Source organism: Pseudomonas sp. GOM7, assembly GCF_026723825.1.
GTDB lineage: Bacteria > Pseudomonadota > Gammaproteobacteria > Pseudomonadales > Pseudomonadaceae > Aquipseudomonas.
The window spans coordinates 2,097,884-2,549,418 of record NZ_CP113519.1; the positions used below are offsets into that span (position 1 = coordinate 2,097,884).

General features: G+C 63.8%; 405 protein-coding genes, 12 tRNA genes, 1 other RNA gene, 7 pseudogenes and 1 riboswitch (2 of these 426 running past the window's edge). Of the genes and pseudogenes, 238 read left to right on the top strand and 187 right to left on the bottom strand.

The annotated features are described in order from the left end of the window. On the bottom strand, positions 1-948 hold the 5' portion of the coding sequence (purM, locus tag OU800_RS09505; protein ID WP_268183221.1) for a phosphoribosylformylglycinamidine cyclo-ligase. Its footprint begins 111 nt before the window's first position; 948 of the gene's 1,059 nt are visible here — the first part of the coding sequence; it begins with the start codon at positions 946-948; its stop codon lies off the left edge, out of view. 244 nt (positions 949-1,192) lie between these two features. Between purM and OU800_RS09510 the strand changes: the two genes are divergently transcribed. The 3 genes from OU800_RS09510 to hda all read left to right on the top strand — a co-directional run bounded on the left by OU800_RS09510 (position 1,193) and on the right by hda (position 4,119). Then, on the top strand, positions 1,193-2,260 hold the full coding sequence (locus tag OU800_RS09510; protein ID WP_268183224.1) for a DUF2066 domain-containing protein: 1,068 nt from the start codon (positions 1,193-1,195) through the stop codon (positions 2,258-2,260). Between the two features lie 66 nt (positions 2,261-2,326). Next, the gene (locus tag OU800_RS09515) at positions 2,327-3,418 is read left to right on the top strand and encodes an AI-2E family transporter (RefSeq protein WP_268183225.1); all 1,092 of its coding nucleotides are present in this window, start codon (positions 2,327-2,329) and stop codon (positions 3,416-3,418) included. Continuing rightward, positions 3,415-4,119 (top strand): DnaA regulatory inactivator Hda, encoded by a 705-nt coding sequence (gene hda, locus OU800_RS09520; protein WP_268183226.1) that lies wholly within the window; start codon positions 3,415-3,417, stop codon positions 4,117-4,119. The genes OU800_RS09515 and hda overlap by 4 nt, the downstream gene beginning before the upstream one ends. A gap of 162 nt (positions 4,120-4,281) precedes the next feature. On the opposite strand, the gene OU800_RS09525 is transcribed toward hda, so the two are convergent. The 3 genes from OU800_RS09525 to arsC are packed head-to-tail and all read right to left on the bottom strand — an operon-like array spanning position 4,282 to position 5,637. After that, positions 4,282-4,689 carry a DUF2069 domain-containing protein gene (locus OU800_RS09525; RefSeq protein ID WP_268183228.1) on the bottom strand — a complete coding sequence of 136 codons (408 nt, stop codon included), beginning with the start codon at positions 4,687-4,689 and terminating at the stop codon, positions 4,282-4,284. A gap of 1 nt (position 4,690) precedes the next feature. Then, a complete protein-coding gene (gene wrbA / locus OU800_RS09530) occupies positions 4,691-5,287 on the bottom strand; it encodes an NAD(P)H:quinone oxidoreductase (RefSeq protein WP_268183231.1) in 597 nt (198 codons plus the stop codon). Further along, positions 5,284-5,637, bottom strand: a complete 354-nt coding sequence (gene arsC / locus OU800_RS09535) for an arsenate reductase (glutaredoxin) (RefSeq protein ID WP_268183233.1) — start codon at positions 5,635-5,637, stop codon at positions 5,284-5,286. Before arsC ends, wrbA begins: the two co-directional genes overlap by 4 nt. 200 nt (positions 5,638-5,837) lie before the next feature. On the opposite strand from arsC, the gene OU800_RS09540 reads away from it, so the two are divergent. Continuing rightward, a complete protein-coding gene (locus OU800_RS09540; protein ID WP_268183235.1) occupies positions 5,838-7,076 on the top strand; it encodes a virulence factor BrkB family protein in 1,239 nt (412 codons plus the stop codon). Here OU800_RS09540 and OU800_RS09545 read toward each other — a convergent pair. Beyond that, on the bottom strand, positions 7,073-8,479 hold the full coding sequence (locus tag OU800_RS09545; RefSeq protein WP_268183237.1) for a PilZ domain-containing protein: 1,407 nt from the start codon (positions 8,477-8,479) through the stop codon (positions 7,073-7,075). The two genes, OU800_RS09540 and OU800_RS09545, sit on opposite strands and share 4 nt — an antisense overlap. A 30-nt stretch (positions 8,480-8,509) precedes the next feature. On the opposite strand from OU800_RS09545, the gene OU800_RS09550 reads away from it, so the two are divergent. Further along, positions 8,510-8,977, top strand: coding sequence for a TlpA disulfide reductase family protein (locus OU800_RS09550; protein ID WP_268183238.1), 468 nt, complete (start codon positions 8,510-8,512; stop codon positions 8,975-8,977). A 4-nt stretch (positions 8,978-8,981) separates the two neighbouring features. Here the strand turns inward: OU800_RS09550 and OU800_RS09555 are convergent, their stop codons facing one another. The 5 genes from OU800_RS09555 to napE form a co-directional block, all read right to left on the bottom strand. Then, complete coding sequence (locus tag OU800_RS09555) at positions 8,982-9,578, bottom strand: cytochrome c3 family protein (protein ID WP_268183241.1); 597 nt, start codon at positions 9,576-9,578, stop codon at positions 8,982-8,984. A gap of 154 nt (positions 9,579-9,732) precedes the next feature. Next, positions 9,733-10,218, bottom strand: a complete 486-nt coding sequence (locus OU800_RS09560) for a nitrate reductase cytochrome c-type subunit (RefSeq protein ID WP_268183243.1) — start codon at positions 10,216-10,218, stop codon at positions 9,733-9,735. Between the two features lie 11 nt (positions 10,219-10,229). Next, positions 10,230-12,734, bottom strand: a complete 2,505-nt coding sequence (gene napA, locus OU800_RS09565) for a nitrate reductase catalytic subunit NapA (protein WP_268183245.1) — start codon at positions 12,732-12,734, stop codon at positions 10,230-10,232. Next, the gene (locus OU800_RS09570; protein WP_268183247.1) at positions 12,731-12,991 is read right to left on the bottom strand and encodes a chaperone NapD; all 261 of its coding nucleotides are present in this window, start codon (positions 12,989-12,991) and stop codon (positions 12,731-12,733) included. Before OU800_RS09570 ends, napA begins: the two co-directional genes overlap by 4 nt. A 29-nt stretch (positions 12,992-13,020) precedes the next feature. Then, positions 13,021-13,188 (bottom strand): periplasmic nitrate reductase, NapE protein, encoded by a 168-nt coding sequence (napE, locus tag OU800_RS09575; RefSeq protein WP_268183249.1) that lies wholly within the window; start codon positions 13,186-13,188, stop codon positions 13,021-13,023. Positions 13,189-13,403: 215 nt separating this feature from the next. Here napE and OU800_RS09580 point away from each other — a divergent pair, with 215 nt between their 5' ends. The 5 genes from OU800_RS09580 to OU800_RS09600 all read left to right on the top strand — a co-directional run bounded on the left by OU800_RS09580 (position 13,404) and on the right by OU800_RS09600 (position 19,702). Next, positions 13,404-14,576 carry an MFS transporter gene (locus OU800_RS09580; protein WP_268183251.1) on the top strand — a complete coding sequence of 391 codons (1,173 nt, stop codon included), beginning with the start codon at positions 13,404-13,406 and terminating at the stop codon, positions 14,574-14,576. A gap of 112 nt (positions 14,577-14,688) precedes the next feature. After that, positions 14,689-15,294, top strand: a complete 606-nt coding sequence (locus OU800_RS09585) for an outer membrane beta-barrel protein (protein WP_268183253.1) — start codon at positions 14,689-14,691, stop codon at positions 15,292-15,294. A 73-nt stretch (positions 15,295-15,367) separates the two neighbouring features. After that, positions 15,368-16,045 carry a response regulator transcription factor gene (locus OU800_RS09590; RefSeq protein WP_268183255.1) on the top strand — a complete coding sequence of 226 codons (678 nt, stop codon included), beginning with the start codon at positions 15,368-15,370 and terminating at the stop codon, positions 16,043-16,045. Next, the gene (locus tag OU800_RS09595) at positions 16,042-17,427 is read left to right on the top strand and encodes an ATP-binding protein (protein ID WP_277372145.1); all 1,386 of its coding nucleotides are present in this window, start codon (positions 16,042-16,044) and stop codon (positions 17,425-17,427) included. Before OU800_RS09590 ends, OU800_RS09595 begins: the two co-directional genes overlap by 4 nt. A 79-nt stretch (positions 17,428-17,506) precedes the next feature. Next, a complete protein-coding gene (locus OU800_RS09600; RefSeq protein ID WP_268183258.1) occupies positions 17,507-19,702 on the top strand; it encodes an OsmC domain/YcaO domain-containing protein in 2,196 nt (731 codons plus the stop codon). Positions 19,703-19,705: 3 nt separating this feature from the next. On the opposite strand, the gene OU800_RS09605 is transcribed toward OU800_RS09600, so the two are convergent. Next, positions 19,706-20,701 (bottom strand): AraC family transcriptional regulator, encoded by a 996-nt coding sequence (locus OU800_RS09605; RefSeq protein WP_268183260.1) that lies wholly within the window; start codon positions 20,699-20,701, stop codon positions 19,706-19,708. A 329-nt stretch (positions 20,702-21,030) separates the two neighbouring features. Here OU800_RS09605 and OU800_RS09610 point away from each other — a divergent pair, with 329 nt between their 5' ends. The 23 genes from OU800_RS09610 (at position 21,031) to OU800_RS09720 (ending at position 46,430) form a co-directional block, all read left to right on the top strand. Continuing rightward, positions 21,031-22,362 (top strand): dicarboxylate/amino acid:cation symporter, encoded by a 1,332-nt coding sequence (locus OU800_RS09610; RefSeq protein ID WP_268183262.1) that lies wholly within the window; start codon positions 21,031-21,033, stop codon positions 22,360-22,362. A 990-nt stretch (positions 22,363-23,352) separates the two neighbouring features. Further along, a complete protein-coding gene (locus tag OU800_RS09615; RefSeq protein WP_268183264.1) occupies positions 23,353-24,492 on the top strand; it encodes an acyl-CoA dehydrogenase family protein in 1,140 nt (379 codons plus the stop codon). Positions 24,493-24,566: 74 nt separating this feature from the next. Next, complete coding sequence (locus OU800_RS09620; RefSeq protein ID WP_268183266.1) at positions 24,567-25,748, top strand: CaiB/BaiF CoA transferase family protein; 1,182 nt, start codon at positions 24,567-24,569, stop codon at positions 25,746-25,748. A 730-nt stretch (positions 25,749-26,478) separates the two neighbouring features. After that, on the top strand, positions 26,479-27,252 hold the full coding sequence (locus tag OU800_RS09625; RefSeq protein ID WP_268183267.1) for an ABC transporter substrate-binding protein: 774 nt from the start codon (positions 26,479-26,481) through the stop codon (positions 27,250-27,252). Positions 27,253-27,403: 151 nt separating this feature from the next. Then, complete coding sequence (locus OU800_RS09630) at positions 27,404-28,093, top strand: ABC transporter permease (protein WP_268183269.1); 690 nt, start codon at positions 27,404-27,406, stop codon at positions 28,091-28,093. Continuing rightward, positions 28,090-28,788 (top strand): ABC transporter permease, encoded by a 699-nt coding sequence (locus tag OU800_RS09635; RefSeq protein WP_268183270.1) that lies wholly within the window; start codon positions 28,090-28,092, stop codon positions 28,786-28,788. Before OU800_RS09630 ends, OU800_RS09635 begins: the two co-directional genes overlap by 4 nt. Before the next feature lie 28 nt (positions 28,789-28,816). Continuing rightward, complete coding sequence (locus tag OU800_RS09640) at positions 28,817-29,581, top strand: ABC transporter ATP-binding protein (protein ID WP_268183273.1); 765 nt, start codon at positions 28,817-28,819, stop codon at positions 29,579-29,581. Between the two features lie 54 nt (positions 29,582-29,635). Then, positions 29,636-30,616 (top strand): transcriptional regulator ArgR, encoded by a 981-nt coding sequence (argR, locus tag OU800_RS09645; RefSeq protein WP_268183274.1) that lies wholly within the window; start codon positions 29,636-29,638, stop codon positions 30,614-30,616. A 1,385-nt stretch (positions 30,617-32,001) separates the two neighbouring features. Next, entirely contained in the window at positions 32,002-33,222 is a 1,221-nt protein-coding gene (locus tag OU800_RS09650; RefSeq protein ID WP_268183276.1) for an aspartate aminotransferase family protein, read from the top strand. A gap of 88 nt (positions 33,223-33,310) precedes the next feature. Then, positions 33,311-34,327 carry an arginine/ornithine succinyltransferase subunit alpha gene (aruF, locus tag OU800_RS09655; protein WP_268183278.1) on the top strand — a complete coding sequence of 339 codons (1,017 nt, stop codon included), beginning with the start codon at positions 33,311-33,313 and terminating at the stop codon, positions 34,325-34,327. Between the two features lie 97 nt (positions 34,328-34,424). Next, complete coding sequence (astA, locus tag OU800_RS09660) at positions 34,425-35,441, top strand: arginine N-succinyltransferase (RefSeq protein ID WP_268183280.1); 1,017 nt, start codon at positions 34,425-34,427, stop codon at positions 35,439-35,441. A 59-nt stretch (positions 35,442-35,500) separates the two neighbouring features. Next, complete coding sequence (gene astD, locus OU800_RS09665; RefSeq protein ID WP_268183283.1) at positions 35,501-36,964, top strand: succinylglutamate-semialdehyde dehydrogenase; 1,464 nt, start codon at positions 35,501-35,503, stop codon at positions 36,962-36,964. Next, positions 36,964-38,310: an N-succinylarginine dihydrolase gene (gene astB, locus OU800_RS09670; protein WP_268183284.1), complete on the top strand. Its 1,347-nt coding sequence runs from the start codon at positions 36,964-36,966 to the stop codon at positions 38,308-38,310. Before astD ends, astB begins: the two co-directional genes overlap by 1 nt. A 79-nt stretch (positions 38,311-38,389) precedes the next feature. Further along, the gene (locus tag OU800_RS09675) at positions 38,390-38,662 is read left to right on the top strand and encodes a topoisomerase II (RefSeq protein ID WP_268183286.1); all 273 of its coding nucleotides are present in this window, start codon (positions 38,390-38,392) and stop codon (positions 38,660-38,662) included. 74 nt (positions 38,663-38,736) lie between these two features. Continuing rightward, entirely contained in the window at positions 38,737-39,750 is a 1,014-nt protein-coding gene (gene astE / locus OU800_RS09680) for a succinylglutamate desuccinylase (protein WP_268183288.1), read from the top strand. Between the two features lie 153 nt (positions 39,751-39,903). Next, positions 39,904-40,908: a low-specificity L-threonine aldolase gene (gene ltaE / locus OU800_RS09685; protein WP_268183289.1), complete on the top strand. Its 1,005-nt coding sequence runs from the start codon at positions 39,904-39,906 to the stop codon at positions 40,906-40,908. A 259-nt stretch (positions 40,909-41,167) separates the two neighbouring features. Further along, a complete protein-coding gene (gene alaS / locus OU800_RS09690; protein WP_268183290.1) occupies positions 41,168-43,792 on the top strand; it encodes an alanine--tRNA ligase in 2,625 nt (874 codons plus the stop codon). A gap of 207 nt (positions 43,793-43,999) precedes the next feature. Then, complete coding sequence (locus OU800_RS09695; protein ID WP_268183293.1) at positions 44,000-45,238, top strand: aspartate kinase; 1,239 nt, start codon at positions 44,000-44,002, stop codon at positions 45,236-45,238. Positions 45,239-45,427: 189 nt separating this feature from the next. Continuing rightward, positions 45,428-45,613, top strand: a complete 186-nt coding sequence (csrA, locus tag OU800_RS09700; RefSeq protein ID WP_003244478.1) for a carbon storage regulator CsrA — start codon at positions 45,428-45,430, stop codon at positions 45,611-45,613. Between the two features lie 61 nt (positions 45,614-45,674). After that, a tRNA-Ser gene (locus tag OU800_RS09705) sits at positions 45,675-45,765 on the top strand. A gap of 211 nt (positions 45,766-45,976) precedes the next feature. Beyond that, positions 45,977-46,053: transfer RNA gene (locus OU800_RS09710), tRNA-Arg, on the top strand. A gap of 110 nt (positions 46,054-46,163) precedes the next feature. After that, positions 46,164-46,240 (top strand) — tRNA-Arg (locus OU800_RS09715). A gap of 113 nt (positions 46,241-46,353) precedes the next feature. Beyond that, a tRNA-Arg gene (locus OU800_RS09720) sits at positions 46,354-46,430 on the top strand. A gap of 45 nt (positions 46,431-46,475) precedes the next feature. Here OU800_RS09720 and OU800_RS09725 read toward each other — a convergent pair. Continuing rightward, positions 46,476-46,964 (bottom strand): DUF4124 domain-containing protein, encoded by a 489-nt coding sequence (locus OU800_RS09725; protein ID WP_268183295.1) that lies wholly within the window; start codon positions 46,962-46,964, stop codon positions 46,476-46,478. Between the two features lie 323 nt (positions 46,965-47,287). Between OU800_RS09725 and mgtE the strand changes: the two genes are divergently transcribed. After that, entirely contained in the window at positions 47,288-48,730 is a 1,443-nt protein-coding gene (mgtE, locus tag OU800_RS09730; RefSeq protein ID WP_268183297.1) for a magnesium transporter, read from the top strand. Here the strand turns inward: mgtE and OU800_RS09735 are convergent, their stop codons facing one another. The 3 genes from OU800_RS09735 to OU800_RS09745 are packed head-to-tail and all read right to left on the bottom strand — an operon-like array spanning position 48,731 to position 50,285. After that, positions 48,731-49,192, bottom strand: coding sequence for a nuclear transport factor 2 family protein (locus tag OU800_RS09735; RefSeq protein ID WP_268183299.1), 462 nt, complete (start codon positions 49,190-49,192; stop codon positions 48,731-48,733). It abuts the gene before it with no gap. Positions 49,193-49,221: 29 nt separating this feature from the next. Continuing rightward, positions 49,222-49,551 carry an Atu4866 domain-containing protein gene (locus OU800_RS09740; RefSeq protein WP_268183301.1) on the bottom strand — a complete coding sequence of 110 codons (330 nt, stop codon included), beginning with the start codon at positions 49,549-49,551 and terminating at the stop codon, positions 49,222-49,224. Between the two features lie 11 nt (positions 49,552-49,562). Then, positions 49,563-50,285 carry an SDR family oxidoreductase gene (locus OU800_RS09745; protein ID WP_268183302.1) on the bottom strand — a complete coding sequence of 241 codons (723 nt, stop codon included), beginning with the start codon at positions 50,283-50,285 and terminating at the stop codon, positions 49,563-49,565. A gap of 176 nt (positions 50,286-50,461) precedes the next feature. Between OU800_RS09745 and OU800_RS09750 the strand changes: the two genes are divergently transcribed. From OU800_RS09750 to OU800_RS09765, 4 genes are all read left to right on the top strand, one after another. Then, complete coding sequence (locus OU800_RS09750) at positions 50,462-51,358, top strand: AraC family transcriptional regulator N-terminal domain-containing protein (protein WP_442964770.1); 897 nt, start codon at positions 50,462-50,464, stop codon at positions 51,356-51,358. A 176-nt stretch (positions 51,359-51,534) separates the two neighbouring features. Continuing rightward, the gene (locus OU800_RS09755) at positions 51,535-51,792 is read left to right on the top strand and encodes an OadG family protein (RefSeq protein WP_268184261.1); all 258 of its coding nucleotides are present in this window, start codon (positions 51,535-51,537) and stop codon (positions 51,790-51,792) included. A 24-nt stretch (positions 51,793-51,816) separates the two neighbouring features. Further along, positions 51,817-53,601: a sodium-extruding oxaloacetate decarboxylase subunit alpha gene (gene oadA / locus OU800_RS09760; protein WP_268183307.1), complete on the top strand. Its 1,785-nt coding sequence runs from the start codon at positions 51,817-51,819 to the stop codon at positions 53,599-53,601. A 10-nt stretch (positions 53,602-53,611) separates the two neighbouring features. Next, positions 53,612-54,748 (top strand): sodium ion-translocating decarboxylase subunit beta, encoded by a 1,137-nt coding sequence (locus OU800_RS09765; RefSeq protein ID WP_268183310.1) that lies wholly within the window; start codon positions 53,612-53,614, stop codon positions 54,746-54,748. 63 nt (positions 54,749-54,811) lie between these two features. On the opposite strand, the gene OU800_RS09770 is transcribed toward OU800_RS09765, so the two are convergent. Then, complete coding sequence (locus OU800_RS09770; RefSeq protein ID WP_268183312.1) at positions 54,812-55,129, bottom strand: Arc family DNA-binding protein; 318 nt, start codon at positions 55,127-55,129, stop codon at positions 54,812-54,814. A gap of 397 nt (positions 55,130-55,526) precedes the next feature. On the opposite strand from OU800_RS09770, the gene phnC reads away from it, so the two are divergent. The 13 genes from phnC to phnP all read left to right on the top strand — a co-directional run bounded on the left by phnC (position 55,527) and on the right by phnP (position 66,337). Beyond that, positions 55,527-56,351, top strand: a complete 825-nt coding sequence (gene phnC / locus OU800_RS09775; RefSeq protein WP_268183315.1) for a phosphonate ABC transporter ATP-binding protein — start codon at positions 55,527-55,529, stop codon at positions 56,349-56,351. A 53-nt stretch (positions 56,352-56,404) separates the two neighbouring features. Then, positions 56,405-57,406, top strand: a complete 1,002-nt coding sequence (gene phnD / locus OU800_RS09780; RefSeq protein ID WP_268183316.1) for a phosphonate ABC transporter substrate-binding protein — start codon at positions 56,405-56,407, stop codon at positions 57,404-57,406. Positions 57,407-57,469: 63 nt separating this feature from the next. Then, on the top strand, positions 57,470-58,258 hold the full coding sequence (phnE, locus tag OU800_RS09785; RefSeq protein WP_268183318.1) for a phosphonate ABC transporter, permease protein PhnE: 789 nt from the start codon (positions 57,470-57,472) through the stop codon (positions 58,256-58,258). A 183-nt stretch (positions 58,259-58,441) separates the two neighbouring features. After that, positions 58,442-59,140: a phosphonate metabolism transcriptional regulator PhnF gene (phnF, locus tag OU800_RS09790; protein WP_277372123.1), complete on the top strand. Its 699-nt coding sequence runs from the start codon at positions 58,442-58,444 to the stop codon at positions 59,138-59,140. 11 nt (positions 59,141-59,151) lie between these two features. After that, positions 59,152-59,601: a phosphonate C-P lyase system protein PhnG gene (gene phnG, locus OU800_RS09795; RefSeq protein ID WP_268183320.1), complete on the top strand. Its 450-nt coding sequence runs from the start codon at positions 59,152-59,154 to the stop codon at positions 59,599-59,601. Continuing rightward, positions 59,601-60,212, top strand: a complete 612-nt coding sequence (phnH, locus tag OU800_RS09800) for a phosphonate C-P lyase system protein PhnH (protein WP_268183323.1) — start codon at positions 59,601-59,603, stop codon at positions 60,210-60,212. The genes phnG and phnH overlap by 1 nt, the downstream gene beginning before the upstream one ends. Then, a complete protein-coding gene (locus OU800_RS09805; protein ID WP_268183324.1) occupies positions 60,212-61,288 on the top strand; it encodes a carbon-phosphorus lyase complex subunit PhnI in 1,077 nt (358 codons plus the stop codon). The genes phnH and OU800_RS09805 overlap by 1 nt, the downstream gene beginning before the upstream one ends. Further along, the gene (locus tag OU800_RS09810) at positions 61,288-62,157 is read left to right on the top strand and encodes an alpha-D-ribose 1-methylphosphonate 5-phosphate C-P-lyase PhnJ (protein WP_268183325.1); all 870 of its coding nucleotides are present in this window, start codon (positions 61,288-61,290) and stop codon (positions 62,155-62,157) included. Before OU800_RS09805 ends, OU800_RS09810 begins: the two co-directional genes overlap by 1 nt. Next, positions 62,154-62,963 (top strand): phosphonate C-P lyase system protein PhnK, encoded by an 810-nt coding sequence (gene phnK, locus OU800_RS09815; protein ID WP_268183327.1) that lies wholly within the window; start codon positions 62,154-62,156, stop codon positions 62,961-62,963. The genes OU800_RS09810 and phnK overlap by 4 nt, the downstream gene beginning before the upstream one ends. A 126-nt stretch (positions 62,964-63,089) precedes the next feature. Next, positions 63,090-63,806, top strand: coding sequence for a phosphonate C-P lyase system protein PhnL (gene phnL, locus OU800_RS09820; protein ID WP_268183329.1), 717 nt, complete (start codon positions 63,090-63,092; stop codon positions 63,804-63,806). Next, positions 63,796-64,941 carry an alpha-D-ribose 1-methylphosphonate 5-triphosphate diphosphatase gene (locus tag OU800_RS09825; RefSeq protein ID WP_268183331.1) on the top strand — a complete coding sequence of 382 codons (1,146 nt, stop codon included), beginning with the start codon at positions 63,796-63,798 and terminating at the stop codon, positions 64,939-64,941. Before phnL ends, OU800_RS09825 begins: the two co-directional genes overlap by 11 nt. Further along, on the top strand, positions 64,941-65,597 hold the full coding sequence (phnN, locus tag OU800_RS09830; protein WP_268183333.1) for a phosphonate metabolism protein/1,5-bisphosphokinase (PRPP-forming) PhnN: 657 nt from the start codon (positions 64,941-64,943) through the stop codon (positions 65,595-65,597). The genes OU800_RS09825 and phnN overlap by 1 nt, the downstream gene beginning before the upstream one ends. Next, entirely contained in the window at positions 65,588-66,337 is a 750-nt protein-coding gene (gene phnP / locus OU800_RS09835; protein ID WP_268183336.1) for a phosphonate metabolism protein PhnP, read from the top strand. Before phnN ends, phnP begins: the two co-directional genes overlap by 10 nt. A 55-nt stretch (positions 66,338-66,392) precedes the next feature. On the opposite strand, the gene OU800_RS09840 is transcribed toward phnP, so the two are convergent. The 3 genes from OU800_RS09840 to OU800_RS09850 form a co-directional block, all read right to left on the bottom strand. Then, positions 66,393-67,010, bottom strand: coding sequence for an NAD(P)H-dependent oxidoreductase (locus OU800_RS09840; protein ID WP_268183339.1), 618 nt, complete (start codon positions 67,008-67,010; stop codon positions 66,393-66,395). Continuing rightward, positions 67,003-68,397: a class II fumarate hydratase gene (locus tag OU800_RS09845; RefSeq protein ID WP_268183341.1), complete on the bottom strand. Its 1,395-nt coding sequence runs from the start codon at positions 68,395-68,397 to the stop codon at positions 67,003-67,005. Before OU800_RS09845 ends, OU800_RS09840 begins: the two co-directional genes overlap by 8 nt. Positions 68,398-68,469: 72 nt before the next feature. Next, a complete protein-coding gene (locus OU800_RS09850; RefSeq protein ID WP_268183343.1) occupies positions 68,470-69,480 on the bottom strand; it encodes a DUF2804 domain-containing protein in 1,011 nt (336 codons plus the stop codon). 313 nt (positions 69,481-69,793) lie between these two features. On the opposite strand from OU800_RS09850, the gene OU800_RS09855 reads away from it, so the two are divergent. The 5 genes from OU800_RS09855 (at position 69,794) to OU800_RS09875 (ending at position 74,257) form a co-directional block, all read left to right on the top strand. Next, entirely contained in the window at positions 69,794-70,234 is a 441-nt protein-coding gene (locus tag OU800_RS09855) for a DUF2059 domain-containing protein (protein ID WP_442964771.1), read from the top strand. 2 nt (positions 70,235-70,236) lie between these two features. Beyond that, the gene (locus tag OU800_RS09860) at positions 70,237-70,530 is read left to right on the top strand and encodes a BolA family protein (RefSeq protein ID WP_268183345.1); all 294 of its coding nucleotides are present in this window, start codon (positions 70,237-70,239) and stop codon (positions 70,528-70,530) included. Between the two features lie 379 nt (positions 70,531-70,909). Next, complete coding sequence (gene trhO, locus OU800_RS09865; RefSeq protein ID WP_268183347.1) at positions 70,910-71,848, top strand: oxygen-dependent tRNA uridine(34) hydroxylase TrhO; 939 nt, start codon at positions 70,910-70,912, stop codon at positions 71,846-71,848. 2 nt (positions 71,849-71,850) lie between these two features. Further along, positions 71,851-72,483 (top strand): DsbA family protein, encoded by a 633-nt coding sequence (locus tag OU800_RS09870; RefSeq protein WP_268183349.1) that lies wholly within the window; start codon positions 71,851-71,853, stop codon positions 72,481-72,483. Next, entirely contained in the window at positions 72,476-74,257 is a 1,782-nt protein-coding gene (locus tag OU800_RS09875) for an ABC transporter ATP-binding protein (protein WP_268183352.1), read from the top strand. Before OU800_RS09870 ends, OU800_RS09875 begins: the two co-directional genes overlap by 8 nt. Before the next feature lie 100 nt (positions 74,258-74,357). On the opposite strand, the gene OU800_RS09880 is transcribed toward OU800_RS09875, so the two are convergent. After that, on the bottom strand, positions 74,358-75,233 hold the full coding sequence (locus tag OU800_RS09880; protein WP_268183354.1) for a LysR family transcriptional regulator: 876 nt from the start codon (positions 75,231-75,233) through the stop codon (positions 74,358-74,360). Positions 75,234-75,327: 94 nt separating this feature from the next. On the opposite strand from OU800_RS09880, the gene OU800_RS09885 reads away from it, so the two are divergent. The 9 genes and pseudogenes from OU800_RS09885 (at position 75,328) to OU800_RS24320 (ending at position 84,579) form a co-directional block, all read left to right on the top strand. Beyond that, positions 75,328-76,065 (top strand): CTP synthase C-terminal region-related (seleno)protein, encoded by a 738-nt coding sequence (locus OU800_RS09885; protein ID WP_268183355.1) that lies wholly within the window; start codon positions 75,328-75,330, stop codon positions 76,063-76,065. After that, positions 76,062-76,388: an antibiotic biosynthesis monooxygenase family protein gene (locus OU800_RS09890; protein WP_268183356.1), complete on the top strand. Its 327-nt coding sequence runs from the start codon at positions 76,062-76,064 to the stop codon at positions 76,386-76,388. Before OU800_RS09885 ends, OU800_RS09890 begins: the two co-directional genes overlap by 4 nt. Positions 76,389-76,622: 234 nt before the next feature. Continuing rightward, a complete protein-coding gene (gene hppD, locus OU800_RS09895; protein ID WP_268183358.1) occupies positions 76,623-77,705 on the top strand; it encodes a 4-hydroxyphenylpyruvate dioxygenase in 1,083 nt (360 codons plus the stop codon). Positions 77,706-77,709: 4 nt separating this feature from the next. Further along, on the top strand, positions 77,710-78,849 hold the full coding sequence (locus OU800_RS09900) for a homogentisate 1,2-dioxygenase (protein ID WP_268183360.1): 1,140 nt from the start codon (positions 77,710-77,712) through the stop codon (positions 78,847-78,849). A gap of 218 nt (positions 78,850-79,067) precedes the next feature. Continuing rightward, on the top strand, positions 79,068-80,051 hold the full coding sequence (locus OU800_RS09905) for a fumarylacetoacetate hydrolase family protein (protein WP_268183362.1): 984 nt from the start codon (positions 79,068-79,070) through the stop codon (positions 80,049-80,051). 87 nt (positions 80,052-80,138) lie between these two features. Further along, on the top strand, positions 80,139-80,789 hold the full coding sequence (maiA, locus tag OU800_RS09910; protein ID WP_268183363.1) for a maleylacetoacetate isomerase: 651 nt from the start codon (positions 80,139-80,141) through the stop codon (positions 80,787-80,789). 91 nt (positions 80,790-80,880) lie between these two features. Then, a complete protein-coding gene (locus OU800_RS09915) occupies positions 80,881-82,341 on the top strand; it encodes a sodium-dependent transporter (protein ID WP_268183364.1) in 1,461 nt (486 codons plus the stop codon). Positions 82,342-83,535: 1,194 nt separating this feature from the next. Continuing rightward, positions 83,536-83,673, top strand: a pseudogene (locus OU800_RS24315) (hypothetical protein); the annotation flags it as partial. Positions 83,674-83,874: 201 nt separating this feature from the next. Continuing rightward, on the top strand, positions 83,875-84,579 hold the full coding sequence (locus tag OU800_RS24320; RefSeq protein WP_442964772.1) for a methyl-accepting chemotaxis protein: 705 nt from the start codon (positions 83,875-83,877) through the stop codon (positions 84,577-84,579). A 3-nt stretch (positions 84,580-84,582) separates the two neighbouring features. On the opposite strand, the gene OU800_RS09925 is transcribed toward OU800_RS24320, so the two are convergent. The 11 genes and pseudogenes from OU800_RS09925 to acnA form a co-directional block, all read right to left on the bottom strand. Next, complete coding sequence (locus OU800_RS09925) at positions 84,583-85,356, bottom strand: SDR family oxidoreductase (RefSeq protein WP_268183367.1); 774 nt, start codon at positions 85,354-85,356, stop codon at positions 84,583-84,585. A 149-nt stretch (positions 85,357-85,505) separates the two neighbouring features. Further along, positions 85,506-86,207, bottom strand: a complete 702-nt coding sequence (tsaA, locus tag OU800_RS09930; protein WP_268183369.1) for a tRNA (N6-threonylcarbamoyladenosine(37)-N6)-methyltransferase TrmO — start codon at positions 86,205-86,207, stop codon at positions 85,506-85,508. Continuing rightward, positions 86,204-86,395 (bottom strand): hypothetical protein, encoded by a 192-nt coding sequence (locus tag OU800_RS09935; protein ID WP_268183371.1) that lies wholly within the window; start codon positions 86,393-86,395, stop codon positions 86,204-86,206. The genes tsaA and OU800_RS09935 overlap by 4 nt, the downstream gene beginning before the upstream one ends. Positions 86,396-86,441: 46 nt before the next feature. Beyond that, positions 86,442-87,152, bottom strand: a complete 711-nt coding sequence (locus OU800_RS09940; protein ID WP_268183373.1) for an RNA pseudouridine synthase — start codon at positions 87,150-87,152, stop codon at positions 86,442-86,444. Positions 87,153-87,253: 101 nt separating this feature from the next. Further along, positions 87,254-88,576: a 30S ribosomal protein S12 methylthiotransferase RimO gene (gene rimO / locus OU800_RS09945; protein WP_268183375.1), complete on the bottom strand. Its 1,323-nt coding sequence runs from the start codon at positions 88,574-88,576 to the stop codon at positions 87,254-87,256. 147 nt (positions 88,577-88,723) lie between these two features. Next, a complete protein-coding gene (locus OU800_RS09950) occupies positions 88,724-89,623 on the bottom strand; it encodes an alpha/beta hydrolase (protein ID WP_268183377.1) in 900 nt (299 codons plus the stop codon). A 330-nt stretch (positions 89,624-89,953) separates the two neighbouring features. Then, positions 89,954-90,457: a hypothetical protein gene (locus OU800_RS09955; RefSeq protein WP_268183380.1), complete on the bottom strand. Its 504-nt coding sequence runs from the start codon at positions 90,455-90,457 to the stop codon at positions 89,954-89,956. A gap of 72 nt (positions 90,458-90,529) precedes the next feature. Then, positions 90,530-90,859 (bottom strand): hypothetical protein, encoded by a 330-nt coding sequence (locus OU800_RS09960; RefSeq protein WP_268183381.1) that lies wholly within the window; start codon positions 90,857-90,859, stop codon positions 90,530-90,532. A 290-nt stretch (positions 90,860-91,149) separates the two neighbouring features. Beyond that, entirely contained in the window at positions 91,150-92,256 is a 1,107-nt protein-coding gene (locus OU800_RS09965) for a methyl-accepting chemotaxis protein (RefSeq protein ID WP_442964773.1), read from the bottom strand. 183 nt (positions 92,257-92,439) lie between these two features. Continuing rightward, positions 92,440-92,715: pseudogene (locus OU800_RS24325) on the bottom strand (PAS domain-containing protein); the annotation flags it as partial. A 185-nt stretch (positions 92,716-92,900) separates the two neighbouring features. Further along, the gene (gene acnA, locus OU800_RS09970; protein ID WP_268183384.1) at positions 92,901-95,642 is read right to left on the bottom strand and encodes an aconitate hydratase AcnA; all 2,742 of its coding nucleotides are present in this window, start codon (positions 95,640-95,642) and stop codon (positions 92,901-92,903) included. 190 nt (positions 95,643-95,832) lie between these two features. On the opposite strand from acnA, the gene rlmM reads away from it, so the two are divergent. Continuing rightward, positions 95,833-96,888: a 23S rRNA (cytidine(2498)-2'-O)-methyltransferase RlmM gene (rlmM, locus tag OU800_RS09975; protein WP_268183387.1), complete on the top strand. Its 1,056-nt coding sequence runs from the start codon at positions 95,833-95,835 to the stop codon at positions 96,886-96,888. Positions 96,889-97,190: 302 nt separating this feature from the next. Next, positions 97,191-97,442: a sulfurtransferase TusA gene (gene tusA, locus OU800_RS09980; protein ID WP_442964746.1), complete on the top strand. Its 252-nt coding sequence runs from the start codon at positions 97,191-97,193 to the stop codon at positions 97,440-97,442. Between the two features lie 101 nt (positions 97,443-97,543). Here tusA and OU800_RS09985 read toward each other — a convergent pair whose 3' ends face one another. Then, a complete protein-coding gene (locus OU800_RS09985) occupies positions 97,544-98,638 on the bottom strand; it encodes a DUF3080 domain-containing protein (protein ID WP_268183388.1) in 1,095 nt (364 codons plus the stop codon). A gap of 8 nt (positions 98,639-98,646) precedes the next feature. Further along, a complete protein-coding gene (locus tag OU800_RS09990) occupies positions 98,647-100,020 on the bottom strand; it encodes an MATE family efflux transporter (protein ID WP_268183390.1) in 1,374 nt (457 codons plus the stop codon). Between the two features lie 125 nt (positions 100,021-100,145). Here OU800_RS09990 and pdxB point away from each other — a divergent pair, with 125 nt between their 5' ends. The 3 genes from pdxB to OU800_RS10005 all read left to right on the top strand — a co-directional run bounded on the left by pdxB (position 100,146) and on the right by OU800_RS10005 (position 103,272). Continuing rightward, the gene (gene pdxB / locus OU800_RS09995) at positions 100,146-101,276 is read left to right on the top strand and encodes a 4-phosphoerythronate dehydrogenase PdxB (RefSeq protein ID WP_268183391.1); all 1,131 of its coding nucleotides are present in this window, start codon (positions 100,146-100,148) and stop codon (positions 101,274-101,276) included. Between the two features lie 986 nt (positions 101,277-102,262). Beyond that, positions 102,263-102,748 carry a glutathione peroxidase gene (locus tag OU800_RS10000; RefSeq protein WP_268183393.1) on the top strand — a complete coding sequence of 162 codons (486 nt, stop codon included), beginning with the start codon at positions 102,263-102,265 and terminating at the stop codon, positions 102,746-102,748. Beyond that, entirely contained in the window at positions 102,745-103,272 is a 528-nt protein-coding gene (locus OU800_RS10005; protein WP_330221407.1) for a MarR family winged helix-turn-helix transcriptional regulator, read from the top strand. Before OU800_RS10000 ends, OU800_RS10005 begins: the two co-directional genes overlap by 4 nt. Here OU800_RS10005 and OU800_RS10010 read toward each other — a convergent pair. After that, complete coding sequence (locus OU800_RS10010; protein ID WP_268183395.1) at positions 103,206-105,515, bottom strand: hybrid sensor histidine kinase/response regulator; 2,310 nt, start codon at positions 105,513-105,515, stop codon at positions 103,206-103,208. The two genes, OU800_RS10005 and OU800_RS10010, sit on opposite strands and share 67 nt — an antisense overlap. Positions 105,516-105,615: 100 nt before the next feature. Between OU800_RS10010 and OU800_RS10015 the strand changes: the two genes are divergently transcribed. After that, positions 105,616-106,506, top strand: a complete 891-nt coding sequence (locus OU800_RS10015) for an ATP-binding protein (RefSeq protein WP_268183398.1) — start codon at positions 105,616-105,618, stop codon at positions 106,504-106,506. Next, complete coding sequence (locus tag OU800_RS10020; RefSeq protein ID WP_268183401.1) at positions 106,503-106,985, top strand: GAF domain-containing protein; 483 nt, start codon at positions 106,503-106,505, stop codon at positions 106,983-106,985. Before OU800_RS10015 ends, OU800_RS10020 begins: the two co-directional genes overlap by 4 nt. 35 nt (positions 106,986-107,020) lie before the next feature. Here OU800_RS10020 and OU800_RS10025 read toward each other — a convergent pair whose 3' ends face one another. Continuing rightward, positions 107,021-107,686, bottom strand: coding sequence for a glutathione S-transferase family protein (locus OU800_RS10025; RefSeq protein ID WP_268183403.1), 666 nt, complete (start codon positions 107,684-107,686; stop codon positions 107,021-107,023). Between the two features lie 68 nt (positions 107,687-107,754). Beyond that, positions 107,755-108,519 (bottom strand): hypothetical protein, encoded by a 765-nt coding sequence (locus OU800_RS10030; protein ID WP_268183406.1) that lies wholly within the window; start codon positions 108,517-108,519, stop codon positions 107,755-107,757. Between the two features lie 221 nt (positions 108,520-108,740). Here OU800_RS10030 and OU800_RS10035 point away from each other — a divergent pair. The 4 genes from OU800_RS10035 (at position 108,741) to OU800_RS10050 (ending at position 109,120) form a co-directional block, all read left to right on the top strand. Beyond that, a tRNA-Glu gene (locus tag OU800_RS10035) sits at positions 108,741-108,816 on the top strand. 15 nt (positions 108,817-108,831) lie between these two features. Then, positions 108,832-108,907: transfer RNA gene (locus OU800_RS10040), tRNA-Gly, on the top strand. Between the two features lie 46 nt (positions 108,908-108,953). Further along, positions 108,954-109,029, top strand: a tRNA-Glu gene (locus OU800_RS10045). 15 nt (positions 109,030-109,044) lie between these two features. Further along, positions 109,045-109,120 (top strand) — tRNA-Gly (locus OU800_RS10050). A gap of 55 nt (positions 109,121-109,175) precedes the next feature. On the opposite strand, the gene OU800_RS10055 is transcribed toward OU800_RS10050, so the two are convergent. The 20 genes from OU800_RS10055 to OU800_RS10150 all read right to left on the bottom strand — a co-directional run bounded on the left by OU800_RS10055 (position 109,176) and on the right by OU800_RS10150 (position 128,231). Next, positions 109,176-109,466, bottom strand: coding sequence for a cyd operon YbgE family protein (locus OU800_RS10055; RefSeq protein WP_268183408.1), 291 nt, complete (start codon positions 109,464-109,466; stop codon positions 109,176-109,178). Beyond that, positions 109,459-109,572, bottom strand: coding sequence for a cytochrome bd-I oxidase subunit CydX (cydX, locus tag OU800_RS10060; protein WP_268183410.1), 114 nt, complete (start codon positions 109,570-109,572; stop codon positions 109,459-109,461). The genes OU800_RS10055 and cydX overlap by 8 nt, the downstream gene beginning before the upstream one ends. A gap of 11 nt (positions 109,573-109,583) precedes the next feature. Next, complete coding sequence (gene cydB / locus OU800_RS10065; RefSeq protein ID WP_268183411.1) at positions 109,584-110,723, bottom strand: cytochrome d ubiquinol oxidase subunit II; 1,140 nt, start codon at positions 110,721-110,723, stop codon at positions 109,584-109,586. 10 nt (positions 110,724-110,733) lie between these two features. Further along, entirely contained in the window at positions 110,734-112,299 is a 1,566-nt protein-coding gene (locus OU800_RS10070; RefSeq protein WP_268183412.1) for a cytochrome ubiquinol oxidase subunit I, read from the bottom strand. After that, entirely contained in the window at positions 112,296-112,511 is a 216-nt protein-coding gene (gene cydP, locus OU800_RS10075) for a cytochrome oxidase putative small subunit CydP (RefSeq protein ID WP_268183413.1), read from the bottom strand. Before cydP ends, OU800_RS10070 begins: the two co-directional genes overlap by 4 nt. 161 nt (positions 112,512-112,672) lie before the next feature. Continuing rightward, positions 112,673-113,053 carry a rhodanese-like domain-containing protein gene (locus tag OU800_RS10080; protein ID WP_268183415.1) on the bottom strand — a complete coding sequence of 127 codons (381 nt, stop codon included), beginning with the start codon at positions 113,051-113,053 and terminating at the stop codon, positions 112,673-112,675. Continuing rightward, complete coding sequence (locus OU800_RS10085; protein ID WP_268183416.1) at positions 113,037-114,797, bottom strand: SulP family inorganic anion transporter; 1,761 nt, start codon at positions 114,795-114,797, stop codon at positions 113,037-113,039. The genes OU800_RS10080 and OU800_RS10085 overlap by 17 nt, the downstream gene beginning before the upstream one ends. Beyond that, the gene (locus OU800_RS10090) at positions 114,794-116,533 is read right to left on the bottom strand and encodes a bifunctional protein tyrosine phosphatase family protein/NAD(P)/FAD-dependent oxidoreductase (RefSeq protein ID WP_268183418.1); all 1,740 of its coding nucleotides are present in this window, start codon (positions 116,531-116,533) and stop codon (positions 114,794-114,796) included. Before OU800_RS10090 ends, OU800_RS10085 begins: the two co-directional genes overlap by 4 nt. A 10-nt stretch (positions 116,534-116,543) precedes the next feature. Continuing rightward, complete coding sequence (locus OU800_RS10095; protein ID WP_268183420.1) at positions 116,544-117,407, bottom strand: MBL fold metallo-hydrolase; 864 nt, start codon at positions 117,405-117,407, stop codon at positions 116,544-116,546. A 203-nt stretch (positions 117,408-117,610) separates the two neighbouring features. Then, positions 117,611-118,207 carry a cytochrome b/b6 domain-containing protein gene (locus OU800_RS10100; protein ID WP_268183422.1) on the bottom strand — a complete coding sequence of 199 codons (597 nt, stop codon included), beginning with the start codon at positions 118,205-118,207 and terminating at the stop codon, positions 117,611-117,613. 1 nt (position 118,208) lies between these two features. Then, complete coding sequence (locus OU800_RS10105) at positions 118,209-119,792, bottom strand: tetrathionate reductase family octaheme c-type cytochrome (RefSeq protein WP_268183425.1); 1,584 nt, start codon at positions 119,790-119,792, stop codon at positions 118,209-118,211. A 51-nt stretch (positions 119,793-119,843) separates the two neighbouring features. After that, positions 119,844-121,058 carry a TsoY family (seleno)protein gene (locus OU800_RS10110; RefSeq protein ID WP_268183427.1) on the bottom strand — a complete coding sequence of 405 codons (1,215 nt, stop codon included), beginning with the start codon at positions 121,056-121,058 and terminating at the stop codon, positions 119,844-119,846. A 23-nt stretch (positions 121,059-121,081) separates the two neighbouring features. Further along, positions 121,082-122,062: an SLAC1 anion channel family protein gene (locus OU800_RS10115; RefSeq protein ID WP_268183429.1), complete on the bottom strand. Its 981-nt coding sequence runs from the start codon at positions 122,060-122,062 to the stop codon at positions 121,082-121,084. Positions 122,063-122,141: 79 nt separating this feature from the next. Further along, on the bottom strand, positions 122,142-122,786 hold the full coding sequence (locus OU800_RS10120) for a peroxiredoxin (protein WP_268183430.1): 645 nt from the start codon (positions 122,784-122,786) through the stop codon (positions 122,142-122,144). A 387-nt stretch (positions 122,787-123,173) separates the two neighbouring features. Continuing rightward, positions 123,174-123,458: a metal-sensing transcriptional repressor gene (locus OU800_RS10125; RefSeq protein ID WP_268183432.1), complete on the bottom strand. Its 285-nt coding sequence runs from the start codon at positions 123,456-123,458 to the stop codon at positions 123,174-123,176. Next, a complete protein-coding gene (locus OU800_RS10130) occupies positions 123,455-124,003 on the bottom strand; it encodes a Tll0287-like domain-containing protein (RefSeq protein ID WP_268183434.1) in 549 nt (182 codons plus the stop codon). The genes OU800_RS10125 and OU800_RS10130 overlap by 4 nt, the downstream gene beginning before the upstream one ends. 96 nt (positions 124,004-124,099) lie before the next feature. Beyond that, entirely contained in the window at positions 124,100-124,507 is a 408-nt protein-coding gene (locus OU800_RS10135) for a PA2817 family protein (RefSeq protein ID WP_268183436.1), read from the bottom strand. 68 nt (positions 124,508-124,575) lie between these two features. Continuing rightward, complete coding sequence (locus tag OU800_RS10140) at positions 124,576-124,974, bottom strand: META domain-containing protein (RefSeq protein ID WP_268183438.1); 399 nt, start codon at positions 124,972-124,974, stop codon at positions 124,576-124,578. A 5-nt stretch (positions 124,975-124,979) separates the two neighbouring features. Beyond that, a complete protein-coding gene (locus OU800_RS10145; RefSeq protein WP_268183439.1) occupies positions 124,980-125,411 on the bottom strand; it encodes a hypothetical protein in 432 nt (143 codons plus the stop codon). 27 nt (positions 125,412-125,438) lie between these two features. After that, a complete protein-coding gene (locus OU800_RS10150; RefSeq protein ID WP_268183441.1) occupies positions 125,439-128,231 on the bottom strand; it encodes a response regulator in 2,793 nt (930 codons plus the stop codon). Between the two features lie 121 nt (positions 128,232-128,352). Between OU800_RS10150 and OU800_RS10155 the strand changes: the two genes are divergently transcribed. From OU800_RS10155 to OU800_RS10200, 10 genes are all read left to right on the top strand, one after another. Next, complete coding sequence (locus OU800_RS10155; RefSeq protein ID WP_277372077.1) at positions 128,353-129,063, top strand: response regulator transcription factor; 711 nt, start codon at positions 128,353-128,355, stop codon at positions 129,061-129,063. After that, positions 129,060-130,397 (top strand): sensor histidine kinase, encoded by a 1,338-nt coding sequence (locus OU800_RS10160; RefSeq protein WP_268183443.1) that lies wholly within the window; start codon positions 129,060-129,062, stop codon positions 130,395-130,397. Before OU800_RS10155 ends, OU800_RS10160 begins: the two co-directional genes overlap by 4 nt. Before the next feature lie 320 nt (positions 130,398-130,717). Further along, on the top strand, positions 130,718-132,802 hold the full coding sequence (locus OU800_RS10165; RefSeq protein ID WP_268183444.1) for a TonB-dependent receptor domain-containing protein: 2,085 nt from the start codon (positions 130,718-130,720) through the stop codon (positions 132,800-132,802). A 154-nt stretch (positions 132,803-132,956) separates the two neighbouring features. Then, positions 132,957-133,862, top strand: coding sequence for a cysteine synthase CysM (cysM, locus tag OU800_RS10170; RefSeq protein ID WP_268183445.1), 906 nt, complete (start codon positions 132,957-132,959; stop codon positions 133,860-133,862). Continuing rightward, complete coding sequence (rlmD, locus tag OU800_RS10175; protein WP_268183447.1) at positions 133,862-135,214, top strand: 23S rRNA (uracil(1939)-C(5))-methyltransferase RlmD; 1,353 nt, start codon at positions 133,862-133,864, stop codon at positions 135,212-135,214. The genes cysM and rlmD overlap by 1 nt, the downstream gene beginning before the upstream one ends. A 124-nt stretch (positions 135,215-135,338) precedes the next feature. Beyond that, positions 135,339-137,582: a GTP diphosphokinase gene (gene relA / locus OU800_RS10180; RefSeq protein ID WP_268183449.1), complete on the top strand. Its 2,244-nt coding sequence runs from the start codon at positions 135,339-135,341 to the stop codon at positions 137,580-137,582. An 89-nt stretch (positions 137,583-137,671) separates the two neighbouring features. Beyond that, positions 137,672-138,502 (top strand): nucleoside triphosphate pyrophosphohydrolase, encoded by an 831-nt coding sequence (gene mazG / locus OU800_RS10185; RefSeq protein WP_268183450.1) that lies wholly within the window; start codon positions 137,672-137,674, stop codon positions 138,500-138,502. Between the two features lie 176 nt (positions 138,503-138,678). Next, positions 138,679-139,218, top strand: a complete 540-nt coding sequence (locus OU800_RS10190; protein WP_268183451.1) for a DUF2058 domain-containing protein — start codon at positions 138,679-138,681, stop codon at positions 139,216-139,218. A 94-nt stretch (positions 139,219-139,312) separates the two neighbouring features. Then, on the top strand, positions 139,313-140,452 hold the full coding sequence (locus tag OU800_RS10195; RefSeq protein WP_268183452.1) for a DUF5610 domain-containing protein: 1,140 nt from the start codon (positions 139,313-139,315) through the stop codon (positions 140,450-140,452). Between the two features lie 48 nt (positions 140,453-140,500). Continuing rightward, positions 140,501-140,737, top strand: a complete 237-nt coding sequence (locus tag OU800_RS10200) for a glutaredoxin family protein (RefSeq protein ID WP_268183454.1) — start codon at positions 140,501-140,503, stop codon at positions 140,735-140,737. 934 nt (positions 140,738-141,671) lie between these two features. On the opposite strand, the gene OU800_RS10205 is transcribed toward OU800_RS10200, so the two are convergent. From OU800_RS10205 to mobA, 3 genes are all read right to left on the bottom strand, one after another. Further along, positions 141,672-141,748: transfer RNA gene (locus OU800_RS10205), tRNA-Pro, on the bottom strand. Positions 141,749-141,870: 122 nt separating this feature from the next. Beyond that, the gene (locus tag OU800_RS10210; protein ID WP_268183456.1) at positions 141,871-142,092 is read right to left on the bottom strand and encodes a YgdI/YgdR family lipoprotein; all 222 of its coding nucleotides are present in this window, start codon (positions 142,090-142,092) and stop codon (positions 141,871-141,873) included. 83 nt (positions 142,093-142,175) lie between these two features. Continuing rightward, the gene (gene mobA / locus OU800_RS10215; protein ID WP_268183459.1) at positions 142,176-142,757 is read right to left on the bottom strand and encodes a molybdenum cofactor guanylyltransferase MobA; all 582 of its coding nucleotides are present in this window, start codon (positions 142,755-142,757) and stop codon (positions 142,176-142,178) included. A 65-nt stretch (positions 142,758-142,822) separates the two neighbouring features. On the opposite strand from mobA, the gene moaB reads away from it, so the two are divergent. From moaB to OU800_RS10240, 5 genes are all read left to right on the top strand, one after another. Beyond that, positions 142,823-143,362 carry a molybdenum cofactor biosynthesis protein B gene (gene moaB / locus OU800_RS10220; protein WP_268183461.1) on the top strand — a complete coding sequence of 180 codons (540 nt, stop codon included), beginning with the start codon at positions 142,823-142,825 and terminating at the stop codon, positions 143,360-143,362. Then, complete coding sequence (locus OU800_RS10225) at positions 143,359-144,573, top strand: molybdopterin molybdotransferase MoeA (protein ID WP_268183463.1); 1,215 nt, start codon at positions 143,359-143,361, stop codon at positions 144,571-144,573. The genes moaB and OU800_RS10225 overlap by 4 nt, the downstream gene beginning before the upstream one ends. After that, complete coding sequence (locus OU800_RS10230) at positions 144,573-145,352, top strand: NAD-dependent deacylase (protein WP_268183464.1); 780 nt, start codon at positions 144,573-144,575, stop codon at positions 145,350-145,352. The genes OU800_RS10225 and OU800_RS10230 overlap by 1 nt, the downstream gene beginning before the upstream one ends. Before the next feature lie 57 nt (positions 145,353-145,409). Continuing rightward, positions 145,410-146,036: a C40 family peptidase gene (locus OU800_RS10235; RefSeq protein WP_268183467.1), complete on the top strand. Its 627-nt coding sequence runs from the start codon at positions 145,410-145,412 to the stop codon at positions 146,034-146,036. Positions 146,037-146,120: 84 nt separating this feature from the next. After that, positions 146,121-146,645 (top strand): C40 family peptidase, encoded by a 525-nt coding sequence (locus tag OU800_RS10240; RefSeq protein WP_268183468.1) that lies wholly within the window; start codon positions 146,121-146,123, stop codon positions 146,643-146,645. Between the two features lie 13 nt (positions 146,646-146,658). On the opposite strand, the gene OU800_RS10245 is transcribed toward OU800_RS10240, so the two are convergent. Further along, positions 146,659-148,371: a sensor domain-containing diguanylate cyclase gene (locus tag OU800_RS10245; RefSeq protein ID WP_268183471.1), complete on the bottom strand. Its 1,713-nt coding sequence runs from the start codon at positions 148,369-148,371 to the stop codon at positions 146,659-146,661. 382 nt (positions 148,372-148,753) lie between these two features. On the opposite strand from OU800_RS10245, the gene OU800_RS10250 reads away from it, so the two are divergent. The 16 genes from OU800_RS10250 to OU800_RS10325 all read left to right on the top strand — a co-directional run bounded on the left by OU800_RS10250 (position 148,754) and on the right by OU800_RS10325 (position 161,791). Beyond that, positions 148,754-149,422, top strand: a complete 669-nt coding sequence (locus OU800_RS10250; protein WP_268183473.1) for a CsgG/HfaB family protein — start codon at positions 148,754-148,756, stop codon at positions 149,420-149,422. 52 nt (positions 149,423-149,474) lie between these two features. Further along, positions 149,475-149,795: a DUF4810 domain-containing protein gene (locus tag OU800_RS10255; protein WP_442964747.1), complete on the top strand. Its 321-nt coding sequence runs from the start codon at positions 149,475-149,477 to the stop codon at positions 149,793-149,795. Then, complete coding sequence (locus tag OU800_RS10260; protein WP_268183476.1) at positions 149,792-150,463, top strand: DUF799 domain-containing protein; 672 nt, start codon at positions 149,792-149,794, stop codon at positions 150,461-150,463. Before OU800_RS10255 ends, OU800_RS10260 begins: the two co-directional genes overlap by 4 nt. A 35-nt stretch (positions 150,464-150,498) precedes the next feature. Continuing rightward, a riboswitch (cobalamin riboswitch) is annotated at positions 150,499-150,708 on the top strand. A 197-nt stretch (positions 150,709-150,905) separates the two neighbouring features. After that, positions 150,906-151,517, top strand: a complete 612-nt coding sequence (cobO, locus tag OU800_RS10265; protein ID WP_268183478.1) for a cob(I)yrinic acid a,c-diamide adenosyltransferase — start codon at positions 150,906-150,908, stop codon at positions 151,515-151,517. After that, on the top strand, positions 151,517-152,809 hold the full coding sequence (locus OU800_RS10270; protein ID WP_268183480.1) for a cobyrinate a,c-diamide synthase: 1,293 nt from the start codon (positions 151,517-151,519) through the stop codon (positions 152,807-152,809). The genes cobO and OU800_RS10270 overlap by 1 nt, the downstream gene beginning before the upstream one ends. Continuing rightward, on the top strand, positions 152,806-153,459 hold the full coding sequence (gene bluB, locus OU800_RS10275) for a 5,6-dimethylbenzimidazole synthase (RefSeq protein ID WP_268183482.1): 654 nt from the start codon (positions 152,806-152,808) through the stop codon (positions 153,457-153,459). Before OU800_RS10270 ends, bluB begins: the two co-directional genes overlap by 4 nt. A gap of 3 nt (positions 153,460-153,462) precedes the next feature. Then, positions 153,463-154,371: an adenosylcobinamide-phosphate synthase CbiB gene (cbiB, locus tag OU800_RS10280; RefSeq protein ID WP_268183485.1), complete on the top strand. Its 909-nt coding sequence runs from the start codon at positions 153,463-153,465 to the stop codon at positions 154,369-154,371. Continuing rightward, on the top strand, positions 154,364-155,374 hold the full coding sequence (gene cobD, locus OU800_RS10285) for a threonine-phosphate decarboxylase CobD (protein ID WP_268183487.1): 1,011 nt from the start codon (positions 154,364-154,366) through the stop codon (positions 155,372-155,374). Before cbiB ends, cobD begins: the two co-directional genes overlap by 8 nt. Then, complete coding sequence (locus OU800_RS10290) at positions 155,374-156,825, top strand: cobyric acid synthase (RefSeq protein ID WP_268183488.1); 1,452 nt, start codon at positions 155,374-155,376, stop codon at positions 156,823-156,825. Before cobD ends, OU800_RS10290 begins: the two co-directional genes overlap by 1 nt. A gap of 51 nt (positions 156,826-156,876) precedes the next feature. Next, positions 156,877-157,398, top strand: coding sequence for a bifunctional adenosylcobinamide kinase/adenosylcobinamide-phosphate guanylyltransferase (cobU, locus tag OU800_RS10295; RefSeq protein WP_268183489.1), 522 nt, complete (start codon positions 156,877-156,879; stop codon positions 157,396-157,398). After that, positions 157,395-158,450, top strand: a complete 1,056-nt coding sequence (gene cobT, locus OU800_RS10300; protein ID WP_268183490.1) for a nicotinate-nucleotide--dimethylbenzimidazole phosphoribosyltransferase — start codon at positions 157,395-157,397, stop codon at positions 158,448-158,450. Before cobU ends, cobT begins: the two co-directional genes overlap by 4 nt. After that, a complete protein-coding gene (cobC, locus tag OU800_RS10305; RefSeq protein ID WP_268184269.1) occupies positions 158,447-159,022 on the top strand; it encodes an alpha-ribazole phosphatase family protein in 576 nt (191 codons plus the stop codon). Before cobT ends, cobC begins: the two co-directional genes overlap by 4 nt. After that, positions 159,019-159,756, top strand: coding sequence for an adenosylcobinamide-GDP ribazoletransferase (locus tag OU800_RS10310; protein WP_268183492.1), 738 nt, complete (start codon positions 159,019-159,021; stop codon positions 159,754-159,756). Before cobC ends, OU800_RS10310 begins: the two co-directional genes overlap by 4 nt. Before the next feature lie 93 nt (positions 159,757-159,849). Then, positions 159,850-161,055, top strand: a complete 1,206-nt coding sequence (locus OU800_RS10315; RefSeq protein ID WP_268183493.1) for an MFS transporter — start codon at positions 159,850-159,852, stop codon at positions 161,053-161,055. Further along, entirely contained in the window at positions 161,052-161,177 is a 126-nt protein-coding gene (locus OU800_RS10320) for a hypothetical protein (protein WP_268183495.1), read from the top strand. The genes OU800_RS10315 and OU800_RS10320 overlap by 4 nt, the downstream gene beginning before the upstream one ends. 62 nt (positions 161,178-161,239) lie before the next feature. Continuing rightward, positions 161,240-161,791: a glutathione peroxidase gene (locus OU800_RS10325; RefSeq protein ID WP_268183497.1), complete on the top strand. Its 552-nt coding sequence runs from the start codon at positions 161,240-161,242 to the stop codon at positions 161,789-161,791. Positions 161,792-162,704: 913 nt separating this feature from the next. On the opposite strand, the gene OU800_RS10330 is transcribed toward OU800_RS10325, so the two are convergent. Together OU800_RS10330 and OU800_RS10335 are read right to left on the bottom strand one after the other, a co-directional pair. Then, positions 162,705-163,967: an OmpP1/FadL family transporter gene (locus tag OU800_RS10330; RefSeq protein ID WP_268183499.1), complete on the bottom strand. Its 1,263-nt coding sequence runs from the start codon at positions 163,965-163,967 to the stop codon at positions 162,705-162,707. A 276-nt stretch (positions 163,968-164,243) separates the two neighbouring features. Then, entirely contained in the window at positions 164,244-165,098 is an 855-nt protein-coding gene (locus OU800_RS10335; protein ID WP_268183501.1) for a sulfurtransferase, read from the bottom strand. 298 nt (positions 165,099-165,396) lie between these two features. On the opposite strand from OU800_RS10335, the gene gdhA reads away from it, so the two are divergent. Further along, on the top strand, positions 165,397-166,734 hold the full coding sequence (gene gdhA, locus OU800_RS10340) for an NADP-specific glutamate dehydrogenase (protein ID WP_268183502.1): 1,338 nt from the start codon (positions 165,397-165,399) through the stop codon (positions 166,732-166,734). A gap of 63 nt (positions 166,735-166,797) precedes the next feature. Here the strand turns inward: gdhA and OU800_RS10345 are convergent, their stop codons facing one another. Beyond that, complete coding sequence (locus OU800_RS10345) at positions 166,798-167,862, bottom strand: SMP-30/gluconolactonase/LRE family protein (RefSeq protein WP_442964748.1); 1,065 nt, start codon at positions 167,860-167,862, stop codon at positions 166,798-166,800. Between the two features lie 127 nt (positions 167,863-167,989). Here OU800_RS10345 and rnd point away from each other — a divergent pair, with 127 nt between their 5' ends. The 5 genes from rnd (at position 167,990) to OU800_RS10370 (ending at position 172,210) form a co-directional block, all read left to right on the top strand. Then, the gene (gene rnd / locus OU800_RS10350; protein ID WP_268183504.1) at positions 167,990-169,123 is read left to right on the top strand and encodes a ribonuclease D; all 1,134 of its coding nucleotides are present in this window, start codon (positions 167,990-167,992) and stop codon (positions 169,121-169,123) included. Further along, entirely contained in the window at positions 169,120-169,413 is a 294-nt protein-coding gene (locus tag OU800_RS10355) for a YcgL domain-containing protein (RefSeq protein WP_072424636.1), read from the top strand. The genes rnd and OU800_RS10355 overlap by 4 nt, the downstream gene beginning before the upstream one ends. Before the next feature lie 3 nt (positions 169,414-169,416). Beyond that, complete coding sequence (locus OU800_RS10360) at positions 169,417-170,349, top strand: D-2-hydroxyacid dehydrogenase (protein ID WP_268183506.1); 933 nt, start codon at positions 169,417-169,419, stop codon at positions 170,347-170,349. 75 nt (positions 170,350-170,424) lie between these two features. Next, positions 170,425-170,874, top strand: a complete 450-nt coding sequence (locus OU800_RS10365) for a YcgN family cysteine cluster protein (protein WP_268183507.1) — start codon at positions 170,425-170,427, stop codon at positions 170,872-170,874. Positions 170,875-170,977: 103 nt separating this feature from the next. Further along, positions 170,978-172,210, top strand: coding sequence for a hypothetical protein (locus OU800_RS10370; protein ID WP_268183509.1), 1,233 nt, complete (start codon positions 170,978-170,980; stop codon positions 172,208-172,210). Between the two features lie 144 nt (positions 172,211-172,354). Here OU800_RS10370 and OU800_RS10375 read toward each other — a convergent pair whose 3' ends face one another. The 4 genes and pseudogenes from OU800_RS10375 to OU800_RS10385 all read right to left on the bottom strand — a co-directional run bounded on the left by OU800_RS10375 (position 172,355) and on the right by OU800_RS10385 (position 176,910). Beyond that, positions 172,355-172,720 carry a YajD family HNH nuclease gene (locus tag OU800_RS10375; RefSeq protein WP_268183510.1) on the bottom strand — a complete coding sequence of 122 codons (366 nt, stop codon included), beginning with the start codon at positions 172,718-172,720 and terminating at the stop codon, positions 172,355-172,357. Between the two features lie 414 nt (positions 172,721-173,134). Then, on the bottom strand, positions 173,135-174,157 hold the full coding sequence (locus tag OU800_RS24330) for a methyl-accepting chemotaxis protein (RefSeq protein WP_442964774.1): 1,023 nt from the start codon (positions 174,155-174,157) through the stop codon (positions 173,135-173,137). Positions 174,158-174,271: 114 nt separating this feature from the next. Further along, positions 174,272-174,757 (bottom strand): annotated as a pseudogene (locus OU800_RS24335) (MCP four helix bundle domain-containing protein); the annotation flags it as partial. Positions 174,758-174,867: 110 nt separating this feature from the next. Continuing rightward, the gene (locus OU800_RS10385; protein ID WP_268183515.1) at positions 174,868-176,910 is read right to left on the bottom strand and encodes a S9 family peptidase; all 2,043 of its coding nucleotides are present in this window, start codon (positions 176,908-176,910) and stop codon (positions 174,868-174,870) included. A 90-nt stretch (positions 176,911-177,000) separates the two neighbouring features. On the opposite strand from OU800_RS10385, the gene OU800_RS10390 reads away from it, so the two are divergent. The 5 genes from OU800_RS10390 (at position 177,001) to OU800_RS10410 (ending at position 180,635) form a co-directional block, all read left to right on the top strand. Continuing rightward, positions 177,001-177,468, top strand: coding sequence for an MFS transporter (locus OU800_RS10390; RefSeq protein ID WP_268183518.1), 468 nt, complete (start codon positions 177,001-177,003; stop codon positions 177,466-177,468). A gap of 68 nt (positions 177,469-177,536) precedes the next feature. Next, positions 177,537-177,983: an HIT family protein gene (locus OU800_RS10395; protein WP_268183521.1), complete on the top strand. Its 447-nt coding sequence runs from the start codon at positions 177,537-177,539 to the stop codon at positions 177,981-177,983. Between the two features lie 3 nt (positions 177,984-177,986). Next, on the top strand, positions 177,987-178,760 hold the full coding sequence (locus OU800_RS10400; RefSeq protein ID WP_268183524.1) for a class II glutamine amidotransferase: 774 nt from the start codon (positions 177,987-177,989) through the stop codon (positions 178,758-178,760). A 195-nt stretch (positions 178,761-178,955) separates the two neighbouring features. Further along, positions 178,956-179,480 (top strand): DUF2937 family protein, encoded by a 525-nt coding sequence (locus tag OU800_RS10405; protein ID WP_268183526.1) that lies wholly within the window; start codon positions 178,956-178,958, stop codon positions 179,478-179,480. A gap of 96 nt (positions 179,481-179,576) precedes the next feature. Then, positions 179,577-180,635, top strand: a complete 1,059-nt coding sequence (locus OU800_RS10410; protein ID WP_268183528.1) for a DUF2167 domain-containing protein — start codon at positions 179,577-179,579, stop codon at positions 180,633-180,635. Between the two features lie 288 nt (positions 180,636-180,923). On the opposite strand, the gene OU800_RS10415 is transcribed toward OU800_RS10410, so the two are convergent. The 3 genes from OU800_RS10415 to OU800_RS10425 all read right to left on the bottom strand — a co-directional run bounded on the left by OU800_RS10415 (position 180,924) and on the right by OU800_RS10425 (position 184,300). After that, on the bottom strand, positions 180,924-182,102 hold the full coding sequence (locus OU800_RS10415) for a vWA domain-containing protein (RefSeq protein ID WP_268183531.1): 1,179 nt from the start codon (positions 182,100-182,102) through the stop codon (positions 180,924-180,926). Positions 182,103-182,245: 143 nt separating this feature from the next. After that, the gene (locus tag OU800_RS10420) at positions 182,246-183,091 is read right to left on the bottom strand and encodes an AAA family ATPase (RefSeq protein WP_268183532.1); all 846 of its coding nucleotides are present in this window, start codon (positions 183,089-183,091) and stop codon (positions 182,246-182,248) included. Positions 183,092-183,217: 126 nt separating this feature from the next. Then, positions 183,218-184,300 carry a DUF748 domain-containing protein gene (locus OU800_RS10425; RefSeq protein ID WP_268183534.1) on the bottom strand — a complete coding sequence of 361 codons (1,083 nt, stop codon included), beginning with the start codon at positions 184,298-184,300 and terminating at the stop codon, positions 183,218-183,220. Between the two features lie 126 nt (positions 184,301-184,426). Between OU800_RS10425 and cysK the strand changes: the two genes are divergently transcribed. Continuing rightward, a complete protein-coding gene (cysK, locus tag OU800_RS10430; protein ID WP_268183535.1) occupies positions 184,427-185,398 on the top strand; it encodes a cysteine synthase A in 972 nt (323 codons plus the stop codon). 355 nt (positions 185,399-185,753) lie between these two features. On the opposite strand, the gene OU800_RS10435 is transcribed toward cysK, so the two are convergent. After that, the gene (locus tag OU800_RS10435) at positions 185,754-186,644 is read right to left on the bottom strand and encodes a DMT family transporter (protein ID WP_268183536.1); all 891 of its coding nucleotides are present in this window, start codon (positions 186,642-186,644) and stop codon (positions 185,754-185,756) included. Between the two features lie 176 nt (positions 186,645-186,820). Here OU800_RS10435 and aceK point away from each other — a divergent pair, with 176 nt between their 5' ends. Beyond that, complete coding sequence (aceK, locus tag OU800_RS10440) at positions 186,821-188,539, top strand: bifunctional isocitrate dehydrogenase kinase/phosphatase (protein WP_268183538.1); 1,719 nt, start codon at positions 186,821-186,823, stop codon at positions 188,537-188,539. Positions 188,540-188,627: 88 nt separating this feature from the next. Then, entirely contained in the window at positions 188,628-188,759 is a 132-nt protein-coding gene (locus OU800_RS10445) for a PA1414 family protein (protein WP_268183540.1), read from the top strand. A 6-nt stretch (positions 188,760-188,765) separates the two neighbouring features. On the opposite strand, the gene OU800_RS10450 is transcribed toward OU800_RS10445, so the two are convergent. The 5 genes from OU800_RS10450 to speB form a co-directional block, all read right to left on the bottom strand. Then, positions 188,766-189,497, bottom strand: a complete 732-nt coding sequence (locus OU800_RS10450; protein ID WP_268183542.1) for an MBL fold metallo-hydrolase — start codon at positions 189,495-189,497, stop codon at positions 188,766-188,768. Between the two features lie 89 nt (positions 189,498-189,586). Further along, on the bottom strand, positions 189,587-190,927 hold the full coding sequence (locus OU800_RS10455) for a purine-cytosine permease family protein (RefSeq protein WP_268183544.1): 1,341 nt from the start codon (positions 190,925-190,927) through the stop codon (positions 189,587-189,589). Between the two features lie 178 nt (positions 190,928-191,105). Beyond that, the gene (locus OU800_RS10460; protein WP_268183546.1) at positions 191,106-192,707 is read right to left on the bottom strand and encodes a 5-guanidino-2-oxopentanoate decarboxylase; all 1,602 of its coding nucleotides are present in this window, start codon (positions 192,705-192,707) and stop codon (positions 191,106-191,108) included. A 103-nt stretch (positions 192,708-192,810) separates the two neighbouring features. Beyond that, entirely contained in the window at positions 192,811-194,193 is a 1,383-nt protein-coding gene (locus OU800_RS10465; RefSeq protein WP_268183547.1) for a sodium:solute symporter, read from the bottom strand. Between the two features lie 93 nt (positions 194,194-194,286). Continuing rightward, positions 194,287-195,246 carry an agmatinase gene (speB, locus tag OU800_RS10470; RefSeq protein ID WP_268183549.1) on the bottom strand — a complete coding sequence of 320 codons (960 nt, stop codon included), beginning with the start codon at positions 195,244-195,246 and terminating at the stop codon, positions 194,287-194,289. A gap of 239 nt (positions 195,247-195,485) precedes the next feature. Between speB and OU800_RS10475 the strand changes: the two genes are divergently transcribed. From OU800_RS10475 to OU800_RS10485, 4 genes and pseudogenes are all read left to right on the top strand, one after another. Next, entirely contained in the window at positions 195,486-196,385 is a 900-nt protein-coding gene (locus OU800_RS10475) for a LysR family transcriptional regulator (protein ID WP_268183551.1), read from the top strand. 207 nt (positions 196,386-196,592) lie between these two features. Beyond that, positions 196,593-196,796: pseudogene (locus OU800_RS24340) on the top strand (PAS domain-containing protein); the annotation flags it as partial. A 264-nt stretch (positions 196,797-197,060) separates the two neighbouring features. Continuing rightward, the gene (locus OU800_RS10480; protein WP_442964775.1) at positions 197,061-198,083 is read left to right on the top strand and encodes a methyl-accepting chemotaxis protein; all 1,023 of its coding nucleotides are present in this window, start codon (positions 197,061-197,063) and stop codon (positions 198,081-198,083) included. 86 nt (positions 198,084-198,169) lie between these two features. Beyond that, positions 198,170-198,766 carry a tRNA-uridine aminocarboxypropyltransferase gene (locus OU800_RS10485; RefSeq protein WP_268183555.1) on the top strand — a complete coding sequence of 199 codons (597 nt, stop codon included), beginning with the start codon at positions 198,170-198,172 and terminating at the stop codon, positions 198,764-198,766. A 9-nt stretch (positions 198,767-198,775) separates the two neighbouring features. On the opposite strand, the gene OU800_RS10490 is transcribed toward OU800_RS10485, so the two are convergent. The 5 genes from OU800_RS10490 to OU800_RS10510 all read right to left on the bottom strand — a co-directional run bounded on the left by OU800_RS10490 (position 198,776) and on the right by OU800_RS10510 (position 202,504). Further along, positions 198,776-199,144: a glutathione S-transferase N-terminal domain-containing protein gene (locus OU800_RS10490; protein WP_268183558.1), complete on the bottom strand. Its 369-nt coding sequence runs from the start codon at positions 199,142-199,144 to the stop codon at positions 198,776-198,778. A gap of 56 nt (positions 199,145-199,200) precedes the next feature. Then, a complete protein-coding gene (folE, locus tag OU800_RS10495) occupies positions 199,201-199,746 on the bottom strand; it encodes a GTP cyclohydrolase I FolE (protein ID WP_268183559.1) in 546 nt (181 codons plus the stop codon). Between the two features lie 64 nt (positions 199,747-199,810). Then, on the bottom strand, positions 199,811-200,371 hold the full coding sequence (locus tag OU800_RS10500) for a Smr/MutS family protein (RefSeq protein ID WP_268183562.1): 561 nt from the start codon (positions 200,369-200,371) through the stop codon (positions 199,811-199,813). Between the two features lie 946 nt (positions 200,372-201,317). After that, positions 201,318-201,638: a hypothetical protein gene (locus OU800_RS10505; RefSeq protein WP_268183564.1), complete on the bottom strand. Its 321-nt coding sequence runs from the start codon at positions 201,636-201,638 to the stop codon at positions 201,318-201,320. Between the two features lie 269 nt (positions 201,639-201,907). Next, entirely contained in the window at positions 201,908-202,504 is a 597-nt protein-coding gene (locus OU800_RS10510) for a cysteine hydrolase family protein (RefSeq protein WP_268183566.1), read from the bottom strand. A gap of 153 nt (positions 202,505-202,657) precedes the next feature. Here OU800_RS10510 and OU800_RS10515 point away from each other — a divergent pair, with 153 nt between their 5' ends. Both OU800_RS10515 and prmB read left to right on the top strand, forming a co-directional pair. After that, positions 202,658-202,783 carry a hypothetical protein gene (locus OU800_RS10515; RefSeq protein WP_268183568.1) on the top strand — a complete coding sequence of 42 codons (126 nt, stop codon included), beginning with the start codon at positions 202,658-202,660 and terminating at the stop codon, positions 202,781-202,783. 60 nt (positions 202,784-202,843) lie between these two features. Next, a complete protein-coding gene (gene prmB, locus OU800_RS10520; protein WP_268183570.1) occupies positions 202,844-203,764 on the top strand; it encodes a 50S ribosomal protein L3 N(5)-glutamine methyltransferase in 921 nt (306 codons plus the stop codon). Between the two features lie 184 nt (positions 203,765-203,948). Here prmB and OU800_RS10525 read toward each other — a convergent pair whose 3' ends face one another. Then, positions 203,949-204,746, bottom strand: a complete 798-nt coding sequence (locus OU800_RS10525; protein ID WP_268183572.1) for a hypothetical protein — start codon at positions 204,744-204,746, stop codon at positions 203,949-203,951. Between the two features lie 34 nt (positions 204,747-204,780). Further along, on the bottom strand, positions 204,781-205,773 hold the full coding sequence (locus OU800_RS10530; protein ID WP_268183574.1) for an alpha/beta hydrolase: 993 nt from the start codon (positions 205,771-205,773) through the stop codon (positions 204,781-204,783). 124 nt (positions 205,774-205,897) lie between these two features. Between OU800_RS10530 and aroC the strand changes: the two genes are divergently transcribed. From aroC to OU800_RS10555, 5 genes are all read left to right on the top strand, one after another. Further along, positions 205,898-206,989, top strand: a complete 1,092-nt coding sequence (gene aroC, locus OU800_RS10535) for a chorismate synthase (protein WP_268183576.1) — start codon at positions 205,898-205,900, stop codon at positions 206,987-206,989. 80 nt (positions 206,990-207,069) lie between these two features. Then, positions 207,070-208,221 carry an MFS transporter gene (locus OU800_RS10540; RefSeq protein WP_268183578.1) on the top strand — a complete coding sequence of 384 codons (1,152 nt, stop codon included), beginning with the start codon at positions 207,070-207,072 and terminating at the stop codon, positions 208,219-208,221. A 16-nt stretch (positions 208,222-208,237) separates the two neighbouring features. Next, positions 208,238-208,777 (top strand): acireductone dioxygenase, encoded by a 540-nt coding sequence (locus OU800_RS10545; RefSeq protein WP_268183580.1) that lies wholly within the window; start codon positions 208,238-208,240, stop codon positions 208,775-208,777. Positions 208,778-208,840: 63 nt separating this feature from the next. Then, positions 208,841-209,032, top strand: coding sequence for a PLDc N-terminal domain-containing protein (locus OU800_RS10550; protein WP_268183583.1), 192 nt, complete (start codon positions 208,841-208,843; stop codon positions 209,030-209,032). Next, a complete protein-coding gene (locus OU800_RS10555) occupies positions 209,029-209,583 on the top strand; it encodes a histidine phosphatase family protein (RefSeq protein ID WP_268183586.1) in 555 nt (184 codons plus the stop codon). Before OU800_RS10550 ends, OU800_RS10555 begins: the two co-directional genes overlap by 4 nt. On the opposite strand, the gene guaD is transcribed toward OU800_RS10555, so the two are convergent. The 6 genes from guaD to OU800_RS10585 form a co-directional block, all read right to left on the bottom strand. Then, the gene (gene guaD / locus OU800_RS10560; RefSeq protein ID WP_268183588.1) at positions 209,580-210,884 is read right to left on the bottom strand and encodes a guanine deaminase; all 1,305 of its coding nucleotides are present in this window, start codon (positions 210,882-210,884) and stop codon (positions 209,580-209,582) included. The two genes, OU800_RS10555 and guaD, sit on opposite strands and share 4 nt — an antisense overlap. A gap of 119 nt (positions 210,885-211,003) precedes the next feature. Next, a complete protein-coding gene (gene xdhC / locus OU800_RS10565) occupies positions 211,004-211,834 on the bottom strand; it encodes a xanthine dehydrogenase accessory protein XdhC (RefSeq protein WP_268183589.1) in 831 nt (276 codons plus the stop codon). Positions 211,835-211,868: 34 nt separating this feature from the next. Beyond that, positions 211,869-214,262: a xanthine dehydrogenase molybdopterin binding subunit gene (gene xdhB / locus OU800_RS10570; RefSeq protein ID WP_268183590.1), complete on the bottom strand. Its 2,394-nt coding sequence runs from the start codon at positions 214,260-214,262 to the stop codon at positions 211,869-211,871. After that, positions 214,255-215,694: a xanthine dehydrogenase small subunit gene (gene xdhA, locus OU800_RS10575; RefSeq protein WP_268183592.1), complete on the bottom strand. Its 1,440-nt coding sequence runs from the start codon at positions 215,692-215,694 to the stop codon at positions 214,255-214,257. The genes xdhB and xdhA overlap by 8 nt, the downstream gene beginning before the upstream one ends. A 668-nt stretch (positions 215,695-216,362) precedes the next feature. Then, positions 216,363-217,337: an IS110 family transposase gene (locus OU800_RS10580; RefSeq protein ID WP_268179870.1), complete on the bottom strand. Its 975-nt coding sequence runs from the start codon at positions 217,335-217,337 to the stop codon at positions 216,363-216,365. A 764-nt stretch (positions 217,338-218,101) separates the two neighbouring features. Further along, the gene (locus tag OU800_RS10585; protein WP_268183595.1) at positions 218,102-219,241 is read right to left on the bottom strand and encodes an alkane 1-monooxygenase; all 1,140 of its coding nucleotides are present in this window, start codon (positions 219,239-219,241) and stop codon (positions 218,102-218,104) included. Positions 219,242-219,547: 306 nt separating this feature from the next. On the opposite strand from OU800_RS10585, the gene OU800_RS10590 reads away from it, so the two are divergent. The 4 genes from OU800_RS10590 to ligA all read left to right on the top strand — a co-directional run bounded on the left by OU800_RS10590 (position 219,548) and on the right by ligA (position 227,155). Beyond that, the gene (locus tag OU800_RS10590) at positions 219,548-220,207 is read left to right on the top strand and encodes a GntR family transcriptional regulator (RefSeq protein WP_268183597.1); all 660 of its coding nucleotides are present in this window, start codon (positions 219,548-219,550) and stop codon (positions 220,205-220,207) included. 6 nt (positions 220,208-220,213) lie between these two features. Continuing rightward, positions 220,214-223,702 (top strand): chromosome segregation protein SMC, encoded by a 3,489-nt coding sequence (gene smc / locus OU800_RS10595; RefSeq protein ID WP_268183599.1) that lies wholly within the window; start codon positions 220,214-220,216, stop codon positions 223,700-223,702. 170 nt (positions 223,703-223,872) lie between these two features. Then, entirely contained in the window at positions 223,873-224,694 is an 822-nt protein-coding gene (gene zipA / locus OU800_RS10600) for a cell division protein ZipA (RefSeq protein ID WP_268183601.1), read from the top strand. Positions 224,695-224,794: 100 nt separating this feature from the next. After that, entirely contained in the window at positions 224,795-227,155 is a 2,361-nt protein-coding gene (gene ligA / locus OU800_RS10605) for an NAD-dependent DNA ligase LigA (protein WP_268183603.1), read from the top strand. Positions 227,156-227,376: 221 nt separating this feature from the next. Here ligA and OU800_RS10610 read toward each other — a convergent pair whose 3' ends face one another. Then, positions 227,377-227,787 carry a YbaN family protein gene (locus tag OU800_RS10610; RefSeq protein WP_268183605.1) on the bottom strand — a complete coding sequence of 137 codons (411 nt, stop codon included), beginning with the start codon at positions 227,785-227,787 and terminating at the stop codon, positions 227,377-227,379. A 16-nt stretch (positions 227,788-227,803) separates the two neighbouring features. After that, positions 227,804-228,388 (bottom strand): YecA family protein, encoded by a 585-nt coding sequence (locus OU800_RS10615; RefSeq protein ID WP_268183607.1) that lies wholly within the window; start codon positions 228,386-228,388, stop codon positions 227,804-227,806. 151 nt (positions 228,389-228,539) lie between these two features. Between OU800_RS10615 and recQ the strand changes: the two genes are divergently transcribed. From recQ to OU800_RS10635, 4 genes are all read left to right on the top strand, one after another. Beyond that, positions 228,540-230,678 carry a DNA helicase RecQ gene (gene recQ, locus OU800_RS10620; protein WP_268183609.1) on the top strand — a complete coding sequence of 713 codons (2,139 nt, stop codon included), beginning with the start codon at positions 228,540-228,542 and terminating at the stop codon, positions 230,676-230,678. Positions 230,679-230,739: 61 nt separating this feature from the next. Continuing rightward, the gene (locus tag OU800_RS10625) at positions 230,740-231,900 is read left to right on the top strand and encodes a diguanylate cyclase domain-containing protein (RefSeq protein WP_442964749.1); all 1,161 of its coding nucleotides are present in this window, start codon (positions 230,740-230,742) and stop codon (positions 231,898-231,900) included. Positions 231,901-232,010: 110 nt separating this feature from the next. Next, positions 232,011-232,445, top strand: a complete 435-nt coding sequence (locus OU800_RS10630) for a MarR family transcriptional regulator (RefSeq protein WP_268183611.1) — start codon at positions 232,011-232,013, stop codon at positions 232,443-232,445. A gap of 305 nt (positions 232,446-232,750) precedes the next feature. Then, positions 232,751-234,916 (top strand): FimV/HubP family polar landmark protein, encoded by a 2,166-nt coding sequence (locus OU800_RS10635; RefSeq protein ID WP_268183613.1) that lies wholly within the window; start codon positions 232,751-232,753, stop codon positions 234,914-234,916. Between the two features lie 988 nt (positions 234,917-235,904). Here the strand turns inward: OU800_RS10635 and OU800_RS10640 are convergent. Next, positions 235,905-238,091, bottom strand: coding sequence for a patatin-like phospholipase family protein (locus OU800_RS10640; protein ID WP_268183615.1), 2,187 nt, complete (start codon positions 238,089-238,091; stop codon positions 235,905-235,907). A gap of 71 nt (positions 238,092-238,162) precedes the next feature. Here OU800_RS10640 and OU800_RS10645 point away from each other — a divergent pair, with 71 nt between their 5' ends. Further along, positions 238,163-238,453 (top strand): SelT/SelW/SelH family protein, encoded by a 291-nt coding sequence (locus OU800_RS10645; protein WP_268183617.1) that lies wholly within the window; start codon positions 238,163-238,165, stop codon positions 238,451-238,453. 20 nt (positions 238,454-238,473) lie between these two features. Here the strand turns inward: OU800_RS10645 and OU800_RS10650 are convergent, their stop codons facing one another. From OU800_RS10650 to OU800_RS10665, 4 genes are read right to left on the bottom strand one after another with little or no spacing between them, the layout of a single operon-like run. Then, positions 238,474-239,085 carry a hypothetical protein gene (locus tag OU800_RS10650; protein WP_268183619.1) on the bottom strand — a complete coding sequence of 204 codons (612 nt, stop codon included), beginning with the start codon at positions 239,083-239,085 and terminating at the stop codon, positions 238,474-238,476. Between the two features lie 2 nt (positions 239,086-239,087). Beyond that, positions 239,088-240,554, bottom strand: coding sequence for an aspartate aminotransferase family protein (locus OU800_RS10655; protein ID WP_268183620.1), 1,467 nt, complete (start codon positions 240,552-240,554; stop codon positions 239,088-239,090). A gap of 15 nt (positions 240,555-240,569) precedes the next feature. After that, positions 240,570-241,199 (bottom strand): class II aldolase/adducin family protein, encoded by a 630-nt coding sequence (locus OU800_RS10660; protein ID WP_268183621.1) that lies wholly within the window; start codon positions 241,197-241,199, stop codon positions 240,570-240,572. Then, positions 241,189-242,781 carry a xylulokinase gene (locus tag OU800_RS10665; RefSeq protein ID WP_268183622.1) on the bottom strand — a complete coding sequence of 531 codons (1,593 nt, stop codon included), beginning with the start codon at positions 242,779-242,781 and terminating at the stop codon, positions 241,189-241,191. Before OU800_RS10665 ends, OU800_RS10660 begins: the two co-directional genes overlap by 11 nt. 89 nt (positions 242,782-242,870) lie before the next feature. Between OU800_RS10665 and OU800_RS10670 the strand changes: the two genes are divergently transcribed. The 5 genes from OU800_RS10670 (at position 242,871) to OU800_RS10690 (ending at position 248,664) form a co-directional block, all read left to right on the top strand. Further along, the gene (locus tag OU800_RS10670) at positions 242,871-243,539 is read left to right on the top strand and encodes a TetR/AcrR family transcriptional regulator (RefSeq protein WP_268183623.1); all 669 of its coding nucleotides are present in this window, start codon (positions 242,871-242,873) and stop codon (positions 243,537-243,539) included. A gap of 87 nt (positions 243,540-243,626) precedes the next feature. Then, complete coding sequence (locus tag OU800_RS10675; protein ID WP_268183626.1) at positions 243,627-245,435, top strand: DUF1302 domain-containing protein; 1,809 nt, start codon at positions 243,627-243,629, stop codon at positions 245,433-245,435. Positions 245,436-245,450: 15 nt separating this feature from the next. Beyond that, positions 245,451-246,812, top strand: a complete 1,362-nt coding sequence (locus tag OU800_RS10680) for a DUF1329 domain-containing protein (RefSeq protein WP_268183629.1) — start codon at positions 245,451-245,453, stop codon at positions 246,810-246,812. Positions 246,813-247,060: 248 nt separating this feature from the next. Continuing rightward, positions 247,061-248,176: an extracellular solute-binding protein gene (locus OU800_RS10685; protein ID WP_268183632.1), complete on the top strand. Its 1,116-nt coding sequence runs from the start codon at positions 247,061-247,063 to the stop codon at positions 248,174-248,176. Next, the gene (locus OU800_RS10690; protein WP_268183633.1) at positions 248,173-248,664 is read left to right on the top strand and encodes a DUF3237 domain-containing protein; all 492 of its coding nucleotides are present in this window, start codon (positions 248,173-248,175) and stop codon (positions 248,662-248,664) included. The genes OU800_RS10685 and OU800_RS10690 overlap by 4 nt, the downstream gene beginning before the upstream one ends. 999 nt (positions 248,665-249,663) lie before the next feature. On the opposite strand, the gene OU800_RS10695 is transcribed toward OU800_RS10690, so the two are convergent. Next, the gene (locus tag OU800_RS10695) at positions 249,664-250,278 is read right to left on the bottom strand and encodes a TetR/AcrR family transcriptional regulator (RefSeq protein WP_268183634.1); all 615 of its coding nucleotides are present in this window, start codon (positions 250,276-250,278) and stop codon (positions 249,664-249,666) included. A gap of 152 nt (positions 250,279-250,430) precedes the next feature. Between OU800_RS10695 and OU800_RS10700 the strand changes: the two genes are divergently transcribed. From OU800_RS10700 to OU800_RS10730, 7 genes are all read left to right on the top strand, one after another. Next, entirely contained in the window at positions 250,431-251,702 is a 1,272-nt protein-coding gene (locus OU800_RS10700; protein WP_442964750.1) for a serine hydrolase domain-containing protein, read from the top strand. Between the two features lie 135 nt (positions 251,703-251,837). Next, positions 251,838-253,166, top strand: a complete 1,329-nt coding sequence (locus OU800_RS10705) for an alginate export family protein (RefSeq protein WP_268183636.1) — start codon at positions 251,838-251,840, stop codon at positions 253,164-253,166. Between the two features lie 29 nt (positions 253,167-253,195). Next, positions 253,196-254,284 (top strand): polyamine ABC transporter substrate-binding protein, encoded by a 1,089-nt coding sequence (locus OU800_RS10710; RefSeq protein ID WP_268184277.1) that lies wholly within the window; start codon positions 253,196-253,198, stop codon positions 254,282-254,284. Positions 254,285-254,345: 61 nt separating this feature from the next. Then, positions 254,346-255,296, top strand: a complete 951-nt coding sequence (locus OU800_RS10715; protein ID WP_268183638.1) for an aldo/keto reductase — start codon at positions 254,346-254,348, stop codon at positions 255,294-255,296. Positions 255,297-255,513: 217 nt separating this feature from the next. Next, positions 255,514-256,698, top strand: a complete 1,185-nt coding sequence (locus OU800_RS10720; protein ID WP_268183639.1) for an MFS transporter — start codon at positions 255,514-255,516, stop codon at positions 256,696-256,698. A 102-nt stretch (positions 256,699-256,800) separates the two neighbouring features. After that, entirely contained in the window at positions 256,801-259,179 is a 2,379-nt protein-coding gene (pqqF, locus tag OU800_RS10725; protein ID WP_268183641.1) for a pyrroloquinoline quinone biosynthesis protein PqqF, read from the top strand. A 277-nt stretch (positions 259,180-259,456) separates the two neighbouring features. Next, a complete protein-coding gene (locus tag OU800_RS10730; protein ID WP_268183644.1) occupies positions 259,457-260,641 on the top strand; it encodes a porin in 1,185 nt (394 codons plus the stop codon). Positions 260,642-260,697: 56 nt separating this feature from the next. Here OU800_RS10730 and OU800_RS10735 read toward each other — a convergent pair whose 3' ends face one another. From OU800_RS10735 to OU800_RS10765, 7 genes are all read right to left on the bottom strand, one after another. Continuing rightward, positions 260,698-261,522, bottom strand: a complete 825-nt coding sequence (locus tag OU800_RS10735) for an SDR family oxidoreductase (RefSeq protein ID WP_268183646.1) — start codon at positions 261,520-261,522, stop codon at positions 260,698-260,700. 93 nt (positions 261,523-261,615) lie between these two features. Further along, on the bottom strand, positions 261,616-263,601 hold the full coding sequence (locus OU800_RS10740; protein ID WP_268183648.1) for an acetyl/propionyl/methylcrotonyl-CoA carboxylase subunit alpha: 1,986 nt from the start codon (positions 263,599-263,601) through the stop codon (positions 261,616-261,618). Positions 263,602-263,750: 149 nt separating this feature from the next. Beyond that, a complete protein-coding gene (gene atuE / locus OU800_RS10745; RefSeq protein WP_268183649.1) occupies positions 263,751-264,548 on the bottom strand; it encodes an isohexenylglutaconyl-CoA hydratase in 798 nt (265 codons plus the stop codon). Between the two features lie 55 nt (positions 264,549-264,603). Beyond that, entirely contained in the window at positions 264,604-265,764 is a 1,161-nt protein-coding gene (atuD, locus tag OU800_RS10750; protein ID WP_268183651.1) for a citronellyl-CoA dehydrogenase, read from the bottom strand. Between the two features lie 48 nt (positions 265,765-265,812). Further along, positions 265,813-267,429, bottom strand: coding sequence for a geranyl-CoA carboxylase subunit beta (gene atuC, locus OU800_RS10755; protein WP_268183654.1), 1,617 nt, complete (start codon positions 267,427-267,429; stop codon positions 265,813-265,815). 4 nt (positions 267,430-267,433) lie between these two features. Next, positions 267,434-268,303 carry an SDR family oxidoreductase gene (locus OU800_RS10760; RefSeq protein ID WP_268183656.1) on the bottom strand — a complete coding sequence of 290 codons (870 nt, stop codon included), beginning with the start codon at positions 268,301-268,303 and terminating at the stop codon, positions 267,434-267,436. A 79-nt stretch (positions 268,304-268,382) separates the two neighbouring features. Next, entirely contained in the window at positions 268,383-270,200 is a 1,818-nt protein-coding gene (locus OU800_RS10765; protein ID WP_268183657.1) for an acyclic terpene utilization AtuA family protein, read from the bottom strand. A gap of 220 nt (positions 270,201-270,420) precedes the next feature. On the opposite strand from OU800_RS10765, the gene OU800_RS10770 reads away from it, so the two are divergent. From OU800_RS10770 to OU800_RS10780, 3 genes are all read left to right on the top strand, one after another. Next, positions 270,421-271,044 carry a TetR/AcrR family transcriptional regulator gene (locus OU800_RS10770; protein WP_268183659.1) on the top strand — a complete coding sequence of 208 codons (624 nt, stop codon included), beginning with the start codon at positions 270,421-270,423 and terminating at the stop codon, positions 271,042-271,044. A 235-nt stretch (positions 271,045-271,279) separates the two neighbouring features. Then, on the top strand, positions 271,280-272,062 hold the full coding sequence (locus OU800_RS10775; RefSeq protein WP_268183660.1) for a substrate-binding periplasmic protein: 783 nt from the start codon (positions 271,280-271,282) through the stop codon (positions 272,060-272,062). Between the two features lie 73 nt (positions 272,063-272,135). Continuing rightward, positions 272,136-272,954, top strand: a complete 819-nt coding sequence (locus OU800_RS10780; RefSeq protein ID WP_268183662.1) for a substrate-binding periplasmic protein — start codon at positions 272,136-272,138, stop codon at positions 272,952-272,954. Here the strand turns inward: OU800_RS10780 and OU800_RS10785 are convergent. Beyond that, on the bottom strand, positions 272,905-273,663 hold the full coding sequence (locus tag OU800_RS10785; RefSeq protein WP_268184279.1) for a CPBP family intramembrane glutamic endopeptidase: 759 nt from the start codon (positions 273,661-273,663) through the stop codon (positions 272,905-272,907). The genes OU800_RS10780 and OU800_RS10785 overlap by 50 nt on opposite strands. Before the next feature lie 26 nt (positions 273,664-273,689). Beyond that, entirely contained in the window at positions 273,690-273,857 is a 168-nt protein-coding gene (locus tag OU800_RS10790; protein ID WP_268183664.1) for a DUF2897 family protein, read from the bottom strand. A 143-nt stretch (positions 273,858-274,000) separates the two neighbouring features. Between OU800_RS10790 and OU800_RS10795 the strand changes: the two genes are divergently transcribed. The 4 genes from OU800_RS10795 (at position 274,001) to OU800_RS10810 (ending at position 277,912) form a co-directional block, all read left to right on the top strand. Further along, entirely contained in the window at positions 274,001-275,305 is a 1,305-nt protein-coding gene (locus OU800_RS10795; protein WP_268183666.1) for an ATP-binding protein, read from the top strand. Between the two features lies 1 nt (position 275,306). Then, on the top strand, positions 275,307-276,221 hold the full coding sequence (locus OU800_RS10800; RefSeq protein ID WP_268183668.1) for a response regulator: 915 nt from the start codon (positions 275,307-275,309) through the stop codon (positions 276,219-276,221). Between the two features lie 108 nt (positions 276,222-276,329). Continuing rightward, a complete protein-coding gene (gene pyrF, locus OU800_RS10805) occupies positions 276,330-277,031 on the top strand; it encodes an orotidine-5'-phosphate decarboxylase (RefSeq protein WP_268183669.1) in 702 nt (233 codons plus the stop codon). A gap of 119 nt (positions 277,032-277,150) precedes the next feature. After that, positions 277,151-277,912 (top strand): SDR family oxidoreductase, encoded by a 762-nt coding sequence (locus OU800_RS10810; RefSeq protein WP_268183672.1) that lies wholly within the window; start codon positions 277,151-277,153, stop codon positions 277,910-277,912. 59 nt (positions 277,913-277,971) lie between these two features. On the opposite strand, the gene OU800_RS10815 is transcribed toward OU800_RS10810, so the two are convergent. Next, positions 277,972-279,168 (bottom strand): benzoate/H(+) symporter BenE family transporter, encoded by a 1,197-nt coding sequence (locus OU800_RS10815; RefSeq protein WP_268183674.1) that lies wholly within the window; start codon positions 279,166-279,168, stop codon positions 277,972-277,974. Then, positions 279,168-279,779 (bottom strand): LysE family translocator, encoded by a 612-nt coding sequence (locus OU800_RS10820; RefSeq protein ID WP_268183675.1) that lies wholly within the window; start codon positions 279,777-279,779, stop codon positions 279,168-279,170. Before OU800_RS10820 ends, OU800_RS10815 begins: the two co-directional genes overlap by 1 nt. Positions 279,780-279,921: 142 nt before the next feature. Here OU800_RS10820 and OU800_RS10825 point away from each other — a divergent pair, with 142 nt between their 5' ends. Beyond that, positions 279,922-280,557, top strand: coding sequence for a hypothetical protein (locus OU800_RS10825; protein WP_268183677.1), 636 nt, complete (start codon positions 279,922-279,924; stop codon positions 280,555-280,557). Positions 280,558-280,569: 12 nt separating this feature from the next. Here the strand turns inward: OU800_RS10825 and OU800_RS10830 are convergent, their stop codons facing one another. Next, entirely contained in the window at positions 280,570-280,998 is a 429-nt protein-coding gene (locus tag OU800_RS10830) for a MarR family transcriptional regulator (RefSeq protein ID WP_442964751.1), read from the bottom strand. A gap of 166 nt (positions 280,999-281,164) precedes the next feature. Between OU800_RS10830 and OU800_RS10835 the strand changes: the two genes are divergently transcribed. The 8 genes from OU800_RS10835 to OU800_RS10870 all read left to right on the top strand — a co-directional run bounded on the left by OU800_RS10835 (position 281,165) and on the right by OU800_RS10870 (position 287,618). Beyond that, positions 281,165-282,322: an aminotransferase-like domain-containing protein gene (locus OU800_RS10835; protein WP_268183680.1), complete on the top strand. Its 1,158-nt coding sequence runs from the start codon at positions 281,165-281,167 to the stop codon at positions 282,320-282,322. Positions 282,323-282,453: 131 nt separating this feature from the next. Then, positions 282,454-283,056, top strand: a complete 603-nt coding sequence (locus OU800_RS10840; RefSeq protein WP_268183682.1) for a glutathione S-transferase family protein — start codon at positions 282,454-282,456, stop codon at positions 283,054-283,056. A gap of 98 nt (positions 283,057-283,154) precedes the next feature. Beyond that, positions 283,155-283,556 carry a hypothetical protein gene (locus tag OU800_RS10845; protein WP_268183683.1) on the top strand — a complete coding sequence of 134 codons (402 nt, stop codon included), beginning with the start codon at positions 283,155-283,157 and terminating at the stop codon, positions 283,554-283,556. A 74-nt stretch (positions 283,557-283,630) separates the two neighbouring features. Continuing rightward, a complete protein-coding gene (locus OU800_RS10850; RefSeq protein ID WP_268183685.1) occupies positions 283,631-283,930 on the top strand; it encodes a hypothetical protein in 300 nt (99 codons plus the stop codon). Then, complete coding sequence (locus tag OU800_RS10855) at positions 283,917-285,317, top strand: TolC family protein (RefSeq protein ID WP_268183688.1); 1,401 nt, start codon at positions 283,917-283,919, stop codon at positions 285,315-285,317. Before OU800_RS10850 ends, OU800_RS10855 begins: the two co-directional genes overlap by 14 nt. Positions 285,318-285,333: 16 nt before the next feature. Next, on the top strand, positions 285,334-286,746 hold the full coding sequence (locus OU800_RS10860; RefSeq protein ID WP_268183690.1) for a multicopper oxidase family protein: 1,413 nt from the start codon (positions 285,334-285,336) through the stop codon (positions 286,744-286,746). A 57-nt stretch (positions 286,747-286,803) separates the two neighbouring features. After that, positions 286,804-287,304, top strand: coding sequence for a cupredoxin domain-containing protein (locus tag OU800_RS10865; RefSeq protein ID WP_268183692.1), 501 nt, complete (start codon positions 286,804-286,806; stop codon positions 287,302-287,304). A 20-nt stretch (positions 287,305-287,324) separates the two neighbouring features. Further along, positions 287,325-287,618 (top strand): copper-binding protein, encoded by a 294-nt coding sequence (locus OU800_RS10870; RefSeq protein ID WP_268183693.1) that lies wholly within the window; start codon positions 287,325-287,327, stop codon positions 287,616-287,618. Between the two features lie 49 nt (positions 287,619-287,667). Here the strand turns inward: OU800_RS10870 and OU800_RS10875 are convergent, their stop codons facing one another. After that, positions 287,668-287,946, bottom strand: a complete 279-nt coding sequence (locus OU800_RS10875; protein WP_268183695.1) for an HU family DNA-binding protein — start codon at positions 287,944-287,946, stop codon at positions 287,668-287,670. Between the two features lie 349 nt (positions 287,947-288,295). On the opposite strand from OU800_RS10875, the pseudogene OU800_RS24345 reads away from it, so the two are divergent. From OU800_RS24345 to ffs, 3 genes and pseudogenes are all read left to right on the top strand, one after another. After that, a pseudogene (locus tag OU800_RS24345) lies at positions 288,296-288,685 on the top strand (methyl-accepting chemotaxis protein); the annotation flags it as partial. Between the two features lie 171 nt (positions 288,686-288,856). Continuing rightward, a pseudogene (locus OU800_RS24350) lies at positions 288,857-289,834 on the top strand (methyl-accepting chemotaxis protein); the annotation flags it as partial. Positions 289,835-289,938: 104 nt separating this feature from the next. Continuing rightward, positions 289,939-290,035, top strand: an RNA gene (gene ffs, locus OU800_RS10885) — signal recognition particle sRNA small type. Positions 290,036-291,035: 1,000 nt separating this feature from the next. On the opposite strand, the gene OU800_RS10890 is transcribed toward ffs, so the two are convergent. The 4 genes from OU800_RS10890 to OU800_RS10905 all read right to left on the bottom strand — a co-directional run bounded on the left by OU800_RS10890 (position 291,036) and on the right by OU800_RS10905 (position 295,521). Next, the gene (locus tag OU800_RS10890) at positions 291,036-292,385 is read right to left on the bottom strand and encodes an IS110 family transposase (protein WP_268183698.1); all 1,350 of its coding nucleotides are present in this window, start codon (positions 292,383-292,385) and stop codon (positions 291,036-291,038) included. A gap of 277 nt (positions 292,386-292,662) precedes the next feature. Next, a complete protein-coding gene (locus tag OU800_RS10895; protein ID WP_268184281.1) occupies positions 292,663-293,619 on the bottom strand; it encodes a fumarylacetoacetate hydrolase family protein in 957 nt (318 codons plus the stop codon). Between the two features lie 154 nt (positions 293,620-293,773). Next, positions 293,774-294,865: a VOC family protein gene (locus OU800_RS10900; protein ID WP_268183700.1), complete on the bottom strand. Its 1,092-nt coding sequence runs from the start codon at positions 294,863-294,865 to the stop codon at positions 293,774-293,776. A gap of 77 nt (positions 294,866-294,942) precedes the next feature. Beyond that, positions 294,943-295,521 (bottom strand): TetR/AcrR family transcriptional regulator, encoded by a 579-nt coding sequence (locus tag OU800_RS10905; protein ID WP_442964776.1) that lies wholly within the window; start codon positions 295,519-295,521, stop codon positions 294,943-294,945. A 520-nt stretch (positions 295,522-296,041) separates the two neighbouring features. Here OU800_RS10905 and OU800_RS10910 point away from each other — a divergent pair. Continuing rightward, on the top strand, positions 296,042-297,274 hold the full coding sequence (locus OU800_RS10910; protein ID WP_268183704.1) for an NADH:flavin oxidoreductase/NADH oxidase family protein: 1,233 nt from the start codon (positions 296,042-296,044) through the stop codon (positions 297,272-297,274). Positions 297,275-297,276: 2 nt separating this feature from the next. Here OU800_RS10910 and OU800_RS10915 read toward each other — a convergent pair whose 3' ends face one another. After that, entirely contained in the window at positions 297,277-297,927 is a 651-nt protein-coding gene (locus OU800_RS10915) for a TetR/AcrR family transcriptional regulator (RefSeq protein WP_268183705.1), read from the bottom strand. 57 nt (positions 297,928-297,984) lie between these two features. Beyond that, complete coding sequence (locus OU800_RS10920; protein WP_268183708.1) at positions 297,985-299,574, bottom strand: bifunctional 3-(3-hydroxy-phenyl)propionate/3-hydroxycinnamic acid hydroxylase; 1,590 nt, start codon at positions 299,572-299,574, stop codon at positions 297,985-297,987. A 136-nt stretch (positions 299,575-299,710) separates the two neighbouring features. Here OU800_RS10920 and OU800_RS10925 point away from each other — a divergent pair, with 136 nt between their 5' ends. Beyond that, positions 299,711-300,685 carry a phytanoyl-CoA dioxygenase family protein gene (locus OU800_RS10925; RefSeq protein WP_268183710.1) on the top strand — a complete coding sequence of 325 codons (975 nt, stop codon included), beginning with the start codon at positions 299,711-299,713 and terminating at the stop codon, positions 300,683-300,685. A gap of 81 nt (positions 300,686-300,766) precedes the next feature. On the opposite strand, the gene OU800_RS10930 is transcribed toward OU800_RS10925, so the two are convergent. Both OU800_RS10930 and OU800_RS10935 read right to left on the bottom strand, forming a co-directional pair. Further along, complete coding sequence (locus tag OU800_RS10930) at positions 300,767-301,054, bottom strand: DUF3509 domain-containing protein (RefSeq protein WP_268183711.1); 288 nt, start codon at positions 301,052-301,054, stop codon at positions 300,767-300,769. A 53-nt stretch (positions 301,055-301,107) separates the two neighbouring features. Further along, positions 301,108-301,329 carry a hypothetical protein gene (locus tag OU800_RS10935; protein WP_268183713.1) on the bottom strand — a complete coding sequence of 74 codons (222 nt, stop codon included), beginning with the start codon at positions 301,327-301,329 and terminating at the stop codon, positions 301,108-301,110. A 475-nt stretch (positions 301,330-301,804) separates the two neighbouring features. Here OU800_RS10935 and dnaX point away from each other — a divergent pair, with 475 nt between their 5' ends. The 6 genes and pseudogenes from dnaX to OU800_RS10965 all read left to right on the top strand — a co-directional run. Beyond that, positions 301,805-303,904, top strand: a complete 2,100-nt coding sequence (gene dnaX, locus OU800_RS10940) for a DNA polymerase III subunit gamma/tau (protein ID WP_268183714.1) — start codon at positions 301,805-301,807, stop codon at positions 303,902-303,904. A 24-nt stretch (positions 303,905-303,928) separates the two neighbouring features. After that, positions 303,929-304,255 (top strand): YbaB/EbfC family nucleoid-associated protein, encoded by a 327-nt coding sequence (locus tag OU800_RS10945; RefSeq protein WP_003240957.1) that lies wholly within the window; start codon positions 303,929-303,931, stop codon positions 304,253-304,255. A 238-nt stretch (positions 304,256-304,493) separates the two neighbouring features. Then, positions 304,494-305,093 (top strand): recombination mediator RecR, encoded by a 600-nt coding sequence (gene recR / locus OU800_RS10950; RefSeq protein ID WP_268183718.1) that lies wholly within the window; start codon positions 304,494-304,496, stop codon positions 305,091-305,093. 66 nt (positions 305,094-305,159) lie between these two features. Further along, positions 305,160-305,702 (top strand): eCIS core domain-containing protein, encoded by a 543-nt coding sequence (locus OU800_RS10955; protein WP_442964777.1) that lies wholly within the window; start codon positions 305,160-305,162, stop codon positions 305,700-305,702. A 66-nt stretch (positions 305,703-305,768) separates the two neighbouring features. Beyond that, positions 305,769-306,917 (top strand): acyl-CoA dehydrogenase family protein, encoded by a 1,149-nt coding sequence (locus OU800_RS10960; RefSeq protein WP_268183723.1) that lies wholly within the window; start codon positions 305,769-305,771, stop codon positions 306,915-306,917. 108 nt (positions 306,918-307,025) lie between these two features. After that, positions 307,026-307,133: pseudogene (locus OU800_RS10965) on the top strand (acyl-CoA dehydrogenase family protein); the annotation flags it as partial. A 32-nt stretch (positions 307,134-307,165) separates the two neighbouring features. Here OU800_RS10965 and OU800_RS10970 read toward each other — a convergent pair. Further along, complete coding sequence (locus OU800_RS10970) at positions 307,166-308,113, bottom strand: AraC family transcriptional regulator (RefSeq protein ID WP_268183724.1); 948 nt, start codon at positions 308,111-308,113, stop codon at positions 307,166-307,168. Between the two features lie 174 nt (positions 308,114-308,287). Continuing rightward, on the bottom strand, positions 308,288-308,614 hold the full coding sequence (locus OU800_RS10975) for a hypothetical protein (RefSeq protein WP_268183726.1): 327 nt from the start codon (positions 308,612-308,614) through the stop codon (positions 308,288-308,290). On the opposite strand from OU800_RS10975, the gene OU800_RS10980 reads away from it, so the two are divergent. The 5 genes from OU800_RS10980 to OU800_RS11000 all read left to right on the top strand — a co-directional run bounded on the left by OU800_RS10980 (position 308,600) and on the right by OU800_RS11000 (position 313,650). Beyond that, positions 308,600-308,899, top strand: coding sequence for an antibiotic biosynthesis monooxygenase (locus tag OU800_RS10980; protein WP_268183728.1), 300 nt, complete (start codon positions 308,600-308,602; stop codon positions 308,897-308,899). The genes OU800_RS10975 and OU800_RS10980 overlap by 15 nt on opposite strands. Before the next feature lie 111 nt (positions 308,900-309,010). Further along, the gene (locus OU800_RS10985; RefSeq protein ID WP_268183731.1) at positions 309,011-310,300 is read left to right on the top strand and encodes an NAD(P)/FAD-dependent oxidoreductase; all 1,290 of its coding nucleotides are present in this window, start codon (positions 309,011-309,013) and stop codon (positions 310,298-310,300) included. 16 nt (positions 310,301-310,316) lie between these two features. Further along, the gene (locus tag OU800_RS10990) at positions 310,317-310,874 is read left to right on the top strand and encodes a helix-turn-helix domain-containing protein (protein ID WP_268183733.1); all 558 of its coding nucleotides are present in this window, start codon (positions 310,317-310,319) and stop codon (positions 310,872-310,874) included. Positions 310,875-310,900: 26 nt separating this feature from the next. After that, positions 310,901-312,247, top strand: coding sequence for a glutamine synthetase family protein (locus tag OU800_RS10995; protein ID WP_268183735.1), 1,347 nt, complete (start codon positions 310,901-310,903; stop codon positions 312,245-312,247). 23 nt (positions 312,248-312,270) lie between these two features. Further along, positions 312,271-313,650, top strand: a complete 1,380-nt coding sequence (locus OU800_RS11000; RefSeq protein WP_268183737.1) for an aspartate aminotransferase family protein — start codon at positions 312,271-312,273, stop codon at positions 313,648-313,650. A 133-nt stretch (positions 313,651-313,783) separates the two neighbouring features. Here the strand turns inward: OU800_RS11000 and OU800_RS11005 are convergent, their stop codons facing one another. The 5 genes from OU800_RS11005 to OU800_RS11025 all read right to left on the bottom strand — a co-directional run bounded on the left by OU800_RS11005 (position 313,784) and on the right by OU800_RS11025 (position 317,074). Beyond that, entirely contained in the window at positions 313,784-314,800 is a 1,017-nt protein-coding gene (locus OU800_RS11005; RefSeq protein ID WP_268183739.1) for an alpha/beta hydrolase, read from the bottom strand. A gap of 49 nt (positions 314,801-314,849) precedes the next feature. Continuing rightward, on the bottom strand, positions 314,850-315,275 hold the full coding sequence (locus OU800_RS11010) for an organic hydroperoxide resistance protein (RefSeq protein ID WP_268183741.1): 426 nt from the start codon (positions 315,273-315,275) through the stop codon (positions 314,850-314,852). A 267-nt stretch (positions 315,276-315,542) separates the two neighbouring features. Then, on the bottom strand, positions 315,543-315,995 hold the full coding sequence (locus OU800_RS11015) for a MarR family winged helix-turn-helix transcriptional regulator (RefSeq protein WP_268183743.1): 453 nt from the start codon (positions 315,993-315,995) through the stop codon (positions 315,543-315,545). Between the two features lie 94 nt (positions 315,996-316,089). Then, positions 316,090-316,380 (bottom strand): I78 family peptidase inhibitor, encoded by a 291-nt coding sequence (locus OU800_RS11020; RefSeq protein WP_268184283.1) that lies wholly within the window; start codon positions 316,378-316,380, stop codon positions 316,090-316,092. 43 nt (positions 316,381-316,423) lie between these two features. After that, entirely contained in the window at positions 316,424-317,074 is a 651-nt protein-coding gene (locus OU800_RS11025) for a YceH family protein (RefSeq protein ID WP_268183744.1), read from the bottom strand. Positions 317,075-317,245: 171 nt separating this feature from the next. On the opposite strand from OU800_RS11025, the gene OU800_RS11030 reads away from it, so the two are divergent. Next, positions 317,246-317,839, top strand: a complete 594-nt coding sequence (locus OU800_RS11030; RefSeq protein WP_268183746.1) for a 2-hydroxychromene-2-carboxylate isomerase — start codon at positions 317,246-317,248, stop codon at positions 317,837-317,839. Between the two features lie 47 nt (positions 317,840-317,886). Then, positions 317,887-318,102 (top strand): DUF3820 family protein, encoded by a 216-nt coding sequence (locus OU800_RS11035; protein ID WP_268183748.1) that lies wholly within the window; start codon positions 317,887-317,889, stop codon positions 318,100-318,102. Positions 318,103-318,245: 143 nt separating this feature from the next. On the opposite strand, the gene OU800_RS11040 is transcribed toward OU800_RS11035, so the two are convergent. Together OU800_RS11040 and acnB are read right to left on the bottom strand one after the other, a co-directional pair. Continuing rightward, positions 318,246-318,494: a hypothetical protein gene (locus OU800_RS11040; RefSeq protein ID WP_268183750.1), complete on the bottom strand. Its 249-nt coding sequence runs from the start codon at positions 318,492-318,494 to the stop codon at positions 318,246-318,248. 478 nt (positions 318,495-318,972) lie between these two features. Beyond that, positions 318,973-321,573, bottom strand: coding sequence for a bifunctional aconitate hydratase 2/2-methylisocitrate dehydratase (gene acnB, locus OU800_RS11045; RefSeq protein ID WP_268183753.1), 2,601 nt, complete (start codon positions 321,571-321,573; stop codon positions 318,973-318,975). A 405-nt stretch (positions 321,574-321,978) separates the two neighbouring features. On the opposite strand from acnB, the gene OU800_RS11050 reads away from it, so the two are divergent. Beyond that, complete coding sequence (locus tag OU800_RS11050; protein WP_268183755.1) at positions 321,979-322,455, top strand: DUF1289 domain-containing protein; 477 nt, start codon at positions 321,979-321,981, stop codon at positions 322,453-322,455. Between the two features lie 109 nt (positions 322,456-322,564). Here the strand turns inward: OU800_RS11050 and OU800_RS11055 are convergent, their stop codons facing one another. After that, on the bottom strand, positions 322,565-323,428 hold the full coding sequence (locus tag OU800_RS11055) for a universal stress protein (RefSeq protein ID WP_268183756.1): 864 nt from the start codon (positions 323,426-323,428) through the stop codon (positions 322,565-322,567). 157 nt (positions 323,429-323,585) lie between these two features. Here OU800_RS11055 and OU800_RS11060 point away from each other — a divergent pair, with 157 nt between their 5' ends. Beyond that, positions 323,586-324,263, top strand: a complete 678-nt coding sequence (locus OU800_RS11060) for a tRNA-(ms[2]io[6]A)-hydroxylase (RefSeq protein ID WP_268183759.1) — start codon at positions 323,586-323,588, stop codon at positions 324,261-324,263. Between the two features lie 189 nt (positions 324,264-324,452). Here OU800_RS11060 and lpxH read toward each other — a convergent pair whose 3' ends face one another. Together lpxH and OU800_RS11070 are read right to left on the bottom strand one after the other, a co-directional pair. Further along, positions 324,453-325,181 carry a UDP-2,3-diacylglucosamine diphosphatase gene (gene lpxH, locus OU800_RS11065; protein ID WP_268183761.1) on the bottom strand — a complete coding sequence of 243 codons (729 nt, stop codon included), beginning with the start codon at positions 325,179-325,181 and terminating at the stop codon, positions 324,453-324,455. A gap of 149 nt (positions 325,182-325,330) precedes the next feature. After that, positions 325,331-325,822, bottom strand: coding sequence for a peptidylprolyl isomerase (locus OU800_RS11070; RefSeq protein ID WP_161865408.1), 492 nt, complete (start codon positions 325,820-325,822; stop codon positions 325,331-325,333). Between the two features lie 158 nt (positions 325,823-325,980). Here OU800_RS11070 and OU800_RS11075 point away from each other — a divergent pair, with 158 nt between their 5' ends. Together OU800_RS11075 and cysS are read left to right on the top strand one after the other, a co-directional pair. Continuing rightward, positions 325,981-327,645: a glutamine--tRNA ligase/YqeY domain fusion protein gene (locus OU800_RS11075; RefSeq protein ID WP_268183762.1), complete on the top strand. Its 1,665-nt coding sequence runs from the start codon at positions 325,981-325,983 to the stop codon at positions 327,643-327,645. After that, positions 327,645-329,030, top strand: coding sequence for a cysteine--tRNA ligase (gene cysS, locus OU800_RS11080; protein ID WP_268183764.1), 1,386 nt, complete (start codon positions 327,645-327,647; stop codon positions 329,028-329,030). Before OU800_RS11075 ends, cysS begins: the two co-directional genes overlap by 1 nt. A gap of 186 nt (positions 329,031-329,216) precedes the next feature. Here the strand turns inward: cysS and blaPRC are convergent, their stop codons facing one another. Beyond that, entirely contained in the window at positions 329,217-330,356 is a 1,140-nt protein-coding gene (gene blaPRC / locus OU800_RS11085; protein ID WP_268183765.1) for a PRC family class C beta-lactamase, read from the bottom strand. Between the two features lie 93 nt (positions 330,357-330,449). Beyond that, positions 330,450-332,285, bottom strand: coding sequence for a sigma-54-dependent Fis family transcriptional regulator (locus OU800_RS11090; protein WP_268183768.1), 1,836 nt, complete (start codon positions 332,283-332,285; stop codon positions 330,450-330,452). 260 nt (positions 332,286-332,545) lie between these two features. On the opposite strand from OU800_RS11090, the gene OU800_RS11095 reads away from it, so the two are divergent. The 6 genes from OU800_RS11095 to OU800_RS11120 are packed head-to-tail and all read left to right on the top strand — an operon-like array spanning position 332,546 to position 338,485. After that, positions 332,546-333,640 carry an ABC transporter ATP-binding protein gene (locus OU800_RS11095; RefSeq protein ID WP_268183770.1) on the top strand — a complete coding sequence of 365 codons (1,095 nt, stop codon included), beginning with the start codon at positions 332,546-332,548 and terminating at the stop codon, positions 333,638-333,640. Beyond that, complete coding sequence (locus tag OU800_RS11100) at positions 333,640-334,737, top strand: ABC transporter ATP-binding protein (protein ID WP_268183773.1); 1,098 nt, start codon at positions 333,640-333,642, stop codon at positions 334,735-334,737. Before OU800_RS11095 ends, OU800_RS11100 begins: the two co-directional genes overlap by 1 nt. Then, a complete protein-coding gene (locus tag OU800_RS11105) occupies positions 334,734-335,597 on the top strand; it encodes a carbohydrate ABC transporter permease (protein WP_268183774.1) in 864 nt (287 codons plus the stop codon). Before OU800_RS11100 ends, OU800_RS11105 begins: the two co-directional genes overlap by 4 nt. Before the next feature lie 8 nt (positions 335,598-335,605). Next, on the top strand, positions 335,606-336,406 hold the full coding sequence (locus tag OU800_RS11110; protein ID WP_268183775.1) for a carbohydrate ABC transporter permease: 801 nt from the start codon (positions 335,606-335,608) through the stop codon (positions 336,404-336,406). A 12-nt stretch (positions 336,407-336,418) separates the two neighbouring features. Continuing rightward, positions 336,419-336,691, top strand: a complete 273-nt coding sequence (locus OU800_RS11115) for a DUF2160 domain-containing protein (protein ID WP_268183777.1) — start codon at positions 336,419-336,421, stop codon at positions 336,689-336,691. A 51-nt stretch (positions 336,692-336,742) separates the two neighbouring features. Continuing rightward, positions 336,743-338,485: an ABC transporter substrate-binding protein gene (locus tag OU800_RS11120; protein WP_268183779.1), complete on the top strand. Its 1,743-nt coding sequence runs from the start codon at positions 336,743-336,745 to the stop codon at positions 338,483-338,485. Positions 338,486-338,545: 60 nt separating this feature from the next. Here the strand turns inward: OU800_RS11120 and folD are convergent, their stop codons facing one another. Continuing rightward, positions 338,546-339,400 carry a bifunctional methylenetetrahydrofolate dehydrogenase/methenyltetrahydrofolate cyclohydrolase FolD gene (folD, locus tag OU800_RS11125; protein ID WP_268183781.1) on the bottom strand — a complete coding sequence of 285 codons (855 nt, stop codon included), beginning with the start codon at positions 339,398-339,400 and terminating at the stop codon, positions 338,546-338,548. Between the two features lie 270 nt (positions 339,401-339,670). Here folD and OU800_RS11130 point away from each other — a divergent pair. The 9 genes from OU800_RS11130 (at position 339,671) to OU800_RS11170 (ending at position 348,551) form a co-directional block, all read left to right on the top strand. Next, positions 339,671-339,747: transfer RNA gene (locus tag OU800_RS11130), tRNA-Arg, on the top strand. A 37-nt stretch (positions 339,748-339,784) separates the two neighbouring features. Beyond that, positions 339,785-339,860 (top strand) — tRNA-His (locus tag OU800_RS11135). Between the two features lie 55 nt (positions 339,861-339,915). After that, positions 339,916-340,000, top strand: a tRNA-Leu gene (locus OU800_RS11140). 125 nt (positions 340,001-340,125) lie between these two features. Then, on the top strand, positions 340,126-341,436 hold the full coding sequence (gene tig / locus OU800_RS11145; protein ID WP_268183784.1) for a trigger factor: 1,311 nt from the start codon (positions 340,126-340,128) through the stop codon (positions 341,434-341,436). Positions 341,437-341,530: 94 nt separating this feature from the next. After that, the gene (gene clpP / locus OU800_RS11150; protein WP_268183785.1) at positions 341,531-342,172 is read left to right on the top strand and encodes an ATP-dependent Clp endopeptidase proteolytic subunit ClpP; all 642 of its coding nucleotides are present in this window, start codon (positions 341,531-341,533) and stop codon (positions 342,170-342,172) included. Between the two features lie 107 nt (positions 342,173-342,279). Further along, a complete protein-coding gene (gene clpX / locus OU800_RS11155) occupies positions 342,280-343,560 on the top strand; it encodes an ATP-dependent Clp protease ATP-binding subunit ClpX (RefSeq protein ID WP_268183787.1) in 1,281 nt (426 codons plus the stop codon). A gap of 150 nt (positions 343,561-343,710) precedes the next feature. Beyond that, the gene (gene lon / locus OU800_RS11160) at positions 343,711-346,107 is read left to right on the top strand and encodes an endopeptidase La (protein ID WP_268183789.1); all 2,397 of its coding nucleotides are present in this window, start codon (positions 343,711-343,713) and stop codon (positions 346,105-346,107) included. A gap of 135 nt (positions 346,108-346,242) precedes the next feature. Next, on the top strand, positions 346,243-346,515 hold the full coding sequence (gene hupB / locus OU800_RS11165; protein WP_003282502.1) for a nucleoid-associated protein HU-beta: 273 nt from the start codon (positions 346,243-346,245) through the stop codon (positions 346,513-346,515). Positions 346,516-346,703: 188 nt separating this feature from the next. Further along, positions 346,704-348,551 (top strand): SurA N-terminal domain-containing protein, encoded by a 1,848-nt coding sequence (locus OU800_RS11170; protein ID WP_268183791.1) that lies wholly within the window; start codon positions 346,704-346,706, stop codon positions 348,549-348,551. Positions 348,552-348,648: 97 nt separating this feature from the next. On the opposite strand, the gene fabI is transcribed toward OU800_RS11170, so the two are convergent. Genes fabI through OU800_RS11200 form a run of 6 tightly spaced genes read right to left on the bottom strand, consistent with a single transcriptional unit; the run spans position 348,649 to position 357,160 of the window. Continuing rightward, a complete protein-coding gene (gene fabI, locus OU800_RS11175; protein WP_268183792.1) occupies positions 348,649-349,443 on the bottom strand; it encodes an enoyl-ACP reductase FabI in 795 nt (264 codons plus the stop codon). Between the two features lie 28 nt (positions 349,444-349,471). Then, complete coding sequence (locus tag OU800_RS11180; RefSeq protein WP_268183794.1) at positions 349,472-351,085, bottom strand: ABC transporter ATP-binding protein; 1,614 nt, start codon at positions 351,083-351,085, stop codon at positions 349,472-349,474. A 1-nt stretch (position 351,086) separates the two neighbouring features. Next, positions 351,087-352,106, bottom strand: coding sequence for an ABC transporter permease (locus tag OU800_RS11185; RefSeq protein ID WP_268183796.1), 1,020 nt, complete (start codon positions 352,104-352,106; stop codon positions 351,087-351,089). A gap of 2 nt (positions 352,107-352,108) precedes the next feature. Continuing rightward, positions 352,109-353,194: a microcin C ABC transporter permease YejB gene (locus OU800_RS11190; RefSeq protein ID WP_268183797.1), complete on the bottom strand. Its 1,086-nt coding sequence runs from the start codon at positions 353,192-353,194 to the stop codon at positions 352,109-352,111. Position 353,195: 1 nt separating this feature from the next. Then, positions 353,196-355,334 (bottom strand): extracellular solute-binding protein, encoded by a 2,139-nt coding sequence (locus tag OU800_RS11195; protein WP_268183798.1) that lies wholly within the window; start codon positions 355,332-355,334, stop codon positions 353,196-353,198. Further along, positions 355,331-357,160: an extracellular solute-binding protein gene (locus tag OU800_RS11200; protein ID WP_268183800.1), complete on the bottom strand. Its 1,830-nt coding sequence runs from the start codon at positions 357,158-357,160 to the stop codon at positions 355,331-355,333. Before OU800_RS11200 ends, OU800_RS11195 begins: the two co-directional genes overlap by 4 nt. 126 nt (positions 357,161-357,286) lie before the next feature. Between OU800_RS11200 and OU800_RS11205 the strand changes: the two genes are divergently transcribed. After that, complete coding sequence (locus OU800_RS11205; protein WP_442964752.1) at positions 357,287-358,777, top strand: HDOD domain-containing protein; 1,491 nt, start codon at positions 357,287-357,289, stop codon at positions 358,775-358,777. A 3-nt stretch (positions 358,778-358,780) separates the two neighbouring features. Here the strand turns inward: OU800_RS11205 and OU800_RS11210 are convergent, their stop codons facing one another. Together OU800_RS11210 and gloB are read right to left on the bottom strand one after the other, a co-directional pair. Continuing rightward, positions 358,781-360,373: a lytic transglycosylase domain-containing protein gene (locus tag OU800_RS11210; RefSeq protein WP_268183803.1), complete on the bottom strand. Its 1,593-nt coding sequence runs from the start codon at positions 360,371-360,373 to the stop codon at positions 358,781-358,783. 368 nt (positions 360,374-360,741) lie between these two features. Beyond that, positions 360,742-361,515 (bottom strand): hydroxyacylglutathione hydrolase, encoded by a 774-nt coding sequence (gloB, locus tag OU800_RS11215; protein WP_268184285.1) that lies wholly within the window; start codon positions 361,513-361,515, stop codon positions 360,742-360,744. 106 nt (positions 361,516-361,621) lie between these two features. Between gloB and OU800_RS11220 the strand changes: the two genes are divergently transcribed. The 7 genes from OU800_RS11220 to nudC all read left to right on the top strand — a co-directional run bounded on the left by OU800_RS11220 (position 361,622) and on the right by nudC (position 369,698). Further along, the gene (locus OU800_RS11220) at positions 361,622-362,380 is read left to right on the top strand and encodes a class I SAM-dependent methyltransferase (protein WP_268183805.1); all 759 of its coding nucleotides are present in this window, start codon (positions 361,622-361,624) and stop codon (positions 362,378-362,380) included. Positions 362,381-362,422: 42 nt separating this feature from the next. Next, positions 362,423-362,872: a ribonuclease HI gene (gene rnhA, locus OU800_RS11225; protein ID WP_268183808.1), complete on the top strand. Its 450-nt coding sequence runs from the start codon at positions 362,423-362,425 to the stop codon at positions 362,870-362,872. A 100-nt stretch (positions 362,873-362,972) separates the two neighbouring features. After that, complete coding sequence (gene dnaQ, locus OU800_RS11230; protein ID WP_268184287.1) at positions 362,973-363,704, top strand: DNA polymerase III subunit epsilon; 732 nt, start codon at positions 362,973-362,975, stop codon at positions 363,702-363,704. A gap of 183 nt (positions 363,705-363,887) precedes the next feature. Further along, positions 363,888-366,131, top strand: a complete 2,244-nt coding sequence (locus OU800_RS11235) for an Orn/Lys/Arg decarboxylase N-terminal domain-containing protein (RefSeq protein ID WP_268183810.1) — start codon at positions 363,888-363,890, stop codon at positions 366,129-366,131. Between the two features lie 202 nt (positions 366,132-366,333). Beyond that, positions 366,334-367,146 (top strand): crotonase/enoyl-CoA hydratase family protein, encoded by an 813-nt coding sequence (locus tag OU800_RS11240; RefSeq protein ID WP_268183812.1) that lies wholly within the window; start codon positions 366,334-366,336, stop codon positions 367,144-367,146. 46 nt (positions 367,147-367,192) lie between these two features. Then, complete coding sequence (locus OU800_RS11245; RefSeq protein WP_268183813.1) at positions 367,193-368,872, top strand: ferrous iron transporter B; 1,680 nt, start codon at positions 367,193-367,195, stop codon at positions 368,870-368,872. Between the two features lies 1 nt (position 368,873). Beyond that, positions 368,874-369,698, top strand: coding sequence for an NAD(+) diphosphatase (nudC, locus tag OU800_RS11250; RefSeq protein ID WP_268183815.1), 825 nt, complete (start codon positions 368,874-368,876; stop codon positions 369,696-369,698). 30 nt (positions 369,699-369,728) lie between these two features. On the opposite strand, the gene OU800_RS11255 is transcribed toward nudC, so the two are convergent. Further along, positions 369,729-370,508 carry a TSUP family transporter gene (locus OU800_RS11255; protein ID WP_268183817.1) on the bottom strand — a complete coding sequence of 260 codons (780 nt, stop codon included), beginning with the start codon at positions 370,506-370,508 and terminating at the stop codon, positions 369,729-369,731. Between the two features lie 101 nt (positions 370,509-370,609). Between OU800_RS11255 and OU800_RS11260 the strand changes: the two genes are divergently transcribed. Next, positions 370,610-371,257, top strand: a complete 648-nt coding sequence (locus tag OU800_RS11260) for a hypothetical protein (protein ID WP_268183818.1) — start codon at positions 370,610-370,612, stop codon at positions 371,255-371,257. A 413-nt stretch (positions 371,258-371,670) separates the two neighbouring features. Here OU800_RS11260 and OU800_RS11265 read toward each other — a convergent pair whose 3' ends face one another. The 4 genes from OU800_RS11265 to OU800_RS11280 form a co-directional block, all read right to left on the bottom strand. After that, positions 371,671-372,438: an SDR family oxidoreductase gene (locus OU800_RS11265; protein ID WP_268183819.1), complete on the bottom strand. Its 768-nt coding sequence runs from the start codon at positions 372,436-372,438 to the stop codon at positions 371,671-371,673. Positions 372,439-372,454: 16 nt separating this feature from the next. Continuing rightward, on the bottom strand, positions 372,455-373,522 hold the full coding sequence (locus tag OU800_RS11270; protein WP_268183821.1) for a phosphotransferase family protein: 1,068 nt from the start codon (positions 373,520-373,522) through the stop codon (positions 372,455-372,457). A 457-nt stretch (positions 373,523-373,979) separates the two neighbouring features. Next, positions 373,980-374,291 carry an SCP2 sterol-binding domain-containing protein gene (locus OU800_RS11275; RefSeq protein ID WP_268183822.1) on the bottom strand — a complete coding sequence of 104 codons (312 nt, stop codon included), beginning with the start codon at positions 374,289-374,291 and terminating at the stop codon, positions 373,980-373,982. A gap of 57 nt (positions 374,292-374,348) precedes the next feature. Next, positions 374,349-375,047: a histidine phosphatase family protein gene (locus OU800_RS11280; protein ID WP_268183823.1), complete on the bottom strand. Its 699-nt coding sequence runs from the start codon at positions 375,045-375,047 to the stop codon at positions 374,349-374,351. A 219-nt stretch (positions 375,048-375,266) separates the two neighbouring features. On the opposite strand from OU800_RS11280, the gene sohB reads away from it, so the two are divergent. Next, entirely contained in the window at positions 375,267-376,286 is a 1,020-nt protein-coding gene (gene sohB, locus OU800_RS11285) for a protease SohB (protein ID WP_268183824.1), read from the top strand. 30 nt (positions 376,287-376,316) lie between these two features. Further along, positions 376,317-377,306: a YhdH/YhfP family quinone oxidoreductase gene (locus tag OU800_RS11290; protein WP_268183826.1), complete on the top strand. Its 990-nt coding sequence runs from the start codon at positions 376,317-376,319 to the stop codon at positions 377,304-377,306. A 64-nt stretch (positions 377,307-377,370) separates the two neighbouring features. On the opposite strand, the gene OU800_RS11295 is transcribed toward OU800_RS11290, so the two are convergent. Then, on the bottom strand, positions 377,371-377,868 hold the full coding sequence (locus OU800_RS11295; RefSeq protein ID WP_268183829.1) for a DUF934 domain-containing protein: 498 nt from the start codon (positions 377,866-377,868) through the stop codon (positions 377,371-377,373). Next, on the bottom strand, positions 377,852-379,510 hold the full coding sequence (locus OU800_RS11300) for a nitrite/sulfite reductase (RefSeq protein WP_268183831.1): 1,659 nt from the start codon (positions 379,508-379,510) through the stop codon (positions 377,852-377,854). Before OU800_RS11300 ends, OU800_RS11295 begins: the two co-directional genes overlap by 17 nt. Positions 379,511-380,001: 491 nt before the next feature. Between OU800_RS11300 and OU800_RS11305 the strand changes: the two genes are divergently transcribed. Further along, complete coding sequence (locus OU800_RS11305; protein WP_268183833.1) at positions 380,002-381,033, top strand: ABC transporter substrate-binding protein; 1,032 nt, start codon at positions 380,002-380,004, stop codon at positions 381,031-381,033. On the opposite strand, the gene OU800_RS11310 is transcribed toward OU800_RS11305, so the two are convergent. Continuing rightward, the gene (locus tag OU800_RS11310) at positions 381,034-381,261 is read right to left on the bottom strand and encodes a DUF2970 domain-containing protein (RefSeq protein ID WP_268183834.1); all 228 of its coding nucleotides are present in this window, start codon (positions 381,259-381,261) and stop codon (positions 381,034-381,036) included. Positions 381,262-381,411: 150 nt separating this feature from the next. On the opposite strand from OU800_RS11310, the gene OU800_RS11315 reads away from it, so the two are divergent. Then, positions 381,412-382,818, top strand: a complete 1,407-nt coding sequence (locus tag OU800_RS11315; RefSeq protein ID WP_268183837.1) for an NAD(P)/FAD-dependent oxidoreductase — start codon at positions 381,412-381,414, stop codon at positions 382,816-382,818. A 19-nt stretch (positions 382,819-382,837) separates the two neighbouring features. Here OU800_RS11315 and OU800_RS11320 read toward each other — a convergent pair whose 3' ends face one another. The 3 genes from OU800_RS11320 to OU800_RS11330 are packed head-to-tail and all read right to left on the bottom strand — an operon-like array spanning position 382,838 to position 385,862. Beyond that, positions 382,838-383,734 (bottom strand): alpha/beta hydrolase, encoded by an 897-nt coding sequence (locus OU800_RS11320; RefSeq protein ID WP_268183839.1) that lies wholly within the window; start codon positions 383,732-383,734, stop codon positions 382,838-382,840. A gap of 28 nt (positions 383,735-383,762) precedes the next feature. Then, positions 383,763-384,821: an RNA methyltransferase gene (locus OU800_RS11325; protein ID WP_268183842.1), complete on the bottom strand. Its 1,059-nt coding sequence runs from the start codon at positions 384,819-384,821 to the stop codon at positions 383,763-383,765. A gap of 15 nt (positions 384,822-384,836) precedes the next feature. Beyond that, the gene (locus OU800_RS11330) at positions 384,837-385,862 is read right to left on the bottom strand and encodes a DUF5924 family protein (protein ID WP_268183844.1); all 1,026 of its coding nucleotides are present in this window, start codon (positions 385,860-385,862) and stop codon (positions 384,837-384,839) included. A 140-nt stretch (positions 385,863-386,002) separates the two neighbouring features. Between OU800_RS11330 and OU800_RS11335 the strand changes: the two genes are divergently transcribed. Both OU800_RS11335 and OU800_RS24355 read left to right on the top strand, forming a co-directional pair. After that, positions 386,003-386,302, top strand: a complete 300-nt coding sequence (locus tag OU800_RS11335) for a DUF1883 domain-containing protein (RefSeq protein ID WP_268183847.1) — start codon at positions 386,003-386,005, stop codon at positions 386,300-386,302. A 77-nt stretch (positions 386,303-386,379) separates the two neighbouring features. Beyond that, positions 386,380-386,466 carry a hypothetical protein gene (locus OU800_RS24355; RefSeq protein WP_442443143.1) on the top strand — a complete coding sequence of 29 codons (87 nt, stop codon included), beginning with the start codon at positions 386,380-386,382 and terminating at the stop codon, positions 386,464-386,466. 41 nt (positions 386,467-386,507) lie between these two features. On the opposite strand, the gene osmE is transcribed toward OU800_RS24355, so the two are convergent. After that, positions 386,508-386,840: an osmotically-inducible lipoprotein OsmE gene (osmE, locus tag OU800_RS11345; RefSeq protein ID WP_268183851.1), complete on the bottom strand. Its 333-nt coding sequence runs from the start codon at positions 386,838-386,840 to the stop codon at positions 386,508-386,510. Between the two features lie 113 nt (positions 386,841-386,953). Beyond that, positions 386,954-390,676, bottom strand: coding sequence for a methionine synthase (gene metH, locus OU800_RS11350; protein ID WP_268183853.1), 3,723 nt, complete (start codon positions 390,674-390,676; stop codon positions 386,954-386,956). A 292-nt stretch (positions 390,677-390,968) separates the two neighbouring features. On the opposite strand from metH, the gene OU800_RS11355 reads away from it, so the two are divergent. From OU800_RS11355 to nfuA, 3 genes are all read left to right on the top strand, one after another. Further along, positions 390,969-393,248: a fatty acid cis/trans isomerase gene (locus tag OU800_RS11355; protein ID WP_268183854.1), complete on the top strand. Its 2,280-nt coding sequence runs from the start codon at positions 390,969-390,971 to the stop codon at positions 393,246-393,248. A 293-nt stretch (positions 393,249-393,541) separates the two neighbouring features. After that, on the top strand, positions 393,542-394,561 hold the full coding sequence (locus OU800_RS11360) for an acyltransferase family protein (RefSeq protein ID WP_268183855.1): 1,020 nt from the start codon (positions 393,542-393,544) through the stop codon (positions 394,559-394,561). A 70-nt stretch (positions 394,562-394,631) separates the two neighbouring features. Beyond that, positions 394,632-395,216, top strand: a complete 585-nt coding sequence (gene nfuA / locus OU800_RS11365) for a Fe-S biogenesis protein NfuA (RefSeq protein ID WP_268183856.1) — start codon at positions 394,632-394,634, stop codon at positions 395,214-395,216. 565 nt (positions 395,217-395,781) lie between these two features. Here the strand turns inward: nfuA and OU800_RS11370 are convergent. The 6 genes from OU800_RS11370 to OU800_RS11395 form a co-directional block, all read right to left on the bottom strand. Further along, positions 395,782-396,291, bottom strand: a complete 510-nt coding sequence (locus OU800_RS11370) for an HPP family protein (protein ID WP_268183858.1) — start codon at positions 396,289-396,291, stop codon at positions 395,782-395,784. Then, the gene (locus tag OU800_RS11375) at positions 396,285-396,521 is read right to left on the bottom strand and encodes a DUF1272 domain-containing protein (RefSeq protein WP_268183861.1); all 237 of its coding nucleotides are present in this window, start codon (positions 396,519-396,521) and stop codon (positions 396,285-396,287) included. The genes OU800_RS11370 and OU800_RS11375 overlap by 7 nt, the downstream gene beginning before the upstream one ends. After that, on the bottom strand, positions 396,514-397,536 hold the full coding sequence (locus tag OU800_RS11380; protein WP_268183863.1) for a GlxA family transcriptional regulator: 1,023 nt from the start codon (positions 397,534-397,536) through the stop codon (positions 396,514-396,516). The genes OU800_RS11375 and OU800_RS11380 overlap by 8 nt, the downstream gene beginning before the upstream one ends. A gap of 127 nt (positions 397,537-397,663) precedes the next feature. Continuing rightward, the gene (locus OU800_RS11385) at positions 397,664-397,936 is read right to left on the bottom strand and encodes a hypothetical protein (RefSeq protein ID WP_268183866.1); all 273 of its coding nucleotides are present in this window, start codon (positions 397,934-397,936) and stop codon (positions 397,664-397,666) included. A 205-nt stretch (positions 397,937-398,141) separates the two neighbouring features. Next, positions 398,142-399,305, bottom strand: coding sequence for a catalase family protein (locus OU800_RS11390; protein WP_268183869.1), 1,164 nt, complete (start codon positions 399,303-399,305; stop codon positions 398,142-398,144). Between the two features lie 26 nt (positions 399,306-399,331). Continuing rightward, the gene (locus OU800_RS11395) at positions 399,332-401,206 is read right to left on the bottom strand and encodes a di-heme-cytochrome C peroxidase (protein ID WP_268183871.1); all 1,875 of its coding nucleotides are present in this window, start codon (positions 401,204-401,206) and stop codon (positions 399,332-399,334) included. A gap of 182 nt (positions 401,207-401,388) precedes the next feature. Between OU800_RS11395 and OU800_RS11400 the strand changes: the two genes are divergently transcribed. Then, positions 401,389-401,853 carry a DUF3429 domain-containing protein gene (locus OU800_RS11400; protein WP_268183873.1) on the top strand — a complete coding sequence of 155 codons (465 nt, stop codon included), beginning with the start codon at positions 401,389-401,391 and terminating at the stop codon, positions 401,851-401,853. Here the strand turns inward: OU800_RS11400 and OU800_RS11405 are convergent. Both OU800_RS11405 and pnuC read right to left on the bottom strand, forming a co-directional pair. Beyond that, positions 401,824-402,372 (bottom strand): AAA family ATPase, encoded by a 549-nt coding sequence (locus OU800_RS11405; protein ID WP_268183875.1) that lies wholly within the window; start codon positions 402,370-402,372, stop codon positions 401,824-401,826. The two genes, OU800_RS11400 and OU800_RS11405, sit on opposite strands and share 30 nt — an antisense overlap. After that, the gene (gene pnuC / locus OU800_RS11410) at positions 402,369-402,938 is read right to left on the bottom strand and encodes a nicotinamide riboside transporter PnuC (RefSeq protein ID WP_268183877.1); all 570 of its coding nucleotides are present in this window, start codon (positions 402,936-402,938) and stop codon (positions 402,369-402,371) included. The genes OU800_RS11405 and pnuC overlap by 4 nt, the downstream gene beginning before the upstream one ends. A gap of 335 nt (positions 402,939-403,273) precedes the next feature. Between pnuC and OU800_RS11415 the strand changes: the two genes are divergently transcribed. The 3 genes from OU800_RS11415 (at position 403,274) to OU800_RS11425 (ending at position 405,773) form a co-directional block, all read left to right on the top strand. Then, complete coding sequence (locus OU800_RS11415; protein ID WP_268183880.1) at positions 403,274-404,104, top strand: undecaprenyl-diphosphate phosphatase; 831 nt, start codon at positions 403,274-403,276, stop codon at positions 404,102-404,104. Further along, positions 404,101-404,823 carry a DUF1294 domain-containing protein gene (locus OU800_RS11420; protein WP_268183881.1) on the top strand — a complete coding sequence of 241 codons (723 nt, stop codon included), beginning with the start codon at positions 404,101-404,103 and terminating at the stop codon, positions 404,821-404,823. The genes OU800_RS11415 and OU800_RS11420 overlap by 4 nt, the downstream gene beginning before the upstream one ends. A gap of 197 nt (positions 404,824-405,020) precedes the next feature. Further along, positions 405,021-405,773, top strand: coding sequence for a hypothetical protein (locus tag OU800_RS11425; protein WP_268183883.1), 753 nt, complete (start codon positions 405,021-405,023; stop codon positions 405,771-405,773). On the opposite strand, the gene OU800_RS11430 is transcribed toward OU800_RS11425, so the two are convergent. Further along, positions 405,768-406,115, bottom strand: a complete 348-nt coding sequence (locus OU800_RS11430; protein ID WP_268183885.1) for an MmcQ/YjbR family DNA-binding protein — start codon at positions 406,113-406,115, stop codon at positions 405,768-405,770. The two genes, OU800_RS11425 and OU800_RS11430, sit on opposite strands and share 6 nt — an antisense overlap. A gap of 41 nt (positions 406,116-406,156) precedes the next feature. Continuing rightward, positions 406,157-406,972 carry a helix-turn-helix domain-containing protein gene (locus tag OU800_RS11435; protein ID WP_268183886.1) on the bottom strand — a complete coding sequence of 272 codons (816 nt, stop codon included), beginning with the start codon at positions 406,970-406,972 and terminating at the stop codon, positions 406,157-406,159. Between the two features lie 108 nt (positions 406,973-407,080). Between OU800_RS11435 and OU800_RS11440 the strand changes: the two genes are divergently transcribed. Both OU800_RS11440 and OU800_RS11445 read left to right on the top strand, forming a co-directional pair. Next, complete coding sequence (locus tag OU800_RS11440) at positions 407,081-407,407, top strand: DUF2834 domain-containing protein (RefSeq protein ID WP_268183889.1); 327 nt, start codon at positions 407,081-407,083, stop codon at positions 407,405-407,407. A gap of 132 nt (positions 407,408-407,539) precedes the next feature. After that, positions 407,540-409,390 carry a sensor domain-containing diguanylate cyclase gene (locus OU800_RS11445; RefSeq protein ID WP_268183891.1) on the top strand — a complete coding sequence of 617 codons (1,851 nt, stop codon included), beginning with the start codon at positions 407,540-407,542 and terminating at the stop codon, positions 409,388-409,390. 264 nt (positions 409,391-409,654) lie between these two features. Here OU800_RS11445 and OU800_RS11450 read toward each other — a convergent pair whose 3' ends face one another. From OU800_RS11450 to OU800_RS11475, 6 genes are all read right to left on the bottom strand, one after another. Beyond that, entirely contained in the window at positions 409,655-411,043 is a 1,389-nt protein-coding gene (locus OU800_RS11450) for an efflux transporter outer membrane subunit (RefSeq protein ID WP_268183893.1), read from the bottom strand. Further along, positions 411,040-414,219 (bottom strand): efflux RND transporter permease subunit, encoded by a 3,180-nt coding sequence (locus tag OU800_RS11455; protein WP_268183894.1) that lies wholly within the window; start codon positions 414,217-414,219, stop codon positions 411,040-411,042. Before OU800_RS11455 ends, OU800_RS11450 begins: the two co-directional genes overlap by 4 nt. Before the next feature lie 29 nt (positions 414,220-414,248). Next, on the bottom strand, positions 414,249-415,487 hold the full coding sequence (gene mexE, locus OU800_RS11460) for a multidrug efflux RND transporter periplasmic adaptor subunit MexE (RefSeq protein ID WP_268183896.1): 1,239 nt from the start codon (positions 415,485-415,487) through the stop codon (positions 414,249-414,251). Between the two features lie 162 nt (positions 415,488-415,649). Continuing rightward, entirely contained in the window at positions 415,650-416,567 is a 918-nt protein-coding gene (yddG, locus tag OU800_RS11465; protein ID WP_268183898.1) for an aromatic amino acid exporter YddG, read from the bottom strand. A 164-nt stretch (positions 416,568-416,731) separates the two neighbouring features. After that, the gene (locus tag OU800_RS11470; RefSeq protein ID WP_268183900.1) at positions 416,732-417,511 is read right to left on the bottom strand and encodes an AraC family transcriptional regulator; all 780 of its coding nucleotides are present in this window, start codon (positions 417,509-417,511) and stop codon (positions 416,732-416,734) included. Between the two features lie 70 nt (positions 417,512-417,581). Beyond that, positions 417,582-418,496, bottom strand: a complete 915-nt coding sequence (locus tag OU800_RS11475) for a LysR family transcriptional regulator (protein WP_268183901.1) — start codon at positions 418,494-418,496, stop codon at positions 417,582-417,584. Positions 418,497-418,714: 218 nt separating this feature from the next. Here OU800_RS11475 and OU800_RS11480 point away from each other — a divergent pair, with 218 nt between their 5' ends. From OU800_RS11480 to OU800_RS11490, 3 genes are all read left to right on the top strand, one after another. Continuing rightward, positions 418,715-419,737: a zinc-dependent alcohol dehydrogenase family protein gene (locus OU800_RS11480; protein ID WP_268183903.1), complete on the top strand. Its 1,023-nt coding sequence runs from the start codon at positions 418,715-418,717 to the stop codon at positions 419,735-419,737. 86 nt (positions 419,738-419,823) lie between these two features. Beyond that, positions 419,824-420,717, top strand: a complete 894-nt coding sequence (locus OU800_RS11485; protein ID WP_268183904.1) for a chemotaxis protein CheV — start codon at positions 419,824-419,826, stop codon at positions 420,715-420,717. 156 nt (positions 420,718-420,873) lie between these two features. After that, complete coding sequence (locus OU800_RS11490; protein ID WP_268183906.1) at positions 420,874-421,398, top strand: hypothetical protein; 525 nt, start codon at positions 420,874-420,876, stop codon at positions 421,396-421,398. Positions 421,399-421,517: 119 nt separating this feature from the next. On the opposite strand, the gene OU800_RS11495 is transcribed toward OU800_RS11490, so the two are convergent. Beyond that, a complete protein-coding gene (locus OU800_RS11495; RefSeq protein WP_268183908.1) occupies positions 421,518-422,834 on the bottom strand; it encodes an alkaline phosphatase D family protein in 1,317 nt (438 codons plus the stop codon). 337 nt (positions 422,835-423,171) lie between these two features. After that, entirely contained in the window at positions 423,172-424,377 is a 1,206-nt protein-coding gene (locus OU800_RS11500; RefSeq protein WP_268183910.1) for an NAD(P)/FAD-dependent oxidoreductase, read from the bottom strand. A 123-nt stretch (positions 424,378-424,500) separates the two neighbouring features. On the opposite strand from OU800_RS11500, the gene pdxR reads away from it, so the two are divergent. Beyond that, the gene (gene pdxR, locus OU800_RS11505; protein ID WP_268183912.1) at positions 424,501-426,000 is read left to right on the top strand and encodes a MocR-like pyridoxine biosynthesis transcription factor PdxR; all 1,500 of its coding nucleotides are present in this window, start codon (positions 424,501-424,503) and stop codon (positions 425,998-426,000) included. Between the two features lie 415 nt (positions 426,001-426,415). Here pdxR and hhe read toward each other — a convergent pair whose 3' ends face one another. Beyond that, positions 426,416-432,145 (bottom strand): DUF4011 domain-containing anti-phage protein Hhe, encoded by a 5,730-nt coding sequence (hhe, locus tag OU800_RS11510; RefSeq protein ID WP_268183914.1) that lies wholly within the window; start codon positions 432,143-432,145, stop codon positions 426,416-426,418. A 353-nt stretch (positions 432,146-432,498) separates the two neighbouring features. On the opposite strand from hhe, the gene OU800_RS11515 reads away from it, so the two are divergent. Beyond that, positions 432,499-432,891: a DUF4280 domain-containing protein gene (locus OU800_RS11515; RefSeq protein ID WP_268183917.1), complete on the top strand. Its 393-nt coding sequence runs from the start codon at positions 432,499-432,501 to the stop codon at positions 432,889-432,891. 30 nt (positions 432,892-432,921) lie between these two features. Here OU800_RS11515 and OU800_RS11520 read toward each other — a convergent pair whose 3' ends face one another. From OU800_RS11520 to OU800_RS11530, 3 genes are all read right to left on the bottom strand, one after another. Further along, positions 432,922-433,617: an RES family NAD+ phosphorylase gene (locus OU800_RS11520; protein ID WP_268183919.1), complete on the bottom strand. Its 696-nt coding sequence runs from the start codon at positions 433,615-433,617 to the stop codon at positions 432,922-432,924. Then, a complete protein-coding gene (locus tag OU800_RS11525) occupies positions 433,617-434,024 on the bottom strand; it encodes an antitoxin Xre-like helix-turn-helix domain-containing protein (RefSeq protein ID WP_268183921.1) in 408 nt (135 codons plus the stop codon). Before OU800_RS11525 ends, OU800_RS11520 begins: the two co-directional genes overlap by 1 nt. 114 nt (positions 434,025-434,138) lie before the next feature. Next, positions 434,139-435,011: a DUF72 domain-containing protein gene (locus OU800_RS11530; protein WP_268183923.1), complete on the bottom strand. Its 873-nt coding sequence runs from the start codon at positions 435,009-435,011 to the stop codon at positions 434,139-434,141. 186 nt (positions 435,012-435,197) lie between these two features. Here OU800_RS11530 and OU800_RS11535 point away from each other — a divergent pair, with 186 nt between their 5' ends. From OU800_RS11535 to ligD, 3 genes are all read left to right on the top strand, one after another. Further along, positions 435,198-435,422 carry a PLD nuclease N-terminal domain-containing protein gene (locus OU800_RS11535; protein WP_268183925.1) on the top strand — a complete coding sequence of 75 codons (225 nt, stop codon included), beginning with the start codon at positions 435,198-435,200 and terminating at the stop codon, positions 435,420-435,422. A gap of 100 nt (positions 435,423-435,522) precedes the next feature. Next, on the top strand, positions 435,523-436,383 hold the full coding sequence (ku, locus tag OU800_RS11540; RefSeq protein ID WP_268183927.1) for a non-homologous end joining protein Ku: 861 nt from the start codon (positions 435,523-435,525) through the stop codon (positions 436,381-436,383). Between the two features lie 15 nt (positions 436,384-436,398). After that, complete coding sequence (ligD, locus tag OU800_RS11545; protein ID WP_268183929.1) at positions 436,399-438,912, top strand: DNA ligase D; 2,514 nt, start codon at positions 436,399-436,401, stop codon at positions 438,910-438,912. Between the two features lie 95 nt (positions 438,913-439,007). On the opposite strand, the gene OU800_RS11550 is transcribed toward ligD, so the two are convergent. The 11 genes from OU800_RS11550 to tssC form a co-directional block, all read right to left on the bottom strand. Next, positions 439,008-439,550: a toxin-antitoxin system YwqK family antitoxin gene (locus OU800_RS11550; RefSeq protein ID WP_268183931.1), complete on the bottom strand. Its 543-nt coding sequence runs from the start codon at positions 439,548-439,550 to the stop codon at positions 439,008-439,010. Positions 439,551-439,557: 7 nt separating this feature from the next. Then, a complete protein-coding gene (gene tssI, locus OU800_RS11555) occupies positions 439,558-441,555 on the bottom strand; it encodes a type VI secretion system Vgr family protein (protein WP_268183933.1) in 1,998 nt (665 codons plus the stop codon). Between the two features lie 2 nt (positions 441,556-441,557). After that, positions 441,558-442,571, bottom strand: coding sequence for a hypothetical protein (locus tag OU800_RS11560; protein WP_268183935.1), 1,014 nt, complete (start codon positions 442,569-442,571; stop codon positions 441,558-441,560). Between the two features lie 139 nt (positions 442,572-442,710). Next, positions 442,711-443,373 (bottom strand): endonuclease/exonuclease/phosphatase family protein, encoded by a 663-nt coding sequence (locus OU800_RS11565; RefSeq protein ID WP_268183937.1) that lies wholly within the window; start codon positions 443,371-443,373, stop codon positions 442,711-442,713. A 211-nt stretch (positions 443,374-443,584) separates the two neighbouring features. Then, positions 443,585-444,520: a hypothetical protein gene (locus OU800_RS11570; RefSeq protein ID WP_268183939.1), complete on the bottom strand. Its 936-nt coding sequence runs from the start codon at positions 444,518-444,520 to the stop codon at positions 443,585-443,587. An 83-nt stretch (positions 444,521-444,603) separates the two neighbouring features. Next, entirely contained in the window at positions 444,604-447,153 is a 2,550-nt protein-coding gene (tssH, locus tag OU800_RS11575; RefSeq protein ID WP_268183941.1) for a type VI secretion system ATPase TssH, read from the bottom strand. Continuing rightward, positions 447,153-448,172: a type VI secretion system baseplate subunit TssG gene (gene tssG, locus OU800_RS11580; protein WP_268183944.1), complete on the bottom strand. Its 1,020-nt coding sequence runs from the start codon at positions 448,170-448,172 to the stop codon at positions 447,153-447,155. The genes tssH and tssG overlap by 1 nt, the downstream gene beginning before the upstream one ends. Beyond that, positions 448,136-449,923, bottom strand: coding sequence for a type VI secretion system baseplate subunit TssF (tssF, locus tag OU800_RS11585; protein ID WP_268183947.1), 1,788 nt, complete (start codon positions 449,921-449,923; stop codon positions 448,136-448,138). The genes tssG and tssF overlap by 37 nt, the downstream gene beginning before the upstream one ends. Further along, entirely contained in the window at positions 449,907-450,332 is a 426-nt protein-coding gene (tssE, locus tag OU800_RS11590) for a type VI secretion system baseplate subunit TssE (RefSeq protein WP_268183949.1), read from the bottom strand. The genes tssF and tssE overlap by 17 nt, the downstream gene beginning before the upstream one ends. A gap of 12 nt (positions 450,333-450,344) precedes the next feature. Continuing rightward, complete coding sequence (locus OU800_RS11595; protein WP_268183951.1) at positions 450,345-450,842, bottom strand: Hcp family type VI secretion system effector; 498 nt, start codon at positions 450,840-450,842, stop codon at positions 450,345-450,347. A gap of 83 nt (positions 450,843-450,925) precedes the next feature. Beyond that, on the bottom strand, positions 450,926-451,535 hold the 3' portion of the coding sequence (tssC, locus tag OU800_RS11600; protein WP_268183953.1) for a type VI secretion system contractile sheath large subunit. 869 nt of this gene lie beyond the right edge of the window; only the last 610 of its 1,479 coding nucleotides appear in the window; its start codon lies beyond the right edge, outside the window — the gene reads right to left on this strand; the stop codon is at positions 450,926-450,928.

Sequence of the window (451,535 nt, forward strand, 5' to 3'; positions counted from 1 at the left end):
TGCTTCGACCTGATCCTGCGCCACGCAGATGACCATGCCGACGCCGCAGTTGAGCACGCGGTGCATCTCGTGCTCGTCGACGTTGCCCTGCTCCTGCAGCCAGTCGAACACCGCTGGGCGAGTCCAGCTAGCCACGTCGATCACCGCCTGGGCGCCTTCCGGCAGCACGCGCGGAATGTTGTCCAGCAGGCCGCCGCCAGTGATGTGGGCCATGGCCTTGACCGCGCCAGTGTCCTTGATCAGCTTGAGCAGCGGCTTGACGTAGATACGGGTCGGGGCCATCAACAGGTCGGCCAGGGCCTTGCCGCCCAGTTGCACCTGCTCGATGTCGGCACCGGAGACTTCGATGATCTTGCGGATCAGCGAGTAGCCGTTGGAGTGCGGGCCGGAGGAGGGCAGGGCGATCAGGGCGTCGCCAGTGACCACCTTGGAACCGTCGATGATCTCGCTCTTTTCCACCACGCCGACGCAGAAGCCGGCCAGGTCGTAGTCCTCGCCTTCGTACATGCCGGGCATTTCGGCGGTTTCACCACCGACCAGGGAGCAGCCAGCCAGTTCGCAGCCGGCGCCGATGCCGGTGACCACGGTGGCGGCCACGTCGACGTTGAGCTTGCCGGTGGCGTAGTAATCGAGGAAGAACAGCGGCTCGGCGCCACAGACCACCAGGTCGTTGACGCACATGGCCACCAGGTCCTGGCCGATGCTGTCGTGCTTGTTCAGGTTCAGCGCCAGGCGCAGCTTGGTGCCGACGCCGTCGGTGCCGGACACCAGTACCGGCTGCTTGTAACCGGCCGGGATCTCGCACAGGGCGCCGAAGCCACCCAGGCCACCCATGACTTCCGGACGGGCAGTGCGCTTGGCCACGCCTTTGATGCGTTCGACCAGGGCCTCACCGGCATCGATGTCGACGCCTGCGTCCTTGTAGCTGATGGAGGGTTGCTTGCTCATAGATCCGGGCCTTTGAATGGGGAGTTCGGGTAGCGCCGACGTGGCGCAGGCTCATGCTGAGGAGCCCGGCGCGCCTACCGGCTGGCGAAGGCGCGCGATTTTATCAGGCTTGCCCGGTAGCGGCCACTCACGCGCGTGCGCTTCGTCGCGCCTTGCATCGCCGGTTGCCCGGCCGCTGGCGGCTGTTTAAGGTATAGGCCCTCTGCACGGCCTTGCGCCGTCGTTCCTTCTGCGAGAGCCCACCATGCGTCCGTTCCTTCGCCCGCTGCTGTTTTGCCTGTCGTTGCTCTGCCTGCCCGCCTGGGCGGCCCCGGTCAGTGGCCTCTATCAGGTGCGTGAACCGGTTGCCGACCAGGAATCCGGCAGTCGCGACGAGGCCATGCAGCGTGCCTTGCAGACCCTGGTGCAACGCCTGACCGGCGATACCCAGGCGATACAGAATCCGGCCCTGGACGGGCTGCGCAAGGATCCGCAACAGATCGTCAGCCAGTTCGGCTACGAGGGTGATGCGCTGCTGGTGGATTTCGACCCGGCCAGCACCGAGCGTCTGTTGCGTGGTGCCGGACTGCCGCTGTGGGGTGCCAATCGCCCATTGATCCTGACCTGGTGGCTCAGCGACAGCAACGAGGAAAGCCAGCTAATTGGCGAGAGCCAGGCCGATGCCGGGCTGTTGCGCAATGCCGCGCAGCACCGTGGCCTGCCGGTGCGCCTACCCCTGGCCGATCTCAGTGAGCAACTGGTGGCCACTGCGGAGAATTTTGCCGCCAATGACCCGCAGGCCCTGCGCGATGCCTCCGAGCGCTATGGCGCCGATGCGCTGCTGGCGGTGGTCGCCCGTCAGGCCGATGGCAAGTGGCAGGCACAATGGCGCCTGTGGCTGGGCGATGAGCGTGAGCAGGGCAGTGCCGAGGCTGCCGATCAGGCAACATTGGCCGATGCGGTGATGCTGGCGGTCAATCAGCGCCTGGCGCCGCGTTTCGTGGTCAAGCCGGGGGCGGCGCAGAGCCTGACGCTGGTGCTCGAGGGCGCTGACCTGAGCCGCTTCGCTGCCGTCGAGCGCCTGCTCGAGCCCTTCGCGCCGCGCCTGCTGGCCGTCGACGGCAAGCGCCTGACCTATCAGGTCAACGCCAGTGCCGAGCAGTTGCGTGCGCAGTTGGCCCTGGGGCAGTTGCAGGAAATGCCGGCCCCTGCACCTAATGCTGAAACGGCAGCCAATAATGAGGCGCCTGCTGCTTCCGGCGATGCCCAGGCTGCCAGTGGGCCGGCGCCAGCGCAGCCTGCAGCGTCCAACGCCCTGTATTTCCGTTGGTAAACTGCAACGCTGCGGCCAACCAGGCCGCAGTGTGCACCTGGCATTGCGCAAACCGAGGAAGCGAGCATGACCGACTCCAATCGCTGGCTATGGATGGCTGGGCTGTTTCTGCTCGGCTGGTTGCTGTACCTGCTTCACCCGATTCTTTCGCCCTTTCTGGTGGGCATCTTGCTGGCCTATCTGGGTGACCCCCTGGTAGACCGCCTGGAGCGCCATCGCCTGTCGCGCACTGGCGGTGTGGTGGTGGTCTTCGCCTTGTTCTCCCTGGCCTTGCTGATCCTGTTGCTGGTACTGGTACCGATGCTCGGCCGGCAACTGGTGAGCCTGTATCAACTGATGCCGCAAATGCTCGACTGGCTGCAGGGCACGGCCTTGCCCTGGTCGCAGTCGCACCTGGGCCTGAACCACGATCTGCTGCAGCTCGACCAGCTCAAGCAGGTGTTTTCCGACAATCTCGGCAAGACCACCGACGTGCTCAGAACGGTGCTGGCGCAGGCCACGTCTTCCAGCCTGGCGCTGTTGGCCTGGCTGGGTAACCTGTTGTTGATTCCGGTGGTCAGCTTCTACCTGATGCGCGACTGGGATCTGCTGGTCGAGCGCATGCGCCGCCTGCTGCCCCGTCAGCGCGAAGGGCTGGTGGTCAAGCTGGTGGGCGAATGTCACGAGGTGCTTGGCGCCTTCCTGCGCGGGCAGTTGCTGGTGATGCTGGCGCTGAGCGTCATCTATGCCGTCGGCCTGATGTTGGTGGGGCTGGAGCTGGGCCTGCTGATCGGTCTGTTGGCTGGCCTGGCGAGCATCGTGCCGTACATGGGCTTCATCGTCGGCATCGGCGCGGCGCTGGTGGCGGCGCTGTTCCAGTTCGGTCTCGACCCCTATCCGCTGCTGGGCATCGGTGCGGTGTTTATGGTCGGGCAGATGCTCGAAGGCATGCTGCTGACCCCGCTGCTGGTGGGCGATCGTATCGGCCTGCACCCGGTGGCGGTAATCTTCGCCATCCTCGCTGGCGGTCAGCTGTTCGGCTTTACCGGCGTGCTGCTGGCCCTGCCAGTGGCGGCGGTGATCATGGTGCTGCTGCGCCATGCTCATGATTTGTATAAACTTTCCGGCCTTTACGGAGAGTCCAACAGCGGTTCCGATGAGCCGCCGAGCCCTGCATGAAACCTATCCAGCTACCTCTGGGGGTGCGTCTGCGCGACGACGCTACCTTCGCCAACTACTACCCCGGTGCCAACGCCGCAGCGCTCGGTTATGTCGAGCGCCTGTGCGAGGCCGATGCCGGCTGGACGGAAAGCCTGATCTACCTCTGGGGCGCCGAAGGTGTCGGCCGCAGCCACCTGCTGCAGGCGGCCTGCCTGCGTTTCGAGCAGCGTGGCGAGGCTGTGGTGTACCTGCCGTTGGGTGAGGTGGTGCAGCACGGCCCGGAACTGCTCGACAATCTGGAGCAGTGCGAGCTGGTCTGCCTCGACGATCTGGACGCGATTGCCGGGCGCAGTGATTGGGAAGAGGGTCTGTTCCACCTGTTCAACCGCCTGCGTGACAGTGGCCGACGTCTGCTGCTGGCCGGCACCATGTCGCCGCGCGAATTGCCGATCCAGTTGCCCGACCTCAAGTCGCGGCTGACCCTGGCGCTGGTGTTCCAGTTGCACGAGCTGTCCGACGAAGACAAGTTGCGCGCCCTGCAACTGCGTGCTTCGCGCCGTGGCCTGCAGATGAGCGACGAGGTTGGGCGCTTCATCCTCACCCGTGGCGAGCGCGGCATGAGCGCGCTGTTCGAGCTGCTCGAACGCCTCGACCAGGCCTCGCTGCAAGCCCAGCGCAAGCTGACCATTCCCTTTCTCAAGGAAACCCTGGGCTGGTAGGAGGCGAGCTGCAAGCCGCAAGCTACAAGCAAGAGCGTAGCCCGGATGCAATCCGGGAGGCTTCCCGCACCATCCCCGGATTTCATCCGGGCTACGGGCCTGCAAAACGCAAGTCAGAGGGGGTGAGCGCTCCTTCTTGTGGCTTGGAGCTTGAAGCTGCTTTTATTCCCCTGCCAATTTGCGGTCGTACTGGAAGCGCCAGCGGGTGTAGAGCAGGGCGCAGCAGAACAGGTTGAAGCTGATCAGCGCCTCCAGTACGCCGAACAGGGCGCGTTGCGGGTCAATGGCGGCAAGCACGCCCTGGATGAAGTAGATGTTGACCACGAAGCAGGTCCAGGCATGCGCGCGAGCGCTGCCCATGATCAGACCGGGTGCCAGCAGGGCCAGGGGGATTAGCTGGATGGCCAGCACCACGCCGATGCGAGCGCCATGGAGGTCGGCGAAGGCCAGGTTCCAGACCAGCAGCAGGGCCACCAGAGTGACGAAGCTGAACAGGCTCAGGGCGCGGCTCAGCTTCATGCGTGGTTCCAGCCATTGCAGGTTGGGCAGAGGTTTCTTGGCGCGGGCCACGTCAGTTCTCCAGCTTCTGCGCAAGGCGCGCCAGGCGGCTGCCGAGGGCGCGGCAGAGAGCAGTTTCCTGTTCGTCCAGGCCGCGTTTGCCGTCGCCGCCGGCATGGTGGCTGGGCCCATAGGGCGTGCCGCCGCCCTGGGTCTGCAGCAGGGCCGATTCGCTGTAGGGCAGGCCGCACAGCAGCATGCCGTGGTGCAGCAACGGCAGCATCATCGACAGCAGGGTGCTCTCCTGGCCGCCGTGCAGGCTGGCGGTGGAGGTGAACACGCCAGCCGGCTTGCCCACCAGTTCGCCGGTCAGCCACAGGTTGCTGGTGCCGTCGAGGAAGTACTTCAGCGGCGCGGCCATGTTGCCGAAGCGGGTCGGGCTGCCCAGGGCCAGGCCGGCACAGTTCTTCAGGTCGTCCAGGCTGACGTAGGGGGCGCCTGCCTCGGGCACGGCTGGCGCTACGGCTTCGCATTCGCTGGACACCGCCGGCACCGTGCGCAGGCGGGCTTCCAGGCCGGCCAGTTCGACGCCACGGGCGATCTGCGTGGCCATCTGGGCGGTGGCACCGTGGCGGCTGTAGTAGAGCACCAGAATGTAGGGCGTGCTCATGCCAGCAGCTCCAATACCTTTTCCGGCGGCCGGCCGATCACCGCCTTGTCGCCGGCGACCAGAATCGGGCGTTCGATCAGTTTCGGCTGCTGCACCATGGCCTCGATCAGTTGCGCGTCGCTCAGGCTGGTATCGGCCAGGCCCAGAGCCTTGTACTCGTCCTCGCCACTGCGCAGTAGCTGGCGGGCACTGATGCCCAGCTTGCCGAGCAGGTCGCGCAGTTCGGCTGCGCTCGGCGGGGTTTCCAGGTAGCGCACGACTTTCGGTTGCAGGCCGCGGGCTTCGAGCAGTTCCAGCGCGCCGCGGGATTTCGAGCAGCGCGGGTTGTGATAGAGCGTCAGGTCGGTCATGGTGAGCTGTATTCGTCTTCAGGTGGCCGCTATTCTAACCGCCTCCGGCATGGATAGGCGAAACCCCCTGCATGAGGCCGTGCGACCTTTTCACGCGGCCGGTGGTCTGTTCAGATTCAGCGTTCAGGCAATCGGCCTGCCCGGGCGCCCAGGCAATCCAAGCGGCGACGAGCCGAGCAATGCAGCTTTGAGGAGAGGGCATGCGCTATCGACTGCGCGATTGGTGGGAGTTCTGGCGTGGCCTGTTGCAGCGCTTCTTCGAGGATCGTGGCACCAGCAGCGCGGCGGCCTTGACCTATACCACCCTGTTCGCCGTGGTGCCGATGATGACCGTGACCTTTGCCATGCTCTCGGCGGTACCGGCCTTCCAGGGCGTGGGCGAAGAGATCCAGTCCTTCATCTTCCACAACTTCGTGCCCTCCACCGGCGAGACGGTGCAGGAGTACCTGCGTGAGTTCACCGGCCAGGCCAAGCAACTGACCTGGATCGGCGTGGTGTTGCTGGCGGTCACAGCCTTCCTCATGTTGGTGACCATCGAGAAGACCTTCAATGCCATCTGGCGCGTGCGTCAGCCACGCCGTGGCATGTCCAGCTTCCTGCTGTACTGGGCGATCCTCAGTCTCGGGCCGATCCTGCTCGGTGCCGGGTTCGCCATCAGCACCTACATCACGTCGTTGTCGCTGATCTCCGGCCCGGATGCGGTGCTCGGTGCCAAGACCCTGCTGCGCTTCATGCCGCTGCTGTCGAGCGTGGCGGCCTTCACCCTGCTCTATGCTGCCGTGCCCAACACCCGTGTTCCGGTGCGCCATGCCCTGCTGGGCGGGGTGTTCGCCGCCGTGCTGTTCGAGATCGCCAAGGCCCTGTTCGGCCTCTACGTGCGGCTGTTTCCCGGTTATCAACTGATCTATGGCGCCTTCGCCACGGTGCCGCTGTTCTTGCTGTGGATCTATCTGTCGTGGCTGATCGTGCTGCTGGGCGCCGAGCTGGTGTGCAGCCTGTCGCTGCCCAAGCAATGGCGCCGCCGCCCCTTGCCGCGCATGTTGGTATTGCTGGGCATCCTGCGCCTGCTGCTGGCGCGCCAGCAGCATGGTCAGGCGCTGCACTATCGGGGCCTGCAAGGGGCGGGCTGGCGCATGCCTGAGGACGAGTGGAGCGAGGTGATGGATTTTCTCGAGCAGGAGCAACTGGCCTGCCGTGCCAGTGGTGGTGGTTGGGTGCTGTGTCGTGACCTGCATTATTTCAGCCTGCAGCAACTGCTGACGCGCAGCCCCTGGCCGTTGCCGAACCTGCAGCAGTTGCCGCAACAGCTCGAGGAGCCCTGGTTCCCGGCCATGCGCCAGGCGCTGGAAACCCTGCAGGCGCAGCAGGATGAGCTGTTCGCAAGCAACCTGGCGGACTGGCTATTGGCGCGACCATCCGAGCCGCGGGCCTCGGCTTAATTCAGATGCAGGGGGTGACGCGCCACGTTGGTGGTCGCCAGGTTGCTCGCAGGTAGCTGCACGATGGCCTGGTTGTGCACGTTGGCCAGTTGCAGCCAGAGGTGCTCGCCCTCGACGAACTGCCCCAGCGCCAGCCACAGGCCGTGATGCCAGCCGGAGCCGGGAGCTGGCGTGCTCTGCAGGACGCCAGGGTGCGTCTGCGCGCTGGGTGCGCGACGCAGCCAGACCGGCCGTGGCAGACCCTTGAGGTAGCGCATGCCCAGGTGCAGACCTTCGCCATTGACATGGCGCCAGCGTACCAGGGCCAGAGTCGGCGTGGTTTCGGTGAGCAGCAGCACCAATTGCCCGACCACCATCTGCAGGCCCTCGTTGGCGTTGCACAGCAGACGTGCGCCGCCGGCACCGGCGTCGAGTAGATGGGCCGTAGTGCGCGGCGGCCGTTGCTCAAGCAGGTGTGCATGGATGGCGGCCAGGCCGATCACCAGGCTGCACTGACCGTCCAGTTCGGCACGGGCGTGACGGCGTTGGCGCTGCCCCAGCCAGTGGGGTTGCACGCGTTCGAGCAGCTCATGCTCCTGCGCGCTCTGCAGGGGTGCGGGTTCCTGCAGGGCGACCAGCAGGGCACCCAGCTCGAGGCGGCGCAGCGTTTGCGTCGGCCCTTGCGGACGTTGCTCGAAGCCCAGGCAGGGTTTGCCGATGCTGAGATCCAGCAGCGCCCCTTCGCTGTCGTCGTCTTCGTCCCAGGGCTGCAGGCGCGCCAGCTCGGCATAGGGCGACAGGGCGGCGAACAGGGTCAGGCATTCACCTTCGGCCAGTTGGAAGGGGTCGCTCAGCGCCAGCAGCAGGCACTGTTGGTACAGGCCGCGCAGGCTGCTGGCCGGCCGGGGCTGGAAGGCAGCGGCGATGGGTTCGTCCAGACACTGCTGGTGTTCGCCGATCCAGTACAGCAGGTGGCTGTCGCGCCACAGTGAGTCTGGCGGCTGCTGGTAGAGCTGGTAGCTGCGCAACAGGTGCTGGGCGAGATAGTGCTGTGCCATGTACAGGCACCAGGCCAGGTGGGGCAGGGACGGCTGGCGGCCCTGGAGAATCTGCAGCAACAGGCGCTTGAAGCCGATCGCCAGTTCGTTGCACAGGCGCAGGAGCAGCGCGCTGGGTGGGCCGGCAGCGTCGCTCAGGGCAGCGTAATGGCGGAACTCATCGCTGAAGTTTTGCAGCGCACGTTGTCTTTCCAGTAAGGTCAGCGCGCTGCGGTTGAGGTTGAACAGCAGGCTCAGTAGCTGTTGCAGTGCGTTGCCCAGATCCTGCCGGCGCGCGCTGGCGAGCTGTCCGACCAGATCCGCCGGCACGACGCCGTGCTCTTCGCGCAGTTCTGGTACTTCCAGGCGCAGGGTGTCCAGCGTCATATCAACACCGGGTAGACGAGGATCGAGTGCATGGGCTTACAGCTCCGCAATGCGGTAGTAGGGATTTTGGCCGGTCTGCTGCTGGTTGGTTGCAGCGAGGATTTCGGCCTCGATCAGCATGGGCAGAAGGTACCGGCTGAGCGTCTGGATGGCCAGTGGCTGGTCATCAATTATTGGGCCGAATGGTGCGCGCCGTGCCGCACCGAAATTCCCCAGCTCAATGCGCTGTCCAAGGCGCTCGAGACACAGTCGGCGAAAGTCATCGGGGTCAACTTCGATGGCTTGCAGGGCGAGGATCTCAAGCGTGCCGCCGATGCCTTCGATATCCAGTTCACCGTGCTGGCACAGGATCCGGCGCCGCGTTTCGCCTTGCCGCACAATGATGTGCTGCCGGTGACCTATATCGTCGATGATCAGGGCAAGCTGCGTGAGCGCCTGGTGGGCGAGCAGACCTCGGCTGGCCTGCAGACGCATCTGCAGCGCCTGCGCGGCCAATAGGCTCCTACCAGCCCGGCACGCCGCTCATGTCCGGCAGATGGTGAGCAATGCCCTTGTGACAATCGATGCAGGTGGCTTCACCGCTGGCCAATGCACTGGAGTGCATCTGTCGGGCGCGCGGGCTCTGCTTGGTGAAGTCCATGTAGTCGAAGTTGTGGCAGTTGCGGCATTCCAGCGAGTCGTTGGCCTTGAGCCTGGCCCACTCGTGCTCGGCCAGTTCGCGGCGTTTTGCCAGGAACTTGTCGCGGCTGTCGATGGTGCCGAAGATCTTGCCCCAGACCTCCTTGGAAGCCTGCATCTTGCGCGCGATCTTGTCCGTCCACTGGTGCGGTACATGGCAGTCCGGGCAGGTGGCGCGCACCCCGGAGCGGTTGCTGTAGTGAATGGTGTCCTGCAGCTCCACATAGACGTTGTCGCGCATCTCATGGCAGGAGATGCAGAATTGCTCGGTGTTGGTGGCCTCCAGCGCGGTGTTGAAGCCGCCCCAGAAGATGATCCCGGCGATGAAACCGCCGAGTGTGAGAAAGCCCAGGCTGTAATGCACGCTCGGGCGACGCAGGATGCCCCAGTATTCCTTGAGCAGGGTAATTAACGACTTCATTGGGCCTCCTCACGGCTTGTGAATAAATCTACTGCGCTCGGCATCTCGCATTTCGGCTGTGCTCGCAATGCTCATGTATTTCAATACACTCCGCTTGCTGCGCGCAGGCGAAACGCGATCTGCCTTCGCTCGCGACGATTTCTTCATAAGCCTCTCAGGGTTTCGCCGTGCCGGCTGCTTCGTCTTCGAGCAGGTGGTCGATATTGCGGAAGCTGTTGCCGACCAGGGGTTTGACCTCCTGCTGGGTGACATGGCACTGGGTGCAGAAGTAGCGCCGCGGTGAAACCGCCGCCAGGGCCTGGCCGTCACGGTCCATGTAATGGGTAATGCTGATCATCGGCGCCTGGCTGCGGGCACTGCCGGCCCGGCTGTGACAGGTCAGGCACTTGTTGCCGTTGGCGTCCACCTGGTAGCCGCGAATGCTGTGCGGGATGGTCGGTGGCTGTTCCGGGTAGTTGCGCTCGCGGCGCAGGTCTTTGTTCTCTTCGTTGCCCAGCACCGGTGCCGGTAGTGTCTGACTGAGGGTGCCGCCGGGGCGGCGACCGTCCGGCGCCGGGGCGTCGAGTGGGTAATTGAGCTCACCGGCGATGGCCAGGCCGAAGGCGGCGAGCAGTAGCAGGGGCAGGAAACGCAGGCTCATGACGGCTCTCCTCAGGCCAGGCTGACCAGTTCGATCTTCACCGCACACTTCTTGTAATCGGTCTGCTTGGAGATCGGATCGGTGGCGTCCAGGGTGACCTTGTTGATCAGCTTGTTGGCGTCGAAGAAGGGCACGAAGACCAGGCCGCGTGGCGGCTTGTTGCGCCCACGGGTTTCGATGCGGGCGCGGATCTCGCCGCGTCGGCTGATCACCCTGACCTCGCTGCCGCGCCGCGCCTTGAGCGCCTTGGCGTCGTCCGGATGCATGTACACCAGGGCATCAGGCACCGCGCCGTGCAGTTCTTCGACACGCTGGGTCATGCTGCCGGTGTGCCAGTGCTCCAGTACGCGGCCGGTGCTGAGCCAGAACGGGAAGTCGGCATCCGGCGCCTCGGCTGGCGGCTCGTAGGGCAGGGCGAAGATCAGCGCGCGCTTGTCCGGGTAACCGTAGAACTGTACACCGCTGCCTTTTTCCACGTAGGGGTCGAGCCCTTCGCGGTAGCGCCAGCGCGTCTCCTTGCCATCGACCACCGGCCAGCGCAGGCCGCGCTCGGCGTGATAGCGGTCGAAGGGCGCCAGGTCATGGCCATGGCCGCGGCCGAACTGAGCGTATTCCTCGAACAGCCCTTTCTGCAGGTAGAAGCCGAATGCTTCGGCCTCGTCGTTGGCGTAACCGGCCTCGATCTGCTCGCTGGGGAACTGGTCGACCTGGCCATTGGCGAACAGCACTTGGTAGAGCGTCTTGCCCTTGTAGTCCGGGGCCTTGGCCAGCAGCTCGGCGGGCCAGATCTCGTCGGTGGTGAAGCGCTTGGAGAATTCCACCAGTTGCCAGAGGTCGGACTTGGCCTCGCCCGGCGCCTTCACCAACTGGTGCCAGAACTGCGTGCGGCGCTCGGCGTTGCCGTAGGCGCCTTCCTTCTCCACCCACATGGCGCTGGGTAGGATCAGGTCGGCGGCCTGGGCCGAGACGGTGGGATAGACGTCGGAGACGATGACGAAAGCCTGCGGGTTGCGCCAGCCCGGCAGCACTTCCTGCATCACATTAGGGCCGGCCTGCATGTTGTTGCTGACCTGCGTCCAGTAGACCTTGAGCACGCCGTCCTTGAGCTTGCGGCTCTGCTCCACGGCATGAAAGCCCGGTTTTTCCTGAATGGTGCCGGGCGGCAGCTTCCAGATCTTCTCGGCGGTTTCGCGGTGTTTGGGATTGGCCACCAGCAGATCGGCGGGCAGGCGGTGGGAGAAGGTGCCCACCTCGCGTGCGGTGCCGCAGGCCGAGGGTTGGCCGGTCAGCGAGAAGGGGCTGTTGCCCGGCTCGCTGATCTTGCCGGTGAGCAGGTGGATGTTATAGATCAGGTTGTTGGCCCAGACGCCTCGTGTGTGCTGGTTGAAACCCATGGTCCAGAATGACACCACCTTGCGCTTGGGGTCGGCGTACAGTTCGGCCAGGGCCTTGAGGCGCTCGGGCGCCACGCCGCTTTCCTTGGCGGTGCGCTCCAGGGTGTAGGGCTTGACGAAGGCGGCGAACTGCTCGAAGGACATGTCTTCCCAGGTGTTGGCCTTGGCCGCGTTCTTGGCCTGCATTTCCAGCGGGTTGTCGGCGCGCAGGCCGTAGCCGATGTCGTCAGCGCCGCGGGCGAACTTGGTGTGCTTGCCGACGAACTCCTTGTTCACCGCGCCACTTTCGATGATGTGGTTGGCGATGTAGTTGAGGATCAGCAGATCGGTCTGCGGTTTGAATACCAGCGGGATGTCGGCCAGATCGAAGCTGCGGTGCTCGAAGGTGGAAAGCACGGCGACCTTGGTGTTCGGATGGCTGAGGCGGCGATCGGTGACCCGGCTCCAGAGGATCGGGTGCATCTCGGCCATGTTCGAGCCCCACAGCACAAAGGCATCGGCGGCCTCGATGTCGTCGTAGCAACCCATCGGCTCGTCCATGCCGAAGGTGCGCATGAAGCCCATCACCGCTGAGGCCATGCAGTGCCGCGCGTTGGGGTCGATGTTGTTGCTGCGCAGGCCGGCCTTCATTAGCTTGTTGGCGGCATAGCCTTCCCACACCGTCCACTGGCCGGAGCCGAACATGCCGACGGCCTCCGGGCCGTGTTCGGCGATGGCCTGCTTGATCTTCTGCGCCATGATGTCGAAGGCCTGATCCCAGCTCACCGGCTGGAATTCACCCTGCTTGTCGTACACACCGTTCTTCATGCGCAGCAGCGGCTGGGTGAGGCGGTCGATCCCGTACATGATCTTCGACAGGAAGTAGCCCTTGACGCAGTTCAGGCCGCGGTTGACCTCGGCCTTGACGTCGCCATGGGTGGCCACCACGCGGTTGTCGCGGGTGGCCACCATCACGCTGCAGCCGGTGCCGCAGAAGCGGCAGGGCGCCTTGTTCCAGTCCAGGCGGGTCATGTCCGCCTCGGTGATCAGGTTGCTGGCAGTGCTGACGAACGGCAGGCCGGCCGCCGCTGCGGCAATGGCAGCGGCGTTGGCTTTGGCGAATTCACGGCGGGTTAGCTTCATTCTGAGTCTCCTTCTGGCTCGAGGAGTTCGTGGTAAACCAGGGCTGCATTGAGCACGCCCGGCAACGCGTTGATCTGTTCGATATGCGCGAGGATGTGGCGCTCGTGCTCGGTCTCCAGCACCACCACCAGCTTGCCCTGAGGGCTTTCCTGGTGCAGTTCGACGCCGTCGAGCTGGCGCAGGTTGGCCTTCACCGCGCCAAGCAGTTCGGGGCGTACGTGTACCAGCAGGCTGGCGATATGCAGGGGGGCGGCCATGTTCCGTGGCTCCGTCTGGTGAGGAACGATCAGGTGGGTGGGCCAGGCGGCCCCAGCAGCATCTGCATGAACCAGATGATGAATCCGTAGCCGCCGACCAAGGCGACCGAAAGAAGGGGGAACAGGCAGACGACGAGAAAGATGAACAGGCGGGTTTCCTTGCCTTTCGTGGCTTGGCTCTCAGGCGTGCTATCCATTCGCTTGGCTCCAGTGCGTTCCCTATCTCAGGCTAGACCCTAGCCTTAGTAAGGGCAAAGTCCGTTGAGCTGGATCAAGGGAGGGGAGATCAGGCCAGGTGCATGAGGGCGCGTTCGGAATTATCGATAGCGTGCTAATATTCTTACGCATTCCATTCATTAGGCGGCGTCGATTCAGCGCGCACCCGCATCATGCTTCGTGAGTTTTTTCGTTCATGTCTACTGCCCATCTGACTCGTGGCAGCGCGGCTTACCGGCGCGCCACTCTGGCGCTGTTCTGCGCCGGTTTCGCCACCTTCGCCATGCTCTACTGCGTTCAACCCTTGCTGCCATTGCTGGCCGCGCACTTTCGCGTGTCGGCAGCCAGCAGCAGCCTGGCACTGTCGCTGACGACCCTCAGCCTGGCGCTGTGCCTGCTGGTCTCCGGTGCGTTGGCCGAGAGCTGGGGGCGCAAGCCGGTAATGGTGGCGGCGCTGGGCCTGGCGGCGTTGCTGGGGATCGCCTGCGCGCTGGTGGAGCAGTGGCACAGCCTGCTGATCCTGCGCGCGCTGCTGGGGCTGGCACTGAGCGGTCTGCCGGCGTTGGCCATGGCCTATGTCGGTGAGGAGTTCGACCCGCAGTCCCTGCCCGCGGCAATGGGCCTGTACATCGGTGGCACGGCCCTGGGCGGCTTGCTCGGCCGTCTGCTGGCCGGTCTGCTCAGTGATATCGGCGGCTGGCCCTGGGCGCTGGGCGGTATCGCCGGGCTGGGCCTGTTGGCGCTGGGCCTGTTCGTCTGGTTGCTGCCGCCATCGCGGCATTTCACCGCGCAGCCACTGTCGCCCCGTGGCTTGCTGCGCAACTTCGCCCTGCACCTGGGCAATCCGCGTCTGCGGCGGTTGTTCGCCCTGGCGTTCCTGCTGATGGGCGGCTTTGTCGCGCTGTTCAACTACGTAGGCTTTCGCCTGGCCGGCGCGCCCTTCAATCTTTCGGCGACGGTGATCGGCCTGCTGTTCGTGGTCTATCTGCTGGGTATCTTCAGCGCCGGTTGGGCCGGGCGGCTGGTGCCGCGCTTCGGCGCGCGCCAGGTGATGCTCGGCAGCATCGCCCTGATGCTGCTGGGCGTGGCGCTGTGCGCGACGCCCTGGCTGAGTGCGGCCGTGGCCGGGCTGGCGCTGTTCACCCTGGGGTTCTTCGCTGCCCATGCGGTGGCCAGCGGACAGGTCGGTGTCCATGCGCAGGGGGCCAAGGCGCAGGCTTCGGCGCTGTACCTGTGCGCTTATTACCTGGGGTCGAGCCTGGTGGGGTATCTGGGTGGTTATGTCTGGGAGCATGCCGGTTGGCTGGCATTGCTGGCCGTTCTCGCCTCCCTGTTTCTGCTGGCAGCGGCTCTGGTGCGACGTTTATAGGTCGTTCGCTGCCCATTCAGTGCAGGTTCAAGGAGGGTTCAGCAGGGATTCAGTAGTCTTCGCACAGACTCGTTGGCGAGTTGATCGCAACTGCAACGAGAGGAACGATTCGATGAAAGTCATACTGAACCGTATCGCACTGACCACTTGCCTGGCGCTGGGCGCTACCGCTGCCAAGGCCGATGACAATTTCCTCGGCCTGACCTGGGGGCAGACCGACAACAACATCCAGAAGTCCAATGCGCTGAATGCCAACCTGGACGACCCCAAGCTCGACAAGGTGATCGATGGCACCGGCACCTGGGGCGTGCGTATTGGCCAGCAGCAGGGCGATGGTCGCTACTACCTCAGCTACGAGAATTTTTCCGATAGCCATAGTGGCTACAAGCTGCGCCAGCAGAACCTGCTGGGAAGCTACGACCTGTTCTTGCCGCTGGGTGACAACGGCACCAAGCTGTTCGGCGGCCTGAGCGGCGGGTTGGTCAAGCTGGAACAGGAGAGCCGGGGCTTCTCCCGTGACAGCGATATCGGCCTGGCAGCCGGTTTGCAAGCGGGTGTGGTGCAGGAACTGGGCAGCAATACGTCGATCGAAGGCGGATATCGTTATCTGCGTACCAATGCCAGCACCGAGATGGCGCCGCATGGTGCGGGCAAGGCCGGTTCGCTGGATCTGCACAGCAGCTCGCAGTTCTACCTCGGTGCCAACTACGCCTTCTGACGGCGGACTGCGATTCACGGGCCGGGCGTATACCCGGCCTTCGTATAACTGAAAAGAGGAGGGAACACGGATCATGAAATTGTTGGTGGTGGAGGATGAGGCCCTGTTGCGTCACCACCTGTTCACTCGTCTCAGTGAAAACGGCCATGTGGTCGATGCCGTGCGTACCGCCGAGGAGGCCTTGTACCGCGCGGACAACTTCAATCACGACCTGGCCCTGGTTGATCTCGGCCTGCCGGGCATGAGTGGCATCGACCTGATTCGCCAGTTGCGCAGCCAGGACAAGCACTTCCCGATCCTTATCCTCACCGCGCGCGGCAACTGGCAGGACAAGGTGGAAGGTCTGTCCTGTGGTGCCGACGATTATCTGGTCAAACCCTTCCAGTTCGAGGAGCTGGAAGCGCGCCTGAACGCCTTGCTGCGGCGCTCGTCGGGGTTCACCAAGTCGACCATCGAAACCGGCGATCTGGTGCTGGATCTCAACCGCAAGCAGGCCACGGTCGGTGAGCAATCGTTGCAACTGACGGCCTACGAATACCGCATCCTCGAATACCTGATGCTCCATCACCAGCAGGTGATCGCCAAGGAACGCCTGATGGAACAGCTCTATCCCGGCGACGAGGAACGTGACCCGAACGTCATCGAGGTGCTTGTCGGGCGGCTGCGGCGCAAGCTCGAGACAGCATTGGAGAGCAAACCGATCGAGACTGTGCGCGGCCAGGGGTACATGTTCAACGAGCGCTGCAAGTGAGGCACGCTCGCATCATCCTGCGCCGTCTGCGTGCCCGTCTCGGTTCGCTGCGCCTGCGCCTGATGCTCGGCACGGCGGCTCTGGCGGTGCTGTTCATGCTGCTGTTGCTGCCGGTGCTGCAGGGGGTGTTTCTCAGCGCCCTGGAGCAGACCGTGGAAAAGCGTCTGGCCTCCGATGCCGCCGCACTGATCTCGGCCGCGCGCATCGAGGACGGCCAGTTGCATATGCCGGACAAGATGCCAGACGAGGAATTCGACAACCTCGACTCGCATCTGCTGGGCTTCATCTTCGATCGCGACGGCAATCTGATCTGGCGCTCGCGCTCTTCCCTGTACGAGCTGGTGCGTTACCTGCCGCGCTATGATGGGCATGGTCATGAGTTCGTGCGTATCCACGACGACCACAACGGCCAGGAGTATTTCGTCTACGACATCGAAGTGGATCTGCTGCGCGGCGATGAAACGGCGCTGAGTATCGTCACCATGCAGCCGACGCGCGAGTACCAGAGTCTGTTCGATGGCTTCGCCTGGAAGTTGCGTCTGTGGCTGGGCCTGGCCCTGATGGTGTTGCTGGGGCTGCTGTGGTTCGGTCTGACCTGGGGCTTCCGTAGTCTGCGCGGCCTCAGTGACGAACTCGATGGCGTCGAGGCCGGTACCCGTCAGCGCCTGAGCGATGAGCATCCGCGCGAACTGCTGCGCCTGACCAGCTCCCTCAACCGCCTGCTCGACAGCGAACGGCGTCAGCGCGAACGCTACCGTGACTCTCTGGAGGATCTTGCCCATAGCCTGAAAACGCCCCTCAGCGTGTTGCAAGGCATCGGCGAGACGCTCACCGCGCAGCCGGAGAACCGCGAGCAGGCGCAACTGATGCAGGCGCAGATCGAACGCATGAGCCAGCAGGTCGGCTATCAGTTGCAGCGCGCCAGCCTGCGCCGCAGTGGCCTGGTGCGTCATCGCGAGCAGGTCTGGCCGCTGCTCGACGGCCTGTGTCGCTCGCTCGCCAAGGTGTATCGCGACAAGCAGGTCGAGGCCACCCTCGACGTGCCCGAGCACAGCCAGATCACCATGGAGCGTGGAGCATTGATGGAGCTGCTCGGCAATCTGCTGGAGAACGCCTACCGGCTCTGCCTGCATCAGGTGCGGGTACGCCTGGAGCCACTGGCGGACGGTTGTCTGCTGACCATCGAAGATGATGGCCCTGGCGTGCCAGCCGACCAGCGCGCACGCGTGTTGCAGCGTGGCGAGCGCCTGGATGTGCAGAATCCGGGGCAGGGCATCGGCCTGGCGGTGGTCGAGGACATCGTCGAAAGCTACGACGGCGAACTGAGCCTGGAGGATTCCGAACTCGGCGGGGCCTGCTTCCGCGTGCGTCTGTACGACTGAAGCCGCGGGGCGAGACATCCGGGGCAAAACCCGGATAATGGCGGGCTGATCGTCCCACCCGCTATTCTGGTAAGCCCCCATGGAAATCAAGGTCAACTTTCTCGACAACCTTCGACTTGAAGCCAAGTTCGATGACTTCACCGTGGTGGCCGACCAACCCATCCGCTACAAGGGCGACGGCTCGGCGCCGGGGCCGTTCGACTACTTCCTGGCCTCCTCGGCGTTGTGCGCGGCGTACTTCGTCAAGCTGTACTGCCAGACGCGCGACATCCCCACCGAGCACATCCGCCTGTCGCAGAACAACATCGTCGACCCGGAGAACCGCTACGCGCAGATCTTCAAGATCCAGGTCGAGCTGCCGGCGGACATTTCCGAGAAGGATCGCTTAGGGATTCTGCGCTCCATCGACCGCTGCACCGTGAAGAAGGTGGTGCAACAGGGCCCCGAGTTCATCATCGAGGAGGTGGAGAACCTCGACGCCGACGCCCAGGCGCTGCTGATGCCGGTAGCCGATACCACCACTTACATTGCCGGCAAGGATCTGCCGCTGGAACAGACCATCGCCAACATGTCGGGCATCCTCGCCGAGCTGGGGATGAAGATCGAGATCGCCTCCTGGCGCAACATCGTGCCCAACGTCTGGTCGCTGCATATCCGCGACGCGCAGTCGAATCTGTGCTTCACCAATGGCAAGGGCGCGACCAAGGAGGCCGCGCTGGCCTCGGCTCTGGGCGAGTTCATCGAGCGGTTGAACTGCAACTTCTTCTACAACGACCAGTTCTGGGGCGAGGACATCGCCAATGCCGCGTTCGTCCACTACCCCAACGAGCGCTGGTTCAAGCCGGGGCCGAAGGATGCGCTGCCCGAGGAAATTCTCGACGAGCACTGCCGAGCCATCTACAACCCGGACGGCGAGCTGCGCGGCTCGCACCTGTACGACACCAACTCCGGCAACACCCTGCGCGGCATCTGCTCGCTGCCGTTCGTGCGCCAGAGCGATGGCGAGACGGTGTATTTCCCCTCCAACCTGATCGAAAATCTGTATCTCTCCAACGGCATGAGCGCCGGCAATACCCTGGCCGAGGCCCAGGTGCAGTGCCTGTCGGAAATCTTCGAGCGAGCGGTCAAGCGCGAGATCCTCGAGAACGAGCTGTGCCTGCCGGACGTGCCGCAGGCCGTACTGGCCAAGTACCCGGCCATCCTCGCCGGCATCCAGGGCCTGGAGGAGCAAGGCTTCCCGGTGCTGGTGAAGGACGCTTCGCTCGGCGGCGAATTCCCGGTGATGTGCGTGACCCTGATGAACCCGCGCACCGGCGGCGTGTTCGCTTCCTTCGGCGCGCACCCGAGCTTCGAGGTGGCGCTGGAGCGCAGCCTTACCGAGCTGCTGCAGGGGCGCAGCTTCGAGGGCCTCAACGACCTGCCGCAACCCACCTTCGACAGCCTGGCGCTGACCGAGCCGAACAACTTCGTCGAGCACTTCATCGATTCCAGCGGTGTGGTGTCCTGGCGCTTCTTCGGCGCCACACCGGACTTCGAGTTCGTCGAATGGGACTTCTCCGGCGAGGGGGCCGACTCCAACGAGCAGGAAGCCGCGACCCTGTTCGGCATCCTTGAAGCGATGGGCAAGGAAGTCTACGTGGCCACCTATGACGACCTCGGCGCCAACGCTTGCCGCATCCTGGTGCCGGGTTACTCGGAGATCTACCCGGTCGAGGACCTGATCTGGGACAACACCAACAAGGCGCTGCTGTTCCGCAAGGACATCCTCAACCTGCACGCCCTGAGCGACCGCGAGCTGAAGTCGCTGCTGCGTAACCTGAACAACACCGAGGTCGATGACTACACCGACATCACCACGCTGATCGGCGTCGAGTTCGACGACAACACGGTCTGGGGCCAGCTCACCATCCTCGAGCTGAAGCTGTTGATCAACCTGGCGCTGAAGAAATACGACGACGCCAAGGAGCTGGTCGAGGCCTTCCTGCAGTACAACGACAACACCGTCGAGCGCGGCCTGTTCTATCAGGCGGTCAACGCCGTGCTGGAGATTCAGCTGGACGACGAGCTGGAGTTGGCCAACTACGAGCACAACCTGCGGCGCATGTTCGGCAACGAGCGCATGGACGCGGTGATCGGCTCGGTGGACGGCAGCGTGCGCTTCCATGGCCTGACCCCGACCAGCATGCAGCTCGAAGGCCTGGACAAGCACCTGCGCCTGATCGATAGCTACAAGAAACTGCACGCGGCCCGTGCGCGCGCGGCAGGTTTGAGCTGATCGCTACTGGGCGGCCCGGTAGGCGCCGGGCGTCAGTCCCGTCCATTTCTTGAAGGCGCGGTGGAACGCCGAGGGTTCGGAAAAACCGAGCTGCTCGGCGATGATCTCGATGGTCATTTCGTTGCGACCCAGGTAATAGATGGCCAGATCGCGGCGCAGATGATCCTTGAGCTCCTGAAAGCTGCTGCCTTCCTCACGCAGATGCCGGCGCAGGGTCTGCGGGCTGGTGTGCAACTGCTGGGCGACCCGCTCCAGATCCGGCCAGGTGCGGCAATCGCGGCCGAGCAGACGGCGGATCTGGCTGATCAGGCTGGCGCCACCATCGGGGCGGGCCAGCAGGTCGGCGGGGGAGTGCAGGAGAAACTGCTTGAGGGTGCGCTCGTCCTGTAGCAGGGGCATGTCCAGGTAGCGGGCATGAAACAGCAGGCTGTTGCCCCCAGCGGCAAAGCGCCGGGGGCAGGGGAACAGCAGGTCGTACTCGGCGGCATGGGCCGGCTCCGCATGGGCGAAGGTGGCTTCTTCCAGGCGGATGCGCTGGCCGATCAACCAACTGCCCAGGCGGTGCCAGATCACCAGCAGGCTTTCCAGCAGGAAGTGATCCGGATCCCACAGCGCGCTGTCGTCCACGCTCAGGCGCGCCCAGTCGCCCTCACGCTGCAGACGAATGCGTGGTGCTTCGGGAAACAGGCCATAGAACAGCACGCCGCGGTTCAGCGCCTTTTCCAGCGTGCGGCAATGGATGATGGCGTGCCCCATCATGGCAAAGGTGCCGCGCTTGCTCGGCAGCCTGCCGAAGCCCAGGTACTCGTCGTCGAGGGCTTCCCAGAGCAACTGCACCAGGCGGGCGAACTGTTCGGGGGCGATACGCGCGCGCGGCTGCTGGAGGATTGCCGACTGGATGCCGGCCTGGCGCAGCAGGTCGTCGCAGGGCTGGCCATGACGCTGCGCTCCGCGCAAAGCGGCCTGGACGAAGTGGCTGGCGATGGTGCGTTCGCGCATGGAGGGTTCAGCCTTTTTGCTGGCGATGGTAGCCAGTCCCGCGCCTGCTGAACAAGCACGCCGAGCGGTGGGATATCCGCCAGGCTGGTGCAGGGCGCGTGCGGGAAACCGCCAGGCGTATCCTTGCGTTAGCAGAGTTTATGCTTCTCAACTCATTGAAATTGAAGGTTTTTAATATTTTGTAACCTGTGGCATGGCGTTTGCGATGGCTGCGTACAAGGGCGCGCGAGGCGCACCTGGACAATAAATCCCTCCAGAAGGAGGGGCATCGTTTATGCAAAGCCCCCTGGCGTGTTGCGGATGCTGCCATGGGGCGTCGAGGTATTGCCATGATCACTGCCGTCAACCGTCAACCCTTCTACAAGGTGCTCTACGTACAGGTGCTGTTTGCCATCGCCGTGGGTATCTTGCTCGGCCACTTCTATCCGGAAACCGGTGTTGCGTTGAAGCCGCTCGGCGACGGTTTCGTCAAACTGATCAAAATGGTCATTGCCCCCATCATCTTCTGCACCGTGGTCAGCGGCATCGCTGGTATGCAGGACATGAAGGCGGTCGGCCGTACCGGCGGCTATGCGTTGATGTACTTCGAGGTGGTGTCCACCATCGCTCTGATGGTGGGGTTGTTGGTGGTCAACATCGCTCAGCCGGGCGCCGGCATGCATGTCGACCCGAGCACCCTGGACGCCAGCAAGATCGCTGCCTTCGCCACGGCGGGCGAGCAGCAGAGCACCATCGGCTTTTTGCTCAACGTCATCCCCAACACCGTGGTCGGCGCCTTCGCCAATGGCGACATCCTCCAGGTACTGTTCTTCTCCGTGCTCTTCGCCTTCGCTCTGCAGCGCATGGGGGATTTCGGCAAGCCGGTGCTGGAGTTCATCGACCGCATCGCCCACGTCATGTTCGGCATCATCAACATGATCATGAAGCTGGCGCCGCTCGGTGCCTTCGGCGCCATGGCCTTCACCATCGGTCAGTACGGCGTGGGTTCGCTGGTGCAACTGGGGCAGTTGATGATGTGCTTCTACATCACCTGCCTGTTCTTCGTGCTGGTGGTGCTGGGCGGCATCGCCCGGGCCCATGGCTTCAGCATCCTGCGCTTCATCCGTTATATCCGCGAGGAACTGATGATCGTGCTCGGTACTTCGTCCTCCGAGTCGGCGCTGCCGCGCATGCTGAGCAAGATGGAAAAGCTCGGGGCGAACAAGTCGGTGGTCGGCCTGGTGATTCCCACCGGCTACTCCTTCAACCTCGACGGCACCTCCATCTACCTGACCATGGCCGCGGTGTTCATCGCCCAGGCCACCGACACGCCGATGGACATCACCCACCAGATCACCCTGCTGCTGGTACTGCTGGTGGCCTCCAAGGGTGCGGCTGGGGTGACCGGCAGCGGTTTCATCGTGCTCGCCGCCACCCTGTCTGCCGTCGGCCACCTGCCGGTCGCCGGCCTGGCGCTGATCCTCGGCATCGACCGCTTCATGTCCGAAGCCCGGGCCCTGACCAACCTGGTGGGCAATGGCGTGGCCACCATCGTGGTCGCCAAGTGGTGCAAGGAGCTGGATGAGGACACGCTGCAGCGTGAGCTGGCATCCGATGGCAGGCCCGATATGGTCGAGGCACCTGCCGTACCGGCAGCTCCGGCCAATCGCGAGCTGGCTTGACCTTCTTGAGGTGTCACCCTCGGCCCGCCTTTATGGCGGGCTTTTTGAGGGGCTTCGGGTAGGTCTGAGGGCTTGATACCGGACTGGCAATACGGTGTGAGTGCTCGGTGGTTTTCGGTGTTCAAGCTGCTTATAGGTGTTTAGCTGACGTCTCTCGTTTCGCCCTCCCGGGCGAGTCACTTTGCGGGCAAAGTAACCAAAACCCTCCGCCCGATCATCCGGCCCTCGCTGCGCGAGGGTTCGCTCACTCCATCGCCGCTCCAGAGGCCCGCCACGGTGGGCCATCCCTGGCCCATCGCGGCTCTCGCGACATCCATGTCGCTCGACCTCTTCCACGACGATTCCGCTCACCCTCCTGGGCGGGCTCTGCACGCGCCTGAACCTGCGGTAACCCAGAATTAGCGTGGAGTGCTTGAACATGGGTCAGCCTTAGGGCTGACCTGAATGCCGGCTGAAAGCCGGCAAGCTATTCAAGCGAATGAAAGTGCGCGAATGAAAGTTTTGGTTTAACCCGGCGGCCACATCATGGCTCCACTGCTACCAGAGCACGCCGGGCATGCCCGGAGCCAATATACGCTCAGGCGCGCTAACTCCCCCTTCAGGAGGCCGAACGTAGGCATTGCGCAGGGGGCATGCCGCGAGAGGCGTAATGGGCCAGGGATGGCCCATGTACGCCGACCCCGGAGCGGTGCCGGAGTGAGGGAAGTCGAGCGAAGCGAGACCCGGATGGCGGGGGTGCGTTTCTTTTGCTTACTTTTCTTTGCGCAGCTCAAAGAAAAGTGAGTCGCCCGAGGGGGCGAAACAAGGAGTTTCTGAACACACCGAAGCGGCGTTCAGAACACCAGTAAGCCAACACACAAACTTGCCAGTCCGGTATCACCAGCTACTTTGACCGAATGAGTCAACCGCACCTGAGCGCATGGGTCATTGAGCGGCATGCGGCGGCACACCTAACCTTCGCGCAATAACAAGCAGCGGAGGATCCGCCCCATGCAGCGCAACCATTTCGACACCGAGCACAATCTGTTCCGCGATGCCTTCGCGACGTTCCTCGACAAGGAGGTGGTGCCGCATCAGGAGGAGTGGGAGGCCGCCGGCGTGGTCGACCGCAGCGTGTGGCGCAAGGCCGGCGAGATGGGGTTTCTGCTGCCCTGGGCGGACGAGCAGTACGGCGGCGCCGGGCTCAAGGATTTTCGCTACGAGCAGATCATGTGCGAGGAGCTGGCGCGGATCAACGAGCCTGGCTTCATGATCCCGCTGCACTCGGCCCTGTGCGGCCCCTATATCGCCGAGTACGGCAACGCCGAGCAGAAGGCGCGTCTCATGCCGGGCATCGTCAGCGGCGAGACCATTCTCGCCGTGGCGATGACCGAGCCGTCTGCCGGCTCCGACCTGGCGGGCATGCGCACCACTGCGGTGGACAAGGGCGATCATTGGCTGCTCAACGGCTCCAAGGTATTCATCTCCAACGGCTACCTGGCCGACCTGGTGATAGTCGCGGCCAAGACCGACCCGGCCAACAAGCACGCCATGGGCCTGTTCCTGGTGGAGCGTGGCATGCCTGGCTTCGAGCGCGGCAAGAAGCTGAAGAAGCTCGGCATGCACAGCCAGGACACTGCCGAACTGTTCTTCAGCGAGGTCAAGGTGCCCAAGGAGAATCTGCTGGGCGATGCCAAGGGCGGCTTCTTCTACCTGATGAACATGCTCGCTCAGGAGCGCCTGACCAACGCCTGCGGTGCAGTGGCTGGGGCTGAGGTGGCCCTGCAGACCACCATTGATTACGTCAGGGAACGCCAGGCCTTCGGGCGCCCGGTGGCGCATTTTCAGAACACCCGCTTCAAACTGGCGGAAATGCGCACCCAGGTCGACGTGGCGCAGGTCTTCACCGACCGCTGCGTGCTGGATCACAACCAGAAGAAACTCACCCCGGAAGTTGCCGCAGAGGCCAAACTCTTCACCACCGAGCTGCTCGGCAAGGTGGTAGACGAGGGCGTGCAACTGCATGGCGGCTGGGGCTACATGTGGGAGTACCCGATCTGCAAGATGTACGCGAACGCGCGCATTCAGCGCATCTTCGCCGGCACCTCGGAGATCATGAAGGAGATCATCAGCCGCGGTATGAAGCTGTAGGGTTCCACAGCCCGGTGTTGCTGGAGTTCGCGCGGCGCTATCGGTTACATCACACTCAGGAAACGGGAATCGCCATGTCCGGCCCACTGTCTTCGCTGAAAATCCTCGACTTCTCCACCCTGTTGCCGGGGCCGTTCGCCTCCTTGCTGCTGGCGGACATGGGCGCCGAGGTGCTGCGCGTGGAGTCGCCCACGCGCATGGATCTGGTGCGGGTGCTGCCGCCGCACGAGGGCGGCACCTCCACCAGCCATGCCTACCTCAATCGCAACAAGCGCAGCATCGCCCTCGACCTCAAGCGGCCCGAGGCGGTGGAGCTGGTCAAGAGGCTGGTGGGCGAGTACGACATCCTGCTCGAACAGTTCCGCCCTGGCGTGATGGATAGGCTGGGGCTGGGCTACGAGGCGCTCAAGGCGATCAACCCACGGCTGATCTACGTCTCCATTACCGGCTATGGGCAGACCGGGCCGTACCGCGAGCGCGCCGGGCACGACATCAACTACCTGGCGCTGTCCGGCATCGCCAGCTACACCGGGCGCCGCGACAGCGGCCCACTGCCGCTTGGCGTGCAACTGGCGGATCTCGCCGGCGGCTCCCTGCATGGGGTGATCGGCCTGCTCGCCGCCGTGGTGCAGCGCCAGGCCACGGGCAAGGGACAGCAGGTGGACGTGAGCATGACCGACTGCGCTTTCAGCCTGCACGGCATGGCCGGTGCTGGTTACCTGGGGGCGGGAGTGGAGCCGGCCATGGAGAATCAGCCGCTCAATGGCGGCAGCTTCTACGATTACTACCGCACCCGTGACGGCCGCTGGTTCGCCGTGGGTAGCCTGGAGCCGCAGTTCATGCAGGCCTTCTGTCAGGCCATCGGGCGGCCGGAGCTGGCGGCTCGTGGGTTGTCGCAGAAGCCGGAGGATCAGCAGGCGCTCAAGCGTGAGATCGCGATCGAGTTCGAGAAGCGTGATTTTGCCGAGTGGGGCCAGGTGTTCGCCACGCTAGATGCCTGTGTCGAACCCATGTTGCCGCTCTCCGAGGCGCTGGAGCATCCGCAGATCCGCGCCCGTGAACTGGTGACCGAGGTGCCGCGCGAGGGGCTGCCGGCGCAGGCGCAACTGGCCTGCCCGCTGAAGTTCTCCGAGGGCCTGCCACCACCACGGCATGTCGGCACGGCGCTTGGCGCGCACACCGAGCAGGTACTGGCCGAACTGGGTTTCGATGCCGAAGGTGTGGCCAGATTGCGTGACGCAGGGGTGTTTGGCTAGCAGGCTGTTGAAAAGCTACCTGCGTTGGCAATACTGCGTTAAAAACAGCCTCGCGTGCGAGCCCAGGCTAGGCGCCCCCGTCAAAAATGCTCATTTACAACACGTAAACCCGAGTGCGGACCCAGTGCTTCTTGACTCACTGCGTTCACCCTTCGGGTCAGCCTTCGGCTGTTACTCCCGCTGGTCGTTGCGGCTGTTTTTGCGGGGCCGCCATCGGTATTGCACTGCCTGCCTCGGCTCGGGCTTCCTGCTTCGCTCTACCTCCTGCATCCATGCAGTCGTCGCCTACGTTTTTCAACGGCCTGCTGGGGGCTGTTGCTAGCTGCCGGGTAACACCCTGCACCGGACTGGGCGTTTCGGGAACGCAATTGCCCTGATTCGGTGCGCCTGCTGGCCGCCGTGATGGCTCACTCTTCAGCGCAAGCCCCGAAATAGAGAGGGTGGCGATTTCATGGCCTGGGTCTTGCTTTGAAGATTCGTTTGGATTTTTTCTGTTGATCACTGCTTTTTCTGTCTGTCAATATCTCTCGCCTGTGCATCCTGCGCTTCTGTAATTAGTTGTCGCATTGAAGAAATATCCCCTCAATGCCTGCCGCTAGAATGCCGCACACCCAGCCAAGGCCCCTTGTCGTCCACCCTGCACGACAGCGCAGCACTGCCTTCTATCACCCATAAAAGGCCCGGGCCCCTCACTGCCATCGATGCCATACCCAAATTCGAGGAGCAAAGAATGAAGAAGATCGCACTGCTCGGCGCCTTGGCGCTGTCCCTGTTGTCGCCCCTGGCCATGGCCGAGAAGCCGCTGCGCATCGGCATCGAGGCGGCCTATCCGCCCTTCGCCTTCAAGACCCCCGATGGCCAGATCGCCGGCTTCGACTACGACATCGGCAACGCCCTGTGCGAGGAGATGAAGGTCAAGTGCCAATGGATCGAGCAGGAGTTCGACGGCCTGATCCCGGCGCTCAAGGTGCGCAAGTTCGACGCCGTGCTGTCGTCCATGTCGATCACCGAGGATCGCAAGAAGTCCGTGGATTTCACCGGCAAGTACTACGCCACGCCGGCCAAGCTGGCGATGAAGGCCGGCACCGAGCTGAAGGATCCGCTGGTCGACCTCAAGGGCAAGAAGATCGGCGTGCAGCGCTCCTCGGTGTATGACCGCTACGCCACCGACGTCTTCGCCCCGGCCGGTGCCGAAGTGGTGCGCTACAGCTCGCAGAACGAAGTCTTCCTCGACCTGCAGGCCGGTCGCCTGGATGCCACCCTGGCCGACTCGGTGAACATCGACGACGGCTTCCTCAAGACCGACGCCGGCAAGGGCTTCGCCTTCGTCGGCCCCGACTTCACCGATGTGAAGTACTTCGGCGAAGGGCAGGGCATCGCCGTGCGCAAGGGCGACAAGGCCCTGCTCGACAAGCTCAACGCGGCCATCGCGGCGATCCGCGCCAACGGCACCTACAAGCAGGTGCAGGACAAGTACTTCGACTTCGACGTATACGGCGAATAAGCCTAACCTGCAGACAGCACGGCTTGCCGCAAGCCGTGCCGTTTTTCTGGGCCATCTCACCAGATGGCCCTTGTGGTGAGCCTGGCCGCCACCGCTGACCTTTCCACTGTGCTCCCTGGCGCCCTTGCGGTGCCTGACGAGGTATTCGCGCATGCTTCAAGGCTATGGCTCGACCATTCTCGATGGCGCCTGGCTCACGCTGCTGCTGGCGCTGACGTCCATGGCGCTGGCCATCTTTCTCGGCCTGATCGGCGCGGCGTGCCGCCTGTCATCCATCAGGTGGTTGGCCTTGCTCGGTGAAACCTATGCCACGGTGATCCGTGGCATTCCCGATCTGGTACTGATCCTGCTGATCTTCTATGGCGGCCAGAGCCTGGTGAACAGCGTGGCGCCGATGGTTGGCTACGATGAGTACATCGACATCAACCCCTTCGTCGCTGGCGTGTTCACCATGGGTTTCATCTTCGGCGCCTACCTGTCGGAAACCTTCCGTGGCGCCTTCATGGCCATTCCCAAGGGGCAGGGCGAGGCCGGCGCTGCCTATGGCATGAGCGGGGTGCAGGTGTTCTTTCGCATCCTCGTGCCGCAGATGATCCGCTTCGCCATCCCCGGCTTCACCAACAACTGGCTGGTGCTGACCAAGGCCACCGCGCTGATTTCCGTGGTCGGCCTGCAGGACATGATGTTCAAGGCCAAGAGTGCCGCTGACGCCACCCGCGAACCCTTCACCTTCTACCTGGCGGTGGCCGGCCTGTACCTGCTGCTGACCAGCGTGTCGCTGCTGGCCCTGCGCCTGCTGGAGAAACGCTACTCGGTGGGCACCAAGGTGGCCGAACTATGATCTTCGATTATCAGATGATCTGGGAAAACCTGCCGCTGTATTTCAGCGGTGTACTGGTGACCCTCAAGCTGCTGGGCATTTCCCTGAGCGTCGGCCTGGCGCTGGCTCTGCCGCTGGCTCTGATGCGGGTGTCGCAGTCGCCCTGGGTGAACTTCCCGGCCTGGCTCTACACCTACGTGATCCGCGGCACGCCGATGCTGGTGCAGCTATTCCTGATCTACTACGGTCTGGCGCAGTTCGAGTTCATCCGCGATAGCTTTCTCTGGCCGTATTTCTCCAGCGCCACTTTCTGTGCCTGCCTGGCCTTCGCCATCAATACCAGCGCCTACACGGCGGAAATTCTTGCCGGCAGCCTCAAGGCCACGCCGCCAGGCGAGATCGAGGCGGCCAAGGCCATGGGCATGTCGCGCGCCAAGCTCTATCGCCGCATTCTCCTGCCGTCTGCGCTGCGCCGCGCGCTGCCGCAGTACAGCAACGAGGTGATCATGATGCTGCACACCACCTCGCTGGCCTCCATCGTCACTCTGGTGGACATCACCGGCGCGGCGCGCACGGTCTACTCGCAGTACTACATGCCGTTCGAGGCCTTCATTACCGCCGGCCTGTTCTACCTGGTGCTGACCTTCACCCTGGTGCGCCTGTTCAAGCGGGCCGAGCGCCGCTGGCTGGCCTACATGGCCCCGCGCAAGGCCTGATGCCATGTCGATTCAAGAGAACCCGAACATGTACAAACTCGAAGTCCAGGACCTGCACAAGCGCTACGGCAGCCATGAGGTGATCAAGGGCGTGTCGATGGCGGCCAAGGCCGGCGACGTCATCAGCATCATCGGTTCCAGCGGCTCGGGCAAGAGCACCTTCCTGCGCTGCCTGAACCTGCTGGAGCAGCCGCATGCCGGCAAGATCCTGCTCAACGGTGAAGAATTGAAGCTGGTGCCGGCCAAGGACGGTTCGCTGCGTGCCGCCGATGCCAAGCAACTGCAGCGCATGCGCGCGCGCCTGGCCATGGTGTTCCAGCACTTCAACCTGTGGTCGCACATGAGCGCCCTGGCGAACGTGATGGAGGCGCCGGTGCACGTGCTCGGCATGAACAAGGCCGAGGCCCGCGACAAGGCCGAGCATTACCTGAACAAGGTGGGCGTGGCCCATCGCAAGGACGCCTACCCGGCGCACATGAGCGGCGGCGAGCAGCAGCGTGTGGCCATTGCCCGTGCCCTGGCCATGGAACCGGAGGTGATGCTGTTCGACGAGCCGACTTCGGCGCTCGACCCGGAGCTGGTCGGCGAGGTGCTCAGGGTGATGCAGGATCTGGCCAGCGAAGGCCGCACCATGGTGGTGGTGACCCACGAGATGGGTTTTGCCCGCGAGGTGTCGAACCAGTTGCTGTTCCTGCATCAGGGCCTGGTGGAAGAGCGTGGCTGCCCGCGTGAAGTGCTGGCCAATCCACAATCCGAACGGCTCAAGCAGTTCCTTTCCGGTAGTCTCAAATAATAAGAAGCTAGACTGCGCACTTACGGGTGCGTTGAGCCCATTGAATAGACACTAATGACCCCCCATCGAATCGGCTTTTTATACTGGCCCGGCACCAAGGCCCTGACCCTGTCCCTGGCCGAGGAAGCCCTGCGCGTGGCGCAGCGGGTACACCCCGAGGTGCTCTACGAGCTGGTATTCCTGCAGGCCGAGCCGTCGATGGCGGGGGATTGGCGCCTGCCGGGCGAGCCATGGGCCGGGCACATGGATGGCCTGCACAAGTTGTTTCTGCTCGCCGATGCGCCGCCGGCTCAGGTATCGGCGCCGCTGGCTGCCGCGCTCAAGCAGCAGGTGCGTAGTGGCTGCGTCATTGGCGGGTTGTCGGCGGGGGTCTATCCGCTGGCCCAGCTTGGTTTGCTCGACGGCTACCGCGCGGCGGTGCACTGGCGCTGGCAGGACGACTTCGCCGAACGCTTCCCCAGGGTCATCGCCACCAGCCATCTGTTCGACTGGGATCGTGACCGCCTCACCGCCTGTGGTGGCTTGGCGGTGCTCGACCTGCTGCTGGCGGTGCTGGCGCGTGACCACGGTGCCGAACTGGCCGGCGCGGTGAGTGAGGAGCTGGTGGTCGAGCGCATCCGCGAGGGCGGTGAGCGTCAGCGCATCCCATTGCAGAATCGTCTGGGTTCCAGCCATCCCAAGCTGACCCAGGCGGTGCTGCTGATGGAGGCCAATATCGAGGAGCCGCTGACCACCGACGAGATCGCCCAGCACGTCTGCGTGTCACGTCGGCAACTGGAGCGCATCTTCAAGCAGTACCTCAACCGCGTGCCCAGCCAGTACTACCTGGAGCTGCGCCTGAACAAGGCGCGACAACTGCTGATGCAGACCAGCAAGTCGATCATCCAGATCGGTTTGTCCTGTGGATTTTCCTCGGGGCCGCATTTCTCCAGCGCCTACCGTAACTTCTTCGGCGCCACGCCGCGTGACGACCGTAACCAACGGCGCAGCAACAGCCCCTTCGAGCTCAGCTCGACGCCGGTCGAGCGGGGCTGATCCGTCCTCTGCTCGCGAAGCTGCGGTGTTCCCTCGGTTCGCGAGCGGGCAACCGGATGAAATCCTGACGTTCATTTAAGGCACTTCCTTGAAACCTCGTGCCAGGTCTTGAGCTGCTTGCTTGATACCGGACTGGCAATACTGTGTTAGTTGTTCTGTGTCTGTTCCGGGTTGCCGCGTTTTTGTTGATGTTTTTGGTTTCGCCCTCCCGGGCGAGTCACTTTTGACGGGCAAAAGTAACCAAAACCCTCCGCCCGGTCATCCGGCCCTGGCTTCGCCAGGGTTCGCTCACTCCATCGCCGTTCCAGAGGCCCGCCGCGAAGGGCCGTCCCTGGCCCATCGCGGCTTTCGCGACATCCATGTCGCTCAACCTCTTCCACGACGATTCCGTTCGCCCTCCTGGGCGGGCTCTGCACGCGCCTGAACCCGAGGTAACCCAGAATTAGCGTGGAGTGTTTGAACATGGGTCAGCCTTAGGGCTGACCTTAATGTCGGCTGCAAGCCGGCAAGCTGTTCACTGCATGAAACTGCGCGAATGAAAGTATTGGTTTAATTCGACAGCCAAATCTCGGCTCCATAGCTACCAGAACACGCCGGGCATGCCCGGAACCAATGTACGTTCAGGCGCGCAAATGCCCCCTTCAGGAGGCCGAACGCAGGCATTGCGCAGGGGGCGAGCGGCATGGATGCCGCGAGATACCGATGGCGGCCCCGCGTAATGGGCCAGGGATGGCCCATGTACGCCGACCCCGGAGCGATGCCGGAGTGAGGGAAGTCGAGCGAAGCATGACGGGGACGCCTAGTTCCGGATGGCGGGGGGCGTTTCTTTTGCTTACTTTTCTTTGCGCTGGGCGGCAATCCGAGTTCAAAGAAAAGTGAGTCGCCCGAGGGGGCGAAACAAGGAGTTTCTGAACACACCGAAGCGGCGTTCAGAACACCAGTAAGCCAACACACAAACTTGCCAGTCCAGTATCAAAACTGATCTCCCCCCGAAACTCCGCGAAGAACCTTTTGGGCGATCACTGCCCAGACCCATCACGACTCAGGACGCTGACGCGTTCAAGGCCCGCCATTCATTAGCCGGCAATGGCCGCACCGCTTGAATGAACCGCATTAGGATGAAATCGCGTCAATAGGCCGGTCAGCCTGCGCAGATTTTTCCCCGGCCCCTGCACCGCAGCGCTTAACTGCGTTTACACTGCGCCTTTCCGACGTTTTCTGTCGCTTTGACGAAAACCCGCGGGAAACCTGGGGTGGCGCTGTAAGAACATGTCGCATGAGCACAAGGCCGACCCCGAATCAGCCCCTACAATCCTTGGCATTCCCTGTCGTTACGGGCCTTCTGGCTGCCCGGGCGGCCGGTATTTCTCATCAGGAGAGCTTCGATGTCCGTTCAGCACGATGCGGTGCAACGCGCCGATTTCGACCAGTTCATGGTCCCCAACTACGCCCCTGCTGCCTTCGTCCCGGTGCGCGGCCTGGGGTCGCGAGTCTGGGATCAGAGCGGTCGCGAGCTGATCGACTTCGCCGGCGGCATCGCCGTCAACGTGCTCGGCCACTGCCACCCGGCGCTGGTAGCAGCCTTGACCGAGCAGGCCAAGACCCTGTGGCACATCTCCAACGTGTTCACCAACGAGCCGACCCTGCGCCTGGGCAAGAAGCTGGTGGAGGCCACCTTCGCCGAGCGCGTGTTCTTCTGCAACTCCGGCGCCGAGGCCAACGAGGCCGCATTCAAGCTGGCCCGGCGTGTCGCCCATGACCGCTTTGGGCCGGAAAAGCACGAGATCATCGCCGCCACCAACAGCTTCCACGGGCGCACCCTGTTCACCGTCAGCGTCGGCGGCCAGCCGAAGTATTCCGACGGTTTCGGGCCGAAGATCCAGGGCATCACCCATGTTCCTTACAATGATCTGGAGGCGCTGAAGGCGGCCATCTCCGACAAGACCTGCGCCGTGGTGCTGGAGCCGATCCAGGGCGAGGGCGGGGTGCTGCCGGCGGACAAGGCTTATCTGGAAGGTGCCCGCGCGCTGTGCAATGCGCACGATGCGCTGCTGGTGTTCGACGAGGTGCAGAGCGGCATGGGTCGCAGCGGCGAACTATTCGCCTACATGCATTACGGCGTGGTGCCGGACATCCTCTCCAGCGCCAAGAGCCTGGGCGGCGGTTTCCCCATCGCGGCGATGCTTACCACCACCGAACTGGCCAAGCATTTCTCCCCTGGCACCCATGGCACCACCTACGGCGGCAACCCGCTGGCCTGCGCCGTGGGCGAGGCGGTGCTGGACATCGTCAATACCCGCGAGACGCTCGATGGCGTCAAGGCCAGGAGCGCGCGTTTCAAGAGCCGCCTGGAGGCCCTCGGCCAGCAGTACGGCCTGTTCGAGCAGGTGCGCGGCATGGGCCTGCTGCTCGGTTGCGTGCTCAATGACAAGTGGAAGGGGCAGGCCAAGCAGGTGCTCGATGCCGCCACGGCCGAAGGCCTGATGGTGCTGCAGGCTGGCCCGGACGTGGTGCGTTTCGCCCCGAGTCTGGTGGTCGAGGACGTCGATATCGAAGAAGGCCTGGCTCGTTTCGAGCGCGCGCTGAGCAAGCTGACGGCGGCCTGAGTAGCCCCAGGCATGGGCTCGAGCCGCACAGCCGCGGCTTGGGCCCGTGTCGCCGCCTTACCGATTCCCTGTTGAGAAGGAGTGCCCCATGCTGGTGATGCGCCCCGCGCAAATGGCGGATCTGGCCGAGGTGCAGCGGCTGGCTGCCGACAGCCCGGTCGGGGTCACCTCGTTGCCGGACGATGCCGGACGCCTGGGTGACAAGATCGGCGCGTCGGAGTCATCCTTCGCTGCCGAGGTCAGCTTCAATGGTGAGGAAACCTATTTCTTCGTCCTCGAAGATACCGTCAGTGGGCGCCTGGTCGGCTGCTCGGGCATCGTCGCCTCGGCCGGTTATTCCGAGCCGTTCTACAGCTTTCGCAACGAAACCTTCGTGCACCACTCCCGCGAGCTGAAGATCCACAACAAGATCCACGTGCTCTCGCTGTGCCACGACCTCACCGGCAACAGCCTGCTCACCAGCTTCTATGTCGAGCGCTCGCTGGTGTCCACGGCGTTCGCCGAGCTCAACTCCCGTGGCCGCCTACTGTTCATGGCCAGCCACCCCGAGCGCTTCGCCGACGCGGTGGTGGTGGAGATCGTCGGCCACAGCGACGAGCATGGCGAGTCGCCGTTCTGGGACGCCGTGGGACGCAACTTCTTCGACATGAGTTATGCCGAGGCCGAGCGCTTGTGCGGTTTGCGCAGTCGCACCTTCCTCGCCGAGCTGATGCCGCATTACCCCATCTACGTGCCACTGTTGCCGGACGCGGCGCAGGAGGCCATGGGCCAGGTGCACCCGCGGGCGCAGATCACCTTCGACATCCTCATGCGTGATGGCTTCGAGACCGACCACTACATCGATATCTTCGACGGCGGGCCGACCCTGCATGCGCGCACCTCGGGTATCCGCAGCATCGCCCAGAGCCGCCTGGTGCCGGTGCTCATCGGCGAGGGCGCGCAGGCTGGCCGGCAGTACCTGGTGAGCAATGGCCAGTTGCAGGATTTTCGCGCCATCGTCGCCACGCTGGACTGGGTGCCGGGCAAACCCGTGACCCTCAGCGCCGAAGCCGCCGAAGTGCTGAGCGTGGGCGAGGGCGGCAGCGTGCGTTTGGTGGCGGTTTGAATCGAAGCGGCAAGCCCCAAACTCCAAGCGGCAAGCCAGCCTGGCTTCTGACTTGTAGCTTGTCGCTTGAAGCTAATAGCTTGATCCGGAGGATCCAATGATCGTTCGTCCCGTGCGCAGTGCCGATTTGCCGGCTCTGATCGACCTGGCACGCAGTACCGGCGCCGGCCTGACCACCTTGCCGGCCAATGAGGCGCGTCTGGCGCAGCGTGTCGTCTGGGCGGAAAAGACCTTCCGTGGCGAGGCCGAGCGTGCCGACGCCGATTACCTGTTCGTGCTCGAGGACGATGCCGGCCAGGTGCTCGGCATCTCTGCCGTGGCGGGCGCCGTGGGCCTGCGCGAGCCCTGGTACAACTACCGCGTCGGTCTGACCGTCAACGCCTCGCAGGCGCTGAACATCCATCGGCAGATTCCGACCCTGTTCATGGCCAACGATCTGACTGGCAACAGCGAGCTGTGCTCCCTGTTCCTGCATGCTGATCACCGTACCGGGCTCAATGGCCGCCTGCTGTCCAAGGCGCGCTTTCTGTTCATCGCCGAGTTCCGCGAGTTGTTCAGCGACAAGGTGATCGCCGAGATGCGCGGCATGTCCGACGAGCACGGCCGTTCACCGTTCTGGGAAAGCCTGGGGCGGCACTTCTTCAAGATGGAGTTCTCCCAGGCCGACTACCTCACTGGCGTTGGCAACAAGGCCTTCATCGCTGAGCTGATGCCCAAGTTCCCGCTCTATACCTGCTTCCTCTCGGCGGAGGCGCGCGCGGTGATCGGCCGTGTGCACCCCGATACCGAGCCGGCGCTGACCATGCTCAAGGCCGAGGGCTTCAGCTATCAGGGTTATGTCGACATCTTCGATGCCGGGCCGGCCATCGAGGCGGAAACCGCGAAGATTCGCGCCGTACGTGACAGCCAGCAACTGGTGCTGGCCATCGGCACGCCGGGTGACGACGCAGTGCCCTATCTGGTGCACAACCGCAAGGGCTACGACTGCCGCATCACCGTCGGCCCGGCGCGGGTGGCCGCCGGTACCCTGGTGGTGGCGCCATTGACTGCCAAGCGCCTGCGCATGTCCGCCGGCGACCTGGTACGTGCCGTGCCGCTGGCAGCCGGCGGCTGAAAGAGACTGTACCGGGCCGGTCAGCCTGCCGGCCGTGAATGCGTGGAGTGAAAAATACAATGAGCACTCACTATATCGCCGGCCAGTGGCTGGCGGGGCTTGGCGAGCCGCTGCAGTCGCTCGACCCGTTCAGCCAGGCCGTGCTCTGGCAGGGGCACGGCGCCACGACCGAACAGGTCGATGCCGCTGTGACGGCTGCGCGCCAGGCCTTTCCGGCCTGGGCCGGGCAGTCGCTGGACGCCCGTATCGCCATGCTCGAGCGCTTCGCCGTGCAGCTCAAGGATCAGGTCGAGTCCCTGGCGCAGGCCATCGGCGAAGAAACCGGCAAGCCGCTGTGGGAAGCGGCCACCGAGGTCAGCAGCATGATCGGCAAGGTAGCCATCTCCATCCAGGGTTATCGCGAACGCACCGGCGAGAAACGCGGGCAGGTGGCCGACGCCAGCAGCGTGCTGCGGCACAAACCTCATGGCGTAGTGGCGGTGTTCGGCCCCTACAATTTTCCGGGGCATCTGCCCAATGGCCATATCGTGCCGGCGCTGCTGGCCGGCAACTGCGTGCTGTTCAAGCCCAGCGAGCTGACCCCGAAGGTGGCCGAGCTGACGGTCAAGTGCTGGATTGCGGCGGGGCTGCCGGCGGGCGTGCTCAATCTGCTGCAGGGCGGGCGTGACACCGGCATCGCCCTGGCCGGTCATGATGGCATCGATGGGCTGTTCTTCACCGGCTCCAGCCGTACCGGCAACCTGTTGCATGCGCAGTTCGCCGGGCGCCCGGAGAAGATCCTGGCGCTGGAGATGGGTGGCAACAATCCCTTGATCGTCGATCAGGTGGCCGATGTCGAGGCCGCTGTCTATACCATCGTGCAATCGGCCTTCATCAGCGCCGGCCAGCGCTGTACCTGCGCGCGGCGCCTGCTGGTGCCCGCAGGAGAGTGGGGCGATGCCCTGCTGGCGCGCCTGGTGCAGGTGGCCGGGCAGCTTGGCGTCGGCCGTTTCGATGCGCAACCGGCACCTTTCATGGGAACGGTGATTTCCCTGCAGGCCGCCGCGCAGTTGTTGCAGGCGCAGCGGGAGCTGCTGGCCGGTGGCGCCACGGCGCTGCTGGCGATGACCCAGCCGCAGGCCGATGCGGCGCTGCTCACACCCGGCATCCTCGATGTCACGGCGCTGGCCGAGCGTCCGGACGCGGAATTCTTCGGCCCGTTGCTGCAGGTGATCCGCTACAGCGATTTCGAGGCCGCCCTCGCCGAGGCCAACGCCACCGCCTATGGTCTGGCTGCTGGGCTGCTGTCCGATTCGCGGGCGCGCTTCGAGCGCTTCTGGCTGCACAGCCGCGCCGGCATCGTCAACTGGAACAAGCCGCTCACCGGCGCCGCCAGCAGCTCGCCGTTCGGCGGCATCGGCGCCTCCGGCAACCATCGCCCCAGCGCTTACTACGCCGCGGACTATTGCGCCTATCCGGTGGCCTCGCTGGAAAGCGAAAGCCTGGCGCTGCCTGCGACCTTGAGTCCAGGAGTGAGCCTCTGATGCCTGCCTATGAGATGAACCTCGACGGTCTGGTCGGGCCGACCCACAACTACGGTGGGCTGTCCTACGGTAACGTCGCCTCGCAAAGCAACGGCCAGGCGGCCTCCAACCCCAAGGAAGCCGCCAAGCAGGGCCTGGCGAAGATGAAGGCGCTGATGGACATGGGCTTCAAGCAGGGCGTGCTGGCCCCGCAGGAGCGCCCGGCCGTCGCCGAACTGCGCCGTTTGGGCTTCAGCGGCAGTGATGTCGAAGTGATCCAGCGCGCCGCACGCGAGGCCATGCCGTTGCTGGTGGCGAGTTGCTCGGCCTCGAGCATGTGGACGGCCAATGCCTGTACCGTCAGCCCCAGTGCCGACACCGCCGATGGCCGCGTGCACTTCACCGCCGCCAACCTCAATTGCAAGTTCCACCGCTCGATCGAGCACCCCACCACCAGCCGCGTGCTGCAGGCCATGTTCGCCGACGAGGCGCACTTCGCCCATCACCCGGCGCTGCCGGCGGTGGCGCAGTTCGGCGACGAAGGCGCGGCCAACCACACGCGCTTCTGCAAGGATTATGGCGCTGCCGGCGTGGAGTTCTTCGTCTACGGGCGCAGCGCCTTCGACACCCGCTACCCGGCACCGGCCCGTTACCCGGCGCGGCAGACCCTGGAGGCCAGCCAGGCGGTGGCACGCCTGCATGGCTTGAGCGAGGCGGGGGTGGTCTACGCTCAGCAGAATCCGGCAGTGATCGATCAGGGCGTGTTCCACAACGACGTGATCGCCGTGGGCAACGGTGAGGTGCTGTTCTATCACCAGGACGCCTTTCTCCACAGCAACCAGGTGCTGGCCGAACTGAGCGACAAGCTGGCCCGACGCGGTGGCAACCTCCAGGCGGTGTGTGTGCCGACTGCGGCGGTCAGCGTGCAGGATGCGGTTTGCTCGTATCTGTTCAACAGCCAACTCCTGACTCGCGCCGATGGCAGCATGCTGCTGGTGGTACCGGAGGAGTGCCGTCACAACGCCAGCGTCTGGCGCTACCTCGAACAGCTCACCGTCAGTGGCGGGCCGATCCGCGAGGTGCGTGTGTTCGACCTCAAGCAGAGTATGCAGAACGGTGGCGGCCCGGCCTGCCTGCGTCTGCGTGTGGCGCTGAACGAAGCTGAGCTGGCGGCGGTCAATCCGGGTGTGGTGATGACGGCTGGGCTGCACGAGCGCCTGGTGGCTTGGGTCGACAGGCACTACCGTGACCGCCTGAGCGAAGCCGACCTGGCCGACCCACAACTGCTGTACGAATGCCGCACGGCATTGGATGAACTGACGCAGATCCTTAAACTGGGCTCGGTCTATCCTTTCCAATTGAACTGAATTAGCGACAAGCTCCAAGCCTCAAGCTGCAAGTGTCAGCTTGTCTTGCAGCTTGAAGCTTGTAACTAGGAGCTGTTTCATGTCCCTGCAACTGATTCTCGAAGATACCGACGGCACTCAGCTAGAAACCTCCTGCACCCGCTTCGCCGTGGTCTGGCAGGGCAAGGAGGTATGGATTCAGGCCGTTGGCGATCAGTTGCTGATCGGTGTCGACGTCGAGGAGGGCGATACCGAGTACGCCAACCTGCTGCTGCGCCCGCAGGCCACCAATCTGGTCAGCCTGCAGCTGGAAATGGAGGCGGTCGATGCCGGTGACGACGATCACGTGCATGGTCCGGACTGCAATCACTGATCGAGCCTGGTAGGGGCGAGCGAAAACGCTTGTTCGCTCGCGCCTACAAGAATGCTGCGAACCAAGGAGTCGCCATGCTTGCCCTCGGCAAACTGCTTGAACTGACCCTGGCCGGCCATGAGCCGTCGGCGAAGATTCAACTGACACCCGACGGCACGCGCCTGCGATGGCTGGACGAAGGTGCGCTGGAGGTCACTCCGCCAGCTGCCCGTGACACTGGCCTCGACCTGCTGCTGTCGGCCGGCATCCACGGTAACGAAACCGCGCCTATCGAGCTGCTCGACCGTCTGCTGCGTGGCATCGCGCGCAACGAGTTGCATCCGGCGGCACGCATGCTTTTCCTGTTCGGTAACCCCGAGGCCATGCGCCGCGGCGAGCGCTACGTGGAACAGGACATCAACCGCCTGTTCAGTGGTCATCACGAACAGGCCAGCGGCTTCGAGGCGATTCGTGCCTGCGACCTGGAGCATCTGGCTGCCACCTTCTTCGGCAAGGCAACGGGGCGCATGCGGCTGCACTACGACCTGCACACCGCCATGCGTGGCTCGAAGATCGAGCAGTTCGCCCTCTATCCCTGGCAGGAGGGTCGCGCTCATTCCCGTCGCGAGCTGCAGCGCCTGCGCGCCGCCGGGATCGAGGCGGTGCTGCTGCAGAACAAGGCATCGAGTACCTTCAGCGCCTACACCTATGCGCAGCTCGGTGCCGAGGCCTTTACCCTGGAGCTGGGCAAGGCGCGCGCCTTCGGGCAGAACCAGCGGATCAACCTCGGGCTGCTGGAAGGCGCTCTGCACGACTTGATCGAGGGGCGTGAAATGACGAGCGACGGGACGAGCCTCGATGGCCTGCAACTGTTCGCCGTATCGCGCGAGATCATCAAACACAGCGACAGCTTCCAGTTGCACCTGCCGGCGGACATCGAGAACTTCACTGAGCTGGAGCCCGGGTATCTCCTGGCCGAAGACATCGCCGGCACGCGCTGGGTGGTGCAGGGGGAGGGCGAGCGCATCATCTTCCCCAATCCCAAGGTCAGGAACGGCCTGCGCGCCGGCATCCTCATCGTTCCCGACGATGGCGCCGGCGTGCTGTAGCCCGGATGCAATCCGGGGATGGCCGGCACATTTTCCCCGGATTGCATCCGGGCTACGGTGTCGGCCAGTTGCTTTATCGCACAACTGTATCTTTCACTGTCCGGGCAGCCTCTTTAGCATGGGCTTTTTCGCCAGAAGCCGGGAATGCCTGCCATGCATCTGATCGACCTGCGTAGCGATACCGTCACCCAGCCCACCGCCGCCATGCGCGAGGCCATGCTCACCGCCGAACTGGGTGACGATGTGTATGGCGAGGATCCTACCGTCAACCGCCTGGAAAGCTGGCTGGCCAAGGAACTGGGCTTTGCCGCGGCACTGTTCGTGCCCACCGGCACCATGAGCAACCTGCTGGGCCTGATGGCGCACTGCGAGCGCGGTGACGAATACATCGTCGGCCAGCAGGCGCACACCTACAAATACGAGGGCGGTGGCGCCGCCGTGCTCGGTTCCATCCAGCCGCAGCCGATCGACGCCGAAGACGATGGCTCGCTGGATCTGGCCAAGGTGGAGGCGGCGATCAAGCAGGACGACTTCCATTTCGCCCGCACCCGCCTGCTGACACTGGAAAACACCATGCAGGGCAAGGTGTTGCCGCTCGACTATCTGGCCGCCGCGCGCGAGCTGACTCGTCGACGTGGCCTGAGTCTGCATCTGGATGGCGCGCGCCTGTTCAATGCGGCAGTCAAGCTGCAGGTGCCGGCACGCCAGATCACCCAGTATTTCGACTCCGTGTCGGTATGCCTGTCCAAGGGGCTCGGTGCGCCGGTCGGCTCGGTGCTCTGTGGCAGCGAAGAGTTGATCGCCAAGGCCCGGCGCCTGCGCAAGATGGTCGGCGGCGGCATGCGCCAGGCGGGCCTGCTGGCGGCAGCCGGGCTCTATGCCTTGGAACACCAGGTCGAGCGCCTGGCCGAGGATCATGCCAAGGCCGCGCACCTGGGCGAAGCACTGCGCGAGCTGGACTACAGTGTCGAGCCGGTGCAGACCAACATGGTCTACGTGCAGCTTGGCGAGCGGGCCGCGCGGATCAAGGCCTTCATGGCTGAGCGCCGCATCGCCGTCGTCGCCGCACCGCGCCTGCGCCTGATCACCCACTTGGATGTCGGTGCCGAAGGTATCGAGCGGGTGATCGAGGCCTTCGCCGCTTTCCGTGACCATTGAGCAAGAAAGGGACGGTTCATAGCTGTCGCCTATCAACAGGGCACTAGCCGCGGGCGACAGGGCCGATATAATGCGTCCCTTTGCAGACTGCGTGATAACCGTTGCGCCCGGTCATGCTGCGTTGGGAATCGGCTCGGAATGCTCATTCACAGGCTGTGAATTCTGCCTCCTCGCTGCCTTCTGCCTTGGCTGACCTTCGCTCGCTAGGTTGTCACTTCGCCGGCTCTGCCGTAGCCGCCTGATTCCGTGGATATCCCCTATGAAAAGCGCAGAAATCCGTGAAGCCTTCCTGAGCTTCTTCGAAGAAAAAGGGCACACCCGTGTCGCTTCCAGCTCGTTGATTCCGGCGAACGACCCGACCCTGCTGTTCACCAACGCAGGCATGAACCAGTTCAAGGACTGCTTCCTGGGCCTGGAAAAGCGCGCCTACACCCGCGCTACCACCAGCCAGAAGTGCGTGCGTGCCGGCGGCAAGCACAACGACCTGGAAAACGTCGGCTACACCGCGCGCCACCACACCTTCTTCGAGATGCTGGGCAACTTCAGCTTCGGCGACTATTTCAAGCGCGATGCCATCCATTACGCCTGGGAATTCCTCACCTCCGAGAAGTGGCTGAACCTGCCCAAGGAAAAGCTCTGGGTCACCGTCTATGCCACCGATGACGAGGCCTACGACATCTGGACCAAGGAAGTCGGCATCCCCACCGAGCGCATGATCCGCATCGGTGACAACAAGGGGGCGCCCTATGCCTCCGACAACTTCTGGGCCATGGGTGATACCGGCCCGTGCGGCCCGTGCACCGAGATCTTCTTCGACCACGGCGAGCACATCTGGGGCGGCCCACCCGGCAGCCCGGAAGAGGACGGCGACCGCTACATCGAGATCTGGAACAACGTCTTCATGCAGTTCAACCGCACTGCGGACGGCGTACTGCACCCGCTGCCGGCGCCGAGTGTGGACACCGGCATGGGCCTGGAGCGCATCAGCGCCGTGCTGCAGCACGTCAACTCGAACTATGAGATCGACCTGTTCCAGAACCTGCTGGCCGCTTCGGCCAAGGCCATTGGCTGCACCAACGAAGGCCAGGCCTCGCTGAAAGTGGTCGCCGACCACATTCGTTCCTGCAGCTTCCTGATCGCCGACGGCGTGACCCCGTCCAACGAAGGCCGTGGCTACGTGCTGCGCCGCATCGTGCGGCGTGCCTGCCGTCACGGCAACAAGCTGGGCGCCAAGGGCAGCTTCTTCTACCAGATCGTCGCTGCCCTGGTGGCCGAGATGGGTGACGCCTTCCCCGAACTCAAACAGCAACAGGCGCATATCGAGCGCGTGCTGAAGACCGAGGAAGAACAGTTCGCCAAGACCCTGGAACAGGGCCTGAAGATCCTCGAGCAGGATCTGGCCGAGCTCAAGGGCACTGTCATTCCTGGCGACGTCGTGTTCAAGCTGTACGACACCTATGGCTTCCCGGTCGACCTGACTGCCGACATCGCCCGCGAGCGCGAGCTGTCGGTGGACGAAGAAGGCTTCGAGCGCGAGATGGAAGCGCAGCGCGAGCGCGCCCGTTCCGCCAGCGCCTTCGGCATGGATTACAACGCGCTGGTCAAGGTCGACGCCGACACCCGCTTCCTCGGCTACGAAGGCACCAGCGGCAGCGGCAAGATCATCGCCCTGTTCAAGGCCGGCAGCGCCGTGGACAGCCTCGCCGAAGGCGAGGAGGGCGTGGTGGTGCTGGATCAGACCCCGTTCTACGCCGAATCCGGTGGCCAGATCGGCGACTGCGGCTATCTGGAAGGAGCCGGCGTGCGCTTCGACGTGCGTGACACCACCAAGGCTGGCGGCGCCTTCCTGCACCACGGTGTGGTGGCCAAGGGCGGCCTGAGTGTTGGCACCAGCGTCAAGGCCGAGGTCGATGCCGAGGTGCGCCAGGCCACGGCGCTGAACCACTCGGCCACTCACCTGCTGCACGAAGCCCTGCGCCAGGTGCTGGGCGAGCACGTGCAGCAGAAGGGCTCGCTGGTCAATAGCCAGCGCCTGCGCTTCGACTTCAGTCACTTCGAGGCGATCAAGCCCGAACAGATCAAGCAGCTCGAGGACATCGTCAATCGCGTGGTGCGCGAGAACACCGCGGTGGAAACCGAGATCACCGATATCGAGACCGCCAAGGCCAAGGGTGCCATGGCGCTGTTCGGCGAGAAGTATGGCGATCAGGTGCGCGTGCTGAGCATGGGCGGCGATTTCTCCGTCGAGCTGTGCGGCGGTACCCACGTGGCCCGCACTGGCGACATCGGTCTGTTCAAGATCGTCAGCGAAGGCGGTGTGGCAGCCGGCGTGCGTCGTATCGAGGCGGTCACCGGTGCAGCCGCGCTGGCTTACCTCAATGGCGCAGAAGAGCAGCTCAAGGAAGCCGCCTCTCTGGTCAAAGGCAGCCGCGACAACGTGCTGGACAAGCTCTCGGCGCTGATTGAGCGCAATCGTCAGCTAGAAAAGGAGCTGGAGCAGCTCAAGGCCAAGGCCGCCAGCGCAGCCGGTAACGATCTGGCCGCATCGGCCGTGGACGTCAAGGGCACCAAGGTGCTGGCTGCGCGTCTCGATGGCCTGGATGGCAAGGCGCTGCTGGCACTGGTCGACCAGCTCAAGAACAAGCTGGGCAGCGCGGTGATCCTGCTCGGCGGCGTGTTCGAGGAAAAGGTTGTGCTGGTCGCTGGCGTGACCCAGGATCTGACCTCCAGGCTCAAGGCGGGTGACCTGATGCGCCAGGCAGCAGCAGCCGTGGGCGGCAAGGGCGGTGGTCGTCCGGACATGGCTCAGGGCGGCGGCGTCGACGCTGGCAAGCTGGACGAGGCGCTGTCCTTGGCGGCTGCTCTGGTCGAACAGGCCTCGTGACCCGGGATGCCTGCGTCCTGACATGGCTTGGTGCGGGCGCGAATTTCATCAATGAGTTCGCTCCTGTACAGGCATCGGCGAGTTAACGTGGGTATCGTCTTGCAAGTAGCGTGAAAGCGAGGCCAGCAGTGCGTCCGGCAGGCCTTGGCAGTGTGACCCGATGCGGGTTTAATGGGCGCCCTTCGAGGAATCAGGCGGCTTTTTGAAATGGCTTTGATCGTACAGAAGTTTGGGGGCACCTCCGTCGGCACCGTCGAGCGTATCCAGCAGGTGGCCGAGAAGGTAAAGAAGTTCCGCGAGAAAGGTGACGACATCGTCGTCGTGGTGTCCGCCATGAGTGGCGAGACCAACCGTCTGATCGATCTTGCCAAGCAGATCACCGACGGCGAGCCGGTACCGCGTGAGCTGGATGTGATGGTGTCCACCGGTGAGCAGGTGACCATCGCCCTGCTGGCCATGGCGCTGATCAAGCGCGGAGTGCCGGCGGTGTCCTACACCGGCAACCAGGTGCGCATCCTCACCGACAGCGCCTACAACAAGGCGCGTATTCTGCAGATCGATGATCAGAAGATTCGTACCGACCTCAAGGCCGGGCGTGTCGTCGTCGTCGCCGGCTTCCAGGGCGTCGACGAGCACGGCAGCATCACCACCCTGGGGCGTGGCGGTTCCGACACCACCGGCGTGGCCCTGGCGGCGGCGTTGAAGGCCGATGAGTGCCAGATCTACACCGATGTCGATGGCGTCTACACCACCGACCCGCGCGTGGTGCCCAAGGCCCAGCGTCTGGAGAAGATCACCTTCGAGGAAATGCTGGAAATGGCCAGCCTCGGCTCCAAGGTGCTGCAGATCCGCTCGGTGGAATTCGCCGGCAAGTACAATGTCCCGCTGCGCGTCCTGCACAGCTTCCAGGAGGGGCCGGGCACCCTCATTACCCTTGATGAAGAGGAATCCATGGAACAGCCGATCATTTCCGGCATCGCTTTCAATCGCGACGAAGCCAAGCTGACCATCCGTGGGGTACCGGATATCCCCGGCATCGCCTTCAAGATTCTCGGCCCGATCAGCGCCGCCAACATCGAAGTGGACATGATCGTGCAGAACGTTTCGCACGATAACACCACCGACTTCACCTTCACCGTGCACCGCAACGACTACAACAACGCCCTGAGCGTGTTGCAGAAGACCGCTGACGAACTGGGCGCCCGTGAAGTGGTGGGGGACACCAATATCGCCAAGGTGTCCATCGTCGGTGTCGGCATGCGCTCCCATGCCGGTGTCGCCAGCCGCATGTTCGAGGCCCTGGCCAAGGAGACCATCAACATCCAGATGATCTCCACCTCCGAGATCAAGGTATCCGTGGTCATCGAGGAAAAATACCTGGAACTGGCCGTGCGTGCCCTGCACACGGCTTTCGAGCTCGACGCCCCGGCTCGACAGGGTGACTGATGCATCGATCCGAAAGGCGCGGCTGGTTCCGCGCCTTTCGTCTTTTTGACTGGTACGCGGGAACTTTATTTCTACGCGAGCTGGTCAATACTTGGGTAGACGCTTGCTGGCTTGAATGAGCAGGAAGCCGACACCATTTTTCTTTTTGCAGACGTGTTGTCCTGAAATGTAATTCGTGAGGAGAAAGGAATGCTGATTCTGACTCGCCGGGTTGGAGAGACCCTGATGGTTGGTGATGATGTGACTGTCACCGTGTTGGGTGTGAAAGGTAACCAGGTGCGCATTGGTGTCAATGCGCCGAAAGAGGTTGCCGTGCACCGTGAGGAAATCTACCAACGCATCCAGAAAGAGAAGGGTGACGAACCAAGCCACTAATTTTTCTACAAATTTTTGTTTGCAAACGGGGAAAACATGGTTATCATGCGCCCCGTGTTGCGGAGAGGTGGCCGAGTGGCCGAAGGCGCTCCCCTGCTAAGGGAGTACACCTCAAAAGGGTGTCGGGGGTTCGAATCCCCCCTTCTCCGCCATTATTCAGCGAGCCGGGCGGTTGCCAGGCTGGCGAATCAACCAGAGGTGATCTGGTATAAAAGCACCAAAGATCTCGCGAAAGCGTAGCGAGCGAAGGGTAGGCGAGGCGAAAGCGAGCGAAGAAGCGCAGTTTAGTTTTCTAAATGAGCATTCTGAGTTCGGTTTCAACGAAGCATAACCAAGCGCAGTAGCTTTCGAGTGATCTGTAACGGACTCATAGCTCAGCTGGATAGAGTACTCGGCTACGAACCGAGCGGTCGGAGGTTCGAATCCTCCTGAGTCCGCCATATTCAAATGGCTTGCATCGCTGCAAGCCATTTTGTTTCAACCAGTGGTGATCTGGCCTAAAACCACCATCAAGGTCGCATGAAAGCGTAGCTTTCGAGTGATCTTCAACGGACTCATAGCTCAGCTGGATAGAGTACTCGGCTACGAACCGAGCGGTCGGAGGTTCGAATCCTCCTGAGTCCGCCATATTCAATGGCGTTGCAGCGATGCAAGCCATTTTGCTTCAACCAGTGGTGGTCTGGTCTAAAAACACCATAAAGGTCGCATGAAAGCTTGTTGGCATTCGGGTGATCTTTAATGGACTCATAGCTCAGCTGGATAGAGTACTCGGCTACGAACCGAGCGGTCGGAGGTTCGAATCCTCCTGAGTCCGCCATACCCAAAAGGGCCTGCATCACTGCAGGCCCTTTTTCTTTGTGTGCTATTTCTTCACGCAGCCAGACGCGTCGAAGTTGACCTGCTGGCGGTTGCCGCGCTTGTCATCGTAGTGATAACGCTGCCTGCCGTTATGGCGGGTGATCCTGTCCGGCTTGCCCAGGCTGCTTTCCACATCGGCCAGACTCATGCCTGGGCGAACCTCCTTGCGGATGATCGCCTGGCGTTTTTCACGGCTTGTCAGCAGATTGCCGCAGCCGTCGTCCTGTTGGCCGACTGTCACCACCTCCGGTGAATTGGCATGTTTGCGTCCGGAGTGACGAGAGGGATCTGCCAGTGGAATCGCCTTGCCGCTGCTGGGAGTGAGGTTTTGCGCCTCCTGCAGGTGCTGTTGCTGGTCGCTCTCGCAGCCATGGAGGGTGAAGGTGACATGGCCGCCGGCGTCCACGCAGCGGAACACGCTGGTCGCCGAGCTGTCTTGAATAGGGGAGAGAAGCGCAGCGGCCAGTAGCGCTGCAAGGTGCGATCCGCGCATGAGTCGTCCTCCGTGACGTTTACCTGTTTCAGCCTAAACCGTTTTTTCGCTCTTACCAAGGTGTCCTGGCGGAGGTGGCCGGCGTCGCATAGCCAAGTTTTCATGCGAGATCGAAGTTTGTAGCGCAAGCAATTGTTCTTGCCGCGCTTTTGTCACGTACAAAGCTGTTTTGCGGTGTTATCATTTGCCGTGTCAGCCCCGCCGGGGCTTGTGGAATACCACCATGGACTTACCCAGTAGTTACTCAATACTCCCCTCGAACAATCGTGTAAGACCTGATTGATCCCCTTTGGCGTGCCCGCCAACTGGGGGTGGAGCGCGCCATGACCGAAGTAGAAGCCAAGAAGCCGCAAGAGAGCCTGCAGGATCGCCTGGCCCAGGTGATCGAACTGCTGCATCGGCACAAGCTGGTGGAAGACCTGACCCATCGTCAGGAAGGCCAGCACAGAGACCGGGTCGAGAGCCTGGTACACCGGCAGAATCTCGCCGAGCTGCAACGCAAGCTCGACGATGTGCACCCCGCCGACATCGCCCACATCCTCGAAGCCTTGCCGCTGGACGACCGTCTGACCGTCTGGCAACTGGTCAAGGCCGAGCGCGACGGCGACATCCTGCTGGAAGTGTCCGACGCGGTGCGCGAAACCCTGATCGCCGACATGGACGATCACGAGATTCTTGCGGCCGCCAAGGACATGGATGCCGATGAACTGGCCGATCTGGCGCCGGAACTGCCGCGCGACGTCGTTCACGAACTGATGGAGACGCTCGATGCCCAGCAGCGCGAGCGCGTGCGTTCGGCCCTGTCCTACGAAGAGGATCAGGTAGGCGCGCTGATGGACTTCGAGATGGTCACCATCCGCGAGGACGTCAGCCTGGAAGTGGTGCTGCGCTACCTGCGCCGCCTCAAGGAGCTGCCAGGGCATACCGACAAGCTGTTCGTGGTCGACTACGACGGTGTGCTCAAGGGCGTGTTGCCGATCAAGCGGCTGCTGGTCAACGATCCGGAGAAGCAGGTCGGCGAGGTGATGGCCGACGATCCGGTGAGTTTCCATCCCGACGAGGACGGCTACGACGCGGCCCAGGCTTTCGAGCGTTATGACCTGATTTCCGCTCCCGTGGTGGACAAGAACGGCAAGCTGATCGGCCGTCTGACCATCGATGAGATGGTCGACCTGATCCGTGAGGAAAGCGAAAGCGAAGTGCTGAACATGGCCGGTCTGCGTGAGGAGGAGGACATCTTCGCCTCGGTGTGGAAGTCGGTGCGTAACCGTTGGGCGTGGCTGGCGATCAACCTGGTCACGGCTTTCGTTGCTTCGCGGGTAATCGGTCTGTTCGAGGGCTCGATCGAGAAGCTGGTGGCGCTGGCGGCGCTGATGCCCATCGTCGCCGGTATCGGTGGCAACTCCGGCAACCAGACCATCACCATGATCGTCCGCGCCATGGCACTGGATCAGGTCAGCACCGGCAATACCAAACGCCTGCTGCGCAAGGAATTGGGGGTGTCCCTGATCAACGGCATTCTCTGGGGTGGGGTGATCGGCGCCGTTGCCTATGGCCTCTACGGTAGCTGGTCGCTGGGTGTGGTGATGACCGCAGCGATGACCCTCAACCTGCTGCTGGCGGCGCTGATGGGAGTGCTGATCCCCATGACCCTGGCGCGCCTGGGGCGCGACCCGGCCATGGGGGCCAGCGTGATGATCACCGCCATGACTGACAGCGGCGGCTTCTTCATTTTCCTCGGATTGGCCACGATCTTCCTGTTGTAATCAGTTCATCAGCTCGACCAGCCGCCAGGTATCGAGAAAGGCCGTGACCCGTGTGATCCGGCCATTTTCCAACTGCATGTGCCAGGAGTAGCTGTTCTCGTAGCGGCTGCCGTCCTTGGCGGTCGCCTGGCCATCCCAGTGTACGACCACGTAAGGCCCTTGCGCCACGATCTGGCGGACGGTGGGCACGATGGGCGTGGCCAGTTTGTCAGTGATGGGTTTGACTGCATCTTCCATGAACGCCTCTCGCGTGGGGTAAGTCCCGGAGTACGGGCTGCTGCCGGCCACGACCCAGACGGCATCATCGGCCAGCAACTGGAAGATGCCGCCTTGACCTGCGCGCCAATCATCGAAGGCTTTCTGAATCAGGGCCTGATTGGCCGCGGTGTTGTCAGTTGCCCAGGCCGGGAGGCAGAGGGATGCGCTCAGTAGCAATACGGCGATGATCTTGTGCATGTTCATGGGCTTTTTTCCTTGGCTGACGGATAACGTTATTCGTCAATTGGGTTGCTTTTGCGGCGCAGTACCATGCCGCCGTGGTAGAGCACGTCGTTGATGAATTCACCATCGGCGGTAAAACCGGTGTCGTCGAAGTAGTCGATATGGTTGCCGATGACACGGTAGTTGCCCTGGTAGGCGCTTTCGCGATTGCCGCGTGCCTCGTCATAACGGCCATTGGCCAACAGCTCATGGCGGACATGACCGTCGTCTGTTACCCACATGCCTACGTAAGGATGCGGGTTCTCGGATTGCGCCATTGCCGCGCTGGGTAGCAAGGCACTGCTGATTAGCAGTGTCGCGACGGTGTTCTTCGCTGACATGGTGTTCTCCATCAATGGGGGCTGGCGGTGGGGCGCACGATGACTTCGCTGACGTCGACGTCGTCGGGCTGTTCGACTGCATAGGCCACCGCGCGGGCAATGGCGTCCGGGGTGATGGCGATACGGCGGAAAGCCTTCATCGCATCGCGGGCACTGGCGTCGGTGATGCTGTCGGCCAGCTCGGACTCGACCACGCCGGGGCAGATGGTGGTGACGCGGATGCGCTCGCTCTCCTGGCGCAGGCCCTCGGATATGGCCCAGACCGCGTACTTTGTGGCGCAGTACACCGCAGCAGTGGGGGATACGGCGTGTGCACCGATGGAGGCAATGTTGATCACCTGGCCGTGCCCGCGTGCTTCCATGCCCGGCAGCACGGCGGCGATGCCATGCAGCACGCCCCGTACATTGACGTCGAGCATGCGGTTCCACTCGTCCACCTTCAGCGCGTTGAGCGGTGATAGCGGCATGATCCCGGCGTTGTTGACGATGACGTCGACAGGGCCGTGGTGGGCCTCGGCATATTCGACGAAGGCCTGCATGTCATCCAACTGGCTGACGTCGAGAGCTCGGCAGGACGCCCTCAGACCTTGTGCCTGCAGCTCTTGCACGAGTATCTGCAGGCGTTCGATGCGTCGGGCGCCGAGTACCACCTGATGGCCCAGGCTGGCGAGGTGTCTGGCAATGGCTTCGCCGATGCCGCTGCTGGCGCCGGTGATGAGGATGACTTTGCTCATGTCGGTCTCCGTTGCGTTATGGAGCCTTCATGCTAGGCAGGGGTAGGGCGTCTGCTAAGTCTCGTTACTCTTTCGATATTGCCTATTCCTATTGAGCGCTCTCTACAATGTGCCGGTATTCATCACGAGCGAGTGTCTGAGGCATGCATGCGAGTTCCGAGAGCATGAAGCAGCGCATGGTCGAGTTGATGCTGCGCCTGGCCCCGGAGGAGGGCTATACCGCGGCGCAGCTCGATGGCGTCACCTACATGCGTTCCGACCGGCCGCTACCGGTGACGCCGGCGTTGTACGAGCCGAGCATCGTGATCGTGATTCAAGGGCGCAAGCGCGGGCTGCACGACGGCAATCTCTACGTCTACGATGCGCAGCACTATCTGGTGCTGGCGCTGCCTTTGCCGTTCTCCATCGAAACCGAGGCGACTGCCGAGGAGCCCATGCTGGGGGTGGCGCTCCGGGTCGATCCGCTGCTGGTGGCCGAACTGGTGATGGATCTGGACGAGCCCCCGTCCAATACGCCGGCAATGCTGTATTCCAGCCCGATGGATGCACGCCTGAGCGACGCGACACTGCGCCTGCTGGAGGCGTTGGCCGACCCGGATGAGGTGCGTCTGCTCGGGCCATCGATCGTGCGCGAGATCGTCTTTCGCGTGCTGCAGGGCGAGCAGGGTAGTGGTCTGCGCGCGACCTTGGCACAGAACAGCCATTTTGGCCGCATCGCGCGCGTTCTGCAGCGCATTCACCGCGATTATCAGGAATCGCTCGATGTGCCTGCGCTGGCCGAAATCGCCAGCATGAGCGTGCCGGCCTTTCATGTGCATTTCAAGGCGATGACCAGTCGCTCGCCGCTGCAGTACCTCAAGGCCATACGCTTGCATCAGGCGCGCCTGCTGATGATTCGCAGCGACATGAGCGCGATCAGTGCGGCGCAGCGCGTTGGCTATGAGAGCCCGTCGCAGTTCAGTCGTGAGTTCAAGCGTCTGTTCGGGCGCACGCCTGGTGATGAAACGCGCCATTTCAAACAGCTTCTCGCCCTGGCGCCAGCGGTCGATACCACAGTGCGCTCGGTCTCCTGAGCGCCGCCATAGAGCCTGCCTCCTTCTTGGGTAGTGGACACTACGCAGACCTCTCTGGCGTTTGCTTCAAACGCTCGTTTCAGGCTAAGGTTCGGCAGCTTTGCCCAGGCGCTGACCCTGGGTGCTCCTGATCAATAATGAATGCAGCCACCAAGCTGCTGGCCAAAGGAGCCAAGATGACCCCCAGTGAACTGTTGCTCGAGGGTGTCGAACTCATGCTGTTCGGCATGGGTTTCGTGTTCGTCTTTCTGATCATGCTGGTCGTGGTGGTCAGCCTGATGTCACGCCTTATCGCGACCTTCGCGTCGCCCGCCGCCAATCCCGCCGCTGCTTCTGCAGTGCCCAGTGCCCGGCCGGCCAATCCTGTGCCGGACGCGGACACGCTGGCCGCCATCCAATCCGCCATTGCCCAGCACCGCGCCCGTCGTGGTTGATTCAGGTACAGAGGGAGCACCTGTATGACTGCCGTAAAACAAGCACTCGGCATTACCGATGTGGTGTTACGTGACGCCCATCAGTCGATCCTGGCGACGCGTCTGCGTCTGGAGGACATGCTGCCGATCGCGCCCAAGCTCGATCAGGTTGGCTTCTGGTCGGTGGAGTCCTGGGGGGGCGCCACCTTCGATGCCTGCATTCGTTACCTGGGTGAAGACCCCTGGCAGCGTATCCGTGAGCTGAAGAAGGCCATGCCCAACACCCGCCAGCAGATGCTGCTGCGTGGGCAGAACCTGCTGGGCTACCGCCACTACGCCGATGATGTGGTGGAAAAATTCGTCGAGCGCGCGGCCATCAATGGCGTTGACGTGTTCCGCGTGTTCGATGCGATGAACGATCCGCGCAACCTGCAAACCGCGCTCAAGGCCGTCAAACAGCAGGGCAAGCATGCCCAGGGCACCATCTCCTACACCACCAGCCCGGTGCATACCCTCGAGATGTGGGTCGACCTGGCCAAGCAGATCGAGGACATGGGCGCCGACTCGGTGGCCATCAAAGACATGGCCGGCATCCTCACCCCTTACACCGCGTTCGAGCTGGTCTCGCGCCTGAAGGCCAGCCTGGCTATCCCGATTCATATGCAGTGCCACGCCACGGCGGGGCTGTCCTCGGTGGCCATCCTCAAGGCGGTGGAGGCGGGTATCGACAATGTCGACACCGCCATCTCCTCGTTGTCGATGACCTACGGCCACTCGCCCACCGAGTCGGTGGTGGCCATGTTCCAGGGCACCGACCGCGACACCGGACTCAACCTGGAGCTGCTGGAAGAAATCGCCGCGTACTTTCGCGAGGTGCGCAAGAAGTACGCGAAGTTTGAGGGCAACCTCAAGGGCGTCGACTCGCGCATCCTGGTTGCCCAGGTGCCGGGCGGTATGCTCACCAACATGGAAAGCCAGCTCAAGGAGCAGGGCGCCCAGGACAAGTTCGACCAGGTGCTGGCCGAGATTCCGCGCGTGCGCGAAGACCTGGGGTTCATCCCGCTGGTCACACCCACCTCGCAGATCGTCGGCACCCAGGCGGTGATCAACGTGCTTACCGGCGAGCGCTATAAGTCCATCACCAAGGAAACCGCCGGCGTGCTCAAGGGCGAGTACGGCGCCGCTCCGGCAGCCTTCAATGCTGAGCTGCAGGCCCGCGTGCTCGATGGTGCCGAGGCCATCACCTGCCGCCCGGCCGACCTGCTGGACGCCGAGATGGACAAGCTCACCGCCGAGCTCGGGGGCATCGCCCGGGAGAAGGGCATCAAGCTCGCCGCTGACGAGATCGACGACGTGCTGACCTACGCACTGTTCCCGCAGATCGGCCTGAAGTTCCTCGAGAACCGTGGCAATCCGGCGGCCTTCGAGCCGGCGCCCACCGGCCAGGAAGCACCTGCCCGCGAGGCTGGCAAGCCGGAGGTTTATACCGTCGAGGTCAATGGCAAGTCCTTCGTCGTGCAGGTCAATGAAGGTGGCGATATCGAGGGCATCAAGCCTATCGGTGCTGCTTCGAGCGCCGCGCCCGCGGCGGCCGCGGTCGCGGTCGCGGCCGGTGGCGGTGAGCCGCAGGCGGCGCCGCTGGCCGGCAATATCTTCAAGGTGCTGGTGCAGCCAGGCCAGGCCGTGGAGGAGGGGCAACTGGTGATCATCCTCGAGGCGATGAAGATGGAAACCGAGATCCGTGCCTTCAAGGCCGGCACCATCGGTGCCGTCAACGTCAAGGTCGGTGATGCGGTGGCAGTGGGCGACAGCCTGCTGACCATCGGCTGAGGGGCGCATCATGGACAAGCTGCTCAAGCTCTGGCAGAGCACCGGTCTGTATCACCTGGAGCCGGGCCAGGCCTTCATGATCGCGGTGTGCATGCTGCTGATCTACCTGGCCATCAGGAAGGGCTTCGAGCCTCTGCTGTTGATCCCCATCGGCTTCGGCGGCCTGCTGTCGAACATCCCGGTGGCCAACATGGCCGAAGGGGCGGGTTTCCTGCACCTGATCTACGAAGTGGGGCTGCCCACCAGCATCTTCCCGCTGCTGATCTTCCTTGGCGTTGGGGCCATGACTGACTTCGGCCCGATGCTCGCCAACCCCAAGACTTTGTTGCTCGGCGCCGCTGCGCAGTTCGGCATCTTCGGTACGCTGCTCGGCGCCCTGGCGATCACCGCGCTGGGCATTCCCGGTATGGAGTTCACGCTCAAGGAGGCGGCGTCCATCGCCATCATCGGCGGGGCCGACGGGCCGACCTCGATCTTCGTCACCTCCAAGTTGGCGCCACACCTGCTCGGCCCCATCGCCGTTGCCGCCTATGCCTACATGGCGCTGGTGCCACTGCTGCAACCGCCGATCATGCGGGCGCTGACTACCAAGGAGGAACGCGCCATCGTCATGCAACAACTGCGTCCGGTGGGGCAGACCGAGAAGATCGTCTTCCCCATCGTGCTGTGTATCCTCATCGGTCTGCTGCTGCCCGATGCCGCGCCGCTGATCGGTATGTTCGCCCTCGGCAACCTGTTGCGCGAGGCCGGGGTGGTCGAGCGTCTGGCCGATACTTCGCGCAACGCGCTGATCAATATCGTCACCATCTTTCTCGGCCTGACCGTGGGCTCGAAGCTGTCGGCAGAAGCCTTCCTGCAGCTCAAGACCCTGGGCATCCTGTTGCTGGGCATGCTGGCGTTCTGCGCCGGTACGGCGGCTGGGGTGCTGATGGCCAAGCTGATGAACCTGTTCAGCAGCAACAAGGTCAACCCGCTGATCGGCTCGGCGGGCGTGTCGGCGGTGCCGATGGCGGCGCGGGTGTCGAACAAGGTAGGGTTGGAGGCCAATCCGCAGAACTTCCTGCTGATGCACGCCATGGGGCCGAACGTGGCCGGGGTGATCGGCTCGGCGGTGGCGGCGGGGGTGCTGCTCAGTTTCGTCGGCTGACAGGCTTCTTGCAGGCAATAAAAAACCGGCTTTGAAAGCCGGTTTTTTCATGGCTCGTCCGCTTCAGGCTTCCTCGCTGGCCATTTCCGCGTCATGAGCGATCAGGGCGACCAATGCGGTCTGCTGGCGGCGCGATAACTGACGGAAGCGCTGCAGCAGTTCGCGTTCATGCAACGACAGTTCTGGGCTGTCGATGCTCAGGTTGAGATCATCACTCAAGGCACCTTCCTGCAGCATGCTCTGCTCCAGGCGGGCAATGATTTCCGAGTTCATGCTGCGGTGATGGTTGCGTGCTACGTCAGCGATGCGCTCACGCATACCATCAGGCAAGCGAACGACGAATTTGTCAGCCGTGCGGCTGGAGTAGGTAGCCTGTTTCATAGGGCGCTTACATTACCGGTTAGTTCAAGAAGCGATACTGGCAGTCAGTGTCGAGATTGTCACCGGATTCGACTGTCTTTGACACTAGCCGTTCAACCTGTATCGCGTTGTGCGTCTTTATGACCCAAGGGTCACCTGAACAGTTCCTTGACGCCAATTGCATGACGATTGTGGGCCAGGTAAAGGCTTTATGCCAGCACCGATTGTCAGAAATGAGCAGTGCTCAGCATAACCATGTCGCTTTGACGCGCTGCAGAGCAAAACGTTCAAGTCTCCCGTCATTCAATGGTCACCTTCGGTTCACTGGTCTGACATAGCTTACGCCTACCTTGGTCTACACCAGTGGGCGGTCGAGTGCTGCCCATCACATTTATCGACGATTGTGAGGCCAGGGCACATGAGCGCAGCGATTCGAGTCGAGCATCTGAACAAGACCTTCGGGCGCAAACATGCCTTGTTCGATCTGGCCCTGTCGGTACAGCCGGGGGAAATGGTGGCACTGATCGGTGCGTCCGGCTCGGGCAAGTCGACCCTGCTGCGGCATCTGGCTGGCCTGACGCGTGGGGATGCCGGTCGTATCGAGGTGCTCGGACGCCTGCTGCAGAGTGAGGGGCGGCTCAGTGGTGAGGTGCGCCGCCAGCGTGCCGACATCGGCTACATCTTTCAGCAGTTCAATCTGGTGGGGCGCCTCAGCGTGCTGCAGAACGTGTTGCTCGGCGGTCTCGGGCGCATGCCGCGCTGGCGTGGCAGCCTGGGCCTGTTCAACTCGCAGGAGAAGCAGCGCGCCATGCAGGCGCTGGAGCGGGTTGGCCTGGCCCAGTTTGCCGCTCAGCGCGCGTCGACCCTGTCCGGTGGTCAGCAGCAACGGGTGGCCATCGCTCGTGCACTGTGTCAGCAAGCCGAGGTGATTCTTGCCGATGAGCCGATCGCCTCGCTCGATCCGGAGTCGGCGCGCAAGGTCATGGAGATTCTCGCCGACATCAACCGCCGTGACGGCAAGACCGTGGTGGTGACCCTGCATCAGGTGGATTACGCCGTGCGCTATTGCCCGCGTGCAGTGGCACTCAAGGATGGGCGCATCCATTTCGATGGCTCCACCGCCGACTTCAACCCCGAGTTCCTCAACGACCTCTACGGCGGCGACCTCGATATCGACCTGCTGCTGCCGCAAGGGCGGCGCCCTCGTGCCGTTGCGCGCCCGCTGGTGCTGGCCAAGGCCTGACGCCGCCACCTAATCCGAACCAACCCCGCCAACCCGCAACAGGAGTGTGCTCCATGTTCAAACGCATCGGCCAGGTGCTGGCTGCCTCTGTGCTCGTCACCGGTTCCCTGCTGGGCTCGGCCCAGGCAGCCGAGGAACTCAACTTCGGCATCATCTCCACCGAGTCCTCGCAGAATCTCAAGACGATGTGGGATCCCTTCCTGGCCGACATGAGCAAGCAGACCGGGATCAAGATCAACGCCTTCTTCGCCCCCGATTATGCCGGGATCATCCAGGGCATGCGCTTCGACAAGGTGGACGTGGCCTGGTACGGCAACAAGGCGGCAATGGAAGCGGTGGATCGTGCTGGCGGCGAGATCTTCGCCCAGACCGTGGCGGCCAACGGCGCCCAGGGTTACTACAGCCTGCTGGTGGCGCACAAGGACAGCCCGATCAACTCGGTCGAGGACATGCTCAAGAATGCCGCCAACCTGACCTTCGCCAACGGTGACCCGAACTCCACCTCCGGCTATCTGGTACCGGGCTATTACGTGTTCGCCAAGAACAACGTCGACGCCAACAAGATCTTCAAGCGTTCGCTCAATGGCAGCCACGAGGTCAATGCCCTGTCGGTGGCCAACAAGCAGGTCGACGTCGGCACCTTCAACAGCGAAGGCATGGAGCGACTGGAGGTGACCGCGCCGGACAAGGCTGCGCAACTCAAGGTGATCTGGAAATCGCCGCTGATTCCGTCGGATCCCATCGTCTGGCGCAAGAACCTGCCGCAGGAAACCCGCGACAAGCTGCGCAACTTCTTCATGACCTACGGCGCCACGCCGGAACAGAAGAAGGTGCTGGCCGGTTTGCAATGGGGCCAGTTCAAGGCTTCGGACAACGACCAATTACTGCCGATCCGCCAGCTCGAGTTGTTCAAGAAGCGCACCGAAGTGGCCAACAACACCACGCTCAAGGACGCCGACAAGCAGGCCCAGCTCAAGGAACTGGATGCCGAGCTGGCCAAGTTGCAGCAACGCATGGCCGAACTGGAGCAAAGCACTGGCGCCAGCGCCGGCTGATTTCGAGAGCCGCCATGCTCTTGGCAGGGCGGCTCGTTCCGACGGCGTCATCGAGACTTACCCATGACCACTCTGACCACCGCCACCCCGGTCGATAGCAAGCGTAGCTGGCTGCAACTGGTCGGCTGGGGGCTGTTTTTCGCCGTGCTCGCCTGGTCCTGGCAGGGCGCGGAAATGAACCCGCTGGCCCTGCTGCGCGATGGCGGCAACATGGCCACCTTCGCCGCCGACTTCTTCCCGCCGGACTTCAGCGACTGGCGGCATTATCTCAAGGAAATGGTGACCACCGTGCAGATCGCCCTGTGGGGCACGGTGCTGGCCATTCTCTGCGCCATCCCGCTGGGCATCCTCTGCTCGGAGAACATCGTGCCCTGGTGGGTGTACCAGCCGGTACGGCGGGTGATGGATGCCTGCCGTTCGATCAACGAAATGGTCTTCGCCATGCTCTTCGTCGTCGCGGTCGGGCTGGGGCCCTTCGCCGGCGTGCTAGCGCTGTTCATCAGTACCACCGGAGTGCTGGCCAAGCTCTTTGCCGAAGCGGTGGAGGCCATCGATCCGGGGCCGGTGGAAGGGGTACGTGCTACTGGCGCCAGCGCCCTGCAGGAGGTGATCTTCGGCGTCATCCCGCAGGTGCTGCCGCTGTGGATCTCCTACTCGCTGTACCGCTTCGAGTCCAACGTGCGTTCGGCCACCGTGGTCGGCATGGTCGGTGCCGGCGGCATCGGGGTGATTCTCTGGGAAGCCATTCGCGGCTTCCAGTTTGGTCAGACCTGCGCCTTGCTGATCGTGATCATCCTGGTGGTGAGCGCCATCGACATCCTGTCACAACGACTGCGCAAACTCTTTATCTGAGAGGACGGGGGCGCCTGCGCACATCGTGTGAAAACGTAGCGAGCGAAGGTCAGGCAAGGCAAAAAGCGGCGAAGAAGCGCAGTTTACGAGCTGTAAATGAGCATTCTGAGCCGTTTTTTAACGCAGCATGGCCGAGCGCAGCAGTTTTCACACACTGTGCGGGTGCTTTTTTAGAGCATTGACATGTCTAGACAAGATCAGCCCTTGTACCGCGAACTGGCCGCCGTGCTTCGCGAAGAAGTGCAGTGCATGAGCCCGGGCGATTACCTGCCGGGTGAGGTGCAACTGGCTGCGCGCTTTTGCGTCAATCGCCACACCCTGCGCCGCGCGGTGGACGAGCTGGTACTCGAAGGCCATTTGCTGCGGCGCCAGGGCAAGGGCACCCAGGTGCTGGCCAGGCCCTTGTTGTATCCGGTCGAGGCGGGCAGTGCCTTCAGTCAGTCGCTGTCGGCGCTGGGCTATCGCGTCGAGGCGCAGTTGCTCGAGCGCCTGAAACGCACGGCCAGCAGCGAGGAGTGCCGCCACCTGCAACTGCCCGATGGCAGCGAGCTGATCGAACTGGCCACCCTGCGCCTGCTCGACGGCCAGCCGCTGAGCCTGATCCGCCATCGTTTCTGCGCCAGCCTGGCGCCCTTGCTGGCTGACTACCAAGGCGGCTCGCTGCGCCAGTACCTGGCCGCGCGCGACCTGCCCCTGGTGCGTACCTTCAGCCTGATCGGCGCGCGCCTGCCCAGCCGTGACGAGGCCGCGCACCTGCTGATGCCGCGCCATGCGCCGCTGCTCAGCGTGCTGACCCTGTCCCGTGATTCCCATGGCCGGGCGGTTGAGCTGGCGCAGTCCAGCAGCCGCGCCGACCGCTTCCAGTACCAGGTTGCGACCTGATGGAGACCCGCATGAAGCAATCCGACCCGAACATCGCCGCGCGCCAGCGCTGGATGGGCGTGCTGGCCCGTGCCGGCGACGCCCTGGATGCCCACGAGGCGGCGCTCAAGGACAGCGCCTACCAACTGATCCGCGCGCCCGAGGTGGGCATGACCCTGGTGCGCGGACGCATGGGCGGCACCGGCAGCGCCTTCAACCTCGGCGAGATGGCCGTGACCCGCTGCGTGGTGCGCCTGGCCGATGGCCGTACCGGCTACAGCTACCTGGCTGGCCGCGACAAGCGCCGCGCCGAACTGGCCGCCCTGGCCGACGCCCATCTGCAGGGCAGCGACCAGGCGCGCTGGCTGCATGACCTGATCGAACCCCTGGCCCGCCAGCAGCGTGAACGACGCCTGGCTCGGGCCGCCCGCAGCGCCACCACCCAGGTGGAGTTCTTCACCCTGGTCAGAGGAGAGGATTGATGACTACGCCGCACGGCTCGCACTGGCTGCAACCGGCTTTCGACGACCCGGTGCTGGATGCCCAGGTCAGCTTTCGCGCTGCCCTCGGTGCCCTGGCCGAACCGGGCTTGCCGCGTGCCATGGATCGCGCCCATGCCTTGGGTGAGCTGGCCCCGGCCACCTATGGTCTGTGCCTGGCCTTTCTCGATAGCGACACGCCGCTATGGCTGGCGCCGCGCTTCGACACGCCGCTGATCCGCGCCAACCTGGCTTTCCACTGTGGTTGCCCGATCGTCGCCGAGCGCGAGATCGCCCTGTTCGCGCTGCTCGACGAAACTGAGCTGGCCGACCTGTCGGACTTCGACAACGGCAGCGAGCGCTACCCGGATCAGTCCTGCACGCTGCTGATTCAGCTACACGACCTGCGTGCCGGCTCGGCGCTGCGCTGGCGCGGCCCGGGTATCAAGGATGTGCGCAGCGTCAACCTGCCGTTGCCAGCCACCTTCTGGCGCCAGCGCGAGATGCGCAGCGCCTTTCCCCGTGGCCTGGACTGCTTCTTCGCCGCTGCCGGCGAAGTCATCGGCCTGCCGCGCAGCACCCGCGTGCTGCTGGAAACCGAGGAGGCTGCCTGATGTATGTCGCCGTCAAGGGTGGCGAACGCGCCATCGACAATGCCCATCGATTGCTGGCCAGCCGTCGCCGTGGTGATACCGCCATCGCCGAGCTGGGCGTGGAGCAAATCCGTCAGCAGCTACCGCTGGCCGTGGCCCGGGTGATGAGCGAGGGCTCGCTGTACGACGAACAGCTAGCCGCGCTGGCCATCAAGCAGGCCGCCGGTGACCTGATGGAGGCCATCTTCCTCCTGCGTGCTTACCGCACCACGCTGCCGCGCTTCGGCGCCAGCGAACCGCTGGACAGCACGAACATGCAGGTGGAACGACGCATTTCCGCCACCTTCAAGGACTTGCCCGGTGGCCAGGTGCTCGGCCCGACCTTCGACTACACCCACCGCCTGCTGGACTTCGCCCTGCTGGCCGAAGGCGACTATCCGGCGCCGGAAGCGGCTGTCGTCGATGAGCCCAATCCGTGTCCGCGCGTGCTGGATTTTCTTGCCGACGAAGGCCTGATGGCCCGTGAGGTGGATGACGGCGCGCCGGTGCCGGATATCACCCGCGAGCCGCTGGCCTTTCCCGCCAGCCGCGCCGAGCGCCTGCAGGCACTGGCCCGTGGCGACGAAGGGTTTCTCCTGGCGCTGGGCTATTCCACCCAGCGCGGTTACGGACGTAACCACCCCTTCGCCGGGGAAATCCGCATCGGCACCGTCGAGGTGTGGATGACCCCCGCCGAGCTGGGCTTCGCCGTGCCGCTGGGCGACATCGAGGTGACCGAGTGCGAGATGGTCAACCAGTTCGTCGGTGAGACTGCCGAGCAGGCGCAGTTCACCCGCGGCTACGGCCTGGCCTTCGGTTATGCCGAGCGCAAGGCCATGGGCATGGCCCTGGTCGACCGCGCGCTGCGTGCCGGCGAGTACGGCGAAGAGGTGCAGGGCCCGGCGCAGGAGGAGGAATTCGTGCTGATGCACTGCGACAACGTCGAGGCCGCCGGCTTCGTCTCGCACCTGAAATTGCCGCACTACGTCGACTTCCAGGCCGAACTGGAACTGATCCGCAAGCTGCGCCGCCAGGCGCCGGCAGAGGAGAACCGCTGATGAACCTTTCCATCGCAAGCGGCGCCCGCGAGGCGTCGGCCTACAACTTCGCCTACCTGGACGAGCAGACCAAACGCATGATCCGTCGCGGCCTGCTCAAGGCCGTGGCCATCCCCGGTTACCAGGTGCCTTTCGGTGGCCGCGAGATGCCGCTGCCCTATGGTTGGGGCACTGGCGGCATGCAACTGACCGCCGCCATTCTCGGCGCGGACGACGTGCTCAAGGTGATCGACCAGGGCGCCGACGACACCACCAACGCCGTGTCGATCCGCCGTTTCTTCGCCCGTACTGCCGGTGTGGCCACCACCGAGCGCACGGTGGACGCCAGCGTCATCCAGACCCGCCACCGCATCCCGGAAACGCCGCTCGCCGCTGGACAGATCATGGTCTACCAGGTGCCCATCCCCGAGCCGCTGCGCTTCATCGAGCCGTCCGAGAGCGAGACGCGCACCATGCACGCGCTGGAAGACTACGGTGTGATGCACGTGAAGCTGTACGAGGACATCGCCACCTTCGGCCATATCGCCACCGCCTACGCCTACCCGGTGACGGTGGACGAGCGCTACGTGATGGATCCATCGCCGATTCCCAAGTTCGACAACCCCAAGCTGGACATGAGCCCGGCGCTGATGCTGTTCGGCGCCGGCCGCGAGAAGCGCCTCTACGCGGTACCGCCCTACACCCGCGTGGTCAGCCTGGACTTCGAGGATCACCCCTTCGCCGTGCAGCGCTGGGACGAGTGCTGCGCCTTCTGTGGCAGTACGGAATCCTTCCTCGACGAGCTGATCGTCGACGACGCCGGCAGCAAGCGCTACGTCTGCTCCGACACCGACTACTGCCGCCAGCGCAGCGAGGAGAACCTGCAATGAGCGCCGCCGAACGTCTGCAACCTGTCGAGCAAACGCCTGAGCCGCTGTTCTCGGTAAGCGACCTGACCCGCCTGTACGGCCCGGACAAGGGCTGCCAGGGGGTGAGCTTCGACCTCTATCCCGGCGAAGTGCTGGGTATCGTCGGCGAGTCCGGTTCGGGCAAGTCCACCTTGCTCGGCCTGCTCTCCGGGCGCTGCCCGCCGGATCGCGGCACGGTGAGCTACCGCAGCCGCGACGGCCAGTGGCTCGACCTGTACAGCGCCAGCGAGGCCGAGCGGCGCACCCTGCTGCGTACTGAGTGGGGCTTCGTCGAGCAGAACCCGCGCGACGGCCTGCGCATGGCGGTATCGGCCGGCGCCAACATCGGCGAGCGGCTGATGGCCCAGGGCGTGCGTCACTACGGCGAACTGCGCGCCGCCGGGCTGCACTGGCTGGATCAGGTGGAAATCGACCTGGCGCGCATCGACGACCTGCCGCGTACCTTCTCCGGTGGCATGCAGCAGCGCCTGCAGATCGCCCGCAACCTGGTCTCCGCGCCGCGTCTGGTGTTCATGGACGAGCCGACCGGCGGGCTGGATGTCTCCGTGCAGGCGCGTCTGCTCGACCTGCTGCGCGGCCTGGTGCGCGAGCTGGATCTGGCGGTGGTGATCGTCACCCATGACCTGGCGGTGGCGCGCCTGTTGGCCGACCGGCTGATGGTGATGCGCCGCTCGCGCGTGGTGGAGGAGGGGCTGACCGACCAGGTTCTCGACGACCCGCAGCACCCGTATTCGCAGCTTCTGGTGTCGTCGGTGTTGCAGCCCTGATGACGCCCCGCAATCGCCAACCCGTAGCCCGGATGCAATCCGGGAAAGCCGTGCCAGCCATCCCCGGATTGCATCCGGGCTACGACCAATAGCAACAGCTCGCTCCTACGAGGCAGAGAGGATCGAATGAACAACCTGATCGAGGTCAGTGGCCTCAGCAAGACCTTCACCCTGCACCAGCAGAACGGTGTTGTCCTGCAGGTGCTGCGCGACCTGAACTTCGCCGTGCGCGGCGGTGAGTGCTTGGTGCTGGCCGGCCAGTCCGGTGCCGGCAAGTCGACCCTGCTGCGCACGTTGTACGGCAACTACCTGGCCAGCAGCGGCAGCATCCGCATCCTGCATGAGGGGTGCCCGGTGGAGCTGGTCGGCGCGCAGCCGCGCCGGGTGCTGGAGGTGCGTCGGCAGAGCCTGGGGTACGTCAGCCAGTTCCTGCGGGTGATTCCGCGTGTCTCGACCCTTGACGTGGTGATGGAGCCGGCGCTGGCGCGTGGCTGGGCGCGCAGCGACGCCGAGGCTCGGGCCAAGGCGCTGCTGACGCGGCTGAACATTCCCGAGGCGTTGTGGCAACTGGCACCGGGCACCTTCTCGGGTGGCGAGCAGCAGCGCGTCAATATCGCTCGCGGCTTCATGGTGGAGTGGCCGGTGCTGCTGCTCGACGAGCCCACCGCCTCGCTGGACGAGGCCAACCGCCAGGTGGTGCTGGAGCTGATCGATGAAGCCAAGGTGGCCGGCAGCGCGCTGGTCGGCATCTTCCACGATCGCACGGCCCGCGAGGCGGTGGCCGACCGCTACCTCGACATGAGCGCTTTTGCAGCGCAACCGGAGTATGTCTATGTCGTCTGAACAGATTCTCGGCAATGCTCGCATCGTCACGGCTGACCGTGAGTTTCTCGGCACCCTGTTGCTGCGCGATGGCCTGATCGCGGCGGTGGATGAAGGCACCAGCCGTCTGCCGCAGGTTCAGGATCTCGGCGGTGACTACCTGTTGCCAGGGCTGGTGGAGCTGCACACCGACAACCTGGAAAAGCACATGAGCCCCAGGCCGGGTGTGGACTGGCCGTCGGCCTCGGCGGTGCTGACCCACGATGCGCAGATCGTTGCCGCCGGCATCACCACGGTGTTCGATGCGCTGTCCATTGGTGACATCAACCCACGCGGCAAGCGCATGCAGCAACTGCCGTCGATGATCGAGGCCATCGCCGCCAGCGAGGCGGCTGGGCAGACCCGCGCCGAGCACCGCCTGCACCTGCGTTGCGAGCTGTGCCACCCCGATGCCCTGGCCGTCTATCGCGACCTGGTGGAGCACCCGCTGGTGGCGCTGGTGTCGGTGATGGATCACTCACCCGGCCAGCGCCAGTTCGCCAGGCTGGAGAAGTACCGCGAGTACTACATGGGCAAGTACCACCTGAGCCCGGCGGAGATGGAGGACTTCATCCAGGAGCAGATCGCCAACTCGCGCCAGTACAGCGACCGCCAGCGCCAGGCCATAGTCGAAGACTGCCACGCCCGCGGTATCTCGGTGGCCAGCCACGACGACGCGACCCTGGCTCATGTGCAGGAGTCGGCCGGCTTCGGCATGGCCATCGCCGAATTCCCTACCACCCTGGAAGCCGCGCAGGCCAGCCACGAGCTGGGCCTGAAGGTGCTGATGGGTGCGCCGAACCTGGTGCGCGGCGGCTCGCACTCGGGCAATATCGCTGCCGCCGAGCTGGCCCGGCATGGTGTGCTGGACATCCTTTCCAGCGATTACTACCCGGCCAGCCTGCTGCATGCGGCCTGGCTGCTCGCCGGCCAGGACAACGACTATGATTTACCAGCGGCCATCGCCACCGTGAGCCGCGCACCGGCCAGGGCGGCAGGTATGGATGATCGCGGCGAGATCCGCGTCGGCCTGCGCGCCGACCTGATCCAGGCCAGGGTGCATGGTGAGCAGCCGGTGATCCAGCAGGTGTGGCGGCAAGCACGAAGGGTGTTCTGATGCGGGGCAGGTTGATCTATCTGATGGGGCCTTCAGGCTCGGGCAAGGACAGCCTGTTGCTGGCGGCGCGGGCGCCGTTGGAGGCGCGTGGCTGCCGTTTCGCCCGGCGGGTGATCACCCGCAGTGCCGAGGCTGTGGGCGAGGATGCCGTAGGTGTCACTCGCGCCGAGTTCCAGCGCCTGGAGGGCGAGGGCGCCTTCGCCCTGAGCTGGCAGGCCAACGGCCTGGCCTATGGTATCCCGCGGGAGATCGACGATTGGTTGGACGCCGGGCATGACGTGCTGATCAATGGCTCGCGCGGCCATCTCGACACGGCCCGTCGGCGCTACCCGAAGCTGCTGGCCATCGTGCTGCAGGTCGATGAGGCAGTATTACGCCAGCGTCTGCTGACCCGTGGCCGGGAGACACCGGAGCAGATCGAGGCACGCCTGGCGCGCAGCCGTGAATTGCAGGCTGGCACTGCTTTCTCCCCTCGCCCGCTTGCGGGAGACGACTGCAGGGATGCAGGAGGTAGAGCGACGCAGGAGGCCAAAGCCGAGGGGCCGGGGGAGAGGGTGGGTCAGGCCGGCACCATCATCCTCGACAACTCCGGCCCCCTCGAGGACACCCTCAGCCGTCTGCTGCACCTGCTCGACGAGAACCGCCGGTGCGCCTGACCCTGTTGGGCACCGGTGATGCCCGCCAGGTGCCCGTTTACAACTGCGACTGCCCGGCCTGCACGGCGGCCCGCGTGCAGCCGGCGCGACGCCGTGGCCCGTGCTGTGCGCTGATCGAATGCGGCACACAGCGCTGGCTGCTCGATAGCGGCCTGACCGACCTCACCGAGCGCTTCGTGCCGCACAGCCTCAGCGGCATCCTGCAGACCCACTACCACGCCGACCACGCCCAGGGCCTGCTGCACCTGCGCTGGGGTCAGGGTCTGGTGATCCCGGTGCATGGGCCGTATGACCCCGAAGGCCTGGCCGATCTGTACAAGCACCCCGGCATCCTCGACTTCAGCCAGCCCTTCGCCGCCTTCGAGTGCCGCCAGCTAGGCGAACTGAGCGTCACCGCGCTGCCGCTGAACCATTCCAAACCGACTTTCGGCTATCTGTTGGAGGGGCAGGGCAGGCGCATCGCCTACCTCACCGATACGGTCGGCGTGCCCGAGGCCAGTTGTCTGGTACTGGAGCGCGTGCCGCTGGATCTGCTGGTACTCGACTGCTCCACCGCACCGCAGCCGGTGGCGCCGCGCAACCACAACGACCTGACCCGCGCGCTGGAGGTCATCCAGCGCCTGCAGCCGACACAGGCGGTGCTGACCCATATCGGTCACAGTTTCGATGCCTGGCTGCTGGCGCATCCCGACGCCTTGCCGGAAGGCGTCAGCCTGGCCCGTGACGGTTTGCTGCTGTAGCCCGGATGCAATCCGGGAACAACGTTCGAGGAAGCATTCCCGGATTGCATCCGGGCTACGCCTTGCTGCCCAGTGTTTCGGCCTTGCGCAACCAGGCCTGGCGCTGCTCCTCGCTGGCCGGGCGCACCGGGGCGAACTCCGCCAGGCGCCGCGTCCTGATGCCGCAGAAACCGAGAATGGTGCGCACCATCTGTCGATGCGCCGGGGCGCCGTAGACCCAGCGGAAGTACCAGGGTGGCGTGTCCAAGGTCACCAGCAGATCGGCGCTGCGGCCGCTGAGCAGCTTGTCCCAGAGTTGTGAGCGGTTGCGGTACTTGAAGGCGAAGCCGGGTAGGAACACGCGGTCGAAGAAGCCCTTGAGCAAGGCCGGCACGCCACCCCACCACACCGGGTAGACGAACACCAGATGCTCGGCCCAGTGGATCAGGCGCTGGGCCTCCAGCAGGTCGGGTTCCAGGGGCTGGCTCTGTGCGTAGCCGTCATGCAGGATCGGGTCGAATTGCAGCTCGCCCAGGCGCAGTTGCCGCACCACATGGCCCTTGCTGCGCGCGCCCTGGCTGTAGGCCTCGGCCAGGGCGTGACACAGGCTGTTCTGCTTGGGTGTGCCGAGAATCAGCAGAATGCGCTTGCCATCACCCTCCAGCGGCGTTGCGCCGCTCTTGCCCTCACTCATGCCGCCCGGCTCCGAGCATGTCCTGTGGTCGTACCCATTGTTCAAATTCCTCTTCGTTGAGGTAGCCGAGCTGTAGTGCCGCCTGGCGCAGGGTACTGCCCTCGGCATAGGCCTTCTTGGCGATTTCCGCGGCCTTGTCGTAACCGATGTGCGGGTTGAGCGCGGTCACCAGCATCAGGCCGTTTTCCAGGTGCGCAGCCATCTTCGCAGCGTCTGGCTGCAGGTCGGCCACGCAGTGCTGCTGGAAGTTGCGGCAGCCATCGGCGAGCAGTCGGATCGACTGCAGCAGGTTATGGATGATCACCGGCTTGAACACGTTGAGCTGCAGGTGGCCCTGGCTGGCGGCGAAACCGATGGTGGCATCGTTGCCCAGCACCTGGCAGGCCAGCATCGACAGCGCCTCGCACTGGGTCGGGTTGACCTTGCCGGGCATGATCGAGCTGCCCGGCTCGTTGGCCGGCAGGCGTACCTCGGCGAAGCCGGCACGCGGCCCGGAGCCGAGCAGGCGCAGGTCGTTGGCCAGTTTCATCAGGGCCACGGCCAGGGTTTTCAGTGCGCCGGAGAGCTGCACCAGCGGCTCGTGGCCGGACAGTGCGGCGAACTTGTTCGCTGCGCTGGTCAGCGGCAGGCCGGTGAGCGCGGCCAGCTCGGCGGCGATGGCTTCGGCGAAACCGGCCGGGGCATTGAGGCCGGTGCCCACGGCGGTGCCACCCTGGGCCAGTTCGCAGACGGCGGGCAGGGCGGCACGAATGGCCGCTTCGGCATGGCCGAGCTGGGCGACGAAGGCGGACAGTTCCTGGCCGAAGGTGATCGGCGTGGCGTCCATCATGTGCGTGCGCCCGGTCTTGACCAGGTTGGCATGGCGCTGCGCCTGTTCCTGCAGGCCATCGCGCAGCTCCGCCAGTGCCGGCAGCAGGCAATGGCGTACACCCTGTGCGGCGGCGATGTGCATGGCGGTGGGGAAGCAGTCGTTGGAACTCTGCGCACGGTTGACGTGATCGTTGGGGTGCACCGGGCTCTTGCCGCCACGCTGGCCGCCGGCCAGCTCGTTGGCGCGACCGGCGATCACCTCGTTGACGTTCATGTTGCTCTGCGTGCCGCTGCCGGTCTGCCAGACCACCAGGGGGAACTGCGCGTCATGCTGGCCCTCGAGCACTTCGTCGGCGGCCTGCTCGATCAGCCGGGCGATATCTGCGGGCAGTTCACCGCTGCGGCTGTTGACCCGTGCGGCGGCCTTCTTGATCAGCGCCAGGGCGTGCAGCACGGCCAGCGGCATGCGCTCGGCGCCGATGGCGAAGTTGATCAGCGAGCGCTGGGTCTGCGCGCCCCAGTAGACGTCGGTGGGGACTTCGATGGGGCCGATGCTGTCGGTTTCGGTACGGCTCATGGCGTTCTCCTGGCTGTAGCAAGGTTGCTGGCAGTTTAGGTCGCGCCGTTGCGCACTGGTTCCACGCGTGCGTTACCAGCGGGCGTGAGTTTCGCCGAGCCAGCCCAGGGCGCCATCGACCGGCACGCGCTCGCCTTGTGGGCCGCGCAATAAGCCCTCGTAGTAGCCGAACCATTGCTGGGTGTCGGCATGGAAGGGGCCGAACCTGGGACGGGCGCGGTGTAACTGACGGGGCGTGAAGCTCAGATCCACCCGGCCATCGTCACTGTGTAACTGCCAGGGGGCCAGGGTGGTGGGCGCTGACTGGCTGATATGCAGCGGACTGTCCAGCGGCGACAGCTCGCCACCGAACCACAGGGCGTTCTCCGACAAGCCGCTGTACTCCAGCCAGCCCGCGCCGAAGTTGCCGGCGATACCGCCCGGCGCAGCGAAGGTGGCGCGCTGCCAGTAGCTGTTGAAGGGCCAGACGCCACGGCCAAAGTCGAGAGCGGCGAAGCTCTGGCCCGGCGTGCAGGCATAGTGACGCTGCCCCAGTTGCACACTACCGAGCGTCGGCATGCCGAGCTGCCGGCTACAGGCATGGAAGCCGCCATGGGCCAACGGGGTGACCAGGTTGAGCGACTCCAGGTGTGCCGGGCGCTGGATGTCCAGCGCCACTTGCAGCGCATGGCCGCCGATATCCGGGGCCGTAGCTGTCAGGCGCAGGCGGCCGGGGTGCTCATCGATGCGCAGTTGCAGCCGCGAATGCAGGAAGACATGACTTTCCTGGGGCAGGTCGGGCAGGTGGCAGCCCAGGCCGAAGGGGCGCAACTGGGTGTGGGCCACCGCCAGCCCACTTTCCAGGTCGAGGAAGTAGAGGGCGCCATAGCCGATGTAGTCGAGATCGGCCAGGGTCAGCGAGAGCATCCACTGCGGGTTGGTGATGCACCAGTGGTTCCAGCGCTTGCGTCGCCCGGGATGGCCGTGCAGCGCGCAATGCACTTGAGGCCGCGGTGACAGGCCGATGGCATCGGACAGCAAGCGGCCCTTGCGATCGCACAGGGGCTGGGGGGTGAAGGCTACGGGGGCGGCGAAACTGTTCATCGAGCACGTCCATGTGTGTGCGGGTCGGCAAGTGATTGCCGGATGGGGTCATTCGGTCAGATACCGAGCATGCCGATAACGCTTGAGCATGGGCAAGTGCTGGCAATTTGGCAATCGATCAATGGAGTACGCCAGTGCACGAAATCACTGTGCGCCGTTTCACAACCCTTATCGCTTGAGGGAAAACCGAGTTGGGCACAAAATGCCGTCACCACAGTCTATTCAGACTCATTCACCACAGTCGGAGCCTTTCATGCCCCGTTTCCACCAGTTGTGCGCCGCCTTCCTGCTCGCTGCCGGCTCGTCCCTGGCCATGGCCGATGCGGCCAGCCATGCCGCCGATGCCGAGCGTTTTCTCAAGCTGGCGCATGCCGACAAGCTGACCGTGCCGGTGTATGCCCAGGTACAGCAGATGTTCGCCCAGCGTTTCGCCCAGGCGCCGGATGGCAAGAAGGCGGTGCTGGAGAGCTACCAGGCCAAGGCCAATGCCGCGCTGGACAAGGCGGTCGGTTGGGACAAGCTGAAGCCGGACATGATCAAGCTCTACACCAGCAACTTCAGCGAGCAGGAACTCAAGGATCTGATCACCTTCTACCAGTCGCCACTGGGCCAGAAAGTGCTGCAGAAGATGCCGACCCTGACCGCGCAATCGGCGCAGATCACCCAGGGCAAGCTGGAGGCGGCCGTTCCTGAGGTGAACAAGCTGCTGGCGGACATGAGCAAAGATCTCGGTATCAAGCAACCCGCGGAGTGACGATGTCCAAGCAAGCCCTGATCGAGCAGGCCCTGGCCGCGCTGCAACCCGAGCACCTGCAGGTGCTGGACGAGAGCCACATGCACAGCCGCGGCCTGGAAACCCACTACAAGGCAGTGATCGTCAGCCCGGTATTCGCTGGCCTGAATGCGGTCAAGCGCCACCAGAAGGCCTATGCCACGGTGGGAGAGCTGATGAGCCAGATCCATGCCCTGGCGCTGCATACCTACACCCCCGAGGAGTGGGCGGCACAGGGCGTGGCACCGGCTTCGCCGACCTGCCGCGGCGGCCATTGATGTAGCCCGGATGCAATCCGGGGAAGTCCGGCGCCAGTTCCCGGATTGCATCCGGGCTACGTGACAGGCTGTCGCGTCTTGTCGCCGAGCTACCCCAGGCGGTTCGCTGCTTTGCTACAATCCCCCCGCGCCGGCTCAAGCCGGCGCTTTTATTTAGACTCTCGATCTAGCGAGCTAGAGCCATGCAAGGCGAAAACAGGCGAGGAAGCGCAGTGTACTTTGTACATGAGCATTACTCGTTTCACTCGCCCTTCGGGCCGTCCTCCGGACGTTCAGTGACTTGTCACTGTCCGAGCCTGTTTTTAACGCAGCAAGGCCGACGCGTAGCTGATCGAGACCCAGTCCGCCCTTTACGTGGGTGACTACTGAGAGACTATTCATGACCGACAAGATCGTCGTCGCGGCGCTGTACAAGTTCGTCTCCCTGCCGGACTATCAGGCGTTGCGCGAGCCTCTGCTGCAAACCCTCATCGACCATGGCATCAAGGGCACTCTGCTGCTCGCCGAGGAGGGCATCAATGGCACCGTTTCCGGCACCCGTGCGGGTATCGATGCGCTGCTCGCCTGGTTCCGCCAGGATGAGCGCCTGGCCGATATCGACCACAAGGAATCCTATTGCGATGAACAGCCGTTCTATCGCACCAAGGTCAAGCTGAAGAAGGAAATCGTCACCCTCGGCGTGCCGGGTGTCGATCCTAATCAGCGTGTCGGCACATACGTCGAGCCGCAGGACTGGAACGCCCTGATCAGCGATCCCGAGGTGCTATTGATCGACACGCGCAACGACTACGAGGTGGCCATTGGCACCTTCGAGGGCGCCATCGACCCCAAGACCAAGTCGTTCCGCGAGTTTCCCGAGTACATCAAGGCCCACTTCGACCCGAGCAAGCACAAGAAGGTGGCGATGTTCTGCACCGGCGGCATCCGCTGCGAAAAGGCCTCCAGCTACATGCTTGGAGAGGGCTTCGAGGAGGTCTATCACCTCAAGGGCGGCATCCTCAAGTACCTGGAGGAAGTGCCGCAGGAGCAGACCAAGTGGCGTGGCGATTGTTTCGTCTTCGACAACCGTGTGACCGTGCGCCACGACCTCTCCGAAGGCGACTACGATCAATGCCATGCCTGTCGCAACCCGATTTCCGTGGAAGACCGCCAGTCCGAGTTCTACAGCCCCGGCGTGAGCTGCCCGCACTGCCGGGATTCGCTGCCGGAGAAGACCCGCGAGAGCGCCCGTGAGCGGCAGAAGCAGATCGAACTGGCCCGTGCGCGCAACCAGCCGCATCCCATCGGCCGCGACCCCCGCCAACTGAACGAGGTGTGACCATGGCCAGCCGCCTGCTCTACGTGATGGATCCGATGTGCTCCTGGTGCTGGGGCTTCGCTCCGGTGGTCGAGGCGCTGGCCGAGCAGGCGGCGGCGGCCGGCGTGCCGCTGCAGATCGTGGTGGGTGGCCTGCGTCGCGATCAGGTGGCGGTCGATGCCGCTGCCAGGGTGCGTTACCTGGGCTACTGGCAGGCGGTCAACGCCAGTACCGGGCAGTTGTTCGACTTCGAGCGTGGCCTGCCGGAGGGACTGGTGTACGACACCGAGCCGGCCTGCCGCGCTCTGGTCACCGCGCGCAGCCTCGATGCCTCCAGCGCCTGGAGCCTGCTCAAGCTGATCCAGCAGGCCTTCTACACCGAGGGGGCCGATGTCACCCAGGCCAGCGTGCTGGCGCAACTGGCCGAGCGGGCCGGTATTCCGCGTATCGAATTCGCTGAGGCCTTCGACAGCCTGGCCATGCGCGAGGCCACCGCCGCGGACTTCACCTGGGTGCAGGATCTGGGCATCGCCGGCTTTCCCACCCTGTTGGCCGAGCGTGACGGCCAACTGGCGCTGCTGACCAATGGCTATCAGCCGCTCGAGGCGCTGGCACCGCTACTGGGGCGTTGGCTGGAGCGTGCTGCCAATGCCTGATCGGTTGAGCTGGGCAGAAGTCCGTCGCCTGGCCCTGCGTCACAAGAAAGCGCTGATCCTGGCCAATCTGGTGGCCGTACTGGCCACCCTGTGCAGCGTGCCGATTCCTCTGCTGTTGCCCTTGCTGGTGGACGAAGTGCTGCTCAAGGATGGCGACGCGGCGCTCAAGGTGATGGACAATTTCCTGCCGGCCGACTGGGAAACGGCAGCCGGCTATATCGGCCTGATGCTGTTTTTGACCTTGCTGTTACGCGGCTCGGCGCTGATCTTCAACGTATTGCAGGCGCGCCTGTTCGCCAGGCTGTCGAAGGACATCGTCTACCGCATTCGCATGCGCCTGATCGAGCGCCTCAAGCGCATTTCCCTCGGCGAATACGAAAGCCTCGGTGGCGGCACCGTGACCACCCACCTGGTTACCGATCTGGATACCCTGGACAAGTTCGTCGGCGAGACCCTGAGCCGCTTCCTGGTGGCCATGCTGACGCTGGTCGGCACCTCGGCCATTCTCATCTGGATGCACTGGAAGCTGGCGCTGCTGATTCTCTTGTTCAACCCGCTGGTGATCTACGCCACGGTGCAACTGGGCAAGCGCGTCAAGCATCTGAAGAAGCTGGAGAACGACAGCACCGGGCGCTTCACCCAGGCGCTGACCGAGACCCTCGATGCCATTCAGGAGGTGCGCGCCAGCAACCGCCAGGGGCATTTTCTCGGCCGCCTCGGTGCACGTGCGCGGGAGGTGCGCGACTACGCCGTGGCCTCGCAATGGAAGAGCGATGCCTCCAACCGCGCCAGCGGCCTGCTGTTCCAGTTCGGCATCGACGTGTTCCGCGCCGCGGCGATGCTCACCGTACTGTTCTCCGATCTGTCCATCGGGCAGATGCTCGCGGTGTTCAGCTACCTGTGGTTCATGATCGGCCCGGTGGAGCAACTGCTCAACCTGCAGTACGCCTTCTACGCCGCCGCTGGCGCGCTGACGCGCATCAACGAGCTGCTGGCGCGCCAGGACGAACCGCAGTACGCCGGGCGTGTCGACCCCTTCAAGGGGCGCGACACTGTGGGCATCGAGATCCAGGGGCTGACCTTCGCCTATGACGACGAGCCGGTGCTCGATCGCCTCGACCTGTCCATCGCGCCGGGCGAGAAGGTGGCCATAGTCGGCGCTTCCGGTGGCGGCAAGAGTACCCTGGTGCAGTTGCTGCTAGGGCTTTACACGGCCCAGGCCGGCACCATCCGCTTCGGCGGCAGCAGCCAGGAGGAGATCGGCCTGGACCGCGTGCGCGACAACGTCGCGGTGGTGCTGCAGCACCCGGCGCTGTTCAACGATACGGTGCGCGCCAATCTGTGCATGGGCCGCGAGCGCAGCGACGAGGCCTGCTGGCAGGCGCTGCGCATCGCCCAGCTATACGACACCATCGCGCTGCTGCCGCAGGGCCTGGACAGCGTGGTCGGGCGCAGTGGTGTGCGTTTGTCCGGTGGCCAGCGTCAGCGCCTGGCCATCGCCCGTATGGTGTTGGCCGAGCCCAAGGTGGTGATTCTCGACGAGGCCACCTCGGCGCTGGACGCTGCCACCGAGTACGCCCTGCATGAGGCTCTGGGGCGCTTTCTCGACGGGCGCACCACCCTGATCATCGCCCACCGCCTGAGCGCGGTGAAACAGGCCGACCGCGTGCTGGTATTCGATGGCGGCAGCATTGCCGAAGATGGCGACCACCAGCAACTGATCGCCGAAGGCGGCCTGTACGCCAAGCTCTACGGGCATTTGCAGCAGGGCTAGGGTGCGCTATGCGCACCGCCGCGATAAAGGTTGTTGGTGGCGTAGCCCGGATGCAATCCGGGAAGCGCCTCGCCACACCATTTCCCGGATTGCATCCGGGCTACCTGGCAGGCCTGTCCTGGCTCATCAAGGCTTCGCTCAATTCCTCGAACAGCGTCTGCACCGAGCGCAGGGCGCGGCAGTCGGGGCGAGTCAGCAGCCATAGTTCGGTGTCGCAGCCGGCCAGCGGCGCGCTGAGCGCCCGCAGGTCGGGTTGGCTGCGCAGGACGAAGTCGGGCAGGGCGGCCACGCCGAGCCCGGCGCGGGCCAGTTGCGCCACGGCGTACATGCTGCTGCAGCGGTAACTGGGGGTGACACTCGGCATCTCGCGTTGGCGCCAGAGCACTGTGGCGTGATCCGGCATCGATTCGTCCGGGGCGATCCAGCTCTGTCGCGGTAGGTCGCTGCGATCCTGGCCGTCGTCGCGCGCGCAGACCAGGTAGGACACCCTGGCCAGGCGCCGGCCGACCAGGTGTTCCGGCGGCTGATTGGTCAGGCGCAGGGCCAGGTCGGCATCACGCCGGCTGAGGTTGGCGAAGTCGTTGGAGGTCACCAGCTCCAGCGACAATGCCGGGTAGCTGGGCATGAAGCGCGCCAGTGCCGGCAGCAGCAGACTGCTCAACACCGCGTCGGTACAGGTCAGGCGCACCGTACCGCTGACCACCTGTTTGCCCAGCTCCAGGGCCACGCGCGCAGCCTCCAGCGCTTGTTCGGCACGCTCGGCCTGCTCGGCCAGGGCGCGTGCGGCTTCGCTTGGCTCGTAGCCGCGCCGGCTCTTCTCGAACAAGGCTACCCCCAGCGCCGCCTCCAGGCGGCGCACGGCGCGGAACACGGTGGAAACGTCCACCTGCAGCAGTTCGGCGGCCCGCGCCAGGGAGCGGCCACGCACCAGAGCGAGTACCAGTGAAAGGTCGGCGTGGTCGATCTGATATTGCATGAGTGCAAGCTCTACTTGCCTATTCGCCAATTATCATTGCGTTAGCGCCATCTTATAGTGCCAGGCAGACCGCCATGCAAGAGGGCCAGCAACCATGTACAGCAAATGTCGAGTCAAGGTCGCCCTGGTGGGTGACTACAATACGGCGATCACTGCGCACCGCGCCATTCCCGAGGCTCTGGATCTGGCCAGCGAGGCGCTGGGCGTGGCGGTCGAATACCACTGGCTGGGCACCGAGCGCATTCTCGATGACGCGAGCTTGCTGGCCTACGATGGCATCTGGTGCGTACCGGGCAGCCCCTATGCCGCCACCGAAGGCGCGTTGCGCGCTATCCGCTTCGCCCGCGAGCAGGGCGTGCCATTTCTCGGCACCTGTGGCGGCTTCCAGCACGCGCTGCTGGAGTATGCGCGTAACCGCCTGGGTTGGACGGATGCCGAGCACGCCGAGTTGTCACCACAGGCACAGACTCCGCTGATCGCGCCGCTGGCCTGTGCTCTGCAGGACGTCAGTGAGCGTGTGCACCTGGTATCGGGCTCGCGTATCGCCGAGCTGTATGGCGTACGCGAGATCAGCGAGCAGTACCTGTGCCGTTATGGCCTCGATGATGCTTTCGTCGAGCCGTTGATGGTCCAGGCGTTGAAGGCCTCCGGGCACGATGAGGCCGGTGCCGTGCGTGCCATCGAACTTGAGGATCATCCCTTCTTCATCGCCACCCTGTTCCAGCCTGAACGCGCTGCTCTGGAAGGGCGCTTACCGCCGCTGGTCGCAGGCCTGGTCGGCGCTTGCGCGGTGCAGTCGGTGCACGAGGCGCAGCAGGACGCGGTGGCATGATCGCCGCGACGCCGCAGCCGCCTTACTACGTGGTGATCTTCACCTCGGTACGCACCGAGGTGGACGCCGCCTACGCCGAAGCGGCGCAGCGCATGCTGGAGCTGGCCGCGCAGCAGCCTGGGTTTCTGGGTGTGGAGTCGGCGCGCAGCGACGGCCTGGGTATCACCCTGTCCTATTGGCAGAGCGAGGAGGCCATCCTTGCCTGGCGCGAGCATGCCGAGCACAGCGCCGTGCGCGAACGCGGGCGGGCCGAATGGTATGCCGCCTGTACAACCCGTGTGGCCAAGGTGGAGCGAGCCTACGGTTTTCAGCGCTCGGTGTGAGAGCAAGCGGCAAGGGTATCAACCAGGGTGTAAGGAAATATTTACGAATGCCGGGGTTTTGCATGCCAAGCGCTTGGCCTTGCAGGCTGTGTAAGGAAAATTTGCCACTTCTGCAGCGAATCCCTGCGCCCAGGTGTCGCACCCCATCTTGAGAGCGGCTCTGCGCTCGGTTGTCATGAGGTTGTCCGCAACGCATTCGTGCGCTTGCCATAACAATGACAATCAGGAGGCGAGATGAACGCCGTGGCCAAGATCGAGCAGCACAACCCCATCGGAACCGACGGTTTCGAGTTCGTCGAATTTACCGCACCGAGCGCCGAAGGCATCGAGCAACTGCGCCAGTTGTTCACCGCCATGGGTTTCACCGAAACCGCCAAGCACCGCTCGAAAGAGGTGTGGCTGTTCCAGCAGAACGATATCAATATCGTGCTCAACGGCAGCCCCAGCGGGCACGTGCGTGCCTTCGGCGAGAAGCATGGCCCCAGCGCCTGCGCCATGGCCTTCCGGGTCAGGAACGCCGCCCAGGCCGCCGCCTACGTCGAACAACAGGGCGCTACTCTGGTGGGCAGCCACGCCAACTTCGGCGAGCTGAACATCCCGTGTGTCGAAGGCATCGGCGGCTCCCTGCTGTATCTGGTCGACCGCTATGGCGACAAGAGCATCTACGACGTCGACTTCGAGTACATCGAAGGCCGCAGCCCCAATGACAATGCCGTCGGCCTGCAGTGCATCGACCACCTGACCCACAACGTGCGCCGCGGGCAGATGGACGTCTGGTCGGGCTTCTACGAGCGCATCGCCAATTTTCGCGAGATCCGCTACTTCGATATCGAAGGCAAGCTCACCGGCCTGTTCTCCCGCGCCATGACCGCGCCGTGCGGCAAGATCCGCATCCCGATCAACGAGTCGGCCGATGACAAATCGCAGATCGAGGAATTCATCCGCGAATACCACGGCGAGGGTATCCAGCACATCGCCCTGTCCACCGACGACATCTACGCCACCGTGCGTCAGTTGCGCGCCAACGGCGTGGACTTCATGACCACCCCGGACACCTACTACGAGAAGGTCGACAGCCGTGTTGCCGGCCATGGCGAGCCGCTCGATCAACTGCGTGAACTGAACATCCTGATCGATGGTGCGCCGGGCGATGACGGCATCCTGCTGCAGATCTTCACCAATACGGTGATCGGCCCGATCTTCTTCGAGATCATCCAGCGCAAGGGCAACCAGGGCTTTGGCGAGGGCAACTTCAAGGCCCTGTTTGAATCCATCGAGGAAGACCAACTGCGTCGCGGTGTGATCTCCGAGGAGTGATGCCATGAGCCGTCAATGGATCCGCTTTCCCCTGCGTGAAGGCGAGTGCTCGCGCCAGGCGCACTGCGACCTGCCGCTGGGCACCTACGAGCGCGAAATGGGCCGCGAGGGTTTCTTCGGCCCCACCGCGCATCTTCACCACAAGCATCCGCCCACCGGCTGGATCGACTGGGAAGGCCCGCTGCGCCCGCATGCCTTCAACTTCAACGACATCCCCAGCGAGCGCGACTGCCCGCTGGCGGCGCCGCTGACCTTGCACAATGCCGACGTCAAGCTGCGCGTCTGGCGCACCCATGGCGCCATGCGCCATCTGGTGCGCAATGCCGATGGCGACGAGCTGCTGTTCGTCCACGAGGGGGCAGGGCACCTGTACTGCGATTTCGGTCATCTGGAATACCGCGACGGCGACTACCTGCTGATCCCGCGCGGCACCGCCTGGCGTATCGAGGCCAGCACACCGAGCTATTTCCTGCTGATCGAGAACTCAGACGGTGCCTACCAGTTGCCGGACAAGGGCCTGCTCGGCCCACAGGCGATCTTCGACCTGGCAGTGCTGGAGCATCCGCACATCGATGACGCCTTCAAGGCGCAGCAGGACGAAAACACCTGGCAGATCCGAATCAAGCGGCGCGGCCAGATCAGCACCGTGACCTACCCCTACAACCCGCTGGACGTGGTTGGCTGGCACGGCGACAACACCGTGGTGCGCCTGAACTGGCGCGACATTCGCCCGCTGATCAGCCATCGCTACCACCTGCCGCCGTCGGTGCACACCACCTTCGTCGCCAATGGCTTCGTGGTCTGCACCTTCACCCCGCGCCCGGTGGAATCCGACCCCGGCGCGCTCAAGGTGCCGTTCTTCCACAACAACGATGACTACGACGAAGTGCTGTTCTACCACCGCGGCAACTTCTTCAGCCGCGACAACATCGAGCAGGGCATGGTCACCCTGCATCCGTGCGGCTTCCCCCATGGGCCGCACCCCAAGGCGCTGAAGAAGAGCCAGGAGGATCCAGCCACCTTCATCGACGAGGTGGCTGTGATGATCGACACCCGGCGCGCCCTGGAAGTGAGCGATGCCGCTGCTGCGGTGGACGTGGCCGAGTACGTCAACTCCTGGCGCGCGCCGGGTACACAAGCTTAAGGGCGGGCACCAATAGTCCCCTCTCCCCCTCGGGGAGAGGGTTAGGGAGAGGGGGCTGGCAATACACCCTCTCCCCCGGCCCCCGCTTTGCGCCCCAGCCCTTCGCAGAGCTCAGGGCGCTACAGCGGGCGAAGCAGTGCTTCGCTTTTTCCGCTTCCGCCCCACAAGTGGGAGAGGGGAGAACAGCCCGCACCCGAACAGACGAATAGGTAGAAACCATGAAACTCGCATCACTGAATCAAGGCCGCGATGGCGTGCTGATTGTCGTGTCCCGCGATCTGACCCGCGCCGTGTGCGTGCCGCAGATCGCTTTCACCCTGCAGGCCGCGCTGGACGACTGGGCCGTCACCCGGCCGAAACTGGAGGCGATCTACCAGCGCCTCAACGACGGTCTGCTCGATGACGCCTTCGCTTTCGACCAAACGACCTGTCACAGCCCCTTGCCGCGTGCCTATCACTGGGCTGACGGCAGTGCCTACGTCAACCACGTCGAGCTGGTGCGCAAGGCGCGCGGCGCCGAGATGCCGGAATCCTTCTGGCATGACCCGCTGATGTACCAGGGCGGCGCCGATGCCTTTATCCCGCCGCACGCCCCGATCCGCCTGGCCGACGAGGCCTGGGGCATCGACCTGGAGGCAGAGCTGGCGGTGATCACCGACGACGTGCCCATGGGCGCCACGCCAGCCGAAGCGGCCGGTCATATACGCCTGCTGATGCTGGTCAACGACGTGTCGCTGCGCAACCTGATCCCCGGCGAACTGGCCAAGGGCTTCGGCTTCTACCAGAGCAAGCCATCGTCGAGCTTTTCGCCGCTGGCCATCACCCCGGACGAACTGGGCGAGAGCTGGAAGGATGGCAAGGTGCACCGGCCACTGGTGTCGCATATCAACGGCGAATTGTTCGGCCAGCCGGATGCCGGCGTGGACATGACCTTCAATTTCCCGACCCTGGTGGCCCACGCCGCCAAGACCCGGCCGCTGGGCGCTGGCAGCATCATCGGTTCTGGCACCGTTTCCAACTACGACCGCAGCGCCGGCTCCTCCTGCCTGGCGGAAAAACGCATGCTGGAGATCGTCGAGCAGGGCGAGGCGAAGACGCCATTCCTCAAGTTCGGCGACCGGGTGCGTATCGAGATGTTCGACGCGGCTGGCCAGAGCCTGTTCGGTTCCATCGATCAGGTGGTGGAACGCTATGAGCCATAAGCTGCAAGCCACAAGCTGCAAGCGGTGTGCGCACAGGCTTTTGCTTGAGGCTTGTCGCTTGCAGCTTGCCGCTGGAGGCACAGCCTCATGCTGAAACTCTATGGCTACTGGCGCTCCAGCGCCGCCTACCGGGTGCGTATCGCCCTGAACCTCAAGGGCCTGGCTTACCAGCAGGTGCCGGTGCATCTGGTCAAGGATGGTGGGCAGCAGCACGGCGCCGACTACCGCGCGCTGAACCCGCAGCAGTTGCTGCCGCTGCTGGTGGACGAAGAAAACGGCGGCGTGCGCATCCCCCAGTCGCTGGCGATCCTCGAATACCTGGAAGAAATCTTCCCGGTGCCGGCGCTATTGCCGGCCGACCCGGCCGAGCGTGCCCAGGTGCGGGCGCTGGCACTGCATATCGCCTGCGATGTGCATCCGCTGAACAATCTGCGCGTGCTGCAGTACCTGGCCAGCGAACTGGGCGCCTCCGACGAGGCGAAGAACGCCTGGTACCGCCATTGGGTCGCGCTCGGTCTGGCTGCGGTGGAGGAGGGCCTGGCCGCATTCGACGGGCGCCTGTCGCTCGGTCAGCGACCTGGATATCTGGAAGCCTGCTTGATTCCGCAACTGTATAATGCGCGGCGTTTTAACTGTGACCTTGCCGCGTACCCACGCATCGTCGCCATGGCGGCGCGCTGTGAACCCCTGGAGGCCTTCCGACTGGCCGCGCCGGAGGTGCAAGCCGACGCCCAGTGACACCCCCGGCTTTCATCCAAGCCTTGCATTCCGCTGCGCCACGAGCGCGGCGGGTTCGATTCCGTCACAGATAAAAACAAGCAGGTGACGCATGACCCGTGAAAAACCCAAGAACCTCTGGCTCTCGCGCTGGGGCTTCATCCTCGCTGCAACCGGCTCGGCCGTCGGCCTGGGCAATATCTGGAAATTCCCCTATATCACTGGCGAGTACGGTGGCGGCGCCTTCGTGCTGATGTACCTGGCGTGCATCCTGGCCATCGGTATTCCGGTGATGATGACCGAGATCGCCGTCGGCCGCCGTGGTCGCGGCAGCCCCATCGACGCCATCGGCCGCGTGGTTCGCGAGAACGGCGGCAACCCGGCGTGGAAGGCAGTGGGCGGCATGGCCATGCTCGCCGGTTTCATGATCCTGTGCTTCTACGTGGTCGTCGCCGGCTGGGCCTTCGCTTACACCTGGAAGATGCTCGACGGTTCGCTGACAGCCACCAGCGTCGAGGCGCTTGGCGGGGTGTTCGAGGCGCACAACGCCAACCCCTGGCAACTGGGTGGCTGGAGCGTGTTGGTGGCGCTGCTGACCCTGTGGATCGTGGCCAAGGGTGTGCAGAAGGGCATCGAGAACGCTGTGCGCTGGATGATGCCGGGGTTGGCGCTGATGCTCGTGGCGCTGGTCGGTTATGCCCTGAGCAGTGGCAGCTTCGATGCCGGTTTCGCCTTCCTCTTTCACTTCGACGCCTCGAAGATCACCGGCGAGGCGCTGCTGGCGGCGTTGGGCCATGCCTTCTTCACCCTCAGCCTGGCTTCCGGTGCCATCCTCACCTATGGCTCCTACATTCCCGATGGCCAGTCCATCGCCCGTACCACCTTCATGGTGGCCATCTGTGACACCCTGGTGGCGTTGCTGGCTGGCCTGGCGATCTTCCCGATCATCTTCGCCAACGGCATGAGCCCCAGTGCCGGGCCGGGGCTGATCTTCATGAGCCTGCCGCTGGCCTTCCAGCAGATGCCCTTCGGCACGGTGTTCGGCGTGCTGTTCTTCGCCATGGTGTCGATCGCCGCGCTCACTTCGGCGATCTCGATGATCGAAGCCACCGTGGCCTACCTGAACGAGAAGCACGGCATCAGCCGTCTACGCGCGGCCATCGGTGCAGGCGCGGTGCTGCTGGTGATCAGCCTGCTGGCGATGCTCTCGTTCAACCTGATGGCGGGCTGGACGCCGCTGGGCAAGAATTTCTTCGACTGGCTGGATTACCTGACCTCGCGCTGGATGATGCCGCTGGGTGGCATTTTCATGGTGGTGCTGGCCGGCTATGCACTGCGCAGCGAGATCATGCGTGACGAGCTGAACCTGCCACCGGCTGGCTATGCCTTGTGGTTGTTCATGGTGCGCTACGTCAGCCCGGTGCTGATTCTGGTGGTGTTCCTGCACGCCCTGGGCTGGCTGCTGTTCGACCCGGTGGCGCAGTGGTACTGGATCGCCGGCGCCATCGGCCTGCTGGCAATTGCCGGTGAGCTGACCAGCCCTCGAGTACTGAGCAATCTGGCCAGCCGCTGAGTGGCAGAAGGTGAGAACACAGAGCGCAGCTTCGGCTGCGCTTTTTTTTGCGCTCCGTAACTATCTTGACGGCGGAAAACCGCCAGGCGCTGGTGAGCCGTGAGCGAATTGTTGCCGGTGGGCAGTGCTGGGCAGGTGCGAGGCCATCGTCGACTCATGCGTGCTGAGTTGCTGCCGATATCCAAATGACGGGCATCCCTCATGTCTGGCGCAAGGCTTGCTTTGGCAAACCTTTGGCCTCCTCGACGAGGCCTCACCAGAATAAAAAGAGTCTTGGAGTTTTTTATGTTAGAGCCTGCCGTTCGCCTGTTGGCCAATCTTTCCGTTGGCAAGAAACTGATCTGTGGCTTTGGCCTGGTACTGCTGCTTACCGCTGCCATGACGGGTATCGGTTTTCTCGCCGTGCAGGCCGTGCTGCAAGGGCATCATCAGGTCGGGCAATTGGCCGAAGTGAACATCGAGGTGCTCGAGGCGCGCCGGTTGGAGCGCAATTTCGCCATCGAGCCGACTGCCGAGAATGCCGAGCGCGTGCGCAAGAGCCTGAGCGTGGTGAAGGACTCGCTGGAGCACCTGATACAGTCGAAGACCCTGGACGGTACACGCGTGCAGACCATGCAGCAGGCGGTCGACGAGTACATGCAGCAGTTCGACAGCTATGTCGATCTGCAGGGCAAGGCCCGAGCGGCGCGTGCCGACATGCGCAGTGCGGCGGGCGAGGCCCGCGATCAGTTCGAGACCATCGAACTGGGCATGTACGATGCCGTGCGCGAGTTGCGCCTGCAGGGCGACAACCTGCGTGGCAGCGACCCCCTGACCCTGGCCGAAACCGCCTCCGGCCTGAGCAAGCGCATGCTCGATCTGCGCAGCCAGGAAAGCCTGTACATCATCGACGGCTCGGCCGAGGCGCTGGAGGAGTGGAACTACCTCAGCGAAGACCTGCAGAACGTGGCGCGTAGCCTGATGGTCTGGCTCGACGACGAGCAGAAGGCGTCGATCGAAGCGGCCTTGCAGGCGCTGACCACCTATCAGCGCTCTTTCCTCTACTACCAGCAATTGCGGGCGCAGAACAAGGCCACCGAAGACGCCATGATCGAGCGTGCCCGTTCGGTCATCGGCCTGGCCGAGGCTGCACAGGCCAGCGCCGAGGAGAGCATGCAGGGCGACAGTCGCCAAGCCCAGTTGATGCTCGGTGGCATGGGCATCGCTGCCGTGGTGCTGGGCCTGTGTGCGGCCTTGCTGATCACCCGTTTGATCGTCGTGCCGCTGCGCCAGACCGTGGGTTTCGCCGAGCGCATCGCCGCGGGCGACCTCAGCCAGGATATCCCGCAGAACCGGCGCGACGAGCTAGGCCAATTGCTCGCTGCCATGCAGGGCATGACCAGCAGCTTGCGTACCCTGGTCGGGCGCATCGGGGGTGGTGTCGGGCAGATCGCCGCCGCTGCCGAGCAACTCTCTTCCATCACCGCGCAGACCAGCGCTGGGGTGCAGACGCAGAAGCTGGAAACCGAGCAGACCGCCACCGCCATGCATCAGATGGCAGCGACCGTGCAGGAGGTGGCGCATAACGCCGAGATGGCCTCGCATGCAGCGAAGGAGGCCGACCGCGAAGCGCAGCAGGGCAACGAGGTAGTGCAGCAGGCGGTGGATCAGGTGCACAGCCTGGCGACCGAGGTGGAGCAATCAGCCGAGGCCATTGCCGCCCTGGATCAGGAGAGCAGCCGCATCAGCAGCGTACTCGAGGTGATTCGCGGTGTGGCCGAGCAGACCAATCTGCTGGCACTCAACGCCGCCATCGAGGCGGCGCGTGCCGGTGAACAGGGGCGCGGTTTCGCCGTAGTCGCCGACGAGGTGCGAGCCCTGGCCAAGCGTGCCCAGGACAGCACCGAGGAAATCGAAACCCTGATCGGCAGCCTGCAGCGCATGGCCAAGGGCGCCGTGCAGCAGATGGAGAGCAGCCGTAGCCTGACCCAGCGTACCGTGGCCCTGGCCGGCCAAGCCGGTGAGGCACTGGCGCGCATCACCCAGTCGGTCAGCACCATCGAACAGATGAACCAGCAGATTGCCGCCGCTGCCGAGGAGCAGAGCGCGGTAGCCGAAACCATCAACGAGAGCGTGACCCGCGTGCGCGACATCGGCGAACAGAGTGCGACGGCCACCGAGCAGACCGCCGTTTCCAGTGCTGAGCTGGCGCGCCTGGGGGTGGAGTTGCAGGGACTGGTGCGGCAATTCCGCACCTGATCTTCAGCCCAGGTGGAAGCCGCCGTCGATGGGGATGATCGCGCCGGTCATGTAGGCACCGGCGCTGCCTGCCAGGCTCAGCGCCAGTGCGGCCATTTCCTCTTCGCGGCCCCAGCGCTGCATCGGGATCAGCGCTGTATCGGCGGCCAGGGCCGCTTCGTCCTCGGCGATGAAGCGGGTCATCTTGCTGGGAAAGCGCCCCGGCGCGATCACATTGACGTTGATGTGCTCGCTCACCAGCTCCTTGGCCAGCATGCGCGACAACTGATGCAGGGCCGCCTTGCTCGGGCCATAGGCATAGGCGTGCTCGCCCATGGCGCTGATGCCCGCCACCGAACCGATATTGATCACTCGCGCCGGTCGCTCTGCCGAGCCGGCCTTGCGCAGCAGCGGCAGCAGTTGCTGGATGCAGCCGAACACCGAGGTGACGTTGAGCTGCATGACTTTCTCGAAGCCCTTGGCCGGGTAGCTTTCCAGCGGTGCGCCCCAGGTGGTACCGGCGTTGTTGACCAGGATATCCAGGCGCTCGATGCGCTCGCCCAGTTCTCTGGCCAGGGCGTGCACGCCTTCCTCGCTGGCCAGATTGGCAGCCAGGCCGGTACAGCGGCCGAGCGCAGAGAGCTCGGCGGCGGTCTGCGCGCAGGCTTCGCCGTCGCGGGCGCAGACATAGACATGGGCGCCAGCCTCGACGAAGGCCTTGGCGATCATCAGGCCGATACCGCGGGTGCCGCCGGTGACCAGGGCCGTGCGCCCGGCAAGGGAGAAGTAAGGATGCATGGAAAGGCCTCATGAGCGATTGAGACCTTCACCCTAGAGCCTGGCTGCCGAGAAAGCAGGCATCATTGCCGGGCGAAATGACGCCTCATGCGTTTTGCCTTGTCGCAGCTAAAGCCCCTCCCGCGTAATCGGCGCCCTGTGGGAGGGCTTCAGCCGCGACTTGCCACTTGCACATCCAGCACGCGAATGCGCTCCGGCTCGGGGTAGTGCCAGTGCACGTCCAGATCCCAGAAACGTGCACCGTAGCGGCGCTCTGGCTGCGGCTGTTGATAGGCCGGGCGCGGATCCTGCGCCAGGCATTGCTCGATCAGTGCCACCAGCGGTTCGTCCAGGCGCTGGCCATGGCCATGGGCAGCTTCCAGCGCCTCGGCCTGCCACTCCACCGCGATCAGTGGCGGTGGGGCGCCGGCCATGTCGTTACGAGCCTCGGCCACGGCATCGGCATAGGGCACGTAAGGCTTGATATCCAGCACCGGCGTGCCGTCGAGCAGGTCGATGCCGGACAGGTGCAGGCGGCCAGGCTCTACCTTGTCCAGGCGCACCACCGACTGGCCGATGCCGTTGGGGCGGTGGGTGGCGCGAGTGCTGAACACCCCCACCGACTGGTTACCGCCCAGGCGCGGTGGGCGCACCTTCAGGCGTGGCTTGTCTTCCAGGGCCTGGTGAAAGAGAAACAGCAGCCAGACATGGCTGACCTGTTCCAGCCCCTGCACGGCGTCGCCCTGGTCGAAGGGCGGCAACAGCTCCAGCACGCCTCGGGCAGCGGGTGCCAGGTGCGGCTGGCGGGGAATGGCGAACTTTTCCTTGAAGCAGGAGCGGACGATGCCCACCGCACTGACGCTGTGCTTCATCGTGGCACGAGCATCTTGCAGCCGGCATCGCGGAAGGGGCCGGTGAAACGGATCCAGCCTTCGCCGGGGCTGACCTGGGCGCAGGTCAGGTGGCCGTCGCTCTTGCTCTGCCACAGATAGAAGGGCGCCGACCCGGCAAGGCTGGGCAGGCTCAGGGCGAGCAGGGCGGTCAGAAGCAAAGTGCGCATGGTGACGTTCTCCTGTATGTGAGCATTGAACCCTAACACGGGTGTCTCAGAAGCGTTCCTTCTCTCCCAGATAGCGCCACTGCCCGGCCGGTAGCTTGGCCATGGGCACGCCGCCGATGCGGATACGCTTGATCGCCTTGATTTGCAGGCCCAGCGCCTTGCAGATCTGCTGCAGCAGGTCGGGTGCCGGGTTCTTCAGGGCAAAGCGCAGGCGCTGCTCGCTCTGCCAACTGGCCTTGCAGGGCGGGAACTGCGTGCCCTTGTGGATCAGGCCCTTCTTCAGCCGTTCAAAGGTGCTGGCCGGCACTTCGCCGCTGACATCCACCAGATATTCCTGCTCCAGCTTGGCGCCATCCTCGCGTAGCTTGCGCTGGGCCCGCCAGTCCTGGCTGAGCACCACCAGGCCGCTGGCGCCGCTCTGCAACGGCAGGCTCTGTTCCTGGCGCAGGAAGTGGCCGTGCAGGATGCGCTGGGCATGCGGGTCCTCTTCCCAGTGGTTCTCGCGCACCAGCAGATGCTGCAATTGCGCGGCACTGGTACCCGCTGAGCAGTGCACCAGCAGCGTCACCGCCTCTACCGGTTCAAGCGTGGCATCGGGATGCAGCTCAACGCACTGATCCTCGACCTTGAATTGCGGCGCCTCGACCACCTGACCCTCCACCGTGACCCAGCCGCCGGTGATGTACAGATCAGCCTCGCGCCGTGAACAGCCGAAGAGTTCGATGACGCGTTTGGACAGGCGGGTGGGTTCGCTCATGGTGGCGCTCGATAAAAAGAAGGTCATTGTACCGGCAAGGCGTTGGGGGGCCGTAAAGAAAAAGCCCCGCACGCTGCGGGGCTCTTGATGTGGGGGCGGGCTTAGACCAGTTCGCCCCACATATCGTACTCGTCGGCATCGACGATGCGCACACGCACCTTGTCACCCGCTTTCACTGCGGTAGAGTCGATGAACACGCTGCCGTCGATCTCCGGGGCATCGGCCCAGGAACGCGCCACGGCGCCTTCGTCATCCACTTCGTCGACCAGCACGTCCATCTCCAGGCCGATCTTGGCCTGCAGGCGCGCCGAGCTGATGGCCTGCTGGTGCGCCATGAAGCGCTCCCAGCGCTGCTGCTTGATTTCGTCTGGCACGGGCTCCAGGCCCAGGTCGTTGGCCGGCGCGCCTTCGACCGGGGAATACTGGAAGCAGCCGACGCGATCGAGCTGCGCCTCGGTCAGCCAGTCCAGCAGGTACTGGAAGTCCTCTTCGGTTTCGCCGGGGAAGCCAACGATGAAGGTGGAGCGAATGGTCAGCTCGGGGCAGATCTCGCGCCACTTCTTGATGCGCGCCAGGGTCTTGTCCTCGAAAGCCGGACGCTTCATCGACTTGAGCACTTTCGGGCTGGCGTGCTGGAAGGGGATGTCCAGGTAGGGCAGCAGCTTGCCGGCGGCCATCAGCGGGATCACGTCATCGACGTTGGGGTAGGGGTAGACATAGTGCAGGCGTACCCATACACCCATGGACGACAGCGCCTCGCACAGCTCGAGCATGCGCGTCTTCACCGGCTGGCCGTTCCAGAAGTCCAGCTTGTACTTCATGTCCACGCCATAGGCGCTGGTGTCCTGGCTGATCACCAGCAGCTCTTTGACGCCGGCCTTGACCAGGCGCTCGGCCTCGCTGAGCACGTCGCCCACCGGGCGGCTGACCAGCTTGCCGCGCATGGACGGAATGATGCAGAAGCTGCAGCTATGGTTGCAGCCTTCGGAAATCTTCAGGTAAGCATAGTGGCGCGGGGTGAGCTTGATACCCTGCGGCGGCACCAGATCGATCAGCGGGTTGTGTTCGGCCTTCGGCGGGATGACTTCGTGCACTGCACTGACCACCTGCTCGTACTGCTGCGGGCCGGTGACGGCCAGCACGCTGGGGTGCACGTCGCGGATGCTGTCTTCGGCCACGCCCATGCAGCCGGTGACGATCACCTTGCCGTTCTCGGCCAGGGCTTCACCGATGGCATCCAGCGACTCGGCCTTGGCGCTGTCGATGAAACCACAGGTATTGACTACCACCACGTCGGCATCCTGGTAGGTCGGCACGATCTCGTAACCTTCCATGCGCAGTTGGGTCAGGATGCGTTCGGAGTCGACCGTTGCCTTCGGGCAACCGAGGGAGACGAAACCGACTTTCGGGGTGGCGCTGGACATGCGGGCTAACCTCTAGCGGGCGCCTGGCTGGCGCCTCTGATCAAAAAGTGCGCAATTCTAGCGGCGCCTTCGTGGCTTTTCCAGAGGTTGTTGGTGCTTTTACCGAGAGCCTGCTCGGTCAGAGCAGGGCCCATCCCAGGTGAGTGCTCACCCCAGCGGAATGACGCGCCGCAGAAACTCGAGCTGATCCTCGATTATGTGCTCGAACGCACTGCCGAGGTAGATATCGAAATGGCCGTAGTCATAGCGCCGGATTTCCTTGCGCGGCGTGTGCTGGGCATGCTTCAGGGTGGCTCTGGCCGGGGCGACGCTGTCTTGGTTGCATACCTGAAACAGCACAGGAGCCTGGATTCTTTTCGTGGCTCGGCCCGGGTAATAACGAATGATATCCAGGGCGAAGCGTGCGGCCGCGAAGTTGTTGACCGTACCGCCTTCGGGCACGAGGCCATGGTAGCCGTCGAAGGCATCGGGCGCGGTCATCAGTGCCGTTTCCCCTGGGCGCCCGGCGATCTTGACCATCCTTGGCTTGGCCCCGAACAGTGCGCCAAGCCGATCTTGCAGGGCCAAGGCGGTAAGTTTCACGGAGGTTATCGGGCTGATCGCAAGGCTCGACGAGAGGCCGTCACTGAACGGGCCCTGAGAAATGACGGCGGCTATCCCGGCATCATCGGCCGCGACACGCAGCACATGGCCGCCGCTGAACGAGGTGCCCCAGAGGATGACCCTATCGGCGTCCGTGTCGTCCAGGCTGCGAGCGTAGGCAATAGCTGCTTTCCAGTCCTCCAGTTGCTGGCCAATGTCGATCAGTTGCCGGGGCAGGCCATCGCTGTCGCCGAAATGGCGGTAGTCGAAGGTCAGGCAGGCATAGCCGGCAGCCGCGAAGCGTTCGGCATAGGCGGGCAGGCGCATGTCGCGGGTGCCGCCCAGGCCGTGTGCCATGACGATGATCGGAAACGGCCCGTCCCCTCGTGGGCGATGGAAGCTGGCCGTGCAGCTTTCGCCGCCAGAGGTGAAGTGAAGGATTCGTGGGGCTGTGTCTTCGGTCATCGTCAGGGTTTCCGGCTGGAGCCACGGATAAGCCTGGGTTCATGACCTGCAGGCAGGCATCGCTTATAGATCACTTAATCAGACTGACGGAACCGACTTTCAGGTTGGTACTGAGTGTGACAGTCGTCTGAAGGCCGCTCTCAGAAGGCAACTTCAGCACCGTAGGATGGGTAGAGCAACGCGAAACCCATTGAATCATCCCCGGGTTTCGCTGTGCTCTACCCAGGCTACTTGCTCGCTCAGTGTCTGGTCCGTACATAGGGATGCCTAACGTTTGGTTAAAAGGCGGGCTTTAGCCTGAGCGAACGGATGGAACCAATTGCTGGAGGTTTACTTGAAAAAATCATTATTTGGTGTTGTTGTTATTTTGATTGAGTTGTTTGGGCTGGCCTTTATTTCTGTAATTACGGGGGCGCCGCTGTGACAGTCGCTCTCAAAGCTTCCGGTATAGATGGGGTTGTTATTTTTGATTATTTTTACCGATGCTGTTGCTTGGGCTCCACAGCGACCTAATATATTGGTGTTTCCAGGTTGGCCGGAGATAATTACTACATATATTCCATCGGAAAGCTTACAGCTTCGCTCAATGCTTTTAATGCCTGTAACATAGGTGCCTTTGGTGTCGTCCTGTATTTCTAGCAGACTCCACGGATTCCACTCGTTTTCACCCGCCTTGGCGAGTAGAGCTTCACCGTCTTCATTGTAAGCGCCAAGATAAGAGAGCAGCAGAGCATCTGCGGCTTGATTACATTCATATCGAGCAAGCGTATGGAACCAGTCAGCTAGTGCGGGTGAAGTAATAAAAAGTGTCATGAGTAGTATGAGGTAACGCATTATTCTCGTAGGCCTCCAACCGTTTGGTTAAGGGGCGGGCCTTAACCCGTCCCAGTGAGCGAGGCGCTATTGTTAGAGGCTTTTCTCAAGCTCGCCATTCATTCTGTATTCAACACCATCTTCAAGCCATTTTCCTGATATTGCCAAGAATGGATCTTCAAGTTTTATTAATACTTCAATATGGCTTTCGTAAGCCTCGTACCCTTCATATTGGAACTTGCCTAGTCCTGAGTATTTTTGAGGCGAACGCTCGTTGACAATGCAGTGTCCTGTAAATTTACAACCGTCTTTTATACCTGAAAAATCGAAGCTGATTTTCCTTTCTGAGATAACGCAGCGAGGAATTTGATATATCCAAGGATTAGCTTCATTGGCGACATCAATTTCTCCGCTGAATTTCATGGGGTAATCCTCTAACTATAAATAGACACCAAGTGGTGCATAACCTGCATCTGGTTTTTTGGATAACCTTCCTGGCCATTCTCGGAGTCTTTCTCTAGTTCGCGGGAGTCAGCGAGGCGGTGGGGTGTTTGGCAGGTTATACACCATGTCAGATAACTGCTGGCAAGTGGCAATTACGCGAAGGCCGGGACGGTTCGGAAGGGAGTAGGGAAGATCGCGAGCAAGCTCGCTCCTACAAAGCAGGGCGGGGAGCGGGGAAGGCACAGCGGTTAGTCGCTGCGCCTCTTGTTTCAGCGATTGAACCGCTCCACCAGCGCATACTGCCCCTGCGCCGTGCCAGTCAGGGCCTGGCTGAGTTCGGCGGTGCTTTGCGCTTCGCCGGCGGTCTGGTCGGCTAGCTGGGCAATGGTGGTGATGTTCTGGTTGATCTCATCGGCCACGGCGCTCTGCTCTTCGGCGGCGGCGGCGATCTGGTTGGCCATGTCGGTGATATTGGCCACGGCGTCGCTGATGCCGGCCAGGGCCTGGTCGGCCTTCAGTACGCGTTCCACGCCTTCCTCAGCCTGCTTGCGGCCAATTTCCATGGTCATCACCGCTTCTTCGGCGGTGCGTTGCAACTTGGCGATCAGGCCGTGAATCTGGCCGGTGGATTCGGCGGTGCGCTGGGCCAGCGAGCGTACTTCGTCGGCTACCACGGCGAAGCCACGGCCCATCTCACCGGCGCGGGCGGCTTCGATGGCAGCGTTGAGGGCGAGCAGGTTGGTCTGGTCGGCGATGCCTTTGATCACATCGACCACGCTGCCGATCTCGTTGCTGTCCTGGGCCAGGCGGGTGACGGTTTCGCCGGTGTCGCCCACCGATTGCGACAGGCGCTGGATGGCTTCGCGGGCCTGCTCGGCGATGGTGCGGCCTTCGCCGGTCAGGCGGTTGGCTTCCTGGGTGGCGATGGCGGCGCGGGCGACGTTACTGGCCACTTCCAGGGTGGTGGCGGCCATTTCGTTGACGGCGGTGGCGACCTGCTCGGTTTCGTGGCGCTGACGTTCCAGGCCTGCAGAGCTGTTGTGCGCCAGCCTGTCGGCCTCACTGGCTTGCTGGTTGAGTTGTTCGGCGGTGTCCTGCAGGCGGGTGAGGCAGGTTTTCAGCCGTGCATCCTGGCTGAGCATGGCCATTTCCAAACGCGCTTCGGCACCCCGGCTGTCGGTGTACATCCGCGCGATCAGCGGGTCGGAGGTGGTCTGCTCGGCGATACGCAACAGGCGCTTGATGCCTCGGGTCTGCCAGGCGATGCCGGCCAGGCCCAGCGGCACGGACAGGCAGGCGGCGAGAATGAAGCCCCAGTTGCTGCCCATCCAGTGGCCGATGAGGAAGCCGATCTGGCTGACCAGGATGAAGGGCATCCAGGCCTGGACGATGGGCAGCCACTGATTGCTGGCCGGAATGGCCGATTTGCCGGCGTTGATCCGGGCGTACAGCGTTTCGGCTCGGCGTACCTGCTCGGCGCTCGGCTTGACTCGCACGGACTCGTAGCCGACTACCTTGTCCCCTTCGGTGATGGGGGTGACGTAGGCATTGACCCAGTAATGGTCGCCGCTCTTGCAGCGATTCTTGACGATGCCCATCCACGGGCGACCGCTCTTGAGGGTTGTCCACATATGGTCGAACACGGCAGGCGGCACGTCCGGGTGGCGCACGATGTTGTGCGGTGCACGCTGCAGCTCGTCACGGGAGAAGCCGCTGATCTCGACGAAGGCGTCGTTGCAATAGGTGATCTGGCCTTTGAGGTCGGTGGTGGAGATCAGGCGTTGCTGGGCGGGAAAGGTCTTTTCGCGCTGGGTGACCGGCTGATTGTTACGCATGGGCAAGTGTCCGTCATCGTTATGCCTCTCTGAGTCGGCCGGCGAGCGGCGAAGTTGAGGGCAGGATCCATTTTTACCGAGTGTAATCGGTTTTCGATGACGTCACATTTTTGTCGCGACCGCAGCCAGTCTGGCTGCGACGGAGAGGGCAGAGCCCTGCCACGCGAGGTGGCAGGGCGGGTGCGTCAGTTGCCGATCATCTGCCGCAGCACGTAATGCAGGATGCCGCCGGCCTTGAAGTATTGAACTTCGTTGAGGGTGTCGATGCGGCACAGCACTTCGACCTTCTCCTGTTGGCCATCTTCGCGGGTGACGATCAGGGTCAGTGGCATCTGCGGGCGCAGTTCCACGCCTTCCAGCCCCTCGATGGCCAGCACTTCCTTGCCGGTCAGTTTCAGGCTGTTGCGGTCGGTGCCGGGCTTGAACTGCAGTGGCAGCACGCCCATGCCCACTAGGTTGGAGCGGTGGATGCGCTCGAAGCTTTCGGCGATCACCGCCTTGACCCCCAGCAGGTTGGTGCCCTTGGCCGCCCAGTCGCGGCTGGAGCCGGTGCCGTATTCCTTGCCGGCGATGATCACCAACGGCGTGCCTTCGGCCTGGTAGCGCATGGCGGCGTCATAAATCGCCAGTTTCTCGCCGCTCGGTACGTGCAGGGTGTTGCCGCCTTCTTCGCCGCCGAGCATCTCGTTGCGGATGCGGATATTGGCGAAGGTGCCGCGCATCATCACTTCATGGTTGCCGCGGCGTGAACCGTAGGAGTTGAAGTCGGCCTTGTCCACGCCATGCTCGCTGAGGTAACGCCCGGCCGGGCTGTCGGCCTTGATATTGCCGGCTGGCGAGATGTGGTCGGTGGTTACCGAGTCGCCGAGCAGGGCGAGGATGCGCGCCTGGCGGATATCGGTGATGCGCGGCGGGTCGCCGGCGATGTTCTCGAAGAACGGCGGATGCTGGATGTAGGTGGAGTCGCCCTGCCAGGCATAGGTATCGGCCTTGGGCACGGCGATGGCCTGCCATTTCTCGTCGCCGGCGAAGACTTCGGCGTATTCCTTGCGGAACATGGCGGTGTCGACCTTGGCGATGGCCTCGGTGATCTCGGCCTGGGTCGGCCAGATGTCCTTGAGGTACACCGGCTGGCCATCCTTGCCGGTGCCGAGGGCATCCTGGGTCAGGTCGAGGCGCACGCTGCCGGCCAGGGCATAGGCCACCACCAGGGGCGGCGAGGCCAGCCAGTTGGTTTTCACCAGCGGGTGCACGCGGCCCTCGAAGTTGCGGTTACCGGAGAGCACCGAGGCGACGGTCAGGTCGGCCTGGGTGATGGCTTTCTCGATCGGCTCACGCAGTGGCCCGGAGTTGCCGATGCAGGTGGTGCAGCCGTAGCCCACCAGGTCGAAGCCGAGTTTTTCCAGATAGGGCGTCAGGCCGGCGGCGTCGAAGTATTCGGTGACCACCTTGGAGCCGGGTGCCAGTGAGCTCTTGACCCAGGGCTGGCGTTGCAGGCCTTTTTCCACCGCCTTTTTGGCCAGCAGGCCGGCGGCCATCATCACGCTGGGGTTGGAGGTGTTGGTGCAGGAGGTGATGGCGGCGATCACCACGGCACCATCTTGCAGGCGATGGGTGTGGCCTTCGTCTTCGTAGTCGATGCCGCCGCTCTGTTTGTCGCCACCCACGGCGGTGCCGCCACCGCCTTCACTTAGCATGCGGCCTTCTTCTTTGGCCGCCGGTTTGAGCTGCAGGCCGACGAAGTCGTCGAAGGCCTGGTGAACCTGACCCAGCGAGACGCGATCCTGCGGGCGTTTCGGCCCGGCCAGGCTGGCTTCGACGCTGCCCAGGTCCAGGCTCAGGCTGTCGCTGAACAGCGGCTCGGCGCCGGCTTCGCGCCACAGGCCCTGGGCCTTGCTGTAGGCCTCGACCAGTTGCACGGTGGCTTCCGGGCGGCCGGACAGGCGCAGGTAGCCGAGGGTGATCTCGTCTACCGGGAAGAAGCCGCAGGTGGCACCGTATTCCGGCGCCATGTTGGCGATGGTGGCGCGGTCGGCCAGCGGCAGGTCGGCCAGGCCGTCACCGTAGAACTCGACGAATTTGCCCACCACGCCCTTCTTGCGCAGCATCTGGGTGACGGTGAGCACCAGGTCGGTGGCGGTGATGCCTTCCTTGAGCTTGCCGCTGAGCTTGAAGCCAATGACTTCGGGAATCAGCATCGACACCGGCTGGCCGAGCATGGCCGCTTCCGCCTCGATGCCGCCGACGCCCCAGCCGAGTACGCCGAGGCCGTTGATCATGGTGGTGTGCGAGTCGGTGCCGACCAGAGTGTCGGGGAAGGCGAGGGTGATGCCGTCTTCCTCCTTGGTCCACACGGTGCGCGCCAGGTATTCGAGGTTGACCTGGTGGCAGATGCCGGTGCCCGGCGGTACCACGCTGAAGTTGTCGAAGGCGTGCTGGCCCCAGCGCAGGAAGGCGTAGCGCTCGCCGTTGCGCTGCATTTCCAGTTCGACGTTGTCGTGGAAGGCACTGGAGGAGGCGTAGCGGTCGACCATCACCGAGTGGTCGATGACCAGATCCACCGGCGACAGCGGGTTGATGCGCTGCGGGTCGCCACCGGCCTTGGCCATGGCGTCGCGCATGGCGGCCAGGTCGACCACCGCCGGCACGCCGGTGAAGTCCTGCATCAGCACGCGGGCCGGGCGGTACTGGATCTCGCGGTCGGAGGCGCGCTTTTCCAGCCAGTCGACCATGGCCTGCAGATCCTGGCCGGTCACGGTTTCGCCGTCTTCGTTGCGCAGCAGGTTTTCCAGCAGCACCTTGAGCGACTTGGGCAGGCGGTCGATGTTGCCGAGGCGCTGGGCGGCTTCGGGCAGGCTGAAATAGTGGTAGGTGGTGTCGCCGATCTTCAGTTCGCGGCGGCAGTTCAGGCTATCGAGGGAGGGCATTGCACGTCTCCTTAGGCCCACACGGTAAGGGCCGTGGTCGGTGGCTGTAAGGCTCAAGCGAGCCTGGCAACCTTATCCTTTCACTGTGCGTCAGCATCGTCACGAGCGTGCTGGCACATAGTCACTGGACAGGTTAGCAGGCTCTAGGTTCCCGCCTCGGGTATCATGAGCGGCCCAAGGAGTCCGTTCGATGAATACCCTGTTTCTGCATTGCCGCCCCGGTTTCGAGGGCGAGGTGTGCGCCGAGATGGCCGACCTCGCCGCGCAACTGGAGGTTGCCGGCTATCCCAAGAGCAAACCCGGCAGCGCCTGCGCCGAGTTCGTCTGCAGCGAGGCCGATGGCGCCGAGCGCTTGATGCGTCAGACCCGTTTCCATCGCCTGATCTTCCCGCGGCAGTGGGCGCGCGGTGCCTTCGTCAGCCTGCCGGACAGCGATCGCATCAGTGTTTTGCTCGAAGCCCTGGCCGACTATCCGGTGTGTGGCAGCCTGTGGCTGGAGGTGCTCGACAGCAACGAAGGCAAGGAGCTGTCGACCTTCTGCAAGAAGTTCGAGGCGCCGCTGCGCAAGGCACTGATCAAGGCCGGCAAGCTGGTGGAGGATGCGCAGAAGCCGCGCCTGCTGCTGACCTTCAAGAGTGGCCGCGAGGTGTTCGCCGGCATCGCCGAGGCCGGTAACGGCGCGATGTGGCCGATGGGCATTCCCCGCCTGAAGTTCCCGCGCGAGGCACCCAGCCGCTCCACCCTCAAACTGGAGGAAGCCTGGCACCATTTCATTCCGCGTGAGCAGTGGGATCAGCGCTTGGCGCCGGGCATGACCGCCGTGGATCTGGGCGCCGCCCCAGGTGGCTGGACCTGGCAACTGGTCAATCGGGAAATCCGTGTGACCGCCGTGGACAACGGGCCCATGGCGGAAAGCCTGATGTATTCCGGCTTCGTGGTGCATCAGCGCGCCGATGGCTTCACTTTCCGCCCGCGCCATCCGGTGCACTGGATGGTCTGCGATATCGTCGAGAAGCCGGCGCGCACTGCCGCGCTGATCGAAACCTGGCTGGGGGAGGGGTTGTGCCGCGAGGCGGTGGTCAACCTCAAGCTGCCGATGAAGCAGCGATACGCCGAGGTCAGACGCCTGCTCAGCCGCATCGAGGCGGGGTTGGCCGAGCGCGGTCTGAAGGTCAGCATCGGGTGCAAGCAGCTCTATCACGACCGCGAGGAAGTGACCTGCCATTTGCGTCGGCTCGGTAAGTGATAGCAGGCTGTTGAAAAACTACCTCGGCTTTGGCTTCCTGCGTCCCTCTACCTCCTGCATCCATGCAGTCGTCGCCTACGTTTTTCAACGGCCTGATAGGCCGGGCGCGGACAATGTCCGGCCCGGGCTCCCGCTTCGCGCCGGGCTCCGCCCGACGCTGGCGTGCGCACCGTCCTGGCCCGCTGGAGCGCAGGCAGCTTGCCGTAGATGCCTGGGCCGCGCTGCCCATCCAAGGTTGTGCGTGCAAGATGACCGGCGAGGCCGCTTTGCGCGACAATGCGCGTCCGTTCGTGGAGCCTCTTATGTCCGATGTCCTGACCTTCAACCATGATGACCTGCTCGATGCCAGCGGCCTGAACTGCCCCGAGCCGGTGATGATGCTGCACAACAAGGTGCGCGACCTGGCCCCCGGTGGCCTGCTCAAGGTGATCGCCACCGACCCCTCCACCCGCCGCGACATTCCCAAGTTCTGCGTGTTTCTCGGTCACGAGCTGCTTGGCCAGGCCGAGGAAGATGGCAGCTACCTGTACTGGATTCGCAAGAAGGCCGATTAGCCTGGATCTCCGCATGTAGGGTGCGCCGTGCGCACCATTGCTGTGTCTTGCTCGATCTTTCCTGGTCTGTGGCCGTTGGTGCGCGCGGCGCACCCTACGCTTTAAACCCCGCGACTCCATCCCGCTTGCCCAGGTGCCAGCCCACAGCTATTGAGCAGTGTCTGCCAGGCCTTGACGTGGCGCGCCGTGGCTGCGCGGAACGCCTGCCATAACGAATCCTGCGCGCCGGCCAGGCGCTGCAGATAGTCGTCGGTGGCGGGCGGGATGCCTTCTATGGCCTGTAATTGCAGCAGTGCCGCCTGCCAGTGCTGACCGCGCTGATCCACCAGAGCCAGGTAGGGCTGGAGGCCGCCGGCATAGAACTTGACGAAGATGTTCTGCAGGATGCGCCCACGTGGTGTCGGCCGCCCCTGGGGGCAGGCCGGCCGTTGCGCCTGGCGCTGCTCCAGCAGGTCGCTGCCGCTATCCAGGCTATGGCGCAGGCTGGCCAGGCTGGTGATCAGTTGTCCGCCCTGTTCGCTGGCGTAGAGGGCGAAGAACAGCGGTTCCAGCTTCGTGGCGTTGGGCGGCAACCGTTCGGGCAGGCCAGCGCCGATGCTTGCCAGTTGCTGCAGAGCGTCGAGGGCGGCGCTGTCCTCGTTCAGGTTCGCGGGCAGGGCCTGGTCGGCGAAACGCAGATAGTGCTCGAACTCCGGGCTGCCGTTGAGCGCGTTCCAGAACACGGCGGGCAGTTGCTGGCGTTTCTCAGTAGCCAACTGCTGCAGGGTGGTCTTGAGCGTGGCATCTGCCGGCAGGGCCGGCAGACAGGCGTCGATGGCGCGCAGCAGGTCGCCTTCGTAGCCCAGGCGCTGGCTGGGCACCAGTTGCTTGCCGAGGCTGCTGTTGCGCTGGCTGATCAATTGCTGCAGGTGCGGGCAGTGGTGGGCGTCGATCAGCAGATCGAGCAAGCCGATACGTATTTCCGGTAACTCGAGCAGGCGTTGGCGCCGTGGCGGCAGGCGGTACTGGCTCAGGCTGCTCGGCTCGAAGGCGCTGAAGCCGTCGCCCTGCAGCGCGGTATCGAGGCGTTGCAGGTAGTCGCGTTGCAGCGCCAGGCTGTCGTCGCCCGGCGTGCAGGCATTCAGCAGAAGGAGGCAGAGCAGCAGGAGAAGGCGTGTCATCACGGCAGTGTAGGCGCCGCTGGCGCTGTCCTCCATCCCTGCGCTCAGCGCGCGCGGCGGATGCGTTTGCGTGCGCTGCGCGCCAGGCGGATGCTGAGCATCAGGGCTGCGCCGGTCAGGCCCACCACCAAGCCTTGCCACAGGCCGCTCGGGCCACTGGGCTCGCCCAGCCAGTCGGACAACCCCAGCGCATAGCCCACCGGCAGACCGATGCCCCAGTAGGCGAACAGGGTCAGCAGCATGGTGATGCGCGTGTCCTGGTAGCCGCGCAGGGCGCCAGCGGCCGTGACCTGGATGGCGTCGGAGAACTGGAACAGCGCCGAGTAGACGATCAGCGTCGCGGCCACCGCGATCACTGCCTTGTCCGGGGTGTAGATCTGCGCGATCTGTTCGCGCAGGAGGAATATCAGGCTGGCTGACAGGCAGGCGTAGGCCAGGGCCGCGCCCATGCTCACCCCGGCGGCGAAGCGCGCCTCGCGCGGCTGGCCACGGCCCAGCGCCTGGCCCACGCGCACGGTGGCGGCCATGGCCAGGGAGTAGGGGATCATGAACACCATGGAGCTGAAATTCAGCGCGATCTGGTGGCCCGCCACCACGGTGGCGCCGAGGCCGCCGATGAGCAGGGCGATCACCGCAAAGATGCTCGACTCGGCGAACACCGCCACGCCAATGGGGACTCCGATGGCCAGCAGACGCTGGATTACGTTCCACTTTGGCCAGTCGAAATGGGCGAACAGCTCACTGGCGCGGTAGTAGGGCGCCCATTTCACCCAGGTCATCAGGCCGAGTAGCATGAAGATCATTACCAGCGCCGTGGCCCAGCCGCAGCCGACGCCGCCCATGGCCGGCAGGCCGAACTTGCCGTAGATGAAGATATAGTTGGCCGGGATGTTCAGCAGCAGGCCGAGAATGCCCAGCACCATGCTTGGCCGGGTGTGGCCCAGGCCATCGCTGTAGCAGCGCAACACGTGGTACAGCGCCACCGCCGGAAAGCCGCAGGCCACCGCACGTAGATAGCCCATGGTCGGGGCGATCAGCAGCGGGTCGACATCCATGACGCGCAGGATGAATTCGCCGTTCCACAGCAAGGCTGCAGCGCTGACGCCCACGGCCAGAGCCAGCCACAGTGCCTGGCGTACCAGCGGGCCGATGGCTGCCTCCTCACCGGCGCCGAAGCGCTGCGCCACCTTGGGCGTGGTGGCCAGAAGGATGCCGGTCATCAGCAGGAACACCGGCACCCAGATCGAGTTGCCCAGCGCCACGGCGGCCAGATCCTCCGGGCTGACGCGCCCGGCCATGAGAGTGTCGACGAAACCCATGGCGGTATGGGCCAACTGGGCGATGATGATGGGGGTGGCCAGGACGAGCAGGCTGCGCAGTTCCGTGCGCACGCGCCCCAGGCGGTTTTCGCTGGGCATTTCGTGTCTTCGAGAGGAGGCGGAAAACCGCGTAGTCTACGCCTTGACGCATTGGTCAGGAAAGTGCCGCTGCCATGTGCCTGCTGCCCTGGCATACAATGCCGGCTCAGCCCTGGAGCCGCCCCATGCAGATAGTCGCCGACGAAAACATTCCCCTGCTCGATGAGTTCTTTGCCGGCTTCGGCGACATCCGCCGTCTGCCGGGTCGCGCCATCACCGCGCAGGACGTGTGTGACGCCGATCTGTTGCTGGTGCGTTCGGTCACCCGCGTCGATCGGGCGCTGCTGGCCAGCAGTCGGGTGCGCTTCGTCGGTACCTGCACCATCGGCACCGATCATCTGGATCTCGAGTACTTCGCCCAGGCTGGCATCGCCTGGAGCAGTGCGCCGGGCTGCAACGCCCGTGGCGTGGTGGATTACGTGCTGAGCAGCGTGCTGACCCTGGCCGAGCGCGAAGGCGTCGATCCGGCCTCGCGGGTCTATGGTGTGGTGGGCGCCGGGCAGGTCGGTGGGCGGTTGGTCGAGCTGCTGCAGGGGCTGGGCTGGCAGGTGCGGGTGTGCGACCCGCCGCGCCAGGCCGACGAGGGCGGTGATTTCGTCAGCCTGGAAACCATCATCGCCGAGTGCGATGTGATCAGCCTGCACACGCCGCTGGATGCCTCGACGCGGCATCTGTTCGATACGGCGCGCCTGGCTGCACTTAAACCTGGCGCCTGGCTGATCAACGCCAGCCGTGGCGCGGTGGTGGACAACGCCGCCTTGCGCGCGCTGCTGCCGCAGCGCCCTGACCTCAAGGTCGTGCTGGATGTCTGGGAAGGCGAGCCACAGGTCGATGTCGAGCTGGCCGCGCTGTGCCAGTTGGCCACGCCGCATATCGCCGGTTACAGCCTGGACGGCAAGCTGCGTGGCACGGCGCAGATCTACCAGGCTTGCTGCCGGACGCTCGGCGTACCCGAGCAGGTGCGCCTGAACGACCTGTTGCCGACGCCCTGGCTGAGCGAGATCACCCTAAATGGCAGCGCCGATCCGACCTGGGTGCTGGCCAGCCTGTGCCGCGCGGTGTACGACCCGCGCCGTGACGACGCGGATTTTCGCCGTAGCCTGGTGGGTGGTGCCGAAGCGCGGCGGGCGGCCTTCGACCGGCTGCGCAAGCATTACCCGATGCGGCGTGAGATCGATGGTTTGCGGGTGAGGGTTCAGGGGGATTCAGGCCAGTTGGCCGCTTTGGTGCGAGCCCTGGGGGGCACGCTGGCCTGAGCTGCTCGGTCATTTGGTGTTCGTGACTAAGGTGCAGGTTTAGGGCGTTCGTTATCCGTAGGTTCTTTGGGGAGTCTCACGGAGATCGGCTCTAATACCGGGCTGGCAAGTTTGTGTGTTGGCTTGTGTTGGTGTTCTGGACGCCGCTTTGGGTGTCTTCAGATATTCCGTGTTTCGCCCCCTCGGGCGACTCACTTTTCTTTGAAGTGCGCAAAGAAAAGCAAAAGAAACGCACCCCCGCCATCCGGCCCCGGCTGCGCCGGGGTTCGTTCGCTCCATCGCCGCTCCGAGGGTCGGCTTACAAGGGCCGTCCCTGGCCCTTTAAGCCTCTCGCGGCATCCATGCCGCTCGCCCCTCTACGCAACGATTCCACTCACCCTCCTGAAGGGGGCATTCGCGCGCCTGAACGTAAAGGCATGCCATGGTCTAGTCGGCGTGTTCTAGTGGCTGTGAAATCGCCACTGAGTCGTCGAGTTAAACCAAAACTTTCATTTGCGCAGTTTCATCTATGTAGCTGCCGCCCTGGTCAGCCCTAAGGCTGACCCTGTGCTCAAACACTCCGCACTGCTTCTGGTTTACCTTGGGTTCAGGCGCGTGCAGAGCCCGCCCAGGAGGGCGAACGGAATCGTCGTGGAAGAGGTTGAGCGGCATGGATGCCGCGAGAGCCGCGATGGGCCATGGATGGCCCACCGCGGCGGGCCTCTGGAGCGGCGATGGAGCGAGCGAACCCTCGCGCAGCGAGGGCCGGATGACCGGGCGGAGGTTTTGGTTACTTTTGCCCCAAAAGTGACTCGCCCGGGAGGGCGAAACCAAAAACATCAGCAAAAACGCGGCAATTCGGAACAAACACCCGAACAACCAGCAAGCCAACACAAACTTACCAGTCCAGCATCAAATTCATCCTCCTTTTCAGTAATTGAATTGCGCGCAATCAAATTGCTCGCTACCTTACTCCAATCTCCCACCTGTTTAAGGACGACTCCCCCATGAGCGATGCACTTCTCGATATCCCCGTCACCACCATCAAGGGCGAGCAGAAAACCCTCGCCGATCTCGGGGGCAAGGCGCTGCTGGTGGTCAACACCGCCAGCAAATGTGGTTTCACCCCCCAGTACAAGGGGCTCGAGACCCTCTGGCAGCAGTACAAGGACAAGGGCCTGGTAGTGCTCGGCTTTCCCTGCAACCAGTTCGGCAAGCAGGAGCCGGGCGACGAGGGGGCGATCAGCGAGTTCTGCGAGCTGAACTTCGGTGTCAGCTTCCCACTGTTCAAGAAGATCGACGTCAATGGCAGCGATGCCCACCCGCTGTTCGTGCAGCTCAAGAAGCGTGCACCAGGCCTGCTCGGCAGCCAGGGCATCAAGTGGAACTTCACCAAGTTCCTGATTGGCCGCGATGGCCAGGTGGTCAAGCGTTTTGCCCCGACCACCAAGCCCGAGGAGCTGGGCGCCGAGATCGAAGCTCTATTGCAATGATCAGTTCGACCGAGACCGGGCTGAGCCTGGACGACCAGTTGTGCTTCAAGCTGTATGCCGCCTCGCGGGCGGTGATCCGGGGTTACAAGCCGATGCTCGATGCCCTGGGCCTGACTTACCCCCAGTACCTGGCCATGCTGGTGCTCTGGGAATGGCAGGCGCGACCGCCTGCACAGCCGACGCTCAAGGCCCTGGGCCAACGTTTGCAACTGGACTCGGGCACCTTGACGCCTTTGCTCAAGCGCCTGGAGCAGAGCGGCCTGGTGTTGCGCCGCCGCGCCGCGCAGGACGAGCGTGAGGTGCATCTGGCGCTGAGCGAGCGGGGTGTGGCGCTGCAGGCGCAGGTGCTGCCGCTCAAGGAACAGTTGTTGTGCCGTTTCGCGGAAGACGAGTTGGCCGAACTGGAGGGCTTGCGTCAGCGCCTGGATAGGCTGCTGGTGCGTCTTGACCCACCGGTTCAGGCCGGCAGCCAAGCTTCCAGCAGCGCCGCCAGTTCCTCGCGGCGGAAGGGTTTGGCCAGGTAATCGTTCATACCGGCGGCGCGACAGCGCTCGCGTTCGTCGGACAGGGCGTTGGCGGTCAGGGCGATGATCGGCAGCTCCGGCCAGCGGCCATTGAGGCGGATGCGGCGGGTGGTTTCGTAGCCATCCATCACCGGCATGTTGCAGTCCATCAGCACCAGATCGATGGGCTCCTGCTCCAGTCGCTCCAGGGCTTCGCCGCCATGGGCAGCGACCAGTACTTCGCAGCCGAGCTTGGCCAGCATGCCTTTGGCCACCATCTGATTGACGGGGTTGTCTTCCACCAGCAGCACGCGCGCGCTGCGCTGTGTTGTGCCGGCCTCGCGCAGTGCGAGCTGGGCTTCCTGAGGTTCGTGCTGGAGCTGATGACGCAAGGCCTGGCGCAGGCCATCGCGAGCCAGCGGGCGGGCGATCTGTTGCAAGGGGGCCAGGCTGGCGGCCTGTTGCTGTGGCAGGAAGTTGCCGTAAGCCGTGACCAGGAGAATCGGCGTGGTAATGGCCGGGCGTATGCCCAGCAGGCACTCCGGGCAGTCGCTGATCAGCAGATCGGCCTGGACGCCGAGCAGGCTGGCGTCGGTGTCCAGGCGCCGATAATCGAGGCCCCAGGCCGGCAGCCAGCGTTCGAGCATTTGATGCAGGCCGCTGCTGCTGGGGGTCATCGCCACGATCTGGCCTTGCAGTTGTGGCGCCGGTAACGCCTCGCTCTGGGTCGGCAGGGGTAGCAGGGCGCAGAATTCGCTGCCGAAACCTTCCTTCGAGTTCAGGCTCAGGTTGCCTTGCATGGCTTCGCACAGGCGTCGGGTCAGGGCCAGGCCCAGGCCGGTACCGCCGAACTCGCGGGTGATGCCGACCGTGGCCTGGGCAAAAGGCTGGAAGATGCGCGCCTGTGCTTCTTCCGAGATACCAATACCGGTGTCGCGCACGCAGATGTTGATACCGGTGTCGGTACGTTCCACACGTACATCGACGCGGCCGAAACGGGTGAATTTCAGTGCATTGGACAACAGGTTGCTGACGATCTGTCGTACCCGGGTCGGGTCACCGAGCACCTGTGTGGGCAGGTGTGGGTCGATCAGGCAGGTCAGCTCCACGGCGGCCGCGGCGTTCTGCGACAGCAGGCTGGCGGTTTCTTCCACCAGCAGACCGAGGTCGAAGGGAATCTGCTCCAGCTCCAACTGGCCGGCCTCGAACTTGGACAGATCGAGAATATCGTTGAGCAACTCCACCAACACCTTGCCGGAATCGTGGGCGATGCTCAGTTGCTGGTGCTGTTCGCTGCTCAATGGTCCATCCAGAGCAAGGGCGAGCATGCCCAGCAGACCATTGAGCGGTGTGCGGATCTCGTGGCTCATGTTGGCCAGGAAGGCCGAACGCGCCTGTGCCATGTTCAGGGCGGTGGTGCGTGCCTGCTCCAGCTCCTGGTTGGACTGGCTGAGGCGGGCGTTGGCCGCCTTGAGCTCGGCGGTGCGGGCCGAGACGATATTCTCCAGCTCACTCAGGTATTGGTTCAGTTGGTCTTCGGCAGCGCGTCTCTGCTCGATTTCCTGGGTCAGGCTGGACAGGTGGCGGTTGGTCACCTCCACCAGCGTGCCGATCTCGTCGTGTTCGTGACCGCTGGGGCAGGGCACTGGGCGGGCTTGGGCATCCTGCGGATTACGCAGACTGAGGGCGCGGATGACGTTGATCAGGGGCTTGGTCAGCATGAAGTAAAACAGTACCAGCAGGATCAGCGACAACAGCAGGCTGCGAGCGAAGCCGGTGAGCAGGGTGAGCAGGGAGCGGTCGAGGAAGTGGCTGCCGAAGGCGTAGGTGTCCACCTCCAGGCGCAACACGCCGAGCGGTTCGTGCGGCGAGTGGGCGACGTACAGCGAATCCTGGAATTCACGCTGGGCGCCGAACAGGCTGTCGCTGAGTACCCGGTAACGGCTTTCCCGCCGTGGCCGGCTGGCGCTGGCCAGTACCAGGCCGCTGTTGTCGATCAGGGAGGCATGAACCACCGCGGGTGAGCGCAGCAGTCCCAGCACCAGCTCCTGAGCCAGCTCGGCATCGATGTTGTAGGCGATACGGGCCGCCGGGTTATGGCTGATTTCCAGCAGCGCATGAATCTCGCGGTTGATGGAGGCCTCTTCGCTGGCATAATCGATCGCCACCTGAATGATGCTGAGCAGGGTGCCGAGGATGAACGCGACCAATACGGTCAGGCCGGCTTGCTTGAACGAGAGGCGATGGGTGAGCGAAATATCCATGAAGGCCCGCATGTTCCTTGATCCTTGGCGGCAAGCATAGCTGATTGCAGAGCTGGATCGGCAGCGCGTTCTGTGAGCGCTGATTAATGAGGAGTAGATGGTGGATTCTCGATTGCAGAGCTTTCTGACGCGGGCCGAGCAGGTGTTGGAACGGCTCGAACCCCTGTTGCCCGCCTTGCGCCCGCAAGTGGATTGGCATCACTGCATGGCGGCACGTTGGCAGCGCGATGGGCGTAGCGGTTATCTACAACCTTTGCAGGTCAGTCTCGATCTGTCGTTGAGCGATCTGCTCGGCGTCGATGCGCAGCGTGAGCAACTGGCGCGCAACACCCGGCAGTTCGTCGACGCCTTGCCGGCCAACCACGCCTTGCTGTGGGGCGCCCGTGGTACGGGCAAGTCGTCGCTGGTCAGGGCGCTACTGGCCGAGTACGCGTCCGCTGGCCTGCGTCTGATCGAGATCGAACGCGACCATCTGGCCGACCTGCCGCGCGTGATGGAACTGCTGGCGGATCTGCCGCAGCGTTTCGTGCTGTTCTGCGATGATCTGTCCTTCGAGGCGGGCGAGGGTGACTACCGGGTGCTCAAGAGCGTGCTCGACGGCTCACTGGAGCAGGCGCCGGACAACGTGCTGCTGTACGCCACCTCCAACCGCCGTCATCTGGTGCCCGAGCGCCAGAGCGACAACGACAACTGGAAGATGGTCGATGGCGAGCTGCATCCCAGCGAAGCGGTGGAGGACAAGATCGCTTTGTCGGATCGCTTCGGCCTGTGGCTGTCGTTCTATCCCTTCAGCCAGGAGCATTACCTACTCGTGGTACGGCACTGGGTCACGGTGCAGGCGCGTGCCGTAGGCTTGCGCTGGGAGTGGGACGAGGCCCTGGAAAAAGCCGCCATTCGCTGGGCGCTGGGGCGCGGCAATCGCAATGGCCGCTGCGCCTATCAATTCGCCCGCCACTGGGTCGGGCTGCAACTGCTGGAGCAACGAGCATGATCGATCTTTCCCAGGCCGGCGCGGGGAGGCAGGGCTATGACCTGCTCTGCGCACAACTGCAGGCGTTGCTCAGTGGCGAGCATGATTTCATCGCCAATGCCGCACAGTTCTCCGCGTTTCTCTTCCACGAACTGACGGATCTGAACTGGGCAGGTTTGTACCTGGTCAAGGGCGGGGAACTGGTCTTGGGGCCGTTCCAAGGCAAGGTGGCCTGTGTGCGCATTCCCTTCGGCCGTGGCGTGTGTGGTGCCGCAGCGGCCACTCTGCAGACGCAGCGGGTGGAGGATGTGCACGCCTTTGCCGGGCACATCGCTTGCGACAGCGCCTCGAACAGCGAGCTGGTGGTGCCGCTGCTCAAGGACGGGCGCCTGATCGGCGTGCTCGATCTGGACAGCCCGCTCACCGGGCGTTTCAGCGCTGACGATCAAGCCGGTATCGAGGCCCTGGCGGCGATCTTCCTGGCCGCCAGCGACTGCTGAGGGCGAGCGCGCAGGGCACCTGCGCGCTAGGGTTATCAGCGGCGAATGCCAAGCTTCTCCAGGGTGCGCAGCTCGCGCGGCAGCAGTTGCTGCACGCTGGCGCGGGCCTTGATGCGGGCATAGTGCGCGGCCAGGTTTGGCCAGCGTGCGGTGTCCAGGGTTTCGCCGCCATGCTCCATGTTGATCAACTGGCAGGCGAGGGCCAGATCGGCCATCGTCAGCGTCTCGCCGAGGAAGAAGGGGCCTTCGCCCAAGGTGGCTTCGAGGTAGTCGAAGTGCTTCGGTAGCGCGCTCTTGAGCGTATGCTGCACCTGCTCTTCATCGCAGCCCTGGCCCATGCTGACCTTGAGCACGCGATTGCGGAACACGCTGAAGGTGCACAGCGGCGCTAGTTCATAGTCCGCGTACTTTTCCAGCCAGCGCACCTGGGCACGTTGTTCGGCACCTTCGCCGTACAGAGCCTGGCGTTCGGGGTAACCTTCTTCGAGGTACTGGCAGATGACGCTGGAGTCGGCGAGATTGAGTTCGCCATCGCGGAAGGCTGGAATCCGCCCCAGGGGGTTGAGCTCCCGATACCAGGCGGGTTGATCACCGAACGGCATGATCACCTCCAGATCGTACTCCAGGCCTTTTTCCAGCAGACACAGGCAGAGTTTGCGTACGAACGGGGACAGGGGGGCGCCGTAAACGGTCATGCTCATGGTGATGGGGCCTCGTCAGGGATGATGGCTCGGGGCGCAGGGGCTGCTGCGCCAGTGGCGGGTAGGGTTCAGTCGTAGATGTTCTTCTTCTTCCAGTCTTCTTCCAGACCCTTGAGTCCTTCGGTCAGTTCGCTGGGTTCGTCCTCGGCCGGCGGCGGATTGTCCAGCACCATGGCATTGGCGCGCGCCAGTTGTTCCTCGAAGCGCTTGAGCTGGGTCTGGTACAGCGCCGGTTCCGGCTGTTTGCGTAGGTATTGCACGGCGCGCTCGAAGGCCAGGCGGGCCTGGCCGGGGCGGCCCTGTTGCAGTGCGCTCTGACCCAGGTTGTTGAAGCATTCGATATAGACCTGCACCAGCATCTGGCGAATCTGCCGCATCCATTGCTTGCCGTCGTTCACCGGGATCAGGTTGATTTGCACCGCTCCGGTGATCAGCGCCTGGAGGTTTTCCAGCACGTAGCGCACTTCCTTGGCCTTGGCTTCATTGAGAATGGGCTGGGGCGGGTTCTTCACGGCAATCGATTCGCCCTGAACGGCCAGCGCGCGCAAGGCGTCGATCTCGCCAGCGAGGTTGGCATTGTGCTTGTCCACGGACTGCAGGCGCTCGCTGAGCTGGAGTTGCAGTTGGCACAGCAGCAGCTTCAGGCGCGGGCTCATCAACTGGCCGGGGATGCGTTCGGAAACGTCCTGGCAGCGGCGGATGCGGTCGATGAGATCGGCGCGTTGACGGGCTTTGTCCAGCTTGCTTTTCTCGACGGCATGATTGATGTAAGCAATGATCATCAACAAGGCGATACCGATGACGATAAGCAGGGTTATCACGAGCGGGGACAAGGTATGAACCTCTTGGCAACTGGCGTTTCGCCCGAGTGTAGTGGCTTGTCTGCACGGCTCCTAGCGCTATGTCTAATTCTTGGTTGAAGTCTTTGATTTTAAAAATTTTTTAGAGAGTGGTTGACGGCCCTGCAAAGGCTCCATAGAATGCGCGCCACTTCCAGCGCAATGCCAGAAACAGAGCGAAGGAAGCCGGAAAGTTGCTTGATGTTCCGGGGTGTGTCCCCTTCGTCTAGTGGCCTAGGACACCGCCCTTTCACGGCGGTAACAGGGGTTCGAGTCCCCTAGGGGACGCCACTTTCAAGCTGTAATGCGGGAATAGCTCAGTTGGTAGAGCACGACCTTGCCAAGGTCGGGGTCGCGAGTTCGAGTCTCGTTTCCCGCTCCAGATTTTAGAAGCGCTGCTTCGGCAGGGTTTCAAACCAAGTTCCAAGGTCCCCTTCGTCTAGTGGCCTAGGACACCGCCCTTTCACGGCGGTAACAGGGGTTCGAGTCCCCTAGGGGACGCCACTTTCAAGTTGTACTGCGGGAATAGCTCAGTTGGTAGAGCACGACCTTGCCAAGGTCGGGGTCGCGAGTTCGAGTCTCGTTTCCCGCTCCAAATAAACGAAAACGCCGCTCAATCGAGCGGCGTTTTCGTTTCTGCCGTTTGCCTTTCAGGCGGCCTGCGCCAGATACAGCAGGGCATAGCCCAGCCCGCACAAGCCCCAGCCCAGCCAGGGCGAGAACAGAGCGCGCCACAGCCAGTGGCGCGGGGTGAAGCCGACGCCGTGGATGAAGGCGCAGGATACGCCCCACATCACCAGCATCAGCAACGAATGGCTGTAGCGCCCCTGGCTATCGAGCATGGCGCCGGGGTGGATCATCAGCAGCAGTGCCAGCGGCGTGGCCAGCAGCCAGGAGAGCGCGCGCAATGGCGAACGCTCGCTCAGGGCGGTGTCACTCATGCTCGCTCTCGGTGTCGAGGTTCTGCGTGGTTTCCAGCCACAGCGCGTTGATGATGCCGAAGCTGCAGGCCAGCAGCACGCCAAGAATCCAGGTGAAGTACCACATCGCGTTTCTCCTCAATACAGGCCGTGGGGGTTGGCTTCGATGCTGCTGTCGTTCAACTTGCCCCACATGCGGATATAGCTCCACAGGGTGTAGAGCAGGATCAGCGGCACGAAGAGGCAGGCGACGACGAACATGATGCCCAGGGTCTTGTGGCTCGATACCGCGTCCCACACCGTCAGACTGGAGGCAGCATCGAGGCTGGACGGGAAGACGAAGGGGAACAGGGCGAAGCCGGCGGTGCAGATGGCGCCGACTATCATCAGGCTGCTGCCGAGGAAGGCCAGGCCGGCGCGGCGTCCGCTACTGGCAAGAATCGCCAGCAGTGCGCCGAGTACGCCGAGCACCGGTGCCGTCATGGTCACTGGGTAGTGGCTGTAGTTGCCGAGCCAGCCGGCGTTGTCGGCCAGTACCTGCTTGTTCAGCGGGTTGAGCGCAGCCCCTGCATCCACGGCGCCGATCAGGCTCATGCCTTTAATACCCAGTGTCAGCCAACTGCCGGCCAGCAGGAAACCGATCAGGAACACCAGGGCACTGAGGTAGGTGGCCTGGCGTGAACGCGCGGCCAGATCCCCTTCGGTGCGTAGCATCAGCCAGGCGCCGCCATGGGCGCAGAGCATGCTCAGGCTGACCACGCCGCAGAGCAGGGCGAAGGGGTTGAGCAGGGCGAAGAAGGAGCCGTGGTAGGTCGAACGCATCATGTCGTCGAGCTGGAACGGCAAGCCGAGGAACAGGTTGCCGAAGGCCACGCCGAACACCAGTGCCGGTACCGCGCCGCCGACGAACAGCGCCCAGTCCCAGGCGCTACGCCAGCGTGGGTCGCTGACCTTGCTGCGGTAGTCGAAGCCCACCGGGCGGCAGAACAGGGCGAACAGCACCAGCAGCATGGCCCAGTACAGGCCGGAGAAGGCCACCGCGTAGACCATCGGCCAGGCGGCGAACAGCGCGCCACCAGCGGTGATGAACCACACCTGGTTGCCGTCCCAGTGCGGGGCGATGGTGTTGATGGCGACGCGGCGCTCGTTGTCGGTCTTGCCGACGAAGGGCATCAGCGCCATGGCGCCCATGTCGAAGCCATCGGTGAGGGCGAAGCCGATCAGCAGCACGCCGATCAGCACCCACCAGACGAGTTTCAGGGTTTCGTAGTCGAACATGGCGAAGTCCTCAGGCGTGGGCCGGCTGCTGTTGCTCGAAGTGGTAGCGTCCGCTGTGCAGGCTCGACGGGCCGAGGCGGGCGAACTTGATCATCAGGTACATCTCCACCACCAGCAGCAGGCTGTAGAAGGCGATCAGTGCGGTCAGCGAGCCCCAGATATCGCCAGCCGACAGGCTGGAGGTGGACAGGTGTGTCGGCAGCACCTCACCGATGGACCAGGGCTGGCGGCCATGTTCGGCCACGTACCAGCCGGTCTGCGCGGCGATCCAGGGCAGCGGCAGGCTCCACAAGGCCCACTTGAGCAGCCAGGGTTTGCTTTCCTCGTTCTTCTTCGCCGAAGCCCAGAAGGCGCAGACGAACAGGGCCAGCATGAGGAAGCCACTGGCGACCATGATGCGGAAGGTCCAGAACAGGCTGAACACGTCGGGAATGGTATCCAGCGCGGCCTGCTTGATCTGCTCCTCGCTGGCATCGACCACGTTCGCCGTGTACTTCTTCAGCAGCAGGCCATAGCCCAGGTCGTTTTTCACGGCGTTGAAGGCGGCGAGGGTCTCGGCCGACTTGTCGCCGCCGCGCAGTTGCTCCAGCAACGCATAGGCTTGCATGCCATTGCGGATACGCGCCTCGTGCTCGATGAGCAGATCCTTGATGCCCTTGACCTCTTCATCCAGCGAGCGGGTGGCGATCAGGCCCAGCGCGTAGGGAATCTTCACCGCGTAGTCGGTGCGCTGCTGCTCCTGGTTGGGCAGGCCGAACAGGGTGAAGCCAGCCGGTGCCGGGTGGGTGTCCCACTCGGCCTCGATGGCCGCCAGTTTGGTCTTCTGCACGTCGCCGATCTCGTAGCCGGACTCGTCCCCCAGGACGATCACCGAGAGGATCGAGGCCAGGCCGAAGGCCGAGGCGATGGCGAAGGAACGGCGGGCGAAGCCCAGGTCGCGCTTCTTCAGCAAGTAGTAGCTGGAGATGGCCAGGATGAAGATCGAGCCGGTGACGTAGCCCGCCGCCACGGTATGTACGAACTTGACCTGGGCCACCGGGTTGAACAGCAGGGCGCCGAAATCGGTCAGCTCCATGCGCATGGTCTCGAAGTTGAACTCGGCGCCTACCGGGTTCTGCATCCAGCCGTTGGCGATGAGGATCCACAGCGCCGAGAGGTTCGAGCCGATCGCCACCAACCAGGTCACGCTCAGGTGTTGCAGCTTGCTCAGGCGATCCCAGCCGAAGAAGAACAGGCCGATGAAGGTGGACTCGAGGAAGAAGGCCATCAGCCCCTCGATGGCCAGCGGCGCGCCGAAGATGTCACCCACGTAATGGCTGTAGTAGGCCCAGTTGGTGCCGAACTGGAACTCCATGGTCAGCCCGGTGGTGACGCCGAGGGCGAAGTTGATGCCGAACAGCTTGCCCCAGAACTTGACCATGTCCTTATAGACCTGTTTGCCGGTCATCACGTAGACCGACTCCATGATCGCCAGGAGGAAGGACAGGCCCAGGGTCAAGGGGACGAAGATGAAGTGATACATCGCTGTCATGGCGAACTGCAGGCGTGACAGGTCGACGACTGATTCCGAGATCATCTCGGTTTCTCCTCGGTGGGTAGTGAAGATGGACTGGCGGGTTGGCCGAACAGGTGAAGCTCGACGCGCTGCTGACCATCTTTCGGCACGGTTGGCTCGGTGAACCAGATGGCCTTGATACCCAGCAGCAGGGTCAGCTTGATCAGCAGGATCACGGTGATCTCGCGGATCAGCGGGATTCGCCAGGGAGAGGTAGGTGCGCGCTCGGACATCTCGACGCTCCAGGTTTGCCGGCGCTGACTCGGGGGCACCGGCAGAGTGGGTGTGTCCTAATGTTACTGGGTACTCATGGGGGTATGTAGGTGCAGAAATTGATGCAGGTCAGAACAATGGCAATTAGCCGGAAGATTCCTGCATCCAGGCGCCATGGGACTCAGTCGAAGGTTGGCAGCGTGGGGGTGAGCAACTCCCGACCGGCTGCTTGCCAGGCCTCGATGCCACCGGCCAGGGAAAGCACGTTGCGGTAACCCATTTCCCGTAGCGCGTCGGCAGCCAGGGCCGAGCGGCCACTGTTCTTGCAATAGAGCACGAGCTTGAGATCACGATTCGACAGTTGTGGATCGTTGCTCAGCTTGAACTCCAGCAGCCCGCGGAGAATGTTGACGGCCCCGGGAATGTGCGCGGCGCTGTATTCGTCCGCTTCACGCACGTCGATCAGCAGGTCGGCGTTGCGGATGGCCGCTGCGGCCTGTTGCAGATCGACTTCAGCGATACGGGCCTTGGCGGCGAGCACCAAATCATGAGCGCTTTTCATGGGGATTTCCTTGCAGGGGCTGTGGTTGAGAGCAGGGCGCTGGAGCGAGCTGCCTGAGTGCCTCGAACTGGCTGATGAACACCTGGCCGCCGAAGGTCTGCAGGAAGTCGGAGCGGCGCAACTGATCCATCACCGGGCCCTTGACCTCGGACAGATGCAGTTGCACACCGGCTGCATGCAGGCGCTCGGCTATGGTTTGCAGCGAATCCAGGGCGCTGGCATCGATCAGGTTGACCCCCGAGCACATCAGCACCAGGTGGCGCACCTGCGGCCGGTTGGCAACCAGCTCGCCGATGCGCTCTTCCAGGTAACGGGCATTGGGGAAGTACAGGCTTTCGTCGACGCGCAGCGACAGCACGCTGGGTGACTCGATCACGGCGAAGCGCTCGACGTTGCGAAAGTGCTCGCTGCCTGGCACCTGGCCGACCACGGCGATATGCGGCTGGCTGGTGCGCCAGAGAAACAGCAGCAGCGACAGGCCGACGCCGAGCAGGATGCCGGCCTCGACGCCGATCAGCAGCACGCCGAGCAGCGTGGCGATCTGCGCGGCGCCGTCCTGGGGTGAATAGCGCCAGGTATGCCGGAGTGACTTGAGGTCGACCAGGCTGAGCACGGCGACGATGATGGTGGCGGCCAGCACGGCTTGTGGCAGGTCGTGCAGCAGCGGGGTCAGCAGCAATACGCTGAGGCCGATGCCCAGGGCGGTGAATACCCCGGCCATGGGCGTCTGCGCGCCGGCATCATAGTTGACCACCGAGCGGGCGAAGCCACCGGTGACCGGAAAGCCACCGCTGAACGCCGCGCTGATGTTCGCCGCGCCGAGGCCGAGCAGTTCGTTGTCCGGCCCGATGCGTTGGCGACGCTTGGCGGCCAGGGTCTGGCCGACCGATACCGATTCGACGAACCCCACCAGGCTGATCAGCAGCGCCGCCGGCAGCAGTTGCATGGCCAGGTCGAAATCCAGCATGGGCAGGGTCAGTCCAGGCAGGCCCTGGGGCACCACACCGACTACCTTGACCCCGGCTTGCTCCAGTTGCAGCAGGGCGACAGCGGCAATGGCCACGATGATCGCCAGCACCGGCCCGGCCTTGGCCAGGTTGCCCGCCAGTTGTGGCGACAGGCCAAAGCCTTGCAGCAAGGGCTTGAGCCGGGCTCTGGCCCACCACAGCCAGGCAAGGCTGAGGGCGCCGATAAGCAGGGTCGGCCCGTGTGTCTGTGGCAACGCCTGGAAGAGCTGTGGCAGCAGGTGCGGCAGGTTCTCCCCGGACGCCGAGACGCCGAGCAGGTGCTTGAGCTGGCCAACGGCGATGAGAATGCCCGAGGCGCTGATGAAACCGGACACCACCGGGTGGCTGAGAAAGTTGGCGAGAAAGCCCAGGCGCAGCATGGCCATGGCCGTCAGCAGCAGGCCGCTGAGCAGGGCCAGGAGCATGGCGGCGCCGACGTATTGCGCACTGCCCGCGGGGAACAGCGGGGCGAGGGCGGCGGCGGTCATCAGCGACACCACCGCCACCGGGCCCACCGCCAGGGTGCGACTGGAACCGAACAGGGCATAGGCCAGCAGCGGCAGGATGCTGGCATACAGGCCGGTCACCGGCGGCAGGCCGGCCAGCATGGCGTAGGCCAGGCTCTGAGGAATCAGCATCAGGGTGACGATCAGCGCGGCGAGGCCATCCTGTGCCGCGCTGCTGCGATCATAGCGTCGCCCCCAGTCCAGGCAGGGCAGCCAGTGACTCAATTTCATTTCTGCTCCTTGCCGAAATCGCAGGCTGCAGGGGCTTCGACCGCCAGTGGCTGGTGGGGCAGGCGCTTGGGCTCGGCCAGCCATTCACGGCCACGCAGCATCAGGTCGAAGTAGATGCTCGGCATCATCCGCACCTTGAGATCCCAGGCCAGGCGCCGTGGCACCGCCGGATCCAGCGGAAAGGTGGGCAGCAGCTTGCCGCCATAGCCGAACTCGGCCAGCACCACCTTGCCTCGTTCGACGGTCAGGGGGCAGGAGCCATAACCATCGTAGATCGCTTGCGGGCCCTTGCCGGCCAACACGGCGAGGACATTCTCGGCCACTACCGGGGCCTGCTTGCGCACCGCTGCGGCAGTCTTGGCGTTAGGGGCGGCGCACACGTCGCCGAGGCTGAAGACGTTGCCGAAGCGCGGGTGGCGCAGGGTTTCGTGATCGGCCTCGACCCAGCCGTCGGCGCCGCCCAGGGGGCTCTGACGGATGAACTCCGGCGGTCGTTGTGGGGGCACGGCGTGAAGCATGTCGAAGGCTTCTTCGATGGTCTTGCTTGCGCCGCTGGCATCGGTCTGCTTGAACCAGGCGCGCTGCGCCGGGCCATCGACGGCGATCAGGTTGGTGTTGAAGTTGAGCTGTGCGCCATAGCGTTCGACATACTGCATCAGCGGCGGCACGAAGGTGGGCACGCCGAACAGCACGGCACCGGCCGAACAGAACTCGACATCGATCTGCGGCAGCACGCCTTGCTTCAGCCACCAGTCGCAGGACAGGTAGAGGGCTTTCTGCGGTGCGCCGGCGCATTTGATCGGCATGGGCGGCTGGGTGAACAGCGCGCGGCCCTTGCGCAGGTTCTGCACCAGTTGCCAGGTGTAGGGCGCCAGCTCGAACTGATAATTGGACGTTACGCCATGTTTGCCGAGGCTTTCCTTGAGGCCTTCGACGCCGTCCCAGTGCAGGCTCAGACCGGGGCATACGATCAGGGCGCGGTAGTTGATCCGGTTGCCATCTTCCAGCACCACGCGCTGCTGCTCCGGCTCGAAGCCGGCCACGGCCGCGCGAATCCAGTGTGCGCCGTGGGGGATGCAGCGCGCCATCGGCCGTTCGGTGCGGGCACGGTCGAAGACGCCGGCGCCCACCAGTGTCCAGCCCGGCTGGTAATAGTGCTGATCGCGAGGTTCGATCACCGCGATGCGCAGTTCGGCGTTGCGCTTGAGTAGGCTGGCGGTTACCGCGCAACCAGCCGCGCCACCGCCGACCACCACCACATCGTAGCGCTGGGTTGGTGTGCTGCTGGTGGCCGGCTGAACGGTTGGCGCCTGCTGCCAGCGCTGCTCCAGGCGCGGCAGCAGGCCAACGAGGTCGTAACCCTGCTCGTGGGCAGTGCTGAGCAATACCACGGGGTCAAGGTGATGTGCCTCGCTCAGCGCCCAGAGACTGGTGGAGCGTGTGCCGGTACGGCAGAACGCCAGCAGCGGGCCCCTTGCCTGGTCGAGCAGGTTGCTGAAGGCATCCACGTCTGCGTCGCTGATCTGCCCGGAAACCACCGGCAGGTAGTAGTACTCCAGGCCGCTGGCCTGGGCGGCGGCGGCCATCTCTTCCGAGCTGGGCTGGCCTTCCCCCTCGCCGTCGGGGCGATTGTTGATCACGCTGCGAAAACCGGCGGCGGCCAGTGTGCCCATGTCTGCCGGTTGTAACTGCGCGGCCACTGCGATGAATGGCGTCAGGCGCTTGAGCGAGTCCATGGCGATGACCTCAGAGCACGTCGAGGGGAATCTTCAGGTAGCGGGTGCCGTTGTCTTCGGCCGGTGGCAGTTGCCCTGCGCGCATGTTGACCTGCACCGAGGGCAGGATCAGGGTCGGCATGCCCAGGGTGGCGTCGCGTTCATGGCGCATGGCGACGAAGCTCGCTTCATCGATGCCCTGGTGCACGTGCACGTTGTGCGCGCGCTCCTCTGCCACCGTGGTCTGGTAGCGGAAGTCGTCGCGGCCTGGTGCCTTGTAGTCATGGCACATGAACAGGCGGGTTTCGTCGGGCAGGGCGAAGAGCTTCTGGATCGACTGGAACAGGACATGAGCATCGCCGCCCGGGAAGTCGCAGCGCGCGGTGCCGTAGTCGGGCATGAACAGGGTGTCGCCAACGAAACCGGCGTCGCCGATCAGGTAGGTCATACAGGCTGGGGTATGGCCGGGGGTGTGAATGGCGCTGGCGTGCAGCTCGCCAATGCGGAAGGTATCGCCATCGTGGAACAGATGATCGAACTGGCTGCCGTCGGTGGCGAATTCGCTGCCGGCGTTGAACAGTTTGCCGAAGGTGTTCTGAACCACGGTGATGTGCTCACCGATACCCAGCTTGCCGCCCAGTTCGCGCTTGAGGTAAGGCGCGGCGGACAGGTGATCGGCATGTACGTGAGTTTCCAGCAGCCACTCGACGTGCAGGCCGCGTTGCTTGACGAAGGCGACGATGCGCTCGGCGCTGGTGTGCGAGGTGCGCCCGGAGGCCGGGTCGTAATCCAGCACCGAGTCGACGATGGCGCAGTGCTGCGTGGCAGGATCGATGACGACGTAGCTGTAGGTGTAAGTGGCAGGATCGAAGAATTCGACGACATCGGGGCGCATGATCAATCTCCTCTCATATACCCGTGGGAGTATTCAATTAAGATTTAGCTTAACTGTATTTTTTGTTCTATGCATAGATTTATATGGAATATACGGCGAGCACGTTGCACGCACTCGCCATATGCGTGGCGTGCGGAGCTGGTGGCTGTCTGATCATCGCGTCGAGGCTTCATTGGCGGCTGCGTCATGTGCGTGAGAGGCGGCTAGTGCGGCTCCTCCCAGCCGCTGAGCATCGCGCGGATATGTGCCAGCGGCGTGTGCCCAGTGGTGGTCAGGTAGATATGCACGATCAGGAAGATCAGCATCATGAAGGCCGCTAAAGTATGCGTCAGGGCTACCTGTTCCAGGCCCAGCCAGTCAGGCAGGTAGGGTTTTACGCTGCCCCAGAACAGGTAAAGCAGACCGCTGGCCCAGATCAGTGGGTTGATCAACAGCAGTACGCCCAGGTAGGCGATGCGCTGCAAGGGGTTGTGCTTGCGTTCGCGGGTCACCTTGTAAGGGTGCGGTGCCCCGGTGAAGATGCCGTGCGCATAATAGAGCGCCACCCTTTGGATATTGGCCAGGGTCGGGATGTACTGCCGCCACTGGCCGGTGGTGAAGTGCCAGAAGATGGCGAATACCCACAGGGTGATCAGCAGCCAGGCGGCGATTTCATGCACCTCTACCGCGCTACGAAAGTCGAGCAGGGCATGGCTGCCGTGGATGGCGAAGCCGCTGAACAGCAAGGTGATGATCAGCAGGGCCTGCGACCAGTGCCAGAAGCGCTCGAAGCGGGTGAACAGATAGAGACGCTCGCTCATCTCAGGATCTCCTTCTGCGCTGGTAGGCGGCGATGCGCAGCGCACCGTGGAGCGACACGCCAAGCAAGGCGAGGCCTGCAAGGCTGAAGCCGAGGGTATCGAGCAGCACATGGCGATCCTTGCCTGGCAGCCAGATGCCCGGCACGGCGGCCAGGCGTGCCTGGCGGGAGTGGCACTGCACGCAATCGAGTGCCTGCTCCTTGGGCGCGACCATATGGGTGATGGGCCACAGCATGCGGGTATCGACGAAGCCGAAATGACCGCTGTAGGGCGAGCCTGTGGCATCGGCGCCGGCCTGCAGCGCCTTGGCCCAGTCGAAGTTGTACCAGAAGGCCGTATCGTCGGGCACGGCAATATGGGGTACCAACAGGGTATTGAGTACCTGATCGTAGGGCTGGCGACTGTGGAAGGTCTTCACTGGCCAGATGCGCGAATCCGCTGCGCCGGGCGTGCCATGGAAGACGTTGATCGGCACGCGCTCGCTCGGGTCGATTCGGCTATCCGGCTGCACATAGGTGACCGTGCCATCGAACCAGACATAGTCGGGCACCAGGTTCTCGCCGAGGACGAAGTCGCCCTTGCGGCTGTCGTAGATCAGGTGGCCATTGGCGTCCCAGGTCTGGAATGGTTTGCCGGCGCCATCCAGCTTGCCGGCAGTGGACCAGTCCCAGGCCATCTTGGTCGGCACACCGCCACGGGCGAAGGTTGGAATGTGGCAGCTCTGGCAGGCCAGAGTGCGGCTGTGGTCGTTGAGCCGCCCGGCATGCAGTAGGGTGCCTTGATGCGGGCGCTCGCCGTGGCAGGCCTGGCAGGTGGACGGGTTGCGGGTGCTGCGTTCGCCACGCAGGAGCGCTGCGTGCGGATCGGTGGCGGTCACGCTGATGCGGCTGCCGGCGATCTGGTGCTGATCGGACACATGGCAGGTGGAGCAACTGAAGTCGGGGCCGGCCCGGCTCATGTGCACGTCCAGGCTGCGTGGCGGGTCGTTCAGTGAGGAGTCGAGATCACCGTGCTTGACGCCGTCGCCGCCACCGCCGTAGTAGTGGCAGGCACCGCAGCTCTGGCGTGAGGTGGCGCCGATGTTGCGTGCCACGATGGCCAGATCCACCGGATCGACGAATGTTCCCGAGCCTGGGGACGTCTCGCTGCGAACCAGGGGCGGATGGCCGGCCAGGCCCGCGAGCTTCAGGTAATTGCCGGTGTTGTGGCAGGCCAGGCAGTCGACCTTGCTCTGGTCGCTGAAGTCGAAACTTGCATCCTGCCAGCCGTAGCCGACGTGGCAGGACTGGCAGAACGCCTCGTTGGAGCGATCACCGATGCAGAAGCCGTTGATCATGGTCTTCTTGCCCAGGCGCTGGCCGGTGTCCGGGTTGATGTAGTCCCAGGTCCAGTGACGGCTGGCCATCACCTGCTTGGCCGCCTCGGTGTGGCAGCCGAGGCAGGCACGGGTGACGTCCTCACCGCTGGCGAATGGCCCCTGCAGCTCCTTGAAGCGGCCATGGTCGGCGGTGGCGGCCAGCGCCGGGCCGGGCAGCAGCAGAAGCAGGCAGATGAACCCAGCGCTTGCCCGCCGTGAACCGTTCATAAGCACCTCCCGCTCTCGGTTGTCAATGTGCCCTTGGCCTGTGTCGCCGGATCAGCTGTCGATACCGGCAATGTGCACCTCGCGGCGCAGTAACAGGCTCCAGGTCAGGCGCAGCAACCCTGCCAGGGTCAGCGCCTGGATGCTCGCCAGGATCAGGATGCCGAGCCAGTAAGGTGCGCCGAATGGCTCGATCAGCCCGCCTTTGACCCAGACCAGATGCCACCAGAACATGCCCATCACGAAGAGCGCCACACCGGGGCAGATCAGGCCGAAGCTGATCGGGTTGCGTTCGTCGCCGCTGAGGTGGCTGCGCAGATAGCCATTGAGCTGCATGACCCGGTAGCCGACCAGCATCACGCCGAGTTGCAACATGAATATCCCGGTCAGCACGACGAAGATCGTGCCGCTACTCGCACCGCCGGAAAAATGATGACTGAGGCCGTGCTGCAGGCGCAGCCATTCAATGCCGAGCAAGGTCAGGATTGGTACCAGCATCCAGATGCTGGGCGTCGCTTTGGGCTGCAGGCCGTGCGTCATCATTGCGCCGATGCCGGTTACCAGGACGACGCCGCCGATCACCAGCGACAGCACCAGAAACAGGATCGACAACGTCGCCGCCAGCACCGATAGCAGTTTCACCTGGGACATGCCTGCCGGGGCGGCAAAGCCCACCGAGAGCATGGCGAAGGTAAACACGGCCAGCAGTGCGGACAGATGGTTGTGCTCTTCGCTGCGATGACCGCCGCTCACCAGCATATGGTTCAGGTAGCGGCCATAGATTCGCAACGCACTCCAGGCGATGGCGGCGAAGGCAAGCAGAGCCAGAGGAAACAGGTATTCGACCTGCGGCCACAGGCCAGGCACGAACAGCGCACCGAGGGCGAAGCAGACGTTCACCGTCATCGCCAGGGTCAGCGGCACCGCCATCAATTGCACTTCGGCTGGTGACTGGCGCAAGGCTGCCAGCCCCTCCTGGCTGGCTGCAGCGCGATACTCGCGGATATTCCAGGCCAGCAACAGCACATGCAGCAGCGCCATGGCGAGCACGCCAGCGCTGGCGATCAGCAGTATCGCTCTCATCGATGCAGGGTTGGCGCCAGCGCTCTGCCAGGCGGCCTGCAGGTGTTCCCAGGTCGGCATGGGGCTGCCCGCGTGGGGCACCATCCACATCAGGTACATGAAGAACGAGATCGACAACCCTCCGGCGCCAAGGGCGGACAACCAGTAGCTGGGGTGGTAGGGAACATCGCCGCTTCGCTGGAACATGTCGCACCTCCTTCATCCCGGGTTCATTCGGGTAGGCAAAGTTCGCCTCTGAACGCTGCCAGCGCCGTTTTCCCGCTCAGCAGGGCAACCACGCCGGTCAGCAGGATCAGCAGTGTCCACCCGAGCCCTTCGTAGAAGACCAGGCCGCTGCGCTGCGCCATCTCGAAAGTGGCCAGGGTCAGCGCGGCCAGCGGAAAGGAGTAGGCCCAGGCGGAGATGAAGAAGGGCACGCGGAAGAAGCGCACGGCGTTGCTCGCCAGCAGCAGGCCGAGGAACAGCGCGGTGAAGTAGAGGATGCGGGCGAAGGCATCCAGGCTGTCGGTCAGCGCCAGATAGGCGAGGAACCCCACCGAGGGCGGTGCCAGAAGAATGAACAGCGTTGGGGTCAGGCGGATGGGCAGGGGTTCGTGGAAGAACAGCCGGTACAGCACGATGGTCAGCAGCACCAGCCAGAACACCAGGCCGATGCTGAAGAAGAACCAGCTAATGTCGAGCGGCGCGAAGCCTGCGCCGGCCACCGGAACCAGGATGTTGCCCACCACCGGGATGAACCAGGCCGGATTGGCGTGGTTGATCTGGAAGTGGGCATGGTGGATCCAGCCGCTCATGGCCAGCAGGGTGAATACGAGGTGCAGTGCGGCGCCCACGCTCCATAACCAGGTCGCCAGGGTGGGCGCGGCATGTGCCCAGGCGATGGCGAGCAGGAGCAGGCCGATGGAGATGGCCGGGAAGAAATTCTGCTTGAGCGGATGGGCGCGCTCGGCCATTACCGCTGCGCGATGACGCAACAGCTTGGTGAGGTAGATCAGCAGCAGGAAGGCGAACAAGGCCGTGCCCAGCCCGCGCAGGCCGCCGCCGATCTGCTCCGGCACCAGCCCCGTCTGGGCGGCCTTGAGCCAGGCGATGGCCAGGCCGGCCATGCCCATCACACTGGCGAACAGTGCCACCGGAAAGTGGGCGAGCCGATGGGGCGCGGCGCTCTGATGATCGATACTGGTATCCACGCGAATCTCTGCTTCCAGGCGCCATTGGTGATGGTTCCCCCACGCCGGGCCTGGGCAGGCGTGAGGGCACCAAGTCGCTTCAGAGCGTTCTGGTGGAAAAGTACCAATCGGTGGTGTCGTAGCCTTCCGACGCACGCTTTTCGGCATCCTCGGCGGTCTTCGGCGGCGGTACGATCACTGGCTGACCCAGGCACCAGTTTTCTGGTGTGGCCACACCGTGGGCGTCGGAGGTCTGCAGGGCTTCGAGCAGGCGGACGAACTCGTCGATGCTGCGGCCGTTGCTCATCGGGTAATAGACCATGGCGCGCAGGATGCCATTGGGGTCGATGAAGAAGGTCGCGCGTACCGCCTGGGTATCGGCGGCACCTGGGTGCACCATGCCGTAGGCACTGGCCACCTTCATGGAGATGTCTTCGATGATGGGGAAGGGGATCTCGACGCCGAACTTCTCCTTGATGTTGCGCATCCAGGCCAGGTGGGAGAACAGGCTGTCGATGGAGAGGCCGAGCAGTTCGCAGTTCATCGAGGCGAACCTGGGGGCGGCCTGGGCGAAGCCGATGAATTCGGTGGTGCAAACCGGAGTGAAATCGGCGGGGTGAGAGAACAGGATCAGCCACCTGCCACGGTAGTCTTCGAGCGAGCGCTCGCCCGAGGTGGTGCGCGCCGTGAAGGCCGGGGCCGGTTCGTTCAGGCGCGGGAAGTTGATCTGCGGCGCGTTTTCCATCGTTTCTTACCTCTGCATCGTGTCCAGAACATCGAATGGAACCTCTGTAAGCACGCAAGCAGCGGGTTGCCGACGTTATGAAAACCGGGAGGGTGAGTTGCCCTGGCGAGCTTCGGCGTCGATCGAAATGAGGTCGGCACTGTTCAGGTCGGAGGAACCGAGAGCGGCGCGCACTACTACTCATCACTTTTTATACCCCTGGGGGTATTTTGTTGGGTATGAGCTTAACTGTATTCAGGGCGTCGCTGGTAGATCGATATGGAATAGCCGTACTGAGCGTCTTGTGCCAATGCCATAAGCGAAGGACGGGCTCGGATCATGGCAGAAATCTGCATGCTTTCAGCGCTGCGTCTTTGTCGAGGCGTGTGTTCCACGGTGGGTTGGCTATCAGGTGTACTTGGTGAAGATTTCGCGCACGCGTTGCAGGGAGTCTTCGGGGTTCTGCTCAGGGTCGAGCATGGCCTCTTCGATCAGGCAGGTCAGCATCAGGCGGTAGGACTTGTCCAGTGCGCTGCGTGCCGCCGAGAACTGCTGGGCGATGGCGGCGCAATCCTCGCCACGTTTGATCATCGCCTGGATGCCTCTGATCTGGCCCTCTACCCGGGCCAGACGTTTGAGCATCGCTTGCTGCTGTTCGAGCATGCGGGCGCGCAGATCGGTATTGTCCGTCATGGTGTTTCCTGTGCAATGGGGCGACTGAGGGTGAAAGCGCCGCGCAGTTCGCCAAGCTGATAGCCGCGGGCCTGATCCTGCGGATAGTACTGGTCAATGGTCGCTTGCACCTCTGCTTTGATCGCCGTGCCGTGGCAGGCCAGGCACGGTTCGCCCACTGCGATGGCCTGCATGTAGCGGTACTGGCCGTCGACCTCTTCGCCATGGCGTAGTTCTTTTATCGGCGTGCCGGCCTTGGCCGCGCTGGCGAAGCGTTCGAGCACGGTTCGCTCCCAGGCATCAGGTGCGTTGTCTGGATTGCGTACCTTGAGCGAGGTACGGCCCACCTGCCAGGCGTGCTGACTGTGCTCGCTGGCAATCTGCGGCGCCAGTGCCTGGCAGGCCTGCACGGCGGCTGTTGGCCCACCGTCGGCGATGGCCTGGCGCACGGTGCCCAGCAACTGTTCGGCGAATGGCGGGATCTGCGCGGCCGCTTCGTCTTGCCAAGGCGTGGCAGCCTGTGCGGCGGTGCAGGTGAGCAGGGCGGTGAGCAGGAGCGGGCGCATGATCGAACCTCATAAATACTGGTGGGAGTATTTATGCATGAAATGCATCGGCTGTCATCGCTTGTGGCTGCGACATTCTGACCCTAGGGGCTGAGCTCAGTGCTTGGCGCCGTCGGTGGGCAGGGCCAGCAGTCGCTTTTCCTGGTTCCAGTCGAAGGGTTCGTCGTTCTGTTCGGCCTCGAAACGGCGCTCGTCGAGAGCCTGGTACAGGGCAATCTCGTCGTCTGGCATGAAATGCAGGCAGTCACCGCCGAAGAACCACAGCAGGTCGCGTGGCACCAGGTGGGCGATCTGCGGGTAGCGGTGGAAGACCTGGCTGAGCAGATCCTGGCCCAGGTACTGGCTGGACACCGGGTCACGCGGCAATTCGGCGAGCAGTTCATCGTAACGCTCGAGGAACAGGGCGTGGCTGTCATCGAGCACCTGTTCGGCTTCGCCCAGGGCGACGAGGATGTCGCGCAGGTGCTTGAGCAGGGCGAGGTGATGGTCGAGATGGCTGGCCATGGCGGGAATTCCTGAAGGGCAAAACGGGCGCAGGAGTATAGAGAGCCTGGCGCCCGCCCGCTATTGGATCATTGCGCCGACAGGCGGATCGGTTTGCCTTCGTTGGGCCACAGTTGCAGTTGGCCGAGGGCGTTGAAGTCCCAGCGGCGCACCTGGCTGAGCGCATCGAGGAAGCGCCGTTCCTGTTCCATCAGGGCTGGCGCGCATAGCTTGCGTGTACTGCCTGGAGTATCGAAGCGGATGGCATCGTCCTGCAGGCTGTAGCCGGCGAACCAGTGGTTGCAGCCAGCATTGCCATGGGCACGGCCATCGGCGGCGAAGGTGATGGTCAGGTGGCTGCGGTCGATCAGGGGGCGGGCGCCGATCCACTCCACGCTGTAGCTGTGTTCGGTCTGCAGGTGCGGGGCATCGCTGGCGCAGCCGACCAGGGTGGCTGCGAGCAGGGCAAGGGGTAGAGCGGGTTGCATGTGAGTCACTTCTCCTGGCAGGTGGGGCAAAGATGGCGTTGGTCGTCCTGGCGCCAGCCCAGCTCTGCGATGCGGGCCTGGGCGGCTGGCGTCTGCGCGGCCTTGCCGAGGGCGGCATCGACGGCGAACTCGAAGTCCAGGCGCTTGCCGCAGGCGTCGCAGTCGACCTGCCAGCTATGGATGGCCAACTCCTTGAACTGCGGTCCTTTGCATACCGCCAGCCACTGGCCGGGTGGGTTGATCAGATGGCGAACCTTCTCCACGGTCAGGCGCATGTGCAGGTCGCGGCTGCCCTTGAGGGTGACCAGCAGAACGTCGTCGGCCTGGATCGAGCCACCGTTGCCGGTGACCTGGTAGCGCCCGGGTGCCAGGGCGCGGCATTCGGTGAGGGTGTGTTGCGGGTTGAGCAGGGTGTAACGGAAATCGTGTTCGGCCATGGGTCCTCCGGATCAGCCGGCATGCTATCACGCGCCGGCTGGCGTCTCACCGCGTGGCGTGCCATCTGGCATCGCCGCCGCGACTTCGCTGAGGCGGGCGATGGCAGCGTCCAGCTCGTCCAGGGCGAGCTGAGCTTCGGGGTCATCCTGTTTGAGCAGGGTTTCGCTGCGTTGGCAGGCTGCGCGCAGTTGCGGTACGCCGCAGTAACGGGTGGCACCGTGCAGGCGGTGCACTCGTTCGATCAGTGCGGTGCGTTCGCCGGCCGCGCGTGCCTGGGCGATGGCCTGACGGTCGCCTGGCAGGCCGGCGAGCAGCATGCTCAGCATGTCGGCCGCCAGGTCGGCCTTGCCGGCTGCCAGGCGCAAGCCCTCTTCGGCATCCAGCACTTTCGGTTGCTGGGTCGGCGAGGGTAGCGACTCGGGCGCCTTGCTCAGGTTCTGGTTGCGCAGTGACAGCCCAGTCCACTTGAGCACCACCTGGGATAGCTGACGTTCGCTGATGGGCTTGGTCAGGTAGTCGTCCATGCCGCTTTGCAGCAGGCTGCGTTTCTCGTTGGCCAGGGCGTGGGCGGTAAGGGCGATGATGGGGGTCGGCGGCTGACTGTGAGTGGTTTCCCACTGGCGGATCGCCTCGGTGGTCTGGCGGCCGTCCATGCCGGGCATCTGCACGTCCATGAAGACCAGGTCGAAGCTCCTGTGCTGGAGGGTTTCCAGCGCGGCATGGCCGCTGTCCACGGCGCATACCTGGGCGCCGAGGTGCTCGAGCAGGGTCTGCACCAGCAGCAGGTTGGCCGGGTTGTCGTCGACGCACAGCACATGGGGCTGGCGGCTGCTGCCGGGGCTGGAGATGCTTTCGTTGATCTGCCGTTGCGGGCAGAGCATGTCCATCAGGGTCTTGTGCAGTTGCCGGGTGCGTGGCGGCTTGGCCTGCAATTGCCTGTGGGCATCGGGCAGGGCGTCGTGGTATTGCCCCAGCTCGGTGGTGGGGCATAGCACCAGGGCCTTGCAGCCAAGCTGTTCGAGGTCGTGGATGTGCCCGGCCAGTTTGCCTGGGGCGACCTGTGCGATGGTCAGGCCCAGTACCGCCAGGCAGATCGGCTGTTCGCGCTGCTGCTGGCTGGTCACAGCGTCGAGCAGGCTGTCCAGGTTGCCGAAGCTTTCTACCTCCAGGCCGCAGTCTTCCAGTTGATGGGCCAGGGCCTGACGCGCCAGCTCGTGCTCTTCCAGCACGGCCACGCGGCGTCCTTGCAGCGGCGCGCGCGGCAGGTCGTCAGCGTCGTCACGGGCTTTGGGCAGGCTCAGGGTGACCCAGAATTCCGAGCCTTCGCCCGGGGTGCTGTCGACCCCGATTTCGCCGCCCATCTGCTCGATCAGGCGTTTGGAGATGACCAGGCCGAGGCCGGTGCCGCCGGTTTGTCGGCTCAGCGAGTTGTCGGCCTGGCTGAAAGCCTGGAACAGCGAGCGCAGGTCTTCATCGGAGAGGCCGATGCCGGTGTCCATCACGCTGATGCGCAATTGTGCGCTGTCCGGGCTTTCGTCCTCGACCATGGCGCGGATGACGATGGTGCCCTCGTGGGTGAACTTGATCGCGTTGCTCACCAGGTTGGTCAGCACCTGCTTGAGCCGCAGCGGGTCGCCGCGCAGCGCCAGCGGGGTGTCGCGGTAGATCAGGCTGACCAGCTCCAGACGCTTTTCGTGGGCGGCCGGGGCGAGGATGGTGAGGGTATCCTGCAGCAGGTCGCGCAGGTTGAAGGGGATGGATTCGAGCACCAGCTTGCCGGCCTCGATCTTGGAGAAGTCGAGTACCTCGTTGATGATGCCCAGCAGGCTGTCGGCGGATTTTTCGATGGTCGACAGGTAGTCCTGCTGGCGTGGGCTGAGTTCGCTCTTCTGCAACAGGTTGGTGAAGCCGAGGATGCCATTGAGCGGAGTGCGGATCTCATGGCTCATGTTGGCGAGGAATTCGGACTTGATCCGGCTGGCTTCCAGAGCCTCCTTGCGCGCGAAGTCCAGCTCGATGTTCTGGATCTCGATGGTTTCCAGGTTCTGCCGCACGTCTTCGGTGGCTTGCTCGATGCTGTGCTGCAGCTCTTCCTGGGCGTTCTGCAGGGATTCGGCCATGCGGTTGATGCCTGAGGCCAGCTCATCCATCTCGTGGCTGCCCAAAGGTGGCAGGCGAGTTTCCAGATGGCCGTCCTTGAGCTGGGCGACCCCGGCCTTGATGGCCAGCAGCGGCTCGTTGATGCTGCGGCTCATGCGCAGGGCGAGCAGGGCGGTGACGGCGAGGCCACCGACGATCAGCAGCAGGCTGGCGAACAGGCTGCGATAGCCGCTGAGCAGGGTGCCCTGGTGCGACAGTTCCAGCTCCACCCAGCCGAGCAATTGCACGTTGCGGCTTTCATCGGGCTCGCGGTTGAGTTCCAGGTAGCGGTCGTAGACCGGCAGCAAAAAGCGCGTGGCATCCTGGCCGGTGAGACGGCTGAGGCCGGTTTCGTTGGCCGGCGCCGGGTTGAGCATGCTCGGCCCGGCATGGGCCAGGGGTGTGCGCTGCGGTGTGAGAAAGCCGACGGCGCGTACATCCGGGTGCTCCAGAGCCTGGCGAGCGATGCGTTCGAGCTTCTGCGCATCCTGTTGCTCCAGCGCCGGGGCGGCCAGGGGCGCCAGGTGTTCCACCAGCATCTCGCCGCGCTGCTGTAGCTGAGCCTGCAGGCCGGATAGCTGCACCCAGGTGAAATAGCTGCCCAGCACCAGAGCCAGCAGGCTGGTGGGGAGCAGGGTGAGCAGCAGCACGCGGCCCTTGATGCCTAGATCCTTGAACACGGGGTTCCTCCTTCTTCACATGCGCGCAGTGTAGCGATTCAGCGCGGTGGAATCTGTAGATGAGCGCTGCTGCGTTAGCGGTTAGAATGGTTCTCATTAGTACCCGCCTGGTTTTCTCATCATGATGATCCCATCCACCACTCCGGCTCGTATTCTGGCGGTCGAGGACGACCCCCTGCTTGCCAGCCATTTGCATGCTCACCTGAGCGGTCGCGGTTTCGCGGTGACCTTGAGCCATGATGGCGACGAGGGCTTGCAAATGGCCGAACGCGAAGACTTCGACCTGATCCTGATGGACATTCTGCTGCCCGGCATCGACGGCCTCGAGGCTCTGCAGCGTTTGCGCCAGCGGCGCAGCGTGCCGGTGCTGCTGATGTCAGCGCTGGGCGACGAGCAGAACCGCATCGCCGGTTTCAGTCAGGGCGCCGACGATTACCTGCCCAAACCCTTCAGCCTGGGTGAGCTGAGCGTGCGGGTGGAGGCCATCCTGCGTCGCGTCGCCTACGAGCGGCGTGAGCAATTGCCGAGCGGCGAAGAGGGTGATCTGCAGTTCGACGAGAGCCGCAGCGACGTGCTTCATGGCGCCCGTTGGGTCGGTTTGACGCCCAGCGAATACCGAGTGCTGGAGCTGCTCTGGCGGCATCGCGACGAGGTCTTGAGCAAGGCTTTCCTCTATCAGCAGGCCCTGCGCCGCGCCTACTCGCAGCATGACCGCAGCCTGGACATGCACGTCAGCCACATCCGCCGCAAGTTGCTGGCCGCCGGCTATGCTGCGGCGCGGGTGGAGACGGTCTGGGGCAAGGGCTACATGCTGGTGCAGGTGGGCGCTTGAGACTGCCCCACCGGCATTCGCTGCTGTGGCGCCTGACGGGGGCGCTGGCATTGTTCTGCCTGCTGTTGGCCAGCCTGTATGTCGACCTCGGGCGTCTGCTGCTGGAGGCATCCTCCTATCTGACTCCATCGACTCGGCAGGTGATGCGTGGCTACGCCCAGCAGGCCGAAACGGCCTGGCGCCAGGACGGTGCCCCTGGTGTCGATGCCTTCCTGCAGCGGCTGCAAGCACAGGAGTCGGTCTGGGCGGTGGTGGTGGATGCCGACAAGGCCTCGCTGTCCTCGACGCCGCTGACGCAGGAGGAGCGTCAGCGTCTGGACTTCGTGCGCAGCCTGGACTTCTCCGTGGGGCGCCCGGGTGGAACGCCCACTTTCCATATCCCTTTCAGCGACGGCCAGGGGCGCCTGGTGCTGGAGCTACCCAGGCACCTCGATCCGCGACGCTACAGCGATTTGTGGAACCTGTTGTTGCAGCGCGTGCTGCCGGCGCTGCTGGCGGTGCTGTTCGGCCTGGTGCTGTACCGCGTGCTGATTGCCCCCCTGGCCAGTCTGCAGCGCCAGGCGGCAGCCCTGAGCGCCGGTGATCTTTCGGCGCGTCTGGGGTCGAGGATGAAGCGGCGACGCGATGAACTCGGCGAGCTGGCGCGTACCTTCGATCACATGGCCGAACGCCTGGAAGGGACTGTGGCTTTCCAGCGCCAACTGTTGCGGGATCTCTCCCACGAACTGCGCACGCCGCTGGCTCGCTTGCGCGTGGCCGGCGAGGGCGAGCAGGACGCCGAGGCCCTGCGCCAGCGCCTGGCGCGTGAAGTGCAGGAGATGGAAAAACTGGTCGGCGACGCACTGGAGCTGGTCTGGCTGGACACCGAAAGGCCCAGCCTGCCGCTGGAGGAGGTGGACGTCGTCCGGCTGTGGGACGTGTTGCGGGAAAACGCCGGCTTCGAGACCGGCTGGCCCGTCGAGCGCATGCCCTGCGACCTGCCGGCCGACTGCCGGGTGCTGGGCCATCTCAACGGCCTGGCGCAAGCCCTGGAAAACATCCTGCGTAATGCCATTCGGCATTCGCCACCAGGCGGCGTGGTGCGCCTGGCCGGCCGGCGCGAGGGCGGGCAATGGCTGCTATGGATCGAAGACCAGGGCCCAGGTGTGGCAGAAGGCGAGCTGGAAACCATCTTCCGCCCCTTCACTCGGCTCAGCGCGGCGCGCCCGGGCGGTGATGGCTTCGGTCTGGGCCTGGCCATCGCACGCAGCATGATCGCGACCCAGGGCGGCGAGCTGTGGGCGGAGAATGCCGCGCCTGGTTTGCGGCTCAGGCTGCGCCTGCAAAGTGTATAGATCGTAAATTCGATTTACTCTCAAATGACAATAAATACTATTTGCGCCTGACCCGAGAGGGCTGGCAGCACGTGGTACTCCTTTTCGCCGGATGCGCATTGGCGATGGGCCTTTGACCATCGGCGAAGCTGCCACGGCCCTCTCGCTCCATCTCGGCTATCGCCTACAAGTGTTTCCGCCGGTTGCGGCGGGCATGGCGCCAGGGCTTCGAGATGGGTCAGCCAGCGTAGCCAAGGTCCACGGGGAGTGCAGGGTGCCAATGCCTGTGCAGGACGGCCGCTGGCAACACGCCGACCATTCGATCACAGGGAGCCATCCACATGTCACTCATCCCGCGACGCCTCGCTGCAGCGCCTCGGCCTGGTTTCAACAAGAGCGCACTGGCGGTCACGCTGGCCTCACTGGCCTGTGCGGCAGGAGCCAACGAGGCATCCGAGCAACTGCAGCTTGGCACGCTGGTGGTCAGTGCCACCGGCTTCGAGCAGAGCGTCAAGGACGCCCCGGCGACCATCACCGTCATCTCCGCCGAAGAATTGCAGAAGCGCTCGTACACCGATGTCACCGACGCGCTGAAGAACGTCGCCGGGGTGCAGGTGGCAGGTGGCGGTGTGGAGCGCTCGATCCAGATCCGTGGCATGACCGCCGGCTACACCTTGCTGCTCATCGACGGGCGACCGCTGCAGGGCAACGATGCTTTCGGCCTCAATGGCACCCAGGCCGGCACGCCGATCAACTTCCTGCCGCCGATCGAGGCGATCGAGCGCATCGAAGTCATCCGCGGCCCGGCTTCGTCGCTGTACGGCTCCGATGCCATGGGCGGGGTGGTCAACATCATCACCAAGAAGATTCGCAACGAGTTCGCCGGTAGTGTCACCACCGAATACAGCATGGCCGATGGCGCCAACCAGGTGAACGAGGACGGCTACCAGACCAGCGCCTACCTCAATGCGCCGCTGATCGAGGACGTGCTGGCGTTGCAGCTCAACGGCTCCTTCCTGCATCAGGACGAAAGTCACTTCCAGGGCGGCGACGACAGCGCAGCTTCCGATCCGCGTTACAGAAGAAGCAACCTGGGCGGCAAGCTGGGCTGGAACATCGACGAGCAGAACCTGGTCACCCTCAACTACAACGAGGCGCTGCAGCGCCGCTGGGCCCATCCAGGCAAGAGCCTCGCAGCGGCCGAAGAGCCCAGCTTCAACGAATCCATCCTCAAGACTTACGCCATCACCCACGAGGGGCGTTACGACAACCTGCTGCTGGACAGTTACGTCAACTACGACAGCTCGGAGAACCCCACTCGGGTCAATGCCAATACCGGCAATGGCATCGAATTCAAGGTGCTGACCGCCAATACCCAGGCGACCTACTTCCTCGGCGACCATGCCCTGACCGGCGGCCTGACTCACAAGTACGAAGAACTCACGGACGGCGCCAGCAGCGGCCTGCGCCCGCCGGTGGTGGCGGTTGCCGACGCGGTGGTGGAGATGGAACGCTACCAGAACTCGCTCTTCTTCGAGGACAACTGGAGCCTGACCGACGACCTGGCGCTGACCCTCAGCGCCCGCTACGACGACAACGAAGCGTTCGGCAGCCAGGTCAGCCCCAAGGCCTATGCCGTCTACCACCTGAACCAGAACTTCACCCTCAAGGGGGGCGTGACCTCCGGCTACAAGGCGCCCAGTTTGCGTCAGGCTGCCACCGACTTCGGTTCCAGCTCCCGCGGCGGGGTGATCATCGGCAACCCCGAGTTGACCCCGGAAACCAGTCTCAATCGCGAGATCGGCATTGGCTACGAGAACTTCGACCTGGGCATCAACAGCACCCTGACCCTCTACCAGACCGATTTCAAGGACAAGATCAATCGCACCGGCCGCATCTGTGCGCAGAACCAGCCCTGCGTGTACAACGGCGCCACCTACCCGGCGCATCAGTACGGCTATACCGCCTACGAGAACGTGGATGAAGCGCAGCTCCAGGGCGTCGAGTTCACTCTGGATTACCAGATCCTCGACAACCTGATGTATCGCCACAGCTACACCTACACCAGCACCGAGCAGAAGTCTGGCCAGTACAAGGGCGAGCCGCTCAACGACATGGCCAAGCACATGTTCAACGCCTCGTTGGACTGGCAGGCGACGCAGCAGTTGAACCTCTGGACGCAACTCAACTACCGCGGCGAGACCTCCGGCCGCTGGCAGACCGGCACCAGCGGTGCGTCCAGCAACGGTGTGACCTACCCGTCCTACACCTTCGTCGACGTCGGCCTGGTGTACAAACCGACTCGCGACCTCAGCCTCAAGTTCGGCGTGTACAACCTCAGCAACAAGGCAGTCACCACCGAGGACGACTACGCCTACAACCTCGATGGCAGGCGCTACGTCTTTGGCCTGACGCAGAACTTCTGAGCGCCAGCCCGGGTCATGGCCACCCGGCGCCTGCCGGGTGGCCATGTCGTCGCGTCGTGGTCGCTTCAAGGCTTGCAACCGATCATGGCGTGATGAAGCGACGGGTTCGGCGTATCATGACTGCCCTTCGCGTCAGTCTGGATTCGAGCGACCCATGACCCTGCAATTCCCCACCATTGCCGACTGCATCGGCAACACCCCGCTGGTTCGTCTGCAACGCCTGGGCGGTGACACCAGTAACACCCTGTTGGTCAAGCTGGAAGGCAACAACCCGGCTGGCTCGGTCAAGGATCGCCCGGCGCTGTCGATGATCAACCGCGCTGAACTGCGTGGCGACATCCGCCCCGGCGACACCCTGATCGAAGCCACCAGCGGCAACACCGGCATCGCCCTGGCCATGGCGGCGGCGATCAAGGGCTACAAGATGATCCTGATCATGCCCGACAACTCCACCGCCGAGCGCAAGTGGGCGATGACCGCCTATGGCGCCGAGCTGATCCTGGTCAGCAAGGAAGAGGGCATGGAAGGCGCCCGCGACCTGGCCGAGCGCCTGCAGGCCGAAGGCCGCGGCAAGGTGCTCGACCAGTTCGCCAACGGCGACAACCCCGAGGCCCACTACAGCGGCACCGGCCCGGAGATCTGGCGCCAGACCGGCGGCAGCATCACCCATTTCATCAGCTCCATGGGCACCACCGGCACCATCATGGGCACCTCGCGCTACCTCAAGGAGCAGAACCCGGCCATCCAGATCGTCGGCCTGCAGCCGCAGGAGGGCGCGGCCATTCCCGGCATTCGTCGCTGGCCGCAGGAGTACCTGCCGAAGATCTACCAGGCCGAGCGTGTCGATCAGGTGGTGGACATGGGCCAGGACGAGGCCGAGCGGGTCATGCGCCGTCTGGCGCGGGAGGAGGGCATTTTCTGTGGCGTGTCGTCCGGCGGTTCGGTGGCGGCCATGCTGCGCCTGTCGCAGCAAGTGGAGAACGCGGTGATGGTGGCGATCATCTGCGACCGTGGCGACCGTTACCTGTCCACCGGCGTCTACCAAGATCCGGCGCCCTGATGGCCAGGCGCAATTCGGGCCTGCGCTTCCAACCCAGTGGTGGCAGTCGCGCGCAGGCACTGCCGGTGGGCAAGAAGCAGCCACTGCAGATCGAGCGGCAGGCCGGCGATGGCCGGGGCATTGCCTTCGAGGGCGGGCGCACCTGGTTCGTCAGCGGCGCCCTGGCAGGTGAGCGGGTCGAGGCGCGCGTGCTGTCCGCGCGCAGCCAGACGGTGGAAGCGCGTGCCGAACGTATCCTGCAGGCCAGTCCGCAGCGGCGTGCGCCGCTCTGTGCCCATGCCGGACGCTGTGGCGGCTGCACCTTGCAACATATGCCGCATGGCGACCAGCTTGCGCTCAAACAACGCACCCTGAGCGAGCAACTGAGCCGCCTGGGCGGCGTGCAGCCCGATGACTGGGCGGCGCCGTTGGTCGGCCCCGAGCTGGCCTACCGGCGCCGAGCACGCATCGCCGTGCGCTGGGATGCCCAGGCGCGTCACCTGCAGGTGGGCTTTCGCGCCGAGGCCAGCCAGGAGATCGTCGATATCCAGCACTGCCCGGTGCTGGTACAGCCCTTGCAGACCCTCCTCGAAGCGTTACCGGATTTGCTGCGACAGTTGAGCAAACCCCAGGCGCTGGGCCATGTCGAGCTGTTCAGCGGTACGCAACAGGCGCTGTTGCTGCGCCATACGGCGGCATTGAGCACGGACGACCTGGCTTTGTTGCGCGAATTCTGCGCGGCGCAGCAGGTGCAGCTCTGGTTGCAGGGCGAGGGTGCGCCACAGGCCGATGATCCGGCGCAAGCCCTGGGCTTCGCCTTGCCGCGCTGGCAACTGGAACTGGCTTATCGGCCGGGGGATTTCGTCCAGGTCAATGCCATGATCAACGAGGCGATGGTGGCGCAGGCGCTAGACTGGTTGAACGTGCAGCCCGGCGAGCGGGTGCTGGATCTGTTCTGTGGCCTGGGCAACTTCGCCTTGCCCCTGGCCCAGGCGGGTGCCGAGGTGGTGGCGGTGGAGGGTGTCGAGGCGATGGTCGAGCGCGCTGCAACCAATGCCGCGCGGCAAGGTCTGGAGCAGGTGCGATTTTTCTGTGCCGATCTGGCTCGCCCCCTGGCTGAGGCGGCCTGGGCCGATGATGGCTTCGATGCCATCCTGCTCGATCCGCCGCGTGATGGGGCACTGGAAGTGGTACGAGGTATTTCGGCCTTGGCGGCCAGGCGTCTGGTCTATGTATCCTGCAACCCGACCACCCTGGCGCGTGATGCCGCCGAGCTGGTCAGGCAGGGCTATCGCCTGCGCCGTGCCGGCATCCTCGACATGTTCCCGCAGACGGCGCATGTCGAAGCCATGGCGCTGTTCGAGAAGGGGTAGCGGCACGTCAGGTGCCACGAGACTGCGCAGGACGTGCACTCTTTCAGTCAAACCGACCGGCTCGGAGAAGGCCGGCGACTATTCGGTGTTGTGTAGGCGCACCGTAGGGAAGGTAGGTAAGAAGATGGTTCAGGTCAGAGCGCACCAGCCGATCAACGATGACGGCAGCATCAACCTCGACGCCTGGGTGGCGAACGTGGTTCGTATCGACCCGGCGCTCGATGCCCAGGCGCTGAAGGAGGCTTGCGAGTTCGTTCGCGAGGTCGAGCAGCAGGCCAATGCCGGCCAGCATCATTGGAGCGAGGGCGCGTCGATCTTCAGCGCCGGCCTCGACATCGCGGAAATCCTCGCCGATCTCAAGCTCGACCAGGACTCGCTGGTCGCCGCAGTGATCTATCGCGGGGTGCGTGAGGAACGTATTCCCCTGGCCCTGGTGCAGCAGCGCTTCGGCGCAGTGGTGGCCAAGCTGATCGAGGGCGTGCTGCGCATGGCGGCGATCAGCGCCAGCATCAACCCGCGCGAGTCGGTGGTGCTGGGCTCGCAGACCCAGGTGGAGAACCTGCGCAAGATGCTCGTGGCCATGGTCGATGACGTGCGCGTAGCGCTGATCAAGCTGGCCGAGCGCACCTGCGCCATACGTGCGGTCAAGGAGGCCGACGAGGACAAGCGCCAGCGCGTGGCGCGCGAGGTGTTCGATATCTACGCGCCGCTGGCCCACCGCCTGGGCATCGGTCATATCAAGTGGGAGCTGGAAGACCTGTCCTTCCGCTATCTGGAGCCGGAACAGTACAAGCAGATCGCCAAACTGCTGCACGAACGCCGCCTCGATCGCGAGCAGTACATCAACGATGCCATGGCCCATCTGCGCCAGGAATTGGAAGCTACCGGGATCAAGGCCGACATCAGCGGCCGGGCGAAACACATCTATTCGATCTGGCGCAAGATGCAGCGCAAGGGCCTGCAGTTCAGCCAGATCTACGATGTGCGTGCGGTGCGCGTGCTGGTGCCGGAGGTGCGCGACTGTTACACCACCCTGGGTATCGTGCACACCCTGTGGCGGCACATTCCCAAGGAGTTCGACGACTACATCGCCAACCCCAAGGAAAACGGCTACCGCTCGCTGCACACCGCCGTGCTCGGCCCGGAAGGCAAGGTGCTGGAGGTGCAGATCCGTACCACTGCCATGCACGAGGAGGCCGAGCTGGGCGTTTGCGCGCACTGGCGCTACAAGGGCACCGATGTCAAATCCGGCTCCAACCACTATGAAGAGAAGATCTCCTGGCTGCGTCAGGTCATCGAGTGGCACGAGGAACTGGGCGATATCGGCGGCCTGGCTGAACAGCTACGCGTGGATATCGAGCCGGATCGGGTTTACGTCTTTACTCCCGACGGTCACGCCATCGACCTGCCCAAGGGCGCCACGCCGCTGGACTTCGCCTACCGTGTGCACACCGAGATCGGCCATGGCTGCCGCGGCGCCAAGATCAACGGGCGCATCGTACCGCTGACTTACAGCCTGCAGACCGGCGAGCAGGTGGAGATCATCACCAACAAGCAGGGCTCGCCGAGCCGCGACTGGCTCAACCCCAACCTGGGCTATGTCACCACCAGCCGTGCGCGGGCGAAGATCGTGCATTGGTTCAAGCTGCAGGATCGCGACCAGAACGTCGCCGCCGGCAAGCAGTTGCTCGAGCGCGAACTGGCGCGCCTGGCCCTGCCCAGCGTGGACTTCGACAAGCTGGCGGAAAAGGCCAACCTGAAGACCGCCGAGGATCTGTTCGCCGCCCTCGGTGCCGGCGACGTGCGCCTGGCCCATGCGGTCAACCTGGCGCAGCAACTGGCCGAGCCGGATCGTGGCAACGAGCAACTGGAACTGATCCCACGCAAGGCCCTGGGCTACCGCCCGGGCAAGCGTGGCGACATCCAGATCCAGGGTGTCGGCAACCTGCTGACGCAGATGGCCGGCTGCTGCCAGCCGCTGCCGGGCGACCCCATCGTCGGCTACATCACCCTCGGCCGTGGCGTCACCATCCACCGCCAGGACTGCCCCACCGTGCTGCAGCAGGCCGGGCGCGAGCCGGAACGGATTATCCAGGTGAGCTGGGGGCCGGTGCCGGTGCAGACCTACCCGGTGGAAATCGCCATCAAGGCCTACGACCGTTCCGGTCTGCTACGCGACGTCACCCAGGTGCTGCTCAACGAGCGGCTCAACGTGCTGGCGGTCAACACCCGTTCGGACAAGAACGACAACACCGCGACCATGTCCATCACCGTGGAGATTCCCGGTCTGGACGCGCTCGGGCGCCTGCTCGCGCGTATCAGCCAGCTCCCCAATATCATCGAGGCGCGTCGCCAGCGTGCCAATTGAGCGGCAAGCTTCAAGCCGCAAGCTGCAAGAAAGTGCATGAGCTTTTAACTTGCAGCTTGAGGCTTGCCGCTTGCAGCCCAGGAGCTCTTATGTACCTACTCGACGATCTGCTGCACCTGATGGCGCGCCTGCGTGATCCGCAGCATGGCTGCCCGTGGGATCTCAAGCAGAACTACGCGAGCATCGTGCCCTACACCCTCGAAGAGGCCTATGAAGTCGCCGATGCCATTGAGCGCAGCGATTTCGAGCACCTGCCGGGCGAGCTGGGCGACCTGTTGTTCCAGGTGGTGTACTACAGTCAGTTGGCGCGGGAGGAGGGGCGTTTCGACTTCGCCCAGGTGGTCGATGGCATCACCCGCAAGCTGGTGCGTCGCCACCCCCATGTATTCCCCGATGGCGACCTGTATGGCGCGCCGGATGCCGCCAAGCTGGAAGAAGCCGCGATCAAACAGCGCTGGGAAGAGCTGAAGGCCGAGGAGCGTGCCGAGAAGGCCGCCGCCCCCGAGCAGCTTTCCCTGCTCGATGACGTGCCTACCGCACTGCCGGCCCTGAGCCGCGCCGCCAAGCTGCAGAAGCGTGCCGCCCAGGTCGGCTTCGACTGGCCCGAAGCCCTGCCGGTGGTGGACAAGGTGCGCGAAGAGCTGGACGAAGTGCTCGAAGCCATGAGCGAGAACGACGCCGAGGCGGTGGCCGAGGAGATCGGCGATTTGCTGTTCGTCGTGACCAATCTGGCGCGTCACCTCAAGGTCGACCCCGAATCCGCCTTGCGCGCCGCCAACGCCAAGTTCGAGCGGCGCTTCCGCTTCATCGAACACAGCATGCGGGAGGCCGGGCGCAGCATGGAAGGCTGCTCGCTGGAGGAGCTGGACGTGCTCTGGGGGGAGGCGAAGAAACTGGAAAAGCAGGCGCCCGGCCATTGAGCTGGTAGCCCGGATGCAATCCAGGAACCATGGCGCCATGTATTTCCCGGATTGCATCCGGGCTACGGCTTGGCTTCCGTGCTGGAGCCCTGGCCTCTTAGCCCTTATGCTGGGCATCTTTCATGGTGGCGCCACTGGCGCTGCCCGGTCTGAATCAAGTGTGGGATCGTTAAGCTATGGGTCTTTCCCTGCGCGACCAGCTACTCAAAGCCGGTCTGGTCAATGAAAAACAGGCCAAACAGGCCGGCAAGCAGCAACAGAAACAACAGCGTCTGGCCAAGAAAGGCCAGGCCGAAGTGGATGATTCAACCCGCCAGGCCGCTCTGCAGGCCCAGGCGGAAAAGGCCGCGCGTGATCAGGAGCTGAACCGCCAGCAACAGGAAAAGGCCGAGCAGAAGGCCCGTGCCGCGCAGGTCAAACAACTGATCGAGCGCTCGCGCCTGCCCAAACTGCAGGGCGAGGATTACTACAACTTCGTCGACGACAAGAAGGTCAAGCGCCTGGCCGTCAACGCGATGATGCGCAACAAGCTGTCCAACGGCTGGCTGGCCATCGTCCGTCATGGTGGCGGCTACGAGGTGATTCCGCGTGAGGCGGCGCTGAAAATCCAGGAGCGTGACCCGTCGCGCATCGTCCTGCTCAATACCCATGTCGAAGCGCCGGATGCCGACGATCCTTACGCCGCGTATCAGATTCCCGATGACCTGATGTGGTGATGGCCGGTGGCTAGCGACCATTCGTCGTGCCGGGCTAAAGTCTGCGCCGAGCATGCCGTTAGCCTCGGCATATCCTCTGCCTGAGTACATCGCCATGAACCCGCTGGCTTCGCTCAACTCCTCCGCCTCACGTCTCGGTCAGCTCAACCAGGGGGCTGCGCGCTCGGCCAGTACCGACGCCCAGGCCACGCTGGCCAACCGTCTGGCTGACAAGCTCGGCCTGCAATCCGGCGCGCTGGGCGGCAAGCGCGAGGACTTCACCCCCGAGAAGGTGGCCGGGCGTGTGCTCGGCTTCATCGAGCAGCGCCTGCAGAGCGAGGCCGCAGCTGGTGCTGACCCGGCCAAGCTGGAGAAGCTGCTCGGGCAGGCGCGCGAAGGCGTGGAGAAGGGCTTCGCCGAGGCGCGCAAGATTCTCGACGGCATGGGTGCCCTGACCGGCCAGGTGGCCAGTGATGTCGACGACACCTACAAGCGCATCCAGGATGGCCTGGGCGACCTCGACAAGCGTTTCGCGGGTGGTGCCACTGCGGCTACGCCTGAATCTTTCGTGGTAGCCGGGCAGAGCCAGCGCTTCGCTGCCCAGGCGCAGACCTTCGACCTGCAGGTGACCACCCGTGACGGCGACAAGCTGCGCGTCTCGGTGGCGCAGGCCTCGGCGAACTGGTCGAAGAGCAGCTTCGCCGCCGCCGGCGATGGCAAGGGTTCTGCCCTGGTTGCCAGCAAGGAATCCGGCAGCCTGCAGATCGGTGGTTGGCAGGTGGAGGTGGACGGCGAGCTGGATGACGACGAGGTCAAGGCGCTGGAGAAGCTGTTCGGCCAGGTGCAGGAGCTTTCCGACAAGTTCTATGCCGGCGATCTGTCCGGTGCCTTCGATCGTGCCATGGCTTTGAACATGGACGGTGAGCAACTGGCGTCCATGTCCCTGCACCTGACCCAGACCACGGTGCGCCAGGCGTCCGATGCCTACGGTGCGGTGGCCGGGCAGGGCGCCAGCGCCACTAATACCGACTTGCAGGAGTACGCCAAGGGCCTGCTCGATGCCCTGCGCAGTGCCGGGGATCTGAGCAAGGACGCCGGTGGCCTGCTCAAGGATCTGCTCAAGGGCGGTTTCTCCCTCGACGAGCGCTTCGATGCGCCGCGCCTGGAAAAGGCCGACAACCTCAATCGCAGCCTGATCGACGGCTTGCAGTCGCTGCTGGCCGCTCAGCCGGACAAGGGCGCCGACGCGAGCTGATCGACGTCGATGCTAAACTTCGCACCTTGCTGATAGTGAGGTGCGCTCATGACGCCTGAATGCCAATTGTTCGGAACCCTGGGCTGCCACCTGTGCGAGGTGGCCGAGGCCTTGCTGATGCCGTTCGTCGAGCATGGTCTGTTGGTCGAACTCATCGACATCGCCGAGGATGAGGCGATGGTCGAGCGTTATGGATTACGCATTCCCGTGCTGCGTCGTGAGGACACGGGCGCCGAGCTGGACTGGCCCTTCGATGCCGAACAGGTGGTGGTCTTTCTGAGCTGACACCTTTGGAGCGTCTTTGTGGGAGTCGGTTTTGATATCGGGCTGGCAATACGGTGTTGGTTGTTCTTGTGCCAGTTCTTACGCTTGTTCCGAATTGCCGCGTTTTTGCTGACGTTTTGGGTTTCGCCCTCCCGGGCGAGTCACTTTTGCGGGCAAAAGTAACCAAAACCCTCCGCCCGGTCATCCGGCCCTCGCTGCGCGAGGGTTCGCTCACTCCATCGCCGTTCCAGAGGCCCGCCACGGTGGGCCATCCCTGGCCCATCGTGGCTCTCGCGACATCCATGTCGCTCAACCTCTTCCACGACGATTGCGTTCGCCCTCCTGGGCGGGCTCTGCACGCGCCTGAACCTGCGGTAACCCAGAACTAGCGTGGAGTGCTTGAACATGGGGCAGCCATAGGGCTGACCGGCATGCCGGCTGCAAGCCGGCAAACTGAAACTATGCGAATGAAAGTTTTGGTTTAACTCGACGACCCAGTCGCGACTTCACAGTTACCCGAACACGCCGGTCATGCCCGGAATAACTGTACGTTCAGGCGCGCTAACTCCCCCTTCAGGAGGCCGAGCGTAGGCATTGCGCAGGGGGCGAGCGGCATGGATGCCGCGAGATACCGATGGCGGCCCCGCTTAAAGGGCCAGGGATGGCCCTTGTAAGCCGACCCCGGAGCGGTGCCGGAGTGAGGGAAGTCGAGCGCAGCGAGACCCGGATGGCGGGGGTGCGTTTCTTTTGCTTACTTTTCTTTGCGCAGTTCAAAGAAAAGTGAGTCGCCCGAGGGGGCGAAACAAGGAATCCCCCGCAAACACCGCAGCGGCGTCCAGAACACCCAACAAGCCACCAAACCAACACACAAACTTGCCAGTCCGGTATCAAACCAGCCGTGCCCCATAAACCGCAGGCAATAAAAAACCCGCCGATTAAGGCGGGTTTTTCGATTTGGTCGGAGAGACAGGATTCGAACCTGCGACCTTCTCGTCCCGAACGAGACGCGCTACCAAGCTGCGCTACACTCCGAATGTGGTCGGTATTCTACCGAAAAACTTTTACCGCACAAGGGGTTAGCCTGAAAATTTTCTACGCGCCTACCTGACGATGCCTCTCGGTGTCGGGCCTGCGTGGCAGGCCCTGTACCTGGATCAGAGTTCCTTGACGGTGCGCACCTGATCCTTGTTGATCGTCGCGCGTTTGCCGTCGAGTTGCTCGAATTCGTAGAAGCCGGTTTCGTCGTCGTAGTCGGGGGTGTCCACGGTCTGGATTTCGCGACCGTCGTTGAGGGTGATCACCGAGGGCGTGGAGCAGCCAGCGAGTGTGGCGAGTCCGAGAGCGAGGAACAGGGCGGGGAGGGTCCGTTGAGTCATGTTTTGTCTCCTTGGATCATACGGGTGCTTACCCGGCTTCAGACGTGGCAAAACCATCCAAGTTCCCAGCATAGCCGAGCTTTTCAAAGACTTTCGAGCATCTCGGGCGTGTTGACATTGGCCAGTCTGGGGTCGCCCACAGGGCAGTCGAACGCCACTGCCGCGTGTTGCATGAACCAGCGCTGCGGGCTGCGCTGGCCCTCGTGCCAGGCCTGTTCGAGGTCGCCCTTGAGACGGGTCGGCAGCAGGCACAGCAAGGGCTCCCAGTACTGCCCCTGGCGCACCACCACCGGATGCTCGCCGGCGCGCGCCAGCAAGCCATCGAGCAGGGCACGATCCACCAGCGGCGCATCGCAGGGCAGCACCAGAAGCTGGGAGTGGTGTGCGCTGGCCAGCCCGGCGCGGATGCCGGCCAGCGGGCCCTGGTAATCACTGTCGTCATCCGTGACCAGGCGGTCTGCGTAGGCGGCGTAGGCGTCCAGGTTGCGGTTGCAGGAGATGATCAGGTCATCGCTGAGCGGGCGCACCTTTTCGTGCATCCAGGCGATCAGGGGGCGACCCTGCCAATGCAGCAGGCCCTTGTCGCGCCCGCCCATGCGCTGTCCGCGTCCGCCGGCCAGCAACAGTACCGAGCACTTCGGGGGGGCAGGGTGTGGCAGGGGCATGGGCAGTCTCGTCGTGGTGGGCTGTGATATAACACTGGCCATTGTCTACCAATTGGAAGCCTGCCATGAAGCACAAAGCGGATGCGCTATTCGTGCCGTTGAACATCGCCGTCCTCACCGTCAGCGATACCCGCACTCTGGAAACCGATACTTCGGGGCAATTGCTGGTCGAGCGCCTGAGCGGGGCCGGGCACAACCTGGCCGACCGTGCCCTGCTCAAGGACGATCTTTACAAGATACGCGCCAAGGTGGCGACCTGGATCGCCGAGGATCAGGTGCAGGTGGTGCTGATCACCGGCGGCACCGGCTTCACCGGGCGTGACAGCACACCCGAGGCTGTGGCCTGCCTGCTGGACAAGCAGGTCGATGGTTTCGGCGAACTGTTCCGCCAGATTTCCCTGGCCGATATCGGCACCTCGACCGTGCAATCGCGCGCACTGGCCGGCATGGCCAATGGCACCCTGGTGTGCTGCCTGCCGGGTTCGACCAATGCCTGCCGTACCGCCTGGGACGGCATTCTTGCCGAGCAACTGGATGCGCGTCATCGCCCCTGCAACTTCGTGCCGCACCTGAAGGCGGCGGCTGCCTGCGAGAGCCGTGGATGAAAGGTGGTGATCAACCCGGGCTGATGCCGCTGGAGGTCGCGCAGGCGCGTTTGTTGAAGTTGGCCGCGGAAACGGCAGTGCCTGAGATCGAGTCGCTGCCGCTGCAGCAGGTCGATGGCCGTGTGCTCGCCACGGCGTTGGTCGCCGGCCTCGACCTGCCGCCCTGGGCCAACAGTGCCATGGACGGTTATGCCCTGCGCCTGGCCGACTGGCAGGGCGAGGCGCTGCCGGTCAGTCAGCGCATCCAGGCAGGCTGCGCGCCCGAAGCGCTGGTACCCGGCACCTGTGCGCGGATCTTCACCGGTGCGCCCTTGCCGGCTGGCGCCGATACCGTGGAGATGCAGGAAAACGTCGAGCTGGACGAGGCCGGGCGTGTGCGTTTCCTGCAGGCCCTGCGTTCGGGTCAGAACGTGCGGCCGCAGGGGCAGGAAACCCGTGTCGGTGACTGCGTACTGCCGGCTGGCACTCGCCTGGGGCCGGTGGAGTTGGGCCTGGCTGCTTCCCTCGGGGTCGCCACGCTTGAAGTACGGCGGCGCCTGAAGGTGGCCGTGCTGTCCACCGGAGACGAACTGGTCGAGCCGGGCCAGCCGCTTGGGCCGGGGCAGATCTACAACAGTAACCGCCGCCTGCTGATCGCCTGGCTGCAGCGCCTGGGCTGCGAGGTGGTCGATGGCGGCATCCTGCCCGACGACCTGGCTCTGACGCGCCAGGCGCTGGCAGACCTGGCCCAGGTCGATCTGATTCTGTCGACCGGCGGCGTCTCGGTCGGGGAGGCTGACTATCTGGGTGTGGCCCTGCGCGAGGCGGGTGAGCTGACGCTGTGGAAGCTGGCGATCAAGCCGGGCAAGCCGCTGACCTTCGGCCACTACCAGGGCGTGCCGGTGATCGGCCTGCCGGGCAACCCGGCCTCGACCCTGGTGACCTTCGGCCTGCTGGCGCGGCCTTACCTGTTACGGCGCATGGGCGCGCAGCGGGTCGAGCCGCTGGCGTTCGAGATGCCGGCCGGTTTCGTCTGGAACAAGGCAGGCAAGCGCCGTGAGTACCTGCGCGCGCGTATCGAGGCGGGCCGTGTGGTGCCCTATGCCAACCAGAGCTCTGGTGTGCTGCTCAGTGCGGCCTGGGCCGAAGGCCTGGCCGAGGTGCTGGAGGGGCGAACCCTGGGCGAGGGTGATCGCCTGCGTTTCATTCCCCTCAGCGAGATCCTGAGCTGATGGAATCTGCATTGTTGCGCGTGGCCGAGGCTCTCATGGCGGCCCGTCGCGTGCTGTTCGTGACCGGCGCCGGGCTCTCGGCCGATTCCGGCTTGCCCACCTATCGCGGTCTGGGTGGCTTGTATAACGGTCAAACCGATGAGGGCCTACCCATCGAAGCGGCGCTGTCCGGCCCGATGCTGCAGCGCGACCCAGCGTTGTGCTGGAAATACCTGGCCGAGCTTGGGCGCGCCTGCCTGGGTGCTGCGCCCAATGCCGGGCATTTCGCCATTGCCGAGCTGCAGCGACGGATACCGGAATGTTGGGTGCTGACGCAGAACATCGATGGTTACCATCGCCAGGCCGGCAGCCCGACAGAGCGCCTGATCGAGATTCATGGCGAGATGGCGCCGCTGTACTGTCTGTCCTGCGGCGCGGAGGATGCTGAACTGCTGGCGCATCTGCAGCGCCCCTTGCCGCCGCGTTGCGAGCAGTGTGGGGGTGTGCTGCGCCCGCCGGTGGTGCTGTTCGAGGAGATGCTGCCGGAGTCGGCCATTGGCACCCTGTACGCCGAGCTGCGCCAGGGCTTCGACGTGGTACTCAGCGTGGGCACCAGCTCCAGCTTTCCTTATATAGTCGAGCCGGTGTTGCGTACGCGCGAGCGCGGCGGGCTGACGGTGGAGGTCAATCCGACCGTCACTTATCTCAGTGGTAGGGTGGATATTCGTCTGGTTGGGCGGGCCTTAGATGTGCTGCCGAAACTACTGGGTCACATTTGCAGCGATAGAATTTGCAAATAGCCGCGATAGGAGGCATAGTCGCCCACTAATCCAGTTTCCATCGACACGGTCGTGCCCATGCTAAAACGCTTCGCACCCCTCGTGCCCCTTGCACTCACGGTCTTTCTCGCTGCCTGCGCCGGCCATCAGCCGCAGTCGCATGACCGCGATACGCTCGCCTCTCAGGCGAGTCTCCCGTCTCGTCCGGTCATGCACCTGGACGAGGAAATCAGCGACGCAGAAGCCGCTGCCAGCCTCAACGAAAAACCCTACGAAATGCCGCAGCTGGCCGATAGCCTGCTCGAACTCGGGCGTTCGCTGATCGGTACGCGTTACCGTTATGGCGGCACTTCGGTGCAGTCAGGCTTCGATTGCAGTGGTTTCGTCGGCTATCTGTTCCGCGAAGAGCTGGGCATGCAACTGCCGCGCTCGACCCGTGACCTTATCAAGCTGGATGCGCCGAAGGTGGCGCGCTCCGAGCTGGAGCCGGGTGATCTGATCCTGTTCAACGATCGCGGTCGTGGCCGTGTCAGCCATGCCGGCATCTATATCGGCGACGATCAGTTCATCCATTCCAGCAGCCGCCGCAGTGGGGGTGTGCGCATCGACAGCCTCGACGACAGCTACTGGAACCGCAGCTACCTGCAAGCCAAGCGCGTACTCGCCCTGGCACCCCAGGAAGGGGCGTCCAGACAGCATCCCTGACGCCCCTGGCGCAGCCTCCGGGGTTGCGCCGTTCGTCGCGAGCCGGCAGAGTAGGGCGCACTCAGGCTCTGGATCGTCTCGTCAATGCCCGCCACCACCCGCATCGCCCTGTTCGCTCTCCTTGCCTTGCTGGGTGCCTGCAGCAGCCAGGCGCCCGTCCCCCAGCCCGTGTACACGCCCGCGCCCGTCCTCGGCAACGCCCAGGGCGGCGCCGACGACGTGCTGTTCCGGGCCCTGGGCCTGGTTGGCACGCCGTACCGCTATGGCGGCAACACGCCGGATGGCGGTTTCGATTGCAGCGGCCTGATCGGCTATGTGTACCGCGACGCCGCCGGAATCAGCCTGCCACGCTCGACCCGCGAACTCAGCGCCATGCGCACGCCCAGCGTCGGGCGTAATGCGCTGCGCAGCGGTGATCTGCTGTTCTTTGCCACCAATGGCGGCGGTGTCGTCAGTCATGCCGGTATCTACGTCGGCGAGGGGCGCTTCGTGCATGCGCCATCCACGGGCGGCACCGTGCGCCTGGACAGCCTCGACAATCGCTACTGGAACAAGACCTATCTGAGCGCCAAGCGCGTGATCACGCCTGAGCTGGCGCACAATCCCTGAGGTCGGCGGCCCGTCATTGATGCTCGATGCGGTTGCGCCCGGCGTGCTTGGCGCGGTAGAGCGCCAGGTCACTGCGTGTCAGCGCGGCTTCTGCCGTGCGATCCTCCCCGCTTAGTGTCGCCACGCCGATGCTGGTGGTCAGCAGGATGCGCTGTTCCCCTTGCAGCAAGGGTATATGCAGCAACTCCTGCTGGATACGCTGGGCGAAATGCAGGGCATCGTCGAGGTTGGCGTCGTTGAGCAGCACGGTGAACTCCTCGCCGCCGATACGGCCGGCGATATCGCCCTTGCGCAGGTGCTTGCGCAGTATCTCGGTGAAATGGCGCAGGGCCTGATCGCCGACCGCATGGCCCCAGGTGTCGTTGATCCGCTTGAAATGATCGAGGTCGAACATCAGCAGTGCGGCTTGCCGCGCGAGTGAGCGACGCAGGCGCGCCAGTTCGGCGTCCAGTTGGCGAATGAAGTGGCGACGGTTGGCCAGTTGGGTCAGCGAGTCGGTGGTGGCCAGCAGGTTCAGTTCGGCTTCGATGTTCTTGCGTGCGGTGATGTCGGTGACGAAACCGTGCCAGAGTACGCTGCCATCGGCCTGTGGCGTGGGCCGGGCAGCACCCATGCGCCAGGCGATTTCACCGCTGCTGCGACGAATGCGGTATTCCAGGTGCCAGGGGCTGAGCGCCTGGGACGCCTTGCTCAATGACTTCAGATAGAGGGTCAGGTCGTCCGGATGGATCAGTGCCTGCACCTTGTCCGGCGCTGCGCATAGCTCGGCAGGCGATAGCCCGTAGATTTCCTGCGCGCCGGCGCTGACATAGGTGAAGTGACCATTGCCTGTGGTCTGCGCATGGTACTGGAAGACCATGCCGGGGATTTCGTTGCTCAGCGCGCTCATCATTTCGGCGCTTTGTTGCAGGCGTTCTGCCAGACCACGCAGGGCGCTGATATCGGTGGTGGTGCCGATCATGCGCAGAGGCGTGCCGTCGGCGTCGCGTTCGACCACCTTGCCACAACTACGCACCCAGCCGTAGTGACCGTCGCGATGGCGGATGCGATGTTCCACTTCGTACTTGGCGCTACGCTGCTGCAGATGATCGGCGATGGCGTGTTGCACGCCCGGCAGGTCTTCGGGGTGGACGCGGGCATAGCTGTCCTGGATGTCGTCGCCGATCTCGTCGTCCGCGTAGCCGAGCAGGGCCTTCCAGCGCGTCGAGTAGTGAATCCTGCCGCTGCGCAGGTCGCGATCCCAGATGCCTGTGTCGCTGCCGTCGATGGCCAGGCTCATGCGCTGTTCACTCAGGCGCAAGCTGTGCAGCTCCAGGCTCTGCGCCAGCAGATTTTCCAGGCTGGCCTGGAGATCCGCCAGGCAGGCGTCGTCCAGATTGCGGGGTGGTTGGCGATGGAGCAGACAAAGCAGGGCCTGGTCACCCAGCAGCGGAAGTAGGGTAAGGCTCCGCAGCCCGTGTGCGATTTGCAGTGAATGCCAGTCGGAGGCTGCTGGCAGCTCGCTGAGAGCGAGGTTGCGTCTGGTAGCTGGCCAGGCATCGAGGCTCAGGCGGATATTGCCGTCAACGGCCTGGCCGACGCAGGCGCTGATCCGCTCTTGAGCGGGCGGCCCTTCGAGGAGCAGGACGCTGTCTGCGCCGGTCTGGGCGCAGGCCAGGCGTAACAGCGGCAGGCAGACCTGGGCGAAAGGGCGTGGCCGCGATTCGGGTGTATCGGGGGACGGCATGGGCTTCACGCTCCTGAGATAAATCGTGCTCTGTTCGCCCTTGGGGCGATCTGCAACCAGATGCGTGTCGTGAAACAGTTTAGGGTCTGTTGCTGCATCGTGCCATCGCGGCATCGGGCCTGGCCTGGCCGGGCAGGCCATCGCGGGCATCTGATCGATTTCGTGAACTGCGTCATATGAGATGCTGGCAAAGTGCCTGCCGCCTGTTTAGAATCGCTGCGCTTGCAGGATGCACTCCCCTGGGTTTCGTCGTAAGCCCCCAGCCATGGAAGACTCGATGTTGCATGCCCTCGTTCCAACACACTCTCAACCCTTTTCCCTTCGCCAGCCCTGGTCAGTCGGCATTCGCCGAAAAGGCCGTTTTTCTTTGCATGAGGTTCGTATGAACAAGCCCCTTATCGGCAGCTTTGCGGCGCTGCTGATGTTGCTCGGCGGTTGCGCCACGGAGCAGTCGCGTACCCTGGAGGTCGCCAAGGTGAATACCGCCCAGGTGTCCTACGCCGGGCCTCGCAGCCCGATTTCCGTCGGCAAGTTCGACAATCGCTCCAGCTACATGCGCGGTATCTTCACTGACAGCGTCGACCGTCTCGGTGGGCAGGCCAAGACCATCCTGATCACTCACCTGCAACAGTCCAACCGCTTCAATGTGCTCGACCGCGACAACCTGGCCGAGCTGCAGCAGGAATCCGGTTTTTCCAAGCAGGCGCAGCAGGTACGTGGCGCCAACTACGTGGTCACCGGTGATGTCACCGAGTTCGGCCGCAAGGAAGTCGGCGATCACCAGTTGTTCGGCATTCTCGGCCGTGGCAAGCAGCAGATCGCCTACGCCAAGGTCAACCTCAACATCGTCGACGTGAAGACCTCCGAAGTGGTGTTCTCCTCCCAGGGCGCGGGTGAATACAGCCTGTCCAACCGCGAGATCGTCGGTTTCGGCGGTACCGCCAGCTACGACTCCACCCTCAATGGCAAGGTGCTCGACCTGGCCATCCGCGAGGCGGTGAACAAACTGGTCAATGGCGTCGACACCGGCGCATGGAATCCAACCAAGTAAAAGGAACTTAGCAAGCATGACAATCGCACGCAGATTGGCCGTTTTCTCCGGGATGTTAGTACTCGGCGTGCTGGGTGGCTGTGCCAGTGGCCCGCAGCCCCTGTATTACTGGGATGGTTACCAGCAGCAGGTCTACCAACGCTTCGACAACCAGAGCAGCACCGAGGAGCAGATCGCCGCGCTGGAAGCCAGCGTGCAAAAAGCGCGCGCTGCCGACCGCACACTGCCGCCGGGCTTCCATGCCCATCTGGGCATGCTCTATGCCGATGTCGGCAAGCTCGACCAGGTGCGCCAGGAGTTCGAGACCGAGAAGGCGCTGTACCCCGAGTCCGCCACTTACATGGACTTTCTGATGCGGAAATTCGACCAATGAAGACGATCTTTTCCCTCGCTGCTCTGAAAACCGCCGCGCTGCTGGCCTGCCTGGCTATCCTCGGCGGCTGCGCGGCGCCCAAGGCCTACGACTACAGCGCTTTCCTGGAGAGCAAGCCGGCGTCGATCCTGGTGCTGCCGCCGGTGAACCAGTCGCCGGACGTCAAGGCCTCCTACAGCTTCTATTCGCAGGTTACCCTGCCGCTGAGCGAAGCCGGTTACTACGTGATGCCGGTGGCGGTGGTGGACGAAACCTTCAAGCAGAACGGCCTGATGAATGCCGAGGAGATCCGCCAGGCCTCGCCGCAGAAGCTGCGTGAGATCTTCGGCGCCGACAGTGTGCTGTATCTGGATGTCACCGAATACGGCAGCAGCTACAAGGTCATCACCAGTGAGGTGGCGGTGACCGCCACGGCCAAGCTGGTGGATCTGCGCAACGGCAAGCTGCTCTGGGAAGGCACTGCGCGTGCCAGCAGTGCCGAACAGCAGCAGAACAACGGCGGTGGCCTGGTCGGTATGCTGGTGGTGGCGTTGATCGATCAGGTGGTCAACACCCTGAGTGATCGCGGCCATGAAATCGCCGGTATCACCAGCTTCCGCCTGCTTTCCAGCAACATGCACAACGGCATCCTGCCGGGGCCACGTGCGCGCCCGGATGCGGCGCACTGAACCGAGCGTTGACGCACGGGGCGCGCTGCCTCTAACCTGCGCGCCTTGCTTCAGGTGCCCCGCGCCGTCATCGATGATGGCGCCGGGGTGAAACAGGGAAGCCGGTACGCAAGCCGGCGCTGCCCCCGCAACGGTAGGTGAGTCGCACGCCGCATCAGGCCACTGTGCTAGGCACGGGAAGGCGCGGCGCCGAGCCATTGGCCTCGCTCACGAGCCCGGAGACCGGCCTGTCGCAGTTTCACGGCATCGCGGAGGGCGTTGACCGGCTTGTGCCCCTGCCTGTGCGGGGCATTCGTGCTTTTGCCTCCGTCTGCTGCCAGCCATGAAATGCCCGGATCAGTGATGGAGTGTTCGCCCTTGCCAGCTTTCCTGATCTTTTCCTCGCCGCGCCGCCCTTCGTTCGGCTGGGGCGAGGCGGGCGCCTGACCTCGAGGAGCACAGCATGAGCGAGTCGGCCGAACGCGATGCCCGCCACAAGGCGCGCATGCAGCGCAAGAAAGCCCTGATCGACGAGAAGATCGCCCAGGCCCAGGACGAATACGGCCTGCTGCTGGTGCACAGCGGCAACGGCAAGGGCAAGAGCAGCAGTGCCTTCGGCATGGTCGCGCGCGCCCTCGGCCATGGCCTCAAAGTCGGCGTGGTGCAGTTCATCAAGGGCGCGGCCAGCACTGGCGAAGAGGCCTTCTTCCGGCGTTTTCCCGAAGAGGTCAGCTACCACGTGATGGGCGAGGGCTTCACCTGGGAAACCCAGGATCGCCAGCGCGATATCGCCAAGGCGCAGCAGGCCTGGGCCGTGGCCCGTGAGCTACTGAACGATGAGGCCATCGGCCTGGTGGTGCTCGACGAGCTGAACATCGCCCTCAAACACGGTTACCTGGAACTGGACGCGGTGCTGGCCGATATCGAGGCGCGGCCGCTGTTGCAGCATGTGGTGGTGACCGGGCGCGGCGCCTTGCCGGGCATGATCGAGGCAGCCGACACGGTGACCGACATGAGCCTGGTCAAGCATGCGTTCAAGGCTGGGGTGAAGGCGCAGAAGGGTATCGAATACTGATGAGTGCGCGTCACTGCCCGGCCCTGTTGATCGCCGCGCCGGCGTCCGGCCAGGGCAAGACCACCGTGACCGCCGCTCTGGCGCGCCTGCACAGGCGCCAGGGGCGACGGGTGCGGGTGTTCAAGTGCGGCCCGGACTTTCTCGACCCGATGATCCACGCCCGCGCCAGCGGCGCGCCGGTGTACCAGCTCGACCTGGCCATGGTCGGTGAGGCGGAGAGCCGACGCCTGTTGTGGCAGGCGGCCGGCGAGGCCGACCTCATCCTCATCGAAGGCGTGATGGGCCTGTTCGACGGCAAGCCCTCGGCGGCCGACCTGGCGCGGCACTTCGGCGTGCCGGTGCTGGGGGTGATCGACGGCGCGGCCATGGCTCAGACCTTCGGCGCCCTGGCCCATGGTCTGGCCACCTTCCAGCCCGATCTGCCCTTTGCCGGGGTGCTCGGCAACCGGGTGGCCAGCAGCCGCCATGGCGATATCCTGCGCGATGCCTTGCCTGCCAGCATCCGCTGGTTCGGTGCATTGCCACGCAGCGCCGCGGTGGAGCTGCCCAGCCGCCACCTGGGGTTGGTGCAGGCGGCCGAGCTGGCCGACCTGGATGCCCGCCTGGACGCCGCCGCCGATGCCCTTGCGGCCAGCGCCGATGTCGATCTGCCGGCTCCGGTGCGTTTTGCCGCGCCGCGCCTGGATGAGCCGGCCGCGCTGCTGGCCGGGGTGCGGATCGGGGTGGCGCGCGATGCCGCCTTCGCCTTCCTCTATCAGGCCAATCTCGATCTGCTGCAGGCCCTCGGCGCCGAACTGCATTACTTCTCGCCGCTGGCCGACAGCGGGCTGCCGGCCGTGGACAGCCTCTACCTGCCCGGTGGCTACCCCGAGTTGTACCTGGCCGAGCTGGAAGGCAACCAGGCCATGGCCGAGGCGATCCGCGCCCATCACCAGGCCGGTAAGCCATTGCTGGCGGAATGCGGCGGCATGCTCTACCTGCTCGATGAACTGCGCGACAAGCAGGGCGCCAGCGGCCGGATGCTCGGTCTGCTCAGCGGCAGCGCGGCGCTGCAGCCCCGGCTGACCGCCCTGGCGTTGCAGGAAGTGACGCTGCCGGAAGGCAAGCTGCGCGGGCACAGCTATCATCATTCGCGGCTGGAAAGTTCCCTGGCGCCCCTTGCCCTGGGCCGATGCCCGAATGGCAAGCCGGTGGCTGAGGCGGTGTATCGCCTGGGGCGGCTGACCGCCAGCTATATCCATTTCTACCTACCGTCGAACCCGGAGGCAGCCGCCGCGCTGTTACAGCCATGACCGATCAGGCCTTCTCGCCCGAGGAACGCGCGGCGGTGTACCGCGCCATCGCCGAACGCCGCGATATGCGCCACTTCGCTGGAGGGCAGGTGCCCGCCGAGGTGCTGGCGCGCCTGCTGGAGGCCGCGCATCACGCCCCCAGTGTGGGGCTGATGCAGCCCTGGCGCTTCATGCGCATCAGCGATCGCCACCTGCGTGAAGAGATCCATGCCCTGGTGGAGGCCGAGCGGGTGCAAACCGCCGAGGCTCTGGGCGAGCGCAGTGACGAATTCATGCAGCTCAAGGTCGAGGGCATTCGCGACTGCGCCGAACTGCTCGCCGTGGCGCTGATGGATGGTCGCGAAGCCCATGTCTTCGGCCGGCGCACCCTGCCGGAAATGGACATGGCCTCGGTGGCCTGCGCCATCCAGAACCTGTGGCTGGCGGCGCGCGCCGAAGGCCTGGGGCTGGGCTGGGTGTCGCTGTTCGATCCCGAGGCACTGGCCGCGCTGCTGGGCATGCCGCCTGGCAGCAAGCCGGTGGCCTTGCTCTGCCTGGGGCCGGTGCATGCCTTCTACCAGAAACCGATGCTGGTAGAGGAGGGCTGGGCCACGCCCAGGCCGCTGGCCGATTTGCTGTTCGAGAACCGTTGGGGCGTACGGAGTGAGTGAGCGATGAGTCTGGCGCTGATCACCTGTGCCGGTGTGGCCCTGGATGCCGCCCTGGGTGAGCCCAGGCGTGGCCACCCGCTGGTGGCCTTCGGGCGTCTGGCCGAGCGCCTGGAGCAGCGCTTCAACCCGGCTGGCGGCGGCTGGCGCAGCCATGGCGTGAGCGCCTGGTGCCTGGCCGTGCTGCCGCTGACCCTGCTGACCTGGCTGCTGACTCAGGTCAGCTCGCTGAGCTGGGCGGTGGAGATTCTCGCCCTGTACTTCGCCCTGGGGCTGCGCAGCCTGTACGAACACGCGCAGCCGGTGGCCCAGGCGCTGCGCCTGGGCGATCTGCCGCTGGCGCGCGAGCGTGTCGGCTGGATGGTCAGCCGCAACACTGCCGAGCTGGATGCCTCCGGCGTGGCTCGTGCCGGCACCGAGTCGGTATTGGAAAACGGCTCCGATGCGGTGTTCGCCGCCTTGTTCTGGTTCGTCGCCGCTGGCGCACCGGGGGTGGTGCTGTACCGCTTGAGCAATACCCTGGACGCCATGTGGGGCTATCGCAACGAGCGCTTCGAGCGCTTCGGCTGGGCCGCGGCGAAGATCGACGATGCCCTCAATTATCTGCCGGCGCGTCTGGTGGCGCTGACCTATGCACTGCTCGGGCGAACCGCCCTGGCCCTGCGTTGCTGGCAGCGCCAGGCGCCGTTGTGGGACAGCCCCAATGCCGGCCCGGTCATGGCGGCGGGTGCCGGCAGCCTGGGGGTGAGCCTGGGCGGCGCGGCGGAATATCACGGCGAGGTGCACCAGCGTCCGCAACTGGGTGAAGGTCCGGCGCCACGAGCGCGGGATATCGAACGGGCAATGAATCTGGTGATCGGCGGTGTGGCGCTGTGGCTGGTCTGTCTGCTGCTCTGGGAGGTCTGGATTGCTTGAACATGGAGGGCGGCTGCGTGCCGCGGCGCAGCGTTACGGCATCGCCCTGGAGGATTGGTTGGATCTGTCCACCGGCGTCGCCCCCTATGGCTGGACGCTGCCCACGGTGCCTGCCGAGGCCTGGGCACGGCTGCCGGAAGTCGAGGATGGCCTGGAGGCGGCGGCGCGCGATTACTACGGCGCCGCCAGCCTGCTGCCGGTAGCCGGCTCGCAGGCCGCCATCCAGGCCCTGCCGCGTCTGCGCAAGCCCTGCAACGTGGGCATTGTCGCCCCGACCTATGCCGAACATGAGGCGGCCTGGCGCAACGAGGGACATCGCGTGTTGACCCTCAGCGAAGGCGCCGTGCCGCGTGCGCTGCCGCAGCTCGACGTGCTGCTGCTGGTCAACCCGAACAACCCGACCGGGCGCCTGGTCGAGTCCCTGCGTCTGCTCGACTGGCATGACCAACTGGCCGAACGGGGCGGTTGGCTGGTGGTGGATGAAGCCTTCATGGATTGCGCACCCGAGCACAGTCTGGCTGCCTACAGCGACATGCCGGGGTTGATCGTACTGCGTTCGTTCGGCAAGTTCTTCGGCCTGGCGGGGCTGCGCCTGGGCTTTGTCCTCGCCGCGCAGGCCCTGCTCGACGAACTGCAGGTGCTGCTCGGCCCCTGGGCCGTCAGTGGCCCGGCACGGCATGTCGCGCGCCACCTGCTGGTCGATGGCGAGGGCCAGCACCGCCAGCGTCAGCGCCTGTCGGCCGACGGCGCACGCCTGGCCACCTTGCTGCGCAACAATGGCCTGCCGCCCAGTGGCGGTTCGGCGCTGTTCCAGTTCTGTTGCACGCGACGCGCGATACCCTGCGCCGAGCTGCTGGCGCGGCGTGGCATTCTCGTGCGGCTGTTCGCCGAACTGGACAGTCTGCGCTTCGGCTTGCCTGCCGACGAGGTCGGCTGGCAGCGCCTGGAGCAGGGCCTGCAGGCCTGCGCGCCGATCCTGGCGAGTATCGAGGAGGCGACCTGATGCCCACTCTGATGGTGCAGGGCACCACCTCGGACGCCGGCAAGAGCACCCTGGTGACGGCTCTGTGCCGCTGGCTGCGGCGCCAGGGCGTGCCGGTTGCACCCTTCAAGCCCCAGAACATGGCACTCAACTCGGCAGTGACCGCCGAGGGTGGTGAGATCGGTCGTGCTCAGGCGGTGCAGGCGCAGGCCGCCGGGCTGGCGCCGCATACCGACATGAACCCGGTGCTGCTCAAGCCCAACAGCGAGATGGGCGCCCAGGTGATCATCCACGGCCGCGCCATCGGCAACATGCAGGCGTTGAGCTATCACGGCTACAAGCCGGTGGCCATGGCAGCGGTGCTGGAATCCCACGCGCGTCTGCTGGAGCGTTACGGTCTGGTAGTGGTGGAGGGCGCCGGCTCACCGGCGGAGATCAATCTGCGCGCTGGCGATATCGCCAATATGGGCTTCGCCGAGGCGGTGGACTGCCCGGTGATCCTGATTGCCGATATCGACAAGGGCGGTGTGTTCGCCCATCTGGTGGGCACCCTGGAGCTGCTTAGCCCCAGCGAGCGGGCGCGCGTCCATGGCTTCGTGATCAACCGTTTCCGGGGCGATATCGCCCTGCTCGAGCCAGGGCTGGAGTGGCTGGAGCAGCACACCGGCAAGCCGGTGCTCGGCGTGTTGCCGTACCTGATGGATTTTCACCTGGAAGCCGAGGACGCCGTCGACACCCGCCAGCAGGCCAAGGACGCCAAGGCCCTGCGCGTGGTGGTGCCAGTGCTGCCGCGCATCAGTAACCATACCGATTTCGACCCGCTGCGCCTGCATCCGCAGGTGCAGTTGAGTTTCGTCAGGGCGGGGCAGAGCATGCCGCCGGCCGATCTGCTCATCCTGCCTGGCTCCAAGAGCGTGCGTGCCGATCTGGCGCACTTGCGCGAGCAGGGCTGGGACAAGGCCATCGCCCGCCACCTGCGTTACGGCGGCAAGCTGCTGGGGATCTGCGGCGGTTTGCAGATGCTCGGCCGGCAGATTCATGATCCGCACGGCCTGGAAGGCGCTGCCGGCAGCAGCGAGGGCCTTGGCCTGCTGGATTTCACCACGCTGCTGGAGCCGGAGAAGCAACTGCGCAACGTGCGTGGCCGGCTCTGCCTGGAACAGGCTGAGGTGAGTGGCTACGAGATTCACGCCGGGGTCAGCCGCGGGCCTGGTCTCAATGGTGCCGTGCAGCTCGAGGATGGGCGCAGCGATGGTGGCCTGAGCGCCGACGGCCAGGTGTTCGGCACCTACCTGCACGGTCTGTTCGAGCAGCCTTCGGCATGCGCCGCGCTGCTGCGCTGGGCCGGTCTCGATGAGGTGCAACAGGTGGATTACCAGGCCCTGCGTGAACGGGATATCGAGCGCCTGGCCGACCAGGTGGAGCTACACCTGGATACCGACAGGCTCAGGGTGCTTTGTGGCATCGGGTAGGGTGCGCCAGAGCGATTGAATGGTGCGCACAGCGCACCCTACGGAGTGAATATGCTTGAACTGATCCTCGGCGGAGCCCGATCCGGCAAGAGCCGGCTGGCCGAGAAACTGGCCGCTGAGTCGGGGCTGGCGGTGGTCTACATCGCCACCAGCCAGCCGCTCGACGGCGAAATGAATGCTCGCGTCGCTCAACACCGGGCCCGGCGCCCGGCGCACTGGGGGCTGGTGGAAGAACCACTGGCGCTGGCTCGCGTGCTGCGCGAGCAGGCCGCGACAGGGCGTTGCCTGCTGGTGGACTGCCTGACCCTGTGGCTGACCAATCTGCTGGTGCTGGACGACGGCCAGCGCCTGGAAGCCGAACGTGAGGCGCTGCTTGCCTGTGTCAGCGAGTTGCCAGGGCGTATTCTGCTGGTCAGCAACGAGACCGGTCTGGGCGTGGTACCACTGGGTGAATTGACCCGCCGTTATGTCGATGAGGCCGGCTGGTTGCACCAGGCCCTGGCCGAGCGCAGCCAGCGCGTACTGTTCACCGTCGCCGGCCTGCCCATGCTGCTCAAGGGAGACAGCCTATGAAGTTGCAATGGTGGCAAGGGCCTTGCCAACCACTGGATCACGTCGCCCGCAACAAGGCCGAAGCGCGCCAGCGGCAATTGACCAAACCGGCGGGCTCCCTGGGCTGCCTGGAACATCTGGCCGTGCAACTGGCTGCGCTGCAGGGGCGCGAACGACCGAGCCTGGAGTCGCTGAGCATCACCGTGTTCGCCGGCGATCATGGCGTGGTGGCCGAGGGCGTTTCCGCCTATCCGCAAGCGGTGACTGGGCAGATGCTGGCCAACTTCGTCAGCGGCGGGGCGGCGATCAGCGTGCTGGCGCGTGCCCTGGATGCGCGCCTGGAGCTGATCGACCTGGGCACCGCCGAACCCTTGCCGCCGATGCCGGGGGTGCGCCACCTGCATGTCGGCGCCGGTACGCAGAACTTCCTGCATGGCCCGGCGATGACCCTGGCCCAGGTGCTGATCTGCCTGGCGGCCGGGCGCAACAGCGTGCAGCGTGCTCGTGCCGCCGAGTGCGACTTGTTCATCGGTGGCGAAATGGGGATCGGCAATACCACGGCAGCCACGGCACTGGCCTGCTGGTTGCTGGATTGCCCCGCCAACGATCTGGTGGGGCCGGGAACCGGTCTGGATGCCGCCGGTATGGCGCACAAGGCGCGCGTCATCGAGGCGGCGCTGAACCTGCATGGCGAACGCATCGACACGCCTCTGGAGGCGCTGATCCATCTGGGCGGCTTCGAGATCGCGGCGCTGACGGGCGCATACCTGGCGGCGGCTCAGGAGGGCGTGGCGATTCTGGTCGATGGCTTCATCTGCAGCGTCGCCGCCTTGCTGGCGGTACGCATGAACCCGGCCTGTCGCGACTGGTTGCTGTTCGCCCATCATGGCGCCGAGCCGGGCCATGTGCGAGTGTTGCAGGCATTGCAGGCACAACCGCTGCTGGAGCTGGGCCTGCGTCTGGGCGAGGGCAGTGGCGCAGCACTGGCCGTGCCGCTGCTGCGCATGGCCTGTCGTCTGCATGCACAGATGGCCACCTTTGCTGAAGCGGCCGTGGCGCAGAGGCCCGTCTGATGCTGCATCTGGAACTCTTGCGGCACGGCGAAACCGAGCAGGGCGGTGGCCTGCGTGGCAGCCTGGACGATGCCCTGACCGAGCAGGGCTGGGCGCAACTGCGTAGCGCCTTGCAGGGCGCCGGCCCCTGGCAGCGCCTGATCAGCTCGCCGCTGCAGCGTTGCGCGCGTTTCGCCGAGGAAGTGGCGGCGGCGCATGGCCTGCCGCTGCATTACGAGCCCGCTCTGCAGGAGCTGCATTTCGGTGACTGGGAGGGGCGTAGCGCCGCCTCGCTGATGGACACCGATGCCGAAGCCCTGGGGCGTTTCTGGGCTGACCCCTACGCCTTCACGCCGCCCAATGGCGAGCCCCTGCTGGCGTTCGAGGCGCGTGTGCTCGCCGCCGTGCAGCGTCTGCAGCAGGCCCATGACGGCGAACGCCTGCTGCTGATCACCCATGGCGGGGTGATGCGCCTGTTGTTGGCGCGTGCGCGCGGCCTGCCACGGCAGGATCTTTTGCAGGTCAACGTCGGCTATGCCCAGCGCTTTCGCCTGCAGCTCGAGGCCGATGGCCGACTGACGGAGCTGCCATGACGGCCTTGTTGATTGCCGTGCAGTTTCTTACCCGCCTACCGGTCACCCTGCCGGGCATGCCGAGCCCGGAACAGATGGGGCGCTCGTTGCTCTGGTATCCCACGGTCGGGCTGCTGCTCGGTGCGCTGCTGTGGGCGGCGCACCTGCTGCTGGGCCAGGTGCCTGAGGTGTTGCAGGCGGCGATCATTCTGACCTTGTGGGTGGGGCTCAGCGGTGGGCTGCATCTGGATGGCCTGGCCGACACGGCCGATGCCTGGGTCGGTGGTTTCGGCGATCGTGAGCGCACCCTGAGCATCATGAAGGATCCGCGCAGCGGCCCCATCGCCATCGTCGTGCTGGTGCTGCTGCTCTTGCTCAAGTTCGCTGCGCTATCGACGCTGCTGCAAGCCGGGCAGGGCCTCTACCTGCTGCTGCTGCCCTGGGTGGGGCGCAGCCTGCTGCCGTTGCTGCTGGCGAGCACGCCTTACGTGCGCGCCGGAGGCCTGGGCCAGGCGCTGGTCGAGTATCTGCCGCGCCGGCAACTGCCCTGGGTGCTGGGTGGGCATGCCTTGGCCATGCTGCTGCTGGGCTGGAGTGCGGCCATTGGCCTGGGCATGGCGCTGCTGCTGTTTCTCTGGTTGCGACGGGCCCTGTTGCAGCGTCTGGGCGGCACTACCGGCGATACCGCGGGTGCGCTGGTGGAGTTGGCCGAATCCGTGGTGTTGTTGACCTTGGCGCTCTACTGGAGCGCTTGAGAACATCTGTATCGGTGCAGTCCTCGGCAACTGTATTTGCCCTGCAAGGGGGCGCCAAGCTATATCTGCCCGTTGATTCCGGAGAACACGACAATGACCCATACCTGGCGTTCATCCACCTGGCTGCTGCTCGGCGCTTCGCTGATTCTCGCGCTGTCGCTCGGCACCCGCCATGGCTTCGGCCTGTTCCTGCCGCCGATGAGCGCCGAGTTCGGCTGGGGGCGTGAAGTGTTCGCCTTCGCCATCGCCCTGCAGAACCTCGTCTGGGGCTTGGCGCAACCTGTCACCGGGGCACTGGCCGACCGCTTCGGCGCGCGCAAGGCGATCATCGTCGGTGGCGTGCTCTATGTCCTCGGGCTGTTGTGCATGGGCATGGCCAACTCGCCGCTGTCCCTGTCGCTGAGTGCCGGCCTGCTGATCGGCATAGGCCTGTCCGGTACCTCGTTCTCGGTGATTCTCGGTGTGGTCGGCCGCGCCGTGCCGGTGGAGAAGCGCAGCATGGCCATGGGCATCGCTGCGGCGGCTGGCTCCTTCGGTCAGTTTGCCATGCTGCCGGGCTCGCTCGGGCTGATCGGCTGGCTGGGCTGGTCGTCGGCGCTGCTGGCGCTAGGGCTGCTGGTGGCGCTGATCCTGCCGTTGGCGGCGATGATCAATGAGGCGCCCGCGCCAGTCAGTAACCTGCCGCAGCAGACCTTGCTCGAAGCCCTGCGCGAGGCGGCTGGGCACTCCGGCTTCTGGCTGCTGGCGCTGGGCTTTTTCGTTTGCGGTTTCCAGGTGGTGTTCGTCGCCGTGCACCTGCCAGCCTATCTGGTCGATCATCATCTGCCGGCCATCACCGGCACCACGGTGCTGGCGCTGGTGGGGCTGTTCAATATCTTCGGCACCTACTTCGCCGGCTGGCTCGGCGGGCGCATGGCCAAACCGCGTCTGCTCAGCGCCCTGTATCTGCTGCGTGGGGTGGTGATCAGCCTGTTTCTGCTGGCGCCGCTGACGCAATGGAGCGCCTACCTGTTCGGTATCGCCATGGGCCTGCTGTGGCTGTCCACCGTGCCGCTGACCAACGGCACGGTGGCCACGCTGTTCGGCGTGCGCAACCTGTCCATGCTCGGTGGCATAGTCTTCCTGTTCCATCAGCTTGGCTCCTTCCTCGGCGGCTGGCTGGGCGGCTACCTGTATGACCACACCGGCAGCTACGACCTGGTATGGCAGATCGCCGTCGGCCTGAGCCTGATGGCCGCCGCGCTCAACTGGCCGGTGCGCGAGGTACCGGTTGCGCGTCTGCAGGGGGCGCCGGCGTGAAACGCCAGGCGTTGACCCTCGCTGCGCTGGCAACGGGTCTCGGCCTGCTGCTGGCGCTGGCCTGGTGGGGCTGGCATCAGGGTGGGCTGGCACTGCTGCAACTGGGTGTCGGTATCTGTTAGTTGCCGGGATGGTGAGCTGCGAGTAGCGTGGCGAGATGCTGCCATCGTTTGAGGTCACTGCCATGTCGTTTCGCCGTTTTGCCTGCTCCCTGTTGTTGTCTTGCCTGGCACTGCCGGCGCTGGCCAGCGAATGCCCGACCCTGCTCCAGGGGGAACTGCCCAAACTGCGCGCCAAGGGCGAGAGCATCGAACTCTGCCAATTCGCCGGCAAGCCGCTGGTGGTGGTCAACACGGCCAGCTTCTGCGGATTCACGCCGCAGTTCAAAGGGCTCGAGGCGCTGTACCAGCGTTACAAGGATCAGGGGTTGGAGGTGCTTGGAGTGCCCTCCGACGATTTCCGCCAGGAGTCGGCTGACAGCAAGGAGACGGCCACCGTCTGCTACGTCAATTACGGCGTGACCTTCGCCATGACCGAGCCGCAGCCTGTTTCGGGCGACGATGCCATTCCCCTGTTCAAGGGCCTGGCCGAGCAGAGCCGCGTGCCGCGCTGGAACTTCTTCAAGTACGTGGTCGACCGCCAGGGCAAGGTGGTGGCGAGCTTCTCCAGCCTGACCAAGCCGGATGATCCGGACTTGATCAAGGCGGTGGAGCAGGCGATTGCCAGCCGGCCTTGAGTTTGTTTTAGGCGGTTGGAGTGAGCTTGATACTGGGCTGGCAGGTTTGTGTTGGCTCGTGTTGGTTCGTTGGGTGTTTTGGACGCCGCTTCGGTGTTTGCTGGGACTTCTTGTTTCGCCCCCTCGGGCGACTCACTTTTCTTTGAACTGCGCAAAGAAAAGTAAGCAAAAGAAACGCACCCCCGCCATCCGGCCCCGGCTGCGCCGGGGTTCGTTCGCTCCATCGCTGCTCCGAGGGTCGGCTTACAAGGGCCATCCCTGGCCCTTTAAGCCTCTCGCGGCATCCATGCCGCTCGCCCCTCTACGCAACGATTCCACTCACCCTCCTGAAGGGGGCAATTCGCGCGCCTGAACGTACAGGCATGCCATGTCGGCGTGTTCTAGTGGCTGTGAAATCGCCACTGAGTCGTCGAGTTAAACCAAAACTTTCATTCGCGTAGTTTCAGTTTGCCGGCTTGCGGCCGGCATCCCGGTCAGCCCTAAGGCTGACCTCATGTTCAAGCACTCCGCACTACTTCTGGGTTACCTCGCGTTCAGGCGCGTGCAGAGCCCGCCCAGGAGGGCGAACGCAATCGTCGTGGAAGAGGTCGAGCGACATGGATGTCGCGAGAGCCGCGATGGGCCAGGGATGGCCCACCGTGGCGGGCCTCTGGAACGGCGATGGAGTGAGCGAACCCTGGCGAAGCCAGGGCCGGATGACCGGGCGGAGGGTTTTGGTTACTTTTGCCCGTCAAAAGTGACTCGCCCGGGAGGGCGAAACCAAAAACATCAACAAAAACGCGGCAATCCGGAACAAGCACCCGAACAAGCAACAAGCACTTACACAAACTTGCAGTCCGGTATCAAACCCGGCCGCACCCGAAAAAACAAAAAGAAGGCCCGCATTGCACGGGCCTTCGCGTTCGAGCGGCTATCAGAACCTGTAGGTCAACGACGCCCCCAGGCCATGAGCGCTGTTCTTGTAGCTGGCGTTGTAGCTGCCACGGCTGGCGCTGCTGCGGTTGACGTCCACCGGCTCTTCCTTCAGGTAGGAATAGGCCACATCGATGGTCATGTCCGCGTTCGGGCTCCAGCCGGCGCCCAGGCTGAAGATGCGCCGGTCACCGGAGGGTACGCGCGGCGAGCGGTCGGTGTTGTTGATTGGAGATTGATCCACGGCGATACCGGTACGCAGCGTCCACTGCGGGTTGACCTTGTAGGCCAGGCCGATGGCGTGTGCCCAGGTATCGTGCCAGTTCTGTTCCTCGACTATGGTGTTGAGGTTGGCCGGCAGGGTGCTGGCTTCGTTGCGCACGCGGATTTCCTTGAAGCGGCTCCAGCGTGTCCAGGTGCTGCCGGCGTAGAGCGTCCAGGCGTCGTCGAGCTGGTGGGTGATGGACATGTCCACCGACTCGGGGGTGGTGAGGTCGAGGTTGGCGTCGTACTTGCCGGCGATGCCGAGCAGGGCGGGCGCTTCCACCTTGGTGTCACCCTCGAGCTCGTACTTGACCCGCGAACGGTAAGTCACGCCGACCCGTGTGCGTGGGCTGAATTCGTAGAGCACACCGGCGTTGAAGCCGACGGCGGTGTCGTCGCCCTTGACCTTGACCTTGCCATCGCCCAGCGGGGTGAACAGCGACGAAGTCAGTTCACCCTCGATATGGTTGAAGGTGGGACCGAAGCCGACCGATAGCTGATCGTTGAAACGATAGCTGAGGGTGGGCTGCACGGTGATCACTCGCACATAGCTCTTGTCCGACTGGTAACGGCCCTGAAAGCCGCTCTCGTAATCGGTCATCAGGCCGAAAGGCGCGTAGACGCCCAGGCCGAAGGCGACCTTGTCGTCCAGCGGCTTGACGTAGTAGCCCATGGGCACACCGGTGTTCGGCACCATGTCACCATCGTTGCTGCCATTGATGGCCCCGCCCAGGGGATTTCTACCGCTGGCATCGCTGATATCGCTCTTGGCGTGGATAACGGCGGCACCGAAGTTGATCTCGTCGCGTTTGATGCGGGCCATGCCGGCCGGGTTGCCGAAGACCGTGCTGGCATCGCCGGCTGCCGATGAGCGGCCGGCGAAGGCGGTACCCATGGAGCTGATGCTCTGTTCGTTGAGCGCGAAGCCAGAGGCGAAGCTCTGGCCGGAGATGGCTGCCAGGGCAAGGGTCAGGCTGGTCTTGAGCAGGTGCTTGTTCATTGTCGATTCCTGTGCGAGAGGATAAGGCAGACGTAGGGTCTGATCCCGTTTCGTCGCGAGCCGCGTTGTCGTGCCAAGGGGCGCCATAGCTGGGCGGCGCTCCGTAAGGCACGGCAAGAACGAAATGGGAACGAACCCCAACCTTCGGCTGACTGTCGACGGACAGGAGAAGTTCCCCCAATAGAGCGCTTGCCGCCCTGACCGGAGCCCCGTCGCGAGGGGTGTATCAGGGCAGAAAGGGCGAGATGGGCTGATTCGCAGCCAGAACCGAAGACGTCAGTCGCCGGTGGCCACGGGGCGTTGCGGGTCGGTGATCCATTCGCTCCAGGAGCCGGCATAGAGTGGCGCCAGGGGATAGCCAGCCAGGCTCATGGCGAACAGGTTGTGACAGGCCGTGACCCCGGAGCCACAGTAGGCCACCAGCCTCTCGAGCGGGCGCTCGCCGCGCAGGGCGTCGAAACGCGCGCGCAACTGTTCGCGGGGCAGGAAGCGGCCATCGCTGCCGAGGTTATCGGTGAAAGCCGCGCATTGCGCACCGGGAATATGCCCGGCCACTGGGTCGAGTGGCTCGACCTCGCCACGAAAGCGTGGCAAGGCGCGGGCATCGAGCAGGGTGAGGTCGGCGTCGTGCAGGCGCCGCGCCAGTTGCTCGGCGCTCAGCAGCAGGCTGGGGTCAGGCTGCGCGGCGAAATCGCCGGGCGCGTTCTCCGCACGTTCCGTGGTCAGGGCCTGGCCGGCTTCGCGCCAGGCCTTGAGGCCTCCATCGAGCAGGTAAATGCCGTCACGTTTGCCCAGCCACAGCAGCAGCCACCAGGCGCGGGCAGCGAAGGCGCCGGCGCCGTCGTCGTAGAGCACCACCTGGCTATCGGCGCGCAGGCCGCAGAGGCGCAGGCGTTCTACCAGAGTGCTGGGATCGGGCAGGGGATGGCGGCCAGTGACGCCTTTGATCACCGGGGCGGAAAGATCCTGCTCCAGGTCGAGGAAATGGGCGCCGGGAATGTGCCCGTCCAGGTAACTGCGGCGGCCATAGGTGGGGTCTTCGAGGGCGAAGCGGCAGTCCAGCAGTACCAGGTCGGGGGCGTGCAGGCGCGAGGCCAGCGCTTGTGGTTCGATCAATTGAGCGAGGGACATGAGCGAGTCCTCTGGTCGATGTCTGTTCTGGGCATCATACCGTCAAGTCGAAGTCGAGTACCTTCTTGGTCGGTTTCGCAATGCCCGCAAAAGATGGTCAGGTGTGCCCTTTTTTGGATCTTTGTAGTGTTTATATGGTGCGAGAGAATTCTTTTAATCCATTGTTTTTAGAACATTAGCGACGCCTTTTTAGCTGAATGCACCAAAAAGATTCATCAAAGCGACATTTTGGTCTGTTTTGGTGCCTTGCTGCCTGCTAGAGTGCCGGCACTTTTTCCGCGTGGCGTCGAGGTGCCGCATGTCGTTGTCCGTCGATTCTTTCCTGTCGCGCCTCAAGCAGCGCGACCCCGATCAGCCCGAGTTCCATCAGGCCGTGGAAGAGGTGGTGCGCAGCCTGTGGCCCTTCCTCGACGCCAATCCGCGTTACCGCGAAGCCGGCATCCTCGAACGCATGGTCGAGCCCGAGCGCGCCATTCTGTTCCGCGTGCCCTGGGTCGACGACCGTGGCCAGGTACAGGTCAATCGCGGCTATCGAATTCAGATGAGCAGCGCCATCGGCCCGTACAAGGGCGGTCTGCGTTTCCACCCCTCGGTGAACCTCGGGGTGCTCAAATTCCTCGCCTTCGAGCAGGTGTTCAAGAATTCCCTGACCTCGTTGCCCATGGGTGGCGGCAAAGGCGGTGCGGACTTCGATCCCAAGGGCAGGAGCGAAGGCGAGGTGATGCGCTTCTGCCAATCGTTCATGACCGAACTGTATCGCCATATCGGTGCCGATCTGGACGTGCCGGCCGGTGACATCGGTGTCGGTGGCCGCGAGATTGGCTACCTGTTCGGCCAGTACAAGCGCCTGTCCAATCAGTTCACCTCGGTGCTGACCGGCAAGGGGCTGAGCTATGGCGGTAGCCTGATCCGCCCGGAAGCCACCGGTTATGGCTGCGTGTACTTCGCCCAGGAAATGCTCAAGCGCATCGCTCAGGACTTCGAGGGCAAGCGTGTAGCCATTTCCGGTTCCGGCAACGTCGCCCAGTACGCGGCGCAGAAGGTCATGGAGCTGGGCGGGCGGGTGATCTCGCTGTCTGACTCCGAGGGCACCTTGTATGCCGAGGGCGGCCTCAGCGACGAGCAGTGGCAGTACCTGATGGAGTTGAAGAACGTGCGTCGCGGCCGCCTGCGCGAGATGGCCGAGCACTTCGGCCTGCAGTTCCTCGCCGGGCAGCGCCCCTGGGGCTTGGCCTGCGATATCGCCTTGCCCTGTGCGACGCAGAACGAACTGGATGGCGATGACGCTCGCGCATTGCTGAAGAACGGCTGCATCTGCGTGGCCGAGGGCGCCAACATGCCCTCGACCCTGGAAGCGGTGGATCTGTTCGTCGAGGCCGGCATCTGCTACGCGCCGGGCAAGGCGTCCAACGCCGGAGGCGTGGCCACCAGCGGCCTGGAAATGAGCCAGAACGCCATGCGCCTGCACTGGAGCGCCGGAGAGGTGGACGAACGCCTGCATGGCATCATGCAGAACATCCATCATGCCTGCGTGCACCATGGCGAGGAGAATGGCCGCATCAACTACGTCAAGGGTGCCAACATCGCCGGCTTCGTCAAGGTCGCTGATGCCATGCTGGCGCAGGGCGTGGTCTGAGGCGCGAGCTGGCGATAAAGGAAAGCCCCGGTTTTCACACGGTCTGTTTTCCGGGGCTTTTCGTCAGTGCAGTTCGAGCCGGCCGATGCGGTCGTTGTCCAGACTGCCGAAGTACAGATAATCCCCGACCGGTTTGACCGAGGTGATCAGGCGCAGGTGGCTGCCGCTGGTGTCGTGCAGGCTGCGCAGGATCTCGCCCTGTTCGTTGAGCGCGATGACCAGGCCATAGTCGAGCGGCTTGGGCCACAGGAAGCGCGGCAGCTTGGCGATCTGCGCCTTGAGCCAGGGGTGGCGATGCAGGAAGTCGGCATCGGCCTTGCGCGGCGAGGGCAGGGCGACCCAGAAGGTGCCCTTGCGATCACCCTGCAGGTTGTCCGGCAGGCCCGGCAGGTTGTCGATGAAGATGTCGTGCTGGCCGGCCTTGTCGCCCTTGAGCCAGTAACGGGTGATGCGGTAGCGGTAGGTCTCGTTGACCAGCACGAAGTCTTCGGCTGCCGACAGCGCCACGCCGTTGGCGAAGTACAGATCCTTGAGCAGCACGCGGGTCTGTCCCGTGGCCGGATCGTAGGCCAGCAGGCGGCCATGGGGGCGGGCTTCGAGCAGATCGAGCAGGTAGTCGGGCTGCTGGAAGCGTGAGGAGGCATCGCTGAAGTAGATGGTGCCGTCGCTGGCGATGTCCAGATCATCGGTGAAGGCGAAAGGCAGGCCGTCGGCCTCGGTGCTGAGCACCTTGATCTTGCCAGCCTTGTCCACGCTCAGCAGGCCCTTGTAGGCGTCGGCGACGATCAGCTTGCCGTCTGCATCGAAGTCCATGCCCAGGGGGCGGCCGCCAGTGTCGGCGAAGGTTTCCACACTGTCGTCCGCCAGCACCCGGACGATGCGCCCGTCCTGCAGGCCGGCATAGACGCGCCCTTCGGCGTCGACGGCGGTGTCTTCCGGGCCGTGGATCTTGCCGCGGGCCAGCAGTTCGGCCTTCATCAGGGTGTCGTTGGGTTCCAGTAGGCCGGTCATGGCCGGCGCGGGCGCGGCGTCCCAAGGCAGCGGGTCGATCGGGCTGGGGGTAATGGCCAGGTAACCGGCGGCAGCGGCCAGTAGTACGACCACCAGGGCAAGCAGTTTCTTCAGCATCGTCGTTCTTCCATGTCAGGAGGCGTTGCGCGGCACAGATTACACAGTTCGCGGGCGCGGCGGCAGCTCGCTGCCCGTCGACGCGCGCAGGCTATATACTGCGCGCCACTGTTCATGGGAGCGCCGCGTGGCTAACGATATTCACTGGATCCGCGACAACGCCAGCCTGGCCAAGCTCTGCGCCGCCTGGCAGACCTTGCCCTTCATCGCGCTGGACACCGAGTTCATGCGCGTCGACACCTTCTACCCCCTCGCCGGCCTGGTGCAGGTCAGTGGCGGCGATGGTGCCTGGCTGATCGATCCGCTGTGCATCGAAGATTGGAGCCCCTTCGCTGCTCTGTTGCGCGCGCCGAATGTGGTCAAGGTGCTGCATTCCTGCAGCGAGGATCTGGAGGTCTTCCTGCGCCTGACCGGTAGCCTGCCGGCACCGCTGTTCGACACACAGGTCGCGGCCGGTTATCTCAATCTGGGTTTTTCCATGGGCTATTCGCGCCTGGTGCTGCGCTTGCTCGACATCGAGCTGCCCAAGGGCGAGACTCGTTCCGACTGGCTGCAGCGCCCGTTGTCCGAGCTGCAGGTGCGCTACGCCGCCGAAGACGTGTCGCATCTGGTGGAGGTGTATCGCGAGTTGATGGCCCGCCTGGCGCCGCAGAAGGTGGAATGGATTCTCGAAGACGGCGCTGAACTGGTGGCCAACCTGGGCCGCGAGATCGACCCCGACGAGGCCTGGCGCGAGGCCAAGCTGGCCTGGAAACTGTCGCGTCAGCAGCAGGCCGTGCTGCGTGCCCTATGTGCCTGGCGCGAGCGCCAGGCACGAGCGCGCAACCAGCCGCGCAACCGTGTGCTGCGCGAGCATTCGCTGTGGCCGCTGGCACGCACTCAGCCGGACAACCTGGTGGCGCTGGCACGCATCGAGGACATGCATCCGAAAACCGTGCGCCAGGATGGCGAAACCCTGTTGGCGCTGATCCGCGAGGCGGCCGCGCTGCCCCCCGAGCAATGGCCCGAGGCGCTGCCCGAGCCACTGCCGGTGGAGGCCTCTGCCCTGTTGAAGAAACTGCGCGCCGTCGGCCAGCGTGAGGGCGAACGCCTGGACATCGCCCCCGAGCTGATGCTGCGCAAGAAAAGCCTGGAGGCGCTGCTGAAAAGTGGCTATCCCAATGGCCCGTACCAATTGCCCGATTCCCTGCGCGGCTGGCGCCGGGAGTTGATGGGGCAGGCACTCCTGGAGTGTCTGGCCGACGAAGGAGAATCCGCGTGAAACGCATCTGTTCCATCTACAAGAGCCCGCGCAAGAACGAGATGTACCTCTACGTGCTCAAGGCCGAGGCTCTGACCCGCGTGCCCGAAGGTCTGCTGGCGGTATTCGGCCCACCTGCGCACGCCTTCGACCTGGTGCTCAGCCCGGAGCGCCAATTGGCCCGCGAGGACATCGCCCAGGTGCTGGAGAATCTCGACAAGCAGGGGTACCACCTGCAGATGCCACCGCCCGAGGAGGAATACATTCAGCACCTGCCGGACGAACTGCTGCGCCGCAATGACCCGGTCTGAACCATGCGTCTATTGATCGCCGAAGCGAAGCACGCCCGTTATGCCGAGTGCATTCGTGCGGCACAGCCAACGCTAGAATTGTTCGCCAGTGATGAGCCCGAGGCGTTGGCCGCCGCTGCGGGGGATTGCCCGCTGTGGCTGGGCGAGCCTTCGCTGCTGGCACCGCTGTTGCGCCAGGGCCTGCGCCCGCGCTGGCTGCAGTCGACCTGGGCCGGCATCACGCCGCTGTTGGCCAGTGACTTGCCGCGCGATTATCGCTTGAGCCGGGCGGTGGGCATCTTTGGCCAGGTCATGGCCGAGTACGTCCTTGGCCACCTTTTGGCTCACGAGCGACGCCTGTTCGAGCGCCAGCAGGCACAACGCGAGCAGCGCTGGGCGCCGATGCTGCCGCGCAGCCTGGCGGGGCGGCGGGTGCTGATCGTCGGGTGCGGCGACATTGGCCAGGCCGTCGCGGGCTTTCTCGCGCCTTTCGGCGTGGAGTTGCGTGGCGTCGCCAGTGCGGCGCGCGAGCAGGTGCCCTTCGCCGAGGTCGCGGCCCTGTCCGAGCTGCCACGCCTGGTGGGCTGGGCCGATTACCTGGTCAACCTGCTGCCGGATACTCCGGCCACGCACGACCTCTACGATGCCGAGTTGTTGGCAGGCGTTCGCCCCGGGGCAGTGCTGATCAACGCTGGCCGGGGCAGCGCGGTGGTGGAGGCCGATCTGCTGGCAGTCTTGCAGCAAGAGCGTCTGGCCGCTGCGGTGATCGATGTCTGCCGTGAGGAGCCGCTGCCGCCTGGGCATCCGTTCTGGACTGCGCCGAACCTGCTGCTGACCGGGCACAGCGCCGCGCCCACCGACCCGCTGCTGATGAGCAGGCTGTTTCTCGACAACCTGGCGCTTTGGCAGGCCGGTGAGCCGTTGCGCGGCGAGGTGGATTTCGCGCGCGGTTACTGATCTGGCGGCCCTTGGCCTGTGACGGGGCAGGGGCTAGACTGCCGCGTTTTTAGCGCTCGAATTCCTACGCTCGCCATGGCCACAACCACCGTACCTTTCTGGAAACGCAAGACCCTCGCTCAGCTCGACACAGGCGAGTGGGAGTCGCTGTGCGACGGCTGTGGCCTGTGCTGCCTGCAGAAGCTCGAGGATGAGGACGACGGCGCCGTCTACTACACGCGTATCGCCTGCAAGCTGCTGGATCTGCAGAGCTGCCGTTGCTGCGACTATCCCAACCGTTTCAAGCATGTGCCGGACTGCATCCAGCTCACGCCGGCGCAGGCCGACCAGTTCAAGTGGCTGCCGCCCACCTGTGCCTATCGCCTGGTCAGCGAGGGCAAGGATCTGCCACGCTGGCATCACCTGGTCTGTGGCGATCCCGAGGCGGTGCATGCCGAGCGCATTTCCCAGGCCGGGCGCATGCTTGGCGAGCATGAGGTGGCCGAGGAGGATTGGGAAGAACATCTGATTTTTCGCGCTGGTTGATTAATCCCAGACCTCATGGCAACTCTGTCCGCCGCCCCACGGAATTGGCGCGTGGCGCGGCTGTCTCAAGACCAACTGCCCCTTCGTGCATCAGGAGTCCTGCATGCTGTCTTCGTCTCGTTTGCCGCTGTATTCGTCCCTGTTGTTGAGCCTCAGCCTGCCCACCTGGGCGGCGACGCAGAAAGTCGACCTGGATTATCGAGTGCGTTTCCTGCCGGATAGCGATCAGGCCGAGGTCAGTATCACGGTGGAGAAGGGCGAGCGCATTCGCAGTCTGGATTTCAACCTGGGCAAACAGGGGCGTTACAGCGATTTCAAGGCCGATGGTCAGTGGGCGCAAGAGGCCGGGCGGGGCAAATGGCAGCCGGCCAAGGGCAAGAGCACCCTGAGCTATCGTGTGCTGGTCGACCACCAGCGCAAGCCAGGGCGTTATGACGCACGCATGACCAAGGACTGGGCCCTGCTGCGCGGTGACGATCTGGTGCCGCCGGCGGCGCTCGATCAGGTGGACAAGACCGAGCTGGTGGCGCGTCTGCAGTTCGAGTTGCCCAAGGGCTGGACGAGCGTCGAGACCGGCTGGTCGCGCATCGGCAAGAACCGCTTCCGCATCGATAACCCGCAGCGCAAGTTCGACCGCCCTACCGGCTGGATGCTCGCTGGCAAGCTGGGCACGCGGCGTACCCGTCTGGGCGATACCGAGGTGGCGATCTCCGCGCCGGTGGGCGAGGGCATGCACCGGATGGACATCATGACCTTCCTCACCTTCGTTTGGCCGCAGATACAGCAGGTGTTCCCGCGCGACCCCGACAAGCTGCTGATCGTCGGCGCTGGCGAGCCGATGTGGCGCGGCGGCCTGTCTGCCTCCAACTCTTACTACATGCATGCTGATCGTCCACTGGTCAGCGAGAACGGCACCAGCTCCCTGGTACATGAGCTGGTGCACGTGTTCGGGCGTATCTACGGCCGTGATCGCAGCGACTGGATCGCCGAGGGCCTGGCCGAGTACTACTCCATCGAGCTGGTGCGTCGCGCTGGGGGTATCAGTGAGGAGCGCTACCAGAAGATCCGCGAGCAACTGATCCGCTGGAGCAAGCCGGTCACCAGTTTGCGCACCGACAATGCCAGCGGGCCAGTGACGGCGCGTGCCGTGCTGCTGTTGCAGGAGCTGGATCGTGAGATTCGCCAGAAGACCAAGGACAAGGGCAATCTCTCCCTGGATGACGTCACCCGTGGCCTGATGCGCCTGGACAAGGTCAGCACCAAGGACTTCGTCGAAATCACCGAGAACGTCATCGGTGGCCCGTCGAAGACCCTGGATACGCGGCTGCTGAAGTAAGGGGGCCTTACGGCCGCTGCGGGGGCATTCTGTGCAGCTCAGCTATTTGAGGGCTCGGTCGGTAGGAGCGGATTTATCCGCGAAATGGGCTTGCAACGCGCCGGCAAGCATCGCGAATGAATTCGCTGCTACGGGATGATGCTCTCAGCCTTGCTCGTTCTCCGACTTGCCCAGCAGCGCCGCCAGGCCCGCCAACCCCTTGTGCGTGACCTTGCTGCCGGAGCCGGCGCTGGCAGTTTCTTCCTTCTGGTAATGCAGATCGACCTGGCGCTGGTGCTCGTTGTCGTGGCAGTACAGACACAGCAGCTCCCAGTTGGAGCCGTCTTCCGGGTTGTTGTCGTGATTGTGGTCACGGTGGTGCACGGTCAGCTCGCTCAGGCGCTTGCCGCTGAATTCACGGCCACAGCGGCCACAGATGTGCGGGTACATGCGCAGGGCCTTCTCGCGGTAGCTGGTTTCGCGGCGCTGCTGGGCTTCGGCGAGGATCTTGTCGAGCTTGCTGGTGGTCATGGGATGGTCTGCTTGAACGTTCGGGAGCTTAGATTGCCAGAATAGAACGAAAGCCCTTCCTGAAGGAGGCCCGCCGTGATCTTTCGTGTGCTCGTGATCGGTATGCTGCTCGGCACTGCTGTGGCCCAGGCCCAGGAGCCCATACGCATTCCCCCTGCCACACCGGCCCCTGGCTCACCTGGCACTGCCACGCCGCAACCATACGGCCAGCCCGGCGTCCCAATGCCGAACCGTCGCCATGATACGGCGCCATTGCTGCCACCCCCTGTTGGCCAGCCCTTGCCAGGTGGCATGCCCCAACGCGAAGCGGATAAGCCCATCCCGCAGCTTGAGCAACAGTTGCGACGCAACGGCCAGGGAGCGCGAGACAGGCTACCTGCGCGTCCCCTGCAGAACTAGAGGATACGGCTGGGTTTACAGGCTGAAGCGCCGCACCACACCATGCAGGCGTTGCGCCATGCTTTGCAGGCCATGGATCGCTTGTACGATGCTCCCTTGCGCAGCCGAGTTCTCTTCGACGATCTGCGCCACCTGCTCGACATTCTGAGCCACCTGCTCGCTGGCCGCTCGTTGTTCCTGCAAGGCGCTGGCGATCGTTCTGATGGCACCCAGGGAGTCGGCCAGCGCTCGGCGGATCTCGCCCATGTTGGCAGCGCAGCGTTCGACCAGTTGCAAGCCGTTATCGACGCGCATGCAGGTCAGCCCCATGCTACCGCTGGCCTGGCGCACGCCGCTTTGAATCGCCTCCACCAGGCTGACGATCTCTGTGGTCGATTGGGCTGTGCGGCCGGCCAGGTTGCGCACTTCATCGGCCACGACGGCGAAGCCACGGCCCTGCTCGCCAGCCCTGGCTGCCTCGATGGCGGCATTGAGCGCGAGCAGGTTGGTCTGCTCGGCAATGCCGCGGATCACATCGACGATGGCACTGATGTTGCCGGACTGTGCAGCTAACTGCTCGATGTCCGTGGCGCATTGGCCGACCAGTGTCGCCACCTGACGAATCTCGTCGATGGTCTGTGCGGTAACCTTGAGACCATCGCCGGCGAGCGCTTCGGCATGTTGGGCGCTGTCATGGGTGTGCTGAGCCTGCTCGGCGATGTGGTTGATGCTGACCGACAACTCTTCCATGGTCGCGGCCATGGCCGCTGCCGTGTCGCTCTGCACGTTGGCGCTGTTGAGTACCTGTTCCGAAGAAGCGGCAAGCTGCAGTGTGGCGGACTCGATCTGTTCCGAGGCACTGCCGATATCGCCGACCACCTCACGAAGGTTGTGGCGCATGGCCCGTACGGATTTCATTACGCCGCTTCGGGTGTTTTGCTCGCTCGGGTTGGCGTCCAGGCGTCCGTTGGCGATGCGCGCGCTGATCGCTTCCAGCTCGGTCGGTTCGGCGCCCAGTTGACGGCCAAGCAGGCGGCTGAAGTAGAGGGCGTGAGTCATGCCGAGCAGCAGAGCGAGCACCAGCAGGGCGATGCTCTGCTTCAGGTTGTGCGCATAGGTCGCTTCGCCGATCTGGTATTGCCGTTTGGCTTCCACCAGTTGCACTTCGATCAGCTCGGAGAACTTTGCCGAGAGCGGGTCGATCAGGGGGTACAGCTCCGTGCGAGCGAATTGCTCGAGGGCGTCCTTGTCACCGCGTTGCAGGATGTTCTGCAAGCGCTCCAGCGGCCCCTGGGCCTTGGCCATCAGCGGTTTTATCTCACCGATCAGTTGCTGTTCCTTGTCGATCAGCTCGGTGCCAAGGTAGGCCTGCCAGACTTTGTCGATGCCTTGCTGGGCCTCTTCGATCAGGCGGCGGGCAGCGTCGTGGCTGAGCTCTCCGCTACGAGCCTTGTGGGTGGCATCGACGATATTGACGGCATATAGGTCGGCAATGATCTTGAGGTCGCGTAGCGGTACCACACGGTCAAGGTAAACGGTTTGAAGCCCTTTATCGGTCGTTTTCAGCGCATGCAGACCGAGCAGGCCCAGAACCAGTAACGCACACAACAAGGTACCTGACAGCAAGAGCAGGTGAGTGCGGATTTTCCAGTTGTTCATGACGCGGTAATCCTCAACGGCAGGCCGGGAAGTGCGCACGATCAGTCGCCGCGCGCTTGATATGAGCCTAGGAGAGATTTGCGTACACGACGAAAAAGTTGATCGGCAGGTCAGTCCTTGTGGCAGTGCAGTACCTTGAGCAGAAAAGCATACTCCAGCGCTACGTCCCTGATGCCTTGATAACGCCCGCTCATGCCACCATGGCCTGCGCCGAGGTCGGTCTTGAGCAGCAGCAGATTGTCGTCAGTCTTGTCACGGCGTAGCTTGGCCACCCACTTGGCTGCCTCCCAGTACTGCACGCGACTGTCGTTGTAGCCGGCCACGGCGAGAATCGCCGGATAAGACTGGGTGCCTACGTTTTCGTAGGGTGCATAGGCCTTGATTCGCGCGTGCACCGCGGGTTGGTTGGGATCGCCCCATTCGTCGTACTCGGTCACCGTCAGCGGCAGATCCGGGTTGAGCATGGTATTGAGCACGTCGACGAAGGGCACCTCGGCGATGGCGGCAGCGAACAGCTCCGGGCGCTGATTGAGCACCGCGCCGATCAGCAGGCCACCGGCGCTGCCGCCACTGATCGCCAGTTGCGCGGAGGTGGTCAGGCCCTCGGCGATCAGGCATTCGGCGCAGGCAATGAAGTCGTCGAAGCTGTTCTGCTTGTGTTCCAGCTTGCCGGCGTGGTACCAGGCTTCGCCCATCTCGCCGCCGCCGCGCACATGGGCGATGGCGAAGATGAAGCCACGCTCCAGCAGGCTCAGGCGGGCATGGGAGAACCAGGGGTCGAGGCTTTCGCCATAGGCGCCGTAGCCGTAGAGGTAGAGTGGGGCAGGTTGGCCAGCGGCGAACACCTCGCGGCGCGCCACCAGGCTGATGGGCACCTGCGTGCCGTCGGCGGCCGTGGCCCACAGACGCCGGCTTGCGTAGGCGTCGGCATCGAAGGGGCCTTCCACCGGCGTCTGCTTGAGCACCTGCTGCGCGCCCGTGGCCAGCTCTAGCTGGCGGATCTGCGCGGGGCGGTTCAGCGCCTCGTAGCGCAGACGGATCACCGGGCTGTGAAATTCCAGGCTGTCCTGCACGTACAGGCTGTAGGCGGCGTCCGGCAGTTGCACGCGATAGGCGGCTGCACCCTGCGGCAGGACTTCGAGTATCGGCAGGCCGCCTTCGCGCAAGGCGAGGACGATGGCGCGCTGGTTGAGCGTGGCGCCTTCGAGCATCACCTGCGGGTCGTGGGCACGGATCTCACGCCAGTGCGGACGCTGCGGGCAGGCTTCGTCGGCACTGTACAGGGCGAAGTTGATACCGCTCTGGTTGCTGCGGATCAGCCAGCACCACTGACCATCGAGCATGCCGTGGTCGACGTCGTACTCGTGGCCTTCCTCGCGCGGCGCCAGGCAGATGAAGGCCGCTTCGGGCGTTGCGGCATCCAGTACCCAGACTTCGCTGGTGGTCTTGCTGCCCAGTTGCAGGATCAATTGGCGTTCGGAGCTGGAGCGGTAGCAGTGCAGGAAGAAACGCCCGTCGGCCTCCTCGAACACCGCTTCGGCGCCGGCTGTGCCGAGGCGGTGGCGATACAGCCGGTAAGGGCGATGGGTGTCGTCCAGCTCGGCGAAGAACAGGGTCTGGCTGTCGCTCGCCCAGGTCATGCTGCCGTCGCAGTCGTCGAAGGGCAGTTCGCTGACCTCGCCGCTGGCCAGCTCCTTGACGAACAGGCGATAGATCTCATCGCCGCTTGTATCCAGGCTGTAGGCCAGGCGCTGCTGGTCGGGGCTGATGCTGAAGGCGCCCACCGAGAGAAAACCGCCGTCTGCCAGTGCATTGGGGTCGAGCAGCAGGGCCTCGCTGGCGGCATCGGGCGTCAGCGAGCCGTCCGCCGGGCGGCGGCAGCGGTAATGCCGGGGGTATTCGTCGCCGGCCGTGGTGCGCTGGTAGTAGAGATAGTCGCCCCAGGGCGTGGGCAGCGACAGGTCGGTCTCGCGGATGCGCCCCTTGATTTCCTCGAACAGGGCTTCACGCAGCTCGGCCTGCGGTTGCAGCACGGCTTCCAGGTAGGCGTTCTCCGCTTGCAGGTGGGCCAGCACTTCGTCGCTGTCGCGATTCTCCAGCCAGCGATAAGGGTCATTGCCGGCTTGCTGGCGGGCGAGGGGGGCAGAGGGCATGGTGGGCTCCAGAACGAGAGGGGCGTCGCAGCGGACAAAAACCGTTATCATAAGCGCCCCTTTGCCAGACCCGCCACGCTAGCCCTGCTTATGATGACCGAAAACGATTACCTCCTGGCCTGGGCCGCCTATGGCATCGCAGCCCTGGGCTGCCTGCTGGTATGGATGCGCATGACCCGCTGGATGTGGCGCTATGCACGTGAGCCGCTACGTGTGCTGGTGGCCGTGTTGCTGTTCAGCCCGACCATCGTTGACCCGACGCGTGAGCTGTTCGCTCCCTCCATCGCCATCACTGCCATGGATCTGCTGCTCAAGGTGGGCAACAACGCTTGGCGTGCCGTCGCCGATCTCACGCTCTATGGCCTGATCGCCTTTGCCCTGTATCTGGCCTTCGTCGCCATACGCTGGCCCATCGAACACTGGTGGAAGGGGCGGCAGGACGAACCTGTGGATTATGGCGACGAGGATCCACGCACCCTGCGCGAACTGATGGACGACAACGACGAGCGCCTGGCCCACCCTTACGGGCGTGGCGGCCGGTTGGAGCCGCGCATCTAAGCTGCCTTGGCTCTTGCGCCTGCTCAGGCAGGCGTTCAGCATGATGGCGTCGTGGACAGGAGGCCATCATGGAGTGCGTGTTCTGTGCTATTGCCGAGCGAAGCTTGCCGGCTCATCGTCTGTACGAGGACGATGAATTCATCGTCCTCCTGGATATCTTCCCCATGCGTCCGGCTCATGTGCTGATCGTCAGCCGCGAGCATGCGCCGTTCCTGCATGATCTGCCGTCAGTGGTGCGTGATCGTCTGCTGGCCTTGGCAGTACGCCTGGCTACCGTATTGCGGCGTGCCGGTTACGGTATGCAGGGCATCAACCTGTTGATCAACGATGGCCCCGACGCCAACCAGCACGTGCCTCATCTGCACCTGCATCTGATCCCGCGCAACCCTGGTGATCTGCCGGCCTTGCTGTGGCGTCTGCTGGTTCGTTTTCTGCCTCTGGGGCGCAAGCGCCTGGAGGCCCGTTTGCTGGATGAAGCTCGACGTCTGCGTCTGGCGTTGAGCGAGGAGAACTGATGCATGTGTGAACTGCTCGGCATGAGTGCCAACGTGCCCACCGATATCGTCTTCAGCTTTACCGGGCTGATGCAGCGTGGTGGCCGCACCGGCCCGCATCGTGACGGCTGGGGCATCGGTTTCTACGAAGGGCGGGGCCTGCGTCTGTTCCAGGATCCGCGGGCGAGCAGCGAGTCGGAGGTGGCGCAACTGGTGCAGCGCTACCCGATCAAGAGCGAAGTGGTGATCGGTCATATCCGCCAGGCCAACGTCGGCAAGGTGTGCCTGGTCAATACCCACCCCTTCATGCGCGAACTCTGGGGACGCAACTGGTGTTTCGCGCACAACGGCCAGTTGGCCGGGCTGGTAGGAGCACAGAGCTTCTATCGTCCGGTGGGCGACACCGACAGCGAAGCGGCCTTCTGCGACCTGCTCAACCGCGTACGCCGCGCCTTTCCAGAGCCCGTCTCGGTGGAAGTGCTGCTGCCGGTGCTGGTGGCGGCTTGCGCCAGTTATCGTCAGCTCGGCGTGTTCAACTGCCTGCTCAGCGATGGCGACTGGCTGTTCAGCTTCTGTTCGAGCAAGCTGGCACACATCACCCGCCGCGCGCCCTTCGGCCCGGCACAACTGAAGGACGCCGATCTCTTGGTGGATTTCCAGGCGGAAACCACGCCCAATGACGTGGTCACCGTGATCGCCACCGAGCCTTTGACGGATAACGAGCAATGGGCGTTGTATCAGCCCGGTGAGTGGCGCCTGTGGCGTCATGGCGAATGCATCGCCGACGGCAAGGTCTGACGGCCTGCCTAACAGGCCGTTGAAAAACGTAGGCGAGGCAGCCAGTGCAATACCGATGGCGGCCCCGCAAAAACAGGCGAGAAAGCGGAGTTTACGAGCTGTAAATGAGCATTTTGAGCCTGTTTTTAACGCAGCAATGGCAACGTAGGTAGTTTTTCAACAGCCTGCTAAGTGGATCGACTGGGGAGGGAAGGGATGTTCAGAAGTTACCTGCGTCTGGCGCTGTTTGCCTGTGGCCTGCTGCTGGGGGTACAGGTGCCGGGCTTCATCGATGATTACAGCAAGCGCGTCGAAGCTCATCGGCTGGAGTCGCAACTGAGCCTAAGAGGCTTCCAGGAAACGGCGCAGAAGTTTTTCAAGGGCGACATGGACGCCTTGGTGGCGCATTACCGCACCAGCGACGACCCGGTGATGCAGAGCGATGCGCGCAGTGTCGAGCACCTGGTACAGCGCGCCGCCTTGCTGGATGCGGAGTGGCGCGCCATGCAGGGCGCCTGGTACGCCCAGGCCTGGCACCTGGCCACCGACGCTGATGAGCAATTGCTGGACGAAACCCTGAGCGCCTATCGCTACCAGGTGCTGCTGACCCCCGATGCGATTACCTGGGGCGTGTGCAGCGCCTTGCTGCTGGCCTGGCTGGTGGAGCTGCTGGTACTGCTGATGGGCTGGATGTTCGGTGCTGGGCGCACACGACGGACGCAGCAGCGGCACTGGCGCTGAAGCTGAAAAAGGTGAGCTGGTTCGCCTGTGTGGATGGGTGCTTCGTGTTAATGTAATACCGCGTTACATTTACCCATCCGTCATTATGGAGTTTCCATGTCGATCAAGGATTCGATCAGGGCAGCCGCGCTGGCTGCCATCCTGCCGTTCATCACACTCGCCCACGCTGACGGCGAAGTCGCCGAACAAGCCGATAGCCAAGCCCAGGAGAGCGTACCGGGCGAGGAGCAGGTGCAGCGCATCAGCGCCGATGAATTCGTCGCCAGCCTGAATTTCCAGCATGGGCGTATCGTCCTGGGCGATGACCTGGCTACCCTCAATCTGCCCGATTCGCTGATGTTTCTCGATGGCAAGAATGCCCAGCGCCTGTTGGTCGAGGGCTGGGGTAACCCACCCGATGACGCACCACCGCTGGGCATGATCCTGCCGGCCGGCATCTCGCCGCTGGACGAGGCTTCCTGGGGCGTGACGGTGGAGTACGAGGCCAGTGGCTACGTCTCCGACGAGGACGCCGCCGATATCGACTACGACGACATGCTCGAGGACATGCAGGCCGACATGCGTGAGGCCAACGTCTGGCGTGAGGAAAATGGCTACGAGCCCGTACAACTGGTCGGTTGGGCTGCCGCGCCGCATTACGACGAGCAGGGCAAGAAGTTGTACTGGGCCAAGGAACTGAAGTTCGGCGACAGCGATGCCAACACTCTGAACTACAACATTCGCGTGCTTGGGCGTAAGGGCGTGCTGGTGCTGAACTTCGTTGCCAACATGGATCAATTGCCGGAAATCGAAGCCAGCGTACCGGCCGTGTTGGCGGCCACCGAATTCAACCCGGGGCAGCGTTATGCCGAGTTCAACCCGGATCTGGATACCGTTGCCGCTTACGGCCTGGGTGCTCTGGTGGCGGGCAAGGTGGCGGCCAAGACAGGCTTGCTGGCCATGCTGCTGATACTGTTGAAGAAGTTCTGGATCGTGCCGGCCTTGCTGATCGGCTGGCTGGGCAAGCGTCTGGGGGGTGGCAAGCATGAGCCTGCCGCTGAAACGACGGGTACACCTCTGGCACAGGCTGCCGAGGCCGAGCCGGAAGAACCGGTGCGGGCGCCGGCGCAGACGGTGATGGATCTGAACAAGGCGGACGACACCGACAAGCGCTGAGCGGGCCGGATGCAATCCGGGGAGATGCTGGTAAAGCTCCCGGATTGCATCCGGGCTACGGTGATGGCCTTACGTGTTTGTTGGTCCCCTCTCCCTAACCCTCTCCCCGAGGTGAGAGGGATAGATTCGGTGTGGCGGAGGCTTTCGGTGTCCCGGTCGGCTCTGTCTCCCCTCTCCCGCTTGCGGGAGAGGGGCCGGGGGAGAGGGTGTTCGTTCCCGAATTGCATCCGGATACAAAACGCCGCGAATCCTGTGCAGGATTCGCGGCGTTTTTCCTTGGGGCAGCGCTTACTTGGACAGGTATTTCATACCGTCTTCCAGACCCTGCAGGGTCAGGGGGTACATGCGATCCTCGATCAACTCGCGCACCAGATTGGTGGAGGCGGTGTAGTTCCAGGTGTCCTTGGGGTAGGGGTTGATCCAGATGATCTTCTTGAACTTCTCGGTGAAACGCTTCATCCAGACGTAGCCGGCTTCCTCGTTCCAGTGTTCGACGCTGCCGCCAGCCTGGGTGATTTCGTAGGGCGCCATGGCCGCGTCGCCGACGAACACCACCTTGTAGTCGGCGCCGTACTTGTGCAGCAGATCCATCGTCGAGGTGCGTTCGCTGGTGCGGCGCAGGTTGTTCTTCCACACGCTCTCGTAGATGAAGTTGTGGAAGTAGAAGTATTCCAGGTGCTTGAACTCGGTCTTGCAGGCGCTGAATAACTCTTCGCAGACCTTGACGTGGGCGTCCATCGAACCACCGATGTCCAGCAACAGCAGGAGCTTGACCGTATTGCGGCGCTCCGGGCGCATCTGGATGTTGAGCAGACCGCCGTCTTTCGCGGTGTGGTCGATGGTGCCGTCCAGATCCAGCTCTTCGGCGGCACCCTGGCGGGCGAACTTGCGCAGCCGGCGCAGCGCCACCTTGATGTTGCGCGTGCCCAGCTCGACCTGGTCGTCGAGGTTCTTGTACTCGCGCTGATCCCACACTTTGACGGCCTTGCCCTGGCGTTTGCCAGCGTCGCCGACGCGAATGCCTTCGGGGTTGAAGCCGCCGGAGCCGAACGGGCTGGTGCCGCCGGTGCCGATCCACTTGTTGCCGCCGGCGTGCTTTTCCTTCTGCTCCTCGAGGCGCTTCTTGAATTCCTCGATCAGCTTGTCCAGGCCGCCGAGGCTCTGGATCTGCGCCTTTTCCTCATCGGTGAGCAGGCGCTCGAACTCCTTGCGCAGCCATTCCTCGGGGATCATCGCCTCGATATGCTGGTTGAGGTTTTCCAGCCCCTTGAAGTAGGCACCGAAGGCACGGTCGAACTTGTCGAAATGACGTTCGTCCTTCACCAGAATCGCGCGCGCCAGGTAGTAGAACTCGTCCATGTCGGCGAACACGACGTTGTGCTTGAGCGCGTTGATCAGGTCGAGCAGCTCGCGCACCGACACCGGCACCTTGGCCGCGCGCATTTCGTTGAACAAATTAAGCAGCATGGCTGCGGATCTCCTGCACGAGCGGTTCCCTCTCCCATTTATGGGAGAGGGTTAGGGAGAGGGGCTTTCAGGTCGTATTGAAGCAATCGGCTACCCTCTCCCCCGGCCCCTCTCCCGCAAGCGGGAGAGGGGAGACAAGCCTCTCAGCGGCTGGCGCGGCGGGCCATGAAGGCCAGGCGCTCGAGTAGCTGCACATCCTGCTCGTTCTTGACCAGGGCGCCGGCCAGCGGCGGGATGGCCTTGGTCGGGTCGCGCTCGCGCAGCACCGCTTCGCCGATATTGTCGGCCATCAAGAGCTTGAGCCAGTCCACCAGTTCGCTGGTCGAGGGCTTCTTCTTCAGGCCCGGCACCTTGCGCACGTCGAAGAACACGTCCAGCGCCTCGGCCACCAGCTCGCCGCTGATATTGGGGTAGTGCACGTCGACGATCTTCTTCAGCGTGTCGCGATCCGGGAAGGCGATGTAGTGGAAGAAGCAACGGCGCAGGAAGGCGTCCGGCAGCTCCTTCTCGTTGTTCGAGGTGATGATGATGATGGGGCGTTGCTTGGCCTTGATGGTCTCGTCGGTCTCGTAAACGTAGAACTCCATCTTGTCCAGTTCCTGCAACAGGTCGTTGGGGAACTCGATGTCGGCCTTGTCGATCTCGTCGATCAGCAGGATCACGCGCTCGTCGGACTCGAACGCCTCCCATAGCTTGCCTTTCTTGATGTAGTTGCGAACGTCATGAACCCTGTCGGAGTCGAGTTGCGAGTCGCGCAAGCGGCTGACCGCATCGTATTCATAGAGGCCCTGGTGCGCCTTGGTGGTGGACTTGATGTGCCAGGTGATCAGGCGGGCAGAGAAGGCTTCGGCCAGTTGTTCGGCGAGCATGGTCTTGCCGGTACCCGGCTCGCCCTTGACCAGCAGTGGGCGTTGCAGGGTGATGGCGGCGTTGACGGCCAGCTTGAGGTCGTCGGTGGCGACGTAGGACTGGGTGCCTTCGAACTTCATCGGGTAATCCTCGCACGGTGACGGCCGGCGCTGCCGGGCGTTCGTTATCTGATGGAAGCACCGACTATAACGTGAGCCTCTGCATGCTGTGAACGCAGACGCGGTATTCAGTCACTGAATGGTCGGTCAGCGATCGTCCTGTCGGGGCGAGGGGCGTTCATAGCGTGGCGTGAAGGCTTCGACGAAGGCGTTGCGCAGGATGGCGACGAAGGCCTGGAAGGCGCTGGTCTGCTGGTCATGCACGCTGCCACTGAGCTCCACGCGGGTGGCGAACTGGTCGCGCCGCTGGTTCTTCAGCAGGGTTTCGCCGCCGCCCACCAGCGCCTCCCAGAGCGAGCGCAGCACGCCCTTGTCCTCGGCCTCGACGTCCTGTTGCCAGTCGAACACGTCGACGTTGCGCAGCAGCGGCTTGATGTAGCCGCTGAGCTGGCCATTCTCGGCGCTCGCCTCGATCACCAGATCGCCATTGCCCTGCTTGAAGTCGAAGTTGCCGTAGGCGCGGGCGAAGTCGTTGAAGCGGGTCAGGTCGATGTCGCGTGCACGCAGGCGCAGCTCGAAATCCTCGAACTGCTCGAAGGGGTCGAACGTCGCCTGGCTTTCCAGGGGGGCTTGGCCGAGCAGGCGCGCCTGGCCCTCGAAGTGCGCCACCCGGTCGCCCGGTTCGTCGCCGACATTGGTGAGGTTGTAGAGGCTGGCGTTCACCGCGTCCGCACTCAGTTCCACCTGGGGCTCGGTGCTGAAGTTGTGGAAGGCGATGCGCCCGTCGCGCACCCGCAGCTCGTTGAGGGTGATGGGCAAGAGCTTGTTCAACTGCTCGCGCCAGTCGGTGCCGGCACCGGTCTGGCTGGCCTGGCGATCGTCGCCGGCATCGACGAAGTTCAGTTGCGGCCGCTCGAAGAACACTTCGGCCACCACTGCTCGTCTGTACCAGAGTGCCGGCCAGCTCACCGACAGGTCGATCAGCGGGGCCTCGAGAAACGGCACCGGTACCTTGCCTGTGGTCTTGACGATGTTCAGGCCGTTGATGCGATAGGCGCCGCGCCACCAGGCCAGGTCGATGTCCTCGATATGGCCGCGGTAATCGCCCATGTCGGCGAGCTTGTCATTGAGGTAGTCGCGGATCAGCCAGGGCAGCGTCAGTTGCACTGCCGTCAGCAGTACAACGAGCAGGAGCAGGGCCTTGAGCGGCCAGCCGTAGCGTCGTTTCATCGAGAGCGTCCGTCATGTCGCCTGTCTTCGATGGACTGCGTCGCTGCGGATCTGTTCGACTGGACTGCCGTTGCACCTGAGCATAGGCTGATGGTTTTCCCTCGTTCACCCGTCAAGGAAAGGATCATGAGCCGTATCTTCGCAGACAACGCCCAGGCCATCGGCAACACGCCGCTGGTGATGATCAACCGCCTGGGGCCCAAGGGCGTGACCATTCTCGCCAAGATCGAAGGCCGCAACCCGGCGTATTCGGTCAAGTGCCGAATCGGTGCCAGCATGATCTGGGATGCCGAGGAGCGCGGCGTGCTCAAGCCGGGCATGACCATCGTCGAGCCGACCTCCGGCAATACCGGCATCGGCCTGGCCTTCGTCGCTGCAGCGCGCGGTTACAAGCTTGTGCTGACCATGCCGGCCTCGATGAGCCTGGAGCGGCGCAAGGTGCTCAAGGCCCTGGGTGCCGAACTGGTGCTGACCGAGCCGGCCAAGGGCATGAAGGGCGCCATCGAGAAGGCCAACGAGCTGGTGGCTGCCAATCCTGACTATTACTTGCCGCAGCAGTTCGAGAACCCGGCCAATCCGGCCATCCACGAAAAGACCACCGGCCCGGAAATCTGGCGTGACACCGAGGGCGCCATCGACGTGCTGGTGGCCGGCGTCGGTACCGGTGGCACCATCACCGGCGTGTCGCGTTACATCAAACAGACCCAGGGCAAGCCGATCCTCTCGGTGGCGGTGGAACCGGTGGGTTCGCCGGTGATCAGCCAGACCCTGGCCGGTGCCGAGGTCAAGCCGGCACCGCACAAGATCCAGGGTATCGGCGCCGGCTTCGTGCCGAAGAACCTCGACCTGGCGATGGTCGACCGGGTCGAGCAGGTCACCGACGACGATGCCAAGGCCATGGCCCTGCGCCTGATGCGTGAGGAAGGCATTCTCTGCGGCATCTCCTGTGGTGCGGCGATGGCGGCGGCTGTGCGCCTGGCGGAGAAGCCGGAAATGCAGGGCAAGACCATCGTGGTGATCCTGCCGGACTCCGGTGAGCGCTACCTGTCGAGCATGCTCTTCGACGGCCTGTTTACCGAGCAGGAGTTGAACCAGTAAAGCAGCTTCAAGCTTCAAGCTTCAAGCGGAGCCAGTCCGTAGCCCGGATGCAATCCGGGAAGTTTCGACGCCTCCGCTCCCGGGTTGCATTCGGGTCAGGTTTCACACAGGTGGTTCGAGCGGCGCTTTTTCGTAGGGTGCGCCTTGCGCACCGGGGCGGTTTGCGGTGGCCTTGGTGCGCGCAGCGCACCCTACGTCCTGGCCACGCTCGGGCGTACAACCAGTTGCAGGACTGTGCCCCGGATTTCAACCGGGCTAGGTTTTCACACAGGTCTGTTCGAGCGGCGCTTTTTCGTAGGGTGCGCCTTGCGCACCGGGGCGATTTCGCGGTGGGCCCTGGTGCGCACAGCGCACCCTACGCTCGAGCGACACTCGGGCGCACCACCAGCCATAGGGCCAGGGCGATCAGCAGGCAGCCAGGCAGGTAGTCCCAGCTCAGCGGTTCGCCCAGTAGCAACGCGCCCCACAGCACGCCGAACGGCGGAATGAGAAAGGTGGTGGTGCTGGCCTTGATCGGCCCGATATCGGCCAGCAGACGGAAATACAGCACGTAGGCGAACGCTGTGCAGAGCAGGCCGAGGCCAGCCAGTGACAGCCACACCTCGATGCCGCCCCAGCTCGCCGGTGGTTGCAGCGCCAGGCTGCCGGCCAGCAGCGGCAGCAGGAACAGGCTGGCGCCGAGCAGGCTGGCGAAGGCGGTCAGGCGATTGTCCAGGCCGCCTTGCTGGCCGATCCAGCGGCGGGTGAGGAAACCGGCAAAGCCGTAGCAGGTGGTGGCCACCAGGCAGGCGCCGGCACCCAGCAGCAACTGCAGGTCGAAGGCGACCGGGCCGGTACGGGTCAGCACGGCGACGCCGAGCAGACCGAGGAATACACCTAGCGCCTTGCTCGGGGTAATGCCTTCATGAAAGAACAGCGCGCCGATCAGTACGCCCATTAGCGGGGTGGTGGCGTTGAAGATCGCCGAATAGCCCGCCGGCAGGATCAGTGCCGCCAGGCAATACATGGCCGAGGGCAGGCCGGCATTGATCACCCCGAGCACCAGGCAGATGCGCAATTTGCCGCGAAAGTCCCAGGGCGTGCGCAGCATCAGGAGCACGGCGAACAACCCCAGTGCGCCGATACTGGCGCGGAAGAAGGCGGTCGGCATGCTGCCCAGTACCGGCGCGGCAATGCGCATGAAGAGGAAACTGGCGCCCCAGATGGCGGCGAGTAGTAGCAGGCGAAAGAGATCAGTGCTGCGCAAGGTGAGGCATCCGGCAGATTGAGGGCGCGAGTGTTGCCCCTGGGCGAGCTTCTGGCAATCCGCATTGCGCTTTCAAAGCCCTGTCGCTGGCTCTGGGTGGATTCCGCTCGCGGATTGCATCCGGGCTACGCTTTGTCGCTACACTCGGTTCACCCAGTGCATAGCGAGGTGCCTCCATGGGACAACAACGGCCGGCCGGCGAGATCGCGCGGTTGATCCTTGAGGGTTTCGACGACTACCGCGAGGATTTTCGCCAGATCACCGATGGTGCGCGTACCCGTTTCGAGCAGGCGCAGTGGCAGGCGGCGCAGCAGGCTTCCGCGGCGCGCATCAACCTGTACGAGGAGAAGGTCGCGCAGACCCGCGAACGCCTGCTGCTGGACTTCGAGCCTGGTTCGCTGGAGGCGCAACAGTGGCCGCTGGTGAAAAGCGCCTACATCAGCCTGATCGATCGGCGCTGCGACGACGAGCTGGCGGAAACCTGGTTCAACTCGATCTTCTGCAGCCTGTTCAGTCACGACCAGATCAACGATGACTGCATGTTCATCCACACCACCCGGCCATCGCAGCGCAGCCAGAATGCTGTGGCGCAGACGCGCAGATATTGGCCGCGAGGGGAGCTGGGCGAAGCGTTGCAGGCCATTTTCCACGACTATCGCTTCGATGTGCCCTATGAGGATCTGCCGCGTGACCTACAGCGCCTGGAAGAGCAACTGCGTGCCAGCCTGCCGGACTGGATCTGCAAGGATCCGGAACTGTGCATCGAGCTGTTCTCCTCGGTGCTCTACCGCAACAAGGGCGCCTACCTGATCGGCCGTATCTATACCCGCGACGAGCAATGGCCGCTGGCGATTCCCCTGCTGCATCTGGAGGGGCAGGGCATCCAGGCCGATGCGGCGATCACCGACGAGGCGGAGGTGTCGATCATCTTCTCCTTCACCCGCAGTTATTTCATGGTGGAGGTGGCCATCCCCGCCGAGTTCATCGGCTTTCTCAAACGCATCCTGCCGGGCAAGCACATCGCCGAGCTGTACACCTCGATCGGCTTCTACAAGCACGGTAAGTCCGAGTTCTACCGCGCCCTGATCGGCCACCTGGCCAGCACCGAGGACCGCTTCATCATGGCGCCGGGGGTACGTGGCATGGTCATGAGCGTATTCACCCTGCCGGGCTTCAATACTGTGTTCAAGATCATCAAGGATCGTTTCGCCCACGCCAAGACGGTGGATCGCAACACGGTGATCGAGAAGTATCGACTGGTCAAAAGCGTCGACCGGGTGGGGCGCATGGCCGATACCCAGGAGTTTTCCGACTTTCGTTTTCCCAAGGCCAAGTTCGAGCCGCAGTGCCTGGCCGAGCTTCTCGAGGTGGCGCCGTCCACCGTGGTGCTGGAGGGTGACAGCGTGCTGGTGCGGCATTGCTGGACCGAGCGGCGCATGACGCCTCTGAATCTTTATCTGGAAGGTGCCAGCGATGCCCAGGTGCGCGAGGCGCTGGACGACTACGGCCTGGCCATCAAGCAACTGGCGGCGGCCAATATCTTCCCTGGCGACATGCTGCTGAAGAATTTCGGCGTCACCCGCCATGGCCGTGTGGTGTTCTACGACTACGACGAGATTTGCTTTCTCACCGAGGTGAACTTCCGCCGCATTCCGCCGCCGCGCTTCCCCGAGGACGAGATGAGTTCCGAGCCCTGGTATTCGGTGGGGCCGATGGACGTGTTCCCCGAGGAGTTCCCGCCTTTTCTGTTCGCCGATATCAAGCAGCGCCAGCTATTCAGCAAGCTGCATGGCAATCTCTATGACGCCAATTACTGGAAGCAATTGCAGGAGGCGATTCGCGCAGGCAAGGTGATCGACGTGTTCCCCTATCGGCGCAAGAGCCCGGTGATTTGACCCGGCCAGGTTGAAATCCGCCCCGGCAGACCTAATCTGATAGGTGAGCTCCCTGGCTCTTCCATCTACTTGGCAGGAGGTCGTACCCATGCTCGCCAAGCTGCAAGAACAACTGCAAGCCCTGCTGCAGGCCCTCGGCCTCGTCCCGCAACCCCAGCCCATTCGTATCAGCGAGGCCGAGCAGGCGCGTCTGCGCCGCGAAGCGCAGCAGCACCGCTGAAACGCCTCAGCTAAGCCGATGGACGTCGAACCAGGCGTCTATCAGCCCACGCATCCGCTGCCCCGAAAAACTGGCGAAATGCCCGCCGTGCACGGTGCGTACGGGCAGCTCGCGCAGGCGTGCCAGGCTGTGCGCGTAATCCTCCAGGTTCGAGTGGTAGGCGTCCTCGATCAACGGCCCGTCGTAGAGGATGTCGCCGGAAAACAGCGTTTGCGTACTCGCTTCCCACAGGCTGATGCCACCCGGTGAATGACCGGGTGTGTGCAGCACCTGCAATACTCGATCCCCCAGATCCAGCACGTCGCCATCTTCGATCAGGCGCGTGGCCGGTGCCGCTCGCACGCGATATTCGGCGTAGCACAGCGGGCAGTCCGGGTGTGCCTCGAACATCTCGTCGCCGACGAAATCCGTGGCCAGGGTATTGGCGCCGTCCGGCGCCGCGAGGATATCGGCCTCGGCCGGATGCACCAGGCGTTCGGCAAATTCGTGATGTCCGGCGATATGGTCGAAGTGGCAATGGCTGGCCACCGCCAGCAGCGGCCTGTCGCTCAGCCAGGGCAGTTGTTCGCGCAGGCTGACCAGGCCGGAGCCGGAATCGATCAGCACGTCATGCTCGCGTCCCTGCACATGCCACATGTTGCAGCGGTAGAAGGGGCGCACGTAGGGCTCGTGGATCAGGCAGATACCATCGTGGCGATGCTCCACCTCGAACCAGCGGTCACGGCTGACGATTTTCATGGCCCACCTCGTGGTTGTATTTGGAGAGCTTGCAGGTGCTGATTGGTGATCACCAGCCGTAGGGTGCGCTGCGCGCACCGCACATCACGCTACGCTAGCTGCGTCTGTGGCAGCAGCACCCAGCGGCGCAGTACCGCGTAGCTGGCGGCGGTGATCAGGAACACCGGCAGCGAGGCGCCCCAGGCCAGCGGCGCGACCCAGCCCCAGTAGTAGGCCAGCACCGCGCCCAGGCCGTAGGCGACGAAGGCGGCCGGGTTGAAGCCGTTCAGGTAGCGATAGCGACCGCCATCCTCGCTGAGCAACTCGTCCACCGCATACTGACCCTTGTGAATCAGGAAGTAGTCGGCGATCAGCACGGCGAAGGCAGGGATGAACACGCTGCCGATCACCAGCAGGAAACTCTGGAAGTTGTCGAGGATGCCGGGGATCTGCGAGCCGAGGATCGACAGCACGCCGATGCCAAGTGCCGGCTTCCAGAACGGGGTTTTCGGGCTGATGTTGAGGTACGACAGCGAAGCGCTGTAGACGCACATGACGTTGGTGGTCATCACCGAGAGGAACACCACGATGGCCGCCGGCAGGCCGAAGCCGAAACCAGCCAACAGAACGGCCGGGTCATAGGTCTGCTCCATGCCGGTCAGTACCGAGAAGCCCGAGACGGTAGCGCCCAGGCCCATAGCCAGCAGCGTGGCGACGACATAACCGACCCAGGTGCCGACCGCCGCCACGCCCTGGCTGCGGCAGTTGCGGTTGTAATCGGCGGCCAGCGGAATCCAGGAGAAGGCGGTGGCGATGACGATATCGAAGGCGATGCCGGGGGTGATGGTGTTGCGCGGTTCGGTGGGCATGGCCAAGAGACTTCCGAACTCGAACTTCTGTCCCATCACATAGAACACCGCAGCGGCCAGCAGAAGCATGCCGATGGCAGCCCAGCGCTCGACCCGCTCGATGCCCAGGTGGCCGCGCAGGGCGATCAGTAGCACCAGTGTCTCGCAGAGGATGGTGAACAGCGGCAGGTTGGAGTAACCGGTCAGGTGCTGCACCGCGTAGTTCAGGCTCATGCCGGCCAGCAGCGCCTGGATCCAGCTCCAGGCCAGCAGGGTCAGCAGATTGACCAGCGACGGCAGCTTGGCGCCGCGCGAGCCGTAGCTGCCACGCGCCAGCACCATGGTGGTGAGGCCAGAGCGTTGGCCCATCAGGCCGACCAGCACCAGCGGCAGGATGCCGATACCGGAGCCGATCAGCACGATGAGCATGGCCTGGGTGAATTTCAAATCCGGCACCAGCAGCATGCCGGTGAGGATGGTGGTGACCACCACGTTGGCGCCCAGCCACAGGGCGATGGTGCCACCCAGGCCGAGGCTGCGATGCGCCTTGTCGGTAGGGGCCAGTCCGTCCTGGCCGAAATACTGGCTGAGATTCTTGAACATGGTGCGACTCTCCGATGCTTGATTGTTGGTCTTGGTAGAACGGCAGTCAGGGATGCAGCTAAATCTTGTGGTTATGGTCGTGGCTCGGATGCAATCCGGGGCAGGGATTTCGCAGCTAAAGCCCCTCCCACAAAACGGAGACTCCCTGTGGGAGGGGCTTTAGCCGCGATCGATCCAGTCAGGGATGAAAGGGCGCGGCCTCCTGCACTTCGATGATCAGGGGGCGGTCTTCGGGCGCGCTGCGTAGCAGCTCGGCCAGATGTGCATGGTCGCGTGCACGCTCGGCGGCGCAGCCGAATCCTCGGGCGATGGCCAGCAGATCCGGGGTGTAGATGTCGACGCCGATGGGCTCGATGTCGCGGCGCTGCATGTAGCGCTTGATCTCGCCATAGCCGGCGTTGTTCCACAGCAGCACGATGATGCCGACCCGCGCCTCCACCGCGCTGGCCAGCTCGGGCAGGGTGAACTGGATGCCGCCATCGCCCATCAGGCTGATCACCGGCCGCGTCGGCTCGGCCAGCCTGGCGCCGATGGCCGCCGGCAGGCCGTAACCGAGGGTGCCGTAGCCGGTGGAAGCATTGAACCAGCGCCGCGCGCCGTCCAGTTCCACCAGGTGATTGCCGCTATACACCGTCTGCGTCGAGTCGCCGACGAAGCGGGCGTCGGGCAGGGCCTCGAGCATGCAGCCGAACAACTGGCGGTAATGCGCCCAGCCGGCGAAATCCTCGACCAGGCGCGCCTGTACGGCGGCAGTGCGCTGTGCACCGGGGCTGTCTGCGCTGGCCTCGCGCGGGTCGAACTCGGCCAGCAGCATGCGCATGGCCACGCGCGCATCGCCCTGGATCGCCAGGTGTGGGGTGAAGTTGCGTTGCAGTTGCTGGGCATCGATGTCGATGCGGATCAGTCGGCCAGGCAGGCGGAAGTCGCCGTCGAACACCACGTCGTAGTCGGTTTCACCCAGCTCGGTGCCGATGGCCAGCACCACATCGGCTTCCAGTGCCAGGTCGCGCACCGGGCGCAGCGACTGGTTGCTGCCCAGCAGCAGCGGATGGCCGGCTGGCAGCAGGCCCTTGGCATTGATGGTCAGGGTGGTGGGGGCGTCCAGCGCGGCGGCCAGGGCGCGCGCTTCGGCCTCGGCGGCAACACAGCCGCCACCGAGCAGCAGCAAGGGGCGCTCGGCCAGTTTGAGCAGCCCGGCCGCCTCGCGAATCAGCGTGCGGTTCGGTGCCGGGCGGTGCAGCCTCGGCCGTGGCGCCAGGGCCATATGGCGAGCGTCGGCGGTGATGATGTCCAGCGGCAGCTCGATATGCACCGGGCGTGGTCGTTCGCCCTCGAACACGGCGAAGGCGCGGGCCAGTACGCCAGGCAGCTCCTCGACACTCATCAGGGTATGGCTGAAGGCACTCACGCCGGCCACCATGGCACGCTGGTTGGGCAGCTCGTGCAGATAGCCCTTGCCCAGGCCGAGACGGGCTCGTTCGTTGACGCTGGAGATCACCAGCATCGGGATCGAGTCGGCATAGGCCTGGCCCATGGCGGTGAGAATATTTGTCATCCCCGGCCCGGTGATGATGAAACACACGCCGGGCTTGCCGGACACGCGGGCATAGCCGTCGGCCATGAAGCCGGCGCCCTGTTCGTGGCGCGGGGTGATATGGCGGATGCCGCTAGCCGGCAGGCCGCGGTACAGCTCGATGGTGTGCACGCCGGGAATGCCGAATACGGTGTCGACACCCCAGGCCTCGAGTTGCTTGACGAGAAATTCACCGCAGGTGGTCATGGGCTGCTTCCTTCCAAACCGGGGAATTTAAAGGGCGAAGGTGTGCGGGGCGCAGCACCTTCGCCAAGTCCCGCCCCGGGGGGCGGGTATTGCCGGAGCCGTATCAGAGCGCATGGCTGACCGTAGCGCTACGACGCGATACCAGGCTGGCGACGATGAAGGTCAGGGTCGCTACGGTCAGGCTGTAGTAGATCGGCGTATTGGCATCCAGACCGTCGAGGAACATGAACAGCGACGCGGTGAGGCTGCCGCACAGCATGCTGAGGATGGCGGCGAAGGTGGTCGCGCGCTTGAAGTAGATCGCGCCCAGCAGGGGCACCAGCATGCCGCCGACCAGCAGGTTGTAGGCCAGGGTCAGGGCACTGATCACGTCACTGACGACCAGCGCGATGGCCAGCACGATGACACCGAGCAGGAGGGTAAACACGCGGTTCTTGTGCGCGTCGCCATCCTCGTCCTTGCCACCGAGCAGCGGCCACAGATCCTGCGCGGCGGTGGTCGAGGCGGCCAGCAGGCCGGCGCTGGCGGTGGACATCAGCGCAGCCAGGGCGGCGGCGATGACCAGACCACGGATGCCGTCCGGCAGGCTGTGCTGAACGATGCTGGCAAAGGCGTTGTTGGCGTTGTCCAGATCCGGCAGCAGCACCTTGGCGGCCATACCGATCAGCGCGGCGGCCAGGCCGTACAGCACGCAATACAGACCGGCTGCGGTGCCGGCGACGCGGGCCACGCCCTCGCTGCGCGCGGTGAATACGCGCTGCCAGATGTCCTGGCCGATGAAGATGCCGAGGAAGTAGATCAGGAAGTAGGTGACGATGGTGTCCCAGCCGATGCTGGTGAAGGAGAAGTAGCTGGCCGGCAGGGTGGCGACCAGTGCATCCCAGCCGCCGGCATCGCTGATCGATATCGGCATGAGAATGAACACCAGGCCGATGGTCATGATCAGGAACTGAACGATATCGGTAAGCGTCAGCGACCACATGCCACCGATGGTGGAGTAGGTCACCGTGATACCGCCGCCGAGCAGGATGGCGACCCAGAACGGCATGCCGAACAGCACCTGCATGACGGTACCAATGGCGATGGTCGAGGTGGCCGCGAGCGTCAGTGCGTAAACCAGCATGATCACGGCGCTGGCGTGGCGCGCGGTCGGGGTGTAGCGGCGCTCCAGCACCTGGGTGACGGTGTAGATCTTCAGTTTCAGCAGCGGTTTGGCTAACAGCAGGCTAATGCCGACGATACCCAGGCCCAGCGCGGCACACAGCCAGAAGCCGGAAATACCGTGCACGTAACCCAGGCGCACGGTACCGATGGTGGAGGCGCCGCCGAGCACGGTGGCGGCCATGGTGCCGAGGTAGAAGCCAGGGCCGAGGTTGCGCCCGGCGACCAGATAATCTTCACGGGTCTTGGCACGGCGCATGCCGTACCAGCCAAGCGCGAGCATGGCGGCGACGTAGAGTAGAACGACGAATAGATCAAGGGCCATGTGGCTCTCCAGTTCTTGTAGTTGTTGTGGCCTGAGCAGCAAGGATTTACCCGGCGCTCAGGCGGGGCGCCGGGTGGGCTGGGGTGTGTCGTCTTAGCGGCGCTGAACCCCAGGCAGCACGCAGAGCATTTCGTAGAGCAGGTTGGCGCCGAGCAACGAGGTGTTGCCGGTGGTGTCGTAGGGCGGTGAAACCTCCACCAGATCGCCGCCAATCAGATCCAGGCCCTGGCAGCCGCGGATGATCTCCATGGCCTGGATGGTGGTCAGGCCGCCGATTTCCGGGGTGCCGGTGCCGGGCGCCCAGGCCGGGTCGATGCCATCGATGTCGAAGGACAGGTACACCGGGCCGCCGCCGACCTTCTCGCGCACCTCGGCCATCAGCGGCGCCAGCGACTGGTGCCAACATTCTTCGGCCTGCACCACACGGAAACCCTGTTTGCGGCTCCAGTTGAAGTCCTCGGCGGTATAACCCTGGGCGCGTAGGCCGATCTGCACCACGCGCTGGCTGTCGAGCAGGCCTTCTTCCTGGGCGCGGCGGAAGGTGGTGCCGTGGGCGATCTTCTCGCCGAACATGTGGTCGTTCACATCGGCGTGGGCATCGACGTGCACCAGGCCGATCTTGCCGTACTTCTTGTGCAGGGCGCGCAGGATCGGCAGGGTGATGGTGTGGTCGCCGCCCAGGGTCAGCGGCTTGATGCCGAGTTCGACGATCTCGTCGTAAGCCTCTTCGATGATGCGCACGGCGTCGAGCAGGTTGAAGGTATTGATCGCCACGTCACCGATATCGGCCACGTTCAGCGAGTCGAAGGGGGCGGCACCGGTGGCCATGTTGTAGGGGCGGATCATCACCGACTGGGCGCGGATCTCGCGCGGGCCGAAGCGGGTGCCGGAGCGCAGCGAGGTGCCGATATCCAGTGGCACGCCGACGAAGGCGGCATCGAGCTGGCGTTTTTCCTCGGGGCTCTGGATATGGGGCAGGCGCATCATGGTGGCGATGCCGCCGAAACGGGGCATTTCGTTGCCACCCAGGGGCTGATGAAAAACCTTTTCCATGGGAAGGCCTCACGGTTGTTGTGGTTGTAGGAATCGTTGGGCCGGATTCTTCGTCAGCGGTGCAGCGGGAAGAATCGCTGATGGCAAAAACTTAGTTCAGAGATTTCTAAACTAAGCGGCTCTGCTTTACAGTGGGCTGATCACCTTGGTGCGCACGGCGCGCCCTACGTGACCTCGACGGCTCGCCGTAGGGTGCGCCGTGCGCACCATCGATTTCTGCACTAGCCGACAAGAGCCCCATGACCAGCCAATTGCCTGATCTGAAACTGCTGAAGATCTTCGTCGCCGTGGTGCGCCATCAGGGCTTCGCTGCCGCACAGCAGGAGCTGAACCTGTCCACCTCGGCTATCAGCACCTACATGAGCCAACTGGAAAGCCAGCTCGGCATCGTGCTCTGTCATCGCGGCCGTGGTGGCTTCAGCCTGACCAGCAAGGGTGAGCTGTTCCATCAAGAAACCTTGCGCCTGCTCGGCGAGCTGGAAGGTTTCGAGCGCTACTCGGCGGCGCTCAAGGGCGAGTTGCGCGGCACCCTCAACCTCGGTGTGCTGGACTCCACCGTCAGCGATCCGGCCCTGCCCTTGGCCGAGGTGATCGGCGCCTACAGCCAGGAGCATCCCGGCGTGCACCTGCACCTGTCGGTGATGAGCCCTTACGAGTTGCAACTGGCGGTGCTGGACAACCGCCTGGATCTGGCCATCGGTGCCTTCTCCACGCGTATGAACGGCCTGCTCTACCAGCCGCTGTACCGCGAGCAGCACTGGCTGTACTGCAGCGAGCGGCACGCGCTGTTCGCCCAGCGGCGCATCCCGGCAGAGCTGATCACCCAGCAGCGCATGGTCGGCCGCGGCTACTGGAGCCAGGCTGAGCTGGCTCGCCATGGCTTCAAGCACAGTGCGGCGACGGTGGAGTCGATGGAGGCGCAACTGATTCTGGTGCTGTCCGGCGCCTACATCGGCTACCTGCCGGAACACTACGCCCAGCACTGGGTGGATCTGGGACGGCTGCGTGTGCTGTCGCCTGCGACCTTCGGCTATCAGGCACCGTTCTCGTTGATCCTGCGGCGCGGCCGCGCGCGTGAACCGCTGATCCAGACCTTTCGCGATCTGCTCAAGGCGCAGCTCAATCCGGGCGATCGTTAAAGTCCTCTGGCTATCGGTCGAAAGCCTGGAAGCCACTGTTCATCAGGGGTTACGACTAATCGACGATTAGCGATCCTCTGGCGCTGTGCTACTACTTAAAAAGTTGTAATTCTGACCCCACCGAGATCGCCCATGCGCCAGAATTTGCCTGTGACCCAGCGTGAACGCACCTTTGCTGCCGATGAACGCCTCATCTCCACCACCGACATGGATAGCCGGATCACCTACTGCAATGACGCATTCGTCGCAATCAGCGGTTTCACCCGCGAAGAACTGATCGGTCAACCGCACAACCTCGTACGCCATCCGGACATGCCGCCCTCGGTGTTCGGCCATATGTGGGACACCATCAAACAGGGCAAGCCCTGGATGGGTATCGTCAAGAACCGGGCGAAGAATGGCGATTTCTATTGGGTCAGCGCCTATGTCACGCCGGTCTACGAGGGGGGACGCATGGTCGGTTACGAGTCGGTGCGCTCGCTGCCCACCGAGGCGCAGAAGCGCAGAGCGGAAGCACTCTACGCCCGCCTGCGTGAAGGCAAACCTGCCGTGCCGGCCTTCGAGCGCTGGACCTACAGCCTGGTGCGCTCCTGGCCTTTGATCCTGGCAGCGGCGGTCATCCTGGCAGCCGAAACCGTCATGACGGATTGGCTGCTGGTCGGCTTCACCTTCGCCATGATGGTCGCTCTGGGCGCCTACCAGTTGCACCGTACCCGGGCGCTGATCATGCGTACCCTCGACGAGCACCCCAAGGCCTTCACCAGTGAACTGGTGGCCCTGACCTACACCGATAACCGGGGCGCTCAGGCACTGCTCGATCTGGCCATGATCAGTGAGGAGGCGCGTCTGCAGACCGCGCTGACCCGTCTGGAAGATGCCGGCGAGAACGTCAAACGGCGGGCGACGCAGGCTTCCGAACTGGCCAGTGCCGGGGCCGGCCTGCTCGATCAGCAGCGTGCCGAGACGGATCAATCGGCCACCGCCATCAATGAAATGGCCGCCACCATTCAGGAAGTGTCGCAAAACGTGCAGAACACCTCGAATGCCGCCAGCGAGGCGGATCGTTTGGCCCAGGAGGGGCGCGACCTGGCCAACGGTAGCCTGGACTCCATGCGGCAGATGGCCCAGGCGGTCACCGATATCGGTCAGGCGGTCAACGAGCTGGCCAATTCCACCCAGTCCATCGGCAGCGTGGCGGATGTGATCACTTCGATTGCCGAACAGACCAACCTGCTGGCGCTCAATGCGGCCATCGAGGCGGCCCGTGCCGGTGAGCAGGGCCGGGGCTTCGCCGTGGTGGCCGATGAGGTGCGTTCCCTGGCCTCGCGTACCCGTGAATCCACCGAGCAGATCCACCAGATCATTTCCGCTCTGCGCGCGGGGGCCGATCGCGCCGTGGCCACCGCTTCGCGTGGCGAGGAGATCTCCCGGGGCAGCGTGGACAGCGTGGAGTCGGTGAAGAATGCGCTGGAGGGCATCAGCGAAGCGGTGAGCCGCATTTCCGGCATGAGCCAGCAGATGGCATCCGCTTCCGAGGAGCAGAGCCACGTGGCCGAGGACATCAGCCGGCAGATCACCCGCATCGCCCAGCTCTCGGAAAACAGCGCGTCGCAGGCCCATCAGGGCGCGGCCATCAGCCGTGAGCTGGAAGAGATGGCCGACTATCTGCACAGTCTGGCGGAGCGTTTCAACCGCTGACGGCACTGGCGGATGCAATTCGGGCAAGGCTCCCGGATTGCATCCGGGCTACGCCTGCGGCCGGCGTTCGTGGCACACTGCGCGGCATGCCTCGTCCGACCTGTTGCCGCTGCCAGCGCCCGCTCAGCCGTTGCCTGTGCCCGCTGATTCCCGATCTCGATAGCCAGACCCGGTTGCTGATCCTGCAGCACCCGAGCGAGGCTGCGCACGCCCTCAATACGGCGCGCCTGGCGGCGCTGGGCCTGCGCAATGCCGAGTTCAGGGTGGGCGAGGTATTCGACGAACTGCCGCAGTGGCTGGCGCGGCCGGGGTATCAGGCCTGTCTGTTGTTTCCAGGCGAGCACGCCGCGCCGCTGGCGCCACGCCAAGCAGGGCAATTGCCGTTGCTGTTGGTGGTGCCGGACGGCACCTGGCGCAAGGCGCGCAAGCTCTTGCATCTCAATCCGCTGCTGGCGGCCTTGCCGCGTGTCAGCCTGAGCAATGCGCCGACATCGCGCTACCGCTTGCGCAAGGCACCGCAGGCGGACGCGTTGTCGACCATCGAAGCCATCGTCAGCGCGCTGGAGACGCTCGAAGCGCCGAGCTGCTTCCAGGCGCTGCTACGGCCCTTCGATGCCCTGATCGAAGGGCAGATCGCGGCCATGGGCGAGCAGACCTACAGACGTAATCACGTCAGGGACTGAGCCTGGCGCTCAGGCGGCGAAGCGCTGCTCCAGATAGGCGATGATCGCCTTGGACTCGTACAGCCAGGTGCTCTGGCCGTTTTCCTCGATGCGCAGGCAAGGCACCTTGATGCGACCGCCTTGCTGTTCCAGCGCCTGGCGATGCTGGGCGTCGTGCTTGGCATCGCGCAGCTCCACCGGCAGGTCGAGGCGGTGCAGGGTGCGCCGTACCTTGACGCAGAAGGGGCAGGCGCGGAATTGATACAGCGCCAGGTCGGCCGTGGCGCGTTGCACCTCGGCCTGGGCCTCGGCACTGCGTTTGAGCTTGCGCGGGCGGCTGATCCAGTCGGCGAAGATCACCAACTGACCCAGGCCATTGCGAAGGGCCTTGAGCAACATGTTCGGACTCCTGAAATGCGAACGGCCGCGCGCAGGGCGAGCGGCCGGGGAAGGGCTCAGCGAACCAGATTGAGGAATTCGCCGCGGGTCGCCGGGTTGCTGCGGAACTCGCCGAGCATCACCGAGGTGACCATGGAGGAGTTCTGCTTCTCCACGCCGCGCATCATCATGCACATGTGCTGGGCTTCGATGACCACCGCCACACCCAGGGCGCCGGTGACCTGCTCGATCGCCTCGGCGATCTGCCGGCTGAGATTTTCCTGGATCTGCAGGCGGCGGGCGTACATGTCGACGATACGGGCCACCTTGGACAGGCCGAGCACCTTGCCGTTGGGCAGGTAGGCGACATGAGCCTTGCCGATGAACGGCAGCATGTGATGCTCGCACAGGGAATACAGCTCGATGTTCTTGACCAGCACCATCTCGCTGTTGTCAGAACTGAACAGGGCGCCGTTGGTGACTTCCTCCAGCGTCTGCTGGTAGCCGCGGCAGAGGTACTGCATGGCTTTGGCGGCACGCTTTGGCGTGTCCAGCAGACCCTCGCGGGAGACGTCCTCGCCGAGCTGGCCGAGGATGGCGGTGTAGTGGTTTTCCAGGGACATGGCGCTTCCTGTTGAGTAACGAAGGGCGCAGGGTAGGGTGCCGCTGCGTGCCTGGCAAGGGCGATCAGTATTCGTCGCGGCCATCCATCATGGTGCGCTTGAGGATCACGTACACCGCGCCAGTGCCGCCGTGTTTGGCCTGGCAGGAGGTGAAACCGAGCACCTGTGGATGCTGGCGCAGCCAGGTGTTGACGTGGCTCTTGATCAGCGGTTTGCGCCCGTCCATGCGCGCGGCCTTGCCGTGGGTCACGCGTACGCAGCGCACTTCCAGCTTGGTGGCCTCGGCGATGAACTCCCAGAGGGTGTCTCGCGCTTTCTCCACGCTCATGCCGTGCAGGTCGAGGCTGCCGTCGAAGGGAATCTGGCCGAGCTTGAGTTTACGCATCTGGCCTTCCTGCATGCCGTTGGTGGCCCAGTACAGGGCGTCCTCGGCGCCGACGTCGATGACGAACTGATCGGACAGGCCGTCCACCTTGATCTCGCCCTGGCTGATGGTCGCCGCCTGGCGCAAGGCGCCCAGTTGCTTGCGGTCGGCCCTGGGCTTGCCGGTGTCGGCGCGGTCGTACTTGATGGGCTTGACGCCACGCAGTTCGGCCTGGAAGAGGGAAAGATCGTCGTCTTGCATGGAAGGGCTCCGCGAATCAGGCGGCCATTTTATGGCCTGCCGCTCCTGGCGGCCAGTCTGAGGGGGTTGGGGTGGGCTTGATACTGGACTGGCAAGTTTGTGTCTTGGTTGGTTGTTGGTTGCTTGGGTGTTTGTTCCGGATTGCCGCGTTTTTGCTGATATTTTTGGTTTCGCCCTCCCGGGCGAGTCACTTTTGTAGGGCAAAAGTAACCAAAACCCTCCGCCCGGTCATCCGGCCCTGGCTTCGCCAGGGTTCGTTCGCTCCATCGCCGCTCCAGAGGCCCGCCGCGGTGGGCCATCCATGGCCCATCGCGGCTCTCGCGACATCCATGTCGCTCAACCTCTTCCACGACGATTCCGCTCACCCTCCTGGGCGGGCTCTGCACGCGCCTGAACCCGAGGTAACCCAGAATTAGCGTGGAGTGCTTGAACATGGGTCAGCCTTAGGGCTGACCGAGATGCCGGCTGAAGGCCGGCAAACTGAAACTACGCGAATGAAAGTTTTGGTTTAACTCGACGACTCAGTGGCGATTTCACAGCCACTAGAACACGCCGAGTAGCCCATGGCATGCCTGTACGTTCAGGCGCGCGAATTGCCCCCTTCAGGAGGGTGAGTGGAATCGTTGCGTAGAGGGGCGAGCGGCATGGATGCCGCGAGAGGCTTAAAGGGCCAGGGATGGCCCTTGTAAGCCGACCCTCGGAGCAGCGATGGAGCGAACGAACCCCGGCGCAGCCGGGGCCGGATGGCGGGGGTGCGTTTCTTTTGCTTACTTTTCTTTGCGCAGTTCAAAGAAAAGTGAGTCGCCCGAGGGGGCGAAACAGGGAGTTTCTGCACACACCGCAGCGGCGTCCAAAACACCAACACAAGCCGGCACACAAACTTGCCAGTCCGGTACCCAGGCATTCCACGAATGAGCCCAAAACAATTCAGGCAATGTCTTGCCTTTCAGTCACGCTTCTTCAGCAAGTGAGGAGACATGTCCAGCCCACCCGGCCGGCGTAGGCGGCGCCGGCAACGGCGCCAGAAGGCGATCCCGGCCCAGAACAACAGCAGACCAAGCCCCAGAACCACCAGTGCTTCGCCAACGGTGTCGTTGAGCGAGCCAAGGCGCGGAGCGCGCCCGGCCAGGGAGGCGACGCCGGCCATCGCCAGGAGCGTGCCGAGCGCGGCGAACAGCGCGCCCAGGGCTGCGCCGATACGCAAGCGCCAAGGCTTGGCATGGCGCGGGCGCAGCCGGCTTGCATCGAAATCGTCGGACAGTTTCATTGCGGCCTTCCTCGCAGACTGTCGGCGGTAAGACCCCACAGGCCTTACCGGGGTTCCGCACTGGTGGGCACCTCTAAAAACTACCTGCGTTGCCATCGCGGCGTTAAAAACAGGCTGGAACGCCAGCCCGGCGGTCAAATGCTCATTTACAACACGTAAACCCGAATGCGGGCCCAGTGCTTTCTTCGCCTGTTTTTTGCGGGGCCGCCATCGGTATTGCGCTGACTGCCTCGCCTACGTTTTTAGAGGTGCCCTGGTGGGCCTGCAGCTCAGACCAGCGACTTGGCGTTTGGCACCAGGGTGGCGAAGTTGTCACCCAGGGCGATCATCTCGATCCGGTGCACTTCGTCAGCGGCGATCACGCTGCCGTCCGGTGCCGGCAGATCACGGGTGGCGCAGGCGGCATCGACCAGGGTACAGCGATAACCATAGTCCTTGGCAGCGCGCACCGTGGTGCTGATGCTCGAATGGGTCATGAAACCGCAGACGATGAGGTTCAGATGGCCGAGGCTCTGCAGGCGGTCATGCAGCTCGGTACCGGCAAAGGCGTTGGGTAGGCGTTTTTCCACCACGATCTCGCCGGGTAGCGGCTCGGCTTCCGGCAGATGGCGGCCGCGTGGGCCGCTGGGGTCGAGCAGGCCGCCGGGAATGCCCAGGTGCTTGACGTGGACGATGGGCGTGCCGGCACTGCGCGCGGCGGCCAGCAGCGTGGCGATCTCCTCCAGGGCGGCATCCAGGCCCGGCAGGGCGAGCACGCCGCTGCGATATTCTTCTTGAGCATCGATGATCACCAGGGTCGCATTGCTCAGGCTGGCCGCTGCATGGCCACGGCCGGTGAGCTGGAACATGGTTTGCGGACGGGACATCTCGGGCTCCTGGTCGATGGTGATGATGTGCCATTGTCCGCTTGCCAGCGCGGGATGTGAACCTCTTGCGCGGCATTACTTGCTGAGGTAAAGAGCAAGGGTGGTTCGGAACCTGCCAGGAAAGCAGGTGGTCACAGGCAAAAGGAGTTGCTCATGTCCTTCATCTCTCATCTATCCCCCTATCTCTGGCTGCTGTTCTCGCTGGCGGTGTCCATCGCGGTGCTGCGTGAGTTGCGGCGCCCGTCGCAGGAGCGACGTTCGTCTTCCGAGCGCGAGTAAGCGGGCACAGTGTGATCCGGTTGGGCTAGACTGCGTGATTTTTTCACCCGGAGGCTGCCCATGACCGCTCCCAACACCCGTTTACGCACCCTGCGCGACTATATCCGCTGGGCTGTCAGCCGCTTCCAGGCCAATCAGTTGTTCTTCGGCCATGGCACCGACAATGCCTGGGACGAGGCGCGTCAACTGGTGCTCGGTGCCCTGCATCTACCCTGGGAAATCAACGATGCCTACCTCGACTGCCGGCTCGAGGATGACGAGCATGCCCATCTGCAGGCCTTGCTCAAACGTCGTATCGAGGAACGTGTGCCCACCGCTTACCTGCTGGGCGAGGCCTGGTTCTGCGGCTTGCCATTCATCGTCGACGAGCGCGTGCTGGTGCCGCGTTCGCCCATTGCCGAACTGATCGACCGGCATTTCGCCCCCTGGCTGCCCACCGAGCCGGCGCGGGTGCTCGACCTGTGCACGGGTTCCGGTTGCATCGGCATCGCTTGCGCCTACGAGTTCCCCGAGGCGGAAGTGGTGCTGGCCGACCTGTCGTTCGACGCGCTGGAGGTGGCCAACCAGAACATCGAGCATCATGGCCTGCAAGAGCGCGTCTATTGCGTGCAGGGCGACGGTTTCGCCGGGCTGCCGGGGCAGCGTTTCGACCTGATCGTCTCCAACCCGCCTTATGTCGACGCCGAGGATTTCGCCGACATGCCCGCCGAATACCAGCACGAGCCGGCCATGGGCCTGGCCTGCGGCGATGATGGCCTGGATCTGGTACGGCGCATGCTGGCCGAGGCGGCCGATCATCTGACCGAACGTGGTGTACTGATCGTCGAGGTGGGCAACAGCCAGGTGCATGTCGAAGCGCTGTACCCGGAGGTGGACTTCACCTGGCTGGACTTCCAGCGCGGTGGCCATGGCGTGTTCCTGCTGGCGGCCAAGCAGTGCCGCGAGCATCAGGCGCTGTTCCGTTCGCGCCTCGCAGGCTGATTCCCCGGTGCGCACGGCGCACCCTACGGTAGAGCGAACACAGAGCGTAGGGTGGATGTCGCTTTTCACATCCACCAAAACGGTGGATCGATAAAGCGCGATCCACCCTACGGTACTTGGTGCGCGTGGCGCACCCTACGGGCGTTGCGGATGACGTAGGGTGCGCTGTGCGCACCACGAATCTCTAACGCGTGGCAATCCAGATCAGCAGCCCGGCCTGAAACAGGCTGAAGGCCACCAGGCAGGTGATGGTGAAGCGCAGGCTGCTGTCTTCACGTTTGAGACGATCCACGTGTGCCTGCAGCTTGCGCAGCGCTTTGTCCTGCTCCTGCAGGTTCTGGTCGGCCTGCTGGAGCATGGCCGCCGCGTCCAATGGTTCGACGATCTGCACCTTCTCGGTGTGCCAGTCGCCGTGCAGCGAGCTGACCCGCTGCGCGCTGTAGAAAGGCTTGAGCTGCAGCGCATCGCTGTACTCGATGGTGAAACCCTGCGCCTTCAGTGCGTGATCGCGGCGGGCGATGGCGGCTGCGTTGAAGTTGTCCTTGGTTGGCAGGGCGCCGCCTTCGACGCTGTAGTGGGCGAAACGCTTGCGCGCCCAGGTGATGCCCTGAGCCAGCATGAAGCGTCCCAGGCCTCGGTTGGCCGGCTCGACGTTAAGGCCCTTGTCCGGGCCGAAGCGCACTTCCTTGAGCTGGTGGTCGGCCCAGACTTCCAGCAGATTCTGTTCGCCGTGCAGGCGTTGCCCCGGCACCTGCAGGGTCAGACGCAGCAGGCTGATGCTGCGTGAATGGCGCTCGACCCGGCCAAGCTGGACGAAGCGCAGAGGGCGGGCGCCGGTTTCGCGATCCACCGGCAGGGGCGCCAGGCGCAGCAGCTTGAAGTGCTCGGCCGGCAGATTGGCCCAGGGATGAGTGCTGGGCGCTTCGCTGGCGGCTTCTTCAGCAGGCGTGGGTTCGGCCTCTGGGGCTGGGTTTTCGCTCATGGGCGTCCTGCGTGTGATCAATGCGTTCAGCGGGTTATCGGCCGTTTTCCTCCGCGCTGGAGCGAATGAAGGTGACGATGCGTTCACCCAGCGCACGGGCCAAGGGTAGCTGCGGATCGTCGTAGGATGCCAGTTGTTCCTTCCAGGGCGCCGGGGTGATGCGCATGACGTGGTTCATGCCGGGGATCAGTGCCAGCTCGGCATCGGGTTTGGCCTGCTTGAGCAGTTCGGCGTTTTCTGGGCTGACCTGGGCGTCGTGGGTGCCCTGCACGATCAGCGCGGGGATGTGCAGGGCGGCGAAGTTCGCCGCCGGATCCTGGCGCAGCAGGCTGATCAGATAGGGCTGCACGCTGGGGCGATAGATCGCTTGCAGCTCTTTGGGCACCTGCGGCTGCAGTTTGCCGCGAATCAGATTGGCGAGGATGTGCCGGCTCTCGTCCAGCAAGGGCGGTGGCAGACGCATGGCCAGTTGCATGTCCAGCACCTGGCCGATGGGCAGGGCAGGGCCGGCGATGGACACCAGGGCATCGGCCTGGCCATCCTGCGCCGCCAGGCTGGCGATCAGCGCGCCTTCACTGTGGCCGATGAGGATGAGCCGGTCGAAGCGCGGGTCGCTCTTGAGCTGCCTGGCCCAGCCCTGGGCATCGGCCACGTAGCGCTCGACGCTGAGGTCGCGCTCGTCCGGGGTGGCGGCACGGCTGGCGGCTACACCGCGCTTGTCGTAGCGCAGGCTGGCGATGCCATTGCGCGCCAACACCTGGGCCAGCTTCTCCAGTGCGTCGTTATGGCCGCCTTCGGGGTTGTTGCCGTTGCGGTCGGTGGGGCCGGAGCCAGCGATCAGCAGCGCCACCGGCACCGGCTTGTCGCTCTGTGGCAACAGCAGGCTGCCGTACAGGGTGCCCTGGTCGGTGTCGAGGCTGATGGGCAATTGCCGGGTGGTGCTGGCCTGGGCCAGGCCGGTGATCAGGGTGAGGGTCAAGAGCAGGGCTCGTAGCATGATGAGGTGGCTGTAGTGGCAGACTGGCATTGGACGTATCCGAACGGCCAAGGTTCGGGATGAACTGCAAGAAGGTGGCAGGTATACTCGCCCACCTTGTGAATCGGGCCTGCGCAGTGGCAGGCCGATGCTGAATTTCGCGGAGCGTCTTCCCATGTCCGGCAATACCTACGGCAAGCTGTTCACCGTCACCACCGCTGGCGAAAGCCATGGCCCGGCCCTGGTCGCCATCGTCGACGGTTGCCCGCCGGGCCTGGAGCTGACGCTGGAGGACATGCAGCGCGACCTCGACCGGCGCAAGCCGGGCACCAGCCGCCATACCACGCAGCGCCAGGAAGCCGACGAGGTGGAAATCCTCTCCGGGGTGTTCGAGGGCAAGACCACCGGCTGCGCCATCGGCTTGCTGATCCGCAACACCGACCAGAAGTCCAAGGACTATTCGGCGATCAAGGACCTGTTCCGCCCGGCCCACGCCGACTATACCTACCACCACAAGTACGGTATCCGCGACTACCGTGGTGGCGGCCGCAGCTCGGCGCGGGAAACCGCCATGCGCGTGGCGGCCGGCGCCATCGCCAAGAAGTACCTGGCCACCCAGGGCATCGTCGTGCGTGGCTACATGAGCCAGCTCGGCCCCATCGAGATCCCGTTCAAGACCTGGGACAGCGTCGAGGACAACGCCTTCTTCAGCCCTGATCCGGCCAAGGTGCCGGAGCTGGAGGCCTACATGGATCAACTGCGTCGCGACCAGGATTCGGTCGGCGCGAAGATCACCGTGGTGGCCGAAGGGGTGATGCCGGGCCTCGGCGAGCCGATCTTCGACCGCCTGGACGCCGAGCTGGCTCACGCGCTCATGAGCATCAACGCGGTCAAGGGCGTGGAGATCGGTGCCGGTTTCGCCAGCGTCGCCCAGCGCGGCACCGAGCACCGCGACGAGCTGACCCCGGAGGGTTTCCTCTCCAACAACGCCGGCGGCATTCTCGGCGGCATCTCCAGCGGCCAGCCGATCGTCGCCCACCTGGCGCTCAAGCCGACCTCCAGCATCACCACCCCAGGACGCTCCATCGACGTTGATGGCAACCCGGTGGATGTGATCACCAAGGGCCGTCACGACCCCTGCGTGGGCATTCGTGCCACGCCGATCGCCGAGGCGATGATGGCCATCGTGCTGATGGATCATTTGCTGCGGCACCGCGCGCAGAACGCCGACGTGCGCGTGACCACGCCAGTACTGGGCCAGCTATGAGCAGCAAGCTGCAAGCCACAAGCTGCAAGTTACCAACGGCGGTGCCGATGCTTCTGCTTGCCGCTTGAAGCTTGTCGCTTATGACTGCTTCTCTGCCGTATTGGCGCCTGTCCGGCTTTTATTTCTTCTACTTCGCCCTGCTCGGGGGGACGGCGCCGTTCCTGGCGCTGTACTTCGACCACCTGGGTTTTTCCCCGGCGCGCATCGGCGAGCTGATCGCCATTCCCATGCTGATGCGCTGCCTGGCGCCGAATCTGTGGGGCTGGCTGGGCGACCGTAGCGGCCAGCGCCTGTTGATCGTGCGTTTTGGCGCGCTGTGCACCCTGGTCTGCTTCGCCGGTATCTTCTTCGATCAGAGCTACGCCTGGCTGGCGCTGATCATGGCCACTCACGCCTTCTTCTGGCACGCGGTGCTGCCGCAGTTCGAGGTGATCACCCTGGCCCACCTGCGCGAGCAGGCCGCGCGCTACAGCCAGATCCGCCTGTGGGGCAGCATCGGCTTCATCGTCGCCGTGGTCGGCCTCGGCCTGTTGTTCGAGTGGCTCAGCCTGGATGCCTACCCGGCGGCGCTGCTGGTGATCATGGCCGGTATCGTCATCAGCAGTTTCTGGGTGCCCAATGCGCAGCCCTTGCAGCGGCCGAATACGCCTGAGCAGGGCGGCTTCCTGCGTCAGTTGCGGCGTCCGGGGATTGCCGCGTTCTACCTCTGCGTCGGCTTGATGCAGTTGAGCAACGGCCCGTACTACACTTTCCTGACCCTGCACCTGGAGGGCGTCGGCTACAGCCGGGGTGCCATCGGCCTGTTCTGGGCGCTGGGGGTGGTGGCGGAGATCGTCCTGTTCCTGCTGATGGCGCGCCTGCTGCAGCGCTATTCGCTGCGCAGCGTATTGCTGGCCAGTTTCCTCATCACCGCCGTGCGCTGGCTGTTGCTGGGCAACCTGGCCCAGTACCTGCCGCTGCTGTTGTTGGCGCAGTGCATGCACGCTGCCACTTTCGGCGCCTTCCATGCTGCCTGCATTCACTTCGTGCAGCGCAGTTTCGCCGACCGCCAGCAGGGCCAGGCTCAGGCGCTCTATGTCAGCCTGGCCGGGATCGGCGGCGCCCTCGGCGCGCTGTACGCTGGTTATAGCTGGAAGGGCCTGGGCCCGGCCTGGACCTTCGCCATCGCCAGTCTGGTAGCCTTGCTCGCAGCCATCATCATCGCCACCCGTCTGCCGCCCGAGCGGCCCTGAACCGAGTGACCCCTTCATGAGCAGCCTCGCCGTCCACCTGCATACTTCCCCGCAACTGCCGAACAAGGTACTGAACCACGCCGATGACATCGCCAGCACCCTGGCGGCGGTGGGCATCGACTATCGCCAACTGGAGCTGCCGGCCGCGCTGCGCCCCGGCTGCGAGCAGGCCGAGTTCGACGCGGCCTATGGCCTGTGGCTGCAGGCCTTGATGGGTGAGCAGGGCTATGTGTGGCAGGAGTTGTTCAACCTGCAGCGCAACCACCCGCAGAAGCTGGAGCTGCGCGCCCGTCATCTGGACGAGCAGGTGCAGGGCGCGACCAGCGCCTGGTTGTTCCTCGCCGGCTTCGCCCAGCTCAGCTTGCACCTGGATGGCCATGTGTACGTGCTGCAGGGCGAGCGTGGCGATCTGCTGACCTTGCCGGCCGGCACCCGCCACTGGTTCGACCTGGGTGAGGAGCCGCATGCCCTGGTGCTGCGCCTGAGCGCCAGCGACGAGGCGCCCGCGCTGACGGGCGAGGAAATCGCCAGCCGTTTCCCGCGGCTGGGGGATTGAGGGGGAACCCGGGTCGGGCGCCGGCTATCCTAAGAGGGCAAGCCTTCACACAGGAGTGTTCTCATGGGCTCTACCCTCAGCAGCCTGATCGGCCTGGCCATCTTCGCCCTGGATATCTGGGCCATCATCAACGTGCTGAAAAGCAGCGCCGAAACCGGCATCAAGATTCTCTGGGTGCTGCTGATCCTCCTCCTGCCGGTGCTGGGCCTGATCATCTGGGCACTGGCCGGGCCGCGAGGTAACGTGCGGCTATGAGGTGCCTGTGGCTGCTGGCGTTGCTGTTACCGCTCGGCAGCGCCGCAGCAGGGGCGGACGACGCCTGGCAGGCCCTGCGCGAAGGCCGCGCGCTGTTGCTCATGCGTCATGCCACGGCGCCGGGCACCGGGGACCCGGCGAACTTTCGCCTGGATCAGTGTGCCACCCAACGCAACCTCGATGCCCAGGGGCGCGCCGAAGCACGGCGCTGGGGCGAACTGCTGGCGCGTCAGGGCATCGAACGGCCGCGCATCCTCAGTAGTCGCTGGTGCCGCGCGCGGGATACCGCCAGCGGCCTGCAGCTTGGCCCGGTGCAGCCGCTGGCGGCACTGGATTCCTTCTTTCAGCAGCGTAGCGACGGTGCTGAGCAGACCGCCGAGCTGATCCGCACGATCAATCAATTGCCGGTCGGTGCGCCTCTGGTGCTGGTGTCCCATCAGGTCAACATCACCGCCCTGACGGGGATCTTTCCCGCCTCCGGCGAAGGGCTGATTCTCCCCTTGCCGCTAAGTCCGCGCGCCCAGCCGCTGGCACGCATTCCGGCGCCTTAGTCGCGTTGGTGCACGGATACCCCCGCAGCGAAGGTTTCCCGTACCGCGCGGTCATCGCCGAGCATGGTCAGCGCGAACAGGCGTTCCTCCAGGCTCCTGGCCTGCTGCATGCGGTAACGCAGCAGCGGCGTGGCGTGGTAGTCGAGGACGATGAAGTCGGCATCCTTGCCCGGCAGGAAGTTGCCCAGTCGCTCGTCCAGATACAGCGCATGGGCACCGCCCAGGGTGGCCAGGTACAGCGATTTGAACGGATCGAGTTTCTTGCCCTGTAGTTGCATCACCTTGTAGGCCTCGTTGAGTGACTGCAACTGGCTGAAGCTGGTGCCGGCGCCCACGTCGGTGCCCAGGCCGACGCGCACGCCATGGCGTTCCAGCTTGTTCAGGTCGAACAGACCGCTGCCCAGGAACAGGTTGGAGGTGGGGCAGAAGGCCACCGCCGAGCCGGTCTCGGCCAGGCGCTGGCACTCCTCGTCGCACAGGTGCACGCCATGGGCGAACACCGCGCGCGGGCCGGTCAGGCGGTGGTGGTGGTAGACGTCCAGGTAGCCCTGGCGCTCGGGGAACAGCGCTTTCACCCACTCGATCTCCTGGCGGTTCTCCGACAGATGGGTGTGCATGTACAGATCCGGGTACTCGCTCAGCAGCTTGCCGGCCAGCTCCAGTTGCTCGGGCGTGCTGGTGGGGGCGAAGCGCGGGGTGACGGCGTAGTGCAGGCGGCCCTTGCCGTGCCAGCGTTCGATCAGCGCCTTGCTCTCGGCATAGCCGCTTTCTGCCGTGTCGCACAGGTAGTCCGGGGCGTTGCGATCCATCAGCACCTTGCCGGCGATCATGCGCAGGTCGAGCTTTTCGGCCTGCTCGAAGAAGGCGTCCACCGACTGCGGGTGCACGGTGCCGAACACCAGGGCAGTGGTGGTGCCGTTGCGCAGCAGCTCCTGGAGGAAGATCGCCGCCACTTCGCTGGCATGGGCCTTGTCGGCGAACTGGCGCTCGGTGGGGAAGGTGTAGGTGTTGAGCCAGTCCAGCAGTTGTTCGCCGTAGGAGGCGATCATGCCGGTCTGCGGGTAATGGATATGGGTGTCGATGAAGCCGGGGGTGATCAGCGCGTCCTGGTAGTGCTGGATTTCCACGCCGGTCAGCTTCGGCAACAGTTCGGCCGCCGCGCCAACCTGGGCGACCTGGCCATCCTCGATCAGCAGGATGCCGTCCTCGAAGTACTGGTAGGAGCGCTCGACGCCGACCTGCGCCGGGTCGGCGAGGCTGTGCAGGATGGCTGCGCGGTAGGCTTTGCGGGTGTCACTCATGGTTCAAATCTCATGCGTAGGGTGCGCTGCGCGCACCGAAGAATTGGGTGATGGTGCGCTGCGCGCACCGAAGAATTGGGTGATGGTGCGCACGGCGCACCCTACGGGTTGCGAGTCGATCAGGAGCGGCGTGAGGCCGGCAGCAACCTGGCGACGCTGGATTCGCCCTTCTTCACATCCTGGCCGAAGGTGGCGTTGTAGCTGGCGATCACTTCGCCGGCGATGGACACGGCGATCTCCATGGGCAGCTTGCCCTTCACTTCGGGCAGGCCCATGGGGCAACGCATGCGCGCCAGCGTGGCCTCGTCCAGGCCGCGTTGACGCAGGCGGTGCTCGAACTTGACGCGCTTGGTCTTCGAGCCGATCAGGCCGAAGTAGGCGAAGTCGCCGCGTTTGAGGATCGCCGCTGTCAGCTCCAGATCGAGTTGGTGATCATGGGTCATGACGATGAAGTAGCTGCCAGGGGGCATGCTCGCCACTTCATCGACCACTTCGTCGTCGACGATCTTCTGTACGCCGGGTGGAATCTGCTCGGGAAATTCCTGCTCGCGCGCGTCGATCCAGCGCACTTTACACGGCAGGCTGGCCAGCAGCGGCACCAGCGCACGGCCGACATGGCCGGCGCCGAACACGGCGATCTGCGCCTGCGGCTGGCCCATGGGCTCGAACAGCAGCACGGTGGCGCCGCCACAGCACTGGCCGAGGCTGGCGCCGAGGGCGAAGCGCTCCAGGCGGGTGTCCTGGGTGCGGCTGGCGAGCATCTCGCGAGCCATGGCCATGGCCTTGTATTCCAGATGGCCGCCGCCGATGGTTTCAAAGATGCGCTCGGCGGTGACGATCATCTTCGAGCCGGCATTGCGCGGCGTCGAGCCGTGCTCTTCGATTATGGTCACCAGCACGCAGGGCTCGCCCTTGTCCTGCAGCTCGGCGAGGGCGCTGATCCAGCTCATGAGCGGCAAGCCTCAGGTTGCAAGCACACTTGATTCATGCACTCACCTCGCTGCTTTCTTGAACTTGCGGCTTGAGGCTTGCCGCTTGCAGCTGCTGCACGCCCCATAGCACACGCTCAGGCGTGGCCGGGGCGTCGATCCGCGGTTGCACCCGGTAATCGGCCAGGCTGGCCACGGCATCCTTGATCGCGCACCAGGCGGCGATGCCGAGCATGAACGGCGGCTCGCCGACGGCCTTGGAGTGGAACACGGTGTCCTCGGGATTCTTGCGGTTCTCCACCAGCTTCACCCGCAGGTCGAGGGGCATGTCGGCGATGGCCGGAATCTTGTAGCTGGCCGGGCCATTGGTCAGCAGCTTGCCCTTGTCGTTCCACACCAGTTCTTCTGTGGTCAGCCAGCCCATGCCCTGGACGAAGGCACCTTCCACCTGGCCGATGTCGATGGCCGGGTTCAGCGAGTCGCCAACGTCGTGCAGGATGTCGGCGCGCAGCATGCGGTATTCGCCGGTCAGGGTGTCGATCAGCACTTCCACGCAGGCCACGCCGTAGGCGTAGTAGTAGAAGGGGCGGCCGGCGGCCTTGTCGCGGTCGTAGAAGATCTTCGGCGTGCGGTAGAAGCCGGTGGAGGACAGCGACACCTGGCCGACATAGGCCTGCTGGATCACCTGCTCGAACGACAGGTAGCGGTCGCGCACGCGCACCTGGCCACCCTTGAACTCCACGTCCTCGGCATACACCCGGTACTCGCGCTGGAGGAACTCCACCAGGCGCTGCTTGATGGTCTCGGCGGCGTTCTTCGCCGCCATGCCGTTGAGGTCGGTGCCGCTGGACGCAGCCGTGGGCGAGGTATTGGGCACCTTGTCGGTGTTGGTGGCGGTGATCTGGATGCGCGCGATGTCCACCTGGAACACCTCGGCGACGATCTGCGCCACCTTGGTGTTGAGCCCCTGGCCCATCTCGGTGCCGCCGTGGTTGAGGTGGATCGAACCGTCGGTGTAGACGTGGATCAGCGCGCCGGCCTGGTTGAGAAAGCTGGAGGTGAAGCTGATGCCGAACTTCACCGGGGTCAGGGCCAGGCCCTTCTTCAGCACCGGGTTGGCGGCATTGAAGGCGCGGATGGCTTCGCGCCGCGCGGCGTAGTCACAACTCTGCTCCAGCTCGGCGGTCATCTCGTGGATGACGTTGTGCTCGACCGTCTGGTGGTAGTGGGTGAGGTTGCGCTCGGTCTTGCCGTAGTAGTTGAGTTTGCGCACCTCCAGCGGATCCTTGCCCAGGTGGCGAGCCACGGCATCCATCACTTCCTCGATGGCGAGCATGCCCTGCGGGCCGCCGAAGCCGCGGTAGGCGGTGTTGGAGGCGGTGTTGGTCTTGCAGCGGTGGCCATTGATGGTGGCATTGCCGAGGAAGTAGGCGTTGTCGGCATGGAACATGGCGCGGTCGACGATGGCGCCGGACAGATCCGGCGAATAGCCGCAGTTGCCGGCCAGATCCATCTCGATGCCGTGTAGCAGGCCGTCGTCGTCGAAGCCGACGTCGTATTCGACGTAGAAGGGGTGACGCTTGCCGGTCATGCTCATGTCTTCCATGCGCGGCAGGCGCATCTTGGTCGGCCGCCCGGTGAGGTGCGCGATCACCGCACAGAGGCAGGCCGGGCCGGCGGCCTGGGTTTCTTTGCCGCCGAAGCCACCACCCATGCGGCGCATGTCGATGACCACCTTGTTCATCGGCACGCCGAGCACCTCGGCCACCAGTTTCTGCACCTCGGTGGGGTTCTGCGTCGAGCTGTACACCAGCATGCCGCCGTCTTCGCTGGGCATCACCGAGGCCACCTGGGTTTCCAGGTAGAAGTGCTCCTGGCCGCCGATATGCAGGCTGCCCTTGAGGCGATGCTTTGCTCCGGCCAGTTCGCGGGCCGAGTCGCCGATGCGGTGGGTGTGGCTGGCGAGCACGAAGTGCTGCTTGCGCAGGGCTTCGACCACGTCGAGCACCGGCTCCAGATCCTCGTATTCGACTATGGCAGCCATGGCTGCCTGACGCGCCGCCTCCAGGCTATTGGCGGCCACCGCCAGCACCACCTGGCCGACGTACTCCACCTTGCCGTCGGCCAGTAGCGGGTCACCGGCTAACACCGGGCCGATGTCCAGTTGCCCCGGTACGTCATCCTTGGTGATGGCGATGGCCACGCCGGGAATCTCGTAGCAGGGGCGGGTGTCGATGCGCTGGATGCGTGCATGGGCGCGTTCGGACTGGCGTGCATAGACGTGCAACTGGTTGGGGAACTCCAGGCGGTCGTCGACGTACAGCGCCTCGCCGCAGACGTGCTTGTCCGCGCTCTCGTGCTTGACGCTGCGGCCCACGCCGCTGGTCATGCCGGCGCGGAACAGCTCGGCCAGTTCGTCCTGGGGCTTTTCGGCGGCGTGCTTAGACATGGGCGGTCACTCGGGTGGCAATGGTGGGGGCGCTCAGTTCGAGGAAGCACTTGCGCAGCAGGTTCTGCGCCGTGAGCAGGCGGTATTCGCGGCTGGCGCGAAAGTCCGAGAGCGGGGTGAAGTCTTCCCCCAGTGCGGCGCAGGCGCGTTCGATCAGGGCCTGGTCGAAGCGGGCGCCCTGCAACGCTTCCTCGCAGGCGCTGGCGCGTTTGGGAATGGCCGCCATGCCACCGAAGGCGATGCGCGCCTGGCGCACCACGCCGTCTTCGAGGGTCAGGTTGAAGGCGGCGCAGACGGCGGAGATATCGTCGTCCAGGCGCTTGGAGACCTTGTAGGCGCGCAGGGTCTGGTTCGGCCGTGCGCGCGGCACGATGATCGTCTCGATGAATTCGGCCTCCTGGCGCGCGGTGACCTTGTAGTCGAGGAAGTAGTCCTGCAGCTCCAGGGTGCGCCGCTGGCCGTTGCGGTTGAGGACGATCTGCGCCCCCAGGGCGATCAGCAGCGGCGGGGCGTCGCCGATGGGCGAGGCGTTGCCGATATTGCCGCCCAGGGTGCCCTGGTTGCGGATCTGCAGGGAAGCGAAACGCTGCAGCAGCTCGCCGAAGTCCGGGTATTCCTCGGCCAATACCCCATGGCAATCGGAGAGGGCGGCGGCGGCGCCGATCTCGATGGCGTCGTCCTTCACCTCGATGCGCTTCATTTCTTCTATGTGGCCGACATGGATCATCACCGGCAGCGGGCGGTGGAGCTGGGTGACCTCCAGAGCCAGGTCTGTGCCGCCGGCCAGCAGACGGGCCTGCGGATTGGCGGCGTAGAGTTCGGCCAGGTCGCTCACGGTCAATGGCAGCAGGCAGCGCTTGTCGGCGCTGGCCAGTTCGGTGGTTTCTCGTGGGGCGATGGCCTTGAGACGGGCCAGGGTGTCGGCTTCGCTGGCATCGAACTGGTCCGGGCGGCGCTGGCTGCAGGCCTGCTCGGCGGCATCGATGATCGGCCGGTAGCCGGTGCAGCGGCAGAGGTTGCCCGCCAGTGCCTCCAGCGTGGCGTGCTTGTCGTAGCTGCTGCCGTTCTTCTGCAGGGCGAACAACGACATGACGAAGCCGGGGGTGCAGAAACCGCACTGCGAGCCATGGCAGTCGACCATCGCCTGCTGCACGTCGTGCAGCTTGCCCTGGTGCTTGAGGTCTTCCACGGTGATCAATTGCTTGCCGTGCAGGCTGGCGACGAAGGTGAGGCAGGAATTGAGGGTGCGATAGCGCAGGCGCTCATCGACCACCTCGCCGACCACCACGGTGCAGGCGCCGCAGTCACCGGAGGCGCAGCCTTCCTTGGTGCCGGTCTTGCGCAGGTGCTGGCGCAGGTACTCGAGCACGGTGAGGTTGGGGTCCAGAGCGTGCTCGGTGCGCAGCTCCCGGTTCAGTAGAAACTGGATCAAGGTGACCTCCAGGCGTTTTATTCTTCTCGGTCATCGGTTTGCAGATGGCGAGCACGCGGCAAGGCCCGACTGGTTGACCTTGCGGCAATCTAGGGTTTTCTGACTTTTTGGTCAATATTTTTTGACTTTCAGGTCAGCTCTGCGGCGGCGATTCGATTGCAGGAATGCTAGCGGCTTTCGTGCCGGGGTGGTGGTGTGTGGATGTAAATGGAAAGGTCAGGCGTGGTGGGTATTTGGGACTGGACTGGCAAGTTTGTGTGAGTATGCTTTTGTTTTCGGTGTAAAGCTGCTTATCGTGCTCTGCTGATGGCTCCCGTTTCGCCCCCCCGGCGACCTTCTTTTGTCAAACGCCACAAAAGAAGGCAAAAAGGCTTGGCCCCGCCATCCGAGCTAGGCGCCCCCGCCCTGCTGCGCCGGGGTTCGTTCGTTCCATCGCTGCTCCGAGGGCCCGCCGCGAAGGGCCATCCCTGGCCAATCGCGGCTCTCGCGGCATCCATGCCGCTCAACCCTCTACACAACGATTCCACTCACCCTCCTGAAGGGGCCACTCGCGCGCCTGAACAACGGGCACTCCATAGGTTGCTCGGCGTGTTCTTGTGGTTATGAAATCGCGATTGGGTCGTCGAGTTAAACCAATAGTTTCATTCGCGTAGATACCGTCTTACCCGTCATCTCGCAATGGCTAGCTGCGGGTCAAAGGGTTTGCCGGATTTGAGTACGCCGTAAGCGATGCAAAGCAGCTTGCGCATGGCCGCGCAGACGATCTGTTTGCCGGCCTTGCCTCGTGCCTTTAGCCGCTTGGCCATCGCTCGGATCGCGGCGTTGTGGGTCAGGGAGACTACTGCTGGCAGGTAAAGCCCTGCACGTAACACTGAAGAGCCCATCCGCGATATGCGCACATGCCCTTTGTGCTTCCCCGAGTCCTGCAGCTTAGGGTTCAAACCTGCAAAAGCCGTAACATCGCGACTGTCACCGAAACGTTGCATGTCGCCCAGCTCTGCCAGCAGCAACGTAGCGGTTCTGTCGGCAATGCCATCGATGCTTTTAAGCAAGTCGCGCTGGCCTCGTAGGTCATCGTTGTCATCGAAGTGCTGCTTGATCGCTTTCAGCGTCTCAGCGATCTGCTGGCGAATATGCTCAAGTACCGACCGAATCGACGCAGCGACTTTGACATCGCTGGTCACGTCCAGACGGTTCTGTTCCATGCGCTCCAACTCCTGAAGATCCTTCAGACGATGATTCAGGGCTTTGAGGCGCTTGATCTCCGGTTGCTCGGGCTTCCAGGCACGCAACTTATGCTGATGCAGATGGCCATAATCGGCAATCAGCTTGGCGTCCACCTTGTCGGTCTTCACGCGCTGCAACTGGCTGCGGGCATAAAGCGCAATCTGCGTCGGATTCAATACGCAGATCTTATAGTCATGCTCGTACAACCATTCAGCCAGCGCTTCGTGATAGATGCCGGTCGCCTCCATCACGATCCAAGCCTGCGGTTCAGCATGCTTGCCCAACCATTGCAGCAGAACTTTAAAGCCCTTCGGGTCGTTGCTCAGCTTGGCCTTGGTGCGATGCTTGCCATTGGCCTGAAGGGTCGCGATGTCGAAGGTGTGCTTGGCGATGTCGATACCCACAACTGTGCTCATCTCCTCCTCCTTTGGGTAGCTGATCGTCACTGCATCCGTCCAACCTTGTTTATGCGAGCTCGAGGCTCTGGATACCGTTCGGACTTACTGGATGAGTGCGGAGGAGCGCAGCGCAATCTACGTTACAGGCTCAAGGCTTCAGGGCGTACTCGGCTTGCAACTCCTCCCCCGATGATCAGTCGGGAACCATAGCCTCACTGAAAGGCTTTGGTCGAGATACAAGGGCGTACTCGCGGAGCAGTACGCCGTTTGTGGGAGTATTGGACGTGAGCCGTGGCGCCGAACTGGGCATGGCCCGGCGGACTGTTCGCTGGCGCTCCTGAGTCCGCCCTACGGCTGCTCCCATAAAGCGCGTAAGAGTCCCATGGAGTAACCGCAGGTTCAGGCGCGTGCAGAGCCCGCCCAGGAGGGCGAGCGGAATCGTCGTGGAAGAGGTCGAGCGACATGGATGTCGCGAGAGCCGCGATGGGCCAGGGATGGCCCACCGTCGGTGGGCCGCATCCGGTCGGGCCTCTGGAGCGGCGATGGAGTGAGCGAACCCTCGCGCAGCGAGGGCCGGATGATCGGGCGGAGGGTTTTGGTTACTTTTGCCCTACAAAAGTGACTCGCCCGGGAGGGCGAAACAAAAAACCTCAACAAAAACGCGGCAATTCGGAACAAACACCCGAGCAACCAACACAAAAACTTGTCAGTCCGCTATCAACAAGCCCCCGTGAAAACCCCGACCGCAAACGCGGTCGGAGTTTCTGAAGGAGGAGAATGTTTCAGGAATGGCTCAGTTGCGACTCGCTCAACTGATGCTCTTCCCCCGCATAGTAAGCCCGCACCCGTGGGTTCATCACCGCGCGCCAGAGCGGTGGGATCACCGCCAGTACCACCATCCCGGCATAGCCGTTGGGCAACTGCGGGCTGTCGTCGAAATGGCGCAGCACCTGATAGCGACGCTTGGCGTAGGCATGGTGGTCGGAGTGACGCTGCAGGTGAAAGAGAAACAGATTGGTCAGCAGGAAGTTGCTGTTCCACGAGTGACGCACATTGGTGCGCTCGTAGCGACCGTTGTCCAGTTTGCGCCGGTGCAGGCCGTAATGTTCGACGTAGTTGACGATCTCCAGCAGGGTGAAGGCCATCGCCGCCTGGCCGAGGAAGAACAGCGCGCCCAGCCAGCCCAGGGCCAGGGTGAAGCCGAGCAGCATCAGCGCACTGAGCGCGTACCACCAGATCAGCTCGTTGCGCCAGTGCAGGGCAGGCAAGCCGCGCCGGCGCAGGCGCTCGGCCTCCAGCTTCCAGGCGTTGAGGAAGTTGTGCTTGTAGGCGTGTGGCAGGAAGGCGTACAGGCTCTGGTCGTAACGCGATGACGAGGCGTCTTCCGGTGTCGAGACGTGTACGTGGTGCCCGCGCACGTGCTCGACCTTGAAGCCGGCGTAGCACACCGCGGCCAGCAACAGGCCGCCGGCGTTTTGTTCCAGCGCCGGATCCTTGTGGATCAGCTCGTGCGATACGGTGATACCGATGGCACCCATTACCGTGCCCACCGACATGATCCAGCCAAGCCGGCCGACCCAGCTCCAGGCCTCATAGTTGACGAACACCCAGGCACTCCAGGCCAGCATGCCCAGTAACAGAGGGACGCAAGCCAGAGTCAGTAGACGGTAGTAGCGTTGCGCCTCCAGGGCGGGCACTTCGCTACCTTCTTCGGGGTTCGCCGGGTCGCGGCCGACGATGAAGTCCAGCAGCGGAATCACGCCGAACACCAGGCTGATCACCATCCAGGCCCAGGCATCGGCATGCGCGCTGCCGAGCGAACAGTAGTAGCTGAAGGGGATGCCCAGAACCGGGATCAGCCAGAACCAGTAGCCGATCTTCTTCAGAGTGATCATCCAATGCGAGGGCAGGCGCTCGAACATGGTCGTTTCCTTGCTGTCAGGTTTTTGTTGTGGCTTTGTAGGATTGTAGGACAACGATTTTCCGTGACTACCTCTGCAGGCCCGACCTTTAGGAGGGTGATAGCGGTGTCGCGAGGCTTGGCCCGTTACCGCCCTGTGCTACACTCGCCGCCAGCTTTTTCTGGCCCGCCAACCCTGGCGGCCAACCTGTGGGCCGCCGCAGGCAGCGCCAAGCAACGTACCCGGCGTTGTGCGCGTTCGCCCAGCCGTGACAGCGCTCCCAGACTCGAACGACTGCCCCCTGAATCGACGTAAATAAGGAATGTCATGACGTTCAAGGCCCCGGACAGCCTCGCCGAGCAAATTGCCCATCACCTGGCCGAACGCATCATTCGCGGTGAACTCAAGGAGCGTGAGCGCATCCAGGAGCAGAAGGTCACCCAGGCGTTGAACGTCAGCCGGGGGTCGGTGCGTGAAGCGCTGCTGATCCTCGAGCGTCGCCATCTGATCGTGATCCTGCCGCGCCGTGGCGCCCAGGTGACCGAACTTACCCCGCACAAGGTGCAGAGCCTCTACGCGCTGATGATCGAGCTGTACATCCTGCTGGCCCGCGCGGTGATCGAGCGCTGGCAGACGGACAGCGACCTGGCGCCCTTCCTGCAGATCCAGCAGCGTTTGCTGGAAAGCCTGCAGGGCGGCGATATCGACGCCTTCGTCGCGGGCAGCTTCGACGTCATGCGTGCGGCGTTCCCCTTCGCCGACAACCCTTACCTGCAGGAGATTCTGGAAAACCTGTTGCCGGCCATCAGCCGCACCTACCACCTGGCGCTGGAGCGGCGCAAAGGCGAAATGGGCCAGTTCATGGGTACCTTCGCCAGCCTGCTGCAAGCGATCATCGCTCGTGACGAGGTGCGCGCCTGCCAGGTGCTGCGCGCCTATGGCGAGCATAATTGCCGGCTGGTGCTGGCCGCCCTGGCCGAGCGTTGAGCCCAGATGCGCCTCAAGAGCATCAAGCTGGCCGGCTTCAAGTCCTTCGTCGACCCGACGACGGTGAGCTTTCCCAGCAACATGGCGGCGGTAGTCGGGCCCAACGGCTGCGGCAAGTCCAACATCATCGATGCCGTGCGCTGGGTGATGGGCGAAAGCTCGGCGAAGAACCTGCGCGGCGAGTCGATGACCGACGTCATCTTCAACGGTTCCAACACGCGTAAGCCGGTGACCCAGGCCTCCATCGAACTGATCTTCGATAACAGCGACAACTCGCTGGTGGGCGAATACGCTGCCTTCGCGGAAATCTCCATCCGCCGTCGGGTCACCCGCGACGGGCAGAACACCTATTTCCTCAATGGCACCAAGTGCCGCCGCCGCGACATCACCGACATCTTCCTCGGCACCGGCCTGGGGCCGCGCAGCTATTCGATCATCGAGCAGGGCATGATCAGCAAGCTGATCGAGGCCAAGCCCGAGGAGCTGCGCAACTTCATCGAGGAAGCCGCCGGCATCTCCAAGTACAAGGAACGCCGCCGCGAAACCGAGAATCGCATCCGCCGCACCCAGGAGAACCTGGCGCGCCTGACCGACCTGCGCGAGGAGCTGGAACGCCAGCTCGAACGCCTGCACCGTCAGGCCCAGGCAGCGGAGAAATATCAGGAATACAAGGCCGAGGAGCGTCAGCTCAAGGCGCAACTGCTGGCCCTGCGCTGGCAGGGCCTGAACCAGCAGGTGGGCAGCCGCGAGCAGGTGATCGGCGACCAGGAGGTGGCCTTCGAGGCCCTGGTGGCCGAGCAGCGCAGCGCCGATGCCAGCATCGAGCGCCTGCGCGACGGCCATCACGAACTCTCCGAGCGTTTCAACCTGGTGCAGGGTCGCTTCTATTCGGTGGGGGGCGATATCGCCCGCGTCGAGCAGAGCATCCAGCACGGCCAGCAGCGCCTGCGTCAGTTGCAGGACGATCTGCGCGAGGCGGAAAAGGCGCGCCTGGAAACCGAATCGCACCTGGGCCACGACCGCACCCTGCTGGCCACCCTGGGCGAAGAGCTGGAAATGCTCCTGCCCGAGCAGGAGATGACCGCCGCCGCCGCCGAGGAATCCGCCGCCAGCCTGGAAGAGGCCGAGGCCGCCATGCATGGCTGGCAGGAGCAGTGGGACGGCTTCAACCAGCGCAGCGCCGAGCCACGCCGCCAGGCCGAGGTGCAGCAGTCGCGCATCGCCCAGTTGGAACAGAGCCTGGAGCGTCTGAGTGAGCGCCAGCGCCGGCTGAACGAAGAGCTGCAGCAACTGGCGGCCGACCCGGAAGACGCTGCCATTCTCGAACTGAACGAGCAGCTTGCCGCTGGCGAGCTGGAGCAGGAAGCCCTGCAACTGGCCGAAGAGCAGCAGGCCGAGCGCTTGCAGCAATTGCGCGAGGAACTGCAGCAGGCCGGTCAGGCCCAGCAACAGGCGCAAGGCGAACTGCAACGGCTGAACGGCCGCCTGGCTTCGTTGGAAGCGCTGCAACAGGCGGCGCTCGATCCGGGGCAGGGTGCCGGCGAGTGGTTGCGCGAGCAGGGCCTGCAACAGCGCCCGCGCCTGGCCGAAGGGCTGCGCGTCGAGTCCGGCTGGGAGCTGGCGGTGGAAACCGTGCTGGGCGCCGACCTGCAGGCCGTGCTGCTGGATGATTTCGCCGGCCTGGAGTTCTCCACGTTGGAGCAGGGCGAACTGCGCCTGGCCAGCCCTGCCACGGGCGGTACGCGCCGTGCCGGCAGCCTGCTGGACAAGGTGGAATCGAATCACGACCTGGCGCCTTGGTTGGCCAGCGTGCGCCCGGTGGAGTCGCTGGAGCAGGCCCTGGCCGCCCGTGCCCAACTGGCCGAGGGCGAAAGCCTGATCAGCCGTGACGGTTACTGGGTCGGCCGGCATTTCCTGCGGGTGCGCCGCGCCGCCGAGGCGGACAGTGGCGTGCTGGCCCGTGGTCAGGAGCTGGAGCGTCTGCAGCTTGAGCGCGAGGAACGCGAAGCCGCGTTGGCGCAACTGGATGAGCGTCTGCTGGGGCTGCGTGACGAACAACGTCTCCAGGAAGAACAGCGTGAGCAGCAGCGTCGCCAAGGCCAGGAGTTGGCGCGGCAACTGAGTGAGTTGAAGGCAAAACTCTCCGCCAGCCAGGCCAAGGCCGAGCAACTGGGCCTGCGCCGCCGCCGGCTGCAGGACGAGTTGCAGGAAGCGGCCGAGCAGCGCGAGATCGAACAGGAACAACTGGGCGAGGCGCGCCTGCAACTGCAGGACGCGCTGGACGCCATGGCTCTGGATAACGAGCAGCGCGAAAGCCTGCTGGCCAGCCGCGACAGCCTGCGCGAGCGCCTCGACCGCGTGCGCCAGGAAGCCCGTCAGCACAAGGATCACGCCCATCAACTGGCGGTGCGCGTCGGTTCGCTCAAGGCCCAGCACGACTCCACCCGCCAGGCTCTGGAACGCCTGCAACTGCAGGCCGAGCGCCTGCACGAGCGGCGCGAGCAACTGTCGCTGAACCTGGAAGAGGGCGAGGCGCCACTGGAAGAGCTGCGCATCAAGCTCGAAGAGCTGCTCGAACGGCGTATGGCGGTGGACGAGGAGCTGCGCCAGGCGCGCCTGGCCCTGGAAGACGCCGACCGTGAACTGCGCGACGCCGAGAAGCGCCGCACCCAGGCCGAGCAGCAGGCGCAACTGCTGCGCAGCCAACTGGAACAGCAGCGCATGGATTGGCAGTCGCTCAACGTACGGCGCAAGGCCCTGGCCGATCAGCTCGCCGAGGACAACTACGACCTGCACGGGGTGATCGCCATGTTGCCGGCCGAGGCCACGGAGAGCGCCTGGGAAGAAGAACTGGAGCGCATGGCCGCGCGCATCGCTCGGCTCGGGCCGATCAACCTGGCGGCCATCGACGAATATCAGCAGCAATCCGAACGCAAGCGTTATCTGGACGCGCAGGACGCCGATCTGGTGGAAGCGCTGGAAACCCTGGAAAACGTCATCCGCAAGATCGACAAGGAAACGCGCAACCGTTTCAAGGACACCTTCGATCAGATCAATGGCGGTTTGCAGGCACTCTTTCCAAAAGTTTTCGGTGGCGGCAACGCTTATTTGGAACTCACCGGCGAAGATTTACTCGATACGGGGGTGACCATCATGGCGCGGCCCCCGGGCAAGAAGAACAGCACCATCCATTTGCTCTCCGGTGGAGAGAAAGCGCTGACTGCGTTGGCTCTGGTGTTTTCCATCTTCCAGCTCAATCCGGCGCCGTTCTGCATGCTGGACGAAGTGGATGCGCCGCTGGATGACGCCAACGTCGGTCGCTATGCGCGGCTGGTCAAGGAAATGTCGGCAACGGTGCAGTTCATCTACATCACTCACAACAAGATCGCCATGGAAATGGCCGATCAACTGATGGGGGTCACCATGCACGAGCCGGGCTGCTCGCGTCTGGTGGCAGTGGATGTCGAAGAGGCCTTGGCCATGGTGGAGAGTTGATGCGTCTGCCTGTGTAAAGTTGCCGTTCGTCGTGCTAGTTTATTGCCCACTTTTGTTACACGCGGAAAACGTCAGGCAGAACATGGAGTTGGCACCGCGTTTTATAGTCGAGTTGTGATCCGATTGTCGGGATCTTTTTTTCACCAGAATTATCAAGGGTCAGGTATTACATGGAATTCGGTCTGCGCGAGTGGCTGATCGTTATTGGCATCATCGTCATCGCTGGCATTCTCTTCGACGGCTGGCGCCGCATGCGCGGTGGCAAGGGCAAGCTCAAGTTCAAACTCGATCGCAGCTTCGCCAATATGCCCGATGACGACAGCGACCCGGATCTGCTCAGTCCGCCGCGTGTGGTGCAGCGCGATCACGAGCCGCAACTGGACGAAGACGACCTGCCGTCGATGAGCGCCAGGGACTTGCCGCGCCGCCCGCGCAACGAGCCGCAGCAGGGCGACCTCAATCTGGCCGTCGACGAGCCGGTGCCAACCCTGCTCAACCCGGTCGACGACGAACCCAAGGAACCGAAGAAAGCCGCCAAGCCGGCTGCCGAGGCTGCACCGGTGGAAGAGGTGCTGGTGATCAACGTGGTGGCCCGCGACGACTTCGGCTTCAAGGGCCCGGCACTGCTGCAGAATATTCTGGAAAGCGGCCTGCGTTTCGGCGAAATGGACATCTTCCATCGCCACGAGAGCATGGCCGGTAATGGCGAAGTGCTGTTTTCCATGGCCAATGCCCTCAAACCCGGCACCTTCGACCTGGACGACATCGAAGGTTTCAGCACCCGTGCGGTGAGCTTCTTCCTCAGCCTGCCCGGCCCGCGTCATCCCAAGCAGGCCTTCGACGTGATGGTCGCCGCCGCACGCAAGCTGGCCCACGAACTGGGCGGCGAGCTGAAGGACGACCAACGCAGCGTGATGACCGCGCAGACCATCGAACATTACCGCCAGCGCATCGTCGAATTCGAGCGTCGGCAGTTGACCCAGAAACGCTGAAGAGCAGCGGCAAGCTGCAAGCCCCAAGTTGCAAGCCGAGCGCTTGGCTTGGGGCTTTTTCGTTCTTGCCGCTGGAAGCTTGTCGCTTGAGGCTTATGTGATGACCGACGCCGCCCAACGTATTTCCGCCCTGCGCCAGGAGCTGGACACGCACAACTACCGCTATTACGTGCTGGACGAACCGAGCATTCCCGATGCCGAGTACGACCGTCTGTTCCGTGAGTTGCAGGCCCTGGAGGCCGAGCACCCGGAGCTGGTGACACCGGACTCGCCGACTCAGCGCGTCGGTGGCGAGGCCATCAGCGCCTTCGGCGAGGTGCGCCATGAGGTGCCCATGCTCAGCCTGGGCAACGCCTTCGAGGAGAATGACCTGCTCGCCTTCGATCGCAGCGTGCAGAGCGGCCTTGGCCTCTCCGGCGCTGACCTGTTCAGTGGTGGTGCCGAGGTGGAGTACACCTGCGAGCCCAAGCTCGATGGCTTGGCGGTGAGCCTGCTGTACGAGAACGGCCAACTGGTGCGGGGCGCCACCCGTGGCGATGGCACCACGGGCGAGGACATCAGTGCCAACGTGCGCACCATTCGCAATGTGCCGCTCAAGCTGCAGGGCGAGGGCTGGCCGCAGGTGCTGGAGGTGCGCGGCGAGGTGTTCATGCCCAAGAGTGGTTTCGAGGCGCTCAACGCACGCCAGGCCGAAAGCGGCGGCAAGACCTTCGCCAACCCGCGCAACGCCGCCGCCGGCAGCCTGCGCCAGCTCGACCCGAAGATCACCGCCAGCCGCCCGCTGGAGTTCTGCTGCTATGGCGTCGGCCAGGTCAGCGGCGAACTGCCCGGCACCCAGGTGGCCATGCTGCAACAGCTCAGGGCCTGGGGCATTCCCATCAGCCGCGAGCTGAAGTTGGCCAAGGGGGTGGCAGCCTGCCTGGACTACTACCGCGATATCGGCGACAGGCGCATGAGTCTGGAATACGACATCGACGGTGTGGTGTTCAAGGTCAACAACATCGAAGACCAGCAGCAACTGGGCTACCGTGCGCGCACGCCGCATTGGGCCATCGCGCACAAGTTCCCGGCGCAGGAAGAACTGACCGAACTGCTCGACGTGGAGTTCCAGGTCGGCCGCACCGGCGCGGTGACCCCCGTGGCGCGCCTCAAACCGGTCAAAGTGGCCGGGGTGATGGTGGCCAACGCCACCCTGCACAACATGGACGAGGTGGCGCGCCTGGGGGTGATGATCGGCGACACGGTGATCATTCGCCGCGCCGGCGACGTGATCCCGCAGGTGATGGCCGTGGTGCCCGAGCGCCGCCCGGAGGATGCGCGGCCCGTGCATATCCCCGAGCAGTGCCCGGTGTGCGGCTCGGCGGTGGAACGCACGCAACTGATCAAGCGCAGCAAGGGCAAGGAGTCGGTCAGCGAGGGTTCGGTGTATCGCTGCGTCGGCCGTCTGAGCTGCCAGGCGCAGCTCAAGCAGGCCATCATCCACTTCGTTTCGCGCCGCGCCATGGATATCGAAGGCCTTGGCGACAAGACCATCGAGCAACTGGTGGACGAGAAGCTGATCGCCTCGCCAGCCGACCTGTTCAAGCTGAGCTTCGAGCAGATCATCGGTCTGGAAGGCTTCGCCGAGGTGTCCAGCAACAAACTGCTGGCGGCCATCGCGGACAGCAAGCGGCCGACCCTGGCGCGTTTCATCTACGCCCTCGGCATTCCCGATGTCGGTGAGGAAACCGCCAAGGTGCTGGCTCGTTCCCTGGGTTCGCTGGCGCGTATCCAGCAGGCTCTGCCCGAAGTGCTCACCTACCTGCCGGATATCGGCCTGGAGGTGGCGCACGAGATTCACAGCTTCTTCGAGGATGGGCACAACCGGCAGGTGATCGAGGCGTTGCTGGGCGAGTGTGGCCTGCAACTGCAGGAAGAGGGCGAGCTGGGTGCCGAATTCAGCGCCGTCGCCACCCTGGGCGGCCTGCTCGACAAGCTGAACATTCCCACCGTTGGCCCGGGTGCGGCGCAAAAGCTGGCCGAGCGTTTCGGTAGCCTGGAAGGTGTGCTCGAGGGCGACTGGCTGGACATGCGCCAGGCTCTGCCGGAGCGGCAGGCCAAGGCCGTGCGGGAATTCTTCGACAACGTCGAGAACGCTCAGCGTGCCCGCGCCATCGAGCAGCAGTTGCGCGACTTCGGCATGCACTGGCAAAGCGAGAAGAAGGTCGCCGAAGGCCTGCCCCTGGCCGGTCAGACCTGGGTGTTGACCGGCACCCTGGAGGTCATGAGCCGCGACGTGGCCAAGGGTAAGCTGGAAAGCCTGGGGGCCAAGGTGGCCGGTTCGGTATCGGCCAAGACCCACTGTGTGGTGGCAGGCCCTGGCGCCGGCTCGAAGCTGGCCAAGGCTAGCGAGCTGGGGGTGAAGGTGCTGGACGAGGCGCAGTTCCTCGACCAGCTCAAGGCCTATGGCATCGAGCCATAGGCTCAGATAAGGCTTTGGCCGAGCGCGAGCCCCCGGTAATCCTGTAGGGGCGAGTTCTGCTCGCGAAAAAGCGTTCGCGAGCAGAGCTCGCTCCTACGGAGTTTGTTCAAGCAGAACCGTAGCCTGGATGCAATCCAGGAAAATAGGCCGGGCCCCGATGCCTGCCAGATAAGGGCTTCACCGCTGCCGCGAAGATTGAGGCAAACCCATGGCCAAGCGGCTTAGCGCTCGCCGCGCGGGCTGGTCAGGGTCTTCTGGCGCAAGATGTAGATGCTCACACAGATAGCGCTGGTGAGCATGAAGGTACGGGCCCAGAAGTGCGGCACCAGATAGCTGGACAGGGCGATGCTCGACCACATCAGCACCAGGCTGTAGACCTTGGCCTTGAGTGGAATGCCCTCGCCAGCGAGGTAGTCGCGGATCCACGGGCCAAGCTTCGGGTGTAGCACCAGCCACAGGTAGAAGCGCCGTGAGCTGCGCATGAAGCAGGCAGCGGCCAGCAGCAGGAAGGGGGTGGTCGGCATCACCGGCAGGAAGATGCCGATGACCCCCAGGGCGACACTCAGCCAGCCGACCGCCAGCAGCGCGTAACGCACGCTGCGGTGACGGCTTTCGCGCACTTCGCGAGGCATGGCCGAGCGGGAGGGATCAGTGGCGCGGCTTGAGCAGGGCGGGTTTTTCTTCCGGGGCCTGGCACAGCAGGAAGAGGGCGGTGAGCAGTTCGGGAATCTGCTCGACCATGCTGTCCACCAGATCGTGGTCACGGGCGATTTCGGCGAATTCCTGCTGCTCGTCGAACAGGCCGGAGCCGACCATGATCGGCAGCAGCAGCTCGCTGACCTCGTCTTCGGCATCCTCGAACCAAACCGCTTCACGCAGGAACACCCCTTCCATGAAGCCGATGCACCAGCCACGCAGGTCGGAGTCGTCCGGCTCGTCGCCGAGGTCGAGGTCGCAAGGCAGCTCCGGCTCCTCTTCGCCGGCCAGTTGGCGGGCGATATGGGCCTTGAGGTGCACCAGCGTGTTTTCGATCTCTTCACGCTCGACATCGCTGCGATAGTGCGGCGGTTCGGCGAACAGCGCATCGATCCACTCGCGCTCGGGCACCTGCTCGGGGCAGATGGCCAGGGCCGTCAGATAGCCATGGGCGGCCACGTAGTCCAGCGCTTCTTCATGCAGTTCGTCGGCATCGAGGAAGGCTTGCAGGCGGGACAGTTGCTCGGCGAAGGACATCGTGGCGTTACCTTGAGGCTGAATGCGAGGCTGGATTCTATCAGGCTGAAGGAAAACTACCTACGCCGCGATGTCGAGGCCATCGGGCAGGGCGTTGCCCTGCACGGGGCCAGAGTACGGCATAATGCGCGGCTGGATTTCGGAGGCCTTCATGCTCGACCACGCCATGCGCATTCTCAAAGACGTTTTCGGCTACGACGCCTTTCGTGGCAACCAGGCCGCGATCATCGAGCGTGTGGCCGCTGGCGGCGATGCCCTGGTGCTGATGCCCACCGGCGGTGGCAAGTCGCTATGCTTCCAGGTGCCGGCGCTGATGCGCGAGGGCCTGGCGGTGGTGGTGTCGCCCTTGATCGCGCTGATGGACGATCAGGTCGCCACCCTCGACGAGCTGGGTGTGGCCGCTGTGGCGCTGAACTCCACCCTGAGCGCAGAGGAGCAGCGCGAGATAGCCGAGCGCATCCGCCGCGGCGAGATCAAGATGCTCTACCTGGCCCCCGAGCGCCTGGTGCAGCCGCGCATGCTGAGCTTCCTGCAGTATCTGCAAATCGCCCTGTTCGCCATCGACGAGGCCCATTGTGTGTCGCAATGGGGCCACGATTTCCGCCCGGAATACCTGCAGCTCGGCCAGCTTGCCGAGCTGTTCCCGCAGGTGCCGCGTATCGCCCTGACCGCCACGGCGGACAAGCGCACCCGCGAGGAGATCGTCCAGCGTCTGCACCTGAACGACGCCGAGCGCTTCCTTTCCAGCTTCGACCGGCCGAACATCTTCTATCGCATCCAACCCAAGGACAATCCGCGCAAGCAGTTGCTGACCTTCCTCGCCCCGCGCAAAGGCGATGCCGGCATCGTCTACTGCCTGTCGCGCAAGAAGGTGGAGGAGGTGGCTGAATTCCTCAGTGCCCAGGGCTACCCGGCGTTGCCTTATCACGCCGGGCTGGCCAATGACCTGCGTGCCTATCACCAGAAGCGCTTCCTCAACGAGGAAGGGCTGATCATGGTGGCCACCATCGCCTTCGGCATGGGCATCGACAAGCCCAACGTGCGCTTCGTCTGCCATCTCGATCTGCCCAAGTCGCTGGAGGCCTACTACCAGGAAACCGGCCGCGCTGGCCGTGATGGGCTGCCGGCCGACGCCTGGATGGCCTACGGCCTGCAGGACGTGATCTTTCTCAAGCAGATGCTGGCCAATTCCGAGGGTGACGAGCGCCACAAGCGCATCGAGCAGCACAAGCTCGACGCCATGCTGGCGCTGTGCGAGGAGCCACGCTGTCGGCGTCAGGCGTTGCTGGCCTATTTCGACGAGGAACTGCCCCAGCCTTGTGGGCACTGCGACAACTGCATCGATGACGTACAGACCTGGGATGCCACCGAGGCCGCGCGCCAGGCCTTGTCGGCCATCTACCGCAGTGGCCAGCGCTATGGCGTCGGCCATCTGGTGGACATCCTCCTCGGGCGTGACAACGAAAAGATTCGCAGCGCCGGTCATCAGCACCTGGCGGTGTTCGGCATGGGCAAGGCACGCAGCGAGAGCGAATGGCGCACCCTGTTCCGCCAACTGGTGGCGCGCGGCCTGGCCGACGTCGACCTGGAAGGCTTCGGCGGCCTGCGCCTGACCGAGGCCTGCCGGCCCTTGCTGCGTGGCGAGGTGAGCCTGCAACTGCGTCACGATCCCAAGCCGGCGCAGAGCGCCAAGGCCTCGTCCTCCGGTAGTGCTGCCAGCCAACTGGTGCGCAGCCATGAACGCGAGATGTGGGAGGCGCTGCGCAGCCTGCGACGCAAGCTGGCCGAGGAGCACAGCGTGCCGCCCTACGTGATCTTCCCCGATGCCACGCTGCTGGAGATGCTGCGCAGCCAGCCTGGCTCGCTGAGCGAAATGGCCGAGGTCAGCGGTGTCGGTGCGCGCAAGCTGGAGCGCTACGGCCAGGCCTTTCTCGATGTGCTCAACGGCAGCGAAGAAGCGCCTGCGCCCGCGCCGGTCGCCGATCTGCGTCATGAACTGGTCAGCCTGGCCCGTGCCGGCATGACCCCGGCGCAGATCGCCAGTCAGCTGAACTGCAGCGAGCGCAACGTCTACAGCCTGCTGGCCGAAGCCATCGGCGAGCAGCAACTGAGCCTGGAGCAGGCGCTGGATCTGCCCGAGGAACTGCTCGGCGAGATCCAGGACGCCTTCCTCGACGGCGAGGGCGAACTGCCCCCGGTCAGCGCCATCGCGCCGCTGTTCGCCGGGCAGGTGCCGGAGGCCGTTCTGCATTGCGTGCGGGCCGCCTTGCAGGCGGAATTCGAGGGCTGACGTTCTGTCATTGCCCGTACCCTGCTAAGGTATGCTGAAGCTCCCGTAGAGTGAGATACCTGTGCCGACCTATCGCGCTTGGCTCAACGACATCCGCCCCAGTCCCTATGCCGATCAGTTGAACATGGGTTTCCGTGGCCTGCGTTTCGTCCGTGGGCTGGAGGCCGAATATCGAACCCATCTGCTGGAAGAGCTTTTCGAGCTCAAGCGTATCGCCCTGAGCATGGGGGTGCTCATCTGGGTGGTACTGGCGGTGCTGGACAGCTTCATGATCCAGGGTGTGCACCTGTGGTGGATGCTCGCTGTGCGTCTGCTGGTGCTGATCATCCTGCTGGTCTGTGGCGCGCTGATCCTGCAGCGCCGACATTTCCATCTGCTGCAGCCGCTCAGCCTGCTGTGCATCCTGGCGCTGGGCATCGGCACTGCGCTGGACATCGGCATCGCACACCGGGTCGACCCGCATTACCCCTATGAAGGCCTGTTTCTGGTGAGCATGGCCGCCTACTTCCTGGTGGGGTTGCGCCTCACCGAGGCGGTGATCTGCGCATCGCTGGTGCTGCTGGTGTACGTCCTGGTCGAGATCTGGGCTGGCTTGCCACCAGCGCGTCTGCTCAACAACCTGTTGCTGCTGGTGGTCGGCAACCTGATGGGGGCGGTCGGCTGCTATCTGCTGGAATACAAGTCGCGCGAGCATTTTCTGGTCAGCAACCTGCTGCAGTTGCTGGCCGATCACGACAGCCTCACCGGCTTGCACAATCGGCGCAGCTTCAACCGCCATTTCGAGCGCATTTGGCGGCAAGCGCAGCGCAATGGCCAGTCCCTGGCCCTGCTGCTCTGCGATATCGACCATTTCAAGGCCTACAACGACCGCTATGGCCATCAGGCCGGCGATCGCGCCTTGCAGCAGGTTGGCGCCCTGATCGAGCAGGCTGCCCGCAGGCCACTGGATATGGCGGTACGCCTGGGGGGCGAGGAGTTCGGCCTGTTGCTGTTCGACATCAACGCCGAGGAAGCCCTGCTGCGCGCCGAGTCCTTGCGCCAGTCCGTTACCGAGGCGGCCATCGAGCACCTGGCTTCGGATACCGCCCAGGTGCTGAGCCTGTCCATCGGCGTCGCGGCCATCACCCCGGGCAGCGGCCAGGAACTCAGTCACCTGTATGCCCATGCTGACCGTGCCCTCTACGAGGCCAAGGCCTTCGGTCGTGACCGGGTAGCGAGCTGATCCGCAGCATCTGAAACGCGCCGCGACAAAAGGCAGGCTTGCTCTGAAGCCGAGGTTATGGCTAGCTGGCTAATAATTAGTTTTTGACCTTTGTAAGAGCCGATTCACTCATGTCCTACCCTGATCAACATCGTTTCGCCATGCAAGTCGCTCAACTGTCACGCGCCTGGCGCTCCGAACTCGACCGCCGTTTGGTTGGCCTTGGCCTGTCCCAGGCACGCTGGCTGGTGCTGTTGCACCTGGCACGTTTCGCGGAAATGCCCACCCAGCGAGAGTTGGCGCAGAGCGTCTGCGTCGAGGGGCCGACCCTGGCGCGCCTGCTCGACAGCCTGGAAGCGCAGGGGCTGGTGAGCCGCGTGGCGGTACCCGAAGATCGCCGAGCGAAGAAGGTGGCATTGCAGCCCAAGGCGCAGCCGTTGATCGAGAAGATCGAGGCGATTTCCACCCAGCTACGTCAGGAGGTCTTTGCTGGTATTGACGAAGAGGATCTGCGTCGTTGCCAGCAGGTGCATGCCCGGGTTCTGGCCAACCTGCAGAAGTCGTGAATGGGCGGCTCGTCGTAACTGAGCAATTGCTCGCCAAACCAAAGAGTAAGCACAACCATTCGGCAGGCCGGTGGTTTTGGTGTCCATTTTTTGACATAAAGCGCTTGATGGTGCCTGGCTTTCGTCGGCAAACTGGTGGCATTGTGCTGTTTTGTGAAGCAGTCGTCACTGGAGTGAGGCGAGGCCAACAGGCTTCTGCGCTCCTGAAGTGCTGTCCTATCGTTTCGTAAGCTACTCTTCTGGCAAGGGAAAGCCATGACAGGAAGTCCGAAGGTGCTGTGCGAAGTGTAAACCGTGGAGGTCAAATGGCTCGGATGCGTCAGTTGGTTTTGGGAGTGGCCTCGGGCTCCGCTCTCTATTCCGGTATGGTGCCGGCATTAGGGTTGGGCGAGATCACCCTGCACTCTGCGCTGAGTCAGCCGCTGGATGCCGAGATCGAGTTGCTGCAGGTCGGTGACCTGAGCACCTCGGACATGAAGGTGCGCTTGGCGCCTGCCGATGTCTTCACGCGTTCTGGGGTCGAGCGTTTCTATTTCCTCAACGACCTGCGTTTCACGCCGATTCTCGATGGTTCGCGCAATGTCATTCGGGTGGTGTCCAGCAAGCCGGTACGCGAGCCATACCTGAACTTCATCGTCGAGGTGGCGCGCCCCAACGGCCAGCTCTATCGCGAGTACACCGTACTGCTCGACCCGCCCGGTTCGACGGCCTACAGCAGCAGCGCAGCCAGCATCGCTGCGGTGCCGCAGGCGTCCGCGCCCAAGGCTGTCGCCGTGGCCACGACGAACAAGACCCCCATGCCGAGCAGAATGCCGCCAGCCATTCTGGGCCAGCGTTACCGCGTGCAGCGTGGCGACAGCCTCTGGCGCATCGCCTCCAGTCTGGTCAAGGCCGGCAGCCCGGCCAGCCGCGAAGCGCTGATGGAGGATATCTTCGCTCTCAACCAGAGCGCTTTCGTCGGGGGCAATCGAAATCGCCTGCGGGTCGATCAGAACCTGCTGTTGCCGGATTCTGCCGCACCTGCCGCTGCGCCAGTGGGGCAGGCTCCAGTCGCGCAGCCCACTACACCCTCTGCCACGGCTCCAGCGGTGCAGGCGCCAGTCACGCAGCCAGCTACATCATCTGCCACAGAACCAGCGGTGCAGGCCCCTGCGTCGGCTACCGTGACGCCCGAAGCACCTGCCGCAGATACCACCAATGCCGTGCAGGACAGCCCTGCCGAACAGGTGGTGGGAGCCCCGTCTGCCGAGGTCGTTCCCGGTGTGGCGCCGGCCATGCCCAGCGAGGCGGTGGCCCAGGTCAACGAGCAATTGCAGGAAGTATCCGAGCAGAACGCCCAGTTGCAGTCGGCACTGGCGCAGATGCAGAGCCAGTTGGAAGAGCTACGCCAGCAGATGGCGGAAAAGGATCGCCAGTTGCAGGCGATCTCCCAGGAGGTGGCGCAGCGCCCGCCAGCCGAGGCTGCGACGCAGGCAGAAACCGACGCCGCTGCCAACAGCTCGACCCTAGGCTGGAGTTTCTGGCTGGTGGCTGGTTTGCCACTGCTTGGTCTGGCTCTGTTCGGCTTGCTGGTGGCCTATCGGCGCAAGGCCGAAGAACAGCCTTCGGAACCGGTCAAGGAGACACCTGCGGCTGCCGTTGCCGAACCTGTACCCGCGCCGGTCAGCCGCGCGGTGGCCGCTCAGCCGGTGGCTGAGCCCGATCCGCTGGAGGGGGCCAATGTCTACATCGCCTATGGCCGTTTCGCCGAGGCCGCCAGTGCTCTGCGCCGTTCCATCGAACAGCATCCGCAGCGTACCGATCTGCGTCTGCGCCTGTGCGAGGTGTACGGTGAGCTGGCCGATGAGCCGGCTTTCCTTGATCAGCAAAAGGCGCTGCTCGAGTTGGGGGTTCCGGCTGCGCAAATCGAACCGATCCGGGCGCGTTACTTCTCCAACTCTGCCGTCGCATCCGCTTCTGCCGTGGCTGCCGCGAGCCATCAGGCAGTCGCGCCGGAGCCGCTGGTCGACGGCGATTACCAGCTCAACCTCGATGACTTCTCGCTGGATGCCGACTGGGATCTGGTCAGCCCGTTCAAGGCCGAAACCCCTGAACGGCTGAAGAAGAAAGCGCAGCAGGAGGCTCAGGAAGCCGAAGTCGATGAGCATTTCTCCAGCAACCTGCAGGAGTTGCCCCAGGTCTTCGAGATGGACGAAGAACACGCCGCAGCCGAGGCTGCCCCGGTGGACGAATACGTGCTCGACGAGCAGTTCCTCGACGCCTTCGATGAGGGCGAAGAGCCGCCGCTGCATGGCATGGATATCGAAGAGCTGGCCGGTGATCCCGAACACATGACTAAGCTCAACCAGGCGCTGGCTTACATCAAGCAGGGCGATATCGAGCAGGCCTGCGACATCCTCAACGAGGTGATCGACGAGGGGGACGAGCAGGAAAAGCAGGCCGCGCGCCAGCTACTCGCTGAGATCGCCTGACTCCCGCTGTTCGGGGGGCGCCTGACCTGAACGTCTGAGTTCCTCGAGGGCTCTCTAGAAAACCCGATGCAGGTTCTGGCATCGGGTTTTCTTATTGGGCGGTGTATTGGGTGGGGCGTGATACTGGACTGGGAAGTTTGTGTGAGTGCTCGGTGATTTTCGGTGTTCAGGCTGCTTATTGGCGTTCTGCTGATGTTTCCTGTTTCGCCCTCCCGGGCGAGTCACTTTTGGGGCAAAAGTAACCAAAACCTCCGCCCTTTCATCCGGCCCTCGCTGCGCGAGGGTTCGCTCACTCCATCGCCGCTCCAGAGGCCCGACCGGATGCGGCCCACCGACGGTGGGCCATCCCTGGCCCATCGCGGCTCTCGCGACATCCATGTCGCTCAACCTCTTCCACGGCGACTCCGTTCGCCCTCCTGGGCGGGCTCTGCACGCGTCTGAACCCTAGGTAACCCAGAATTGGCGTGGAGTGCTTGAACATGGGTCAGCCTTAGGGCTGACCAGAATGCCGGCTGAAAGCCGGCAAGCTATCCAGGCGAATGAAACTACATGAATGAAAGTTTTGGTTTAACTCGACGCCCCATCGCGACTTCACCAGAACACTGCGTGCAACACCTGGCATGCCAGTTCGTTCAGGCGCGCAAATTCCCCCTTCAGGAGGCCGAACGTAGGCATTGCGCAGGGGGCGAGCGGCATGGATGCCGCGAGAGGCGTAATGGGCCAGGGATGGCCCATGTACGCCGACCCCGGAGCAGTGCCGGAGTGAGGGAAGTCGAGCGAAGCATGACGGGGACGCCTAGTTCCGGATGGCGGGGGTGCGTTTCTTTTGCTTACTTTTCTTTGCGCTGGGCGGCATTCCGATTTCAAAGAAAAGTGAGTCGCCCGAGGGGGCGAAACCCGGAATCTCTGAATACACCGCAGCGGCGTCCAAAACACCGAGCAACCAGAAACTCCCCAGTCCAGTATCAGAACCCTCAACCCTCTGGCATCAAAAACTCTTACCCAGATTCAGATACAACGCCTTTTCCCGCTCATCGTTGAACCCATAACTGAAATTCAGCGGGCCGAGTGGCGTGTCGAGGCCGAGGAAGACGCTGGCGGCGTTGATGTAGCCGCTGTCGAAGGCATTGTCGTTGTTCCAGGCGCGGCCACGCTCCAGCGACAGACCCAGGTACAGCGGGAAGTCCAATGGCAGCAACGAGTGCTGGGTCAGGCGGCGGTAGTAGACCAGGCGCGCCAGCGCCACGTTCTGCCCGCTCAGGGCATCCTGGCGGAAGCCCGACAGCTCCTGGGCACCACCGAGGACGAAGCCGGAGGTGACCACGTCGGCTTCGTCCAGGGTGCGTCCATAGCGGCCGCCGAAGATCCAGGTGTTGCGCTCGTGGCTGAAGGCTTTGTTCAGCTCCAGCTCCCACTGGCGGTAGTCCTGATCGGAGTCCAGGCTCTTGTCGTACTGGCGCAGCAGCAGGCCGATCTCCTCACCCTGGCGGGGGAAGTCGACGTTGTCCAGGGTGTCGAAGGAGTACTTGAGTTCGTAGTAGCCCTCGCTGAAGCTGAAGCTGGGCAGATCGCGCTCACCAACCCGCACGTCCGCTTCGCCCCAGGCCTGGCCGATGCCGAAGCGGATCTCGCCGTTGTTGGCGATCTGCCGGCCCAGATTCAGGCCATAGCCGTAACGTTCCAGACGGTACTCGGCGATGGGGTCGTTATCCAGGATGGATTCGATGTTGCGCGCCTCGGCGGACAGATAAGGCGCGACGAAGTAGCGCGAGCCGGAATCCAGTGGTTGGTAGAACTCGCTGTAGAGCTCCTGGCGATCCCCCAGTTGCACCCGGGTCAGCCACTCGGCGCCCAGTTCGTTGATGCCGTTGATGCGGTAGCTGGCGCCGATGTTGAAGACGCTGTCGCCGCGCATGTCGTCGGCCAGGTTCAGGCCCAGACGCAGGTAGTCGGTGCCGGTGCGCCGGCCGCGGGCGTCGATCACCAGTGCGCTGCCGCGATCCTTGAGCGGGGTGATGCGGTATTGCACGCGCTCGAAGTAGTCCAGGCCGTAGAGCGTGCCCATGTCCTTCTGCAGGCGTTCGAGATCCAGCGGCTGGTTCAGCGGCTGGCGAATGTGGCTGAGGATCACCGCGTCACCCACCTTGGAATCGTTGACCACGCGGATTTCGCGGATCAGCGGGTTGCGTTGCTCGCGCGAACGGGCCACGGCCAGCGCTGGGTTGCCACCTCCCGGGCGGGCGAAGCGCGCCAGGGGTTCGGCCAGGGCCTCGGTGGCGCGGTAGCCGGCATCGATCATCTGCTCGGCGCGGTCGAAGTCGGCCACGCCGAAACCGGCCAGGGGCGGGGTGATCAGCAGGTCGTTGGTGGTCAGGGTCTTGAGCTGCTCTTCGGAGTTCTTGCGGGTCATCAGGGTGATCGACTGGTTCATCACGTCGACCACGGTGACCAGCTCCTTCACCGGGCGCAGGGGCGTGCCGAGATCCACCACTATGACCCGGTCGACGCCCATCTGCCGCGCCACGTCGATGGGGATGTTGTTGACCATGCCGCCGTCCACCAGCAGGTGGCCGTCCAGCTCCACCGGGGCGAACACCGCCGGGATCGACATGCTGGCGCGCATCGCCTGGGGCAGGTGGCCGCTGCGTAGGATCACCTGCTCGCCGGTGGCGATGTCGGTGGCCACGGCGCGGAAGGGTATGGGCAGGCGGTCGAAGTCGCGGGTGTCGCTGCGATGCACCAGCAGGCTCTCCAGGAGCATGGCCAGGTTCTGCCCCTGGATCATGCCCAGCGGCAGGCCGAGGCTACCGTCGTCGCGGAAGCTGAGTTTCTGCTTGATGAGGAAGTCGCGGTCGTCCTGCTTGCGGCGGAAGGGCACGTCCTCCCGTGGCGGCGAGTCGGACAGCGCCTGCTGCCAGTCCAGCTCCAGGGCCAGGCGCTGCAGCTCCTCGACGCTGTAACCCGAGGCGTACAGGCCGCCTATGATGGCGCCCATGCTGGTGCCGGCCACGGCATCGATGCGAATGCCCTGACGCTCCAGCGACTTGAGCACGCCGATGTGCGCCAGGCCACGGGCGGCGCCACCGGAGAGCACCAGGCCGACGCGTTCCTCGGCCATGGCTGGCAGGCCGAGCAGTGTGGAGAGGGTGAGCAACAGGGCAAGCAGACGAGACATGACGAATACCGGATGAGGCGAACGCAAAGGCGGCTATTATAGGCATCCGCTTCGCCATACCGAGCCCGCCCATGTCCGATCACAAGCCGGAAATCGTCATTACCTATTGCACCCAGTGCCAGTGGCTGCTGCGTGCCGCCTGGCTGGCTCAGGAGTTGCTCAGCACCTTCGCCGAGGAGCTGGGCCGAGTCAGCCTGGAGCCGAGCAGCGGTGGCACCTTTCGCATCCTCTGCAATGGCGTGCAGATCTGGGAGCGCAAGGCCGACGGCGGCTTCCCCGAGGCCAAGGTGCTCAAGCAGCGCGTGCGCGACCTGATCGACCCAGGCCGTGATCTGGGCCACAACGACCGCGTCACCCACTGAGCGGCCGTCGTGGCTGTGCCTCAATAACCGCTGGGCTCGGCGCTGCGTTGGCCCAGGCTGTGGCTGAGCGCAGCTCGGGCCTCGTCCTTGAGCAGGCGGTTGCCAGCCACGTAGCGCACGATCCACGGCAGCTTCCGCACCTGGCCACCGCCGAGTCGCGCCAGCACGTAGGCCATGGCGCATTTCTCGAACAGCTCGGCATTGAACAGCATGCGGTTGCGGGTCACGCCGAGGATCAGCAGGCGTCCGTCCACCAGGCCGCCGTTGCCGCCCTTGGCCAGGGCCGCCTGCAGGTGCTCGGCACGGGTGGGTTGCCAGCAGTGTCCGAGGTGCCGTGCCTGTTCGTCGAAGATGCCTGGCATGGCTTCGCCCAGGCCTTGCAACTGCAGGCTCCAGCGTGGGCTCAGGGAGGCGATGACCCCGGCATCCTGGCGCAGGCGATAGGCCTGGGCGTGCAGGGCGGCGGTGCCATTGCCTGGGTTGGCCAGCTCCAGCGTGCGAGGCAGCTCGCCAGGTTCGACGAAGAGCATCTGCCCCTGGCCGGGAATGCGCAGCGACAGCGCATCCCCACTGCGGTTGAGCAGGCCCTTGCCGCTCAAGCGTGAGGCGGCCTGGATGATTTCTTCTTGCATGCTCACACCACCAGTTTGAAGACGTCCTCGAAGCGGTTAAGCGCCTCGTCGACGATGTCATCGGTATCCGCCGCGCTGGTGTACAGCCGGCTGCCGGCCAGGGTCACCAGGCCGTGGGCCATGTAGGCGGCGCCCATTTCTTCCATCATGTGCTTGCGCGGGTTGACTTCGCGCATCAGTTGGATCGGGTTACGCACGTTGAGCAGCAACACGCCGGAAGTCTGCAGGTGCACCACCGAGCCCTGGTTGTAGACCACATAGGGCAGGCCGAGGCGGTTTACGATCTCGTTCAGGCCGGCGGTCATGCGGTCACCGGCGCGCCCGGCCACGGCCGGGGCGTTGCGTTTTTCCATCTCCACCAGGCTGTGGTAACCGGCCACGCAGGACAGCGGGTTGGCGGTCAGGGTGCCGCCGACGAAGGCGCGTTTGGTCTGCTTGCCGCCGATACCGCCGGCCAACAGCATCATCACCTCGCGGCGGCCGCCGATGCCGCCGGCCATGGGGTAACCGCCGGTCAGGCATTTGCCGAAGATGGTCAGATCCGGCATGACGCCGAAATACCCCTGGGCCCCGCCCATGCCGACGCGGAAGCCGCTGACCACCTCGTCGAAGATCAGCAGGGTGCCGAACTCGTCGCACAGCTTGCGCAGGTTGGCGTTGAAGTCCTTGCGTGCCGGGCGGGTGCCGCTTTCCGGGCCGAGCGGCTCGACGATGATGGCCGCGGTGCCGCCGCGCAGGCGGTTGATCCAGAGGCGACGGCGGATGGCGGCGAGGTCGTTGGGGAAGCTTTCCTGGGTGTAGTGCGTCGCGCCACCAGGGATGCCCACGGCCTCGCGCCGGCCAGTGCCGGGGATGCGCATGCCGTAGACCATCTGGTCGCTCCAGCCGTGGTAGGCGCCGCCGATCTTGATCACCCATTTCTTGCCGGTATAGGCCCGCGCCAGGCGGATCGCGCCCATTACCGACTCGGTGCCGGAGGCGAGCATGCGGAACATCTCCACCGAGGGCATGTGGCGGCAGACCAGCTCCGCCAGCTTGACCTCGTACTCGTGCAGCAGGCCGGTGGAGGGGCCGCATTCGCGCAGGGTCTCGATGACCTTTTCCTGCACCACCGGGTCGTTGCTGCCGAGCAGGGTCGGCCCGCCGGCCTGGAGAAAGTCGATGTAACGGTTACCGTCGACATCTTCCAGATGTGCGCCCTGGGCGCTCTTCATGGCCAGCGGGAAGGGGTAGTTGAAGGCCAGGTTGTGCTGGATGCCGCCAGGGATGAACTGGCCGGCAGCGCTGGCCAGCGCCTTGGAGGTAGCGCATTTGCTGTTGAAATAGTCGTGCACCTTGTCCATATGCTCGCGGCGGATCGGCCGGATTGGCTGCTTGATCAGCGCCTTGAGGCGAGCGTCGACGGCATCGGTGTCCGGCCATTGGGAGATGCCGGAGGCGGTCTGCGGAATCGGGGTGGAAGCGTTCATGGGGATTATCCTCGGTCAATCGGTCAGAGTGGCCAGTGCGAACTGACTGGCGGAGTGCTGGGGGTTGGCGCGCAGGGCGCGGCAGAACCAGGCGTGCGCTTCCTCTTCGAGCAGGCGCATGACCTGGCAGGCCTGATCCATGGTGATGCCCACACCAATGGCGCCGTGGTTGCGCATCAGGTAGGCGTTGAGATGCGGGCGCACACGGCGGCTCACCAGCCAGGACAGCAGGCCGGAGCCGGACGGGCCGTAGGCGCACATCGGCGCTTGCGGGCCGATGACCTGGCGCGCCTGCTGGCCGCTGATCGGCAGTGGGCGGCCGAGCAGGGTGAAGGCGCTGGCGATGGGCTGGTGCGTGTGCACGCTGGCCTGGCAGTCGGGCCGGGCCTTGAACATCCTGGCGTGCAGGCCGCTTTCCACCGAGGGCGAGCCCTCGCCGGAAAGTTGCTCGAGGCTGTCCAGGCGCAGGATGCAGATGTCGGCTGGGCGCATGCTGTAGTAGTCGCTCGCCGAAGGGGTGACGGCGAAGCGCTCGGCGTCGATGCGCAAGGCCAGGTTGCCGCCGATGCCGGCGAGAAAACCCTGGTCGGCCAGGGTCACGGCCGTGCGTACGATGACCTCCCTGGCCCGTTGTTCAAGCGTCATGAGTACCTCGATGCAGGTGTGCGTAGAAGGGCGCCAGCGCCTTGTGCGCGGCGCGGAAATTGGCGTAGCTGCTGGCGTAGCGCTCGGCGTTGAGGCGGTCGGGCTGGAACGAGCGACGGATCTCGACCCGTTCGGGAATGTCGCCGACGGCCATGGCATCGATGCCGATGCCGGCGATGAAGGCCGCGCCGCGGGCATTGGCCTGAATGGGGTGTTGCGGCAGGTGCACCGTGACCCCGAGCACGTCGGCGAAGATCCTGCACCAGACCTCGGACTGGCCACCGCCGCCGACCAGGGTGATTTCCTCGGATGGCTGGCCGATGAAGCCGTCCACCGCCTCCATCATCCAGCGGGTGTTTAGGGCAACGCCTTCGAGGAAGGCACGCACCATGTCCTCGCGGGCGTGTTCCAGGGTCATGTTGACCAGGCCGGCGCGCAGGTTGCCGTCGTCCACCGGGCTGCGCTCGCCCATCAGCCAGGGCAGGTAGAGCAGGCCACGGGCGCCAGCCGGGACGCTGGCGGCCACTTCGTCGAGGATGCGGTAGACGTCCGGGCCGGCTTCGTTCTGCAGCAGCGCGTCCTTGGCGTAGAGGATGCGGTCGCGCAGGAAGCTGAGGTTGGCGCCGGCTGCCGACTGCATGGCGATCATCATGTAGCGATCCGGCAGGGCGCAGGGCAGGGCCGCGATCTGCCGCAGGACGTCGGTTTTCTTCTTCTGTACGTGGGCGCCGATCCAGGACGAAGTGCCGATGTACAGATGCAGGGCGTTGTCGCGTACGGCGCCAGAGCCCATGGCCGATGCGGTGGTGTCCACGGCGCCGGCCACCACCGGCAGGCCGACGCCCAGCCCGAGGCGTTCGGCCACCGGTTTGCGCAGCTCGCCGAGCACCTCGCAACAGCGCACCAGCTCGGGAAGCTGCGAGCGTTGCAGGCCGGCCATGCGCAGCAGACCGTCGTGGTAGCGGATGTTGCCGGGGTCGCGGTTGTCGGTGACCCAGGTGGTCAGCGCCGAATCGACGGTGGAGGCGATGCGCCCGCTCAGGCGCAGGTTGATGAAGTCGAGGACGTTGAGGAACTTGTCGGTGCGCGCATACAGCTCGGGCATGGCATCGCGGATGAAGGCGATATGGCCGAACGGATCCTTGCCGGAAAGGGCCGGTGCGCCGCCGGTCAGACGCAGCCAGTGCCACAGCTTGATGGGGTCGTAGCCGGCCACGCGCGGCAGGATACCGCCGACCTGGCGCCTGACCGCGTCCTGGCCGCGCATGTCCATGTACAGCAGGGCGCGGGCCAGGGGCTGGCCATCGCGATCCACCGGCACCGTGCCTTCACCCTGGCAGGAGCAGCAGATGGCGACCACGGCCTTGTGCGCCGAGGTGCTGTCGAGCACTTCGGCGGCGCTGTCGAGCAGCGCCTGCCACCAGTCTTCCGGGCATTGTTCGACGCCTGAGCCGGCCAGCACATGGGTCTGTACCGGGCGAAAGGCAAAGGCCCTGACGCGGCCATCGAGGCCCACCAGTGCGGTCTTGCAGCCTGAGCTGCCGAGGTCTACCGCCAAGACCAATCGCGTGTCGTGAGTCACCGTGGCCGCCTCTTTTTCATTTGCCTCTTCCCATTTCGTGACAGTCGAGTTAAAACATAAGCATTGCTCGTGTTTTAGAGGATGAAGCGATGGATAAATCTTTGTCAAGCACCACCGAAAAGGTAAGGCGACCCCGCGAACCCAAGCAGCAACGCAGCCAGGAGCGCTTCGAGGCGATTCTGAAAGTGGCGTTGGATCTGATTGCCGCCAATGGCTACGAGGGGGTGTCGATGCGTGAGATTGCCCGCGAGGCCGGGCTGCCGATCGCGTCGCTGTACATGTACTTCCCGACCAAGCTGTCGATCGTCAAAGAGGTCTGGCAGCGCTACACCAGCCGCGTCAGCGAGTCACTGGAGCGTGATCTGCAGAAGATCGTCGACCCTGCCAACCAGGCCGACGCCGGACTGCTGATCGAGCGCTTGATCGACCTGATGCTGGATATCCAGACCAGCCACCCGGGCTTCATCGAGGTCTGGGGTTGCGTCGCCGCCGCGCCCGAACTGCGCGAACTGAACCTGGCCGACACCCTGCGCTCGGTGGAGATGATGGCCACGGCGATTCGCAGCGCCAATCCGGCCATCGACATCGAGCAGGCCGAAGGCCTGGCCATGGTGCTGTGCGAGGGGGCGAGCTCGGTGACCAAGCTGATCCTGACCCTGGCGCCGGAGCAGCGCCCGGCCCGGATCAGGCAGCTCAAGCGCAGCCTGCACTTCATCTACAGCGCCACGCAGGCGGCGTTCGACAAGCGCGAATCCTGATTCCAGAGGTCCTGCCCTGCCCATGGCCAGGGCCTCGGATTGTTGTACCCAATAAGTGCAATGACCTCATAACCGCTAGGGGGCTGTATGTTGCGCAATAAGAAGAACAAAGTCATAGCAGTCGGTATGGGGCTCTGGAGTATCCAGGCCCCGGCATTCGAGATCGATACCGGGCCGGATGTCACCACCACGCTGGAAAGCGTCGTGGAGTTCAGCTCGGTGTATCGCACGGAGTCGCCCGAACGCATCCAGCGTGACGGCCAGAATCTCTTCATCAACGAGAACGATGGCAGCGAGTACTACAAGGGCTTCGTCTCCAACGAGGTCAAGCTGACCTCGGAGCTGCATGTGCGTACCGATCAGGATGGCCTGCTGCTGCGCGGCACGGCCTGGTACGACACGCAGATCATGGACAACGACCCCAGTGGCGATGACTTCGACACGCACAACGGTGATAGCGGCGAGCGCTTTCCCTCGGATTTGCGCAATCGTGCCGGGCACCGGGCACGCCTGCTCGATGCCTACGTCTACACCAATCGCTCCCTCGGCGACATGCCGCTGAGCCTGCGCCTGGGGCGCCAGGTGATCAACTGGGGGGAGGGTATCTTCTATTCCGACGGCATCAACGTCATCAACCCGGTGGATATCGGCCGCATCGTGCTGCCCAACGCCAGCCTCAAGGAAGCGCTGCTGCCCACCAACATGATCTCGGCGCAGCTCGGCCTCACCGACTCGCTGAGCGTGGAGGGCTTCTACGGCCTGGAATGGAAGGGCCATGAGATGATCCCGACCGGGGCCTTCCTCAACGATCAGGACTACTTCGGCAAGGGCAGCAATGGCGTGCTGCTGGATCTGCGTGACGCCCTGCAGGCGCAAGGAGTGCCGGCGGAGCTGGTGCCCGGCCTCAATGGCGTCGACGGCGTGGTGGCCGGGGCACGCTATGGCCGCGAGCACGAGGCGCGTGACGATGGCCAGTTCGGCCTGGCCCTGCGTTATATCGTCGAGGACTGGAACAGTACCGAGTTCAGCCTCTACTACCTCAATTACCACAGCAAGGTGCCGTTCCTGCGTGTGCAGAAGGGGCAGTCATTCGCCTGCAGTGGCGGGGGGGGCGGTGGACGTTTCAGTGACCTGTGCGACCTGACCCAGCTCGTCGATCCCAGCTCGGTGCCATTGGTCGATGGCCTGGCATATCTGGATACCACGCGCTACGACTTCATCTATCCCGAGGACATTCGCCTGTTCGGCTTCAGCGTCTCGGGCACCATCGGTGATACCAGCGTTGCCGGTGAGCTGGCCTATCGGCCCAATGCGCCGCTGGAACCGTCGATGACCTACGAGCTGGGGCTGTTGGCCAATGGCGCGCTGACGGCGGGCGGCGCCAGTGGCGCCAGCATCGACCTGGGCGAGTTCGGCGATGGCTCGGCCAATGATTCGCGCCGCAGCATCGACCTCTACAAGCGTCACGAGCTTTATACCGGCTCGATTTCCACCATCCACAGCTTCGGCCCGGGCCTGGGCCTGGATGACCTCACCCTGCTCGGTGAAGTCGCCTTCAACCATGTGCCGGGCAGTCTGCTGGATTCGCCCAACTACGCCTACCTGGACTCGTTCGCCTGGGGCTACACGGTGAACTTCAGCGGCCTGTGGCGCAATGTGCGGCCCAACCTCAACCTGCGCCCGGGCCTGACCTTCCGCCAGGACGTGTCCGGCACCTCGCCGGCGCTCAACGAGAACTTCATCGAGGGGCGCAAGTCCGCCACCCTGGAGTTGGCCGCCCTGTATGGCCAGACCCTTGGCGCCAAGCTGAGTTACACCTCGTTCTGGGGCGCGCGCAAGGAAAACCCGCTGATCGACCGTGACCATGTCGCACTGAATCTTTCCTACTCCTTCTAACCAGTGGTATTCGCCATGAACAAACATGCTTTCCGTGTAGGCAGCCTGGTGCTCGCTTGCAGCGTGCTGTTGCCCTTGCAGGTTCAGGCCAAGGTGACGACCGAACAGGCCGCTCAGCTTGGCAACCAGCTCACCCCCTTCGGGGCCGACCCCAAGGGCGATGCCGCGCAGGGCATTCCCGAGTGGAGCGGCAAGCTCGCCGCGCCGGCCGGTTATGCCGGGCCGGGCAGTTTTCACGTCGACCCCTTCGCCGGGGAGAAGCCCCTGCGCGTGATCGATGCGCAGAACATGGTCGCCGATGCCGAACACCTGAGCCCGGGCGTTCAGGCGCTGCTCAAGGCCTACCCGCAGACCTTCAAGGTGCCGGTCTATCCCAGCCACCGCACGGCTGGTGCGCCTGAGCGAGTCTACGCGAACACCCGCAAGAACGCTCTGCAGGCCACCCTGGCCGAAGGCGGCAATGGCCTGGCCAATGCCTATGGCGGCATCCCTTTTCCGATTCCGGCCGATGGCCGTGAGGCGATCTGGAACCACATCGCACGTTGGCAGGGGGATTACATCAATGAGGTCGCCACCACCGCGCAAGTGGATACCCAGGGCGGCTTCTCCATCATCCGTGAACGCATACGCCTGCTGTCGAACTACTACGACCCGAGCAAGGACGCCAGCAGCCTGAACAACCTGCTGTATTTCTTCGACAGCGAGTTGCTGCCGCCCTCGCGTGAGGCGGGGCGCAAGCTGTTGGTGCGCGAAACCATCGACCAGGTGGCGGAGCCGCGTTCGGCCTGGGTCTACAGCCCAGGGCAACGGCGTGTGCGACGTGCTCCGACGCTGGCCTACGACACTCCCAGCGATGGCATCCTGGCCGACGACACCGACATGTTCAACGGGGCCACCGACCGCTACGACTGGAAGCTGCTGGGCAAGCAGGCTCTGCTGGTGCCCTACCACAACTACGTCATGGAGCAGCCGGGGCTGGCGCTGGAAAAGCTGGTCAAGCCCGGGCACCTCAACCCCGATTTCACCCGTTGGGAAATGCACCGCGTATGGGTAGTGGAAGCGACGCTGCGGCCGGGCCAGCGCCATGTGCATGCCAAGCGCCGCTTCTATCTGGACGAGGACAGTTGGTACGCCCTGATGGTGGAAAACAGCGACGCCCGTGGCGAGCTGTGGCACGTCAACCTGGCCTTCACCAAGAATGCCTATGACGTCCCGACCATCACCCCGGTGAACATCGTCTATCACGACCTGATCGCCCACAGCTACACGGTGATCGGCCTGCGCAACAACGAGAAGGCGCCGCGCGAGTTCCAGCTGACGCCGCCACCGGCCAGCTACTGGACGCCTGCCAATCTGAGGCGTACCGGCACGCAGTGACCTGTTGCAGCACTGCAAACAAGAGGCCCGCAAGGGCCTCTTCGTGTTTATGGGCCTGCCACGATGACGGTCTGAACGCATGTCGCTGACTGGCGCAAGGGAAGCTGCGTAGCGGACAGATGATTATATTATTGACTTAATATTTTAATTAAATTAAATATTTAATCGCCTGTCGTTATTTGGTCGCTATGCGACGGCCAAGTCCTCAAGCCGGGCTAACTCTAATAAAGATGAATGGGGAGGGTGGGATGGCTGCTACAGGCTATCGGTTCGGCTACGGCTCGATGCTCTTCCTGCTAGTGAGCTGGATGCTTACGGCTACACAGGCCTGGGCCAGCGAGGTGCAGATCTACAACTGGCTGCAATACCTGCCCAAGGAAATTCTTGAGGATTTTCAGCGTGAAACCGGCATCCGTCCGCGCTACGTCGAGTTCGAGTCCAGACTGGCCATGGAGAACAAGCTGCTGACCGGTAACTCCGGCTACGACGTGGCATTTCCTGGCAGCACCAGCCTGCGCAAGCTGATCATCGCCAATGCCGTGCAACCGCTGCGGCGCGACGCTCTGAGCAACTGGCAGTATCTCGATGGGGCTTTCATGAAGAGCCTCGAGGAGTCCGGCGACCCGCGCAACCGCTATGCCGTGCCTTATCTCTGGGGCGCAACCCTGTTCGGTTATGACGCCGACAAGCTCGATGCGCTCTTCGCCGGTAACGTTCCGGCTTCCTGGGATCTGCTGTTCAAACCGGAGAATGCGCGCAAGCTGGCGGGTTGTGGCATCGGCATCATCGATGCCCCGGATGAGATCCTGCCGATTGCCCTTAACTACCTCGGGCTGGATCCCAACGGCCATGAACGTAGCGACTACCGGGCCGCGCAACAGCTCATGCAGAGGCTCAGGCCAGCCGTGCGCTACTTCGATTCGGAGCGCTATGGGGCTGACCTGGCCAACGGCACGATCTGTTTCGGCGTCGGTTGGTCCGGTGGTTTCGTGCAGGCCCGGCAGATGGCCGCGAGTGCCGGGCGCAAGGTGCGCTTGAATATGGTGGTGCCAAAGGAGGGATCACCTTACTGGTCGGATGTCATGGTGGTGCCCAGCAAGGCGCCGAATCCGGCAGAGGCCCATGCCTTCATCAACTACATCCTGCGCCCCGATGTCATTGCTCGCATCAGCCTGCAGCTTGGCTATCCCGCACCCAGTGTCATGCCACCGCACAAGTCGACTGCCGATGATCCACGCGGGCAGCTAATGCAGGCCGCCGAGCAGCAGCGATTCTTCACCATCACGCCTGTTCCGGAGTCCGTCGAGCGGATCAGAGCGAGGGTCTGGCGCAACATGCAAAGCCATCAGGGGAGTGCTGAATGAACATGCTCAACAATGCATCGGGTGTAGTGCTCGAGTGGGTCATGAGCCTCAACGTGCTGATCGCCGAGGGTGAGGTGGTGGGGCATTGCGCCGATGGCTTGCGCGTTAACTACCCGATCATCGGTGGCACCTTCGAGTGTCGTGAAGCGAAGGGCCATGTGCTGCCTGGTGGTGCCGACACCTATCGGCTCAGGCCCGATGGCATCGGCGAGCTGGATGCGCGCTACAGCCTGATGTGCGAAGACGGCAGTCTGATCAACGTGCACAACCTCGGGTTGTTGCGGCTGACTGAGGCGGGCAAGGCCATGGAGGCACGTGATATCTGGCCCATTCCCGAAAGCGAATACCTGTGCACCTGCACGCCACGCTTTCAGGTCGCCGAAGGTGAGCTGGGCTGGCTGACCCAGCAGACCTTCACTGGCCTGGTGCATTACCCCACGGCGGATCGGGTGCAGATTCGCTGCTTCGCGCTGGCGCCGAAACCGTGAGTAGGCGCTGGGGCGTTTAGGGCATCTCTAAAGACCTAAGCGGCGGCTGTAGGGATGCGGGAGGTTGGGTGTTGATACCGGACTGGCAAGTTTGTGTGTTTGTTTGGTGTTCTTGACGCCGCTTTGGGTGTTTTCAGATATTCCGGGTTTCGCCCCCTCGGGCGACTCACTTTTCTTTGAACTCGGATTGCCGCCCAGCGCAAAGAAAAGTAAGCAAAAGAAACGCACCCCCGCCATCCGGAACTAGGCGTCCCCGTTATGCTTCGCTCGACTTCCCTCACTCCGGCATCGCTCCGTGGTCGGCTTACAAGGGCCATCCCTGGCCCTTTAAGCGGGGCCGCCATCGGTATCTCGCGGCATCCATGCCGCTCGCCCCCTGCGCAATGCCTACGTTCGGCCTCCTGAAGGGGGAGTTAGCGCGCCTGAACGTACATCGGTTCCGGGCATGCCCGGCGTGCTCTGGTAATAGTGGATCCATGACGTGGTCGCCGGGTTAAACCAATACTTTCATTCGCGTAGTTTCATTCGCTTGAATAGCTTGCCGGCCTTCAGCCGGCATTCTGGTCAGCCCTAAGGCTGACCTCATGTGCAACCACTCCGTGCTACTTCTGGGTTACCTCGGGTTCAGGCGCGTGCAGAGCCCGCCCAGGAGGGTGAGCGGAATCGTCGTGGAAGAGGTTGAGCGACATGGATGTCGCAAGAGCCGCGATGGGCCATGGATGGCCCACCGTCGGTGGGCCGCATCCGGTCGGGCCTCTGGAACGGCGATGGAGTGAGCGAACCCTCGCGTAGCGAGGGCCGGATGACCGGGCGCAGGGTTTTGGTTACTTTTGCCCGCAAAAGTGACTCGCCCGGGAGGGCGAAACAGAAGCTATCAGCGAAACGCCAATAAGCAGCTTGAACACCGAAAACCACACAAACTTGCCAGTCCGGTATCCAGACTGACTTGCCGATATCCCGCAAAGAACCAGTTCGTCCTTCAGTGGCTCAGACCTGCGCTCAGCGGGCGATCATGCCCTGCAGGATCAGGCCGCTGGTCAGGCGTACCTGGCGGCGGTGCGCTTCCAGATCCATTGTCTCGCTGCTGGTCAGGCGCAGCAGTTGCAGGTGCGAGTAATCGTTGAGCAGGAAGGCGGCCAGTTCCACGTCCAGGTCGGCGCGCAGCTTGCCACGCTCCTGCAGGTCGCGCAGCAGGCCGGCGATTTCATGCTGCAGGCTCTCGTTGAGACGCTTGTAGTTCTCCGGCAGGTCGCTGCGGTCACCACCCAGCACGTGCGGCAGTAACTCGCGCCAGATCGGCGCTGGAAGCATGTCGAGGGCGTGATCGACCAGCACTTGTTCCAGGTAGCACAGTGCATCGAGCGGGTCGTCCAGTTCGGCCATGTGCAGACGCGCGTCCTGCAAGGCGCTCTGGTCGGCCTTCTGCAGCATCTCCAGGAGAATTTCCTGCTTGGAGCTGAAGTACTTGAACACCGTGGGCGCCGAGACGCCTGCTTCCCGAGCGATCTGCTCGATGGTGGTGTTGGCGAACCCCTGGCGCTCGAACAGAGCCACCCCCGCTTCACTGATGGCCTTGCGGCGCATGGCTTTCTGACGTTCGCGCAGACCGCTCACTTTCCCTCTCCTTATCCGGGTCGCAGGTGGCGAGCATAACGGAAGTAGGTTTTCATGCGTAAATATTTTATTGACTAAAACTTTTTATTCGGGCAATTATTCTGTCACATCTGCCGCGTGCAGAGCTTCTTACAAGAAAGGACAGAGGTTTCATGACTACCTCCGTAAACACTCAGGCACCCAACCAATTGGCTCGTCATTACGCCGATGCACACGAGGCGCTGCGTCAGGCTCAAGCGCCACAGGCCTTCATGAACGGCTTTCCCCCAGCGCCCGAGCAACTGGTGACCTGGCACAACTGGATGAGCCCGCCGTTCAACAAATGGGGCTTTCGCAACCTGGTGCGCCTGCGCCCGAGCATCACGGTGTCCTGCGGTCGGGGTGAGCAGCCACTGGCAGAAGCGCTGCAGGATCTCGACGGACTTAGCTTCGCCAGTGAGTGTGGGTTGAACGTACGTCTGGACGAACACCTGCTGGCCAGCCATGCCGACGGTTTCATTGTGCTCAAGGCCGGCAAGGTGGTGTACGAGCGCTACTTCAACGGCCACACCGCCAATGATCGCCACATCATGTTCTCGGTGACCAAGTCGCTGATCGGCACCCTGGCCGAACAACTGATTCACGAAGGCAAGCTTGACCCCGAACGACTGGCCGGCGATTACGTAGCGGAGTTCGCCGGTAGTGCTTACGCCGATGCCACCGTGCGCCAGTTGCTGGATATGGCGGTGGGCATTTCCTACACCGAGCAGTACGACGACCCGGCATCGGAAAGTTCGCAGTTTGGTTATGCCTGTGGCTTCCAGCCGGCGCCGGCCGAATTCGCCCAATACGCATCGCTGTATCAGTACCTGCCGACGCTGCGTAAGCGCGGCGAGCATGGCGGCCTGTTCCATTACGTCACCGCTACCACCGAGGCCCTGGCCTGGGTGATGGAACGCGCCTGTGGCGAAGCCTGCCATGAGCTCCTGACCCGGATCTGGAAGGTGATCGGTTGCCAGCGCGACGGCTACTTCATGGCTGATCCCTGGGGCCGTGGCGTGGCCGGCGCCGGTTTCAGCGGCACCCTGCGCGATATGGCGCGTTTTGGTCTGCTGCTGGCCAATGGTGGCCAGCATCAAGGCCAGAGCCTCGTTGCGCCCGAAGCCATCGCAGCCATCGCGGCGGGTGCCGACCCGGCCATCTATGCCCAGGACGAGGATTTCAGTCACTGGATTCCCGGTGCTTCGTACCGCAGCCAGTGGTACGTGATCAACGACCATAGCCGCGCCATCGTAGCCGGCGGCATTCATGGCCAATACCTGTTCGTCGACTTCGAGTCGGATGTGGTCATCGTCAAGCAGTCCTCGCTGCCGGCGGCGGTGGGCATCTTCGATGCAGACAACGTACGAGCGTTGCGTGCCATTGCCGCGCATCTGAAAGCCTGATTCAGCTCAAAGAGACAAGAAATATCGGGCGGCTCACCACAGGTGGGTCTGCCGATTCGCAGCCCGGTGCGTATTGAACCCGAGCTGCTTTGCAACTGCCCTGTGACACAAAAACAACTTACCCAGGAGCATTTCATGACCCGTGTCCCATTCACTCCCGCGCTACTGGCCGTGGCCGTACTGAGCAGTGCCGAGGCCATGGCTGGCTACACCTTCGAGGAGGGCAAGCTCTCCGGCGAAGCCAACCTGACCGTAGGTGGTGCGACCGTCTCCACACGTAACGTCAACTTCGGCGCTGGCGGCGTCGATCAGCGCAATGGCCGCAACATCGGCACCCGTGTCGATTGGCAGGAGTTCTATCTCAAGCCGGGCGTTACCCTCAAATATGCCGTCGACCCCGACTTCGATCTGATCGCCGGTGGCTCGGCGGTGTCGGCCAAGACCCTCGGTGACGGCGATGCCGGTGGTTTCAGCCGCAGTTCGGACGGCTACACCGCGATGGAAGAGGCCTATGCGGGCTTCCGTGCGGGGGAGTGGACCTTCACCGCCGGGCGGCAGAACTACCTGGTAGGCAACGGCTTCATCGTCATGGACGGCAACCTCGACTCCCGTGGCGACGGCGCCTACTGGCTGGGGCCGCGTACCGCCTTCCGCGACTCGGGCATCCTCGCCTGGGATCATGGCGCGCTGCGTGCGCAGGCCTTCAGCCTGCGCACCGATTCGCACCTGGGCGACTTCCGCCTCAATGGTGCCAACCTGGACTACGACCTGGCCGAACAGGTGACCCTGGGCGCCATGGCCATGAAGGTGGACTCGCAGACCAACACCTTCGCCACGCCGCTGCGCCGCGACGGCATGCAGGTCTACAACTTCCGCGCCCTGCGCGGCAGGCTGCCGGGCCTAGACGCGCTGACCTTCAACGGCGAATACGCGGTGCAGCGTGGCAGCGGTGACGGCGTCAAGTACGATGCCAAGGCCTGGTATGCCCAGGCTGACTACAGCTTCGAGTCGCTGCCGCTGACTCCGGTGCTGGGTTATCGCTACGCGCTGTTCTCCGGTGACGACAACCTGGCCGACAACACCCAGCAGTCCTGGGATCCGCTGAGCAAGGGCTTCACCGACTGGAGCACCTGGCTGGTCGGCGACGTGATGGGCAACTACGTGCTGTTCAACACCAACCAGCGCGTGCAGCAGTTCTCCATCAAGACCCGCCTGAGCGAGACCCTGACCCTGGGCGCCATCCACTACCAGTTCTGGCTGGACAAGAACAACTACCAGGGTATCGCCGTCGACGACCGGCGCTTCGCCAACGAGAACGTGATCTACCTCGACTGGACCCCCACCGAGCGTCTGTACACCTCGCTGGCCTACAACTGGGTAGACGCCAAGTCGGCGGCCAAGCAGGTGTTCGGTGACGACGACCGCTTCACCGCGCTCGAACTCTACTTCACCTACCGTTACTGAGCCCGCCAGGAGACATCGAGATGAAAGCAATGCGTATCGCGGCTGCCTTGACCCTGGCACTGGCCAGCGCCAGTGGCGTTCAGGCCGAGCAACGTACCGTAAGGGTCTACAACTGGATCGAGTACATGCCGCCTGAGATCCTCAAGGGCTTCGAGGCCGAAACCGGCATCCGTCCGGTGTACGACGTGTTCGACAGCGCCGAGACCCTGCAGTCCAAGCTGCTCACCGGCAACTCCGGTTATGACGTGGCCTTTCCGGGCAGCGCGTCGCTGGGCACCTTCATCGGCGCCGGCACCTTCGAGAAGCTGGATCGCAGCAAGCTGCCCAACTGGAACCGCCTGGATGAAACCTTCATGGCCGAACTGGCCAAGAGCGGCGACCCCGGCAACCAGTACGCGGTGCCCTACATGTGGGGCACCAACCTGATCGGCTACAACATCGACAAGGTGCGCGAGGCGCTGGGCCCGGACGTGAAGCTGGATAGCTGGGACGTGATCTTCAAGCCGGAGAACCTCTCCAAGCTGGCCTCGTGCGGGGTTGGCTTCCTCGACTCGCCGGGGGATATCCTGCCGATCGCCCTGGACTATCTGGGCTTGCCGCCGAACTCGGAGAAGGCCGAGGATTACCGCAAGGCGCAGGATCTGATGATGAAGATTCGCCCCTACATCACCTACTTCAATTCCTCGCGCTACGGCTACGACCTGGCCAATGGCGAGATCTGCGTGGCCGTGGGCTGGTCCGGTGGCATCGAGCTGGCGCGCAAGATGGCCAATGCAGCCGGCAAGGGGGTGAAGATCGACATGTTCCTGCCCAAGGAGGGTGCACCGCTGTGGTCCGATGTGATGGTGATTCCCAAGGGCGCACAGAATGTCGAAGAAGCCCATGCCTTCATCAACTACCTGCTGCGCCCGGAAGTGATCGCCAAGGCCAGTAACGCCATCGGCTATCCCAACCCCAACACGGATGCCACCGCCTTCGTCGATCCCGAGGTGCGCAACAATCCCAACATGTACATTCCGGCTGACAGGATGGGCTCGCTGTACGCACTCAAGGCCCTGCCATTGAAGGCCGAGCGTATCCGCATGCGTACCTGGAACAGCATCCGCACCGGCAAGTGAGCCGGCGGGCACCCGTAGTCATGCTGCGGGTGCCTGTACTACGAACGACGAGGAGGGCGTGATGAAGCGATCCATAGCGTTGGGCGATAGCGGGCTCGAGGTGTCGCCGCTGGTACTGGGGGGCAACGTGTTCGGTTGGACACTCGCTGAGCGCGATTCGCTGTATCTGCTCAGCGCCGCCTACGAGGCGGGCATCACCAGTATCGACACGGCCGACATGTATTCGGTCTGGGTCGCGGGGCACCGCGGCGGCGAGTCCGAGCGCATCATCGGCGCCTGGCTGGCGCGCAACCCCGGCCTGCGCGCTGGCCTGACCTTGATGACCAAGGTGGGCGCCGAACTGGGCCCGGGTACAGGCGGCCTGTCGCGCGCCTGGATCATCAAGGCGGTGGAGGACTCGCTGCGCCGCCTCAATACCGATTACATCGACCTGTATTTCTCACACTACCCCGACCCGCACACCCCGCACGAGGAAACCCTCGGTGCCTATCAGGCCCTGCTGGAGGCCGGCAAGATCAGGGCCATCGGCGCCTCCAACTTCACCCGTGCGCAACTGCAGGACGCCGAAGCCTGTGCAGAGCAGGGCTTGCCGCATTACACGGTGCTGCAACTGGAGTACAACCTGCATGACCGTGCCGACTACGAGCAGAACCTGCAGGCCTTTGCCCACGACCGGGGGCTGGGCGTGCTGAGTTATTTCAGCCTGGCGTCCGGCTTTCTCACCGGCAAGTACGCCAGCCTGGCCGATATCCAGGGGCATGCGCGTGCCGAGGATCTGCAGCGCTTCTTCACCCCACGCGGCATGCGCATTCTCGCGGCCTTGCGTGAAGTCGCCGGGCAGCATCAGGTCGAGCCGGCCAGCGTGGCCCTGGCCTGGCTGATGCAGCAGCGAGGACTGACGGCACCGGTGGTCAGCGCCACCAGCCGTGAGCAGTTGCAGCGCTTGCTGCAAGCCTGTGCCTTGCACCTCGACGACGAAGCGTTACGCCTGCTGGACACGGCCTGCGCGTAATGAGCCAGGGCCGAGGCCGCCGAGCCGCTGAATGAGGAAATGTCTTGATCTGATTGGATGAGCTTGTTCGCAGGGCGGACAGGTGGTAGCCGTTACGAACTTAAAGTTAACTCGATTAACTATTTTGTTCGGCTGACGGCTGGTTGTAGGGGTGCCGCTATGGCTCCCGGCAATGTTTGGTTCTTCCACGACAACAATAAAACCGATGGAGCTTCCCATGTCTTGCAGTCAACTCCCCGGCAAGGTCGCTGCCGACCCGGCCATGCGCGCCGCCGCCATCTTCATTGCAGCGGTGTCGATTCTCGTGGTCGGTATTCAACCTGTCTTCATCGGCCTGTTGGCCGGGCACCTGGGGCTGTCCCTGGCCCAGCAGGGCTGGATGATCTCGGTGGAAATGTGTGGCTCGGTCTTCGGCACACTGCTGGTGGCTCCGCTGGCACGGCGCTGGGGCTCGCGTCGGCTGTGTGCCATGGCGGCCTTCGCCCTGGGCGGCGTGACCCTGCTGAGCGGCCTGACGGAACAGTACACGACGATGCTGGCGCTGCGCGGCCTGGCCGGTATGGTGGCCGGCGGGCTCTATGCCCAGGCGGTGTACCTGTTGGGAAGGATGCCGGGGCAGGATCGCTCCTACGGTTTCCTGTTGCTGTTGCAGACCAGCATCTTCGCAGTGATGGCGGCGGCGCTGCCGCTGCTTGCGGCAACCCTGGGTTTCATGGCGGCCATGGGCATGCTGGTCGCCTGGTACGCACTGGCCTGCCTGGCTTGCCGCCTGCTGCCGCGTCAGGTCGGTAGCGAGGTAGGGCAGCAGACGCCATCCTCCGAGGTCGGCCCGGCCTCCTTCGGGGTGGCCGCACTGGCCGGAATGCTTTGCCTGCAGGTGGCGATCTATGCCGTGTGGGGCTTTATCGACGGCATCGCCAGTGGCGATGGTCTGAGCGCAGTGGATGTGGGTTGGGCTGTGGGTATCGGCCTGCTCGGCGGCTTGCCGGGCGCGGCGTTGCCCAGCCTGCTGGGCAATCGCTTCGGCCGTCTGCCGATGATCCTGCTCGGCTCGTTCTGTGTGGCACTGGCGGTCTGGTTGCTGGGGCTGGGGGTGAAGAGCGGCGAGCAGCTCGCCGGTGTGGTGTTCCTGATGAACTTCGGCTGGGTGCTGGCGCTGTCGTATTACATGGCCGCGGTGGTCAGCCATGACGCCAGTGGCCGTCTCACTCGCCTGGTCAGCGTGGTACAGGTGACCTCGGCGGCGTTTGCCCCTACGGTGCTGAGCCTGTTTCTCGGCGACGGCGGCAAGACGCTGATCTTCAGCTTCTCAGTGGGCTCGGTACTGCTCGGTTGCCTGCTCGCCGCCCTGGTCGGCCTGGGTGTCGGCCGGCGTCAGCAGTTGCGTGCAGCGCTGTCATGACAGCCTGCCACGACCAAGGAGTGGCCCCATCGAGACCAATTGGGGGTGGCGCACTGGCCTTGCGGCTGAGAACCTAGGGAGGTGTTCAGTCGAGTTGCGATCATGCCTGCTTCCGCTTTGCCCGTGCATACCCGGCATCTGGCCAATGGCGCCGTGCTGCATGCCTGCCAGCAGCCCTGGGCGCGGCAGGCGGGGCTTTGCCTGCGGGTGGCGGTGGGCAGCCATGACGAGCCGCGTGATTATCCCGGCCTGGCGCATTTTCTCGAGCACCTGCTGTTTCTCGGCAGCCGCGGCCATGCCGTCGAGCAGGGCCTGATGGCCTATGTGCGTGGCTGTGGCGGCCAGGTCAACGCCTCGACCCAGGCGCGTCATACCGATTTCGTCTGCCAGTTGCCGGCGGCCGGGCTGCAGCCGGCCCTGCAACGCTTGCAGGACATGCTCAGCCATCCCTTGCTGGAACAGGCGGCGCAACGACGTGAGCGCGAGGTGCTGCATGCCGAGTACCAGGCGCGCAGCCAGGATGCCGATAGCCGCATCGACCATGCATTGGGCCAGGCAGTGGCGGCGGGGCACCGCTGCGCCGACTTCCTTGCTGGGGATCGGCACAGCCTGGCGCTGGAGCAGGCTGCCTTCCAGCAGGCGTTGCAGGGCTATCACCGTCAGCATTACCAGGCACGCTACATGAGCCTGGCCCTGGTCGGCCCGCAGCCGCTGGAGGAATTGTTGAGCCTGGGCGAGGCCTGCCTGTTGAGCATGGCAGGCGGGGCGCTTGGGGTGCGCGCGAGCCCATCCCTGCTGCCCTTGCGTGCCTCCCGTCTGGTACTGCAGCACCCCATCCGTGGCGTGACCCTGGGGCTGGCCGTGCAGTTGCCAGAGAAGGCGCTGGAGCCGGCCCTGCAGCTATTCCTGGAGGCGCTGCACGATCCGGCGCCGGGTGGCTTGCAGGCTGGCTTGCGCCAGGCCGGGTTGTGTCAGGCGCTGCAGGTACGGGTGATCTACCGGCATGAGGGGCAGCGCCTGTTGCGCCTCGATTGCCCTGGCGCGGACAGCACGACGGTCGCACGTCTGCAGGCCGAGCTGCGCGGCTGGTTGCAGCGCTTGCCGGGTGATCCTGGCTGGGGCGCGCGCTGGCGTGCCTGGCAGCAGGCCCAGGCCGCACGCCTGGCCGGCTTGTCGCCGCTGGCTCTGGCTCAGCATCTGTTGCAACAACCCGAGGCTATTGCCGAGGTCGAAGTGCTGGCGGCGCTGCAGCCCTTGCTGGTGCAACTGGCCAGTGGTGCCGGCTTGATCGAACTGTGCAGCACGAGCGAGGCGCAACCGCTCTGGCCCGCCCTGGGGCTGGATCTGCAGATGCAGGCCGTGGCGGCGCGCAGCCTGGCCGCGCCTACCCTGGATCTGCACCTGCCACAGGCCTGTACGGCCCTGGCCCCGGCCACCAGCGCGCCGCCAATGCCCATGGCCGCGCTGCGCTGGCATGCGGGGCCGGAGCAGGGCGGTCCGGCGGCGCTGCACTGGCGTGGGCCCTGCAGTGACAACGGTTTGCCAACTCCTGTGCGGCTTGCCACCCTGCAGGCTCGTATCGCCGATCAGGCCAAGCTATGTCAGCGTCATGGTGTTGCTCTGCAACTGCGGGCCGAGCCCGGTGCCTGGACACTGGCGCTGTCCGGCCCGGCGCCGTTATTGCCTGCCAGCAGTGTGCGGCTGTTGCCGCTGCTGCTGGCGCCGCTGGATGAGGCCGTCGCGCCGCCCGCTGCCGGGCTGTTGCTGCGCCAGGTGCTGGAGTATCTGCCGGAGCTGGGGCAGTCAGCCGCGCCGACGATCCTGCAGGGACTGGGCGTCGGCCTGGGCACGGCAGCACAGCAAGAGATCGAGGCATTGTTCGAGGCGGTCGAGCCTTTGCCTGCCACGACACCGCAGCCGCACAGCAGCGGCGGCCTGAGCTGGCATGAAGCGCCGGTGTCGGGGGCGGAGTCGGCCTTGCTGCTGTTCTGCCCCGTGCCTGATGCGAGTGTGCAGGCCGAGGCGGCCTGGCGCCTGCTCGATCAGTGCCTGCAGGAGGCCTTCTACCAGCGTCTGCGCGGCGAATTGCAACTGGGGTATGCGTTGTTTTCCAGCTTTCGCCAGGTACAGGGGCGGCGCGGTCTGTTGTTCGGTGTGCAATCGCCGGTCTGCGATCATGCCACCATCCTCGGCCACATCCGTGCCTTTCTGGCGGCGCAGCCGGCGCGCCTGGCCGGGCTGCCGGCGCAGGCCTTCGAGCAGGCGCGCGAGGCCCTGCAACTGGCGCTGCAGGCACCGCGCAGCCATGTCGAATGGGCCGAGCAGTTCTGCCAGGCGCACCTGGCCGCTCTGGCCGCCGAGCATGACCAGGCCGTTGGCCAGGCCCTGAGCGCGCTCGACTCGCTGGCGCTGTTGCACGCCTGCCGACAACTGCTGGCGGAGTGCGGCTGGCAGGTACTAAGCAGCACGCCAAACCACTGATCCCTTACCCATCTGAGCATGCGCCACCGCGTAGGCCGACGGCTGCCTGTAAGACCTTGGGCGGGGCCAATGGCCGTAAGAAGTAAGACCTGTGCCTATGAACCGGCAGATCGGTCACTGGTAGTGGCCCGGTAGCGCCTCCCACGGCGCAAACCCGGTGACCAGGCCAAAGCACTGCATGACCGCTGCCAAGGCAGCGTATGGCGGGGCCGGGTGCCTTTCGATAATCGCCTCCGACACGACTGCCCAGGCGGTCGCCACTCAAGCGGAGAGCGTTATGAACAACAACAAGATCGCCAACCCCCGATTCCTGCCCCTTGCCTTGACTGCCGCCGTGGCCATGGCCGTTGCCCAGCAGGCTGCCGCCGAGATCGTCCTGTACGACAAGGACGACACCACCTTTTCCACCGACGGCTACGTCAACGCCTTCTACGTCAACAGCGACGTGGATCGCGACGGCGAACGCTTCGACCGCCGCCAGTCGCGGGTGAAGATGGGCTTTCTGCCCAACTGGATCGGCTTCAATTTCGGCAAGCAGGTCGACGACCTCAAGCTGGGGGCGCGTGCCTCGTTCTGGGTGACCATCAACGACAGCGAAACCAACGGTACCGACACCGCCATCGACGTACGCCAGTTCTACGGCACGGTTGCCAACCCCGAGTGGGGCGAGGTGCTGGTGGGCAAGGACTTCGGCCTGTTCTCCCGTTCCAACATCTTCCTCGACGAACTGCTGGCCGGTTACGGCAACGTCTCCGACACCCTCGGCCTGGTGGACGGCACCGGTGTGTCCTTCGGCAACATCGGCACCGGCTATCCGTACCCGTTCCCCACCTCGCAGATCACCTACCGCAACAACAATCTGGCCGAAGGCCTGCGCGTGGCCGTGGGCATCATGGATCCGGTGGACACCAACGACGACAGCGCCACCGGCAAGGCCTACCAGGAAAACCCGCGCTTCGAGTCGGAGGTCAGCTACCAGTTCGATGTCGGCGGCTCGACCATCTACACCTGGGTCAACGGCGCCTACCAGACCTCGGAGAACACCGACGACAGCGTCGACAGCGTCACTTCCAAGGGCCTCGGTTATGGCGTGCAGGCCAAGTTCGGCGGCCTATCGCTGACCGGTTCGGGCTTCCAGGCCAAGGGCATCAACCCTTTCTTCACCAACAACCTGGGCGAGCCGACCCTGCGTGACATCGACAGCGACGGCTACCTGCTGCAGGGCTCCTACACCTGGGGCAAGAACCGCGTGGCGCTGTCCTACGGCAAGACCGAGGACGATGGCAACGGCCTGGGCGTGGCGGCCGACTACGAGACCCGTGGTGTCGCCTATTTCCGCACCATCAACGACAACCTCAAGCTGGTGGCCGAATACAACCAGTACCAGATCGACGCCGCCGAAGGCAGCGGGCTGAACGAGGACACCAATACCCTTGCGGTGGGTGCAGTCGTCAGCTGGTAAGGGCCGTGGCTACGAGCTGGGCAGGGGGTGGCCGCTGCCCGGCTCGCATTTGGCTTTCAATCGATAAACAGATCCGGCACCAGGCTGCCACCGGCGGGATCGAAGCGATACTGCTCGAAGTCGCTGAAGCCCCGTTCGCGCAGGATGTCCTCGTCGATCAGCAGGCGCCCAGTGAGGCTGCGGCCTTCGCTGCTGAGGATGGCATGGGCGGCATCGGCCATGATCGCCGGGGTACGTGCACGCTTGAAGGCGTCGCGGCTGCCCAGCTCGAATTCGATGGCAGCGGTGGCGATCATGGTCTTCGGCCACAGCGAGTTGACGCTGATGCCGTACTTCTTGAACTCCTCGCTCATGCCCAGGGTGAGCATGCTCATGCCGTACTTGGTGACGGTGTAGGGCCCATGTTGGGCGAACCACTTGGCGTCGAGGTTGAGCGGCGGGGAGAGGTTGAGGATATGCCCGCCCGCGCTTTTTTTCAGATAGGGAAGTGCGGCCTGGCTGCAGACCATCACCGCGCGGGTGTTGATCTGGTACATCAGGTCGAAGCGCTTGGGTTCGAGTGTCTCCACCCCCACCAGCTTGATCGCCCCGGCGTTGTTGACCAGCGCATCGATGCCGCCGAAATGCTCGGCGGCCTGGGCCATGGCCGCTGCCACGGCCTGCTCGTCACGCACGTCCAGTTGCAGTGCCAGGGCCTTGCCGCCAGCGGCCTCCACCTCGGCGGCGACGCTGAAGATGGTGCCTGCCAGTTTCGGGTGCGGCTCGGCGCTCTTGGCCGCGATGACGATGTTGGCGCCGTCGGCGGCGGCCTTGAGCGCTATCTCGCGGCCAATGCCACGGCTGGCGCCAGTGATGAACAGGGTTTTGCCGGAAAGTGACATGGGCGTTCCTTTTGTTGTTGTAGAGAAGCGTAGGGTGCGCCGTGCGCACCGGCGGATTTTTTGGTGCGCACGGCCTAGGCGGCCCCGCGACACCTACGAAGCAGCTTCGATTTCCACCAGCAACTGGCGATTCTTCACCTGGTCGCCCTGGTTCACACCAACGTGGCGGACGATGCCGTCTACGCCGGCCTTGAGCGGGTGTTCCATCTTCATCGCTTCCAGCACCAGCAGCAGTTGCCCCTTGCTCACGCTGGCGCCCTCGGCGACCAGTACCTCGACTATGGCGCCATCCATGGGGGCCTTCACCGCGCCGCTGCTGGCGGCGCTCTGCCCGCCGGCTGGCTCATGGGTCACGTCCAGCAGTTCCAGGTTGCCATGCTCACCGTACAACCATAGACGTTCGCCTTCGCGGTGGTAGGCCTGGCGGCGGCGCACGCCGTCCAGCTCCAGGGTCAGCCAGCGGCCATCGCTGGCCAGCAGGCGCAAGGACACTTGCTCCTCGCCCTGGCGCACGCACAGTTGCGCTTGCGTGCCGCTGGCGAGCACGTCCAGTTCCACGGCGTGCTTGTGCTCGCCCTGCTTGAGGACGAAACGCCAGGGCGCGCTGCCGGCGCTGCGCCAGCCGGACAGGCCGGGTTGGTGCGCACGGGCGTCGGCCGAGGCTTGGTAGAGCAGGGCGGCAGCCATGGCCAGCTCGGCCAGGCTGGCGCTGTGCGGGTGCAGGCTGGGGTCATCGGCGAAGTGCTCGGCAATGAACGCCGTGGTGGCGTTGCCGGCGGCGAACTCGGGATGCTTGAGCAGGTTGGCGAGAAAGCGCTGGTTGCCGTTCACACCGAGCAACACGCATTGCTCGACGGCGCGCACCAGCTTGCGCCGGGCTTCGTCGCGGGTTTCCCCAAAGGCGATGACCTTGGCCAGCATCGGGTCGTAGAAGGGGGTGACGGCCTGGCCTTCTACCAGGCCGTGGTCGATGCGCACGCCGGCCAGCAGTTCGGGTTCCCAGCGCAGTACCTGGCCGGTTTGCGGCAGGAAGCCGGCGGCCGAATCCTCGGCGTACAGGCGCACTTCCATGGCGTGGCCGCTGAGGCGAATGCCGTCCTGTTGTAGCGGGAGAGGCTGGCCTTCTGCTACGCGAATCTGCCAGGCCACCAGATCCTGACCGGTGATCAGCTCGGTGACCGGGTGCTCGACCTGCAGGCGGGTATTCATTTCCAGGAAGAAGAATTCACCACTGGCGTCGAGTAGAAATTCCACGGTGCCCGCGCCGACGTAGTTCACCGAAGCTGCGGCCTTGACCGCCGCTTCACCCATGGCCTTGCGCAACTCGGGCGTCATTACCGGGCAGGGCGCTTCCTCGACCACCTTCTGGTGGCGACGTTGCACCGAGCAATCGCGCTCGCCAAGGTAGAGGATATTGCCGTGCTGGTCGCCGAAGACCTGAATCTCCACATGGCGTGGGCGGATCACCGCGCGTTCGAGGATCAGCTCGCCAGATCCGAAGGCGTTCTGCGCCTCCGAGCGGGCGGTGCGGATCTGCCCCAGCAGTTCGGAAGATTCGTGCACCAGGCGCATGCCACGGCCGCCGCCACCGGCGCTGGCCTTGATCATCAGCGGGTAGCCGATGCGTTCGGCTTCGCTGGCCAGGGTGTCGTCATCCTGGGCGGCGCCTTCATAGCCGGGGATGCAGGGCACGCCGGCCTCCAGCATGGCGATCTTGGACAGGCGCTTGCTGCCCATCAGGTGGATGGCGTCTACGGTCGGGCCGATAAAGACGATGCCGGCCGCCTCGCAGGCGCGGGCGAAGTCGGCGTTCTCGGAGAGGAAGCCATAGCCGGGGTGGATGGCGTCGGCACCGGTCTTGCGCGCGGCCTCGATGATGGCGTCGATGCGCAGGTAGGACTGGCTGACCTGAGCCGGGCCGATGCATACGGCTTCGTCGGCGATCTGTACATGGCGGGCATCGGCATCGGCCTCGGAGTACACCGCCACTGTGCGATAGCCGAGCTCGATGGCGGTGCGCATCACCCGGCAGGCGATCTCGCCGCGGTTGGCGATCAGGATCTTGTTGAATGCGGGCATCTTCGTGCTCCTGTGGGGCGATCCCCGGATTGCATCCGGGCTACGTTCTATTTGTTCCCTCTCCCCTTGGGGAGAGGGTTAGGGAGAGGGGCTGCGCAAGGCCAAACCCTCTCCCCCAGCCCCTCTCCCGCAAGCGGGAGAGGGGAGTTTTACTGTGCCCACTTCGGCTTGCGCTTCTGCACGAAAGCCATGGTGCCTTCGACGCCCTCGGCGCCGGTCACGGCGGCGGCGAACTGTTCCGCGGCGCGGTCGAGCAGCGGGCCGAGGGCTTCGCGTTCGCTGGCCAGCAGCAGGGCCTTGGTCTGGGCGTTGGCCTGGGGCGCACATTGGCGAATCTGTTCCAGGGTTTCCTCCAGACGCTGTTGCAGTGCGGCGTCATCCGGCTCGCAGTAGTGCACCAGGCCCAGGCGCAGGGCATCAAAGCCGTCGAAGCGGGCGGCGGTCAGGGCCAGGCGGCGTGCCTGGGTCAGGCCGATGCGGTGCACGACGAAGGGGGCGATCTGCGCCGGCAGGATGCCCAGCGTGGTTTCCGGCAGGCCGAACTTGGCGCCGCTGGCAGCGATGGCCACGTCGGATACGCAGGCCAGGCCAAAGCCGCCACCGAGCACGGCGCCTTCCAGCACGGCCACCAGTACCTGCGGCGCGGCCTGGGCCTCTTCCAGCAGCGCCCCGAAGGCGCGGTTCAGCTCGCGGTAGGCGTCGCCTCCCTTGGCACGCGCTCCGGCCATGTCTTTGATATCGCCACCGGCGCAGAAGTGGCCGCCGGCGCCGCGCAGGACGAGAGCGCGCACGTTCGGCTCATGGCGCACGGCTTCCAGGGTCGCGCGCAGTTCGCCGACCATGGCCAGGCTCATGGCGTTGCGGCTGTCCGGGCGGTTGAGGGTGACGTGCAGCACGCCAGCGTCGAGGTTCAGCAGCAGGGTTTCGCAGTGGGGCAGATCGTTCATCGCGTAGCCTCGGTGTAGGGCGGGTGAAACCCGCCGCAACGGTATGAGTGGCAGGTCAGCCTTTCTTTTTCCCCGGCAGAATGCCCATCAGCTTGCAGATGATGCCGAGCATGATTTCGTCGGCGCCGCCGCCGATGCTGACTAGGCGCACGTCGCGGTAGGCGCGCGACACCGGGTTGTCCCACATGAAGCCCATGCCGCCCCAGTACTGCAGGCAGGCGTCGGACACCTCGCGGCCCAGGCGCCCGGCCTTGAGCTTGGCCATGGACGCCAGCTTCGTCACGTCGCGGCCCTTCACGTATTGCTCGGTGGCCTGATAGACCAGCGCGCGCAGCGCCTCGATCTCGGTCTGCAGCTCGGCCATGCGGAAGTGGATGACCTGATTGTCGATCAGCGGTTGGCCGAAGGTGTGGCGCTGCTTGCAGTAGTCGATGGTGCTGTCGACGCAGTGCTCCAGGCCCTTGATCATGTTGGCCGCGCCGAACAGGCGCTCTTCCTGGAACTGCAGCATCTGCATCATGAAGCCAGACCCTTCCGCCCCTATGCGATAACGCTGCGGCACGCGCACGTTGTCGAAGAACACCTGGGCGGTCTCCGAGCTGCGCATGCCCAGCTTGTCCAGGTGCGGGCTGACGCTGATGCCCGGGGTCTTCATCGGCACCATGATCAGCGACTTGTTGACGTGCGGCTTGTCGTCGCTGGTATTGGCTAGCAGGCAGATAAAGTCGGCCGATGGCGAGTTGGTGATCCACATCTTGCTGCCGTTGATCACATAGTCGTCGCCGTCCTTGCGCGCGGTGGTCTTCAGGCCCGCCACGTCGGAGCCGGCGCCGACTTCGGAGACGCCGATGCAGCCGACCATCTCGCCGCTGATGGCCGGGCGCAGGAACTCTTCGCGCAGCTCGTCGGAGCCGAAGCGCGCCAGGGCCGGGGTGCACATGTCGGTCTGCACGCCGATGGACATGGGGATGCCGCCGCAATGGATGGTGCCGAACTCCTCGGCAGCGACGATCGAGTAGCTGTAGTCCAGACCCATGCCACCGAATTTCTCCGGCTTGGAGATGCCCAGCAGGCCCAGCTCGCCGGCCTTCTTGAAGATGTCGTGGATGGGGAAGCGGCCTTCCTTCTCCCAGGCGTCGACGTGCGGATTGATTTCCTTGTCGACGAAGTTACGGACGGTGCGGCGGAGTTCTTCGTGTTCCTGGGTAAAGATCATTGTTGTTCTCCGTAGGGTGCGCTGTGCGCACCGGATCTTGTATTGAGGTCAGAAACGCGCGACGCCGAAGCTGCTCTTTTTCAACGGCCGCAGGTTGGCCTCGGCGCAGATGTCCAGCAAAAAGCCCAGCAGCTTGCGCGTATCACGCGGGTCGATCAGGCCGTCGTCCCACAGGCTGGCGGTGCCGTACAGCGCCGTGGACTGGCTGTCGAGTTTTTGCGCGGTCACGGTTTCCAGCATGTCGAGCATCTTGGGGTCAGCTTCCTTGCCTTCCTTGGCGTGCTTTTCCTCGGTGACGATGCGCAGCACCTTGCCGGCTTGGGCGCCGCCCATCACAGCGGTGCGGCTGTTGGGCCAGGCGAAGATGAAGCGCGGATCCAGGCCTCTCCCGCACATGGCGTAGTTGCCGGCCCCATACGAGCCGCCGACCACTATGGTCAGCTTGGGTACCGTGGCGTTGGCCACGGCCTGGATCATCTTCGAGCCGTGCTTGATCACGCCGCTGCGCTCGGACTCGGTGCCGACCATGAAACCGGTGGTGTTGTGGAAGAACAGGATCGGCGTGTTGCTCTGCTCGCAGAGCTGGATGAACTGCGCCGCCTTGGCCGCACCCTGCGGGGTGATCGGGCCGTTGTTGCCGATGAAGCCGCAGGCCTGGCCTTCGATCTGCAGGTGGCCGCAGACGGTCTGGCTGTCGAACTCGTTCTTGAAGTCGAGAAACGCCGAGCCATCGGCGATGCGCGCGATGATCTCGCGCACGTCGTAGGGCTTCTTGGCATCGGCCGGCACCAGGCCGAGCAGTTCCTCGGCCGGGTACAGCGGCTCGCGCCAGGTGCGTTTCTCACGTGCCGGTAGCTGCTGGTTCCACGGCAGCATGCCGACTATTTCGCGCGCCAAACGCACGCCATCGGCATCGTTCTCCGCCAGGTACTCGGCGGTGCCGGCGACCTGGGCGTGCATCTCGGCACCGCCGAGTTGCTCGTCGGTGGCGATCTCGCCGGTAGCGGCCTTGAGCAGAGGCGGGCCGGCGAGGAACATCTTGGCCTTGCCGCGTACCACCACCACATAGTCCGACAGGCCCGGCTGATAGGCCCCGCCGGCGGTGCTGGAGCCATGCACCACGGTGATCTGCGGCAGGCCCATGGCGGACATGCGCGCCTGGTTGGCGAAGCCGCGCGCGCCCTCAACGAAGATGTCGGCGGCGTAGTTGAGGTTGGCGCCACCGCTCTCGGCCAGGGTCACCACCGGCAGCTTGTTCTCGAAGGCGATCTGCTGCAGACGCAGGGATTTCTTCAGGCCGCTGGGGGAGATGGTGCCGCCCTTGATCGCGCTGTTGTTGGCGATCACCAGGCAGCGCACGCCGGCGATATAGCCGATGCCGGCGATCAGGCCGCCACCGGCCTGGCTGCCGTCCTTGTCGTCGTGCAGCTTGTAGCCGGCCAGCGAGGCCAGTTCGAGGAAGGGCGCGCCGGCATCGAGCAGCAGGTTGAGGCGTTCGCGCGGCAGCAACTGGCCGCGTTTGTCGAACTTGGCCTTGGCCTCCTGCGCCTTGTCCAGCACCTTCTGCTCCACGTCGCGGAAGGTCGCGATGGCTGCCAGCATGGCTTCGCGGTTCTGCGCGAAGGCTTCGCCATGGACGTCGATTTCCGATTGGATCACGGGCATCGCCTTACTCCTGATCTTTCAGTACATCGGGCAGGTAGGCCCGATGGAAACCGTTGTAGGACTCGCTGTTTTTCGCCTTGCCCAGGGTCCAGGCACGGGTGCCCTGGCTGGCCGCACCATCGATGCGGATGGTGTTGCCGCTGATGAAATTGGCGCCGGGGCTGAGCAGGAAAACGATGGCCGCGGCCACCTCGGACTCGCTGCCGATGCGTTGCAGCGGCACGTGATCCTTGAGGTTGCGGATCATGTTCTTCATCGACTCGGGGTAGGTGTCCATGCCGCTGGAGGCGATCCAGCCCGGCGCCACGGCGTTGACCCGCACGCCAGCATGGCCCCACTCGTAGGCGGCGGTCTTGGTGAAGTTCTCCATTCCCGCTCGCGCGGCGCCGGAATGGCCCATGCCGGGCATGCCGCCCCACATGTCGGCGAGCATGTTGACGATGGCACCGCCGTGCTTGCTCATGCTCTGCAGGAAGACTTCCTTGGCCACCAGAAAGCCGCCCACCAGATTGGTGCGCACCACGGTCTCGAAGCCTTTCTGGTTGATGCCGATCAGCGGCGCGGGGAACTGGCCGCCAGCGTTGTTGACCAGGTGATGGATGCGCCCGCGTTCCTCTATCACCGCAGCGACCATGGCCTTGACCGCGTCTTCGTCGCGGATGTCGCAGACCTGAAAGCTGGCGCTACCGCCATCTTCGATGATCTCGGCGCAGGTCTTTTCCAGTTTTTCCTGCTTGCGCCCGACCAGCACCACATGGGCGCCCAGGTGGGCCAGCTCGTGGGCCACGCAGCGACCGATGCCGCTGCCACCGCCGGTGACCAGAATGGTCTGGCCAGCGAAAAGTCCAGGTTTGAATACGGAGTCGTAGCTCATTGTTCTTGTTGTCCTGAGTGGTACCGGTACGCGTAGCGCACCCTACGAAGCTGACTGATATTGGTGCGCGTAGCGCACCCTACGGGGTGTAGGGTGCGCTGTGCGCACCATTCAAGGTTTGCGCCAGCGCGCTGGGCACCGGCACCGGGAACTCCAGCAGTTGCTGGGCGAAAGCCTTGCCCTGCGGGTCGATACGCAGGCTGGCGACGCCGCCACCACCCAGCGCGTTCTCCAGCAGGAAGTTGAGGCTTTGGCTGCCCGGCAGGTACCAGCGGCTGACGCGGCCCTGCTCGGTGTCCAGGGTATGCGCCATCCAGTTGGCCACGGCTTCGGGTGTCAACGCAGCGGCTATCCACGCCAGGTATTCGGGCTTTCTCGCCATCACGCCGATGTTGCTGTGGTTGCCCTTGTCGCCGGAGCGGGCCACGGCAAGACTGATCAACGGCACGGTGGCGTCGGCGTCGCCCATGGGGACGGGCAGAGCGGCTGGGGCATGAAGCTGTGCCGGGTCGAAGACATCGATCTGGGGCAGGGCGACCGGCTGGCGTTCGCCATCGATCTCGACGCTCAGGGCGCAGCTATTCTTGTCCACCAGGAAGCTGAACAGACGGATCACCGGGTAGACGGTGGGGCGGCCGCCGACGATGCCGGTCAGGCCCGGTGCCATGCCGGTGGCGGCCTGGGCGATCTCGCGGGAGAAGAGGATCAGCGCCTCCTTCCTGGCATGCCGTGCGGCGATCTTCACCACTACCTCGCGGCTGTCCCGGCGCAGGCCTTGAGCGCCGTAAGTGGCCTCACTGCCGAGCAGCTCGACGCTGACTTCCTGATAAGGGCTCCAGCCGCGCTCGGCGAACAGCTCTTCGGTCTTGTTGATGATCGCCTCGCTGACTCGTTCGGCCTTGGCCACGGCATCGATGCCGGCGAGCAGGAAGCTTGCGGTGCAGCGGAAACCGTCCGGGTGCGTGGCGCTGACCTTGTACTGATCGGTGGGCGGCAGGCCGCGTGCGCCCTGGAGCTGCACGCGGTTGTCGCCGACCTGGCTCAGCTCGACCTGGGTGAAATCGCAGATCACGTCCGGCAGCAGATAGGCGCGCGGGTCACCGATCTCGTAGAGCATCTGCTCGCCAACGGTAAAAGGCGTGACCAAGCCGCCGGAACCCTCCGGCTTGGTCACGACGAAACGGCCATCGTCTTCGACTTCGACGATGGGGAAACCGATGTGCTCGTAATCCGGCACGTCGCGCCAGTCGGTGAAGTTGCCGCCGGTGCACTGCGCGCCGCACTCGATGATGTGCCCGGCCAGCGCAGCCTGGGCCAGCTTGTCGTAGTCGCTCCAGGCCCAGCCGAACTCGTGCACCAGGGCGGCGCTGACCACCGCGCTGTCGACCACGCGACCGGTGATGACGATGTCGGCGCCTTGCTCGAGCGCGGCGACGATGCCGGGTGCGCCCAGGTAGGCGTTGACCGACACGCAGAAGGGCGGCAGCGGCGCGCCCGTGAACATCTCGCGGGTGCCGGCCTTGACCAGCTCGCCGAGCTTGAGCTGCAGGTTGTCGCCGTGCAGCACGGCGATCTTCAGTTGTACCCCGACCTGTTCGCAGGCGGCGCTCAGGGCGGCGGCGCAGGCCATCGGGTTGACCCCGCCGGCATTGCTGATGACGCGGATCTTCTTCGCCGCCAGTTCGCCCAGCAGCGGCGTGAGCACCTCGACGAAATCGCGGGCGTAGCCGTCGTCAGGCTTCTTCATGCGGGCGCCGGCCATGATCGACATGGTGATCTCGGCCAGGTAGTCGAACACCAGGTAATCCAGTTCGGCGCCGCGAACGAGCTGGGCGGCAGCGGTGGAGGTGTCGCCCCAGAAGGCTGAGGCGCAGCCGATGCGTACGGTTTTACTCATTGGAATTGGCCCGTGACACATTGAGAAGGTGAGACGACATTACCAAGCAAGCGCTTGGTTGAAAAGTGGTGAAAGAGGGCAGATCAGCCAAAAATGCGCCCAAGCGCTTGCTTGGTCGACTGGTGGCGCATACATTTCATCAATGCAGACAAGCAGTTGCCGGCAGCATGAAGAATTCATCAGAACAATCGCCGGCAGGTTCATCAGGGGAGAAGTCAGCGTGGACGAACACAGCGCCCAGGCCGTGATGCAGGAGTTGGTTACCAGCGGCCAGGTCACCGACCCGGACAGTGCCCGTGGCAAGCTGTTGCAGATGGCCGCCCACCTGTTCCGCAGCAAGGGTTACGAGCGCACCACGGTACGTGATCTGGCCAGTGCCATTGGCATCCAGTCGGGCAGCATCTTTCACCACTTCAAGAGCAAGGACGAAATCCTGCGCGCCGTGATGGAGGAGACCATCGTCTACAACACGGCGCTGATGCGCGCTGCGCTGGCCTCGGCGCAGGGCACCCGCGAGCGCCTGCTGGCGCTGATCCGCTGCGAGCTGCAGTCGATCATGGGCGGCACCGGTGAGGCCATGGCGGTGCTGGTGTACGAGTGGCGCTCGCTGTCCGAGCAGGGGCAGGCACAGATTCTGGCCCTGCGCGACACTTATGAGCAGCTCTGGTTGCAGGTGCTGGGCGAGGCGCGTGAGGCTGGCTATTTCAAGGGCGACCCTTTCATCCAGCGGCGGTTTCTCACCGGCGCCTTGAGTTGGACCAATACCTGGTTCCGTCCGCAGGGGCCGATGAGCCTGGATCAGTTGGCCGAAGAGGCGCTGTCGCTGGTGTGCAAGGGCGGCTAGCCAGAGCGCGCCCAAAGACGCCTCGCCCAGGAGCCGAGCTGCGCTCGACGACTTGGCGCGCAGGTGCCTGATTGCGGAATTTGCACGCAACACGACTCAAGATATTCGTCCTCGGCCGATATACCCATCATCTTGGGGCGGACGTACGGTCGGATCACAGGTGCAAACGGAGGATGCGAGGCAAGGGAGTCTGCTGTGGCTGTACCTGTATCCGCTCGTGAGTAAGGGGGCGGGGTTGCGTGCATTGCTCGCGGTGGTCGTATGTGCCTGTCTGGCGCTGCCTTCCTGGCTCGAAGCCAGCCAGGAAGTGCGGGTGGGCGGCTACGACTTCCCTCCCTACCTGTTCCGGCCCGAGCGCAACGAGCCGCAAGGCCTCACGGTAGAGGTGCTGGAGTTGCTCAATCGCCTGCAGGGGGACTACCACTTCGTGTTGGTGCCCACGGCGGCGGGCCGACGCTATCGTGACCTGGCCGCTGGCCGCTTCGATCTGATGCTGTTCGAGTCCAGCCGCTGGGGCTGGCAGGATACGCCGCACATCACCCTGGAGCTGCCGGTATGGGAGGCCGAGGTCTATGTGGCCTTGCGCGTTCCCGGGCGGGGCCAGGACTACTTCGCGGATTTGTCGGACAAGCGCATGGCGTTGCACCGTGGCTTCCATTACGGTTTCGCCGGGTTCAATGCCGATCCGGATATCCTGCGCAGCCATTTCGATGCGCAGATGACCTATTCCCATGACAGCAATCTGCGCATGCTGCTCTTGCGACGTGCCGATGTGGCCGTCGTCACGCGTTCCTACCTGCAGCTATTTGCCGAGCGCAACCCGGGCGACATGGAGCGCCTGTTGGTTGCCACGCACCCCGATCAGCGTTATCGACATCAGGTGCTGCTGCGCCCTGGCGGGCTGCCCGGCGAAGCACGCACGCGAGTACTGCTGGGGCAGTTGGTGGCCGAACCCGCTTTCGCGAAACTCTTGCATCGCTATCACCTGCAACTCGCCAGCAAGGTCGATAAAGAATGATGAATTCATCGGGTTGGTCAGGTTTCTCGACTAGGCTATTTGCCATGGCCATAAGGCTTTAAGGGGAGAGGGAATGTTCTATTCAGGGCATTACAAGCGGTTGCTGGGGGGGCTGCTGGGCCTGCTGTTTGCTGCTTGTCTGAGCGCGGCTGAAACCATTCGAGTGGGCGCTGCACATTTCCCGCCTTACGTAACCAAGGTTGATTTGCAGGAGGCCAGCGGTTTGCTCCCGCAATTGCTGGAAGCGCTGAACCGTGAGCAGGCCGATTACCGATTCATCATGCTGCCGACCGCCATCGTGCGGCGTTTTGGCGATCTGCAGCGTGGGCGTATCGACATGGCGATCTTCGAGAATCCCGAATGGGGTTGGCAGGGTATCGAGGCGGATGTGGTGGACATGGGCCTGGAGGACGCGGAGTTGTTCGTGGCGCGGCAAGAAGCCGAGCGTGGCCAGGAGTATTTCGCGCAACTGGCCGGCAAGCGCCTGGCGCTCTACCGGGGTTACCACTACGGTTTTGCCGATTTCAATAGCGACCCGGAGTACCTCAGCCGCACCTTCAATGCCAATCTCGGCCATTCCCATGACAGCAACCTGCTGATGGTGCTGCGGGGGCGAGCCGATATCGCTCTGGTCACTCGATCCAACCTCTATGACTTCATCGCGCGTAACGGTGACAAGCTCGATCAGTTGCTGATATCGGAGCGGGTCGATCAGGTCTATCGCCATCACGCGCTGATTCGTCGGGGCGCGCCGATCAGCGCGGTGCAGTTCGCCGAATTGCTCGAACGGCTCCGACAGAAGGGAGAGCTGGCACGTATCTTCGACCCCTACCAGATTGCCGTCAGGCCAGTCGCAGAGGATAGCTCAGCAGCAGGAACTGGGTCAGATTGAGCGCCCCGTGCAGGGCGATGGCCGCGCTCAGGCGACCCGTGCAATGGAAGGCCAGGCCATAACCCAGCCCGGCCAGGGTGGCCACCAGGGCGAATGCCGGGCTGAATGGCAGGTGCGCGGCACCGAACAGCCCGGCCGTGAGCAGCAGCCCCGGCCATTGCCCCAGGCGCTGGATCAGCATGGGCTGCAGCAGGCCGCGAAACAGCAGCTCTTCGGCCAGCACCGCGACGCCCAGATTGACTGCCAGCCAGAGCAGCAGGTCTTGCGGCCATTTGGGCTGCCAGGCCACCACGCCCAATAACCAGGCCAGGCTAGGCGCCAGCAACAGCGTTGCCATGGCTATCGGCCAAGCGTGCAGCCTGCCAGCCGCTTTCCGTTCGTCGCGCCCAGCCCACCAGGCCAGCAGCGCCGCACCGACCAGTGCCTTGTCCCAGGACAGACGCAAGGCATAGGGCGGTGCGTCCGGGCTGATCTGCCGGGCGGGCCAGAGCTCGGTAGGGCGGAAACCGGGGAGCAGGTGGGCGGCAAGGGCAATGCCCAGGGCCAGTACCAGCAGTTGCCAGAAGGGGGCGGGCAGCAGGCGTTGACCGGCAAGCACCAGGGCGATGAAGGCGGCCCCCAGTAGCAGGCCGGGGAGGGTGATGGCCTCGATGGCGTAACCGAATGCCAGCACCAGAGCCGGCAGCAGCAGGCGCAGGTGCAAGGCCATGCCGCCGGCCGGCGTCGTCGGGCGGTTCAACGTTCGCGGGCGTCCTTGGCGTCTTGCTCGGCATTGCGTTCATGGATGCGCTTGAGCTGCTCCTCGCTCAACGGCAACTTCTTCGCCGTGTCGCGCAGCATCAGCAGGCTGCCGAGGATGGAGCCCAAGGCCAGGATCAGGATGAGCCAGGCGTACCAGGGCATGATGGCGTCCTCTTGTCGGTGGAGTGTTCACCATACCTGCTGGACGCGGCCTTGTCAGGCGCGGCAGATCCAGATGTTTGTCACATGGTGGCAACTTGATGCTGCTTGAATGACGGCTTCCGCATTCAGGGAGAGACCGCCCCATGAGCCATGCCAGCGCTCTGCAGTCCCTGCTTCGCAGGGTGACGCCACTGGCGCCGCAGATGAGCATCAACGAAGTGGCCGACCGCCTGCTCACACCCGAACACAAGGCGTTTCTGTCGCTGCCGGTGGTGGCCGAGGATGGCCGGCCACTGGGCCTGGTCAGCCGTACCAGGCTGCAGGACATTTTCATGCAGCGCTTCGGCCGCGACCTGCGCGGGCGCCACCCGGTCAGCGAGGTGATGAATCTCGAACCGCTGGTGGTCAGCCTGACGGACGATCTGGAAGCGGCTGCAAAGCAGGTCACCGGGCAACTGCAATACCCCATTACCGAGGATTTCATCCTGGTCGACGAGCAGGGCGCTTACTGCGGTCTGGGCACCGTGCTCGACCTGCTCAAGGCCATGGAGGCGCGTATCGCCCAGCGCAACCGGGTGCTGCGCCAGGCGTTGGTCGACCTCAAGGAATCCCAGGCACAACTACTGCAGTCGGAGAAGATGGCGTCGCTCGGGCAGATGGTCGCCGGTGTCGCCCACGAGCTGAACACACCGCTGGGCTACGTGAAGAACAACGTGCAACTGCTGCGCGAGCTGAGCGAGCCGCTGTTCGACCTGGCGGCGGCGCAGGCCCATCTGGGGCAGTGCCTGAACGACCCCGCCTGCGACGAAGCGACCCTGGCCGAAGCCCTGCAGGCGGCCGAGCGAGCTCGCCAGCAGGCTGCCCCGGAGATGCTCGTCGAGGATCTGCAGCAGCTTTATGGCGATACGCTCTACGGCCTGGAGCAGATCGCCGAGCTGGTGGTGGGCTTGAAGGATTTCGCCCGCGTCGACCGCGCCATGAGCGAGGAAATCGACCTCAACGACTGCATCCGCAGCGCCCTGCTGATCGCCCGCAACCACCTCAAGGACAAGGTCGAAGTGGTGCAACAGCTCGGCGAGTTGCCGCGCATCGCCTGCGCGCCGTCGCAGATCAACCAGGTGCTGCTCAACCTGCTGACCAACGCTGCGCAGGCCATCGATGGCATGGGGCGTATCCAGATTCGCAGTTGGGCGGACGAGCAGGGCATCCACGTCTCCTTGCAGGACAACGGGCGCGGTATGCCGCCGGAGGTCATGGCGAAGATCTTCGATCCCTTCTTCACCACCAAGCCGGTCGGCCAGGGCACCGGCCTGGGCCTTTCCATCAGCTACAAGATCGTGCGTGACCACGGGGGGCAGATTCGCGTGGCGTCCGAGCCTGGCCGGGGCACGCGTTTCCTCATCAGCTTGCCGCTGCCCACCGCTGCCACCCTGAAAAGGAGTGCCTGAGATGACCGCACCCGTTCGTATCCTGTTCGTCGATGACGAGGAGCGCATTCTGCGCAGCCTCGCCATGCAATTTCGCCGTCACTACGAGGTACTCACCGAGAGCGACCCGCAACGCGCCTTGCAGCGTCTGCGCGAGGAGCCCGTGCACGTGCTGGTGAGCGACCAGCGCATGCCGCAGATGACCGGGGCACAACTGCTGGCCGAGGCGCGTGAGATCGCGCCGAACACCTTGCGCATCCTGCTCACCGGATACTCCGACCTGGACGCTGCCGTCGAGGCGCTGAACGACGGTGGCATCTTCCGTTACCTGACCAAGCCCTGGGATCAGCAGGAAATGGCCTTCACCCTGCGCCAGGCTGCCGAGCTGGCCATGCGTCAGGGCCAACCGACGCTGCTACCGCTCGACAACCAGCTATCGGCGCCCCTGACCTTGCTGTCGCTGGATGACGACCTCGATACGCTGGCCGTGGTCGACGAGTTCTGCATCGCTGGCGGCCATCGTCTGCTGCGTGCTCGTAACCTGGCCGAGGCCATGCTGCAACTCAATAGCGAAACGGTGGACATCCTGGTCAGCGATCTGAAACTGGCCGGCGAAGACACCGCGCCATTGCTCAAGACTCTGGCCCAGGCCCATCCGCGCCTGCTCAGCCTGGTGGTCACCCCGTTCCAGGACACCCAGGCCCTGCTGCGCCTGGTCAACGAGGCGCAGATCTTCCGTTACCTGCCCAAGCCGGTACGCCGTGGTCTGTTCGAGAAGGGGCTCAAGGCCGCTGCCGAGCAGGTGCTGATCTGGCGCACGCAGCCGCAACAGACGGTCACCCGCCTGGCTGAGGTGCCGCGCGACGAGCGTGAGCAGGAGAAGGTGGGCAGCCTGATGGGCATGCTCGGGCGTTTGCGCGAGCGTCTGATCGCCTGAATCGCGCATTTCATTGGGGCTACGAGCAGGCGGGGCTTCTGCCGCGACCAGTGCCAGGATGCTTTGCGCTACAATGCGCGGCGTTTTTGTCCTGTCCGAGACCCGCCCATGCCTGCCTGCCAGACCCCGATCATCGTTGCCCTCGACTTTCCCAGCTCCGACTCCGCCCTGGCCCTGGCCGACCGGCTCGATCCGGCGCTGTGCCGGGTCAAGGTGGGCAAGGAACTGTTCACCCGCAGCGGCCCGCAGGTGGTCGAGGCCTTGCAGGCCAAGGGCTTCGAGCTGTTCCTCGACCTGAAATTCCACGACATTCCCAACACCACCGCCATGGCGGTCAAGGCCGCGGCCGAGCTGGGGGTGTGGATGGTCAACGTGCACTGCTCCGGCGGCCTGCGCATGATGGCCGCCTGCCGTAACGAGCTGGACAAGCTGGCCGGCGCCAAGCCGCTGTTGATCGGCGTGACGGTGCTGACCAGTATGGAGCAGCAGGATCTGGCCGGCATCGGCCTGGACGTGCCGCCACAGGAGCAAGTGCTGCGCCTGGCCGGCCTGGCCGCCGAGGCCGGGCTCGATGGCCTGGTCTGCTCGGCGCAGGAGGCCTGTGCGCTCAAGGTGGCGCAGCCGCGCCTGCAACTGGTCACCCCCGGCATCCGCCCGGCTGGTAGCAGCGCTGATGACCAGAAACGCATCCTTACTCCGCGTCAGGCACTGGATGCCGGCTCCGACTACCTGGTGATCGGTCGCCCGATCAGCCAGGCCGCCGACCCGGCGCAGGCGCTGGCGGAGGTGGTCGCCGAACTACAGGGCTGAGCCGCCCCATCAGTCTGCTGCATGACCCGTCACTCCAACGCCTGATAGTGCTGCTCGCCGCCTGGCTTGCTGGCTAGACTCCTTGCCTGTTCAACAAGAATCGCTGCGAGGAAGCACAGATGAGCATGAGGTTCTCCGGCCAGGTCGCTCTGGTCACCGGCGGTGCCGCTGGTATCGGTCGCGCCACGGCCCAGGCCTTCGCCGCCGAAGGGCTCAAGGTGGTGGTGTCCGATGTCGATGTGAGTGGCGGCGAAGGCACCGTCGCGCTGATTCGCGCAGCCGGTGGTGAGGCCTGCTTCGTGCGCTGCGACGTGAGCCGTGACGCCGAGGTCAAGGCGCTGATGGACGCCACCGTGGCGCAGTACGGTCGCCTGGACTACGCCTTCAACAATGCCGGCATCGAGATCGAGCAAGGCAAGCTGGCCGACGGCAGCGAGGCCGAGTTCGACGCCATCATGGGCGTCAACGTCAAGGGTGTGTGGCTGTGCATGAAGCACCAGATTCCACTGCTGCTGGCCCAGGGGGGTGGTGCCATCGTCAACACCTCCTCGGTGGCGGGCCTGGGCGCTGCGCCGAAGATGAGCATCTACGCCGCCTCCAAGCATGCGGTGATCGGCCTGACCAAGTCGGCGGCGATCGAGTACGCGAAGAAGAAAATCCGTGTCAACGCCGTGTGCCCGGCCGTGATCGACACCGACATGTTCCGCCGCGCTTACGAGGCCGACCCGAAGAAGGGCGAGTTCGCGGCCGCCATGCACCCGGTCGGGCGCATCGGCAAGGTGGAGGAAATCGCCGCCGCCGTGCTCTACCTGTGCAGCGACCATGCGGCCTTCACTACCGGCCATGCCCTGGCGGTGGATGGTGGGGCCACGGCGATCTGAGCGGCTCGCGGCAACAACGACAAAGGCGCCCTTGGGCGCCTTTGTCGTGCATGGACAACTCAGACCGCGCGCTTACCTGCAGTGAGAACCGCCAGGGTCAGCAGCCCGGCGACTATGCCCCAGAACGCCGAGCCCACGCCAAGCAGGGTCATGCCCGAGGCCGTGACCAAAAAGGTCACCAACGCCGCTTCGCGCTCGTTCGGTTCGCTCATGGCCTGGGTCAGGCCACCGATGATCGAGGCGAACAGCGCCAGCGCGGCGATGGACAGGATCAGCGCCGCCGGCAGCGCGGCGAACAGTGCCGCCAGCGTGGCGCCGAAGATGCCGGCGATGCCGTAGAACACCCCGCACCAGACGGCGGCGGTGTAGCGCTTGCGCGGGTCTTCGTGTGCTTCGGGGCCGGCGCAGATCGCCGCGCTGATCGCCGCCATATGGATGCCGTGGCTGCCGAATGGCGCCATCAGTACCGACACCAGGCCGGTGCTGGTCAGCAGCGGCGAGGCCGGCACGTCATAACCATTGGCACGCAGCACGGCCATGCCCGGCAGGTTCTGCGAGGCCATGGCGACGATGAACAGCGGGATGCCAATGCTGATGGCGGCCGACAGCGAGAAACTCGGCGTGGTCCACTGCGGCGTGGCCAGCTCCAGATGGAAGCCGGTGAAATCCAGCAGGCCCAGCACGCCAGCCTGCACGCTGCCGACGATCAGCGCGGCGAGCACCGCATAGCGCGGCCACAGGCGCTTGCCGAACAGGTAGGCGAGCAGCATCGCCAGTACCAGCCAGGGCTGCTGCTCGGCGGCGTTGCAGATTTCCAGGCCGATCTTGAACAGCACACCAGCCAGCAACGCAGCCGCTATGGAGGCGGGGATGCGGCGCATCAGGCGGTCGAAGGTGCCGGTCAGGCCGATGAGCACGATCAGTCCGGAGGCCAGGATGTAGGCACCGATGGCCTCGCCGTAGGACACCTGCGGCAGGCTGGTGATCAGCAGCGCGGCACCTGGGGTCGACCAGGCGATCATCACCGGCGCGCGGTAACGCAGCGACAGGACGATGCAGCACAACGCCATGCCGATCGACAGTGCCCAGATCCATGAAGAAATCTGCCCATTGCTCAGCCCGGCGGCCTGGCCGGCCTGGAACATCAGCACCAGCGAGCTGGTGTAGCCGGTGAGCATGGCGATGAAACCCGCCACGACCGACGAAGTGGAGCTATCGGCCAGCGGGCGCAGGCGGGGGAGTGTTGCGTCTTGCATCAGAACAGTCCTGTTTCGATGACGATGGGATACAGCGAGGCGACCAAGAGTAACGCCATTGCGATATTGAATGCGCGCAGGGCTCGCGGGTTGTCCAGCCAGTTGCGCAACAGGCTGCCGGCTACCGTCCACAGGCCGACGCTGGGGCAGTTGACCAAGGCGAACAGAGCAGCAATCAGCAGCACGTTGGTGAAGAACCCCTCATGCGGCGTGTAGGTGGTGATGGCGCCGATGGCCATGATCCAGGCCTTGGGATTGACCCACTGGAAGGCAGCCGCCTGGAGGAAGGTAAAGGGCTTGGCGCCTGGCGTATCACGGCCTTGCGGCGCGCCGGCCTGGGCGATCTTCCAGGCCAGGTACAGCAGGTAGGCGGCGCCGCCATAGCGCAGCACCTCGTGCAGCAGGGGCAGGCGCTCGAATAGCTGGCCCAGGCCCATGCCCACGGCGATCACCAGCAGCATGAAGCCCAGGCTGATGCCGAGCATGTGCGGCAGGCTGCGGCGAATGCCGAAGTTCACCCCGGAGGCCAGCAACATCATGTTGTTCGGGCCGGGGGTGATGGAGGTGACGAGGGCGAAGGCGACGAAAGCCAGCAGCAGTTCAGGGGTCATGGTGCTTCTCCGTTGAGCGAGCATCAGCCTATTGCGCCGGCTGGGCGCCGTCCCGGTACAGCAAGCAGCGTGATTGGCCGTACAGTCTGGCCAACCGCCTGCTGGCTGGTTAGCCTCGGCTTTTCTGTTGTGAGGCGTGCTCATGCAACCGGACAATCCTTTCAGTGCACCGCAGGTCGAATTGCTCGAGCCGCCAGCGCAGCCTGTCTTGCCTGGCTGGAGCCGGCGCCAGTTGCAGGTGCTGGGCATGCTGGCGCTGGTGGCGACGCTGGGCGACGCGCTGCAGATGCTGCTGATGCTCGCCAGCACCTGGCTCAGTGATGGCCAGGCGGCACAACTGGTGCGCTACACCGACTGGATGAGTGCCGTGCTGTTATTGATCGGCTGCTACCTGCTGATGCGCTTCAAGGCGCTGGCCGAGCAGCGTTTCGCCGCCAGTGGCCTGGGGGCGCCGGTTTGGCTGCTGGTCGGGCTGAGTCTGCTGATGGGCGTGATGGATTTCTGGCTGGGGGCGCGGCTGTTTGCTGGCCTCAACCCCGTCACCCTGTTGTATATCACCCTGTTGGTGCTGATGGGCAGCACCATGGTCTGGCTGGGGATACGGCTGCTGCGCGTGAGCCTGCCGTATCCTTCATTGCGGGTGATGGCCTGGATGAACGTCATCGGCGGCGTGCTGCTGGCCAGCGTGGTGTTGATCATGCTGTCAACGCTGCCATTGCTGGCCAGCGGCGTGGCAATGGCGTTGGTGTTTCTGCGCGCCGCCAATGAGTTGGACTGACGCGCGCCGCCACTACTGACGGCCGCGTGCCAGTGCTCGGTTGACTTCCAGCCAGCCAGCCACTGCTTCTTCACCCATCTCGTCGAATACCCGCTGCAGCAGGCGCGCCTGTTCGCGGCGCAGGGCCTGTTCCAGCTTGGCACCCTCGGGTGTGAAACCCAGCAGGCGCTTGCGCTTGTCGTCCGGCGCGGCCTCGCTGCGTACCAGGTTCATCTCGATCAGTTGTCGCAGCGGGGTGTTCAGTGCCTGCTTGCTGACACCCAGATAGCCGAGCAGCTCGGTCATGTTCAGGCCCGGGTACTTGGCGATGAAGAACAGAATACGGTGGTGCACGCGTGACAGGCCGCGCTTGGCGAGCATTTCGTCCGGCTTGGCGGTGAAGGCCTGGTAGCCGAAGAAAAAGGCCTCCATGGCCGCCTGCTGCACGGCTGCGTGCCTCATCGTCGGTGTTGCCTGTCGACCATCCTGCTGGCTGTCGCTGGCTGTCGTGGCAAATTTCCCAGGAAAACTTTTTAGGTCAGCCATATTGACGTATCTCTGGGTGGCGGCGTAATTTCGGTCAAGAAGTTTGACTCAATTTTCCGACTTTGGCACCCCAGGACATCCCATGGCCTTCTCCGAACGCATCGCCCGCCTGAAAAGCTCCCTGATCCGTGAAATCCTTGCCGCGGCGCAGCGCCCCGAGGTGATGTCCTTCGCCGGTGGGCTGCCGGCCGAGCCAATGCTGCCGAAGGTAGACTGGGCCGAGATGCCGGCGAGCATGGGCCAGTACGGCATGAGCGAGGGGGAACCGGCGCTGCGTGAAGCCATCGCTGCCGAGGCGCGTGCCCTGGGCGTGCCCTGCGAAGCCAGCCAGGTGCTGATCGTCAGTGGTTCGCAGCAAACCCTGGATCTGGCCGCCAAGCTGTTCATCGATCCGGGCACTGAAGTGCTGCTCGAGGCGCCGACCTACCTGGCTGCGCTGCAAGCCTTCCAGCTATTCGGCGCCGATTGCATCAGCGTGCCGCAGGAGGCCGACGGCCCCGAACTGGCGGCGCTGCGTCAGCGCCTGGAAAACCACAAGCCGGCCTTCGCCTACCTGATCCCGACCTTCCAGAACCCGTCCGGTACCCGCTACAGCGAGGCCAAGCGCGATGCCGTGGCGGCGCTGCTCGACGAGTTCGGCGTCACCCTGATCGAAGACGAGCCATACCGCGAATTGGTGTTTGACGCCGGCAGCGCCACGCCCATCGTCAGCCGTTTGCAGAAGGCTAGCTGGATCTACACCGGCACCGTGTCCAAGACCCTGCTGCCAGGCCTGCGCGTGGGCTACCTGATTGCCACGCCTGACCTGTTCCCGCACCTGCTGCGCCTGAAACAGTCGGCGGATCTGCACACCAACCGCATCGGCCAGTGGCAGGCGCTGCAATGGCTGGGCAGCGAGCAGTATCGCGGCCATCTGGCCGAACTGCGTGACTTCTACCGTGTGCGCCGTGATGCCATGCAGGCCGCGCTGGTCGAGCACTTCGGCGAGCTGGCCGACTGGCAGATTCCGCAGGGTGGGCTGTTCTTCTGGCTGACCCTCAAGCAGCCGCTGGATACCCGCACGCTGCTGGACGCGGCGCTGGCGCAGAACGTCGCCTTCATGCCGGGCGAGCCGTTCTTCATCGACCCGGACGCCAACCCCGGTCATCTGCGACTGAACTTCAGCCATGTGGCGCCGGAGCGCCTGGGTGAGGGGCTGCGCCGGTTGGCGACGGTGATTCGTGATGCGCAGAGCGCATGATTGATTGGTTTCTGTAGGAGCAGCTGGGCGGTATTCCGCTTCAGCCGCGAATTTCCCGGACGTGGTAGTTCCTACAGAAGCGGGGCGATTGGCGGCGAACCAGCCGCGACGATTGTTAGGGAGGGCACGCGATGTTCAAGGTCTACGGTGATTACCGCTCGGGCAACTGCTACAAGGTCAAGCTGATGCTGCATCTGCTGGGCAAGGAGTATCAGTGGATTCCCATCGATATCCTCAAGGGCGAGACGCAGAGCGAAGCCTTCCTGGCCAAGAACCCCAACGGCAAGATTCCAGTGCTGGAGCTGGAGGACGGTACCTGCCTGTGGGAGTCCAACGCCATTCTCAACTTCCTCGCCGATGGCAGCGAGTTCCTGCCGACAGAGCCGCGTCTGCGTACCCAGGTGCTGCAATGGCAGTTCTTCGAGCAATACAGCCATGAGCCGTATGTGGCGGTGGCGCGTTTCATCCAGCTTTATCAGGGCATGCCGGAGTCCCGCCGTGAGGAGCACGCTCGCTGCCTGGCGCTGGGCTACAAGGCGCTGAAAGTGATGGAAAAGCAACTGGAGCGCACGCCGTATCTGGTTGGCGAGCAGTACTCCATCGCCGATATCGCCCTGTATGCCTACACCCACGTGGCGGACGAGGGCGGCTTCAGCCTGGAGGCTTTCCCTGCCATTCGTGCCTGGCTCGACCGGGTTGCCAGCCATCCACGGCATGTGACCATGCTCGGCTGAAGCGCGCCGCTGGCCGTGCTTTCGTGAGGGGGCTGGACAAAGCCCCATCAGCACGGATAATCCGGTTCATCGCCCCCTGACTCTGGCTTCGCGACTCCATGCGCCAATCCCTGCGTACCGCCCTGATCTGGATGCTGATGCTGGCCCTGCCGGCACAGGCCATGGCGGCGCTCGGCATGCAGTTGTGCGAGCAGGTGCATCGCAGCAGCACCCTGCAGATCAGCGCCAGTCAGCATGACGAGCATGGCATGCACCACGAGATGGCGGCTGGCAGCTCACATGGCGTGCAGCAAGACGCCCCGGTTGCCGGCAGCGATGCTCCAGCCGATACGGGGTTCTGTTCCCTGTGCGCCTTCTGCGTCGGTATCGCCGCGCCTAGCCAGCCGTTTCTGAACGACTCCGCCCTGCAAGCCGTCGAGCCGGCCGCCGCCTGGCCCGACCGCCTTATCGTCGGCGTGGCCGACACCCCCGAACGCCCCCCGCGTCTTTCTCTCGCCTGAGCCTTTTAGGTAGCGCCGTTCTGCGGCGCCTGTAGCTCACGCGGCCGCCTGGCCGCTGTATGCGAGAACACATCATGACTTTGCATTCCCTTGCCGGAAGGCTGCTGGGCATCGCTGCCCTGGCGCTACCCGGCATCCTGATGGCGGCCCAGCCCGACCCGCTGGACGCCAATGTCGCCGTGCCGGCGCAGGATTACCGTTCCCCCCTGCACGACTACCGCGCCCAGGCCGACGAGCCTTTGCAGGACTGGCGCGCGGCCAACGATCTGGTCGGCCGTATCGGCGGCTGGCGCAGTTACAGCATGGAAAGCTGGGAGCAGCCGGCCGAGCAGGGCGCCGAACCCGCCGCGGGAGGTGGCCATGACCACCATTAAACTTGCCGTGATGCTCTACGCCACACTGTTGCTGGTCGGTTGTGTCGGTTTCAGCCAGGAGGGCGGTTTTGGCCCGGTGCAGCAGGTCGCCGAAAAGCGCCTGGACAAGCAGCTACTCTGGGCGCGCGACGAGGCCGGGCGTAGCCAGATCGAGGCCCGTGTCGCCGAATTGCTGGGCGAACCCCTGAGCCTGGACGCCGCCATCCAGTTGGCGCTGCTCAATAACCGTGGCCTGCAGGCGTCCTTCGACGAGCTGGGCATCGGTGAGGCCGAGCGGGTGCAGGCCGGGCGCCTGCCCAATCCCGGTTTCTCCTACGGGCGTTTGGAGAAGGGCAGCGAGGTGGAATACGAGCGCGGTCTGCACCTCAACCTGGCGCGCTTGATCGCTCTGCCGCTGAGCTCGCGCATGGAGGGCCGTCGCTTCGAGCAGTTGCAGCGGCAGACCAGCCTGGCGGTGGTCGAGCTGGCCAGCGAGACACGCAAGGCCTGGTATCAGGCGGTTGCCGCCGAGGAGAGCCGCGTCTATGCGCAGCAGGTGCTGGAGGCCGCCGAGGCCAGCGCCGAGCTGGCGCGCAGGCTGGCGGCAGTCGGCAACTTCAGCAAGCTGCAGCAGGCCGAGCAGCAGAACTTCTATGCCGAGGCTGGCATCGTGCTGCTGCGCGCCGAGCAGGCGCGGGTCTCCAGCCGCGAACGGTTGACCCGGTTGCTGGGCCTGTGGGGTGAGCAACTCGCCTATCGCTTGCCCGAGCGCTTGCCGACGCTGCCTGAACAGGCCGAGGAACTGCCGGACGTGGAGCGTTTGGCCATGAGTCAGCGCCAGGACATCCAGGCCATGCGTCTGGACACCGAGCGTCTGGCGCAGAACCTCGGTCTGACCCGCACCACGCGCTTCATCAACGTGCTGGAGCTGGGCGTAGTGAACAACCGCTCCAACGAGGAGCCGACCCAGCGCGGCTACGAGATCAGCGTCGAACTGCCGCTGTTCGATTGGAGCGGCGCCAAGGTGGCGCGGGCCGAGGCGCAGTATCGCCAGGCGCTCAACCGCGCCGCCGAGACGGCGATCAACGCCCGCTCGCAGGTGCGCGAGGCCTACCAGGCCTACCGCAACGCCTTTGAACTGGCGCAGCACTATCGCACCGAAGTGCTGCCGCTGCGCCAGCGCATCGCCGAGGAGAACCTGCTGCGCTACAACGGCATGTTCATCAGCACCTTCGAGCTGCTCGCCGACGCGCGCCGCCAGGTGCAAGCGGTGGATGGCTACCTGCAGGCGCAGCGTGATTTCTGGCTGGCTCGCGCCGATCTCGACATGGCCCTGCTGGGCGCCCCCAATCCTTCGCTCGCCGCGGCGCCTGCCGCCAGTGCCGAGCCGGCCGCTGGCGGCCACTGAACAAGGAACTGCTGACATGGTTTCACGACGTGATTTTTTTCTCGGCGCCAGTGCCATCGGCGCCGCCGTGGCTACCTCGGCGGTCAGCCGGGTATCCATGGCCGCTCTGCCCGAGCCGGTACTGCAGGCCAGCGCCGACACCCAACCGCCGCTGCAACCGAACAGCGGGCGGCCCTACAACCCGGTGGTCACCCTCAATGGCTGGACCCTGCCGTGGCGCATGAACGATGGCGTCAAGGAGTTCCACCTGGTCGCCGAGCCGGTGGTACGCGAACTGGCGCCTGGCTACAAGGCCCACCTGTGGGGTTACAACGGCCAGTCGCCGGGGCCGACCATCGAGGTAGTGGAGGGCGACCGGGTGCGCATCTTCGTCACCAACAAGCTGCCCGAGCACACCAGCATCCACTGGCACGGCCAGCGCCTGCCCAACGGCATGGATGGCGTCTCGGGCCTGACCCAGCCGGCGATTCCAGTGGGCAAGACCTTCGTCTACGAGTTCGTCGCGCGGCGCCCCGGCACCTTCATGTACCACCCGCACGCCGACGAGATGGTACAGATGGCCATGGGCATGATGGGCTTCTGGGTCACTCACCCCAAGGAGCATCACCCGCTGATCAGCGAGGTGGATCGCGACTACTGCTTCCTGCTCAATGCCTACGACATCGAGCCCGGCGCCTATACGCCGAAGATCATGCAGATGCTCGACTTCAACCTGTGGACCTTCAACAGCCGCGTGTTCCCTGGCATCGACCCGCTGGTGGCGCGCCAGGGCGAACGGGTGCGCCTGCGGGTCGGCAACCTGACCATGACCAATCACCCGATCCACCTGCATGGTCACGAGTTCGAGGTCACCGGTACCGACGGTGGGCCGACACCGCTCGGATCGCGCTGGCCGGAGGTGACCACCGACGTGGCAGTGGGGCAGATGCGCCAGGTCGAATTCATCGCTGACGAGGAAGGCGACTGGGCGCTGCACTGCCACAAGAGTCACCACACCATGAATGCCATGGGCCACGACCTGCCGACGCTGGTCGGCGTCGATCACCGCGACATGACCGGCAAGATCGCCAAGCTGGTGCCCGATTACATGGTCATGGGCGAGCGCGGCATGGCCGACATGGCCGAGATGCAGATGCCGCTGCCGGACAACACCGTGCCGATGATGACCGGCGACGGCCCCTTCGGCTCGGTGGAGATGGGTGGCATGTTCACCGTACTCAAGGTGCGCAAGGAGCAGGCTGCTGGTGACTACCGTGATCCTGGCTGGTTCAAGCACCCGGCCGGCACGGTGGCTTATGAGTGGAAGGGCGCACTGCACAGCCCGAGTCGCTCGCACGAGGGCGGCGGCCAGTCGATGCCCCTCAAGCAGCCGGTCGAGGCGCCGGTTGAAGTACAGGTACGCAAACCCGGCGGGCATGCCGGGCATTGAATGACGGGCGGGCTGCCGTGAGTGGCCCGTTGACCACGTGAGATGGAGAACGACGCGATGAAAAGACTACCGCTATTGGTGCTGACCCTGAGCGGGCTGCTCGCCAGCCCCCTGATTCATGCTCACGGTGAAGAGCACATGAAGCATCAGGCGATGGACATGTCGATGCCCATGGAGCAGATGCCCTGGGGCATCGCTGGCGAGGCTGGGAAGGTCGATCGCAGCATCGACATTCGCATGAGCGACCAGATGCGTTTCACCCCGGATCGGCTACAGGTCAGGCAAGGGGAGAGCATTCGCCTGGTCATTCACAATGATGGACAAACGCAGCACGAGTTCGTGCTCGGCACCCGCGCCGATCTGGACAAGCATGCCGAGATGATGGCCAGGTTTCCCGGCATGGAGCACGACGAGCCCTATATGGCACATGTTGCGCCAGGGCAGACCGGCGAGATCATCTGGACATTCAACCGCGCGGGGGAATTCGATTTCGCCTGCCTGATCGCTGGCCATTATCAGGCTGGTATGACCGGAACCATTGAGGTGCTGGCCAAATGACCGACAAGAGGAAAACCCTGATGAAACACACCATGATCGCCGTCTTGACCGCCCTGCTCAGTTTCAACCTGAAAGCCGCCGAACCTGCGCCATTGAGCCAGGGCGAGGTGCGCAAGGTGGACAGCAACACAAACAAGATCACCCTGCGCCATGGCCCCATCGCCAGCGTGGGCATGCCACCGATGACCATGGTGTTCGAGGTCGATCCGCCCAGCCTGCTGGAGCAGGTGGCGGTGGGGGACAAGGTGAGGTTTCAGGTAGAGCAGCGCGGCAGCCGCTACGTGGTGACCGAATTGCAACCTGGGGAGAAATAAGCGCGGGGTCGCAGCGGTCGCCCCCTGACGGAGGCGACCGCGTGACAGATCAGTTCAGGCTGTCGCTCAGGGCCTTGGCCGGCACCAGCTTGACCACCTTCTTGGCGGCGATCTCGATGCTCTTGCCGGTCTGCGGGTTGCGGCCGGTGCGGGCCGGGCGCTCGCTCACCTTCAGCTTGCCGATGCCAGGCAGGGTGATCTCACCGTCGTTTTCCAGTGCGTCACCGACGATCTCGGCCAACTGGTCGATCAGGCCACGCACGCTGGCCTTGGGCAGGGAGGTGGCCTCGGCCAGGTCGCTGATCAGTTGGTCTTTGGTCATTGCCATGATGTAACTCCATATGCGGGTGAGAGATTCGGTGCGCCGAAGGCCGCTATGGCAGGCGGCGCCGAAAACCAGAAGAAGCTAGCACAAACGTACTTTAACGCCAGTGTCAGGGCTTTCTTTCCGATAGGGCTTAGTGTCGCAGGACGTGCCGGGGTTCCAGGTGGCGGATGAAAACATCGGCTGGAGATTGGCTGATGCAGCTCGCCAGCCTCGACTATGCTAAGGCATATCCGTCTGGTACTGAGGTGCAATCATGTTGCGTATCTTCGCCGACCTTGGTTTCCGCTGGAAAATCGCCCTGCCAATTCTGCTGCTGGCCACGTTGCTGGTGATCATGGGGGCGCTGGGCATGCGTGGCATCACCCAGGTCGCTACCTCCAGTACCATCCTCACGCAGCAACACCTGCCTGCCATCAGCCTCCTGCTCAATGCGGATCGAGACCTGTACCAGGCCTTCGTGGCTGAGCGCAGCCTGCTTGACGAGGATGCCGCCGGCAATGCCGAGGATCTGCGTGCATTCCATGCCGAAAACCTGCAGCAAGCCCATGAGCGCGTGCACAAGTTCGCCGATCTGCAGCCTGGTGCCGAGGCGCTCGCCCTGGTCGCCGAGTTCGACCGAGGCTTCGAGCGCTGGAAGGCCACTTCCGCGCAGGTCATGCAGTTGGCGACGAGCGATGCCCAGGCGGCCAGCAGGCTCAGCTTTGGTGAAAGCGAAGAGCAATTCCAGACGGCGCGTTCTGCCCTCGACAAGCTCGGTGAACTGGAGGACGAGGCCGCCAACGCCGAGGGTGCTGCTGCCATCGCCACAGGGCAGGCCCTGTCCTGGCAGCAGGGCATGCTGATCGCCGTTGGCGTGTCCCTGTGCCTGCTGCTGGTGCTGGGCTTTCCCTTTCTGGTGACGCGCCCCTTGCACAATCTGTTGCACCGCATCGAGCAGATCGCCGATGGTGATGGCGACCTGCGCGTGCGTCTCGACGTATTGTCCAAAGATGAGCTGGGCCAGCTCAGCCATGCCTTCAACCGCTTTCTCGACAAGCTGCAACCCTTGATCAAGGAAGTCGGACGAGTGACCGACGAAGTGGCTGATTCGGCCAGGAGCCTGGCCGGCCTGGCGGCTGCCAACGACCGTCTGATCAGCAGCGAGCATGCGGCGGTCGACCAGGTCAGCACCGCAGCGACGCAAATGAGTGCGGCGGTGCATGAGGTGGCCCGTAATGCCCAGAATGCGGCAGATGCCGCGCGCAGTGCCGAACAGCAGTCACGGAACGGGGCGCAGGTAGTCGGTGTCACCATCAGCTCCATCCGCCAACTGGCACAGGAGGTGGAGAGCGCCTCCTCGAGCATTCAGACCCTGGAGCAGGACGCGGCCAACATCGGTGCCGTGCTGGCGGTGATCAAGGGCATTGCCGATCAGACCAACCTGCTGGCGCTCAATGCCGCCATCGAGGCAGCACGTGCCGGTGAGCAGGGCCGGGGCTTCGCCGTGGTGGCGGACGAGGTGCGTGCACTGGCGGCTCGCACCCAGGAGTCCACCAAGGACATCCAGGGCATGATCGAGCGGCTGCAGATCGGCGTGCAGAATGCCGTCAAGGCGACGCACATGGGCAGCGAACGGGCCCGGCAGAGCGTGGAGCAGGCCGCGGGCGTCGATCAGGCCCTGAGCGCCACCGGCGACTCGGTGCAGCGCATCAACGACATGGCGGCGCAGATCGCCACGGCCTGCGAGGAGCAGAGCAGCGTGACCGAAGAGATCGCGCGTAACATCAGCGACATTCGCGAGTTGTCCAACGAAGCTTCGCAAACCGCTGAGCAGAGCACCATGGCCAGTCGGCACCTGTCCGACCTGTCCCATGGTCTTGCCCAGTTGGTGGGGCGTTTTCGGGTCTGATAACTCGCCTGGTGCTTCTAAGTGCTTGAGGCGGTTGTAAGTTTGCATTTAGTCGTTACAATGGCGCGGCCCGTCGCAATGACGGGCTTCGTTATGGTGGGCCCTGCCGGTCCCCTCGCAACGATTACCCGTGAACCTGGTCAGGCCCGGAAGGGAGCAGCCACAGCGGGAACATCGTGTGCCGGGGTGTGGCTGGTAGGGTTCACCTCCAATTACTTCTCCCTGTTTTCGATGATTTCTTTCTGCATGCCTGTGCTGCAGCGGGCGAGCTTGCTTACCTGCATTTCTGGTTCTTCGTATATACGGGGCTTGATTGATACCGGACTGGCAAGTTTGTGTGTGGTCTCGTTGTCTTGGTGGGTGTTCTGGACGCCGCTTTAGGTGTTTTCAGAGATTCCGGGTTTCGCCCCCTCGGGCGACTCACTTTTCTTTGAATTGCGCAAAGAAAAGTAAGCAAAAGAAACGCACCCCCGCCATCCGGAACTAGGCGTCCCCGTCATGCTTCGCTCGACTTCCCTCACTCCGGCATCGCTCCGGGGTCGGCGTACATGGGCCATCCCTGGCCCATTACGCGGGGCCGCCATCGGTATCTCGCGGCATCCATGCCACTCGCCCCCTGCGCAATGCCTGCGTTCGGCCTCCTGAAGGGGGAATTTGCGCGCCTGAACGAACCGGCATTCCAAAGTATGCTCGGCGTGCTCTGGTAGCTGTGGAGCCGCGATTTGGCTGCCGAATTAAACCAAAACTTTCATTCGCGTAGTTTCATTCGCCTGGGTAGCATGCCGGCTTCCAGCCGGCATTCCCGGTCAGCCCTAAGGCTGACCTCATGTGCAACCACTCCGTGCTACTTCTGGGTTACCTCGGGTTCAGGCGTGTGCAGAGCCCGCCCAGGAGGGTGAGCGGAATCGTCGTGGAAGAGGTTGAGCGACATGGATGTCGCGAGAGCCGCGATGGGCCATGGATGGCCCACCGCGGCGGGCCTCTGGAGCGGCGATGGAGCGAACGAACCCTGGCGCAGCCAGGGCCGGATGAAAGGGCGGAGGTTTTGGTTACTTTTGCCCCAAAAGTGACTCGCCCGGGAGGGCGAAACCAAAAACATCAGCAAAAACGCGGCAATCCGGAACGGACTCCCGGATAACCAGCAATCCACACAAACTTGCCAGTCCGGTATCAAGACTGATTGTCCCGAAGGTCCTCATTCCTAAGAAACACCTTCGACAGCCTGTAACGTGAATCCAAACTTAGCGGCTCTGCGGTGCAATCCCTTCACCACTCGCTCCCGATACTTCTGCTCATAGTGATCGGCACCTGGATCTTGGTAAGCCATGCCAAAGCGCATCGCGTTGTAGAACAGGATGGCGATCTTTCGAGCAGTGGCAGTCACCGCCTTGGGCTTGCCGATGCGCGCAGACAGACGTCGGTAGAAAGCGCCCAATGCTGTATTTGTTTTACCGATGGTCACCGCAGCCAGGCGCAAGTGCGCTGTAACTCGGTTCTTGGTCTTGCGCGTATGGGCTGACAGCACCTTGCCGCCACTGATCCTGCAACCAGGTGCTAGCGTCAGCCAGGAGGTGAAGTGATGGGCAGTACGCCAACGACTCAGGTCGGTACCGCACTCAGCGACCAAGCGCAGCGCCAAGTAAGGGCCGATGCCATGGATCTGGGTCAGGTCGACGCCGATCAGCTGATAGAGCAAGGTACGTACGTCGAAGTTGAGCGCATTCGGCTGCCGAGTGCGGTGACGTGGTTTGGGTAGCGGCTCGCTGGGCGTAGGCTTCTGCTGAGAGAGCCGTTGCAAGCTCTGGGCAATCTGCTGATCGCAGATTTCAAGCTGTGCCTGATAGGCATCGTACATGGCCAGCGCCTGCGCCAAAGCAAAGACATGCTCCGGTTGATAGTTGCCAACCAAGGCGCTCTGGATGGTCTCAGTGCTCGACTTGCAGCGGGTATCGCGCATGGTTGCCAGTGTCGCAGCGCTTCGCTCACCGGCGACAATCGCACGGATGATCCGCATGCCTGTAGCTCCAGTAATGTCAGAGACCACATGGTGCAACTGCAAATTCATGTGGGTGAGCGCCTTTTGCATATGCTGGATGTGCGCGGCGGCGTAATCGAGGTGCCGCTCTCGTAAGCGCAGATAACTGCGTAACGCCGCGATCTCTCGATCAGGATGGAAGCTAGCACGCAGCAACCCGCAGGCATGTAACCGCTGAATCCACTGTGCATCGTTAACGTCGGTTTTGCGTCCAGGTACTGCACGGGCGTCCCGTGCATTGGCCAGCACTACATGCAGGCCGTGGGTTTCCAGAATTTCGTAGACCGGAATCCAATACACCCCGGTCGATTCCATCGCCACAGTGGTGATCCCGAGATCGGTCAGCCAATTGGCCATGCGTTCCAGGTCGGCGGTAAACGCTGTGAAGGTTCGTACCGACTCCTCAGCGAGGTCAGCAGGCACCGCTACGACATGGAAGCGCGAGCCGATATCGATGCCAGCTGCGCGGTCATGAATGACCGGAAGGCCGTGTCGCTCTGAACTGAATTTTTTCATGACTACCCTCCAATCACTCGAAGTGCTGGACGGGGACTCGGATCGAATCACATTCCTAAACGGGGTCACGAAACGCGCCACCACTAACGGGTCCGCAGCTTCCCCTGGGTCAGGTTTTTTGACGGGGACTCAGCCTCCAAAAAGCAGACGACCACTGTCCAGCGGTGTCAGTGTAGTGGGCGTGTTTCTAACCCAATGGGGCGCGGAGCGCCGGGGAGGCGGTTTTTTAGACGCCTGCTGCGGCAATCGCGCCCTGGGCGGGCAGGGCGAGACGAACTCAGGCCTGCTCCACCACCACATTGCGCTGCATGCCCAGGTCGATCCGGCCATCGGCGCTGCGGATGCTGGCTTCGACGACATCGCCTGGTTTCAGGTAATACTCGCTACGGCCTTCCTGGGTCTTCAGAAAGGCCTTCCACTTCACCGCTTCCGGCAGCAGGGCGCCGATGCGCTGTTTCATGGGGGAGGGAACGCTCAGGGCGCAACCCGCCGGGGTGCCTGTGGCGATCAAGTCGCCGGAGGCCAGATCCTGCACGCCCGACAGTTCGCTCAGGGTCTCTGCAGGGCCATGGACGAGGTTGGCGCTGCTGTCTTCCTGACGTACCTGGCCGTTCACGCTCAGGCGTAACTGCAGCTTTCTCAGGTAGGGCATGTCCTGGGCGTCGAGCAGGCAGAGGTAGGGGCCGACCGGGCCGAAGGTGCGGTAGCTCTTGCCCTTGTAGAACTGCATCTGCGGAATCTGAATGTCGCGCGCCGAATAGTCGTTGACGATCACCACGCCGGCGATGAACTCGTGCAGGTTGGCATCGGTCACCTCCTGCCGGCTGTCGATATCACGCTTAAGCACCAGGCCGAGCTCGATCTCGTAGTCGAGAAAGCGCACTTCACGGGGTTTGATCAGGTCGCTGTCCGCCGCGACGATGCAGCTCGTCGCCTTGGTGAAGATCATGTTGAAGTGCTTGTCGTCCGGGTTCATGCCGGATTCGATCATGTGCTGCCGATAGTTGGCGCCCTGGCAGATGAACTGCTGATCGCGGGTCACGGGGGAGAGCAGTTTCACTGCGCCGAGCGGCAGGTTGCCCTCGGGCAGCGCCGCCAGTTCGCTCAACTGGGTCTGGCGGATCAGATCCCCGGTGCTGGCGTACTGGCCGGGAATGGGGGTGATGAGTCCCTGACGGATGACCCCCCACTGGATGAGATTCTGATGCTCGAAGCGGACGATGTGCACAGGCATGGCAAGGGCTCCCGAGGAGGTGGTCGTTTGCGAGGTGGCAAGGGGCTTGGGTTGTTCGTCGGCATGGCTGGTGGCGGGCAGCATCGCGGTGCCGGCCAGCAGCAGGCCGCTCTTGAGCAGGGTGCGACGTTTCAATCCGGTCATGGGCATGCTCCTAGCCGAACATCCGCGCCAGGGTGATCAGCTTGCGCAGGGTGAGGTCGGGGCTGCGCCGCAGGTTGCGCAGCAGCGCTGCGATGGCGGCCAGGTTGAGAACGGGCTTGGTGAAGCTTCTGGGCATGCGCTGCCCCCATTGCGCCATGGCTTCGGGGCTGACCGCGTGCACGCCGGTGGGGTGCTCGGCGGTGAACAGGTCGCCGTCGCAGTAGTGTTCGTGCTTGTCACCCCAGGGGTCCTGCCAGTAGTCGAAGATCTGGCTGCCGAGGATGTGCCGGCCGATGCCCCAGGCATGCTTCCAGCCTCGTTCGCGCAGCACGCGCTGGCCCATGCCGACGGCGTCGGCGTCCACCAGCTCATAGGCGCTATGGCTGTAGGTCGCCATGAAACCCTGGGCGATCGCCAGGGTGTGATGGTCGGCCGGGGCGTCACCCAGATCCAGGCGCAGGAAGGTGACCGCCGGCGAGCCGTCCGGCAGCACCTGCACATCGCTGGGGATGAAGCCGAAATGCTCGGTGTACCAGGCGCAGGTGGCCTGGTAGTCGGCCACTTCCAGCACCAGATGGCCCAGCCGGATCACCTCGGGCGGCGCGACGGGGGGGCGCTGGGTGGCGTTGATGCGCGGCGTCTCGTCCACCCCGTTGAACGGCAGCGGCGCGCGATGCGTCATGGGCTCGGCAGGCTGCTGGCCATGAATGGCTTCCAGCAGAAAACCCGAGGGGTCGACCAGGTGTACCCGTTCGCCCCCTCCGGGCCCAGGCAGCGGCTCGATGGGCGAGGCCCCCGGCAGCTCTGCGATGCGTTGCAGGTCGTCGCGGCTGGCGAGGGTCAGGCCGAAACCGAGAAAGCGCGGGCGTTTGGCCAGGTGTATCCGGTAGCAGTAGGGGGCAGGGCCGGTGCCGCGCAGGTACAGGGTGGTGGCATCTTTTCCGGCAGGCTGCAAGCCGAAGTCCGCAAGAAAGCGCTCGGCCTGCTGGAGATCCGGGCGCTCGAAGATCAGGTGGGCCAGCGCCTGAGCCTTGACGGTAGGTTGCCGATGGCGTGCGGGTTGAGCGGTGGCGAGCGTGGCTGTTGGGGTAGTTGTTGCCATTGTCGTTCTCCATGGCTTTTTCGGGCCAAGCCAGGCCGGCGACCCATGTGGCCGGGCTGTTGCATATCTAGCGATGATCAGTCCAGAGCAGGCAGTGGCGGCAGGTCGGCGCTCGCCAGTCGTCGTGCTTCGTCTACGGTTATGCCCAGGGCGCACAGCACCAGTTCGGCGGTTTCGCTGCCTGCATCGCGCCAGGTCTTGATGCCTTCGCGCACCAGCAGCATGGCCCCGAGGGTGGCGCTGGCGATCAGCGAGATGGCGCTGGCCAGGTGGCTCTGCGGGAAGCGGTAGCGACCCGTGCTCAGGCCTTTCAGGACATCGGCCGTGGCCTGGCTGTAGACCATCTCGCGCAGCGAGGCGTCACTCAGTGCGAAGCGGCTGAGGAAAGCGCCCCAGTGCGGTTCTTCATGGGCACGCCGGATGAACAGGCGGATACCCGTGGCCAGGCGCGCGGCAGGGTCTTCCAGGCCGGCGAAGCTGTCGTTGACGCGCTGGTGCATTTCCTTGCTCAACTGGCTGGCGACCTGCTGAAACAACTGATCGATGTTTTCCACATTGTTGTAGATGGTGCCGCGCGCCACGCCGGCTTCCTGCGCGAGGTCGCTGACGTTCAATTGGGCGGCGCCTTTTTCTGCGAACAGACGGATGGCCGCCATGTGGATGCGGCGCTGGGCGGGGCTGAGCTCTGTCAATGCAGGCATCTCCGGTTGGTGCATGGGAGCGATTGAACAGTGGTGTTCAGTATTGGTCAAGCACGAATGATAAATAATGGACACGAGTGTTCAATTTTGCTTTTATCTGCGCTGTTTCGCTGGCATCCCGCCTGTGGTTCAGGAGGGGCCAGCCTGCCCGTACTAGGGTCTGTTGACGTTTCGTACGCGGCCGCGACGGAGCCAGTTTTTGCGTGGAGCTAGGCGCGAGACGCGAAGTTTGGTCGCCCAAATGAGTCGTCGAGCAACGACGCACCACGCAAAAACTGGCCCGTCCCTTCGGGTTGCGCGGCAAATTGCGCCATGCGTCGTTGCGGGATTTGGCAAGGGAACGACCATTACCTGCATCCCGCGCCTCGCGGAACGCCGCCCGGCCATGGCGCAATTTGGCGCAGCAACGCGGCTCGCGCCGAAACGTCAACAGACCCTAGGGTTCATGCTGTCTTTCGCAGAGGATGCTTAATCGATGAGCAAGCTGTTCCAGCCCCTGTACCTGCCCAATGGCACCGTCATTCCCAATCGCATCGCCAAGGCCGCCATGGAGGAAAACCTTGCCGACGCCGACCATGCGCCCGGGCCGGTGCTGACCCGGCTCTATCGAAGCTGGGCCGAAGGCGGCGCCGGGCTGATCATCACCGGCAACGTGATGGTGGATCGGCATGCCCTGACCGGCCCGGCCGGCGTGGTGCTGGAGGATGACGCGCACCTGCCGCGCTTCGAGGCCTGGGCCGCGGCTTGCCGCAGCCAGGGCGCTCAGGCCTGGCTGCAGATCAATCATCCCGGGCGCCAGTTGATGGCCAGCATGGGCCAGCCGGCCCTGGGGCCATCGGCGATCCCGGTGAATATCCCCGGGCTTTCCAAGCTGTTCGCCCAGCCCGTGGCATTGGAGGCGGGGCAGATAGAGCAGCTCATCCAGCGTTACCTCAACACCGCGCTGCTGGCCGAGCGCGTCGGTTTTTCCGGGGTGCAGATCCACGCGGCTCATGGCTATCTGTTCAGCCAGTTTCTTTCACCGCTCAGCAATCGCCGCAGCGATGACTGGGGCGGCAGCCTGGAAAACCGGGCGCGTATCCTGCTGCGCACCGTCGAGGCGGTGCGCGCCCAGGTCGCCACGCAGTTCAGCGTGGCGGTCAAGCTCAACTCGGCGGACTTCCAGCGTGGCGGCTTCGAGGCCGGCGATGCGGCAGAGGTGGTGCGGATGCTGGGATCGCGGGGTGTGGATCTGGTCGAACTCTCCGGCGGCAGCTACGAGAGCCCGGCGATGCAGGGGCAGACCCGCGATGGCAGCACCTTGGCGCGCGAGGCCTATTTTCTGGAGTTCGCCGAGCGTATCGCCGAGGTTGCCTCAATGCCCATCATGGTCACCGGTGGGGTGCGGCGCAGGGCCGTGGCCGAGCGGGCCGTGGAGCAGGGGGTGGCGATGGTCGGCATGGCCACCGCCCTGGCCATCGAGCCCAGCTTGCCGGCACGCTGGCGGGCGGGCGAGGACATCGCGGTGCAGCCGGTGGTGGTGAGCTGGAAGAACAAGGCCCTGGCCGCTGCCGCTACCCAGGCGGTGATGAAGAAGCAACTGCTGCTGCTCGGCAGGGGCAAGCCAACCCATGCGGGTACCTCGCCCTTGCTGGCGTTGCTGGGTAGCCAGATCAAGCTCAGGCTGCAGGCCCGGCGTTATCGCCGCTGGGTCGCGAGCAAGGGCTGATCCTAGAGGGCGGGTTCCGGCAGTACCTGCCGGGCCAGCTTGCGCGCCCGTGCCGCCGTCGCGCCCAGCGCCCTGAGGATCATCTCGGCGACCAGCACGTCGTGTTCGCTGACACCGCGACCTTCCACCACGCTGCGCATGGCACCGAGCGTGCTGGAAACCAGCAGGTCGAGGGCGATGCCCTCGTGCTCGTAGCTGAGGATGCCTTCCGCCTTGCCCGCGCGCAGGTCGGCCAGCACGTAGCCGGTGACCTTCGAGCGCATTGCCTGATCGGAGTGCACCACCCGCACCACGGCACTGGCCCAGTCCGGGTCGGCCATGGCCCGGCGGATGAACATGCGCACGCCAATGGCCATGCGCTGCGCGCCGCTGTCGATACCCGCGCTGTATTGCGCGATCGATTCGGAGAACTCGTCGGCCATGGCCAGGCCGACCGCCTCGACGACTTCGTCGCGCGAGCGGAAATAGTTGTAGATGGTGCCGCTGGCCACTTCCGCCTCGGTGGCCAGGTCGAGCAGGGCGATATCGCCCAGTTCCTTGCGGGCCAGCAGGCGCACGGCGGCATCGATGAGGCCACGGCGGGTGCGCTCGCGCTTCTTGTGCCCACGGCTTGGCGCGGCGGGTTCGCTATCGGCTGTCTTGGCTCTGCTCATGGTGGTGCTCTGCGAAGGAGCGTTCGATGATAATGGAGTGCCGGGCGGCTGGGCCATTCACTTTCTCAGCAATTGCAGGCAGTCGGCAACGAGCTCGGCAGCCTGCTGCGCCGGGCCGTCGTGCATCAGGATGCGATCCGGGCGAACCACCAGCAATGAGCCGGTGGGCGCGATCTGGGTCAGACGCTGGCCCAGGTCCTCGACGAAGGGGGTGGCGGCGTTGCTGCGTTGCCCTTGCTGGCCGATCTGCAGAAAGCGCCCACCGGACGTTTCCCAGCGCTGCTTCAGTGGCTCCGGCAGCAACGTGCAGGGGTCGATGCCCATGCCCAGCAGGGTCAGGCCGTCTCCCAGCACCTCGTCGCTCAGCAGCAGACGACCTTCGCGGGTGCGCACCAGCCCTTGTGGCAGCAGGCCGCCTCGGCGGACTTTCACGCAGCCGCGCCTGTTGATGAACAGACCTCGGCGGAAAATGTTCTTGGGCTTTATCTCCAGCTCCTCGAACTGCCGCCGTGCCGCCGGTATCAGGCTGAGCGTGCGCATCATGCCGTGGCCCAGTACGGCCAGCAGAACGTTGCGCGGCATGATCAGGCGCCCCATGAGCTTGGCCATGTTGATCATGGCCTGGGCATGGGGGCGGCGCTCCTGCTCGTAAGTGTCGAGAATCGCCGGGCTTGCCAGGCCCTGCACAACCCAGCTCAGCTTCCAGGCCAGGTTGGCGGCGTCGCGTAGCCCGGCGACCAGGCCCTGACCGACGAACGGCGGGGTGATATGGGCCGCATCGCCGACGAGGAACACGCGGCCTTGCTGGAAGTGCTTGCAGCAGCGCGCGTGGAAGCGATACACGGCCTTGCGTTCGATCTGCAGTTGGCTGGGGTCGATCCAGCGCTGCAGCAAATTGGCGATGTAGCCGTTGTCTTCCACCTGCTCGCGGGTTTCCCCGGCGCGCAGCATGAACTCCCAACGCTCGCGGCCGCCCGGGGCGGGCATGTGCGGGATGGGGCGGCGGTGATCGCAGATGAACTCGACGTGGTCGATGGCCTTGCCCTCGCGTTGGCAGGCATCGACGATCAGCCAGTCCTCACTGTAGCTCTGGCCCTCGAAATCCTGGCCGATCAGGCTGCGCACCTTCGAGCTGGCGCCATCGGCGCCTACCAGATAACGGGCACGCAGACGATGCAGACCGCCGTCCTCGGCGCGCAGCATGGCGGTGACGCCTTCGTCGTCCTGGGCCAGATCCTCCAGCTCCAGCCCACCGCAGCAACCGACATTGTCGAAGCGCTGGTACTGGGCACGCATCGCGCGCTCCAGATCCGGCTGATAGAAGGTCACCAGCTTGGGGTGCCCATCCACACTGCCGCGGGTATTGGCACGGCCGAACTGACCGATGATCGGGCAATGCATGCGCACTTCGGGGATCACCACCTTGTCGAAGGCTTCTTCGGCGAGGCCGGCCTGCTGGAGGATGCGCAGCGCCTCGTTGTCCAGCGCGATGGCGCGCGGCATCAAGAGGATGTCGTGAGTCCTGTCGATCACTAGAGTCTGGGTGCCATGGCGGCCGAGCAGGGCGGCCAGCGTGGCACCGACCGGGCCGTTGCCGATGATCAAAACGTCGACGCTGTCTGGCAGTGCTTTGTTGTTGTTATGCATGTCGGGCTCTTGTAATGGCGCGGGGTTGTGATTATTTTGGGCAGGTTATTCAAAAATGAATAATTTCTCAATATTGAGATTGGCCCTTAAAACCTATTACAACAAGCCGCGCACCTTGGTGCCGAGGGAGCTCTCCATGTCCTTTCCTGCATACCCGACTCGCACCCTGACTGCCGAGGAGATTCAGCGTTACCACGACGATGGCGTCATCATGATCAAGGGGGCCATCGACCCCAACTGGATGAAGCTGCTGGAAGAGGGTGTCGAGGCAGCCAGGGGCGATGCCTCGCTGCTGGGGCGCTTCATGTCGCGCAAGGTGGAGGGCTACCAGATGGACATTTTCCTGTGGAAGCGCATCGATGCCCTGCGTGACCTGATCTACTACGGGCCTTTCGCGCGCTGGGCGCAGCAGTTGATGGGCTCGCAGCAGGTGCGCTTCTTCTACGATCAGATGTTCGTCAAGGAACCCGGAACGGACGCACCGACGCCCTGGCATCAGGATCTGAGCTTCTGGCCCATCCGTGGCGAGCAGATCTGCTCCTTCTGGATTCCATGCGATCCGGTCAACCGCGAGAACAGCGGGCTGCTGTACGTGAAGGGCTCGCACAAGTGGCCGCAACGTTTCAAGGCCATCTCGCCGGATTACGTGGCGACCATCATCGACGAGCGGATGGACGACATTCCCGATATCAACGCGCATCCCGAACGCTACGAGTTGCTCGACTGGGACATGGAGCCGGGCGACATCCTGATGTTCCACCCCCTGACCCTGCATGGCTCCCATGGCAATCAGTCACGCACGCGGCGGCGGCGCGCGCTGGCTTTGCGCTGGGTGGGGGACGACGTGGTCTACGCGCCTTCGGCCAAGCGCATGCCGATTCACTTCAGGCATGCCTCGGTGCCCGGTGGGCCGCTGCAGGGCGCCGCGTTCCCACGCATCCTGCCGGAGATGGATCCGCAGGAGCGGGCTGCGCGCGCCAGGCCGGAGCGCGCCGCGGCGAGCAAGCTGCTGGGCTCCTTGCTGGACAACGCCATGGCGGCAACGCGGCTGGCGTTCAAACCCGGCAGAAGCAAGTCGTTCAAGCAGACCTGGACGAAGCCCGGTAGCTGAGTGAGGGGTGGTCTCGAATATCGTGGTCAACGCAAAACGCCCGAATGACATCGGGCGTTGTTCATTGCGGGCGAGAAGGGCTCAGGCCGTGCGATAGCTCAGCACGCTGTCCTGTTCCTTGAGCGTCTTGCGCAGATCGGCGGGGATGTTGCCGGCGCGTACCGCGAGCTCCAGGCGGATTTCTTCCAGGCTCTGGGCGAAGGCGTCCTGATCGTCAAGCTGGGGCTTGGCCAGTACGCGGCTGTAAACGGTACTGTCACTCTCGTCGAGCAAGGCGAGGATGATGCTGCCATCAGGCCGTGGCGAACTGAAGTTGGCACGCAGCGGAGTGAACAGATGATCGACGAGTTGCTGGTTGGTGAGTTCCATAACCTACTCCATCCTGAGATTGGCAATTTTTGACATCAGGATGATAGATAGGTTCAAGCGACGAGCGACTGGCGGGTACGTTCGATCACCTGTTGCAACGACTCGTCATTGTACTGACCCGGATAAAGACGCTGGCTGTACTGGGCGATACCGGTCTTGTCGACGAGGGTAAAGCTGAAGCTGCCCTTGCGCGCTGCCTGGATGCGGCAATCGAACGGGGCGAAGGCGTGGGTCAGGGTGCTGATGGCTTTCTGGATCTGATGTTGAGTATTCATTTTTCTAAGTATTTCCTTTCTTTAACGCAGGTGCGCATCGATGCGCGTTGTGTTGCTCCGTGAGGTCGGCCGAAAAGCGGCCTTAGCAAGTAAACCAATAGGAGCTTTATATGCACGATAAAGTTCCATTGTTACGGTTCTTCGGCGTGGTCGGTACGTCGGAGGCAGGCAGATGAACAGCGCCAGCAGTGATCGATGGCGAGTTGGCCTGAACAGTCAGCAGGGTGGGATCGGGGAGGGCGGCAGCGCAGGGAGCGCTAGACGTTGAACCGGGAAACCAGCGGGGAGGCGCTAGGGCCTTGATGACTTGCAGCGTGGTACGAACGGCGCGGATGATAAAGCCTTGCTCAAGAAATGAACAGCATTATTTGTCGCCACTGCGGCGTAACACTGCGAGCATGCCGTTGCGGATGCAATTTGCTGGTTGCTCCGCTAGCATTAGCCCACTTTTGCTTTCCTCATATGACGGTTTTCCATGAGTTATCAGGTTCTTGCACGTAAATGGCGTCCGCGCTCGTTCCGCGAAATGGTCGGCCAGACGCATGTGCTCAAAGCCCTGATCAACGCCCTGGACAGCCAGCGTTTGCACCACGCCTATCTGTTCACCGGCACCCGTGGGGTGGGCAAGACCACCATCGCGCGGATCATCGCCAAGTGCCTGAACTGCGAAACCGGTATCAGCTCCACCCCCTGCGGCACCTGTTCGGTATGCCGGGAGATCGACGAAGGCCGTTTCGTCGACCTGATCGAAGTGGACGCCGCCAGCCGCACCAAGGTCGAAGACACCCGCGAACTGCTCGACAACGTGCAGTACTCGCCCAGCCGTGGCCGCTTCAAGGTCTACCTGATCGACGAAGTGCACATGCTTTCCACCAGCTCCTTCAACGCCCTGTTGAAGACGCTGGAAGAGCCGCCGCCCCACGTCAAATTCCTCCTCGCCACCACCGACCCGCAAAAGCTGCCGGTCACCGTGCTGTCGCGCTGCCTGCAGTTCTCCCTGAAGAACATGCCACCGGAGCGGGTGGTCGAGCACCTGGCTCACGTGCTGACCGCCGAGAACGTGCCGTTCGAGAACGATGCCCTGTGGCTGCTCGGCCGCGCCGCCGACGGCTCCATGCGCGATGCCATGAGCCTGACCGACCAGGCCATCGCCTTCGGTGAGGGCAAGGTGCTGGCGGCCGATGTGCGTGCCATGCTCGGCACCCTCGATCACGGCCAGGTGTATGGCGTGCTGCATGCGCTGATCGAAGGCGATGCACGGGCGCTGATCGAGGCGGTGCGCCACCTGGCCGAGCAGGGGCCAGACTGGAATGGCGTGCTCTCGGAAATGCTCAACGTGCTGCACCGTGTGGCCATCGCTCAAGCGCTGCCGGATGCCGTGGACAACGGCCAGGGTGACCGTGAGCGCGTGCTGCAACTGGCTCAGGCGTTGCCGGCCGAGGACGTGCAGTTCTATTACCAGATGGGCCTGATCGGCCGCCGCGATCTACCGCTGGCGCCGGATCCACGCAGCGGCTTCGAGATGGTGCTGTTGCGCATGCTGGCGTTTCGTCCTGCCGGCGGTGACGATGCGCCGAGGGTCACGCTAAAGCCCTTGGGGATCAGCCAGGCCACTGCTGATTCCCAGCCCAACCCAGTGGCCGGTGCTGCCGTGGTGGCACCGGCTGTCGTTGCGCCGGCCGCCCCTGTCGTCACCGCGCCTGAGCCCGAGCCGGTCGTGGTGGCGGAAGCGCCCGTCGCGACGCCGCAACCTGTTGCGCCGGCCGAGCCCGTCGCTCCGATAATCGCTGCTGAGCCTGAGCCTGAGCCTGAGCCTGAGCCTGAGCCTGAGCCTGAGCCTGAGCCTGAGCCTGAGCCTGAGCCGGTTGTCGTGGCGCAGGCCACTGCGGCCGTCGATCTGCCCTGGGAGCCCGTGCCTGCGGCTGAGCCCATGGTCGAAGCGCCAGTCGAGGCTGCGCCTGCTGTGTCGGTAGAGCCGGTGGTGGACGCTGCGCCCGTGGCCGAGGCGGCTATCCCGCTGGAAGGCATCGCGCCCGCCGACGACGAAGAGCCGCCACCCGGCGATTATGATTACGTCGAGCTGGACAATGGCGCGCTGGACTACGATTTCGACCTGCCGAGTGAAGCCGAACCCGAGGCCGAGCCCGAGCCCGAGCCTCTGCCCGCCGTGGCGCCGGCCACCGGCCTGGCCGCGGAATGGCTGGCGCTGTTCCCGTTGCTCGGCCTCGGGGGCATGACCGGCAGCATCGCGGCCAACTGCACCCTGGTCGAAGCCAATGGCGACGACTGGCTGCTGCACCTGGACCCGGCGCACAGCGCGCTGTTCAACCCGACCCAGCAGCGCCGTCTCAACGACGCCCTGAACCAGCAGCAGGGGCGCAGCATCAAACTGCGCATCGAACTGCGCAAACCCGAACAGGAAACCCCGGCGCAAGCCGCGGCGCGCAAGCGTGCCGAGCGGCAGCGCAGCGCCGAGGCCTCGATCCATGCCGATCCGCTGGTGCAGCAGATGATCCAGCAATTCGCCGCCAAAGTGCGCGACGGCAGCATCGAGCCTATCGACACTCCCAGTTAAACCCCGAACACCGAGGATAGCGACATGATGAAAGGTGGCATGGCAGGCCTGATGAAGCAGGCCCAGCAGATGCAGGAAAAGATGCAGAAGATGCAGGAAGAGCTGGCCAATGCTGAAGTCACCGGCCAGTCCGGTGCCGGCCTGGTCAGCGTGGTGATGACCGGTCGCCATGACGTCAAGCGCATCACCCTGGACGACAGCCTGATGCAGGAAGACAAGGAAGTGCTCGAAGACCTGATCGCCGCCGCCGTCAACGACGCCGTGCGCAAGGTCGAGCAGAACAGCCAGGAGAAGATGGCCGGCATGACCGCCGGGATGCAGCTACCCCCCGGCTTCAAAATGCCTTTCTGAGGCAGTGACGCCCAGCCGGCACGCATTACTGCGTTGCGAAAGGCCCCGAGCATCCTCATTTACAGACGTAAACTCCGGTGCTCGCGGCCTTTCGCGCCTTGTACTGCATACCGTCTGGTCGCCCCCTCGGATTGCGTAGTGATAATGCGCACCCAGCCTGTAGCCCGGATGTAATCCGGGGAAACACGGCATACACGATTTCCCGGATTGCATCCGGACTACACCCTGTAGGAATTTCATGAGCTTCAGCCCCCTGATTCGCCAGTTGATCGATTCGCTGCGCATCCTGCCCGGTGTCGGGCAGAAGACCGCACAGCGCATGGCCCTGCAATTGCTCGAGCGTGATCGCAGCGGCGGTCAGCGCCTGGCACAGGCGCTTGAGGCGGCCATGGTGGGTGTGGGGCACTGCAAGCGCTGTCGCAGCCTGAGCGAGGACGAAGTCTGCCAGCTATGCCTGGACGAGCGCCGTGACGACAGCCTGCTGTGCGTGGTCGAAGGGCCGATGGACGTGCATGCGGTGGAGCAGACGGGCTATCGAGGCCGCTACTTCGTGCTCAAGGGCCACCTGTCGCCGCTCGATGGCCTGGGGCCGGAGGCCATTGGCATTCCCGAGCTGCTGGAGCGCATCGAGGCTGGAGGCTTCAGCGAGGTTATCCTGGCTACCAACCCCACGGTGGAAGGTGAAGCCACAGCGCACTACATCGCGCAGATTCTCGCCGGCAAGGGCCTGGTCGCCTCGCGTATCGCCCACGGCATGCCGCTGGGCGGCGAGCTGGAGCTGGTCGACGGCGGCACCCTGGCCCATGCCCTGGCCGGGCGGCGGCCGATCAGTCTCTAGGTTCCTTCCTCCCGTTACGGAGCACCTGTGATCGCTGCCTTTCTGCGCTGGTTCTCCGCGCTATGCATGCTTGCTTCGCCTATTGCCGTGCAGGCTGAGCAGTGCCCAAGCGGGCAGATCCAGGTGTGCCTGGGTGGCTCCTGCCTCTGCGTGCCCGACCCGGTTCGAGTGCGTGAGGGTGGCCTGAACATGGCCGCCGTCCGCCTCGAGGCCTGGCTGCTGCAATCCCGCCAGGCCGCGCTGCGCGCCGGCACCGAGCCCATTCCCCTGATGATTCGTGCGCAGCTCGCGCCGTTCTATGACGAGGCATTACTCGATGCCGTGCGCTTTCGCATCGGTATCACCGACGAGATGGACGCCGCCACCGTCATGCTGCAGAACCCGGACGTGCAGGCCGTGACCCTGGTGGACGTGGTGGTGTTTCGTGATGCCGGCGCCGCTGCCAACGACGCCGCGCTATGGGCGCACGAGCTTTGGCACGTGCAGCAGTACCGCGACTGGGGCAGCGCCGAGTTCGCCCGCCGTTACACCCGTGATTTCCAATCAGTGGAAGGGCCTGCCTACGCGATGCAGGCGCGGGTGAGAAGGGCGCTGCGCGAGGAGAAATGAAACGCTCGCTTGAAAACCAAGCAAGCGCTAGGTTAGGGTGGCTGAAACGATAACGGGAGTACCCGCATGGCCGCCGCTCAGCCTTATTTCGATGAGTCCCACCAACTGGTTCGCGACAGCGTTCGGCGCTTCGTCGAACGCGAGATCCTGCCGCATATCGACGAATGGGAGGAGGCCGAGGAATTCCCCCGTGAGCTCTACCTCAAGGCCGGTGCGGCGGGCATCCTCGGCATTGGTTATCCCGAGCAGTATGGCGGCAGCCATGAGGGTGACGTGTTCGCCAAGGTGGCGGCCAGCGAGGAGCTGATGCGCAGTGGCTCGGGCGGCCTGGTGGCCGGGCTCGGCTCGCTGGATATCGGCCTGCCGCCCATCGTCAAGTGGGCCAAGCCAGCGGTGCGCCAGCGCGTGGTGCCGCAGGTGCTTGCTGGTGAGAAAATCATGGCACTGGCGGTAACCGAGCCCTCCGGCGGCTCCGACGTGGCCAATCTCAAGACCCGTGCCGTGCGCGACGGTGACCATTACCGCGTCAGTGGCAGCAAGACCTTCATCACCAGTGGCGTGCGTGCCGATTACTACACCGTGGCGGTGCGCACCGGCGATGAGGGCTTCGGCGGCGTCAGCTTGCTGCTGGTGGAGAAGGGCACGCCGGGTTTCAGCGTCGGCCGCAAGCTGAAGAAGATGGGCTGGTGGGCGTCCGATACTGCCGAGCTGTTCTTCGACGACTGCAAGGTGCCGGTGGAGAACCTGATCGGCGGGGAGAATGCCGGCTTCGCCTGCATCATGGCTAACTTCCAGAGCGAACGCCTGAGTCTGGCGATCATGGCCAACATGACCGCGCAACTGGCGCTGGAGGAATCCCTGAGGTGGGCGCGCGAGCGTCAGGCCTTCGGCAAGCCGGTGGGCAAGTTCCAGGTGCTCAAGCATCGCCTGGCGGAGATGGCCACGCAGCTCGAGGTGTCTCGCGAGTTCACCTATCGCCAGGCTGCACAGATGGCTGCCGGCAAGAGCGTGATCAAGGAAATCTCCATGGCCAAGAACTTCGCCACGGATATCGCCGATCGTCTGACTTACGACGCGGTGCAGATCATGGGCGGCATGGGTTATATGCGCGAATCCCTGGTCGAGCGCCTGTACCGCGACAACCGCATCCTCTCCATCGGCGGCGGCACGCGGGAAATCATGAACGAGATCATTGCCAAGCAGATGGGGTTGTAGCCAGTGCGGTGGGAGGGGGTAGCCGCGATCAGCCTAACCAGGGCGGAAAAGCTCGCCGCTGAAGCGCCTCCCACAGAAGCCGGCGGTGCGGAATCTGGGCCTTCATGGCGCGAATCCCTGGTCGAGCACCTGTACCGCGACAACCGCATCCTCTCCATCGGCGGCGGCACGCGGGAGATCATGAACGAGATCATTGCCAAGCAGATGGGGTTGTAGGGGGGCTGTTCGTACCTCCTGCCTGGCTGCTCTCAGGACGCTACCTGACCCTGCCCCGCCTGCCGCAGGCGGGCAATGTCGCGCTGCGGTGGCGCGCCGAACAGGCGGCTGTACTCGCGGCTGAACTGCGAGGGGCTTTCATAACCCACGCGATAGCTTGCCGCGGCTGCTTCGAGGTTGTCGCACAGCATCAGGCGGCGAGCCTCTTGCAGGCGCAGTTGCTTCTGATATTGCAGCGGGCTGAAAGCCGTGACGGCCTTGAAGCGGTGATGCAGGGTCGACGGGCTCAGGTTCACCTCGCGGGCCAACTCCTCGATGCGCAACGGCTGGTCGAAATTGCTGCGTAGCCATTCGATGGCGCGGGAGATGCGTTGACTCTGGCTGTCGGCTATCACCACTTCATGCAGGCGATGGCCCTGCGGGCTGAGCAGCATCCGATAGAAGATCTCGCGTAGCGCCAGTGGTGCCAGCATGGCGATGTCGCGTGGGGTTTCCAGCAGGCGCAGCAGGCGGATCACCGCATCCAGCAGGCGCGGATCGAGACGGTCGAGAAACAGGGCGCGTTGCGAGGCCGCATCAGGCACCGGGATGGGTGGCATTTCGGTGAGCAGGCTGCTGATCAGGGCTGGGTCGATCTCCAGTGCGATGCTCAGGTAGGGTGCCTCCGGGCTGGCTTCGATCACCCGGCCGGTAACCGGTAGCATCACCGACGCCACCAGGTAATTGAGCGGGTCGTAGACATAGAGCTCCTCGCCCAGGCGTATCTCCTTGCGGCCTTGGGCGATGATGCACAGGCAGGGGTCGTAGACCGTCTGCATCGGCAGGCTTGGCGAGGTGGCGCGCGCCAGTTTGAGGCCGGGAATGGCCGTGAGGTGCAAGCCATCGTCAGGCACGAAGCGCTCGACGAGGCGCGCCATTTCATGGCTGAGTTCGGCCAGAGGGGTGTCGAGATTCGTGGCGGTGTGAATGGGTGATGGCATGGCGCGCCTCCGTAAAGTCAGCGAAGCCTAGCCAGGTTTTTCAGGCAAGTCATGAGGGGTGGCAGGATTAGGCAATTATTTGCCAGTAATGGGCAAATAGCCCGTGATACGGAGTCTCTCCATGATTTCGTCTGCTCTGCGTGCCTTGCTGCTGCAATTTTTACGACTGCAGTTTTAGGCAAGAATTTGCCAGTAATCGACTAACGCCGCGATGAGTCCATCACTAATCTCTCTAGTCATCGCGCCGGTCTCGGCTCGAACGCATGCATCAGCCATCTCACCCGCGAGCGGTGCCAATAAGTCAATCAAGGAGCGAGTGATGTCGAGCAAATGGCTGATCGCGCCGCTGACGCTTTTGTTACTCGCCACGGCCTGGCTCGACTGCAGAAGCGGTGGCGGCGCGGCGTTCTCCGGGCCGCAAGCAGCGCCCCATGTATTGCAGCGAAATGCTGCCGGTCTGTACTGATTCAATTCCAGGAGGTTGCCATGAGCATCATTCATCGTATGACCGTTCGCGCCCGTCACGATCGTTCGACCCGGTTGGGGCAGTGCCTGGCTCGGCTGGACGAGGTAGGCCGAAGCATTCCCGGTTGTCAGCACCTGCGGATTTTCTCGCTGCGCAGTGATCCGCTGACCTGGCAGGTCGAGGGGCAATGGCGCTCGGCCGCCGCGCGAGACGCCTTTCTCGGCAGCGAAGGTCTGCGTCAGGTGTTGGCACAAGCGATAGACGAAGCGCTCTTCACCCATCTCGAATGTGCCGTGGAGCTGCACCGGCAGGTCGCCTGAGGTTGCCTCCGGAGAGTGTTTCAGGGGCTTTCAAGCCGCCCAGCTTGCCTTTGTGAATTTATCTCTATAGATTTTCATGAAATTAATTTTAAATAATTTCATGAGTCGTTCATGTTCCATCAGGCCAATCAGCACGTCGACAGTTACTACGCCGCCACCTGTGCGGCGCAACTGACGAACTACCCGACGCTGCAAGGCGAGCGGCGCTGCGATGTGGTGGTGATTGGCGCTGGCTTCAGCGGCTTGCATACGGCCCTGCGCCTGGCAGAGGCAGGCAAGCGGGTTATCCTGCTGGAAGCCAGTCGGGTGGCCTGGGCGGCTTCCGGTCGCAATGGCGGGCAGGCGATTCTGGGCTGGTCCTGCGACATGCCGCCGCTGGAGAAGAGCGTCGGCCTCGAAGGTGCCCGCCGTCTGTGGGATGGTATGGCCTGGGCCGCGCGGGAGTTGCGCGAGTTGCCGCAGCGCCATGGCTTCGATTGCGACTACCGCCGCGGTCATCTGTGGACGGCGGTACTGCCAAGGCGGGTGGCGCTGCTGCATGAGTGGCAAGAAGAGGCTGCCTACAAATGGGGGCACCGCGCACTGCAGTTCGTTTCCCGTGAACAGATGCCGCAATGGGTCGCCAGCGAGCGCTACCAGGCCGGGCTTTACGATCCCGAGGCCGGGCACCTCAACCCGCTCAAATTGGCGCTCGGCCTGGCCGAGGCCTTCGTCCGCGGCGGAGGGCAGATCTTCGAGCAGAGCCGCGCGCTGAGCCAGGAAGCTCATGGCGCCGGCTACCGCGCGCGTACCGGGCAGGGCAGCGTGCAGGCCGACAACCTGGTGCTGGCCTGCAATACCTATATCGACGATCTGGAACCACGCCTGGCACGACGCATCCTGCCGGTCGGCACCTACCAGATCGCTACCGCACCGCTGGGCGCCGAGCGTGCCGAGGCGTTGCTGCCGCGCAATGCCTGCGTTACCGACAACCAGTTCGTGCTCGATTATTTCCGTCGCACGCCGGATCACCGCTTGCTGTTCGGCGGCGGCTGCACCTACCTGGGCGGTTTGCCCAAGGACATGGCGGCGGCCACGCGTCCCTTCCTCCAAAGGGTCTTCCCACAATTGTCCGGTGTAGCCATCGACTTCGCCTGGGGCGGGCATATCGACATCACCCGTGCGCGCACCCCGGATATTGGTGGCGAACACGGCCGTTACTGGCTGCAGGGCTTCTCTGGCCATGGCGTGTTGCCGACCCTGGCCGCAGCCCGCGCGGTGAGCGACGCCATCCTCGGCGATGACGAGGAATTGTCCCTGTACCGGCAACTGCGCAACCCCGACTTCCCCTTCAACGAACGCCTGGCTGCGCCCCTGGAGGCCATCGGCAAGGCCTGGTATCGACTGCGAGACAGCTTCTGACATGGACAGCGCCGAGATGAACCAGAACCTGGAGATGGCGGCCCTGGCCGTGCTCATCCACGATCTGCGCAAGCACAAGAAGGTCACCTTGAACGAGCTGGCCGAGCGTATCGGCCGCTCGGTGGGCTTTCTCTCGCAGGTCGAACGGGGGCTGTCGCGGCCGACGGTGGCGGATCTGACTGCCATCGCCGAGGCGCTCGACGTGCCCACCACCTATTTCTACAGCCTGCCCAAGCCCAAGGCGCTGGACTGGGTCACCCGGCCTGACGAGCGCCGCACCCTGTACCTGGCCGGGGGCATCACCGACATCATGGCCTCGCCGACGCTGCAGGGCGCCTTCATGGTGGTCGACAGTCTGCTCGAGCCCGGTGCCAGCAGTGGCGAGCGGCAGATGAGCGACCGCTCGGAGCAGGCCGGCTACGTGCTCGAAGGCCAATTGACGCTGTGGCTGGGTGAGGACGAAGAGAGCGCCACCCTCTACCCCGGCGATGTTTTCCAGGTGCCCAGCTATGCGCGCCTGCGTTATGCCAACCAAGGCGACACCCCTGCGCGGGTGTTGTGGATCTACACCTGACCTCCCGTGAACCGGAAATAACCACAATGAACGCCACCCGAGTCGAGCTGCTCGACGAAGTCCGCCAATTCCGCCAGACCCACCCCGAGGTGCGCTTCGTCGACCTGATCTGCCTGGACATTCCCGGGCATTTCTATGGCAAGCGCTACCCCATCGAGATGCTGGAGAAGGTCGCCGCCGGCAGCGCCCTGAAACTGCCGCAGAACTGCGTGCTGCTCGGCGCCCAGGGCGGGCTCTACGAGATCGGCGACTACTGTTTCCATGACGGCGACCCGGATGCACCTCGGCGGCTGATCCCCGGCACGCTCAAGCTGGTGAACTGGGAGCGCCAGCCGCTGGGGCAGATGCTGATCAGCTCCGATGGCACCGAGGCGCCCATCGAGTTCGAGCCACGCGAGGTGCTGGCACGGGTGGTGAAGCGCCTGGCAGCGCGTGGCATTCGTCCGGTGGTGGCCTTCGAGCTGGAGTTCTACCTGTTCGACAAGGCGCTCAAGGACGGCCTGCCGCAGTACCCGCGCGATGACCTGAGTGGCGATGCCGACGACCAGCCGAACATGCATATCGAGCGGCTCTCGCGCTTTGCCGAGGTGCTCGACGACATCAGCGAGACCGCGCGGCTGCAGGGTATCGACACCACGGTGATCACCGCCGAGATCGGCCCAGGGCAGTTCGAGATCAACTTCAGTCACAACGCCGATCCCATGCAGGCGGCCGACTGGTCGGCGCTGTTCTGCCGGGTGACCCGTGGCGTGGCGCTCAAGTACGGCCATCGTGCCAGCTTCATGGCCAAGCCGTATCTGCAGTACCCGGGTAGCGGCATGCATATCCACGTCAGCCTGTACGACGAGGCTGGCGAAAACCTGTTGGCGCGTGACGAGCAGCGCCCGTTGCGCCATGCTGTGGCCGGTTGCCTGGAGCTGCTGCCGGAACTGATGCCGATCTACGCGCCGAACCACAACAGTTACCGCCGCTTCGGCGCCCAGGTGAACTCGGCGAGCAAGGCCAGTTGGGGCTTCGAGGATCGCGACGCCTGCGTGCGCATTCCCGAGTCGGACGCGCGCAACCTGCGCCTGGAGTTCCGTCTGCCGGGTGCCGATGCCAACCCTTATCTGGTGCTGGCGGCATTGCTGACCAGCATCGAGCAGGGCCTCGATGCCCAGGTCGAGCCCATCGCACCGCTGAATGACGACCGTGCCAGCGGCGTCGACTTTCCCAAGGACATGCTCGACGCCGTGCGCTGCATGCAGGCCAGCGAGCGCGTTGCCGCCGGCCTCGGCAGCGAGTTCGTCATGGTCTATTGCGAGAACAAACGCCAGGATCACCTGGCCTTCATGCACGACATCAGCCCGCGGGAATACCGCTGGTACCTGTGATGTCACGGATAGAAGGAGGCGACATGAACAACGCCGTAAACAACCCCAAGACCGCCCATTGGCAGGCCCTGAGCCAGGCCCATCATCTGGCGCCGTTCAGTGATTACAGGCAACTGGCCGAGAAGGGCCCGCGCATCATCACCGAGGCAAAGGGCGTGCACCTGTGGGACAGCGAGGGCCACAAGATCCTCGACGGCATGGCCGGCCTGTGGTGCGTGGCTGTCGGCTATGGCCGCGAGGAGCTGGTCGAGGCCGCTGCTCGGCAGATGCGCCAGTTGCCGTTCTACAACACCTTCTTCCAGACCGCCCACCCGCCGGTGCTGGAGCTGGCGCATGCCATCTCGCAACTGGCGCCGGCCGGCATGAACCATGTGTTTTTTACTGGCTCGGGCTCGGAAGGCAACGACACCATGCTGCGCCTGGTGCGTCACTACTGGGCGTGCAAGGGCCAACCGAGCAAGAAGATCATCATTGGCCGTGAGAACGGTTACCACGGCTCCACCGTGGCCGGTGCCAGCCTCGGTGGCATGAAGTTCATGCACGAGCAGGGCGACCTGCCGATCCCCGGCATTGCCCATATCCCGCAGCCCTACTGGTTTGGCGAGGGCGGCGACAAATCGCCCGAGGAATTCGGCATCTGGGCTGCCGACCAGTTGGAGAAGAAGATTCTCGAACTGGGCGAGGACAATGTGGCGGCCTTTATTGCCGAGCCGGTGCAGGGCGCTGGCGGCGTGATCATCCCGCCCGAAACCTACTGGCCGCGTATCAAGGAAATCCTCGGCAAGTACGACATCCTCTTCGTCGCCGACGAGGTGATCTGTGGCTTTGGTCGTACCGGCGAGTGGTTCGGCAGCCAGTACTACGATCTGAAACCCGACCTGATGACCATTGCCAAGGGCCTGACCAGCGGCTACGTGCCCATGGGCGGGCTGATCGTCAGCGACAAGGTGTTCGAGGTGATCGAGGCGCACGGCGACTTCAACCACGGCTTCACCTACTCCGGTCACCCGGTGGCAGCGGCGGTGGGCCTGGAGAACCTGCGCATTCTCAAGGAAGAAGGCATCGTCGAGCGGGTCAAGGCAGAAACGGCACCCTATTTGCAGCGTCGTCTGCGTGAGCTGGCCGATCACCCGCTGGTGGGTGAAGTGCGCGGCCTGGGCATGCTCGGCGCCATCGAACTGGTGCAGGACAAGGCCGCGCGCAAGCGTTACCCGGATGAAATGGCTGCTGGCATGGTCTGCCGTGGCCACTGTTTCGACAACGGTCTGATCATGCGTGCCGTGGGTGACACCATGATCATCGCGCCGCCCTTGGTGATCAGCCAGGCAGAAGTGGATGAGCTGGTCGAGAAAGCGCGCAAGTGCCTGGATCTGACCTGGGAGCAGGTGCGTAGCCAGGCGTAAGCTCACGGGCTAGTGGGAGGGGCTTTAGCCGTGACAGAAACAACCCGCAGCTAAAGTGCGATGTGGCCCAGCAGCTCCTACAAGAATGAAACCCCGTGACCGTTACGGTGGCGGGGTTTCGTTTTTCAGCCGCTTACTTGAGGCTGTTCTTCAGCGTCTGCGCAGCCTGATCCAGGGCAGTACGTACGGCCGGGACTTCAGCCACGACATTGAGCAGGCCGTAGTCGTGGATCATGCCGTTGTAGCGCACGGCGGTCACCGGTACGCCAGCGGCGTTCAGGCGGCGAGCGTAGGCTTCGCCTTCGTCACGTAGCACATCCATCTCGGCGGTCTGCACCAGTGCTGGCGGCAGACCTTTGAGTTGTTCCAGGCTGGCGCGCAGCGGCGATGCATGGAACTCGTTACGCTGTTTCGGGTCGGTGGTGTAGTTGTCCCAGAACCATTCCATCATGCCGCGGGTCAGGAAGTGGCCTTCGGCGAACTGGTTGTACGACGCATTGTTGAAGTTGGCGTCGGTCACCGGCCACAGCAGCACCTGAGCGCGAAGTTTCGGCGTGCCAGCCTCCTTGGCCTTGATCGCGACCACAGCCGCCATGTTGCCGCCGACACTGTTGCCGGCCACCGCCAGGCGCGAACCGTCGACACCGATCTGGCTGCCGTTGTCGGCTACCCACTTGGTTGCGGCATAAGCCTGGTTGATCGCGGTCGGGTACTTGGCCTCCGGCGACGGCGTGTAGTCGACGTAGATCGCTGCGGCGCCGGAGCCCACTACCAGATCACGGATCAGGCGTGCGTGGGTCGGATAGTCACCCAGTACCCAGCCACCGCCGTGGAAGAACATGAAACCCGGCAGAATGCCGCGCGCACCTTCGGGACGTACCACCTTGAGGGTGAGCGACTGGCCATTCACCTGGATCACCTTGGTGTCGACCATGATACCTGACAAATCCACCTTGACCCCGGCCTGAGCGCCGACCAGCACGGCACGAGCATCTTTCGGCGAAAGGGTTTCCAGCGGCTGACCGCCGCCTGCTGCCAGGGCATCGAGGAAGCCCTGAGTGGTACGTTCCACGCCGGGGCTGCCGGCGGCAAAACTGCTGTTGATGGCCAGGGCGAGCAAGCCAGCGGTCAGGGTGCGCGAGATGTTCATGTTCCTGTTCCTTTTAGTGGGGGCGCCGGGGAGCCCGGCGCAGGATCGGTCAGACGATGGTCAGGGTGACGTCGATGTTGCCGCGGGTTGCGTTGGAGTACGGGCAGACGATGTGCGCGCGATCCACCAGGGTTTGCGCAGCGTCGCGATCCAGGCCTGGCAGGCTGATACGCAGTTCCACTTCGATGCCGAAACCGGTGGGGATGGCGCCGATGCCCACGGTGCCTTCGATGAAGGTGTCCGCCGGAATGCTCAGCTTGTCGCGAGCGGCGACGAACTTCAGGGCGCCAAGGAAGCAGGCGGAGTAGCCGGCAGCGAACAGTTGTTCCGGATTGGTGCCGTTGCCGCCTGCGCCGCCGAGTTCTTTCGGGGTGGTCAGGGCGATGTCGAGGACACCGTCGGAGGAGACGGCGCGGCCTTCACGGCCACCAAAGGCTTCAGCGGTGGCGCGGTAGAGAACGTTTTCGATGGTCATGGCGATTTTCCTCATCAGGGTTGGTAGTTGATGGATTGGTTCGCTAATTGTTTGCGCACTAACCGTATCCATGGAGTGAACTCTAATGCGCAAATATTTAGTGCGCAATATAAATCCATGGGTCATTTAGCTATATGTGGTCGGGGTGAATGGAATAAGCAGATGGGGCGCGGCTTGCAGTGCAGTTCTAGGCGGGAATGGTGTGTAGCAGAGCGTAGGGGGCGCTAGGCGCACCCGGAAAGATTCGTCTCACGTTCATCTCTGCAATCAGAGGGCGTCTTGCAGGTTGCTGCGCAGTGCGACCAGGTCATCACGCAGCTCGCCGAGCTGTTGCAGGTTCAGGCCGGTGGCCTTGAGAATGCAGGCCGGCACTGCCTTGGCCTGTTCATGCAGGGCGCGGCCTTGGTCGGTTAGGTATAGCTGCACCACGCGTTCGTCTTCGCTGCTGCGTCGGCGTTGCAGCAGGCCCTCGCTCTCCAGGCGTTTGAGCAATGGGGTGAGCGAGCCCGGGTCGGTGAGCATGCGCGCGCTGATCTCGCTGACGGTGATGCCGTCGTTTTCCCACAGCACCAGCATGGCCAGGTATTGCGGGTAGGTGAGACCGAGCGCCTGCAACAAGGGCTTGTAGGTCTTGGTCATCATCAGCGAGGTGGAATAGAGGGCGAAGCAGAGCTGGTTGTCCAGCATCAACTCGGTGCAGGGTTCCACGGGAGATTTCATGGCAGAGGTCTGTGGGATGAAGGAGTGCTTACGTTAGCGCGCTAATCATCGTTGCGCCAGAGGTTGGTGCGGGCAAGCCCGCACCGGGTAAGGCTCAGCCGCAGGACACTCGGGTGATGACGCCCTGTTCATCGACATTCAGATTCAGGCGCTGACCGTTGTATTCCAGGGTCACCACGCTGCGTGGTGTGAGGATACGTGCGCTGCTGGCACCGGCCTCCTGGCGGGCCTGTTCGAGCAGCTCCGGGCTGGCGCTCTGGCCCTTGAAGTGTTCGGCGGCGGATGAGGTGCAACTGTCATGTGTGGAGCCGCTCGGGGCAGCGGCAGAAGCCGGTTTTTCAGCGGTGCTGCTGCAACCAGAGGCGAGCAGGGTGGCGGTGAGCATGAGGCAGAGGCGGGTGGTGAGGTTCAATGCGAGGCTCCTTGGTTTACTGCGCGCCCTCCAGGCGCGCCAGACGTTCTTCGAGTGCGGCGATACGCGCTTCCAGTTCGACCAGCCGATCCTCATTAGGTGCCGAGGCTTCGCTGCGAGTACTGGCGCGGCTGGCCAGCAGGCTTTCCAGATCGGTGGGCTCGCCCAGCAGGTGCATGTAGCGATCCTCGCGCTGCCCGCTCTGGCGTGGCAGCAGCACGGCCAGGCCACGGCCGACCAATCGTTCCAACTGGTGCTGGATCTCTTCCACGTCATCGAAGTCGTGCATGCGGTTGCTGCGGGTCAGCAGCTCGTTGAGGGTCTGCGGGCCGCGTAACAGCAGCAGGCCGAGCAGCGCGGTCTGCGGCTTGACCAGCTCCAGTTGCCTGTCGCAGCGCTGTTCCCAGCGGTCGGCGCGGCTGCCCATCACCAGATGCACCAGCTTGCGGCCTTCCAGGCTGCGCAGGTAGCGCCCGACTTCGCCGGTCTCCAGGGTCATCAACGGTTCGCGGCTGGTCTTCTGGTTGCAGGCCAGTTGCACGGCATTGAGGGTCAGCGGGTAGCTTTCCGGGGTAGTCAGTTGCTTTTCGATCAGGCAGCCGAGAATGCGTACTTCGATGGCGTGCAGCGGGGTTTCGCCGACCAGCGGGGAGGGGGGGTAGGGCATGGCTCGATCCTGAGGCAGAAAAGATCTGCGTAGCCTAACGGCATCCGCGCTCAGCCGACAGACTGTAATCTGTATGCGAGCATGTCGAAGGATATGAGGCAGGCGCCTACACTGGCCATCAGGTTGCCCTGATGAGCGCCAAGCATATCTCCATTGCAAACAGAGGTGGTCATGAGCAAGACCGTGGAATTCTTCTTCGACCTGGGCAGCCCGGCCTCCTACCTGGCGCATACCCAGTTGCCGGCCCTGTGCCGTGAAGCAGGTGCCGAGTTGCTGTATCGACCGATGTTGCTCGGCGCCGTGTTCCAGGCCACCGGCAACGCCTCGCCGGTACTGATTCCGGCCAAGGGCCGATACCTGATGCGCGACCTGGCCCGCTGTGCCGAGCGCTTTGCCGTGCCGCTGCGCTTCAACCCGCATTTCCCCATCAACACCCTGGCCCTGATGCGCTTGCTGGTGGCGGTGCAAATGCATCAGCCGGCACGCCTCTACGATGCCGTGCATGGGCTGTTCGAGGCCATCTGGGTGGGCGGGGCGAATCTCGCCGACCCTGCCTGCGTGAGCGAGGTGTTGGTTGGCGCAGGCTTCGACGCAGCCGCGTTGCAGGCGCAGAGCGTCGAGCCGGAAGTGAAGGCAGCGCTCAAGGCCAGCACCGAAGAGGCCGTTGCCCGTGGCGTGTTCGGCGCGCCGACCTGCTTCGTCGAAGGCGAAATGTTCTTCGGTCAGGATCGGCTGGATTTCGTTCATGACGCACTTTGCCGCTGAGGCCCTGGCACAATGGCAGGCCTTTTTTTCTGGCTGCGGAGCCCATCATGAACCCCGAAGCGCTGAAACTCCTGGTGACCCGCCGTATGCCCTATGGCAAGTACAAGGATCGGTTGATCGCCGACCTGCCAGGCCATTACCTCAACTGGTTCGCCCGTGAGGGCTTTCCCAAGGGCGAGCTGGGCCAGTTGTTGGCGTTGATGCAGGAAATCGACCACAACGGCCTCAAACCGTTGCTCGATCCCTTGCGCGAACGCTCGTAGAGAGCATGCGTAGCCCGGATGCAATCCGGGAGGCGTTTCCGCTTCCCCGCGGAGTTCATCCAGGCGCCAGTTACACCCGTAGGGTGCGCCGTGCGCACCGACCATGCACATGCAAAAATCGCGGTGCCACAGCGCACCCTACCTCAATGCCAGTTGCGACCGTGGTCCAACTTCTGATCCACCAACCATTTGCCATGGGCGATGGAAGCGCGCTGGGCCTTTTCCAGGTCGGTCATGAAGGCGTAGTCCACCGGCAGGGTCAGACGTTTGCTGGTTTTGCCGTCAGGTTCGGTGATCTGGCAGCCACCGGCCCATGGGGTGGGCAGGCCGGGGTGTTCCATGACCGTAGCGCGGATGGTGTGGTCGCGGTGGGTGCAGGTGAGTGCGCTCATGGGTGTGGCCTCCTCGAGCGAGGCGCCGCCCTCGGTGTCGACGCTACACCGAGGTTCCAGCCGGGGCCAGTGGCGGCGGCGCGTGAATGAGTGTGCGTCTGCCCTTAACCTTAGCGCAGATATGAACCTGCCGAGCCTGAGCCGATAAACGCGCAAGGTTGCGAGTTGGTGTGATTGTGCGGTGGTTTTCGGTGTTGTCGGGCTGCTTGTCGCGTTCTACTGATGGCTTCCGTTTCGCCCTCCGGGGAGTCACTTTTGCTTGCCTTTCTTTGCTCTGAGCAGCGCTTCGATTTCAACGAAAAGTGAGTCGCCCGAGGATGCGGCGAACCTTGGAGCTTCTGAATGCACTGCAGCGACGTCCAGAGCGACAGGCAGGCAAAATGCCGATCCAGCAAGCAGCAAGCAGCTTCCACAACATACAGAGAAGCAAACGAAAGAGCCCCGCACTAGGCGGGGCTCTTTTTCTACAACGCTGGGATCAGGCCTGAACGACCGGGATCTTGGCGTTGGCCGCCGCTTCACGGAAGTCGGCGATCTGGTCGAAGCTCAGGTAGCGGTAGATGTCGCCAGCCATGCTGTCGATATCCTTCGCGTAGGCCATGTACTCCTCGACGGTCGGCAGCTTGCCGAGAATCGAGGCGACCGCTGCCAGTTCGGCAGAGGCTAGGTACACGTTGGCGCCATCGCCCAGACGGTTCGGGAAGTTACGGGTAGAGGTCGAGACCACGGTGGAGTTGGCAGCCACACGTGCCTGGTTACCCATGCACAGCGAGCAGCCCGGCATCTCCATGCGTGCACCGGCCTTGCCGTAGATGCCGTAGTAGCCTTCCTCGGTCAGCTGGTGAGCATCCATCTTGGTCGGCGGCGACAGCCACAGACGGGTCGGGATACCACCCTTGACCTTGTCCAGCAGCTTGCCGGCAGCGCGGAAGTGACCGATGTTGGTCATGCACGAACCGATGAATACTTCGTCGATCTTGTCGCCGGCCACGCTGGACAGCAGACGGGCGTCGTCCGGGTCGTTCGGGGCGCAGAGTACCGGCTCGTTGAGCTGGGACAGGTCGATCTCGATGACTTCGGCGTACTCGGCGTCCTTGTCGGCTTCCATCAGCACCGGGTTGGCCAGCCAGGCTTCCATCGCCTGGGCACGACGCTCCAGGGTACGGGCATCACCGTAGCCTTCGCTGATCATCCAGCGCAGCAGGGTGATGTTGGACTGCAGGTATTCGGCGATGGCCGCTTCCGGCAGTTTGATGGTGCAGCCGGCAGCCGAACGCTCGGCGGAGGCGTCGGACAGCTCGAACGCCTGCTCGACGGTCAGGTTGTCCAGGCCTTCGATCTCGAGGATGCGGCCGGAGAAGATGTTCTTCTTGCCTTTCTTCTCGACGGTCAGCAGACCTTTCTGGATGGCGTAGTAAGGGATCGCATGAACCAGGTCACGCAGGGTGATACCCGGTTGCATCTTGCCCTTGAAACGCACCAGGACCGATTCTGGCATGTCCAGCGGCATCACGCCGGTGGCGGCGGCGAAGGCCACCAGGCCGGAGCCAGCCGGGAAGGAAATGCCGATCGGGAAGCGGGTGTGCGAGTCGCCACCGGTGCCGACGGTATCCGGCAGCAGCATGCGGTTCAGCCAGCTATGGATGATGCCGTCGCCCGGACGCAGGGACACGCCGCCACGGGTGCGGATGAAATCCGGCAGGGTGTGGTGGGTGGTGACGTCGATCGGCTTCGGATAGGCAGCGGTGTGGCAGAAGGACTGCATCACCAGGTCAGCCGAGAAGCCCAGGCACGCCAGGTCTTTCAGCTCGTCGCGGGTCATCGGGCCGGTGGTGTCCTGGGAACCGACGGTGGTCATCTTCGGTTCGCAGTAGGTGCCCGGACGTACGCCTTCGACGCCGCAGGCCTTGCCGACCATCTTCTGCGCCAGGGTGAAGCCCTTGCCGCTGTCAGCCGGTTGCTCCGGCTTCTTGAACAGGTCGGAGGAGCCCAGGCCCAGTTCGGCACGCGCCTTCTCGGTCAGGCCACGGCCGACGATCAGCGGGATACGGCCGCCAGCGCGGACCTCGTCGAGCAGCACAGGGGTCTTCAGCTCGAAGGTGGTGATGACTTCGTCGGTGCCGTGCTTGCAGACCTTGCCCGCATAGGGGTAGACGTCGATCACGTCGCCCATGTTGATGTTCGACACGTCGAACTCGATCGGCAGGGCGCCAGCGTCTTCCATGGTGTTGTAGAAGATCGGGGCGATCTTGGTACCGAAGCAGAAGCCGCCAGCGCGCTTGTTCGGCACGTACGGAATGTCGTCGCCGAAGAACCACAGCACCGAGTTGGTGGCGGACTTACGGGAAGAACCGGTACCGACCACGTCACCGACGTAGGCGACCGGGAAGCCCTTGGCCTTGATCTCTTCGATCTGCTTCAGCGGGCCGATGGCGCCTTGCTGCTCAGGGACGATGCCGTCGCGAGCCATTTTCAGCATGGCCAGGGCGTGCAGCGGGATGTCGGGGCGCGACCAGGCGTCCGGGGCAGGGGACAGGTCGTCGGTGTTGGTTTCGCCCGGCACCTTGAACACGGCCAGGCTGTATTTCTCGGCGATGGCCGGCTTGTTGGTGAACCACTCGCCATCGGCCCAGGACTGCAGCACGGCTTTGGCGTTGGCGTTGCCGGCCTTGGCTTTCTCGGCGACGTCGTGGAAGGCGTCGAACATCAGCAGGGTGTGCTTGAGTTGCTCGGCGGCCACGGCGCCCAGGGCAGCGTCATCCAGCATTTCGACCAGGGTGGCGATGTTGTAGCCACCTTGCATGGTACCCAGCAGCTCGACTGCGCGCTGTTTGCTGATCAGGGGGGAAGTGGCTTCGCCCTTGGCAACGGCAGAGAGGAAACCGGCCTTGACGTAGGCCGCTTCGTCCACGCCCGGCGGTACACGGTTGGTGATCAGGTCTACGAGGAATTCTTCTTCGCCAGCCGGCGGGTTTTTCAGCAGCTCGACCAGGCCTGCGGTTTGTTCGGCGTTCAGCGGCTGGGGCACGATACCCTGAGCGGCACGCTCTGCTACGTGTTTGCGATAGGCTTCAAGCACAGTTATTACCCTCATCAGTGGTCCCAAAGGGTTGTCCGGGACGCGATCCAGATACCCACGAACCAGGCGCTTTTCGCCTTTATGAGCCGATCAGCCGAGGTTTCATGGGTCTCTTGTAGAAGCTGCTTTCAAAGTTTTACGCCGGCAGGACGGTTTCTGATGAGGGCTGACGCAGGCGCTCGGGGGGACTCCAAGTGGCTGCGTCGCCATCGTACCTGCAGGATCGACTGTGCTCGTGACGCTTTGAAAACAGCTTCCAACGGACATTGGTGCCTTTACAAGGCGGGGCGATTCTAATGGAAAGCGCGAAAGAAGTTAAGCCAATGTCCCCGTGTCGGCAGGGGTGAACTGAATTAGACAAAGGGCTAAGATGCCAGGCCGTTCGTCTTTAGCTGTCATCTCGTCATGTCCAATCAGCGCATCAAGACCCCTTGCGTGGGGTTGTGTTCAACCGTTTACGGCGACGTCGTGTGCCGGGGTTGCAAGCGCTTTCACCATGAGGTGATCAACTGGAACAGCTATGGCGAGGACGAGAAGCGCGCCGTCTGGACGCGCCTGGAAGTGTTGCTGGTACAGGTGATGACGGCCAAGCTGGAAGTCTTCGATGAGCAACGCCTGCGTGCTCAGCTAGAGCAGCGGCAGATTCGCTTCGTGCCGCAGCAGTCGCCTTATTGCTGGGCCTATCAATTGATCGCGCGCGGCGCGCGGATGATCAATCAGCTCGACGCTTACGGCATGGTGTTGCTCCCCGAGTTCCGCAACTGGACGCTGCCTGAACTGCGCGATGCCATCGACCGTGAGTTCTTCCTGCTCTCCGAAGCGCATTACGAGCGCTATATCGCGCCGAAGTTCTTGCGCGAGGGGCTGGAAGTCCGGGTGTGAGAGGCTATGCCCCGTAGGGTGTCGCGGGGCCGCCTAGGCTGCGCGCACCGCTTCGGGGTCGGCTTCAGTGCCTCGTCAAACTGCTGGTGCGCACGGCGCACCCTACGTCCTAGCGTTGGGCGACGAGTTCTTCGAGGTGGGCGATGACTTCGTCCGGCTTGAGCACCAGCACGTCGCTTTCCAGCGCGTCGAGTATGACTTCGGCGGTATTGCCGATCAGCGCGCCGGACAGCCCCGTGCGTGCCACCGTACCGATCACCGTGACGGCGGCATCGAGCTGGTGGGCGACCTGCGGAATCACCACGTCGGCAGGGCCTTCGAGCACGTGCAGGTGCTCGTCGTTGATGTCGTACTCGGCCTGGAAGCTGCGGCACTGTTCGCGGTAGCGCGCTTCGATGGTTTCCTTGAGCTGAAAGGTGGGGTCGGCCGCCGACAGCATCGGCGTCGGATGAGCGGTGGTCACGTGCAGGTTGCCCTTGGCCAGGCCGGCAATATCGTAGCCATGGCTGATGATGCCGGCGTGCAGGGTGCGGTGTTCGCTGTCGGCATTGCCCACGTCCACGGCGGCGAGGATGTTGCCGCCGGTCCAGGGGCGTTCGGTCTTGACCATCAGCACCGGGCCGGGGCAGTAGCGCAGCAGCTTCCAGTCCTCGGGGGTGAGGATGGCCTTTTTCAAAGGGTTGTCCGGCAGGTGCTGCTTGATCACCAGACCACAGCCCTCGGCCTGCTGCACGGCGATGATGGTCTGGTGCGGGTTGTCCTCCCAGGCCTGCTGGGTGGTAACGTTGAATCCCTCCTGGGCCAGGTTGCTTTGCAGGTCTGCAAGCAGCGCACCGTGATCGCCTTTCTTGTCGCAGACCAGCAGATGCAGGTGTGACTGGGTGACTCCCGCTATCAGTTTTGCCCGCTTCAGTGCGAGGCCTTCGGGGTGTTGAGGATCCACCACCACCAGAATGCTACGGATCGCTTGCATGGTCGTCTCCCTGAGAATGAACGCCGTTCGTTCAACTATAGGTGCGTCGTTACCAGCGGCTCCTTGACCTGTATCAACGGTGTGCTGGTCGCCTGCTCTGTCACTCGTATAATGGCCCGCCATTTTCAACCTCGCCAGTACCGAGAGCGCTTCAATCATGATGTCAAATGCCCAGCATGTTCCGAGTAATACCGAGGAACCTGTGACGATCCTGCAGGAAATTCTCGAGTTCCTCGGCGGCGTCGCTACCCCGGATGCCTGGCTGGACGAAGCCCTGCGCCAGCAGGAGATCCTCCTGCTCGATCACCGCAACCTCGAGTACAAGGCGGCGCAGACTGCGCTGAGTTTGATGGGGCGCTACCTGACCAAGACCGAACTAACCGCAAGAATGTCGCGTCTGGCCCGTGAAGAGCTGGTGCACTTCGAGCAGGTGAGTAAGATCATCCGTGGCCGTGGCATCGAGGTTCGCCATGTTTCGGCGTCGCGTTACGCCGCTGGTCTGCGTGCATTGCTGCGTGGTGGTGAAGTGGAGCGGTTGGTGGACGTGCTGGTAGTCGGCGCCTTCATCGAGGCGCGCTCCTGCGAGCGCTTCGCCGCCCTGGTGCCGCGCCTGGACGCCGAGCTGGCCAAGTTCTACGCCGGTTTGCTGGAGAGTGAGGGGCGCCACTACCGCGGCTATCTCAAGCTGGCTTATCTGTATGGTGACGCCGCTGACGTGGATGCACGTATCGAGGTGGTGCGCGCGGTGGAGCAGGAGCTGATCACCTCGCCGGATGAGCAGTTCCGTTTCCATAGTGGTGTGCCTGCAGAAAGCGGCCGCGAAGCGGCCATCTGATGACCCTCTCCCGCTTGCGGGATGAGGGTGCCCGCAGGACGGGAGAGGGGGCTTCAGCCTACGCCGTTGCCCTCTCCCCCAGCCCCTCTCCCGCAAGCGGGAGAAGGGAGCAAAGCCCTGCAGTCGTAGCCCGGATGAAATCCGGGGCGATCTTGAGGGTTGCTTCCCCGGATTTCATCCGGGCTATGGTCAGGCTGGCGTCAACTCGAACGGCGCCTGGTTGAAACCGGTTTCATCGACCTGCAATGCCCAGCCCTGACGATCCCAGTCCCCCAGCACGATGCGCCGCGCCGCTTGGCTGTTCACGATCAGCTCATGCAGCGCCGGCCGATGAGTGTGGCCATGAATCAGCGTGCGCACGCCGTGCTCGGTCATCACCTTGACCACTTCCTCCGGCGTGACATCGACGATCTCGCTGGCCTTCATCCGTGTTTGCGCGCGGCTTTCGTTGCGCAGCTTGCGCGCCAGCTTCTGTCGCGTGCTCAGTGGCAGGTTGCGCAGGATCAGCAGCGACAGCGGATTGCGCAGCCAGCGGCGCAGCTTCATATAGCCGACATCCAGGGTGCACAGGCTGTCGCCGTGCATCAGCAGCACGGGTTCGCCATTCATCTGCACCTTGTGCGGATCGCTCAGCAAAGTGCAGCCGGCCTCGCGGCAGAAGCGCTTGCCGATCAGAAAGTCGCGATTGCCGTGCATCAGGTAGATGCGCGTGCCGGTGTCGTTCAGCTCGCGCAAGGCGCGGGCGATCTCGTGCTGGAAGGGCGTCATGCCGTCGTCGCCGATCCAGACCTCGAAGAAGTCGCCGAGGATGTACAGGGCCTCGGCCTGGCGCGCGCGGGTGGCGAGAAAATGCAGAAACGCCCGGGTGATGTCCGGGCGTTTCTCTTCGAGGTGCAGATCGGAGATCAGCAGGATCATTTCGTTCAACAGGCCGATGAAAAAGGTAGCGAGCGACGGCTAGGCTAGGCGCGGATGGCCGAGGATGCGGAGTTTACGAGCTGTAAATGAGCAGTCCGAGGCCGGCCGCAACGACGCATAGCCTAGCGCAGTAGTTTTTCGTCGGTCTGTCAGACGATTTCGGCCTTCTCGATGACTACATCATCCACCGGTACGTCCTGGTGGCCGGCTTTCATGGTGGTGGCGACACCCTTGATCTTCTCGACCACGTCCATGCCTTCGACCACTTCGCCGAATACAGCGTAGCCCCAGCCCTGAACGGTCGGCGCGCTGTGGTTGAGGAAGCTGTTGTCGGCGACGTTGATGAAGAACTGCGCGCTGGCCGAGTGCGGCTCCATGGTGCGGGCCATGGCGATGGTGCCGACCTTGTTGGCGACGCCGTTGTTGGCTTCGTTCTTGATCGGCGCGCGGGTCGGCTTCTGCTTCATGCCCGGCTCGAAACCGCCGCCCTGAATCATGAAGTTACCGATCACGCGGTGGAAGATGGTGCCGTCGTAATGGCCTTCCTTCACGTATTGCTCGAAGTTGGCCACGGTTTCCGGGGCCTTGTCGGCGAACAGGTTCAGGGTGATGACGCCGTGGTTGGTGTGCAGTTTGATCATGATCGTATCCGTGATGAGGCAGATTCGAGCCAGTGGCCCGGGGTGAACAGCCCTGACAGGTTGGCATGCACCCTGTCAGGGGCTTGACAGGTTGGTTATGATACGGACTTTGCCCGATGCGGCCTACCCTGCGCCGCGCCAGTATTGTTAAGGACACCATGAGCAAGCCCACCGTCGAAAAAGCTGCCAATTTCCTGCGCCCCATCGTCCAGGCTGATCTGGACAGCGGCAAGCACGCCAAGATCGTGACCCGCTTCCCGCCGGAGCCCAACGGCTACCTGCATATCGGCCATGCCAAGAGCATCTGCCTGAACTTCGGCCTGGCCGAAGAGTTCGGCGGCCAGTGCAACCTGCGTTTCGACGACACCAACCCGGCCAAGGAAGACCAGGAATACATCGACGCAATCAAGGCCGACGTCGAATGGCTGGGCTTCAAGTGGGCCGGCGAGGAGCGCTACGCCTCCAACTATTTCGACCAGCTACATGCCTGGGCCATCGAGCTGATCAAGGCCGGCAAGGCCTTCGTCTGCGACCTCAATGCCGAAGAGATGCGCGAATACCGTGGCAGCCTGAACGAGCCCGGCAAGAACAGCCCGTTCCGCGAGCGCAGCGTCGAGGAAAACCTCGACCTGTTCGCCCGCATGAAGGCCGGTGAGTTCCCCGATGGTGCTCGTTCGCTGCGTGCCAAGATCGACATGGCCTCGCCGAACATCAACCTGCGCGACCCGATCCTCTACCGCATCCGCCATGCCCACCATCACCAGACCGGCGACAAATGGTGCATCTACCCGAGCTACGACTTTACCCATGGTCAGTCCGATGCCATCGAAGGCGTGACCCACTCGATCTGCACCCTGGAGTTCGAGGATCATCGCCCGCTGTACGAGTGGTTCCTGGAGAACCTCTCGGTGCCGGCGCAGCCGCGTCAGTACGAATTCGCCCGCTTGAACCTGAACTACACCATCACCAGCAAGCGCAAGCTCAAGCAGCTAGTGGACGAAGGTCACGTCAAGGGTTGGGACGACCCGCGCATGTCGACGCTGTCCGGCTACCGTCGTCGTGGCTACACCCCGGCGTCGATCCGTGCCTTCTGCGACATGATCGGCGTCAACCGCGCCGGTGGTCTGGTGGACATCGGCATGCTCGAGTTCGCCATTCGTGACGATCTGGACGCCAACGCCGCGCGCGCCATGTGCGTGCTCAAGCCGCTCAAGGTGGTGATCACCAACTACCCCGAGGGTAAGGTCGAGAACCTTGAACTGCCGCGCCATCCCAAGCAGGACATGGGGGTACGCGTGCTGCCGTTCTCCCGTGAGATCTACATCGACGCCAGCGACTTCGAGGAAACTCCACCGGACGGCTACAAGCGCCTGATCCCAGGTGGCGAAGTGCGTCTGCGCGGCAGCTATGTGATTCGCGCCGACGAGGCTGTCAAAGACGCTGCCGGCAATATCGTCGAGCTGCGCTGCAGCTACGACGAGAACACCCTGGGCAAGAACCCGGAAGGCCGCAAGGTCAAGGGCGTGATCCACTGGGTGCCGGCGGCCGAAAGCGTCGAATGCGAAGTGCGCCTGTACGACCGTCTGTTCCGTTCGGCCAACCCGGAGAAGAGCGAAGAGGGCGGCAGCTTCCTCGACAACATCAACCCTGAATCGCTGGTGGTGCTCACCGGCTGCCGCGCCGAGCCATCGCTGGCCCAGGCGACGGCTGACGATCGCTTCCAGTTCGAGCGCGAAGGCTACTTCTGCCTGGACAAGGATTCGACCGCCGACGCGCTGGTGTTCAACCGTACCGTCACGCTGCGCGATTCGTGGGGGCAGTAATGGCACTGTCGATCTACAACACGCTGAGCAAGGTCAAGGAACCGTTCAAGCCGTTGATCGGTAACAGCGTACGCATGTACGTGTGCGGCATGACCGTCTATGACTTCTGCCATATCGGTCACGCCCGGGTGATGGTCGCCTTCGACGTGGTCACCCGCTGGCTGCGTCAGCGCGGCTATGACGTGACCTATGTGCGCAACATCACCGACATCGACGACAAGATCATCAAGCGCGCCAATGAGAACGGCGAGCCGTTCGAGGCGCTGGTCGAGCGCATGATCGCGGCGATGCACGAGGACGAAGCACGCCTTTCCGTGCTGCGCCCGGACATCGAACCGCGCGCCACCGGTCATATCGCCGGCATGCACCAGATGATCCAGACCCTGATCGACAAGGGTTATGCCTACGCGCCGGGCAATGGCGACGTGTACTACCGCGTCACCAAGTTCGAAACCTACGGCAAGCTGTCACGGCGCAAGATCGACGAGCTGAAGATCGGCGCGCGCATCGAAGTGGACGAGATCAAGGAAGACCCGCTGGACTTCGTGCTGTGGAAGGGCGCCAAGCCGGGTGAGCCGAGCTGGGATTCGCCCTGGGGCAAGGGTCGGCCGGGCTGGCACATCGAGTGCTCGGTGATGTCCACCTGCTGCCTGGGCGAGACCTTCGACATCCACGGCGGCGGCCCGGACCTGGTGTTCCCGCACCACGAGAACGAGATCGCCCAGAGCGAGGCAGCCACCGGCAAGCAGTACGCCAACGCCTGGATGCACGCCGGTGCGGTGCGTGTGGACGGCGAGAAGATGTCCAAGAGCCTGGGCAACTTCTTCACCATCCGCGAGGTGCTGGAGAAGTACCACCCTGAGGTGGTGCGCTACCTGCTGGTGTCCAGCCACTACCGCAGCCCGATCAACTATTCCGAAGAGAGTCTCAAGGAAGCCAAGGGCGCCCTGGAGCGTTTCTACAATGGCCTCAAAGGTCTGCCGGACGCAGCGCCTGCCGGTGGCGAGGCCTTCGTCGAGCGTTTCGGCGCGGCCATGGACGACGACTTCAACTCGCCGGAAGCCTGCGCCGTGCTGTTCGAGATGATCCGCGAAGTCAACCGCTTGCGTGAGTCGGACGTGCAGGCTGCTGCCGGCCTGGCCGCCCAGCTCAAGCAGTTGGCCAGCGTGCTCGGCGTGCTGCAACTCGAGCCTGAGGCGTTCCTCCAGGCCGGTGCTGCCGGCAAGGTGGATGCCGCCGAAGTGGAGGCCCTGATCGCGGCGCGCCTGCAGGCGCGTGCCGAGAAGAACTGGGCAGAGTCAGATCGCATCCGCGACCAGCTCACCGCCATGGGCGTGGTGCTGGAAGACGGCAAGGGTGGCACCACCTGGCGCCTGGCCGAATAAGCTTCATGCTCAACGACAAAGGCCGCTTATCAGCGGCCTTTGTCGTTTCTAGGGATGTGCTGCACGTAGGGTGCGCCGTGCGCACCAATATGCCTGACGGAGCGTAGCCCGGATGCCATCCGGGAACCATGGTGGACTCCAAACCTCCCCGGATTTCATCCGGGCTACTGGTGCGCACAGCGCACCCTACGGTTCGATCGCGTCGAGCAACTGCAAGGCCAGGCGCACACGATCGGCATTGGGGTAGTTGCGGTTGGCGAGGATCACCAGCCCGGTGTCGCGCGCCGGTAGCAGCAGGATGTAGGCACCGAAGCCGTTGGTCGAGCCGGTCTTGTTCAGCAGCAGGTCTCCCTCGGCTGGTTTGGGTACGCTGAAACGCTCCACTGGCTGCGGTTGCAGCGCCATTTCGGCGGAATTGCCGGCCTGTAGTTGTTCCAGACTGATGGGGTAGGCGTAGCGCTCCCAGCCCAGGGCCTGGGTCATGTCGCCAATCTGGTAATAGCCACGATGAGTGGAGCTGATGGCCTGGCGCAACGGGGCAGGTAGTCTGTTCGGGTGCAGGTTGGCGTCGATGAAGCGCAGCATGTCCGTGCTAGTGGATTTCACCCCGTAGGCTTCGGCATCCAGGGCGCCAGGGCTGACCCGCACGGGCTTGTCGTCACGGTAACCCCAGGCGTATTGCTTCATGCTGGCCTGGGGAATTTGCACATGGCTTTCTCGCATACCCAGTTGCGGCAGCAGATCCTTTTCCATCAACTGCTGAAAGGGCTCGGCCAGGCTGGTCGCCGCCAGGTGGCCGAACAGGCCGATGCTGGGGTTGGAATACAGTCGCTGCGTGCCCGGCGGATACACCGCCTGCCAGTTGCGGTAGTAATCGAGGGCTTGGCGCTCGTCGTCGACCGCATCCGGGAACTGCAGCGGCAGCCCTCCGGCCGTGTAGGTGGCCAGATCCAGCAGGCTGATGTGATCGAAGGCGCTGCCTTGCAGCTCCGGCAGGTATTGGCTGGCATTGTCGCTGAGGTTCAGGGTGCCACGGGCTTCGGCATAGGCGCCGAGGGTGGAGGTAAACAGCTTGCTGATCGAGCCCAGCTCGAACAGGGTATGACGATCCACCGCCTGGCCGCTTTCACGGGATGCGACGCCGTACTCGAAGAAATGCTGCTGGCCCTTGTGGCTGATGGCGATGGCCATGCCGGGGATGGCATAGGTCTGCATCATCGACTTTGCGGCGGTGTCCACCTGTTTTTCCAATGAAGGCGATGCCGGCGCCTGGCTGGCGGCCAGCAGAGCCAGGGCGGCGAACAGTGGGCGGTACAGGTGGTGCATGCTGAGTTCCTTTCGTGGCTGGGCGATGCCGGCCCGCTCGGCGTTCGGGCAGTAGGCAAATGTATGGCTTGGGCCGACTCTCCGAGCAAAGGTTCAGGGCCGCACGCCCTGTTCGCGCAGGCGCTTGTACAGGGTGTTGCGGCTCAGGCCGAGGTGGCGGGCCAGGTAGGAGATGTTACCGCCGCAGGCCTGGTACTGGCTGGCAAGGTCGACATTATCCGGTTCGGGATGCGCTGGCAGGCTGGTGTCGGTTGGCAGGTCGAGGAAAAAGTCGTCCGGCAGGTGCTCGGCGCGGATGGGCTGATCGTCGGCCATGGCCAGTGCCACCCGCAGCACGCTGCTGAGCTGACGCAGATTGCCGGGCCAGGGGTGGCGCTGGAACAGTTCCAGCACTTCGTGGCTGATGCCCGCGCGCTGCCGGGGTTCGCGGTGCTGCTCCCACAGTTTCTGGAACAGCGCCAACCTGTCGCTGCGCTCGCGCAGTGGTGGCAGCTCCAGGTTCAGGCCGCTGATGCGGTAGTAGAGATCGGCGCGGAACTGGCCGCTGTCGACGTCCTGGCGCAGCGGACGGTTGGTCGCGGAGACCAGGCGCACGTCGACCGGATGCAGTTCGCTGCTGCCCAGTGGTTGCACGCAGCGCTCCTGCAGCACCCGCAGCAGGCGGGCCTGTACGCGCAATGGCATGTCGCCGATCTCGTCGAGAAACAGCGTGCCCTGGTGCGCCTTGCGGATCAGGCCGACATGGCCCTTGTGGTTGGCGCCGGTAAAGGCGCCTTTTTCATAGCCGAACAGCTCCGATTCCACCAGCTCTGCCGGAATGGCGGCGCAGTTGACCGCGATGAAGGGCTGGCTGGCGCGCGAGCTGGCCTGGTGCAGGGCCTTGACGAAGACTTCCTTGCCGGCACCGGTTTCCCCCTGCACCAGGATCGGGATGTCCTTTTCCAGCAGGCGTTCGGCCTGGCGAATAGCCTTGTCCATGCGCGCATCACCCAGGCTCAGCGCATGCAGATGCGGTGCCTGGGGGCTGCTCGTGGCAGTTGGCGGACGAAAATCCCGAGCCTGGATCGGCGCCGGCCGAGCAGGGCGACGTACCCGCGCGTGAAAGCGGAACTGACCAGTGGTGCGCAGGTTGAATGGCTGGCCATCCGGCTGGTTGAGCAACTGCTGTAGCGGCAGGTCGAAGAGCTGCTCGATGGCACCGTAGGTCAGCGGCTGGCCGAGCAGGTTGTCGGCGCGGCGGTTGGCCGACACCACGTGCCCTTGCTCGTCGAACACCACCAGGCCGGCCCAGGGGCTGTCGAGGTTGTCCAGGCTGTTATTGAAGCTGAGCAGGTGGTAGCGGTCGGCGAACAGCTTGAGGATCAGGCGGTTCTCCACCGACTGGCTCATCATCTTGACCATGCCGAGGGTGTGCGCCGGTGGCAGGTAGCTGTCGCTGGACACATCGAGCACGGCGATCATGCGCCGCTGTTCGTCGAAGATCGGTGAGGCCGAGCCGGTCATGAAGCGGTTGGCCTTGAGGAAATGCTCATCGTGCTGGATGTGCACGGCCTGGCCACAACTGAGTGCGGTGCCGATGGCATTGGTACCGGTGTAGCGCTCCAGCCAGCTAGCGCCGGCGACGAAACCGGCGGCTTGGCGTGGCTCGATGAAGCGCTGGTCGCCCCAGGAGTGCAGCAGCCGGCCCTGGTCGTCGGCGAGCATGATCAGGCAGTTGGAGTTGGCCAGGATGGTGCCGTAGTAGGGCAGCACCTCCTGATGCGTGGTCTGCACCAGAGCCTGGCGGCTCTCCAGCAGGACGGACAGCTCGCCGGGCGCAGGCGGGTCGAAGCGTGGGGGGCTCTGGTGGGTCAGGCCATAGTCGCGGCAGCGCGACCAGGACTCCTGGATAAGGGTGTCGTGCGCCGGGGTGCGGGCAGCTTCGTTCATGACGTGATCTCTTCTTGTGGCCTCGCGATCTTTGTCGCGATCAGTTCAGTTTCGTTCAAGACTGTTCAAAGTCAACGATCAAAGTGTTCAGTTGTTCACTTTCGACTGTTCAAAAGTGTTCAGTCACATACCGCTTCGCTGTCACCGGTCTGGAAATATTTTCTTTTAAATCAGTCTGATAGGTCGATTTGTGAGGCCTTGGCACGCTTGTCGCTGTAGAGGTTCGCAATCGAATGGCACGACAAGAAAAAGGACAGGCCATGTCGCTCAAGCTCGAACACGTCACCCGTATCGTCGACGGCCAGGTGCATATCGACGATGCCTGCCTGAGTTTTGAACCGGGCTCCTTCAACGTGCTGCTCGGCCGTACCCTGGCCGGCAAGACCAGCCTGATGCGCCTGATGGCCGGGCTGGATCGGCCCAGCAGCGGCCGCGTGCTGATGAACGGCGCCGACGTGACCGGCGTGCCGGTACGCCAGCGTAATGTGTCGATGGTCTATCAGCAGTTCATCAACTACCCGACCCTGACGGTGTTCGAGAACATCGCCTCGCCACTGCGCCAGGCCGGTATGGCCAAGGAGCAGATCGTCGAGAAGGTCGAGGCCACGGCGCGCATGTTGCGCATCGACAAGCTGCTGTCGCGCTACCCGCTGGAGCTGTCCGGTGGCCAGCAGCAGCGCACCGCCATGGCGCGGGCGCTGGTCAAGGACGCCTCGCTGATTCTCTTCGACGAACCGTTGGTCAATCTCGACTACAAGCTGCGTGAAGAACTGCGCCAGGAAATGCGCGAGCTGTTCCAGGCGCGTCACACCATTGCCGTCTATGCCACCACCGAGCCCAACGAGGCGCTGGCCCTGGGCGGCACCACCACCATCCTGCATGAAGGCCGGGTGGTGCAGAGCGGCAAGACTGCCGAGGTCTACCACCGTCCGCAGCAGATGCTGGCCGCCGAGCTGTTCTCGGAGCCGGCGATCAACCTGCTACCTGGACGCATCAGTGGCACTGAGGTGAGCTTCGCCGATTGCGTGCATTTTCCGCTCAACCCCGATCTGCGCGGCATCGACGAGGGTGAATATCGCTTCGGTGTGCGCCCCAGCCATATCGGCCTGGTGCCATCCAATGACGATGATCTGGAGCTGGCGGTAACCGTGGAGCTGGCCGAGATCAGCGGCTCGGAAACCTTCCTGCATGTACGCAACGAGCAGTTCGTGCTGGTGCTGCACCTGCCAGGGGTGCACGAGTACGCGGTGGATACGCCGATCCTGATCTACATCCCCACCCACAAACTGTTCGTCTTCGCCGCCGATGGGCAATTGGTGCAGGCGCCCAGTCGCCGTCAGGGGAGGGCTGCCTGATGGCCGAGATTCGTTTGCACAACCTTGCGCACAGCTACAGCGGCACGCCGAAAGCGCCGGAAGACTACGCGATTCGCGAGATGAACCACGTCTGGCAGCAGGGCGGCGCCTACGCGCTGCTGGGGCCGTCGGGCTGCGGCAAGTCGACGTTGCTGAACATCATCTCCGGCCTGCTCAGCCCGTCGCAGGGCGAGGTGCAGTTCGACGGCAAGGCGGTCAATACGCTGTCGCCCCAAGAGCGCAACATCGCCCAGGTTTTCCAGTTCCCGGTGGTCTACGACACCATGACGGTTTTCGACAACCTGGCCTTTCCGCTGCGCAATCAGGGCATGGACGAAGCTCGGGTGATGAGCAAGGTGCACGAGATCGCCGAGGTGCTGGAGTTGCACCCGCTGCTGCACAAGAAGGCGCGCAACCTCACTGCCGACGAGAAGCAGAAGGTCTCCATGGGCCGCGGCCTGGTGCGCGACGACGTGTCGGCGATCCTCTTCGACGAGCCGCTGACGGTGATCGACCCGCACCTGAAGTGGAAACTGCGGCGCAAGCTCAAGCAGATCCACGAGCAGTTCAACATCACCATGGTCTACGTCACCCACGACCAGTTGGAGGCCTCCACCTTCGCCGACAAGATCGCGGTGATGTACGGCGGGCAGATCGTTCAGTTCGGCACCCCGCGCGAGCTGTTCGAGCGCCCCAGGCACACCTTCGTCGGCTACTTCATCGGCAGCCCGGGGATGAACCTGATCGATGTGCAGCGCTGCCAGGGCGGGGTGCGTTTCGCTGATACCGTGCTGCCGCTTTCCGACGCGCTCAACCAGCGCCTCGCCGGACTGGACGGCAAGCGCCTGCAGGTGGGCATTCGGCCCGAGTTCGTGCACGTCTGGGACGGCGCCTATGACGATGCGTTGTGTGGCCGGGTGCTGCACGTCGAGGATCTCGGCACCTACAAGATTCTCACCTTCGACCTCGATGGCCAGGTGCTCAAGGCGCGCCTGCAGGAGGATCAGCCCGTGCCGCGCGAGCAGGTGTACCTGAGCTTTCCGGCGCAGTGGCTGATGCTCTACGCCGACGACTATCTGGTGGAGGTGGCGCCATGAAGGTACAGAACAACAAGGCCTGGTGGCTGGTGCTGCCGGTGTTCCTGCTGGTGGCCTTCAGCGCCATCGTGCCGATGATGACGGTGGTCAACTACTCGGTGCAGGACATCTTCGATCCGGCCACCCGCTACTTCGTCGGCGTCGACTGGTATCGCCAGGTGCTGCAGGACCCGCGCCTGCACGACTCGCTGCTGCGTCAGTTCATCTTCTCCGCCTGCGTGCTGCTGATCGAGATTCCGCTAGGCATCGCCATCGCCCTGTGCATGCCGACGCGCGGGCGCTGGGCCTCGCTGTGCCTGATCCTGATGGCCATTCCGCTGCTGATCCCGTGGAACGTGGTGGGCACCATCTGGCAGATCTTCGGCCGCGCCGACATCGGCCTGATGGGCTGGGCGTTGAACGCGCTGGGCTTCGACTACAACTACGCCGCCAACACCATGGACGCCTGGGTGACGGTGCTGGTCATGGATGTCTGGCACTGGACCTCGCTGGTGGCGCTGCTGTGCTACTCCGGGCTGCGCGCCATTCCCGACGTCTATTATCAGGCGGCGCGCATCGACCGTGCCTCGAACTGGGCGGTGTTCCGCCATATCCAGCTACCCAAGCTCAAGAGCGTGCTGCTGATCGCGGTGATGCTGCGTTTCATGGACAGCTTCATGATCTACACCGAGCCCTTCGTGCTGACCGGCGGCGGGCCTGGCAACGCCACCACCTTCCTCAGCCAGACCCTGACGCAAATGGCCATCGGCCAGTTCGACCTGGGCCCGGCGGCGGCGTTCTCGCTGGTGTACTTCCTGATCATCCTGCTGGTGTCTTGGCTGTTCTACACCGCCATGACCCACGACGACAAAACCCGCTGAGGCCGACCATGATGCTGCGCAAACGTCTGGCACTGCTGATCTACTTCCTGTTCATGCTGGTGCCCATCTACTGGCTGCTGAACATGTCGTTCAAGAGCAACACCGAGATTCTCGGTGGGCTCAGCCTGTGGCCGCAGAGTTTCACTCTGGACAACTACCGGGTGATCTTCACCGACCGTAGCTGGTACGAGGGCTACCTCAACTCGCTGTACTACGTCAGCCTCAATACCCTGATCTCGCTCAGCGTGGCGCTGCCGGCAGCCTATGCCTTCTCGCGCTACCGCTTTCTCGGCGACAAGCACCTGTTCTTCTGGCTGCTGACCAACCGCATGGCTCCACCGGCGGTGTTCCTGCTGCCGTTCTTCCAGTTGTATTCGTCCATCGGCCTGTTCGACACCCATATCGCCGTGGCGCTGGCGCACTGCCTGTTCAACGTGCCGCTGGCGGTGTGGATCCTGGAGGGCTTCATGTCCAGCGTGCCCAAGGAAATCGACGAGACGGCCTATATCGACGGCTACAGCTTCCCGAAATTCTTCGTGAAGATCTTCATTCCGCTGATCCGTTCCGGCATCGGCGTCACGGCTTTCTTCTGCTTCATGTTCTCCTGGGTCGAGCTGCTGCTGGCGCGCACCCTGACCTCGGTGGAGGCCAAGCCCATCGCCGCGGTGATGACCCGTACCGTGTCCGCCTCGGGCATCGACTGGGGCGTGCTGGCTGCCGCCGGGGTACTCACCATCCTGCCGGGGATGCTGGTGATCTGGTTTGTTCGCAACCATGTGGCCAAGGGCTTCGCCCTCGGCCGCGTGTAAGGGAGGTACATCATGAGCTGGATGGCCTGGACTCTACCCACCGCACTGTTCTTCGTCGGCATCGCCGTGCTGCTGGCCGGCATGACGCTGGTGGAATTGCGCTGGCCCTGCGTCGAGCGCAAGGGTTTTCTGCCGATCACCACCACCCCGGGTGATCGGTTGTTCATCGGTCTGCTCGGTAGCGCCTATCTGCACTTGCTGGTGATAGGCGTGACCGACTGGAGCGTGTGGATAGCCTCGCTGCTATCGCTGTTGTGGTTGTGCGCAGTCATGCGCTGGGGCTGAGCCGGGCTGTTGCCGGTGTGCCTCTCCCCAAATCCCGAGATGGAGGTCTCTATGTTCGACAATAACAACAAGACCCGACATAGCATGGCGTTGGCCGCCTTGCTGGCGTTGTCCGGTTTGAGCGGTGCGGCCTGGGCGGATGCCTATGAAGAGGCCGCGAAGAAATGGATCGCCGAGGAATTCAACCCCTCGACCCTGACGCCCGAGCAGCAGCTCGAAGAACTGAAGTGGTTCATCAAGGCCGCCGAGCCGTTCCGCGGCATGGATATCAGTGTGGTGTCGGAAACCATCACCACCCACGAGTACGAGTCCAAGGTGCTGGCCAAGGCCTTCAGCGAGATCACCGGCATCAAGCTCAAGCACGACCTGCTGCAGGAAGGTGATGTGGTGGAGAAGCTGCAGACGCAGATGCAGTCGGATCGCAACATCTACGACGGCTGGGTCAACGACTCCGACCTGATCGGCACCCATGCGCGCTACGGCAAGGCCATGGCCATCAGTGACATGATCAAGGGTGAGGCCAAGGACTTCACTTCACCGACCCTGGATCTCGAAGACTTCATCGGCATTTCCTTCACCACCGGGCCGGACGGCAAGCTCTATCAACTGCCCGACCAGCAGTTCGCCAATCTCTACTGGTTCCGCGCCGACTGGTTCGAGCGCCCGGAACTCAAGGCCAAGTTCAAGGAAATCTACGGCTACGAGCTGGGCGTGCCGGTCAACTGGTCGGCCTACGAGGACATCGCCGAGTTCTTCTCCAAACACGTCAAGGAGATCGACGGCCAGCGCGTCTATGGCCACATGGATTATGGCAAGAAGGATCCGTCGCTGGGCTGGCGCTTCACCGATGCCTGGTTCTCCATGGCTGGTGGCGGCGACAAGGGCCTGCCCAACGGCCTGCCGGTGGACGAGTGGGGCATCCGCGTCGAAGGCTGCCGCCCGGTGGGTTCCAGTGTCGCCCGCGGTGGTGATACCAACGGGCCGGCGGCCGTGTTCGCCACGCAGAAATACGTTGACTGGATGCGCCAGTACGCACCGCCGGAGGCGCAGGGCATGACCTTCTCCGAAGCGGGGCCAGTGCCGGCGCAGGGCGCCATCGCCCAGCAGATCTTCTGGTACACCGCCTTCACCGCCGACATGACCAAGCCAGGGCTGCCGGTGGTCAACGAGGACGGTACGCCCAAGTGGCGCATGGCGCCGTCGCCCAAGGGGCCGTACTGGGAGGAGGGCATGAAGCTGGGTTATCAGGACACCGGTTCCTGGACCTTCCTCAAGTCCACCCCGGAGAAGCAGCGCCTGGCCGCCTGGCTCTACGCGCAGTTCGTCACTTCCAAGACCGTGTCGCTGAAGAAGACCCTGGTGGGCCTGACGCCGATCCGCGAGTCGGACATCAACTCCCAGGCCATGACCGACGTGGCGCCCAAGCTCGGCGGTCTGGTGGAGTTCTACCGCAGCCCGGCGCGCGTGCAGTGGACGCCGACCGGCACCAACGTGCCGGACTACCCGCGTCTGGCCCAGCTCTGGTGGCAGTTCATTGCCGAGGCCGCCAGTGGCGACAAGACCCCGCAGCAAGCGCTGGATGGCCTGGCTGCCGCACAGGACACCATGCTCGGCCGTCTGGAGCGTTCCGGCGTATTGGGCGAGTGCGGGCCGAAGCTGAACGAGCCGCGTGACCCGCAGTACTGGTTCGACCAGCCGGGTGCGCCCAAGCCCAAGCTGGCCAATGAGAAGCCCAAGGGCGAGACCATCGCCTACGACGAATTGCTCAAGTCCTGGGAGCAGGCGCGCAAGTAATCGATCAGGCAGAAACGACAACGGCACCCTCGGGTGCCGTTGTTCGTTGTGCATCTCTGCTTATTGATGCAGGTGCTCGGCCGCGTGCAGGGTATTTTCCAAGAGGCCGGCGCGGGTCATCGGGCCGACACCGCCCGGCACTGGAGTGATCCAGCCAGCGCGGGGCAGGGCGGCATCAAAGGTCACGTCGCCCACCAGCTTGCCATCCTCCTGGCGGCTGATGCCGACATCGATGACGATGGCGCCTTCCTTGATCCACTCGCCCTTGACCAGGCCAGGCTTGCCCACGGCCACGACGACTATGTCGGCCTGGCTGACATGCTGGGCCAGATCCTTGGTGAAGCGATGGGTGACGGTCACGGTGCAGCCGGCCAACAGCAGTTCCAAGGCCATCGGCCGGCCGACGATATTCGAGGCACCCACCACCACGGCATGCAGGCCATAGAGATCGACGCCGGTGCTGTGCAGCAGGGTCATGATGCCCTTGGGCGTGCAGGGGCGCAGCAGCGGCATGCGCTGGGCCAGGCGGCCGATGTTGTAGGGGTGGAAGCCGTCCACGTCCTTGTCCGGGCGGATGCGTTCGAGCAGCGGCGAGGCGTCCAGGTGTTCGGGCAGCGGCAGTTGCACCAGAATGCCGTCGATGGTCGGGTCTTCATTGAGCTCGTCGATCAGCGCGAGCAGGTCGGCCTGGCTGGTCTGAGCCGGCAGGTCGTAGGCACGGGAGAGGAAGCCGACTTCTTCGCAATCCTTGCGTTTATGTGACACATAGACCTGGGAGGCAGGATCGGTACCGACCAGGATCACGGCCAGGCCTGGCGCGCGAAGGCCTTGCTGGCGGCGTTCGGCGACACGTTGGGCAATCTGCTGGCGGAGGCTGGCGGCGATCGCCTTGCCGTCGATCAGTTGTGCGGTCATTGCGCTGGTTAACCATTAATTAAGGATGAAAAAAGGACGCGCATTCTCGCATGGGCGCTCACTGGGGCAAAGGCGCCTGCCATGGTTTTCGCGTAACTCCTTTATATAGCTGAACTTTTTTGAAAATTTCTGTTGACGAGGGTGGGGGGCGTCTATAACATTCGCCCCGCTTCTCAGGAACAGCCACTCGCTGGGTGAGACGGCAAGCGCCAAGCCCTCGTGGCAAGGTGCTAGTCGAAAGCTTCTAAGTCTGCGCTAGCGGATGGATAAGCGCCCGTAGCTCAGCTGGATAGAGCATCCGCCTTCTAAGCGGATGGTCGCAGGTTCGAGTCCTGCCGGGTGCGCCATTGGCGTTCGGGCAATTTGAGCAAGCAATGCAATATGGTGGGCGTAGCTCAGTTGGTAGAGCACAGGATTGTGGCTCCTGGTGTCGTGGGTTCGATTCCCATCGTCCACCCCATATTCCAAAGCGCCAGGCCCAAAGCCTGGCGTTTTTGTTTTAAGCTGCAAACCGCGCGGACGTGGTGAAATTGGTAGACACACCAGATTTAGGTTCTGGCGCCGCAAGGTGTGAGAGTTCGAGTCTCTCCGTCCGCACCATCTTACAAATCCCCCCGATTGCCGCCTGCTTCTAGGGTGACTTCTTCATATCGACCCTCTAGAATGCTTGGCCTTGAATCGGGGCCGGCCTGAGCCGGCTTGTGTCTGTGCAACGAGGAATATCCATGCAAGTTTCTGTTGAAAGCACTTCTGCTCTTGAGCGCCGGATGACCGTCGGCGTACCCGTCGAGCGCATCGAGACCGAAGTCAACAAGCGTCTGCAACAGACTGCCCGTCGCGTAAAGGTTCCTGGCTTCCGCCCCGGCAAGGTGCCGATGAGCGTGATCCGCCAGCGTTACGAAGATGCCGCGCGTCAGGAAGCTCTGGGCGACCTGATCCAGGCCACCTTCTATGAGGCCGTGGTCGAGCAGAAGCTGAACCCGGCTGGTGCCCCGGCCGTCGAGCCGAAGTCCTTCGAGAAGGGCAAGGATCTGGAATACGTCGCTACCTTCGAGGTGTTCCCGGAATTCCAGGTGACTGGCCTCGACAGCATCGCCATCGAGCGCCTGCAGGCCGAAGTGGTCGACAGCGACGTCGACAACATGCTGGACATCCTGCGCAAGCAAAACACCCGTTTCGAGAGCGTCGAGCGTGCTGCCGAGAATGGCGACCAACTGAACATCGATTTCGTTGGCAAGATCGACGGCGAAGCCTTCGCGGGTGGCAGCGCCAAGGGTACTCAACTGGTGCTGGGTTCCGGTCGCATGATCCCCGGCTTCGAGGATGCCCTGGTCGGCGCCAAGGCCGGTGAAGAGCGCGTGATCAACCCGACCTTCCCCGAGGACTATCAGAACCTCGACCTGGCCGGCAAGACCGCCGAGTTCACTGTGACCGTGAACAGCGTTGCCGCCCCGCAACTGCCTGAGTTGAATGAAGAGTTCTTCGCTCTGTTCGGCATCAAGGAAGGTGGTCTGGAAGGCTTCCGCGCCGAAGTTCGCAAGAACATGGAGCGCGAGCTGCGTCAGGCCATCAAGTCCAAGGTCAAGAACCAGGTAATGGACGGCCTGCTGGCTGCCAACCCGGTGGAAGTGCCGAAAGCGCTGATCAGCAACGAAGTGGATCGTCTGCGCGTACAGGCCGTTCAGCAGTTCGGCGGCAACATCAAGCCCGACCAACTGCCTGCCGAGCTGTTCGAGGAGCAGGCCAAGCGTCGCGTCGTGCTGGGCCTGATCGTCGCCGAAGTGGTCAAGCAGTTCGAGCTCAAGCCGGACGAGGCTCGCGTGCGTGAGCTGATCGAGGAAATGGCCTCGGCCTACCAGGAGCCCGAGCAAGTGGTGGCCTGGTACTACAAGAACGACCAGCAGATGAACGAAGTGCGTTCGGTTGTACTGGAAGAGCAAGTTGTAGATACTGTTCTGCAGAAGGCCAACGTGACCGACAAAGCGGTTTCCTACGAAGATGCAGTCAAGCCGGCGGAAGCCCCGAAAGCCGACTGATCGCGTCACCTCGTTCGAGTACACCACCATAAGCCAGCCTCCGTGCTGGCTTATGCGTATTTGAGACATGACTATTAGGGAGTGAGCGCAAGACATGTCCCGCAATCCTTTTATGCAAAACATGCCTGAAATCCAGGCCGCTGGCGGCCTGGTGCCGATGGTCATCGAGCAATCCGCTCGTGGCGAGCGTGCCTACGACATCTATTCCCGCCTGCTCAAGGAGCGGGTGATCTTCATGGTCGGCCAGGTCGAGGACTACATGGCCAACCTGATCTGCGCCCAGTTGCTGTTTCTGGAGGCAGAGAACCCGGACAAGGACATCCACCTGTACATCAACTCACCAGGTGGCTCGGTGACCGCTGGCATGGCCATCTACGACACCATGCAGTTCATCAAGGCGGACGTGTCCACCACCTGCATCGGTCAGGCCTGCAGCATGGGCGCCTTCCTGCTGGCGGGTGGCGCCAAGGGCAAGCGCTTCTGTCTACCGAACTCGCGCGTGATGATCCACCAGCCGTTGGGTGGCTTCCAGGGCCAGGCCTCGGACATCGAGATCCACGCCAAGGAAATCCTCTTCATTCGTGAGCGCTTGAACCAGTTGCTGGCCCACCACACCGGCCAGAGCCTGGAAACCATCGAGCGTGACACCAACCGCGACAATTTCATGAGCGCCTCGCGCGCCATGGAGTACGGTATCGTTGACGCTGTGCATGAAAAGCGTCAAATGCCTGTCTAGATGAGGCATCGGCAGCGGGCATCCGCCATTGGCGCCACCGGCGCCCTTGAAAATGCCCGCATTTGCCTTCATCTTGTGTTTCAAGCCTACCGTATTGGATTGATCGAATGACTGATACTCGTAACGGTGAGGACAACGGCAAACTGCTTTATTGCTCCTTCTGCGGCAAAAGCCAGCACGAAGTGCGCAAGTTGATCGCCGGTCCCTCCGTCTTCATCTGCGACGAATGCGTCGACCTGTGCAACGACATCATCCGCGAGGAGGTGCAGGAAGCGCAGGCCGAGAGCAACGCGCACAAACTTCCGGCACCCAAGGAAATCAGCGGCATCCTGGATCAGTACGTGATCGGTCAGGAGCGTGCGAAGAAGGTGCTGTCGGTAGCGGTGTACAACCACTACAAGCGCCTCAACCAGCGCGACAAGAAAGACGACGTCGAGCTGGGCAAGAGCAACATCCTGCTGATCGGCCCGACCGGCTCGGGCAAGACGCTCTTGGCCGAAACCCTGGCGCGCCTGCTCAATGTGCCGTTCACCATCGCTGATGCCACCACTCTGACCGAAGCCGGTTACGTGGGTGAGGACGTCGAGAACATCATTCAGAAGCTGCTGCAGAAGTGCGACTACGATGTCGAGAAGGCCCAGATGGGTATCGTCTACATCGACGAGATCGACAAGATCTCGCGCAAGTCGGACAACCCGTCGATCACCCGTGACGTATCGGGTGAGGGTGTGCAGCAGGCGCTGCTCAAGTTGATCGAGGGTACCGTGGCCTCGGTTCCGCCGCAGGGCGGGCGCAAGCATCCGCAGCAGGAATTCCTGCAGGTGGACACGCGCAACATCCTGTTCATTTGCGGCGGCGCCTTCGCTGGCCTGGAAAAGGTCATTCAGGCCCGTTCCACCAAGGGCGGCATCGGCTTCGGCGCGGAAGTGCGCAGCAAGCAGGAAGGCAAGAAGATCGGCGAGTCTCTGCGTGAGGTAGAGCCGGACGATCTGGTCAAATTCGGTCTTATCCCTGAGTTCGTCGGTCGTCTGCCGGTGATTGCGACGCTGGAGGAGCTGGACGAGGCTGCTTTGGTGCAGATTCTCACCGAGCCGAAGAACGCGCTGACCAAGCAGTACGCCAAGCTGTTCGAGATGGAAGGCGTGGATCTGGAGTTCCGCTCCGATGCGCTCAAGTCCGTGGCGCAGAAGGCGCTGGAGCGCAAGACCGGCGCCCGTGGCCTGCGTTCGATCCTCGAAGGCATTCTGCTCGACACCATGTACGAGATCCCGTCCCAGCAGGACGTGAGCAAGGTGGTGATCGACGAGAGCGTCATCGACGGCAGCTCCAAGCCGCTGCTGATCTACGAGAGCAGCGAGCCCCAGGCCAAGGCTGCGCCGGACGCCTGATCGCGTTGTTACCCGATGCAAAGAAGGGGCCTCAGGGCCCCTTCGCTTTTCTGGACATTGTGCTTGTTTTTTACGGGAGCTACCCCCATCTTAAAAGCCAAGGGTAATCCCGCCTGTTTACGGCCCTTGGGCCGCTGCTGAGCCGAAATCATGAAGACAACCATCGAATTGCCTCTCCTGCCATTGCGCGATGTAGTGGTCTATCCGCACATGGTCATCCCGCTTTTCGTCGGGCGCGAGAAATCCATCGAAGCCCTGGAGGCAGCGATGACGGGCGACAAGCAGATTCTGCTGGTGGCCCAGAAGAATCCGGCGGTCGATGATCCGGGTGACGAGGATCTCTATCGTGTCGGCACCGTGGCCACTGTTCTGCAGTTGCTCAAGCTGCCCGACGGTACCGTCAAGGTGCTGGTCGAGGGGGAACAGCGCGGCGTCATCGAGCGCATCTTCGAGTGCGAAGAGCACTGCCGTGCCGAAGTGCAACTGATCGAGGAAAGCGACACCGCCGAGCGCGAGTCGGAAGTGTTCACTCGCAGCCTGCTGAGCCAGTTCGAGCAGTACGTGCAGTTGGGCAAGAAGGTGCCGGCCGAGGTGCTGTCTTCGCTCAACAGCATCGATGAGCCCAGCCGCCTGGTCGATACCATGGCCGCGCACATGGCGCTGAAGATCGAGCAGAAGCAGGAAATCCTCGAGATCACCTCGCTGTCGGCGCGCGTCGAGCACGTGCTGGCCTTGCTGGATGCCGAGATCGACCTGCTGCAGGTGGAAAAACGCATCCGTGGTCGCGTGAAGAAGCAGATGGAGCGCAGCCAGCGCGAGTACTACCTGAATGAGCAGATGAAGGCCATTCAGAAGGAGCTGGGCGACATCGACGAGGGCCACAACGAGCTCGACGAGCTGCGCAAGCGCATCGACAACGCCGGCCTGTCCAAGGAGGCGCTGACCAAGGCCAATGCCGAGCTGAACAAGCTCAAGCAGATGTCGCCGATGTCTGCCGAGGCCACCGTGGTGCGCTCCTACATCGACTGGCTGGTGAACGTGCCGTGGAAGGCCGAGAGCAAGGTACGCCTGGATCTGGCCCGTGCCGAGAGCATCCTCGATGCCGACCATTACGGTCTGGAAGAGGTCAAGGAGCGCATCCTCGAGTATCTCGCCGTACAGAAGCGGGTGAAGAAGCTCAAGGGCCCGGTACTGTGCCTGGTCGGCCCGCCCGGTGTGGGCAAGACCTCGCTGGCCGAGTCCATCGCCAGCGCCACCAACCGCAAGTTCGTGCGCATGGCCCTGGGCGGCGTGCGTGACGAGGCCGAGATTCGCGGCCACCGCCGTACCTACATCGGTTCCATGCCCGGCCGTCTGATCCAGAAGATGACCAAGGTGGGCGTGCGCAACCCGCTGTTCCTGCTCGACGAAATCGACAAGATGGGCCAGGACATGCGTGGCGACCCTGCCTCCGCGCTGCTCGAGGTGCTCGACCCGGAGCAGAACCACAATTTCAACGATCACTATCTGGAGGTCGATTACGACCTGTCGGACGTGATGTTCCTCTGCACCGCCAACTCGATGAACATTCCCGGCCCGCTGCTGGACCGTATGGAAATCATCCGTCTGCCGGGCTACACAGAGGACGAGAAGGTCAACATCGCCATCAAGTACCTGGCGCCCAAGCAGATCAAGGCCAATGGCCTGAAGAAGGGCGAGCTGGAGTTCGAGGAGGCGGCGATTCGCGACATCATTCGCTACTACACCCGTGAAGCCGGTGTGCGCAGCCTGGAACGGCAGATCGCCAAGGTGTGCCGCAAGGCGGTGAAGGAGCATGCCAAGGAGAAGCGCTTCCAGGTGATGGTCACGGCCGATTCCCTGGAGCATTTCCTCGGCGTGCGCAAGCACCGCTATGGCCTGGCCGAGCAGCAGGATCAGATCGGTCAGGTGACCGGCCTGGCCTGGACGCAGGTGGGTGGCGAGCTGCTCACCATCGAGACGGCCGTGGTGCCGGGCAAGGGCAATCTGATCAAGACTGGCTCGCTGGGGGATGTCATGGCCGAGTCCATGACGGCCGCCATGACGGTGGTGCGCAGTCGGGCGCAAAGCCTGGGGATCGCCGCCGATTTCAACGAGAAGCGCGACGTTCACATCCATATGCCGGAAGGCGCCACGCCCAAGGATGGCCCCAGCGCGGGCATCGGCTTGTGCACCGCGTTGGTGTCGGCGCTGACGCAGATTCCGGTGCGGGCCGATGTGGCCATGACCGGTGAGATCACCTTGCGCGGTCAGGTGCTGGCCATCGGTGGGCTCAAGGAAAAACTTCTCGCGGCGCATCGCGGGGGGATCAAAACTGTGATCATCCCGGAAGAAAACGTGCGCGATTTGAAGGAAATTCCGGAAAATATTAAACAAGATCTGCAGATTAAACCCGTTAAATGGATTGACGAGGTCCTGCAAATTGCGCTGCAATACGCGCCGGAGCCCTTGCCCGATGCGGCTCCCGAGATGGTTGCAACGGATGACAAACGCGAGTCTGATTCCAAGGAGCGAATCAGCACGCATTAGTGGGGTGGCTTCCTTGACACATTTTTTGAGCCCTTGTTATAAAGCGGCTCTTATTGCGTCAGCAGGCTATCCAGCGCCCGCTTTGCTTACATTAAAAATCAAGAAACAAACTAAACAGAAATAAGGGGACTTAGAGTGAACAAGTCGGAACTGATCGATGCTATCGCTGCATCTGCTGATATCCCGAAAGCTGTTGCTGGCCGCGCGCTGGATGCAGTGATTGAATCCGTCACTGGCGCTCTGAAAGCTGGTGATTCCGTCGTACTGGTTGGTTTCGGTACCTTCGCTGTCAAAGAGCGTGCTGCTCGCACCGGCCGTAACCCGCAGACCGGCAAGCCGATCAACATCGCTGCTGCCAAGATCCCGGGCTTCAAGGCTGGCAAGGCCCTGAAAGACGCCGTCAACTAAGCGTCTTCCGGGTTTGCCTCACCGCAGGGTTCGCCCTGTGGTCAGTCGGGAGGCAGGGCAAGGCAGTCGCTGACTCCTTTCACCCGACACGTTACGAGAAGGCGCATCCACAGGATGCGCCTTTCTTCTATCTGGACATTACCCACACTGCGCGACTGGTGACTCTGTACGGTCGTTCTGGGGGAAGCATGCTGCAAAACATCAGGGACAATTCACGCGGTTGGATTGCCAAAGTCATCATCGGCCTCATCGTGATCTTGATGGCCTTCACCGGCTTCGAGGCCATCGTCACCGGCACCAGCAACCGCAACAACGCGGCAGAGGTGAATGGCGACACCATCACCCTCAATGAACTCAATCAGGCTGTCGAGATGCAGCGCCGGCAACTGCTGCAGCAGCTCGGCCGTGATTTCGACCCTTCACTGCTCGATGACAAGCTGCTGCGCGAAGCCGCGCTGAAAGGCCTGATCGACCGCAAACTGCTGCTGCAGGGCGCCAAGGACGCGGGCTTTGCCTTCTCGCAGCCGGCGCTGGATCAGGTCATCTTGCAGACGCCGGAATTCCAGACTGATGGCCGTTTCGATTCCGCACGTTTCGACCAGGTGATCCGGCAGATGGGCTACACCCGTCTGCAATTCCGCCAGATGCTGGAAGAGGAAATGCTCATTGGCCAACTGCGCGCCGGTATCGGCGCCAGCAGTTTCGTCACCGAAGACCAGGCCCGCGCCTATGCCAGCCTCGAGCGTCAGACGCGCGATTTCGCCAGCTTCACGGTCAAGGCCGATCCGGCCGCGATCAAGGTTGCCGATGATGAGGTGAAAGCCTACTACGATGAGCATGCCAGCGAGTTCATGAGCCCCGAGCAGGTGGTGCTGGAATACGTGCAACTGGACAAGGAGCGCCTGTTCGATCAGGTCAAGGTCACCGACGAAGAGCTGCAACCGCTTTACCAGAGCGAGATCGCCAACCTGGCCGAGCAGCGTGACGCGGCGCATATCCTGATCGAGGGTGACGACGACGCAGCGAAGCAGAAGATCGAAGAGATCAAGGCACGGATCGATGCTGGCGAAGACTTCGCCGCATTGGCCAAGGAGTTCTCCCAGGATCCAGGGTCGGCCGCCAACGGTGGTGACCTGGGTTATGCCGGGCCGGGTGTGTATGACCCGGCCTTCGAGCAGGCGCTCTATGCGCTCAAGCAGGGCGAAGTGTCGGCGCCGGTGAAGAGCCCGTTCGGCTGGCACCTGATCAAGCTGCTGGGCGTGCAGTCGCCGGAAGTGCCGAGCTTCGCCAGTATCCGGGACAAGCTGGCCCGCGATTACAAGGAGCAGCAGGTCGAGAAGCGCTTCGTCGAGCTGAGCAAGGAGCTGGAAGATTCGGCATTCGAGTCAGCCGATCTGACCCAGCCTGCCCAGGAGCTGGGCCTCGAGGTGAAGGTCACCGAACCCTTCGGACGCGAGGGTGGTAGCAGTGGTATCACGGCCAATCGCCAGGTGCTGCAGGCTGCATTCAGCCCCGAAGTGCTGGAGGATGGTGCCAACAGCTCGACCATCGAGCTCGACCCGAGCAATGTCGTGGTGGTTCGCCTCAAGCAGCATCTCAAGCCTGAGCAACTGCCGTTGGAGCAGGTGGCCGAAAGCATTCGCAGCCATCTGGCGCAGGAGCGTGCCACGGCTGCTGCCAAGACCGAAGGCGAGCGGCTGCTGGCGGCGGTCAAGGCCGGTGACGAGAAGGCCCAGGCCTGGGCACTCCAGGAAGCGGTTACCCGCAGTCAGGAGGGTGTCGAGCCCAAGGTGCTGCAGGCGCTGTTCCGCATGGCCAAGCCTGAATCCAAGGATGCCCCCAGCTACGCAGGCGTGGTGCTGAACAACGGCGACTACGTGGTGTTGCGTCTGGATGGCGTGAGCGTGCCGGAGGGCGCGCTGAGCGAGCAGGAACTGGCGATGTATCGCAACTTCCTCGCCTCGCGTGAAGGCCAGCAAGATTTCGCGGCCTACCGCAAGCAGTTGCAGGACAAGGCCGATATCGAGCGCTTCTGAGCCCATGCGGCGCCTCGTCGAGGCGCCGCATCTGCCTCGAGCGGCAGACAATAAAAAACCCGCACCAGGTGCGGGTTTTTTTATGGCTTCTAGAAGATCACTCTTCCATAGGCCCCATCGCGGTGGTGTTGAAACCGCCGTCGACGTAGAGGATCTCACCGCTGATGCCCGACGCCAGGTCGGAGCAGAGGAAGGCGCCGGCATTGCCGACTTCTTCGATGGTGACGTTGCGGCGCAGCGGGGTCTGGCGCTCGTTGGCGGCCAGCATCTTGCGGAAGCTGGCGATACCGCTGGCGGCCAGGGTACGAATCGGGCCGGCGGAGATGGCGTTGACGCGAGTACCTTCCGGGCCGAGGCTGCCGGCCAGGTAGCGCACACCGGCCTCCAGGCTGGCCTTGGCCATGCCCATGACGTTGTAGTTGGGCATGGTGCGCTCGGCGCCCAGGTAGGAGAGGGTGAGCAGGCTGCCGTTGCGGCCCTTCATCATCTCGCGACCGGCCTTGGCCAGGGCCACGAAGCTGTAGGCGCTGATGTCGTGGGCGATCTTGAAGCCTTCACGGGTGGTGACTTCGGTGAAGTCCCCGTTGAGCTGGTCGCCCGGGGCGAAGCCGACCGAGTGCACGATGCAGTCCAGGCTGTCCCATTTCTTGCTCAGGGCCTCGAATACGGCCGCGATGTCTTCATCGTTGGCGACATCGCAAGGGAAGCACAGCTCGGCATTGGAGCCCCAGCCAGCGGCGAATTCCTCGACGCGGCCCTTGAGCTTGTCATTCTGGTAGGTGAAGGCCAGCTCGGCACCTTCGCGGTGCATGGCGGCGGCGATACCCGAGGCGATGGACAGTTTGCTGGCGACGCCAACGATGAGTACACGCTTGCCGGTTAGAAAACCCATTGTGCTATTCCTCTTCCTGTTTCAAGGATCAGTGAGCGGTTGCCGGAGCCATGAAGGCGGCTTCCAGCAATTGCTGCGTATAAGGGTGTTGCGGTGACCTGAAGATCGCGTCCGCCGAACCTTGTTCGACCACCTGGCCCTGCTTGATCACCATCAACTGGTGACTCAGCGCTCTGACCACCGCCAGATCATGGCTGATGAACAGATAGGTCAGGTTGTACTTGGCCTGCAGGCCGCGCAACAGTTCCACCACCTGACGCTGAACCGTCCGGTCGAGCGCCGAGGTGGGCTCGTCCAGCAGGATCAGCGCCGGCTTCAACACCAGTGCCCGGGCAATGGCAATCCGCTGCCGTTGCCCGCCTGAAAACTCATGGGGGTAGCGGTGCCGCGTCTGCGGATCCAGCCCTACCTCCAGAAGTGCGTCGATGATCGCCTGTTCCTGCTCCGCCTCGCTCCCGATGCCATGGATACGCAGGCCTTCGCCGACGATCTGGCCCACCGACATGCGTGGGCTGAGGCTGCCGAACGGATCCTGGAACACCACCTGCATCTGCCGTCGCAGCGGCCGCACCTCTTTCTGCGACAGCCCCTGCAACTGCTGGCCCTGGAACTGGATGCCGCCCTGGCTGCCGAGCAGCTTGAGGATGGCCATGCCCAGGGTGGACTTGCCGGAACCACTTTCACCGACTATGCCCAGGGTCTGGCCCTGGGGCAGGGTGAAGTTGATGCCGTCCACGGCTTTCACATGGTCGACGGTCTTGCGCAGCAGGCCCTTCTTGATCGGGAACCAGACACGCAGATCGTCGACCGCCAGCATGGTATCGCCGGCGGGGTTGGCCGCTGGCTCGCCGCTGGGTTCGGCGCCGAGCAGTTCCTGGGTATAAGGATGCTGGGGAGCCAGGAACAATTGTTCACACGACGCCTGTTCGACGATGCGACCGCGCTGCATGACACATACCCGATGCGCAATTCTGCGTACCAGGTTGAGATCGTGGCTGATCAGTAGCAACGACATGCCCAGGCGCGCCTGCAGATCCTTGAGCAATTCGAGGATTTTTAGCTGTACGGTGACGTCCAGCGCCGTGGTTGGCTCGTCGGCGATCAGCAGCTCGGGCTCGTTGGCCAGCGCCATGGCGATCATCACGCGCTGGCGTTGCCCGCCGGAGAGTTCGTGGGGGTAGGCTTTCAGGCGCTTGTGCGGTTCGGGAATGCCCACCAGCTCCAGCAGCTCCAGGGTGCGCGCGCTGGCGGCCTTGCCGCGCAGGCCCTTATGCAGGGCGAGCACTTCGTTGATCTGCTTCTCGATGCTGTGCAGCGGGTTGAGCGAGGTCATCGGTTCCTGGAAGACCATGGCGATGCGGTTGCCACGAATACCGCGCAGGCGCCCTTCGCTGAGCTTGAGCAGATCCTCGCCGGCATAGTGGATGCTACCGGCCGGGTGGCGTGCCAGCGGGTAGGGTAGCAGGCGCAGGATGGAATGCGCGGTGACCGATTTTCCCGAGCCGCTTTCGCCCACCAGGGCCAGGGTTTCACCCTTGCGGATGTCGAAGCTGACGTTCTCCACCACGCGCTGGCATTGTTCGCCGGAAGTGAACTCGACGGCCAGGTTGTGCACTTGCAGCAGGATGTCGGACTGGCTCATGTCATTTCCTCGGGTCGAAGGCATCGCGCGCGGCTTCGCCGATGAACACCAGCAGGCTGAGCATGATCGCCAGCACGGCGAAGGCGCTGATGCCCAGCCAGGGCGCCTGCAGGTTGTTCTTGCCCTGAGCCACCAGTTCGCCCAGCGACGGCGCCCCCGGTGGCAGGCCGAAACCGAGGAAGTCCAGGGCGGTGAGGGTGCCGATGGCACCCGTAAGGATGAAGGGCATGAAGGTCATGGTGGAGACCATGGCGTTGGGCAGGATGTGGCGGAACATGATGGCGCCATTACTCATGCCCAGAGCGCGGGCGGCGCGCACGTATTCCAGGTTGCGGCCACGCAGGAACTCGGCGCGCACCACGTCCACCAGGCTCATCCAGGAGAACAGCAGCATGATGCCCAGCAGCCACCAGAAGTTCGGTTGCACGAAGCTGGCCAGGATGATCAGCAGGTAGAGCACCGGCAAGCCCGACCAGATTTCCAGGAAACGCTGGCCGAGCAGGTCGACCCAGCCGCCATAGAAGCCTTGCAGGGCCCCGGCGGTGACGCCGATCACCGAGCTGGCCAGGGTCAGGGTCAGGGCGAACAGCACCGAGATGCGAAAGCCGTAGATGACCCGTGCCAGCACGTCGCGGCCCTGGTCGTCGGTGCCCAGCCAGTTCTGCGCCGAGGGCGGCGCCGGGGCGGGCACTGCCAGGTCATAGTTGATGCTCGAATAGCTGAAGGGGATCGGTGGCCAGATCATCCAGCCATCCTTGTCCGCGATCAGCTCCTGGATATAGGGGCTCTTGTAGTTGGCCTGCAGCGGGAACTCGCCGCCGAACACGGTTTCTGGGTAGCGCTTGAAAACCGGGAAATACCACTCGCCGTCGTAACGCACCGCCAGCGGCTTGTCGTTGGCGATCAGTTCGGCGCCGAGGCTGAGGCCGAACAGAATGAGGAACAACCACAGCGACCACCAGCCGCGTTTGTGGGCCTTGAAGCGCTCGAAGCGGCGCTGGTTGAGCGGGGACAGTTTCATGCTCAACCCTCCCGGCTCTCGAAGTCGATACGCGGATCGACCAGGGTGTAGGTGATGTCGCCGATCAGTTTCACGACCAGTCCCAGCAAGGTGAAGATGAACAGGGTGCCGAACACCACCGGATAGTCGCGGTTGATCGCCGCCTCGAAGCTCATCAGGCCCAGGCCGTCGAGGGAGAAGATCACTTCGATCAGCAGGGATCCGGTGAAGAAAATGCCGATGAAGGCCGCCGGGAAGCCGGCGATGATCAGCAGCATGGCGTTACGGAACACGTGTCCGTAGAGCACGCGGCGGTTGTTCAGGCCCTTGGCGCGGGCGGTGGTCACGTACTGCTTGCCGATTTCGTCGAGGAAGCTGTTCTTGGTCAGCAGGGTGAGCGTAGCGAAGTTGCCGATGACCAGGGCGGTGACCGGCAGCACCAGATGCCAGAAGTAGTCGAGTATCTTGCCGCCGAGGCTGAGTTCGTCGAAGTTGTTCGAGGTCAGCCCACGCAAGGGGAACCAGTCCCAGTAGCTGCCGCCAGCGAACAGCACGATGAGCAGGATGGCGAAGAGGAAGGCCGGGATGGCGTAGCCGATGATGATGGCCGAACTGGTCCAGACATCGAAGACGCTGCCATGCCGGGTGGCCTTGGCGATGCCCAGCGGGATCGACACCAGGTACATGATCAGGGTGCTCCACAGCCCCAGGGAGATGGACACCGGCATCTTCTCGACGATCAGGTCGATGACCTTGGCATCACGGAAGAAGCTGGAGCCGAAATCCAGGTGGGCGTAGTTCTTGAGCATGATCCAGAAGCGCTCCGGGGCCGACTTGTCGAAGCCGTACATCTTCTCGATCTCTTCGATCAGCTTGGGATCCAGGCCCTGGGCGCCACGGTAGTTGGAGCCGGCTACCGAGACCTCGGCACCGCCACCGGCGATACGGCTGGTGGCGCCGCCGCTGGCTGCGTCGAAGCCTTCGAGCTTGGCGATCATCTGCTCGACCGGGCCACCGGGAGCGGCCTGGATGATGATGAAGTTGATCACCAGGATGCCGAACAGGGTCGGGATGATCAGCAGCAGACGGCGCAGGATATAGGCCAGCATCTTATTGCGCCGCCTCTGCGTCGGCAGCGGGCAGGTCGGTGCGCTCCCACCAGGTATGCAGGCCGATATCGTAGAGCGGCGTCACCTTGGGATGCTCGAAGCGATTCCAGTAGGCCACGCGCCAGGTCTTGATGTGCCAGTTGGGGATCACGTAGTGGCCCCACAACAGCACTCGATCCAGCGCGCGAGTGTGGTTGATCAGATCCTGCCGCGAGTCGGCGTTGATCAGCTCCTCGACCAGCTTGTCGATGGCCGGATCCTTGAGGCCGATGAAGTTGCGGCTGCCGGGGTTGTCGGCGCTGGAGGAATGCCAGTACTCGCGCTGTTCGTTGCCGGGGGAGTTGGACTGGGCGAAACCGCCGACGATCATGTCGAAATCCCGCGAGCGCAGGCGATTGATGTACTGCGACACGTCCACCCGGCGGATGACCATGTCGATACCGAGATCGGCCAGGTTGCGCTTGAACGGCAGTAGCACGCGCTCGAACTCGGCCTGGGCCAGGAGGAACTCGAAGCTGACCGGCTTGCCCTGGGCATCGAGCATGCGGTCACCGTCGATACGCCAGCCGGCCTGTTGCAGCAGTTGATAGGCGCGGCGTTGCTGTTCGCGGATGATGCCGCTGCCGTCGGTTTGCGGGACGCGAAATTCCTCGCTGAACACCTCAGCGGGAATCTTGCCGCGCAGGGGCTCGAGAATGGCCAGCTCGGCCTCGCTGGGCAGGCCGCTGGAGCCCAGCTCGGAGTTGTCGAAGTAGCTGCGGGTGCGGGTGTAGGCGCCGTTGAACAGGCGCTTGTTGGCCCACTCGAAATCGAACAGCAGGCTCAGGGCTTCGCGCACGCGGCGATCCTGGAAGAGCGCACGGCGGGTGTTGAAGATGAAGCCCTGCATGCCCGTGGGATTACGATTGAGGATTTCTTCCTTGATCAACTGACCATTGGCGACCGCCGGGGTGCTGTAGGCGGTGGCCCAGTTCTTCGCGCTCATCTCCAGCCAGTAGTCGAACTGCCCGGCCTTCAGGGCTTCCAGGGCGACGGTGTTGTCGCGGTAGTAATCGAACTGGATGGCGTCGAAGTTGTAGAAGCCGCGGCTGACCGGCAGATCCTTGGCCCACCAGTCCTTGACCCGCTCGTAGCGGATGCTGCGCCCGGCGCGAACCTCGCCGACCCGATAAGGGCCGCTGCCCAGCGGAGCGTCCAGGTTGCTCTTGCTGAAATCACGCTTGGGCGGCAGCAGCGGCAGTTGGCGCAGCGCTTCGAGCAGGTTGTCGTCGGCCGGCTGGCGCAGCTCCAGACGCAGGGTCTGGGGGGCGTCTTCGCTGACCTTGGCGATCGCGGCGAGCGCAGCCTCGCCCTGGCTGGCGAACTGCAGATTGCGCCGCAGCAGTTCCAGGCTCAGTGGCTGCTTGTCGTTCAGGCGCGCATCCTGGGGCAGGCTGAGAAGAATCGAGCGGTTATCCTCGGTGGTCTCCAGCTTCGCCTGAAGCGCCTCGTCACCGAGCCGGGGGGCTTGCTCGGACTGGCTGTTGTCCAGCTCGTTCCACCAGTGTTCGGGCAGCACCGGGAGTTGGCCGAGAATCAGCGGCAACTCGCGGTTGCCGGTGTGCTTGAAGATGAAGCGTACGCTGTGTGGCGATTCCACCTCGACCCGTTCTACGCCGGCATAGTAGCCGCGGTACATGGGTGAGCCCTTGCTCATCAGCGTATCGAAGGTGAATTTCACATCCTCGGCGGTGATGGGCATTCCGTCATGGAAGCGCGCGGCCTTGCGCAGGTGGAAGCGCACCCAGGCGTTGTCCGGAGCCTTCTCGATACTTTCCGCCACCAGGCCATAGGCGGTGAAGGGCTCGTCCAGGCTCTGCACCGTGAGGGTGTCATAGATCAGGCCGATATCGTCGGCCGGCACGCCCTTGCTGATGAAGGGGTTGAGGCTGTCGAAACCGCCGAAGCCAGCTTCACGCAGGGTGCCGCCCTTGGGCGCATCGGGGTTGGTGTAGTCGAAATGCTGGAAGTTGGCCGGGTACTTGGGTGGCTCGTCATAGAGGGTCACGGCGTGTTGCGCGGCGGCGAAGGTGAGGCCGGACAGGCCAAGCAGGATGAGGCTGCTGCCGTGAAGCAGGAAACTGCGCAGCGGGTTTGTCATCGAGCGTTCTCCGTGGGCTTCAGCCACCAGGTGCGCAGGCCCAGGGTATAGGGCGGCGTGGTGACGAAGGCGAACCGGTTGCGGTACGCCAGGCGGTGATAATTGATGTACCAGTTGGGGATGCTGTAGTGCTGCCACAGCAGGATGCGATCCAGTGCGCGCATGGCGGCGACCTGTTCGTCACGGGTTTTGGCCGACAGCAGCTTGTCGATCATGGCGTCGACCACCGGGTCGTTGATCCCTGCGTAGTTCTTGCCGCCGCGCACCTTGACCTGGCTGGAGTGGAAATACAACGACTGTTCCAGGCCTGGGCTCAGGGTCTGAGGCAGGGTCAGCAGGATCATGTCGTAGTCGTTCTGATCCAGGCGTTGCTTGTACTGGGCGCGGTCGACCGTGCGCAGGTTGGCCTGGATGCCGATACTGGCCAGGTTGGCGGCATAGGGCTGGAGAATGCGCTCGAGGCTGGGGTTGACCAGCATGATCTCGAACTCCAGGCGCTCGCCACGGGCGTTGCGCAACTGCTGGCCGATGGGCTTCCAGCCGGCCTCGGCGAGCAGGCCGAGCGCCCGCCGCAGGGTTTCGCGGGGAATGCCCCGACCAGCGGTAACCGGCATCTTGAACGGCTCGGTGAAGAGCTTCGCCGGTAACTGCTCGCGGTAGGGCGACAGCAGCAGCCATTCTGCGCCTTCCGGTTTGCCGGTGGCGGAGAACTCGCTGTTGGGGAAGTAACTGGCCGCGCGTATGTAGGCGTTGTTGAACAGGGTGCGGTTGGTCCACTCGAAATCGAACATCAGCCCCAGGGCTTCGCGCACGCGGCGGTCGCTGAACAGCGCGCGGCGGGTATTCATGAACAGGGCCTGGGTCTGGGTGGGTATCTGGTGCGGGATCTCGGCGCGCACCACATCGCCACGAACCACGGCCGGAAAGCGATAGCCATTGCTCCAGTTCTTCGCCTGGTTCTCGATATAGAAGTCGAATTCACCGGCCTTGAACGCCTCGAAGGCGACGTTGCTGTCGCGGTAGAACTCCACCTCGACCCGGTCGAAGTTGTACTTGCCACGATTGACCGGCAGATCCTTGCCCCACCAGTTCTTGACCCGCTCGAACACCAGACGCCGACCCGGCACCACCTCGACGATGCGATAGGGGCCGCTGCCCAGCGCTGGCTCGAAGGTGGTCGCCTTGAAATCGCGGCCTTTCCAGTAGTGCTGAGGCAAGACTGGCAGCTCGCCGAGGCGCAGGATCAGCAGTGGATTGCCGGCGCGCTTGAAGACGAAGCGGATGCGGTGCCGGCCCAGAATGTCGACGCGCTTCACCTCCTGCAGGTTGGTGCGGTATTGCGGATGGCCCTCGTTGCGCAGCAGGCGATAGGAAAAGGCCACGTCATACGCCGTGATGGGCTTGCCATCATGAAATCGGGCCTCGGGACGCAGGTTGAACACCACCCAGCTACGATCCTCGCTGTACTCGACACTCTTGGCGATCAGGCCATAGCTGGACGCCGGCTCGTCGCCGGAGGGGTCGTAAATGCCGGTGCCGACCATCAAGGGCTCGTTCAGCTCGTTGACGCCGTACTGCAGGAAATGCGCGGTGGCGATCGGGCTGGTGCCCTTGAGCGTGTAGGGATTGAGGGTGTCGAAGGTGCCTGACGCCATGAGGCGCAGCGTGCCGCCTTTGGGCACATCCGGGTTGACCCAGTCGAAATGACTGAAGCTGGCGGGATACTTGAGGGTTCCGAACTGCGCATAGCCGTGGCTTTCGCTGATGGCCGCAGAGGCGGGAAGGCTCAAGACCAGACTGAGAAACAGCGGGAAGAGGAAACGCATCGGGCGTGAAATTTCGATCCTGGGGCGGCGTTGGCGCTATTGCGTCGGTACAGTAACAGCTTGTCCGAACAGGAAAAAGAGCAGCGTTTGCAACGCCATGTACGGGTTGAACGCAGCAGGCAGGCAATGGCGGCACTTTGGCATACACTGTCAGAAAACAACGAGGGCTCGATCTTGGTCGAACGCAGTCATGGTACGCAGTCATGGATCGACCGCCTGAGTCAAACCGAATTGCCCGCACTGACCGCTGTGGTGCGCGACCTGCAACGCCTGGCGCAGCAGAACGACGCCTCGGTGCAGCAACTGGCCGATGTGCTGCTGCGTGATGCGAGCCTCACCTCCAAGGTGCTGCGCGTCGCCAACAGTGTCTATTACAACCCTTCGCAGGAAAGCATCCGCACCATTTCACGAGCCATCGTGCTGGTCGGCTTCGACAACGTGCGCCTGATCAGCCTGTCGGTCAGCCTCATCGATGGGCTGCTCACGCACAGACCGCGTCAACAGTTGCAGGAGCTATTGGCCAGTGCTTTCCACGCGGCGGTGCAGGCGCGCAACCTCAGCAGCTACGTGCTCAATGGTCATGAGGAGGAAGTATTCATCGCCGCGTTGCTGCATCAGCTAGGGGAGATGGCTTTCTGGAGCGCCGGTGGCGAGCAGGCCGATGAGCTGGCGCAGGCCCTGGAAGTGCCCGGTGCCGAGGCCGAGGAGGTGGTGCAGAGGGTGTTGGGCACCAGCTTCCGCCAGCTCTCCCAGGGCCTGGCGAAAAGCTGGGGCTTGGGTGAACTGGTCAGTCTGGCGCATGCCGGGGGTTCGCACACCCATCCGGCGGTCAAGGCGGTGCAGCTCGGCGTGCAGATCAGCAAGGCCGCGCTCGAGGGGTGGGGTTCACCGGCGATGGAGGCGTTGCTGAACAAGGTGGCGCCCTTTATCGGCCTGGGCCCGGAGGAAAGCCTGCAGCAGGTGCTGGCCAGTGCCGATGAGGCGGTCAAGGTCGCCTCCACCTTCGGCGCGAGCAGCCTGTGCCGGTTGATTCCGAGCACCGATCCGGCACAGATTTTCGATCAGCAGCAGGCGCGTCAGGCGCGCTTGCTGCAACCCGATCTGCTGTTCATGCAGCAGGCGTTGCAGGATCTGGGCTTGATGGCCAATCAACGCAGCGACGTCGAGCAGATCCTGTCCAGCGTGCTCGACGGCTTGCACCGTGGAGCAGGGCTGGAGCGGGTGATGCTCGCCGTGCTGGCCGATGGGCAGAGCCGTTTTCGCGCCAAGCGGGTGATCGGTGAGCAGACCGAAGTCTGGCTGAGGGATTTCGTCCTGCCTGCCGTGCAGGTGGAGCAGCCGCATATCTTCAGTTACGCGCTCAGGCATCGGGAGGCGATCTGGATGGGCGTTCCGGCCAGCTACAGTCTCAATGAGCTGGTGACCCTGCCCATCCGCCAGAGCCTTGGTGCTGGCATGTTCTTCATCGCACCCGTGTTGGCCAATGGTCGCGAGGTCGGCGTGCTGTATGCCGATTGCCATCTGTCGGGGCGCGCCTTGCGCCATGAGCAGTTCGTTGCCTTTCAGCGCTTCACGCTGCTGGCCGGCCGCTGTCTGGGGGCCTTGAGCAAGCGCTGAGGATCAGGGCAGGTAGAGAGTCAGCATCTGCCCCGGCTGCAGGGCATGGCTGGAAAGGCGATTCCAGTCCTGCAGGGTCTTGGTGTCGATATTGAAGCGTTTGGCGATGACGTACAGCGAGTCGCCTTTCTTCACTCGGTAATAGGTGGCCTTGTCGCGACTGCTGCTGGCCGCTCTCGTGCTGTTGCCGGCGCTGGCCAGCGCGGTGGTCGCTGTAGGTTGCAGGCGCAGGGTCTGGCCGATCTTGAGCTGATTGCCCTGCAACTTGTTCCATTGTTGCAACTCGCGCACCGAAACCTGATGGTCACGGGCGATCTGCCAGAGGTTGTCACCATCCTTGACCCGATAGCTGCGCACGCTGCCGCTGGATGCGGCGAGCTGCGTACCGCTGCGCTGGAAGATCGGCTCGCTGGGCTGGGTGCCGGGTTTGACCGGGATGGTCAATTCCTGGCCGATGCTCAGGCGGTTGCCGGAAAGCTGGTTCACTTCCTTGAGCGTATTGACCGTCAGATGATAGCGGTTGGCGATGGCATGCAGGCTGTCGCCGGCATGCACCCTGTAGGTCTGCCAGTCCACCAGCTCCTGCGGTTTCATCAAGGCCAGGTTGGCGCTGAACATCTCGGCCTTCTGCGCCGGTATCAGCAGGTGCTGGGGGCCGTCCATGGTGACGCCGCGCTTGTACGCCGGATTGAGCTGCAACAGCTCGGTCTCGTCGAGGTCGGCCAGTTGTGCCAAGCGCGACAGATCCATGTGCTGCTTGATTGCCACCTGCTCGAAGTAGGGTTCGTTGGCGATGGGGGCCAGAGTCACGCCATAGGCTTCCGGGGTGAAGATCACCTGGGACAGGGCCAACAGCTTGGGCACGTATTCCTCGGTTTCCTTGGGCAACGAGAGGTTCCAGTAATCGCTGGGCAGTCCCAGCTTCTCGTTGCGCTCTATGGCGCGGCTGACACGGCCTTCGCCCGCATTGTAGGCAGCCAGGGCGAGCAGCCAGTCACCATTGAACATCTCATGCAGGCGGCTGAGATAATCCAGTGCCGCGCGGGTAGAAGCGGTGACATCGCGTCGGCCGTCGTACCAGTTGGTCTGGCGCAGGTTGTAGACGCGCCCTGTGGAAGGGATGAACTGCCAGAGACCAACCGCCTGTGCCGGGGAGTAGGCCTGCGGGTCGTAGGCGCTCTCGATCACCGGCAGCAGTGCCAGTTCCATCGGCATGCCGCGTTCGGCCAGGCGCTCGACGATGTAATGAATGTAAGGGGCCGCGCGTTCGCTGACGGCTTCCACGTGCTGCGGGTTGCTGGCAAACCACAGGCGCTGGCGCTCGATGCGCGGGTTGGTGTCGATTTCATCCTGCAGTTTGAAACCGTCGCGCAGGCGCTCCCAGATATCGTGATAGTCACGGGTCTTGGCGTCGAGGCTCAGCCATTCGGGCTCACGCTCGAGGCCGATCGCGCGCTGGGTGGTCACGCTGTCGTCGGTAGCCGAAGGTGAAAAACTCTGGCAGCCGGCCAGGGTCACGCAGCAGAGCAGGGCGGACATTCGCACGCTCTGCGCCAACGCCTTTATTTTCAATGGCTTGCGCGTAGGTGACGGCATTGGCTGAGAGGGGTTCCCCGAAAAAAGTTCGGGCGATTCTAGAAACCGAAGCGGGGGTGGTCAAGTTTTCACCAGGCTTTTGTGACCTGTATCCCTCTCAAGCCGTCACAGGCCCCTCATATACGAGCCGCGCCCGTCGAGCCCTAGCAGGCTGTTGAAAAACTGCCTGCGCTGGCAATGCTGCGTTAAAAACGCCCTCAAAATGCTCATTTACAACACGTAAACCCGAATACGGGCCCAGTGCTTTTTGACTCACTGCGTTCGCCCTTCGGGCCAGCCTTCGGCTGTTACTCCCGCTGGTCGTTGCGGCTGTTTTTGCGGGGCCGCGGATTGTCTTGCCTGCCTCGCCAACGTTTTTCAACGGCCTGCTAGAAGCGATCCTTCCACGCGCGCAAGCCGGCGAATACCGCCTGTGGGTCGGTGCTGCGCTGGCCATCGGCGCGGGCCAGGCTGTCGATCACCTCGGCTTCCTCTACGCGCAGGAAGGGGTTGGTCGCGCGCTCCAGCGCAATGCTGGACGGCAGGCTGATGCGTCCCTGTGCCCGCCACTGGCTGACCTGCTCGACGCGCGCCTGCAGCTCCGTGTTGCCCGGCTCCACCGCTTGTGCGAAGCGCAGGTTGCTCAGGGTGTACTCGTGGGTGCAGTACACCTGCGTGGCATCCGGCAGGGCGGCGAGGCGTTGCAGGGAGGCGTGCATCTGCGCCGGCGTGCCCTCGAACAGGCGGCCGCAGCCGGCGGCGAACAGGGTATCGCCGCACATCAGCAGGTGCTGCTCGGCCTGGTGATAGGCGATATGCCCAAGGGTATGACCGGGCACCGCGATGATCTGCCAGGGCAGGCCGAGCACCTCGATGGTCTCGCCGCCTGCCAGCGCGACATCGCGTGCCGGAATCTGCTCGTTGGCCGGGCCATACACGCGCGCGCCGGTAGCTTCCTTGAGTTCGGCGACGCCGCCGACATGGTCGAAATGATGGTGGGTGACCAGAATATCGCTCAACTGCCAATCGGGATGGGCCTCGAGCCAGGCGCGCACGGGGGCGGCGTCGCCCGGGTCGACCACCGCGCAGCGGCGCGTGCCGGCATCCTGGAGCAGCCAGAGGTAATTGTCGTTGAAGGCGGGCAGGGCATCGATCTGGATCATCATGGGTCGCTAAGCCGGTGATAAAGGTGCATCTTATAAGAGCAGCCACAGGCTGCAAGCGATCAGGGCGGTTCGTGCCGCCGGCAACCTTTAGGGAGGAGTCGTGATGAGCGATCAGGCATTCGCCCAGGCCGACCCCGAGTGGCTGAAACTCATCGGCGAGGCCCGTCAGTGGCTGGCCGGGCCGCTTGGCCAATTGCTGCTGGAAGAAGAGCGACGCTTGCTGGACGAAGAGCTGGCGCGTTTCTTCGGCGGTTATCTGGTGAGTTACGGCCCGGGCGCCGAAGGCCCGCCCCATGCCAGGCAGATTCAGCACAATGTGCGCCTGGGTGCGCCCATGCCGGGTGTGCAGATCGTCTGCGAGGAACAAGCCTGGCCGTTGGGAGAGCATGCCGCCGATGTGGTGGTACTGCAGCATGGCCTGGATTTCAGCCTGTCACCCCATGGCCTGCTGCGCGAGGCCGCGCGCAGCGTGCGGCCTGGCGGGCATCTGCTGATCCTTGGCATCCATCCCAGGAGCATTTGGGGCGCGCGCCGGCTGTTTGCCCGCGACGGCTTGCGCCAGGCACGTTGTATCGCCCCCAACCGGGTTGGCGACTGGCTGTCCTTGCTGGGCTTCGCGTTGGAGAAACGCCGCTTCGGATGCTATCGTCCGCCGCTTGCGTCGCTCGCCTGGCAAATGCGCCTGCGGCGACTGGAGCGTTGGGGGGAGGCCTGGCAACTGCCGGGGGCGGGTTTCTACCTGCTGGTGGCGCGCAAGCTGGTGGTGGGATTACGCCCCTTGCCACAGGTGCGCCGCGAGCCCATGGGCAAGCTGCTGCCGCTGCCGGTGGCCAAGCTCAGTCGGCGCGACGTCGAGCACTGACAGGGTGCCCCCCAGCCGAGCAATTTCCAACAGAGCCTGTGAATGTCTGAAACCGATGAAGTGGTGATCTACACCGATGGTGCCTGCAAGGGCAATCCCGGCCCAGGCGGCTGGGGCGCGTTGCTGGTCTACAAGGGGGCGGAGAAGGAGTTGTGGGGCGGTGACCCCAGTACCACCAACAACCGCATGGAACTGATGGGGGCCATCGCCGGGCTGGTCGCCCTGACCCGCCCCTGCAAGGTCAAGCTGGTCACCGATTCGCAATATGTGATGAAAGGTATTCAGGAGTGGTTGCCGAACTGGAAGAAGCGCGGTTGGAAGACGGCCGCGAAAGAGCCAGTGAAGAATGCCGACCTCTGGCGCAAGCTCGATGAAGAGGTCAACCGTCATCAGGTGAGCTGGCAGTGGGTACGTGGCCATACCGGTCATCCTGGTAACGAGCGGGCCGATCAGTTGGCCAACCGTGGCGTCGATGAGGTTCGTGGGCAGTGAGTCATTAGGGGCGCTTGTGCGGCTGCGGTAACATGCCGCCGTCGGCAGCGGCCCCCGAGTTTCAAGAGAGAGTGTGAGCGTGAGTACAGAAAACGGCGTCATCAGACGGGTCGTGCTGGATACCGAAACCACCGGTATGCCGGTGACCGACGGCCACCGCATCATCGAGATCGGCTGTGTGGAGGTGCTGGGCAGGCGTCTGACCGGCCGGCATTTTCATGTCTACCTGAACCCGGATCGCGAGATCGACGAGGGCGCGATCGCGGTTCACGGCATCACCAACGAGTACGTTGCCGACAAGCCGCGTTTCAAGGATGTGGCCGATGAGTTCTACGAATTCATCAAGGGCGCGCAGTTGATCATTCACAACGCGGCGTTCGACGTTGGCTTCATCAACAACGAATTCGCCCTGCTGGGGCAGAGCGAGCGCGCCGACGTCAGCGACTACTGCAGCGTGCTCGACACCCTGATGCTGGCGCGCGAGCGCCATCCGGGCCAGCGCAACAGCCTCGATGCGCTGTGCAAGCGCTATGGCGTCGACAACTCCAACCGCGAACTGCACGGCGCCTTGCTCGACTCGGAGATCCTCGCCGACGTCTACCTGGCGATGACTGGTGGGCAAACCCATCTGTCGCTGGCCGGTGAAGAGGGCGATGGCGACGGCAGCGGGCGTCAGCAGGCCACACCGATCCGCCGCCTCGACCCGAGCCGCGCCCGTACACGAGTGATCCGCGCCAGCGCCGAGGAACTGGCCGCACACGCCGCCCGCCTGGCCGCCATCGAAAAATCCGCCGGCGGTCCGGCGCTGTGGGCGCAGTTGGAGGAGTCCTGAGCTGCAAGCCTCAAGCGACAAGCTGCAAGAGGGCGTTTGCTCTTACTTGAAGCTTGCCGCTTGTAGCTGCTTCATTGCGACCTTTTCTTACAGCCTGATGCCCAGGGGGGTTCCGCCCGTTCGGGGGAGCCTCTAACCTGAGTCGATAGGCAGGCCCGGCCTGCCACCGCTCAGGATGTCAGCATGTACAAAGACCTCAAGTTCCCCATTCTCATCGTCCATCGCGACATCAAGGCCGATACCGTGGCCGGTGATCGGGTGCGCGCCATCGCTCACGAGCTGGAGCTCGACGGTTTCAGCATCCTGCCCACGGCCAGCTCCACCGAGGGGCGTATCGTCGCCTCGACCCACCATGGGCTGGCCTGCATCCTGGTCGCTGGCGAAGGCGCTGGGGAGAACAGTCGGCTGCTGCAGGACATGGTCGAGCTGATTCGCGTGGCGCGGGTGCGCGCGCCGCAGTTGCCGATCTTCGCCCTCGGCGAGCAGGTGACCATCGAGAATGCGCCGGCCGAAGCCATGGCCGATCTGAACAGCCTGCGCGGCATTCTCTATCTCTACGAAGACACCGTGTCCTTTCTCGCCCGGCAGGTGGCGCGCGCTGCGCACAATTACCTCGAAGGCCTGCTGCCACCATTCTTCAAGGCCCTGGTGCAGCATACCGCGCAGTCCAACTACTCCTGGCACACGCCGGGGCACGGCGGTGGCGTGGCCTACCGCAAGAGCCCGGTGGGCCAGGCCTTCCACCAGTTCTTCGGCGAGAACACCCTGCGCTCGGATCTTTCCGTGTCGGTGCCAGAGCTGGGCTCGCTGCTCGATCACACCGGCCCGCTGGCCGAAGCCGAGGCCCGCGCGGCGCGCAACTTCGGCGCCGATCACACCTTCTTCGTGATCAACGGCACCTCCACGGCGAACAAGATCGTCTGGCATTCGATGGTCGGCCGTGACGACCTGGTGCTGGTGGATCGCAACTGCCACAAGTCGATCCTGCACTCGATCATCATGACCGGCGCCATCCCGTTGTACCTGACGCCGGAGCGCAACGAGCTGGGCATCATCGGGCCGATCCCGCTCTGCGAATTCAGCAAGGAATCGATCCAGGCCAAGATCGATGCCAGCCCGCTGGCACGGGGGCGTGCGCCCAAGGTCAAGCTGGCGGTGGTGACCAACTCCACCTATGACGGCCTGTGCTACAACGCCGAACTGATCAAGCGCACCCTGGGCGACAGCGTCGAGGTGCTGCATTTCGACGAGGCCTGGTACGCCTACGCGGCCTTCCACGAGTTCTATGCCGGGCGTTACGGCATGGGCACCGAAGGCGGCGAGCAGACGCCGCTGGTGTTCAGCACCCATTCGACCCACAAGCTGCTGGCCGCCTTCAGCCAGGCCTCGATGATCCACGTGCAGGACGGCGGGCAGCGGCAACTGGATCGCGACCGCTTCAACGAAGCCTTCATGATGCACATTTCCACCTCGCCGCAGTACGGCATCATCGCCTCGCTGGACGTGGCCTCGGCGATGATGGAAGGCCCGGCGGGGCGCTCGCTGATCCAGGAAACCTTCGACGAGGCGCTGAGTTTCCGCCGCGCCCTGGCCAACGTGCGGCGCAACCTGGCGGCGGACGACTGGTGGTTCAGCATCTGGCAGCCGACCCTGGGCGAGGGTAGCGAAGGGGTGGCCACCGCCGATTGGCTGCTCGAGCCCGACGCCGACTGGCACGGTTTCGGCGAGGTGGCCGAGGACTACGTCCTGCTCGACCCGATCAAGGTAACCCTGGTGATGCCGGGGCTCAATGCCGCTGGCCGCCTGGAGCAGCAGGGTATCCCGGCGGCTGTGGTCAGCAAGTTTCTCTGGGAGCGCGGGCTGGTGGTGGAAAAGACCGGCCTGTACTCCTTCCTCGTGCTGTTCTCCATGGGCATCACCAAGGGCAAGTGGAGCACCTTGCTGACCGAGCTGCTGGAATTCAAGCGCAGCTACGACGCCAACTTGCCCCTGGCGCAGGTGCTGCCTTCCATCGCTCAGGCCGGTGCAAGCCGCTATCAGGGCATGGGCCTGCGCGATCTGTGCGATGCGTTGCACGGCTGTTATCGCGATAACGCCACCGCCAGGGCGCTGAAGACCATGTACACGGCCTTGCCCGAGGTGGCGATCAAGCCGGCCGATGCCTATGACCGTCTGGTACGCGGCGAGGTGGAGGCGGTGCCGGTGGAGCGCCTCGAAGGGCGCATCGCAGCAGTGATGCTGGTGCCCTATCCGCCGGGCATTCCGCTGATCATGCCGGGCGAGCGTTTCACTGCGGCGACGCGCTCGATTCTCGACTACCTGAGCTTTGCACGGACTTTCGACCAGGCCTTCCCGGGCTTCGATATCGATGTCCACGGCCTGCAAGTGGAGGACGACCGCTATTGCGTGGATTGCCTGGTCGAGTAAGGCGAGGCGTTGTCGCGCCGAGCAAGAATCCAGCCAGATCAACCTCTTAATCGCCATAGTCAAAGTGGTTTTTAAACCCTTGGACGAGGCGTGCATCACAGTGTCGGCATCGACTTTTGCAGCGTGCTTGTTATAGTTGCGCGGCTATTAGTTCGCAAAAATAATGACTGCGCTGCCAAGTCAGCGGCTGAGGATGACCGTCATGCCCGAGTATCAAGCCTTCCGCGTCGAACTCGTGGACAAGATCGCCCATGTGCAGATCAATCGCCCGGAAAAGGTCAATGCGATGAACGCCGATTTCTGGCGGGAAATCATCGAGATCTTCCGCTGGGTCGACGACACCGACGCCGTGCGTGTGGTGGTGCTTTCCGGCGCTGGCAAGCATTTCTCCTCGGGCATCGATCTGATGCTGCTGGCCTCGGTCGCCGCCCAGCTCGGTAAGGACGTCGGGCGCAACGCCGACGCGCTGCGGCGCAAGATTCTCGAACTGCAAGCCTCGTTCAATGCCGTCGACCAGTGCCGCAAGCCGGTGCTGGCGGCTATCCAGGGCTATTGCCTGGGTGGCGCCATCGACCTGATCAGCGCCTGCGACATGCGCTACGCCACCGTCGATGCACAGTTTTCCATCAAGGAAATCGACATGGGCATGGCCGCCGATGTCGGCACCCTGCAGCGTCTGCCACGGATCATTGGCGACGGCATGATGCGCGAGCTGGCCTATACCGGGCGCAGCATCGATGGCCAGGAGGCGGCTCGTATCGGCCTGGTCAACCGTACCTATGACAACCAGGAGGCGCTGCTGGCGGGTGTCATGCAGCTTGCCGGCGAGATCGCCGGCAAGTCGCCGATCGCCCTGCGCGGCACCAAGCAGATGATTCGCTACATGCGCGACCACCGGGTCGATGACGGGCTCGACTACATCGCTACCTGGAATGCGGCCATGCTGCAATCCGAGGATCTGCGTCTGGCCATTGCCGCGCACATGAGCAAGCAGAAGCCGGAGTTCGCAGACTGATGCCATGTAGACCCTTGTGCGGCGCAACTTGCGAGGTGCCCAGCGTATGGTGAGCGGAGCGACATCCCTGAACCTGGTGCGTGATGAACTGTTCAACACCATGGAAGAGGCCGAGCGCAGTCTCGAGCAGTTCATCGTCGAGCGGCATAACGGCAGCCTGTTGCAACAGGCGGTGGAAAGCCTGCAACAGGTACGCGGCACGCTCAACCTGATCGAGCTGGCCGGTGCCGAGCTGCTGGCGCAGGAAGTGCTCGACCAGGCCACCGACATTCCGGCTGGTGCCGGTGAAGAGCGCGACGTACAACTGGCGGCGCTGAGCAACGCCCTGCATGTGCTACGTCGCTACCTCGAGAGCCTCGACGTGCACCGCCAGGAAATGCCCGAACTGCTGTTGCCGGCGATCAACGACCTGCGTCAGGCCGGTAGCCAGCCGCCGTTGCCGGAAAGTTTCTTCTTCAGCCTGCGTCTCGACCAGGCGCGCCCGCAATCCTCGGCGCCGGCGGTCGATGAGGCCACCCGTCAGGTGCAGGCCAGGCGCCTGCGACACATGTATCAGTTGGGATTGCTGGGCTTCGTCCGTGAACAGAACACCCAGGCCAGCCTCAAGCTGATGGTGCGCGCCATGGCGCGGCTGGACAGCCTGTTCGCCAGCGAGGCGCGTGGGCGCATGTGCTGGATCGGCGCTGCGGCCATCGAGTCGCAGGCCGATGGCCAGTTGCTGCCGCGCAAATCGCGCAAGCAACTGTTCCTGCGCCTGGATCGCGAACTGAAACTGATGCTCGGCAACCCGCATTACGAAGCGCCGCGCAGCCTGCTCAAGGAGCTGCTGTATCTGGTAGCCCTGGCTGACAGCCATGGGCCGCTGGCCAGCGCCATGCGCGAGGTGTTCGGGCTCACGCCACTGCCATTCACCGACCACCTGCTGGAAGAGGAATACCAGCGTCTGGCTGGGCCGGGGCAGGCGGTGATGCGCTCCTTGTCCACGGCCATTCGTGAGGAGCTGACCAGCGTCAAGGACATGCTCGATCTGCTCGAGCGCGGCACCTTGCAGGAGGATACCCTGGGTACCCTGCATGCGCTGCTGGGCAAGCTGGCGAAGACCTTGAGCATGGTGGGCCTGAGCTCTGCCGGCAATGCCTTGAGCGTCCAGCTCCCACAGGTGGCCGCGTGGAACGACAGCGAGCCGCCGGCGCTGGAGCAATTGCACAAGCTGGCCGATGCCGTGCTCTATGTCGAAGGCATGGTGGCCAGTCTGGAAAGCGGTTCGCGGCGCGACGCGCAGCCGGTGCCGAGTGCGGCGCTGAGCGATGCCGAATCCTTCGCCCTGCACCAGCTCAACGAGGCGCGCATCGTCGTGGTCGGCGAGGCGCAGGCCGGTCTGGCTCTGGCCAAGCGCGCAATCACCGCCTACCTCGAATCCGCTGGTGACAAGATGCACCTGGCCAACGTGCCGTTCAGCCTGCAGGCAGTGCGCGGTGGTCTCTGGTTCCTCGAGCAGCGGCGCGCCGCCGCGCTGGTTGGCGCCTGCGCCGAGTACATCCAGACACGCATGCTCGACGCTGCGCAGATGCCGTCGGAGCAGATGCTGGAAACCCTCGCCGATGCCTTGAGCAGCCTGGAGTACTACCTCGAGGCGGGCGCCGTGCTGCGCCCCGAGACCCAGCCGAGTGTGCTCGACCTGGCCGAGGACAGCATCAGAGCGCTCGGCATGCCGGTGGCGGCCTGACATGGCCTGGCGGCACCGCTATATCGATCCGACCCAGCCAGGCGGCTGGGCCTTGCTGTACGACCGTCAGCACTTTCTCGCCGATAGCAACGGCGTGCTCTTTCCGCGTGACTGGATCAAGCGCCAGGAGCTGCCGATCCTCAGCGAACAAGGCATCGGGCATTTCGACGAGCAGCCGGTCTATCTGTTGCAACTCGACTCTGCCGCAGAGCTGCCGGGCTGTTCCTGGCAGAGCCTGCGTCAGTTCATGTTGCATGGTGAAGTCGAGACCTTCCGCATGCTGGCCTATGCCGCGCAGATCGGCACCTGGCAGCGTGAGCATCGTTTCTGTGGCAGTTGCGGTGCGGCCACGCGACAGGTGCCGGGCGAGTGGGCGATGCGCTGCGAGGCCTGCGAGTCGCAGCATTACCCGCGCCTGTCGCCGAGCATGATCGTGCTGGTGACCCGTGGCGATGAAATCCTGCTGGCGCGTTCGCCACGTTTCGTTACCGGCGTCTACAGCACCCTGGCCGGTTTCGTCGAGCCGGGTGAGTCGGTGGAGCACTGCGTGGCGCGCGAGGTGCACGAAGAAGTGGGCTTGCAGGTGCACAACCTGCAGTACATCGGCAGCCAGGGCTGGCCGTTCCCGCATTCGCTGATGCTGGGCTTTCATGCCGAGTACGCCGGTGGCGAGATCGTCATGCAGGAAGACGAGATCGAGGACGCGCGCTGGTTCCGGGTGGATGACCTGCCGCCGTTGCCCGCCTCGCGCTCCATCGCCCGCCATCTGATCGATCTGTACGTGGCGCGCCGTCTGGGCCTGCCCGAGCCGCAACTGCTGCAATGAGCGTAGCCCGGATGCAATCCGGGATTCGTGTCAGCCGACCCAGTGCTGCCAGACCAGGCGTGCGGTCAGCGCCAGTACCACCAGAATGAATACCGGGCGGATGAACTTCGAGCCGCCCCTGATCGCCGTGCGCGCGCCGAGGAAGGCGCCGACCATCAGCGCCGCGCCCATGCTCAGGCCGAGCACCCAGGCCACCTGGCCAAAGGCGATGAATACCACCAATGCCGCCGCGTTGCTGACGAAGTTCATGGTACGCGCCACACCGCTGGCGCGCACCAGGTCGAGCGGGTACATGAGCAGGCTGCTGACCGTCCAGAACGCGCCAGTGCCGGGCCCGGCGACGCCATCGTAAAGCCCCAGGCTCAGCCCTTGCGGCCATTGCCGGCCACGGGCGATGGGCAGGTTCTGCTCGCTGGGCGCTTCCGGCGTGCGGCCGAACAACAGGTACAGGCCGCAGGCGAAAACCACTGCCGGCAGCATCTGGTTGAGCCATTCGGCCGGCAGCCAGTGTGCGATCACGGCACCGAGCAGGGCGCCGATCAGTGTCGCCAAGAGGGCATTGCGCCACTGGCTGGGGTCGAACAACTTGCGTCGGTAGAAGGTGAAGGCGGCCGTGCCCGAGCCGAAGGTGGCGCAGAGCTTGTTGGTGCCCAGCACCAGGTGGGGTGGCAGGCCGGCGGTGAGCAGCGCAGGGATGGTCAGTAGACCGCCGCCACCGGCGATGGCGTCGATGAAGCCGGCCGTGAAGGCCACCAGGGCAAGAATGGCGAGGGTACTGGGATCGATGGCAAGTTCGAGCGCGAAGGGCATGGAAAGTGTCGACTTGTGGGCGAATGCGCAGCCTGCTGGCTGTTCGCCGTGAAAAGAGCTGCGCATAATGCCCTGATTTTGCCAGAGAAGGAACGTGACCGATGCAATACAACGGCTTGGCCTGGGCAACTGCCTTGCTGGCAGTGCTGGCGCTGCTGGTGGCGCTGCGCATTCTGCTCAACAGCGGCTGGTTCCTGGGGTGGTTGCGCGGCACCTGCGGGCTGGCGTTCCTGGCACTGGCGACGCTGGTGGGGCTGGTGGCCTACGACCTGTACTCCTATTCGCCGTTGCCGGACGACAAACCTCTGGTGACCCTGAGTTTCAAGGCCGATGGCCCACAGCGCTACAGCGTCACCCTGTTGGAGGGGGGGCGAGAGCGCAAGGTGACGTTGGAAGGGGACATGTGGCAGCTCGATGGGCGACTGATCCGCTGGAAGGGCATCGCGGCGCTGATCGGCCTACAGCCGGGGTATCGTCTGGAGCGCCTGTCCGGGCGTTTTCTCGCCATCGAACAGCAGGCCCTGGCTCAGCATGGCCGCGTACAACTGGCGCAGAGCCCCTATGGCATCGATCTCTGGCGTTGGTTGCGGCTGAATCAGCGCGACCTGTTCCTGTTCGAGCCGCAGGCGCTGCGTGTGACCTATCTGCCGATCGCTGCCGACGCGACCTATAGCGTCAGGCTGACGCCGACCGGCTTGCTGGCCGAACCGATGAACCCGGCGGCCGAAGCGGCGTTGAAGAACTGGTAGCGGCCGCTTGCGGCCATCTGATGACCCTGGTTGCAGAGTAGGGTGCGCTGTGCGCACCGATAGCAACCGCTGAACCTGCGGTGCGCATGGCGCACCCTAGGGTCTGTTGACGTTTCGGCGCGAACCGCGTTGCTGCGCCAAATTGCGCCAGGCTAGGCGCGGGATGCAGGTAATGGTCGTTCCCTTGCCAAATCCCGCAACGACGCATGGCGCAATTTGCCGCGCAACCCGAAGGGGCGGGCCAGTTTTTGCGTGGTGCGTCGTTGCTCGACGGCTCATTTGGGCGACCAAACTTCGCGTCTCGCGCCTAGCTCCACGCAAAAACTGGCTCCGTCGCGGCCGCGAGCGAAACGTCAACAGACCCTAGAAAAAAGGCACCTGTAAGGTGCCTTTGTCGTGTATGGCGTCCGGCTTCAGGAAAGGAAACCACCGTCCACGTTCAGGGCGATGCCGGTGGTGTAGCTGGACGCTTCGCTGGCCAGATACAGCACCGCGCCGGCCATCTCGCTGGGGGCGGCCACGCGCTTGAGTGGGATGCGCTGCAGGGCCATCTTGAGAATGGCGTCGTTCTTGGTCAGCGCCGAGGCGAACTTGGTGTCGGTCAGGCCCGGCAGCAGGGCGTTGCAGCGAATACCGAAGGCCGCGCACTCCTTGGCGAAGACCTTGGTCATGCTGATCACCGCCGCCTTGGTCACCGAGTAGATGCCCTGGAATTCGCCCGGCGTGACGCCATTGATGGAGGCGACGTTGATGATCGAGCCGCCGCCGTTTTCCTTCATCAGCTTGCCGCCTTCGATGGACATGAAGTAGTAGCCGCGGATGTTCACGTCCACGGTCTTCTGGAAGGCGCCCAGGTCGGTGTCCAGCACGTTGCAGAACTGCGGGTTGGTGGCGGCGTTGTTGACCAGGATGTCGAGGCGCCCGAACTGCTCGCGGATCTGCGCGAAGACGCTGGTGATCTGCTCCATCTCGCCGATGTGACAAGCGATGGCGGTGGCCTTGCCGCCGTCAGCGATGATGGCGTCGGCCACGGCCTGGCAGCCCTCGATCTTGCGGCTGGAGACGATGACGTGAGCGCCTTGCTGGGCCAGCAGCTTGGCGATGGCCTCGCCGATGCCGCGGCTGGCGCCGGAAACGAAGGCGATCTTGCCGTCGAGATCGAACAGTTGGGTCTTGGACATTGTGTTTTTCCCAGGGTTAGAGCGTGGATTTGCCGATGACCTGCAGACACATGCGCTCCAGCAGTTTGTTCATCTGGACGAACTGGGCGAAGCGTTTGTCCTGAGTCTGGCCGTGGAAGAAGCGGTAGTAAATCTGCTGGACGATGCCGGCCAGGCGGAACAGGCCGTAGGTGTAGTAGAAGTCGAAGTTGTTGATCTCGATGCCGGCCTTTTCCGCGTAGTAGTCGACGAACTGCTGGCGGCTGAGCATGCCGGGGGCATTGCTCGGCTGGCGGCGCATCAGTTGCACTGGCACCGGGTCTTCGGCTTCGATCCAATAGGCCAGGGTATTGCCCAGATCCATCAGCGGATCGCCGATGGTGGTCATCTCCCAGTCGAGTACGCCGATGATCTGCATCGGGTTGTCCGGGTCGAGAATCACGTTGTCGAAGCGGTAGTCGTTGTGCACGATGCCCGGCTTGTGGTGATCAGCCGGCATCTTCTCGCGCAGCCAGGCCATGATCGGCTCCCAGGTCGGTGCGTCGGGGGTCAGGGCCTTCTGGTAGCGGTCACTCCAGCCGCTGATCTGCCGTTCCACATAGCCCTCGGGCTTGCCCAGATCGCCCAGGCCGCAGGCGGCGTAATCGACGTTGTGCAGCTCCACCAGTTTGTCGATGAAGCTCTTGCACAGTGCCTCGGTCTGCTCCGGGGTGAAGTTCAGCTCGGCGGGCATGTCGGCGCGCAGGATGATGCCCTTGAGGCGCTCCATGACATAGAACTCGGCGCCAATCACCGACTCGTCGGTGCAGTGCACATAGGCCTTGGGGCAGTAGGGGAAGCCGGCGTTGAGCTGGTTGAGAATGCGGTATTCGCGGCCCATGTCATGGGCGGACTTGGCCTTGTGGCCGAACGGCGGGCGGCGCAGCACGAATTCCTGTTGCGGGTACTCGATCAGGTAGGTGAGGTTGGAGGCACCACCGGGAAACTGGCTGATCCTGGCCTCGCCACTCAGGCCGGGAATTTGTGTCTTGAGGTAGGCGTCGATGGCAGCGCTGTCGAGTTCTTCGCCGCTGCGGATATCGGTGGATTGATCGGTGAGCGCCATGTCTATCCCTTCTATTGATGATGGGTGCCCCAGATAATTTCCTAATCTAATGCTGCACCCAGGTCGTCACAAGCGATACGCCCCTTCATAGGCGGGCGTGTTGCCTCGCAATCAAACTGCCTGATCAGTCATTTTAGGCTGTGTACGGCATCGGTGATGCTGCGTTGCCCCCTCTGGTACGCCAGCCTGAGCTAGGCGCCCCCGTCAGAATGCTCATGTACAGCACGTAAACCCGAATGCGAGCCCAGTGCGTTCTTCGCGGGGCCGCCATCGGTATTGTCTGACCTTCGCTCGATGACTTTTCGTACAGAGCCTCGGGATGGCAGGCAATAAAAAATTTCAGGAGAAATTTTTAACGTCGCGCAGCGACGGCGACGGCCCGAAGGGGTGCCGCCAGGCAATAAAAAACCGGAGTGCCAGGACTCCGGTTTTCATGGGGTGCGAGCAGCCCGCCGAATCAGACCGGGAACAGTTCGCCCAGCTTCATCGCCAGCATCATGTCGCCTTCGGCGCGCAGCTTGCCGGCCATGAAGGCCTGCATGCCGTCGGTTTCACCTGTGGTGATGCCCTTGAGGGTTTCGCTGTCCATGATCAGGGTGACATTGGCGTTCGGGTTGTCGCCTTGCTCGATGGCGCAGGTGCCATCCTTGACGATCAGCGCGTAGTTGTCGCCGTCTTCGATATTGAACTGGAACACCAGATCCAGGCCGGCAGCGGCGCTGGCGTTGAACTTCGATTGCATGTTTTGGACGATGTCGGCAACGCTCATGGTCTTATCCTTCTTTATCATGGGTTTCGCGCGGCGCTAAGGCCGTATGGGCCGGGCTCATCGATAGGTGATGAGTTCCGGTGCCTTCAGCAGCTGTAAATGCAGATGGCTGTTGAAGGAAGCCAGTGTCACCTCGCGGCCGCGAAACTTCAGCAGGCTGAGCGAGGTGTTGACGATTTGCCAGTTGAGCTCGAATGCCTTGCGCGCTGGCACCTCGGTGATCAGGCGCAGCAGGGCGGTGATGGTGCCACCGGAAGTGAACACGGCGATGTTCTGCCTGCTGTCTGCGCGTTCGAGTATGCGCTGCAGGCCGCCTTCGACCTGCGCCACGAAGGCCTGCCAGCTCTGTAGATCGGGGCGGTCATGTTCGCCCGAGATCCAGCGTTCGATCAGCTTGGCGAACAGGCGCTGGAATTCGGCACGGTTGTTGGCGCCGTTGCGCAGGATGTCGAGGGCTTCTGGCTGTTCGTCGAGAATGCCGGGCACCAGGCTACGGATCACCGCGTCGGTGTCGAACTCGTTGAAGGCATCGTCGATTTCCAGAACGGGAGCATGCTCGATGTGCTGCAGGGCGGCTTGCGCGGTGTGCTGCTGACGCCGCAGGCTGCCGCTGATGCAACGATCGAGACGAACGCCGAGCTTGGCCAGGTGTTGCCCGAGCACTTCGGCCTGGCGCACGCCGGTGGGTGACAGCACGTCGTAGTCATCGGCACCGAATGAAGCCTGGCCATGTCGAATCAGGTAGATGCTGCCCACGTCCGTCTTCGTCCCGGCGTGTTGAAAGTTTCGCGAGGTTATGGGCAAGCCGGGTAGCCTGTCAACGAATAAACATACGCTTGTTTGAATTCGTGGAAAACTTTAGTCGGGCGTGCAAGCCCATGGTCGATGCGCTGTCGCGTCGGTATGCTTGAACGCTCGAAGGCGTCGCATCGCTTGCCGGTCAGCCGCGCCAGAATCGTTTGCAAAGGGGGATCTGTGGAGTTTCTAAGCGAATATGCCGGCTTTCTGGCGAAAACCCTGACCGTCGTGGTAGCCATCGTCGTGGTGCTGGTGTTCATCGCCGCCCTGCGCGGCAAGGGGCGGCGCGGCAGCGGTCACTTGCAGGTGGACAAGCTCAACGATTTCTACAAGGACCTGCGCGAGCATCTGCAGCAGACGGTATTGCGCAAGGACGAGCTGAAGGCGCTGCGCAAGGCCGAGGCCAAGGCGGCCAAGCAGGAGAAGAAGGCACCCAGCAGCAAGCCGCGGGTGTTCGTGCTGGACTTCGATGGCGACATCAAGGCCTCGGCCACCGACAATCTGCGTCATGAGGTCACCGCGCTGCTGTCGATGGCCAAGGCCGAGGACGAAGTGGTGCTGCGCCTGGAAAGCGGTGGTGGCATGGTGCACGGCTACGGTCTGGCCTCCTCGCAACTGGCGCGCATTCGCGAAGCCGGCATTCCTCTAACGGTCTGTGTCGACAAGGTGGCCGCCAGCGGCGGCTACATGATGGCCTGCATCGGCCAGAAGATTCTCGCCGCGCCCTTTGCCATCCTAGGCTCCATCGGCGTGGTGGCACAGTTGCCCAACGTGCATAGACTGTTGAAGAAGCACGATATCGATTTCGAGGTGCTGACGGCCGGTGAGTTCAAGCGCACCCTGACGGTTTTCGGCGAGAACACCGACAAGGGCCGCGAGAAGTTCCAGGAGGATCTGGAGACCACCCACGAGCTGTTCAAGGGCTTCGTCGCCCGCTATCGCCCGCAACTCGATATCGATGCCGTGGCCACCGGCGAGGTCTGGTTGGGCATGGCGGCACAGGAACGCCTGCTGGTGGACGAGCTCAAGACCAGTGACCAGTATCTGGCCGAGCGTGCCGCGCAGGCCGAGCTGTTCCATCTGCATTTCGCCCAGAAGAAGAGCCTGCAGGAGCGTGTCGGGCTGGCTGCCAGCGTGGCCCTCGATCGCTTCGTGCTGACCTGGCTGAGCCGCCTGCAGCAGCAGCGCTTCTGGTAGGCTGAACGAAGACAATGACAGGAGACCGAGATGAGTGAATTCAAGGCATTGCTGGTCAGTGAAGCGGCTGACGGCGGTTTTCAGCGGCAGGTGGTGCAGCGCCGCCTGAGTGACCTGGCGGATGGCGAGCTGCTGATTCGCGTGCGTTATTCCTCGCTCAACTACAAGGATGCCCTGTCGGCCAGCGGCAATCGCGGCGTCACCAAGCAGTACCCGCACACGCCGGGCATCGATGCCGCTGGCGTGGTCGAGGCGTCCAGCGTTGGCGAATTCGCCGTCGGCGACGAGGTGATCGTCACCGGCTACGACCTGGGCATGAATACGGCCGGTGGCTTCGGTCAGTACATCCGCGTGCCGGCGGCCTGGGCGATCAAACGCCCGCAGGGTTTGTCGCTGCGTGAAGCCATGCTGCTGGGCACTGCCGGCCTCACGGCGGCGCTGTGCGTGGACAAGCTGGAGTGCGCCGGTGTCGCACCGCAAGACGGCGTGGTGCTGGTCACCGGCGCTACTGGCGGTGTGGGCAGCGTGGCGGTGATGTTGCTGAAGAAGCTCGGCTACCGTGTTGCAGCGGCCACCGGCAAGGCGGATCAGGCCGAGTTCCTGCGCAGCTTGGGCGCCGACGAGATCGTCAGCCGTGAGGAGCTGCAACAGGGCGTCGAGCGGCCTCTGCTCAAGGAGCGCTGGGCAGCGGCGGTGGACACGGTCGGCGGCGATATTCTGTTCAATGTGGTCAAGTCGTTGCGCCGTGGCGGCAGTGTCGCTTGCTGCGGACTGACCGCAGGTGTCGGCTTCCAGGCATCGGTGATGCCCTTCATCCTGCGTGGCGTCAACCTGCTGGGGGTGGATTCGGTGGAGCTGCCGTTGGTGGTCAAGGCCTCGATGTGGGACAAGCTGTCGCTGCAATGGAAGCTGGATCTGGCCCCCCTGGCTCGGGAGATCACGCTGCAGGAGCTGCCGGCTGCCATCGAGCAGATCCTGGCCGGCGGCATGGTTGGCCGGGTGCTGGTACGGTTGGACTGACCAGTCGCCTGTCTGAAACGCAGAGGCCCCGCATGTGCGGGGCCTCTGCGTTTCTGCTGGCGGTTCAGGCGCGGCGGCGGAACAGCGGCAGCGGCTGGTCGGCCGAGGCCTGGTAGACCTCCTCGTACTCCTCGAAGGCCTTGAGGGCATCGACGGGATCCTTGTCCGCGCGCAGGGCGAAGGCATCGAAGCCGACACGGCGCAGGGCGAACAACTGATCACGCAGCACGTCACCGATGGCACGCACTTCGCCGGTGTAGCCATAGCGGGTGCGCAGCAGGTAGGCGGTGGAGGAGTGACGGCCGTCGGTGAAGCTCGGGAACTCCAGGGCGATGACCTGGAAGTGTGCCAGGTCATCGGCGATTTCCTCGATTTCGTCGCCGGCCTCCAGCCAGACGCCCAGACCGCCATCGCGAGCCTTGAGGGCGTGAGCGTGTTCGACCCACAGCGCCAACGGCACGATGATGTCATCGCAGTTGGGGATGGCGTCCAGGGTCACGTCCTTGGCCAGCAGGTGCCAGGTTTCGTCGATCACCTGACCGTTCTTAATGATTCGCTGCATAGACGCGCTCCTTGAACGGATCGATACCGATGCGGCGGTAGGTATCGAGGAAGCTTTCTTCTTCGGTGCGTTGCTCGACATAGACCTTGATGATCTTGTCGACCACGTCCGGCATGTCGTCCTGGGCGAAGGACGGGCCGAGAATCTGCGCCAGGCTGGCTTCGCGACCGGCGCTGCCGCCGAGGGAGACCTGATAGAACTCCTGGCCTTTCTTGTCCACGCCGAGGATGCCGATATGGCCGACGTGGTGGTGGCCGCAGGCGTTCATGCAGCCGGAGATGTTCAGGTCGATGTCGCCGATGTCGAACAGATAGTCGAGATCGTCGAAGCGGCGCTGGATGGCTTCGGCCACTGGGATCGACTTGGCGTTGGCCAGCGAGCAGAAGTCGCCGCCCGGGCAGCAGATGATGTCGGTCAGCAGGCCCACGTTCGGCGTGGCGAAACCTTGCTCGCGCAGCTCGCCCCAGAGGGTCAGGAGCTGACGCTGCTCGACGTCGGCAAGGATGATGTTCTGGTTGTGGCTGTTGCGCACTTCACCGAAGGAGTAACGGTCGGCCAGCTCGGCGATGGCATCCAGTTGCTTGTCGGTGACGTCGCCAGGCGCCACGCCGGTGGGCTTGAGCGACAGGGTGACGGCGACGTAGCCAGGCTTCTTGTGAGCGAAGGTATTGCGCTGGCGCCAGCGGGCGAAGCCCGGGTGTTCGGCGTCCTGCTGGGCGAGTAGGGCGTCCTCATCCTGCAGAGACAGATAGCTCGGGTCGACGAAATGGGCCGCGACGCGGGCGACTTCGGCCTCGGTCAGGGTGGTCGGGCCGTCCTTGAGGTGCGCCCACTCGGCGTTCACGCGCTCGGCGAACACCTCGGGGGTCAGTGCCTTGACCAGGATCTTGATGCGCGCCTTGTACTTGTTGTCGCGACGGCCATAGCGGTTGTACACGCGCAGGATGGCGTCGAGATAACTGATTAGGTGCTGCCAGGGCAGGAATTCGTTGATGAAGCTGCCGACGATCGGAGTACGGCCCAGGCCGCCGCCGACGGAAACGCGGAAGCCCAGCTCGCCGGCGGCGTTCTTCACCGCTTCCAGGCCGATATCGTGTACCTCGATGGCGGCGCGGTCGCTGACGGCGCCGTTGACGGCGATCTTGAACTTGCGTGGCAGGTGCGAGAACTCGGGATGGAAGGTCGACCACTGACGGATGATCTCGCACCAGGGGCGCGGGTCGACAATCTCGTCCTTGGCCACACCGGCGAACTGGTCGGTGGTGGTGTTGCGGATGCAGTTGCCGCTGGTCTGGATGGCGTGCATCTGCACGGTGGCCAGCTCGGCGAGAATCTCCGGCACGTCTTCCAGCTCCGGCCAGTTGAACTGCACGTTCTGCCGGGTACTGATGTGCGCGTAGCCCTTGTCGTAGTCGCGGGCGATCTTGGCCAGCATGCGCACCTGCGTCGAGGAGAGCAGGCCATAGGGCACGGCGATGCGCAGCATGGGCGCATAACGCTGGATATAGAGGCCATTTTGCAGGCGCAGCGGACGGAATTCCTCGCCGCTCAGCTCTCCGGCGAGGTAGCGGCGGGTTTGATCGCGAAACTGCTTGACGCGATCCTCGACGATCCGTTGATCGTACTGGTCATATACGTACATGAAGGGTCCTGTTTTCAGGCTGCTTACTGCCAATCAGCGCGCACGGCCGCGCACTCCCCGAGGAGCCGGGGCACGATACCAGCTCAGGTTTATGCGTAAAAGTGATGTTTGAATATATAAACCTAGGTTTGGGGAATAAGACGGAGATGAAGCATAACCAGAAGGTTTGAGCCTTGGCCGTGCCTGGTCTTAACTGCAACTGTGTCCCCCACGAACATAACAACAGGTGGAGCCATGAGCGAGCACAGTGAAACTCAGCATAGCGACAGCGTCGTCGACGCCTGGGCCATCTTCTGTCTGATCCTGATCGTCGTCGGTACCGCCATCTTCTGGGTCAGCGGGCAATAGCACGGCGCTTCGGGCGCCTACTATCAGCGTCTGCGGCGAATGGTAACAAGTACTGTCGTCCCATCCTGTCGTCTCTGCCGATATACTGCGCCTCGCGAAATGGGAGGCGCATGGTGAACAGGTGGTGGCTAGGGATTGGGCTGATGCTGTGCTGCACGCTGGTGCAGGCAGGGAAAGATGGCCTGTCGGTGGTGTTCCTGAATCCCGGATTCAGCGACGAGCGGTTCTGGAGCGATTACTCGCGCTACATGCAGGACGCCGCCGACGATCTGGGCATGGACTTGCGCGTGCTCTATGGCGAGCGCGACAACCAGCGCATGCTGGGTAATGCGCGCCGGGTGTTGGACGGCAAGCATCCCGATTATCTGATTTTCACCAACGAGCAATTTTTCGGCCCGCAGGTTCTGCGCCTGTTCGAGCACAGCGAGGTGCGCCTGTTTGCCTTGCACAGCACCCTGGGCCCGGCGCAGCAGGCATTGATCGGCGGCAGCCGCGAACGTCATGGCAACTGGCTGGGCAGTCTGATTCCCAATGACGAGGAGGCCGGCTACCTGATGGGCCGTGAGTTGATTGCCCTGAGCCAGGGAAAGCCGACGCAGATGCTGGCATTTTCCGGAGTCAAGCAAACGCCATCGGCCACTCTGCGTCTGCTCGGGCTGCAGCGTGCGTTGGATGAGGCGCCCCATGTACGCCTGGTGCAGGCGGTGTATGGCGAATGGCAGGAGCAGCGGGCCTATCAGCAGGCCTCGAGCCTGCTGCCGCGCTATCCGGATGTCGAGCTGGTCTGGACGGCCAACGATGCCATGGCATTTGGCGTCATGCGGGCTGCCAACGAGCTGGGCAGACCCCTTCGCTACGCCACTTTGAACAATTCTGCGCGGGTATTCCAGGCGCGTATCGATGGGCGTGTCGAGGTGCTGCTCAGTGGCCACTTCCTGCTCGGTGCCTGCGCCATGGTGATGCTTCACGATCACGCCAAGGGGCTGGACTTCGCGGCGCGCGGCGGCAAGGATCAGGTAGCCCGGCTGTTGCGTGTGATCGACGAAGACGCCGCGCAAACTTTGCAGGCCCGTCTTGCCCGCAATGATATGGGGCTGGACTTCAGGCGTTTCAGTGCGCTTGGCAAGGCCGGCATGCGCGCCCCTGGCTGTTCCATCGAGCCGTTGCTGGAGTGATCAGCCCACCGCCAGGTGCATGATCAGCTTGACGATGCCCAGCAGCACCAGGACGAATACGCCGGTGAACAGCACGCCGAGCAGGATGAAGTGGCTGGGCTTGCCGCGGCTGAAATCGCGGCTGCGGTTCTTGCCGCTCTGCACGCCGAAGGCAGCGGCCAGCACGCTGTGCAGCATTTCCCAGAAGCTCAGCGGTGGTTGTTGGGGCTCTTTCTCCTGATCACTCATAAGCCTTTCTCCTTCGCTGTTGAAAGCATAGCCGAGCTTACGCATGGCGACGTCAACTCCCAAGCAACTCTTTCCTGCATCCCGCGCCTGGCAGGGCATCGCCAGACCATGGTGCAATGCGACTTGCACCGGCATTGGATGGAGGAGTGAATGAATTCCTGGCGCAACATAAGCCTGTGGATGGACCGGCTCGATGATCCGCTGCAGGCGCGGCCCAGCCTGCAGGCCGATTTACAGGCTGACGTGGCGATCATCGGCGCCGGGTATACCGGACTGTGGACAGCCTATTACCTCAAGCGCCAGGCACCGCAACTGCGCATCGTGATGCTGGAGGCCGAGACTGCCGGTTTCGGCGCTTCCGGGCGCAATGGTGGCTGGCTGATGGGCAATCTGCTCGGCGAGGATCGTCTGCTCGCCAAGTTGCCAGCGGTCGAGCGCAAGGCGTCCTTCGACCTGCTGCATGGCATTCCCGATGAAGTGGCCTCGGTGGTAGCCCGTGAGGGGATCGACTGCGATCTGCGCAAGGGCGGTGTGCTGTATTGCGCGGCGCGCTACCCCGAGCAGGAGGTGCGCCTGCGTGAATACCTCGTGCACCTGCGTGCGCTGGGCCTCGGTGAGGATGACTACCGCTGGTTGGCGCCGAACGAGCTGGCCGCGCAACTGCGCCTGGCCAATGCCTATGGCGCCCTGTACAGCCCGCATTGCGCGACTATCCAGCCGGCCAAGCTGGCACGTGGCCTGGCACGCTGCGTCGAAGGCATGGGCGTGGAAATCTACGAGCGCAGCCCGGTGATCGACTGGCAGCCTGGCCAGGTGCGTACCAGGCACGGTCAGGTCATCGCTGACTGGGTGGTGCCGGCCGTCGAGGGCTACGCCGCTACCTTGCCGCCGCTGGGCAACCATCAACTGCCAGTGCAGAGCCTGATCGTCGCCACCGAGCCGCTGCCGGCGGATGTCTGGGCCGGCATCGGTCTGGAGCGCGGCCAGGCCTTCAGCGAGTTCAGCCGCCAGGTCACCTATGGCCAGCGCAGCCGCGATGACCGCCTGATCTTCGGTGCGCGCGGTGGCTACCGCTTCGGCGGACGCCTGCGCAGCGACTTCAACCTCAGCGATGACGAGCAGAGCCTGCGCCGTTACCTGATGGGGGAACTCTTTCCGCAGTTGCGCAAGGTGCGTTTCACCCATGCCTGGGGAGGCAATCTGGGCATGGCGCGGCGCTTCCAGCCGCATATGCTGCGTGACACACGCAACCGCATCGCCTTGTCCGGCGGTTATGGCGGGGAGGGTGTCGGGGCCAGCAATCTGGGCGGGCGTACCCTGGCCGATCTGATTCTCGGGCGCGACAGCGAACTGCTGCGTCAGCCCTGGGTGCTGCACGATAGCCCGATTTCCCATCTGCGCCGCTGGGAGCCCGAGCCCCTGCGTTGGCTCGGCTACAACGCGATCATTCGCAGCTTCGTCCACGAGGACGAGGTGCTGGCCAATCCTCGTAGCCCGGCCTGGCGACGCCGCCTTGCACAAAGGCTGGCGGCTGGGTTGGAAAGCCTGATGTCCTGAGCGGTCAGGGCCGAGCGCTTCAAGGCAGGCCCAGCGAGCTCAGGAAGCTGTCGACCCGCGCCGTATAGGCAGGGTCTGCACCCAGATCCGCGTTGATCTCGCCATGGGAGCGATCCTCGCGCACCACGCTGACCGTCACACCGAGCTGGCGTGCCTTGGCCGCATAGGCGTCGGCCTGCGGGCAGGCGTCGCGGCGCCGGGTCGAGCAGACTGCCAGCAGCGGGTGCGCATCGTTGCGCAGCACATGCAGGGGCGAGGCTTTCTGCCAGTAGCTGCTGTCCTTGCCAAAGGCACGGTCGTAGAGCGGCAGATGGCGCCCCTGCATGACGGCCGGTACATCGAAGGCGGCGCTGTCCAGGGCGACGGTGCCGAGCCACGAAGGCGAAACCCCAGGTGCCAGTTGCGGGTCGCTGTTCAGCAGGGCGACCAGATGAGCGCCGGCGGAATGCCCTATCAGCGCCAGTCGTGCCGGATCGCCGCCCCAGCCTCGGGCCTGGCGCTGCACGGTCGTCACGGCCTGCGCCACATCGCTGGCCTGGGTCAGCGGATCGGCCTCCGGCAGCAGACGATAGTTGCTCGATACCAGGATGTAGCCCTTGCCCAGCCAGTGCCGGGTCTTGTTCTCGACCACTGCGTCGCGGGCCTTGTCGCCGGTGTACCAGCCCCCACCGTGCACCATGAACAGGATGGGCGCACTTTGCGGGTTGGGTGGTAGGTAGACGTCGAAGACCTGCCTTGGGTGCGTGCCGTAAGGCTGATCGTGGAGGACGCGGCTGCCGGCCGGCAGCTCGACCAGCAGTTGCTGTTCGCTGCGTACTTCGCGGCGTTCTTCGAGTTTTTCACGCAGGATGCCGGCCTGGGCCGTGATGGGCAGACACAGCGCTACGAGGATGAGTAGGGCGAGGCGGTGGGGCATTGAGCACTCCTTCAGGGAACGCCAGGCCTCATGTTAGTGCAGATCGGCTCGGCGATTGGCGATCCAGATTACGCACCTTGATCAGTTCGGTGGCGCGGGCGCGCAATTGTCCGCAGCCGCCATCGACATCCTGGCCAGCCGAGTTGCGCACCTTGGTCAGTACGCCACGGCTGTGCAAGTAGCGCACCATCTCGACGATGCGCTCGCCGTCCGGGCGCTGGTAGTCGTCCGCTTCCAGGCTGTTGTAGGGGATCAGGTTGAGCACGGCGAACTTGCCCTTGAACAGGCGCAGGATGTTGTCCATCTCCTCCTGGCTGTCATTGATGCCCTTGAGCAGCGTCCACTGGTACTGAATCGGGTAATCGATGGTCCGGGCATAGGCTTCGCCCAGCTCCAGCAGATCTTCGGGGTCGATGCGCGGCGCCTTCGGCAGCAGGCGCTGGCGCAGTTCGGCATCGGTGGTATGCAGCGACAGGGCCAGGGCAGGGCGCACGCGCTGCTGCGGCAGGCGCTCGAACACGCGCGGGTCGCCCACCGTGGAGAACACCAGGTTGCGCTGGCCGATGCCGCCCTCGGTGCCGAGCAGGTCGATGGCCTCCAGCACGTTGTCGAGGTTATGCGCCGGCTCGCCCATGCCCATGAACACCACCTTCTTCACCGGGCGAAAGCGTCGCCCCAGGGCCACCTGGGCGACCATCTCGGCGCTGCTGAGCTGGCGCAGCAGGCCGCTCTTGCCGGTCATGCAGAACACGCAGCCCACGGCGCAGCCGACCTGGCTGGAGATACACAGACCGTCGCGCGGTAGCAGCACGCTTTCCACCATCTGCTTGTCGGCCAGTTCCACCAGCAGGCGGGCCGACCCATCGGCGCCGGGGTGCTCGGAGCGCAGGCGGGCCAGGCCATCGAGCTCAGCGGCCAGCGCCGGCAGGCCCTGGCGCACCGACAGCGGCAGGAAGTTCTCGGTCTTCTGATGCTTGGTGCCGGTGTCCAGCGGCTTGCCTTGCAGCCAGGCACGGGTGATGCGCCCGATATGCTGGGGTTTGGCGCCTAGGGCGGCGAGATGTTGGCTGATGTCGGAGAGCTGCATGGGGCGCGGATGCTATCACTTGGCCGGGGCGTCGACCACGTCGAAGCGCAGCACGCCGATCATCTGTCCGGCCTCGGTCACCACCTCGACCTGCCACTGGCCCAGAGCATCGCCGGGAAAGTGCAGCTTGTGCGTCCAGGCGCGGTAGCCCTGCTTGCGTCCGCCCTGGATATCCAGGGCAATGCGATCCACCTCGCGACCGTTGTGCCGCCAGACGTGATAGATGCGCTCGTTCAGGCCGCGTGGTGCGTTGATCGCGGTGTAGGCGTAGAGCCCGTCGTCCTGCAGTTGCGCCAGGGTCACGCTTTCCAGTTGTTCGCCCGGCGTGCGCAATTGGCCATCGAAGCGATCGCTGATGGCCACCTCGGTCAGCCACAGGGTGGCGGGCGGCACCCACACGCGCGCCACCCAGCCGCCGGCGGCCAGCACCAGCGGCAGCAGGGCGAAGGTGAGGATGCGGCGCCAGCCTGAGGAGCCGATCAGCCCGGACAGGCTGGGCAGCGCCAGCAGCGTGGCCAGCGCCAGCGAGATGCCATAACTCTGCGGCGTGCTCAGGTGGAAGATGATCGGCAGGGCGGTGAGCATCACCGCGAACAGCGTCAGGGTGTGGAAGCTCAGCAGCAACCAGCGCCGTGGTGCCAGCCAGCGGTAGTAGATGGGGTCGGTGATCGAGGCCAGCGCGGCGGCGGCCAGCAGGCCACTGAACAGCAACTGCCCGCTGTTCCAGGTGGTGGTGATGAAAAAGAACGGCAGAACGAAGAACAGGCTTTCCTGATGGATCATCTGCGTGGCGTAGCGCAGCAGTGGCAGCGGCAGCTCGAAACCGAAGCGCTGGGCGATACGCTCACGCAGCAGGTTTTCCAGAATCAGCCAGACCCAACTGACCAGCAGCACCACGCCCAGTACTTTGGCCAGATGTGCCTGGCGATCCACCAGCAGAAAGCTGGCCACCCCCGAGCAGAAGCCGAACAGGGCGATCAGGCCTGGGTAGCGGTGCATCCAGGCGAGCAGAGTGGGGATCTTGTCGAGCAGGGCTTTCATCGAGGGCAGCGCAGGTGGAGTGCAAGGCGGGCATGCTAGGCAGGCTGGCGGCGTGGTGCAAGCGGATCGTCGACGGTGCTGGCGATGCCGCGCCGCTTGCGGCACTATTGCGCCCCCGTTTCACCACCGAGTCCGAATCGATGAAATTCATCCATCAACGCGAGCAACTGGAAGAGGGCGATCTGGTGGTCATCCAGTGTTCGCAGCCGTGCAATATCCGCCTGATGAACGATGCCAACTTCCGTGCCTTCAAGAACCGTGGCCGGCACAGCTACCACGGCGGCGCCTTCATCAAGTTCCCGGCGAAGATCAGTGTGCCGTCCAGCGGCTTCTGGAATATCACCATCGACACCGTCACCCGCAAGGCGGTGAGCATGACGCGCAAGCCGCAGCTCGAGTACAGCATCACCATCAAGCGTCAGCGCCGCGAAGGCGTTTGAGTCGGGGAGAAAAACTCTAAACCTCGGTGCTCCGGGCCAGGTCACAGCTGTGTGAACTGGATAAAAAGGAGCACCCCATGCTGAAATTTCTCGGTAGCACCGTCGGTATCATCTTCATCATCGGCCTGATCGTGGTCATTGGCCTGTTCAAGCTGCTGTTCTGAACCTCGCTCGCCCCGCTGCCAGGCAGCGGGGCGAGCCTTCATCACAGGCGACGCTGGTTGTCCTGGTGCTGTGCGCAGGTCATGAAGCCCTTGCTGTCTACCCGGCCGTTGGCGTCGAAATTCACGTAGTAGGGCTGCTCCACACCTTTGGCATAGAGCACGTACTCGTTGCAGGTGCCGCCGGTGTAGCGGTTCTGCTCCTGCGAGGAGGGCGGGCCTCCGATCGTGCGAACCTGCTCCTGGGTCATGCCATCTTCGACCTGCTTGACCAGGGGTTCATCGCTAAAGGTCACGTAATCGACGGGGTTCTCGAAGGTCGAGCAGCCGCCGAGGGTGGCGGCTACGGTCAGTACTGCCAGGCTGTGCTTGTACATGTCGTCGCTCCAGGGTTTGAGCCGCAATGGCTCGACACTGATATGGAGCGACGTGCTGGCGCTGGAGTTCGAGTTTTTTCGGCGCCGGCCACCCGTTCAGGGCGCCGCCGCACTCAGTCGTCGTAACCCAGGTTCGGCGCCAGCCAGCGTTCGCTGATGGCGATGTCCTGACCCTTGCGCTGGCTGTAGCGCTCGATCTGATCCTTGTCCACCTTGCCGACGGCGAAGTACTGCGCCTCGGGATGGGCGAAGTACCAGCCGGACACGGCTGCCGCCGGGAACATGGCGTAGTGCTCGGTGAGGAACACGCCGCTGCGCCCGGCCTTGTTGTAATCGGCCTCGGGGTCGAGCAGCTTGAACAGCGTGGCCTTCTCGGTGTGATCCGGGCAGGCCGGATAGCCGGGGGCAGGGCGGATGCCCTTGTACTGCTCGCGAATCAGCGCCTCGTTGTCCAGTTGCTCGTCCGCCGCGTAGCCCCAGTACTCCTTGCGCACGCGCTCGTGCAGCCATTCGGCGCAGGCCTCGGCCAGGCGGTCGGCGAGGGCCTTGACCATGATCGAGTTGTAGTCGTCGCCCTTGGCCTCGTAGGCCTTGGCCACTTCCTCGGCGCCAATGCCGGCGGTGGTGATGAAGCCACCCACATAATCCGTAATGCCGCTTTCCTTGGGCGCGACGAAGTCGGCCAGGGACAGATTCGGCTTGCCATCGGGCTTGATGGTCTGCTGGCGCAGGTGGTGCAGGGTGGCCAGCTTCTCGCCGCTGTCGCCGTAGACTTCGATGTCGTCGTCACGCACCTGGTTGGCCGGCCAGAAGCCGAACACGGCGCGGGCCTTGATCAGCTTTTCGTCGATCAGCTTGCGCAGCATCGCCTGGGCGTCGTTGAACAGGCTGGTGGCCGCCTCGCCGACGATCTCGTCGCTGAGGATGCGCGGGTACTTGCCGGCCAGATCCCAGGAGATGAAGAAGGGCGTCCAGTCGATGTACTCGGCCAGCACGTTGAGGTCGATATCGTCCAGCACCTGGGCACCGGTGAATGTGGGCTTGGGTGCGACGTAGCCGTTCCAGTCGAAGGCCGGTTTGTTGGCGATGGCGTTGTCGTAGCTCAGGCGCTCGGTGCGGGTGGCGCGGGCGGCAGTGCGTTCGCGCACCACGGCGTAGTCCTCGCGGGTCTTCTGCACGAAGTCGGCTTTCAGTTCCTTGGACAGCAACTGAGTGGCAACGCCCACGGCGCGCGAGGCGTCGGTGACGTAGACCACGGCATCGTTGCTGTACTGCGGATCGATCTTCACCGCCGTGTGCGCCTTGGAGGTGGTCGCGCCGCCGATCATCAGCGGCAGGTTGAAGCCCTGGCGCTGCATTTCCTTGGCGACGTGCACCATCTCGTCCAGCGACGGGGTGATCAGGCCCGACAAGCCGATGATGTCGCACTTCTCGGCGATGGCGGTCTGCAGGATTTTCTCCGCCGGCACCATCACGCCCAGATCGACGATATCGTAGCCATTACACCCGAGGACGACGCCGACAATGTTCTTGCCGATGTCGTGCACGTCGCCCTTGACCGTGGCCATGAGGATCTTGCCCTTGGCTTCCGGCTTGTCGCCTTTCTCGGCTTCGATGAAGGGAATCAGGTGCGCCACGGCCTGCTTCATCACCCGGGCGGACTTGACCACCTGAGGCAGGAACATCTTGCCCGAGCCGAACAGGTCGCCAACCACGTTCATGCCGCTCATCAGCGGGCCCTCGATCACTTCGATGGGGCGCGCGCACTGCTGGCGGCATTCCTCGGTGTCTTCGACGATAAAGGCGGTGATGCCCTTGACCAGCGCGTGTTCCAGGCGCTTGTCCACCGGCAGCGAGCGCCACTCTTCGTTCTCGACTTCCTTGGCGGCGCCGTCGCCCTTGTACTTGTCGGCGATGGCCAACAGCGCTTCGGTGGCGCCGTCGTTACGGTTGAGCACCACGTCCTCGACCGCGTCGCGCAGCTCCTTGGGAATCTCGTCGTAGATCTCCAACTGACCGGCGTTGACGATGCCCATGGTCAGGCCGTTCTTGATCGCGTAGTAGAGGAACACCGAGTGGATCGCCTCGCGCACCGGGTTGTTGCCACGGAAGGAGAACGACACGTTGGACACACCGCCGCTGGAAAGGGCAAACGGCAGGTTGTCGCGGATATAGGCGCAGGCCTCGATGAAGTCCACCGCGTAGTTGTTGTGCTCCTCGATGCCGGTGGCCACGGCGAAGATGTTCGGGTCGAAGATGATGTCTTCCGGCGGGAAGCCCACTTCGTTGACCAGAATGTCGTAGCTGCGCTGGCAGATTTCCTTCTTGCGCGCGGCGGTGTCGGCCTGGCCCACTTCGTCGAAGGCCATCACCACCACGGCGGCGCCATAGCGTTTGCACAGGCGAGCATGATGCTTGAACGCCTCGACACCTTCCTTCATGGAAATCGAGTTGACGATGCCCTTGCCTTGAATGCATTTGAGGCCGGCTTCGATCACCTCCCACTTGGAGGAGTCGATCATGATAGGCACGCGGGAAATGTCCGGCTCACCGGCGATCAGGTTGAGGAACCTGACCATCGCCGCCTTGGAGTCGAGCATGCCCTCGTCCATGTTGATGTCGATGACCTGGGCACCGGCTTCCACCTGCTGCAGGGCGACTTCCAGGGCCTCGGTGTAGTTCTCCTCGCGGATCAGGCGGGCGAACTTGGCGCTGCCGGTGATGTTGGTGCGCTCGCCGACGTTGACGAACAGCGAGTTGCGATCGATGGTGAAGGGCTCCAGGCCCGACAGGCGGCAGGCTTTGGGAATATCCGGGATCACGCGCGGCGAGTACTTGGCCACCGCCTCGGCGATCGCCTGGATATGCGCTGGGGTGGTGCCGCAGCAGCCACCGATGATGTTAAGGAAGCCGCTGGCAGCGAACTCTTCGACCACTGCAGCCATTTCTGCCGGGCTCTCGTCGTACTCGCCAAAGGCGTTGGGCAGGCCGGCGTTGGGGTGGGCGGAGACATGGGTGTCGGCCTTGTTGGCCAGCTCTTCCAGGTACGGGCGCAGGTCCTTGGCGCCGAGGGCGCAGTTAAGGCCCACGGAGATCGGCTTGGCGTGGCGCACCGAGTTCCAGAACGCCTCGGTGGTCTGCCCGGACAGGGTACGGCCGGAGGCGTCGGTGATGGTGCCGGAGATCATGATCGGCAGTTCGACGCCGTCTTCCTCGAACACCTGCTGCACGGCGAAGATCGCCGCCTTGGCGTTGAGGGTGTCGAAGATGGTCTCGATCAGGATCAGGTCGGCGCCACCCTCGATCAGCCCGCGGGTGGCTTCGGTGTAGTTCTCCACCAGCTCGTCGAAGGTGACGTTGCGGTAGCCGGGGTCGTTGACGTCCGGGGAGATCGAGCAGGTGCGGCTGGTCGGGCCTAAGACGCCTGCGACGAAGCGCGGGCGATCCGGGGTTTCCAGGGTCTTGGCGTCGCAGACTTCACGGGCGACGCGGGCACCGGCCAGGTTCAGCTCGTAGACCAGCTCCTCCATGTCGTAGTCGGCCTGCGACACGCGAGTGGCGTTGAAGGTGTTGGTCTCCAGGATATCGGCGCCGGCATCCAGGTAGGCCCTCTCGATCTCGGCGATGATCTGCGGCTGGCTGAGCAGCAGCAGGTCGTTGTTGCCCTTGACGTCGCTGGGCCAGTCGGCAAAGCGCTCGCCCCGATAATCGGCCTCGTCCAGCTTGTAGCTCTGGATCATGGTGCCCATGCCGCCATCGAGGATCAGGATGCGTTCCTTGAGGGCTTGTTGAAGGGCTTGCAGCCGGGCGCTGCGATCACTGAGCGTGCTGGACATGGTCAACCTGTCTGGCCTGGAGAAAAAGGGGGCAAATCATAGCAAGGATGCAGCGCTTTCGGACGATGCAGGGTTTTCCATGAATTTCATTCATGTTGGTGCGGGCGGCTCAGTAGTCATCGATGTGAGTGATGCGCTGGGGCGCCCTCTCGCGAATGGGCGTAGACAGCAGGCCTGTCACTGCATACCTGGCTGGGGTGAATGGCTTTCAGGGCATTTGTAACCGGCGCCCCGCTGTAGCGAAGCGCAGTTATCGGTAGAATCGAGCGCATTCCCTCCCTGGACGATCCCGATGCCCCTTCGCTCGCTGCTTGCCTTCACGCTGCTGTTGGCTTCCCTGGGTGTGCGCGCCGCTGCCATTTCCTATGTCGATGAGGTGCAGCCGATCCTCACGCAGAAATGCGTCGCTTGCCACACCTGCTACGATGCCCCCTGTCAGCTCAACCTGGGCAGTGCCGAAGGCGCGCAGCGCGGGGCGAGCAAGGCGTTGGTGTATGACGGCACGCGCACCGAAGCGCAGCCGACCACGCGGCTGTTCTATGACGCGCAGGGAGAGGCGGCCTGGCGCCGCCGCGACTTCCATTCCGTGCTCGATGCCCAGGGCGGCCAGGCGGCTCTGCTGGCGCGCATGCTGGAGCTGGGGCGCAGCCAGCCACTGCCGACCAATGCCAAGTTGCCGGCCGATCTGGACATCGCCATCACCCGCAGCAACACCTGCCCGCTGCCAGGCGAGTTCGATGACTATGCCCGCAAGAATCCCCATGGCGGCATGCCCTTCGCCGTCACCGGCCTGAGCGATGCTGAATACGCCACGCTGGCGCGCTGGCTGGAGCAGGGCGCGCCGGTGCAGAGCCAGCCGATCAAACCGACGGCGGCCGAGCAGCGCCAGGTGGACGACTGGGAGCGCTTCCTCAATGCGCCGGGCGCGCGTGAGGCGCTGGTGTCGCGCTGGATTTACGAGCACCTGTTTCTTGCCCACCTGTATGTGGAGGGGGGCGAGCAGACGCACTTCTTCCAACTGGTGCGCTCGCGCACGCCCAGCGGCCAGCCGGTGGATCCGATCGCCACGCGGCGGCCCAACGACGATCCCGGCACCAACTTCTACTACCGCCTGTGGCCGATCCAGGGCGTGATCGTGCACAAGACCCACATCACCTATCCCCTCAGCACGCAGAAGCTCGAGCGGGTGCGCCAGCAGTTCTTCGCCGATGACTGGACGGTGGATGCACTGCCCGGTTACGGCGCGCAGCGCCGGGCCAACCCCTTCGCCACCTTCGCCGCCATCCCACCCCGTGCGCGCTACCAGTTCATGCTGGATAACGGCGAATACTTCGTGCGCACCTTCATTCGCGGCCCGGTATGCCGGGGGCAGATCGCCACGGACGTGATTCGCGACAATTTCTGGGCCCTGTTCCAGGATCCCGAGCATGATCTCTACATCACCGATGCCGAGTATCGTGAGCAGGCCACGCCGCTGCTGGCCATGCCAGGGCAATTCGACGACATCGGCGACCTGCTGGGCCTGTGGCTCGATTACCGCGACAAACGCAACGAATACGAGGATCTGCGCCGCGCCGCCTACGCCGATGCTCCGGCGCCTGGCTGGTCGAGCATCTGGAGCGGCAACGACAATGCGCTGCTGTCGATCTTCCGTCAGCACGACAGCGCCTCGGTGCGCAAAGGGTTGCTGGGTGAGATTCCACAGACCCTCTGGCTGCTGGATTACCCCTTGCTGGAACGCACCTATTACCAGCTCGTGGTCAACTTCGACGTCTATGGCAACGTCTCGCACCAGGCGCAGACACGCCTGTACTTCGACCTGATCCGTAACGGCGCCGAGGTCAACTTTCTCCGCCTGCTGCCGCCCGAGTCGCGCCGGGCCTACCTAGACGACTGGTACCAAGATAGTGGCAAGCTGAAGATGTGGCTGGATTACACCAAGATCGACCATCGCACGCCGAGCGCACTGTCCTTGCCTGGGCCGGATGCCAAACGCAGTTTCGCCGGGCAATTGCTCAGCCGTTACGCTGCCTTCGATGCGCGGCCCGACCCGATCAACCGCTGCGTCAATGGAAGCTGCTACCGTGAGGGGCTCAAACCGCAACAGCGTGATGTGGAGCAGAGCCTCAGTCGTCTGGCCAGCCGCCCGGCTGCAGGGCTCAAGGTGATCGAGCAGATGCCGGAGGCGACCATGCTGCGCGTCGAGTTCGCCGATGGCACGCGGGAGATCTACAGCCTGCTGCGCAACCGTGCGCACAGCAACGTGGCCTTCATGCTCGGTGAGGAGCTGCGCTACCAGCCAGGGCTGGATACTTTGACCATCTACCCGGAAGTGCTCTCCAGCTACCCCAACTTCCTGTTCAACCTCAAGGCCGAGGAGGTCGAGGCGTTCGTTGGGCAGATGCAGCAGGTCAGCGACGCCCAGGGCTTCGAGGCCATCACCCAGCGCTGGGGCATCCGCCGCAGCCATCCGCAGTTCTGGTTCTACTTCCACGACCTGGGCGAGCGCATTCGCGAAACCCAGCCCATCGAGGCCGGCGTGCTGGACATGAACCGCTACGAGAACCTGTAAGAACCTGTTCACGATCTCGCGAGCTAGAGCCAGGCAAGGTGAAACCAGGCGAAAAAGCGCATTGTACGAGTTGTAAATGAGCATTTTGAGGCGGGTTTCAACGCAGCATGGCCGACGCGCAGCAGATCGTGAACAGGTTCTAACGTCATTCGCGGCCGGCATTGGCCTTGTGCCGCTGCCAACGCTCGTCGGGTTTCGCCGACCTTTCTCTCACCACAGCGGTCGGACGCTGTGGTTGCCTGCTTGCAGGCAGTCTCGTGACAATTTCAACGAGAGGGGGGAATGGCGTTTCCATGCTGGTTTCAGTTCAGGCATTGCGGGCGTTGGCGGCCTGGGTCGTGGTGTTTCACCATGTCATGCAGGTGTTCTTCAACTTCAAGGCCGATAGCTTCATCGGGCGGCTGTTTGCCGAACGCGGCGCTGTTGGCGTCGACATCTTCTTCGTCATCAGCGGGCTGGTGATCCATCTTTCCAGCCGGGGCAAGGCCATCACGCCCTGGCGCTTCATGCTCAATCGCGTGCTGCGCATCGTGCCGGCCTACTGGCTGTATTCACTGATAGCGGCTGCGATCATCGCCTTCGCCAATCCGGTGATGCCGGTGCAGGAGTTCGACCTGCACCACCTGTTGCTCTCACTGTTCTTCATTCCCGCCGAGAACCCGGGCGGTTTCGGCCTCTATCCCACCCTCAATGTTGGCTGGACGCTGAACTACGAGATGTTCTTCTACTTGCTGTTCGCCCTGGCGTTCTGCGTCCCCGAACGGCTGCGTCTGTTGTGCATCGCCGCCATGCTGGTGAGCTGCGCGTTGCTGGCGCGGCAGCCCTGGGTGAGCGACTTCTACCGTAATGGCATCGTCTACGAATTCCTCTTCGGCATGGCCCTGGGCATGGCCTATGAGCGTGGCTGGATTCGCCAGGGGGTCTGGCTGCCGCTGCTGGTGATCGCCGCATCGCTGCTGACCATCTACCACTTCGACAACTCCATGCGCCTGCTGCATTGGGGCGTTCCGAGTGCATTGATAGTCGCTGCCTGCATCGCCATGGAACCCTGGTTCAAGGACAATCGTCTGCTGAGCCGGATGGGCGACTGTTCCTACTCGGTCTATCTGCTGCACGTGATCATCCTGTCACTGGGCTGGTACGTGCAGGCCAGTCTGGATCTCGCGCCGGCGGTCGTCATCGCCGTCTGCATACCGCTGATCGCAGTGGCCGGGTGGGGCAGTTACGAGTGGATCGAGCGACGTTTCTTCGTTCGCGCCAAGGCCTGGGTCGAGGCGCGTTCAGGCCGTCGGGCGCTGCAGTCGCTATCCTGAGTAAATTAGTAGGACTATATTCACGGCGTCACTTGGCGTACACTGCGCCGCATGACCGTGAGGAGTTGCCATGAGCACTATTACCATTACCGATGCCGCCCATGACTACCTGGCCGAGCTGCTGAGCAAGCAGGACACTCCGGGTATCGGCATTCGTATCTTCATCACCCAGCCGGGTACGCCCTACGCGGAAACCTGCATCGCCTATTGCAAGCCGGGCGAACAGAAAGCCGAAGACACAGCGGTCGGCCTGGCCAGCTTCACCGCCTGGATCGACGCCATCAGCGAACCCTTCCTGGAAGACGCCGTGGTCGACTACGCCACCGATCGCATGGGTGGCCAGCTAACCATCAAGGCGCCGAATGCCAAGGTGCCGATGGTCAACGAGGACAGCCCGCTCAACGAGCGCATCAACTACTACCTGCAGACCGAGATCAACCCCGGACTGGCCAGCCACGGCGGCCAGGTATCGCTGGTGGACGTGGTGGAAGAGGGCATCGCCGTGCTGCGCTTCGGCGGTGGTTGCCAGGGCTGCGGCCAGGCGGACTACACCCTCAAGGAAGGTATCGAGAAGACCCTGCTCGAGCGCATTCCCGAACTCAAGGGCGTGCGAGATGTGACCGACCACAGCAATCGCGAGAATGCCTACTACTGAGGCACATTCGCGACGGCTCCAACAGAAAAGGCGCCTGATACGTTCGGCGCTTTTTTGTTTTTGGTGGAGTGTTGGGAGTAGGTTCTGACATGAATTGGCAATTCGGTGTTGGTTAGTTGAGTATCTGTTCCGAGTTGCCGCGTTTTTGCTGATGTTTTTGGTTTCGCCCTCCCGGGCGAGTCACTTTTGCCCCGGATGGCCGGCCCGACAAAAGTAACCAAAACCTCCGCCCTTTCATCCGGCCCTGGCTGCGCCAGGGTTCGCTCACTCCATCGCCGCTCCAGAGGCCCGACCGGATGCGGCCCACCGACGGTGGGCCATCCATGGCCCATCGCGGCTCTCGCGACATCCATGTCGCTCAACCTCTTCCACGGCGATTCCGTTCGCCCTCCTGGGCGGGCTCTGCACGCGCCTGAAACTGCGGTAACTCAGGTGTAGCTGGGAGCTCTCGCAAGAGCAACATCGAACGGCTGTGGACGTCGAGTCAAATAGTTTCGGGCGCGCACCCTTCAATTGCGTACTGGCGGAGCAGTACGCTGCTGCAAGCTACAAAGAACCTCTGCCCTCACCAATACTTGGGATAGCGCCCTGAGCGCGTGGCGTTGTTGTACAGCAACGCCAGCAGTATCAGGATCAGCGCGCCACTCAAGGTGGGGAATAGCAGGAACCCCCAGCCCGGTTGCGCCAGAAAGATGATCACCGGGTTCGAGCCCGCCGGTGGGTGCACGCTGCGGGTCAGCATCATCAGGGCAATGGCCGACCCCACTGCGATGGCCAGCGACCAGATATCAGGCCCCAGCAGATGCAGGCAGAGCAGGCCCACCAGGCTGCTCAGAACATGCCCCAGCAGCACGTTGCGCGGCTGCGAGAAGGGCAGGTCGGGGTAGCCGAACACCAGCACGCAGGAGGCACCGAAAGAACCCAGCAGCAGGCTGGCCGAGAGCAGGTTGGCGCTGACGGCGATGCTGCCGATGGCGAGAAAACCGCCGAGCCAGGCCAGGGCGATCTGGCGTGCCGGTGGCAAGGGCGGCAGTGGCGCCTGGTCGCCGCGTAGCTTGGCGAAGAATTTCAGCATGCTGTGGCTCTCCTCACGCGAGTGCTGGAAGCAGGATTGTTGATCAGTTTGGCGGGTGGGCGAACCGGGCGTCGCACCAGTTCGCCATCGCAGTTGGGGCAATGTCCAGCCAGGCGCTGCTCGGCGCAGTCGCTGCAGAAGGTGCACTCGAAGGAGCAGATGCGAGCGTCCAAGCTGCTCGCTGGCAGGTCGCGATCGCAGCATTCGCAGTTGGGGCGTAGCTCAAGCATGGAGAGGTTCCTGAATGGGCTGGCCGAAGCGCTGCAGGTAGTCCTGCGGGCTGATGGCCAGGTGTTTGTGAAAGCTGCGGCGCAGGTTCTCCGGATGGCCGAAGCCGGTCAGCCGCGCTACGGTGGCAATCGAGGCCTGGGCGTCCTGCAACAACAGGCGGGCGGCTTCCAGGCGTACCCGTTCGACGTAGCGCCCTGGGCTCATGCCCAGTTCCTGGGCGAACAGGCGTGACAGGGTGCGCGGCGTCATGTGTGCCTGGTTGGCCAGCGCCTCGAGCGACAGGTCGCTGCCGAGGTTGAGGGGGATCCACTCGAGCAGGGCTGTCAGGCGCGGTACGCGGCTGGGTTCGGGGGTGAGCAGCGCGCTGAATTGCGCCTGCCCACCGGGGCGGCGCAGAAACATCACCAGGCGACGCGCGACGGCCAGCGCCATGGGTCGCCCCTGATCGGCTTCCACCAGTGCCAGGGCCAAGTCGATGCCGGCGGTGACGCCAGCTGAGGTGAACAGGTGCGCCGAGCCGCCGTGATCCTTGGGATCGTAGGTGTGCAGGCAGTCGGCGAGCACTTCGACCTGCGGGTAGCCCAGGCGCAGGGTTTCGGCATCGGCCCAATGGGTGGTGGCGCGGCGGCCATCGAGCAGGCCGGTGGCGGCGAGGATCAGTGCGCCCGAGCAGATCGAGCCCAGGCGGCGGATGCGCGGCTCGCTGTCGCGCAGCCAGGTCAGCAGCGCCTGATTCTGGCATTGCGCTGCTTCGCCCAGGCCGCCGGGTATCAGCAGTGTATCCAGCGAGTCGGCTGCACGCTCACGCCAACTGCCATCGGCCACCAGTTGAAAACCGGCCGAGGTACGGACCGGGCCGGACTCATCGGCGAGCAGTTGCAGGTGGTAAGCGGGGGGCAGCCCCTGGCGCTGGCGTTCGACGTTGGCCGAGGCGAACACCTGCAATGGCCCGGTGACGTCGAGGCTCATGACATCGGGGTAGATCAGGCTGGCGATGGTTCTGGGCGCATCCATGGGGAACCTCCTGGAGGACGGGAGGCAGTGTGCGCTGAGGCGGGGATGGCAACAAGGACATCAGGCCCACGAATCTTGCCAATTTCGCGGCCTTTGGGGGCGCCACTCGGGCGCCCCGGGCGGCAGGTTAAGCCGGCATGCTCCAGGGAGCCAGGTCGAAGCCCTGATTGCGCAACTCCTCACGGGAGCGGTTGAGGGCTTCGGCCAGTTGCTGCGGATCGCTGTAGGTGGCGCTGGACAGTTGAGTGCGACCGAGCACGCGGGTGCTGGTACGGTCGATCACGCTGATGCTGACCACGGCGCTGCCATCCTGCTGCGGGCTCCAGGCAACGCATTGGAAGGGTTGAAAAGCACGGTCGGCGATCAACAGTGCATCGTTAAAACGGAGCGGGGTATTCATGGTTGGTTTCTCCCAAGGGCTTGCCAACAACTTAAATGGTGGCCGCGGGTTATTTGTGCGGCCTTTCAAGTCTGTTGATGAGCGGACTCGGGTGTTAAGTCACATCCATTCGGAAAAAGTTTTCAAAGTGCGTAAAAGTGCCGCAGGCGCTATTTGAAAGCGACGTTTGCAGGCAACTTTTACGACCAGAAGTTCCCTTGTTCCTTTATTCCGGTTGCGCGGCCGGTTGGCCTTGCGGAGCATCGTTACGCTCGTGCCGGTAAGCGCTGACCGCCTCGTATACCGCCTTGCGCAGCCGGTTGATACCACCGATGGGGCGGTGTTCGGCAAGTGAATGCCAGGGGTTGAAGGACAAATTGTCGCAGAACAGGTTTTGTTCGCGGCTATCGAAGTCCTGTGGCGGCAATGTGATACGCGCCACGCTTTGGAACGGCGAAATCTTTTCGCTCCACTTTACGCTCGGGTCTTCGATGGGCATGTAGTACTGCGCGTTCTGTTTTTGTACCTGCAACTCGAAACAGGCCGGCATGCGGTCGAGCGAAAGTTGCTGATAAAGGGCATTGCGCAAGAAGTTGGGCAGGGCCTGGTTCTGCTCGGGCAGGTTATAAGGCGGGCAGTTCTGTGGCGCCGGTACCACGCGGTACTTGATGTTGGCCGGGCCAAGCTTGTATGGGGCGATGGAGTTGTAGGTGGTGGCCACCGGGCTTTCCGGGGCGGGGGCCAGGGTCTTCAGGGCGATGAACAGGTGGCGGACTTCCCAGGTGCGTGGATCCCAGCTAGGGAAGAACGCCAGCACCTTCTTGCCATCGGCCTGGGCGGCGAAGTTGCTGCGGTATTCAGCCACATCGCGGACGAAGAACACCGGATGATTGAACATCACGAAGTCTTGCTCGCTGGCATGCGCTGGGCTGTGCATGAGCTTTTCGCCCGGTACGTCGAGCAGTTTGATGGCCATGCCGCGGGCATCGCGGGCGCGGTCGAACTGTGGGTAGGCGTTGCCATTGGACAGGCGTACCCAGGCTTGCCAGGTCTTGCCCGGCTCGCTGAATACCCCCTGGCGCAGATCGGCGTCGAGGTCGTCGAGCACCTGTACCTCGCCCTTCACGCAACCATGGGCCTTGGCATGGGCATCACGCAGGACGCGGGTATTGTCGCGGTGCTGCTCAACCACGCGCACGGCGTCCTCGATGATCAGGCGGGTCAGCGCCGCCTCGTCCGGCGGAATCTGCTCTTCATTGGCCACCGGGCCGGAGAATTTCTGCGCGTAATAGAGCTCGCCCACGCCCCAGCCCAGCAGGCCGAGCAGCGCCAGGGTGAGCAGGAGTTTGCCGAGGACGCGGCCAAGCCAGAGCCAGAAAGCTTTCAACATGGGTGGATTCCTTCTTCTCGTTCTTATCAGCTTTCGCAGCTCGGGGGTGGCGTGCTCGGGCGCACCGGGACGTCGCTTAGCTGGGCTTCCAGCGGCGGGTTGCCCAGCACCTTGAGGTATTCGATCAGGGCCAGGCGCTCATCCGGGGACAGGGCTCGGCCGATCACGCCTTGCTGGCGACAGCCATCGCGGAATTCATGACCGCCGTTGCCATTACCGGTCACACGGGTATCGAAGAAGAACCCGCCGGGAAATTTCTCGGTCTGGAAGCCGACGAACTTGGGGTCGTACTCGAAACTGCCGACCCAGAAGCTGCTTTGCCGCTCGTAGACCGGCGAGAGCAACTGGAACAGGGTCGGCACTGAACCGTTGTGCAGGAAGGGCGGCGTGGCCCAGATGCCATCCAGTGGTCTGGCCTTGTAGCCGCGCAGCTCCTGCACGCCAATGGGCAGGCCGTAGCCGTCCATCACCTGACGCTCCCGTGGTGGGATACCAGCGTCCTGATAGGCGCGGTTTTCCACGTAGGAGGTGATATAGGCCAGGCCCTTGGCGCTGGAGATGCTCTTGAAGTCCACCTCGTCGAGGCTGGAGCCGAACAGGCGCACGTCCAGCTTGCTCAGCTCAGCCTTGGTCCAGCCCAGGCGGCTGATGTCGAAGCGGTGGTCGGCGATGTTGTCGGCCGTGGTCGGATCGGTGCCGATCACGCTGAGCGGCACGATATGCATGCGCCACTCGGGATCACGGCTGGGGGCCAGGCGCTGGTCGACGGGTTTGGGATCCGGCGCGTGGCAACGGGCGCAGTTCTCGCTGAACAGGGCCTTGCCCTGGCTGGCCAGCGGCAGGTCGATCTTGCCCAGCACCTCTTGCGGCCAGTGCGGCGGTTGCAGGCGCTGGAGCGTTTCCTCGAGGGTATGGAGGTCTTGTAGGCGCACGCTGGAGGCGTAGCGGTCGGCTTCGGGGATGGGTTGGCCATGGCCGTCGAGCAACTGCAGGGTGGCACCGACGCCCAGTGCTTCGCCAACGTTGCGCGCCATCGGCTGCATGGCCGAGCCGTTCCATTGCACCCAGTCGAACTTCCAGATGTCCCAGAGTTGCGGGTAGCTGACCGGGCCGTTGGCGATGCGATAGTTGGCTGGGTCGATGGCGTCGCCGAACACGGTATTGGCGATACGGCCGAAAGCATCGGTGCGGCCGAAGCCCTCTTCGGTGGGGTAGAGGCCGCGGTGCCAGTCGTTGGCGGCGGTTTCCAGCAACTCGTCGAGCACCTGCTTGAAGTCCTCGCGCAGGCGTTCGCGCCCTTGCGGGTACTGCTCGCCCAGCACCTCGCGGGCGAAACGGCGGAATTTCAGCGGATTGTAGTAGGTGAAGAGCATGCTCATGCCCAATGCCTGGCCAAAGCCGCCGCCGCGCAGGGTCGGCACCGTCGAGGCCAGGGAATGCAGTGCGGCGCCACCGTCGATACGCACGGCCTGGCCACGATAGCGCAACTCGCCGGTGTGGCAGGCAGCGCAACTGATATCCAGGTACTGCTCGCCGCTCTCGCTGTCCTCGTGGCGGGTGAAACCGACCGGCAGGTTGCCCGGGTTCAGCGCGCTGGGCCGTTGGTTGGGGTCGATGAGCAGGCCGAAGCGTGCCAGGTACTCGGGACGGGCGAATCGGCTCGAGCCGAAGGGCATTTCCAGGGCGGTGAACCACTCGTAGCGCATGCCCTTGAGCTGCGTGCCCTGCGGCGTGTAGTAGTAGGTCTGGCGGTCGGCCTCCGACCATTGGTCGAGGTAGTGCAACTGCTCGGGTTGCTGATAGCTGGGCAGGTTCGGGTTGGCGACGTAGTAGAGGACGACTGCCAGGGCGATCAGCGCCAGCAACAGAACCAGTTTGAAAACTCGGCGGAGCAGGCGCATCGGGGTGTCTCCTTCAATGGAGTTCTTTTTAAGGCTGCTGTTATGCCAAGCCCGTAGTCCGTTGGCAAGTTGCCATCAATTGTAGACGAGCCATTTCTTGCACTTTTGTCTCTGCTTCTCTACGGCATGCTGGGCGCGGGCCTGCTAAGGTGCATGCGAACCCATCATGCAAGGACAGGCTCATGCATCCGTTCGAGGCCGAGAAACCTCCACAGTTGGCCCTTCTGCTGGGTTATGCCGGGCTGTTGCCTTTCGTCTTCGGGGCGCTGGGGATCTGGCTGATCCCGCAGGGTTGGCGCGCCTTCGTGCTCGAGGCGCTGCTCGACTACGCGGCGGTGATTCTGGCATTCATGGGGGCCATTCACTGGGGCCTGGCCATGCGCGCTGAGGCGAGCGAGAGCCAGGCGCAACTGCAGCTCGGGCTGTCGGTGATTCCACCGCTGCTAGGCTGGGTGGCGATTGCCAGTGGGCTGACCACCAGCCTGGTACTGCCGATCTTCCTGTTCGCCTTCAGCGGCCTGTACCTGGCCGATCTGCACGCGGTGCGTGTCGGCCTGGCACCGAAGTGGTACCCGGCGTTGCGCACACCGCTGACCCTGGTGGTGTGCCTCTGCCTGCTACTGGCCTGGGCCAGTGTGCTCGCTTGAGGCGAGCAGGGCTTTGATGTGGTGTTGGGTCGTCTGCCAGCGTTGCTCCCAGTCGCCGCCGACTGAATGGAACACCTGACCCGTGCTCTGCAGCCAGTGCTGGCAGGCCTTGTGGAAGCCCAGGCGATCCTGCAGCTCCGGTTGACAGCGCTGGCCATCGTCGCACCAGGGCACGCCGCGCGGGTCGAGTAGCAGATGCAGGTCGTAATGCCGGCGCAGCAGTTCCGCTTCCAGCCACTCGGGCACAGCGGCGAACAGGCTGCGGCTCCAGAGGATGTTGCTGAGCAGATGGGTGTCGAGAATCAGCAGGTGAGGGCGCTCGGCCCGCGCCTGATCTTCCCAGGCCAGTTGCCCCTGGGCGATGACGGGGATGTCGGCATAGCAGGTATCGCGCTGTTCGCGCTCGATGAAGTGGCGCACATATTCGCCGACCACGCGCCCGCCGAAGCGCTGGGCGATGCGCTGCGCCAGCCAGCTCTTGCCGGTGGACTCCGGCCCGGTCAGCACCACGACCTTCATGCGGCCGACCGCAATGCCAGATCCTTGCGCCAGCCGAGCCAGCCGCTGATGGCCAGCAGGGTGAACAGGGCGTACAGCACGGCGGTCAGGTAGAGGTCGGTGGCGATGAAGAACGCCACGTAGCACAGATCCACCACTATCCACAGCACCCAGCATTGCGCGCGTTTCTGCGCCATCCACCACTGCGCCACCAGGCTGAAGGCGGTGAGGGCGGCGTCCAGCCAGGGGGCGCTGGCATCGGTGAAGGTGGCCATCGCATAGCCCAGCAGCAGGGCCCCCAGCACTCCGGCTGCCAGATCACGAACAACGCCCGGCATGGGCAGCATGCTCACCTGACGCCCTTCATGACGCTCACCGCCGCGCGTCCATTGCCACCAGCCATAGAGCTGCAGGGCGGCGAACAGCACCTGCAACAGCAGATTGGAATACAAGCGCCAGTCGTAGAACAGCCAGGTATAGAGCAGCACCATTACCAGCCCGATGGGCCAGCACCAGGGGTTCTGCCTGACGGTCAGCCAGACCGAGATGATGCCAAGGCCGGCGGCCAGCAATTCGAGCCAGGACATCGCTCACCCTTCGCTGAAAAAGGCGCGATTGTAGCGCCAAGTCAGTCTGGATCAAACGCGGAACTGCCGATTCAGCTCCTCGGCCAGGTGCTTGATTAGCACGGTGATGCCCCGCACTAGCATGAGCCAGAGGCGCCCCATGGAAACCTTAGGAAGGTACTCTGCACGCTATCGGCATAAGGCTGCCGCCTTCGCGACCTTTGTCTGATAGCATCTCGGCCGGTCGAAAGCAGGCTCCTGATCGCAGGAACCTCTCCATTACGCTCCTGTCCCAGGGGCGGGGAACGCTTCACCACCATTCAAAGCACCGTATTGCCGTATTTCTGGGGGAGTCAATGGATATCTGGATGGCCTTTCAGGCCCTGATTCTGGGCGTAGTCGAGGGGCTTACCGAGTTCTTGCCGATTTCCAGCACTGGCCACCTGATCGTGGTAGGCGACCTGCTGGGCTTCAATGGTCAGACGGCTACGGCATTCAAGATCATCATTCAGCTCGGTGCCATTCTGGCCGTGATGTGGGAGTTCCGTGCCCGCGTGTTCGGCGTGGTCGTGGGCCTGCCGCGCGAGCGCAAGGCTCAGCGTTTCACCTTCAACCTGCTGCTGGCGTTCATTCCGGCAGTGATCTTCGGCCTGGCCTTCGCCGATCTGATCGAGCATTGGCTGTTCAACCCGATCACCGTCGCCACGGCGCTGATCGTTGGTGGGTTGATCATGCTCTGGGCGGAGAAGCGCGAGCATGCGATCAAGGCCGAAACGGTGGATGACATGGACTGGAAGCTGGCCCTGAAGGTTGGTTTCGCCCAGTGCCTGGCCCTGATTCCTGGCACCTCTCGCTCCGGCGCAACCATCATCGGTGGTCTGGTGTTCGGCCTGTCGCGCAAGGCGGCCACCGAGTTCTCCTTCTTCCTGGCGATGCCGACCATGGTGGCGGCCACGGTGTACTCGCTGTTCAAGTACCGCGACATCCTGCATCTCGACGACCTGCCGATCTTCGCCATTGGGTTCGTCACCACCTTCATCGTGGCGATGATCACCGTGCGCGTCTTGCTCAGGTTCATCGCCAACCACAGCTATGCCGTGTTCGCCTGGTACCGCATCGCCTTCGGCCTGGTGATCCTGGCCACCTGGCAGTTGCACCTGATCGACTGGAGCACCGCGCAACCGTGATCGGCAACGAGCGCAAGGGGCTTCTGAAACACTGGGACGACGCCAAGGGCTTTGGTTTCATCCAGCCGCAGGGTGGCGGTGCCGAGCTGTTCGCCCATATCTCGGTGATGCGTGGGGAGCGCCGTCCCCAGGCAGGGGATGAGGTGTTCTATATCGAGGGGCGTGACCCGCAGGGCAGGCCGCGCGCCGAGCACATGCGTCTGGCGGGTGAGTTGAGCCTGGATCGCCAGGCCATTCGCCGCAAGCCGGCGGCCAGGCAGGCAGTCAGCGGCCGCGAGCCAGGCAAGGCTACTCGAAGTACGCGACGGCGGCAGGGCGAAGGCATGATTCAACATTTCGGCGCCAAGGCCGTGCTGTTCCTGTCACTTTGTGCGTTGCCGCTGTTTGCTGCGCTGCTGCAACTGCGTGGCGCCCTGTGGTGGGCATTGCCGCTCTACCTGCTGGCCAGTGCGCTGAGCTTCGTGCAGTACTGGCAGGACAAACGCAGTGCCCAGCAGGGCAGGCGGCGTACACCGGAGCATACCCTGCATCTGGTCGAACTGGCCGGTGGCTGGCCGGGCGCCCTGCTGGCGCAACAGGTGTTTCGCCACAAGACGCGCAAGCTTTCCTACCAGATACCGTTCTGGCTGATCATCGCCGCGCATCAGGTGTTCTGGATCGACCTTCTGTGGCTCGATGGTGCCTACCTCGCTCGCTACATTTCGTTACCCATCCAGTAACCGCACGGGTTGCAAGGCTCGCTGGCATGAAACCGCGGTAAGCGACTATGTTGACGCCCCGGATTCTGCCAGCCTGGCGAGAGCAAGGTGTCATGCGAACAATAGTGAGAAACCTCGGTGCAGCCATTGCCAGACAACGTCTCGCAGCCGGTTTACGGGCGCTGGGTCTGTGTCTGCTGGGCTGGCTCGCAGGCCCCGTGCAAGCCGCTGCCGGGGTGCAGCTAACCCTGGGCGGTACGCCCGAGTCGCTGGCCTATACCCGGCTCGTACTCGAGCAGACCTTGGCATCAGGAGGGCATGCCGTCGAGGTGCGGGAGCTTACCGACCTACCGATGACGCGCCTGGAGCTCATGCTGCAACGTGGAGACATCAGTGCGCTGATCCTCGGGCCGACGGCCGAGCGTAATCGCAGGTTTCTGCCGGTATGGGTGGATATCACCGACAATCTGGTCAATCAACGCATCCTGTTCATTCCCAAGGGGAGCCAGGCGCTGTATGACCCGGTGCACAGTCTGGAGGACTTCCGCCGCCTGCAGCGGGTGGCAGGCATGGGCACGGCCTGGGCGGACAGAGCCATCTGGGAAAGCAATGGCCTGCCGGTGGTGAGCATCGACGGCGACTGGAAGCGGCTCTACCGTATGGTGGCGTCGCCGGCACGGCGGATCGACTATCTGCCCCGTGGCGCCCACGAAATGGCGCTGGAATGGAAGCAGCACGCCGACCTGGAGGTGGAACGGAACCTGGTGTTCACCTATGCGCAGGATCACATTCTCTATGTCTCGCCGGCGCGCCCGGAGCTGCATCGCTTGCTGCAGGCATTGTTGCCGCAGGCACAGCGCACGGGGCTGATAAGTCGTCTGGCCAGGGAGTACTACCACCAGGCCTTCGAGCCGCCGGTCAGCCTGCAGCAGCGGCGAGTCATCCGCCTGGGGATGCCCGCGATTCTATAGGAGTAGCCCCGGTTGCAAGCGCTTGGGTAGGCGGCGCACCACTAGCTGATGGGAGCGGGTGAGCAACTGGCGCAATTCCGCCTCGCCCAGAGGCAACTGCCGGGCACTCATGCTGATCCAGTGCGCGCGGGCCAGGTAGGGCGCCGGGCGGATGCCGGGGCGATCCACGTAACCCAGGAACAGGTCGCTGTCGACCTTGAAGGCCAGATCCTCGCCGAGAAAGTCGAGGATGGCGAACATCTTGTTGCCCGCGATGGAAAAGACTCGATTGCTGCCCCACTTGAAGTCTTCACGGGCACCGGGCAGGTTCAGGCAGAAGGTGGCGATCTGATCGGGGGTCATGGCTGATTCCGAAGTCTGCAGGTAGTTGGCTGGGTGTGCATTCAGGTCGGGGCAGCCTGCGAGCGTTCGTACGCCTGGGTCATGACCCGCCAGGTATGTGGGTCAGCCGGGATCAGGTGCTCGATGCGCAGCGAGGCCACTGTGATATCCAGCGGCATGCCAAAGGTGGTGAAGGTGGAGAGAAAACTCAAAGGCCCCTCTGGCGAGTCGATGCGCGTCATCACCAATGGTGGGAGTTCGTCGTGCCCTGCGGCCGGCCCGCAGGGTGCTGGTAAACCCGCCAGCATCCTGGCCAGCTCGGGATCTTGCAGTGCTTCACGTGAGGCGCGCTGCCAGGCAAGGGCGCGGATCTCATCGGCGTTGACCAGGTGATCCCCCAGGCCGCCTGGTTGCAACAGGGTGACCAGCAGGTTGAGTTCATCGGCGCTATCTGCCGGCAGTCCCAGCAAGCCGAACAGTGCCGCCGTGCTGGCATTGGCAGCCAATACCTGCCACTGGCTGCCTAGCACTATCGCCGGGGCCGGATTGTTGGCTTGCAGGATATGGCCGATGGCGTCACGAATGGCGGCAAGGGACTGCGCCTCGAGCGGTGACTTGCCATAGCGCGGCGCGTAACCGGCAGCTAGAAACAGGCTGTTGCATTGCTCCAGCGGGGCTTCCAGGGCCATCAGCAAGGCGTGCAGAGTCGCGGGGCTGGGCCTGGCGCGGCCGGTTTCGATGCAGCTCAGGTGGCGCTGGGAGATGCCGCAGATCAGCCCCAAATCGAGTTGGCTGAGGCCGGCCTGGCGACGCAGCTGGCGCAGTTGCAAGCCAGCAGGGGCAAGGGCAGGCGTTCGTGGCGGAAGGTGGGCATTCATGCACGGACTCTGGCAGTTCGGGCGGGGCGACGTCCATGACCTCAGAGGTCATTGAACCAGAGGTGAGCCTATCACTAATTTGCTTGCACCATCGCTCAGGAGCCGCTCATGAACCGACCTTACCTCGCACTCGTCACCCTGCTGAGCTTTGCGCTCTACACCGCTTGGAGCATGGCGGTAGCCGAACAGTCGCTGCTGGCTTTCGGGCTGCAACTACTGTCGCGCCCAGACACCGCGCAGGTGGTCATCGACCTTTACCTGATGGCAGTGCTGGCCATGTGCTGGATGTATCGCGATGCACGGGCCAAGGGGCGTTCGTGGCTTTCCGTTCTGCCTTACCTGGCCTTGACTGCCATCTTCGTCTCCATCGGCCCGCTGACCTACCTCGTGGTCGAAGGCTTCTGCCGCCAGCGCTTACAGGCTGCACGCGCATGAACGGCCTCCTGCACCGGTTGGCGTCGCCTCGGCTCGCGTGTTTTGGCAGCTTCTGGGCTTGTCTTGTAGACTCCGATCTTCCTTGCTTCTCTACGAGCAGTGCCTGCTGCGCGCGCCCACCGTTGGCCACCCATGAATATCGATCACCGTTTTCGCTTCGCCTGGCTGTTGCTGTGGCTGCTGCTGTCATGGCCGGCGCTGGGCGATGTGCTGCCTGTGGATGGGGGGCAACTCGGCGATGCGCCAGTGTCGCTGACTCGCCATGTCGGCATGCTGGAGGATCCCTCTCAGGCCTTCACCCTGAAGGAGGTGCGTGATGCTGCGCAGGAGGGCCACTTCCGTTACCAGCAAGGCAGCGGCGCATCCTTTGCTCTGGGCTTCACCCGTTCGGCCTACTGGTTTCGCCTGGTACTCGGCAATTCCAGCGATGTGCCGCTCACGCGCCTGTTGGTGGTGGACAATCCGCGCATCTCCCAGGTCGATGCCTACATTCCGGACGGGCAGGGTGGCTATCACACCTGGTTGACGGGGGCCGACCGGCCATTCACCACCAAGGCCTACGACAATCGCAATTTCGTCTTCCCGGTCGTGCTGCCGGCGCGCTCGCAGCAGGTAATCTACCTGCGCGTGCAGTCGAGCATCGGTCTGCTGGTGCCGTTGCAACTCTGGTCGCCACAAGCCTTCCAAGCCTACGAGCGTGATGATTACATGGCACGCAGTGGTTACATGGGCATCGCGGTGGCGATGATCCTGTTCAATCTGATGTTGTTCATCGCTCTTCGCGAACGCATCTACCTGCTGTACGTGACTTTCGTGCTCTGCGCCGTGAGCCTTTTGACCATCAAGAACGGCATGGCACCGGACTGGAGCTTGTTCGGCTTCACGCTCAACTCCAACGTCGCCTACTACAGCAGCGCTTCGCTGGCCTTGTGCACGCTGATGCTGTTCATGCGCCAGATGCTGCAGACCCCGCGTTTGCTGCCTTGGGGCGACCGCCTGCTGCTAGCGATGATCGGCCTGTATCTGATCTCGCCACTGATCTACGCCCTGGCGTTGCCTCAGGTGGCCCGGGTGGCCATCGTGCTCAACCTGCTGACAGCGCTGATGATGATCGCCATAGCCGTCGCTTGTGCCCTGAAACGGCAGCGCAGTGCCTATTTTTTCCTGGCCGCCTTTGGCCTGCTGATACTCGGTGGCGCCAGTACCACGTTGCGCGCCATGGGTATCCTGCCGACCAACGTGTTCACGGTCGATGGCCTGCAGTTGGGCTCATCGCTGGAAATGCTCTTGCTAGCCTTCGCCCTGGCCGACCGCATCAACGTCATGCGTCAGGAGAAGATGCAGGCCCAGGCTCAACTGTTACAAGCTCAGGAGCAACTGGTGGACAGCCTGCAGCGCTCCGAGCGTGAGCTGGAGCAGCGTGTGCACGAGCGCACGCAGGAGCTGCAGGTGCTCAATCAACGCCTTGAAACCCTAAGCATGACCGACGCCCTGACGGGCATCGGCAACCGCCGACAGTTCGATGCTGTGCTCGCTCAGCAATGGCGCCAGGCCCAACGCAATGCCACGCCACTGGCTCTGGCCATCCTGGACGTGGACTGGTTCAAGGCCTACAACGACCTCTACGGCCACCCGCTGGGAGATGCCTGCCTGCGCCAGATTGCCCAGGCACTGGAAGCTACCCTTGGCCGCTCGACGGATTTCGTCGCCCGTTATGGTGGTGAGGAGTTCGTTTTTCTCGCACCCATGACCGATCTGGCCGGTACGCTGCAGCGGGCCGAGACGTTGATCGAGGCGGTACGTGCCCTGAATTTGCCGCACAGCGGCTCGCCCTATGGCCAGGTGACCCTGAGCATTGGCGTGGCGGCCATGCAGGCCACGCCGCAGCATGATCCGCAGCAGCTTCTGGCGCGGGCCGATGCCGCGCTGTATCGGGCCAAGCAGCAGGGGCGCAACCGTGTCGAGTGCGATCAGGCGCAGTGAACGCCGCCCCTGTGTAGGAGCGAGCTCATTCGCGATAGGCCATGGCTCTATGCCCCGCGACTCTGCGTTCTTGATGAGGGGCAGCCGTAGGGCGGACTCAGGAGCCTAAGCGAACAGTCCGCTGGGCCATGCCGAGTTCGGCACCACGGCTCACGCCCAATACAAGCATTCCAACTGTGAAGCGCCATAAAAAAGCCCCAAGCACGCAGGGCGCGCCAGGGGCTAAAGGAGCGGCGGAGCTGAGCCGCCCCCAGGAGAGAGAACTCAGGCCTGTGGCTGCCAGCCGCCACCCAGCGCCTTGTAGATGGCGACGATGCCGCTGTACAGCTCGACCTCGGCCGAGGCCTGGGCGTCTTCGGCGGCCAGGCGTTCACGTTCGGCATCGAGCAGCACGAGGAAGTCCACCGTGCCTTCGCGGTAGCGAATCGCCGCCTGCTGCGCCGCCGCACGGCTGGCTTCGACCTGGCGTACCAGGGCGATCAGGCGTTGCTGGCGCTTGCCGTAGTCGCTGAAGGCGTTCTCCGATTCCTCCAGGGCCAGCAGCACCTGCTGCTCGTACTGCGCCAGGGCGCCGTCGGCCTCGGCCTCGGCGCCGCGCAGACGTGCGCGCACGCTGCCCAGATCGAGTGCCGCCCAGCTTATGCTGGGTGCCACGGCCCAGGCCCGTGCCGCCGAGGCGCCCAGTTGCGAGCCGCGCCCGGCGGTAAAGCCGAGAAAGCCCGACAGGCTCACCCGAGGGAACAGGTCGGCCGTGGCCACGCCCACTTCCGCCGTGGCCGCCGCCAGTTGCCGCTCGGCGGCCTGTACATCCGGGCGACGGCGCAGCAGCTCGGCCGGGTTGCCAATCGGCAGCGCCTTGGCGATAGCCGGTAGCGGCTTGGGCGACAGATCCACCTCCAGTTGCTCCGGGCGCTGGCCGAGCAGGGTGGCGATGCGGTTGCGCGCACGCACCTGCTGTGCCTGCAATTGCGGCACGCTGGCTTCCACCGCCGCCAGGCGGGCATCGGCGCGCAGCACGTCCAGCTCACTGCCGATGCCGGCATCGCGCAACTGCTCGGTGATAGCGCGTGATTCCTGCTGGTTCTTCAGGTTTTCCAGCGCGATGTGTTCCCGTAGCTGTGCGCCGCGCAAGGTGCCGTAGGCATCCACCAGCTCGGCGATCAGGCTGACCTGAATCTGGTAGTAGTCGGCCTCGGCCACCTCGATGCGCGCTTCGCTAGCCTCCAGTTGGCGCTGGATGCGGCCGAACAGATCGAGCTCCCAGGCCGTGTCCAGGCCCAGGTCGTAGCGTTCCTGACGCACGCGCTGCTCGGTGGTCGGTGGCTGCTGGGCCTTGCCGAATTCGCCACTGGCACGGCTGGTGACGGTGGGGAAACGGTCGTTGGCCACGTCATCGCGAATCGCCCGTGCGGCACGCAGGCGGCTGAAGGCCACGCGCAGCTCACGGTTGTCGGCCAGCGAGCGCTGCACCAGCAGATTCAGCGTCGGGTCGTCGAACTGCTGCCACCAGGCCGCCTCGAAACGGGTGCGGTCGTAGTCGCCGGCCTCCAGCGCGGCAATGCGCGCCGGGTCGGTTTCGGGTGCGCGATAGTCCGGGCCTACGGCGCAGGCCGACAGGGCCAGGGCGAGCAGGGCGGGGGTAAAGGCCTTCATGCGTGCACCTCCTGCAGGCGGGCGACTTTGCGCGCTTGGCGTTTCTCCACGAAGGCGCGGATCAGCACGTAGAACACCGGCGTCAGCAGCAGGCCGAAGAAGGTCACGCCAATCATCCCGCTGAACACCGCCACGCCCATGGCATGGCGCATCTCGGCACCGGCGCCGGAGGAGAGCACCAGCGGCACCACGCCCATGATGAAGGCGATGGAGGTCATCAGGATCGGACGCAGACGCAGGCGGCAGGCTTCCAGCACTGCAGCGACGCGATCGAGGCCTTCTTCCTGTTTCTCCTTGGCGAACTCGACGATGAGGATGGCGTTCTTGCACGCCAGGCCCACCAGCACGATCAGGCCGATCTGGGTGAAGATGTTGTTGTCGCTACCAGCCAGGATCACCCCGGTGATGGCCGACAGCAGCACGGTCGGTACGATCAGGATTACCGCCAATGGCAGGCTCCAGCTCTCGTATTGCGCGGCCAGCACCAGGAAGGCCAGCAGCACGCAGAGCGGGAAGATGAACACGGCGGTGTTGCCGGCGAGGATCTGCTGGTAGGTCAGATCCGTCCACTCATAGGTCATGCCGTTGGGCAGCTCCGCTTCCAGCAGTTTGGCGATGGCGGCCTCGGCCTGGCCGGAGCTGTAGCCCGGTGCGGCGGCGCCGTTGATCTCGGCGGTGAGGAAGCCGTTGTAGTGCATCACCCGATCCGGGCCGGCGCTGTCATCCACCTTGACGAAGGTGGACAGCGGCACCATTTCCCCGCGGTTGTTGCGCACCTTGAGCTGACCGATCTGCTCCGGCTCCAGGCGGAACTGCTGGTCGGCCTGGACGTTGACCTGGTAGGTGCGGCCAAAGCGGTTGAAGTCGTTGGCATACAGCGAACCCAGGTACACCTGCAGGGTGTCGAAGATGTCATCGATGGCCACGCCATGGGTCTTGGCCTTCTCGCGGTCGATGACGGCATCGACCTGTGGCACGTTGACCTGATAGCTGGTGAACACCGACATGGGGTTCAGCTCCGGCAACTGGCGGGCCTTGTTGAGGATATTCTGGGTTTGCGTGTACAGCTCCTCGTAGCCCAGGTTGCCGCGATCCTGAATCTGCAGGCGGAAGCCGCCAATGGTGCCCAGGCCTTGTACCGGGGGTGGCGGGAAGATGGCGATATAGGCGTCCTGGATCTCGCTGAACTGGCCGTTGAGCGCGCCCGCGATGGCGGAGGCCGACATGGACGGATCCTTGCGCTGGTCGAAGTCCTTCAGCGTGACGAAGACGATGCCGCTGTTCGGGCTGTTGGTGAAGCCGTTGATCGACAGGCCCGGGAAGGACACGGTGTTCTCCACGCCTGGGTACTTGGCAGCGATATCGCTCATGCGCTTGATCACCGCCTCGGTGCGGTCGAGGGTGGCGGCATCGGGCAACTGGGCGAAGGCCACCAGGTACTGCTTGTCCTGTTGTGGCACGAAGCCGGTGGGGGTACTGGAGAAACCCAGGTAGCCGAGCACCAGCAGGCCGCCGTAGACCAGCATGGCGATGCTGCTACCGCGCAGCACACGCCGCACGGTGCCGACGTAGCCATGGCTGGCGCGGTCGAACACGCGGTTGAACGGGCCGAACAACCAGCCACCGAACAGCTTGTCGAGCAGGCGCGAGAAACCATCCTTGGGCGCGTGGTGATCTTTCAGCAGCACGGCAGCCAATGCCGGCGACAGGGTCAGCGAGTTGATCGCCGAGATCACCGTGGAGATGGCGATGGTCAGCGCGAACTGCTGATAGAACTGCCCGGTGAGGCCGGAAATGAACGCAGTTGGCACGAACACCGCGCACAGCACCAGGGCGGTGGCGATGATGGGGCCGGTGACTTCCTTCATGGCCTGGCGGGTGGCTTCGACCGGCGACTTGCCCAGAGCGATATTACGCTCGACGTTCTCCACCACTACGATGGCGTCGTCCACCACGATGCCGATGGCCAGCACCAGGCCGAACAGCGACAGGGCGTTGAGGGAGAAGCCGAACAGGTGCATCACGGCGAAGGTGCCGATCAACGACACCGGCACGGCGGCCAGCGGGATGATCGAGGCGCGCCAGGTCTGCAGGAACAGGATCACCACCAGCACCACCAGCACGATGGCTTCGAGCAGGGTGTGCACCACTGCCTCGATGGAGCCGCGAACGAAGATGGTCGGGTCATAGACGATCTCGTAGTCCATGCCCTGCGGGAAACTCTGCTTCAGCTCGGCCATGCGTGCGCGCACCTCATCGGAGATGGCGATGGCATTGGAACCGGGACGTTGGAACACCGGGATGGCCACGGCTGGCTGGTTGTTCAGCAGCGAGCGCAGGGCGTACTGGTTGGAGCCCAGCTCGACGCGGGCGATGTCGCGCAGGCGAGTGATCTCGCCGTCTTCGCCGGCGCGGATGATGATGTTCTCGAACTCTTCCTCGGTGACCAGACGGCCCTGGGTGTTGATCGACAACTGGAAGCTATTGCCAGCGTCAGAGGGCGGCGCGCCGAGGGCGCCGGCGGCGACCTGGCGGTTCTGCTCGCGGATGGCGTTGACCACATCGCTGGCGGTGAGCCCGCGCGAGGCCACCTTGTTCGGATCCAGCCAGACGCGCAGCGAGTAGTTGCCCATGCCGAACAGTTGCACGTCGCCCACGCCGTCCAGGCGCGCCAGCTCGTCCTTGACGTTGAGCGCGGCGTAGTTGGACAGGTAGAGCATGTCGTAGCGGTTGTCCGGCGAGGTCAGGTGCACCACCATGGTCAGGTCGGGGGAGGCCTTGTCCACGGTCACGCCGAGGCGCTGCACCTCGGTGGGCAGCGTCGGCATGGTGCGGGTGACGCGGTTCTGCACCTGTACCTGGGCGTTGTCCAGATCGGTGCCGAGGGCGAAGGTCACGGTCAGGGTCAGCTTGCCGTCGTTGGTCGACTGCGACGACATGTAGAGCATGCCTTCGACGCCGACGATGGCCTGCTCCAGCGGCGAGGCGACGGTCTCACCGATCACCTTGGGGTTGGCACCGGGGAAGTTGGCGCGCACCACCACGGTGGGCGGCACCACTTCCGGGTATTCGCTGATCGGTAACTGGAACAACGAGATGGCGCCGCTGATCAGGATCAGCAACGACAGCACGGCGGCGAAGATTGGCCGCTGGATGAAGAATTGCGAGAAATTCATGGCTCTTTCCTCAAGTCGCGCAGGCGCGATCAGCCGCGCGGCGAGCGAATATCGGTACGTTCGGCGGCAAGGCGGGGCGACTGGCTCTCGGCGGCGGCCTCACGCATGCGTGCCAGTTGCGCCAGGGTGTCGGCATCGGCCATGGCCACCGGTTGTGGGTCGACGGTGGCGCCGGGCATGGCGCGCTGCAGGCCGTTGACGACGATCTTCTCGCCCTTGCTCAGGCCGCTGCGGACGATGCGCAGGCCTTCGAGCTTCGGCCCCAGTTCGATTGAGCGGTAGGCCACGGTGTTGTCGTCGCCGAGCACCAGCACATACTTCTTACCCAGGTCGGTGCCCACCGCTTCGTCCTTGATCAGAGTGGCGGCGTAGGGCTTGCTGCCCACCAGCTTGAGGCGCGCGTAAAGGCCCGGGGTGAAACGGCCGTCTTGATTGTCGAACACGGCGCGGCCACGGATGGTGCCGGTGCGCGGGTTGACCTGGTTGTCGAGAAAGTCCAATTGGCCCAGGTGCGGGTGACCGGCCTCGTCGGACAGCCCCAGATACACCGGGCTGGCGCCACGGGCATCGGTGCCGGCATCATGGGCCAGTTCCGTGTACTTGAGGAAGGCGCGCTCATCGGCATCGAAGTAGGCGTAAACCTTGTCGGTGGAGACCACTGAGGTCAGCAGGCTTTCACCCGCGTTGACCAGGTTGCCGCGCGTGATCTCGGCGCGGCTGACGCGACCGTCGATGGGCGAGGTGATGCGGGTGAAATCCAGATTGAGACGGGCATTGTCCAGCTCCGCCTGGATAGCCGCGACCTGCGCTTGTGCTTCGCTGGCGGCACTGGCGCGGGCATCGGCCAGTTCTGCGGAGATGGCGTTGCTCTGGCGCAGACGTTCGCCACGGCGGGCTTCGTTGACGGCGCGAGCCTGGTTGGCACGGGCCTGCTGCAATTGCGCTTCGAGTCGCTTGAGCTCGGCCTGGAAGGGGCGCGGGTCGATCTGGAACAGCAGGTCGCCTTTCTTCACCAGGCTGCCCTCATCGAAGGCCACGCGGTCGATGTAGCCGGACACGCGTGGGCGAATCTCCACCGATTGCGGGGCTTCCAGGTGCCCGGTGAACTCGTCCCACTCGTTGACCGGCTGCTCGATGACCTCGGCCACGCTGACCTTGGGTGCCGGCATCTGCGCCTGGGCCTGCGGGGCTTGCTCGCAGCCGCTCAGCAGCAGAGCGCCGGCGAGGGCAAGGGGGAATATCCAGATGTTCTTGTGAAACTGTTCCATAGATGACTCCGCCAGTCGGATTTGTGGATGGGCGGAGTCTGCGGCGAGGCACGGCGGGCGACTAATCGAACGCCATGAAGTTCAATATCACCGGCAATGATTATGGGCAGCTAATTAATCAATCAGACCGTGTCATAGGTGGGGACGCCTTCGCAGTGATGCTCACGATTTACGAGGGGATGGGTAGCTGATCTTGCGCGAAGTGGCGATGACGGCCCCGAGGATGATCAGCACGGCCGGGATCAGCAGGATCGGGCTGGCATCGCTTTGCCCGACCACGATCAGCAGCACCGTGGAGAACAGAGGCGCCAGGTAGGACAGGGCGCCCAGCATCGCCAGGTTGCCGTACTTGGTGGCGTGATCCCAGGCGAAGAAGGCCAGGCCCACTGGCCCCAGGCCGAGGGCGACGATTGCCGCCCATTGTTCGGCAGCAGGGCGCACCGTGGTCTCGAACAGCAGGTGGCAGAGCAGGCCGGCGGCGGCGACCAGGCCGCAGATACCGCCGATGATGCTGCTTGGCACGTTGCTGAAACGCCGATTGACCACCGAATAGGTCGACCAGACCCAGGCGCCGGCAAAGGCAGCGGCGTAACCCATGATGGGCATCGCTGCGCTTTCCTGGCTGGCGCGCTGTTGCATGATCAGGGCTGTTCCCGCCAGGCCGAGCAGGGCGCCCAGCAGTTGGCGTTTGCGCAGCGACTCGCCGGTGCCGAGGCTAGACAGCAGGACGATCATCAGTGGCCAGAGGTAGGCGATCAGGCTGGCTTCAGCCGCTGGCGCGGCCTTGAGCGCGAAAAAATACAAGGCGTGATAGCCGAAGATGCCGGCGAACCCCGTTGCCCATACATACCAGGGCTGGCGCCAACTGTTGAACTCAGCAGCACCCCGCAGGCCAAGAATGCACAAGCTGGCCACGAAGGCGACGGCGAAGCTCGAGGCCAGCAATTGAAAGGCCGGGATGCCGGCCGTCAGGGTCGTCAACAGCGCCAGACAGGCCCATAGAAATACCGCGATCACCCCGATCAGTGTGGCGCCTGCGCTCGCGCCGAGGGTAGCGATGGATAGGTTGGAAGTGGTCATGCAAGCCCCGCCTGCCTGTGATGTTCAAACGGGGAAAATACAAAGGCGCGGGTAGGCGGTCTTGATCGGAACTGCCGGAGAATTGTTCGAGACTGCTGCCTTCGGGGCCGCTTCAAGCACCTAGCGGCGACAGGACGCAGCAAGCCGGGGCCGAGATGGGCTCTTCAGTGGGCGCGTGTGCGTTTGCGTAGCGAGGCCGGTGTCAGGTCGTGGGCCTTCTTCAGCGCATGGGTCAGCGCGCTCTGGTCGGCGTAACCGGTGCGATGGGCGATCTCGATGATCGGCAGCGAGGTCTGGCGCAGCAGGTCGATGGCCAGGTTCAGGCGCAGGCTGGCGATATGGCTGAATGGCGTTGTTGCCAGGTGCCGCTCGAACAGGGCGTACAAGCGCCGCTCACTGGTGCCGGAATGGCGGGCGATATCACGGATCGTCAGGGGGGCATGCAGGTGTCGTTCGATATAGTCCAAGGCCTTGGCGAGGATGAGCTGACCGGGATCCTGTGGGCTGACCTCGGGCTGCAACAAGGAGTACAGCAGCAACTGGCTCCACGACTCGGTCAGCGTTGTTGAGTGGCTCAGGCGCGCGCTGTTGCCGATGGCGTAATCGAGCAGGTGACGGATATCGGGGCTCAGCGCAAAGAAGTGCTTGCCGCTCAGTGGGTCGAGTGCTTGCGTGGTGCTGTCGCTGGTTTCGGCACATTGGGCCGGCACGTCCAGCACCAGAAAGCTGTTGTGGGTGTTGGCCTGGAAGGTATGCCGGGCGCCGGCGGCGATCACCACCCCCTGGCTGGCATCCACCTTGCCGCCGCGTCCGTCGATCTCGATTTCCATTGCGCCGCAGCGCGGCAGGACGATCTGGTGAAAGTCGTCGTGTTCGTGAAGCTCCACCTCCCCTGAATAGGAACGTATCGCCAGGGAGAAGGGGAAAGGGACGGTAGCGTTCATCCATGACTCTCTTGGTGTCGAGACTGAGCGCAAGTGTAATGCAGCGCTCGGAGCTAACAAGACAGGGATATTACAGACTATCCGGGTCACCACAGAACATCTGGATCCGCGAACGCAGCCAGCGCTCGGCCGGGTCGTTGTCCTGGGCGCCGCGCCAGGCCATGTGCAGCTCGAAGGTCTGCGTCTGCAGTGGCAGATCCTCGGCGCGCAGGCCGCCAGCGGCGGTCAGGGCGGCGGCGGTGTAGTCGGGCACGCTGGCGACGATATCGGTTTCCGCCAGCAAGGTGCCCAGGCCGTTGAACTGCGGCACGGCCAGCACCACATGGCGCTTGCGCCCGAGCTTGGCCAGTTCGTCATCGATGAAACCGGTCAGGTCACCGGCGAAGGACACCAGGGCATGGGGGCGGTTGCAGTAGTCATCCAGGCTCAGCGCGCCGGGGATGGAATCGGCGCGCAGCAGCTTGGCCTTGCTGCGGCGCAACACCTTGCGCTTGGCGTTGGCGGGCAACTCGTCGGTGTAGGCCACACCCACGGAAATCTCACCGGAGGTCAGCAGGCCGGGCATCATCAGGTAATTGGTGCGACGAACCACCAGTACCACGCCCGGTGCCTCGGCGCGCAGGCGGCGCAGCAGGGCAGGCAGCAGGGCGAACTCGACGTCGTCCGAGAGGCCGATGCGGAACACTGCGTTGCTGGTGGCCGGGTCGAAGTCGGCAGCGCGGCTGACGGCCGTGGAGATGGAGTCCAGCGCCGGCGAGAGCAGGGTGAAGATCTCCTGCGCACGCGGGGTCGGCTCCATGCTGCGGCCGGTGCGTACGAACAGCGGATCGTCGAACAGGGTACGCAGGCGCGCCAGCGCCGCGCTGATGGCTGGCTGGCCCAGGAACAGCTTCTCGGCGGCACGGGTCACGCTGCGCTCGTGCATCAGCGTCTCGAAGACGATCAGCAGGTTCAGGTCGAGGCGACGCAGATCGTTGCGATTCATTCGGATACCATAGGAGGGAAACTGGCCTTGTCAGCACTGCGTTGCAAATGAGAGCCTGTGCGTGGGCATAGTAAGGTCAGTGCACGGCGGATTGAAAGGCGCCGAATCACTGCCAGGCATGACGACTATCGATGGCAGCCGATAGTGCCGGTGTCATACAGCGGATAAAGTCCCCACTCAATGAAGTGTCAATCCGCGATCGAGCGTTGAGGTAAGCGATGTCCCGCATGATCCGTTTTCATAAGTTCGGCGATGCCGACGTGCTCCAGTACGAAGAGGTTCCGACGCCCGTGCCCGGCCCCGGTGAGGTGCTGGTGCGTGTTCAGGCCGTAGGGCTTGGTTGGAAGGACGTGATGTGGCGTCAGAACCTGGCTGCCGAACAGGCTCGCCTGCCAGCAGGCACAGGTTTCGAGTTGGCCGGTACCGTGGCCGCACTGGGCGAGGGCGTCGAGGCCTTCGAGCTGGGCACCGCCGTTGCCGGCTTTCCGGCAAGCACGCCGAACCGTTACCCGACCTGGGGCGATCTGGTGCTGATGCCCAGCCATGCCCTGACCCGTTATCCCGAGGTGCTCAGCCCGGTCGAGGCCAGCGTGCACTACACCGGGCTGCTGTTCGGCTACCTGGCGCTGGTGGATCTGGCTCAGCTCAAGCCCGGGCAGCACGTACTGATCACCGAGGCCAGCCACTGCCTGGCCCCGCAGACCGTACAACTGGCCAAGGTGCTGGGCGCCAGGGTCATCGTCTCCACCAGCTCGGCCGATGATCGCGAGTTCCTGCGTGGCCTGGGCGCTGACAAGGTGATCGTCACCGAGGAACAGGATCTGGTGCTGGAGGTGGAGCGCTATACCGAAGGCAAGGGCGTGGAGGTGATCCTCGACCAGTGCGCCGGCCCGCAGATGAAACTGCTCGGTGATATCGCAGCAGCGCGTGGCAAATTGATACTGTATGGTAACAACGGTGGCAACGACACGGCGTTCCCGGCTTGCGCCGCGTTCAAGAAGCACCTGCAGTTCTTCCGCCATTGCGTGCTGGATTTCACCGGCTGCCCGGAGTTGGGCATCGAGCCCGACAGCGAAGCCGTAACCCGTGCGCTGACGCACATCAACCAAATGACGGCAGATCGATTGCTCACACCCGTGATCGACAAGGTCTTCGCCTTCGAGGATTTCATCGCCGCGCATCGTTACATGGAAACCTGCCCGAACCGTGGCCGGGTTGCCCTGCAACTGAGCATCGATTGAGGATCGACGGTCGTATCGCGCCCGCTCTTGCGGCGTGATGCGGCTGGGTGGTTTATCCTGTCGAATGTCTAGTCAAGGAATCAGCCATGACGCTCGTTACCGGCGACTCGCTATCGCTTCTGCTCTTTCGTCTGCATAGCGGCAGGCTGCTTGGCATCAACCTGCTCAAGGTCAATGAGGTCATCGACTGCCCGCCGCTGACCAAACTGCCCAACCGGCACCCCAACATTCGCGGTATCGCCATGCTGCGTGGCTTCACCCTGACCGTCATCGACCTGGGCGCTGCCATCGGTGAACGTGGTGTCAGCAGCGAGAACGACGAAGGCTGCCTGATCGTCACCGAAGTCAATCGCTCCCGTCAGGGCATGCTGGTGAAGAACGTCGAGCGCATCGTGCCGTGCTCGACCCGTGACGTGCGCCCACCACCCGCAGGGGCGGGCAGCCGCGCCTTCATCACCGGCGTCGTGCAGATCGACGGCGACATCGTGCAGGTACTGGATATCGAGAAGGTGCTGCACGAGATCACCCCGGAGCACGACCACACGCCGACCGAGCAACTGCTCGATCCGCAGGACGCGAAACTGCTGCAGGGGCGACGGGTGCTAATCGTCGACGACTCGTCGGTGGCGTTGCAGCAGACGGTCAACGTGCTGCGCCAGCTCGGCCTCGACTGCACCGCCGTGCGCAGCGCCCAGGCTGCGCTGGATCAGTTGCATGACTACCGCGAAGCCGGCATGCCCTTCGAGTTGCTGGTGTCGGACATCGAAATGCCCGAGATCGACGGCTACAGCCTGGTACAGGAGATTCGTCGCAGCAGCGATATCGCCGACACCTACGTGCTGCTGCACACTTCCCTCGATAGCACCATGAACACCGAAAAGGCGCGTGCGGTGGGGGCTAACGCCATCCTCACCAAGTTCTCCGCCGTGGATCTGACCCGCCTGACCCTGGACGCCTTCCGCCAGATCAGCGCGCGCTGAGCCTTGCCGCCCGACGGCAGACAATTGCCGTCGGGCGGCAGCTTCATGCCTCTGCCTTAATCTCGCACTCCCTGCAAATCAATAACTTGCAATGATTATCTCGACTGGCATGAGAGTTGATGGGTTGCACCTGCCATTCATCAACGAGGATCAATCATGAGCACGATTGCGGGAGTGGCAGGCCACAGCAGCCTGTCACTGATGGAGTTCAAGACCGGCAAGCGCAGTGACGAGCAGCAGAAGGACGCGCTGTTTGGCGCTCAAACCAGCGTGCCCCAGCCGCGCACCGTCGATGCCAATGCCGAACGCGACTACCAGGCCCAGCAGGCCCGCGACGAAGGCTTCGCGCGCTATCGCGTCGGCCTGCAGACCACCTCGAACGCAGCGGCGGATAACCACTCTGAAAGTGGCGTCTGGAGCAATGGCCTGGGCACGAGCAAAAACGACGAACCTGACAAGGCCCTGCAGGAATTCCAGGCCTACATGGCCAAGTCGCCTGCCGAGAAGATGCGCGACAGCATCCTCAAGGACATGGGCCTGACCGAGGAAGACATCGAGGACATGCCGCCCGAAAGGCAGAAGGCGGTCGAGGCGGAAATCGCCGAGCGCATGAAGGACAAGGCGCAGATGCAGGCCCAGGCGGATGTATCGCCTGAAGAGCATGTCTATGGCGTGGTGTAACGGCAGCGGCTAGAGCCGGCAGGGCGCAGCGTGCCTTTGCGCGCTGTGTCACTGCCGCTCTGGAGCCTGCCGGGTTAGTTGCGAGGACACTCCAGGGGCGTGCCCTGCTTAGGGGCTGCTCAGATCGTTCCTTTGATCGCGGGTTTGGTCGTATCAGTGGTGGTTCTGAAGATGCTGAACTCGATCGGCTGTCCACTGGCGACGGTAATGCTCATGACATTTGAATGGTCGCCGTAGAAGGTTTTTTTCCTGATCGTGGACGTATATTGAAGTCCATCACTGGTTTCGCTCTTGGGTGACTCGTAGTGAAACTCCAGGGGCAGTTTCGGTGTGAACTGATTGATCGGGCTGGACATGAGCTCATGGATGACAGTCTTGTTGCCCGCCCCGTCGGAGATCTCCATGTCGGCGCAGTAGGAAGTGTGCATGTCGCCGGTCAGGAAGATGACATTGCTGATGCCGTTCTTGAGAATGTGCCCGAGGATCTTTTCTCGCTGGGCTTTGAACGCCGGGTCACACCATTTGTCCTGTTTTGGATTCTTGACGGCACCTACGAATGGGACGCTGGTTACGATGAATTTGGTGTTGTTGCTGTATTGAGTCATCCAGGCAAGCAGGCTTTTGAGCTGCTTGTCGTCGATCATTTGTCCGAGGCTCGATACACGCGATGTACGAGTGTCGAGCACGAAAAACTGAACATCACCATAGTTGAAGCTGTAGTAATACTGGTCGGCAGCGCCAAGTGTGGTTGGGTTATGTGAGTGCTGGAACTCCCAGTAGACCTTGAGTGCGATGCGCGGCAGCGTGCTGCCGAGCTCATCGCTGCCATGCGCGTAGTTGTTGATGATCTCGTGGTCGTCCAGGATCATGTAATGCGGCAGTTCGGTCAGTACTTTCCTGGCGGGAATGCAGTCATCCCAGGCATCCAGATACTTGTCCCGGTAGTGCTCCAGGCTGGCCTCGGGTTTGAAAGGAATATCGGCATATATTTGATCACCCGCATGGAGCATGAAGCGCGCTTGGGTTTTCGCCGCGATTCTGGAAATGCTCAGCCAGGACTGATCCGGGCGCTCCAATATGCCAAGTGAATGAAGGTTGCACGAGCCAATAAGAAAGGTGAACGGCTGGGAGGCCGTTGTCGGGAAGGTCTTGAATCGACCTTCGGTATAGGCATCTCTTATGCGTGCCTCAGCGGGATCCTTGAGGGTTTTGCCGAAAGATACCTTCACTTTGTATTCAGTGTCGGCAGTTAGCCCGGTGAATTCATGAACAGCGGTGAAGAACTCGGATTCTTGAGTTGAAATGGCTACTTCAGTTGGTTTTTTGTTGTTGGCCAAGTTGATTAGCTGCAGAAAGGCTACTGGCCAGCGAGACGATGCCCTGATCCAGATCTTCGCTGAGCTATCGGTTGTGTGCCCCAGAATGAGTTTTGCCATGTAATGTCCCTTTAATGTGTGGCTCCATGGCTTGGCGCTCTTGCTGGCCAGCCATGTTGGGCAGTGCATGTCATGGACTCCCAGCGCGAAGACTGGAACACGCGGAGGACTGCACCAGGTCGGACGTCTGTTTTTGTGGGCTAGCGTTCAATCGCCCTTGAATAATCTAGGTGCTGGGCGGCAAATTGCCATTTCGCCTGTCTGCCATTGGTCGGCCGTTGATCTAGGTGGCAGAACTCGGTGGACTGTTCGCTGACGCTACGAGCGGTCGGTGTCCCGATCCACCCTACGCGTTGAACGGCCTGGGCTCTAGGCTCCAGGCCGTTCTTGAGCCTCTTCAGGCCACCACCGGAATCAGCGGATCGGCTGCCGCCAGGGCGGCTGCACGTTCGGCTGCTGGCGGGTAGATCCACTCGGTGTTGATCTGGGTCTTCAGCGCCTTGCCCTCCTGGCCAGTGAGCACCACCTTGCGCTCCCAGCCTTCGGTGAACACTGCGCCCCAGGCGCCCAGATCCAGGCAGGTGACGTACTTGGGCTGGCTATAGGCGATAGGCTCCACACCGAGCAGGTCGGCTGCGGCATTGTTGCCCGCCGAGCGCCCAAGGGCGATGGCGTGCTGGCAGGTCATCAGCGCATGGTTGCCGGCATCGTCCACGGCGGCGTAGGCCGTGTCCCCCGTGGCGTAGATCGCCTCCTGGCCGAGTACCTTGAGGTTGCGGTCGACATGCAGGCGGCCATGCAGGTCGCGTTCAGCCGAGATTTGCTGGGTGAGCGGCGAGGCTTGCACGCCGACTGCCCAGATCACCGTGCTGGCCTCGATGCGCTCGCCGTTATCGAGCACCACACCCGCTCGTTCCACTTTTGCCACCGGGCTGCCGAGCTTCCAGGTGACGCCGAGCTGGTCGCTGGCTTCTGCCACCACCGCCGCAATATCCTGCCCCATGGCGCCGCCCACCTGATTCGCCATGTCGACCACTATCACGCGGATATCGGCCTGTTCGCCGAGCAGGGCGCGCAGGCGAGCAGGCATTTCCGTGGCGGTCTCGATGCCGGTGAAGCCGCCGCCGGCCACCACCACGGTGTTGCGTGCTGGGCTGTTCGGCTGCTGGCGCAGGGCCTGCAGGTGCGCCTCGAGTTTCTGTGCCGACTCCAGGCTGTCGACATCGAAGGTGAATTGGTCGATCCCGGCCACCGGCGGGCGCGACACCTGGCTGCCGCTGGCCAGAATCAGCCGGTCGTAGGCCAGGCTGGCGCTGTTGCCGTTTCGGTCGCGGTAGCTCACGCGGCGTTCTTCGCTATGGATACGGGTCGCGCTGCCTTGCACGAAGTGCACGCCGACGGCGTCGAACAGCGGCCCCAGCGGAGCGACGGTGGTGCTCAGGTCAGCTTCGTAGAAGCGTGGACGTACGCGCAGCTCGGCCTGTGGGGCCAGCACGGTGACCGCCACGTCGAGGCGCTGCTGACGATCCAGCAGACGGACGGCGCTGAGTGCGCTCCACATACCGCCGAATCCGGCGCCGATGATCAGGATCTGTTGCTTCATGGTTTCGTTCCAGTAAAGAGATGGGAAATGTTCCGCTCGATTACGGAAGCGATTCTGCTGCTGGTTTGGATCGGTGTATTGATCCATTCTTGTTGGAAGTCATTGATCCATTCAGAGGCCCTCATGCCAAACACCAGCGCACCGCCGCAGGTGCTCTTCCTGCCGCTGGGCACGCCGGAGCCGGGCGTCAGTCTGCAACGCTGGCTTTACGAGTCGCTGCGCGCGGCCATTCTTGGCGGACGCCTGCCGGCGGACAGCAAGCTGCCCAGCACGCGACAACTGGCCGAGCACTATCAGATCGCCCGGGGCACGGTGCAGGCGGCCTATCAGCAACTGTTGTCCGAGGGCTACCTGCATGCACGCACCGGCAGCGGTACGCGGGTCAGCGCCGTGCTGCCGGATGTCACGCTCAATGCCGGCTACGTGCGGCGCAAGGTACGGCCGCCCGAGGAGCTGCCACGCACGGCGCCAGCTACACCTTGGGTGGAGCGCCTGGATCTGCTCGATCCGGTGTTCGCCAGGCGCTCCTCGGCGCCAGGGTTGCGCCCGTTCTTTCCTCATCGGGGGGATGTTCAGGCCTTTCCCATCGACACCTGGCGCAAGTTGCACACGCAACAATTGCGCGCGTCACGCTTGTCACTGCTGCTCGACGCCGACCCCAGTGGCCTGCCGGCGCTGCGTGAAGCCATCGCCGGCTACCTGTCCATCGCCCGTGGCGTGCAGGTGCCGGCCGAACGCATCCTGGTGCTTGCCAGCGTGCAGCAAGGGCTCGACCTGTGCCTGCGCCTGCTGGCACCCGGCGACTCACAGGTCTGGATGGAAGATCCGGGTTATCCCGGCGCGCGCCAGCTACTCGATGTGGCCGGAGTGCGACGGATCGACGTGCCGGTGGATGCCCAGGGCTTGCAGGTGGACGAAGGCATGCGCCTGGCGCCCCATGCACGGCTGGCCTACGTGACACCGTCGCGCCAGGCACCGCTCGGTGGCGAACTGTCGCCGTCACGCCGCCTGGCCTTGCTGCAATGGGCGCAGCGCGAAGGCAGCTACATATTCGAGGACGACTACGACAGCGAATATCGCTTCATCGCCAAGCCGATCCCGGCGCTGCGCTCGATGGCCGCTGCCGAGCAGTCGGTGATTCTCGCCGGCACCTTCAGCAAACTGCTGTTTCCGGCGATTCGCCTGGCCTATCTGGTGCTGCCCGCGCACCTGGTGGAGTGCTTCACCCGCGCGGCAGCTTTGACCGCGCGGCATGCCAACAGCCTGTCGCAGGCTGTGCTGGCTGACTTCATCCACGAGGGCCACTTCGACCGTCACGTGCGGCGCATGCGCAAGCTCTACGCCCAGCGTGCCGAGGCCTTCGCCGAGGCCGCGCAACGTCACTGGCAAGGCATGATCGAGGTGCCGGAAATCCGCGCGGGGCTGGACATCGCCTGCAATCTGCAGATGGACGACGAGGCCAAGGCTTTTGCGCAGATACAGGCTGCCGGCATCGAGGCGATGCCGTTGGCACGCTATTGCGTGCATCCACGCTCGCCCGGCCTGGTAATGGGCTTCGCACCCTATGATGAGCGCGCCATCGATGAAGCGGCGAGAGCGCTCGGCGCTGCGCTGCGGGCCTAATGCAACCCGTGCTCCATTCGCTACCACAGGATATGGAGGCGGAGCGTGCAAGGATGGTAGACCGACCCACGGAGGACGCCGGCTAGGCCGAAGCCTGTCTTGCAGGACCCGCCATAAATGCGCAAGAAAACAGTAGGCACAAAAAGCGCCTACTCTCTCGACTATGGCGCTACCATGCCTTCGCGTGAATCGGGCTACCACACCCGGTCACGGGATTGACCGTGACGGGCGGATTGTTGTGTGAGGGGTTGAGGGAGTAGGGCAAGGGTGAGGGGCTGGGGTCGGCCAGGAGGGTTCAACCAACGCGATGATTTTCGCCCGCAAAGCACCCTTTGGCCGTTAGTTGTCGGCCACCATCCTGCTTATCGGGTACGTGTAGTTGATCTGATCGTCGACACTGTGTTGCTGAAATGCCTCATGCGTAGTCACCGATCAGAGAAAGCACGTCGTCGATGAACCGCCCCTCGGCGGGGTCGGTTCCCTCACGCAGGTAGCCCGGTAGTCGCTGCTGAAACTCGCTGCGGTCTGCCGGTTTGAACTCCAGCAAAGCTTCGAGCATTGCTGGACGTAGTAGACGGCGGTTGTCCGGTATGTTGGGTAAAGCGGGCCGAATGATCTGCTGATCCAGGTAGTGCAGTTTCTCGCGCAGACTGGTGTCGCCCTCCTGAGAGATGCGCTCGGCGTGCTGGCTCTGCTCTTCGGCAACTCGCTGGATGATCTGCTCTTCGGCTTGTTCTGGCTCTTCCTCAATGGCCGGCTCAGTACGCAGTGCGGCGAGCTCCAGGAGTATAGGCTCGAGCTGCAGCTTGGCATTCCTGAACCAGTCCACCGACCAGATGCGGCGAATGCGCCAGCCGAGCTGTTCCAGCACACTCTGGCGCAGACGGTCGCGATCACGAGCAGACTTGGCCGAGTGGTAGGCCGCGCCATCACACTCGATCCCCATGAGATAGCGGCCAGGCTGGCCGGGATCGCGCACTGCAAGGTCGATGAAGAAGCCGGCAACACCCACTTGTGGCTCGCACTGATAACCATGGTGCTCAAGGGCTTCGATGACGGCAACTTCAAAGTCGCTGTCGGAAGCTCTGCCGGTCTCACGGATATGCGGCATGTGACCGGATTCGGCGAACTGAAGGAAGTCGCGCAGGGCCAGTACGCCACGACTGGATGTGCCTGTCGCAACCACGTCGCTGGCAGTGAAAGAGGCGAACACCTGCATGCGCTTCTTGGAGCGGGTAAACAGCACGTTGAGGCGACGCCAGCCGTCAGCGCCGGTGATAGGGCCAAAGCGCTGGGGCACGCTGCCGCCGATCTCCATCGGACCGTAGGTGGTGGAGATGTAGATGACGTCGCGCTCGTCACCTTGGACGTTCTCCAAGTTCTTGATGAAGAGAGGCTCATCGCTTTCTTCGTTACGACTGAAGGCCTCCTGCAGTGCTGGATTCTGCTTGGCGAGTTGCTGCAGGGCTCGGTCGATCTGTTCGGCTTGCTTGATGTTCATGGCGACGACACCGAGTGACTCTTCGGGGCGGTGCAGCAAATGGTGTTCGATGGCTTTGGCGACGATATCGGCCTCTTCAACATTGCGTTGCTCGACGAAGCGGCCGCGAACCACACGTACAAACTTCACGCCGAACTCGTTCGATTCGCGGTGAGGTGATGGATAGACCACCAGGTTGCTGTCGTAGAAGGCTTTGTTGGAGAAGGCGATCAGGCTTTCGTGGCGGGAGCGGTAGTGCCAACGCAGGCGGCGCAGCTTAAACAGTGGCATGGCTGCTTCGAGGATGCTTTCCGAATCCTGAGCCAGAGAGAGCTCTTCGCTTTCTTCGTCATCATCACCGCCTTGGCGGGAGAAGAAACTGGTGGGCGGTAGCTGTTTAGGGTCGCCGACGACGACTAGCTGGCTGCCTCGGGAGATGGCGCCCAGGGCCTCTTCTGGCCGCATCTGCGAGGCTTCGTCCATGACGATGATGTCGAAATGCACTTTGCCGGCTGGCAGGTATTGAGCAACGGCCATGGGCGACATCATGAAGCAGGGTTTCAGCCCTTGCAGCGCTTCGGGAGCGCGCAGCATGAGCGAGCGAATGGATTCGTGGCGAGTTTTCTTACCGGCCTCGTGTTTGAGCAGTGCGAGCTGAGTGCGATCCTTCACCTTGCCGGAGTTGTTGCCTTCCGGAACCTTGTGTTGATCGATCTTTGCCGCCAACTGCTCGCGTTGAAGTTTGGTGAGCTGGCTGTCTATCTCGGCAAAGCGAGCGCGGATGGCCTCCTGATCCTTGCCTGAGAACTGCCCCAGCGCTGGATTGTTTTCGAGTATCTGTTTGGCCCAGAGATCCATTATGCCTAGTAAGCAGGCATCTTTGGTTCGATCCGCCGCGAGTGTTTGGTTCTCAGTAGCGAAGATCGCCGCTTCAAAGCCTAAGTCAGCAAGTCGCTTGCGCAGGCGGCGGTACTCCAGCCAGTGTTCGAGCAACTCTTCGTTCTGCGCTGCCCATTGCAGGCGTTGTTTGAGGGCTGTTAGGTCGTCCTGATCGACACGCTTCCACCAATGCGCCGGTTCTACTTCGGCTTTGTCGATAAAGCCCGCTAAGGCTTGCTTCCAGGCACGCAGAGCCTCCGCCAGTTGCTGGCCCTGGGTGTTCCAATCACTAACCAGATGTTCGGCCTGCTTGGTGGTGCAGGCTGCAAGTTGAGGCACCAGCAGGTGGCGTATCGATAGCGCCATGATCGGGCGAACGAAGGAGACGGTGTGGCGCCAGGCGATCAGGCGGCCACGTGCCTCGGCTAGGTTATCGAAGCGGGGTAGATCTTCTCCCGCCAAGTACGCGAGCAGCTCGGCATTGTTCTGCAGGGCCGCGGCGCGCTCCTGCCAGCTCTCAACCGCCTGCGCGAGTGCCAGTACGCGGCCGGTGGTCGGGGCCTGCTCGTTAATCAGCGGTAGAAGTGCATTGAGTGCGCTTCCCAGTTCCTTGATGAGCCGCATATACAGGCCTTTGGGAGCCAACAAGTCTTCTGACTTGAGTTGGTGGCTATCCAAGAGGAGAGTGTTTTCCAGCTCACTGCGATGGGACAGTACGTCCGAGAGGTATTCTTTAAGTTCGCAGGCATCGCCCTGCAAGCGCTCCAGCACCTGGGCACTTTCTTTGAGCAGATACTCTGCAATCCAGACGTTGCCACCGAAGCCGCGCCCACACTTGTCCCGCAGCGTGCGGTACCAGTTGCGGAGGGCAATCAGCTCAGCGGTTTTGGTTCCTTCGTCTCTGAAATGCTCGCCGAGCGCCTCGCGGAAGGTGGGCTCGGTTGCCAGGCGGTTTTTCTGATGCTTGTAGGCTATGCCGTCTGGCAGTGCCTGAAGAGCCGCCTTCAGTTTGATGCCTGGCCGTACCATAGCAAGAACTTCGGCCTTGGCTGCTCGCCAACCACTCTTAAACCAGCGGAGTAATGAGCTGTCAGCGAGCACGCGCTGCAGGTCTTCAAGTCGAGTGTGGTTGGGTAGGTGGTCGAGGGTGAAGACATTGGCGGATTGCGCTTCGAGCTGTTTGATGTCGGCTAGAAGCTCACTGAGCTCGGGAAGCACTCTGTCCAGCGAGGCATCTTCAAAGCGTTTATGGCGCCACTCCGCCAGGGTAATAGGCATCTGCAGCACCAGCTCAAGCAACAGGCCCATTTGCTCGATGCCCTGCTTGTCAGTTCTGAGCGACTGGGTAGCTGAGGCTTTCGCGATGGTTTGCATCAGCTGTTGAGTATTGGGAGCTTCATCAATGAGCTCTTGGGCTTTTTGGATCAGCTCCAGGAGGTCATCCAGTTTCAGGCTGCTACTGTCGTTGTGCTGCCGAATCTGTGCGCAGGATTCCTTGATCGTTTCGAGGGCTTGAGGAGATCCGATGACGCTGGGGTGCAAGGCCTGGTTCAGGGTGACTTGTTGCTCCATCAACTGATCCATGCCTTCTAGCCAGGCCTGGAGCGCCTCACAGCTAGAGGCATCAAGCCGGCTGATCAAGTCCCAATCTTCGTCGCCTTTGGGCATTGGTATGGCTGTGAGTGCGCTTGCCAACTGCTGGGTGGCTTTGGGGGAGAGCGAGGCAACCTCAGCGGCTTTAAGGCAGGTCGAGGCATTGGCTCGCGCCGCGTCTAGTTCATCAAGTGCTGTTATGGCGTGTTTTAGCTGGAGCAGGAGGTCGGATCGTTCTAGCCCGCTTATTTGCGTCTTGGTGCAGCCAAACCATGGGTGCGTTTCAAGTTGGCCGTTCTGGCCTGCTTCCTCAGCTGTTTTTGTGTAGATGTGAGCAAAGTAACCTGCCTGCTCATGAATCTGGTTCCTATCTAGGTTGGCTGTGCTAGCGGGATGGAAGTCGGCAGGACGGATCGCCAGGCTTTCACGCAAACGTGTGGCTTGCATTAGGATCTGGTGAGCAGTCAGCCCGGTATTGGAATGGAGAGTGTGTAGCTGTCGGACATGATCGTTGAGTTGCTGCTTTAGTCGCTCGTAGTTGTTGATCAAGTCGTTGAGCTGACCAGGCTGGCGGTAGCTGCCTCGGTTACTGATGCGCTGCCCAATGCTTGCGGCCACCGCGCTCTTCTGACTTTTGTGGCTGTGTAGTTCCAGACAGAACTCTCCCAGCCCGGCGCGCGTTAGCCGGTTTTTTACAACCTCCAATGCAGCGCGTTTTTCAGCTACGAAGAGCACTTTTTTGCCCTGTGCCATGGCCGCAGAGATCATGTTAGTGATGGTCTGCGATTTGCCTGTGCCTGGTGGTCCCTCGATCACCAGGTCTTCGCCGCGCATTACATCGACCAGTGCACTGTGTTGTGAGCTGTCGGCGTCATCAATCAGAGGGTAGTTCTGGTGTACATCTTGGAGCTCGTCGATGGCGTGCTCGCTGCTGAAGCCATTGGCAGCAGATTCGGGGCGTTCGCTATCTGCTAGGCCAATCAGCTTCTGCACTAGGCTGCTCTGAAGTAGCACCTGATTTTTGCCAGGCTCAAGATCCAGATACATCATCAGCTTGCCAAACTCGAACAAGCCCAAGGAGGCAAAACGGTGTAGCTTCCAGTCAGGCTTCACTTCGAGAACGGTCTCCCGTACACGAGCGAAATATTCTTCGGGCAGCAGGTCTTCGGTGATGCGCGGTAGTGCAATGCCGAAGTCGCGGCGTAGTTTCTCCCGTAGCGATAGATTGGTGAGGATCTCTTCGCCAGTGTACAGAACCTCGTAGTCGAAGGTTGCTGTTTTGGGGTTGAGCTTACCTTTCTCCAGGCGAACGGGTAGCAGCATGAGAGGGGCTAGGCGCGCGCTGTTCTTACCGACTATCGACTCGTCCCATTCGAGGAAGCCGAGTGCCAGATAGAGGATGTTGGCTCCGGTTTCATCGAGAGATAGGCGCGACTGCGCATGCAGTATTTGCAGGCGTGACTCCAGCTCGGTGGGGTAGTACAGAGTTTGAATGGCATCGTCAGCGTGTTTGTTGCTGGGAGACTCCGATCCCGTTGGCAATTCGTAATTGGTCTCTATGCCCAAGATCTGCGCCCAAGTTTCCGCCGTTGGTGGCTTCTTTAGCTCACTAACACTACCAGTTTGCTCGTCGTACTTGAGGTAGCCCTGTTCAATCAACTGGCGTTCTGTCGGCTCGGGAACCGGCGCGAAACGCATAGCTTGGTCGGCCGTCAGCGCTTCAAATAGATGGTCGGGGAGCTCGTCTATAATTCGCGCGAAACGCTTGGAGCGAGCGTGCGAGAAATTCAGAAGCCTGTTTCTCGCACTGAGATCTAGGAGACGGCTGCGCAGTTTTTCCAGGCTTTCCGGGCTGTCGCTTGCCGGCTCATCCAGATCCTCCCAGTTGGATTGCTCATCGATGTCTGTCTGTTGGGTGTTAGCTTTCCAGCGGCTGTCAAAGCGGAATACTGAGCCGCCTCGACCGCTGCCTTTCTGCAGTTGGCCTCGTGCGATCAGTTCTTCGCGAATTGACCAATAGTCCTCGTCGGTAACTGCGAAGTCATGAAGCTCTGCTTTCTGTTCAAGCCGTTGCTTGAGGGTTTTGTTGCCTACTGCTGCTCCGTCTCCAGGTACCAGATCCAGTATCCAGTCCTGTACGAGCGTCTTTTCATTGGCTGTCAGAGGCCGGCTGGCTGGAGATTGCGCCATCATGTAATTCATCCATCGGGAAACGAGGTAGATGCAGGCCGAGCTTGTCGAGTCAGGACAGCTAGGATGGCGGGGCTTAGGAGGCGCCTGAGGCGCTACTGCACTTGCTGAAGCCTTCCCTGGTGTCATGCGGCAAACTGTGACTGCGTTCGCGCTACAGTAACGAGCTGGCTGGCTCTGGTAAAGCATGGTGGGTTGTAACCCCGCAAATCTGGAGATTCTTAGGAATTAAGACGATCAGTTGCCTTGGGATAGATAGAAACTGAATGCTCGCTCTTGGCCGAGAGCTACCTCATACACCCCGATCAACTTTCTACTAAGCTTCCCTCCCATCAAGGACTGGCTTGGAGCGAGTGATGGGTTGTCCGCAGGTATGCAGTGGTGCGACGTTGCAGTGCAGTTTTGGCGCTGCGCCGAGCATGTTGAACGTGTTGCCGACCAATCGCACGCTTACAGGCGGCATGCCGGCGGCGAATATCATGGATCATATCCCGCTGGTGAACATCATGCCCTTCGGCGTATGCATGAGCATGGCCAACCCGACGGTGGCGGCGGCCACTGCAGCGGCCTTGGGGGTGTTGACGCCCATGCCGTGCATACCGGCCACGGCCACGCCTTGGATACCCGGCGCGCCGACCATGCTGCTGGGCAATATGCCTTCGCTGGATTCCAACTGCACGCTGATGTGCAACTGGGCCGGGGTGATCAAGGTAGTGATGCCGGGCCAGATGCAGATGCTGATTCCCTAGCAGATCTAGGTTTTGTACGAGCGCACCGGGCTAGGTCGCCAGCAATGTGGTGATCTGATTGACGCTGACCACTTGCCCGCTCCAGATCATTTCATAATGCGCACTTTGGATGATCGAGGTCACGGGGCGCGGCGTCATCAGTGCCCAGCAGATGTTGCCGGCAGCGCGAACCGAGTGATAACGCAGGCCTGAGCATCCTGCTCCTTTGAGCTCCGCGCCCAGCCGGTGCGAGTGGGTGTAGTCGTCCGGGGCATAGATGGGGTCTGAAAGCGGCATGACCGTGGCATCCCTCAAGCCCGCTTCGCTGAAGCTGGCGGTCAGCCCTCTGAACACGAAGCGCTCATAGTTGAGTTCCGGCACCTTCGACCAATAGCGTTGCTGGTGGTAGCACACCTCAGCAATCGCGGTATCCATGCTGTCCGCCAGGTACAGCACGCCGAAGCTGCCGTTGCTGAAGCGCGAACCGCCCGGATTGACGTGGGTGAAGGGGGCCGTCGCATAGGAGCAGCCCGCGATGCCGAAGGGAATCTGATCGCGCGGGATCAGCTCCAGGCGACCAATTTCGTTCTGCAGCCGTGGATTGGTCAGCGCCTGGATCTGATAGAGGGCGTCGAAGTCCTCTGCATCGGCGACGTCATCGAACAGGGCGATGGGCGGAAACTTGGAATTGACCAGGCGGTAGGCTTGTACAGGGTGATCTTCCAGCAACGGAAGGTCGCTGAGCATTACCACTGGGCACCTCGCAGGGTGTCGATGCGCCGGAACGTTTCGTACAGCGAGATCATGTCCCCTTGTGCCATGACTTCCAGCGGCGCACGGCCGTTGAAGAACTCATTGTGGTTTTTCATCAGAGCAAAGCCGTAGACGTTGTCGGGATTGTCGAAAACCACGCGCAGTGCCGCATGGATATTCAACACCAGGCTGACGCGCTGCATCTGGTCGGCGTCCAGGCTCACTGTCCACGAAGCATCCTGCTGACTGGCACGGGTGTAGGTGCTGCGGGAAATACGCAGCACTCGGCAGGCCTGTTCGGGAGAGGCCTTCCACTTGTCGAGAATGTTCAGCGCAGCGCGCAAACCGGCGGCGCACTGGCTTTTCGAGAAGTCCTGAAGCTGGATGGCGGTAGCGGTCATGGGAAGCCCTCTTTAATCTACAGAGCAAAATATAGCATATTTGATTCTGTGGATAGTAAGTGCTCGCTCCGTTGCTCTTTTGCGCCTGCAACAGTCCGCTGAAACAATCGACCATCAACTTCGCTCCAACAGTTCCCGCAGGGCACGGGCGTCATAGGGCGCCCGCACCTTCACGTCGTTGTCGAAATAGCAGTAGACATCCCGTGGCCTTCGGCGGGGTGGGTGTGATGCATCGATCAGTTCGGCGTCGTCGGGCTGGCCACCGGCGGCCCAGGTTGCGATGCGCTGCTGCCAATGCTGCAGGGCTTCGGGCGAATAGCCGCTGACATAGAGTTCGGCATCGCCATGCAGGCGCAGGTAGAGAAAATCGGCGGTGATGTCTTCGGCATAGGGCCATTTGCCCGCGGTGTCCGCCACCACCAGGGCGACGCCACGTTGGCGCAGCAGCTCGATGAAGGCCGGATCGCAGAAACTGGCGTTGCGAATTTCCACGGCATGGCGCAGCGGGCGATCCTCCGTGGCATCCAGGTAGCCCGCCACGTGCAGGCGGGCGGAGGCGTGGCGGGCCAGGCTGCGCGCCTGATCGGTGTCTGCCGGCAGCTTGGCGAGAAAGTCGGCGAAGAGGCGTTCGTCGAAGCGAAAGCTGGGGGGAAATTGCCAGAGGATCGGGCCGAGTTTCTCCTTCATGCCCAGCAACCCAGAGGCGAAGAAGTTGGCCAGTGGCTCGTCGATGTCCAGCAGCCGGCGCACATGGGTGATGAAGCGCGGCGCTTTGACGCTGAAGACGAAGTCCTCTGGCGTTTGCGCTGCCCATTTGCGGTAACGCTCGGGCGTTTGCAGGCCGTAGAACGAGCCGTTGATCTCGATGCTGCTGACTGCGCGGGAGGCGAACTCCAGCTCGCGGTGCTGCACCAGGCCCTTGGGGTAGAAGTCGCCGCGCCAGGGCGCGTAGCGCCAGCCGGAAATGCCGATACGCACATCGCTCATGGCGCCACCTCCTGCAGGCGTGGGCAGCGCGGGTGGTGCAGGGCGGAAAAGGCCATGGGCGTTACCTCGCAACTCGCATGTGGCATTGGAGAGGCGCGAGGTGGCGGTCATTCGAGTCAATTTTTTCTGAACCGCAGGCCTTGGATGCGGCCACAACTCTATGAGCCTGCGCGGAGGAATTTCCAAATGCCCGGTGAAATCAGTCTGCTATTCATTGCGCTCGGCGTGATCATCATCCTGCTCGATCTGTGGGCCATCGTCAGCGTCTACCGCAGCGACAAGAGCGTGGAAGCCAAGGCACTTTGGTCGCTGCTGATCGCCGTTATGCCGGTGCTGGGCCTGGGCCTGTGGGCGCTGTTCGGGCCACGCGGGATGAACCCACCGCCGTCCTCGCCGGAGCACAGCAAGTAAGGCCCGATGGCCATGCCGGGAAGAGGAGGGCCGATGAGCGTTGAGATTTCAAAGGCGCCAGCCCTGTGCGCCGGCCATGCTCGATACGGAGACCTGCGTCATGCCTAGAGCCATCTGGAAGGGGGCCATCAGCTTCGGCCTGGTGCACATCCCGGTTGCACTGGTGACCGCCACTTCGACCCAGGGGGTGGACTTCGATTGGCTGGACAAGCGCAGCATGGATCCGGTCGGCTACAAGCGGGTGAACAAGGCCACCGGCAAGGAAGTGAGCAAGGAGAACATCGTCAAGGGCGTGGCCTACGAGAAAGGCCGCTACGTGGTGCTCAGCGAAGAAGAGATTCGCCAGGCGCACCCCAAGTCGACGCAGACCATCGATATCTTCGCCTTCGTCGACAGCGCGCAGATCCCCCTGCAGCATATCGACAAGCCCTATTACCTGGCCCCGGATCGCCGTGGCGAGAAGGTCTATGCGCTGCTGCGCGAGGCGCTGAGCGGTACCGACAAGGTGGCCTTGGCGCGCGTGGTGCTGCACACGCGCCAGCACCTGGCGGCGCTGATGCCGATCGAGTCGGCCATGGTGCTGGTGATACTGCGCTGGCCCAGCGAAGTGCGCGGGCTGGAGACGCTGGAGCTGGACGATTCGGTGACCAAGCCCAAGCTGGCCAAGAGCGAGCTGGACATGGCCAAGCGCCTGATCAAGGACATGAGCGCCGACTGGCAGCCGGACGAGTATCAGGACAGCTTTCAGGATCGCATCATGGCGCTGGTGGAGAAGAAGGCCAAGGCCGGCAAGATCGAGAACGTCGAGCAGGTCGAGGGCGAAGAGACCCGGCGCAGTGCCGATGTCATCGACCTGACCGAGCTGCTCAAGCGCAGCCTCGGCGGCAAGCCCGAGAGCAAGGCGAAAGCCAGGCCCAAGGCGAGCACGCCACGCAAGAGCCCCAAGACTGCACGCAAATAAGCCGGGATACCGACCATGGCCAGAGCGCAGAGCGAATACAACCGCAAACGCAATTTCGAGCAGACCAGCGAGCCCCGCGAGCAACCCCGCAAGCGCCGCAGCAAGGCCGGTGCGCTGCGCTTCGTGGTGCAGAAGCACGATGCGCGCCGCCTGCACTACGACTTTCGCCTGGAGCTGGACGGCACCCTGAAGAGTTGGGCGGTGCCCAAGGGGCCGAGCCTGGATCCCACGCAAAAGCGCCTGGCGGTGCATGTGGAAGACCACCCGCTGGATTACGCCAGCTTCGAGGGCAGCATCGCCGAAGGCAACTACGGCGCGGGCGACGTGATCGTCTGGGATCATGGCATCTGGCAGCCCCAGGGCGATCCGGCGGCCGCCTACAAGGCCGGAAAACTCAAGTTCACCCTGGTGGGCGAAAAGCTCACCGGAGACTGGGCGCTGGTGCGCACGCCCCTGCGCGGCAGTGGCGACAAGGAACAGTGGCTGCTGATCAAGGAGCGCGACGACACGGCGCGCTCCAGCGACGAGTACGACATCGTCGAGGCGCAGCCGCAGAGCGTGATCAGCGGGGCGCTGGTCGGTGGCCCGAGCAAGGCGGCCGCCAAGCCGGTGCCGCGCCGCGAGACGCAGGCAGCATTTCCCGACAGACTGGCGCCACAACTGGCGACCCTGGCCGAGCGCCCGCCGGAAGGCGATTGGCTGTACGAGGTGAAGTTCGACGGTTACCGCATCCTGGCGCGGGTGCAAGGCGCTGAGGTGCGCCTGTTCACCCGCAATGGCCACGACTGGACGGAGCGTCTGCCGCAGCAGGCCAAGGCCCTGGCCAAGCTGGGCCTGAGCGATAGCTGGCTGGACGGTGAGGTCGTGGCACTCAATGAGCAAGGCCTGCCGGACTTCCAGCAACTGCAGAACGCCTTCGACATCGGCCGCAGCCACGATCTCATCTACTACCTGTTCGATGCGCCGTTTCTCAACGGCGAGGATCTGCGCCAGACGCCCCTGGAAACCCGGCGAGCCGGGCTCAAGGCTGCGCTGGGTAGTACGCGGCGCAGCCCGTTGCGTTTTTCCGAGGCCTTCAGCGCCCATCACCGGGACATAATCGAGAGCGCCTGCGCCATGTCGCTGGAAGGCGTCATCGGTAAGCGCTCCGGCAGCTTCTACCTGTCGCGGCGCAGCGCCGACTGGATCAAGCTCAAGTGCCGGCTGCGTCAGGAATTCGTGATCGTCGGCTACACCCAGCCGCAGGGCAGTCGCAGCGGCTTTGGCGCGTTGCTGCTGGCGGTGAACGAGGCGGGTGGGCTGTGCTATGCCGGGCGGGTCGGTACCGGGTTCGGGCAGGCCGCGCTCAAGGCCCTGCACCAGCAGTTGCGCAAGCTGGCGCGTGACGAGTCGCCATTGGAGCGGAAACTCACCGCCGCCCAGGCCCGTGGCGTGAGCTGGGTCGAGCCGCAACTGGTCGGCGAAGTGGAGTTCGCCGAATGGACCCGTGAGGGCATCGTGCGCCAGGCCAGCTTCATCGCCTTGCGCAATGACAAGCCGGCGGCGCAGATCGTGCGCGAGCACCCGCACACGCCAGAGCGCGCAGCGGGAAAAGACCAGCCCAAGGTCACCGGCACGCGCAAGTCATCCGCCAGGCCGGTGGTGGCCGGGGTGCCGATCAGCCATCCGCAGCGGGTGATAGACCCGGACAGCGGCACCACGAAACTCCAGCTCGCCCAGTTCTATGCGGATATCGCCGAGTGGCTGCTGCCCTATCTGCGCAACCGGCCGGTATCGCTGGTGCGGGCGCCGGACGGGGTCGCCGGCGAACAGTTCTTCCAGAAGCACGCCGAGCGCCTGGCGATCCCCAACATCAAGCACCTCGATCCCAAGCTGGATCCAGGCCATGCGCGGCTGATGGAAATCGACAGCGTGTCGGCCTTGGTCGGTGCCGCGCAGATGGGCTGCATCGAGTTTCACCGCTGGGGCGCCACCAGTGACCGCATCGAAACGCCGGATCACTTCGTGCTGGATCTCGACCCGGACCCGGCGCTGCCGTGGCGCAGCATGCTGGAGGCAACCCGGCTGACCCTGGCCGTACTCGACGAGCTGGGCCTGCAGGCCTTTCTCAAGACCAGTGGCGGCAAGGGCATGCATATCATCGTGCCGCTTGCCCGGCACGCCGGCTGGGACAGGGTCAAGGGCTTCGCCAAGGCCTTGGCGCAGTTCATGGCGCGGCAGTTGCCGGAGCGTTTCACCGCGACCTCGGGGCCGAAGAACCGGGTGGGTAAGATCTTCATCGACTACCTGCGCAACGGCCGTGGCGCCAGCACGGTATCGGCCTATTCGGTGCGCGCGCGACCCGGCCTGCCGGTATCGGTGCCGATCGCCCGGGACGAGCTGGATGGCCTGCGTAGCGCCCAGCAGTGGACGCTCGCCAATCTGCAGCAACGCCTCGAGGGGCTGCGCCAGGATCCCTGGGCCGGCTACGCCAACCGCCAGCGCCTGACCCGCGCCATGTGGGACAGGCTCGGTGCCGAGCCGCCATGAGCGGCGCAGCGGGCAGGCGTCACCGTGCAGATCGGTGCCCCAGACCGATGATTGCCGAAGTCATGCCCCTGCTCAGGCTCGTTTGCAGCGCTCCGCTAGGCTTCGGCCGATTCGTTCCATCGCCGCCACCACCAGCGCAGCCGCGAGATGGGTTTGCCGTCGGCATCCAGTGGGCGGCCGTCCTCGGCGAAGCCCTGACCTTCATCCAGTGGCTTGCCGTTGAGGTAGCGGCTGCGATGCGCGACCTGGCCGTTGCCATGGAAGCGCTGATAGAGGCCGTCACGCACGCCATCGCGGTACAGCTCCAGCTCGGCCAGGCTGCCGTCCGGGTAGTAGCTGCTGGCTTCGCCGTGCATCAAGCCTTGGCGGTAGGCGACCTTGCGCTGCAGCCAGCCTTCGGCGGCGAAGTACTGGGCCACGCCATGCAGGCGCCCGTCGGCGTAGGGCAGTTGTGCCGACACCTGGCCGTTGGGGTGGTAGAGGAGGCTGGGGCCGTGCAGCACACCATTGGCGTAGCCGAGCTGTGCCTGCGGGCGGCCGGCTTCCTGGATGCGTACCGGGCCGTCGAGGACGCCGTCCTGCAATTTGCCCTGGAGGCGGCTGTCGCCACGGGTGAGGTCGAGGTTGCCGTTGGCCATGGGCGCCTCAGTTGACCTTTACCAGGCCGCCCTTGATGGTCAGCATGCCGCCGCCATCCACGGTCTGTTCGGCGGCGGCCTTGTTGGTAAGGCTGACGCCGGCGTCGTTGGTCAGGGTGGTGCCGGCCTTGTTGTCCAGGGAGGTGCCCGCCTGGTTGGTGAGCGAGGTGCCAGCCTTGTCGGTGAGCGCCATGCCGGCCTGGGTGGTGAGGTTCTTGTCGCTCTTGGCGGTGAAGTCGCCGCTGCTCTGCAGGGTGAGGGTGCCGGTTACCTTGATGGTGAGGTTGCCGTCCACGGTCAGCTCGTAGTTGCCGCTGACCTTGTGGCTATAGTTGCCGCCGGTGCTGTGGGTCTGATCGGCGCCGACGCTGACGGTGCGGCTGTCCTTCACGTCGAGGCTGTCGCTGCCGGTCTGGATGGTCACCGTGCGCTTGCCTTTCTCCAGTGTGATGGTCTCGTCGCCTTCCTTCACCGTGCGGGTGCGGGCGTTCTGTACCGTGAGGGTTTCGTCGTGGCCGATGGTGGCGGTGCTGTCGTTGAGCACGTTGACGGTCATGTCCTTCTGCGCCTGGAGGAAGACTTCCTCGGCGTCCTTCTTGTCCTCGAAGCGTAGCTCGTTGAAGCCACCGCCACCCTTGGAGGAATTGGTCTTGATGCCGGACTGGGTCTGGTTGTCCGGCAGGGCGTAGGGCAGGGTGTTGTCGCCGTTGTAGACGCAGCCGGTGACCAGCGGGCGATCCGGGTCGCCGTCGATGAAGGTGACGATCACTTCCTGGCCGATGCGCGGGATGAACTGCATGCCGAAGCCCTTGCCGCTCCAGGGCAGCACCACGCGCACCCAGCAGGACGAGGTTTCGTCGTTCTTGCCGTCGCGATCCCAGGGGAACTGGATCTTGATACGGCCGTACTGGTCGGTCCAGATTTCCTCGCCGGCCTTGCCCACCACCTGCGCGGTCTGGGTGTGCATGCGCGGCTTGGGCGTGAGGCGGGGCGGGCGGTAGGCGGTAGCCTTGGGGATGGCCTCGAAGCGGTTGCGGTAGTGCTCGTGGCTGGCGTCATGGGTAACGGAGGTCACCACCCAGTCGATATTGAGGCTGGTGTCGTCATGCCCGGTGAGGGTGAACCAGTGGCCGGGCACCAGCCAGCGGCAGTCGCTCTCGCCGATCAGGCGCTTCTCCTGGCTGCGCAGCCCGTCCACGCGCTGCTTGGTCAAGGCATCGCCGCGCGCCTTGGCGATATAGCCGCCCGGGTGTTCATACATCGACAGCGGCCCGGCCACCGCTTCGGCATTGCTGTAGAGCGAGGTGGTGGGGGTGGTGAAAGCGTAGTCCGTGGCGCTGTACACCCCGCTCACCGCCTGCACGCTGTACTGCGCCGAGCGTATGCCATGCAGTTCACGCACGCCGATACCCTGGCCAAGGTAGGGCACCTTCGGCCCATTGGGAATCTGCACGAAGGCATCGCTGCTATCGCCCAGCACCAGCGTGTGCTTGCCGTCCTCATGGGTGAAGAACCAGAAGATGCCTTCCTCCTCCAGCAGCCGCGAGACGAAGGCAAAATCCGTCTCCCCGTACTGCACGCAATACTCGCGCGGCTCGTAGCTACCGGAGAGCGACAGCTTGAAGTCGGTAAAGCCATGGGCTTTGAAGATGGTGGTAACGATGTCGCTGGTGGAAAGGTTCTGGAACACCCGATTGTTGCTGGCCAGCGTCAGCCACCAGAGCCAGGGGCGCAACACCACCTGATAGCGGTCAGCAGTGGCATCGGCGGGGAGCTGGCGAATCTCCACGACCAGCGCATCGAGGGGGCGCTGGTTGGCGTCGTTGTGCAGGATGGCGGTGATATGCGTGGCCACGGCACTGCTCAAGGTCAGCGCCGTGGCGCTGTCGCCGTGGAGAGTCATGCTGCCCAGCTCGTTCAACGCCTCGTCCCCGGAAAGCGCCTGGGGGTAAAGATCCGTCAGGGCAGAGGCGCTGAGGGAGAGGCTGGTTCCAGAGGCCTTCATATTCAGAGTCCCTTAACCAGGGCCGGACGCCAGGCCAGACTCAACTGACAGGCATGGTGTCCAGAACCTACATCATGGATATTGAACGCATCTTGAAAGCGCCCTTTTCCTTGCGCATCAGCATAAGCGCCAACGCCTCCCGGGCGTTGTTTGAGGCTGAGCGCGCCAGTGCCGTTACCCACGATGATGTGTATGTCGCAAGGCTCTAGCCGCACCTGCGCGTCTGGTGCTGAGTCCTGACATATCTGCACTAGCACGGTCAGGGTTTGCCATGAAATTTTGGTAAAGTTCTTTTCACCAATAACGGGAGTTCCTACAGCTCGGCCAGCCTCCTGCTCTTCTCCGGTCCACTCTTTTTTATCGTAAGCCGTAGCGCCAGTGCAGAGATTCACTCCCCCGGAGAACGCCAACAGGGAGTTATGCACCCGCTTTTCGGCATCCACCCAGTAAACGGTGCCAGCAATCACCAACGCCATGTCGAAATCTGCAGTCAACTTTTGCATAGCTTCGTCTAGCTGCAATTTTTCGTCTGCGCTCAGAGGCTGCGGATCTCTCAAGGTACCGTTGTGGAAATAGGTTTCGGGCCCAACGAATAGGCGGCAACCCCGTGCCAGTGAATCTTTGATAGCTTTCCCCATATTCCCCAAGCAGCTATCCAGGGTGCTGACTTCCCTCACGAAACCCGGGCCAGGGCAGTAGAGTTCAGTTCTCCAGCTAGTCCAGCTAACAGTCACTTTCGGCATGGCGGCTACCCACAATTCGTCGTTGGGCTGCATCGCTTTTATCTTGTTGTTGACTTCCGCAGGAGAAATACTGGTAGGCAATACATGTTGGGCTGAATTGACCAATGCTGAGGTCGAAGGGAGAGTTGGACTTTTAGTGTCGAAATAATAAAAATCGAAACAGCAAGCCAGATTGCGAAGCGTGTTTTGCCATAAGCTTGTGACTAAACTGTGTTCGGAAATTCGCTCTAAGATCCCTGGGTCGCTAAAAATAAAGAATTTAAGCCTTGCCAATTATCTCGCTCCTGTCTAACGGCTGTTACGAGGTTTCAATCTGGTTGCGCCATGGCTTGCTCGGGTAATAGGGAGTGCATCACCAGATGCAGCATCTGCTACATGCTATCTAAATACAGGTATGATCTGTCTCTTTTTTCTAGGCAGAAAACACATCGAATAAAATAGGACGATGATCTGGCCCATTCATATCGAAATCATGCTCAAAATGGGTAATGTCGACAGGCGACACCCTCACATCCACCGAAGCGAGAACCCAATCTAGAATTCCGCCGCTCCTGTGCGTGGGTTTTCCGTTCCAGCAATCATGGGCAATTCCCGGTGAGTCCAATTCGCCTACCTTGGTAATGTCTAAGTTCAAGTCTCCAGTAGCGACCCAGCGCCCACCAAGTTGTGTGCAGGCATTTAACTGGCTCTTGGTTTGTTTGTTTTGTCCGGACTTGAAATGTGCAAGGAAGATGAGGCCGGAATAGCCATTAACGCCTTGGGCCTCTACAGCTATGAGATCACGATTTAAAGCAAATAAATTCCCTTGGCTGCTAATTGTCAGGGTGGCGCTTTTTTTACTCATGACAATGTAGCTGTTGGAGTAACCTCCTTTGTGGCGTCCTACGTTGTAGTCTCTGTAAATATCGCCAAGATTATTGATGTAGTTGTCTTCCTGAGCGGAGTGTACTTCGCATAGAAAGATTAGATCCGTTCCCAATTGGACGCAATGTGACACAAAAAAATCGACCTGCGACCTCTTTGCTAATGTTGAGGAAAGCCCGCTTTTTTCAATATTGAAGCTTGCGATTCGCATGTTCTATTGTCCTAGGAAAGATTTTTGGAAAAATTCACTTTGTTCGGAAAATCTATTGGCCAATGTCGAGTCTGCGAAGGTCTTTGATGATATAGATTTTTCGTCATGAAAAATGGGAGCTATAATGCATGAATGGGCGGCGCCTTCTGGGGCAAGTGTGATATTTATATGAAGAGTGTGCTCGCGTGGCCTATGACTCTTATCAGTATGTTCACCATTGTGGATCGCCGGCGAGAGCTGCTATGTCCGTACAGTTGTTGTTGGTCGCGCCACTGAATAAAGCCTGTACATAATTCCCGAACGCTGACTCTCCTATGTCGCTTGGGCGTTGGCCCGCACCGCTCCCGGTTGCGCGAGTGTCATCTGCTGGCAGGTCGATCCTGACTTCAAATTCTCTATGCATCCAGGGTTTGAAATGATCGATCCATGCGGCGCAATAAGCACAGGTCCTCTTTAGACCGCCAACCCTGACTCTTCCAGTCTTTCTTGGCAATAAGTCCTTCGTGTGTGCGTATGCCAGCATTCGCATAAGTTTTAGTTCGGCGTGAACAGGTGTGGAGTCGTTTAGCAAATTGATTGCGTACTCGCCGTTGTAATTGGGTGAATAGTGGAAGTCAGTGGCAGCGGTTCGATTGAGTCCATTCAGCGCCGGCGCTCCGGTGAATTTTTTCAGGAACCAGGCTAGCTTTTGCTGGGTGTTTATAGTTGTTAGATTTGTAGTGGTAACCAGTACTTTGGCTCGGGCAGACTCCGTTGTGGACAGCGGTGCAATATGCCCTAGGCTTGAGGCTGCATAGGCCAAGGTAATACTGTCCTGGTCACTGAATTCTCCCTGATATGACCTGCCGACATCAGTGGGGCGGCTAGTGAAGGGAACAGTCAGCAACCAGTAACTGTAGCGTAGACAATCAATGAAGGTCGTATGGTTAGAAACACCGAATGCCCGAAAGAAATTGGCGATGGGGTGATGTTCTCCATGGTTACCGGCGATATAGAGTGAGTCGCGAAACTGCATGCACTGCACTTCCTCGATTGCCGTACCAGACCCCTCTCGAAGCTCAGCACCCCAGTCTCGCAGGCTTGCCGCTCGGCTGATAATGGTGGAGAAAAGAGTGAGATCCTTGGCGGTATAGTCCGGCATGGGCATCTGGAAACTCCTGGTTACTGATTCGCGGCGACCGCGTATCTACTTTCCTTGAATGTTTTTATCTTCTCGGGATAACGGTGTATTCACTCCAACACCCACTCCGCCAATTTCCCCGTCACCTGCGCCATCAGCACGTTCTCGATATCTCGTGCGCCCGCCGAGCTGCATTTGGCGAGCACGGCCTTGACGATGGCAGGGTCGAAGTCGAACTGTTTGCCGGTGGCGGCCTTGTAGCGTTCGCGCAGTTTTTCCAGCTTGGCCAGGACGATGCCTTCCAGCGTGGCTTCGTCCAGTGGGCGGTAGGGCACCACGGTCATGCGGGCCAGGAAGGCGGGGCGGAAGGCCTGTAGCAGCACCTTGCGCAGGCGTTCGTTGAAGGCGTCGCTGCCGAGCTGGTCGGTGGGGGTGTCCAGCACCAGTTCGGCGCCAACGTTGCTGGTGGCGAGCATCACGGTGTTCTTGAAGTCCACTACCAGGCCGGTGCCGTCTTCCATCACGCCCTTGTCGAAGACGTTGTAGAAGGCCTCCAGCACGTCGGGGTGGGCCTTTTCGATTTCGTCCAGCAGCACCACGGAGTAGGGCCGGCGGCGCACGGCTTCGGTGAGCACGCCACCAGTGCCGTAGCCGACGTAGCCGGGCGGGGCGCCCTTGAGCTGGCTGACGGTGTGGGCCTCCTGGTACTCGGAGAGGTTGATGCTGATGAGGTTGCGCTCACCGCCGTAGAGAGCGTCGGCCAGGGCGTAGGCGGTTTCGGTCTTGCCGACGCCGGTAGGGCCGACCAGCAGGAACACACCCACCGGCTTGGCCGGGTCGGTCAGGCCGGCGCGGTAGGCCTGGATGCGCTGGGCGATGGTGGCCAGGGCGCTGTTCTGGCCCATGACCCTCTGCCCCAGGCGCTGGCCGAGGGTGCGCACAGCGTAGGCTTCATCGGCAAGCATCTTGCCGATGGGGATGCCAGTCCAACCGGCAATCACGGCGGCCACGGTGCGTGAGTCCACCTGTTCGGGCACCAGCGGGTCGTCCTGGCGGATGGCGTCGAGGCCGGCCTCCAGGCGCGCCAGTTCGGCGGCTAGATGGTCGATGCGCTCGTCCACGGCCTCGTCGGGCTGGCTGGTATCGGCGCTTTCGCTCAGGGCCAGCAGCTCGCGGCGGGCCTCCAGCAGTTCGCGCACGGCTTCGCGTTCTTCGCCCCAGCGGGTTTCCAGTTCACGAATGGCGCTGCGGTTGCTGGCGGATTCCTGCTCCAGGGCGGTGATGCGTTCGCGGTGGTCGAGACCGGTGGTCTGTTCGCGGCGCAGGCGTTGCAGTTCTTCGCTCACCGCTACTTCGCGGTGGCGCAGGCTTTCCAGCGGTGGCGGTACGTCGTGCTGGCCGAGGGATACACGGGCGCAGGCGGTGTCGAGCACGCTGATGGCCTTGTCCGGCAACTGGCGGCCAGAAATGTAGCGGTGGGAGAGCTTGACCGCGTCCTGAATGGCGCTATCGAGCACCTGCACGCCATGGTGCTGTTCCAGCTTGGCGGCGACGCCGCGCAGCATTTCCACGGTGGTGGCCTCGTCGGGTTCTTCCACCTGCACCAGTTGGAAACGGCGGGCCAGGGCCGGGTCTTTCTCGAAGTACTTCTTGTATTCCAGCCAGGTGGTGGCGGCGAGGGTGCACAGTTCGCCACGGGCCAGGGCCGGCTTGAGCAGGTTGGCGGCGTCGCTACCGCCCTCGCTGCCACCGGCGCCGATCAGGGTGTGGGCCTCGTCGATGAACAGGATGATCGGCTGTTCGCTGCCTCGCACCGCATCGATCACGCCCTTGAGGCGCTGCTCGAATTCGCCCTTGACCCCGGCGCCGGCCTGCAGCAGGCCGAGGTCAAGTACGCGCAGGATGACGTTCTGCAGCGGCGGCGGCACGTCGCCAGCGGCGATGCGCAGGGCCAGGCCTTCGACCACGGCGGTCTTGCCGACACCGGGGGCGCCGACCAGGATCGGGTTGTTCTGCCGACGGCGCAGAAGGATGTCGATGCTCTGGCGGATTTCGCCGTCGCGCCCGACTATGGGGTCGATGCGCCCGGCGCGGGCGTCGGCGGTGAGATCCTGGGTGTACTGGTCGAGCAGGCTGTCCTGCGAGGCCTCCTGGGTGGGCCGGGCCTTGCCAGCCGGGCCGGGGCCGCCGCTGTATTCGCGGGAGGCCTGGGTCCATTCCAGCAGGTTGGCGCGCAGCGCTTCGCGGGGGATACGCAGCAGTGAGGAGGCGCTGTTGAGCAGCAGGCTGCGGCGCTCGTCGCGATCGAGCAGGGCGAGCAGCAGCAGGCCGGAACGAATGCTCGCCTGGCCCTGCACGCTGGCCTGCACCACGGCGTCTTCCAGCAGGCCGATGGTCTGCGCGGAGAGGGCGGGGGTGCGGGTGCTACCGGCCTTGAACAGCTCCAGGGCGCGGTTGATCTCGGTGGCCACGCTGTCCCGTTCCAGACCGAAGCGCGGCAGCAGGTAGGCGAAATCGCCGCCTTCGATGTCGAGCAGCTCCAGCAGCAGGTGCTCGATCTCCACGTAGTGATGGCTGCGTTGCAGGCAGCGCTGCGCGGCGCGTTCCAGTGCGCGGCGGCTGTCTGCGTTGAGGCGACCGATCAGCCCGGCGAGTTCCATCAGCGCATCTCCTTGTGGCGCAGGCGGGTGTCGATGCGTTGCAAGGTGGTCGCCCCCGCGCGTTGCAGGCCGCCGCTCCAGCGCAGGCGCGGCGGTTGTTGGCGATCCAGGCGCAAGGGGTTGCCGGGGCGTACCAGCAGGCGCAGATGGCAGTCGGTATCCGGGCCGAGATAGAAGCTGGCCAGATCCGCCAGGCGTTCATGCTGTTCGCCTCCGGGCAGATAGGCCGACGCCTGCTCCGCTGCTAGCGGGCCGAGGGTCAGGCGGATACCGGCGTGCTCGTCCCAGACTCGGGTGCCGGCGACGGCGTTGCGGCCCAGGCCGAGATTGCGCCCGCCGCGTTGCAGGCGGCTGCGGCTGGCCGGCGGAATCTCGCGCCAGGCACCCTGGTAGGCGTCATAGTCCACGGTCACGCCGAACTGATGCCTTACCAGCACGGCGAAGCCGGCCAGGGAACGGCGTGGGCCATGCAGCAGGGCGGTGCGGGTGGTGATGGCGGTATCCGGTAGGGCCATGCGCCCTTGCAGGCCACGGGGCAACAGGCCGCTCAGGGCCTGCAGCAGGTGGCGTGCCGGAGCCTGCTCCGGGCGCTGAAAGCCCAGGGCCAGGCGATGACGCCCGAGCACCCGGTAGAGCTGGGCGAGCAGGCGGTTGTGGAACAGGTCAAGGAAGTCTGCCGGGGCATGATCCTTGAGGCGGGCGCGTTGCTGCAGCCATTCCTGATAGGCGTAGGGCAGCGGGCCGTCGGGGCCGCCCAGGCCGAACACGGCGGTGCTCAGGGTGAGCGGCTCGCCGGAGGGCTCTTCCAGGCGCGTGACCTGGCTGGCGGCGAAAGTCGGCGTCAGTGGGCCGCGCAGGCGCACGGCCTCAGCCTCGGGGCTGCTGCCCAGGCCGAGCGGCGTGGCATCGGGGCGCTCGCGTTCCAGCAACAACAGGGCCTGGAGGAACTCGAAGGCCTGAGGGTTCTGGCGCAGGCGCTGGCTCAGAGGTTCAGCGGCTTGCCGGCCTGGGGCTGCCATGTCCGTACCTCCTTGTCGTGATCCACCAGCACCGTGCGCACGAAGCGGTTGGGTGTGGCATAGAGGGAGAAGAATTGCGCCAGCACGGCGGAGAACAGCACGGCGCTGCTACCGGCGAAATGCTCCGCATCCAGGCGGATGCGTACTTCCAGGCCATTGCGCCAGCCACGCCAGGCGTCTTCACCGACCCGCGCCACCACGCGCTCGCAGGTCAGCTCCAGCAGGCCTTCCACCTGGCGCCTTGGCCCGGCTTCGTCGCGCAGGTTGTGCAGGTGGAGCATTTCGCGCAGTGCTTCGAGGGCGTCGGGGCCTTCCACCAGGGAAAGGTGGTTGAGGCTCAGTTGCGAGACCAGGCGCCAGCGCGAGGGACCGGACAGTCGGGGCAGGCTCTGCACGCTGGGCGTGCTCAACAGGCTGGCCAGAGCTACCGGCCCCGGGCGCTCGAAGCCCAGGCGGGTGCCAGCGGGCAGTTGCTCGGCCAGGTGCCGGCTGGTGCACAGTAGCTCGGCGGTCAGGCTGTATTCGGGGGCATCCTGTAGCGGGTCGAACGCGGTGTCCACCAGGCTCAGCAACAGGTCGCTGCCGGGTCGCGTGGGGTTCAGGCCCTGCACACGGCGCGCATGCCAGTACAGGCCTGCGTCGCCATGGTCATGCCCGTAATAAGCCGGTACTCGGCGCACGCCCTGCGGCGTGGCGGCGCGCAGGCTGCGGATGCTGTAGATCTCCACGCTGCTTTCGCGGTGGGCATCGGCCACCAGGCGGTATTCGCTGCGGCTGCCGTCCGGGCGCAGAGGCTCTGAGGTGCGCGGGAACAGGTTGATCGCCGGGGTGCAGCCCAGGCGTAGTTCGCTGGCCTGCAGGTGCGGTCGGCCCACGGGGGCGCGGTCGAAGGCGATCACCAGTTGGCAAATGCGACCGCCTTGCGTCGGTGGCAGCAATGGCAGGTCGAAGAAGGCGAACTTGTCGGGGAAGGCGAAGTACTCGGCCAGCAGACGCAGGCCGGGATGCTGACCATCCTCATCGGGCAGCAGCGCCTGGTCGTCGGCGAAACCCACCGGCGAGGGCATTGCGCTCACCGGCTGCAGCGGCTGGCCGGGGGCACCGCTCCAGAGCCCCAGGCAGCGAGCGGCGAGCAGGTCGTAGAGAATGGCATTGGTCATCGGCGACGCCGCCAGGTGCACGCGCAGGCTGCGCACCGGTAATTGCGCCCAGTCGAATTCACCCAGGCATTCCAGGCTCAGGCGCAGGGCGGAGCGGGCCAAGGGGTGGCCGGTGAACGCCACCGCCGCGTCACCATCGAGCAGGGTGGCCTCACGGATACGCAGCGGCCATAGCTCGACCTGGGCACTGGTGCGCCAGTGCACGCTGGCCTGGTCGCGGGTGGTGACGAACAAAGGGGTATCGCGTGGCAGGGTATAGCCTTCGGCGAGGTTGCCCTGGGTCGCGTTCGGCTCGAACTGCACGATGGCACAGGACGGCAGGGGGCGCAGGGCCAGGGGATAGAGCTGCTCCAGCAGCGCATCGCTGAATTCGGCGTAGTCGTCGTCAAGGCGCCGGTGCAGCCGTGCGGTGAGCAGGGCGAAGCCTTCCAGCAGACGTTCGACGTGCGGGTCGGGGCATTCCCCGGGTGCCAGTTCCAGGCGCCTGGCCACCTTGGGATGACGGCGTGCGAAGCCTGTGCCGGCGTGGCGCAGCCAGGTCAGTTCGCGCTGGTAGTAGTCGAGCAGTTCGGCATCAATCGAGTCGCTCATGGCGCACCTCCATGCCGGCTTCGCCAGGTGCCAGCAGGAAGACTGCCGGCCAGCTAGCTTGGCCGCTGCGCAGGTGCCCGGCCAGGCGGATGTTCAGGCGCTGAGGTTGCCCGGGCATGGCCTCGACATCGACCGCGCTGAGCTGCAGGCGCGGCTCGAAGTGCTGCACGGCGGCGCGCACCTCGCGCAGCAGCAAGCGCCGATCATCGGCGCGCAAGGCCTGCAGGGCGGCCCAGTCGGCGATGCCGTAGTCGAGCAGGGTGAGTGCTCGACCGGCAGTGCGTTGCGGGCGACGGGTATTGAGCAAACGCAGCAACTCCTGGCGGACGGACTCGGCCAATGCCTCGTGGTTGAAGTCCGGCGCCTCGTCCTCCTGGGTGCAGAGGCGCTCGAACAGGGGGGCGCGCACGTCTGGTTTTCCTTACTTGACGAGTTTGTTGGCGGCCAGATCCCAGGTGGAAGCCGCGGTGCCTTCCTTGGTGCCATCGTCCTTCTGCGCGGTGAGCTCCCATTTGATCTTGGTGAAGTTCAGCGACAGGGTTTCCACCGGCTTGCCACCCGCACCACCGCTGACGCTGACGTTGGAGAGCACCACGTTGTCGAGGGTGTAGATGATGAACGGCAGCAGCTTGCCGTCGCCCTCGGCAGCGTTGCGGCCAATGGTGATGGTGGCCTTGGTGATGGGCTTGCCGGCGCAGCAGTATTCGTTGAGTGAGGGGGTAGAGGTGTCGACGAACTTGGTGACGGTGAACTCACCGATGTGCGGCTTGCCGGAGGTGCGCTCCGAGTTGCTGACGTCGTTGGTGACCTGCATCGCCACGTTGTGGCTGTAGGACATCAGTTCGATCTTGTCGGTGTAGCCCTCGAGCAGACTGTCGCCTTTGATATCGTCGCCGAGGTCGAGAATGATGGCATCCATCGCGGATAACTCCTGGGTCTGGAAACGGGGTGAGTCATGATTGGGAGAGGCCCCCGTCGAACGTGCCGACGGGGAGCGTCAGATCAAGCGGCCACCGGCGGCGGCAGGCTGGCCACCAGGCGGATCGAGGCAGTCAGTTCTTCCAACTGGAAGTGTGGGCGCAGGAACACCGTGGCGCGGTAGACGCCCGGCTTGCCGGCGACTTCCGAGACGTCCACGCGGGCTTCGCGCAGCGGGTACTGGGCCTTGATCTCCTGCGGCGCGTTGTCGTTGATCAGCACGTAGTCCGCGATCCAGTTGTTGAGGTAGGTCTGCACGTTGTCGCGGGTCATGAAGCTGCCCACCTTGTCGCGCATGATCACCTTGAGGTAGTGGGCGAAGCGCGAGGCCGCCAGCACGTAGGGCAGCATGGCCGAGATGCGCGCGTTGGCGTTGGCTTCGTTGGTGTTGTAGAGCTTGGCCTTGTTGGTGGTCTGGCCGCCGAAGAACACGGCCATGTCGGTGTTCTTCTTGTGGCACAGGGAGATGAAGCCGAGGTCGTTGAGCTCCTTCTCGCGGCGGTCGGTGATCGCCACCTCGGTCGGGCACTTGAGCGACAGGTCGCCGGACAGGGTGCGGAAGGTGTGCGCCGGCAGGCCTTCCACCGCGCCACCGCCTTCGGCACCACGGATCGCCGCGCACCAGCCGTATTTG

Excerpts from the sequence above, each read along its gene's own strand:
- OU800_RS10850 (WP_268183685.1), top strand. The coding sequence starts at position 283,631 with ATGACTTTGCATTCCCTTGCCGGAAGGCTGCTGGGCATCGCTGCCCTG.
- clpX (WP_268183787.1), top strand. The coding sequence starts at position 342,280 with ATGACTGATACTCGTAACGGTGAGGACAACGGCAAACTGCTTTATTGC.
- hppD (WP_268183358.1), top strand. The coding sequence starts at position 76,623 with ATGAACGCCGTGGCCAAGATCGAGCAGCACAACCCCATCGGAACCGAC.
- OU800_RS24355 (WP_442443143.1), top strand. The coding sequence starts at position 386,380 with ATGCTGAAATTTCTCGGTAGCACCGTCGGTATCATCTTCATCATCGGC.
- OU800_RS11270 (WP_268183821.1), bottom strand. The coding sequence starts at position 373,522 with ATGGCGCTCACCGATCAATCCACCGATATCCGCAGCGGCGAAGAACTC.
- OU800_RS10970 (WP_268183724.1), bottom strand. The coding sequence starts at position 308,113 with ATGCCATCACCCATTCACACCGCCACGAATCTCGACACCCCTCTGGCC.
- OU800_RS09955 (WP_268183380.1), bottom strand. The coding sequence starts at position 90,457 with ATGCGTTACCTCATACTACTCATGACACTTTTTATTACTTCACCCGCA.
- OU800_RS10765 (WP_268183657.1), bottom strand. The coding sequence starts at position 270,200 with ATGAGTAAAACCGTACGCATCGGCTGCGCCTCAGCCTTCTGGGGCGAC.
- pdxB (WP_268183391.1), top strand. The coding sequence starts at position 100,146 with ATGCAGATAGTCGCCGACGAAAACATTCCCCTGCTCGATGAGTTCTTT.
- nudC (WP_268183815.1), top strand. The coding sequence starts at position 368,874 with ATGGCCTGGCGGCACCGCTATATCGATCCGACCCAGCCAGGCGGCTGG.
- OU800_RS11000 (WP_268183737.1), top strand. The coding sequence starts at position 312,271 with ATGAACAACGCCGTAAACAACCCCAAGACCGCCCATTGGCAGGCCCTG.
- gdhA (WP_268183502.1), top strand. The coding sequence starts at position 165,397 with ATGTCGTTGTCCGTCGATTCTTTCCTGTCGCGCCTCAAGCAGCGCGAC.
- OU800_RS10890 (WP_268183698.1), bottom strand. The coding sequence starts at position 292,385 with ATGAAAAAATTCAGTTCAGAGCGACACGGCCTTCCGGTCATTCATGAC.
- OU800_RS10420 (WP_268183532.1), bottom strand. The coding sequence starts at position 183,091 with ATGAAGTTCGAAGGCACCCAGTCCTACGTCGCCACCGACGACCTCAAG.
- recQ (WP_268183609.1), top strand. The coding sequence starts at position 228,540 with ATGCTCGACCACGCCATGCGCATTCTCAAAGACGTTTTCGGCTACGAC.
- aceK (WP_268183538.1), top strand. The coding sequence starts at position 186,821 with ATGGGACAACAACGGCCGGCCGGCGAGATCGCGCGGTTGATCCTTGAG.
- OU800_RS09750 (WP_442964770.1), top strand. The coding sequence starts at position 50,462 with ATGGTCGAGTTGATGCTGCGCCTGGCCCCGGAGGAGGGCTATACCGCG.
- OU800_RS10920 (WP_268183708.1), bottom strand. The coding sequence starts at position 299,574 with ATGCATAACAACAACAAAGCACTGCCAGACAGCGTCGACGTTTTGATC.
- OU800_RS09935 (WP_268183371.1), bottom strand. The coding sequence starts at position 86,395 with ATGCGCACTTTGCTTCTGACCGCCCTGCTCGCCCTGAGCCTGCCCAGC.
- tssG (WP_268183944.1), bottom strand. The coding sequence starts at position 448,172 with ATGGCAGCCCCAGGCCGGCAAGCCGCTGAACCTCTGAGCCAGCGCCTG.
- ligD (WP_268183929.1), top strand. The coding sequence starts at position 436,399 with ATGGCCAGAGCGCAGAGCGAATACAACCGCAAACGCAATTTCGAGCAG.
- OU800_RS11470 (WP_268183900.1), bottom strand. The coding sequence starts at position 417,511 with ATGAACGCTACCGTCCCTTTCCCCTTCTCCCTGGCGATACGTTCCTAT.
- xdhC (WP_268183589.1), bottom strand. The coding sequence starts at position 211,834 with ATGAGCTGGATCAGCGCCCTCGCCGAGCTGCAGGACAAGGGCGAGCCC.
- hda (WP_268183226.1), top strand. The coding sequence starts at position 3,415 with ATGAAACCTATCCAGCTACCTCTGGGGGTGCGTCTGCGCGACGACGCT.
- OU800_RS10705 (WP_268183636.1), top strand. The coding sequence starts at position 251,838 with ATGACCCGTGTCCCATTCACTCCCGCGCTACTGGCCGTGGCCGTACTG.
- OU800_RS09765 (WP_268183310.1), top strand. The coding sequence starts at position 53,612 with ATGGACAAGCTGCTCAAGCTCTGGCAGAGCACCGGTCTGTATCACCTG.
- tssI (WP_268183933.1), bottom strand. The coding sequence starts at position 441,555 with ATGAAGGCCTCTGGAACCAGCCTCTCCCTCAGCGCCTCTGCCCTGACG.
- metH (WP_268183853.1), bottom strand. The coding sequence starts at position 390,676 with ATGTCCAGCACGCTCAGTGATCGCAGCGCCCGGCTGCAAGCCCTTCAA.
- rlmM (WP_268183387.1), top strand. The coding sequence starts at position 95,833 with ATGAATACCCTGTTTCTGCATTGCCGCCCCGGTTTCGAGGGCGAGGTG.
- cydP (WP_268183413.1), bottom strand. The coding sequence starts at position 112,511 with ATGTCCGAGCGCGCACCTACCTCTCCCTGGCGAATCCCGCTGATCCGC.
- tssH (WP_268183941.1), bottom strand. The coding sequence starts at position 447,153 with ATGGAACTCGCCGGGCTGATCGGTCGCCTCAACGCAGACAGCCGCCGC.
- bluB (WP_268183482.1), top strand. The coding sequence starts at position 152,806 with ATGACCGATCAGGCCTTCTCGCCCGAGGAACGCGCGGCGGTGTACCGC.
- OU800_RS10020 (WP_268183401.1), top strand. The coding sequence starts at position 106,503 with ATGATCGATCTTTCCCAGGCCGGCGCGGGGAGGCAGGGCTATGACCTG.
- OU800_RS10835 (WP_268183680.1), top strand. The coding sequence starts at position 281,165 with ATGGCCTTCTCCGAACGCATCGCCCGCCTGAAAAGCTCCCTGATCCGT.
- OU800_RS11030 (WP_268183746.1), top strand. The coding sequence starts at position 317,246 with ATGAGCAAGACCGTGGAATTCTTCTTCGACCTGGGCAGCCCGGCCTCC.
- OU800_RS10935 (WP_268183713.1), bottom strand. The coding sequence starts at position 301,329 with ATGAATACTCAACATCAGATCCAGAAAGCCATCAGCACCCTGACCCAC.
- OU800_RS11500 (WP_268183910.1), bottom strand. The coding sequence starts at position 424,377 with ATGAAGCAACAGATCCTGATCATCGGCGCCGGATTCGGCGGTATGTGG.
- OU800_RS09860 (WP_268183345.1), top strand. The coding sequence starts at position 70,237 with ATGTCCAAGCAAGCCCTGATCGAGCAGGCCCTGGCCGCGCTGCAACCC.
- OU800_RS11310 (WP_268183834.1), bottom strand. The coding sequence starts at position 381,261 with ATGAGTGATCAGGAGAAAGAGCCCCAACAACCACCGCTGAGCTTCTGG.
- OU800_RS10230 (WP_268183464.1), top strand. The coding sequence starts at position 144,573 with ATGGAATCTGCATTGTTGCGCGTGGCCGAGGCTCTCATGGCGGCCCGT.
- cydB (WP_268183411.1), bottom strand. The coding sequence starts at position 110,723 with ATGTTCGACTACGAAACCCTGAAACTCGTCTGGTGGGTGCTGATCGGC.
- OU800_RS10795 (WP_268183666.1), top strand. The coding sequence starts at position 274,001 with ATGAGCCATGCCAGCGCTCTGCAGTCCCTGCTTCGCAGGGTGACGCCA.
- OU800_RS10335 (WP_268183501.1), bottom strand. The coding sequence starts at position 165,098 with ATGTCCCTCGCTCAATTGATCGAACCACAAGCGCTGGCCTCGCGCCTG.
- OU800_RS09900 (WP_268183360.1), top strand. The coding sequence starts at position 77,710 with ATGAGCCGTCAATGGATCCGCTTTCCCCTGCGTGAAGGCGAGTGCTCG.
- tusA (WP_442964746.1), top strand. The coding sequence starts at position 97,191 with ATGTCCGATGTCCTGACCTTCAACCATGATGACCTGCTCGATGCCAGC.
- OU800_RS10610 (WP_268183605.1), bottom strand. The coding sequence starts at position 227,787 with ATGCCTCGCGAAGTGCGCGAAAGCCGTCACCGCAGCGTGCGTTACGCG.
- OU800_RS11520 (WP_268183919.1), bottom strand. The coding sequence starts at position 433,617 with ATGCTCAGCGACCTTCCGTTGCTGGAAGATCACCCTGTACAAGCCTAC.
- cobT (WP_268183490.1), top strand. The coding sequence starts at position 157,395 with ATGAAGTTGCAATGGTGGCAAGGGCCTTGCCAACCACTGGATCACGTC.
- OU800_RS10860 (WP_268183690.1), top strand. The coding sequence starts at position 285,334 with ATGGTTTCACGACGTGATTTTTTTCTCGGCGCCAGTGCCATCGGCGCC.
- OU800_RS09915 (WP_268183364.1), top strand. The coding sequence starts at position 80,881 with ATGACCCGTGAAAAACCCAAGAACCTCTGGCTCTCGCGCTGGGGCTTC.
- OU800_RS10270 (WP_268183480.1), top strand. The coding sequence starts at position 151,517 with ATGAGTGCGCGTCACTGCCCGGCCCTGTTGATCGCCGCGCCGGCGTCC.
- OU800_RS09605 (WP_268183260.1), bottom strand. The coding sequence starts at position 20,701 with ATGCGCGAACGCACCATCGCCAGCCACTTCGTCCAGGCCGCTTTGCGC.
- OU800_RS10390 (WP_268183518.1), top strand. The coding sequence starts at position 177,001 with ATGATGACCGAAAACGATTACCTCCTGGCCTGGGCCGCCTATGGCATC.
- phnC (WP_268183315.1), top strand. The coding sequence starts at position 55,527 with ATGAGCGCAGCGATTCGAGTCGAGCATCTGAACAAGACCTTCGGGCGC.
- OU800_RS10525 (WP_268183572.1), bottom strand. The coding sequence starts at position 204,746 with ATGAGCGAAAACCCAGCCCCAGAGGCCGAACCCACGCCTGCTGAAGAA.
- OU800_RS10345 (WP_442964748.1), bottom strand. The coding sequence starts at position 167,862 with ATGCTGAAGAAACTGCTTGCCCTGGTGGTCGTACTACTGGCCGCTGCC.
- OU800_RS10140 (WP_268183438.1), bottom strand. The coding sequence starts at position 124,974 with ATGCAACCCGCTCTACCCCTTGCCCTGCTCGCAGCCACCCTGGTCGGC.
- OU800_RS11070 (WP_161865408.1), bottom strand. The coding sequence starts at position 325,822 with ATGATCAAACTGCACACCAACCACGGCGTCATCACCCTGAACCTGTTC.
- OU800_RS10640 (WP_268183615.1), bottom strand. The coding sequence starts at position 238,091 with ATGTCTCGTCTGCTTGCCCTGTTGCTCACCCTCTCCACACTGCTCGGC.
- OU800_RS10055 (WP_268183408.1), bottom strand. The coding sequence starts at position 109,466 with ATGAGTGACACCGCCCTGAGCGAGCGTTCGCCATTGCGCGCGCTCTCC.
- pyrF (WP_268183669.1), top strand. The coding sequence starts at position 276,330 with ATGCCTGCCTGCCAGACCCCGATCATCGTTGCCCTCGACTTTCCCAGC.
- OU800_RS10460 (WP_268183546.1), bottom strand. The coding sequence starts at position 192,707 with ATGACCACCTGCGGTGAATTTCTCGTCAAGCAACTCGAGGCCTGGGGT.
- OU800_RS11455 (WP_268183894.1), bottom strand. The coding sequence starts at position 414,219 with ATGAATTTCTCGCAATTCTTCATCCAGCGGCCAATCTTCGCCGCCGTG.
- OU800_RS10825 (WP_268183677.1), top strand. The coding sequence starts at position 279,922 with ATGCAACCGGACAATCCTTTCAGTGCACCGCAGGTCGAATTGCTCGAG.
- phnK (WP_268183327.1), top strand. The coding sequence starts at position 62,154 with ATGAGCGCCGCCGAACGTCTGCAACCTGTCGAGCAAACGCCTGAGCCG.
- OU800_RS09990 (WP_268183390.1), bottom strand. The coding sequence starts at position 100,020 with ATGCCCAGCGAAAACCGCCTGGGGCGCGTGCGCACGGAACTGCGCAGC.
- OU800_RS10250 (WP_268183473.1), top strand. The coding sequence starts at position 148,754 with ATGAACAAGCCCCTTATCGGCAGCTTTGCGGCGCTGCTGATGTTGCTC.
- OU800_RS10715 (WP_268183638.1), top strand. The coding sequence starts at position 254,346 with ATGAAGCGATCCATAGCGTTGGGCGATAGCGGGCTCGAGGTGTCGCCG.
- csrA (WP_003244478.1), top strand. The coding sequence starts at position 45,428 with ATGCTGATTCTGACTCGCCGGGTTGGAGAGACCCTGATGGTTGGTGAT.
- OU800_RS11430 (WP_268183885.1), bottom strand. The coding sequence starts at position 406,115 with ATGACCCCCGATCAGATCGCCACCTTCTGCCTGAACCTGCCCGGTGCC.
- cysS (WP_268183764.1), top strand. The coding sequence starts at position 327,645 with ATGGCACTGTCGATCTACAACACGCTGAGCAAGGTCAAGGAACCGTTC.
- OU800_RS11260 (WP_268183818.1), top strand. The coding sequence starts at position 370,610 with ATGCAATACAACGGCTTGGCCTGGGCAACTGCCTTGCTGGCAGTGCTG.
- OU800_RS10480 (WP_442964775.1), top strand. The coding sequence starts at position 197,061 with ATGATGGTCGCTCTGGGCGCCTACCAGTTGCACCGTACCCGGGCGCTG.
- OU800_RS10585 (WP_268183595.1), bottom strand. The coding sequence starts at position 219,241 with ATGTTCGAGCGCCTGCCCTCGCATTGGATGATCACTCTGAAGAAGATC.
- OU800_RS09905 (WP_268183362.1), top strand. The coding sequence starts at position 79,068 with ATGAAACTCGCATCACTGAATCAAGGCCGCGATGGCGTGCTGATTGTC.
- OU800_RS11255 (WP_268183817.1), bottom strand. The coding sequence starts at position 370,508 with ATGCCCTTCGCGCTCGAACTTGCCATCGATCCCAGTACCCTCGCCATT.
- OU800_RS11005 (WP_268183739.1), bottom strand. The coding sequence starts at position 314,800 with ATGAACATCTCGCGCACCCTGACCGCTGGCTTGCTCGCCCTGGCCATC.
- OU800_RS10135 (WP_268183436.1), bottom strand. The coding sequence starts at position 124,507 with ATGGCCAGCCATCTCGACCATCACCTCGCCCTGCTCAAGCACCTGCGC.
- folE (WP_268183559.1), bottom strand. The coding sequence starts at position 199,746 with ATGTCCCTGGAAAACCACTACACCGCCATCCTCGGCCAGCTCGGCGAG.
- OU800_RS10830 (WP_442964751.1), bottom strand. The coding sequence starts at position 280,998 with ATGAGGCACGCAGCCGTGCAGCAGGCGGCCATGGAGGCCTTTTTCTTC.
- OU800_RS10505 (WP_268183564.1), bottom strand. The coding sequence starts at position 201,638 with ATGAAACTGTCCGACGATTTCGATGCAAGCCGGCTGCGCCCGCGCCAT.
- OU800_RS11535 (WP_268183925.1), top strand. The coding sequence starts at position 435,198 with ATGCCCGGTGAAATCAGTCTGCTATTCATTGCGCTCGGCGTGATCATC.
- OU800_RS10900 (WP_268183700.1), bottom strand. The coding sequence starts at position 294,865 with ATGGCAACAACTACCCCAACAGCCACGCTCGCCACCGCTCAACCCGCA.
- OU800_RS10635 (WP_268183613.1), top strand. The coding sequence starts at position 232,751 with ATGGCTCGGATGCGTCAGTTGGTTTTGGGAGTGGCCTCGGGCTCCGCT.
- OU800_RS09550 (WP_268183238.1), top strand. The coding sequence starts at position 8,510 with ATGGGCTTACAGCTCCGCAATGCGGTAGTAGGGATTTTGGCCGGTCTG.
- phnN (WP_268183333.1), top strand. The coding sequence starts at position 64,941 with ATGCGGGGCAGGTTGATCTATCTGATGGGGCCTTCAGGCTCGGGCAAG.
- acnA (WP_268183384.1), bottom strand. The coding sequence starts at position 95,642 with ATGCCCTCCCTCGATAGCCTGAACTGCCGCCGCGAACTGAAGATCGGC.
- OU800_RS11020 (WP_268184283.1), bottom strand. The coding sequence starts at position 316,380 with ATGCTCACCGCCACCCTGCTCGCCTCTGGTTGCAGCAGCACCGCTGAA.
- OU800_RS09745 (WP_268183302.1), bottom strand. The coding sequence starts at position 50,285 with ATGAGCAAAGTCATCCTCATCACCGGCGCCAGCAGCGGCATCGGCGAA.
- OU800_RS10200 (WP_268183454.1), top strand. The coding sequence starts at position 140,501 with ATGACGCCTGAATGCCAATTGTTCGGAACCCTGGGCTGCCACCTGTGC.
- cbiB (WP_268183485.1), top strand. The coding sequence starts at position 153,463 with ATGAGTCTGGCGCTGATCACCTGTGCCGGTGTGGCCCTGGATGCCGCC.
- tssF (WP_268183947.1), bottom strand. The coding sequence starts at position 449,923 with ATGAGCGACTCGATTGATGCCGAACTGCTCGACTACTACCAGCGCGAA.
- OU800_RS09510 (WP_268183224.1), top strand. The coding sequence starts at position 1,193 with ATGCGTCCGTTCCTTCGCCCGCTGCTGTTTTGCCTGTCGTTGCTCTGC.
- OU800_RS09940 (WP_268183373.1), bottom strand. The coding sequence starts at position 87,152 with ATGAGCGAACCCACCCGCCTGTCCAAACGCGTCATCGAACTCTTCGGC.
- yddG (WP_268183898.1), bottom strand. The coding sequence starts at position 416,567 with ATGACCACTTCCAACCTATCCATCGCTACCCTCGGCGCGAGCGCAGGC.
- OU800_RS11480 (WP_268183903.1), top strand. The coding sequence starts at position 418,715 with ATGTCCCGCATGATCCGTTTTCATAAGTTCGGCGATGCCGACGTGCTC.
- OU800_RS10720 (WP_268183639.1), top strand. The coding sequence starts at position 255,514 with ATGTCTTGCAGTCAACTCCCCGGCAAGGTCGCTGCCGACCCGGCCATG.
- OU800_RS10870 (WP_268183693.1), top strand. The coding sequence starts at position 287,325 with ATGAAACACACCATGATCGCCGTCTTGACCGCCCTGCTCAGTTTCAAC.
- gloB (WP_268184285.1), bottom strand. The coding sequence starts at position 361,515 with ATGATCCAGATCGATGCCCTGCCCGCCTTCAACGACAATTACCTCTGG.
- OU800_RS10545 (WP_268183580.1), top strand. The coding sequence starts at position 208,238 with ATGAGCAGCCTCGCCGTCCACCTGCATACTTCCCCGCAACTGCCGAAC.
- OU800_RS10025 (WP_268183403.1), bottom strand. The coding sequence starts at position 107,686 with ATGAGCATGACCGTTTACGGCGCCCCCCTGTCCCCGTTCGTACGCAAA.
- OU800_RS10910 (WP_268183704.1), top strand. The coding sequence starts at position 296,042 with ATGAGCAAGCTGTTCCAGCCCCTGTACCTGCCCAATGGCACCGTCATT.
- OU800_RS11095 (WP_268183770.1), top strand. The coding sequence starts at position 332,546 with ATGTCGCTCAAGCTCGAACACGTCACCCGTATCGTCGACGGCCAGGTG.
- OU800_RS11415 (WP_268183880.1), top strand. The coding sequence starts at position 403,274 with ATGGATATCTGGATGGCCTTTCAGGCCCTGATTCTGGGCGTAGTCGAG.
- OU800_RS11550 (WP_268183931.1), bottom strand. The coding sequence starts at position 439,550 with ATGGCCAACGGCAACCTCGACCTCACCCGTGGCGACAGCCGCCTCCAG.
- pqqF (WP_268183641.1), top strand. The coding sequence starts at position 256,801 with ATGCCTGCTTCCGCTTTGCCCGTGCATACCCGGCATCTGGCCAATGGC.
- OU800_RS10925 (WP_268183710.1), top strand. The coding sequence starts at position 299,711 with ATGTCCTTTCCTGCATACCCGACTCGCACCCTGACTGCCGAGGAGATT.
- OU800_RS11320 (WP_268183839.1), bottom strand. The coding sequence starts at position 383,734 with ATGCCCCACCGCCTCGCCCTACTCATCCTCGTAGCGCTGTGTCTGCCC.
- OU800_RS10855 (WP_268183688.1), top strand. The coding sequence starts at position 283,917 with ATGACCACCATTAAACTTGCCGTGATGCTCTACGCCACACTGTTGCTG.
- OU800_RS10395 (WP_268183521.1), top strand. The coding sequence starts at position 177,537 with ATGGAGTGCGTGTTCTGTGCTATTGCCGAGCGAAGCTTGCCGGCTCAT.
- OU800_RS10820 (WP_268183675.1), bottom strand. The coding sequence starts at position 279,779 with ATGACCCCTGAACTGCTGCTGGCTTTCGTCGCCTTCGCCCTCGTCACC.
- OU800_RS10415 (WP_268183531.1), bottom strand. The coding sequence starts at position 182,102 with ATGCTGCTTAATTTGTTCAACGAAATGCGCGCGGCCAAGGTGCCGGTG.
- OU800_RS11440 (WP_268183889.1), top strand. The coding sequence starts at position 407,081 with ATGAACCGACCTTACCTCGCACTCGTCACCCTGCTGAGCTTTGCGCTC.
- OU800_RS10330 (WP_268183499.1), bottom strand. The coding sequence starts at position 163,967 with ATGAACAAGCACCTGCTCAAGACCAGCCTGACCCTTGCCCTGGCAGCC.
- astD (WP_268183283.1), top strand. The coding sequence starts at position 35,501 with ATGAGCACTCACTATATCGCCGGCCAGTGGCTGGCGGGGCTTGGCGAG.
- OU800_RS10675 (WP_268183626.1), top strand. The coding sequence starts at position 243,627 with ATGTTGCGCAATAAGAAGAACAAAGTCATAGCAGTCGGTATGGGGCTC.
- OU800_RS11195 (WP_268183798.1), bottom strand. The coding sequence starts at position 355,334 with ATGACAAACCCGCTGCGCAGTTTCCTGCTTCACGGCAGCAGCCTCATC.
- napE (WP_268183249.1), bottom strand. The coding sequence starts at position 13,188 with ATGGATAGCACGCCTGAGAGCCAAGCCACGAAAGGCAAGGAAACCCGC.
- astA (WP_268183280.1), top strand. The coding sequence starts at position 34,425 with ATGATCGTTCGTCCCGTGCGCAGTGCCGATTTGCCGGCTCTGATCGAC.
- OU800_RS10400 (WP_268183524.1), top strand. The coding sequence starts at position 177,987 with ATGTGTGAACTGCTCGGCATGAGTGCCAACGTGCCCACCGATATCGTC.
- OU800_RS11090 (WP_268183768.1), bottom strand. The coding sequence starts at position 332,285 with ATGAACGAAGCTGCCCGCACCCCGGCGCACGACACCCTTATCCAGGAG.
- OU800_RS09585 (WP_268183253.1), top strand. The coding sequence starts at position 14,689 with ATGAAAGTCATACTGAACCGTATCGCACTGACCACTTGCCTGGCGCTG.
- OU800_RS11485 (WP_268183904.1), top strand. The coding sequence starts at position 419,824 with ATGACGCTCGTTACCGGCGACTCGCTATCGCTTCTGCTCTTTCGTCTG.
- OU800_RS11110 (WP_268183775.1), top strand. The coding sequence starts at position 335,606 with ATGATGCTGCGCAAACGTCTGGCACTGCTGATCTACTTCCTGTTCATG.
- OU800_RS09890 (WP_268183356.1), top strand. The coding sequence starts at position 76,062 with ATGATCGCCGCGACGCCGCAGCCGCCTTACTACGTGGTGATCTTCACC.
- OU800_RS09620 (WP_268183266.1), top strand. The coding sequence starts at position 24,567 with ATGTCCGGCCCACTGTCTTCGCTGAAAATCCTCGACTTCTCCACCCTG.
- napA (WP_268183245.1), bottom strand. The coding sequence starts at position 12,734 with ATGAAGCTAACCCGCCGTGAATTCGCCAAAGCCAACGCCGCTGCCATT.
- OU800_RS09965 (WP_442964773.1), bottom strand. The coding sequence starts at position 92,256 with ATGCCCTTCATCCTGGTCAGCCAGATCGGCTTCCTCATCGGCCACTGG.
- OU800_RS10905 (WP_442964776.1), bottom strand. The coding sequence starts at position 295,521 with ATGGCGGCCATCCGTCTGTTCGCAGAAAAAGGCGCCGCCCAATTGAAC.
- OU800_RS11530 (WP_268183923.1), bottom strand. The coding sequence starts at position 435,011 with ATGAGCGATGTGCGTATCGGCATTTCCGGCTGGCGCTACGCGCCCTGG.
- OU800_RS10735 (WP_268183646.1), bottom strand. The coding sequence starts at position 261,522 with ATGTCACTTTCCGGCAAAACCCTGTTCATCACTGGCGCCAGCCGTGGC.
- OU800_RS11105 (WP_268183774.1), top strand. The coding sequence starts at position 334,734 with ATGAAGGTACAGAACAACAAGGCCTGGTGGCTGGTGCTGCCGGTGTTC.
- phnL (WP_268183329.1), top strand. The coding sequence starts at position 63,090 with ATGAACAACCTGATCGAGGTCAGTGGCCTCAGCAAGACCTTCACCCTG.
- aroC (WP_268183576.1), top strand. The coding sequence starts at position 205,898 with ATGTCCGGCAATACCTACGGCAAGCTGTTCACCGTCACCACCGCTGGC.
- cysM (WP_268183445.1), top strand. The coding sequence starts at position 132,957 with ATGACCCTGCAATTCCCCACCATTGCCGACTGCATCGGCAACACCCCG.
- clpP (WP_268183785.1), top strand. The coding sequence starts at position 341,531 with ATGTCCCGCAATCCTTTTATGCAAAACATGCCTGAAATCCAGGCCGCT.
- OU800_RS11565 (WP_268183937.1), bottom strand. The coding sequence starts at position 443,373 with ATGCGAATCGCAAGCTTCAATATTGAAAAAAGCGGGCTTTCCTCAACA.
- fabI (WP_268183792.1), bottom strand. The coding sequence starts at position 349,443 with ATGGGTTTTCTAACCGGCAAGCGTGTACTCATCGTTGGCGTCGCCAGC.
- tig (WP_268183784.1), top strand. The coding sequence starts at position 340,126 with ATGCAAGTTTCTGTTGAAAGCACTTCTGCTCTTGAGCGCCGGATGACC.
- OU800_RS11200 (WP_268183800.1), bottom strand. The coding sequence starts at position 357,160 with ATGCGTTTCCTCTTCCCGCTGTTTCTCAGTCTGGTCTTGAGCCTTCCC.
- OU800_RS11170 (WP_268183791.1), top strand. The coding sequence starts at position 346,704 with ATGCTGCAAAACATCAGGGACAATTCACGCGGTTGGATTGCCAAAGTC.
- OU800_RS10740 (WP_268183648.1), bottom strand. The coding sequence starts at position 263,601 with ATGCCCGCATTCAACAAGATCCTGATCGCCAACCGCGGCGAGATCGCC.
- OU800_RS10370 (WP_268183509.1), top strand. The coding sequence starts at position 170,978 with ATGCTGTCTTCGTCTCGTTTGCCGCTGTATTCGTCCCTGTTGTTGAGC.
- OU800_RS09570 (WP_268183247.1), bottom strand. The coding sequence starts at position 12,991 with ATGGCCGCCCCCCTGCATATCGCCAGCCTGCTGGTACACGTACGCCCC.
- OU800_RS09985 (WP_268183388.1), bottom strand. The coding sequence starts at position 98,638 with ATGGAGGACAGCGCCAGCGGCGCCTACACTGCCGTGATGACACGCCTT.
- OU800_RS10360 (WP_268183506.1), top strand. The coding sequence starts at position 169,417 with ATGCGTCTATTGATCGCCGAAGCGAAGCACGCCCGTTATGCCGAGTGC.
- OU800_RS11235 (WP_268183810.1), top strand. The coding sequence starts at position 363,888 with ATGTACAAAGACCTCAAGTTCCCCATTCTCATCGTCCATCGCGACATC.
- OU800_RS10515 (WP_268183568.1), top strand. The coding sequence starts at position 202,658 with ATGTCCTTCATCTCTCATCTATCCCCCTATCTCTGGCTGCTGTTCTCG.
- OU800_RS10730 (WP_268183644.1), top strand. The coding sequence starts at position 259,457 with ATGAACAACAACAAGATCGCCAACCCCCGATTCCTGCCCCTTGCCTTG.
- OU800_RS11370 (WP_268183858.1), bottom strand. The coding sequence starts at position 396,291 with ATGCTGAAATTCTTCGCCAAGCTACGCGGCGACCAGGCGCCACTGCCG.
- OU800_RS10995 (WP_268183735.1), top strand. The coding sequence starts at position 310,901 with ATGAACGCCACCCGAGTCGAGCTGCTCGACGAAGTCCGCCAATTCCGC.
- OU800_RS10125 (WP_268183432.1), bottom strand. The coding sequence starts at position 123,458 with ATGACGGACAATACCGATCTGCGCGCCCGCATGCTCGAACAGCAGCAA.
- OU800_RS10195 (WP_268183452.1), top strand. The coding sequence starts at position 139,313 with ATGAACCCGCTGGCTTCGCTCAACTCCTCCGCCTCACGTCTCGGTCAG.
- guaD (WP_268183588.1), bottom strand. The coding sequence starts at position 210,884 with ATGAGTGACACCCGCAAAGCCTACCGCGCAGCCATCCTGCACAGCCTC.
- rimO (WP_268183375.1), bottom strand. The coding sequence starts at position 88,576 with ATGTCCAGCGCCACCCCGAAAGTCGGTTTCGTCTCCCTCGGTTGCCCG.
- nfuA (WP_268183856.1), top strand. The coding sequence starts at position 394,632 with ATGAGCACTATTACCATTACCGATGCCGCCCATGACTACCTGGCCGAG.
- OU800_RS11395 (WP_268183871.1), bottom strand. The coding sequence starts at position 401,206 with ATGCGCCTGCTCCGCCGAGTTTTCAAACTGGTTCTGTTGCTGGCGCTG.
- OU800_RS11275 (WP_268183822.1), bottom strand. The coding sequence starts at position 374,291 with ATGAGCGTTGCCGACATCGTCCAAAACATGCAATCGAAGTTCAACGCC.
- OU800_RS10590 (WP_268183597.1), top strand. The coding sequence starts at position 219,548 with ATGACGTTCAAGGCCCCGGACAGCCTCGCCGAGCAAATTGCCCATCAC.
- OU800_RS10815 (WP_268183674.1), bottom strand. The coding sequence starts at position 279,168 with ATGCAAGACGCAACACTCCCCCGCCTGCGCCCGCTGGCCGATAGCTCC.
- OU800_RS09870 (WP_268183349.1), top strand. The coding sequence starts at position 71,851 with ATGGCCAGCCGCCTGCTCTACGTGATGGATCCGATGTGCTCCTGGTGC.
- cysK (WP_268183535.1), top strand. The coding sequence starts at position 184,427 with ATGAGCCGTATCTTCGCAGACAACGCCCAGGCCATCGGCAACACGCCG.
- OU800_RS11495 (WP_268183908.1), bottom strand. The coding sequence starts at position 422,834 with ATGGCAAAACTCATTCTGGGGCACACAACCGATAGCTCAGCGAAGATC.
- OU800_RS10100 (WP_268183422.1), bottom strand. The coding sequence starts at position 118,207 with ATGAGCGAGCGTCTCTATCTGTTCACCCGCTTCGAGCGCTTCTGGCAC.
- osmE (WP_268183851.1), bottom strand. The coding sequence starts at position 386,840 with ATGTACAAGCACAGCCTGGCAGTACTGACCGTAGCCGCCACCCTCGGC.
- OU800_RS09845 (WP_268183341.1), bottom strand. The coding sequence starts at position 68,397 with ATGAGCCGTACCGAAACCGACAGCATCGGCCCCATCGAAGTCCCCACC.
- OU800_RS09840 (WP_268183339.1), bottom strand. The coding sequence starts at position 67,010 with ATGAGTGAGGGCAAGAGCGGCGCAACGCCGCTGGAGGGTGATGGCAAG.
- OU800_RS11205 (WP_442964752.1), top strand. The coding sequence starts at position 357,287 with ATGGCGGCACTTTGGCATACACTGTCAGAAAACAACGAGGGCTCGATC.
- OU800_RS09725 (WP_268183295.1), bottom strand. The coding sequence starts at position 46,964 with ATGCGCGGATCGCACCTTGCAGCGCTACTGGCCGCTGCGCTTCTCTCC.
- OU800_RS09755 (WP_268184261.1), top strand. The coding sequence starts at position 51,535 with ATGACCCCCAGTGAACTGTTGCTCGAGGGTGTCGAACTCATGCTGTTC.
- recR (WP_268183718.1), top strand. The coding sequence starts at position 304,494 with ATGAGCTTCAGCCCCCTGATTCGCCAGTTGATCGATTCGCTGCGCATC.
- OU800_RS10450 (WP_268183542.1), bottom strand. The coding sequence starts at position 189,497 with ATGAAAATCGTCAGCCGTGACCGCTGGTTCGAGGTGGAGCATCGCCAC.
- OU800_RS11035 (WP_268183748.1), top strand. The coding sequence starts at position 317,887 with ATGAACCCCGAAGCGCTGAAACTCCTGGTGACCCGCCGTATGCCCTAT.
- OU800_RS10680 (WP_268183629.1), top strand. The coding sequence starts at position 245,451 with ATGAACAAACATGCTTTCCGTGTAGGCAGCCTGGTGCTCGCTTGCAGC.
- OU800_RS10555 (WP_268183586.1), top strand. The coding sequence starts at position 209,029 with ATGAGGTGCCTGTGGCTGCTGGCGTTGCTGTTACCGCTCGGCAGCGCC.
- OU800_RS10985 (WP_268183731.1), top strand. The coding sequence starts at position 309,011 with ATGTTCCATCAGGCCAATCAGCACGTCGACAGTTACTACGCCGCCACC.
- OU800_RS11435 (WP_268183886.1), bottom strand. The coding sequence starts at position 406,972 with ATGAATGCCCACCTTCCGCCACGAACGCCTGCCCTTGCCCCTGCTGGC.
- OU800_RS09740 (WP_268183301.1), bottom strand. The coding sequence starts at position 49,551 with ATGTCAGCGAAGAACACCGTCGCGACACTGCTAATCAGCAGTGCCTTG.
- OU800_RS11330 (WP_268183844.1), bottom strand. The coding sequence starts at position 385,862 with ATGAAAGCCCTGCTCGACAAGATCCCCACTCTGCTCGCCTGGATGCAC.
- mazG (WP_268183450.1), top strand. The coding sequence starts at position 137,672 with ATGTACCTACTCGACGATCTGCTGCACCTGATGGCGCGCCTGCGTGAT.
- ltaE (WP_268183289.1), top strand. The coding sequence starts at position 39,904 with ATGCATCTGATCGACCTGCGTAGCGATACCGTCACCCAGCCCACCGCC.
- OU800_RS10960 (WP_268183723.1), top strand. The coding sequence starts at position 305,769 with ATGGCCGCCGCTCAGCCTTATTTCGATGAGTCCCACCAACTGGTTCGC.
- OU800_RS11315 (WP_268183837.1), top strand. The coding sequence starts at position 381,412 with ATGAATTCCTGGCGCAACATAAGCCTGTGGATGGACCGGCTCGATGAT.
- OU800_RS10235 (WP_268183467.1), top strand. The coding sequence starts at position 145,410 with ATGCTAAAACGCTTCGCACCCCTCGTGCCCCTTGCACTCACGGTCTTT.
- OU800_RS10945 (WP_003240957.1), top strand. The coding sequence starts at position 303,929 with ATGATGAAAGGTGGCATGGCAGGCCTGATGAAGCAGGCCCAGCAGATG.
- OU800_RS10710 (WP_268184277.1), top strand. The coding sequence starts at position 253,196 with ATGCGTATCGCGGCTGCCTTGACCCTGGCACTGGCCAGCGCCAGTGGC.
- zipA (WP_268183601.1), top strand. The coding sequence starts at position 223,873 with ATGGAATTCGGTCTGCGCGAGTGGCTGATCGTTATTGGCATCATCGTC.
- OU800_RS10780 (WP_268183662.1), top strand. The coding sequence starts at position 272,136 with ATGTTCTATTCAGGGCATTACAAGCGGTTGCTGGGGGGGCTGCTGGGC.
- phnD (WP_268183316.1), top strand. The coding sequence starts at position 56,405 with ATGTTCAAACGCATCGGCCAGGTGCTGGCTGCCTCTGTGCTCGTCACC.
- OU800_RS10260 (WP_268183476.1), top strand. The coding sequence starts at position 149,792 with ATGAAGACGATCTTTTCCCTCGCTGCTCTGAAAACCGCCGCGCTGCTG.
- wrbA (WP_268183231.1), bottom strand. The coding sequence starts at position 5,287 with ATGAGCACGCCCTACATTCTGGTGCTCTACTACAGCCGCCACGGTGCC.
- OU800_RS10210 (WP_268183456.1), bottom strand. The coding sequence starts at position 142,092 with ATGACTCAACGGACCCTCCCCGCCCTGTTCCTCGCTCTCGGACTCGCC.
- OU800_RS09825 (WP_268183331.1), top strand. The coding sequence starts at position 63,796 with ATGTCGTCTGAACAGATTCTCGGCAATGCTCGCATCGTCACGGCTGAC.
- OU800_RS10660 (WP_268183621.1), bottom strand. The coding sequence starts at position 241,199 with ATGACGCTTGAACAACGGGCCAGGGAGGTCATCGTACGCACGGCCGTG.
- OU800_RS09540 (WP_268183235.1), top strand. The coding sequence starts at position 5,838 with ATGCGCTATCGACTGCGCGATTGGTGGGAGTTCTGGCGTGGCCTGTTG.
- aruF (WP_268183278.1), top strand. The coding sequence starts at position 33,311 with ATGCTGGTGATGCGCCCCGCGCAAATGGCGGATCTGGCCGAGGTGCAG.
- ligA (WP_268183603.1), top strand. The coding sequence starts at position 224,795 with ATGACCGACGCCGCCCAACGTATTTCCGCCCTGCGCCAGGAGCTGGAC.
- OU800_RS10225 (WP_268183463.1), top strand. The coding sequence starts at position 143,359 with ATGAAAGGTGGTGATCAACCCGGGCTGATGCCGCTGGAGGTCGCGCAG.
- OU800_RS11405 (WP_268183875.1), bottom strand. The coding sequence starts at position 402,372 with ATGAAGGTCGTGGTGCTGACCGGGCCGGAGTCCACCGGCAAGAGCTGG.
- phnH (WP_268183323.1), top strand. The coding sequence starts at position 59,601 with ATGACTACGCCGCACGGCTCGCACTGGCTGCAACCGGCTTTCGACGAC.
- OU800_RS11525 (WP_268183921.1), bottom strand. The coding sequence starts at position 434,024 with ATGACCGCTACCGCCATCCAGCTTCAGGACTTCTCGAAAAGCCAGTGC.
- OU800_RS11515 (WP_268183917.1), top strand. The coding sequence starts at position 432,499 with ATGGGTTGTCCGCAGGTATGCAGTGGTGCGACGTTGCAGTGCAGTTTT.
- folD (WP_268183781.1), bottom strand. The coding sequence starts at position 339,400 with ATGACCGCACAACTGATCGACGGCAAGGCGATCGCCGCCAGCCTCCGC.
- rlmD (WP_268183447.1), top strand. The coding sequence starts at position 133,862 with ATGGCCAGGCGCAATTCGGGCCTGCGCTTCCAACCCAGTGGTGGCAGT.
- OU800_RS10290 (WP_268183488.1), top strand. The coding sequence starts at position 155,374 with ATGCCCACTCTGATGGTGCAGGGCACCACCTCGGACGCCGGCAAGAGC.
- OU800_RS10630 (WP_268183611.1), top strand. The coding sequence starts at position 232,011 with ATGTCCTACCCTGATCAACATCGTTTCGCCATGCAAGTCGCTCAACTG.
- OU800_RS09640 (WP_268183273.1), top strand. The coding sequence starts at position 28,817 with ATGTACAAACTCGAAGTCCAGGACCTGCACAAGCGCTACGGCAGCCAT.
- OU800_RS10475 (WP_268183551.1), top strand. The coding sequence starts at position 195,486 with ATGACCAGCCAATTGCCTGATCTGAAACTGCTGAAGATCTTCGTCGCC.
- OU800_RS11355 (WP_268183854.1), top strand. The coding sequence starts at position 390,969 with ATGCCCCTTCGCTCGCTGCTTGCCTTCACGCTGCTGTTGGCTTCCCTG.
- OU800_RS11295 (WP_268183829.1), bottom strand. The coding sequence starts at position 377,868 with ATGCAGCGAATCATTAAGAACGGTCAGGTGATCGACGAAACCTGGCAC.
- OU800_RS10930 (WP_268183711.1), bottom strand. The coding sequence starts at position 301,054 with ATGGAACTCACCAACCAGCAACTCGTCGATCATCTGTTCACTCCGCTG.
- smc (WP_268183599.1), top strand. The coding sequence starts at position 220,214 with ATGCGCCTCAAGAGCATCAAGCTGGCCGGCTTCAAGTCCTTCGTCGAC.
- mgtE (WP_268183297.1), top strand. The coding sequence starts at position 47,288 with ATGACCGAAGTAGAAGCCAAGAAGCCGCAAGAGAGCCTGCAGGATCGC.
- OU800_RS10810 (WP_268183672.1), top strand. The coding sequence starts at position 277,151 with ATGAGCATGAGGTTCTCCGGCCAGGTCGCTCTGGTCACCGGCGGTGCC.
- OU800_RS10690 (WP_268183633.1), top strand. The coding sequence starts at position 248,173 with ATGAACATGCTCAACAATGCATCGGGTGTAGTGCTCGAGTGGGTCATG.
- OU800_RS09615 (WP_268183264.1), top strand. The coding sequence starts at position 23,353 with ATGCAGCGCAACCATTTCGACACCGAGCACAATCTGTTCCGCGATGCC.
- OU800_RS11075 (WP_268183762.1), top strand. The coding sequence starts at position 325,981 with ATGAGCAAGCCCACCGTCGAAAAAGCTGCCAATTTCCTGCGCCCCATC.
- OU800_RS10645 (WP_268183617.1), top strand. The coding sequence starts at position 238,163 with ATGTCCGATCACAAGCCGGAAATCGTCATTACCTATTGCACCCAGTGC.
- OU800_RS10130 (WP_268183434.1), bottom strand. The coding sequence starts at position 124,003 with ATGCGCCCGCTCCTGCTCACCGCCCTGCTCACCTGCACCGCCGCACAG.
- OU800_RS11060 (WP_268183759.1), top strand. The coding sequence starts at position 323,586 with ATGATGTCAAATGCCCAGCATGTTCCGAGTAATACCGAGGAACCTGTG.
- OU800_RS09625 (WP_268183267.1), top strand. The coding sequence starts at position 26,479 with ATGAAGAAGATCGCACTGCTCGGCGCCTTGGCGCTGTCCCTGTTGTCG.
- OU800_RS10120 (WP_268183430.1), bottom strand. The coding sequence starts at position 122,786 with ATGGAAAACGCGCCGCAGATCAACTTCCCGCGCCTGAACGAACCGGCC.
- OU800_RS11055 (WP_268183756.1), bottom strand. The coding sequence starts at position 323,428 with ATGCAAGCGATCCGTAGCATTCTGGTGGTGGTGGATCCTCAACACCCC.
- OU800_RS11450 (WP_268183893.1), bottom strand. The coding sequence starts at position 411,043 with ATGAAGGCCTTTACCCCCGCCCTGCTCGCCCTGGCCCTGTCGGCCTGC.
- OU800_RS10095 (WP_268183420.1), bottom strand. The coding sequence starts at position 117,407 with ATGCGCCCCGATGTCGTCGAATTCTTCGATCCTGCCACTTACACCTAC.
- tsaA (WP_268183369.1), bottom strand. The coding sequence starts at position 86,207 with ATGAAGCACAGCGTCAGTGCGGTGGGCATCGTCCGCTCCTGCTTCAAG.
- alaS (WP_268183290.1), top strand. The coding sequence starts at position 41,168 with ATGAAAAGCGCAGAAATCCGTGAAGCCTTCCTGAGCTTCTTCGAAGAA.
- OU800_RS10490 (WP_268183558.1), bottom strand. The coding sequence starts at position 199,144 with ATGTTGCTCAAGGCCCTTCGCAATGGCCTGGGTCAGTTGGTGATCTTC.
- OU800_RS10990 (WP_268183733.1), top strand. The coding sequence starts at position 310,317 with ATGAACCAGAACCTGGAGATGGCGGCCCTGGCCGTGCTCATCCACGAT.
- OU800_RS11120 (WP_268183779.1), top strand. The coding sequence starts at position 336,743 with ATGTTCGACAATAACAACAAGACCCGACATAGCATGGCGTTGGCCGCC.
- ku (WP_268183927.1), top strand. The coding sequence starts at position 435,523 with ATGCCTAGAGCCATCTGGAAGGGGGCCATCAGCTTCGGCCTGGTGCAC.
- OU800_RS10005 (WP_330221407.1), top strand. The coding sequence starts at position 102,745 with ATGATCAGTTCGACCGAGACCGGGCTGAGCCTGGACGACCAGTTGTGC.
- astB (WP_268183284.1), top strand. The coding sequence starts at position 36,964 with ATGCCTGCCTATGAGATGAACCTCGACGGTCTGGTCGGGCCGACCCAC.
- rnhA (WP_268183808.1), top strand. The coding sequence starts at position 362,423 with ATGTCTGAAACCGATGAAGTGGTGATCTACACCGATGGTGCCTGCAAG.
- OU800_RS10580 (WP_268179870.1), bottom strand. The coding sequence starts at position 217,337 with ATGAGCACAGTTGTGGGTATCGACATCGCCAAGCACACCTTCGACATC.
- OU800_RS11015 (WP_268183743.1), bottom strand. The coding sequence starts at position 315,995 with ATGAAATCTCCCGTGGAACCCTGCACCGAGTTGATGCTGGACAACCAG.
- argR (WP_268183274.1), top strand. The coding sequence starts at position 29,636 with ATGACCCCCCATCGAATCGGCTTTTTATACTGGCCCGGCACCAAGGCC.
- OU800_RS10465 (WP_268183547.1), bottom strand. The coding sequence starts at position 194,193 with ATGGCCCTTGATCTATTCGTCGTTCTACTCTACGTCGCCGCCATGCTC.
- OU800_RS09880 (WP_268183354.1), bottom strand. The coding sequence starts at position 75,233 with ATGCAATATCAGATCGACCACGCCGACCTTTCACTGGTACTCGCTCTG.
- OU800_RS11115 (WP_268183777.1), top strand. The coding sequence starts at position 336,419 with ATGAGCTGGATGGCCTGGACTCTACCCACCGCACTGTTCTTCGTCGGC.
- OU800_RS11390 (WP_268183869.1), bottom strand. The coding sequence starts at position 399,305 with ATGTTGAAAGCTTTCTGGCTCTGGCTTGGCCGCGTCCTCGGCAAACTC.
- OU800_RS11220 (WP_268183805.1), top strand. The coding sequence starts at position 361,622 with ATGAGCGATCAGGCATTCGCCCAGGCCGACCCCGAGTGGCTGAAACTC.
- OU800_RS10980 (WP_268183728.1), top strand. The coding sequence starts at position 308,600 with ATGAGCATCATTCATCGTATGACCGTTCGCGCCCGTCACGATCGTTCG.
- OU800_RS10255 (WP_442964747.1), top strand. The coding sequence starts at position 149,475 with ATGTTAGTACTCGGCGTGCTGGGTGGCTGTGCCAGTGGCCCGCAGCCC.
- OU800_RS09560 (WP_268183243.1), bottom strand. The coding sequence starts at position 10,218 with ATGAGCCTGCGTTTCCTGCCCCTGCTACTGCTCGCCGCCTTCGGCCTG.
- OU800_RS10190 (WP_268183451.1), top strand. The coding sequence starts at position 138,679 with ATGGGTCTTTCCCTGCGCGACCAGCTACTCAAAGCCGGTCTGGTCAAT.
- OU800_RS11360 (WP_268183855.1), top strand. The coding sequence starts at position 393,542 with ATGCTGGTTTCAGTTCAGGCATTGCGGGCGTTGGCGGCCTGGGTCGTG.
- OU800_RS11325 (WP_268183842.1), bottom strand. The coding sequence starts at position 384,821 with ATGCAGCTCTCCGACATCAGCCAACATCTCGCCGCCCTAGGCGCCAAA.
- atuD (WP_268183651.1), bottom strand. The coding sequence starts at position 265,764 with ATGATCTTTACCCAGGAACACGAAGAACTCCGCCGCACCGTCCGTAAC.
- OU800_RS11375 (WP_268183861.1), bottom strand. The coding sequence starts at position 396,521 with ATGCTTGAGCTACGCCCCAACTGCGAATGCTGCGATCGCGACCTGCCA.
- OU800_RS10425 (WP_268183534.1), bottom strand. The coding sequence starts at position 184,300 with ATGAAACGACGCTACGGCTGGCCGCTCAAGGCCCTGCTCCTGCTCGTT.
- OU800_RS09545 (WP_268183237.1), bottom strand. The coding sequence starts at position 8,479 with ATGACGCTGGACACCCTGCGCCTGGAAGTACCAGAACTGCGCGAAGAG.
- trhO (WP_268183347.1), top strand. The coding sequence starts at position 70,910 with ATGACCGACAAGATCGTCGTCGCGGCGCTGTACAAGTTCGTCTCCCTG.
- OU800_RS24330 (WP_442964774.1), bottom strand. The coding sequence starts at position 174,157 with ATGACTCACGCCCTCTACTTCAGCCGCCTGCTTGGCCGTCAACTGGGC.
- OU800_RS10455 (WP_268183544.1), bottom strand. The coding sequence starts at position 190,927 with ATGTTCAAGAATCTCAGCCAGTATTTCGGCCAGGACGGACTGGCCCCT.
- OU800_RS10530 (WP_268183574.1), bottom strand. The coding sequence starts at position 205,773 with ATGCCAGTCTGCCACTACAGCCACCTCATCATGCTACGAGCCCTGCTC.
- OU800_RS11245 (WP_268183813.1), top strand. The coding sequence starts at position 367,193 with ATGGTGAGCGGAGCGACATCCCTGAACCTGGTGCGTGATGAACTGTTC.
- OU800_RS11290 (WP_268183826.1), top strand. The coding sequence starts at position 376,317 with ATGAGTGAATTCAAGGCATTGCTGGTCAGTGAAGCGGCTGACGGCGGT.
- OU800_RS09555 (WP_268183241.1), bottom strand. The coding sequence starts at position 9,578 with ATGAAGTCGTTAATTACCCTGCTCAAGGAATACTGGGGCATCCTGCGT.
- OU800_RS10790 (WP_268183664.1), bottom strand. The coding sequence starts at position 273,857 with ATGCCCTGGTACGCCTGGCTCATCCTGATCCTGGCCTTGGGCTCCATC.
- OU800_RS10410 (WP_268183528.1), top strand. The coding sequence starts at position 179,577 with ATGTCGATCAAGGATTCGATCAGGGCAGCCGCGCTGGCTGCCATCCTG.
- OU800_RS10080 (WP_268183415.1), bottom strand. The coding sequence starts at position 113,053 with ATGAAAAGCGCTCATGATTTGGTGCTCGCCGCCAAGGCCCGTATCGCT.
- OU800_RS10325 (WP_268183497.1), top strand. The coding sequence starts at position 161,240 with ATGTCGTTTCGCCGTTTTGCCTGCTCCCTGTTGTTGTCTTGCCTGGCA.
- cobU (WP_268183489.1), top strand. The coding sequence starts at position 156,877 with ATGCTTGAACTGATCCTCGGCGGAGCCCGATCCGGCAAGAGCCGGCTG.
- arsC (WP_268183233.1), bottom strand. The coding sequence starts at position 5,637 with ATGACCGACCTGACGCTCTATCACAACCCGCGCTGCTCGAAATCCCGC.
- OU800_RS11180 (WP_268183794.1), bottom strand. The coding sequence starts at position 351,085 with ATGAGCCAGTCCGACATCCTGCTGCAAGTGCACAACCTGGCCGTCGAG.
- OU800_RS11050 (WP_268183755.1), top strand. The coding sequence starts at position 321,979 with ATGTCCAATCAGCGCATCAAGACCCCTTGCGTGGGGTTGTGTTCAACC.
- atuE (WP_268183649.1), bottom strand. The coding sequence starts at position 264,548 with ATGAACGATCTGCCCCACTGCGAAACCCTGCTGCTGAACCTCGACGCT.
- hhe (WP_268183914.1), bottom strand. The coding sequence starts at position 432,145 with ATGATGGCGCAATCTCCAGCCAGCCGGCCTCTGACAGCCAATGAAAAG.
- oadA (WP_268183307.1), top strand. The coding sequence starts at position 51,817 with ATGACTGCCGTAAAACAAGCACTCGGCATTACCGATGTGGTGTTACGT.
- OU800_RS09850 (WP_268183343.1), bottom strand. The coding sequence starts at position 69,480 with ATGAACAGTTTCGCCGCCCCCGTAGCCTTCACCCCCCAGCCCCTGTGC.
- OU800_RS11300 (WP_268183831.1), bottom strand. The coding sequence starts at position 379,510 with ATGTACGTATATGACCAGTACGATCAACGGATCGTCGAGGATCGCGTC.
- OU800_RS11240 (WP_268183812.1), top strand. The coding sequence starts at position 366,334 with ATGCCCGAGTATCAAGCCTTCCGCGTCGAACTCGTGGACAAGATCGCC.
- cobO (WP_268183478.1), top strand. The coding sequence starts at position 150,906 with ATGAGCGAGTCGGCCGAACGCGATGCCCGCCACAAGGCGCGCATGCAG.
- OU800_RS10685 (WP_268183632.1), top strand. The coding sequence starts at position 247,061 with ATGGCTGCTACAGGCTATCGGTTCGGCTACGGCTCGATGCTCTTCCTG.
- OU800_RS09515 (WP_268183225.1), top strand. The coding sequence starts at position 2,327 with ATGACCGACTCCAATCGCTGGCTATGGATGGCTGGGCTGTTTCTGCTC.
- OU800_RS09600 (WP_268183258.1), top strand. The coding sequence starts at position 17,507 with ATGGAAATCAAGGTCAACTTTCTCGACAACCTTCGACTTGAAGCCAAG.
- OU800_RS10315 (WP_268183493.1), top strand. The coding sequence starts at position 159,850 with ATGACCCATACCTGGCGTTCATCCACCTGGCTGCTGCTCGGCGCTTCG.
- OU800_RS09695 (WP_268183293.1), top strand. The coding sequence starts at position 44,000 with ATGGCTTTGATCGTACAGAAGTTTGGGGGCACCTCCGTCGGCACCGTC.
- OU800_RS11570 (WP_268183939.1), bottom strand. The coding sequence starts at position 444,520 with ATGCCCATGCCGGACTATACCGCCAAGGATCTCACTCTTTTCTCCACC.
- OU800_RS10865 (WP_268183692.1), top strand. The coding sequence starts at position 286,804 with ATGAAAAGACTACCGCTATTGGTGCTGACCCTGAGCGGGCTGCTCGCC.
- phnF (WP_277372123.1), top strand. The coding sequence starts at position 58,442 with ATGTCTAGACAAGATCAGCCCTTGTACCGCGAACTGGCCGCCGTGCTT.
- OU800_RS10010 (WP_268183395.1), bottom strand. The coding sequence starts at position 105,515 with ATGGATATTTCGCTCACCCATCGCCTCTCGTTCAAGCAAGCCGGCCTG.
- OU800_RS24320 (WP_442964772.1), top strand. The coding sequence starts at position 83,875 with ATGGCAGCGACCGTGCAGGAGGTGGCGCATAACGCCGAGATGGCCTCG.
- OU800_RS10550 (WP_268183583.1), top strand. The coding sequence starts at position 208,841 with ATGGGCTCTACCCTCAGCAGCCTGATCGGCCTGGCCATCTTCGCCCTG.
- OU800_RS10405 (WP_268183526.1), top strand. The coding sequence starts at position 178,956 with ATGTTCAGAAGTTACCTGCGTCTGGCGCTGTTTGCCTGTGGCCTGCTG.
- OU800_RS11385 (WP_268183866.1), bottom strand. The coding sequence starts at position 397,936 with ATGAATACCCCGCTCCGTTTTAACGATGCACTGTTGATCGCCGACCGT.
- OU800_RS10845 (WP_268183683.1), top strand. The coding sequence starts at position 283,155 with ATGCGCCAATCCCTGCGTACCGCCCTGATCTGGATGCTGATGCTGGCC.
- OU800_RS10915 (WP_268183705.1), bottom strand. The coding sequence starts at position 297,927 with ATGAGCAGAGCCAAGACAGCCGATAGCGAACCCGCCGCGCCAAGCCGT.
- blaPRC (WP_268183765.1), bottom strand. The coding sequence starts at position 330,356 with ATGCACCACCTGTACCGCCCACTGTTCGCCGCCCTGGCTCTGCTGGCC.
- OU800_RS11190 (WP_268183797.1), bottom strand. The coding sequence starts at position 353,194 with ATGCTGGCCTATATCCTGCGCCGTCTGCTGCTGATCATCCCGACCCTG.
- OU800_RS09855 (WP_442964771.1), top strand. The coding sequence starts at position 69,794 with ATGGCCGATGCGGCCAGCCATGCCGCCGATGCCGAGCGTTTTCTCAAG.
- lon (WP_268183789.1), top strand. The coding sequence starts at position 343,711 with ATGAAGACAACCATCGAATTGCCTCTCCTGCCATTGCGCGATGTAGTG.
- OU800_RS11100 (WP_268183773.1), top strand. The coding sequence starts at position 333,640 with ATGGCCGAGATTCGTTTGCACAACCTTGCGCACAGCTACAGCGGCACG.
- OU800_RS10000 (WP_268183393.1), top strand. The coding sequence starts at position 102,263 with ATGAGCGATGCACTTCTCGATATCCCCGTCACCACCATCAAGGGCGAG.
- OU800_RS11475 (WP_268183901.1), bottom strand. The coding sequence starts at position 418,496 with ATGAATCGCAACGATCTGCGTCGCCTCGACCTGAACCTGCTGATCGTC.
- OU800_RS10510 (WP_268183566.1), bottom strand. The coding sequence starts at position 202,504 with ATGTCCCGTCCGCAAACCATGTTCCAGCTCACCGGCCGTGGCCATGCA.
- OU800_RS11445 (WP_268183891.1), top strand. The coding sequence starts at position 407,540 with ATGAATATCGATCACCGTTTTCGCTTCGCCTGGCTGTTGCTGTGGCTG.
- OU800_RS10310 (WP_268183492.1), top strand. The coding sequence starts at position 159,019 with ATGACGGCCTTGTTGATTGCCGTGCAGTTTCTTACCCGCCTACCGGTC.
- OU800_RS10670 (WP_268183623.1), top strand. The coding sequence starts at position 242,871 with ATGGATAAATCTTTGTCAAGCACCACCGAAAAGGTAAGGCGACCCCGC.
- OU800_RS10240 (WP_268183468.1), top strand. The coding sequence starts at position 146,121 with ATGCCCGCCACCACCCGCATCGCCCTGTTCGCTCTCCTTGCCTTGCTG.
- OU800_RS11335 (WP_268183847.1), top strand. The coding sequence starts at position 386,003 with ATGAAATTCATCCATCAACGCGAGCAACTGGAAGAGGGCGATCTGGTG.
- astE (WP_268183288.1), top strand. The coding sequence starts at position 38,737 with ATGCTTGCCCTCGGCAAACTGCTTGAACTGACCCTGGCCGGCCATGAG.
- prmB (WP_268183570.1), top strand. The coding sequence starts at position 202,844 with ATGACCGCTCCCAACACCCGTTTACGCACCCTGCGCGACTATATCCGC.
- OU800_RS09810 (WP_268183325.1), top strand. The coding sequence starts at position 61,288 with ATGAACCTTTCCATCGCAAGCGGCGCCCGCGAGGCGTCGGCCTACAAC.
- mobA (WP_268183459.1), bottom strand. The coding sequence starts at position 142,757 with ATGCCCCTGCCACACCCTGCCCCCCCGAAGTGCTCGGTACTGTTGCTG.
- relA (WP_268183449.1), top strand. The coding sequence starts at position 135,339 with ATGGTTCAGGTCAGAGCGCACCAGCCGATCAACGATGACGGCAGCATC.
- OU800_RS09610 (WP_268183262.1), top strand. The coding sequence starts at position 21,031 with ATGATCACTGCCGTCAACCGTCAACCCTTCTACAAGGTGCTCTACGTA.
- OU800_RS09960 (WP_268183381.1), bottom strand. The coding sequence starts at position 90,859 with ATGAAATTCAGCGGAGAAATTGATGTCGCCAATGAAGCTAATCCTTGG.
- OU800_RS09650 (WP_268183276.1), top strand. The coding sequence starts at position 32,002 with ATGTCCGTTCAGCACGATGCGGTGCAACGCGCCGATTTCGACCAGTTC.
- OU800_RS11025 (WP_268183744.1), bottom strand. The coding sequence starts at position 317,074 with ATGCCCTACCCCCCCTCCCCGCTGGTCGGCGAAACCCCGCTGCACGCC.
- moaB (WP_268183461.1), top strand. The coding sequence starts at position 142,823 with ATGAAGCACAAAGCGGATGCGCTATTCGTGCCGTTGAACATCGCCGTC.
- OU800_RS10760 (WP_268183656.1), bottom strand. The coding sequence starts at position 268,303 with ATGAGCTACGACTCCGTATTCAAACCTGGACTTTTCGCTGGCCAGACC.
- OU800_RS10540 (WP_268183578.1), top strand. The coding sequence starts at position 207,070 with ATGACTGCTTCTCTGCCGTATTGGCGCCTGTCCGGCTTTTATTTCTTC.
- OU800_RS09580 (WP_268183251.1), top strand. The coding sequence starts at position 13,404 with ATGTCTACTGCCCATCTGACTCGTGGCAGCGCGGCTTACCGGCGCGCC.
- OU800_RS09770 (WP_268183312.1), bottom strand. The coding sequence starts at position 55,129 with ATGAAACAGGCTACCTACTCCAGCCGCACGGCTGACAAATTCGTCGTT.
- OU800_RS10800 (WP_268183668.1), top strand. The coding sequence starts at position 275,307 with ATGACCGCACCCGTTCGTATCCTGTTCGTCGATGACGAGGAGCGCATT.
- OU800_RS11210 (WP_268183803.1), bottom strand. The coding sequence starts at position 360,373 with ATGCCGTCACCTACGCGCAAGCCATTGAAAATAAAGGCGTTGGCGCAG.
- lpxH (WP_268183761.1), bottom strand. The coding sequence starts at position 325,181 with ATGATCCTGCTGATCTCCGATCTGCACCTCGAAGAGAAACGCCCGGAC.
- OU800_RS09590 (WP_268183255.1), top strand. The coding sequence starts at position 15,368 with ATGAAATTGTTGGTGGTGGAGGATGAGGCCCTGTTGCGTCACCACCTG.
- OU800_RS10385 (WP_268183515.1), bottom strand. The coding sequence starts at position 176,910 with ATGCCCTCTGCCCCCCTCGCCCGCCAGCAAGCCGGCAATGACCCTTAT.
- OU800_RS10245 (WP_268183471.1), bottom strand. The coding sequence starts at position 148,371 with ATGCCGTCCCCCGATACACCCGAATCGCGGCCACGCCCTTTCGCCCAG.
- OU800_RS09885 (WP_268183355.1), top strand. The coding sequence starts at position 75,328 with ATGTACAGCAAATGTCGAGTCAAGGTCGCCCTGGTGGGTGACTACAAT.
- OU800_RS11595 (WP_268183951.1), bottom strand. The coding sequence starts at position 450,842 with ATGGATGCCATCATTCTCGACCTCGGCGACGATATCAAAGGCGACAGT.
- OU800_RS10700 (WP_442964750.1), top strand. The coding sequence starts at position 250,431 with ATGACTACCTCCGTAAACACTCAGGCACCCAACCAATTGGCTCGTCAT.
- OU800_RS11490 (WP_268183906.1), top strand. The coding sequence starts at position 420,874 with ATGAGCACGATTGCGGGAGTGGCAGGCCACAGCAGCCTGTCACTGATG.
- OU800_RS10165 (WP_268183444.1), top strand. The coding sequence starts at position 130,718 with ATGTCACTCATCCCGCGACGCCTCGCTGCAGCGCCTCGGCCTGGTTTC.
- OU800_RS10145 (WP_268183439.1), bottom strand. The coding sequence starts at position 125,411 with ATGGCCGAACACGATTTCCGTTACACCCTGCTCAACCCGCAACACACC.
- pdxR (WP_268183912.1), top strand. The coding sequence starts at position 424,501 with ATGCCAAACACCAGCGCACCGCCGCAGGTGCTCTTCCTGCCGCTGGGC.
- OU800_RS10615 (WP_268183607.1), bottom strand. The coding sequence starts at position 228,388 with ATGTCCTTCGCCGAGCAACTGTCCCGCCTGCAAGCCTTCCTCGATGCC.
- OU800_RS10445 (WP_268183540.1), top strand. The coding sequence starts at position 188,628 with ATGCTCGCCAAGCTGCAAGAACAACTGCAAGCCCTGCTGCAGGCCCTC.
- dnaX (WP_268183714.1), top strand. The coding sequence starts at position 301,805 with ATGAGTTATCAGGTTCTTGCACGTAAATGGCGTCCGCGCTCGTTCCGC.
- OU800_RS09635 (WP_268183270.1), top strand. The coding sequence starts at position 28,090 with ATGATCTTCGATTATCAGATGATCTGGGAAAACCTGCCGCTGTATTTC.
- OU800_RS10155 (WP_277372077.1), top strand. The coding sequence starts at position 128,353 with ATGATGATCCCATCCACCACTCCGGCTCGTATTCTGGCGGTCGAGGAC.
- OU800_RS10500 (WP_268183562.1), bottom strand. The coding sequence starts at position 200,371 with ATGCAAGACGACGATCTTTCCCTCTTCCAGGCCGAACTGCGTGGCGTC.
- OU800_RS10365 (WP_268183507.1), top strand. The coding sequence starts at position 170,425 with ATGGCCACAACCACCGTACCTTTCTGGAAACGCAAGACCCTCGCTCAG.
- OU800_RS11040 (WP_268183750.1), bottom strand. The coding sequence starts at position 318,494 with ATGAGCGCACTCACCTGCACCCACCGCGACCACACCATCCGCGCTACG.
- OU800_RS10110 (WP_268183427.1), bottom strand. The coding sequence starts at position 121,058 with ATGTTCCAGCGAAGCGGCGATGTTCCCTACCACCCCAGCTACTGGTTG.
- mexE (WP_268183896.1), bottom strand. The coding sequence starts at position 415,487 with ATGGAACAGTTTCACAAGAACATCTGGATATTCCCCCTTGCCCTCGCC.
- OU800_RS09630 (WP_268183269.1), top strand. The coding sequence starts at position 27,404 with ATGCTTCAAGGCTATGGCTCGACCATTCTCGATGGCGCCTGGCTCACG.
- phnE (WP_268183318.1), top strand. The coding sequence starts at position 57,470 with ATGACCACTCTGACCACCGCCACCCCGGTCGATAGCAAGCGTAGCTGG.
- OU800_RS10895 (WP_268184281.1), bottom strand. The coding sequence starts at position 293,619 with ATGCCTGTGCACATCGTCCGCTTCGAGCATCAGAATCTCATCCAGTGG.
- OU800_RS11380 (WP_268183863.1), bottom strand. The coding sequence starts at position 397,536 with ATGGATGCGCCCAGAACCATCGCCAGCCTGATCTACCCCGATGTCATG.
- OU800_RS11305 (WP_268183833.1), top strand. The coding sequence starts at position 380,002 with ATGCTGTGCTGCACGCTGGTGCAGGCAGGGAAAGATGGCCTGTCGGTG.
- OU800_RS10070 (WP_268183412.1), bottom strand. The coding sequence starts at position 112,299 with ATGATCTCGGAATCAGTCGTCGACCTGTCACGCCTGCAGTTCGCCATG.
- OU800_RS10955 (WP_442964777.1), top strand. The coding sequence starts at position 305,160 with ATGCTTGCTTCGCCTATTGCCGTGCAGGCTGAGCAGTGCCCAAGCGGG.
- pnuC (WP_268183877.1), bottom strand. The coding sequence starts at position 402,938 with ATGTCCTGGCTCGAATTGCTGGCCGCCGGCCTTGGCATCATCTCGGTC.
- xdhB (WP_268183590.1), bottom strand. The coding sequence starts at position 214,262 with ATGTCTAAGCACGCCGCCGAAAAGCCCCAGGACGAACTGGCCGAGCTG.
- OU800_RS09925 (WP_268183367.1), bottom strand. The coding sequence starts at position 85,356 with ATGCATCCTTACTTCTCCCTTGCCGGGCGCACGGCCCTGGTCACCGGC.
- OU800_RS11400 (WP_268183873.1), top strand. The coding sequence starts at position 401,389 with ATGCATCCGTTCGAGGCCGAGAAACCTCCACAGTTGGCCCTTCTGCTG.
- OU800_RS10485 (WP_268183555.1), top strand. The coding sequence starts at position 198,170 with ATGCCTCGTCCGACCTGTTGCCGCTGCCAGCGCCCGCTCAGCCGTTGC.
- OU800_RS10975 (WP_268183726.1), bottom strand. The coding sequence starts at position 308,614 with ATGAATGATGCTCATGGCAACCTCCTGGAATTGAATCAGTACAGACCG.
- OU800_RS10655 (WP_268183620.1), bottom strand. The coding sequence starts at position 240,554 with ATGAACGCTTCCACCCCGATTCCGCAGACCGCCTCCGGCATCTCCCAA.
- OU800_RS09875 (WP_268183352.1), top strand. The coding sequence starts at position 72,476 with ATGCCTGATCGGTTGAGCTGGGCAGAAGTCCGTCGCCTGGCCCTGCGT.
- OU800_RS09675 (WP_268183286.1), top strand. The coding sequence starts at position 38,390 with ATGTCCCTGCAACTGATTCTCGAAGATACCGACGGCACTCAGCTAGAA.
- OU800_RS11185 (WP_268183796.1), bottom strand. The coding sequence starts at position 352,106 with ATGAAACTGTCCCCGCTCAACCAGCGCCGCTTCGAGCGCTTCAAGGCC.
- OU800_RS10090 (WP_268183418.1), bottom strand. The coding sequence starts at position 116,533 with ATGGACTCGCTCAAGCGCCTGACGCCATTCATCGCAGTGGCCGCGCAG.
- OU800_RS10085 (WP_268183416.1), bottom strand. The coding sequence starts at position 114,797 with ATGAAATTGAGTCACTGGCTGCCCTGCCTGGACTGGGGGCGACGCTAT.
- phnG (WP_268183320.1), top strand. The coding sequence starts at position 59,152 with ATGAAGCAATCCGACCCGAACATCGCCGCGCGCCAGCGCTGGATGGGC.
- OU800_RS09950 (WP_268183377.1), bottom strand. The coding sequence starts at position 89,623 with ATGACCGAAGACACAGCCCCACGAATCCTTCACTTCACCTCTGGCGGC.
- OU800_RS09735 (WP_268183299.1), bottom strand. The coding sequence starts at position 49,192 with ATGAACATGCACAAGATCATCGCCGTATTGCTACTGAGCGCATCCCTC.
- speB (WP_268183549.1), bottom strand. The coding sequence starts at position 195,246 with ATGGAAAAGGTTTTTCATCAGCCCCTGGGTGGCAACGAAATGCCCCGT.
- cydX (WP_268183410.1), bottom strand. The coding sequence starts at position 109,572 with ATGTGGTACTTCACCTGGATTCTTGGCGTGCTGCTGGCCTGCAGCTTC.
- atuC (WP_268183654.1), bottom strand. The coding sequence starts at position 267,429 with ATGCCCGTGATCCAATCGGAAATCGACGTCCATGGCGAAGCCTTCGCG.
- OU800_RS10650 (WP_268183619.1), bottom strand. The coding sequence starts at position 239,085 with ATGCAAGAAGAAATCATCCAGGCCGCCTCACGCTTGAGCGGCAAGGGC.
- maiA (WP_268183363.1), top strand. The coding sequence starts at position 80,139 with ATGCTGAAACTCTATGGCTACTGGCGCTCCAGCGCCGCCTACCGGGTG.
- OU800_RS09805 (WP_268183324.1), top strand. The coding sequence starts at position 60,212 with ATGTATGTCGCCGTCAAGGGTGGCGAACGCGCCATCGACAATGCCCAT.
- OU800_RS10105 (WP_268183425.1), bottom strand. The coding sequence starts at position 119,792 with ATGAACGGTTCACGGCGGGCAAGCGCTGGGTTCATCTGCCTGCTTCTG.
- OU800_RS10875 (WP_268183695.1), bottom strand. The coding sequence starts at position 287,946 with ATGGCAATGACCAAAGACCAACTGATCAGCGACCTGGCCGAGGCCACC.
- OU800_RS10840 (WP_268183682.1), top strand. The coding sequence starts at position 282,454 with ATGTTCAAGGTCTACGGTGATTACCGCTCGGGCAACTGCTACAAGGTC.
- OU800_RS10785 (WP_268184279.1), bottom strand. The coding sequence starts at position 273,663 with ATGGCCTTGCACCTGCGCCTGCTGCTGCCGGCTCTGGTGCTGGCATTC.
- OU800_RS10375 (WP_268183510.1), bottom strand. The coding sequence starts at position 172,720 with ATGACCACCAGCAAGCTCGACAAGATCCTCGCCGAAGCCCAGCAGCGC.
- OU800_RS11010 (WP_268183741.1), bottom strand. The coding sequence starts at position 315,275 with ATGACCATCGAAAACGTTCTCTACCGCGCCACCGCTGAAGCCTTTGGT.
- OU800_RS11265 (WP_268183819.1), bottom strand. The coding sequence starts at position 372,438 with ATGTCCAAGACCCAACTGTTCGATCTCGACGGCAAGATCGCCTTCGTT.